At 61.5% G+C, this 458,274-nt stretch carries 439 protein-coding genes, 2 tRNA genes, 6 pseudogenes and 2 riboswitches (2 of these 449 only partly in view); of the genes and pseudogenes, 221 read left to right on the top strand and 226 right to left on the bottom strand.

Annotated elements, in window-relative coordinates; all coding sequences use genetic code 11:
* Positions 1-190: the 5' end (the start) of a thiol peroxidase gene (gene tpx, locus NL123_RS14155; protein ID WP_248481864.1), read on the bottom strand. It extends 311 nt beyond the left edge of the window; 190 of the gene's 501 nt are visible here — the first part of the coding sequence; it begins with the start codon at positions 188-190; its stop codon lies off the left edge, out of view.
* A gap of 158 nt (positions 191-348) precedes the next feature.
* On the opposite strand from tpx, the gene NL123_RS14150 reads away from it, so the two are divergent.
* From NL123_RS14150 to NL123_RS14105, 10 genes are all read left to right on the top strand, one after another.
* A complete protein-coding gene (locus NL123_RS14150) occupies positions 349-1,638 on the top strand; it encodes a glycosyltransferase (RefSeq protein WP_494358045.1) in 1,290 nt (429 codons plus the stop codon).
* 72 nt (positions 1,639-1,710) lie between these two features.
* A complete protein-coding gene (locus NL123_RS14145; protein WP_248481866.1) occupies positions 1,711-2,616 on the top strand; it encodes an AraC family transcriptional regulator in 906 nt (301 codons plus the stop codon).
* Between the two features lie 179 nt (positions 2,617-2,795).
* Positions 2,796-4,106 carry an ABC transporter substrate-binding protein gene (locus NL123_RS14140; protein ID WP_494358044.1) on the top strand — a complete coding sequence of 437 codons (1,311 nt, stop codon included), beginning with the start codon at positions 2,796-2,798 and terminating at the stop codon, positions 4,104-4,106.
* Between the two features lie 152 nt (positions 4,107-4,258).
* Positions 4,259-5,149: a carbohydrate ABC transporter permease gene (locus tag NL123_RS14135; RefSeq protein WP_248481868.1), complete on the top strand. Its 891-nt coding sequence runs from the start codon at positions 4,259-4,261 to the stop codon at positions 5,147-5,149.
* A 10-nt stretch (positions 5,150-5,159) separates the two neighbouring features.
* Positions 5,160-5,990 carry a carbohydrate ABC transporter permease gene (locus NL123_RS14130; protein ID WP_003173672.1) on the top strand — a complete coding sequence of 277 codons (831 nt, stop codon included), beginning with the start codon at positions 5,160-5,162 and terminating at the stop codon, positions 5,988-5,990.
* A gap of 22 nt (positions 5,991-6,012) precedes the next feature.
* Positions 6,013-7,116 (top strand): ABC transporter ATP-binding protein, encoded by a 1,104-nt coding sequence (locus NL123_RS14125; protein ID WP_494358043.1) that lies wholly within the window; start codon positions 6,013-6,015, stop codon positions 7,114-7,116.
* Positions 7,117-7,134: 18 nt separating this feature from the next.
* Positions 7,135-8,616 carry a mannitol dehydrogenase family protein gene (locus NL123_RS14120; RefSeq protein ID WP_494358042.1) on the top strand — a complete coding sequence of 494 codons (1,482 nt, stop codon included), beginning with the start codon at positions 7,135-7,137 and terminating at the stop codon, positions 8,614-8,616.
* Positions 8,617-8,755: 139 nt separating this feature from the next.
* Positions 8,756-10,237, top strand: a complete 1,482-nt coding sequence (gene xylB, locus NL123_RS14115; protein WP_494358041.1) for a xylulokinase — start codon at positions 8,756-8,758, stop codon at positions 10,235-10,237.
* Between the two features lie 12 nt (positions 10,238-10,249).
* Positions 10,250-11,188, top strand: a complete 939-nt coding sequence (locus NL123_RS14110; RefSeq protein WP_494358040.1) for a carbohydrate kinase family protein — start codon at positions 10,250-10,252, stop codon at positions 11,186-11,188.
* Between the two features lie 84 nt (positions 11,189-11,272).
* The gene (locus NL123_RS14105) at positions 11,273-11,542 is read left to right on the top strand and encodes a DUF2790 domain-containing protein (protein WP_071492597.1); all 270 of its coding nucleotides are present in this window, start codon (positions 11,273-11,275) and stop codon (positions 11,540-11,542) included.
* A gap of 54 nt (positions 11,543-11,596) precedes the next feature.
* On the opposite strand, the gene NL123_RS14100 is transcribed toward NL123_RS14105, so the two are convergent.
* Both NL123_RS14100 and ilvA read right to left on the bottom strand, forming a co-directional pair.
* The gene (locus NL123_RS14100; protein ID WP_248481876.1) at positions 11,597-11,863 is read right to left on the bottom strand and encodes a DUF1652 domain-containing protein; all 267 of its coding nucleotides are present in this window, start codon (positions 11,861-11,863) and stop codon (positions 11,597-11,599) included.
* Between the two features lie 247 nt (positions 11,864-12,110).
* A pseudogene (gene ilvA, locus NL123_RS14095) lies at positions 12,111-13,103 on the bottom strand (threonine ammonia-lyase, biosynthetic); the annotation flags it as partial.
* Between the two features lie 273 nt (positions 13,104-13,376).
* On the opposite strand from ilvA, the gene NL123_RS14090 reads away from it, so the two are divergent.
* On the top strand, positions 13,377-13,577 hold the full coding sequence (locus tag NL123_RS14090) for a ParD-like family protein (RefSeq protein ID WP_058425498.1): 201 nt from the start codon (positions 13,377-13,379) through the stop codon (positions 13,575-13,577).
* Positions 13,577-14,332: a type I methionyl aminopeptidase gene (gene map / locus NL123_RS14085; RefSeq protein WP_248481879.1), complete on the top strand. Its 756-nt coding sequence runs from the start codon at positions 13,577-13,579 to the stop codon at positions 14,330-14,332. The genes NL123_RS14090 and map overlap by 1 nt, the downstream gene beginning before the upstream one ends.
* A 9-nt stretch (positions 14,333-14,341) precedes the next feature.
* Here the strand turns inward: map and NL123_RS14080 are convergent, their stop codons facing one another.
* Positions 14,342-15,265: a magnesium transporter CorA family protein gene (locus NL123_RS14080; RefSeq protein ID WP_248481881.1), complete on the bottom strand. Its 924-nt coding sequence runs from the start codon at positions 15,263-15,265 to the stop codon at positions 14,342-14,344.
* Positions 15,266-15,272: 7 nt separating this feature from the next.
* A complete protein-coding gene (locus NL123_RS14075; RefSeq protein ID WP_248481884.1) occupies positions 15,273-16,859 on the bottom strand; it encodes a RimK family ATP-grasp domain-containing protein in 1,587 nt (528 codons plus the stop codon).
* 94 nt (positions 16,860-16,953) lie between these two features.
* Between NL123_RS14075 and NL123_RS14070 the strand changes: the two are divergent.
* Positions 16,954-17,397, top strand: a pseudogene (locus NL123_RS14070) (GNAT family N-acetyltransferase); the annotation flags it as partial.
* A 79-nt stretch (positions 17,398-17,476) separates the two neighbouring features.
* Here the strand turns inward: NL123_RS14070 and sfnG are convergent.
* The gene (gene sfnG / locus NL123_RS14065; RefSeq protein ID WP_494358039.1) at positions 17,477-18,562 is read right to left on the bottom strand and encodes a dimethylsulfone monooxygenase SfnG; all 1,086 of its coding nucleotides are present in this window, start codon (positions 18,560-18,562) and stop codon (positions 17,477-17,479) included.
* A gap of 253 nt (positions 18,563-18,815) precedes the next feature.
* Here sfnG and NL123_RS14060 point away from each other — a divergent pair, with 253 nt between their 5' ends.
* Positions 18,816-20,057, top strand: coding sequence for an acyl-CoA dehydrogenase family protein (locus NL123_RS14060; RefSeq protein WP_494358038.1), 1,242 nt, complete (start codon positions 18,816-18,818; stop codon positions 20,055-20,057).
* An 834-nt stretch (positions 20,058-20,891) separates the two neighbouring features.
* Here NL123_RS14060 and NL123_RS14055 read toward each other — a convergent pair.
* On the bottom strand, positions 20,892-21,677 hold the full coding sequence (locus NL123_RS14055) for a sulfite exporter TauE/SafE family protein (protein ID WP_058424851.1): 786 nt from the start codon (positions 21,675-21,677) through the stop codon (positions 20,892-20,894).
* 91 nt (positions 21,678-21,768) lie between these two features.
* Entirely contained in the window at positions 21,769-22,539 is a 771-nt protein-coding gene (locus NL123_RS14050) for a class I SAM-dependent methyltransferase (protein ID WP_248481891.1), read from the bottom strand.
* Positions 22,540-22,677: 138 nt separating this feature from the next.
* Between NL123_RS14050 and NL123_RS14045 the strand changes: the two genes are divergently transcribed.
* Genes NL123_RS14045 through NL123_RS14035 form a run of 3 tightly spaced genes read left to right on the top strand, consistent with a single transcriptional unit; the run spans position 22,678 to position 24,433 of the window.
* Positions 22,678-23,202, top strand: coding sequence for a DUF3455 domain-containing protein (locus tag NL123_RS14045; RefSeq protein WP_494358037.1), 525 nt, complete (start codon positions 22,678-22,680; stop codon positions 23,200-23,202).
* 50 nt (positions 23,203-23,252) lie between these two features.
* The gene (locus NL123_RS14040) at positions 23,253-23,768 is read left to right on the top strand and encodes a sigma-70 family RNA polymerase sigma factor (protein ID WP_494358036.1); all 516 of its coding nucleotides are present in this window, start codon (positions 23,253-23,255) and stop codon (positions 23,766-23,768) included.
* Positions 23,765-24,433, top strand: coding sequence for an anti-sigma factor (locus NL123_RS14035; RefSeq protein WP_248481897.1), 669 nt, complete (start codon positions 23,765-23,767; stop codon positions 24,431-24,433). The genes NL123_RS14040 and NL123_RS14035 overlap by 4 nt, the downstream gene beginning before the upstream one ends.
* Here NL123_RS14035 and NL123_RS14030 read toward each other — a convergent pair whose 3' ends face one another.
* Together NL123_RS14030 and NL123_RS14025 are read right to left on the bottom strand one after the other, a co-directional pair.
* Entirely contained in the window at positions 24,434-25,735 is a 1,302-nt protein-coding gene (locus NL123_RS14030) for an ATP-binding protein (protein WP_248481899.1), read from the bottom strand.
* A gap of 3 nt (positions 25,736-25,738) precedes the next feature.
* Entirely contained in the window at positions 25,739-26,440 is a 702-nt protein-coding gene (locus NL123_RS14025) for a response regulator (RefSeq protein WP_071496003.1), read from the bottom strand.
* Between the two features lie 289 nt (positions 26,441-26,729).
* On the opposite strand from NL123_RS14025, the gene NL123_RS14020 reads away from it, so the two are divergent.
* From NL123_RS14020 to NL123_RS13975, 10 genes are all read left to right on the top strand, one after another.
* Entirely contained in the window at positions 26,730-27,872 is a 1,143-nt protein-coding gene (locus NL123_RS14020) for an efflux RND transporter periplasmic adaptor subunit (RefSeq protein ID WP_248481903.1), read from the top strand.
* Positions 27,873-27,878: 6 nt separating this feature from the next.
* Positions 27,879-30,971 carry a multidrug efflux RND transporter permease subunit gene (locus NL123_RS14015; RefSeq protein WP_248481906.1) on the top strand — a complete coding sequence of 1,031 codons (3,093 nt, stop codon included), beginning with the start codon at positions 27,879-27,881 and terminating at the stop codon, positions 30,969-30,971.
* Positions 30,972-31,117: 146 nt separating this feature from the next.
* A complete protein-coding gene (locus NL123_RS14010) occupies positions 31,118-31,759 on the top strand; it encodes a DUF1345 domain-containing protein (RefSeq protein ID WP_248481908.1) in 642 nt (213 codons plus the stop codon).
* Positions 31,760-31,832: 73 nt separating this feature from the next.
* Complete coding sequence (locus NL123_RS14005; protein WP_248481910.1) at positions 31,833-32,672, top strand: AraC family transcriptional regulator; 840 nt, start codon at positions 31,833-31,835, stop codon at positions 32,670-32,672.
* Positions 32,673-32,726: 54 nt separating this feature from the next.
* Positions 32,727-33,314 (top strand): LysE family translocator, encoded by a 588-nt coding sequence (locus NL123_RS14000; protein ID WP_248481912.1) that lies wholly within the window; start codon positions 32,727-32,729, stop codon positions 33,312-33,314.
* A gap of 109 nt (positions 33,315-33,423) precedes the next feature.
* The gene (locus NL123_RS13995; protein WP_494358303.1) at positions 33,424-34,437 is read left to right on the top strand and encodes a LacI family DNA-binding transcriptional regulator; all 1,014 of its coding nucleotides are present in this window, start codon (positions 33,424-33,426) and stop codon (positions 34,435-34,437) included.
* A gap of 44 nt (positions 34,438-34,481) precedes the next feature.
* Entirely contained in the window at positions 34,482-35,264 is a 783-nt protein-coding gene (locus NL123_RS13990) for a sugar phosphate isomerase/epimerase family protein (protein ID WP_494358035.1), read from the top strand.
* Positions 35,257-36,198: a sugar kinase gene (locus NL123_RS13985; protein ID WP_494358034.1), complete on the top strand. Its 942-nt coding sequence runs from the start codon at positions 35,257-35,259 to the stop codon at positions 36,196-36,198. The genes NL123_RS13990 and NL123_RS13985 overlap by 8 nt, the downstream gene beginning before the upstream one ends.
* A gap of 45 nt (positions 36,199-36,243) precedes the next feature.
* Entirely contained in the window at positions 36,244-37,536 is a 1,293-nt protein-coding gene (locus NL123_RS13980) for an MFS transporter (RefSeq protein WP_248481920.1), read from the top strand.
* The gene (locus NL123_RS13975) at positions 37,533-38,510 is read left to right on the top strand and encodes a 2-hydroxyacid dehydrogenase (protein ID WP_071496010.1); all 978 of its coding nucleotides are present in this window, start codon (positions 37,533-37,535) and stop codon (positions 38,508-38,510) included. The genes NL123_RS13980 and NL123_RS13975 overlap by 4 nt, the downstream gene beginning before the upstream one ends.
* A gap of 129 nt (positions 38,511-38,639) precedes the next feature.
* Here NL123_RS13975 and NL123_RS13970 read toward each other — a convergent pair whose 3' ends face one another.
* Positions 38,640-40,265 (bottom strand): methyl-accepting chemotaxis protein, encoded by a 1,626-nt coding sequence (locus NL123_RS13970; RefSeq protein WP_494358033.1) that lies wholly within the window; start codon positions 40,263-40,265, stop codon positions 38,640-38,642.
* 234 nt (positions 40,266-40,499) lie between these two features.
* Here NL123_RS13970 and NL123_RS13965 point away from each other — a divergent pair, with 234 nt between their 5' ends.
* Both NL123_RS13965 and NL123_RS13960 read left to right on the top strand, forming a co-directional pair.
* A complete protein-coding gene (locus tag NL123_RS13965) occupies positions 40,500-41,927 on the top strand; it encodes a nucleobase:cation symporter-2 family protein (protein ID WP_058424869.1) in 1,428 nt (475 codons plus the stop codon).
* A gap of 12 nt (positions 41,928-41,939) precedes the next feature.
* Complete coding sequence (locus NL123_RS13960) at positions 41,940-42,401, top strand: LEA/WHy family protein (protein WP_248481927.1); 462 nt, start codon at positions 41,940-41,942, stop codon at positions 42,399-42,401.
* 27 nt (positions 42,402-42,428) lie between these two features.
* Here NL123_RS13960 and NL123_RS13955 read toward each other — a convergent pair whose 3' ends face one another.
* Complete coding sequence (locus tag NL123_RS13955; RefSeq protein WP_248481929.1) at positions 42,429-43,355, bottom strand: carbon-nitrogen hydrolase family protein; 927 nt, start codon at positions 43,353-43,355, stop codon at positions 42,429-42,431.
* 84 nt (positions 43,356-43,439) lie between these two features.
* Here NL123_RS13955 and NL123_RS13950 point away from each other — a divergent pair, with 84 nt between their 5' ends.
* The gene (locus NL123_RS13950) at positions 43,440-44,354 is read left to right on the top strand and encodes a LysR family transcriptional regulator (protein ID WP_248481931.1); all 915 of its coding nucleotides are present in this window, start codon (positions 43,440-43,442) and stop codon (positions 44,352-44,354) included.
* Here the strand turns inward: NL123_RS13950 and NL123_RS13945 are convergent.
* Positions 44,326-44,580: a hypothetical protein gene (locus NL123_RS13945; protein ID WP_058424873.1), complete on the bottom strand. Its 255-nt coding sequence runs from the start codon at positions 44,578-44,580 to the stop codon at positions 44,326-44,328. The two genes, NL123_RS13950 and NL123_RS13945, sit on opposite strands and share 29 nt — an antisense overlap.
* A gap of 163 nt (positions 44,581-44,743) precedes the next feature.
* Here NL123_RS13945 and NL123_RS13940 point away from each other — a divergent pair, with 163 nt between their 5' ends.
* Positions 44,744-45,064, top strand: coding sequence for an ElaB/YgaM/YqjD family protein (locus NL123_RS13940; protein ID WP_032887039.1), 321 nt, complete (start codon positions 44,744-44,746; stop codon positions 45,062-45,064).
* A gap of 33 nt (positions 45,065-45,097) precedes the next feature.
* Here the strand turns inward: NL123_RS13940 and NL123_RS13935 are convergent, their stop codons facing one another.
* Positions 45,098-46,126, bottom strand: a complete 1,029-nt coding sequence (locus NL123_RS13935) for an Ldh family oxidoreductase (RefSeq protein ID WP_494358032.1) — start codon at positions 46,124-46,126, stop codon at positions 45,098-45,100.
* 189 nt (positions 46,127-46,315) lie between these two features.
* Between NL123_RS13935 and NL123_RS13930 the strand changes: the two genes are divergently transcribed.
* A complete protein-coding gene (locus NL123_RS13930; protein ID WP_494358031.1) occupies positions 46,316-51,472 on the top strand; it encodes a dermonecrotic toxin domain-containing protein in 5,157 nt (1,718 codons plus the stop codon).
* 16 nt (positions 51,473-51,488) lie between these two features.
* Here the strand turns inward: NL123_RS13930 and NL123_RS13925 are convergent, their stop codons facing one another.
* Complete coding sequence (locus tag NL123_RS13925) at positions 51,489-51,758, bottom strand: PepSY domain-containing protein (protein ID WP_058424876.1); 270 nt, start codon at positions 51,756-51,758, stop codon at positions 51,489-51,491.
* Positions 51,759-51,912: 154 nt separating this feature from the next.
* Here NL123_RS13925 and NL123_RS13920 point away from each other — a divergent pair, with 154 nt between their 5' ends.
* The 7 genes from NL123_RS13920 to fapF all read left to right on the top strand — a co-directional run bounded on the left by NL123_RS13920 (position 51,913) and on the right by fapF (position 57,937).
* Positions 51,913-52,908 (top strand): FecR family protein, encoded by a 996-nt coding sequence (locus NL123_RS13920; RefSeq protein ID WP_494358030.1) that lies wholly within the window; start codon positions 51,913-51,915, stop codon positions 52,906-52,908.
* 330 nt (positions 52,909-53,238) lie between these two features.
* Positions 53,239-53,700, top strand: a complete 462-nt coding sequence (gene fapA / locus NL123_RS13915; RefSeq protein WP_058424878.1) for a fibril amyloid chaperone protein FapA — start codon at positions 53,239-53,241, stop codon at positions 53,698-53,700.
* Entirely contained in the window at positions 53,697-54,248 is a 552-nt protein-coding gene (gene fapB, locus NL123_RS13910; RefSeq protein ID WP_248481940.1) for a fibril amyloid subunit FapB, read from the top strand. The genes fapA and fapB overlap by 4 nt, the downstream gene beginning before the upstream one ends.
* Before the next feature lie 67 nt (positions 54,249-54,315).
* Positions 54,316-55,062, top strand: coding sequence for an amyloid-like fimbrin subunit FapC (gene fapC, locus NL123_RS13905; RefSeq protein ID WP_494358029.1), 747 nt, complete (start codon positions 54,316-54,318; stop codon positions 55,060-55,062).
* Positions 55,063-55,123: 61 nt separating this feature from the next.
* Complete coding sequence (gene fapD, locus NL123_RS13900) at positions 55,124-55,804, top strand: fibril amyloid maturation endopeptidase FapD (protein ID WP_494358028.1); 681 nt, start codon at positions 55,124-55,126, stop codon at positions 55,802-55,804.
* A gap of 38 nt (positions 55,805-55,842) precedes the next feature.
* Entirely contained in the window at positions 55,843-56,586 is a 744-nt protein-coding gene (gene fapE, locus NL123_RS13895; protein ID WP_058424882.1) for a fibril amyloid subunit FapE, read from the top strand.
* A gap of 49 nt (positions 56,587-56,635) precedes the next feature.
* A complete protein-coding gene (gene fapF / locus NL123_RS13890; protein WP_494358027.1) occupies positions 56,636-57,937 on the top strand; it encodes a fibril amyloid transporter FapF in 1,302 nt (433 codons plus the stop codon).
* Between the two features lie 134 nt (positions 57,938-58,071).
* On the opposite strand, the gene NL123_RS13885 is transcribed toward fapF, so the two are convergent.
* Positions 58,072-59,397, bottom strand: a complete 1,326-nt coding sequence (locus NL123_RS13885) for a sigma-54 dependent transcriptional regulator (protein ID WP_248481944.1) — start codon at positions 59,395-59,397, stop codon at positions 58,072-58,074.
* A gap of 343 nt (positions 59,398-59,740) precedes the next feature.
* On the opposite strand from NL123_RS13885, the gene NL123_RS13880 reads away from it, so the two are divergent.
* On the top strand, positions 59,741-60,001 hold the full coding sequence (locus tag NL123_RS13880; RefSeq protein ID WP_058424885.1) for a hypothetical protein: 261 nt from the start codon (positions 59,741-59,743) through the stop codon (positions 59,999-60,001).
* A gap of 1 nt (position 60,002) precedes the next feature.
* On the opposite strand, the gene NL123_RS13875 is transcribed toward NL123_RS13880, so the two are convergent.
* From NL123_RS13875 to gnd, 4 genes are all read right to left on the bottom strand, one after another.
* Positions 60,003-60,218 (bottom strand): hypothetical protein, encoded by a 216-nt coding sequence (locus NL123_RS13875; protein WP_248481945.1) that lies wholly within the window; start codon positions 60,216-60,218, stop codon positions 60,003-60,005.
* A 153-nt stretch (positions 60,219-60,371) separates the two neighbouring features.
* Positions 60,372-61,205 (bottom strand): HAD family hydrolase, encoded by an 834-nt coding sequence (locus NL123_RS13870; protein WP_248481946.1) that lies wholly within the window; start codon positions 61,203-61,205, stop codon positions 60,372-60,374.
* Positions 61,202-62,725 (bottom strand): glucose-6-phosphate dehydrogenase, encoded by a 1,524-nt coding sequence (gene zwf / locus NL123_RS13865; protein ID WP_494358026.1) that lies wholly within the window; start codon positions 62,723-62,725, stop codon positions 61,202-61,204. The genes NL123_RS13870 and zwf overlap by 4 nt, the downstream gene beginning before the upstream one ends.
* A complete protein-coding gene (gene gnd / locus NL123_RS13860; protein WP_248481948.1) occupies positions 62,722-63,705 on the bottom strand; it encodes a phosphogluconate dehydrogenase (NAD(+)-dependent, decarboxylating) in 984 nt (327 codons plus the stop codon). Before gnd ends, zwf begins: the two co-directional genes overlap by 4 nt.
* A 284-nt stretch (positions 63,706-63,989) precedes the next feature.
* On the opposite strand from gnd, the gene NL123_RS13855 reads away from it, so the two are divergent.
* The 4 genes from NL123_RS13855 (at position 63,990) to NL123_RS13840 (ending at position 68,782) form a co-directional block, all read left to right on the top strand.
* Positions 63,990-64,154: a DUF6026 family protein gene (locus NL123_RS13855; protein ID WP_494358025.1), complete on the top strand. Its 165-nt coding sequence runs from the start codon at positions 63,990-63,992 to the stop codon at positions 64,152-64,154.
* Positions 64,155-64,315: 161 nt separating this feature from the next.
* Positions 64,316-66,073, top strand: a complete 1,758-nt coding sequence (locus NL123_RS13850; protein WP_494358024.1) for a phosphoethanolamine transferase CptA — start codon at positions 64,316-64,318, stop codon at positions 66,071-66,073.
* Between the two features lie 114 nt (positions 66,074-66,187).
* Positions 66,188-68,416 carry a TonB-dependent siderophore receptor gene (locus NL123_RS13845; RefSeq protein ID WP_494358023.1) on the top strand — a complete coding sequence of 743 codons (2,229 nt, stop codon included), beginning with the start codon at positions 66,188-66,190 and terminating at the stop codon, positions 68,414-68,416.
* 144 nt (positions 68,417-68,560) lie between these two features.
* The gene (locus NL123_RS13840; RefSeq protein ID WP_071496030.1) at positions 68,561-68,782 is read left to right on the top strand and encodes a hypothetical protein; all 222 of its coding nucleotides are present in this window, start codon (positions 68,561-68,563) and stop codon (positions 68,780-68,782) included.
* 88 nt (positions 68,783-68,870) lie between these two features.
* Here NL123_RS13840 and NL123_RS13835 read toward each other — a convergent pair whose 3' ends face one another.
* From NL123_RS13835 to NL123_RS13820, 4 genes are all read right to left on the bottom strand, one after another.
* Positions 68,871-69,362: a GNAT family N-acetyltransferase gene (locus tag NL123_RS13835; RefSeq protein ID WP_494358022.1), complete on the bottom strand. Its 492-nt coding sequence runs from the start codon at positions 69,360-69,362 to the stop codon at positions 68,871-68,873.
* Positions 69,363-69,535: 173 nt separating this feature from the next.
* Positions 69,536-70,639, bottom strand: coding sequence for a cell division protein ZapE (zapE, locus tag NL123_RS13830; RefSeq protein ID WP_494358021.1), 1,104 nt, complete (start codon positions 70,637-70,639; stop codon positions 69,536-69,538).
* A 15-nt stretch (positions 70,640-70,654) separates the two neighbouring features.
* Entirely contained in the window at positions 70,655-70,990 is a 336-nt protein-coding gene (locus NL123_RS13825) for a nuclear transport factor 2 family protein (protein WP_071490655.1), read from the bottom strand.
* A 52-nt stretch (positions 70,991-71,042) separates the two neighbouring features.
* Positions 71,043-71,759 carry a helix-turn-helix transcriptional regulator gene (locus tag NL123_RS13820; RefSeq protein ID WP_248481957.1) on the bottom strand — a complete coding sequence of 239 codons (717 nt, stop codon included), beginning with the start codon at positions 71,757-71,759 and terminating at the stop codon, positions 71,043-71,045.
* A gap of 161 nt (positions 71,760-71,920) precedes the next feature.
* Between NL123_RS13820 and NL123_RS13815 the strand changes: the two genes are divergently transcribed.
* On the top strand, positions 71,921-72,967 hold the full coding sequence (locus NL123_RS13815) for an aldo/keto reductase (protein WP_494358020.1): 1,047 nt from the start codon (positions 71,921-71,923) through the stop codon (positions 72,965-72,967).
* 35 nt (positions 72,968-73,002) lie between these two features.
* Here the strand turns inward: NL123_RS13815 and NL123_RS13810 are convergent, their stop codons facing one another.
* From NL123_RS13810 to NL123_RS13780, 7 genes are all read right to left on the bottom strand, one after another.
* Complete coding sequence (locus NL123_RS13810) at positions 73,003-74,445, bottom strand: serralysin family metalloprotease (RefSeq protein ID WP_494358019.1); 1,443 nt, start codon at positions 74,443-74,445, stop codon at positions 73,003-73,005.
* A 189-nt stretch (positions 74,446-74,634) separates the two neighbouring features.
* Positions 74,635-77,292 carry an aminopeptidase N gene (gene pepN, locus NL123_RS13805; protein WP_494358018.1) on the bottom strand — a complete coding sequence of 886 codons (2,658 nt, stop codon included), beginning with the start codon at positions 77,290-77,292 and terminating at the stop codon, positions 74,635-74,637.
* A gap of 13 nt (positions 77,293-77,305) precedes the next feature.
* Positions 77,306-78,136 carry a DUF2797 domain-containing protein gene (locus tag NL123_RS13800; protein ID WP_494358017.1) on the bottom strand — a complete coding sequence of 277 codons (831 nt, stop codon included), beginning with the start codon at positions 78,134-78,136 and terminating at the stop codon, positions 77,306-77,308.
* Entirely contained in the window at positions 78,133-78,393 is a 261-nt protein-coding gene (locus NL123_RS13795; RefSeq protein ID WP_017528545.1) for a YeaC family protein, read from the bottom strand. Before NL123_RS13795 ends, NL123_RS13800 begins: the two co-directional genes overlap by 4 nt.
* Positions 78,394-78,407: 14 nt before the next feature.
* Complete coding sequence (locus NL123_RS13790) at positions 78,408-79,277, bottom strand: rhomboid family intramembrane serine protease (RefSeq protein WP_494358016.1); 870 nt, start codon at positions 79,275-79,277, stop codon at positions 78,408-78,410.
* Positions 79,274-80,248, bottom strand: coding sequence for a metallophosphoesterase (locus NL123_RS13785; RefSeq protein WP_494358302.1), 975 nt, complete (start codon positions 80,246-80,248; stop codon positions 79,274-79,276). Before NL123_RS13785 ends, NL123_RS13790 begins: the two co-directional genes overlap by 4 nt.
* Positions 80,245-81,135 carry an NAD(+) kinase gene (locus NL123_RS13780; RefSeq protein WP_038845279.1) on the bottom strand — a complete coding sequence of 297 codons (891 nt, stop codon included), beginning with the start codon at positions 81,133-81,135 and terminating at the stop codon, positions 80,245-80,247. Before NL123_RS13780 ends, NL123_RS13785 begins: the two co-directional genes overlap by 4 nt.
* 145 nt (positions 81,136-81,280) lie before the next feature.
* Between NL123_RS13780 and NL123_RS13775 the strand changes: the two genes are divergently transcribed.
* Positions 81,281-82,228: a DUF1853 family protein gene (locus NL123_RS13775; RefSeq protein WP_248481967.1), complete on the top strand. Its 948-nt coding sequence runs from the start codon at positions 81,281-81,283 to the stop codon at positions 82,226-82,228.
* Positions 82,229-82,335: 107 nt separating this feature from the next.
* Here the strand turns inward: NL123_RS13775 and NL123_RS13770 are convergent, their stop codons facing one another.
* From NL123_RS13770 to cobW, 4 genes are read right to left on the bottom strand one after another with little or no spacing between them, the layout of a single operon-like run.
* Entirely contained in the window at positions 82,336-83,067 is a 732-nt protein-coding gene (locus NL123_RS13770) for a vWA domain-containing protein (RefSeq protein WP_494358015.1), read from the bottom strand.
* Positions 82,992-83,990, bottom strand: coding sequence for a magnesium chelatase ATPase subunit I (locus tag NL123_RS13765; RefSeq protein ID WP_494358014.1), 999 nt, complete (start codon positions 83,988-83,990; stop codon positions 82,992-82,994). The genes NL123_RS13770 and NL123_RS13765 overlap by 76 nt, the downstream gene beginning before the upstream one ends.
* Positions 83,990-87,751: a cobaltochelatase subunit CobN gene (gene cobN / locus NL123_RS13760; protein ID WP_494358013.1), complete on the bottom strand. Its 3,762-nt coding sequence runs from the start codon at positions 87,749-87,751 to the stop codon at positions 83,990-83,992. Before cobN ends, NL123_RS13765 begins: the two co-directional genes overlap by 1 nt.
* A 3-nt stretch (positions 87,752-87,754) precedes the next feature.
* The gene (gene cobW, locus NL123_RS13755) at positions 87,755-88,816 is read right to left on the bottom strand and encodes a cobalamin biosynthesis protein CobW (protein WP_494358012.1); all 1,062 of its coding nucleotides are present in this window, start codon (positions 88,814-88,816) and stop codon (positions 87,755-87,757) included.
* 93 nt (positions 88,817-88,909) lie between these two features.
* Positions 88,910-89,109, bottom strand: a riboswitch (cobalamin riboswitch).
* A gap of 435 nt (positions 89,110-89,544) precedes the next feature.
* Between cobW and NL123_RS13750 the strand changes: the two genes are divergently transcribed.
* From NL123_RS13750 to cobM, 6 genes are all read left to right on the top strand, one after another.
* Entirely contained in the window at positions 89,545-89,847 is a 303-nt protein-coding gene (locus tag NL123_RS13750) for a transposase (protein WP_014717988.1), read from the top strand.
* The gene (locus NL123_RS13745; protein WP_068935174.1) at positions 89,844-90,680 is read left to right on the top strand and encodes an IS3 family transposase; all 837 of its coding nucleotides are present in this window, start codon (positions 89,844-89,846) and stop codon (positions 90,678-90,680) included. The genes NL123_RS13750 and NL123_RS13745 overlap by 4 nt, the downstream gene beginning before the upstream one ends.
* A 329-nt stretch (positions 90,681-91,009) precedes the next feature.
* Positions 91,010-91,213, top strand: a riboswitch (cobalamin riboswitch).
* A gap of 97 nt (positions 91,214-91,310) precedes the next feature.
* Complete coding sequence (locus NL123_RS13740; RefSeq protein ID WP_012723860.1) at positions 91,311-91,499, top strand: CbtB domain-containing protein; 189 nt, start codon at positions 91,311-91,313, stop codon at positions 91,497-91,499.
* A gap of 11 nt (positions 91,500-91,510) precedes the next feature.
* A complete protein-coding gene (locus NL123_RS13735) occupies positions 91,511-92,212 on the top strand; it encodes a CbtA family protein (protein WP_494358011.1) in 702 nt (233 codons plus the stop codon).
* Positions 92,209-92,601 carry a cobalamin biosynthesis protein gene (locus tag NL123_RS13730; RefSeq protein ID WP_494358010.1) on the top strand — a complete coding sequence of 131 codons (393 nt, stop codon included), beginning with the start codon at positions 92,209-92,211 and terminating at the stop codon, positions 92,599-92,601. The genes NL123_RS13735 and NL123_RS13730 overlap by 4 nt, the downstream gene beginning before the upstream one ends.
* A gap of 69 nt (positions 92,602-92,670) precedes the next feature.
* Complete coding sequence (cobM, locus tag NL123_RS13725) at positions 92,671-93,417, top strand: precorrin-4 C(11)-methyltransferase (RefSeq protein WP_071496053.1); 747 nt, start codon at positions 92,671-92,673, stop codon at positions 93,415-93,417.
* 185 nt (positions 93,418-93,602) lie between these two features.
* On the opposite strand, the gene nfuA is transcribed toward cobM, so the two are convergent.
* The 3 genes from nfuA to NL123_RS13710 form a co-directional block, all read right to left on the bottom strand.
* Complete coding sequence (gene nfuA, locus NL123_RS13720; RefSeq protein WP_003173594.1) at positions 93,603-94,187, bottom strand: Fe-S biogenesis protein NfuA; 585 nt, start codon at positions 94,185-94,187, stop codon at positions 93,603-93,605.
* Positions 94,188-94,246: 59 nt separating this feature from the next.
* Entirely contained in the window at positions 94,247-95,272 is a 1,026-nt protein-coding gene (locus NL123_RS13715; RefSeq protein WP_248481977.1) for an acyltransferase family protein, read from the bottom strand.
* A gap of 87 nt (positions 95,273-95,359) precedes the next feature.
* Entirely contained in the window at positions 95,360-97,651 is a 2,292-nt protein-coding gene (locus NL123_RS13710) for a fatty acid cis/trans isomerase (protein ID WP_494358009.1), read from the bottom strand.
* Positions 97,652-97,817: 166 nt separating this feature from the next.
* Between NL123_RS13710 and metH the strand changes: the two genes are divergently transcribed.
* The gene (metH, locus tag NL123_RS13705; RefSeq protein ID WP_494358008.1) at positions 97,818-101,528 is read left to right on the top strand and encodes a methionine synthase; all 3,711 of its coding nucleotides are present in this window, start codon (positions 97,818-97,820) and stop codon (positions 101,526-101,528) included.
* A 52-nt stretch (positions 101,529-101,580) separates the two neighbouring features.
* Complete coding sequence (locus NL123_RS13700; protein ID WP_058426282.1) at positions 101,581-101,799, top strand: DUF2970 domain-containing protein; 219 nt, start codon at positions 101,581-101,583, stop codon at positions 101,797-101,799.
* Here NL123_RS13700 and NL123_RS13695 read toward each other — a convergent pair.
* Entirely contained in the window at positions 101,796-102,857 is a 1,062-nt protein-coding gene (locus tag NL123_RS13695; RefSeq protein ID WP_494358007.1) for an ABC transporter substrate-binding protein, read from the bottom strand. The genes NL123_RS13700 and NL123_RS13695 overlap by 4 nt on opposite strands.
* Positions 102,858-103,268: 411 nt before the next feature.
* Between NL123_RS13695 and NL123_RS13690 the strand changes: the two genes are divergently transcribed.
* Together NL123_RS13690 and NL123_RS13685 are read left to right on the top strand one after the other, a co-directional pair.
* Positions 103,269-104,927 (top strand): nitrite/sulfite reductase, encoded by a 1,659-nt coding sequence (locus NL123_RS13690; RefSeq protein ID WP_248481986.1) that lies wholly within the window; start codon positions 103,269-103,271, stop codon positions 104,925-104,927.
* On the top strand, positions 104,911-105,405 hold the full coding sequence (locus tag NL123_RS13685; RefSeq protein WP_058426285.1) for a DUF934 domain-containing protein: 495 nt from the start codon (positions 104,911-104,913) through the stop codon (positions 105,403-105,405). The genes NL123_RS13690 and NL123_RS13685 overlap by 17 nt, the downstream gene beginning before the upstream one ends.
* Positions 105,406-105,445: 40 nt before the next feature.
* Here the strand turns inward: NL123_RS13685 and NL123_RS13680 are convergent, their stop codons facing one another.
* A complete protein-coding gene (locus NL123_RS13680) occupies positions 105,446-105,850 on the bottom strand; it encodes a MerR family transcriptional regulator (protein ID WP_494358006.1) in 405 nt (134 codons plus the stop codon).
* Positions 105,851-105,920: 70 nt separating this feature from the next.
* On the opposite strand from NL123_RS13680, the gene NL123_RS13675 reads away from it, so the two are divergent.
* On the top strand, positions 105,921-107,153 hold the full coding sequence (locus NL123_RS13675) for an NADH:flavin oxidoreductase/NADH oxidase family protein (RefSeq protein WP_494358005.1): 1,233 nt from the start codon (positions 105,921-105,923) through the stop codon (positions 107,151-107,153).
* A gap of 77 nt (positions 107,154-107,230) precedes the next feature.
* Positions 107,231-108,955 carry a ubiquinone-dependent pyruvate dehydrogenase gene (gene poxB / locus NL123_RS13670; RefSeq protein WP_248481992.1) on the top strand — a complete coding sequence of 575 codons (1,725 nt, stop codon included), beginning with the start codon at positions 107,231-107,233 and terminating at the stop codon, positions 108,953-108,955.
* 6 nt (positions 108,956-108,961) lie between these two features.
* Here poxB and NL123_RS13665 read toward each other — a convergent pair whose 3' ends face one another.
* Positions 108,962-109,813 (bottom strand): LysR family transcriptional regulator, encoded by an 852-nt coding sequence (locus NL123_RS13665; protein WP_248481994.1) that lies wholly within the window; start codon positions 109,811-109,813, stop codon positions 108,962-108,964.
* Positions 109,814-109,908: 95 nt separating this feature from the next.
* Here NL123_RS13665 and NL123_RS13660 point away from each other — a divergent pair, with 95 nt between their 5' ends.
* On the top strand, positions 109,909-110,538 hold the full coding sequence (locus tag NL123_RS13660) for an FMN-dependent NADH-azoreductase (protein WP_248481996.1): 630 nt from the start codon (positions 109,909-109,911) through the stop codon (positions 110,536-110,538).
* A 42-nt stretch (positions 110,539-110,580) separates the two neighbouring features.
* Here NL123_RS13660 and NL123_RS13655 read toward each other — a convergent pair whose 3' ends face one another.
* Positions 110,581-111,138, bottom strand: coding sequence for an NADPH-dependent FMN reductase (locus NL123_RS13655; protein WP_248481998.1), 558 nt, complete (start codon positions 111,136-111,138; stop codon positions 110,581-110,583).
* Positions 111,139-111,366: 228 nt separating this feature from the next.
* Between NL123_RS13655 and NL123_RS13650 the strand changes: the two genes are divergently transcribed.
* The gene (locus tag NL123_RS13650) at positions 111,367-111,603 is read left to right on the top strand and encodes a hypothetical protein (RefSeq protein ID WP_058426290.1); all 237 of its coding nucleotides are present in this window, start codon (positions 111,367-111,369) and stop codon (positions 111,601-111,603) included.
* A 61-nt stretch (positions 111,604-111,664) separates the two neighbouring features.
* On the opposite strand, the gene NL123_RS13645 is transcribed toward NL123_RS13650, so the two are convergent.
* Positions 111,665-112,009, bottom strand: coding sequence for a hypothetical protein (locus tag NL123_RS13645; protein WP_494358004.1), 345 nt, complete (start codon positions 112,007-112,009; stop codon positions 111,665-111,667).
* Between the two features lie 109 nt (positions 112,010-112,118).
* On the opposite strand from NL123_RS13645, the gene NL123_RS13640 reads away from it, so the two are divergent.
* Positions 112,119-113,012: a LysR substrate-binding domain-containing protein gene (locus tag NL123_RS13640; RefSeq protein ID WP_248482002.1), complete on the top strand. Its 894-nt coding sequence runs from the start codon at positions 112,119-112,121 to the stop codon at positions 113,010-113,012.
* Here the strand turns inward: NL123_RS13640 and NL123_RS13635 are convergent.
* The 5 genes from NL123_RS13635 to NL123_RS13615 form a co-directional block, all read right to left on the bottom strand.
* Positions 113,009-113,590 (bottom strand): GNAT family N-acetyltransferase, encoded by a 582-nt coding sequence (locus tag NL123_RS13635; RefSeq protein ID WP_248482005.1) that lies wholly within the window; start codon positions 113,588-113,590, stop codon positions 113,009-113,011. The genes NL123_RS13640 and NL123_RS13635 overlap by 4 nt on opposite strands.
* Before the next feature lie 8 nt (positions 113,591-113,598).
* Positions 113,599-115,854, bottom strand: a complete 2,256-nt coding sequence (locus NL123_RS13630; RefSeq protein ID WP_494358003.1) for an Orn/Lys/Arg family decarboxylase — start codon at positions 115,852-115,854, stop codon at positions 113,599-113,601.
* A 142-nt stretch (positions 115,855-115,996) separates the two neighbouring features.
* On the bottom strand, positions 115,997-116,737 hold the full coding sequence (gene dnaQ / locus NL123_RS13625; protein WP_248488224.1) for a DNA polymerase III subunit epsilon: 741 nt from the start codon (positions 116,735-116,737) through the stop codon (positions 115,997-115,999).
* A gap of 70 nt (positions 116,738-116,807) precedes the next feature.
* Complete coding sequence (gene rnhA / locus NL123_RS13620) at positions 116,808-117,260, bottom strand: ribonuclease HI (protein WP_003173571.1); 453 nt, start codon at positions 117,258-117,260, stop codon at positions 116,808-116,810.
* 30 nt (positions 117,261-117,290) lie between these two features.
* Entirely contained in the window at positions 117,291-118,049 is a 759-nt protein-coding gene (locus NL123_RS13615) for a class I SAM-dependent methyltransferase (protein ID WP_494358002.1), read from the bottom strand.
* Positions 118,050-118,114: 65 nt separating this feature from the next.
* Here NL123_RS13615 and gloB point away from each other — a divergent pair, with 65 nt between their 5' ends.
* From gloB to NL123_RS13555, 12 genes are all read left to right on the top strand, one after another.
* Positions 118,115-118,882 carry a hydroxyacylglutathione hydrolase gene (gene gloB, locus NL123_RS13610; protein ID WP_248482011.1) on the top strand — a complete coding sequence of 256 codons (768 nt, stop codon included), beginning with the start codon at positions 118,115-118,117 and terminating at the stop codon, positions 118,880-118,882.
* A gap of 98 nt (positions 118,883-118,980) precedes the next feature.
* Entirely contained in the window at positions 118,981-120,396 is a 1,416-nt protein-coding gene (locus NL123_RS13605; RefSeq protein WP_248482013.1) for a lytic transglycosylase domain-containing protein, read from the top strand.
* Positions 120,397-120,604: 208 nt separating this feature from the next.
* Positions 120,605-122,434 carry an extracellular solute-binding protein gene (locus NL123_RS13600; RefSeq protein ID WP_058426299.1) on the top strand — a complete coding sequence of 610 codons (1,830 nt, stop codon included), beginning with the start codon at positions 120,605-120,607 and terminating at the stop codon, positions 122,432-122,434.
* Complete coding sequence (locus tag NL123_RS13595) at positions 122,431-124,269, top strand: extracellular solute-binding protein (RefSeq protein ID WP_248482017.1); 1,839 nt, start codon at positions 122,431-122,433, stop codon at positions 124,267-124,269. The genes NL123_RS13600 and NL123_RS13595 overlap by 4 nt, the downstream gene beginning before the upstream one ends.
* Positions 124,270-125,346, top strand: coding sequence for a microcin C ABC transporter permease YejB (locus NL123_RS13590; RefSeq protein WP_033902277.1), 1,077 nt, complete (start codon positions 124,270-124,272; stop codon positions 125,344-125,346). It begins immediately after the preceding gene.
* Between the two features lies 1 nt (position 125,347).
* Positions 125,348-126,367 (top strand): ABC transporter permease, encoded by a 1,020-nt coding sequence (locus NL123_RS13585; RefSeq protein WP_012723835.1) that lies wholly within the window; start codon positions 125,348-125,350, stop codon positions 126,365-126,367.
* A gap of 1 nt (position 126,368) precedes the next feature.
* Positions 126,369-127,970 carry an ABC transporter ATP-binding protein gene (locus NL123_RS13580; RefSeq protein ID WP_494358001.1) on the top strand — a complete coding sequence of 534 codons (1,602 nt, stop codon included), beginning with the start codon at positions 126,369-126,371 and terminating at the stop codon, positions 127,968-127,970.
* A gap of 118 nt (positions 127,971-128,088) precedes the next feature.
* On the top strand, positions 128,089-128,610 hold the full coding sequence (locus NL123_RS13575; protein ID WP_248482020.1) for a sigma-70 family RNA polymerase sigma factor: 522 nt from the start codon (positions 128,089-128,091) through the stop codon (positions 128,608-128,610).
* A complete protein-coding gene (locus NL123_RS13570) occupies positions 128,607-129,557 on the top strand; it encodes a FecR domain-containing protein (protein ID WP_494358000.1) in 951 nt (316 codons plus the stop codon). The genes NL123_RS13575 and NL123_RS13570 overlap by 4 nt, the downstream gene beginning before the upstream one ends.
* Positions 129,558-129,655: 98 nt before the next feature.
* The gene (locus NL123_RS13565) at positions 129,656-132,118 is read left to right on the top strand and encodes a TonB-dependent siderophore receptor (protein WP_248482023.1); all 2,463 of its coding nucleotides are present in this window, start codon (positions 129,656-129,658) and stop codon (positions 132,116-132,118) included.
* 121 nt (positions 132,119-132,239) lie between these two features.
* Positions 132,240-135,734, top strand: a complete 3,495-nt coding sequence (locus tag NL123_RS13560; protein ID WP_494357999.1) for a hypothetical protein — start codon at positions 132,240-132,242, stop codon at positions 135,732-135,734.
* Between the two features lie 49 nt (positions 135,735-135,783).
* Positions 135,784-136,659: an AraC family ligand binding domain-containing protein gene (locus NL123_RS13555; RefSeq protein WP_494357998.1), complete on the top strand. Its 876-nt coding sequence runs from the start codon at positions 135,784-135,786 to the stop codon at positions 136,657-136,659.
* Here NL123_RS13555 and NL123_RS13550 read toward each other — a convergent pair.
* Entirely contained in the window at positions 136,601-137,188 is a 588-nt protein-coding gene (locus tag NL123_RS13550) for a LysE family translocator (protein WP_494357997.1), read from the bottom strand. The genes NL123_RS13555 and NL123_RS13550 overlap by 59 nt on opposite strands.
* Before the next feature lie 226 nt (positions 137,189-137,414).
* Between NL123_RS13550 and NL123_RS13545 the strand changes: the two genes are divergently transcribed.
* A complete protein-coding gene (locus tag NL123_RS13545) occupies positions 137,415-138,257 on the top strand; it encodes an alpha/beta fold hydrolase (protein WP_494357996.1) in 843 nt (280 codons plus the stop codon).
* 8 nt (positions 138,258-138,265) lie between these two features.
* On the opposite strand, the gene NL123_RS13540 is transcribed toward NL123_RS13545, so the two are convergent.
* Positions 138,266-138,700 (bottom strand): winged helix-turn-helix transcriptional regulator, encoded by a 435-nt coding sequence (locus NL123_RS13540; protein WP_058426307.1) that lies wholly within the window; start codon positions 138,698-138,700, stop codon positions 138,266-138,268.
* A gap of 105 nt (positions 138,701-138,805) precedes the next feature.
* Between NL123_RS13540 and NL123_RS13535 the strand changes: the two genes are divergently transcribed.
* Complete coding sequence (locus NL123_RS13535) at positions 138,806-139,504, top strand: SDR family oxidoreductase (RefSeq protein WP_092248834.1); 699 nt, start codon at positions 138,806-138,808, stop codon at positions 139,502-139,504.
* 26 nt (positions 139,505-139,530) lie between these two features.
* Here NL123_RS13535 and NL123_RS13530 read toward each other — a convergent pair whose 3' ends face one another.
* Both NL123_RS13530 and NL123_RS13525 read right to left on the bottom strand, forming a co-directional pair.
* Positions 139,531-140,160, bottom strand: coding sequence for a ribonuclease T2 family protein (locus NL123_RS13530; protein WP_494357995.1), 630 nt, complete (start codon positions 140,158-140,160; stop codon positions 139,531-139,533).
* A gap of 37 nt (positions 140,161-140,197) precedes the next feature.
* Entirely contained in the window at positions 140,198-141,178 is a 981-nt protein-coding gene (locus NL123_RS13525; protein ID WP_494357994.1) for a Gfo/Idh/MocA family protein, read from the bottom strand.
* A gap of 126 nt (positions 141,179-141,304) precedes the next feature.
* Here NL123_RS13525 and NL123_RS13520 point away from each other — a divergent pair, with 126 nt between their 5' ends.
* On the top strand, positions 141,305-141,667 hold the full coding sequence (locus NL123_RS13520) for an NUDIX hydrolase (RefSeq protein ID WP_092248826.1): 363 nt from the start codon (positions 141,305-141,307) through the stop codon (positions 141,665-141,667).
* Between the two features lie 36 nt (positions 141,668-141,703).
* Here NL123_RS13520 and NL123_RS13515 read toward each other — a convergent pair whose 3' ends face one another.
* The 4 genes from NL123_RS13515 to NL123_RS13500 are packed head-to-tail and all read right to left on the bottom strand — an operon-like array spanning position 141,704 to position 143,501.
* Positions 141,704-142,171 (bottom strand): periplasmic heavy metal sensor, encoded by a 468-nt coding sequence (locus NL123_RS13515; RefSeq protein ID WP_071490699.1) that lies wholly within the window; start codon positions 142,169-142,171, stop codon positions 141,704-141,706.
* Positions 142,168-142,599 carry a hypothetical protein gene (locus NL123_RS13510; RefSeq protein WP_248482039.1) on the bottom strand — a complete coding sequence of 144 codons (432 nt, stop codon included), beginning with the start codon at positions 142,597-142,599 and terminating at the stop codon, positions 142,168-142,170. The genes NL123_RS13515 and NL123_RS13510 overlap by 4 nt, the downstream gene beginning before the upstream one ends.
* Positions 142,596-143,174 (bottom strand): RNA polymerase sigma factor, encoded by a 579-nt coding sequence (locus NL123_RS13505; protein ID WP_248482041.1) that lies wholly within the window; start codon positions 143,172-143,174, stop codon positions 142,596-142,598. The genes NL123_RS13510 and NL123_RS13505 overlap by 4 nt, the downstream gene beginning before the upstream one ends.
* A 15-nt stretch (positions 143,175-143,189) precedes the next feature.
* Complete coding sequence (locus tag NL123_RS13500) at positions 143,190-143,501, bottom strand: YXWGXW repeat-containing protein (protein ID WP_248482042.1); 312 nt, start codon at positions 143,499-143,501, stop codon at positions 143,190-143,192.
* Positions 143,502-143,699: 198 nt separating this feature from the next.
* On the opposite strand from NL123_RS13500, the gene NL123_RS13495 reads away from it, so the two are divergent.
* Positions 143,700-143,840 (top strand): hypothetical protein, encoded by a 141-nt coding sequence (locus NL123_RS13495; protein ID WP_166794343.1) that lies wholly within the window; start codon positions 143,700-143,702, stop codon positions 143,838-143,840.
* On the opposite strand, the gene NL123_RS13490 is transcribed toward NL123_RS13495, so the two are convergent.
* Positions 143,837-144,085 carry a DUF1652 domain-containing protein gene (locus NL123_RS13490; protein WP_058427593.1) on the bottom strand — a complete coding sequence of 83 codons (249 nt, stop codon included), beginning with the start codon at positions 144,083-144,085 and terminating at the stop codon, positions 143,837-143,839. The two genes, NL123_RS13495 and NL123_RS13490, sit on opposite strands and share 4 nt — an antisense overlap.
* A 247-nt stretch (positions 144,086-144,332) precedes the next feature.
* Here NL123_RS13490 and NL123_RS13485 point away from each other — a divergent pair, with 247 nt between their 5' ends.
* Positions 144,333-145,277 (top strand): sensor domain-containing diguanylate cyclase, encoded by a 945-nt coding sequence (locus tag NL123_RS13485; protein WP_494357993.1) that lies wholly within the window; start codon positions 144,333-144,335, stop codon positions 145,275-145,277.
* A gap of 266 nt (positions 145,278-145,543) precedes the next feature.
* Here the strand turns inward: NL123_RS13485 and NL123_RS13480 are convergent, their stop codons facing one another.
* The 6 genes from NL123_RS13480 to NL123_RS13455 all read right to left on the bottom strand — a co-directional run bounded on the left by NL123_RS13480 (position 145,544) and on the right by NL123_RS13455 (position 150,980).
* Positions 145,544-145,801, bottom strand: coding sequence for a hypothetical protein (locus tag NL123_RS13480; protein WP_494357992.1), 258 nt, complete (start codon positions 145,799-145,801; stop codon positions 145,544-145,546).
* A gap of 3 nt (positions 145,802-145,804) precedes the next feature.
* The gene (locus NL123_RS13475; protein WP_248482047.1) at positions 145,805-146,251 is read right to left on the bottom strand and encodes a GNAT family N-acetyltransferase; all 447 of its coding nucleotides are present in this window, start codon (positions 146,249-146,251) and stop codon (positions 145,805-145,807) included.
* A gap of 75 nt (positions 146,252-146,326) precedes the next feature.
* The gene (locus NL123_RS13470; RefSeq protein WP_248482048.1) at positions 146,327-147,235 is read right to left on the bottom strand and encodes a helix-turn-helix transcriptional regulator; all 909 of its coding nucleotides are present in this window, start codon (positions 147,233-147,235) and stop codon (positions 146,327-146,329) included.
* A gap of 36 nt (positions 147,236-147,271) precedes the next feature.
* On the bottom strand, positions 147,272-147,967 hold the full coding sequence (locus tag NL123_RS13465) for a fumarylacetoacetate hydrolase family protein (RefSeq protein ID WP_494357991.1): 696 nt from the start codon (positions 147,965-147,967) through the stop codon (positions 147,272-147,274).
* 101 nt (positions 147,968-148,068) lie between these two features.
* A complete protein-coding gene (locus NL123_RS13460) occupies positions 148,069-148,398 on the bottom strand; it encodes a hypothetical protein (protein WP_494357990.1) in 330 nt (109 codons plus the stop codon).
* 80 nt (positions 148,399-148,478) lie between these two features.
* Positions 148,479-150,980, bottom strand: a complete 2,502-nt coding sequence (locus NL123_RS13455; protein ID WP_494357989.1) for a TonB-dependent siderophore receptor — start codon at positions 150,978-150,980, stop codon at positions 148,479-148,481.
* Between the two features lie 253 nt (positions 150,981-151,233).
* On the opposite strand from NL123_RS13455, the gene NL123_RS13450 reads away from it, so the two are divergent.
* Complete coding sequence (locus NL123_RS13450; protein ID WP_494357988.1) at positions 151,234-155,868, top strand: RHS repeat-associated core domain-containing protein; 4,635 nt, start codon at positions 151,234-151,236, stop codon at positions 155,866-155,868.
* The gene (locus tag NL123_RS13445) at positions 155,865-156,197 is read left to right on the top strand and encodes a hypothetical protein (protein ID WP_494357987.1); all 333 of its coding nucleotides are present in this window, start codon (positions 155,865-155,867) and stop codon (positions 156,195-156,197) included. Before NL123_RS13450 ends, NL123_RS13445 begins: the two co-directional genes overlap by 4 nt.
* A gap of 29 nt (positions 156,198-156,226) precedes the next feature.
* On the opposite strand, the gene NL123_RS13440 is transcribed toward NL123_RS13445, so the two are convergent.
* The gene (locus tag NL123_RS13440) at positions 156,227-156,664 is read right to left on the bottom strand and encodes a DUF3995 domain-containing protein (protein ID WP_058425721.1); all 438 of its coding nucleotides are present in this window, start codon (positions 156,662-156,664) and stop codon (positions 156,227-156,229) included.
* A gap of 93 nt (positions 156,665-156,757) precedes the next feature.
* Here NL123_RS13440 and NL123_RS13435 point away from each other — a divergent pair, with 93 nt between their 5' ends.
* Together NL123_RS13435 and NL123_RS13430 are read left to right on the top strand one after the other, a co-directional pair.
* Positions 156,758-157,147 (top strand): DUF2946 domain-containing protein, encoded by a 390-nt coding sequence (locus NL123_RS13435; RefSeq protein ID WP_248488019.1) that lies wholly within the window; start codon positions 156,758-156,760, stop codon positions 157,145-157,147.
* Positions 157,148-157,241: 94 nt separating this feature from the next.
* Complete coding sequence (locus NL123_RS13430; RefSeq protein ID WP_248488018.1) at positions 157,242-159,368, top strand: TonB-dependent receptor; 2,127 nt, start codon at positions 157,242-157,244, stop codon at positions 159,366-159,368.
* 138 nt (positions 159,369-159,506) lie between these two features.
* On the opposite strand, the gene NL123_RS13425 is transcribed toward NL123_RS13430, so the two are convergent.
* Positions 159,507-160,523: an ABC transporter substrate-binding protein gene (locus NL123_RS13425; RefSeq protein WP_248488017.1), complete on the bottom strand. Its 1,017-nt coding sequence runs from the start codon at positions 160,521-160,523 to the stop codon at positions 159,507-159,509.
* Positions 160,524-160,656: 133 nt separating this feature from the next.
* A complete protein-coding gene (locus NL123_RS13420; protein WP_016975554.1) occupies positions 160,657-161,127 on the bottom strand; it encodes a hypothetical protein in 471 nt (156 codons plus the stop codon).
* 14 nt (positions 161,128-161,141) lie between these two features.
* On the opposite strand from NL123_RS13420, the gene NL123_RS13415 reads away from it, so the two are divergent.
* From NL123_RS13415 to NL123_RS13405, 3 genes are all read left to right on the top strand, one after another.
* The gene (locus tag NL123_RS13415; RefSeq protein ID WP_248488016.1) at positions 161,142-161,798 is read left to right on the top strand and encodes a hypothetical protein; all 657 of its coding nucleotides are present in this window, start codon (positions 161,142-161,144) and stop codon (positions 161,796-161,798) included.
* A gap of 109 nt (positions 161,799-161,907) precedes the next feature.
* Positions 161,908-162,138, top strand: a complete 231-nt coding sequence (locus tag NL123_RS13410) for a hypothetical protein (RefSeq protein WP_248488015.1) — start codon at positions 161,908-161,910, stop codon at positions 162,136-162,138.
* Between the two features lie 68 nt (positions 162,139-162,206).
* Positions 162,207-162,443, top strand: a complete 237-nt coding sequence (locus NL123_RS13405) for a DUF2789 domain-containing protein (RefSeq protein WP_071496103.1) — start codon at positions 162,207-162,209, stop codon at positions 162,441-162,443.
* A gap of 7 nt (positions 162,444-162,450) precedes the next feature.
* Here the strand turns inward: NL123_RS13405 and NL123_RS13400 are convergent, their stop codons facing one another.
* The 14 genes from NL123_RS13400 to NL123_RS13335 form a co-directional block, all read right to left on the bottom strand.
* Positions 162,451-162,654, bottom strand: coding sequence for a hypothetical protein (locus tag NL123_RS13400; RefSeq protein ID WP_248488014.1), 204 nt, complete (start codon positions 162,652-162,654; stop codon positions 162,451-162,453).
* A 114-nt stretch (positions 162,655-162,768) separates the two neighbouring features.
* Positions 162,769-164,001, bottom strand: a complete 1,233-nt coding sequence (locus NL123_RS13395) for a methyl-accepting chemotaxis protein (RefSeq protein WP_408003530.1) — start codon at positions 163,999-164,001, stop codon at positions 162,769-162,771.
* Positions 164,002-164,546: 545 nt separating this feature from the next.
* Complete coding sequence (locus NL123_RS13390; RefSeq protein ID WP_003191666.1) at positions 164,547-164,951, bottom strand: TraR/DksA family transcriptional regulator; 405 nt, start codon at positions 164,949-164,951, stop codon at positions 164,547-164,549.
* Between the two features lie 338 nt (positions 164,952-165,289).
* Positions 165,290-166,312, bottom strand: a complete 1,023-nt coding sequence (locus NL123_RS13385) for an ABC transporter permease (RefSeq protein ID WP_016975559.1) — start codon at positions 166,310-166,312, stop codon at positions 165,290-165,292.
* A 26-nt stretch (positions 166,313-166,338) separates the two neighbouring features.
* A complete protein-coding gene (locus NL123_RS13380; RefSeq protein ID WP_494357986.1) occupies positions 166,339-167,892 on the bottom strand; it encodes a sugar ABC transporter ATP-binding protein in 1,554 nt (517 codons plus the stop codon).
* Positions 167,893-167,957: 65 nt separating this feature from the next.
* Entirely contained in the window at positions 167,958-168,887 is a 930-nt protein-coding gene (locus NL123_RS13375; RefSeq protein WP_038848453.1) for a sugar ABC transporter substrate-binding protein, read from the bottom strand.
* Between the two features lie 48 nt (positions 168,888-168,935).
* A complete protein-coding gene (locus NL123_RS13370; protein ID WP_248488010.1) occupies positions 168,936-169,112 on the bottom strand; it encodes a hypothetical protein in 177 nt (58 codons plus the stop codon).
* A 127-nt stretch (positions 169,113-169,239) separates the two neighbouring features.
* Positions 169,240-170,268: a Gfo/Idh/MocA family protein gene (locus NL123_RS13365; RefSeq protein ID WP_494357985.1), complete on the bottom strand. Its 1,029-nt coding sequence runs from the start codon at positions 170,266-170,268 to the stop codon at positions 169,240-169,242.
* 90 nt (positions 170,269-170,358) lie between these two features.
* Positions 170,359-171,369 carry a bifunctional inositol 2-dehydrogenase/D-chiro-inositol 1-dehydrogenase gene (gene iolG / locus NL123_RS13360; RefSeq protein WP_494357984.1) on the bottom strand — a complete coding sequence of 337 codons (1,011 nt, stop codon included), beginning with the start codon at positions 171,367-171,369 and terminating at the stop codon, positions 170,359-170,361.
* Positions 171,370-171,388: 19 nt separating this feature from the next.
* Positions 171,389-173,320, bottom strand: a complete 1,932-nt coding sequence (gene iolD / locus NL123_RS13355; protein WP_494357983.1) for a 3D-(3,5/4)-trihydroxycyclohexane-1,2-dione acylhydrolase (decyclizing) — start codon at positions 173,318-173,320, stop codon at positions 171,389-171,391.
* Positions 173,321-173,330: 10 nt separating this feature from the next.
* The gene (locus NL123_RS13350) at positions 173,331-174,146 is read right to left on the bottom strand and encodes a TIM barrel protein (RefSeq protein WP_494357982.1); all 816 of its coding nucleotides are present in this window, start codon (positions 174,144-174,146) and stop codon (positions 173,331-173,333) included.
* A gap of 26 nt (positions 174,147-174,172) precedes the next feature.
* Positions 174,173-174,961 carry a 5-deoxy-glucuronate isomerase gene (gene iolB, locus NL123_RS13345; protein ID WP_494357981.1) on the bottom strand — a complete coding sequence of 263 codons (789 nt, stop codon included), beginning with the start codon at positions 174,959-174,961 and terminating at the stop codon, positions 174,173-174,175.
* Positions 174,958-175,851 (bottom strand): myo-inosose-2 dehydratase, encoded by an 894-nt coding sequence (gene iolE / locus NL123_RS13340; RefSeq protein ID WP_494357980.1) that lies wholly within the window; start codon positions 175,849-175,851, stop codon positions 174,958-174,960. The genes iolB and iolE overlap by 4 nt, the downstream gene beginning before the upstream one ends.
* A gap of 170 nt (positions 175,852-176,021) precedes the next feature.
* Positions 176,022-177,959, bottom strand: a complete 1,938-nt coding sequence (locus NL123_RS13335; protein WP_494357979.1) for a bifunctional 5-dehydro-2-deoxygluconokinase/5-dehydro-2-deoxyphosphogluconate aldolase — start codon at positions 177,957-177,959, stop codon at positions 176,022-176,024.
* A gap of 284 nt (positions 177,960-178,243) precedes the next feature.
* Between NL123_RS13335 and NL123_RS13330 the strand changes: the two genes are divergently transcribed.
* Positions 178,244-179,152, top strand: coding sequence for a MurR/RpiR family transcriptional regulator (locus NL123_RS13330; RefSeq protein ID WP_494357978.1), 909 nt, complete (start codon positions 178,244-178,246; stop codon positions 179,150-179,152).
* A gap of 101 nt (positions 179,153-179,253) precedes the next feature.
* On the opposite strand, the gene NL123_RS13325 is transcribed toward NL123_RS13330, so the two are convergent.
* The 6 genes from NL123_RS13325 to NL123_RS13300 all read right to left on the bottom strand — a co-directional run bounded on the left by NL123_RS13325 (position 179,254) and on the right by NL123_RS13300 (position 187,347).
* Positions 179,254-182,352, bottom strand: a complete 3,099-nt coding sequence (locus NL123_RS13325) for an efflux RND transporter permease subunit (protein ID WP_494357977.1) — start codon at positions 182,350-182,352, stop codon at positions 179,254-179,256.
* Complete coding sequence (locus NL123_RS13320) at positions 182,349-183,578, bottom strand: efflux RND transporter periplasmic adaptor subunit (RefSeq protein ID WP_494357976.1); 1,230 nt, start codon at positions 183,576-183,578, stop codon at positions 182,349-182,351. The genes NL123_RS13325 and NL123_RS13320 overlap by 4 nt, the downstream gene beginning before the upstream one ends.
* Positions 183,571-184,809 carry a TolC family protein gene (locus NL123_RS13315; RefSeq protein ID WP_494357975.1) on the bottom strand — a complete coding sequence of 413 codons (1,239 nt, stop codon included), beginning with the start codon at positions 184,807-184,809 and terminating at the stop codon, positions 183,571-183,573. The genes NL123_RS13320 and NL123_RS13315 overlap by 8 nt, the downstream gene beginning before the upstream one ends.
* A gap of 96 nt (positions 184,810-184,905) precedes the next feature.
* Positions 184,906-185,244: a hypothetical protein gene (locus NL123_RS13310; RefSeq protein ID WP_494357974.1), complete on the bottom strand. Its 339-nt coding sequence runs from the start codon at positions 185,242-185,244 to the stop codon at positions 184,906-184,908.
* A 90-nt stretch (positions 185,245-185,334) separates the two neighbouring features.
* The gene (locus NL123_RS13305) at positions 185,335-186,192 is read right to left on the bottom strand and encodes a hypothetical protein (RefSeq protein WP_494357973.1); all 858 of its coding nucleotides are present in this window, start codon (positions 186,190-186,192) and stop codon (positions 185,335-185,337) included.
* A 249-nt stretch (positions 186,193-186,441) separates the two neighbouring features.
* The gene (locus NL123_RS13300; protein WP_058425745.1) at positions 186,442-187,347 is read right to left on the bottom strand and encodes a hypothetical protein; all 906 of its coding nucleotides are present in this window, start codon (positions 187,345-187,347) and stop codon (positions 186,442-186,444) included.
* Positions 187,348-187,645: 298 nt separating this feature from the next.
* On the opposite strand from NL123_RS13300, the gene NL123_RS13295 reads away from it, so the two are divergent.
* Positions 187,646-188,329, top strand: a complete 684-nt coding sequence (locus NL123_RS13295; RefSeq protein WP_010564812.1) for a response regulator transcription factor — start codon at positions 187,646-187,648, stop codon at positions 188,327-188,329.
* Positions 188,307-189,701 (top strand): sensor histidine kinase, encoded by a 1,395-nt coding sequence (locus tag NL123_RS13290; RefSeq protein ID WP_248487996.1) that lies wholly within the window; start codon positions 188,307-188,309, stop codon positions 189,699-189,701. The genes NL123_RS13295 and NL123_RS13290 overlap by 23 nt, the downstream gene beginning before the upstream one ends.
* A 55-nt stretch (positions 189,702-189,756) precedes the next feature.
* On the opposite strand, the gene NL123_RS13285 is transcribed toward NL123_RS13290, so the two are convergent.
* The 6 genes and pseudogenes from NL123_RS13285 to NL123_RS13260 all read right to left on the bottom strand — a co-directional run bounded on the left by NL123_RS13285 (position 189,757) and on the right by NL123_RS13260 (position 195,002).
* The gene (locus NL123_RS13285) at positions 189,757-190,173 is read right to left on the bottom strand and encodes an SRPBCC family protein (protein WP_248487995.1); all 417 of its coding nucleotides are present in this window, start codon (positions 190,171-190,173) and stop codon (positions 189,757-189,759) included.
* A 29-nt stretch (positions 190,174-190,202) separates the two neighbouring features.
* Complete coding sequence (locus NL123_RS13280; RefSeq protein WP_494357972.1) at positions 190,203-191,000, bottom strand: SDR family NAD(P)-dependent oxidoreductase; 798 nt, start codon at positions 190,998-191,000, stop codon at positions 190,203-190,205.
* A gap of 17 nt (positions 191,001-191,017) precedes the next feature.
* Positions 191,018-191,152 (bottom strand): annotated as a pseudogene (locus NL123_RS13275) (aldo/keto reductase); the annotation flags it as partial.
* An 87-nt stretch (positions 191,153-191,239) separates the two neighbouring features.
* Complete coding sequence (locus NL123_RS13270; protein ID WP_494357971.1) at positions 191,240-192,535, bottom strand: NAD(P)/FAD-dependent oxidoreductase; 1,296 nt, start codon at positions 192,533-192,535, stop codon at positions 191,240-191,242.
* Positions 192,532-193,620 (bottom strand): polyamine ABC transporter substrate-binding protein, encoded by a 1,089-nt coding sequence (locus NL123_RS13265; protein WP_494357970.1) that lies wholly within the window; start codon positions 193,618-193,620, stop codon positions 192,532-192,534. Before NL123_RS13265 ends, NL123_RS13270 begins: the two co-directional genes overlap by 4 nt.
* Before the next feature lie 23 nt (positions 193,621-193,643).
* Positions 193,644-195,002, bottom strand: a complete 1,359-nt coding sequence (locus tag NL123_RS13260; RefSeq protein ID WP_248487989.1) for a glutamine synthetase family protein — start codon at positions 195,000-195,002, stop codon at positions 193,644-193,646.
* Positions 195,003-195,141: 139 nt separating this feature from the next.
* Here NL123_RS13260 and NL123_RS13255 point away from each other — a divergent pair, with 139 nt between their 5' ends.
* A complete protein-coding gene (locus NL123_RS13255; RefSeq protein ID WP_248487988.1) occupies positions 195,142-196,029 on the top strand; it encodes a helix-turn-helix domain-containing protein in 888 nt (295 codons plus the stop codon).
* Positions 196,030-196,083: 54 nt separating this feature from the next.
* On the opposite strand, the gene NL123_RS13250 is transcribed toward NL123_RS13255, so the two are convergent.
* Genes NL123_RS13250 through NL123_RS13240 form a run of 3 tightly spaced genes read right to left on the bottom strand, consistent with a single transcriptional unit; the run spans position 196,084 to position 199,209 of the window.
* Positions 196,084-197,187 carry an acetoin dehydrogenase dihydrolipoyllysine-residue acetyltransferase subunit gene (locus tag NL123_RS13250; protein WP_494357969.1) on the bottom strand — a complete coding sequence of 368 codons (1,104 nt, stop codon included), beginning with the start codon at positions 197,185-197,187 and terminating at the stop codon, positions 196,084-196,086.
* On the bottom strand, positions 197,184-198,203 hold the full coding sequence (locus NL123_RS13245; RefSeq protein WP_248487986.1) for an alpha-ketoacid dehydrogenase subunit beta: 1,020 nt from the start codon (positions 198,201-198,203) through the stop codon (positions 197,184-197,186). Before NL123_RS13245 ends, NL123_RS13250 begins: the two co-directional genes overlap by 4 nt.
* Positions 198,204-198,228: 25 nt before the next feature.
* Positions 198,229-199,209 carry a thiamine pyrophosphate-dependent dehydrogenase E1 component subunit alpha gene (locus NL123_RS13240; protein WP_494357968.1) on the bottom strand — a complete coding sequence of 327 codons (981 nt, stop codon included), beginning with the start codon at positions 199,207-199,209 and terminating at the stop codon, positions 198,229-198,231.
* A gap of 298 nt (positions 199,210-199,507) precedes the next feature.
* Between NL123_RS13240 and NL123_RS13235 the strand changes: the two genes are divergently transcribed.
* Positions 199,508-201,370, top strand: a complete 1,863-nt coding sequence (locus tag NL123_RS13235; protein ID WP_248487984.1) for a sigma-54-dependent Fis family transcriptional regulator — start codon at positions 199,508-199,510, stop codon at positions 201,368-201,370.
* Positions 201,371-201,500: 130 nt separating this feature from the next.
* Here NL123_RS13235 and NL123_RS13230 read toward each other — a convergent pair whose 3' ends face one another.
* On the bottom strand, positions 201,501-202,280 hold the full coding sequence (locus NL123_RS13230) for an acetoin reductase (protein ID WP_248487983.1): 780 nt from the start codon (positions 202,278-202,280) through the stop codon (positions 201,501-201,503).
* A 192-nt stretch (positions 202,281-202,472) separates the two neighbouring features.
* Between NL123_RS13230 and NL123_RS13225 the strand changes: the two genes are divergently transcribed.
* On the top strand, positions 202,473-204,641 hold the full coding sequence (locus NL123_RS13225; protein WP_248487982.1) for a TonB-dependent siderophore receptor: 2,169 nt from the start codon (positions 202,473-202,475) through the stop codon (positions 204,639-204,641).
* Positions 204,642-204,644: 3 nt separating this feature from the next.
* On the opposite strand, the gene NL123_RS13220 is transcribed toward NL123_RS13225, so the two are convergent.
* Positions 204,645-205,082 carry a carboxymuconolactone decarboxylase family protein gene (locus tag NL123_RS13220; RefSeq protein WP_248487981.1) on the bottom strand — a complete coding sequence of 146 codons (438 nt, stop codon included), beginning with the start codon at positions 205,080-205,082 and terminating at the stop codon, positions 204,645-204,647.
* A gap of 901 nt (positions 205,083-205,983) precedes the next feature.
* Entirely contained in the window at positions 205,984-206,892 is a 909-nt protein-coding gene (locus NL123_RS13215; RefSeq protein WP_058425506.1) for a LysR family transcriptional regulator, read from the bottom strand.
* A 204-nt stretch (positions 206,893-207,096) separates the two neighbouring features.
* Between NL123_RS13215 and NL123_RS13210 the strand changes: the two genes are divergently transcribed.
* Together NL123_RS13210 and NL123_RS13205 are read left to right on the top strand one after the other, a co-directional pair.
* The gene (locus NL123_RS13210; RefSeq protein ID WP_248487979.1) at positions 207,097-207,495 is read left to right on the top strand and encodes a helix-turn-helix domain-containing protein; all 399 of its coding nucleotides are present in this window, start codon (positions 207,097-207,099) and stop codon (positions 207,493-207,495) included.
* A 58-nt stretch (positions 207,496-207,553) separates the two neighbouring features.
* Positions 207,554-210,316, top strand: coding sequence for an ATP-binding protein (locus NL123_RS13205; protein WP_248487978.1), 2,763 nt, complete (start codon positions 207,554-207,556; stop codon positions 210,314-210,316).
* Here the strand turns inward: NL123_RS13205 and NL123_RS13200 are convergent.
* Positions 210,263-211,732, bottom strand: coding sequence for an ATP-binding protein (locus NL123_RS13200; RefSeq protein ID WP_248487977.1), 1,470 nt, complete (start codon positions 211,730-211,732; stop codon positions 210,263-210,265). The two genes, NL123_RS13205 and NL123_RS13200, sit on opposite strands and share 54 nt — an antisense overlap.
* 149 nt (positions 211,733-211,881) lie before the next feature.
* Positions 211,882-212,832: a GlxA family transcriptional regulator gene (locus NL123_RS13195; RefSeq protein WP_248487976.1), complete on the bottom strand. Its 951-nt coding sequence runs from the start codon at positions 212,830-212,832 to the stop codon at positions 211,882-211,884.
* Positions 212,833-213,012: 180 nt separating this feature from the next.
* On the opposite strand from NL123_RS13195, the gene NL123_RS13190 reads away from it, so the two are divergent.
* Both NL123_RS13190 and NL123_RS13185 read left to right on the top strand, forming a co-directional pair.
* On the top strand, positions 213,013-213,735 hold the full coding sequence (locus tag NL123_RS13190; protein WP_248487975.1) for a pirin family protein: 723 nt from the start codon (positions 213,013-213,015) through the stop codon (positions 213,733-213,735).
* Positions 213,736-213,881: 146 nt separating this feature from the next.
* Complete coding sequence (locus NL123_RS13185; RefSeq protein WP_494357967.1) at positions 213,882-214,229, top strand: hypothetical protein; 348 nt, start codon at positions 213,882-213,884, stop codon at positions 214,227-214,229.
* Between the two features lie 122 nt (positions 214,230-214,351).
* On the opposite strand, the gene NL123_RS13180 is transcribed toward NL123_RS13185, so the two are convergent.
* Positions 214,352-215,311: a GlxA family transcriptional regulator gene (locus NL123_RS13180; protein WP_248487973.1), complete on the bottom strand. Its 960-nt coding sequence runs from the start codon at positions 215,309-215,311 to the stop codon at positions 214,352-214,354.
* A 109-nt stretch (positions 215,312-215,420) separates the two neighbouring features.
* Between NL123_RS13180 and NL123_RS13175 the strand changes: the two genes are divergently transcribed.
* The 5 genes from NL123_RS13175 (at position 215,421) to NL123_RS13155 (ending at position 220,006) form a co-directional block, all read left to right on the top strand.
* A complete protein-coding gene (locus NL123_RS13175) occupies positions 215,421-215,963 on the top strand; it encodes an acyl-CoA thioesterase (protein WP_494357966.1) in 543 nt (180 codons plus the stop codon).
* Between the two features lie 297 nt (positions 215,964-216,260).
* Positions 216,261-216,989, top strand: coding sequence for a winged helix-turn-helix domain-containing protein (locus tag NL123_RS13170; RefSeq protein WP_494357965.1), 729 nt, complete (start codon positions 216,261-216,263; stop codon positions 216,987-216,989).
* Positions 216,982-217,677: a YuxH family protein gene (locus NL123_RS13165; RefSeq protein ID WP_494357964.1), complete on the top strand. Its 696-nt coding sequence runs from the start codon at positions 216,982-216,984 to the stop codon at positions 217,675-217,677. The genes NL123_RS13170 and NL123_RS13165 overlap by 8 nt, the downstream gene beginning before the upstream one ends.
* 31 nt (positions 217,678-217,708) lie before the next feature.
* Positions 217,709-218,368, top strand: coding sequence for a winged helix-turn-helix domain-containing protein (locus NL123_RS13160; protein WP_494357963.1), 660 nt, complete (start codon positions 217,709-217,711; stop codon positions 218,366-218,368).
* Positions 218,369-218,614: 246 nt separating this feature from the next.
* Complete coding sequence (locus tag NL123_RS13155; protein ID WP_494357962.1) at positions 218,615-220,006, top strand: undecaprenyl-phosphate glucose phosphotransferase; 1,392 nt, start codon at positions 218,615-218,617, stop codon at positions 220,004-220,006.
* Between the two features lie 114 nt (positions 220,007-220,120).
* Here NL123_RS13155 and NL123_RS13150 read toward each other — a convergent pair whose 3' ends face one another.
* The 20 genes from NL123_RS13150 to NL123_RS13055 all read right to left on the bottom strand — a co-directional run bounded on the left by NL123_RS13150 (position 220,121) and on the right by NL123_RS13055 (position 241,822).
* On the bottom strand, positions 220,121-222,196 hold the full coding sequence (locus NL123_RS13150; RefSeq protein ID WP_494357961.1) for a YjbH domain-containing protein: 2,076 nt from the start codon (positions 222,194-222,196) through the stop codon (positions 220,121-220,123).
* Complete coding sequence (locus NL123_RS13145; RefSeq protein ID WP_494357960.1) at positions 222,193-222,960, bottom strand: capsule biosynthesis GfcC family protein; 768 nt, start codon at positions 222,958-222,960, stop codon at positions 222,193-222,195. The genes NL123_RS13150 and NL123_RS13145 overlap by 4 nt, the downstream gene beginning before the upstream one ends.
* Positions 222,957-223,610, bottom strand: coding sequence for a YjbF family lipoprotein (locus NL123_RS13140; protein WP_494357959.1), 654 nt, complete (start codon positions 223,608-223,610; stop codon positions 222,957-222,959). The genes NL123_RS13145 and NL123_RS13140 overlap by 4 nt, the downstream gene beginning before the upstream one ends.
* A 12-nt stretch (positions 223,611-223,622) precedes the next feature.
* Positions 223,623-224,735: a polysaccharide biosynthesis/export family protein gene (locus NL123_RS13135; RefSeq protein ID WP_494357958.1), complete on the bottom strand. Its 1,113-nt coding sequence runs from the start codon at positions 224,733-224,735 to the stop codon at positions 223,623-223,625.
* Between the two features lie 87 nt (positions 224,736-224,822).
* Entirely contained in the window at positions 224,823-225,062 is a 240-nt protein-coding gene (locus NL123_RS13130) for a hypothetical protein (RefSeq protein WP_494357957.1), read from the bottom strand.
* Positions 225,063-225,242: 180 nt separating this feature from the next.
* On the bottom strand, positions 225,243-226,652 hold the full coding sequence (locus NL123_RS13125; protein ID WP_494357956.1) for a mannose-1-phosphate guanylyltransferase/mannose-6-phosphate isomerase: 1,410 nt from the start codon (positions 226,650-226,652) through the stop codon (positions 225,243-225,245).
* A gap of 23 nt (positions 226,653-226,675) precedes the next feature.
* Positions 226,676-227,134: a GDP-mannose mannosyl hydrolase gene (locus NL123_RS13120; protein WP_494357955.1), complete on the bottom strand. Its 459-nt coding sequence runs from the start codon at positions 227,132-227,134 to the stop codon at positions 226,676-226,678.
* A 5-nt stretch (positions 227,135-227,139) separates the two neighbouring features.
* Complete coding sequence (locus NL123_RS13115; RefSeq protein WP_494357954.1) at positions 227,140-228,348, bottom strand: glycosyltransferase WbuB; 1,209 nt, start codon at positions 228,346-228,348, stop codon at positions 227,140-227,142.
* The gene (fcl, locus tag NL123_RS13110) at positions 228,348-229,325 is read right to left on the bottom strand and encodes a GDP-L-fucose synthase (RefSeq protein WP_494357953.1); all 978 of its coding nucleotides are present in this window, start codon (positions 229,323-229,325) and stop codon (positions 228,348-228,350) included. Before fcl ends, NL123_RS13115 begins: the two co-directional genes overlap by 1 nt.
* Before the next feature lie 2 nt (positions 229,326-229,327).
* A complete protein-coding gene (gene gmd, locus NL123_RS13105) occupies positions 229,328-230,449 on the bottom strand; it encodes a GDP-mannose 4,6-dehydratase (protein WP_494357952.1) in 1,122 nt (373 codons plus the stop codon).
* A gap of 69 nt (positions 230,450-230,518) precedes the next feature.
* Complete coding sequence (locus NL123_RS13100) at positions 230,519-231,454, bottom strand: glycosyltransferase family 2 protein (RefSeq protein ID WP_494357951.1); 936 nt, start codon at positions 231,452-231,454, stop codon at positions 230,519-230,521.
* Positions 231,451-232,020, bottom strand: a complete 570-nt coding sequence (locus tag NL123_RS13095) for an LbetaH domain-containing protein (protein WP_494357950.1) — start codon at positions 232,018-232,020, stop codon at positions 231,451-231,453. The genes NL123_RS13100 and NL123_RS13095 overlap by 4 nt, the downstream gene beginning before the upstream one ends.
* Positions 232,017-233,162 (bottom strand): glycosyltransferase, encoded by a 1,146-nt coding sequence (locus NL123_RS13090; RefSeq protein ID WP_494357949.1) that lies wholly within the window; start codon positions 233,160-233,162, stop codon positions 232,017-232,019. Before NL123_RS13090 ends, NL123_RS13095 begins: the two co-directional genes overlap by 4 nt.
* 31 nt (positions 233,163-233,193) lie before the next feature.
* Positions 233,194-234,516 carry an O-antigen ligase family protein gene (locus NL123_RS13085; protein ID WP_494357948.1) on the bottom strand — a complete coding sequence of 441 codons (1,323 nt, stop codon included), beginning with the start codon at positions 234,514-234,516 and terminating at the stop codon, positions 233,194-233,196.
* The gene (locus NL123_RS13080; RefSeq protein WP_494357947.1) at positions 234,494-235,726 is read right to left on the bottom strand and encodes a glycosyltransferase family 4 protein; all 1,233 of its coding nucleotides are present in this window, start codon (positions 235,724-235,726) and stop codon (positions 234,494-234,496) included. Before NL123_RS13080 ends, NL123_RS13085 begins: the two co-directional genes overlap by 23 nt.
* A 1-nt stretch (position 235,727) precedes the next feature.
* A complete protein-coding gene (locus NL123_RS13075; protein ID WP_494357946.1) occupies positions 235,728-236,321 on the bottom strand; it encodes an acyltransferase in 594 nt (197 codons plus the stop codon).
* Complete coding sequence (locus NL123_RS13070; RefSeq protein WP_494357945.1) at positions 236,311-237,612, bottom strand: lipopolysaccharide biosynthesis protein; 1,302 nt, start codon at positions 237,610-237,612, stop codon at positions 236,311-236,313. Before NL123_RS13070 ends, NL123_RS13075 begins: the two co-directional genes overlap by 11 nt.
* Before the next feature lie 8 nt (positions 237,613-237,620).
* Entirely contained in the window at positions 237,621-238,958 is a 1,338-nt protein-coding gene (locus tag NL123_RS13065; RefSeq protein ID WP_494357944.1) for a UDP-glucose dehydrogenase family protein, read from the bottom strand.
* 73 nt (positions 238,959-239,031) lie between these two features.
* Positions 239,032-241,254 carry a polysaccharide biosynthesis tyrosine autokinase gene (locus NL123_RS13060; protein WP_494357943.1) on the bottom strand — a complete coding sequence of 741 codons (2,223 nt, stop codon included), beginning with the start codon at positions 241,252-241,254 and terminating at the stop codon, positions 239,032-239,034.
* Positions 241,255-241,381: 127 nt separating this feature from the next.
* On the bottom strand, positions 241,382-241,822 hold the full coding sequence (locus NL123_RS13055; protein WP_494357942.1) for a low molecular weight protein-tyrosine-phosphatase: 441 nt from the start codon (positions 241,820-241,822) through the stop codon (positions 241,382-241,384).
* 220 nt (positions 241,823-242,042) lie between these two features.
* Between NL123_RS13055 and NL123_RS13050 the strand changes: the two genes are divergently transcribed.
* Positions 242,043-242,351 carry a phosphomannomutase gene (locus tag NL123_RS13050; protein WP_494357941.1) on the top strand — a complete coding sequence of 103 codons (309 nt, stop codon included), beginning with the start codon at positions 242,043-242,045 and terminating at the stop codon, positions 242,349-242,351.
* Complete coding sequence (locus tag NL123_RS13045) at positions 242,348-242,680, top strand: hypothetical protein (RefSeq protein WP_494357940.1); 333 nt, start codon at positions 242,348-242,350, stop codon at positions 242,678-242,680. Before NL123_RS13050 ends, NL123_RS13045 begins: the two co-directional genes overlap by 4 nt.
* Here NL123_RS13045 and NL123_RS13040 read toward each other — a convergent pair.
* Positions 242,632-243,252 (bottom strand): hypothetical protein, encoded by a 621-nt coding sequence (locus NL123_RS13040; protein WP_494357939.1) that lies wholly within the window; start codon positions 243,250-243,252, stop codon positions 242,632-242,634. The two genes, NL123_RS13045 and NL123_RS13040, sit on opposite strands and share 49 nt — an antisense overlap.
* 291 nt (positions 243,253-243,543) lie before the next feature.
* Between NL123_RS13040 and NL123_RS13035 the strand changes: the two genes are divergently transcribed.
* Positions 243,544-244,626, top strand: a complete 1,083-nt coding sequence (locus NL123_RS13035; RefSeq protein ID WP_494357938.1) for an LLM class flavin-dependent oxidoreductase — start codon at positions 243,544-243,546, stop codon at positions 244,624-244,626.
* Between the two features lie 52 nt (positions 244,627-244,678).
* Here the strand turns inward: NL123_RS13035 and NL123_RS13030 are convergent, their stop codons facing one another.
* Both NL123_RS13030 and NL123_RS13025 read right to left on the bottom strand, forming a co-directional pair.
* On the bottom strand, positions 244,679-245,476 hold the full coding sequence (locus NL123_RS13030; protein WP_494357937.1) for a class II aldolase/adducin family protein: 798 nt from the start codon (positions 245,474-245,476) through the stop codon (positions 244,679-244,681).
* Between the two features lie 107 nt (positions 245,477-245,583).
* A complete protein-coding gene (locus tag NL123_RS13025) occupies positions 245,584-246,489 on the bottom strand; it encodes a LysR family transcriptional regulator (RefSeq protein WP_248487969.1) in 906 nt (301 codons plus the stop codon).
* A gap of 217 nt (positions 246,490-246,706) precedes the next feature.
* On the opposite strand from NL123_RS13025, the gene NL123_RS13020 reads away from it, so the two are divergent.
* From NL123_RS13020 to NL123_RS12995, 6 genes and pseudogenes are all read left to right on the top strand, one after another.
* The gene (locus NL123_RS13020) at positions 246,707-247,318 is read left to right on the top strand and encodes a cysteine dioxygenase family protein (RefSeq protein ID WP_248487968.1); all 612 of its coding nucleotides are present in this window, start codon (positions 246,707-246,709) and stop codon (positions 247,316-247,318) included.
* Positions 247,315-248,898: a rhodanese-related sulfurtransferase gene (locus NL123_RS13015; RefSeq protein ID WP_494357936.1), complete on the top strand. Its 1,584-nt coding sequence runs from the start codon at positions 247,315-247,317 to the stop codon at positions 248,896-248,898. The genes NL123_RS13020 and NL123_RS13015 overlap by 4 nt, the downstream gene beginning before the upstream one ends.
* Before the next feature lie 85 nt (positions 248,899-248,983).
* Complete coding sequence (locus tag NL123_RS13010) at positions 248,984-249,958, top strand: ABC transporter substrate-binding protein (protein WP_248487966.1); 975 nt, start codon at positions 248,984-248,986, stop codon at positions 249,956-249,958.
* Positions 249,959-249,970: 12 nt separating this feature from the next.
* Positions 249,971-251,320 carry an LLM class flavin-dependent oxidoreductase gene (locus tag NL123_RS13005; protein ID WP_248487965.1) on the top strand — a complete coding sequence of 450 codons (1,350 nt, stop codon included), beginning with the start codon at positions 249,971-249,973 and terminating at the stop codon, positions 251,318-251,320.
* On the top strand, positions 251,317-252,495 hold the full coding sequence (locus NL123_RS13000; protein WP_248487964.1) for an acyl-CoA dehydrogenase family protein: 1,179 nt from the start codon (positions 251,317-251,319) through the stop codon (positions 252,493-252,495). Before NL123_RS13005 ends, NL123_RS13000 begins: the two co-directional genes overlap by 4 nt.
* 51 nt (positions 252,496-252,546) lie before the next feature.
* A pseudogene (locus NL123_RS12995) lies at positions 252,547-252,837 on the top strand (NAD(P)-dependent oxidoreductase); the annotation flags it as partial.
* A gap of 7 nt (positions 252,838-252,844) precedes the next feature.
* On the opposite strand, the gene NL123_RS12990 reads toward NL123_RS12995, so the two are convergent.
* The 5 genes from NL123_RS12990 to NL123_RS12970 form a co-directional block, all read right to left on the bottom strand.
* The gene (locus NL123_RS12990; RefSeq protein WP_248487963.1) at positions 252,845-253,606 is read right to left on the bottom strand and encodes an energy transducer TonB; all 762 of its coding nucleotides are present in this window, start codon (positions 253,604-253,606) and stop codon (positions 252,845-252,847) included.
* The gene (gene tolR / locus NL123_RS12985) at positions 253,603-254,049 is read right to left on the bottom strand and encodes a protein TolR (protein WP_102593218.1); all 447 of its coding nucleotides are present in this window, start codon (positions 254,047-254,049) and stop codon (positions 253,603-253,605) included. Before tolR ends, NL123_RS12990 begins: the two co-directional genes overlap by 4 nt.
* Positions 254,050-254,063: 14 nt before the next feature.
* Complete coding sequence (gene tolQ, locus NL123_RS12980; protein ID WP_494357935.1) at positions 254,064-254,756, bottom strand: protein TolQ; 693 nt, start codon at positions 254,754-254,756, stop codon at positions 254,064-254,066.
* Between the two features lie 47 nt (positions 254,757-254,803).
* Positions 254,804-256,666, bottom strand: a complete 1,863-nt coding sequence (locus tag NL123_RS12975; RefSeq protein WP_494357934.1) for a phytase — start codon at positions 256,664-256,666, stop codon at positions 254,804-254,806.
* A gap of 144 nt (positions 256,667-256,810) precedes the next feature.
* Positions 256,811-259,324 carry a TonB-dependent receptor gene (locus NL123_RS12970; protein WP_494357933.1) on the bottom strand — a complete coding sequence of 838 codons (2,514 nt, stop codon included), beginning with the start codon at positions 259,322-259,324 and terminating at the stop codon, positions 256,811-256,813.
* A gap of 381 nt (positions 259,325-259,705) precedes the next feature.
* Between NL123_RS12970 and NL123_RS12965 the strand changes: the two genes are divergently transcribed.
* Together NL123_RS12965 and NL123_RS12960 are read left to right on the top strand one after the other, a co-directional pair.
* Positions 259,706-260,620 (top strand): GGDEF domain-containing protein, encoded by a 915-nt coding sequence (locus NL123_RS12965; protein ID WP_248487959.1) that lies wholly within the window; start codon positions 259,706-259,708, stop codon positions 260,618-260,620.
* A 1-nt stretch (position 260,621) separates the two neighbouring features.
* Complete coding sequence (locus tag NL123_RS12960; protein WP_248487958.1) at positions 260,622-261,659, top strand: AraC family transcriptional regulator; 1,038 nt, start codon at positions 260,622-260,624, stop codon at positions 261,657-261,659.
* Here NL123_RS12960 and NL123_RS12955 read toward each other — a convergent pair.
* The 5 genes from NL123_RS12955 to NL123_RS12935 form a co-directional block, all read right to left on the bottom strand.
* Positions 261,646-262,527 (bottom strand): LysR family transcriptional regulator, encoded by an 882-nt coding sequence (locus tag NL123_RS12955; RefSeq protein ID WP_058425557.1) that lies wholly within the window; start codon positions 262,525-262,527, stop codon positions 261,646-261,648. The two genes, NL123_RS12960 and NL123_RS12955, sit on opposite strands and share 14 nt — an antisense overlap.
* A gap of 192 nt (positions 262,528-262,719) precedes the next feature.
* Entirely contained in the window at positions 262,720-263,334 is a 615-nt protein-coding gene (gene ycaC, locus NL123_RS12950) for an isochorismate family cysteine hydrolase YcaC (protein ID WP_494357932.1), read from the bottom strand.
* 29 nt (positions 263,335-263,363) lie between these two features.
* Positions 263,364-265,202, bottom strand: a complete 1,839-nt coding sequence (locus tag NL123_RS12945) for an amidohydrolase (RefSeq protein WP_494357931.1) — start codon at positions 265,200-265,202, stop codon at positions 263,364-263,366.
* Complete coding sequence (locus tag NL123_RS12940; protein WP_248487956.1) at positions 265,199-265,789, bottom strand: antibiotic biosynthesis monooxygenase; 591 nt, start codon at positions 265,787-265,789, stop codon at positions 265,199-265,201. Before NL123_RS12940 ends, NL123_RS12945 begins: the two co-directional genes overlap by 4 nt.
* A gap of 461 nt (positions 265,790-266,250) precedes the next feature.
* Positions 266,251-267,803, bottom strand: a protein-coding gene (locus NL123_RS12935) for an IS3 family transposase (protein ID WP_494355999.1) whose coding sequence is annotated in 2 segments (ribosomal slippage) — positions 266,251-267,341 and positions 267,341-267,803 — 1,554 coding nt in all. Because the reading frame shifts where the segments join, the coding sequence is not laid out codon by codon here.
* 147 nt (positions 267,804-267,950) lie between these two features.
* Here NL123_RS12935 and NL123_RS12930 point away from each other — a divergent pair.
* A complete protein-coding gene (locus tag NL123_RS12930; RefSeq protein ID WP_494357930.1) occupies positions 267,951-268,274 on the top strand; it encodes a hypothetical protein in 324 nt (107 codons plus the stop codon).
* 70 nt (positions 268,275-268,344) lie between these two features.
* Positions 268,345-269,595, top strand: a complete 1,251-nt coding sequence (locus tag NL123_RS12925) for an IS256 family transposase (RefSeq protein ID WP_248481889.1) — start codon at positions 268,345-268,347, stop codon at positions 269,593-269,595.
* Between the two features lie 115 nt (positions 269,596-269,710).
* Here the strand turns inward: NL123_RS12925 and NL123_RS12920 are convergent, their stop codons facing one another.
* The 3 genes from NL123_RS12920 to NL123_RS12910 are packed head-to-tail and all read right to left on the bottom strand — an operon-like array spanning position 269,711 to position 271,274.
* Positions 269,711-269,923, bottom strand: coding sequence for a cytochrome C oxidase subunit IV family protein (locus tag NL123_RS12920; RefSeq protein WP_494358301.1), 213 nt, complete (start codon positions 269,921-269,923; stop codon positions 269,711-269,713).
* A 27-nt stretch (positions 269,924-269,950) separates the two neighbouring features.
* A complete protein-coding gene (locus NL123_RS12915; protein ID WP_494357929.1) occupies positions 269,951-270,514 on the bottom strand; it encodes a cytochrome c oxidase subunit 3 in 564 nt (187 codons plus the stop codon).
* The gene (locus NL123_RS12910) at positions 270,498-271,274 is read right to left on the bottom strand and encodes a CbbQ/NirQ/NorQ/GpvN family protein (RefSeq protein ID WP_494357928.1); all 777 of its coding nucleotides are present in this window, start codon (positions 271,272-271,274) and stop codon (positions 270,498-270,500) included. The genes NL123_RS12915 and NL123_RS12910 overlap by 17 nt, the downstream gene beginning before the upstream one ends.
* 194 nt (positions 271,275-271,468) lie before the next feature.
* On the opposite strand from NL123_RS12910, the gene nirS reads away from it, so the two are divergent.
* Genes nirS through NL123_RS12855 form a run of 11 tightly spaced genes read left to right on the top strand, consistent with a single transcriptional unit; the run spans position 271,469 to position 280,375 of the window.
* Positions 271,469-273,142, top strand: coding sequence for a nitrite reductase (gene nirS, locus NL123_RS12905; RefSeq protein WP_494357927.1), 1,674 nt, complete (start codon positions 271,469-271,471; stop codon positions 273,140-273,142).
* Between the two features lie 24 nt (positions 273,143-273,166).
* A complete protein-coding gene (locus tag NL123_RS12900) occupies positions 273,167-273,481 on the top strand; it encodes a c-type cytochrome (protein ID WP_494357926.1) in 315 nt (104 codons plus the stop codon).
* A gap of 17 nt (positions 273,482-273,498) precedes the next feature.
* Positions 273,499-273,816: a c-type cytochrome gene (locus NL123_RS12895; protein ID WP_494357925.1), complete on the top strand. Its 318-nt coding sequence runs from the start codon at positions 273,499-273,501 to the stop codon at positions 273,814-273,816.
* Positions 273,813-274,982 carry a cytochrome D1 domain-containing protein gene (locus NL123_RS12890; protein ID WP_494357924.1) on the top strand — a complete coding sequence of 390 codons (1,170 nt, stop codon included), beginning with the start codon at positions 273,813-273,815 and terminating at the stop codon, positions 274,980-274,982. Before NL123_RS12895 ends, NL123_RS12890 begins: the two co-directional genes overlap by 4 nt.
* Position 274,983: 1 nt before the next feature.
* Positions 274,984-275,442 (top strand): Lrp/AsnC family transcriptional regulator, encoded by a 459-nt coding sequence (locus NL123_RS12885; protein ID WP_179029175.1) that lies wholly within the window; start codon positions 274,984-274,986, stop codon positions 275,440-275,442.
* On the top strand, positions 275,439-275,954 hold the full coding sequence (ahbB, locus tag NL123_RS12880; protein WP_494357923.1) for a siroheme decarboxylase subunit beta: 516 nt from the start codon (positions 275,439-275,441) through the stop codon (positions 275,952-275,954). Before NL123_RS12885 ends, ahbB (NL123_RS12880) begins: the two co-directional genes overlap by 4 nt.
* Positions 275,947-276,390, top strand: a complete 444-nt coding sequence (locus tag NL123_RS12875) for an Lrp/AsnC family transcriptional regulator (RefSeq protein ID WP_494357922.1) — start codon at positions 275,947-275,949, stop codon at positions 276,388-276,390. The genes ahbB (NL123_RS12880) and NL123_RS12875 overlap by 8 nt, the downstream gene beginning before the upstream one ends.
* Positions 276,365-276,865: a siroheme decarboxylase subunit beta gene (gene ahbB, locus NL123_RS12870; RefSeq protein WP_494357921.1), complete on the top strand. Its 501-nt coding sequence runs from the start codon at positions 276,365-276,367 to the stop codon at positions 276,863-276,865. The genes NL123_RS12875 and ahbB (NL123_RS12870) overlap by 26 nt, the downstream gene beginning before the upstream one ends.
* Before the next feature lie 12 nt (positions 276,866-276,877).
* Positions 276,878-278,056 carry a heme d1 biosynthesis radical SAM protein NirJ gene (gene nirJ / locus NL123_RS12865; RefSeq protein WP_494357920.1) on the top strand — a complete coding sequence of 393 codons (1,179 nt, stop codon included), beginning with the start codon at positions 276,878-276,880 and terminating at the stop codon, positions 278,054-278,056.
* 43 nt (positions 278,057-278,099) lie between these two features.
* Positions 278,100-278,924 (top strand): uroporphyrinogen-III C-methyltransferase, encoded by an 825-nt coding sequence (cobA, locus tag NL123_RS12860; protein WP_058423930.1) that lies wholly within the window; start codon positions 278,100-278,102, stop codon positions 278,922-278,924.
* The gene (locus NL123_RS12855) at positions 278,921-280,375 is read left to right on the top strand and encodes a cytochrome D1 domain-containing protein (protein WP_494357919.1); all 1,455 of its coding nucleotides are present in this window, start codon (positions 278,921-278,923) and stop codon (positions 280,373-280,375) included. The genes cobA and NL123_RS12855 overlap by 4 nt, the downstream gene beginning before the upstream one ends.
* On the opposite strand, the gene NL123_RS12850 is transcribed toward NL123_RS12855, so the two are convergent.
* The 5 genes from NL123_RS12850 to NL123_RS12830 form a co-directional block, all read right to left on the bottom strand.
* Positions 280,372-281,277: an oxygen-independent coproporphyrinogen III oxidase gene (locus tag NL123_RS12850; protein WP_494357918.1), complete on the bottom strand. Its 906-nt coding sequence runs from the start codon at positions 281,275-281,277 to the stop codon at positions 280,372-280,374. The genes NL123_RS12855 and NL123_RS12850 overlap by 4 nt on opposite strands.
* A gap of 8 nt (positions 281,278-281,285) precedes the next feature.
* On the bottom strand, positions 281,286-281,729 hold the full coding sequence (locus tag NL123_RS12845; RefSeq protein ID WP_494357917.1) for a CopD family copper resistance protein: 444 nt from the start codon (positions 281,727-281,729) through the stop codon (positions 281,286-281,288).
* 72 nt (positions 281,730-281,801) lie between these two features.
* On the bottom strand, positions 281,802-282,824 hold the full coding sequence (locus tag NL123_RS12840; RefSeq protein WP_494357916.1) for a hypothetical protein: 1,023 nt from the start codon (positions 282,822-282,824) through the stop codon (positions 281,802-281,804).
* A 99-nt stretch (positions 282,825-282,923) separates the two neighbouring features.
* Entirely contained in the window at positions 282,924-284,240 is a 1,317-nt protein-coding gene (locus NL123_RS12835; RefSeq protein ID WP_494357915.1) for an OprD family porin, read from the bottom strand.
* A 128-nt stretch (positions 284,241-284,368) separates the two neighbouring features.
* Positions 284,369-286,543: an FUSC family protein gene (locus NL123_RS12830; RefSeq protein WP_494357914.1), complete on the bottom strand. Its 2,175-nt coding sequence runs from the start codon at positions 286,541-286,543 to the stop codon at positions 284,369-284,371.
* A 184-nt stretch (positions 286,544-286,727) separates the two neighbouring features.
* Between NL123_RS12830 and NL123_RS12825 the strand changes: the two genes are divergently transcribed.
* Entirely contained in the window at positions 286,728-287,681 is a 954-nt protein-coding gene (locus tag NL123_RS12825; protein WP_494357913.1) for a LysR family transcriptional regulator, read from the top strand.
* Between the two features lie 151 nt (positions 287,682-287,832).
* Positions 287,833-288,576: an SDR family NAD(P)-dependent oxidoreductase gene (locus NL123_RS12820; protein WP_494357912.1), complete on the top strand. Its 744-nt coding sequence runs from the start codon at positions 287,833-287,835 to the stop codon at positions 288,574-288,576.
* On the opposite strand, the gene NL123_RS12815 is transcribed toward NL123_RS12820, so the two are convergent.
* Complete coding sequence (locus NL123_RS12815) at positions 288,577-289,731, bottom strand: MFS transporter (protein ID WP_494357911.1); 1,155 nt, start codon at positions 289,729-289,731, stop codon at positions 288,577-288,579.
* Positions 289,728-290,750, bottom strand: coding sequence for a zinc-dependent alcohol dehydrogenase family protein (locus NL123_RS12810; protein ID WP_494357910.1), 1,023 nt, complete (start codon positions 290,748-290,750; stop codon positions 289,728-289,730). The genes NL123_RS12815 and NL123_RS12810 overlap by 4 nt, the downstream gene beginning before the upstream one ends.
* Before the next feature lie 154 nt (positions 290,751-290,904).
* Between NL123_RS12810 and NL123_RS12805 the strand changes: the two genes are divergently transcribed.
* Positions 290,905-291,786: a LysR substrate-binding domain-containing protein gene (locus NL123_RS12805; RefSeq protein ID WP_058423940.1), complete on the top strand. Its 882-nt coding sequence runs from the start codon at positions 290,905-290,907 to the stop codon at positions 291,784-291,786.
* Here the strand turns inward: NL123_RS12805 and NL123_RS12800 are convergent, their stop codons facing one another.
* A complete protein-coding gene (locus tag NL123_RS12800) occupies positions 291,787-292,182 on the bottom strand; it encodes a winged helix-turn-helix transcriptional regulator (protein WP_071493274.1) in 396 nt (131 codons plus the stop codon).
* 90 nt (positions 292,183-292,272) lie between these two features.
* Between NL123_RS12800 and NL123_RS12795 the strand changes: the two genes are divergently transcribed.
* Positions 292,273-293,187 carry an aromatic alcohol reductase gene (locus NL123_RS12795; RefSeq protein WP_494357909.1) on the top strand — a complete coding sequence of 305 codons (915 nt, stop codon included), beginning with the start codon at positions 292,273-292,275 and terminating at the stop codon, positions 293,185-293,187.
* On the opposite strand, the gene NL123_RS12790 is transcribed toward NL123_RS12795, so the two are convergent.
* Positions 293,162-293,707, bottom strand: a complete 546-nt coding sequence (locus tag NL123_RS12790; RefSeq protein WP_494357908.1) for a putative natural product biosynthesis protein — start codon at positions 293,705-293,707, stop codon at positions 293,162-293,164. The genes NL123_RS12795 and NL123_RS12790 overlap by 26 nt on opposite strands.
* 62 nt (positions 293,708-293,769) lie before the next feature.
* A complete protein-coding gene (locus NL123_RS12785; RefSeq protein ID WP_058423944.1) occupies positions 293,770-294,153 on the bottom strand; it encodes a DUF2946 domain-containing protein in 384 nt (127 codons plus the stop codon).
* A 164-nt stretch (positions 294,154-294,317) separates the two neighbouring features.
* On the opposite strand from NL123_RS12785, the gene NL123_RS12780 reads away from it, so the two are divergent.
* Both NL123_RS12780 and NL123_RS12775 read left to right on the top strand, forming a co-directional pair.
* On the top strand, positions 294,318-294,926 hold the full coding sequence (locus NL123_RS12780; RefSeq protein ID WP_016976099.1) for an SCO family protein: 609 nt from the start codon (positions 294,318-294,320) through the stop codon (positions 294,924-294,926).
* A complete protein-coding gene (locus NL123_RS12775) occupies positions 294,926-295,393 on the top strand; it encodes a copper chaperone PCu(A)C (protein ID WP_248482135.1) in 468 nt (155 codons plus the stop codon). Before NL123_RS12780 ends, NL123_RS12775 begins: the two co-directional genes overlap by 1 nt.
* Before the next feature lie 16 nt (positions 295,394-295,409).
* Here NL123_RS12775 and NL123_RS12770 read toward each other — a convergent pair whose 3' ends face one another.
* Positions 295,410-295,739, bottom strand: coding sequence for a DHCW motif cupin fold protein (locus NL123_RS12770; RefSeq protein ID WP_248482137.1), 330 nt, complete (start codon positions 295,737-295,739; stop codon positions 295,410-295,412).
* A 125-nt stretch (positions 295,740-295,864) separates the two neighbouring features.
* Here NL123_RS12770 and NL123_RS12765 point away from each other — a divergent pair, with 125 nt between their 5' ends.
* Complete coding sequence (locus NL123_RS12765) at positions 295,865-296,347, top strand: HIT family protein (protein WP_494357907.1); 483 nt, start codon at positions 295,865-295,867, stop codon at positions 296,345-296,347.
* Positions 296,348-296,591: 244 nt separating this feature from the next.
* Positions 296,592-296,927 (top strand): hypothetical protein, encoded by a 336-nt coding sequence (locus NL123_RS12760; protein ID WP_033896666.1) that lies wholly within the window; start codon positions 296,592-296,594, stop codon positions 296,925-296,927.
* Here NL123_RS12760 and NL123_RS12755 read toward each other — a convergent pair.
* Positions 296,917-298,530, bottom strand: a complete 1,614-nt coding sequence (locus NL123_RS12755) for an ATP-binding response regulator (RefSeq protein WP_494357906.1) — start codon at positions 298,528-298,530, stop codon at positions 296,917-296,919. The two genes, NL123_RS12760 and NL123_RS12755, sit on opposite strands and share 11 nt — an antisense overlap.
* Before the next feature lie 115 nt (positions 298,531-298,645).
* On the opposite strand from NL123_RS12755, the gene NL123_RS12750 reads away from it, so the two are divergent.
* The 5 genes from NL123_RS12750 (at position 298,646) to argE (ending at position 302,944) form a co-directional block, all read left to right on the top strand.
* The gene (locus NL123_RS12750) at positions 298,646-299,251 is read left to right on the top strand and encodes a LuxR C-terminal-related transcriptional regulator (RefSeq protein ID WP_494357905.1); all 606 of its coding nucleotides are present in this window, start codon (positions 298,646-298,648) and stop codon (positions 299,249-299,251) included.
* Positions 299,252-299,348: 97 nt separating this feature from the next.
* On the top strand, positions 299,349-300,680 hold the full coding sequence (locus NL123_RS12745; RefSeq protein ID WP_494357904.1) for a flavin-containing monooxygenase: 1,332 nt from the start codon (positions 299,349-299,351) through the stop codon (positions 300,678-300,680).
* Positions 300,681-300,703: 23 nt separating this feature from the next.
* Positions 300,704-301,114, top strand: a complete 411-nt coding sequence (locus NL123_RS12740; protein ID WP_003207327.1) for a RidA family protein — start codon at positions 300,704-300,706, stop codon at positions 301,112-301,114.
* Between the two features lie 10 nt (positions 301,115-301,124).
* Complete coding sequence (locus NL123_RS12735; RefSeq protein ID WP_494357903.1) at positions 301,125-301,802, top strand: DUF1028 domain-containing protein; 678 nt, start codon at positions 301,125-301,127, stop codon at positions 301,800-301,802.
* Positions 301,799-302,944: an acetylornithine deacetylase gene (argE, locus tag NL123_RS12730; RefSeq protein WP_494357902.1), complete on the top strand. Its 1,146-nt coding sequence runs from the start codon at positions 301,799-301,801 to the stop codon at positions 302,942-302,944. The genes NL123_RS12735 and argE overlap by 4 nt, the downstream gene beginning before the upstream one ends.
* A 105-nt stretch (positions 302,945-303,049) precedes the next feature.
* On the opposite strand, the gene NL123_RS12725 is transcribed toward argE, so the two are convergent.
* A complete protein-coding gene (locus NL123_RS12725; RefSeq protein ID WP_248482148.1) occupies positions 303,050-303,961 on the bottom strand; it encodes a LysR substrate-binding domain-containing protein in 912 nt (303 codons plus the stop codon).
* A 218-nt stretch (positions 303,962-304,179) separates the two neighbouring features.
* Here NL123_RS12725 and NL123_RS12720 point away from each other — a divergent pair, with 218 nt between their 5' ends.
* From NL123_RS12720 to NL123_RS12710, 3 genes are all read left to right on the top strand, one after another.
* Positions 304,180-305,595 (top strand): purine-cytosine permease family protein, encoded by a 1,416-nt coding sequence (locus tag NL123_RS12720; protein ID WP_494357901.1) that lies wholly within the window; start codon positions 304,180-304,182, stop codon positions 305,593-305,595.
* A 255-nt stretch (positions 305,596-305,850) separates the two neighbouring features.
* Positions 305,851-306,342: a GNAT family N-acetyltransferase gene (locus NL123_RS12715; RefSeq protein ID WP_494357900.1), complete on the top strand. Its 492-nt coding sequence runs from the start codon at positions 305,851-305,853 to the stop codon at positions 306,340-306,342.
* Positions 306,343-306,615: 273 nt separating this feature from the next.
* Positions 306,616-307,041 carry a GNAT family N-acetyltransferase gene (locus tag NL123_RS12710; RefSeq protein WP_494357899.1) on the top strand — a complete coding sequence of 142 codons (426 nt, stop codon included), beginning with the start codon at positions 306,616-306,618 and terminating at the stop codon, positions 307,039-307,041.
* A 4-nt stretch (positions 307,042-307,045) separates the two neighbouring features.
* Here the strand turns inward: NL123_RS12710 and NL123_RS12705 are convergent, their stop codons facing one another.
* A complete protein-coding gene (locus NL123_RS12705) occupies positions 307,046-308,251 on the bottom strand; it encodes a TPM domain-containing protein (RefSeq protein ID WP_494357898.1) in 1,206 nt (401 codons plus the stop codon).
* Between the two features lie 128 nt (positions 308,252-308,379).
* Here NL123_RS12705 and NL123_RS12700 point away from each other — a divergent pair, with 128 nt between their 5' ends.
* Together NL123_RS12700 and NL123_RS12695 are read left to right on the top strand one after the other, a co-directional pair.
* A complete protein-coding gene (locus NL123_RS12700; RefSeq protein ID WP_494357897.1) occupies positions 308,380-309,195 on the top strand; it encodes an alpha/beta fold hydrolase in 816 nt (271 codons plus the stop codon).
* Entirely contained in the window at positions 309,185-310,327 is a 1,143-nt protein-coding gene (locus NL123_RS12695) for a PAS domain-containing sensor histidine kinase (RefSeq protein ID WP_494357896.1), read from the top strand. Before NL123_RS12700 ends, NL123_RS12695 begins: the two co-directional genes overlap by 11 nt.
* Here the strand turns inward: NL123_RS12695 and dapF are convergent.
* The gene (dapF, locus tag NL123_RS12690) at positions 310,315-311,118 is read right to left on the bottom strand and encodes a diaminopimelate epimerase (protein WP_494357895.1); all 804 of its coding nucleotides are present in this window, start codon (positions 311,116-311,118) and stop codon (positions 310,315-310,317) included. The genes NL123_RS12695 and dapF overlap by 13 nt on opposite strands.
* Before the next feature lie 252 nt (positions 311,119-311,370).
* Positions 311,371-312,966, bottom strand: a complete 1,596-nt coding sequence (locus NL123_RS12685) for a L,D-transpeptidase family protein (protein WP_494357894.1) — start codon at positions 312,964-312,966, stop codon at positions 311,371-311,373.
* Between the two features lie 39 nt (positions 312,967-313,005).
* Between NL123_RS12685 and NL123_RS12680 the strand changes: the two genes are divergently transcribed.
* Positions 313,006-313,719: a murein L,D-transpeptidase catalytic domain family protein gene (locus tag NL123_RS12680; protein ID WP_179029193.1), complete on the top strand. Its 714-nt coding sequence runs from the start codon at positions 313,006-313,008 to the stop codon at positions 313,717-313,719.
* 28 nt (positions 313,720-313,747) lie between these two features.
* Positions 313,748-314,494, top strand: coding sequence for a creatininase family protein (locus tag NL123_RS12675; protein WP_494357893.1), 747 nt, complete (start codon positions 313,748-313,750; stop codon positions 314,492-314,494).
* Between the two features lie 131 nt (positions 314,495-314,625).
* Here the strand turns inward: NL123_RS12675 and NL123_RS12670 are convergent, their stop codons facing one another.
* Together NL123_RS12670 and NL123_RS12665 are read right to left on the bottom strand one after the other, a co-directional pair.
* Positions 314,626-314,967 carry a hypothetical protein gene (locus NL123_RS12670; RefSeq protein WP_248482159.1) on the bottom strand — a complete coding sequence of 114 codons (342 nt, stop codon included), beginning with the start codon at positions 314,965-314,967 and terminating at the stop codon, positions 314,626-314,628.
* A gap of 34 nt (positions 314,968-315,001) precedes the next feature.
* A complete protein-coding gene (locus NL123_RS12665) occupies positions 315,002-315,646 on the bottom strand; it encodes an ATPase (RefSeq protein ID WP_494357892.1) in 645 nt (214 codons plus the stop codon).
* Positions 315,647-315,777: 131 nt separating this feature from the next.
* On the opposite strand from NL123_RS12665, the gene NL123_RS12660 reads away from it, so the two are divergent.
* Positions 315,778-316,041 carry a hypothetical protein gene (locus NL123_RS12660; RefSeq protein ID WP_494357891.1) on the top strand — a complete coding sequence of 88 codons (264 nt, stop codon included), beginning with the start codon at positions 315,778-315,780 and terminating at the stop codon, positions 316,039-316,041.
* Here NL123_RS12660 and NL123_RS12655 read toward each other — a convergent pair.
* From NL123_RS12655 to NL123_RS12635, 5 genes are all read right to left on the bottom strand, one after another.
* Complete coding sequence (locus NL123_RS12655; RefSeq protein WP_494357890.1) at positions 316,018-316,851, bottom strand: amidohydrolase family protein; 834 nt, start codon at positions 316,849-316,851, stop codon at positions 316,018-316,020. The two genes, NL123_RS12660 and NL123_RS12655, sit on opposite strands and share 24 nt — an antisense overlap.
* Positions 316,852-316,878: 27 nt before the next feature.
* Positions 316,879-318,159 (bottom strand): MFS transporter, encoded by a 1,281-nt coding sequence (locus tag NL123_RS12650; protein WP_494357889.1) that lies wholly within the window; start codon positions 318,157-318,159, stop codon positions 316,879-316,881.
* A gap of 98 nt (positions 318,160-318,257) precedes the next feature.
* A complete protein-coding gene (locus NL123_RS12645; RefSeq protein WP_071493306.1) occupies positions 318,258-318,989 on the bottom strand; it encodes a GntR family transcriptional regulator in 732 nt (243 codons plus the stop codon).
* Between the two features lie 110 nt (positions 318,990-319,099).
* A complete protein-coding gene (gene yfcF / locus NL123_RS12640) occupies positions 319,100-319,717 on the bottom strand; it encodes a glutathione transferase (protein WP_494357888.1) in 618 nt (205 codons plus the stop codon).
* Between the two features lie 96 nt (positions 319,718-319,813).
* Complete coding sequence (locus tag NL123_RS12635) at positions 319,814-320,350, bottom strand: DUF924 family protein (protein ID WP_248482169.1); 537 nt, start codon at positions 320,348-320,350, stop codon at positions 319,814-319,816.
* A 93-nt stretch (positions 320,351-320,443) separates the two neighbouring features.
* Between NL123_RS12635 and NL123_RS12630 the strand changes: the two genes are divergently transcribed.
* The gene (locus NL123_RS12630; protein WP_248482170.1) at positions 320,444-321,598 is read left to right on the top strand and encodes an acetyltransferase domain-containing protein; all 1,155 of its coding nucleotides are present in this window, start codon (positions 320,444-320,446) and stop codon (positions 321,596-321,598) included.
* A gap of 39 nt (positions 321,599-321,637) precedes the next feature.
* Here NL123_RS12630 and NL123_RS12625 read toward each other — a convergent pair.
* A pseudogene (locus tag NL123_RS12625) lies at positions 321,638-322,215 on the bottom strand (LysE family translocator).
* Between the two features lie 194 nt (positions 322,216-322,409).
* On the opposite strand from NL123_RS12625, the gene NL123_RS12620 reads away from it, so the two are divergent.
* A complete protein-coding gene (locus tag NL123_RS12620) occupies positions 322,410-322,796 on the top strand; it encodes a GFA family protein (protein ID WP_083351464.1) in 387 nt (128 codons plus the stop codon).
* A complete protein-coding gene (locus NL123_RS12615; RefSeq protein ID WP_494357887.1) occupies positions 322,793-323,251 on the top strand; it encodes a GNAT family N-acetyltransferase in 459 nt (152 codons plus the stop codon). The genes NL123_RS12620 and NL123_RS12615 overlap by 4 nt, the downstream gene beginning before the upstream one ends.
* Before the next feature lie 170 nt (positions 323,252-323,421).
* On the opposite strand, the gene NL123_RS12610 is transcribed toward NL123_RS12615, so the two are convergent.
* From NL123_RS12610 to NL123_RS12580, 7 genes are read right to left on the bottom strand one after another with little or no spacing between them, the layout of a single operon-like run.
* Complete coding sequence (locus tag NL123_RS12610) at positions 323,422-324,741, bottom strand: OprD family porin (RefSeq protein ID WP_494357886.1); 1,320 nt, start codon at positions 324,739-324,741, stop codon at positions 323,422-323,424.
* A 7-nt stretch (positions 324,742-324,748) separates the two neighbouring features.
* Positions 324,749-325,582, bottom strand: a complete 834-nt coding sequence (locus tag NL123_RS12605; protein ID WP_494357885.1) for a phosphodiesterase — start codon at positions 325,580-325,582, stop codon at positions 324,749-324,751.
* 9 nt (positions 325,583-325,591) lie between these two features.
* Positions 325,592-326,623: an ABC transporter ATP-binding protein gene (locus NL123_RS12600; RefSeq protein WP_494357884.1), complete on the bottom strand. Its 1,032-nt coding sequence runs from the start codon at positions 326,621-326,623 to the stop codon at positions 325,592-325,594.
* Positions 326,620-327,414, bottom strand: a complete 795-nt coding sequence (locus NL123_RS12595) for an ABC transporter permease (protein ID WP_248482176.1) — start codon at positions 327,412-327,414, stop codon at positions 326,620-326,622. Before NL123_RS12595 ends, NL123_RS12600 begins: the two co-directional genes overlap by 4 nt.
* Positions 327,411-328,229, bottom strand: a complete 819-nt coding sequence (locus NL123_RS12590) for an ABC transporter permease (RefSeq protein WP_248482178.1) — start codon at positions 328,227-328,229, stop codon at positions 327,411-327,413. The genes NL123_RS12595 and NL123_RS12590 overlap by 4 nt, the downstream gene beginning before the upstream one ends.
* A complete protein-coding gene (locus tag NL123_RS12585; protein WP_248482180.1) occupies positions 328,230-329,234 on the bottom strand; it encodes an ABC transporter substrate-binding protein in 1,005 nt (334 codons plus the stop codon).
* Positions 329,218-330,237: a LacI family DNA-binding transcriptional regulator gene (locus NL123_RS12580; protein WP_494357883.1), complete on the bottom strand. Its 1,020-nt coding sequence runs from the start codon at positions 330,235-330,237 to the stop codon at positions 329,218-329,220. The genes NL123_RS12585 and NL123_RS12580 overlap by 17 nt, the downstream gene beginning before the upstream one ends.
* 354 nt (positions 330,238-330,591) lie before the next feature.
* Between NL123_RS12580 and NL123_RS12575 the strand changes: the two genes are divergently transcribed.
* Together NL123_RS12575 and NL123_RS12570 are read left to right on the top strand one after the other, a co-directional pair.
* Positions 330,592-331,689, top strand: coding sequence for a carboxynorspermidine decarboxylase (locus NL123_RS12575; protein ID WP_248482184.1), 1,098 nt, complete (start codon positions 330,592-330,594; stop codon positions 331,687-331,689).
* Between the two features lie 28 nt (positions 331,690-331,717).
* Positions 331,718-332,962 carry a saccharopine dehydrogenase family protein gene (locus tag NL123_RS12570; protein WP_038846952.1) on the top strand — a complete coding sequence of 415 codons (1,245 nt, stop codon included), beginning with the start codon at positions 331,718-331,720 and terminating at the stop codon, positions 332,960-332,962.
* A 288-nt stretch (positions 332,963-333,250) separates the two neighbouring features.
* Here NL123_RS12570 and NL123_RS12565 read toward each other — a convergent pair whose 3' ends face one another.
* Both NL123_RS12565 and NL123_RS12560 read right to left on the bottom strand, forming a co-directional pair.
* Positions 333,251-335,509 (bottom strand): hypothetical protein, encoded by a 2,259-nt coding sequence (locus tag NL123_RS12565; protein ID WP_494357882.1) that lies wholly within the window; start codon positions 335,507-335,509, stop codon positions 333,251-333,253.
* 52 nt (positions 335,510-335,561) lie between these two features.
* Positions 335,562-335,636, bottom strand: a tRNA-Lys gene (locus NL123_RS12560).
* A gap of 681 nt (positions 335,637-336,317) precedes the next feature.
* Between NL123_RS12560 and NL123_RS12555 the strand changes: the two genes are divergently transcribed.
* Positions 336,318-336,557: a DUF6124 family protein gene (locus NL123_RS12555; RefSeq protein ID WP_248482189.1), complete on the top strand. Its 240-nt coding sequence runs from the start codon at positions 336,318-336,320 to the stop codon at positions 336,555-336,557.
* A gap of 143 nt (positions 336,558-336,700) precedes the next feature.
* Here the strand turns inward: NL123_RS12555 and NL123_RS12550 are convergent, their stop codons facing one another.
* A complete protein-coding gene (locus NL123_RS12550; RefSeq protein WP_248488226.1) occupies positions 336,701-337,480 on the bottom strand; it encodes an IclR family transcriptional regulator in 780 nt (259 codons plus the stop codon).
* A gap of 215 nt (positions 337,481-337,695) precedes the next feature.
* Between NL123_RS12550 and NL123_RS12545 the strand changes: the two genes are divergently transcribed.
* The 4 genes from NL123_RS12545 to NL123_RS12530 are packed head-to-tail and all read left to right on the top strand — an operon-like array spanning position 337,696 to position 341,157.
* Complete coding sequence (locus NL123_RS12545; RefSeq protein ID WP_494357881.1) at positions 337,696-338,478, top strand: ABC transporter substrate-binding protein; 783 nt, start codon at positions 337,696-337,698, stop codon at positions 338,476-338,478.
* The gene (locus NL123_RS12540) at positions 338,475-339,143 is read left to right on the top strand and encodes an amino acid ABC transporter permease (RefSeq protein ID WP_016977168.1); all 669 of its coding nucleotides are present in this window, start codon (positions 338,475-338,477) and stop codon (positions 339,141-339,143) included. Before NL123_RS12545 ends, NL123_RS12540 begins: the two co-directional genes overlap by 4 nt.
* Positions 339,140-339,892, top strand: a complete 753-nt coding sequence (locus NL123_RS12535; RefSeq protein WP_093527779.1) for an amino acid ABC transporter ATP-binding protein — start codon at positions 339,140-339,142, stop codon at positions 339,890-339,892. Before NL123_RS12540 ends, NL123_RS12535 begins: the two co-directional genes overlap by 4 nt.
* Positions 339,889-341,157: an NAD(P)/FAD-dependent oxidoreductase gene (locus NL123_RS12530; RefSeq protein ID WP_494357880.1), complete on the top strand. Its 1,269-nt coding sequence runs from the start codon at positions 339,889-339,891 to the stop codon at positions 341,155-341,157. The genes NL123_RS12535 and NL123_RS12530 overlap by 4 nt, the downstream gene beginning before the upstream one ends.
* A gap of 213 nt (positions 341,158-341,370) precedes the next feature.
* Here the strand turns inward: NL123_RS12530 and glsB are convergent, their stop codons facing one another.
* Both glsB and NL123_RS12520 read right to left on the bottom strand, forming a co-directional pair.
* Entirely contained in the window at positions 341,371-342,279 is a 909-nt protein-coding gene (gene glsB, locus NL123_RS12525; RefSeq protein WP_494358300.1) for a glutaminase B, read from the bottom strand.
* A 96-nt stretch (positions 342,280-342,375) separates the two neighbouring features.
* Entirely contained in the window at positions 342,376-342,786 is a 411-nt protein-coding gene (locus NL123_RS12520; RefSeq protein WP_058423997.1) for a hypothetical protein, read from the bottom strand.
* A gap of 111 nt (positions 342,787-342,897) precedes the next feature.
* Between NL123_RS12520 and NL123_RS12515 the strand changes: the two genes are divergently transcribed.
* Positions 342,898-343,740 carry an AraC family transcriptional regulator gene (locus NL123_RS12515; protein ID WP_494357879.1) on the top strand — a complete coding sequence of 281 codons (843 nt, stop codon included), beginning with the start codon at positions 342,898-342,900 and terminating at the stop codon, positions 343,738-343,740.
* A 42-nt stretch (positions 343,741-343,782) separates the two neighbouring features.
* Here NL123_RS12515 and NL123_RS12510 read toward each other — a convergent pair whose 3' ends face one another.
* The gene (locus NL123_RS12510) at positions 343,783-345,108 is read right to left on the bottom strand and encodes an LLM class flavin-dependent oxidoreductase (RefSeq protein ID WP_494357878.1); all 1,326 of its coding nucleotides are present in this window, start codon (positions 345,106-345,108) and stop codon (positions 343,783-343,785) included.
* Positions 345,105-346,043, bottom strand: a complete 939-nt coding sequence (locus tag NL123_RS12505; RefSeq protein WP_494357877.1) for an aliphatic sulfonate ABC transporter substrate-binding protein — start codon at positions 346,041-346,043, stop codon at positions 345,105-345,107. The genes NL123_RS12510 and NL123_RS12505 overlap by 4 nt, the downstream gene beginning before the upstream one ends.
* A 245-nt stretch (positions 346,044-346,288) precedes the next feature.
* On the opposite strand from NL123_RS12505, the gene NL123_RS12500 reads away from it, so the two are divergent.
* Positions 346,289-347,233, top strand: coding sequence for an aliphatic sulfonate ABC transporter substrate-binding protein (locus tag NL123_RS12500; protein ID WP_494357876.1), 945 nt, complete (start codon positions 346,289-346,291; stop codon positions 347,231-347,233).
* A gap of 759 nt (positions 347,234-347,992) precedes the next feature.
* Here NL123_RS12500 and NL123_RS12495 read toward each other — a convergent pair.
* Genes NL123_RS12495 through NL123_RS12485 form a run of 3 tightly spaced genes read right to left on the bottom strand, consistent with a single transcriptional unit; the run spans position 347,993 to position 351,232 of the window.
* Positions 347,993-349,468, bottom strand: a complete 1,476-nt coding sequence (locus NL123_RS12495) for an FGGY family carbohydrate kinase (protein ID WP_494357875.1) — start codon at positions 349,466-349,468, stop codon at positions 347,993-347,995.
* Between the two features lie 5 nt (positions 349,469-349,473).
* Complete coding sequence (locus tag NL123_RS12490; protein ID WP_179029443.1) at positions 349,474-350,406, bottom strand: transketolase family protein; 933 nt, start codon at positions 350,404-350,406, stop codon at positions 349,474-349,476.
* On the bottom strand, positions 350,396-351,232 hold the full coding sequence (locus NL123_RS12485) for a transketolase (protein ID WP_058424004.1): 837 nt from the start codon (positions 351,230-351,232) through the stop codon (positions 350,396-350,398). Before NL123_RS12485 ends, NL123_RS12490 begins: the two co-directional genes overlap by 11 nt.
* A gap of 362 nt (positions 351,233-351,594) precedes the next feature.
* On the opposite strand from NL123_RS12485, the gene NL123_RS12480 reads away from it, so the two are divergent.
* The 9 genes from NL123_RS12480 to NL123_RS12440 all read left to right on the top strand — a co-directional run bounded on the left by NL123_RS12480 (position 351,595) and on the right by NL123_RS12440 (position 361,111).
* Positions 351,595-352,602, top strand: a complete 1,008-nt coding sequence (locus NL123_RS12480) for an ABC transporter permease (protein WP_071491770.1) — start codon at positions 351,595-351,597, stop codon at positions 352,600-352,602.
* 50 nt (positions 352,603-352,652) lie between these two features.
* Positions 352,653-353,585, top strand: a complete 933-nt coding sequence (locus NL123_RS12475) for a sugar ABC transporter substrate-binding protein (RefSeq protein WP_494357874.1) — start codon at positions 352,653-352,655, stop codon at positions 353,583-353,585.
* Positions 353,586-353,600: 15 nt separating this feature from the next.
* Entirely contained in the window at positions 353,601-355,112 is a 1,512-nt protein-coding gene (locus NL123_RS12470; protein WP_494357873.1) for a sugar ABC transporter ATP-binding protein, read from the top strand.
* A gap of 145 nt (positions 355,113-355,257) precedes the next feature.
* Positions 355,258-356,022 (top strand): SDR family oxidoreductase, encoded by a 765-nt coding sequence (locus NL123_RS12465; protein ID WP_494357872.1) that lies wholly within the window; start codon positions 355,258-355,260, stop codon positions 356,020-356,022.
* A gap of 9 nt (positions 356,023-356,031) precedes the next feature.
* Positions 356,032-356,832 carry an SDR family oxidoreductase gene (locus NL123_RS12460; RefSeq protein ID WP_464703893.1) on the top strand — a complete coding sequence of 267 codons (801 nt, stop codon included), beginning with the start codon at positions 356,032-356,034 and terminating at the stop codon, positions 356,830-356,832.
* A gap of 62 nt (positions 356,833-356,894) precedes the next feature.
* Positions 356,895-357,848 (top strand): sugar-binding transcriptional regulator, encoded by a 954-nt coding sequence (locus tag NL123_RS12455; protein ID WP_494357871.1) that lies wholly within the window; start codon positions 356,895-356,897, stop codon positions 357,846-357,848.
* Positions 357,849-357,870: 22 nt separating this feature from the next.
* Complete coding sequence (gene tal, locus NL123_RS12450) at positions 357,871-358,794, top strand: transaldolase (protein ID WP_248482214.1); 924 nt, start codon at positions 357,871-357,873, stop codon at positions 358,792-358,794.
* Positions 358,791-359,786, top strand: a complete 996-nt coding sequence (locus NL123_RS12445; RefSeq protein ID WP_058424012.1) for a GlxA family transcriptional regulator — start codon at positions 358,791-358,793, stop codon at positions 359,784-359,786. The genes tal and NL123_RS12445 overlap by 4 nt, the downstream gene beginning before the upstream one ends.
* Positions 359,787-359,911: 125 nt before the next feature.
* Positions 359,912-361,111: an NAD(P)/FAD-dependent oxidoreductase gene (locus NL123_RS12440; protein WP_494357870.1), complete on the top strand. Its 1,200-nt coding sequence runs from the start codon at positions 359,912-359,914 to the stop codon at positions 361,109-361,111.
* A gap of 32 nt (positions 361,112-361,143) precedes the next feature.
* Here NL123_RS12440 and aqpZ read toward each other — a convergent pair whose 3' ends face one another.
* From aqpZ to NL123_RS12420, 4 genes are all read right to left on the bottom strand, one after another.
* A complete protein-coding gene (gene aqpZ, locus NL123_RS12435; protein ID WP_494357869.1) occupies positions 361,144-361,857 on the bottom strand; it encodes an aquaporin Z in 714 nt (237 codons plus the stop codon).
* 90 nt (positions 361,858-361,947) lie between these two features.
* Complete coding sequence (locus NL123_RS12430) at positions 361,948-363,132, bottom strand: sugar transporter (protein ID WP_248482219.1); 1,185 nt, start codon at positions 363,130-363,132, stop codon at positions 361,948-361,950.
* Positions 363,133-363,272: 140 nt separating this feature from the next.
* A complete protein-coding gene (locus NL123_RS12425) occupies positions 363,273-363,632 on the bottom strand; it encodes a type 1 fimbrial protein (protein ID WP_248482220.1) in 360 nt (119 codons plus the stop codon).
* A gap of 86 nt (positions 363,633-363,718) precedes the next feature.
* On the bottom strand, positions 363,719-364,717 hold the full coding sequence (locus NL123_RS12420) for a bile acid:sodium symporter family protein (RefSeq protein WP_058424017.1): 999 nt from the start codon (positions 364,715-364,717) through the stop codon (positions 363,719-363,721).
* An 86-nt stretch (positions 364,718-364,803) separates the two neighbouring features.
* Here NL123_RS12420 and NL123_RS12415 point away from each other — a divergent pair, with 86 nt between their 5' ends.
* The gene (locus NL123_RS12415) at positions 364,804-365,592 is read left to right on the top strand and encodes an AraC family transcriptional regulator (RefSeq protein WP_071493331.1); all 789 of its coding nucleotides are present in this window, start codon (positions 364,804-364,806) and stop codon (positions 365,590-365,592) included.
* Positions 365,593-365,594: 2 nt separating this feature from the next.
* On the opposite strand, the gene NL123_RS12410 is transcribed toward NL123_RS12415, so the two are convergent.
* Positions 365,595-366,596, bottom strand: coding sequence for an ABC transporter substrate-binding protein (locus NL123_RS12410; RefSeq protein WP_494357868.1), 1,002 nt, complete (start codon positions 366,594-366,596; stop codon positions 365,595-365,597).
* A 163-nt stretch (positions 366,597-366,759) separates the two neighbouring features.
* Between NL123_RS12410 and NL123_RS12405 the strand changes: the two genes are divergently transcribed.
* Positions 366,760-367,188 (top strand): hypothetical protein, encoded by a 429-nt coding sequence (locus tag NL123_RS12405; RefSeq protein WP_494357867.1) that lies wholly within the window; start codon positions 366,760-366,762, stop codon positions 367,186-367,188.
* Positions 367,189-367,347: 159 nt separating this feature from the next.
* On the opposite strand, the gene NL123_RS12400 is transcribed toward NL123_RS12405, so the two are convergent.
* From NL123_RS12400 to NL123_RS12375, 6 genes are read right to left on the bottom strand one after another with little or no spacing between them, the layout of a single operon-like run.
* Positions 367,348-369,090 (bottom strand): ABC transporter substrate-binding protein, encoded by a 1,743-nt coding sequence (locus NL123_RS12400; protein WP_071493334.1) that lies wholly within the window; start codon positions 369,088-369,090, stop codon positions 367,348-367,350.
* 32 nt (positions 369,091-369,122) lie between these two features.
* Complete coding sequence (locus NL123_RS12395) at positions 369,123-369,395, bottom strand: DUF2160 domain-containing protein (protein ID WP_003232363.1); 273 nt, start codon at positions 369,393-369,395, stop codon at positions 369,123-369,125.
* 10 nt (positions 369,396-369,405) lie between these two features.
* On the bottom strand, positions 369,406-370,206 hold the full coding sequence (locus NL123_RS12390; RefSeq protein ID WP_003174634.1) for a carbohydrate ABC transporter permease: 801 nt from the start codon (positions 370,204-370,206) through the stop codon (positions 369,406-369,408).
* A 10-nt stretch (positions 370,207-370,216) separates the two neighbouring features.
* A complete protein-coding gene (locus NL123_RS12385) occupies positions 370,217-371,083 on the bottom strand; it encodes a carbohydrate ABC transporter permease (RefSeq protein ID WP_010209674.1) in 867 nt (288 codons plus the stop codon).
* Complete coding sequence (locus NL123_RS12380; RefSeq protein WP_494357866.1) at positions 371,080-372,177, bottom strand: ABC transporter ATP-binding protein; 1,098 nt, start codon at positions 372,175-372,177, stop codon at positions 371,080-371,082. Before NL123_RS12380 ends, NL123_RS12385 begins: the two co-directional genes overlap by 4 nt.
* On the bottom strand, positions 372,177-373,271 hold the full coding sequence (locus NL123_RS12375; protein WP_012724886.1) for an ABC transporter ATP-binding protein: 1,095 nt from the start codon (positions 373,269-373,271) through the stop codon (positions 372,177-372,179). Before NL123_RS12375 ends, NL123_RS12380 begins: the two co-directional genes overlap by 1 nt.
* 274 nt (positions 373,272-373,545) lie before the next feature.
* Between NL123_RS12375 and NL123_RS12370 the strand changes: the two genes are divergently transcribed.
* The gene (locus NL123_RS12370; protein WP_494357865.1) at positions 373,546-375,363 is read left to right on the top strand and encodes a sigma-54-dependent Fis family transcriptional regulator; all 1,818 of its coding nucleotides are present in this window, start codon (positions 373,546-373,548) and stop codon (positions 375,361-375,363) included.
* Here the strand turns inward: NL123_RS12370 and NL123_RS12365 are convergent.
* The 3 genes from NL123_RS12365 to NL123_RS12355 form a co-directional block, all read right to left on the bottom strand.
* Positions 375,360-376,292, bottom strand: a complete 933-nt coding sequence (locus NL123_RS12365) for a FecR family protein (protein WP_494357864.1) — start codon at positions 376,290-376,292, stop codon at positions 375,360-375,362. The genes NL123_RS12370 and NL123_RS12365 overlap by 4 nt on opposite strands.
* On the bottom strand, positions 376,289-376,831 hold the full coding sequence (locus NL123_RS12360) for a sigma-70 family RNA polymerase sigma factor (protein WP_071493339.1): 543 nt from the start codon (positions 376,829-376,831) through the stop codon (positions 376,289-376,291). The genes NL123_RS12365 and NL123_RS12360 overlap by 4 nt, the downstream gene beginning before the upstream one ends.
* Before the next feature lie 81 nt (positions 376,832-376,912).
* Complete coding sequence (locus tag NL123_RS12355; RefSeq protein WP_494357863.1) at positions 376,913-379,024, bottom strand: TonB-dependent receptor family protein; 2,112 nt, start codon at positions 379,022-379,024, stop codon at positions 376,913-376,915.
* 818 nt (positions 379,025-379,842) lie between these two features.
* On the opposite strand from NL123_RS12355, the gene NL123_RS12350 reads away from it, so the two are divergent.
* Positions 379,843-380,823, top strand: a complete 981-nt coding sequence (locus NL123_RS12350) for a hypothetical protein (protein ID WP_248482242.1) — start codon at positions 379,843-379,845, stop codon at positions 380,821-380,823.
* A gap of 34 nt (positions 380,824-380,857) precedes the next feature.
* On the opposite strand, the gene NL123_RS12345 is transcribed toward NL123_RS12350, so the two are convergent.
* From NL123_RS12345 to NL123_RS12330, 4 genes are all read right to left on the bottom strand, one after another.
* A complete protein-coding gene (locus NL123_RS12345; protein WP_248482244.1) occupies positions 380,858-381,127 on the bottom strand; it encodes a hypothetical protein in 270 nt (89 codons plus the stop codon).
* Between the two features lie 136 nt (positions 381,128-381,263).
* On the bottom strand, positions 381,264-382,013 hold the full coding sequence (locus NL123_RS12340) for a hypothetical protein (RefSeq protein WP_248482246.1): 750 nt from the start codon (positions 382,011-382,013) through the stop codon (positions 381,264-381,266).
* Between the two features lie 419 nt (positions 382,014-382,432).
* Entirely contained in the window at positions 382,433-382,750 is a 318-nt protein-coding gene (locus tag NL123_RS12335) for a hypothetical protein (RefSeq protein ID WP_071493343.1), read from the bottom strand.
* 5 nt (positions 382,751-382,755) lie between these two features.
* Positions 382,756-382,917 carry a hypothetical protein gene (locus NL123_RS12330; protein ID WP_179030221.1) on the bottom strand — a complete coding sequence of 54 codons (162 nt, stop codon included), beginning with the start codon at positions 382,915-382,917 and terminating at the stop codon, positions 382,756-382,758.
* 181 nt (positions 382,918-383,098) lie between these two features.
* Here NL123_RS12330 and NL123_RS12325 point away from each other — a divergent pair, with 181 nt between their 5' ends.
* The gene (locus NL123_RS12325) at positions 383,099-383,962 is read left to right on the top strand and encodes a diguanylate cyclase domain-containing protein (RefSeq protein WP_494357862.1); all 864 of its coding nucleotides are present in this window, start codon (positions 383,099-383,101) and stop codon (positions 383,960-383,962) included.
* Between the two features lie 146 nt (positions 383,963-384,108).
* Here NL123_RS12325 and NL123_RS12320 read toward each other — a convergent pair whose 3' ends face one another.
* Together NL123_RS12320 and NL123_RS12315 are read right to left on the bottom strand one after the other, a co-directional pair.
* A complete protein-coding gene (locus tag NL123_RS12320) occupies positions 384,109-384,609 on the bottom strand; it encodes a YuaE family lipoprotein (protein WP_248482248.1) in 501 nt (166 codons plus the stop codon).
* Positions 384,610-384,815: 206 nt separating this feature from the next.
* Positions 384,816-385,037, bottom strand: a pseudogene (locus NL123_RS12315) (putative metallopeptidase); the annotation flags it as partial.
* Positions 385,038-385,113: 76 nt separating this feature from the next.
* On the opposite strand from NL123_RS12315, the gene NL123_RS12310 reads away from it, so the two are divergent.
* Positions 385,114-385,560, top strand: a complete 447-nt coding sequence (locus tag NL123_RS12310) for a hypothetical protein (RefSeq protein WP_248482250.1) — start codon at positions 385,114-385,116, stop codon at positions 385,558-385,560.
* A gap of 68 nt (positions 385,561-385,628) precedes the next feature.
* On the opposite strand, the gene NL123_RS12305 is transcribed toward NL123_RS12310, so the two are convergent.
* Positions 385,629-385,979 carry a hypothetical protein gene (locus NL123_RS12305; RefSeq protein ID WP_248482251.1) on the bottom strand — a complete coding sequence of 117 codons (351 nt, stop codon included), beginning with the start codon at positions 385,977-385,979 and terminating at the stop codon, positions 385,629-385,631.
* A gap of 217 nt (positions 385,980-386,196) precedes the next feature.
* On the opposite strand from NL123_RS12305, the gene NL123_RS12300 reads away from it, so the two are divergent.
* Positions 386,197-386,397, top strand: coding sequence for a hypothetical protein (locus NL123_RS12300; protein WP_494357861.1), 201 nt, complete (start codon positions 386,197-386,199; stop codon positions 386,395-386,397).
* Positions 386,398-386,676: 279 nt separating this feature from the next.
* Here NL123_RS12300 and NL123_RS12295 read toward each other — a convergent pair.
* Positions 386,677-386,767, bottom strand: a tRNA-Ser gene (locus tag NL123_RS12295).
* 152 nt (positions 386,768-386,919) lie between these two features.
* Between NL123_RS12295 and NL123_RS12290 the strand changes: the two genes are divergently transcribed.
* Positions 386,920-387,591 carry a Bax inhibitor-1/YccA family protein gene (locus NL123_RS12290; protein WP_016977342.1) on the top strand — a complete coding sequence of 224 codons (672 nt, stop codon included), beginning with the start codon at positions 386,920-386,922 and terminating at the stop codon, positions 387,589-387,591.
* 63 nt (positions 387,592-387,654) lie between these two features.
* On the opposite strand, the gene murB is transcribed toward NL123_RS12290, so the two are convergent.
* From murB to NL123_RS12250, 8 genes are all read right to left on the bottom strand, one after another.
* Positions 387,655-388,674, bottom strand: coding sequence for a UDP-N-acetylmuramate dehydrogenase (murB, locus tag NL123_RS12285; RefSeq protein WP_494357860.1), 1,020 nt, complete (start codon positions 388,672-388,674; stop codon positions 387,655-387,657).
* Positions 388,671-389,135, bottom strand: coding sequence for a low molecular weight protein-tyrosine-phosphatase (locus tag NL123_RS12280; RefSeq protein WP_494357859.1), 465 nt, complete (start codon positions 389,133-389,135; stop codon positions 388,671-388,673). The genes murB and NL123_RS12280 overlap by 4 nt, the downstream gene beginning before the upstream one ends.
* Positions 389,135-389,899 (bottom strand): 3-deoxy-manno-octulosonate cytidylyltransferase, encoded by a 765-nt coding sequence (gene kdsB / locus NL123_RS12275; protein ID WP_494357858.1) that lies wholly within the window; start codon positions 389,897-389,899, stop codon positions 389,135-389,137. The genes NL123_RS12280 and kdsB overlap by 1 nt, the downstream gene beginning before the upstream one ends.
* Positions 389,896-390,081, bottom strand: coding sequence for a Trm112 family protein (locus NL123_RS12270; RefSeq protein WP_003174668.1), 186 nt, complete (start codon positions 390,079-390,081; stop codon positions 389,896-389,898). Before NL123_RS12270 ends, kdsB begins: the two co-directional genes overlap by 4 nt.
* Positions 390,082-390,104: 23 nt before the next feature.
* The gene (gene lpxK / locus NL123_RS12265) at positions 390,105-391,115 is read right to left on the bottom strand and encodes a tetraacyldisaccharide 4'-kinase (protein WP_494357857.1); all 1,011 of its coding nucleotides are present in this window, start codon (positions 391,113-391,115) and stop codon (positions 390,105-390,107) included.
* Positions 391,115-391,543: an ExbD/TolR family protein gene (locus tag NL123_RS12260; protein WP_058425436.1), complete on the bottom strand. Its 429-nt coding sequence runs from the start codon at positions 391,541-391,543 to the stop codon at positions 391,115-391,117. Before NL123_RS12260 ends, lpxK begins: the two co-directional genes overlap by 1 nt.
* A complete protein-coding gene (locus NL123_RS12255) occupies positions 391,540-392,175 on the bottom strand; it encodes a MotA/TolQ/ExbB proton channel family protein (protein WP_058425437.1) in 636 nt (211 codons plus the stop codon). The genes NL123_RS12260 and NL123_RS12255 overlap by 4 nt, the downstream gene beginning before the upstream one ends.
* Before the next feature lie 83 nt (positions 392,176-392,258).
* Entirely contained in the window at positions 392,259-394,484 is a 2,226-nt protein-coding gene (locus tag NL123_RS12250; RefSeq protein ID WP_494357856.1) for a DNA internalization-related competence protein ComEC/Rec2, read from the bottom strand.
* A 135-nt stretch (positions 394,485-394,619) separates the two neighbouring features.
* Here NL123_RS12250 and NL123_RS12245 point away from each other — a divergent pair, with 135 nt between their 5' ends.
* On the top strand, positions 394,620-395,135 hold the full coding sequence (locus NL123_RS12245) for a DUF2062 domain-containing protein (RefSeq protein ID WP_058425439.1): 516 nt from the start codon (positions 394,620-394,622) through the stop codon (positions 395,133-395,135).
* Here the strand turns inward: NL123_RS12245 and NL123_RS12240 are convergent.
* The gene (locus tag NL123_RS12240) at positions 395,132-396,502 is read right to left on the bottom strand and encodes a sensor histidine kinase (protein ID WP_248482263.1); all 1,371 of its coding nucleotides are present in this window, start codon (positions 396,500-396,502) and stop codon (positions 395,132-395,134) included. The two genes, NL123_RS12245 and NL123_RS12240, sit on opposite strands and share 4 nt — an antisense overlap.
* Positions 396,489-397,217, bottom strand: coding sequence for a response regulator transcription factor (locus tag NL123_RS12235; protein ID WP_248482266.1), 729 nt, complete (start codon positions 397,215-397,217; stop codon positions 396,489-396,491). Before NL123_RS12235 ends, NL123_RS12240 begins: the two co-directional genes overlap by 14 nt.
* A gap of 205 nt (positions 397,218-397,422) precedes the next feature.
* Here NL123_RS12235 and NL123_RS12230 point away from each other — a divergent pair, with 205 nt between their 5' ends.
* The 4 genes from NL123_RS12230 (at position 397,423) to NL123_RS12215 (ending at position 402,233) form a co-directional block, all read left to right on the top strand.
* Positions 397,423-400,176 (top strand): response regulator, encoded by a 2,754-nt coding sequence (locus NL123_RS12230; RefSeq protein ID WP_494357855.1) that lies wholly within the window; start codon positions 397,423-397,425, stop codon positions 400,174-400,176.
* Positions 400,177-400,330: 154 nt separating this feature from the next.
* Entirely contained in the window at positions 400,331-401,320 is a 990-nt protein-coding gene (locus tag NL123_RS12225; RefSeq protein WP_248482270.1) for a 2-hydroxyacid dehydrogenase, read from the top strand.
* Positions 401,321-401,391: 71 nt separating this feature from the next.
* Positions 401,392-401,832, top strand: a complete 441-nt coding sequence (locus tag NL123_RS12220; RefSeq protein ID WP_248482272.1) for a hypothetical protein — start codon at positions 401,392-401,394, stop codon at positions 401,830-401,832.
* Positions 401,829-402,233, top strand: coding sequence for an META domain-containing protein (locus NL123_RS12215; RefSeq protein WP_494357854.1), 405 nt, complete (start codon positions 401,829-401,831; stop codon positions 402,231-402,233). Before NL123_RS12220 ends, NL123_RS12215 begins: the two co-directional genes overlap by 4 nt.
* Positions 402,234-402,374: 141 nt before the next feature.
* On the opposite strand, the gene NL123_RS12210 is transcribed toward NL123_RS12215, so the two are convergent.
* Positions 402,375-402,836: a TlpA disulfide reductase family protein gene (locus NL123_RS12210; protein ID WP_494357853.1), complete on the bottom strand. Its 462-nt coding sequence runs from the start codon at positions 402,834-402,836 to the stop codon at positions 402,375-402,377.
* A 115-nt stretch (positions 402,837-402,951) separates the two neighbouring features.
* Here NL123_RS12210 and arsC point away from each other — a divergent pair, with 115 nt between their 5' ends.
* Genes arsC through NL123_RS12195 form a run of 3 tightly spaced genes read left to right on the top strand, consistent with a single transcriptional unit; the run spans position 402,952 to position 404,307 of the window.
* Positions 402,952-403,305: an arsenate reductase (glutaredoxin) gene (gene arsC, locus NL123_RS12205; RefSeq protein ID WP_248482278.1), complete on the top strand. Its 354-nt coding sequence runs from the start codon at positions 402,952-402,954 to the stop codon at positions 403,303-403,305.
* Positions 403,302-403,916: an NAD(P)H:quinone oxidoreductase gene (gene wrbA / locus NL123_RS12200; RefSeq protein ID WP_248482280.1), complete on the top strand. Its 615-nt coding sequence runs from the start codon at positions 403,302-403,304 to the stop codon at positions 403,914-403,916. Before arsC ends, wrbA begins: the two co-directional genes overlap by 4 nt.
* Complete coding sequence (locus tag NL123_RS12195; RefSeq protein ID WP_248482282.1) at positions 403,900-404,307, top strand: DUF2069 domain-containing protein; 408 nt, start codon at positions 403,900-403,902, stop codon at positions 404,305-404,307. Before wrbA ends, NL123_RS12195 begins: the two co-directional genes overlap by 17 nt.
* 94 nt (positions 404,308-404,401) lie before the next feature.
* Here the strand turns inward: NL123_RS12195 and NL123_RS12190 are convergent, their stop codons facing one another.
* Both NL123_RS12190 and ttcA read right to left on the bottom strand, forming a co-directional pair.
* Complete coding sequence (locus NL123_RS12190; RefSeq protein ID WP_248482284.1) at positions 404,402-405,073, bottom strand: DNA-3-methyladenine glycosylase I; 672 nt, start codon at positions 405,071-405,073, stop codon at positions 404,402-404,404.
* A 67-nt stretch (positions 405,074-405,140) separates the two neighbouring features.
* Positions 405,141-405,965: a tRNA 2-thiocytidine(32) synthetase TtcA gene (ttcA, locus tag NL123_RS12185; RefSeq protein WP_494357852.1), complete on the bottom strand. Its 825-nt coding sequence runs from the start codon at positions 405,963-405,965 to the stop codon at positions 405,141-405,143.
* A gap of 362 nt (positions 405,966-406,327) precedes the next feature.
* Here ttcA and NL123_RS12180 point away from each other — a divergent pair, with 362 nt between their 5' ends.
* Both NL123_RS12180 and NL123_RS12175 read left to right on the top strand, forming a co-directional pair.
* The gene (locus NL123_RS12180) at positions 406,328-406,930 is read left to right on the top strand and encodes a Yip1 family protein (protein ID WP_248482288.1); all 603 of its coding nucleotides are present in this window, start codon (positions 406,328-406,330) and stop codon (positions 406,928-406,930) included.
* A gap of 128 nt (positions 406,931-407,058) precedes the next feature.
* A complete protein-coding gene (locus NL123_RS12175; RefSeq protein ID WP_248482290.1) occupies positions 407,059-407,553 on the top strand; it encodes a SprT family zinc-dependent metalloprotease in 495 nt (164 codons plus the stop codon).
* Between the two features lie 91 nt (positions 407,554-407,644).
* Here the strand turns inward: NL123_RS12175 and NL123_RS12170 are convergent, their stop codons facing one another.
* Positions 407,645-408,808: a CaiB/BaiF CoA transferase family protein gene (locus NL123_RS12170; protein WP_494357851.1), complete on the bottom strand. Its 1,164-nt coding sequence runs from the start codon at positions 408,806-408,808 to the stop codon at positions 407,645-407,647.
* Positions 408,809-408,965: 157 nt separating this feature from the next.
* Between NL123_RS12170 and tusD the strand changes: the two genes are divergently transcribed.
* The 6 genes from tusD (at position 408,966) to NL123_RS12140 (ending at position 412,402) form a co-directional block, all read left to right on the top strand.
* Positions 408,966-409,358: a sulfurtransferase complex subunit TusD gene (tusD, locus tag NL123_RS12165; protein WP_494357850.1), complete on the top strand. Its 393-nt coding sequence runs from the start codon at positions 408,966-408,968 to the stop codon at positions 409,356-409,358.
* 1 nt (position 409,359) lies between these two features.
* Positions 409,360-409,710, top strand: a complete 351-nt coding sequence (gene tusC, locus NL123_RS12160; RefSeq protein WP_248482295.1) for a sulfurtransferase complex subunit TusC — start codon at positions 409,360-409,362, stop codon at positions 409,708-409,710.
* A complete protein-coding gene (gene tusB / locus NL123_RS12155) occupies positions 409,710-409,988 on the top strand; it encodes a sulfurtransferase complex subunit TusB (RefSeq protein ID WP_248482296.1) in 279 nt (92 codons plus the stop codon). The genes tusC and tusB overlap by 1 nt, the downstream gene beginning before the upstream one ends.
* Positions 409,985-410,320 carry a TusE/DsrC/DsvC family sulfur relay protein gene (locus NL123_RS12150; RefSeq protein WP_071493374.1) on the top strand — a complete coding sequence of 112 codons (336 nt, stop codon included), beginning with the start codon at positions 409,985-409,987 and terminating at the stop codon, positions 410,318-410,320. Before tusB ends, NL123_RS12150 begins: the two co-directional genes overlap by 4 nt.
* Positions 410,317-411,318 (top strand): glycosyl transferase family protein, encoded by a 1,002-nt coding sequence (locus NL123_RS12145; protein WP_248482297.1) that lies wholly within the window; start codon positions 410,317-410,319, stop codon positions 411,316-411,318. The genes NL123_RS12150 and NL123_RS12145 overlap by 4 nt, the downstream gene beginning before the upstream one ends.
* Before the next feature lie 88 nt (positions 411,319-411,406).
* Entirely contained in the window at positions 411,407-412,402 is a 996-nt protein-coding gene (locus tag NL123_RS12140; protein ID WP_248482298.1) for a glutathione S-transferase family protein, read from the top strand.
* Positions 412,403-412,507: 105 nt separating this feature from the next.
* On the opposite strand, the gene cysG is transcribed toward NL123_RS12140, so the two are convergent.
* From cysG to NL123_RS12105, 7 genes are read right to left on the bottom strand one after another with little or no spacing between them, the layout of a single operon-like run.
* Complete coding sequence (gene cysG, locus NL123_RS12135; protein WP_248482299.1) at positions 412,508-413,902, bottom strand: siroheme synthase CysG; 1,395 nt, start codon at positions 413,900-413,902, stop codon at positions 412,508-412,510.
* Entirely contained in the window at positions 413,903-415,183 is a 1,281-nt protein-coding gene (gene serS, locus NL123_RS12130) for a serine--tRNA ligase (RefSeq protein WP_248482300.1), read from the bottom strand.
* A gap of 16 nt (positions 415,184-415,199) precedes the next feature.
* A complete protein-coding gene (crcB, locus tag NL123_RS12125; protein ID WP_071493379.1) occupies positions 415,200-415,574 on the bottom strand; it encodes a fluoride efflux transporter CrcB in 375 nt (124 codons plus the stop codon).
* On the bottom strand, positions 415,571-416,896 hold the full coding sequence (locus tag NL123_RS12120) for a replication-associated recombination protein A (RefSeq protein ID WP_071493380.1): 1,326 nt from the start codon (positions 416,894-416,896) through the stop codon (positions 415,571-415,573). The genes crcB and NL123_RS12120 overlap by 4 nt, the downstream gene beginning before the upstream one ends.
* A 27-nt stretch (positions 416,897-416,923) precedes the next feature.
* On the bottom strand, positions 416,924-417,547 hold the full coding sequence (lolA, locus tag NL123_RS12115; RefSeq protein ID WP_071491890.1) for an outer membrane lipoprotein periplasmic chaperone LolA: 624 nt from the start codon (positions 417,545-417,547) through the stop codon (positions 416,924-416,926).
* 54 nt (positions 417,548-417,601) lie between these two features.
* Entirely contained in the window at positions 417,602-420,010 is a 2,409-nt protein-coding gene (locus NL123_RS12110; protein WP_248482303.1) for a DNA translocase FtsK, read from the bottom strand.
* Positions 419,985-420,227 carry a hypothetical protein gene (locus NL123_RS12105; protein WP_494357849.1) on the bottom strand — a complete coding sequence of 81 codons (243 nt, stop codon included), beginning with the start codon at positions 420,225-420,227 and terminating at the stop codon, positions 419,985-419,987. The genes NL123_RS12110 and NL123_RS12105 overlap by 26 nt, the downstream gene beginning before the upstream one ends.
* 282 nt (positions 420,228-420,509) lie before the next feature.
* On the opposite strand from NL123_RS12105, the gene aat reads away from it, so the two are divergent.
* From aat to infA, 3 genes are all read left to right on the top strand, one after another.
* Positions 420,510-421,190: a leucyl/phenylalanyl-tRNA--protein transferase gene (aat, locus tag NL123_RS12100; RefSeq protein ID WP_494357848.1), complete on the top strand. Its 681-nt coding sequence runs from the start codon at positions 420,510-420,512 to the stop codon at positions 421,188-421,190.
* A 55-nt stretch (positions 421,191-421,245) separates the two neighbouring features.
* The gene (locus NL123_RS12095; protein WP_058425010.1) at positions 421,246-421,953 is read left to right on the top strand and encodes an arginyltransferase; all 708 of its coding nucleotides are present in this window, start codon (positions 421,246-421,248) and stop codon (positions 421,951-421,953) included.
* 100 nt (positions 421,954-422,053) lie between these two features.
* Complete coding sequence (gene infA, locus NL123_RS12090; protein ID WP_002553999.1) at positions 422,054-422,272, top strand: translation initiation factor IF-1; 219 nt, start codon at positions 422,054-422,056, stop codon at positions 422,270-422,272.
* 183 nt (positions 422,273-422,455) lie between these two features.
* Here the strand turns inward: infA and clpA are convergent, their stop codons facing one another.
* Both clpA and clpS read right to left on the bottom strand, forming a co-directional pair.
* Complete coding sequence (clpA, locus tag NL123_RS12085; RefSeq protein WP_071493384.1) at positions 422,456-424,726, bottom strand: ATP-dependent Clp protease ATP-binding subunit ClpA; 2,271 nt, start codon at positions 424,724-424,726, stop codon at positions 422,456-422,458.
* 29 nt (positions 424,727-424,755) lie between these two features.
* Positions 424,756-425,124, bottom strand: a complete 369-nt coding sequence (gene clpS, locus NL123_RS12080) for an ATP-dependent Clp protease adapter ClpS (RefSeq protein WP_005789091.1) — start codon at positions 425,122-425,124, stop codon at positions 424,756-424,758.
* Positions 425,125-425,349: 225 nt separating this feature from the next.
* Between clpS and cspD the strand changes: the two genes are divergently transcribed.
* Positions 425,350-425,610 carry a cold shock domain-containing protein CspD gene (cspD, locus tag NL123_RS12075; RefSeq protein WP_494357847.1) on the top strand — a complete coding sequence of 87 codons (261 nt, stop codon included), beginning with the start codon at positions 425,350-425,352 and terminating at the stop codon, positions 425,608-425,610.
* 77 nt (positions 425,611-425,687) lie between these two features.
* Here the strand turns inward: cspD and icd are convergent, their stop codons facing one another.
* Positions 425,688-426,944 carry an NADP-dependent isocitrate dehydrogenase gene (gene icd / locus NL123_RS12070; RefSeq protein WP_494357846.1) on the bottom strand — a complete coding sequence of 419 codons (1,257 nt, stop codon included), beginning with the start codon at positions 426,942-426,944 and terminating at the stop codon, positions 425,688-425,690.
* 493 nt (positions 426,945-427,437) lie between these two features.
* On the opposite strand from icd, the gene NL123_RS12065 reads away from it, so the two are divergent.
* The 24 genes from NL123_RS12065 (at position 427,438) to NL123_RS11950 (ending at position 454,437) form a co-directional block, all read left to right on the top strand.
* Entirely contained in the window at positions 427,438-429,663 is a 2,226-nt protein-coding gene (locus NL123_RS12065) for an NADP-dependent isocitrate dehydrogenase (protein ID WP_248482307.1), read from the top strand.
* A gap of 226 nt (positions 429,664-429,889) precedes the next feature.
* On the top strand, positions 429,890-430,336 hold the full coding sequence (locus NL123_RS12060; protein ID WP_248482308.1) for an NUDIX hydrolase: 447 nt from the start codon (positions 429,890-429,892) through the stop codon (positions 430,334-430,336).
* Positions 430,337-430,395: 59 nt separating this feature from the next.
* The gene (gene mnmA, locus NL123_RS12055; protein ID WP_179028556.1) at positions 430,396-431,520 is read left to right on the top strand and encodes a tRNA 2-thiouridine(34) synthase MnmA; all 1,125 of its coding nucleotides are present in this window, start codon (positions 430,396-430,398) and stop codon (positions 431,518-431,520) included.
* A complete protein-coding gene (hflD, locus tag NL123_RS12050) occupies positions 431,517-432,140 on the top strand; it encodes a high frequency lysogenization protein HflD (protein ID WP_058425015.1) in 624 nt (207 codons plus the stop codon). Before mnmA ends, hflD begins: the two co-directional genes overlap by 4 nt.
* Before the next feature lie 125 nt (positions 432,141-432,265).
* The gene (purB, locus tag NL123_RS12045) at positions 432,266-433,636 is read left to right on the top strand and encodes an adenylosuccinate lyase (protein ID WP_248482310.1); all 1,371 of its coding nucleotides are present in this window, start codon (positions 432,266-432,268) and stop codon (positions 433,634-433,636) included.
* Between the two features lie 84 nt (positions 433,637-433,720).
* Positions 433,721-434,887 carry a ribosomal protein uL16 3-hydroxylase gene (locus NL123_RS12040; protein ID WP_494357845.1) on the top strand — a complete coding sequence of 389 codons (1,167 nt, stop codon included), beginning with the start codon at positions 433,721-433,723 and terminating at the stop codon, positions 434,885-434,887.
* Positions 434,880-435,302, top strand: a complete 423-nt coding sequence (locus NL123_RS12035) for a GNAT family N-acetyltransferase (RefSeq protein WP_058425017.1) — start codon at positions 434,880-434,882, stop codon at positions 435,300-435,302. The genes NL123_RS12040 and NL123_RS12035 overlap by 8 nt, the downstream gene beginning before the upstream one ends.
* A 246-nt stretch (positions 435,303-435,548) precedes the next feature.
* Positions 435,549-436,286, top strand: coding sequence for a secretin N-terminal domain-containing protein (locus tag NL123_RS12030; RefSeq protein WP_248482314.1), 738 nt, complete (start codon positions 435,549-435,551; stop codon positions 436,284-436,286).
* 490 nt (positions 436,287-436,776) lie between these two features.
* Positions 436,777-438,102 carry an isocitrate lyase gene (aceA, locus tag NL123_RS12025; protein WP_494357844.1) on the top strand — a complete coding sequence of 442 codons (1,326 nt, stop codon included), beginning with the start codon at positions 436,777-436,779 and terminating at the stop codon, positions 438,100-438,102.
* A gap of 502 nt (positions 438,103-438,604) precedes the next feature.
* Entirely contained in the window at positions 438,605-439,018 is a 414-nt protein-coding gene (locus NL123_RS12020) for an NADH-quinone oxidoreductase subunit A (RefSeq protein WP_003219575.1), read from the top strand.
* A 10-nt stretch (positions 439,019-439,028) separates the two neighbouring features.
* Entirely contained in the window at positions 439,029-439,703 is a 675-nt protein-coding gene (locus tag NL123_RS12015; RefSeq protein ID WP_003174719.1) for a NuoB/complex I 20 kDa subunit family protein, read from the top strand.
* 72 nt (positions 439,704-439,775) lie between these two features.
* The gene (nuoC, locus tag NL123_RS12010) at positions 439,776-441,560 is read left to right on the top strand and encodes an NADH-quinone oxidoreductase subunit C/D (protein ID WP_033896875.1); all 1,785 of its coding nucleotides are present in this window, start codon (positions 439,776-439,778) and stop codon (positions 441,558-441,560) included.
* 2 nt (positions 441,561-441,562) lie between these two features.
* On the top strand, positions 441,563-442,060 hold the full coding sequence (gene nuoE, locus NL123_RS12005; protein WP_003174721.1) for an NADH-quinone oxidoreductase subunit NuoE: 498 nt from the start codon (positions 441,563-441,565) through the stop codon (positions 442,058-442,060).
* Entirely contained in the window at positions 442,057-443,412 is a 1,356-nt protein-coding gene (gene nuoF, locus NL123_RS12000; RefSeq protein WP_003174722.1) for an NADH-quinone oxidoreductase subunit NuoF, read from the top strand. The genes nuoE and nuoF overlap by 4 nt, the downstream gene beginning before the upstream one ends.
* Positions 443,413-443,547: 135 nt before the next feature.
* Complete coding sequence (gene nuoG, locus NL123_RS11995; protein WP_494357843.1) at positions 443,548-446,262, top strand: NADH-quinone oxidoreductase subunit NuoG; 2,715 nt, start codon at positions 443,548-443,550, stop codon at positions 446,260-446,262.
* Positions 446,259-447,266 carry an NADH-quinone oxidoreductase subunit NuoH gene (nuoH, locus tag NL123_RS11990; protein ID WP_058425021.1) on the top strand — a complete coding sequence of 336 codons (1,008 nt, stop codon included), beginning with the start codon at positions 446,259-446,261 and terminating at the stop codon, positions 447,264-447,266. Before nuoG ends, nuoH begins: the two co-directional genes overlap by 4 nt.
* 11 nt (positions 447,267-447,277) lie before the next feature.
* Positions 447,278-447,826 (top strand): NADH-quinone oxidoreductase subunit NuoI, encoded by a 549-nt coding sequence (gene nuoI / locus NL123_RS11985; protein ID WP_003174725.1) that lies wholly within the window; start codon positions 447,278-447,280, stop codon positions 447,824-447,826.
* Positions 447,827-447,835: 9 nt separating this feature from the next.
* Positions 447,836-448,339, top strand: coding sequence for an NADH-quinone oxidoreductase subunit J (gene nuoJ, locus NL123_RS11980; RefSeq protein ID WP_016974048.1), 504 nt, complete (start codon positions 447,836-447,838; stop codon positions 448,337-448,339).
* A 2-nt stretch (positions 448,340-448,341) separates the two neighbouring features.
* Complete coding sequence (gene nuoK, locus NL123_RS11975) at positions 448,342-448,650, top strand: NADH-quinone oxidoreductase subunit NuoK (protein ID WP_003174727.1); 309 nt, start codon at positions 448,342-448,344, stop codon at positions 448,648-448,650.
* On the top strand, positions 448,647-450,500 hold the full coding sequence (gene nuoL / locus NL123_RS11970) for an NADH-quinone oxidoreductase subunit L (protein ID WP_494357842.1): 1,854 nt from the start codon (positions 448,647-448,649) through the stop codon (positions 450,498-450,500). Before nuoK ends, nuoL begins: the two co-directional genes overlap by 4 nt.
* Before the next feature lie 40 nt (positions 450,501-450,540).
* Positions 450,541-452,073 carry an NADH-quinone oxidoreductase subunit M gene (nuoM, locus tag NL123_RS11965; protein WP_010209575.1) on the top strand — a complete coding sequence of 511 codons (1,533 nt, stop codon included), beginning with the start codon at positions 450,541-450,543 and terminating at the stop codon, positions 452,071-452,073.
* Between the two features lie 7 nt (positions 452,074-452,080).
* Complete coding sequence (nuoN, locus tag NL123_RS11960; protein WP_058425023.1) at positions 452,081-453,544, top strand: NADH-quinone oxidoreductase subunit NuoN; 1,464 nt, start codon at positions 452,081-452,083, stop codon at positions 453,542-453,544.
* Between the two features lie 187 nt (positions 453,545-453,731).
* Positions 453,732-454,133 (top strand): toxin, encoded by a 402-nt coding sequence (locus NL123_RS11955; protein ID WP_494357841.1) that lies wholly within the window; start codon positions 453,732-453,734, stop codon positions 454,131-454,133.
* On the top strand, positions 454,123-454,437 hold the full coding sequence (locus NL123_RS11950) for a helix-turn-helix domain-containing protein (protein ID WP_494357840.1): 315 nt from the start codon (positions 454,123-454,125) through the stop codon (positions 454,435-454,437). Before NL123_RS11955 ends, NL123_RS11950 begins: the two co-directional genes overlap by 11 nt.
* Before the next feature lie 59 nt (positions 454,438-454,496).
* Here NL123_RS11950 and NL123_RS11945 read toward each other — a convergent pair whose 3' ends face one another.
* Together NL123_RS11945 and NL123_RS11940 are read right to left on the bottom strand one after the other, a co-directional pair.
* A complete protein-coding gene (locus tag NL123_RS11945) occupies positions 454,497-455,249 on the bottom strand; it encodes an outer membrane beta-barrel protein (RefSeq protein ID WP_058425025.1) in 753 nt (250 codons plus the stop codon).
* Between the two features lie 127 nt (positions 455,250-455,376).
* The gene (locus NL123_RS11940) at positions 455,377-456,210 is read right to left on the bottom strand and encodes an arylamine N-acetyltransferase family protein (RefSeq protein ID WP_494357839.1); all 834 of its coding nucleotides are present in this window, start codon (positions 456,208-456,210) and stop codon (positions 455,377-455,379) included.
* A 120-nt stretch (positions 456,211-456,330) separates the two neighbouring features.
* On the opposite strand from NL123_RS11940, the gene NL123_RS11935 reads away from it, so the two are divergent.
* The 3 genes from NL123_RS11935 to NL123_RS11925 all read left to right on the top strand — a co-directional run.
* Entirely contained in the window at positions 456,331-456,567 is a 237-nt protein-coding gene (locus NL123_RS11935) for a DUF6555 family protein (protein ID WP_058425027.1), read from the top strand.
* 214 nt (positions 456,568-456,781) lie between these two features.
* Positions 456,782-457,765, top strand: a complete 984-nt coding sequence (locus tag NL123_RS11930; RefSeq protein WP_494357838.1) for a DUF1852 domain-containing protein — start codon at positions 456,782-456,784, stop codon at positions 457,763-457,765.
* Positions 457,766-457,792: 27 nt separating this feature from the next.
* A protein-coding gene (locus NL123_RS11925; RefSeq protein WP_494357837.1) for a methionine synthase crosses the window boundary here: on the top strand, positions 457,793-458,274 show its beginning. It continues 550 nt past the right edge of the window; 482 of the gene's 1,032 nt are visible here — the first part of the coding sequence; its start codon is at positions 457,793-457,795; its stop codon lies off the right edge, out of view.

The following is a 458,274-nucleotide window of genomic DNA, read 5'->3' as shown; positions in this document are numbered from 1 at the left end:
CCGAGGTCGCGCAGGTCGGGGTGTCAACGCTTGGGAAGATGTTCAGCACCTTGCGCTTGCCGGCGAAGGTTTCCAGGGTCGCTTGCGACAGGTCGGTAGCAACCAGGCTGAACTCGGGAGCGGTGGAGCCGGTTTTCGGCAGTTCGCCTTCAACCTGGACAGGATTACCACGAAGGGTGACTTGAGCCATGAACAGAATCCTTATGCTGGGTTTGATGAAACGAATTCGAGAGGCGGAAGTTAACCACAAAGTGCGATGGCTACCTACCGCCAGACATAAATTGTCATGCCGCCGGTTATGGTTTAATTGCGCGCCGATCGCCCTGCCCTTCAAGGAACCTGTTGTTGATGAATCAGCCTGCCACCAAAGTCCTGGTCATTGGTTATGTCTGGCCGGAGCCGTGTTCCTCGGCCGCAGGCGGGCACATGATGCAGATTCTTCAGAGCTTTCTTACACAAGGCTGGGACATAACCTTCAGCAGCCCCGCGACCATCGGCGAGCACAAGGCCGATTTGCCTGCACTGGGCATCGCCGAATGCGCCATCGAACTCAATAACCGCAGTTTCGATGATTTTATTCGCGAGTTGGCCCCGGATATCGTGCTGTTCGACCGTTTCATGATGGAGGAGCAGTTCGGCTGGCGCGTCGAAAAATGCTGCCCAGGCGCCCTGCGTGTCCTGGAAACCTCCGACCTGCAAAGCTTGCGCGATGCCCGTCACCAACGCGTCAAGGATCACCTGAAGGCGCATCCCGACACCGAGGACTTCAGCGCGTTGTTCTGCCCGGCACTGCCGGAAGAGTTCCGACTAATGGCCGAGACCGACCTGGCCAAACGGGAAATCGCGGCGATTTACCGCTGCGACATCAGCCTGATGATCTCCGACGTGGAAATCCGCCTGCTGACCGAGCACTTCAAGGTGCCGCCCGCCCTGCTCCACTGGTGCCCGCTGATGCTGGAGCGGCCGACCGAGCCCTTCGCGCCATTTGAAGACCGCGCGCATTTCCTCAGCATCGGCAACTTCCGCCACGCCCCCAACTGGGATGCGGTGCTCTGGATGAAAAACAGCCTGTGGCCGCTGATCCGCCAGCAACTCCCGGGAGCGCAACTGCACATTTATGGCGCCTACACCCCGCCCAAAGCCACGGCCTTGCATAACCCGGCACAAGGGTTTCATGTGATGAACTGGGCCGAAGACGCCTTGCAAGTGATGACGGCGGCGCGCATCTGCCTGGCACCGTTGCGGTTCGGCGCCGGGATCAAGGGCAAGCTGGCAGATGCAATGCTCTGCGGCACGCCAAACGTCACCACGCCAATCGGCGCCGAGGCCATGGGGGATGAACAGCCATGGCCTGGCGCAGTAGAACAGAGCGCACCTGCCCTCGCGGCGGCGGCGGTGGCGTTGTATCAAGACCGTGAACGCTGGACCCAGGCCCAGGAAGACGGTCGCCAACTGCTGGCCCGGCGGTATGACCAGGACATCCACGGCCCGGCGCTGGTGGCCTGCCTGGAGCAGTGCCGTCAACACCTCGCGGCCCATCGACGCGATAACTTCACTGGCAGCATGCTGCGCCACCACGCCCATAAAAGTACCCAGTACATGTCGCAGTGGATCGAGGCAAAAAACCGCAACGTATAAACATCGACGCTGGCGAGGTCGTGCGCAAGGGGGCATTATCCTACGCAGCAACCACAATAAAGCGACGGCAGCATGACCCGAGCAGCGCGCATCACCGACCCTTCCTACGAACTGATGGACGACCACAACGGCCTGTCCATCATCTATCGCCAACACGGTTTCCCTTGCCCGCTGGTGCGCTGGCACTTCCACAAGGAATACGAGCTGCACCTGATCGTCGCCAGCTCCGGCAAGGTGTTTATCGGCGACTATATCGGCAACTTCTACCCGGAAAGCCTGTTTCTCACCGGCCCCAACCTGCCCCACAACTGGATCAGCCAGGTGGACGAAGACGAGGTGGTGCCCAAGCGCGACATGCTGGTGAATTTCACCGATGAACTGTTCGAGCACGGCAGCCACATCTTCGCCGAACTCAAAAGCCTGGCACCACTGCTGGAACGCGCGCAGTACGGCATCGAGTTTCGCTGCAAAAAGACCATCGCCCAGGCCATGACCCTGATGCAACGCATCGAGGACGCCCAGGGCATGGCGCGCCTGGGGCACTTCTTTATCCTGCTGGAAGTATTGAGCGCCTGCGAGGACTACCAACTGCTGTCCGGTGTGACCACGCCGCAACTGGCCGATGAACACAGCATCGACCGCACCAACCGTGCAGTGGATTACATTTTTGCGCACTACGCGCGCGAGTTGCCGCTTGAGGAAGTGGCGGAATACCTGGGGATGAAGCCGACTTACTTCTCACGCGTGTTCAAACAGGCTACCGGGCGTACGTTCATCGAATTCGTCAATCGTTTGCGTATCAGCAAATCCTGCGAGTTGTTGGCCGATGGGGATAAAGCCGTGACGGATGTGTGTTTCGAGTCGGGCTTCAACAATATTTCCAACTTCAACCGACGCTTCCAGCAGCTTAAAGGCATGACCCCTTCCCACTACCGGCGCCTGGCGGTGCAGCGGCTCACCGAACAGAACCTGGCTTAATAGTTTCAGCCGGCTTGAGCCCGAGTGCAAAAAAGTATCAGTGCCAGTGCGCCCAAGGATTTGTCACAACCCCATTTCGAGGCTGTAATCAACGCACACTCTTCCTGACAGCTCGTGGGAAGACACAACAACAATAACTGTCCTTCTGTAGCCCCCTGGGCGCGGAAACGGAGTGCGCGATGAAATTCACAGCAAAAGTTCTGCTTGCCTCTACCTGCTTGACTATCAGCGCCGTCAGCCTTGGCGCGCAGACCCTGACCATTGCCACCGTCAACAACAGCGACATGATCCGTATGCAAAAGCTCTCGAAAACCTTCGAGGCCGAGCATCCGGAGATCAAGCTGAACTGGGTGGTGCTCGAAGAGAACGTACTGCGTCAACGCCTGACCACCGACATCGCCACCCAGGGTGGGCAGTTCGATGTATTGACCATCGGCATGTACGAAGCTGCACTGTGGGGCGCCAAGGGTTGGCTGGAGCCGATGAAGGATCTGCCGGCGTCCTACGACCTCGACGATGTATTCCCTTCAGTGCGTGACGGTTTGTCCGTGAAAGGCTCGCTGTACGCCCTGCCGTTCTACGCCGAAAGCTCGATCACCTATTACCGCACCGATCTGTTCAAGGACGCCGGGCTGACCATGCCCGAGCACCCGACCTGGACCCAGATCGGCGAATTCGCCAGCAAACTCACCGACAAGAGCAAAGAGCAATACGGCCTGTGCCTGCGCGGCAAAGCCGGTTGGGGCGAGAATATGGCGCTGATCACCACCCTGGCCAACGGCTACGGGGCGCGCTGGTTCGATGAGAAATGGCAGCCGGAATTCAACGGCCCTGAATGGAAGGACGCGCTGAACTTCTACGTCGACAACATGAAGAAATCCGGCCCGCCGGGCGCTTCCAGCAACGGTTTCAACGAAAACCTGGCGCTGTTCAACAGCGGCAAGTGCGCGATCTGGGTGGATGCCAGCGTGGCCGGCTCGTTCGTCACCGACAAGACCCAGAGCAAAGTGGCTGACCATGTCGGCTTCACCTTTGCCCCTCATGAAAAGACCGACAAAGGTACGTCGTGGCTGTACTCCTGGAGCCTGGCCATTCCAACCAGTTCCAAGGCCAAGGACGCCGCCAAGGTGTTCACCAGCTGGGCCACCTCCAAGGAATATGGCGCTTTGGTTGCCAAGACCGATGGCGTTGCCAACGTACCACCAGGCACGCGCAAGTCGACCTACAGCGACGAGTACATGAAAGCCGCACCGTTTGCCAAGGTGACGCTGGAATCGCTGAAAGTCGCCGACCCGACCAAGCCGACGCTCAAGCCGGTGCCGTATATCGGTATCCAGTTGGTGACTATCCCTGAATTCCAGGCGATCGGCACCCAGGTCGGCAAGTTCTTCTCGGGCGCGCTGACCGGTCAGCAGACGGTGGACCAAGCCTTAACCGCCGCACAGACCACCACCGAGCGTGAAATGAAGCGGGCGGGCTACCCCAAATAACCCAGGCCCACCCACAGTCAAATGTGGGAGGGGGCTTGCCCCCGATAGCAATCCAACAGTTGATGAATGTGTGACTGACACACCGCTATCGGGGGCAAGCCCCCTCCCACATTGACCGCGCTCCGATTCGTATCTGACTGGTCTTGACCCTAATGAATACACCCGCCAAAAACCGCCTGACCAACCCCGGCTGGTTCCTCGTCAGCCCCTCGGTGGCCTTGCTGCTGCTGTGGATGATCGTGCCGCTGGGCATGACCCTGTACTTTTCGCTGATCCGCTACAACCTGCTCTACCCCGGTGAAAACCAGTTTGTCGGGCTGGAGAACTTCACGTATTTCGTGACCGACTCGGGCTTCCTGCCCGGTGCTACCAATACCCTGTTGCTGGTGGGCAGCGTGCTGCTGATCAGCGTGGTGTTCGGTGTGTTGATCAGTGCCCTGCTGGAGGCCAGTGAGTTCTTCGGCCGTGGCCTGGTGCGGGTGTTGTTGATCTCGCCGTTCTTCATCATGCCCACCGTCGGTGCGCTGATCTGGAAGAACCTGATTTTCCACCCGGTGTCGGGGATTCTTGCCGCCGTGTGGAAGCTGTTCGGTGCCGAGCCGGTGGACTGGCTGGCGCACTACCCGTTGCTGTCGATCATCATCATCGTGTCGTGGCAATGGCTGCCCTTTGCAATCCTGTTGCTGATGACCGCCATGCAGTCCCTCGACCAGGAACAAAAGGAAGCCGCACGCCTGGACGGTGCCGGCGCCATCGCGATCTTCTGGCACCTGACCCTGCCTCACCTGGCCCGGCCGATTGCCGTGGTGGTGATGATCGAAACGATTTTCCTGCTCTCGGTGTTCGCCGAAATCTTCACCACCACCAACGGCGGCCCCGGCTACGCCTCGACCAACCTCGCCTACCTGATCTACAACCAGGCGCTGGTGCAGTTCGACGTGGGCATGGCCTCGGCTGGCGGCTTGATTGCCGTGGTCATCGCCAATATCGCGGCGATCATCCTGGTGCGGATGATCGGCAAAAACCTGACTGACAAGCCTTGAGGGCCGCGCCATGACGCTTCAACAATCCCGCCGCCTGCAAAGCCTGTTGCTCGGCACCCTGGCCTGGGCCATCGCGATCCTGATCTTCTTCCCGATCTTCTGGATGGTGCTGACCAGCTTCAAGACCGAAATCGACGCGTTCGCCACGCCGCCGCAGTTCATCTTCACGCCGACGCTGGAGAACTACCTGCACATCAACGAGCGCAGCAACTACTTCAGTTATGCGTGGAACTCGGTGCTGATTTCCTTCAGCGCCACCGCCTTGTGCCTGTTGATCTCGGTGCCGGCCGCCTACTCCATGGCGTTCTACGAAACCCAGCGCACCAAGGGCACGCTGCTGTGGATGCTGTCGACCAAGATGCTGCCGCCAGTGGGCGTGCTGATGCCGATCTACCTGCTGGCCAAGAGTTTTGGCCTGCTGGATACACGCATCGCGCTGATCATCATATACACCCTGATCAACCTGCCGATCGTGGTCTGGATGGTTTACACCTACTTCAAGGACATCCCCAAGGACATCCTCGAAGCCGCGCGCCTGGATGGCGCGACCCTGTGGCAGGAAATGGTCCGCGTACTGTTGCCGATTGCCAAGGGGGGCCTGGCCTCCACCGTGTTGCTGTCGCTGATCCTGTGCTGGAACGAAGCGTTCTGGTCGCTGAACCTGACCTCGTCCGCCGCTGCGCCGTTGACCGCGCTGATCGCCTCCTACTCCAGCCCCGAAGGGCTGTTCTGGGCCAAATTGTCCGCCGTGTCGACCCTGGCCTGCGCGCCGATACTGATCTTTGGCTGGATCAGCCAGAAACAGCTGGTGCGCGGCCTGTCCTTCGGCGCCGTTAAATAATAATTCCTAGCGGAGGCCCATCATGGCCAACCTGAAAATCAAGAATCTGCAAAAAGGCTTCGAAGGCTTTTCCATCATCAAGGGCATCGACCTGGAAGTGAACGACAAAGAATTCGTGGTGTTCGTCGGCCCGTCGGGCTGTGGTAAATCCACCCTGCTGCGCCTGATCGCCGGCCTCGAAGAAGTCAGCGAAGGCACCATCGAACTGGACGGGCGCGACATCACCGAAGTGACCCCAGCCAAGCGCGACCTGGCCATGGTGTTCCAGACGTATGCGCTGTACCCGCACATGAGCGTGCGCAAGAACATGTCGTTTGCCCTGGACCTGGCCGGGGTCGACAAGAAGCTGGTGGAAAGCAAAGTCAGCGAAGCGGCACGCATCCTGGAACTGGGCCCGCTGCTGGAGCGCAAGCCCAAGCAACTGTCCGGCGGCCAACGCCAGCGTGTGGCCATTGGCCGGGCGATTGTGCGTAACCCGAAGATCTTCCTGTTCGACGAACCGCTGTCCAACCTCGACGCCGCCCTGCGCGTGCAGATGCGCCTGGAGCTGGCGCGCCTGCATAAAGAGCTGCAGGCGACCATGATCTACGTGACCCATGACCAGGTCGAAGCCATGACCCTGGCCGACAAAGTGGTGGTGCTGAACAGTGGCCGTATCGAGCAGGTCGGCTCGCCGCTGGAGCTATACCACCAGCCGGCCAACCTGTTCGTGGCGGGCTTTCTCGGCACGCCGAAGATGGGCTTCCTCAAAGGCACGGTCACCCGCGTCGAAGGCCAGGGCTGCGAAGTGCAACTGGACGCCGGCACCAGCATCAGCCTGCCGTTGAGCAGCGCCAGCCTGCTCGTCGGCAGCGTGGTGACCCTGGGCATTCGCCCGGAGCACCTGGAAATCGCCACGCCCGGCCAAACCACCCTGACTGTCACCGCCGACGTCGGCGAGCGCCTGGGCAGCGACACCTTCTGCCACGTCATCACCGCCAATGGCGAGCCGCTGACCATGCGGATCCGTGGCGACATGGCCAGCCAGTACGGCGAGACGCTGCACCTGCACCTGGACCCGGCGCACTGCCATCTGTTCGACACCGATGGCGTGGCCGTGGCCCGCCCACTGCGCGCTGCCGCCTGATTTCGCGAGATTGAGCTGATGAAACTGAATAAACACAACCTCACCCAGCTGGCATCGCAAGTGAAGCTGCCCAGCTATGCGATTGCCAGCACCACCCAGGGCATCGCCCATATCGGCGTCGGCGGTTTCCACCGTGCGCACCAGGCGTATTACACCGATGCGCTGATGAACACCGGCGAAGGGTTGGACTGGAGCATCTGCGGCGTCGGCCTACGCGCCGAGGACCGCAAGGCCCGCGACGACCTGGCTGGCCAGGACTACCTGTTCACCCTGTACGAGCTGGGCGACACCGACGACACCGAAGTGCGGGTGATCGGCTCGATCAGCGCCATGCTGCTGGCCGAAGACGGCGCCCAGGCGCTGATCGACAAACTGGCCGACCCGGCCATCCGCATCGTGTCGCTGACCATCACTGAGGGCGGCTACTGCATCGACGACAGCAACGGCGAGTTCATGGCCCACTTGCCGCAGATCCAGCACGACCTGGCGCACCCGAGCGCACCGAAAACCGTGTTCGGCTTTATCTGCGCCGCGTTGACCCAGCGCCGCGCCGCCGGCACCCCGGCGTTTACCGTGATGTCCTGCGATAACCTGCCGCACAACGGCGCCGTGACCCGCAAGGCGCTGCTGGCCTTCGCCGCCCTGCACAACGCCGAGTTGCACGACTGGATCAAGGCCAATGTGAGCTTTCCCAACGCCATGGTCGACCGCATCACGCCGATGACCAGCACCGCCCACCGCCTGCAATTGCACGACGAGCACGGCATCGACGATGCCTGGCCGGTGGTGTGCGAACCCTTTGTGCAGTGGGTGCTGGAAGACAAATTCGTCAACGGTCGCCCGGCCTGGGAAAAGGTCGGCGTGCAGTTCACCGATGACGTTACGCCCTATGAAGAGATGAAGATCGGCCTGCTCAACGGCAGCCACCTGGCGTTGACCTACCTGGGGTTTCTCAAGGGTTATCGGTTTGTGCACGAGACCATGAATGACCCGCTGTTCGTGGCCTACATGCGCGCCTACATGGACCTGGACGTCACGCCGAACCTGGCGCCGGTGCCGGGCATCGACCTGACGCAATACAAGCAGACATTGGTCGACCGCTTCTCCAACCAGGCGATTGCCGATCAATTGGAACGCGTGTGTTCCGATGGCTCGTCGAAGTTTCCCAAGTTCACCGTACCGACCATCAATCGCTTGATTGCCGATGGGCGCGAGACCGAGCGTGCGGCGCTGGTGGTGGCCGCTTGGGCGCTTTACCTCAAGGGCGTGGATGAGAATGGCGTGAGCTACAAGATCCCGGATCCGCGCGCCGAGTTCTGCCAGGGGCTGGTGAGTGAGGATGCATTGATCAGCAAACGCCTGCTGGGGGTGGAGGAGATTTTTGGCACGGCTATTCCCAAGTCGGCTGAGTTTGTGGCAGCGTTCGAGCGGTGTTATGTGAGCTTGCGCGATAACGGCGTGACCAAAACACTGCAGCAACTCCTGAAGAAACCGACCTAAACATGTGGGAGGGGGCTTGCCCCCGATGAGGGAGTGTCAGTTGATGCATCTTTAGCTGACCCAGCGCTATCGGGGGCAAGCCCCCTCCCACATTGGAATGCATTGCCAACTCGAACAATAAACTGCTGAGCACACCCTCATGACCCAGCAAAACCTGTTTCTCGGCATCGACTGCGGCACCCAAGGCACCAAGGCCATCGTCCTCGACGCCTCCAGCGGCAAGGTACTCGGCCTCGGCGCTGCGGCGCACACCCTGATCAGCGGCGCCAACGGCCGCCGCGAACAGCACACCCAGGAATGGCTGGACGCTTTCACCGAAGCCACCCACCGCGCCCTGCAACAGGCCGGTGTGGACGGCCAGGACATCCTCGGTATCGGCGTGTCCGGGCAGCAACATGGCTTGGTGCTGCTGGATGAACACGGTGAGGTGTTGCGCCCGGCCAAGTTGTGGTGCGACACCGAAACCACGCCCGAAAACGAGCGCCTGCTGGCCGATCTAGGCGGTGAGAACGGCTCGCTGGAACGCCTCGGCGTGGCGATTGCACCGGGCTACACCGTGTCGAAACTGCTGTGGACCTGCGAACAGCACCCGGACCTGTTTGCGCGCATTGCGCATATCCTGTTGCCCCACGACTACCTCAACTACTGGCTCACCGGCCGCGCCGTCGCCGAGTATGGCGATGCGTCGGGCACCGGCTACTTCAATGTGCGCAGCCGTGAATGGGATGTGGACCTGCTCAAGCACATCGACCCCAGCGGCCGCCTTGAAGCGGCGCTGCCAGCGTTGATCGAGGCGAATCAAAGCGTCGGCACGATCCTGCCGGCCATCGCCGAACACTTGGGCATCAACCCCAATGCCATCGTTTCCAGCGGCGGCGGCGACAATATGATGGGCGCCATCGGCACCGGTAATATCGCGCCTGGCGTGATCACCATGAGCCTGGGGTCCTCGGGCACGGTGTATGCGTTTGCCGACCAACCCAACGTCAGCCCGCAGGCTTCGGTCGCTACCTTCTGCTCATCCAGCGGCGGCTGGTTGCCTTTGATCTGCACCATGAACCTGACCAATGCCACCGGGGTGGTCCGCGAGCTGTTCGACCTCGACCTGGCCGCGTTCAACGCCCTGGTCGAGCAATCTCCAATTGGCGCCGACGGTGTAAGCATGCTGCCGTTCCTCAACGGTGAACGCGTACCCGCCCTGCCCCACGCCACCGGCAGCCTGCACGGCCTGACCATGACCAACCTGACCCGCGCCAACCTGTGCCGCGCCGTGGTCGAGGGCACCACCTTCGGCCTGCGCTACGGCCTCGACCTGCTGCGCGAGACCGGCCTGCAAAGCCAGAGCATCCGCTTGATCGGCGGCGGTTCGAAAAGCCCGGTATGGCGCCAGATGGTCGCCGACATCATGAACACCGAAGTGATCTGCACCGAACAAAGCGAAGCCGCCGCCCTGGGCGCGGCGATCCAGGCGGCGTGGTGCCAGTCCGGCGAAGCGCTGGCCAGCCTTTGCGACAAATGCGTAAGCGTCGACCCCGCCAGCCGGACCCTGCCGGTGGCGGCCAGCGTGGGCGCCTACCAGCAGGCTTACGAGCGCTATCAACAACTCGTGGCAACCCTTTAAGAGCGAACGACTATGTATCTGGTGTGTGGTGAAGCGCTGTTTGATTTCTTCAGCGAGGAAGATGCCAGCGGGCAGGCCTCCAAGGTCAACTACAAGGCGATTGCCGGCGGTTCGCCGTTCAACGTGGCGGTAGGCCTGCGCCGCCTGGGTATCGAGGCCGGGTTGTTCGGCGGCTTGTCCACCGACTTCCTTGGCCGCCGCTTATTGCAGGTGCTCAAGGATGAAGGCGTGAGCGAGCAGTTCCTGGTGGAATTCGCCGCACCGACCACCCTGTCGATGGTCGCCGTGGGCGCCGATGGTTCACCGCAGTACAACTTCCGTGGCGAAGGCTGCGCCGACCGGCTGCTGGAAATCGCCCATCTACCTGCCCTGGGCGATGATATTCGCGGCTTGCACATCGGCTCGTTCTCGCTGGTAGTGCAACCGATCGGCGACACGCTGCTGAACCTGGTCAAGCGCGAAAGCGGCAAGCGCCTGATCAGCCTCGACCCCAACGTGCGTCTCAACCCGCAGCCGGATATCCAACTGTGGCGCGACCGCGTGGCCGAACTGGTCAAGCATGCCGACCTGATCAAGGTCAGCGACGAAGACCTGCATTTGCTCTACCCGGACCAATCGCCGGAAAGCGTGCTGCAGGGCTGGCTGCAACACCGTTGCCAATTGGTGTTCCTCACCCGTGGCGGTGACGGCGCCAGCGTGTTCAGCCGCCAGCACGGCAATTGGTCTGCGCCGGCGGTCAAGGTGGTGATGGCCGATACGGTGGGTGCCGGCGATACCTTCCAGGCCGCGCTGATCGCCTGGCTGACCGAGCAGCAGCTGGATTCGGTGGACGGCCTGCAACGGCTGACCCTTGCACAGATCGACGCCATGCTCGGCTTTGCGATCCGCGCCGCGGCGCTGACCTGCACCAAGACCGGCCCGGACCTGCCCTACCGCCAGCAGCTTGGATGAAGATTTTGTCAGCCAACTAAACATTAATCGATGGTTAATCCCGCAAGTCGACAGTGAAGTGGTACCCACTTGCGGAGCAACACCATGAAACTGCGCACCTTAATGCTCGGCGCCAGCCTGGCGCTGGCAGCCGTGTCAGGCCTGGCCCAGGCCGACGATCAAGTCGCCACTGTCAAACCCGTGCCCTACCACTACGGCCTGCCGATGAACATTGACAAGGTCCTGGCCATGAACGAAACCCCGACCGATGAATGCAAAGTCATCAAGGCGGATATCAAGTTTTTGGACAAGGCCGGCAAAGTCGAAGACGTGAGCTATCGGAAGATGTCCGACGCCTGCGACTTCCAGAACTGACTGGACAGCGCTGGGCCTGGCAATCACCAGGCCCACGGTTCAACATTCAAGTATTCAGTAAGCCCGTCCTCCTGCACGTTGCAGGATAGGGGTATGGGCGTGCTTGAGATCTTCACGTAACCCGGTGATCAAGTTGCAAATGGCCCGACTGCTGTCGAGTTTATCGGCGTTGATGCCTTTGACTTCCAAATCCACCCGGTCACGGTCATGGTCGTCGTAGACCTTGATCGTCAGCGAAGCATCTTCGGCTTTGGTGCATTCGCACCGTTTGGGCAGGAAACTTCCTTCAATAATGCTGCGAAGTTCTAATTCCGAAAGCATGGTCAACCTCTCCTTTTCTGAGACTGCCAACAGATTGTTATTAAACCCACGGGCGCTCGCCCGCTGCGTCTTGCCGACCCTGGAAGACGCTTGTAACACCCAAGCCTACTCGGCAAAATCGGCCATCGTTGTAACCTTTCCTCATAAGCGATGGGCCGGGTTATATAAGTAAAGCAGCGTTGTTTAAATCGTCGTCGATTGGCTGCGATTAAACGTTTAACCCTGAACTTGCGCTTTGCGCCGCAACTCTTTCAGCAACATGTCGCAAACTATCGAAGTTGATATTCGCCCCCGAATTGACCGCGACCAGGGTCTGCCCCTGTACGCCTCTAGTTGCCACGTACTTGCGCACACCCGCCACCGCCAATGCGCCAGAAGGCTCGGTGATAGAACGGGTATCGTCATAGATCAACTTGATGGCGCTGCACAATTCGTCGTTGCTGACGGTGATGACTTCATCCACCCAATGGCGGCAGATTTCAAACCCGTAGGCGCCGATCTGCGCCACCGCCGTACCGTCGGCAAACCCGTCGACACTGGGCAGCACCACCCGCTCCCCCGCTTGCAGCGCCGCCAACAGGCAGCTGGAGCCTTCGGGTTCGACGCCGATGATGCGCACCTCGGGACGCAGGTATTTGACATAGGCGGCGATCCCGGCGATCAGGCCACCACCGCCCACGGGCACGAAGATCGCGTCCAACGCGCCCTGTTGTTGACGCAGGATCTCCATGGCCACGGTGCCCTGGCCGGCAATTACATCCGGGTCATCGAAGGGCGACACGAAGGTGGCGCGGGATGACTCGGCCAGTTGCAACGCATGGGCCAGGGCAAAGGGGAAACTCTGCCCATGCAACACCGCTTCAGCACCGCGAGAGCGCACGCCGAGTACCTTGAGTTCCGGGGTGCTGGCGGGCATCACGATGCGCGCCTTGATCCCCAGTTCCCGCGCCGCCAGCGCCACGCCTTGTGCGTGGTTGCCCGCCGAGGCCGTGACCACGCCCCGGGCCTTTTGCGCGTCGCTCAACTGCATCAGCTTGTTGTAGGCGCCGCGGATCTTGAAAGAAAAGGTCGGTTGCAGGTCTTCACGCTTGAGCAGCACCTGGTTGCCCAGCAAGGCCGATAGCGCGGGCGCGACCTGCAACGGCGTGCGCACCGCCAGGTCGTAGACCGGGGCGGCGAGGATCTTCTTCACATACTGTTCAAGCAAGCCCGTGTCGGCGGTCTCGGGGCGGGTACTCATGGCTCTCTCCTGGCTTTTTGTAAAGGGCCCGGGAGACGGAAAAACAAAACCCGCCTCAAGGGCGGGTTTGGGTGCAGCCGTGCGCTATCCCGCCAAATGAGGAATGGCGGTAATAATGCTTGGCTGGCTGCGAAAGGTTTGAAAGGTCATGTCACGAAACTAACCGGCGGCCCGCGCCCAAGTCAATGGCCTTGCGCCATTTAGCGGCCGGGGGTTTACGCCCTATATACGAAACATATACGCTTTGTATATCAACCCAGCACAGTGAACACCATGGGCATCGTCAAGATCACCGACCAACTGCACGAACAACTGCGCCTGGCCAGCGCCGCGATGGACCGCTCCATCAACGCCCAGGCCGAATTCTGGATCAAGATCGGCCTGCTCGCCGAGCTCAACCCCCAGCTGCCCTACAACGAGTTGATCAACAAACTGTTGCTGGACAAGCCTGACCTGATCCGGGGGCGCAGTTGATGATCAAGACTGCCGCACAACTGGCCGTGATGCGTGAGTCCGGGCGCCTGCTGGCCCAGGTCTTCAGCATGCTCGATGGGTTCGTCGCCGCCGGCCGCTCCACCCTGGAGCTGGACGCCGCCGTCGAAGCCTTCATCCGCAATGACCTCAAGGCCCGCCCGGCGAGCCTGGGCCAGTACGACTACCCCTTCTGCATCAACACCTCGATCAATGAGGTGGTGTGCCATGGCATGCCCAGCGCCAAGGAGATCCTCAAGGACGGCGACATCATCAACATCGACATCACCCTGGAAAAAGGCGGATTTATCGCCGACTCCAGCAAGATGTACATGATCGGCAGCGTCGCGCCCAAGGCCCGGCGCCTGGTGGAGCAGACCTTTGAAGCCATGTGGGCCGGTATCCGCCAGGTCAAGCCCGGCGCGCGCCTGGGGGATATCGGCCATGCGATCCAGAGCCATGCGCAGGCCAACGGCTATAGCGTGGTGCGTGAGTATTGCGGCCACGGGATTGGGCGCGAGATGCACGAAGAACCGCAGGTCCTGCACTTCGGCCGCCCCGGTACCGGGCTGGTATTGCGCGAAGGCATGGTGTTCACCGTCGAGCCGATGCTCAACCAGGGCAGCTCGAAAGTGCGCAGCTTGAAGGATGGGTGGACGGTGGTGACCAAGGACAACAGCCTGTCCGCGCAGTGGGAGCATACGGTGGCGGTGACGGCGGACGGCTTTGAGGTCCTGACGTTGCAACCCTCCCCCTGACGCCAGCGCCTACAATTTGATGCGCGTGAGGCCCAGGACCATCAACCCACCGCCCACTCCCATTGCCGCCAAGAACAGTGGATACGACACCCACCACGGCGTCCCCGCCGTCATCATGCTGAACTCCGACATGCCGCCGATACTCGCAATCAGGTTGAGCGGCAGGAATACCACGTTGATCAGCGTGAGCTTGCGCAACAGGTTGTTCATGCTGTTGTTCATCAGGTTGCCGCGCGCGTCGATCAGCCCGGAAAACACATTGGAATAGATCTCCGCCTGTTTGTAGCACTGGTGGTTCTCGATGACCAGGTCATCGATCAAGCCAATGATCTCAGCGCTGAAATGCTCCTTCTCTGCGTGGTTGCGCAGCCGCGACAACACCGCGCCGTTGCTGTGCAGCGCGTTGATGTAATAGATCAGGCTTTCGCTGAGGCTGAACATCTGCATCAGGTGGTGGTTGCTCATGGACGCATTGAACTGCTGCTGCAGCTCGCGGGCGACCAGCTTGATCACCTTGAGATGACCGAGGTAATGGTGGATGTTGTTGAGCAGCAGGTCGAGCAGCACATCCAGCGGCGTGTGCAGCGGACGGCGCTTGCCCAGGCCGGTCAGCGGGGTTTCGTCGGTGGCGATCACCAGCAGGCGGCTGGGGGAAAACAGCAGGCCGCAGGACGACACTTCGAACACTAGGTTGCCGCCGCCGGAGTAGTTCTCGGGGCGTTTCCAGATCAGGAACAGATTGTCGGGGTGAAACTCGATACGCGAGACTTCATCCGGGTCCAGGGCCGAGGCCAGGGCGTGTTCATCCAGTTTGTGATGGTCGCGCAGCCACCCACGTTCGGCCAGGTCAGGGTTGTTGAACAGCATGATCGGGGCTGCGTCACTCTCCCCGCCCTGCAGCTTGCCATCGATCAGCTCGAAACGCTGGATCATCGCCGGGTCACCAGACCTGGCCCTGACGCTTCAACTCCAGGCGCCGCACGAACTCCTCCAGCACCAGGCCATACAGGTCGTCCTGCAAGTAGGCGTCCTCGATGCCCGCATCCAGGTTCGGGTTGTCGTTGACCTCTATGACCACCACCTTGTCACCGGACTGCTTGAGGTCGACGCCGTAGAGGCCATCGCCGATCAGGTTGGCGGTCTTCACTGCCAACTCGACCACCGCCCTGGGCGCTTCATGCACCGCCAGGGTGCGGCATTCGCCGTTGATGGCCTGGCCGATGGCCTTGTGGTTGTAGATCTGCCAATGGCCCTTGGACATGAAGTACTGGCAGGCGAAGATCGGCTTGCGGTTGAGCACGCCGATGCGCCAGTCGTATTCGGTGTAGAAGAATTCCTGGGCCAGCAACAGCACTGAATGCTCGAACAACTCGGCGGTGGCCTTGAGCAAGGCTTCCTGGCTTTCAACCTTGATCACGCCACGGGAAAAGCAACCGTCAGGGATCTTCAGCACCAGCGGGAAGCCCAGGCGCTCGCCGACCCGCTCGAAGTCTTCCGGTCGCTCCTTGTACAGAATTTCGGTGGCGGGCATGCCCAGTTGGTGGCTGTTGAGCAAGTCGGTGAGGTAGACCTTGTTGGTACAGCGCAGGATCGACGCCGGGTCGTCCATCACCACCAGGCCTTCGCTTTCGGCTTTCTTGGCGAAGCGGTAGGTGTGGTTGTCGACGCTGGTGGTCTCGCGGATCAGCAAGGCGTCGTACTCGGCCAGGCGCGAATAGTCCTTGCGCTCGATCAACTCCACATCGATGCCCAGGCCCCTGCCCACGCGGATGAAATTGTCCAACGCCTTGGCATTCGACGGCGGCAATTGCTCCTGGGGATCGTGCAGGATGGCCAGGTCATAACGGGCCAGGCGACGTGAGCGCGGCTGGCGCCATATCTTGCGGCTGAAGTTGTCCAGCGCATGGGCGAATTGATCTTCCTGGTCATCGCGCAACTTGTGCAATACACCGGACTTGATCCCTTCGATATGCCAGCCGTTACTCCTTTTGAAATCAACTAACAGGATGGGACACGGGAACGCTTCAAATAACTGACGGGCCAGGTCCTGCAACGGCTCTATATTGGTCCGGCCAAAATACAGTGTCAGGGTAAAGCCTTCGGTATTGCTGTAAAGATGATGACTCAAGGCTTTATCGAGGGTTTTATCCAGGTCATCCAGGGCCAGGCCATACAGCGACTTCTTGGTCAGTTCGCTGATGGTGCGCACCGACGGAATCACCTTGTGCCCACGGGCTTCGGCCAGCAGCGAGCAGTAGTAACCGTGCCCCAGGTACTTGTAGCTGCGGCACAGGTTGATCACCTGCACACGCTTGCCGGTCTCGGTTTCCCGGGTCTGTTCCAGGTATTCCTGGGCGGTGACGATGTCTTCGCTGGGGAAGTAGGAGGCCCAATCTTCCTTGCGCTCGACAATAATCACGACTTGACGGGTTCCTTTGAGTGCGGCAGAAAAATAACCTTTATCAGTTATTGTCGTCGCGACTGTTTGCTCCGATACTTCACGCCAATGACCTTGTACCGCCGACATAATAGTTGATCCGCTTTAGAGAACTCGACCTTTTCTATTAAGCACGATCATTTAGAGAAGTCCCGTTTCGTTACACAACTTTTACGGCGGTCATATGGCTCTTTGCTTTCGCGTTGCAACCTCCAACGATGTGTCTGAACTGGTGGCACTGGAACAGCGCTGTTTCAGCAGCGACCGGCTGTCATCGCGCAGTTTCCAGTGGATGGTCAGCCGCGCCCACGGCCAGTTGCTGGTGGCGGAAAATGACCGGCAGTTACTCGGCTATGCGCTGGTGTTATTTCGTCGGGGCGCCTGCTCGGCGCGCCTGTATTCGATTGCCATTGCCGAGCATGCACGCGGCATTGGCTTGGGCAAGCAGTTGCTGAACGGCGTGGAAGCTATCGCAGTGGCACAGGGCTATACCTGCATACGTCTGGAAGTACGCACCGACAACCCCGGCGCCCTCAACCTCTATGAGCGCAACGGTTATCGGCGCTTTGCCCTGATCAACGACTACTACGAAGACCACACTCCCGCCCTTCGCCTGGAAAAACACCTGTAGTGAGCGGGCTTGCCCCGCGCTGCGGTGTGTCAGGTGAATCGAAGCGCGGAGCAAGCCCGCTCACTACAAGCACGGATCAAGCCACCTCTTTGATTGCCGCCTTGGCTTCCAGCTCACGCACCAGCGGCAACACGCGCTTGCCGAAGTATTCGACTTCTTCCTGGAAGTGCAGGAAGCCCGCGAGCACCAGGTCCACCCCCACGGCCTTGAGCGCGACGATGCGCTCGGCAATCTGCTGCGGCGTGCCGATCAGGTTGGTCTTGAAGCCATCGTTGTACTGCACCAGGTCCTCGAAGCTGGACTTGGCCCAGTTGCCCTCGCCCTCCGGCGACGCCTTGCCGGCCTGTTTCGCTGCATCACCGAAGGCATTCACCGCTTCCGGGTCGGCCTTGTCGATGATCTCGGCCAGCACGGCGCGGGCTTCTTCCTCGGTGTCGCGGGCGATCACGAAGGCGTTGACGCCGACTTTGACCGAGTGGTTATTGGCCGCCGCCTTGGCGCGGATGTCATCGACCTGGGCCTTGATGCCTTCCGGGGTGTTGCCGTTGGTGAAGTACCAATCCGACACTCGCGCGGCCATGTCCCGCGCCGCCCGCGAGCTGCCGCCCTGGAACACTTCCGGCTGGCCCAGTGGCTTGGGCTTGAGGGTGTAATTGTTGAACCGGTAGAAGTCGCCCTTGAAGGTAAAGTCATCCTGGGTCCAGATGCCCTTGAGGGCGCGGATGAATTCTTCGGAACGGCGATAACGCTCGTCGTGCTCCAGCCAGTGCTCGCCAATGGCCTGGAACTCGCCCTTGAACCAACCACTGACGATATTCACCGCGATACGGCCATGGGTGAGCTGGTCGATGGTCGCCAATTGCTTGGCCGCCAGCGCCGGTTGCCACGGGCCGGGCAGGATCGCGGCGATCACCTTGAGCGTGGTGGTCGCGGCCAGCAACGCGTGGCTGAACGCCACGGATTCGTGCTGGTTTTCGGCGCCGTAGCCAGCGGTGAAGCGGATCTGGGTCAGGCCATACTCGAAGCCTGCCGCTTCTGCCAGCTGCGCCAGCTTGCGGTTGTAGTCGATGCCCCAGTGGGTGCGTTGTTCGATTTTGCTGACCACCAGCCCACCGCTGACGTTGGGCACCCAGTAGGCAAATTTCACGGCGTGTTGAGTCATCGGACGGTACCTCGTACAAAAGGGATGTACCAGGGCTTGAGCAGCAAGCGTGCCAGGCTGGGGAAACGCCCAGGCCAGGCGGCTTGGGCCTGATACCCGGCACCATCGCCAGTGTGTTGGATTGCGTCGGTTTGTCGATCCGCTGTTGCCAGGGCAACAGTAACTCGACGTTTGTCCCCGTAAATACGCACCCCGGAACCCGGCACGGACTGTGCAATCCCCTCTGCATCGATCACTGCCCAGGAACCTCGCCATGACCGAACTTCACGTCATCAACCCGCTGTCCATCGGCGTCGACTACCCCACGCTGGCGGCACGTTTCCGCCCGATCTTCCAGCGCATCGCCGAAGGTGCCGTAGCGCGCGAACACAATCGCACCCTGCCCCATGAGCCGATCCAGTGGCTCAAAGAGGCAGGGTTTGGCGCCGTCCGCGTGCCGGTGGAATATGGCGGCGGTGGTGCTTCATTGCCGCAGTTGTTCGAACTGCTGATCGAACTGGCCGAAGCCGACTCCAACGTGCCCCAGGCCCTGCGCGGGCACTTCGCCTTTGCCGAAGACCGCCTGAATGCACCGCCCGGCGCCGGCCGCGACCTGTGGTTCAAGCGTTTCGTGGACGGCGATATCGTCGGCTGTGCCTGGACCGAAATCGGCAACGTGGCCATTGGCGACGTGGTCACCCGGGTCAGCCCCGACGGCGACCAGTGGAAGCTCAATGGAGAGAAGTTCTACAGCACCGGCAGCATCTTTGCCGACTGGATCGACGTGTACGCCCAACGCAGCGACACCGGTGGCGACGTGATCGCCGCGACCCGCGCCCGTCAACCGGGCGTGGTGCACAGTGACGACTGGGACGGCTTTGGCCAGCGCACCACCGGCAGCGGCACGTCGCGCTTTAGCGATGCGGTGGTGGAGGCGGACAACGTGATCGACTTTGCCACGCGCTTCAAATACCAGACCGCGTTCTACCAGTTGGTGTTGCTGGCCACGTTGGCGGGTATCGGCCGTGCGGCCGTGCGTGATGTGGCGCATCAGGTGCGCAGCCGCAAGCGCATCTACAGCCATGGCAATGCGGCGCATGTCAGCCAGGATGCGCAGATTCAACAGGTGGTGGGTGAAGTGGCGGCGCTGGTGTATGCCGCCGAGGCGAGTGCGCTGAAGGCGACGTTGCCGGCGCAACGGGCGTATGTGGCGCGATTTGGCGGGGATGATGCGGTAGAGCGCGAAGCGAACGTGGCGGCCGAGATTGAGTCGGCTACGGCGCAGGTGGTGGTGTCGGGGTTGATCCAGCGGGCGACCAGTGAGTTGTTTAATGCGTTGGGGGCTTCGGATGTGCGTCAGGGGAAGGCGCTGGATCGGCATTGGCGGAATGCGCGGACGGTGTCGTCGCACAATCCGGTGATTTACAAGGCGCGGATTGTGGGGGATTGGGTGGTCAATGGGGCTGAGCCGCCGTTTGTTTGGCAGATTGGGAATGGGCCTGGCGTAGTGGGTTGAGATTTTTGACTGTGTGTATATCCGTTATTTAGGTGATGGCTGATATTGGTTCCGCCCTTACGGCGGCTCACTTTTGAAAAGCGCAAAAGTAAGCAAAACGCTCTTGCCCCAACACTCGGCACCTCGCCTAGGCTCGGTGTGCCCGTAATTCGACAGTTATTTGGGGGGCCGCCGCCACGCGCCATCCATGGCGCGGGGCGGCTAAACCGGCATCCCTGCCGGTTTACCCCCCAAATCCCTGCCGAATTCCGGCCAGCGTGTTTGACGGGGCGCCTAACATCAAAATCAAAAGCAGATCAAAAGCCAGAGCCAGAGCCAGGGCCAGAGCCAGAGCCAGGGCCAGAGCCAGAGCCAGAGCCAGAGCAAACCACCCTTCAACTGATACATGAAGATCAAACTGTGGGAGGGGGCTTGCCCCCGATGGCGGTGTGTCAGCCAACTCATCAGTGACTGACCCACTGCCATCGGGGGCAAGCCCCCTCCCACACTTTGACCGAGTACCGCCCATACAATCCGGTCGGCTCTAAGGCCGCCGCGCTCTTGCTTTTGATCTGGGGCGCCCCGTCAAACACGCTGGCCGAACGCAGGCTTGAATCCGTGGGTAACCCGGCAGGACGCCGGGTTAGCCGTCCTGGGCCAAGGATGGCCCATGACGGCGGCCCACGGATTCAAGCCGGAGTGAGGGCACACCGAGCCTAGGCGAGGTGCCGAGTGTTGGGGCGAGGACCTTTTGCTTACTTTTGGCTGGGCCGGCATTCCGGTCCCTCCAAAAGTGAGCCGCTGTAAGAGCGGAACCATAAGCCGCCGTTACCTAAATAACGGATATGTACTCAATCAGAAAGCCAGTTTATAGCCAATGGCCATGAGCATAACCGCCAAACAAGGCCGCAACACCCCGTCCGGCAGCTTCCCCGTCATATGACTACCAACATAGATCCCCGGCAAAGACCCCATCAACAAAAACCCGAGCAGATGCCAATCCATATTCCCCATGCTGGCATGCCCCAACCCCGCCACCAGGGTCAGCGGCACCGCATGCGCGATCTCAGTCCCCACCAGCCGCCGCGTAGCCAGGAACGGATACAGAATAAACAACGCGACCGTCCCCAGCGCTCCCGCGCCAATGGACGTCAGCGCCACCATGGTACCGAGGATCGCCCCCGTCACCACCGTCAGCGCATTCAGATTGCGCGGGCTCATGTGATAGCTATCACCCGCATGCCGCTGGGCAAACGCCAACAGGCGGTTCTTGAACAGAATCGCCAACGCGGTCAGCAGCAACACCACACCAAGCGCCTGCTTGATCACCGCATTCATCGCGCTGGGATCGGTGTGCAGGCTGGCCAGGAACCACAGCGTCAGCAACACCGCAGGCACGCTGCCCAGGGTCAGCCAGCCGGTGATGGTCCAGTCGATGTTCTTGTTCTTGCCGTGCACCAGCACCCCACCCGACTTGGTGATGGCGGCGTACAGCAGGTCGGTGCCTACGGCGGTGGCCGGGTTGATGCCGAACCACAACAGGATTGGCGTCATCAACGAACCACCGCCCACACCGGTCATGCCCACGATAAAACCAACGATCAGGCCGGCAACCACGAAACCAAAATTACCCACATCCATTACAGCTACCTGCGGCCTTATAAATTTCTGGCCGCAGGATAGCGATTTTTCTTATAACGACTTATACCAATATGATCTGACTTTATGCCTTTTAGACCAGTCGATGACAGACGTAAGCCTGGGTCTGATACGGGAAGGCCACGGTGTCGCGCCCTTTCAATGCAGGATGGGTGTCGACCAGCGCCTGCAATTGCGCGGTGACGCGGGCCTTGGGCTCATCGGCCAACGCGGCAATAAAGCTCACGGAGAGGAAACGATCCATGATCACCTCCTGAGGGCTGCCAACATGGCTGTAGGGGAAACAGGTCACTTCGGGTTGGGAAAAATACTTGCCGCTGAAGGCATCACGCCAGCGGCCGGTATGAAAGCGCGGCGTATCACCCTCGTACGGGGTAATGATGTCGGTGATCGCGGCGACCCAATCCACCGATTCATCCCGCACATTCCACACCAGGCCAAGGCGGCCGTCAGGCTTGAGCACGCGATGGATTTCCGCCAGGGCCGCCTCGGTGGAAAACCAGTGGAACGCCTGGGCGCACACCACTGCATCGGCGCTGGCGGCTGGCAAGGGGATGGATTCAGCGGTGCCATTGAGCAGGCGCACATCCGGCAGCAGTTTGGTCAACTGCGCGCCCATCGCCGCCACCGGCTCGACCGCGATCAGGGTCGGTGCCAGGGTGCTGAGCAAACGGGTGAACTTGCCGGTGCCGGCGCCCAGGTCAATCACGCTGGACTGCGCGCTGATGCGCAATGTGTCGGCCAGCCAGCCGGTGAGTTGCCGTGGATAATCCGGCCGCCCCTGGGCGTAGGTAACGGCCTGGGTAGAGAAACCTTGTTGAGCAGACGTGTGCACACCAGTCATTGCCAATCTCTCCTCGGGTAAAACGGGGACACAGTGTGCGCCCTCTGAGGTTTATTTTCTAATCGCTGCATCCAATCGTGCTCGCCGTGGGTAGTCCTTTCAGTCACCCCGCTGTTTTACTGAAATGGAGAAGTACCCATGAACGCTAAAGCACTGTTCTGCCTCACCGCCCTGCTCGCCGCCGCGCCGGCCGCCTTTGCAACCCAGGCCGACTTGCCCGACAGCATCAAGGTGCCGGACGGCCACAAAGTGGCGTTGGAAACCACCGGCGTCGGCGAAATCACCTACGAGTGCCGTGACAAAGCCAACGCTGCCGGCCAGACCGAGTGGACGTTTGTCGGGCCCAAGGCGGTATTGAATGACCGCAGCGGCAAACAAGTCGGCACCTACTTCGGTCCGCCCGCCACCTGGCAGGCCAAGGACGGCTCGAAAATCACCGGCACACAGTTGGCCGTGGCGCCGTCCGGCGCGGGCAACCTGCCGTATCAACTGGTCAAGGCCAACCCGGCCGAAGGCAAGGGGGCAATGAGCGGCGTAAGCTACATCCAGCGCGTGGCGCTTAAGGGTGGCGTGGCGCCGAACAGCGCATGCACCGCGGCCAACAAGGGCAAGCAGGAAGTGGTGAAGTACCAGGCGGATTACATCTTCTGGGCGGCCAACTGAGCAAAGTCGGCTACGCTGCCCCCAATACCGATCGTTGGGGGGAGCACCACGTGTTTGATTACGACGCCTGCCTGCTGGCCTGCGCCCGTGGTGACCAACGCGCCTTGCGCCAGCTCTACGAGCAGGACAGCAGCCGCTTGCTCGGCGTGGCGCTGCGCATCGTCCGGGACAAGGCCCTGGCCGAAGACATCGTGCATGACGCGTTCATCAAGATCTGGCGTGGCGCCGGCAGTTTCGACCCCAGCCGCGGTTCAGCCCGTGGCTGGGTGTTCAGCGTGACCCGGCACTTGGCGCTCAATGTGGTGCGCAATCACTACCGCGAAGTGCCGCTGGACGATGAACACGAGCAGGTCGCAGCCACCGACACCTTTGAATTCACCGCACGCTCCGGGCAAGTCCACACCTGCCTGGAGCAGCTCGACCCGGCCCGTCGCACGTGCATCCTGCATGCCTATGTCGACGGTTTTTCCCACAGCGAAATCGCCCGGAAACTGGACACCCCGCTGGGGACCGTCAAAGCCTGGATCAAACGTAGCCTCGCCGCGCTGCGGGAGTGCATGGCATGAGCAACCCTCTGGACGAACTGGCCGGCGAATATGTACTGGGCACCCTGCCCGGCGAACAGCGCGCCGAAGTGGAGCAACGACTCAAGCACGACGCCGAGCTGCGCGCCGCAGTCGACGCCTGGGAGCAGCGTCTGTTGCCGTTGACCGCCTTGGCGGAGCCCGTGCCGCCCTCCGCTGAATTGTGGCGACGCATCGAGCGCCACACTGCCAGCGCCCACACCCCCTGGTGGAACCTGCTGGCCGTATGGCGCGGCCTGGCCGGTGCCGGGCTGGTCACCACGCTGGCCCTGGCCACGCTGTTGCTGACGCGTCCGCCCGTCCTGGAACCCCGCTTTGTGGTGGTGCTGGTCGCGCCGCAAAGCCAAGCACCGGGCTGGGTGATTCAGGCCAGCAATGACCAGCAGATTCAGTTGATCCCCTTGGGCGTGATGGAAGTGCCAGCCGACAAGGCCTTGCAGTTCTGGACCAAGGGCGATGGGTGGCAGGGGCCGGTGTCGTTGGGGCTGGTCAAGCCCGGCCAGACACTGTCGGTGCCGCTGGACAAGCTGCCACCGTTGACGCAGAACCAGCTGTTCGAGCTGACCCTGGAAGACCCACGGGGCTCGCCGACCGGCAAGCCCACCGGACCAATCCAGGCGATCGGCCGCGCCGTCAAGGTGCTTTGATCAAGCGACGTTGGGCAACCACACGCGGAACCGCGCACCGCCCAACGGTGACGCCAGCGCGGTCAAGGTGCCGCCCTGGGCTTCCAGGGCGCGCCGGCTGATGGCCAGGCCGAGGCCGAAACCGCCAGTGGCGCGATCACGGCTGCGATCCAGGCGGTAGAACGGCTCGAAGATGCGCTCACGCTGGTCGAGCGGGATGCCGATGCCGTCATCGTCCACCCAGATTTCACAGCCCTTGGCGCAGACGTTCACGCCGACCTGAATGCGTTTGTCGCAGTAACGCGTGGCATTGCGCAGCAGGTTCTGCAAGGCGCGGGCGGTGAGGCGCGGGTCGAGGCTGAAGCGCTCCACGGCGCAGTCGAGCGCGACATCGATGACGATCTCGGGGTTTTCCAGTTCGTCGTCGACGCTGCCCAGTACGCTGTCGATAAACTCATCAAGCACCACCTCGACCCGCTCCGGCAGTTGCGCCGGGTTTTGCAGGCGGCTGTAGGACAGTAGCTCCAGCACCAGCTCATCCAGCTCGCGAATATGCGCCACCAGGCCATGCAGGCGTTCACGACTGGCCTCGGGCAAATCTTCGGACAGCGCCAGCGCCAGGCCGAAATCCAGGCGCGTGAGCGGCGTGCGCAGTTCATGGGAAACGGCGTTGAGCAAATCGCGCTGCTGGTTGAGCAGGTGCTCGATGTCGTCGGCCATGGTGTCGAACACCGCCGCCAGGCTGCCGATGCTGGAGCTGGCTGGCAGCTGTGTGCGTTCGGCCAGGTTGCCCCGGCCCAGTTGCCCGGCGGTGCTTTTCAGGCGTTCCAGGTCGCGCCAATGCGGGCGCAGCCATACCAGCAGGCAGGCCAGTAACGCGGCGACGATCAGCACGTTGATCGCCCAATACAGCACGTTCATGTCCATCGGGTCGGGCGGTATGGTCAGCTTGACCACGAATTGCTCATTGATCGGCGAGCTGATCTGCTCCATCCAGCCCCACTCGCCCAGGCGCACCACCGACTTTCCCTGCTCCAGCAACTGTTCTTCTGCCGGGGTGTAGCTGGCGTCCTGGCGCAGCAATAATTGCACTTTCAGCGGCGCAAAATCGCGGCCCAGTTGCTCGGTCACCTGTGACCAACGCTCCACCGGCGCCCGCTGGTATTGCTTGACGATCAGCTTTTGCTGGCCGCGGGTCTGCTCGATGTTGTAGTTCATGTAGCGGTGTTCGAACAGCTGGATCACCAACGAAGGGATCAGATAGATCGCCAGGCTGTAGGTAACAATGGTGATCAGGTAGAGGCGTAGCAATACACGAAACATGGCTCAGCATTCCCACTCGGAACGGCTGAACAGGTAGCCCTTGCCCCACACCGTCTTGATCTTGCGCGCCTCGCCGGCGTTGTCGTCGAACTTGCGGCGCAGCTTGGAGATGGCCACGTCCACCGACCGGTCGGTGCCGTTGAACTCGATGCCGCGCAGGCGTTGCAGGATCTGGTCGCGGCTGAGCACTTCACCGGCATGCCGCGCCAGCACCACCAGCAGGTTATATTCGCCGCTGGACAACTCCACCGCCTGGTCGCGCCAGGTCACGGTGCGCTCGGACAGGTCGATGCACAGGTTGCCCATGATGATCTGGTCGTTGGCCACCTGGGGCTCGGAAAGACTGCTGCGGCGCAATAACGTACGCACCCGCGCCAGCAGCACACGCGGCTCGCAGGGCTTGGTCACGTAGTCGTCGGCGCCCATTTCCAGGCCCAGCACCTGGTCGTGGCTGTCATCGCGGGCGGTGAGCATCAGGATCGGCAGGCCCGCCGAGTCGGCACGCAGCAGGCGGCACACCTGCAGGCCGTCGAGGCCGGGCAGCATCAGGTCGAGGATCACCAGGTCCGGTGGGTTCAGGCGTGCGCGTTCACGGACATGGTCGCCACGGCTGAGCACGCTGACGTGGTAGCCATTGCGTTCCAGGTAGCTGGCAATCAGCTCGGAAAGTGCGGCGTCGTCTTCCACCAGGAGGATGTTGGGCATAAAGGTGTTTCCAGAAAATACAGTTGTTGGTCGTACACAAATCCCATGTGGGAGGGGGCTTGCCCCCGATAGCGGTGGCTCAGTGAAGCATATTTCGACTGATACACCGCTATCGGGGGCAAGCCCCCTCCCACATGGCATCTCCAGTGTTTGCAGGATTGTGCAAGGATATACGCCCCCGGCGCCCCGCGCGCCGCACCTTACATTTCTTCACACACAAGCTACACAGCTTCACAGCACCACGGCGCAGGTGACCTTAGGATGCGCCAGTCAATATTGGGATAAGAGCATGTCGAAGAATCTGTTTGCGCCATTTTGCCTGCTGGCCCTCACCCTGGCCCTGAGCGCATGTGGTGACTCTGCCGCCGAAGCGCCGGAAATGCCCCTGGCCAAAGTGCGCATCGAAACCCTGGAAGCCAAGCCGCTGTCGATCAGCAGCGAACTGAGCGGGCGCATTGCCGCGCCGCGCATCGCCGAAGTGCGCGCACGGGTCGCCGGTGTGGTGATGCAACGGGTGTTCAAGGAAGGCCATGACGTGAAACAGGGCGACGTGCTGTTTCGCATCGACCCCGCGCCGTTCAAGGCCGACCTCGACAGCGCCCAGGCCAACCTGAGCAAGGCCGAGGCGGATGCCTTCAAGGCGCGCCTGCAGGAGCAGCGCTACAGCCAATTGGTGGAAGGCAACGCCATCAGCGGCCAGGACTACGACAACGCCCGCGCCGCCGTGCGCCAGACCAACGCCGAAGTCGCCGCCAACAAGGCCGCCGTGGAGCGCGCCCGCTTGAACCTGGGCTATGCCACTGTGACCGCGCCGATTTCCGGGCGCATCGGTCGTGCGCTGGTAACGGAAGGCGCGCTGGTCGGCCAGAACGAGGCCACGCCGCTGGCGATCATCCAGCAACTGGACCCGATCCACGCCGACCTGACCCAGTCCAACCGCGAACTCAACGACCTGCGCCGCGCCTTCCGCGCTGGCAGCCTTAAGCAGGTTGGCCAGGACCAGGCCAAGGCCACGCTGATCGAGGATGACGGCAGCCTGTACCCACTGCCAGGCAAGTTGCTGTTCGCCGAGATCAGCGTCGACCCCGGCACCGGGCAGATCATCCTGCGCAGCGAGTTCCCCAACCCGGACCTCGACCTGCTGCCCGGCAGCTTTGTGCGGGTGCGCCTGGAGCAAGCCGTCGACAAGCAAGGCATCAGCGTGCCGCAACGCGCCATCACCCGTGACAGCGCCGGTATCCCGATGGTCTTGCTGCTGGACGCCGAGCAGACCGTGAGCCAGCAGCCGGTGGAGTTGGGCGCGGTGGTCAACGATCGCTGGATCGTCAGCAGCGGCCTCAAGGCCGGTGACCGCATCATCGTCGAAGGCCTGCAACACGCGCGCCCCGGTGAAAAAGTTGAAGTGGACGACAGCCCGCTCGTAAAGGAATAACCCGCCATGCCGCAGTTCTTTATTGACCGCCCGATCTTCGCCTGGGTGGTCGCCCTGTTTATCCTGCTGGCCGGCTTGCTGGCCATCCCGCAGTTGCCGGTGGCGCAGTACCCCAACGTTGCGCCGCCAAAAGTCGAAATCTACGCGGTGTACCCTGGCGCTTCGGCCCAAACCCTGGACCAAAGCGTGGTCAGCCTGATCGAGCAGGAGCTCAACGGTGCCGATCACCTGCTGTATTTCGAATCCCAGAGCAGCCTGGGTTCGGCCACCATCACCGCCACCTTCCAACCGGGCACCAACCCGGAAATGGCCCAGGTGGATGTGCAGAACCGCCTCAAGGCTGTCGAGCCGCGCCTGCCGCAAGCGGTGACCCAGCAAGGCTTGCAGGTGGAGAAGGTCTCCGCCGGCTTCCTGTTGCTGGTGACCCTTACGTCCAACGACGGCAAGCTCGATGACGTGGCGCTCAGCGACTACCTGGCGCGCAACGTGATGAACGAGCTCAAGCGCCTGGATGGCGTGGGCAAGGCCCAGCTGTACGGTGCCGAGCGTGCCATGCGGATCTGGATCGACCCGCAGAAGCTGATCGGCTTCAACCTCACGCCAGCCGACGTCAACGCCGCGATCAGCGCGCAGAACGCCCAGGTCTCGGCGGGCAGCATCGGTGACCTGCCGGGCACGAATACCCAGGAAATCACCGCCGCGATCCTGGTCAAGGGCCAGTTGTCGACGCCGGCTGAATTCGCCGACATCGTGCTCAAGGCCAACCCGGACGGCTCCACCGTGCGCATCGGCGATGTGGCACGGGTGGAAGTCGGCAGCCAGGAATACCAGTTCTCCACCCGCCTGAACGGCAAGCCCTCCACCGCGGTCAGCGTGCAGTTGTCGCCCGGCGCCAATGCGCTGAGCACCGCGACGCTGGTGCGGGCGAAGATGGACGAGCTGTCGCGCTATTTCCCGGCCAATGTGGAATACAAGATTCCGTACGACACCTCGCCGTTCGTCAAGGTTTCGATCACCAAGGTGGTCTACACCCTGCTTGAAGCCATGGCGCTGGTGTTCGCGGTGATGTTCCTGTTCCTGCAGAACGTGCGCTACACCTTGATCCCGACGCTGGTGGTGCCGATTGCGCTGATGGGCACCTTCGCCACCATGTTGCTGCTGGGCTTTTCGATCAACGTGCTGACCATGTTCGGCATGGTACTGGCCATCGGTATCCTGGTGGACGACGCGATTGTGGTGGTGGAGAACGTCGAGCGGATCATGGCCACCGAGGGCCTGTCGCCCAAGGAGGCGACTAAAAAGGCTATGGGCCAGATCACCGGCGCCATCATCGGCATCACCCTGGTGCTGGTGGCGGTGTTTCTGCCGATGGCGTTCATGGCCGGTTCGGTGGGGGTGATCTACCAGCAATTCTCGCTGTCGATGGCCACCTCGATCCTGTTCTCGGCGTTCCTCGCCCTGACCTTGACCCCGGCCCTGTGCGCCACCTTGCTCAAGCCGATCCCCCAGGGAGAGCACCATGCCAAGGGCGGTTTCTTTGGCTGGTTCAACCGGCGTTTCGATCAGTTCACCGACCGCTATGAAGGCTGGGTGGCCTATGCCCTCAAGCGCAGCGGCCGCTACCTGCTGATCTACCTGGTGTTGCTGGTGGGCCTGGGCTGGATGTTCAGCCGCCTGCCCTCCTCGTTCCTGCCAGTGGAAGACCAGGGCTACACCATCACCGACATCCAGTTGCCACCCGGTGCGAGCAAGAACCGCACGGTGCAGGTGGCCGAGCAGATCGAAGCGCACAACGCCGAGGAGCCTGGGGTGGGTGATACCACCATGATCATGGGCTTCAGCTTCTCCGGCTCCGGGCAGAACGCAGCGCTGGCGTTTACCACGCTCAAGGATTGGTCGCAGCGCGGCAGCGACGATTCCGCTTCGTCGATTGCCGACCGCGCCAACATGGCCTTCAGCGAGCTGAAAGATGCGGTGGCCTACGCGATCCTGCCGCCGCCCGTGGACGGTCTGGGTACCTCCAGCGGCTTCGAGTTCCGCCTGCAGGACCGCGGTGGCGTGGGCCATGCCGCGTTGATGGCCGCGCGTACCGAGTTGCTGGCAGCGGCCGCGAAAAGCCCGATCCTGGCCAACGTGCGCGAAAGCGCGCTGGCCGAAGCACCGCAAGTGCAGCTTGAAGTGGACCGCAAGCAGGCCAATGCGCTGGGCGTGTCGTTTGCCGATGTCGGCAACGTGCTGTCCTCGGCCATCGGTTCGGCCTATATCAACGACTTCCCCAACCAGGGCCGCATGCAGCGCGTGGTGGTGCAGGCCGAAGGCGACCAGCGCAGCCAGGTGGCGGACTTGATGAAAATCAACGTGCGCAACAACGCCGGCAAGATGGTGCCACTGTCCGCCTTTGTCGAAGCCAAATGGACCCAGGGCCCGGCTCAGTTGACCCGTTACAACGGCTACCCGGCCATCGCGATTTCCGGCGAAGCCGCTCCGGGGCACAGTACCGGCGAAGCCATGGACGAGATCCAGCGGTTGGTCAGCCAACTGCCCGCCGGCCTGGGCCAGGAATGGACCGGCTTGTCGTTGCAGGAGCGCTTGTCCGGCTCCCAGGCCCCGATACTGCTGGGCTTGTCGCTGCTGATCGTGTTCCTGTGCCTGGCGGCGTTGTATGAAAGCTGGTCGATCCCGACCTCGGTACTGCTGGTGGTGCCGCTGGGTGTGCTGGGCGCGGTATTGGCCGTGGCCTTGCGTGGCATGCCCAACGATGTGTTCTTCAAAGTGGGCCTGATCACCATCATCGGCCTGTCGGCGAAGAACGCGATCCTGATCATCGAATTCGCCAAGGACCTGTACGACCAGGGTGAAGACCTGATGAGCGCCACCCTGAAGGCTGCGCGCTTGCGCTTGCGACCGATCATCATGACCTCGCTGGCGTTCATCCTCGGCGTGGTGCCGCTGGCAATTGCCACGGGTGCCAGTTCCGCGAGCCAGCAGGCGATTGGCACCGGTGTGATTGGCGGCATGATCACCGCAACGCTGGCGGTGGTGTTTGTGCCGGTGTTCTTTGTGGTGGTCATGAAGCTAGTGAAGAAATCTCCCCGGTAAACCGAGTTAAACCCTGTGGGAGGGGGCTTGCCCCCGATGCGGTATGTCAGCTGAACCATTTTTCACTGATACACCGCCATCGGGAGCAAGCCCCCTCCCACATGATGAGGTACAGTCAGTTGACCCACTGTCAGCTGTGAGCCGCCATGCCCTTCCTCGCCCGCACCCACCCTCGCCTCTCCGTCGCCGCCGTGCTCGGCCTTGCCGTGGGCATCCTGGCGCCGGCTGACACTCTGGTCAGCAAAATCCTGATTGGCTGGAACGCCGGGGTCTGGACCTACCTGGTACTGATGCTGTGGCTCACCCGTCGCGCCAAGGCCGAGGACGTGAAGCGCATCGCCGAGGTCGAAGATGAAAACGCCGGGCTGGTGCTGTTCACCGTGTGCATCGCCGCCATCGCCAGCCTGGCGACCATCACCTTTGAACTGGTCGGCAGCAAGGACCTGGCCACCACTGAACGTCTGCTGCACTACGGCTTTACCGGGCTGACAGTGATCGGTTCATGGTTGCTGATCGGGGTGATTTTCAGCGTGCATTACGCGCGCCTGTATTACACCTGGGACGGCAAGGAGCCGGCGCTGCGCTTTGCCGAAGGGCTGCTGACGCCCAACTATTGGGACTTCCTGTATTTCTCGTTCACCATCGGCGTCGCGGTGCAGACCTCCGATGTGGGCGTCGCCACCCGGGCGATGCGCAAAGTAGTGCTGGGGCAATCGCTGATCGGTTTTTTGTTCAACACCGCGATCCTGGGGTTCTCGATCAATATCGCCGCCGGGTTGTTCGGTTGATGCTGCACAAACCTTCTAGACGCCCACCCGACGCTGGGCGCTAATGGCCTCACGTATTCCGCTTCGGTGATTTATGGCCGCGCACAATTGGATCGACCTGTCCCAGGACGCCGACACCGGCATCGAGACCCTGCGCGCGCATTTTGAAGGTCATGCGTACGACCCGCATTGGCACGACAGCTACCTGATCGGCGTAACCGAGCAAGGCGTGCAGCAATTCAACTGCCGCCGTACCCGACATAACAGCGTGCCCGGCCAGGTATTCCTGGTGGAGCCCGGCGAATTGCATGACGGCGATGCGCCCACTGTAGATGGCTTCACTTACCACATGCTCTACCTCGACCCACAGTGGTTGGCGCGTGAAGTCAGCGCGGTGTTTGAAGAAGCACCGCTCAATAGCCAACTGGCTTTCGCCAGCACCTTGACCCGCGACCCGCGCCTGGCCATGGCGACCAGCCAAGCCTTCCAGACCCTGCACAGCGGCGAACTGCGCATCGTGCGCCAGCGCGCCATGGACCAGCTGTTGGAGCGCCTCACCGACCAACTCTACTGGCGCACTCGCTACCGTGAAGACCCGCGCCTGCCACTGGTTGCGCACAAGGCGCGGGAATACCTGCACGCCCATCTGCACGTTGATGTGGGCATGGACGAATTGGCCCTGGCCTGCGGCGTCGACCGTTTCCGCCTGACACGGGCGTTCAAGAGCGCCTTTGGCTTGCCGCCCCACGCCTACCTGGTGCAACTGCGCCTGGCCCGCGCCCGGCACTTGCTAGCCAAGGGCGAGCAACCCGCCGATGTCGCGATGGCCCTCGGTTTTGCCGACCAGAGCCACTTGGGCCGCTGGTTCGTGCGCGCCTACGGCTTGACACCCGCCGCGTACCGCAAGCGCTGCTCAAATCTTCCAGACAGATGACATACCGGCCAGTGAAGATCGACGCCATCACTGGATTTGTCGGAGTCACCTGCCATGTTGCCGTTCATGTTGTTTGCCTTTGTCGCCTCGATTACGCCAGGCCCTACCAATATCCTGGTGCTGAGTAACAGCGCGCGGTATGGCTTGAGAGCCGCGTTACCCATAATCCTCGGCGCCTGCGTCGGGGCTGCCGGTCTTGTGTTGCTGGTGGGGACCGGCGTGGGCCAGTCCCTGGTGCATTTGCCCAAAGTGCAAACGGCCATGCAATGGACCGGCGTCGCCTGGCTGAGCTACCTGGCCTGGCAGATCTTCAGTGCACCCGCCCAAGCCGTCGAAGTGGCCGCCAGCGAAAAACCCCTTGGCCTGATAGGCGCCGCCAGCCTGCAATTGATCAACCCGAAAACCTGGATGATGGCGCTCGCGGTGGTGAGTGTATTTGCCGGCCAGGGTGCCGAGCGCCAAAGCCAGGTGGTGCAGTTGTCCCTGGTGTTTTTCCTGATCTCGATACCTTGCCTGGGCACTTGGGCGCTGCTGGGGGCCGGCGCTTCACGGGTGTTTCGTTCGGCCACGGCCATGCAACGTTTCAATCGGGGTATGGCCCTGCTGCTGTTGGGCGCGACCTGGTTGGGTGTGCTGGTCTGAACGTACCGGTCATCTGGCCTTGCCCTGCATCTTCTTGACGACTTTACTGGTTTAGTGCTCTCTTGAAACCGGTTTCAGTCATTCCAATAAGAAAAGAAGGTCGATGACCGTGAACAAATTTTCCGCCGCCCAGCGCAGCCGCGTGACCATGCTCGACGTCGCCGAGCGCGCCGGCGTGTCCAAGGCTAGCGTGTCGCGCTTTATCGGCGACGACCGCGCCCTGCTCTCCGATGCCATCGCCCTGCGCATCGAACAAGCCATCGATGAACTCGGCTATCGCCCCAACCAGATGGCTCGCGGCTTGAAACGCGGCCGCACGCGCCTGATCGGCATGCTGGTGGCCGATATCCGCAACCCCTATTCCATTGCCGTGATGCACGGCGTCGAAACTGCGTGCCGCCAGCATGGCTACAGCCTGGTGGTGTGCAACACCGACCGCGATGACGCGCAGGAGCGCCAACACCTGGCGGCGCTGCGTTCGTACAACATCGAAGGGCTGATCGTGAACACCCTCGGCCATCACCTCGACCAACTGCTGGAACTGCAACGGGAAATGCCGCTGGTGCTGGTGGACCGCAAGGTCGAGCCGCTGCACAGCGATCTGGTGGGGCTGGACAACCCGGCGGCAGTGCGCATGGCCGTGGAACATCTGGAGCGACAGGGTTACCGCGATGTGCTGATGGTAAGTGAAGCCACCGATGGCACCAGCTCGCGCCTGGAGCGCCTGGACAGTTTCAAAGCTGAAATCGCCAGCCGCCCGGCATTGACCGGCGCTGTGCTGGAGTTGGATGAAACACTGCAAAAACACCTGCACACCTTTCTTGCCAAACCTGGCCCCAAGGCACTGTTCTGTGCCAACGGCGTCGCGGCGCTGGCCTGCACCCGGGTGCTGAAGAACCTCGGTTGCAACTTGTTCGACGACATCGGCCTGATCGCCCTGGATGACCTGGACTGGTATCCGCTGGTAGGCACTGGCATCACCGCCCTCGCCCAGCCGACCGAAGCCATCGGTGCAACGGCATTCAATTGCCTGCTCAAGCGCTTGCGCGGCGATACCGAGCCAACACGGACCCTGGATTTCCTGCCCGAGTTGATCCTTCGTGGCTCGACCCGGCACGTCTAAAAAATTTTGAACAAAAATGAAACCGGTTTCAGAGGTAAACAACAATGCATAAATACCCCATCTCCATCAGCCTTTCCAGCTACGGCGCAGACTTGGTACGCCAACAAGGCCAGTTGAGTTTTGTCGAGGTTCTCGCCGCCGCCGGCGCCCAGCGCATCGAATGGCGCGAAGAGCTTTTAACCCACGAACAGCCCACGGAACTGGCCGAGGCCGCGGCGCAACAGAACCTGGAATCGGTGTTCTCATCGCCCCTGGAACTGTGGGTCGCCGGCCGCGCCCAACCGAATGCCGAACTGGCAGCGACCTTGGACCGCGCACAGGCTTTCGGCGCGCAATGGTTGAAAGTATCCCTCGGCTACTTCACCGACACCAACGACCTGGACAGCCTGCACGCCCTGCTCCGCCGCCAACCCGTGCAGTTACTGGTGGAAAACGACCAGACCCTGCACGGCGGGCGTATCGAGCCGATGCAACGCTTCTTCAGCGAAGTGGAGCGCCTGGCCCTGCCGGTGAAGATGACCTTCGATATCGGCAACTGGCAGTGGCAGGACCAATCCGCCCTCACCGCCGCACGCCTGCTGGGCCGACATGTGGACTACCTGCATTGCAAGGCCGTGGCCCGTCGCCCGGACGGCAAGCTGGTCGCCGTGCCGCCGGGCGCCACCGACCTGCATCTGTGGGAACAACTGCTCAAGCATATGACTCAAGGAATTACCCGGGCGGTGGAATTCCCGCTGCAAGGCGATGACCTGGTCGAGGTCACCGCCCGGCACGTTGCCACCCTCGCCGTCCTTGGCCAACCGCGCGTGGAGAATGCCCATGTCTGAGATCGATATCCTGTCGTTTGGGGAAACCATGGCGATGTTCGTCGCCGAACAGAGCGGCGACCTGGCGCAAGTGGCGCAGTTTCACAAGCGCATTGCCGGGGCCGATAGCAACGTCGCCATCGGCCTGTCGCGCCTGGGGTTCAACGTGGCCTGGCTGAGCCGGGTAGGCAATGATTCCCTCGGGCGCTTTGTGGTGGAGACCTTGAGCAAACAAGGCCTGGACTGCCGGCATGTGGCGGTCGACCCGTTGCACCCCACCGGTTTTCAGCTCAAGTCCCGTGAAGAAACGGGTGATGACCCACAGGTCGAGTATTTCCGCAAAGGCTCGGCGGCCAGCCATTTGTCCGTTGCGGCCTTCAGCCCTGCCCTGCTGCAAGCCCGCCATCTGCATGCCACCGGCATTCCGCCAGCGTTGTCCGCCGCCACCCGCGAGTTGTCTACCGAGCTGATGACGCAGATGCGCAAGGCCGGGCGCAGCGTGTCGTTCGACCCCAACCTGCGCCCGTCGCTGTGGGCCAGCGAACAGACGATGATCCGCGAAATCAACGCCCTTGCCGGCCTGGCTGATTGGGTGCTGCCGGGCCTGGGCGAAGGTCGACTGCTGACCGGCTTCGATGACCCGGCCGACATCGCCGCGTTCTACCTCGACCAGGGCGCCGAAGCCGTGGCGATCAAGCTCGGCCCGGACGGCGCCTACTACCGCACGCAAATGGACCAAGGCTTCGTCGCCGCCGTGCGCGTGGACAAGGTGGTCGATACCGTCGGCGCCGGCGACGGCTTTGCCGTGGGCATGATCAGCGCCCTGCTGGAAAACCTCAGCTTCCGCGAAGCGGTACAGCGCGGCAACTGGATCGGCAGCCGCGCCGTGCAAAGCCGTGGCGATATGGAAGGCTTGCCCACCCGTTCAGAGTTACCCGCTCGATCCGTTGCCTGATTCATTCCCTGTTGCCACAACTACAACAAGCTCAGGAGCAACCCCATGGACACCGTGAAACTCGCCACCCGCCGTTGGTGGTACATCATGCCCATCGTTTTTATCACCTACAGCCTGGCGTACCTGGACCGCGCCAACTATGGCTTCGCCGCCGCCTCCGGGATGGCCGAAGACCTGATGATCACCCCCGGCATGTCGTCGTTGCTGGGGGCGCTGTTTTTCCTCGGCTACTTTTTTTTCCAGGTACCGGGGGCGATCTATGCGCAAAAGCGTAGCGTCAAGAAGCTGATCTTCGTCAGCCTGATCCTGTGGGGTGGCCTCGCTACCCTGACCGGCGTGGTCTCCAACGCCTACATGCTGATCGTGATCCGCTTCATGCTTGGCGTGGTGGAAGCGGCGGTGATGCCGGCGATGCTGGTGTACCTGTGCCACTGGTTCACCCGTGCCGAACGCTCGCGCGCCAATACCTTCCTGATCCTCGGCAACCCGGTGACCATGCTGTGGATGTCGGTGGTGTCGGGCTACCTGGTGCAGCATTTCAGCTGGCGCTGGATGTTTATCATCGAAGGCCTGCCGGCGGTGTTGTGGGCGTTTATCTGGTGGAAACTGGCGGATGAAAAGCCCGCCCAGGCCAAATGGCTGAGCGACGCCGAGAAACAAGACCTGGAAAGCGCGCTGGCCGCTGAACAGGTGGGCATCAAGGCGGTGAAGAACTATGCCGAGGCATTCCGCTCGCCCAAGGTGATCATCCTGGCCCTGCAATTTTTCTGCTGGAGCATTGGTGTGTACGGCTTCGTGTTGTGGCTGCCGTCGATCCTCAAGCAAGGCTTGCAGATGGACATGGTCGAGGCCGGCTGGTTGTCGGCGTTGCCTTACCTGGCGGCGGTGATCGGCATGCTGGTGGTGTCGTGGGGCTCGGACAAGCTGCAAAAACGTAAGCGCTTCGTGTGGCCGCCGTTGTTGATCGCCTCCATCGCGTTCTACGCGTCCTATGTGCTCGGCGCCGAACACTTCTGGTGGTCATACACCCTGCTGGTGATTGCCGGCGCGTGCATGTATGCGCCCTACGGGCCGTTTTTCGCGATTGTCCCGGAAATCCTCCCGGCCAACGTCGCCGGCGGCGCCATGGCGCTGATCAACAGCATGGGCGCCCTCGGTTCGTTCGGCGGTTCGTACCTGGTGGGCTACCTCAATAGCAGCACCGGCTCGCCCGGCGCCTCGTACCTGCTGATGAGCGGCGCGTTGCTGCTGTCAGTGGTATTGACGATTTTTCTCAAGCCCGGTGCCAGTGACCGCACACCGGCGCCCAACCTGGAATTGAAGGTAAAGACCGCATGAAAAAGTCTGTCGTGTTGTACAAAAAACTCTCCGCGCCGTTGATGGCCCGCCTGCATGAACAGGCCGATGTCACCCTGATCGAAGCGCTGGACGAGACCGGCCTGGCCAAGCTGCGCGATGCCCTGCCGACCGCTCACGGTCTATTGGGTGCCAGCCTGCGCCTGGACGCCACGCTGCTGGACCTGGCGCCACGACTGGAAGCGGTGGCGAGCGTGTCGGTGGGCGTCGACAACTACGATATCGACTACCTCACCGGGCGCGGCATCCTGCTCAGCAATACCCCGGACGTGCTCACCGAAACCACCGCCGACACCGGCTTCGCGCTGATCCTGGCCACCGCCCGGCGTGTGGTCGAGCTGGCCGACATGGTGCGCGCCGGCCAGTGGAGCAAGAATATCGGCCCGGCGCATTTCGGCAGCGATGTGCACGGCAAGACCCTGGGTATCATCGGCATGGGCCGCATCGGCGAAGCCCTGGCCCAGCGCGGGCATTTCGGTTTCGGCATGCCGGTGATCTACCACAGCCATTCGCCCAAACCTTTGGTGGAAAAACGCTTTGGCGCGCAGTACCGCAGCCTGAACGACTTGCTGCAACAGGCCGACTTTGTCTGCCTGACGCTGCCACTCACCGCTGAAACCGAGAAGTTGATCGGCGCCGAACAATTCGCGCTGATGGGCCCGGACACGATCTTCATCAATATCTCGCGGGGCAAGGTGGTGGATGAGGCGGCGCTGGTGGAGGCGTTGCAACAGCGCACCATTCGGGCAGCGGGGTTGGATGTGTTCGAGCAGGAGCCGCTGGATCATGGCTCGCCGTTGTTGCGCTTGAACAATGTGGTGGCCACGCCGCATATCGGCTCGGCCACCCATGAGACGCGGGAAGCCATGGCTACGTGTGCGGTGGAGAATCTGTTGCAGGCGCTGGCGGGTGAAAAACCGAAAAACCTAGTGAACCCAGGGGCCTGGAAGCAATAGCGCTGACACAACACAGGGCAAATGTGGGAGGGGGCTTGCCCCCGATGGCGGTGTATCAGTCAGCCAATGTCTAGCTGACACATTGCAATCGGGGGCAAGCCCCCTCCCACCTTTTGACCCTATTTCAGGTCAGATAACGAACCGCGCCACCATCCCATTCAGGTCCACCGCCAACCGCGACAGCTCATGGCTGGCCGCGCTGGTCTGGTTGGCACCCGCCGCCGACTGGGTCGCCAGGTCGCGGATATTGACCAGGTTGCGGTCCACTTCGCGGGACACCTGGGCCTGTTCTTCCGAAGCGCTGGCGATCACCAGGTTACGCTCGTTGATCAGGCTGATGGACTGGGTGATCTGCTCCAGGGCCACACCGGCGGCGCGGGCCATTTCCAGGGTGTCCTGGGTACGCTGGTTGCTCTGTTGCATCGATTGCACGGCTTCACCGGTGCCGTTCTGGATACCGGCGACCATTTTCTCGATTTCCTGGGTCGACTGCGCCGTACGGTGGGCCAATGCCCGCACTTCGTCGGCCACTACCGCAAAGCCACGCCCTGCTTCACCGGCACGCGCCGCTTCGATGGCGGCGTTAAGCGCCAGCAGGTTGGTCTGTTCGGCAATCGCGCGGATCACGTCCAGCACCTTGCCAATGTCCCGGCCTTGGGTGGCCAGGCCTTCGATCATCGCGGCAGTGTTCTGCACGTCCTGGGTCATGGTCTGGATCGCGCCGACGGTTTCCACCACACGGTCGCGCCCTTCCCGCGCCGCCTGGTTGGACTGGGTCGACGCCTCGGAGGTGGACACCGCGTTGCGCGCCACTTCTTCCACTGCCGCCGTCATCTCGTTGACCGCCGTGGCGGCCTGGTCGATTTCATTGTTCTGTTGCTGCAGGCCCTTGGAGGCTTCCTCGGTGACCGCGCTCAACTCCTCAGCGGCAGACGCCAGTTGGGTGGCCGAGCCGGCAATGTGCTGGATGGTCTGGCGCAGGTTGCCTTGCATGGTCGACAACGCATTCAGCAAGCGCGCCGGTTCATCCTTGCCGTCGTCTTCAATGGTCTTGGTCAGGTTGCCACCGGCGATGGTTTCGGCCACTTCCACGGCTTTGCGCAAGGGGGCGACGATGCTGCGGGTCAGCAGCCAGGCCAGCAATACCGTGAGCAATGCAGCGGCAACCGAAACGACAATAGCGCCAGTGATGGCACTGCTGTAATTTTGCCCGGCTTCCTCGTTGGCTTGCTTGGCATCCGCTGCATTGATAGCGATCAGCTTGTTCAGTTGCTCGCCCATCTGGTCGGTACCGTCCTTGATCCGCGTATTGATCAGGGCACGCATCTCATCGACCTTGTTCTGCCTGGACAGCGCCAGCATCTCGGCCTGAGCCTTGAGATAGTTGTCCAGGGTGGTCGTGAATACCTTGTACAGGGCGGCCTCCTCGGGCCCGGCAGGCAAGGCTGCGTAACTGGCCTGGGCGGTCTTCACCTTGTCGGCCAGCACGCCGATACGCACTTCAGCTTCCTGAAGGCCGGCAGGCTCACGGTTGACCAGCACGCGGAACGAAAGGATGCGCATACGCAGCACGTTTTCGGTGATCACCGACAGTGAAGTCACGCTCGGCAGTTGATTGGTACTCATGTCCACCGAGGCCTGGCGGATCAGCGTCATACGGTTGACCGCAAATACCCCCAATACAACCACTAACACAGCAATAAATGCGAAACCGAGAGAAGCGCGAGGAGCGATATTCAGATTACGGATGGACATGGGGGTGCTCTCAAAAGTAGTGTCTGCGCGCGTCCGTGCCGCGAAACGATCTGTCAGCGTCAACGCACTGCCCAGACCTTGGTCACCACCGTTGTCATTAGTATGTGGGCCTGACCACGCTATCGGCCGGCGCTGTGGTTTCCCGCAGGGGGCTTTATAAATATTTTTTTACACTTCTGACGACAGGCAGTTTCTGGCATCCTGCGCCTCCATTTTCTGACCCGAGCCCGCATTTTGTCTGACGCTCAAGCTCCGCGCCCCCGCTATAAATCCGACCTGATCTACGGTCTGGAAGACCGCCCGCACTTCACCGCCGCCATATTTGCCGCACTGCAGCATGTGTTGGCGAGTTTCGTCGGGATCATCACGCCTACGCTGATCGTCGGCGGCGTGCTGGGCCTGGAAAGCGAAGTGCCGTACTTGGTGAGCATGGCGCTGTTCGTGTCAGGGCTCGGCACCTTTGTGCAGGCGCGCACCTTCGGCCCGATCGGCTCGGGGCTGCTGTGCCTGCAAGGCACCAGTTTCTCGTTTATCAGCGTGATTCTCAGCGCGGGCTTCATGGTCAAGGCCCGGGGTGGCGGCACTGACGAGATCCTCTCGACGATCTTTGGTATCTGCTTTTTCGCCGCGTTTATCGAGGTGGTGCTGAGCCAGTTCATCGGCAAGCTGCGCAAACTGATCACCCCGGTGGTCACCGGCACCATCATCACGCTGATGGGCTTGTCGCTGATCAAGGTGGCAGTCACCGACATGGCCGGCGGGTTTGGCGCCAGCGACCTTGGCGCCGCGAGCAACATGGGCCTGGCGGCGCTGGTGCTGCTGACCATCGTGGTACTCAACCGCTTCAATAACCCCTTCCTGCGCCTGGGTTCGATCGTGATCGGCCTGACCCTGGGCTTCGTCGTGGCCTGGCTGCTGGGCCGCGTGGACATGGCGGCGCTGCCTGAAGTGCCGCTGATCAGCGTGCCGGTGCCGTTCAAGTACGGTTTCTCGTTCGACTGGGTGGCGTTTATCCCGGTGGCGGTGATCTTCCTGATTTCGCCGCTGGAAGCAGCCGGTGACCTGACGGCCAACTCGATGATTTCCCAACAGCCGGTCAAGGGCCCGCTGTACATCAAGCGCATCAAGTCCGGCCTGCTGGCCGACGGCCTCAACTCGGCGATGGCCGCCACCTTCAACAGCCTGCCGATGGTGACCTTCGCCCAGAACAACGGCGTGATCCAGTTGACCGGCGTGGCCAGCCGCTACGTGGCGTACTTTATCGCCGGGCTGCTGGTGCTGCTGGGGCTGTTCCCGATGATCGGCGCGGTACTGCAACTGATGCCCAAACCGGTGTTGGGCGGCGCCACACTGATCATGTTCGGCACCGTGGCCGTGGCCGGGATCAAGATCCTTGCCGAAGCCGGGTTGCACCGGCGCAATGTGCTGATCGTGGCGATCTCCCTCGGTATGGGCCTGGGCGTCGCCGCGGTGCCGGAAGTATTGCGCGAGCTGCCCAAGGCGCTGCACAACATCTTCGAGTCGCCGATCACCGTGGGCGCTTTCTGTGCAATCCTGCTGAACATTTTCCTGCCGGAAGAGTTCATAGAGCTGGAAGAAGATGAATTTGATCCGGAGTCCTCTACCCTCAAAGTGATGCAGGACCCGGACGTCACGAAATAGGAGCACCTTTGTATGCGCAGGCTCATGGTTCTATCGCTGTTGCTGCTGAGCTTGAGCGCCTGTGCGCTGTTCCCCAACCGTGATCCGGTGAACATCAATGTGGTCGGCATCGAGCCGCTGCAAAGCCAGGACCTGGAAGTGCGCTTCGCCGTGAAGCTGCGGGTGCAGAACCCCAATGAAACGGCGATCGACTACAACGGCGTGGCCCTGGACCTGGAGGTCAATGGCCGGCCGTTGGCATCAGGGGTAAGTGACCAGAGCGGCTCCATCCCGCGTTTCTCCGAGACCGTCCTGATGGTCCCGGTGAGTGTTTCGGCGTTCTCCGTGTTGCGTCAGACCCTGGGCCTGAGCCAGACCCAGAGCCTGAACAACCTGCCCTACGTGCTGCGAGGCAAACTGGCGGGTGGGCTGTTCGGCACGATGCGCTTTGTGGACCGTGGCACGCTTAACCTGCCCAATACCGCCACCTGGTAATTGACACGGCTTGCCACAAGGTTGTGCTCAGTCGGTGATGTAGCGCACGCCAGGCTTGGCGCGTTCGTCCACCGTCAACTCGAAGACATCCGGCCGGGCGTAATGCCCCACCACGTCATAGTCGTACCGCGCGCGCACCAGCTCATCGGTATCAATGCGGGCCGTCAGCAGCCCGGCCTCTCCCAGCAACGGCCCGGCGAGAATGTCGCCCATCGGCCCGACAATCACACTGCCGCCCGCAATCAAAGGGCGGTCTGAAGGCCAGTTGGCCACCTCGATACCCAACGCCTCAGGCGAGGCCTGGACCTGGCACGCGCTGACCACAAAGCAACGCCCTTCATGCGCCACATGACGCATGCTCACCTGCCACATCTCACGCTCATCCACCGTCGGCGCGCACCACACTTCCACGCCCTTGGCATACATCGCCGTGCGCAGCAGAGGCATCATGTTTTCCCAACACACTGCGCCACCGATGCGGCCCACCGCTGTGTCGATCACTGGCAGCGTCGAGCCATCGCCCTTACCCCAGATCAGCCGTTCGGTACCGGTGGGCATCAGCTTGCGGTGCTTGGCCACCAGGCCGCCCGCCGGCTCGAAGTACAGCACGGTGCAATACAGGGTGCTGCCACTGCGCTCGATCACACCGAGCACCAGGCTGGCCCCGGTACGCGCCGACAGGCCGGCCAGCGCCTCGGTTTCCACACCTGGGACATCGATGGCATTGGCAACGTAACGGGCGAAGGCTTCGCGGCCTTCCGGCAGGCGGTAACCCAACTGTGTGCCGAACGCCTCGCCCTTGGGGTAGCCACCCAGCAGCGCTTCAGGCATCACCACCAATTGCGCGCCGCTGCGCAGGATCTGGTCCTCATAACTCAGGATTTGCGCCAGGGTTTCACCCTTGCCGCCGGGCAAGGAACCGATTTGCAGGGCTGCCACAGTAGAAACAGGCATCACGATCACTCCAAATAAAGGGGGGGTTGCCCATTCTCCCGCCAGCCTCGATCATGAATAAAGCCCACTTCAGTGCTGAATGATATGAGCCAGATGAATATCGCCCAGATCGATCTCAACCTGCTGAAAACCTTCGAAGCCCTGCACGACGAGTCCAGCGCCAGTCGCGCAGCCTTGCGCCTGGGCGTCACGCAATCGGCGATCAGCGCGGGGTTGCGGCGCTTGCGCGAGGTGTATGGGGATCAATTGTTCGTGCGTACCGGGCGCGGCCTGGCGCCGACGTTGCGGGCCAACCAGTTGAAACCGGTGATCAGTGAGGCGCTGGACCGCTGTCGGCAGAGCCTGGCAATGGTCAATCCGGATAACCAGCAGTATCAGGGCCGCTCGGTGGTGCTTGGGTTATCCGATGATTTCGAGCTGGCCTATGGCCGCCGTCTTATAGAGGCGATTGCACAGCGTGCACCCAAATTGCGGGTGATTTTCCGTCAGACCCACAGCCAGATCGTCGCCGGTGCCCTGCTCGACCGCACACTGGACCTGGCAATTACCGCCGGCGGTTTTGCCCAGGGCAGGCTGAGCCGCCAGGTGCTGGGGGAAGGTGATTATCGCTGCCTGGTGGATTCGGACCAGGCACACATCAGCCTGGACGAGTTCGTCACGCGCGAGCACATTCTGGTGTCGTCAGGCGGGTTTATCGGCATCACCGATGAAGGCCTGGCGGCGCAGGGCCTGAGCCGCCAGGTGTGCGCGTCGACCAGCCACTTTGCCGCGCTACCGTTTTTGCTCAAGGGCAGCCAAGCGGTAGCCACAATTCCGGGGCATGCGGCCCAGGCCATTGCAGAGATGACCGGCCTGCGCGTGTTGCCCTGCCCGCTGGTACTGCCGCGCTACCCGGTGGAGCTGGGCTGGCGTACCCAGGCGCAGCTTGATCCGTTGTTGCTGAAAGTGCGTGAAGCGATCGTGGCGAGCTTTACTTGTTGGCCGCCATCAGCTTGTTGACTTCGCTGCGCACCATGTTGGAGAACTCCGGCGGCGACATGCCGTCGAGCTCTGCGCGGACCCATTCGGCCCACTTGCCCTTGCGCTTGGCGCGCTCACCGAACAAGCGTGCGGCTTCGCCCTTGGCCTTGCCCAGGTTGGTTTGCCACAGGTCGTAGAGGCGGGACTTTTCATCTTCCAGCTCGGCGCGTTCGGCGAGGGTCTTGTTGGCGAGATTGAAGCTCATGTTGAATTACCTGCTGCACAAATAGGTGACATCTTACACTGTAGGTCGAAATTTCCTGATCCGGATTTTGCTCAAGAACAGGCAGCGGCAAAAAAACTGCAACTTTTGCCGCTGGCCGACACTCCATTGTTCACTGCCACATTCACTCGCAAGGAGTCACACAATGGCCCGCAAAACCGCTGCCCAAGCCGTCGAAGACCAAATCAAGGACCAAGCCTTCAGCGAACTGACCGCGCTGATCGAAGAATCGGACAAACTGCTCAAAAGCAGCGCCGCCCTGGTCGGCGAAGAAGGCGAAACCCTGCGTGAGCAGGTCGCCATCAAGCTCAAGCAAGCCCTGGACTCGGTGTCCAATGTGCGCGAACGCAGCAAGCCGGTGGTGGACGCCACCGAGACCTACATCGGTGGCCACCCATGGCAGACCGTGGCGATTTCCGCAGGTTTTGGCCTGGTGGTCGGCCTGCTGCTCGGTCGCCGCAACTAAGCAAGACGGGCTGCGCCAGCGGCGCAGCCCTGTTTAAAGTCCCGCGATCTCCCGCAAGTGTGCCAACTCTTTGCGATCGATTTCGATCCCCTGCTCCTGCGACTTCGCCCGTGTGCGATGGCGCCGATCCCCCGGTAAACGCCGCAACCCCACCGCATGCATCTGCCGCACCAGCTCCTGGCTGCGCTCGGCGAACGCTTGCCCGGCGGTCTTGCTCGGGTCGATCACGATCAACAGTTGGCCGGTCCAGGGTGTACGCGCCCCCGGATGATCGGCCCAATTGAATTCGAAGGAAAAATTGCCGCCGGTCAACGCCGCAGCCAGCAGTTCGACCATCATCGACAACGCCGACCCTTTGTGCCCGCCAAATGGCAGGAGTGCACCGCCTTCCAGGATCGCCTTGGGGTCCTGGGTCGGCTGGCCCAGGCTGTCGACGCCCATGCCCGGCGGCAGGCGCTCGCCTTTGCGCGCGGCGATCTGCACATCGCCATGGGCGATAGCGCTGGTGGCCAGGTCAAACACAATCGGCATGCCATCGGCGCGAGGTGCGGCAAAGGCGATGGGGTTGGTGCCGAACAACGGGCGGTCGGCGCCATGGGGCACCACGCAGGTCATGCTGTTGACCACGCTCAGGGCCACCAGGCCTTCTTCGGCGAACGGCTCGACATCCGGCCACAGGGCGGCGAAATGGTGGGAGTTGTGGATCGCCACCAGCGCAATGCCAGCACTGCGGGCTTTCTCCACCAACAGCGCGCGGGCGGCTTCGAGCGCCGGTTGCGCAAAGCCGTTGGCTGCGTCCACGCGAACAAACCCTGAGGCGACATCCGTGACCACCGGCACCGCCTTGCCATCCACCCAGCCGCTGGCCAGGGTGCTGAGGTAACCGGGAATACGGAACACCCCATGGCTATGGGCGCCATCGCGCTCGGCACAGGCGCAGTTGCGCGCCAGGATCGCGGCCACCTCGGGGGAGGTGCCATGGTTCACGAAGACCTGATGAAGCAACGCCACCAGTTCGGTAAAGCCGATGCGGGCCGTAGCCTGCTCATGGACCTGTGACATCTGAAGCTCCGATTTTATGATTGGAAGGGGCAACCAGCGTGAAATCCAGGCCCACGATTAAACAACGCGGCCCGCGCATGCTGTCAACGTCTGTTTGTGCATCAGCCCCCACCGCTGCACTTATTTACCGCCGAGCCCGAACCGGCCCTCCTTACCCTGAGGCCTTCATACAATGACGGTGAGTATGCAATGGCCCGGGTCACCCCTCCCTACTTCTTCGATGAATTCCTGCTGCCCATAAAACGAGACGAACCCACACCGCGAGAACGTGCGCTGGGGTTGACCGTCAAGGACCTGGACTGGCTGCATCGCCTGTATTACGCGACCGACCACGCACGCCGAAACCCGGTGCACCAGGAAGCGCCTATGGTCGTGGAAAGCCTGCTGCTGCAGATCAACCAGAAACCGGACATCCCCCTCGCCGGCGCGTTCATCATGAGCCCCAGCCCCGACGGGCAAAAGGCACTGCTCTATACGCCCTATGACGGCCTGGAAGTGTTCGACAGCCGCGCCGACGTGCTCACCGAGATCACCGAGCGCCTGAAGGACCGCTCACGCCGCGCCGACTTGCTGCGCTTGCTGTCGATTGCCCAGCGCGCAACCCTGGACGCTGCCAAAGCACCGACCGTGGCGGCACAGGCCATTGAAGGCCCGGTGATGCAACATCAGGAGCAGGCGATCCAGCACGCCCAATTGCACAACGTGCAGGGCATGCTCGACCAATTGCGTCGTATTCCCGGGCTGCCAACGATGCTCGACACGTCCCTGGCCGTCATGGCGCGCGCCTACTTCCCCAGCCTCGATCACCGCGATACACGCATGAACAGCTTTGCGCTCAGTGACATAGCGCCTACTGCCGACCCGCAATGGCTGGCCTCCGTGCCGTTGAGCGAGGCCTTGCTCCACTATTACTTGAAACAGTCCTGGCCCATCGGGCAGACGCGCACCTTTACCCATCCCAAACAGGTCACTTCGGGCTGGACGCCGACACAGGTGGCCCAGGACCAGCGTCGCTGGGAAAGCGTGGTGGAGCAGACAGCGGGAATCCTGTCGAAGCTGCTCGGCAGCTTGTTGCAGACCTACTGGAACGAAGACATCAAGGACGGCCACTCCCGCCTGGAGCTAGTGGCCCAGACCCTCAGCGACACGTTCCGTGCCGAGCTGCTGCTCAAGCGCCAACAAGGCATCCTGAGCGCCGAAGACAGCCAGCAGTTGCTGGCCATGTTTCTCCCGGACGCGGCAGCGCGCACCGCCCATGCCGAGAACCTGCGCGTCGAAAAGATCCGCGTCAGCGCGCCCTCCCAGCACTATGTCGACCTGGCTGGCACACTGATGATCAGCAATAGCCACGCCTACCTGTACACCCAGACCCGCGGCTTGCAGGTGCTCAAGAACATGGAGGATCTGAACGCCACCTTGATCAGCATGCTCAAGGCCAGCGGGCATGAGGACGAGTTACTCAATTTCCTGTCCCTGGATGAACGCAATGTGCTGCTCGGCCTTGACCCGCTGCAGATCATCGGGGTGCCCATCAACGGCGACATCTTTACCGAACTGGCCAAAGACATTGCGGCCAAGCAACTGAGCAACATGGAATACGCCCTGGGCCTGTACCGTCGCAGCGACGGCCAGGTAAACCTGGAAGCGCTGCTGGACTGTGCCCTGGATGTACGCGGCCTGATCGACCATCGCCTGCACACGCTGGACGCCGGCGGGCGCTGGAGCCTGCACCCCATCACCAGCAGCAATGGACGCCCGTCCACGGTGCAGGCCGAACGCGCCAAACAACAATGGCAGCAGTTGAACACAGTTGAACAGGCACTGGCCTCGGACCGTGCGGCGCATCCGACACTCAGACGGTTGGCAGCCCATGCGCTGAATGCGGAGCTGGATAAACACCAACTTCCGTTGATGGCCGACGAGGTGAATATCAATACCTACGCGACCGCCGCACAACAGCGCGAAGAACGTGCTCCTCTGCGCTCATTGAATATGGTCGAGCACTTCATCGAGCGCCTGGCGCATGAAGCCGTTTCGGTCCCCGAATCGACCACTGTCGGGTTCTACAGCGCACCTCGCAGCGGTATCGCTAAACAGTTGAACAGCCTGACCACGACAACCTTCAACACAATCATCGACAGCGCGATGGTGACATTCGCCAACCATGATGTACGCCCACTCCCGCAGATGTTCCTCAACAGTCATCGCGCTCACCTGCGGCACGCCCTGATGCTCGGGCTGCGCAGCGAGGCAGAACTGCGCCGGTTGGACAACACCCTCAGGCAGCGCGGCCAGGAAATGCTCGACACCGTATTGCGCACCGACAGCCTGACGCGGGTGAAGCGCCACGCCTTGAATGGCTTCCTGCCGGACGCCTACGGGTTGACGCTGATGGTTGACGCCGCTTCACCCGCGCAGCCGTTGGCCAACTGCCTGGTGCTGACCGAACGCGGCGGCACCGACCCGCAGCGCTCCGGCCAGGCGGTGCTGTGGACGCCCCGCCGCGGTCATGAAGTGTTCAACTCCATACAGCACCTGCGCGAAACCTTGCAAAAACGCCTGCAAGACCCCATCCAACGCCTGCCCTTCCTGGAAAACCTGCCGAATCGCCTGCGCACGCCGCACCAGGCCTACACCCTCGGCCCACTGCAACGTATCGACGACGACCTGCTGGACAACCGCCTGCAAAGCCATACCGAAACCCTCACCGATAACGTCGATACGGTGCTGGCGATGAACCTGGGGGCGCGGCGCCTGCAGGACTATCTGGACGTGGTGATGCAGCAGGCCGTGCCCACCAACCTGCCCAGGGCCATGCAACTGGCACGGGCCATGGCCAACCAGCAGGCACTCCCCGTATGGCTGGGGATGGCGGCGCCCGATGAGCAGATCCTGCACGCCGAATTGCTCGAGCAATATCGCGTCAGTGCACCGGATGAACAGGATTACCTGCACGGAATCACACCACTGAACGAGCAGGTCAGCGCTGCATTGGTCACGCTGCTGGAAGCACGTTTCCCAGGCCTGGGACTGCACCCCGACAACATCCTGGTCCCGATCCGCAAGGCGCTGAACGGCAACACCCAGAGCCTGACCGACTTTGCCCAGCGTCACCTGCCCGACCTGCAGGCCGATGAAATCCACCCACGCTCGCGCACCGCGACACCCTTGCCCGCGACGCTGGACGGCACAGCGGTGGTACAACTGGTGCAGCAGTTGGACCTCAAATCGGTGTATCAGACGTGGCTGACCACCCACCTGCTGGCCACGGACAAAGACGCACAAACACGCCGGCAACGCTACTGCCGGCAGATGCCCTGGCAGTTGCTGCAATACGCCCATGAGGAAAAACTCGAAGAACGGATTTCCGCCACGGCCTGGGGGTTTATCCAGCAGGTCTTCGACATGCCCGACGCGGTCGCCCGTGCGCAAGTCAGTGGCGTGACAGCGTGCATTCGCCCCTTGCAACTGGTTGCCACAGCCGGCGCGTCAGTGGCCGACGTGCAGGGTGTCTACCTGATCGGGCCGCAGGCCAATGCCACAGGCCCCTGGGTGTTATACGCGCCCTACAGCCCGCACCATGTACTGCGCGAGTACGCTCGGGAAGAAGACTTGCTGAGTGAACTCACCACCCCAGGGCACTTGCAGGAATGGGTTCTCCAACAGTTGGACCCACCCCACCAGGCCACCTATCGAAACCTGCTGGCGCAGCATCGGCGCGACACGGCGGACATTCGGTTGGGGTCTGCTCCCATCCTGGGCAATATTCTCATGCGCCTGTTCAAGGACAACGTCGTACTGCTGACGAAAATGCTCGCCTGTCAATTCGACAAGCAAGGCGCGGCGCAATGGGGAGTGGTCGGTCGCCTGCTGCACAAGGGTGTTCCGAATGCGCTGACCTTCATGGCCGGCAAGCTCGCGTACCCATTGGTGGTGTGGCGCAGCTACAAGCTGTTCAAGGCCTCGAGTGAACACTTGCAACAACATCGCTGGGGCGAGGCACTCAGGACCTTTGTCGGCGGCGTGGCCGAATTGGCGTCCTTGCGCAAGGCGCTCAACCGGCTGTACCCGGACAGTGAACCTGCGACCACCTTTGATGACAATGACTGGACGCAGGCCTCTGCGACTACCACCCTCGCCACGCTGGATATCACCGCCCCGCAGCGCACCCACCTGCAGGCGTTCGAACAACACGAAGTCGCCCTGACGGACCTGAGGCACGACCCCAAGACCCAGGTCTATCACCATGTGGACACTGGCCGGGACTACGTGCCGGTGGCAGGCAAAGTCTACCCGGCGCGAAACGCCGGTACCCACTGGCGTATCCACCGCGATGAAGAGTCAGGGCCTGGGCTGGCGCTTACGCCGTCCAATCAATGGGTGCTGGATTTGCGAAACCGTGATCCTCGTTTCGGCAAATCGATGTCGCGGTTTGCCGGCCGGGCCGCGACTCGCATAGGGGAATGGGGCTCGATCAATATCGAAGCGGTCGGCATGACGCAGATCGCCGCACTGTCCAGTTGGAAAGCCCAGTGCATCAACGAGGCGCTCAACGTCGCCACGTACTACACGGTGACCTGCAAACGCAACATCCTCAACTTCGCGCTCACGCGCGACCCGCTGAGCCGGTTGGGCCGCTTTTTTACCGAGCTGTTCGGGGTTCATGCCTTGACGCCCGATCACGTCGGCAAAGTGGAAACACGGATCGATGAGGTGTTGAACGAACTGGTGAACCCCACGTTGATCAATCCTGACTCGATACGCTTTGTCACGGGGACCGCGCGCTACAGCCCGGAACACCTGATTGCCTTCACCCTGCCCAACGACATCGACAAAAAAATCTATTTGCTCGACCGTTTTTTTGCCCCCGATCTGGACATGTACCAGAACCGCTTGAATGCCCCTTTCAACATCATGGCCCACGCACGCGCCACGACCTTGATCCACGAGTTGACCCACTTGGTGTCTGACTCTGAAGACTTGGCCTACCTGGACAGCATGCGGCCGTTTACCGACCTGATCAATGTGCAATCCCCGCGTGGCAGGCAACTCCATGCCGAACTGGATCACTTGCGCTTGAACGCCCTGTCTACCCAGACACCCGGCGTCATCTTGTTCAAGGTCTGGGACGATTACGCGCAGCAATTCGAAGAACTGGGCAGGCGCCACGCCTCCCGGACCGCACGCACCCGGGTGTTGAACATCACCGGCGCGAAGACACTCGACGATGCGCGCCAGGTATTCATGAGTGACGACAGCAAACGCATCAACATCATCCTGGCCAACGCCGATTCAATCGCCTACATGATCACTCACCTGGGTCGAGAACTGGACCCGGGAGCCTGAAGCCCCCGGGTGGACATCAGTCTTTCTGATCGCGAATGACGTTGCCCGAAGCCCCGTCTATGCGGGCTTCGTACACCACGCCATCCGACTTGCGACCCTTGACCTCCCAGTAGCCGTTATCATCGGCTTCGGCGGCATAAACCTCTACATAACCGGCCTTGGTCTTGGCCACCTCAATGGCTTTTTCAATGGTGATCCAACCGGCGCCCGGGCGGTCGGCCATGGCGGCGCCGGCGCTGAGCAATGCGGAGGTTGCACACAGGGCGATTAATGTTTTCTTCAGCATTTTCGTACTCCATTGGTGGTAATGACTGACACGTGTCCTGAAATTTTTAGGCGCATCCAAACGAGAATAAGTTCCAATTGATGTGCAATCGCCATGATGGCTGTTCTCGCCGTCCCTCCCAGGAGGTTAGAATGTGCGAAATCAGGACGAGTTAATGAGCGAAAAAGCCCTTTCAGAAGCCGAATATGACGCCATCACCGACGCCGCCGCGCATTGGTGCATGCGCCTGCATGCGAGCGATTGCACGCCCGGCGAACGTCAGGCCTTTGCCCAGTGGCATGATTCGCACCCCCTGCACGCCTTCGAGTACGCGGCGATGCTGGAGATCTGGGACGTCGCCGACCACCTGCCGCGCAGCGACACAGCGCCGGTGGTGGTGCCATTCAAACCGCGCAGCCGTTTGCGCACCTATGCGGTGGCAGCGGCCATCTGCCTGGCCGCCCTGCCCCTCGCCGCCTTTACCGGCTGGCAAGCCGGTTGGCTGCCGAGTTCCTATGAGCGCTACGATGCTGCCAGCGGCCTGCGCCAAGTGACGCTCGGCGACGGCAGCCAGGTGGAACTCAACCTGGGCACCGAGCTGGTCTACAGCAACTACAAAGACCAGCGCCGCGTCACCCTGAACAAAGGCGAGGCGTTCTTCAAGGTCAGCCATGACAGTGCGCACCCGTTTGTCGTGCACGCCGGCGCGGGCCAGGTGCGCGTGACGGGTACCCAGTTCAACGTCTGGAAATATGAAGACCAGGTGCGGGTGATGCTGCTTGAAGGCTCGGTGCAGATCAGCAGCGACCCAGTGCACGGCAGCGTCCCCCTCACCCCTGGCATGCAGGCCAGCTATCAACAGGGCGATGCCACGCCCCGTGTGCAGGCGATCAGCCCCAACGACACAGCACTGGCCTGGCGCCAGGGCAAGCTGATCCTCGACAACCTGGCCCTGGCCGATGCGTTGCCACTGATCAACCGCTACCTCAGCAAACCGGCGATGCTGGCCGACGCCAACACCGGGGCGATTCGCATCGGTGGCATCTACAACATCAACGAGGTCAGCAACCTCATCCCCTCCCTGCCCAAGGTTTTGCCGGTCTACCTGACCCAGAACCAGGACGGCAATCCCGTCCTCAATTCCATTCCGCGTAAAGCCCCCAAAGGCTGAGCCTGTTGCGTCGTGCTTTTGGCTTCGTTGCGGCCGCACTGTCCATTTTTTTTACACACACCGTCCCTGGATCGCCCGTGCACAGCGGATTCATCGTTTCGTCATGCACGGTGTTACGGCGCTGATACAACGGGGTGAAGCGGTTGTGCAGTGGATGGATAGCCGGGCCTTCGAGGGCGGTTGTCTCACGGCTGATACAGCAAGGCCATCATTATGCCTTGCAGTTATCGCAAGCCTTTGAAAAACAGTAATAAATCAAAAGCGGCACGGGTTCTGCTCTTTCCCTGACAACGCTGTTTAGGGTCAGCGTGAAGAATAAGGAATGCCGCCGTGATCACACTCACTCAAGGTTCGATGAACGTACTGCTGGCCAGCTGTGTACTCAGCGCCAGTATCAGTCTTCCAGCCCTGGCAGGTGATGGTGTGATCGTGACGGGCCGCGACGTACAGGGTCATATGTATGGTCGCTCCTCCTTTGGCCCGGATCCTTACCCCCAGACCGCCAACGCCAATCCCAGCCGAGAAATCAACAGCGCCCTGTCGGGCGAGTTGAGCGACCGTGACTTCGGCGGCGTCAGCAGTGGCCTGGGCATCACTCGCACCGCCCTCCAGCCCAACAGCAACCTCACCGGCTTGAGTGCCACGCAAAACGGCATGTCCACGCTGGGCGCAGGCGCAGCAGCCAGCCGCTCGGGCGGCAGCGGCAGCATGGGTGGGCAGATCAGCGATTCGATTCAGCGCGGCATGGCGCCCCTGAACAATTTGGGCGGCATGCTGGGGGGCAAACCATGAAACGCTCCCTGTTCATTCTGGCCCTGCTGGGCAGCGCCGTGGCGATGGCCGACAACAACGCCGTGATCAACAACAGCGGCAAGGACTACACCGGCAACCTGATGATCAACCAGGCGGCGGGCAACCAGCAGCAAACAGCGAACAACCGCGCTGTCACGCTGGGCGGCCAGGCCACCACCGGCAATATCCAGAGGATGGACGGCAAGGTCGATCCTGCCCTGAACGCCAAGGCGGCGATCGAGGGTACTTCTTTTACCAATGGCAACGGCATGTTGGGCGTCAACCAGTCCGCCGGGGCCAATAACCAATTAGTCAATGCCGTGCGGATCAGCGTCAATCCTGGCCCGCAAGCCATCGACGACAGCGTCCTGTTGCAACAGAACACGACGACGCTGGCAACCGACTCAGGGCTCACCCCCACCACTGGCAGCCGCCAGGTCGTGACAAGCGACCAGGCCTTCACCGGCAGCCGAGGAGTGATACAGGTGAACCAGAGTGCCGGGGTGGGGAACCGAGTGGCTAACACCCTGGGCATCACTATCAAGTAACAGCTTGGTAGCACTAGCTAGACCGTACCAACACTTAACCAACTAATTAGAAGCAAGGAGAAACACCATGAAACCTCAAATGGCTCTGAAACCAATGGTTTTCGCGCTCGCCGCACTCATGGCTGCTGCAGCTCAAGCAGGTGGCGGTGGCTGGCATCCAGCGCCTCAACCAACTGGCGTGGTTGCCTCTGTCGTGACCGATGTGCAAAACAGCATTGGCAACAAATACGACGACACCAAGACCGAAAACAACGCCTCTGCCGATAATTCGGTAAACGGCAACAGCGGTAACGCCGGCGTCAACATTCAGGCCGGCAGTGGCAACCAGGCCGATAACTCTGGCGCCATCTCCAGCGCCAAAGGCGACTTTGCAACTGTGTTCGCTGTGGTCGATGTGAATCAAAACAGCGCACTGAACAACTTCGTCAACAAAGGCACCCAGAACAACGCCTCCCTGGATAACTCCGTGAACCGTAACTCCGGCAACGTGGGTTACAACGGTCAAGCCGGTCAAGGCAACCAGGGTAAAAACAACCTGGCAATCACCACGGCTGATGGCAAAAACATCGCAGCGGCTGCCAATACCGAACAAAACTCGCTCGCCAACAACTACCTCAATACCGCCGCTACCGGGTACGGCCATCACGGCGGCAAACCTCAATATGTGTCGAACAACGCCAGTGCCGATAACTCGATCAACAACAACTCCGGCAACATCGGTGTGAACCTGCAATCCGGCGCTGGCAACCAAGGCAGCAACAGCCTGTCTGTAGGCCAAGGCTGCAGCGTTTGCAGCAGCGGCGTGCGCTTCTGATCCAACGGGGCCTTGGCAACAAGGCCCTTTTTTATTCCAGTGTCCATTAGGTCAGACGATCATGCGCCTCGCGACCCTCACCCTCTTGATGCTGCTCACCGGCCCGACCTGGGCAGGCACCATGGCGATTTCCGCCATGCCTGGCGGTGCAGTCATCTACAAGAAGGTCGAGAGCATCCGCGAACGCCGCTTCGCCAACCTGGTGGAACAGAAAACCGATTTCAGCTGCGGTGCCGCGGCACTCGCCACCATCCTGCGCCAGGGCTATTGGCTCGACGTCGACGAAGACCACGTGATCAAAGGCATGCTGGTCAATGCAGACCAGGACCTGGTTCGCACCCAGGGTTTTTCCATGCTGGACATGAAGCGCTACCTCGAAAGCATCGGCATGCGGGCCCGGGGCTACAAGATTTCGCCGGACACCCTGGTGACCGTGAAAATCCCCGTGGTGGTGCTGCTGGAGATTCGTGGCTACAAGCACTTCGTGGTGTTGCAGCGCGCCGACAAGGACTGGGTCTATATCGGCGACCCGGTGCTGGGCCACAAGCGCTATTCGCGCGACGACTTCGTCAAGGGTTGGAACGGCATCGTGTTCGCCGTGCTGGGTGAAGGCTACGACAAGGCCAATGCCTTGCTCGACCCGCCCACACCGCTCACCGCGAAGAACCAGCTGGACAAATTCCATCCTGTAAAAGATGCCGAGCTGATGGATTTCGGTTTCATCCAGAGCGACTTCTTCTAAGAAGCGCAATAAGGGGCAGGACGCTCCAGGAGCAGCAGATGAACACTTCCCGTTGGCTGACGGTCTTGTGTCTGGCAGCCTCAATGCCCGCTTATGCTTCATCGGCATTCAAGCCGATCGAACTCAAGGATTCGGAAATGGCCGAGTTGCGCGGCCGTTATGTGATGCCGGGGCGGATCATCAGCTTCGGTATTGTCATGAGCAGCACCTGGACCAATGCCGTGGGCGACACCCTCACCGGCAAGGCCAGCATGCAAGTCGACTCATCGACCATTACGCCACAGTTCTACGTGCAGACCACCGGTTCGACCGGGAATGGCACCAACCCGAGCACCGGCACCGGTAACGTCACCGGAGGCGCCGGCCTGGGCACCGGCACAGGCGTGACCCAGAGCGTGCGCGCTGCCGGCGACAAAAACACCGCCTACAACAATGTCGGGATCAACGTCACTGAAAACGGCTTTGCGCCTTCCAATGCCGCGCAATCGGGGCAGGTGCTGGTGGCCGGCGGTACTGTCACCGGCGACAGCGCGGCAGGCCGGGTGAGCGTCTCGGCCAACAATGGCGGCTTGCAGATGGCGATCCAGGCCAATCATAACCAAGGCAACAGCCTCCAGCAGATTGGTGGCGGCCAGGTGCTGCAAGGCACGGTACTGACCGGCAACAACAACTTCGTCAACAACATGACCCAGCTCAACGTGGTAATGAATAACGGATTGAACAACCCCGCGTTGAACTGCAACCTGGATCAACTCAAAGGCCTACGCACTCTCGGTTATTGAACTACGCTGACCCTCGACACTTTCGCATTAGAAAAGGACGGCTTATTTCATGCATCGATCGTTATCGCTACGTGCGGTGGTCTGTTTAAGTACGCTCTTGCCCGCATCCATGTTGTATGCCGCGCCAGACGCCGATATCGAGACCCTCAAACAGGAACTTCTGGAGCTCAAGCAGCGGTACGAAGTGCAGCAAAAAGCCCTGGCGGTGTTGGAGCAACGGGTGCGCCAGGTCGAGGACACGCCGGCGACGCCAGCACCCAAACGCCTGGCCAAATCCCCGGCGGACTTTCAGAAAGCCAGCGGTGCCACGGTGGCTGGCACGGGAGCGGCAGCGGCATCCGGCGGTGCAGGCGGCGGCAGTTCCTATGGGCAGTCGCTCAAGGACGATTCAGCGCCTGCGCAAAGCGTGAGCAACCTCTATAACGAGGCCAGCGGCTTCTTCGGTAACGGCAAATTCAGCTTTGAAACCGGGATCACGTATGCGCGTTACGATGCGCGCCAGCTCACGCTCAACGGCTTCCTGGCGCTGGACTCGATCTTCCTGGGTAATATCAACCTGGACCGAATCAAGTCGGACAACTGGACCCTGGACCTGACGGGGCGTTACAACGTCGATAACCGTTGGCAGTTCGATGTGAACGTGCCGGTGGTTTACCGCGAGTCGACTTATCAGTCCGGCGGCGCCGGCAACAACGCCAACGCCACCTCGGAAGAATCCGTGAGCCGTGACCCGACCATCGGCGACGTCAACTTCGGGGTGGCCTACAAGTTCCTAGACGAAACCCCCACCCTGCCGGATGCGGTGGTGTCGCTGCGCGTCAAGGCGCCAACGGGTAAAGAACCGTTTGGCATCAAGCTGGTCAGGTCAACCGCCAACGACAACCTGTATGTGCCGGAAAACCTGCCCACCGGTAATGGTGTCTGGTCGGTTACGCCAGGTATCTCGCTGGTCAAGACCTTCGACCCTGCGGTGCTGTTCGGCTCGTTCTCCTACACCCACAACTTTCAAGAGTCGTTTGACGACATCAGCAGCGACGTCAACCAGAAAGTCGGCGGCAAGGTCAGCCTGGGCGACAGCTTCCAACTCGGTGTGGGCGTGGCGTTCGCCCTGAACGAGAAGATGAGTATGTCGTTCTCGGTCTCCGACCTGGTGCAACGCAAGAGCAAGCTCAAGCCTAACGGTGGTGACTGGCAGTCGGTGGTGTCCAGCGATGCCAACGCCGGTTACTTCAACGTGGGCATGACCATTGCGGCGTCGGATAACCTGACGATCGTGCCGAACCTGGCGATCGGGATGACGGATGATGCGCCGGACTTTACGTTTAGCTTGAAGTTTCCGTATTACTTTTAGGGAGAGCCGGGGGGGCTGCTTCGCAGCCCAACGCGGGGCAAGCCCGCTCGCCACAACAAGCCCGCTCGCTACAGCACACAAGGAAAAGCCCCGCAACGATAAGGGTCGTTGCGGGGCTTTTCGGTTTACCCGCCCTAGCGGATCTGGTGTTTGTGCAGCAACCGGTAGAACGTCGGCCGGGAAACCCCCAGCACACGGGCCGCGACACTCAGGTTGTCGCTGTGCCGGTCGAGCACATCGCACAGCGCCTGGCGTTCGGCGCGGTGCTTGTAGTCTTCCAGTGTAGCCATCGGCGGCGAAACTGCCTGTTCAGCCTGCAATCCCAGATCAACGGCCTCGATCTGGCGCCCTTCAGCCAGCACCAGGCCACGGCGCACGCGGTTGGCCAGCTCGCGCACATTGCCCGGCCAGGCGTGCTTCGCCATGGCCACCAGGGCGCTCTCGCTGAAACTGCGCGGGCGGCGACCCGTCTCCTGGCTGTAAAAGCGCGAAAAGTGGTTGGCCAGCATCGCCACGTCACCATGACGCTCACGCAACGGCGCCGTCACCACTTGCAGGACGTTGAGCCGGTAATACAAGTCTTCGCGAAAAGCGCCCCTTTCGACTGCGGCCTCCAGGTCGACGTGGGTCGCGGCCAACACCCGCACATCCACGGGAATGGGCTGGCTGCCGCCGACGCGCTCGATCTGTTTTTCTTGAAGGAAGCGCAGCAGGTTGGCTTGCAGCTCCATCGGCAAATCGCCGATCTCATCCAGGAACAGCGTGCCGCCGTGAGCCGCTTCAATGCGCCCGACCTTGCGCTGATGGGCGCCGGTAAACGCGCCCTTTTCATGGCCGAACAACTCGGATTGGATCAGGTGTTCCGGGATCGCCCCGCAGTTGATCGCAACAAAGGGCTTGGCATGCCGCTGGGATTGACGATGCAACGTCTTGGCCACCAGCTCTTTACCCGTGCCGCTGTCACCACGGATCAACACCGGTGATTCGGTGGGCGCCAGCTTTGATAGTAGTTTGCGCAGCTCACGGATTGCCCGGCTGTCACCCAGCAGCTCATGCTCCGGCTCATCCACCAGGGTGTGGCCCTTGCCGCGCAGGCGCGCCATGCCGAAGGCACGGCCCAGGGTGACCTGCACCCGGGCCACGTCGAAGGGCAAGGTGTGGAAGTCGAAAAACCACTCGCAGACAAAATCACCCACGTTCTGCAGGCGCAGTACATCCGGGCTGAGGACGGCAATCCACTCGGTGCCGCTGCGGCCGATCAACTCCTTGACCGCTTCGGGGCGCTCCAAGTGGGAGGGTTGCAAGCGTAACAGGCCAACATCGCAGGACCGCTCGCCAACCGCCTCCAATGGGCAACTGTCGACCGCCCAGCCGGCCGTGCGCAAACCGGGCAGCAGGTCGTGGCAATCGTCACAGGGATCAACCACTAGCAACCGACGTTGAACGGGGGGCACACCCATGACTGTTCCTTGGCGTCAAAATTGTTAAAGTTATTTAGAAACAACGGTTTGTGACGCCTGCGGCTAACACTAGCAAGGTCTTGACGCACCGCTTGTACCGTTTCGCTATAAGTCGGGGCAAAAAGCCACTTCTGCGCGCCTTTGCCGAAAAGTTGGGCTATGCCGAAACTTTCATTCAGCTTTCAAAACAGCCGCTTACATGACGTCAATCACTAAAAGTTTAAAATAGTTGCTCTAACATGTGACCCGTACCCCGCCATCGTGCATCAGTACAAGTAACCCGCCGCACGGTCAGCCCAACCGCCGGCAATCACTTGAATGGGCATTTAGAGAGACGACCCACATGAACGCCCCGCTCCGCATCAACGAAGCTCTTTTGATCGCAGACCGTGCTTTCCAACCCTTTCAGTGCGTGGCCTGGCATGACGGCAATGGCGCCCTGAGCCTGAGCGTCATCGACCGCACCAATACCCGTATCGGCAGCCGGCAACTGGATGCGCGCACTTATTCCAACCCCGCACAACTTGAAGACTTGCTGTTGCAGGCGCGTGCCGAGTTGGACAAGAGCGGCTATCAGTTGCAAGCCTGGGCCATGCCGAAGTAACTCAGCGCACCGTTGAGCTGACGTCTTCGCTAAAGAACACCGTTTCGGCAACTTCGTGATCAATGTTCGAGCGCAGAACATTGATCAGAAGTTCCCGGTTAGAGGCGTAGTCCTTTAACTTCGCGTAGCCGATGTTGCGCTCGGCATAGCGTTTGAGGTGTCCACGGATAAAGTGGTAATCGATATCCGTGCAGCGACCGGCTCGTGGACTTTTCACGCACCTCGAACTCCAGAATCAACAGACGTACCATCACCCGCAAGGCAACCTCCTGACATGAAGGCCATGCGGCAAAGTCAACGCCCCGAGGTGTGGGGCGCAGAATTCAGCGTCCATTGTTGGCGTACTGCATTGCCTTATCGCTGTAACTGTCTAGCGTATGTTGCAGCCGGCCAGGATAAACCGCTCGATCGCCTCGGCGGCGCCATCCTCGAGGTTACTGCCAGTGACCACACTGGCTTGACGCTTGACGGTTTCCTCCGCCTGCCCCATGGCAATCGACAACCCGGCCACTTCAAACATCGCCGGGTCATTGCCACCATCGCCGATCGCCGCGGTTTGCTCCAGTGGTATGCCCAGGTGTGCAGCCAGGGTCTTCAGGGCTTCACCCTTGTTGGCCAACATCGCCGTCACATCCAGATAAACCGGTTGTGAGCGCGACACGTGTGCCAGCCCCTGTACCTTGGGTTGCAACTGCGCTTCCAGCTCGACCAGCCGCTGGGTGTTGTTGCTCGCCGCGACGATCTTGTCGATCCGATCCAGGTAGGGCTCGAAACTCTCCACCACCACCGGCCCGTAGCCGAGGCCATCAGCTTCGCGCTGCACCATCGGCCCGGGCGGATGGCGACGCAGCCAGTCACCGTCGGCAAACACCCACACTTCCACGTCCGGCTCGCCTGAAAACAGCGCCAGGGTGACCAGCGCCGCTTCCGCCGGCAAATGGTGGGCAACCAGGATGCTGCCATCCGGGTTGATCAGCGTACCGCCGTTGAAGCCCGCCACCGGCACATCGATACCGAACGTTTCGATCAGATGCAGCATGGCCTTGGGCGGACGCCCGCTGGCCAGGCTGAAAAACACCCCGGCGTCACGCAGCGCACGCACCGCGTCGGCGGTGCGCTGGCTGAGGTGGTGGTCCGGGTGCAGCAAGGTGCCGTCCACGTCACTGAGGATAAAACGGATGGGGTGAATCGCTGCATCACTCATCCGAGGCTGTGCCACGTGCGGCCATCACGGGCCAGCAACGCGTCGGCGGCAGCCGGGCCGTCTTCACCGGCCTTGTAGGCCTGGATGCCGTCGTCTTCCTTCCACGCATCCAGGAAGGGCTGCACCGCACGCCAGCCGTTCTCGATGTTGTCGGCACGCTGGAACAAGGTCTGGTCGCCGGTCATGCAGTCGTAGATCAGGGTTTCGTACCCGGTCGACGGCTGCATTTCGAAGAAGTCCTTGTAGGCAAAACCCAACTGGATATTGGCCATGTCCAGGGTCGGCCCGGGCTTTTTCGCCAGCAAATCGAACCACATGCCTTCATTCGGCTGGATCTGGATTTTAAGGTAGGTGGGCTTGAGCTCGTCGACCTCGGTGTCACGGAATTGTGCATAAGGTGCTGGCTTGAAGCAGATCACGATTTCGGTGTCGCGCACGCTCATGCGCTTGCCGGTGCGCAGGTAGAACGGCACGCCGACCCAGCGCCAGTTGTCGATCATTACCTTCAGGGCGACGAAGGTCTCGGTGCTGCTGTCAGGCGCTACGTTGGGTTCTTCACGGTAGCCCGGCAGTGATTTGCCACCGATTTCACCGGCGGTGTACTGCCCGCGTACCGAATTGGCCCGCGCATCCTCCAGGGACCAGGGCCGCACGGCACCGATCACCTTGGCTTTTTCACCACGTACGGCGTCGGCACCAAAGGCTGCGGGCGGCTCCATGGCCACCATCGCCAGCAACTGGAACAGGTGGTTGGGCACCATGTCGCGCAGGGTGCCGGTTTTTTCGAAGAAATTGCCCCGGGTTTCAACGCCGACGGTCTCGGCGGCGGTGATTTGCACGTGGTCGATGTAATGGTTGTTCCAGAACGCCTCGAACAGCACGTTGGAGAAACGGCTGATCAGGATGTTCTGCACCGTTTCCTTGCCCAGGTAATGGTCAATACGGTAGATCTGCTTCTCGCTCATCACCTTGAGCAGGCTGGCGTTCAGCGCCTCGGCGGTGGCCAGGTCGGAGCCGAAGGGCTTCTCGATGACCACGCGCCGGAAGCTGTCGTCGGTTTCCGTCAGCAGGCCGGCACTGCCCAGGCGTTGCACCACTTCACTGAAGAAACGCGGCGCGGTGGCCAGGTAGAACACCGCGTTGCCGGTGCCACTGTCGGCAACCTTCTGGCCGATGTCGGCGTAGGTGCTGTCGTCGAGGAAGTCGCCCTCGACGTAGCTGATGCCCTTGGCCAGTTGCGCCCACAACGCTGGGTCGAGAGCGTTATCGGCATTGCCCTTGACCTTGCTCGCCGCTTCGGTGCGGATGAAGTCTTCGAGTTTCTTGGCGAAGTCGGCGTCGCTGATCGCATTGTGATCCACGCCGACAATGCGCAAGCCATCGCCCAGCAGGCCATCACGGCTGAGGTTGTACAGCGCCGGCATCAGCAGGCGCTTGACAAGATCACCATGGGCACCAAACAGAAACAGGGTGGTGGGCGGAGCGGGTTCGGCCTTGGGTTTCTTGCCGGTGGCGGTCATTTTTTGGAAGTCTCCACGTGACCACCAAAGCCGAAGCGCATGGCAGAGAGCATTTTGTCACCGTAAGTGCTCTGCTGGCGCGAACGGAAGCGGGCGAACAGCGAAGTGGACAGTACTGGCACCGGCACGGCTTGTTCCAAGGCGGCTTCGATGGTCCAGCGGCCTTCGCCACTGTCGGCCACCGAGCCTGAGTAGCCGTCGAGCTTCGGGTCGGTGGCCAGGGCGTCGGCGGTCAGGTCCAGCAGCCAGGACGAGACCACACTGCCACGGCGCCAGACTTCGGCGATGTCAGCGACGTTGAGGTCGAAACGCTGGTCTTCGGGCAGGTTTTCCGAATTCTTGGTCTTGAGGATGTCGAACCCTTCGGCAAACGCCTGCATCATCCCGTACTCGATGCCATTGTGGATCATCTTCACGAAGTGCCCGGAACCGGCAGGGCCTGCGTGGATGTAACCCTGCTCGGCACGCGGGTCGGCGCTGGCGGAACGGTCCTTGGTACGCGGGATATTGCCAAGGCCCGGGGCCAGGCTCTTGAAGATAGGGTCAAGGCGCTGCACGGTCTCGGCGTCGCCACCGATCATCATGCAATAGCCGCGCTCCAGGCCCCAGACGCCGCCTGAGGTGCCGACGTCGACATAGTGCAGGCCCTTTGCCGCCAGGGCCTTGGCCCGGCGCACGTCGTCCTTATAGTTGGTGTTGCCACCGTCGATGATTGCATCACCGTCTTCCAGCAGCGTACTCAATTCGTTGATGGTGTCTTCGGTGGGCGCGCCCGCCGGCAACATGACCCACACGGTGCGTGGCTTTTGCAGCCCGGAAACCAGGGCCTTGAGGTCGGAAACGCCGGTGGCGCCCTCTTCGCTCAGGCCTTTTACAAATGCTTCGTTACGGTCGTAAACAACGGTGGTATGCCCATTGAGCATCAGGCGCCGTGCAATATTCCCGCCCATGCGGCCTAGTCCGATAATCCCCAGTTGCATGTGCTGATGCTCCTAACTACTAAAAAATGTGTGACATAGTTTATAGCGCAATGCGGCTAATGAGGGTTAGTCCAGCGCGGATACCGCTAGTTTCATGGAAAAAAGTTGCCATCGTTTCAGCATCACGGCACAAAAAGTCACACGACCATCAAAAATAAAAAAGTTCCATTGCCTGCAAAAAGAATTCAGAATTGCCCTGACTGCTGCCGAGAACCTCGACTCAAGCGTTCTGGCAAACCGCGACACACCGGCTATTTGCGAGGTAAGCAATGAGCACTGCACAGATGACACGTCCGCCACAGACCCTCTACGTCACTATCCGTCGCGAAGAGTTGCGCCAGTTGAAAGACGAGCGCGAACAGCTGCAGCAGGAAGTCCTGCGCCTGCGTGCCCATATCATCCAGGCCCAATTGGACCAGCCCGCCGGTGCACAACCCGCGCTCTGCTGAGCCCCGTCATCGCTTTGTAAGATAACCGCTACAAAAATCTCACAAAGTTTTCACATGCCTCTCCCGATACTCCAGCCCCCAAGGGCCACCCCATGCAAGGGTGGCTTCTGTTGCGTGCAGCACTGCGCGTCAACTGAAACATCAACGGGTTGGAGCGCTGGATGGCGATGTTCAAACGCAGCACCACGTCTGCGAAAGGCTTTGATTGGGCCGGCCTTGGCTGGCTGTTCCTGTTTTTCTGGTACTTCTCGGGCATTACCCAACTGCTGATCCAGTTGACTGGGACTTCCGGTTTCAGTGGTTTTCGCCAAGCCTTCTTCATGAGTGCACTGTGGCTTGCGCCCATGCTGCTGTTCCCCCGCCGTACACGACTGCTCGCCGCCTTGATCGGCGTGGTGCTGTGGGCGTGTTCCATGGCCAGCCTGGGTTATTTCTTCATCTACCAGCAGGAATTCTCCCAAAGCGTCATCTTCATCATGTTCGAGTCGAACATCTCGGAAGCCGGCGAATACGCCACCCAGTATTTTGCCTGGTGGATCGTGTTGGCGTTCATCGCCCATACCGCCTTCGCCGTCTTCCTGTGGACGCGGCTGCGCCCGGTCTACCTGCCTCGCGGCCAGTCGATGCTGGCGGCGGCAGCGATTGTGCTGGCGGTGGTGGGTTATCCGCTGGTCAAGCAGATCGCCACCAGCGACAACATGGAACAGGCCATCGATCGCTTTGAAACCCGTATCGAACCGGCCGTGCCGTGGCAGATGATCGTCGCCTACCGCCGCTACACCGAGCAACTGGACAACATGCAAGGCATGCTCCACAGCGCCAGCCAGATCCCGCCCCTGACCAACCTCAAGGACACCATGGCCGGCCAACCGTCGACCCTGGTGCTGGTGATCGGCGAGTCCACCAACCGCCAGCGCATGAGCCTCTACGGCTACCCGCGCAACACCACGCCGGAGCTGGACAAACTGCGTGACCAACTGGCGGTGTTCGACAACGTCATCACCCCGCGCCCCTACACCATCGAGGCGTTGCAACAGGTGCTGACCTTCGCCGACGAAGAAAACCCCGACCTGTACCTGAAGACGCCATCCATCGTCAGCGTGATGAAACAGGCGGGCTACAAGACCTACTGGATCACCAACCAGCAGACCATGACCAAGCGCAACACCATGCTCACGACCTTTTCCGAACAGGCCGACGAGCAGGTGTACCTGAACAACAACCGCAACCAGAACGCCCGCCAATACGATGGCGACGTGCTGGCGCCGTTTTCCAAGGCCCTGGCCGATCCGGCCGAGCGCAAGTTCATCGTGGTGCATTTGCTGGGTACCCACATGAGCTACCAGTACCGCTACCCGCCAACCTTCGACAAATTCACCGACCGCCAGGGCGTGCCGGCGGGCATCAGCGACGACCAGTTACCCACCTACAACAGCTACGACAATGCGGTGCTGTACAACGACTTCGTGGTGTCGAGCCTGATCAAGGACTACGCCAAGACCGATCCCAACGGCTTCCTGCTGTACCTGTCGGACCATGGCGAAGATGTCTTCGACTCGATTGGCCACACCACCCTGGGACGTAACGAAGGCAAGCCGACAGCGCCGATGTACACCATTCCGTTCATGGCCTATGCCTCACCGAAATGGCGCGAAACCCACGACTGGAGCTTCGCCGGTGACTTGCAACGGCCCTACTCCAGCTCGCAGTTGATTCACACCTGGGCTGATCTGGCCGGTCTTAGCTTCAATGAACTGGACCGTACAAAAAGCCTGGTGAGTGACAGCTTCACACCGCGCCCGCGGATGATTGGCAACCCTTACGAGCGCCAACAAAAGCCCCTGATCGACTTCAGCCTGATCAAGCCGAAAAAGGCCAACCCGACCGACGTGGTGCTGCAGGAAAAACCGGCCTTGTAACAGAAAGATAACAATCATTCTCGTTTAAGCCTAAAGTTCCCCCTGTCCTTTCGTCTTTGAACCAAGGCCTTTTCCGACCGGAAAGGCCGCAAAGACGACAAGGAGTCTTCCGCGATGTTCGCGCCTTTCACCCGTTCCATGACGCTCACCCTCGGCCTCTTCAGCGTGGGCGCAAGCCCCGACCTGCTGGCTGAAACCGACCCCGAACACCAAGCCCTCGAGCTGCGGGCCACCAGCATCACCGCCGAGGGCCTGGGCGCCACCACCGAGCACACCGGGGCCTACACCACCGGCTCGATGAGCACAGCCACACGGCTGAACCTGTCGGTTAAAGAAACCCCACAATCGATCTCGGTGATCACTCGCCAGCAGATGGATGATTTCAATCTCAATACATTGACCGAAGTGCTACGCCAGACCACCGGGGTCAACGTCCAGCACAACGACTCCGACCGTGTGTCCTATTCCTCCCGTGGCTACGGCATCAACAACTTCCAGATTGACGGGATGCTCAACACCTTCGGCTACATGAAGTCCGATTCCGACACCATCATCTACGACCGCATCGAGGTGGTTCGCGGCGCTACCGGCTTGACCACTGGTGCGGGTGACCCCTCGGCCACGGTCAATATGGTGCGCAAGCGCCCCACCGCCCAGTGGCAGGCGAAAACCGGGGTGAGCGGTGGCAGCCATGACAACTACTACAGCTTCGTGGATGTCGGCGGCCCGTTGGCGTACGACGGCAAGCTGCGCGGGCGTACAGTGCTGGCCTATCGCGACAGCAAATCGTTCCGTGACAACTACGCGCTGCAGCGGGCAGTCGGCTACGGCATCCTTGAAGGCGACCTGTCGGACGACACCGTGCTGGCGGTCGGTTTTGATTACCAGGACAAAAAGGTACAGGGCACATCCTGGGGCACTGTGCCCTACTGGAACAGCCAGGGCGGCAAGGCTGGGTTGTCGCGCTCCACCAATATGGCAGCGCACTGGAGCTCCTGGCCGCTGACCGACAAGACCACCTTTGCCAGCCTCGATCACCGCCTGAATGGCGACTGGCACTTGAAGGCGGCCTACACCCATCGCCAGAGCGACACGGACGGCAAGGTCTACTACGGCGGTGCGGGGTTCCCCAACGACGACCGCAGCGGCATGACCGCCTGGGCCAGCCATATGCGCGGCACGTCGAGAATGGAGGCGATTGACCTGAACCTGGCTGGCAGCTATGCGCTGCTGGGCCGTGAACATGAACTGATGATGGGTTATGGCGAGGCCACGCAGCGGGACGTCTCGCCCGTGATGCGCAGCAGCATCCCCGGCGGCTACTACAGCATCGAAGACTGGAAATACATGGGCGGGATCGGCAAGTTCACCGACACCGTGACCGAGCTCAAGGGTGAGCACAGCAGCAAGCAACAGAAAGCTGGCTACCTGGCCACGCGCCTGAGCCTTACAGAGCGCCTGCATGCGGTACTCGGCAGCCGTTATGGCAGCTGGGAGCTGGAAAGCGCGGCGCCTGAATACACGGCCAATGACCAATTGCTCAGGGCCAACAAGACCCGCCAGACCCACAACGATATGTGGACGCCCTACGCCGGGCTGCTCTACGACATCACGCCGGAGTACACCGTCTACGCCAGCTACACCGACATCTTCAAGCCGCAGAGCCTCAAGGACGTCAACGAGAAGTACCTGGAGCCCGTGGTGGGCAGCAACTATGAAGTCGGGCTCAAGGGCAGCTTGCTGCAGGAGCGCTTGAACGTAGCGGCCGCCTATTTCTGGAGCAAGCAGGACAACGTCGCCGAACGGGACTACTCCGTACTGCCGAACCCCAAAACGGGCGAGGAGTACTACAAGTCAGGCGGCAAGGGTAACAAGGTGAGCGGTTTCGAGCTGGAGGTGGCCGGCGAAGTGATGCCGGACTGGAATCTCACGGCCGGCTACACCTATACCCACTCATTGAATGGCACGCACAAACGCAACAACACCGGCCAGCCGCTGAACCTGCTGAAGGTCTCCAGTGCCTACCGTTTACCCGGTGCATGGCGCAACCTGACGGTCGGCGGTGCCGTGAACTGGCAGAGCGATATCTACGAATTCAGCAACCGGCCAACGGGGGCTCGTGACAGCAAGGGCAACCGGATCACCACACGGGCAAAGATCACTCAGCAGGCCTACAGCGTGGTCAACCTGATGTCCCGCTATCAGTTCGATGAACATGTTACGGCGTCGTTAAACGTCAACAATCTATTTGATAAAAAGTATTACGAGCGCGTTGGTTTTTATAACGGCGTGTATTGGGGCGACCCACGCTCGATCACCTTGGCATTGGACTGGAAGATGTAGGACCTTTTAACCAAAAGTTAACGAAATTGTTAGCTTTTGGTTTTTTTGGCGTTAATTCCTACTTAATAAACTCCCTCCACACTCGCCCCATGAATCTGATCAAGGACAGAGCGGATACCGATCACACTTACCGGAAACACTGCCATGAAACTCTCCACCCTGATGCTTGCCAGCCTGATGACCCTGACCTCCGCCGCCGCCTTTGCCGAAGGCGGCTCTGAGCGTTCCAAGGCGTTCTACAACGACTTCACCTTCGTGCAGCAACAAACCCACGGCACCGCTGCACAAACCGCGCTTGCCGATGGAAAGAACGTGAAGAAAGAAACCGCTGACCAGTCCGCTGCCGAGCAACAACCAAACACTTGATGTAACCGTAATACCCTTTGCCATCCCGCTCCTTTGGTTAGGGTCAACTTGGCGCCATTTAATGGCGCCTTTTTTTGCCTGTTATTTATTAAAGCGGTTTGCTCCAGAACAACATGCGCCCGTGGGCCGGGTCAAACTTCGAATCATCAAAACCAAACTTGCGATACGCCGATTGAGCCACGGCATTACCCTCGAGCACCTCCAGGGTGATCTTGCAGCAGCCACGCTGACGGGCAATTTCCTCGACCTTTTGCAGCATTTTCTGGCTCAGCCCCAAACCACGGAACGCCTCCATCACCGCCACGTCGTGGACGTTGATCAAAGGACGGCAGGCAAACGTGGAAAACCCTTCAAAACAATTGACCAGACCCGCCGGCTCACCGCCTACAAACGCCAGTACGCTGAATGCATGAGGCCGCTTTGCCAGCTCGCCTGGCAGTTGCTCCAGGAGGTCGGCGGGCAGGCTGTGGCCACCGCCCATCGGGTCTTCGGCGTAATGGTTGAGCACGCGGCCGATGGCGTCGGCATGCACGGGGTTGGTGTAGCTGGCTTGCAGCACCAGGATGTCTGGGGTGTCCATGTCCTTCCTCGATCACGATTACAAGGGATTCGGCTCCCTGTGAGGGGCACGATTGTAAGCGTGGAGCAGGCGCCAGATGAAGGAGATTAACTACAAATATGCGCACGAAAGCGCGAAGGTTACACGGTTGAAAACGCGCAACCGGCCGACTCCTGGATTTTTTCGTACGGGCGTCAGCCGAAACGCTGCAACTGCATTTCTTGCAGGCGGCTGAGTGTCCTGCGGAAGGGAAATTCCAGGTAGCCCTCGGTATAAAGTCGCTCCAGCGGCACCTGGGCCTCAATGAACAATGGCACTTTACGGTCGTAGCACTCGTCCACCAAGGCGATAAACCGACGCACGCTGTCATCGTGCACCGACAACTCCGGCAATTCGCGATCACCGGCCACTACACGTTGCACGCCATCCTCAGTGCCGCGGGCAATCCGGCCAGGCCGTTTTTGCGCACTGAGGTTGGGGACTTCACCGAGCAGGATCGCCTTGAAGCGATCGCACAGCAGCATGAAGTCCATGGCCGCCAGCGGTTGTTCGCACAGGTCGGCGTAACGACACCAGAGCACCGTGTCGCTGGACTGCACGGCGACGATGGCGCGATGCCCTACCACGAGCGGCCCGCTGCGAGTCGGTTGACCTTGGGCCAAGCGCTGGAACACCCCCGCCAGCGCCTCGGGCTGGTTGACCCAGTAGCGCTGAATACCCGCGCCCGGATGCAACCGGTGATCCTCTCCCCCATCCACCGCAACCACCTGCATATGTTGCTTGATCGCCGCAATGCCCGGCAAAAATCGCTCGCGGTTGAAACCCTCGGCATACAGCTGGTCAGGTGGTTGGTTGGAGGTGCAGACCATCACCACGCCTTCATCGAACATCACCTGAAACAGCCGCCCGAGGATAATCGCGTCACCGATGTCATTGACGAACAATTCGTCGAAGCACAGCACGCGTACTGCCTGGCTCAGCTCCCGGGCCAGGGCCTGCAAGGGGTCGTGGGTGCCGGTCAGTTGGAACAGGCGCTGATGCACCCACTGCATGAAGTGATGAAAGTGCTGACGCCGCGCTGGCACCTGCAGGCTTTGGTAGAACTGGTCCATCAGCCAGGTCTTGCCCCGACCCACCGGGCCCCACAGGTACACGCCGGTGATCGGTGCATGGCTGTGGTGCAGGGCTTCGTGGCAGGCTTGCAGGGCGTCCACCGCGCGGCGCTGAGCGGCGTCGGCGACGAAACCCGGTTGAGCAACGGCGTATTGGTAGGCAGCGAGGGGCGAGTCGAAAGTCATGCCCGCCAGTATGAACTACAGCGAAATATCCAGCCGCGAAATCTTGCCCTGCTCGTTCAAGCGAAAGGTGTAGCGCAGCTCCAATGGGCTGCCCGGGAAATTGCCGGACACGATATTGCTGACCAGCACCTTGCCGGTACGGTGTTGCACCTTGAGCACTTCGACCCGCGGCTGGTAACGACGCCCGGTGTCTTCCATCCAGCGCGCAATGGCGGCAGCGCCGACCTGGTGCTGGCCCTCATCGAACACATTGGCATCCTCGGCAAAACACTGGGCGATAGCCGAGGTGTCACGGGTATTGGCCGCCGCGATATAGGCCACGATGGCCGGTGCCAACTCAGGGATAGACATGACACAGCTCCTTTCTGGGTGATTTGTAGTGCCATGCTAAGCCAGGGTTGTGTCAGTTTTTGTCAGGAGTAAACGGCCCGGATTCGTTCTGTTCCATCAACTTGCGCCAGGCCCGCAGCCAATCGCTGCGCCGCCCCGGGTAACGTTCGCCAAGCACCTGTGCACTCGCCACGCGGTCGGTGCGAAAGGTGCGATAGGCCCCCCGCAATTCACACCAGGCCACAATCACCCTCACTTCATTCAGAAAACCCAGGGCCAGGGGCCAGATCAGGCGTTGGCTCTGGGTCTGGCTGGCGTCGGCGTAATCGATCTGCAGCTTGGCCTGGTTGCGAATGGCCTCGCGAAACACATTGAGCGGCACGCGGTTTTCCGGGTAACCGAAGCCGGGCGGCCCCGGCAGCAGCGTCGGGTTGCGCAAGGCTTCCTGGGCGGCAGGGTCGAGTACATCGGCGATCTTCGCCAGGGCATTGGCGGCAGCGCGGCTGAGCACGTCATCGCCGCGCTGGTCCACATATCTCAAGCCGAGCACGATAGCTTCGGTTTCCTCGGCGTTCAGCATCAAGGGCGGCAGAAACAAGCCACTGCGCAACACATACCCTACCCCCGCCTCACCAAAAATCGGCGCGCCCAAGGCCGTCAATTCGGCGATATCGCGATACAGCGTGCGCTCGGACACCTCCAACTGCGCCGCCAGCACGGCAGCGGTCACCGGACGCTTCTTGCCCCGCAGGGCCTGGAGCAAAGTCAGTAGACGAGTGGTACGTGACACGGGGTTTCCCGCCAGAAAATGGAAAAGTGCAGCAGCATAGCAAAGCCCCCTGTCAGAAATCGTCAGCAGTAAAAAAGTCGCTTGACCCGATAAATTATGCAGATCATATTTAATACATGTTACCAAACATGTAAGACAATCACTGCCTCTGGAGTTTTTGTATGCGTAATAAAATCTTTGGCCGCCGCAGCGGCCTGCAGGTATCTGAACTGGCCTTGGGCACCGGTAATTTCGGTACGGGCTGGGGCCATGGCGCCGAGCGCGACGAAGCCAAGGCGATCTTTGATGGTTACCTCGAAGCCGGGGGCAACTTCCTCGATACCGCCAACGGTTACCAGTTCGGCCAGGCCGAAAAGCTGCTGGGGGAATTTATCGCCTCGGAGCGTGACAACCTGGTGGTGGCCACCAAGTACACCCTGCGCACCGAGCCGTCCGATGAAGGCACGATCCGCGTCGGCAACAACCGCAAGAACCTGGTGCGCTCGGTGGAAGAAAGCCTCAAGCGCTTGAACACCGAGCGCATCGACCTGCTCTGGGCACATATGAGCGACAACGTCACGCCCATGGAAGAGATCCTGCGCGGCCTCGATGACCTGGTACGCGCCGGCAAGATCCACTATGCCGGCCTGTCCAACTTCCCCGCCTGGCGCATTGCCCGCGCCGACCTGCTGGCCGACGTGCGCAGCTTCGCGCCCATCATCGGCATCCAGGTGGAATACAGCCTGGTGGAACGCAGCGCCGACCGCGAGTTGCTGCCAATGGCCGAAGCGCTGGGGCTGGGCGCCACGCTGTGGTCCCCCCTGGGCGGCGGTTTCCTGACCGGCAAGTACCGCAACACCCAGGACGACAACCGCGCCAACAAACTCGGGATCCTGGTGCACGCCGAACACAGTGCGCGTGAAACCGCGGTGCTCGACGCGTTGCTGGCGGTCGCCGGTGAAATCGACGCCACGCCGACCCACGTCGCCATCGCCTGGCTGCGCGAAAAGGCCCGGCGCTCGACCACCGCGCTGGTGCCGATCCTGGGTTCGCGCACCCGCGCCCAGCTGGACAGCACCTTAGGCGCGTTGAATGTGCACCTGTCGGCCGAGCAAGTCACCCGCCTCGACACCGCCAGCGCCATCCCGCTCGGCGTGCCGCACGGGATCATTGCAGAGCGTTTCCCCGTCGCCAAAGGTCCGGACCAACAGCGACCGCCAGTAATCTGAACACCTGGGCAGCCCCACAAGGGCAGCCCATTTCATCAGGCGACGATATCACTGCGCTTCACCTGCCCCTTGACCAGCACTTTGAAGTCTGGCTTTGCGTTGCCAGTGGTATCGATTTGCAGCGTACTAAAGCGTGTCTTGGCGTCGTAAGTCAGTATTGCTTCACCTGGCCGACCCGTGAATACCTCGACATGCTTCAATTCAGGCTGGCCGCTGGCGAACCGAACGCTGGACACATCGATTTTGTCCTCGCCACTGCGAAAATCCATGATGCGATCGGGCGCATCGGGCGTTGAATGGCTTGCGTCAGAAAACAAAAATACGTCCTTGCCGCTGCCGCCCCACAGCTCGTCCTGCCCGGCCCCACCATCGATGACATCATCACCGGGGCCACCCTTCAGCCTGTTGGCAGCCGAGTTACCGAGCATCCAATCATTACCCATACCACCGACGGCATCCTCGATGACCACACCCGGCGCAATGGATAAGTTGCCTTTCATCCCCCCAACGTCCGAATACGAACCCGCATTGAGGTTGATTTTCTGATCATCGCGATAACCGCTCAGGTTCAACGTATCATGCCCGCCGCCATCCCAGATCGAAGCCACCAGAGGGTCGCTGGCCGATTTGACGGTGTAGTAATCCCGGTCAGTGTTGGAACCAAAGCCATAGACGGTGTCGCCTTTGCGGGTTTGCCAATTCGGCCCGTAGAGCTGCTGGGCAGCGACGATGTCGTCCATTTGCGGGGCCGACGCGTAATACTGTTTTCCTTTTTTACTGAAATCCTGCCCCGTGTGAGTCTCCTCCCAATAACTCATGACCGAATGCCCCTGAGTATCCTGGCCGTACTCGGCCGCCTTCTCATATCCGGCACTTGGTCCACCATATTTTCCAGGATGGGATAAGCCGATTTGATGCCCAGCCTCATGGGTAAACGTATTGCGGCCTTTACTGTTCACTTTAGGTGCGCGGTTAGCGTCATAGCCGCCCACTCGAAACCAGGCTTGCTGCTCATGCCCCTGCGGATCGTATACGGTAACCGCCTTTCCATCCGGAGCTTTCACACCCTCGATTTCCTGAAAGTTGCCAAACCGCAGATGCCCATCGCCCGTTCCGTCATTTTCCTTCTCGGTAAAATTGACATTGGCGACGTCTGACCAAGACTGTAGGGACAGTCGCATCTGAGCCTTCTGCTCAGGATTGAACTCACTGAAACCGATGAGCTTCGGCTGATTGAAGGTTGCGCCAGGGCGCTTGGCGAACGAATAGGAAAAGGTTGCCTTGCCGTCGCCGTCGCGGTCCGGCCAACGCTCTCTGCCCTTGAGATTTATTTGCTCCCCCGCCTGATCATGGGTGAGAGATGGTTTGCCATTGACGTCTTGACCCGGCACGCGCTCATGGCGACGGCCGAATGCCTGCATCTGTTCGAACGCAGTACTGGGTGGAGTTTGGGCAGGAGCCGACTGGGTAATAGCCATATCAATATCCTTCTTTACAATCATTGTGGTGATTGAAAAATCATGACATTGGCCAACGAGGTGCACCGTAGGCACTTTCCTCAACATCAGTGGATGAGTAGAAGCAGACGCAAGAAGGTTTTCGGTATCGATGTAGGAAATGGACCGAAAAAGGCCTGCCACCCAGTGGACAGGCCTTTGGATCAACGCTTAAGCCAAGCTCTTGCTGACAACCTCGAACACATCACTCGACAACTCACCGGACGCCAGAATGCGCTCCAGTTCCGCCTTCATCAGCGCCTGACGCGCGCTGTCGTATTTACGCCAGCGGGTCAGCGGCGCCAACTGGCGTGAAGCGATCTGCGGGTTGAAGCCATTCAACTGGATCACCAAGTCCGCCAGGAAACGATAGCCCGAGCCATCCGCCGCGTGGAAGTTGATCAGGTTCTGGCCGGCAAAGGCACCGATCAAGGCACGCACCTTGTTCGGGTTCTTGAGGGTGAACGCCGGGTGCTCCATCAACGCCTTGACCCGCTCCAACCCGCCGGGCAACGTGCTACCAGCTTGCACGCTGAACCACTGGTCCATGACCAGCGGGTTGTCCTTGAAGTTCTCGGCAAACACCGCCAACGCCTTGGCCTTCTCTGCCTCGAACGGCGAATTCACCAGCACCGCCAAGGCGGTCAGGCGCTCGGTCATGTTGTCACTGGTGTCGAACTGTTCGATGGTTGCTGCCAACACGTCCGGCTTGCCACTGAGCATCAGGTACGACAGCGCGATGTTCTGCAACGCGCGACGGGCAAAGTGCTCGGCGGCCGCCACGTACGGCGTTTGCTTGGACAGCTCGCGATTGGCCTGGTAACGCAGCCACAGCGCTTCGTGCAGGTTGTCCGCCAGTTGCTTGCGTGCAAACTCACGGGCGGCGTGGATGGCATCCACATCTGCCACTTCGCTGATTTCAGTCAGGTAGGCTTCACCCGGCAACGACAGCATTTCCGCGACCATCGCCTGGTCCAGGCCTTCGTCGCTCAACACGCTGCGCAGCGCAGTGATCAAGCGCTGATCCATCTTCAAGGCCTGGCCTTGCTGATGCTGGCCAATCAGCTCCTGCAACACCTGCACCGACAACTGCTGGCCGGCATCCCAACGGTTGAAACCGTCGCTGTCATGCTGCATCAGGAACATCAACTGGTCGCGGGTGTACGGGAAGCTCAGCTTCACCGGCGCCGAGAAGCCGCGCAGCAGCGAAGGCAACGGCTGTTCGGCGATATCAACGAAGGTAAACGTCTGCTCGGCCTCGGTCACCGAAATCACCCGCGACGTGCCACCCGCAGTTGCCTCACCGGCCAGGCGCAAGGCAATGCCAGCGCCCTGCCCGTCCAGCAAGCCCAGCTCCACCGGAATCACGAACGGCAGTTTTTCCACCTTGTCCGGGGTTTCCGGGCAGCTCTGACGGAAGGTCAGGCTGTAGGTTTTCGCGGCTGCATCGTAGGACTCGCTCACCGCCAGACGCGGCGTACCGGCCTGGCTGTACCAGCGCTTGAATTGCGTCAGGTCAGCGCCGTTGGCGTCTTCCATGGCCTTGATGAAGTCGTCGCAGGTCACGGCCTGGCCGTCATGGCGTTCGAAGTACAGGTCGCTGCCTTTGCGGAAGCCTTCGGCGCCGAGCAAGGTGTGGATCATGCCGACCACTTCCGAGCCCTTTTCGTACACGGTCAGGGTGTAGAAGTTGGAGATCTCGATGAAGCTGTCCGGGCGCACCGCGTGGGCCATCGGGCCTGCGTCTTCGGCGAACTGGTGGGTACGCAGGTACGCCACGTCCTGGATGCGCTTGACCGTGGCCGAGTTCATGTCGGCCGAGAAGCCCGAATCACGGAACACGGTAAAACCTTCCTTGAGCGACAGCTGGAACCAATCGCGGCAGGTCACACGGTTGCCCGACCAGTTGTGGAAGTACTCATGGGCAACAATCGCCTCGACCCGTTGGTGCGCAGCATCGGTGGCGGTTTCGGCGCGGGCCAGCACGGCGCTGGAGTTGAAGATGTTCAGGCCCTTGTTTTCCATGGCGCCCATGTTGAAGTCGTTCACCGCGACGATCATGAAGATGTCGAGGTCATACTCACGGCCGTAGGTTTCTTCATCCCAGCGCATGGATTTTTTCAGGCTGGTCATGGCGTGCTGGCACTTGTCGATGTTTTCCGGCTCGACGTAGATGCGCAGCGCCACAGTGCGGTCGGTCATGGTGGTGAAGGTATCTTCGACACACCACAGGTCACCGGCCACCAAGGCAAACAGGTACGCCGGTTTCTTGAACGGGTCTTCCCAGGTTGCCCAATGACGGCCATCTTCACCGGGACCGCTGGCGATCGGGTTGCCGTTGGACAGCAGGATCGGGTAACGGTGTTGCTCGGCGATCACCGTGGTGGTGAAGGTGCTCATCACATCCGGGCGATCGAGGTAATAGGTGATCTTGCGAAAGCCCTCGGCCTCGCACTGGGTGCAGAACATGCTGCCGGACTTGTACAGGCCTTCCAGCGCAGTGTTGGTTTCCGGGTGGATCTTTACCGTGGTGTCCAGGGTAAACGTCGCGCTGTTCGGATGTACCGTCAGGTGGCTGTCGGTCAGTTCGTAGTCATCAGCAGTCAGTGCCTGATCGGCCAGGTTTACGCTCAGCAGCTCCAGCTGCTGGCCGTCCAGCACCAACGGCGGCAAACCAGCGCCACGCTCAGGATTGCGGCGCATCACCAGTTGCGCGTGGACCAGGCTGTGGTCCTCGAACAACTCGAAGGTCAGGTGGGTCTCGTCGATCAGGTAGTCCGGCGCCTGATAGTCCTTGAGGTAAATCATCTTCGGTTGTTCGGTGCGCATGGGTGGCATCCTTCTACTGATGCACGGCGAGCTGGTAGGCCGTGTACTTACGAATATTGATAACGCCGGTGTCGAAGATCAGGTACTGGCCCTTGATCCCCAGCAGCGTGCCTTCGGCAATCGGGTTCTTGTCCAGGTTGAAGCTGACGATCTTGGTCGGATACTGCTCCACCGGGTAACGGATTTCGAGCGGTTCGATGTCGGTGACCGGTTGGATGGCCTGCAGGCCAAAGCGTTCCTGCAAACCCAGCAAGCCGTCGGCGCAGGCGGCGAACAGTTCATCACGCACCTGCTTGAGGTCGACGGACTGGGCGTCGCCCTTGAGCAGCGCACGCCAGTTGGTCTTGTCGGCCACCTGGCTGCGGAACAGGTCTTCGACAAAACCGGACTGCTGGCGGGTCGCCACGCGCATGATCGGCAGCGCCTGGCTCGCGCCCTGGTCGAGCCAACGCGTCGGCAGCTGGGTGGCGCGGGTGATGCCGACCTTGATCCCTGACGAATTCGCCAGGTACACCACATGGTCGGTCATGCAGAATTTTTCGCCCCAGCCTGGATCGCGGCAGGTGCCGGCGTCGTAATGGCAACGCTCGGGGCTCATGATGCACAGGTCACACTGGGCCAGCTTGGTCATGCACGGGTAACAATACCCCTGGCTGAAGCTGGTCTTGGTCTTGCGGCCGCAATGGCTGCAATGGATGGCACCGAGGTATTCCAGGCGCACGTGGGTGCCGATCAACGGATTGACCGGCACCTCGGCACTTCCTAAGCGAAACGCGTATTGAACGGTCGGCTCACCGAGTTGCGCCGACATCTTGCTGACTGCACCGCGACTGATTTCAATCAATGGATCGCATCCGACTTGAACAGGATGTTCGGCACGGTGGTCGATTTCGACTGGCATTCCTGCGGGCCCATGTAGCCGGTGCGCTGGTCTTCCGGCAGGTTCTGGATTTCCCAGGCGATCACCGCCTGCAACGACAGCTCGCGCTGCTCGGCGGTGAGCTTGCGGCCATCGGACCACTTGCCGATTTCCACGGCGAGCTTGAGGCTCTCGTAGATGTCCGGGGTGATGTTTTCGATCATTTCAGCAAAAGAGGACATGAGGCTCTTCCTTATCAAATAGACGATTTGCGACGGCTGTACAGCCCGCCCAGCAAACCTGTCAGGCAACCGATGACCAAGCCGCCGACATGGGCCGCGTTGGCGATTTCGCCGAAACCGATCATCGAGACCAGCCCCGACAGGCAGAGCAGCAGCCAGACCAGCATCATCACCAGTACCCCACGGGGCAGGCGATAGGCCGGGTTGGGCGACAGCAGTTGAAAAATCCAGCAATGCCCGAGCAGGCCATACAACACGCCGGACAACCCACCGAACAGACCGGGGCCACCATAAGCGTATTGAGCGTAGTTGGAGACCAGGCTGAACAACAGGGTCAGGCCCAGCAAGTTGATACTGCCCTGGCGCGCCTCTATGCGCCGGCCCAACTCCCAGTACCACATGCCATTCATGGCCAGGTGCAGGATGCCGAAGTGGATCAGCATCGGCGTGACCAACCGCCACCACTGCCCCGCCGCCAGACTGTCGGCCAGCGGCGTGAACTGGATGTACTCGCCGATAATGCGAAACTGCAGGAATGTCAGCCAGCTCATGGCTTGCAGGTTTTCACCGAGCAAGGTCAACGCGCCGACGATGATGCTTGCCAGCAACACCAGTGCGGTCAATGGGCTGTGCCGCAGTTGCTGGACAAATCCAGGGCGCCTGGTCGCTGCCTGTTCGGGAATATCCAGTTGCCGGTCCGGGTCACCGGCGGGAAAGCGCTGGTACAGCACGCGCACGTCGTCGCTGATGGTCTCGGGCACCCATAACACTTGCTCCCCGGCCTCTTCACTGACGCGATGGGGCACCTGCATGCGGTGCAGCAGTTGGATAAAGCCGCCCAGGTCCACACTCAGTGGCAGGCGCAATACGGCCACAGTACTCATTGGATGACCTCGGGCCGCTCAACGTCGACCCAGACGAATTTATTCGGGTCCAGCCGCGTTTCCTGATCCAGGCGGTACGCCACCAGCTTGCCGTACAGCACCGCGCTGTAGTCCAGGCAGGCCAGGTTCGGGCGGATCGGCGCCGGTTTGCCGCTGCGCCAGTAATGCCCGACGAACAACAGCGGTTCGTCGACGCCGTAGCGCAGCAGGGAATTCTTTTCGGTGGACGACAACGGTGTACGCGCCACCGGCTCGGGCAGTGCGTCAGGCTGGAACACGATGTCGCCGTAGGTCTTGGGGTCGTCTTCCCAGAACTTGGTGCGGAAGAACGAGCGCGTCAGGCCATCGCCACCTGTCAACGTGAGGCCGTCCGGCAAACGCATGTCGGTGCCGCGCAGCAGGCGGTCGAAGGCGTTGCAGGCAAAACTGCCCGGCACGGCCGCGGCCTGCAGGAAGTGCTGGTCGATGCAGCCGTCCGGGAAGGTGGCGCGCAGCGGCTGGATGAAGCCATCGTCCCAGCACGCATGCACCACACGGAAGCGTCCGGCGTCGACAAACAGCGGCATGTCGTAGAACCAGCCGAGGAAGTCGTGCCAGTCGGCCGGGTGATGTTCGAACTGGGTCAGGGTCTCGTGGATCAACCGCGCATGCCGTGGGTTGTGCTCGCGCACGAACTGCTTGCCACTGCCCGGCGGTGCCGGTGTGGTCCAGCCCAGGGCGTTGAACTCGTGGTTGCCCATGATGCACAGCGCATGGCCGGCCTCGGCCATGTCGTGGACGATATGCAGCGCCTCGCGGATGCGCGGGCCACGGTCGATGATATCGCCGAGGAACACCGCCATACGCGTGGGATGGCGCCAGGTGCCGCCCTGCTTGTGGTAGCCCAACAGGTCGAGCAAGTGCTCAAGGGTGTGGGCGCAACCGTGCACGTCACCAATCAGGTCGTAGCTACGCGCGGGATCGAGCATCAGTCGCCTCCACCCCCCAAGCGGCTGCCCCAGCCCAGCTTGGTGCGGCACACTTCGTAGTAGTTGTGGTCCAGCGGGTGGATCAACCGCAACTTCTGTGCCTTCTTGCTCACGGTGATGGTGTCACCGGGGGCGCAGGTGAAATGGTTCTGCCCGTCACACGACACCTGCGGGTAGATCTGCATGTCTTTGGACACCACGATTTTCAGCTCACTGTTGCCGTCGACCACAATCGGCCTGCTCGACAACATATGGGGGTACATCGGCACGATCACAATGGCATCCAGCTTGGGATGCATGATCGGGCCACCCGCCGACAGCGCGTAGGCGGTGGAACCCGTGGGCGTGGCGACGATCAGGCCGTCGGCCTTCTGGCTGCACACGAACTGGCCGTCGATATACAGCTCGAACTCGATCATCCGCGTCGACTTGCCGGGGTGCAGCACCACGTCATTGAGCGCATCGCCCTGGCCGATGGCCTCGCCATGGCGGCGTACTTCGGCTTGCAACAGGAAGCGGTTCTCCACCAGGTAATGGCCGTCGAGCACCTTGGCCACTTCGACTTCCAGCTCATCGGGGCGGATATCAGTGAGGAACCCCAGGCTGCCCCGGTTGATCCCCAGCACCGGCACGTTATGCCGCGCCAGCGCACGGGCGGCGCCGAGCAGGCTGCCGTCGCCGCCGACCACGATGACCATGTCGCAGACTTCGCCGAGCATCTTGCGCGACGAGGTCTGCAGGCCATGGCCCGGCAGGATTTCAGCGATGGTGTCTTCGAGGATCACATGCAGGTGGCGGTCCAGCAGGAATTTTTTCAGCCGGCGGACGGTGTCCAACACCTGGGTACTGCCCAGGCGACCGATAATGCCGATATTGCGAAATTGCTCCATGGGGCTCCTGCGGGATGTGGAGTGTGGCAAAAAAGAACGATTATGGGCGAAAGGCCGTCTCAGGCAAAATCCTTTGTCGCCGTGAAGCCTTGATGACAACGGTTCTCAGCCACCTTCAGCGCAGTTAAAAGGCTATGCTCGGACCATGACTGTGTTCCCCGATCTGCACAACCTGCCCCGCCAGCTGCGCCACCCCGAGGTGCGCGACCTGGCGTGGGTGATGCTCGCCCCGCCGATGCTCGCGCAGACGCCGTGGCCGCAACGCCACCCGCTGGCCGGCAGCGATTGGGTGCAGGCGCCGCATCTGTTGGAACGCTGGCTGCGCCAGCTGGACCAGGACAGCAGCGCCTTGCAGCAATGGTTGAGCCTGTCGCGCACGCGCCGCCTGGGCCTGTATTACGAACGCCTGTGGCAGTTCGCCGTGCAACATGCGCCGGGCGTGGAATTGCTGGCCGCCAACCTGCCGATCCGCCGTGCCGGGCATACCCTCGGCGAGCTGGATATGCTGCTGCGTGACCGCGATGGCGTGCATCACCTGGAACTGGCGATCAAGCTGTATCTGGGGCCGCAGGACGGTGATGGTCAGGACACCGCACAGTGGCTGGGGCCGGGTTGTCATGACCGACTGGACCGCAAGTTGGCGCATCTGGCCCAACATCAATTGCCGATATCCGCGCGGGAGGAAAGCCGTGAAGTGCTGGCCGCGTTGGATGTCCAGCAGTTTGATGCGCATTTGTGGTTGGGCGGTTACCTGCTCTACCCCTGGCCCGGCCAGGCCATGCCCCCCAGTGGCGCCCATCCGCAGCATTTGCGCGGGCGTTGGTTGCATCAACGGGACTGGCAAGCGTTTGTCAGCCGCAGCCAACCGGGCCATTGGCAGCCCCTGCCCCGGCATGCCTGGCTGGCGCCGGCGCATTACCCCGCGAATGAGGTGTGGAGCGAAGAGCAGATGCACGGCTGGCTGGCCGACCTTGACCCGATGGCTCCGGCGCAACTGCTGGTGCGGCTGGTACAGGTGGGTGAGGATTGGGAGGAAGCCGAGCGGTTGTTTCTGGTGGCCAATCTTTGGCCGAATGTGCCGGGGGCTGGCTGAGGTTTTGTCGTGAATTTCAGGGCCTCATCGGGGGCAAGCCCCCTCCCACATTTGAAATGCATTCCCCTGTGGGAGGGGGCTTGCCCCCGATAGCAGTTGCCCAGGCACTACAGCTGATCGATATGCCGATACTCCAACTGCAACCCTGCCGCCAGTTGCTGCGCGCGACCCAACCTGATCGGCCCACGCTCGATATCGACCAGCAGGCCCGGGCACTCCAACTGCGGTAGCCCAGTAACTTCCTTGAGTCGCCCGTCAGTGATCACCAGTAACCGCTGTTGTTCAGCCGGGTAGCGCTTGCGCCGCAATGCCAGCCAATTGCCGGCCTCGACAAGCGCCGCCAGCAATGGCGTACCGCCGCCCGCGCCCAACTGTTCCAGCCAACCCGCCAAGCCCTTGGCCGCTTTCAACCCTTGCACCTGCCACTTCGGCATTTGCCCGCTGGCCGTCAACAACGCCATCCGTGCCCGCTGGCGGTAGGCGTCATCAAACAACTGCGCCAACAAACCCTTGGCGTCGGTGAGTGCTCGATGCCGTCGGGTGGACGCCGACGCATCGACAATCACCAACCACAGTTCATGGGCCGCACGACTGCGCAGGTGAAACAGCAAGTCCTGTCGCGTTTGTGGCAGACCACCGAGCAAGGTGCCCGGCCAGTTGATCGCGCCCTGCTTCGCGTTGCGTGCCTTGCCTTGCCTGCCGTTGCCTAGTCGCCCTGCCTTGGGTCGCGCATCCGCCCCCGCGTCAGGTCGAGGGCGAATGCCTAGGGCTTTTTTGGCCAGGTCGGCACTTCCCGGCGTGCGCCCGTGGGCAGCGCCGGTGCGGGCATATCGCCCCATTGGCCTTGACCGGACGAGGTGTCGGAGGGTTTCGGCGACTGCCCTTCGCTTGGCGGGCTGGCCGGTGGGGACTGTTCCTGGCGGCGATGGCGCAGGGCGAATTCGGCAACCGCTTGAATATCTTCCTCGGCGATGGCGCTGGCTCCCCGCCACGCGGCATGGGCCCTCGCACCGCGCAACCAAACAAGGTCCGCACGCAGGCCATCAACCCCCGCCGCAAAGCAGCGTTCGGTGATCTGCGCCAGCGCCTGGTCATCCAGCGCAATGCTGTCGAGCCGCGCCCGTGCCTGGGTGCAGCGCTCGCGCAATGCCGCTTGTGACACCTCCCACTGCGTGCAGAACGCCGCAGGGTCGCTGTCGAAATCCAGACGCCGCCGGATGATCTGCCCACGCTCGGCCGGCAAGGTCTGCCCGCTCAAGGCCACGTTGAAACCGAAGCGGTCGAGCAACTGCGGACGCAACTCGCCCTCTTCCGGGTTCATGGTGCCGATCAGCACGAAGCGCGCCGAATGGCGATGGGAAATGCCGTCGCGTTCGATCAGGTTGGTGCCGCTGGCGGCCACGTCCAGCAGCAGGTCTACCAGATGGTCGGGCAGCAAATTGACTTCATCGACGTACAGCACGCCGCCGTCAGCCTTGGCCAACACGCCAGGGGAGAACTGGGCCCGGCCTTCGCCCAATGCGGCGTCCAGGTCCAGCGTGCCGACCAGGCGCTCTTCAGTGGCGCCCAACGGCAAGGTCACGAACTGACCACTGGCCAGCAGGTCGGCCAAACCCCGCGCCAGGGTGGACTTGGCCATGCCGCGCGGGCCTTCGATCAGCACACCGCCAATCTTCGGGTCGATAGCGGTCAGGCACAGCGCCAGTTTCAGGTCATCGGCGCCGACCACGGCGGACAGCGGGAAATGGGGAATATCAGTCATCAGCTGTCTTCTTCTATATCCAGCAACAGGTTTTCCAACGCCTCGCGGTATGCCCCCGGTTCCTGCCACATGCCACGCTGCTGGGCTTCCAGCATGCGCTCGGTCATGTCGCGCAGTGCATCGGGGTTGTGCTGTTGCACAAAGGCCCGGGTGTCGGGGTCGAGCAAGTAGGCCTCGGCCAACAGTGCGTATTGGTGATCGTCAATCAGTGCGGTGGTGGCGTCGAAGGCGAACAGATTGTCCACCGTCGCGGCCATTTCAAACGCACCTTTATAGCCATGGCGCTTCACGCCTTCGATCCACTTGGGGTTGGCGGCGCGGGAACGGATCACCCGGTTCAGCTCTTCCTTCAACGTGCGGATCTTCGGCAGGTCAGGCTGGCTATGGTCACCGTGGTAGCTGGCGGCCTTGTCGCCGCTCAGGGTTTCCACGGCAGCGAGCATGCCACCCTGGAATTGGTAGTAATCGTTGGAATCGAGCAGGTCGTGCTCGCGGTTGTCCTGGTTCTGCAAAACGGCCTGCACCTGGCTCAGGCGCTGGGCGAATTGCCCGCGGGCGGCAGTACCTTCGTCGGAACCGCCATAGGCGTAGCCGCCCCAGTTCAGGTAAACCTCGGCCAAGTCTTCACGGCTTTGCCAGAGACGCCCGTCGATCGCGCCCTGCACGCCCGCACCGTAGGCGCCGGGCTTGGCACCAAAGATGCGCCAGCCGGCCTGTTTTGCCGCGGCCTCTGCGTCCAGGCCCGAAGCCAGCAACGCTTCACGCTCACTGCGCACCTTGGCGGCCAGGGGGTTCAGATCGTCCGGTTCGTCCAGCGCAGCCACCGCCTGCACCGCCGCATCGAACAGGCGGATCAGGTTGGCAAAGGCATCCCGGAAGAAACCGGACACGCGCAACGTCACATCAACCCGCGGGCGGTCGAGCAGGCTGATCGGCAGGATTTCAAAGTCATCCACCCGCTGGCTGCCCGTCGCCCACACCGGACGCACGCCCATCAGCGCCATCGCCTGGGCGATGTCATCGCCGCCGGTGCGCATGGTCGCGGTGCCCCATACCGACAGGCCGAGTTGGCGCAGGTGGTCGCCATGGTCTTGCAGGTGCCGCTCCAGAATCAGGTTGGCCGACTGGAAACCGATGCGCCAGGCCGTGGTGGTGGGCAGGTTGCGCACATCCACGGTGAAAAAGTTACGCCCGGTGGGCAACACATCCAAACGCCCGCGACTCGGCGCACCACTGGGGCCAGCGGGCACGAAACGGCCGCTCAAGGCATCCAGCAATCCGCGCATTTCCGCCGGGCCACAGGCATCCAGCCGAGGCGCCACGACAATACGCAGGCTTTCGATCACGGCCTTCACGTCTTCCCAGCCGGGTTCCTCCAGCTGTTCAAGCGGTCCTTCCAGGGCTTGCTCGATCAAACGTGCGGCGTACAGCTCCAGGCGCTCGCGGGTATCACCGGCGGTGCGCCACAACTGCCCATCGATATTCTGCAGCACCAGCGGCCGGCGTCCGGTCCAGGGTTCGGCCAGGGCGCAGTCCAGCGGGTCGAAGCCCAGCTCGAAGGCCTTGGCCAACACGCGCAGCAAGCTCGACTGCGGGCCTCGACCATCGCCACGCGGGATGCGCAGCAGCGCCAGCAAGGTGTCGATACGCAGGCGACCCTCGGGTGACTCGCCAAAAATATGCAGGCCGTCGCGGATCTGCGATTCCTTCAAGTCGCACAGGTAGGTGTCCAGGCGCGGCAACCACACGGCAGCATCGGCGTCGCTCTCCAGCTCAAGCTCCTGGTCGATGCGGGTTTCGCGCACCAGCTTGAGAATGTCCTTCTGCAGCTCCAGGGCGCGGCGCGGATCGAGCAACTGCGCTTCGTAATATTCGTCCGCCAGCAGCTCCAGGTTACGCAGCGGGCCGTAGGTTTCGGCACGGGTCAGCGGCGGCATCAGGTGGTCGATGATGACTGCCTGGGTGCGCCGCTTGGCCTGGGCGCCCTCGCCCGGGTCATTGACAATAAACGGATATATATTCGGCAGCGGCCCCAGCAACGCATCGGGCCAGCAGTTTTCCGACAGGCCCACGCCCTTGCCCGGCAGCCACTCCAGGTTGCCGTGCTTGCCCACATGGATCACGCCGTGGGCGCCGTAGGTGTGGCGCAGCCAGAAGTAGAACGCCAGGTAAGCGTGGGGCGGTACCAGGTCCGGGTCGTGGTACACGGCGCTGGCGTCCACTTGGTAACCCCGCGCGGGCTGGATGCCGACAAACGTCAAGCCCAGGCGCAGGCCGGCGATCATCAGGCGACCGTCGCGGCACATCGGATCGTTCTGCGGCGCGCCCCAGCGTTCCAGCACCGCCTGGCGATTGGCTTCGGGCAGGCGCTGGAACATCGTCTCGTACTCGTCCAGGCCCAGGCTTTGATGGCAAGGGCGTAGGTCGAGGCTGTCCAGGTCATTGGTGACGCCGCCGAGCAACTCATGGATCAACGCCGTGCCGCTGTCGGGCAATAAGTCCGGCAGCGGATAGCCTTCGGTTTTCAGGGCACGCAGGATATTCAGCGCCGCCGCCGGTGTATCCAGGCCCACGCCGTTGCCAATGCGACCGTCGCGGGTCGGGTAGTTGGCGAGGATCAGCGCAATGCGTTTCTCTGCATTCGGCACTCGCGCCAATTCGACCCAACGCCGCGCCAGCTCAGCGACAAAATCCATGCGTTCGGGCGCGGCGCGGTAGCACACCACATCCGACTGGCTGCGCTCACTGCGCCAGGCCAGGTCCTTGAAACTGATCGGTCGGCTGATGATGCGCCCGTCCAACTCCGGCAACGCGATGTGCATCGCCAGGTCGCGGGGGCCAAGGCCCTGCTCGCTGGCCTCCCAGCCGGGCTGGTTATCCTGGGCACAAATGGCCTGGATCACCGGGATATTGCGGCGAAACGGGCGCAGGTGCGGCGCTTCGGGGCTGGATTGGGCGAAGCCGGTGGTGTTCAAGATCACCGCCGCGCCGACCTCATCCAGCAGGTCCTCGACCACCGCCAGGCAGCCGGGTTCTTTCAAACTGGCCACCGCCATGGGCAACGGGTTGAGGCCCGCCGCCTGCAGACGCTGGCAAAACACATCGATAAAACCGGTATTGGCCGCCTGCAAATGGGAGCGGTAGAACAACACCGCCGCCACCGGCCAGTCGGCGTTCCAGTCTGCCTGCCAATCGTTCAGGCGGGCGTTGGCATGCTGCGGATGATAGATCGCCGTGCGTGGCAGGGTTTGCGGCTCGCCCCAGGCATAGTCGCGACCCAGGTAAGCGCTGGCCAGGCAGCGATAGAAATCCAGGGCATTGCCCAGGCCGCCCTGACGCAGGAAGTGCCACAGCCGATCACGTTCTTCGGCACCGACGGTGCTCAGCCCGCTGAGTTCCGGGTCCGGGCGATCATCCCCCGGTACCAGGATCAGTTGCACACCGCGTTCGGCCAGTTCCACCAGGCGCTCGATGCCGTAGCGCCAGTAACCGATACCGCCATGCAGCGAAATCAAGATGACCTTGGCGTGGCGCAGCACTTCATCAACGTACAGGTCGACCGAGGCATGGTTCTGCACCTGCATCGGGTTGGCCAGGCGCAGGCTTGGGTAGTCGTCGGGCAACTGCTGGGCCGCTTCGGCCAGCAGCGCCAGGCTGGAATCGCCGCTGCACAGGATCACCAGGTCAGCGGGGCTTTGGCCAAGGTCGGCAATATTATCGTCCGAGACGAAACCACCGGGCTGGGTCCTGAGCAGGTGCATGGGTCAGACGCTGAGGGCGGCGCGCAGTTGCGCTTCGAGGCCCGCCGCGTCCAGTTCCTGGCCGATCAGCACCAGGCGCGTGGTGCGCGCTTCTTCAGCGCCCCAGGCACGGTCGAAGTGTTTGTCGAACCGCGTGCCCACACCCTGGATCAGCAGGCGCATCGGTTTGTTCGGGATGGCGGCGAAACCTTTGACGCGCAGGATGCCGTGTTGCACCACCAGTTGCGTCAGGGCATCGAGCAGCAGTGCTTCATCGGCTTGCGGCAAGTCGATGGAGATCGAGTCAAAGGCATCGTGGTCGTGGTCGTCTTCACCTTCGTGGTGGTGATCGTGGTGGCTGTGGCGGCCGTCGATGTGCTCTTCGGAACCGGCGCCCAGGCCGATCAGTACATCCAGGGGCAAGCGACCGCTGCTGGCTTCGACGATCTTCACCGCCGGCGGCAGCTCTTCGGCGACTTCCAGGCGCACGCGGGCCAGGTCTTCGGCGCTGATCAGGTCGGTCTTGTTAAGGATCACCAGGTCGGCACTGGCCAGTTGGTCGGCGAACAGCTCGTGCAGTGGCGATTCGTGGTCCAGGTTGGGGTCGAGCTTGCGCTGGGCGTCCACCTGGTCCGGGAATGCGGCGAAGGTACCGGCGGCCACAGCCGGGCTGTCGACCACGGTGATCACAGCGTCAACGGTGCAGGCGCTGCGGATTTCCGGCCACTGGAAGGCTTGTACCAACGGCTTGGGCAATGCCAGGCCGGACGTTTCAATGAGGATATGGTCGAGATCGCCGCGACGGGCGACCAATTCGCGCATCACCGGGAAGAACTCTTCCTGCACGGTGCAGCACAGGCAGCCATTGGCCAATTCGTAGACACGACCGTTGGCTTCTTCCTCGGTGCAGCCGATGGAGCACTGCTTGAGGATTTCACCGTCAATGCCCAGCTCGCCGAATTCATTGACGATCACCGCGATGCGACGGCCCTGGGCGTTGTCGAGCATATGGCGCAGCAAGGTGGTCTTGCCCGAGCCGAGGAAGCCAGTGACGATGGTGACGGGGAGTTTGGCCAGTGTTTTCATCGGATGCCCTTGGGGGCGGGCATATGGGACGATTGGCGCTGCGACGGTGCGCAGCAGCGGATTTCGTCACCGGATCACCCCGCCCGGTTGAAGTAGAAAATCGGTTGCGAGGCAGGTCTCCTGGCTTGGGGCTTACAGGTCTTGCGACCGGCGCTGGCTGCGCCTTCCCGCCTTGTCGGCAGTGGCGTGGCAGTCAGCTGGACCCTTTACAGTTGCGGGGGCAGCCGCGGCTTGGACCGCGTTCCCTTCTTAGCTTCGGCCTGGGCCGAAGAACCTCGAGGGTGCAAGGCTACGCAGTGCTTGGGGGATGGTCAATGATGGGGTTGGGTTGGGTTGGCTTGTGTACATATCCGTTGCTGCGGTAACGGCTGATATTGGTTCCGCTCTTACAGCGGCTTACTTTTGAAAAGCCGGAATGCCGGCCCAGTCAAAAGTAAGCAAAACGCTCTTGCCCCAACACTCGGCACCTCGCCTAGGCTCGGTGTGCCCGTAATCCGACAGTGATTTGGGGGGGCCGCCTAAGATCAAAATCAAAAGCAGATCAAAAGCCAGAGCCAGAGCCAGAGCCAGAGCCAGAGCCAGAGCCAGAGCCAGAGCCAGAGCCAGAGCAAACCACCCTTCAACTGATACATGAAGATCAAACTGTGGGAGGGGGCTTGAACTGGCCTAATGATTTTGGACACTTCAATCGGGCGCTATGATAGCGCCCAAATCTGAGGTGTTTGGATATGCGTAAATCTTATTCGAGTGAGTTCAAGCTCAAGGCTGCCAGCATGGTGTTGGATGAAGGTCAGCCGGTTACCGAAGTCTGTGCCAGCCTGGATATCGGCCCCACAGCCCTGCGCCGCTGGGTTGATCAAGTGCAAAAAGAACGCTTGGGCTCGACTCCGGTGGGGGCCAAGGCGATTACCGCTGATCAACGAGAAATCCAGAGACTCAAAGCTCTGCTCAGAGAGAAAGACCTGGATATCGAAATCCTAAAAAAGGCCAGTGCTCTCCTGCTTTTGGACGCCAAGGATCATTCACGCTGATCAATGAGCTGGACGAGCAGTACGGCGTTAAAAGGTGTTGCCAGGCGTTTGGGGTCAACCGCAGTAGCTTCTACGCCTGGCGCCAGCGCCAAGGCAGAGCAAATCCTGAACGGGACAAGCTCAAAGCCGCGCTGGTCAGGCACCACAAGGCGTCCAGAGAGTCAGCCGGCGCACGTACTTTGTCCAAGGAGCTACAAGCCAAAGGGCATCGTATCGGACGTTATATGGCTCGCAGTTTGATGCGCGAAGCTGGCATCGCTAGTCGTCAGCGCAGGCGCCATAAGTACAAGTCGCCGGGCGTGGAGGCCTTGGTGGCGCCGCACGTGCTCAAGCGAAAATTTGATGTGACGGCGGTTAATCAGGTGTGGTGTGGCGACGTGACCTACATCAAGGTCGGCAAGCGGTGGATGTACTTCGCCGCCATTCTGGATCTGTACGCTCGCAGGATCGTAGGCTGGTCGTTCTCGATGATTTCTGATGCCAACCTGACCTGCGAAGCGCTACGCATGGCGGTTGAGCTGCGCGGCCATCCCCAGGATGTGTTGTTTCATTCTGACCAGGGTTGCCAGTACACCAGTCATAAATTCCGAAACGCGCTTGTGAAGCATGGGTTTAGGCAAAGTATGAGCCGTAAAGGCGAGTGCTGGGACAATGCCCCGATGGAGCGTTTCTTTGGTAGCTTGAAGTCCGAGTGGGTGCCTGAAACGGGCTACAAACTGGAGCATGAGGCGCGGGCAGATGTGCAGCGCTATGTCTCGCGCTACAACATCAGCAGGCCTCACAGCTATAACGACTACAGGTCGCCGGTCGTGAAGGAAAGGTTGGCGGCGTGAACCGTAATCGGTGTCCAAGATTACTTGACCAGTTCAGCTTGCCCCCGATGGCGGTGTGTCAGCCAACTCATCAGTGACTGACCCACTGCCATCGGGGGCAAGCCCCCTCCCACACTTTGACCGAGTACCGGCCATACAATCCGGTCGGCTCTAAGGACGCCGCGCTCTTGCTTTTGATCTGGGGTCGCCCCGTCAAACACGCTGGCCGAACGCAGGCTTGATTCCGTGGGCCGCCGTAAGGGCGGAACCCTAAGCCGCCGTTACCGCAGCAACGGATATGCCCCCAGAAAACACATCCCCAATTGACTCCCCTCCCACCCCCATGCTCTCCTACACATCTTGTTTCGGGTGCCCTGCAAAGGGTGAAACGGGAAACCGGTGACTCATGCACACACATGACAGTCCGGTGCTGCCCCCGCAACGGTAAGCGAGCGAAACGTCATATCCACTGTGCCAGGCGGCATGGGAAGGCGACGTTTTCAGGCATTGAGCCCCTCGCAAGCCCGGAGACCGGCCCGAAAAAATCAGATAACAAACCCGCGGTGGGCGGGCGCTGTTCAGAACCCTGCGTGCCTGGCTCGCGGGGTTTTCATGCGCTCGTTTCACCCTGACACCTGAAAGGGACGCGCCATGTCGATCATCAGCAGCACTTCGCACTCCGCCAGCAGCACCTCTACCCTGAGCCAACGCCTGACCGCCGCCATCGGTGCGTCGATCCTCGGTGCGTGCCTGGTGTACTTCGCCGGTTTCTCGCACATCGAGGCAGTACACAACGCTGCCCACGATACCCGCCACAGCGCCGCGTTCCCGTGCCACTGAGACCTGCCGACATGATCAAGCGTATTGCGCAAACCGCAGGTTTCACCGGCCTTCTGGCTGCCCTGCTGCTGACCTTGCTGCAAAGCTTCTGGGTCGCCCCGCTGATCCTGCAGGCGGAGACCTTTGAAAAGGCCCCGGCAGCGACCGAGATACACGAGCACGCCGAAGGTGCGGCTGCACATACCCATGACGCCGAAGCCTGGGAGCCGGAAGACGGCTGGCAGCGTGTGCTGTCCACCACGGGTGGCAACCTGGTGGTCGCCGTTGGCTTCGCGCTGATGCTGGCCGGCCTGTACACCCTGCGTACCCCGACCCGTACCGCCCAAGGCCTGCTCTGGGGCCTGGCGGGTTATGCGACCTTTGTATTGGCGCCGACCCTGGGCCTGCCGCCCGAACTTCCGGGCACCGCCGCCGCTGACCTGGCACAACGGCAGATCTGGTGGATCGGTACTGCCGCGTCTACCGCTGCCGGTATCGCACTGATCGTGTTCGGTCGCAACTGGCTGCTCAAGGCGCTGGGCGCGGCAATCCTGGTGGTGCCGCACGTGATCGGCGCGCCACAACCGGAAGTGCATTCGATGCTGGCCCCGGAAGCACTGGAAGCGCAGTTCAAGATTGCTTCGCAGCTGACCAACGTGGCGTTCTGGCTGGCCTTGGGCCTGATCAGCGCCTGGCTGTTCCGCCGCAACTGTGACGATCAATACTCGGCGTGAAACTGGTAGTCGGCATGGGCTGCCAGCGGGGCTGTGATGTTCACACCCTGCTGGCCCTGTTTGACGCCGCCCTCATCGAGGGCGGTATCGAGCGCCACCGCGTCAGCGCGCTGGCCAGCATCGATCACAAACAGGAAGAACCCGGGCTGCTGGCCTTGGCCGCTTTGCTGAACCTGCCGTTGCAGTGTTTCAACGCTGAGCAACTAGCGATTTATGCAGACCGGCTGAGCCATCAATCGAACGTGGCTTTTGCCCACACCGGCTGTTACGGCATCGCCGAAAGCGCCGCCCTGGCCCTGGCCGAACACCTCGCCAACGCCCCTGCGCGCCTGCTGATCACCCGCCAGAAAACCGCCCAGGCCACCTTTGCATTGGCGTGCGCCGGCTGAAAACCCGATAATCGCCGCTTCCGATCATGAGCAGATTTCATGCTCACCCGTTTTTCATCAGGATTTCCCATGACCGTCTACTTCATCGGCGCAGGCCCCGGCGACCCGGAATTGATCACCGTCAAGGGCCAGCGGCTGATCCGCAGTTGCCCGGTGATCATCTATGCCGGCTCGCTGGTGCCGGCGGCGGTACTGGAAGGTCATCAGGCAGAAACGCTGGTCAACAGTGCGCAACTGCACTTGGAACAGATCATCGACCTGATCAAGGCCGCCCATGCCAAGGGCCAGGATGTGGCGCGCGTGCATTCCGGCGACCCCAGCCTGTATGGCGCGATTGGCGAACAGATCCGCCATTTGCGCGAATTGGGTATCCCATTCCAGATCATTCCTGGCGTCACGGCGGTGGCCGCGTGTGCGGCGTTGCTGGAAACCGAGCTGACCCTGCCCGACATCGCCCAAAGCGTGATCCTGACCCGCTACGCGGATAAAACCAGCATGCCGGCCGGTGAGGATTTCGACAGCCTGGCGCGACATGGCACCACCATGGCGATTCATCTGGGGGTCAACCACCTGGACAAGATCGTCGCCGAACTGCTGCCGCACTATGGGGCGGACTGTCCGATTGCCGTGGTGCACCGGGCGACGTGGCCGGATCAGGATTGGGCGGTCGGCACTCTCAGTGACATTGTCGGGAAAGTGGTCGCCAAAGGGTTCCGGCGCACGGCGCTGATTGTGGTGGGTCGGGTGTTGGCGAGTGACAGTTTCAGTGAGTCATCGTTGTATCGGGCGGGGCATGCGCATCTTTATCGACCTTGACATTCAACATCACAAAACAGACACAAGCCACTGATTTTATTGAGTAAATTTATTAATAGAAATCTGACAATCCAGCTTTCGCAATGAACACTCAACATTAGATAGATAGCGCAACCTATTGAATCTAAAGCATAAAAAACGGCGCTCACGGGGCGCCGTTTTTTTGTCCGCAGTGAACGCCTTACTCAGTAGTAGGCGTTTTCTTTCTGCGTATGGTCGGTCACGTCACGTACGCCCTTGAGCTCCGGAATACGCTCGAGCAGGGTGCGCTCGATGCCCTCACGCAAGGTCACGTCCGCCTGGCCACAACCCTGGCAGCCGCCACCGAACTTGAGCACGGCGATGCCGTCTTCAACCACGTCGATCAGGCTGACCTGGCCGCCGTGGCTGGCCAGACCCGGGTTGATCTCGGTCTGCAGGTAGTAGTTGATACGCTCGTTGACCGGGCTGTCGGCGTTGACGTTCGGCACCTTGGCGTTCGGCGCCTTGATGGTCAATTGGCCGCCCATGCGATCGGTGGCGTAATCGACCACGGCGTCATCCAGGAAGGCTTCGCTGAAGGCGTCGATGTACGCGGTGAAGCTTTTCAGCCCCAGGGCGGTGTCTTCAGGCTTCTCTTCGCCGGGCTTGCAGTAGGCAATGCAAGTCTCGGCATACTGGGTGCCGGGCTGGGTGATAAAGACGCGTATACCGATACCCGGGGTGTTCTGCTTGGACAGCAGGTCGGCCAGGTAATCGTGGGCGGCGTCGGTAATGGTTATGGCAGTCATGGAAACTCCTCACAGGCTTGCCGGCAGTTTACGCCAAAATATTACGCAGGTACAAAGTCCTAGTATTTTTGTCGGGAAAGGATTGCCGGATCCTCCATGCCAAACCAACGCTTAAGCCAGAGATAGGTGCTTTTCTCCAGCCATTGGTAGCTGAAAAATGCACACACTGCTGTCATCACGAGGCAAACGGGCAACATCGCATAGGGATCAATTCCGTTGCGCTCAGCGAACCATCGCCCGACGCACAGCACCATCGTGTGGAGCAAATACACCGAGTAAGAGCAGTCACCCAGCAGCTTCAACAATCGTGATCCGTGAAAGTATGGTTCCAACGCCACAAAACTGATGACCAATACCGCGCTGGGCACTCCCCACTCCAGCGCACGAGGCAAATCCGCCCCGTGATAAATCGCCGCTGAGGCCACCACGATACCCAGCACCGGCAGCCATGGTGGGGTCCGGCACGCCCCGCAGCAGTAGAGCATGCCGATCATGATGCCCATCAGGAATTCGAAGACGATGTCATTCCGGTAAAAGCCGTCGGCCCAATTCAAGGCCGGCGTGATGAGGTAACACGCCAAGTACAGCAGCGCTGCCACTACCCATAACCGATATGACCGCCGCACTAGCAAGGCAAAGGCGAACAGTAGATAGAACAGCATCTCGAAATTCAGGGTCCACCCGACGTCCACCAGCGGATAGACGCCAAACCCCCCTGGGTTCTGAGCAGGAATGAACAGCAGCGACAGAAGCAGATGACTCGTCTCGAGGTGGGTTTCTGCAAACAGCGACGGCACAGCCAACAGCAACAAAGCCATGAGCAGGGTATAGAACCAGTACGCTGGCGTGATCCTTGCCAAACGCATGAGGATGAAACGCCAGGGGGTCAGTGCCTTGTCGGCGGTCGCCAGGAAAATCACCAGGCCGCTGATCACAAAGAACACGTCTACACCAACGGCGCCTTTGTCGGCGAACAGATACGCCATAGGCGTATCCACTTCAAAGTTGAAAAACACCTGAATGAAGTGATGTCCAACCACCACCCACGCAGCCAACGCTCTTAGCGCCTGCACTGAAATCAACATAGTCGGAGCTTCCTTTGCAATCCCGCAAGATAGATATCCGACCGCTTCAGCACCCGCTCAGAGAGATGACTGGATCACTGCCATTAGTTATAGGTTCTCATAGCGGTTCATGTCCAATACGCCCTCTTCCACCGGCGTAGTCTCACGAATGTACTGCGACAAATCATGGAAATACTGCCAGAACAGCGGATGACTGCGCCGCACCCCCCACCGATCCACAATCTTCTCGAAACCCTTGGCATCCTTGGCCTGCTCCATTTCCGCCACGAACTCAGGCACTTGCTGGGCCGGTATGTTGAACATGAAATTCGGGTAGCTGCTCAGCACACCCGGATAGATGGTCACCGTGTCCAGCCCCGGCTGATAGCGATAAGCCTCGCCCAGCAGAAACGCGACATTACTGTGAGCACGATTGCGCAGCAGGCTATAGACCACACGCTTGCCACTGGCGGTTTCAACCCGCAGCATCGTCGCTTCAGGCAATTGATCAATCACCTTGAGCCCGGCAGCTGGGCGTGAGGTCAGGCGGCTCAGTGCCTGCTCCGCATCCTGCAAGGCCGGGTCGATCCCATCGCGGGAGCAATAGGCGCCGCTGCAACGGTTGATCGGGTCCGGGCTGGCATTCAAATCGCCGTAACGGGTGAGCAACTGGTTGGCAAAGTCGCGCTTCGGATCCTTTTCGTTCAGGTGCAGGCCGGTGGGTTTGTCGTCATCAATGGCCTCGTAATCCAGCCACAGCTTGAGCTTGCCGCTGTTCTGGTACCAATCGTCGAGGAAATCATCGCGCGAATCGGCCGGCATCAATCGCAGGAAGTTCTGCTCGGCACCATTGCGAATCAGGTCGAAGTACAGCCGGGTCTGGGCCTGGTGCGACACATTGCCGAACACATCAAAGTTCACCGCCAGTTGGTAATAGGTGCGCTCCAGCAGTGGATAGTCGAACAGCCACATCGTCTGCGGCACTTCACCGATCAGGCCTTTGCTGACCGATGCGCTGTCGAAGTGACGGAAAATGCTCAGCAAGGCATTGTCATTGCCCGCCCACAGGCTCGACCAGCTTGGCGGCGGCAGGTCAGCGTAGCTGTCACGGCGCAGGGCTTCGTATTCGTTGCGTTTATCGCGGTAGGCCAGCCACAGGCTGAGCACGCTGCCCACGTCATCGTTCTGCCCCGGCATGGCCAGCAGCGGCGTGGCCTGGCCGCGATAACGTGCATCGGTGATGTACAGATCGTGGTCCGGGTCCTGGAACAGGGTCCAGAAATTGTCGCGGATCACGTCCGTGGCAATCTGCCCACGGCACACCGGCCCACGGATAAAGGTACGCACGAAATACTCGGCATTATCCAGCATGAACTGGTAGCGCGCCTTGGCCGGGATGGCTTCGAAGGTTTCGAAAGGGTTGGCGCGGCGGCCCGGACCGTAGCCCGGCAAGGCGTTGACCTGCCAGTTGCTGGCGTAGAACAGCTCTTTGATGCGGGCCATCTTCTCGGCACTGAACGGGTACGTGATGTGGGTTTTATGCACGATCACGCCCTGCACCGGCCACAGGCGGTAATACACGCGGGTGCCGGGGTCATCATTGGGACGACGCGTGGCAATCAGGTCGATGGGCTGGCCACTCGGCGTGCGCGAACGCACCCACTGGAAGAAATGCCCCGGCTCGCCATTCTCGAAATAGATGTGGGCAAGGAACAAATGCTCGAACAACCAGCGCGCCACCAGGCTTTCACGGGCGCCGGGCTGGTTGAACAGGTTTTCCCACTGCTGCACTTTCAGGGCTTCTTTCGCGCTGGGCGCCAGGCCTTGCTCATCAATTGGCGCGCCGGACGCCAGCCAGCGTTGCAGGGTCTGGTACTGCTGGTCGGTCAGGCCGGTGACCGCCAGCGGCATGCCTTCCCTGGGGTGGGCACCGGCGTAGGCGTTGAACTCGCCGGGCATGGCGCACATGTTCTCGCGGTTCAGGCCCAGCACAATGTCTTCGGGCAGCTTGGCGTTGGGTTGCAACGGCGCGTTATGGCCCAGCTCCAGCATGCGCGCCATCAGCGCGGCCTGGCTGCCCTGGGCGTCCAGCACTGAATAGAAGCCCTTCTGCTGCCAGGCCTGTTTGCCAAAGGCGTCATAGAACAAGCGGGTGGTCGGCGTGGCCTGGCTGCGCTCGCCATCGTAGACCGGCACTTTGCTTGCGCCGCGCGCCGCGCCCTCGGCACTGCCCAGGTTGAGCTGGCAGGCGGAGTCGTAGCAGGCGTGGCAGGCCACACATTTCTCGGTGAAGATCGGTTGGATATCGCGCGTGTAGGAAATCGCCGGGGCGACTCCGTCGGCCTGGGCGATACAGGCAACCAATGCCAGGACGGCGCTGGTGATGAGGCGAAGTGACATGTATCCGGTCCCGATTCAATGCGTGCGCTGAAAAATTGCCGATGATTCTACCGGGCCATACGCCCCTGCAACATGAGCGATATTCATGTAAAAACCGGGCATGCTGCAAAACCGCACAGGTTTGTTATGATCCACGCCCTCCGTAATGCCTGACCAGAGTAGTCCCATGTCCGATCGTAGCGTTCGTCTGCAAGCCCTTCATCAAGCCCTCAAGGAACGTATCCTGATCCTCGACGGCGGTATGGGCACGATGATCCAGAGCTACAAACTGGAAGAACACGACTACCGTGGCAAACGCTTCGCCGACTGGCCGAGCGACGTCAAGGGTAACAACGACCTGCTGGTGATCACCCGCCCGGACGTGATCGGCGGCATTGAAAAAGCCTACCTGGATGCCGGTGCCGACATCCTCGAAACCAACACCTTCAACGCCACCCGCATCTCCATGGCCGACTACGGCATGGAAGAACTGGCCTACGAGCTGAACGTGGAAGGTGCACGCCTGGCGCGCAAGATCGCCGACGCCAAGACCCTGGAGAACCCGGCCAAGCCACGCTTCGTCGCCGGCGTGCTCGGCCCGACCAGCCGGACCTGCTCGTTGTCGCCGGACGTGAACAACCCCGGCTACCGCAACGTGACCTTCGATGAACTGGTGGAAAACTACACCGAGGCCACCAAAGGCCTGATCGAAGGCGGTGCCGACCTGATCCTGATCGAGACCATCTTCGACACCCTCAACGCCAAGGCCGCGATTTTCGCCGTGCAAGGTGTGTTCGAGGAGCTCAATACCGAACTGCCGATCATGATCTCCGGCACCATCACCGACGCCTCCGGTCGCACCCTGTCGGGCCAGACCACCGAAGCGTTCTGGAACTCGGTCGCCCACGCCAAGCCGATTTCAGTGGGCCTGAACTGCGCCCTGGGCGCCAGCGAACTGCGTCCGTACCTGGAAGAGTTGTCGAACAAGGCCAACACCCACGTGTCCGCGCACCCCAACGCCGGCCTGCCCAACGAATTCGGCGAGTACGACGAACTGCCTTCGGAAACCGCCAAGGTCATCGAAGAGTTCGCCCAGAGCGGCTTCCTCAATATTGTCGGCGGCTGCTGCGGCACCACGCCAGGCCATATCGAGGCCATCGCCAAGGCCGTGGCCGGTTACGCGCCACGCGTGATCCCGGACATCCCCAAGGCGTGCCGCCTGTCGGGCCTGGAGCCGTTCACGATTGATCGCAGTTCGCTGTTCGTCAACGTCGGCGAACGCACCAACATCACCGGCTCCGCCAAATTCGCCCGCCTGATCCGTGAAGACAACTACACCGAAGCCCTCGAAGTCGCCCTGCAACAGGTGGAAGCCGGCGCCCAGGTGATCGACATCAACATGGACGAGGGCATGCTCGATTCGAAGAAGGCCATGGTGACCTTCCTCAACCTGATTGCCGGCGAGCCGGACATCTCCCGCGTGCCGATCATGATCGACTCCTCCAAGTGGGACGTGATCGAGGCTGGCCTCAAGTGCATCCAGGGCAAGGGCATCGTCAACTCCATCAGCATGAAGGAAGGCGTCGAGCAGTTCATCCACCACGCCAAGCTGTGCAAGCGCTACGGCGCCGCCGTGGTGGTGATGGCCTTCGACGAAGCCGGCCAGGCCGACACCGAAGCGCGCAAGAAAGAGATCTGCAAGCGTTCCTACGACATCCTGGTGAATGAAGTCGGCTTCCCACCGGAAGACATCATTTTCGACCCGAACATCTTCGCGGTCGCCACCGGTATCGAAGAGCACAACAACTACGCCGTCGACTTCATCAACGCCTGCGCCTATATCCGTGACGAACTGCCCTACGCGCTGACCTCCGGCGGCGTGTCCAACGTGTCGTTCTCGTTCCGTGGCAACAACCCGGTGCGCGAGGCGATCCACTCGGTGTTCTTGCTGTATGCGATCCGCAACGGCCTGACCATGGGCATCGTCAACGCCGGCCAACTGGAGATCTACGACCAGATCCCGGTAGAACTGCGCGACGCCGTGGAAGACGTGGTGCTCAACCGCACGCCGGACGGCACCGACGCCCTCCTCGCCATCGCCGACAAGTACAAGGGCGACGGCAGCGTCAAGGAAGCCGAGACCGAAGAATGGCGTGGCTGGGATGTGAACAAGCGCCTGGAGCACGCCCTGGTCAAGGGCATCACCACGCATATCGTTGAAGACACCGAAGAGTCCCGGCTGTCGTTCGCGCGCCCGATCGAAGTGATCGAAGGCCCGCTGATGTCCGGCATGAACATCGTCGGCGACCTGTTCGGCGCCGGCAAAATGTTCCTGCCCCAAGTGGTGAAGTCCGCCCGGGTGATGAAGCAGGCCGTGGCCCACTTGATCCCGTTCATCGAGCTGGAAAAAGGCGACAAGCCGGAAGCCAAGGGCAAGATCCTGATGGCCACGGTGAAGGGCGACGTGCATGACATCGGCAAGAACATCGTCGGCGTGGTGCTGGGCTGCAACGGCTATGACATCGTCGACCTCGGCGTGATGGTGCCGGCGGAGAAGATCCTGCAGGTGGCCAAGGAGCAGAAGTGCGACATTATCGGGCTGTCCGGCCTGATCACCCCGTCCCTGGACGAGATGGTGCACGTCGCCCGCGAAATGCAGCGCCAGGACTTCCACCTGCCGCTGATGATCGGCGGGGCGACCACCTCCAAGGCGCACACGGCAGTGAAGATCGAGCCCAAGTACAGCAATGATGCGGTGGTGTACGTGACCGACGCCTCGCGTGCGGTGGGCGTGGCCACGCAGCTGTTGTCCAAGGAACTCAAGGCCGGCTTTGTCGAGCGTACCCGCGAAGAGTACGTGGAAGTGCGCGAACGCACCTCCAACCGCAGCGCCCGCACCGAACGCCTGAGCTACCCGGCCGCCATCGCCAAGAAGCCGCAGTTCGACTGGAGCAGCTACACGCCAGTGGTGCCGACCTTTACCGGCGCCAAGGTGCTGGACAATATCGACCTCAAGGTGCTGGCCGAGTACATCGACTGGACACCGTTCTTTATCTCTTGGGACCTGGCCGGCAAGTTCCCGCGCATCCTCGACGATGAAGTGGTCGGTGAAGCCGCCACCGCGCTGTACGCCGACGCCCAGGAAATGCTCAAGAAGCTGATCGATGAAAAACTCATCAGCGCCCGTGCGGTGTTCGGTTTCTGGCCGACCAACCAGGTGCAGGACGATGACCTGGAAGTCTATGGCGACGACGGCCAGCCGATTGCCCGGTTGCATCACCTGCGCCAGCAGATCATCAAGACCGACGGCAAGCCGAACTTCTCCCTGGCCGACTTCGTGGCGCCCAAGGACAGCGGCGTGACCGACTACATCGGTGGCTTCATCACCACCGCCGGCATCGGTGCCGAAGAAGTCGCCAAGGCCTACCAGGACGCGGGCGACGACTACAACTCGATCATGGTCAAGGCCCTGGCCGACCGCCTGGCCGAGGCCTGCGCCGAATGGCTGCACCAGCAGGTGCGTAAAGAGCACTGGGGTTATGCCAAGGACGAGCAACTGGACAACGAGGCGCTGATCAAGGAGCAATACAGCGGCATCCGCCCTGCCCCCGGCTACCCGGCGTGCCCGGATCACACCGAAAAGGCCCAACTGTTCCAACTGCTCGACCCCGAGGCCCGCGAGATGCAGGCCGGTCGCAGCGGCGTGTTCCTCACCGAACACTACGCGATGTTCCCGGCGGCTGCGGTGAGCGGCTGGTACTTCGCCCACCCGCAGGCGCAGTACTTTGCCGTGGGCAAGGTCGACAAGGACCAGGTGACCAGCTACACGGCGCGTAAAGGCCAGGACCTGAGCGTGACCGAGCGCTGGTTGGCGCCGAACCTGGGTTACGACAACTAAGCCCCGCTGGATTGTCTATGCTCTCCCTCACACACCTTGTGTCGAGGGATGTATGGACGATCCAGTCAACAACAAGCCCCCTACCTTCTGGCAGATGCTGCACAGCGTGGTGGCGGCCGCGTTTGGCGTACAGAGCGGCAAGAACCGCGCCCGCGACTTCACCCACGGCAAGCCCAGCCATTTTGTGGTGCTGGGCATTCTGTTCACGGCTGTGTTTGCGTTGACGCTGTTCGGTATCGTCAAGCTGGTGCTGCACCTGGCGGGCGTCTAGCGCAGCAGCAGTTGCAAGCTAAAGGGGTATCGGTAGGACGCCGGCTTGCCGACGGCTGACAGTGCGCGGAAATCCACCGGCGCCATGGGGCCGAGCAGGCGTTGTGCCTGGGTCGTATCGATCAGTTGGAATAACGCCTCCTGCCGGTCACGCCCGCCATGGGCGTCGATATCCACGCCTTTGGCATCATCGTTGATCAATACCATCGCCCAACCACCCAGGGTGAAATGCCCTGCGACCAGCGTACCCAGGCGACCGTCAAGCCGTGCCCGCAGGATATCCGGCGAGCTGTTCGCCGCACCGAACAACACATCCTTGCCCGGCACACGTCCGCTGTCCTGCAATGCCTGCATGGCCCCCAGCGCCATCTCATCGTTGGCCGACCATACCAGCGCTGCCTGCGGGTAGCGTTTGAACAGCAGCGTGGCTTGTTCGTAGGCGCGCTGGCGGCTCCATTCGCCATAGACCAACTGACGCAGGCGCACCTCGGGATGTTCGGCCAAGGCCCGGCGCAGGCCCTGTTCGCGCAACTGCGCAGCCGGGGTGGTCTTGGCGCCGGAGAACGCCAGCAGGTCGATGAATGCACCGGGAGCCACCGGGCCATACTGGCGCAGCAAGTCGCTGAGCATCAGGTAGCCGGCCTGTTCGTCGTTGGCTACCAGGCTGCCGAGCCAGTCGATACCATTGCCCAGCAACTGCACCTGGTCGGCGGTCAACGCGTTGTTCACGATCAGCAGCTTCACGCCGCTGCCCTGGGCCATGCGCAGGATCTGCGGGGCGACGTATTGCTCGTTCACCAGCACCAGATAATCCGGTCGCTCGCTGCCGTGCAATGCCTCACGCGCCTGCATCAGCGTGTTGTTGGCATCCCGCTCTGAATAGCGCACACGCAAATGCAGGCCGAGGTCCTTGGCACCGGCCTGCATGAATTGCGCGTAGCTGACCCAGAAGGTTTCCGTCGACATGCCCGGGTTGAGAAACACCACCGACGTGGCATGGGCCATGGCCCCATACGCCGTTCCCAGCAACCACACACACGCAATCAGCACCTTCGACATGGTTTTTCGAGCCTGGAATAGTGACCGCCATGATAGTGGCAACACGGCAGTCAATCGAGGCTCTTTACTGGTGGCTCACCCAGAATACGGCGGTTCCCACCACCAGGATGATCAGAAACAGAATGGCCCAGGCGTCCACGGTACTGTCGGGCTTACGGGCTTTTGTCGGATTGCTCATCGCATCGCCTCTTATCGGTTTTATCGGTGAATACGCTCAAACACGCTCACAGTAAAGTCGACGATTGCCCGCATGACAAATGTGGGTATGGCGATAACGGTTCTCATTAGTCAATTTGGTTATTTGCATATACTCAAACATCACTTTTGCGCATAAACGCAAACTGGTATCGTGCGCCGGCTCCGTTGGGAGTGCGCGGCCGTGCGCGCAGATTTGCCGAGAACAGGACCTATATGTACGTATACGACGAATACGATCAGCGCATCATCGAGGACCGCGTCAAGCAGTTCCGTGATCAGACCCGACGCTATCTGGCAGGTGAACTGAGCGAAGAAGAGTTCCGCCCTCTGCGCCTGCAAAATGGCCTTTATGTTCAGCGCTTTGCGCCGATGCTGCGGGTGGCCGTGCCCTACGGCCAGCTGACATCGCGCCAGACGCGCATGATGGCCAAGATTGCCCGTGACTTCGACAAAGGCTACGCCCACATCAGTACCCGCCAGAACGTACAGTTCAACTGGCCGGCGCTGGAAGACGTGCCGGACATCCTGGCTGAACTGGCTACCGTGCAGATGCACGCCATTCAGACCAGTGGTAACTGCCTGCGCAACGTGACCACCGACCAATTCGCCGGGGTGGCCGCCGACGAGCTGATCGACCCACGCCCGTGGTGTGAAATCGTCCGTCAGTGGACCACCTTCCACCCCGAATTCGCCTACCTGCCGCGCAAGTTCAAGATCGCCATCAATGGCTCGACCTCGGACCGTGCGGCCATCGAAGTGCACGATATCGGCCTGGAGCCGGTGCACAACGCGGCAGGCGAGCTGGGCTTCCGTGTCCTGGTGGGTGGCGGCCTGGGCCGTACCCCGGTGGTCGGCGCCTTTATCAATGAGTTCCTGCCGTGGCAGGACCTGTTGAGCTACCTCGACGCGATCCTGCGGGTCTACAACCGCTACGGCCGGCGCGACAACAAGTACAAGGCCCGGATCAAGATCCTGGTCAAGGCCCTGACCCCTGAAGTCTTCGCCCAGAAAGTCGACGCCGAGATGGAACACCTGCGCGGTGGCCAGACGACCCTGACCGAAGCCGAAGTGCACCGCGTAGCCAAGCACTTCGTCGACCCAGAGTACAAGGCTCTGAGCAATCAGGACGCCGAGCTCGCAGCACTGGACAAAGAACATCCAGGTTTTGCCCGCTGGCGTGTGCGCAATACCCTGGCGCACAAGAAGCCGGGCTATGTGGCGGTGACCCTGTCGTTGAAACCTACCGGCGTCGCGCCGGGCGATATCACCGACAAGCAGCTGGACGCCGTCGCCGACCTGGCCGAGCGCTACAGCTTCGGCCAACTGCGCACCTCCCACGAGCAGAACATCATTCTCGCGGACGTTGAGCAGAGCCAGTTGTTCACCCTGTGGGGCGAGCTGCGCGAAGGTGGTTTCGCCACGCCGAACATCGGCCTGTTGACCGACATCATCTGCTGCCCGGGCGGCGATTTCTGCTCCCTGGCCAACGCCAAGTCGATCCCGATCGCCGAATCGATCCAGCGCCGTTTCGACGACTTGGACTACCTGTTCGACATCGGCGAGCTGGACCTGAACATCTCCGGTTGCATGAACGCCTGTGGTCACCACCACGTCGGCCACATCGGCATCCTGGGCGTGGACAAGAAAGGCGAAGAATTCTACCAAGTGTCCCTGGGTGGCAGCGCCAGCCGCGATGCGAGCCTGGGCAAGATCCTCGGCCCATCCTTCGCCCAGGAAGCCATGCCCGAGGTGATCGGCAAGCTGATCGACGTGTACATCGAACAGCGCACCGAAGATGAGCGTTTCATCGACACCTACCAGCGCATCGGCATCGACCTGTTCAAGGAGCGCGTCTATGCAGCGAATCATTAAGAACAACGAAGTCCTCGACGAAACCTGGCACCTGCTGCCCAAGGACGCGAGCTTCGACGGCATCTCCAACTGCGACGACCTGATCGTGCCGTTGGCCCTGTGGCGCGAACACGGCCATGCCCTCAAGGCCCGCGACGGCGGCCTGGGCGTGTGGCTGGACGCCGATGAAGAAGCCGAGGAAATCGGTGATGACGTGGAGCACTTCCAGGTCATCGCCCTGAACTTCCCGGCCTTCACCGACGGTCGCAACTACTCCAACGCGCGCCTGCTGCGTGACCGCTACGGTTACAAGGGTGAGTTGCGTGCGATCGGCGACGTGCTGCGCGACCAGCTGTTCTACCTGCGCCGCTGCGGCTTCGATGCTTTCGCCCTGCGCGCGGACAAAGACCCGTACGAAGCACTGGAAAGTCTCCAGGACTTCTCGGTGACGTACCAGGCGGCAACGGATGAGCCACTGCCGTTGTTCCGCCGGCGCTGAATCGCTGCAAATGAAAAACCCTGGCAATGCCAGGGTTTTTTCATGGGTTGGATTTGATCGACGCCAACACTTGCTTCTGCCCCATCGAACACGGCACCCCTTCCGGCTGCGCCCGCACCGCCTCGAGCACACCCAGCAGTTGCGCCTTGCTGTCGGCCAGTTGCGCCTGCATTTCTTCGATCTGCATCACCTTGCGCTCCAGCGCTTCGATCAACTCCTCACGCTTGTGCTCCCCCGGCGCGGGCATCAGCGCCTTGAGCTCCTGCAAGGTGAACCCGGCCTGCTGCGCGCTCTGGATCAGTTGCAGGGTCTGCAGAGCTTCCGGTGCATAGCGTCGATAGCCGTTGGCCTGGCGCCCGACCTGACTGATCAGGCCTTGCGACTCATAGAACCGGATACGCGACGCCGCCAGCCCACTCTGTTTTGCCAGTTCGCCAATATTCATCGAATGCCTGCTTGACCTTAAAGTTACCTTTAAGCTTAGCCTGAGGCCTCCCCCGCTCAGGAGTCAACCCATGTCACCCTTTGAAGCCCTGCAACTGCCCAATGGCCAAGTCCTTTCCAACCGTATCGCCAAGGCGGCGATGGAAGAGAACATGGCGGATGCCCGGCAAGCGCCGTCCCCTGAGTTGATGCAGCTCTACGCGGCCTGGGCCGATGGCGAGCCGGGCCTGTTGATCAGCGGCAACGTGATGGTCGACCGCCGCGCCATGACCGGCCCCGGCGGCGTCGCCCTTGAGGACGAGCAGCAACTGCAGCGCTTTCGCGAATGGGCAGACGTGGCGCGGCGCAAGAACGTGCACTTCTGGTTGCAACTCAGCCACCCAGGACGCCAGACACCCGCCAACCTGCGCCAGCAGGCCATTGCACCGTCCGCCGTGGCGCTCGACCTGGGCGGTTTCTCGAAGATGTTTGCCACGCCCAAGGCCATGACCGAGGCCGACATCCAGGACGTGATCCAGCGCTTCGCCACCAGCGCACGCCTGGCCGAAAAAGCCGGCTTCACCGGCGTGCAGATCCACGGTGCGCATGGCTACTTGCTTAGCCAGTTCCTGTCGCCATTGAGCAACCAACGTACGGATCGCTGGGGCGGTTCACTGGAGAACCGTGCACGCCTGCTACTGGACGTGATCCGTGCGGTGCGTGCCTGTGTCAGCCCGTCGTTTTGTGTGTCGGTCAAACTCAACTCCGCTGATTTCCAGCGTGGTGGGTTCGAAGAAGCGGATGCACGCGCCGTGGTCGAGATGCTCAATCCGCTGTCCATCGACCTGCTGGAATTGTCCGGCGGCAGCTATGAAGCACCGGCCATGCAAGGCGAAGCACGCGACGGCCGGACCCTGGCCCGTGAGGCGTATTTTCTTGAATTCGCCAGCGAAGTCGCGGCCATTGCCCAGATGCCAGTAATGGTCACCGGCGGCATCCGTCGCCTGCCCATCGTGCAACAAGTGCTCGACAGCGGCATCGCCATGGCCGGTATCGCCACCGCCCTGACGCTGGAGCCACAACTGATCCAGCACTGGCGCGAAGGCCGCGACCCCAACCCGCAACTCAAACCCATCGACTGGAAGCGCAAGCCCCTGGCCTCCCTGGCCATTCTCGCCGTGGTGCGCTACCAGATGCGCCGCCTCAGCCGCGGCCATTTGCCCAAGACCAACGTCGCGCCCTGCATGGCGCTGGTGCGTGACCAATGGTTTCTGGCCCGACGCACCCGGCAATACCGTGCAGCCATGACGCAATCTTCACATTAAAGGCGGAGCATTCGCCGTGATCGAACTGTCCCCTATTGATCAGCAGTTTTTAACCTCACTGACGATTGGAGTTCTTCATGGCGAAAATCAACCTGGCCCAGCAACTGGCGACCACCCTTGAACAGGCGGGCATCAAGCGCATCTGGGGCCTGACCGGCGACAGCCTCAACGGCCTCACCGACGCGCTGCGCACCATGGACAGCATCGAATGGATGCACGTGCGTCACGAGGAAGTGGCGGCTTTTGCTGCCGGTGCCGAAGCGGCGGCTACTGGCGAGCTGACGGTGTGCGCCGGCAGTTGCGGGCCGGGCAACCTGCATTTGATCAACGGGCTGTTCGATTGCCATCGCAACCATGTGCCGGTACTGGCGATTGCCGCACAAATTCCATCCTCAGAGATTGGCCTGAACTACTTCCAGGAAACCCATCCGCAAGAACTGTTCAAGGAGTGCAGCCACTTTATCGAACTGGTCACCAACCCCGAACAGATGCCCCAGGTGCTGCATCGCGCCATGCGCTCGGCGATCCTCAATCGCGGCGTGGCCGTGGTGGTAATACCGGGCGATGTATCGCTGCTGGAGGTCGAGGACAAACTCAAGCCGTGGCCCGCCCTGCATGCACCGCGCACACTGCCGGCGGAACAGGACCTGCAACGCCTCACCGATATCCTGGAAAGCAGCCGCAAGGTTACCCTGCTGTGCGGCAGCGGGTGCGCCGGCACCCATGATCAAGTGGTCGCCCTCGCCGACGCACTGGGCGCTCCCGTGGTGCACGCCCTGCGTGGCAAGGAGCATGTGGAGTGGGATAACCCGTTCGACGTAGGCATGACCGGCCTGATCGGTTTCAGCTCCGGTTACCACGCCATGCTCGACTGCGACACGCTGATCATGCTCGGCACCGATTTCCCTTACCGCCAGTTCTACCCCACCGACGCCAAGATCATCCAGGTCGACCGCAACCCCCAAGCGCTCGGTCGCCGTGCCACGCTGGACTTGGGCATCGCCGCTGACGTCAGCGAAACCATCAGTGCGCTGCTGCCGCGGTTAACGCGCAAGACCGATCGCAGCTTTCTCGACACGTCCTTGAAGCATTATGAAAAAGCCCGCCAAGGGCTGGATGACCTGGCTCAGCCGTCAAAGGCCAATCGACCGATCCATCCGCAATACGTGGCACGCTTGCTCAGCGAGTTGGCGGATGACGACGCGATCTTCACTGCTGACGTCGGCTCCCCCACCGTGTGGGCTGCACGCTATTTGAAGATGAATGGCAAGCGCCGCCTGATCGGTTCGTTCAACCATGGCTCGATGGCCAACGCCATGCCCCAGGCCATTGGCGCGCAGGCAGCATTCCCGGGCCGCCAGGTGATCTCGATGTCGGGTGACGGTGGTTTCGCCATGCTGATGGGCGACTTCATCTCGCTGGCGCAGCTGAACTTGCCAGTCAAAGTCATCGTGTTCGATAACTCGTCCCTGGGCTTTGTCGCCATGGAAATGAAGGCGGCGGGCTACCTGGACGCCGGCACCGAGCTGAAAAACCCGGACTTCGCCGCCATGTCCAATGCCATGGGTATCCTCGGCATCCGCGTGGAGCAATCCGAGGACCTGGAACCGGCCCTGCGCCGCGCCCTGGCCCATGACGGCCCGGTACTGGTGGATGTGGTCACCGCCACTCAGGAACTGGTGATGCCGCCGACCATCAAGCTGGAACAGGCCAAGGGGTTCAGCCTGTACATGCTCAAGGCGGTGATGAGCGGCCGCGGCGATGAAGTCATCGAACTGGCCCGCACCAACTGGCTGCGCTGAGCCGCGCTAGCGCAAGGAAGCGCCGTAGCGGACCACTACCTGGGTGATCACCTCGACCAGGCGAGGGTCGGCGTCCGGCGCACTGAACAGGCGGAATTCGGCATCGGGCAGCGCGGGTAAACCGTGTTCGGCGCCGAGCACCGTCAAGCCGGGCACCAGTTGGCTACGGGCGATGGGGGCGATGGCAAACCCGGCCAATGCAGCGGCATGCAGCGCGGCGTAGCTCGTACAGAGCATGGCGGTGCGCTGGGCGATGCCGGCCTGGGCCAGGCGTGACAGCGCCGCTTCGCGGTAAGGGCATGGTTCGGGAAACAACGCCAGGGGCAAGGGCGCAGGCAATGTCGTCATCGGCTGCGCGGACCAGGCCCACACCAGCGGTTCCTGCCACAACGCCAGGCCGGGCTCGCTGGATTCACACAACGATCCCACCACCACATCCAGTTCGCCCTGCTTCATCAACGCCAGCAGCGAACCGGGAATGCCGACCTGTACAGTGATTTGCATACCGGGATAGTGCGCGGCGACTTCCTGCAACTCGCGCAACAGGCGTGCCTGCGCAAACTCTTCCGACACGCCTACGCGCAGGTTTCCCTGGAACGCCGAGCGCGTCAGCTCGGCCCAGGCATTACGATTCAACGCCAGGATGCCCCGCGCATACGCCATCAGGCGTTCGCCGTCCGCTGTCAGCTGTTGAGAACGCGTGGTGCGCGTGAGCAATGGCTTGCCCACCTGTTCCTCCAGGCGCCGCAAGTGCCCGCTGACCGCCGATTGCGTGAGGTGCAAACGCTCGGCGGCGCGACTGAAGCCGCCCTCATCCACGACGCAGACGAAGGTTTTGAGCAATACGCTATCGAACATATTTTGATACGCAATCAATGAGCTAGTAAAACACGATTTATATTTCAATCAACGCTATGTTGCAATGCTCGGGTCATCTTTATCCGAGGCCTGCCATGACTACGCTCCTGCACATCGAATGCTCACCGCGCAAACAACGCTCCGCATCATTGGAAATCGCTCGCCAGTTTATTGCCCGCTATCAACAAAACGCGCCGGACACCCAAGTGAATACGCTGGATCTGTGGGCATTGGAGCTGCCCGAATTCGACGGCCCGGTGATGGACGCCAAGTACGCCGGGCTCAGCGGTACGCCGTTGACTGAGGAACAAGCCATCGCCTGGTCTGCACTCAAAACACTCGCCGCCCAGCTGCATCAGGCTGACGTGCTGGTGTTCTCGGTGCCGCTGTGGAATTTCGCGGTGCCTTACAAGCTCAAGCACTTTATCGATGTGGTGTCGCAGAAAGATGTGCTGTTCGAGTTCAGCCCGGAGCACGGCCTGCGCGGGTTATTGCGCAACAAGACAGCGGTGAATGTGTACGCGCGGGGTATGGATTTTTCGGCGCCGGACGCCCAGGCGATGGATTTCCAGAAGCCCTATATGGACGCCTGGCTGGGCTTTATCGGGGTGACGGACGTGCATTCGTTGTACGTGGAAAAGACCATCCTGGGGCCGGAGGTCGATCAGGCATCACGCCTCAACAACACGGCGCTCGCTCTGTTGTTGGCAGATCAACTGGCCTGACCCGCAAAAAAGCCCGGCCATTGCGGCCGGGCCTCCTTGTAATCAACCGTGCTGTTTGGCCACCCACTTGCCATAGGCGTCAATGAAGGCCTGCAGGAACGGCTTGGTTTTCTCGGAGACCTTGCCCCCCTCATCAAACACGGCGCCCGCCCCACCCAGGTAAGCCTCCGGCTGCTGCATGCACGGCACATCGAGGAACACCAGGGACTGGCGCAGGTGATGGTTGGCGCCGAACCCGCCAATCGCACCCGGCGATACGCTGATGATCGCGCCAGGCTTGCCACTCCAGGCGCTCTGCCCGTAGGGCCGGGAACCCACGTCAATGGCATTCTTCAACGGGGCCGGGACGGAGCGGTTGTATTCCGGGGTCACGAACAACACCGCGTCGGATGAGCTCACCTGTTTGCGGAAAGTACTGTAGGCTGCCGGCGGTGATGCTCCGTCAATGTCTTCGTTGTAGAGCGGCAAATCGCCAATTTCCACAATGTTCAACTTCAGGTTGGCAGGGGCCAGTTCGGCCAATGCGAGCGCGACCTTGCGGTTGATAGAGTCTTTTCTCAAGCTGCCGACCACGACGGCGACGGTGTAGACCTTGCTCATTGGGGTTTCCCGACGTCTGACTAAAAGGAGCTTGTAGTTATAGAGTCTTCGCGACCGGTTCACCAGAAGGTTTTGATAATCCTGCGGTTGTTTGCACTGCGCAACACTATGTAGGAAGCATCTGAAAACGTCGGCGAATAGTATTTTTATTCCGTAAGTAAACTACCCCGCTCCATGACGGTCTACAGAACCGCAAATCGAGTGTTTATCTCCAGAGGTTCTAAACAGATGGCAGCAGTATTAGTCGGACAGTTTCATGCCAGAGACGCAGAAGGACGCGTGTATTCGGTGCATGAGTTCCAGGAATCCAACCCGGCGCAAGGCGACCTGGCTGGCTCGGCACCTACCATTACCTACAAGCTGGCCATTGGCGACCGTGTAGAGAAACTGGAAGGCGACGAATTCAAGCTGATCCAGTCGGGCACCATTCTCGTGCGCGAATCGCAAACCACCCTCGCATCATAAGATCCCGCCTTATCCACCTGCTCAGTCCTGGCCATTGACGGCGTTGACTGGGCTGGGGTGATCACGGGCGACGGATCTCGGTGACTTCAATGCCCTGCTCGCCCTCGACCTTCTTCACGGTCACCACCAATCGCCCCCGCTCCCCCTCCACCGCGAACATCGAACGCTGGTAACCCGCCGTGTTGTAGCCTGGGTGCGCCACCACCTGCCTGACCAGTTCAATCCCCAGCACCGCCCCCACCTGTTCGACGACCTGTTCCTGGGAACGGATAAACGCTTCAAGTGCAAGGTTTTCCGGCGCGGTTTCGTTTTGACTGTTGAAGAGATAAGCAGCCACGCACCCTACGGTCACCAGGACCAGCAGTTGCTTGACCGTTACCCCGAGGAATATCGAGGGTAGAGGCATGTGAGACCAGACCTGTTTTTGTTGTTAATGCCGGCAGCCGGCTTTGGTCGTTAATGATCAGCGCAGCCATTCTATTGAATACCCGGCCCGCTGCACATAGACTCCGGCGATGCGTTTACGTCATATCGAAGTGATTCAGGCCATCTTGCAGACCGGACACCTCGGCACGGCCGCCGAATGGTTGCAACTTTCCGTGGGCGAGGTGGACGCGGCGCTCAAGGACGCCGAGCAGCAATTGGGCTTCATGCTGTTCGCCAGCGTACGCGGGCGCTTGCAGGCGACCCGGGAAACCCTGGAACTGCAGGCGGAAATTGCCCATGTGTATGAGGCCCTGGAGCCGGTGCAACGCCTGGCCAGCCGCCTGAAAAACCATCATGCCCCTACCCTGCGCGTGCTCTGCACACCGCCCCTGGCCAATCAGCTGTTGCCGCAAAGCATTGCGGTATTGCGCCGCCGCTTCCAGGACACGCCCTGCAACCTGTCGAGCCAGCCCACCCGCGAGATCGTCAGGAGCCTGCTGCTGCACGAAGCCGATGTGGGCTTGAGCCTGCATGACCCGGAACACCCGCAGATCCACTGCACCGTACTCGCCCAGGGCAAGCTGCAACTGCTGGCGCCCCATGGCTGGCTGAAACCCAAGCAGAAGTACATTGCGCTGCAGGACCTCGCCGGGCAGTCGATGATCGGCCTGGAGGGCCAGGACCCGCTCAGCCGCCTGCTGGACGCCAAGCTGCAAGCCTTGCGCCCGCTGCCGGTAGTGCAGACGCGGGTGCAGACCTACCAGATGATGCGCAGCATGGTGGAAGCAGGCGAAGGCCTGGCGGTGGTCGACCCGTTCACCGCGTTCGGCGCACGCGAGGCCGGGCTGGATGCGTGCCCGGTGTCGCCGCCGATCATGGTCAGCCTGTATGCGCTGACGCTCAAGGATGGCCCGACCTCCCCGGCGTTGAATGCGTTGCTGGAGATCGTGACGCAGAAGGCCGAGGGTTTGCTGGCGGGTTAAGCGTTGTCGGCTTCGCTTTTGAACAACCGATACCAGAATATCGCCACTTCGCGGGTCTGCGGGTCGATACCGCGATAGCGCAGATGGTCGATGCCGCCCATCACATAGCCGCAACGCTCGTACAAGCGGCAGGCACCGAGGTTGTTGTTCTGGGTTTCGAGCATCATGCCGGGCAGGCTTTTCTTGCGGCTCCAGAACTGCGCCACATCTAGCAGCGCCTTGGCCACCCCATGGCGTCGCGCAGGCAGGGCCACCGCCAACTCGTCGACATGGGCAAAGCCGTTCCAATTGGTGCTGACCACGATGTGCCCCACCGCGCGGTCGTCCAGGTAAGCCATGAAGATCGCACTGTCGGGCGCGTCACGGAAACTGGCGAACTCCTCAGGGTCAATGCCGTAGCACTTGCGGTACGGCAAGATACGCTCCACGGGCCACTGGTCGACCCGCTTGCCCATTTGCGGCTCACCGTAGGCGCTGACTTCAAAGCTGAAGTCATTACCCCACACGTAGGCATCAAAGCCCTCGTCGGCGACCCGTACACTGAGCCCCGGATACTTCGGGTTCATTACAGCTTGCATAACCATCCTCAACCCTTGATGCAATCGACGGTGTAACAACGACCACTGCCGTCATCTTCGTGTTGCAACCCATGAACATCAGCGACAAAACCGGGGAAACTGCTATCGAACGTCCGGGCAAACGCCAGGTAGTCGATGATCGAGCGCGTCGACTCGGTAAAGCGCTCGCCCGGCATGATCAATGGAATACCGGGCGGATAAGGCACCAGCATCACGGCTGCGATGCGTCCTGGCAAGGCGTCGATGGAAACCGCCTCCACTTCGCCCCTCACCAATTGGTCGTAGGCGTCGGCGGGCTTCATCGCGATTTCCGGCAATACGGTGTACATGCGCTTCAGATGCTTGGCCGTGGCGTTGCTGCGATAACAGCTGTGCAATTGATCACACAGGTCGCGCAAGCCCATGCTTTGGTAGCGCGTCGGCCCTTGGGCAAACACCGATGGCAAACAACTGGCCAGGCTGATATTGGCGTCGTAGCTGCGCTTGAATTCCAGCAATTCGGTGAGCAAGGTACTCCATTTACCTTTGGTAATGCCCATCGAGAACAGTACAAGGAAGGAATACAACCCGGTCTTTTCCACCACCAGGCCGCGTTCCCAGAGGAATTTGCTCACCACCGCCGCCGGGATCCCGCAATCGCTCAAGGCCCCGCCGGCATTGAGACCAGGCATTACCAGCGTCACCTTGATCGGGTCCAGCAGCACGTAGTCTTCGGCTACATCACCGAAGCCATGCCAGTCATCCTGGGGGTGCAATAACCAATCAGCGGTGGCGACCTTGTCGATCCCCGCCACCGACGGTGGCTGCCAGATGGAAAACCACCAGTCCTCGGCGGCGATATGCTGGCGCAGGTTGGCCAGGGCGCGGCGGAAGCTCAGGGCTTCGTCGAACATCTCCTGCAACAGCGAGCGTCCGGCCGGGCCTTCCATCATCGCCGAGGCCACGTCCAGGGAGGCAATGATGCTGTATTGCGGCGACGTGGAGATATGCATCATGAAGGCTTCGTTGAAACGGTCACGGTCGAGTTGACGTGCGCCGCCATCCTGCACGTGGATCATCGAAGCCTGGCTGAAAGCGGCCAGCAGTTTGTGGGTGGAGTGAGTGGTAAACACCAGCGGGCTGTCCGGCGTGCGCGAGGTACCCATGCCGTAGCGCCCGGCGAAGAACTCATGAAACGCCGCGTAGGCGTACCAGGCCTCATCAAAATGCAGCACCTCGACGCTGTTGCCCAATTGCTGTTTGATCAGCTCGGCGTTGTAGCACAGGCCGTCGTAGGTGGAATTGGTGACCACCGCCATCTTCACTTTCGGCGGGCGACCACGGGTCAAGGGACTGGCGTCGATCTTGGCGCGGATCGACTCGGGGCTGAACTCGCTCAGGGGAATCGGACCGATGATCCCCAGTTCGTTGCGCTCCGGGCACAGGTACAGCGGGATGGCGCCGGTCATGATGATCGAATGCAGCACCGACTTGTGACAATTACGGTCCACCAGCACCAGGTCATCGCGCCCAACCATGGAATGCCAGACGATTTTGTTGGCGGTGGAGGTGCCGTTGATCACGAAGAAGGTGTGGTCGGCGCCAAAGTTGCGCGCGGCGCGCGCTTCAGCTTCGGCCAGCGGCCCGGTGTGATCCAGCAGTGAACCCAGCTCGGGCACCGAGACCGACAAGTCCGAGCGCAGGGTATTTTCCCCAAAGAATTGATGAAACGCCTGCCCCACTGGGCTCTTGCGATAGGCGACGCCGCCTCCATGGCCAGGCGTGTGCCAGGAATAGTTCGAATCCGCCGTGTGCTGCACCAGCGCCTTGAAGAACGGCGGCAACAGGCCATCCAGGTACGTGCGGGCCGCACGGGCGACTTGCCGGGCGAGAAACGGCACGGTGTCTTCGAACAGATACAGGATGCCGCGCAACTGGTTGAGTTCGCTCATGGCGTCGGCGGGCGCGTTTTCCAGGGTGACTTGCTCACCCAAAGCAAAGATCGGCAGGTTGGGCGCCCGCAGCCGCGCCAGGCGGATCAGCTCGACCATGTTCTGCAGCAGGTGGGTGTTTTCGCCAGCGCCTTCGGCGGCGATCAGCATGCACGCCAGGCCATGATGGGTCGACGCCACCAGCCTGCCTTCGGCGTAGTCCACTGCAGAGAAAATACTGAAGCCCTCTTGTTCCAACTCCCGGGCGATGCCTCGGACCCGGTCACCGGCAACTGTGTCGGCCTTGATGTCGCGGTGCACGATCAGGACGGGGAACTTCAGGTCTTTGTACATGAGTGCTTGTCGTCCTGAGGGCTATGCACTCAAGGGTAGAAGCTGGGGGACCATGACGCGAATGAAGATTTACAGGCAATTGAAATCAATTGTGGGAGGGGGCTTGCCCCCTCCCACATTTTTAATCGAGTCCAGCCAGGGGTTATTGCTGGGTCAGCTGGGTCCACAACGCCGGCGCGCCCGCCGACTTGGCGATCGCCTCCAGTCGCGCCGCATGTTCAGCCATATCCTGCTCACTCGCACGGATGATGGTGGTGGGCTTGCGATCAGCCGGCAAACGGCGGATTTCCGAAGGACGGTTGCCGGAGCCTTCCGCCGAGCCGCTGCCATCGGAGGCGTTGCCCGCCAGGGACAGGCTGGTCTGCCCACCGGTCATGGTCAGGTAGACGTCGGCGAGAATCTCGGAGTCGAGCAAGGCGCCGTGGAGTTCACGACCGGAGTTGTCGACGCCGTAGCGTTTGCACAAGGCGTCGAGGCTGTTGCGCTGACCCGGGTGGCGCTCACGGGCCATCATCAAGGTATCGAGGATCGAGCAGTGCTGGGAAATGTCCGCGCGATCGGTCTGCCCCATCAGGGCAAACTCGTTATTGATGAAGCCAACGTCAAACGCTGCGTTATGGATAATCAGCTGGGCGCCGTTGATGAATTCGAAAAACTCATCGGCGACTTCGGCAAAACGCGGCTTGCCCTTGAGGAATTCGTCAGTGATACCGTGGACGCCGATCGCGCCCTCGTCACTGTCACGATCCGGTTGCAGGTAGACGTGGAAGTGACGACCCGTCAGGCGACGCCCCATCAATTCGACACAGCCGATTTCAATGATCCGGTGGCCGTCGGTCACCGGCATGCCGGTGGTTTCGGTATCGAGTACAACAGATCGGATGGCCATCAGGGTTCAGCTCTCAACGGTGTGGTGTGAGTCAAAGGGCGCAATGTTAACACGTGAGTCAGCATCAGCTCTGCTTGTAGCCCCGCACTTCGTCCACGCCACGGTTGGCCAACTGGTCGGCACGTTCGTTGCCGGGGTGGCCGATATGGCCGCGCACCCACTTCCAGGTGATGTCATGGCGATTGCATTGCTCATCGAGCAGTTGCCACAAATCGGCGTTTTTCACCGGTTCCTTGGCAGCGGTCTTCCACCCGCGCTTCTTCCAGTTGACCATCCACTCGTTGATGCCCTTCATCACGTATTGCGAGTCGGTCACCAGCAGCACATTGCAGCGGCGCTTGAGTTCTTCCAGGCCACGAATGGCGCCCATCAGCTCCATGCGGTTGTTGGTAGTGTTGGCCTCACCGCCCCACAACTCCTTCTCCACGCCTTTGCACACCAGCAACGCGCCCCAGCCGCCGGGGCCCGGGTTGCCCTTGCAGGCGCCATCGGTGAAGAGTTCTACGCTATCGGTCATCGGTTGCTCGGTATCAATTCAAAAAGAGGGTTACGCTTCGCTTTGCTTGCGGTTGACCTTGGCCATCGGCAATGGCACCAACTTGCCCATCGGCTCACGCCGCACCTGTTGCACGGGGCGCAGCCCGACCACGATCTTGCGCGCCACCAGCAGATAAAAGCCGCCACCGGACAATTGCCAGGCGCCGGCCCGGCGCTCCCAGCCGGCCAGGCGGCCCTGCCACTTGGTCGACGCGAGCGGCGGACGATAGCACCCGAAGCGGCGTTTCTCCAGCGCGAAGCCCAGCAGGTTCAGCCAGTCGCCCACCCGTTGCGGCGAGATGCAGCGCGCCTGGCGCAGGCCATCATGGGCAAACACATGGCGCAGGCCCCAACTGCTCCAGGGGTTGATCCCCACGATCAGCAAATGGCCACCGGGCCGTACGCTGCTCGCCGCCTCGCGCAGCAAGCCATGGGGCGACAGGCAGAAATCCAGCCCGTGCTGCAACACCACCACATCGGCAGCATGTTCGCTCAACGGCCAGGCCTGTTCCTCGCACACAATCTCCACGCCAGGCAACGGTGCCCCCAAGCGAACATTACGTTGCACCTGCGGCGCGCAGGGCGGCGTTTCGGCCGAGGGGCCGTAGTGCACCAGATAGCCACCAAAGAACCGGCCCAGCTCGTCTTCGAGCATGCGCCGTTCTTCGTCCAGCAGAAATTGCCCGATGGGACCGGACAGCCACTCGCGGGCCGCGCCGATCAGGGCCAGCCACTCAGGATCGGCCTGGGCGAACGCTTTATCAGTCATTGCATTCTCCAACTCGCCTAGACGTTCTAAGATGCACCAATGTGTTCAGCTTGGCGAATCGAAGAATGATACAGATCAGTGCCCTGCCCGCCTTCACCGATAACTACATCTGGTTGTTACAGGACCCTCGCACCCAACGCTGCGCCGTAGTCGACCCCGGCGATGCCGCGCCGGTGCTGGCCTGGCTCGAGCAGAACCCTGGCTGGAGCCTCAGCGACATCCTGATCACCCACCATCACCACGATCACGTCGGCGGTGTCGAACAGCTCAAGCGTGAGACCGACGCCAAGGTCTACGGCCCGGCCAACGAGAAGATCCCGGCCCGGGACGTGGCGTTGCACGATAACGAGCGCATCACGGTACTCGGCTGGGACTTCGACATTTATAGCGTGCCCGGCCACACCCTGGGCCATATCGCCTTTTATCATCCAGGCGTGCTGTTGTGTGGCGACACCCTGTTCGCCGCCGGTTGCGGGCGCCTGTTCGAAGGCACGCCGGAACAGATGCACACCTCCCTCGAACGCCTGGCCGCCCTGCCCGCCGAAACCTTGGTGTACTGCACCCACGAATACACACAGAGTAACCTCAAGTTCGCCCAGGCTGTGGAACCGGATAACACAGATATAGCCGAACGAGTGGAAAACGTACGCCAACTGCGCGCCAGGGGCGAGATCACGCTGCCTTCCAACCTGGCCCTGGAAAAGCTGACCAACCCATTTCTACGCACCTCTGAAACATCCGTTAAACAAAAAGCGGACGAACGGAACGGCCGCGACAACCGCTCTGGGGCCGAGGTGTTTGCTAGCTTGAGGGCCTGGAAAGATAAGTTCTAACGGGAAGCAATCTGATACGTAATTTCTGAATGGTTGACCGGAACCCAGCGGGTTTCTAGAATCGCCCGACATTTTTGCCCGGAACTTACTTCCAGCCAATGTCGTCATCTATTCGTAAATCCAACCATTCAGACGCATTGACCCGCCTGGCTCAAGCTGTGGCGGTGGCTGTGTCCGCCACACTGGCGGGCTGCCAATCAAGCAATTTCACCGCACAATCCACCGTGCAACCCAAGCCAAACCTTACCGCCAAAATCAAACAGAAACCCGTCATCTGGCTTTCAGAAAAACCGACGCCCGATGTGCCCCAGGATGTTTGGGAACGCATGCGCCGGGGCTTTCAGCTGCAGGACGGGTTAGGCGTCAACCCGCGTATCGAGCAACAGCGCCTGTGGTTCGCCAGCAACCCGTCCTTCCTGGAGAACGCCGGAGAACGCGGCAGCCTCTACATTCACTACATCGTCGAACGCCTTGAAGAACGCAACATGCCCCTGGAGCTGGCGCTGCTGCCAGTGATTGAAAGTGCCTACAACCCGATGGCCTATTCGCGCAGCGATGCGGTCGGCCTGTGGCAGTTCATCCCCTCCACCGGGCGCTATTTCAACCTGCGCCAGACCCGCGCCTACGATGGCCGTCGCGACATCACCGCCTCCACCACCGCCGCCCTCGACTACCTGACCCGCCTGCATGACATGTTCAACGGCGACTGGCTGCTGGCCCTGGCCGCCTATAACGCCGGCGAAGGCACAGTGAGCCGAGCCATCGAGCGCAACGAGAAGCTCGGCCTGCCGACCGACTACTGGAACCTGCCGCTGCCCCAGGAAACCAAGGACTACGTGCCCAAGTTCCTGGCGCTGTCCCAAGTGGTGCTGGCACCCGAGGCCTATGGCGTCAACCTGAACCCGATTGCCAACCAGCCGTACTTCGAAGTGGTGGAAGTCAAGCAGAGCATGGACCTGTCCCGGGTTGCCGCGCTGGCCGAGATCGACGAAGACGAACTGTTCCAGCTCAACCCGGCGCTGAAACAACGCACCACCCTGGATGGCCCGCAGCATTTGCTGGTGCCCAGTTCCAAGGCGCAATTGCTGACCAGCACGCTTTCGACGATGAAGCCTGAAGAATTGCTGGCGATGCGTCCTAAAAAGCAGGTGTTCGACGAAGTCGAGACCGCACGGGTGGCCGGGCGTACCCGCAGCTACAAGGTACGCACCGGCGACAACCTGACGCTGATCGCCAAGGCCAACAAGGTCGACGTGCATGACCTGCAGCGCTGGAACAAGCTCAACGGCCAGGCGCTCAAGGTCGGCCAGACCCTGGTGATGCAGGACACGCGCAAGCTGGTGGCCAAGGCCGACAGCAAGAAGCCGGTGCAATACAAGGTCAAGAAAGGCGACTCGTTGTACATCGTCGCCAAGCGCTTCAATGTCGAGATGCAACACCTCAAGCGCTGGAACCCGCGTACCGGCCAGGCCCTGAAGCCTGGGCAGATGCTGGTGGTATCAGGTCCACGCTAAGGTTCAAGAAAACTGGGGAATCCATGTGGGAGGGGGCTTGCCCCCGATAGCAATGTACCAGCCAACAGATTCATCGGCAGGTATACCGCTATCGGGGGCAAGCCCCCTCCCACATTGGCCCTGCATCAGCCGACTGGCTTTTTCCAACCGGAACAAGCTGTTACTGTACCGATCATAAAGCCCAAGCCGCCTGGATCGGATCTCTGACTTGAAGCGTCCCCTCCTTCTACTAATAAGTCTGGCCTTGAGCTTTGCAGCGAACGCGACGATTACCGAGAGCCACGGTTATGCGCAGTTCGGCAGCCTCAAGTACCCGGCCAAATTCACCCACTTCGATTGGGTAAACCCTGCAGCGCCGAAAGGCGGGACTTTGCGGGTCATGGCCTTTGGCACTTTCGACACCCTCAACCCCTATACCTTCAAGGGCTCCAGCCCGGTGTCCACGCCGAACTTCCTGCAATATGGCGTCAATGAGCTGAATGAGCCATTGATGGTTGGCACCGGCCTGTACGCGCCCTCCGGCGATGAACCCACCTCCAGCTATGGGCTGATCGCCCAATCGGTGGAGTACAGCGAGGACCGCAGCTGGGTGGTGTTCAACCTGCGCCCGGAAGCGCGCTTCCACGATGGCAAGCCGATCACTGCGTATGACGTGGCGTTTTCCTATCGCACCTTGCTGACCGAAGGCCACCCGCAATACCGCACCAACCTGCAGGAAGTGGCGCGGGTGGATGTGCTCAACCGACACCGCATCCGCTTTGTGTTCAAGCGTGCCGGCAACCCCTTGCTGATCCTGCGCCTGGGCGAATTGCCGGTATTGCCCCAGCACTACTGGAAAAACCGCGACTTCAAGGCCACCACCTTCGAACCGCCCCTGGGCAGCGGCCCCTACCGCATCAGCAAGGTCACGCCCGGGCGGCAACTGGTGTTCGAACGGGTCAAGGATTACTGGGGCAAGGACCTGCCGGTGAACCAGGGCTTCTATAACTACGACAAGGTCGAGGTGGAGTTCTACCGCGACAGCGATGTGGCCTTCGAAGCCTTCAAGGCCGGTGAGTTCGATATCTACATCGAGCACCAGGCCAAGAACTGGGCCAATGGCTACAACTTCCCGGCGGTGAACCGGGGTGACGTGATCAAGGCGCAGATCGCCCACCAGATCCCGACCCAGAGCCAGGGCCTGTTCATGAACACGCGGCGGCCCACCTTCAGCCAGACCAAAGTGCGTGAAGCCCTGGGGCTGATGTTCGACTTCGAGTGGACCAACCGCACCCTGTTCAGCAGTGCGTACAAGCGCACCTTGAGCTACTACCCCAATAGCGAATTCGCCGCCACCGGCGTGCCCACCGGCCATGAATGGCTGATGCTTTCGCCGTACCGCGAGCAACTGCCGGCCAACCTGTTCACGCAAGCCTTCAGCCTGCCCCAGACCGACGGGCGCGGCATCCCCCGCGAAACCATGCGCCGCGCGCTGGCCCTGCTTGGCGAGGCCGGCTGGAAGCTGTCCGGGCAGCGCCTGGTGAACAAGGATGGCCAGCCGCTACGCTTCGAGATCCTGCTGGTCAACCCGAACCTGGAGCGCATCCTGCAGCCCTATGTCGAGAACCTGATCAGCATCGGCATCGACGCGCGCCTGCGCACCGTCGACCGCGCCCAATACAAGCAGCGCCTGGATCAATTCGACTTCGACATGATCCTGATCACCCTCAACCAGACCTTGAGCCCGGGCCTTGAGCAGTGGCAGTACTTCCACTCCAGCCAGGCGGCGATCAAGGGCAGCAAGAACTACGCAGGCATCAATAACCCGATTGTCGATCACCTGCTGGAACAACTGCTGGCCGCCAAGACCCGCGAAGAGCAACTGGCCGCCGGCCGTGCCCTCGACCGGGTGCTGCTGTGGCAGCACTACAGCATTCCCAACTGGTACCTCAACTATCATCGCCTGGCGTACCGCGACCGGTTCGCCTTTGTCACCACGCCGCCCTACAGCCTGGGCCTGAGCGCGTGGTGGCTGAAAGCTTCGGAGAAAGCCCAATGATATCTTTGCGTACTGCCCTGCTCGGCAGCCTGCTGCTGTGCACTGCGGCCCACGCCGCCCCGCAACATGCGTTGACGCTGTACAACGAACCGCCGAAATACCCCGCCGACTTCAAGCACTTCGACTACGTCAACCCGGACGCGCCCAAGGGTGGCACGTTCCGCGAGTCGGCCATGGGCGGCTTCGACAGCCTCAACCCCTATATCAGCAAAGGTGTACCGGCCGACAACCTGGGCCTGATCTACGACACCCTGGCCATGCAAAGCCTGGACGAGCCCATCACCGAATACGGCCTGGTCGCCGGCAAGATCGAAAAAGCTCCGGACAACAGCTGGGTACGTTTCTACCTGCGCCCGGAAGCGCGCTTCCATGATGGCCACCCGATCCGCGCCGAGGACGTGGTGTTTACTTTCCAGGAACTGATCAAGGAAGGCTCGCCGATCTACCGCACCTATTACGCCGACGTCGACGAAGTGATCGCCGAAGACCCGCTCAAGGTTCTGTTCAAGTTCAAGCGCACCAATAACCGTGAATTGCCGCTGATCCTCGGGCAACTGCCGGTATTGCCCAAGCACTGGTGGGCCACCCGCGACTTTGCCAAGGGCAATCTGGAAGTACCGCTGGGCAGCGGGCCGTACAAGGTCGCCGAGGTCAAGGCCGGGCGCATGATCCGCTACGAGCGGGTCAAGGATTACTGGGCCAAGGACCTGCCCATCACTAAGGGTTTCTACAACTTCGACAACCGCATCACCGACTACTACCGCGACAGCACCGTGTCGCTGGAGGCGTTGAAGGCTGGGCAGTTCGACTACTGGCTGGAATTCAGCGCGAAGAACTGGGCCAATGCCTACAACATTCCCGCCGTTGCCCAGGGCCGGCTGATCAAGGAAGAAATCCCCAACGGCAACCCCACCGGGATGCAGGGCTTTGTGTTCAACATGCGCAAACCGATGTTCCAGGATGTGCGCGTGCGCAAGGCCATCAGCCTGTTGCTGGATTTCGAGTGGAGCAACAAACAGCTGTTCAACGGTGCCTATACCAGAACGCGCAGTTATTTCGAAAACTCGGAAATGGCCGCCACCGGCCTGCCCGGCCCGGATGAACTGGCGATTCTCGAGCCCCTGCGCGACAAGATCCCGCCCGAAGTCTTCACCCAGGCCTTCGAACCCTCCAGGACCGACGGCAGCGGCATGATCCGCGCCCAGCAGCGCGAAGCCTACCAACTGCTGCAGGAAGCCGGCTGGCGCATCGTCGATGACAAGATGGTCGACACCACCGGCAAACCGGTGACTATCGAATTCCTGCTGGCCCAGACCGAGTTCGAACGCATCCTGCTACCGTTCAAGCGCAACCTGGCCGACCTGGGCATCAACCTGGTGATCCGCCGGGTCGACGTGTCGCAGTTCATCAACCGTATCCGCTCGCGGGACTTCGACATGCTGGTGGGCAGCTTCCCGCAGTCCACTTCACCGGGCAACGAACAGCGCGAGTTCTGGAAATCGTCCAGCGCTGACAAGCCCGGCAGCCGCAACTACATGGGCCTCAAGGACCCGGCCATCGACCAGTTGGTGGAAGAGCTGATCGACGCCGATTCGCGCAAAAGCCTGGTGGCGCATGCCAAGGCCCTGGACCGCGTGTTGCAGTTCGGCTACTACGTGATCCCCAACTGGCACATCAAGACCTTCCGCGTGGCGTACTGGGATCACCTGGGCCACCCGAAGGTCCCACCGCGCTACGACGTCGGCACCGCCACCTGGTGGGCCAAGCCCGACGTCAAACCGGCCGTCATCCCAGACACCAACACCAGCGCCGATCCGGCGAGTGGAGGCGATTAAATGCTGGCCTATATCTTTCGCCGCCTGTTGCTGATCATCCCCACACTGTTCGGGATCCTGCTGATCAACTTCGTCATCATCCAGGCTGCCCCCGGTGGCCCTGTGGAGCAGATGATCGCCAAGCTTGAAGGTTTTGAAGGCGCCACCAGCCGCATTGCCGGCGGCGGCGCCGAAGTGTCGGTGGCCGGTTCCAGCAGCTACCGTGGCGCCCAGGGCCTGGACCCGGCGCTGATCAAGGAAATCGAGAAGATGTACGGCTTCGACAAGTCGGCGCCTGAACGCCTGTGGATCATGGTCAAGAACTACGCCCAATTGGATTTTGGCGACAGCTTCTTCCGCGACGCCAAGGTCATCGATCTGATCAAGGAAAAGATGCCGGTGTCCATTTCCCTCGGGTTATGGAGCACGCTGATCATGTACCTGGTGTCGATCCCCCTGGGGATCGCCAAGGCCACGCGGCATGGCAGCCATTTCGACGTGTGGACCAGCTCGGCGATCATCGTCGGCTACGCGATCCCGGCGTTCCTGTTTGCGATCCTGCTGATCGTGGTGTTTGCCGGCGGCAGTTACCTGGACTGGTTCCCGTTGCGTGGGCTCACCTCTAACAACTTCGATGAGCTGAGCTGGGGCGGCAAGATCCTCGATTACTTCTGGCACCTCGCGCTGCCCATCACGGCCCTGGTGATCGGCAACTTCGCCACCATGACCCTGCTGACCAAGAACAGCTTCCTTGACGAGATCAACAAACAGTATGTGGTCACCGCAAAAGCCAAGGGCCTGACCAACCACCGTGTGCTCTACGGCCATGTGTTCCGCAACGCGATGCTGCTGGTGATCGCCGGTTTCCCCTCGGCCTTCATCGGGATCTTCTTCACCGGTTCGTTGCTGGTGGAGGTGATCTTCTCCCTCGACGGCCTGGGCCTGATGAGCTTTGAAGCGGCGATCAACCGCGACTACCCGGTGGTGTTCGGCACGCTGTTCATCTTCACCCTGCTGGGGCTGATCGTGAAACTGATCGGCGACCTCACCTACACCCTGGTCGATCCGCGTATCGACTTTGCCAGCCGGGAGCATTGAGATGAACCTGTCCCCCCTCAATCGCCGTCGGTTCGAACGTTTCAAGGCCAACAAGCGTGGCTGGTGGTCGCTGTGGCTGTTCCTGATCCTGTTCGTGCTGAGCCTGGGCGCCGAGCTGATCGCCAACGACAAACCCCTGGCCGTGCATTACGACGGTGGCTGGTACTTCCCGGCGCTCAAGCGCTACCCGGAGACCACATTCGGCGGCGAATTCCCGCTGGAGGCCAACTACAAGAGCCCGTACATCCAGGAGCTGCTCAAGGCCAAGGACGCCTGGACCTTGTGGGCGCCGATCCCGTTCAGCTACCAGAGCATCAACTACGACCTCAAGGTGCCGGCCCCCGCGCCGCCTTCCAGTGTCAACCTGCTGGGCACCGATGACCAGGGCCGCGATGTGCTGGCGCGGGTCATCTACGGCTTCCGCGTGTCGGTGCTGTTCGCCCTGACCCTCACCGTGCTCAGCTCGATCATCGGCGTGATCGCCGGGGCGCTGCAGGGTTTCTACGGCGGCTGGGTCGACCTGGCCGGGCAGCGCTTCCTGGAGATCTGGTCCGGGTTGCCGGTGCTGTACCTGTTGATCATCCTCGCCAGCTTCGTGCAGCCCAACTTCTGGTGGCTGCTGGGGATCATGCTGCTGTTCTCGTGGATGAGCCTGGTGGACGTGGTACGCGCCGAGTTCCTGCGCGGGCGCAACCTGGAATATGTGCGCGCCGCCAGGGCCCTGGGCATGCAGAACGGCGCGATCATGTTCCGCCATATTTTGCCCAATGCGATGGTGTCGACCATGACCTTCATGCCGTTCATCCTCACCGGCGCTATCGGTACGCTGACCGCTCTGGACTTCCTCGGCTTCGGTTTGCCCGCCGGTTCGCCGTCGCTGGGTGAACTGGTGGCCCAGGGCAAATCCAATCTGCAAGCGCCGTGGCTGGGCATGAGTGCCTTTGCCGTGCTGGCGATCATGTTGAGTTTGCTGGTGTTTATCGGCGAGTCCGCTCGCGATGCCTTCGACCCGAGGAAATGAGATGAATCAGGACAATCTGATCGAAATCCGCGACCTCTCCGTCGAGTTCGTCACGGGCGAACACCACCACCGCGTGGTGAACAATGTCAGCTTCGATATCAAGCGCGGTGAAACCATCGCACTGGTGGGTGAAAGCGGCTCGGGCAAATCGGTGACCGCTCACTCGATCCTGCGCCTGCTGCCCTACCCGCTGGCACGTCACCCCTCTGGCACCATCGAGTATGCCGGGCAGGACCTGCTGACCCTGAAAGAAAAAACCATCCGCCACATACGCGGCAACCGCATTGCGATGATCTTCCAGGAGCCGATGACCTCCTTGAACCCGCTGCACACCATCGAAAAGCAGATCAACGAAGTACTGGGCCTGCACAAGGGGCTGCAAGGCAAGGTCGCCACCCAGCGCACCCTGGAGCTGCTGGACCTGGTGGGTATTCCCGAGCCGCACAAGCGCCTCAAGGCCCTGCCCCATGAACTGTCCGGCGGCCAGCGCCAGCGGGTGATGATTGCCATGGCCTTGGCCAATGAGCCGGAGTTGCTGATCGCCGATGAACCGACCACTGCACTCGACGTGACGGTGCAATTGAAGATCCTGGAATTGCTCAAGGAATTGCAGGCACGCCTGGGCATGGCGCTGTTGCTGATCAGCCATGACCTTAACCTGGTGCGCCGGATTGCCCACCGCGTATGCGTGATGCAAAAGGGCTGCATCGTCGAGCAGGCGGAGTGCGAGACGCTGTTCCAGTCGCCCCAGCACCCGTACACCCAGGAGTTGTTAGCGGCCGAACCCAGCGGCGGCCCGGCGACCAACGAGGTTGGACCGCCGTTGCTGGAGGTCGATGACCTGAAAGTGTGGTTCCCGATCAAGAAAGGTTTTTTGCGCAATACGGTTGACTACGTCAAGGCGGTGGACGGTATCAACTTCAGCCTGCCTCAGGGGCAGACCCTGGGCATCGTCGGTGAAAGCGGCTCGGGCAAGTCCACCCTGGGCCTGGCGATCCTGCGGTTGATCGCCAGCAAGGGCGGCATTCGTTTTGAAGGCCAGCAACTGGACACGCTCAGCCAGCAGCAGGTGCGCCCGTTGCGCCGGGAAATGCAGGTGGTGTTCCAGGACCCGTTCGGCAGCCTGAGCCCGCGTATGTGCGTCAGTGAGATCGTCGGCGAAGGCTTGCGCATCCACAAGATGGGCACGCCGGCCGAACAGGAAGCGGCGATTATCGCGGCGCTCAAGGAAGTGGGCCTGGACCCGGAGTCCCGGCATCGCTACCCCCATGAGTTCTCCGGCGGCCAACGGCAACGCATCGCCATCGCCCGCGCGCTGGTGCTCAAGCCACGCCTGATCCTGCTCGACGAGCCCACCTCGGCCCTCGACCGCACGGTGCAACGCCAGGTGGTGGAACTGCTGCGCAGCCTGCAGGCCAAGTACAACCTGACCTACCTGTTCATCAGCCATGACCTGGCGGTGGTGAAGGCGTTGAGTCACCAGTTGATGGTGGTCAAGCATGGGCAGGTGGTGGAACAAGGGGATGCCAAGGCGATCTTTGCCGACCCGCAACATGCCTACACCCGGCAACTGCTGGAGGCGGCTTTCCTGGTTCCAGCCTGACACCCTTCAAACCTGGGAGGGGATTCCACCCAATAGCAATCCAATATCATTTGCGCACGCCCCCTCCCTTTGCTTTAATCGCGACCAATTCTTATTTACGCCAATCCTTTTGCGTTGGATGGATATTGTGTCGACCTCTTTCACCCACCTCTACGGCACCCACCACAGCTGGCTGCTCGGCCTGTTGCGCCGGCGCCTGAACGACCGCTGGGATGCCGCCGACCTGGCCCACGACACCTTTATCCGCATCCTCAACCGCCCGGTGGCCGAGACCGATCACGTGCGCCAGCGCTCGTACCTGGCGACCATCGCCCGTGGCTTGTGCATCGACCACTGGCGCCGTCGCCAACTGGAAAAAGCCTGGTTGGAGTCGCTGGCGCAACGTCCGGAAGACACGCACCCGTCCCCGGAGCAACGGGCAATCATCGTCGAAACCCTCTACGAAGTGGACGCCATGCTCGCTCGCCTGCCCAGGAACGTCCGCGAAGCCTTCCTGCTCGCTCAACTGCACGGCCTGCCCTACAAACAGATCGGCCTGCAATTGGGCGTGTGCGAACGCATGGTCAAGAAATACCTGGCCCAGGCCCTGCTGCACTGCGCGATCTTGGAAGCCGAGCTCGACGGGATGCTGGTGCAATGAACACGCCCGGCAAGCTCAGCCACGCCAGCCTGGAACAGGCCGCGCAGTGGTACGTGCGCCTGCAGGACCCGGCGGGTACGCAGGAACAGCAACGCTGGCAAACCTGGGTCGCGCAGAACCCCGAGCACTTGGCCGCATGGCAGTACGTGGAACGCGTCAGCCAGCGCTTTGCGCCCTTGATGGAGCAACCCCATGGCGCGAGCCGGGCGTTGCGCAGCTCGCGCCGGCAAACCCTCAAGACGCTGCTGGTACTGTGCGGGGGGTCGACATTGGCCTGGGGCGCTTGGCGCAACACCGTCCTGCCCCGGTTGGTCGGCGGTTGGCGCGCGGACTATGCCACCGGTAGCGGTGAGACGCGCGACGCCCTGCTGGCCGATGGCAGCCATGTGTGGTTGAACGCCTTGAGCGCTGTGGACGTGCGCTTTGATGCGGTGCAGCGGTTATTGCAGTTGCGCTTTGGCGAAGTGCTGATCGACACCGCCAAGGACGCCCTCCGGCCTTTCCTAGTGGACACCGGACACGGCCGCCTGCAGGCGTTGGGGACACGTTTCAGTGTGCTGCACGGCGAACACCACACCCAGCTCAACGTGTTCGAAGGGCGGGTGCAAGTCACCGCCCTCGACCAGCACGTGCGCATCATCGAAACCGGCCAACAAGTGTCGTTCACCGCCAACGGTTTCAACCCGACCCTGCCCGCCTCCCCGGCCCGTGAAGCCTGGAGCCGGGGCGTGCTGCTGGCGGATAACCTGCCGCTCGGCCAATTGATCGCCGAACTGAATCGCTATCGCCCCGGCCACCTGGGCTGCGACCCAGCCGTGGCGCACTTGCCGGTGATGGGGTCATTCCCGCTGCAAGACAGCGACCACGCCCTGGGTTTGTTGCAGGCGGCGCTGCCGATTCGCGTGGATAAACCGATGCCGTGGTGGGTCACTGTCGGCCCAAAGTAAAAAAACGCTCAGCACCAGTTCCCTTTTCCCACCTTCGTTCGGTTAACCCTGCAGACGCTTTCAATTCGCCGATCGATCTGATCCAAAGGGAAACATCCATGTCGCAACCTGCCCGCTTCGCGCTGCGCCCACTGGCGCTGGCCACCTCGCTGTTTTGCCTGGGCGCACCGTCGCTGCAAGCCGCCGAATCGCCCTCGACCCAGGAAGCTTCACGCAGCTATCACATCGCTGCCGGCCCGCTGGTCAGCGTGCTCAACAGCTTTGCCGAGCAGTCGGGTATTTTCATCGCGGGCCACAACAGCCTGGCCGCCGGCAAAACCAGCCCCGGCCTGAATGGCAGCTACACCCCGGCGGCCGGCTTGCAGCGCCTGTTGCAGGGCAGCGGTTTGCAGGCCCTGCCCCAAGGCAACAACGGCTACGTACTGGAACTGATCCCGACCAACACCGGCGCCCTGGAGCTGGCCGCCACGACGATTTCCGGCCAGGACCTGGGCGCCACCACGGAAGACACCCATTCGTACACCACCGGCTCCATGGCCTCGGCCACCGGCCTGCCGCTGTCGATGCGCGAAACCCCGCAGTCGGTCACGGTGATCACCCGCCAGCAAATGGACGACCAGGGCACCAACAGCATCGCTGACACCCTGCGCCGTGCCCCCGGCGTGAGCGTGCAGAACTACGACAGCGAGCGCTGGGAGTTTTCCAGCCGTGGCCTGCCGATCACCAATTTCCAGTACGACGGTGTCAATTCCACCTATGACGGCGTGTATGACTACGGCACCACCAGCACCGACATGGCGGTGTACGACCACCTGGAAATCATCAAGGGTTCGGCCGGCCTGCTGAGCGGTTCCGGCGACCCCTCGGCCACGGTCAACCTGATCCGCAAAAAACCCACGGCAGCGTTCAAGGCTTCGGTGACCCAGACCTTCGGCTCCTGGGACAACTACCGCACCGAAGGCGACATCTCCGGCCCCTTGACGGCGTCGGGCAATGTGCGCGGGCGTTTTGTCGGTGTGTACCAGGATCGCCAGTCGTACCTGGACCACTACCAGAACACCAAGGACATCGCCTACGGCATCCTTGAAGCCGACCTCACACCCGACACCCTGCTGACCTTCGGCATCGACCAGCAGGACACCCGCTCACGTGGTGCCAGCTGGACCGGATTCCCGATGTATTTCAGCGACGGCTCGCGCACGAACTTTTCGCGTTCGTTCAACCCGGCCGCCGACTGGAGCCGCCGCGACTTCCAGAACCAGACGCTGTTCGCCTCGGTGCAGCAGAAGCTGGCGAACGACTGGTCACTCAAAGTCAGCCTCGACCGCAAGCGCAGCCAGCACGACACCCTGCTCGCATCCGCCAGCGGCGGCAACCCGGACCCGGTCAGCGGCCAGAACATGTACATGTTCATGGGCAAGTACAAGGGCGATCAGGTGCAGAACACCCTGGACGTCAACCTCAGCGGGCCGTTCAGCCTGCTCGGCCGTGAACACGAACTGATCATGGGCTTCATGGCCACCCGCTCGAAACAGGACGTGCCGGTGTACGGCTCGATCTACCCAGCGGTGGGCGGCAGTATCTTCGACTGGCACGGCGAGTACGCCAAGCCGGACATCCCGCGCAGCGGCCAGAACGATATCGTGCAGCGCCAGACCGGCGCCTACTTGGCCACGCGCCTGAAGCCCACCGATGATTTGTCGGTGATCCTCGGCACCCGCGTCAGCACCTTCAGCGGCACCGACACCACCGATTTCTACGACCCGACCAAGGCCGATAACCGCACCACTTATCACCAGAGCGGCGTGGTCACGCCCTACGCCGGCATCGTCTATGACCTCAACGACACCTGGTCGGTGTACACCAGCTACACCCAGATCTACCGTCCGCAAACCAGCAAGGACGCCGACCGCAAACTGCTCGACCCGATCGAGGGCGAAACCTACGAGGCCGGGCTCAAGGCTGCGTTCTACGACGGGCGCCTGAACGCCAGCTTTGCCGCGTTCCGTATCCAGCAGGACAACGTGGCCGAATACGTCTCGGGCTTCGAGACCGACTCGGTGTACCGCCCCATCGCCGGCGCCACCACCAAGGGCTTTGAAGCGGAGTTGTCGGGTGAAGTGCTGGACGGCTGGAACGTCTCCGCCGGCTACACCTACCAGCACACCCGTGATGCCAAGGACGACTACGTCTACAGCTCGGTGCTGCAAACCACCACACCGCAGCAGGTGGTGCGCCTGTTCAGCACCTATCGCCTGCCCGGTGCCCTGGAGAACGTCACCGTCGGCGGTGGGGTGAACTGGCAGAGTGAATTCTTCGGCAACGTGTTCCAGCCCGATCCGACTGACACCGTCAACTTCGGCCACAACGCGCGCATCACCCAGGACAGCTACTACCTGGTCGACCTGATGGCGCGCTACCGCTTCAACGAGCACTTGAGCACCACACTCAACGTGAAGAACTTGTTCGACAAAAAGTACTACACCGGGCTGGGCAACTTCGGCACCGGGTTCTATGGCGAGCCGCGCAGCCTGCAATTGGCGACACGCTGGGACTTCTGAGCGCCGGCCTGAACCTTGCCGCCGTGGCTGACGCAAGCCACGGCCTTGCAGGAAACGCCTGCTACAGATGCCCCATCCCTGGGGCGGATCATCCGGGGTTTGATCAGCCGGAACCGCCCTCATGGATGACATTCACGCCCTTGCCCTGACCTGGGACAACCTGCCCAGCGACACGCCCCTGCCACTCAGTGTCAGCCCCTCCAGCGCCTACCTGAGCGAGCGCCAGACCCTGCGCAACGAGGGCGACCCACCCTTGATCGCGCAACTGACCCGCCTATTGGCCACCGCCTCGAACCAAGCGTTGCCGCTTCCCACGCACCCCGTAACCATGATCGAGCATTCACAGTTGGGCCAGTGGTGCGAAGCCTTTTGCAAAGCCATCAACCAGAAAGATTTCATCGACTGGGCCAACGCCCAAGGGTTTGATCTCGCTACGCTGCGGGTGCACAACAGTCGGCTCAGCGTGACGGCTCACGGGCAACCCAAGGTCTATTGCCTGGCCGACTCGTCCGCCTGGTGGACACTGGCCAACCCGATCATCTACATCAGCCAACTCCTGGACCCGACCGAGCTGGGCATGCCGTATATCGCACCTGTACCTCCTGCCGGCGTGCGCAGCTTTCCCTTGAACCTGACCCTGGCGTTCCATGGCTTGCCAATGCCTGCGAACCGCCTCCAGGCGCAGACCATTGTCGAAGAACTCGAGGCCTTGCAAGGTTTTCCCGGGTTTGATGACAACGGGCGCAGCAAGTCGATGAGCTACGCCGAACTGGGCCAGCAGGCGCGCGACTACGTGCAACTGGCTGACGCCCTGCAACAACTGGTCAGGGACGAGAACAGCTTTAACGCTTTCGACGTCTACAGCACTGCGCTGTATCTGCAGTCGGACTCGCGGCTGGCCAGAAACCTTAAAGAGGCCGCCGATCTGTTGCGGGCAATCATCGATCACCACGACCTGGGCACCACAGACGACGCACCGCGGCCCACTTACTACGATTACCAGCGGCAAGTGTTGTGCGTGCTGAGCCCCGACAGCGGGCTGGAGATGAACACCCTGGCGCCCGATGTGCCCGATGCGCGGTGGCACAGGCTTGGAACGCTGGGCGAACAACTGGGCAGTCATCTCTATCCCGACCGGCGCATCAGTATTGTCGGGGTTTTACAGGCGTACGCCATCGAACGCCCGCTGAACAGGACAGAGGTCAGCTTCCTGAGCGAGCGCCTGCGCAACTGGCCGGCGCCTGCGCCCCCGGTGGTATTGAACAGCGCCCGCTCATTCGGCGAACTGTATCGCTATCGGCAGTACGTCGGCCTGCTCAACGATCGCCACGCGCTGCGCGCTGGGTTATCGACAGTGATCGATGGCGGCAACCTGAGCGATGCCGACACGCTCGATATCGGCAGCAACGTCGACCCGGACACCCTCCAGGCGACCGTTAAAAAAGCCTACGCGGCGCTCAACACGCTGACCGATCACCCGGACTTCCTGACCATCCGCACCCAGCAACGTATCGACCCCGACAGCCATGTGCTGCTCAGCGCCACCGGCAGCGTGGGCGCCAATGGCCTGGATGGCACCTGGAAAAACCTGACCGATCCGGTGATGAGCAATATCGAGCTTGCCTCCCTGGTCCCTCCCCTCAAACAGCTCGCGGCTAAAACCGGTGGGTACCTGCGCAGTCGTTTCAAGGTCACGCTTTCTCAGGCGCTGCGCCTGTATCACCTTGAACGCCCCGAGACCTTGGATGAGGCACGCCTGACCTTGCAGCAATTGGCGGTCAGCCAACCGCTGCCGGCGCGTCAGGGGCACTACTGGCGAGCGCTCAAGCCGCTGTACGGTTCACAGCCTTCGGCCTGGAAACTGTCGGTGCTCGAGCGTGCGCAGATTGTGCGCATCATCGAGCGCTTCATGGCTGACCAGGACGTGCCGCTGTTCGAGTACCTCGGCCAGCCCATCGTCGCCGGCAAGTCCATAGCCGATGTCAGGGCGGAGGCGGATTTCCTCATGGTCCGCCTGCTCGCGACACCCTTGGCCCAGCAACTGGCAGAGGCTTTGTCGAACGCCCTGCACTGGCATGGCGGCCATGCAGGTGAACGTACGGAGCGAGGCAGCCGCACCGCGCTGATACTCGCCGCCCTGATCCTGAGCCTGGACCCGGAGCCTGATGCATACCCCACCCGTATCAACCTGATCGACTGGCACTCCGATTACTTCTGGGGCGAACACGTGCCGTTTGTACGCCAGAACATCGATAGCAGCCTGAACGGGCTCGACGCAGCCACCGCAGCACTGGCCGCGCACCTGTTGCTGAGCGAAAAAAGCCCGCACTTGCTCGTACGCGGCATACCCGACGCAACGCCTTGCCTCAGTGCCCAGACCTGGGTGTTGTACCGTCAATACGTCATGTACATGGAAAAGGTCATGCCAGGGTCTTCCCGTCAATTGACCTACAGCCAGATCATGTTCCTGGCCGGGCTGGCGCCACAAGGCAGCTGGAAACGCTTTATCGAGAGCAGCGAAGCAGCGCCGCCGGTGCTGGAGTGGGCCGTGGTCAACGGCATACTGGGCCCTCAACCGCATTACGATGCGCAGGCGATCAACACGGCGCTGGACAGCCTCAACCAACAGCGAGCCAGCCTTGCCGCCGCGCTCGAGACGTTTGCGCAGCCCGTGGTGACCCTACGCCAGACCGCCCTGGAAGATCTGCGCAGGGTTTACCCCAACACCCCTCTGTTGGATCAACCAGTATTGATGTACCTGCCGGAAAACTCGCCATTTTCCGAAGAAGGCCGTTTCGAAGGTGTGTACAGCGGCCCACTGTACTCGTTCGTCGACTTGCACAGTGCTGGCGCGCTCGATGTCACGTCGACACGCTGGCACTCCACAAACACAGCGGTCAAATACCGGGAAATGGCTCGGCAATTCCATTTGGTGACCCCGATCAACCGGCTGTTTTTCGAGACCTTTGACCGCAAGCTCGGGCAACTGAAAGACGCTTATGGGACTGCCATCCGGTATTGGTTGTCGCACCTGACCTTGCCCAGTCGTGAAGCCCTGGAGTACGGCCTGGTGGGGTTTTTCGGTATTGCCCAGCGGCGGGCTGCCGATGTCGGCCGATTCGGCGTGCTGATGTATGTCTCGCACTACGGCGACCGCAAGTTCTATGAAATCTTTCCCAGGCACCTGCTGGTTCGTCCACGTCCAGACCTTGACTATGAACAGGTCACACACGCGGCCGAGAACGGCGCCAGCAGTGCCTGGATGCGTTTCGACTGGCCGGCCTATGCGCAAGGAACCCGACCGGCCGAGGTGGCGCTGACCACTGCCGACAACGCCCTGGTCATTCGTCAACTCGACAACCTGGCGCCCGCCGCAATACCCGCACCGGACCTCTTCGGACGCCGGGTCCCGCGCACCTTCGACTCACCACGCACCCGCGCATTGACCCGTGTCATCGTCGAGCGGCATCTGCTGCATGACGGTGAGGCGCTACGTGAAAATGCCCGGCTGCCGATCACCCTGGCAGAGGCGGTGAGCGGCAACGACCCATGGGCCGACTACCTGCGACGCTATGCACCACTGGTACGCCAGGGCTTGAACAATGGCGGGTTTTAGCTGACGCTGCTGCCCTGTCCGTTCAACTGCTGCGAGGAAGCGCCCGCCCATGACTGCTGCCACTGCTCCGTGTTTCTGGCGTGACCCCGCGTTGGCCTTCATCGAGGCGCGCACCATCGCTGATGGGCGCAAGGTCACCTACAGCCGGCATGCCCATGAGCATTTTTCCATCGGCGCGATCACCAGCGGGCGCAGCTACTACCACTATGGCACCGACACGTTCCAGATCAGCGCTGGCACGGTGGTGTTGATGAACCCCGGCGATGTGCATGCCTGCAACCCCATCGATAATGAGCCGTGGTCCTATCAGATGCTGTACATCGACACGCCCTGGCTGACGGAGTTGCAGCATCAGTTGGGCTTCAGCACCGACCAGGGTTACCGGCCGTTCAACACGCCCCATACCCAGGACGCCGTGCTGTACCGTGGTTTGCTGGACTTGTACCGCATCCTCGTCGATGAACAGGCCGAGCACTTGCAGAAACAGGGCGCGCTGGTGAGTTACTTCAGCGACGTACAACAGCGCCTCAACCCTGCCGGCACCCCGCTGCGCGAGGTCAACCACAAACTGGAACGGGCCGCCGAGTACATCCGCACGCACTGCACCGAAGGGTTGAAGCTGGAAGACATCTGCCTGGCGGCCGAACTGTCGCCGTCTTACCTGATCCGCGCCTTCAAGCAGTATTACGGGCTGACACCGCATGCTTACCTGGTCAACCAACGCATCCAGTTCGCTCGCGCCCAATTGCGCCAGGGTGCGCTGATCGCCGATGTGGCGCTGGCGGCGGGGTTTGCCGACCAGGCACATTTCCAGCGCGCGTTCAAACAGCATTTCGCCGCAACGCCGGGGCAATACCGCGACGTGCTCAAGCCATCAGCAAATAACCCACACTGGCCACCAGCAACGCGGCCATTGAACGGTTGAATACGCGCACGCCCTGGGGGTTGCCCAGGTAGCGCCGCAAAAACGTGCCGGCATAGGCCCAGCACGCCACCGACAGATAGCAGATCACTAGGTAGAGCCCGGCAAACAACCACACCTGCCGTGCATCGCCATCGGCTACGAACAACCCCATCCCCGCCACACACGCCAGCCAGGCCTTGGGGTTGAGCCACTGCATGATCGCGCCATACAGCATCGACGGCGCCGTGGCACTGCCATCGGCGTCGAGCCGGCCATCGTCTACCGCCAACTTCCAGGCCATGTACAGCAAAAAAGCCACCCCGCCCCACTGGATCAACTGGGTGAGTATCGGCCAACGTATCAGTACCTCATGCAACCCCAGGCCAATCAACACCAACAGCAACGTGAAGCTCACGGCGGCGCCCAAGACGTGTTTCTGGCTGGCGACAAAACCGAAACGCGCTCCCGAACTCAGTGCGACCACATTCACCGGGCCGGGGGTGATAGACGTGGCGAGTGCGAAGGCAGCCATGGAAATGATCAGACTCATTGCAGTTCCTTGTTATTCGAGCGAATGACGATGGGGCCACGGTAAGGGGGCCACTCGGCCGAGGTATTGAAGAAAATGCCCCTCGCTCGCTTAGACGCTTTTATTCCATTGATATAACTGCATTTTTTTCTTTCGCACAGGCGATTTTGATAGGCAAAAATGCGTACTTGCCGTGCGGGGGGCGATGCTAGAGTTCAATCCCTCCTGATCAAAAAAAGGAACCGCCATGTCACGTCGCCTGCTGGCAGCCGCCTGCCTGATGCTATGTTTTTCCGCCGCCCAAGCCGCTGAGCGCTGGGAAACGCTGCCGCCAACGCCCGCCCCTGTGGCCGGTGCCCAGACCGGCTATGCCGCCGTCAACGGCATCAAGGTCTACTACACCCGTACCGGCCATGGCTCGCCGGTGGTGCTGCTGCACGGCGGCCTGTCCAACTCCGATTATTGGGGTAACCAAGTCAAGGCCTTGGCGGCAAGGCATACGGTGATCAGTATCGACAGCCGTGGCCACGGGCGCAGTTCGCGGGATGAAAAACCCTATGGTTATGACCTGATGGCCGATGACGTGGTGGCCGTACTCGACCACCTGAAAATCCCCCGCGCCGATATCGTCGGCTGGAGCGACGGCGCCATCATCGGCATCGACCTGGCCCTGCGTCACCCGGACCGCCTCGGCAAAGTCTTCGCCTTCGCCGCCAACACCCAGACCGCAGGCGTGAAGGACGGCGTCGAGAAGAACCCGACCTTTGCCGCCTTCATCGAGCGCGCCGGCAAGGAGTACGCCAAGCTGTCGCCGACGCCGAAAGAGTACGACGCGTTTGTCGAGCAGATCAGCCATATGTGGGCCAGCCAACCGAACTGGACTGACGCACAATTGCAAAGCATCAAGACGCCAATCCTGATTGCCGATGGCGACCATGACGAAGCGATCAAGCGCGAACACACCGAGTACATGGCCGCGACCATCCCCGGCGCCGGCCTGCTGATCCTGCCGAACACCAGCCACTTTGCGTTCCTGCAAGACCCGGCGTTGTTCAATGCGGCACTGCTGGGCTTCCTCGACGGCAAATAGGCACCGCCTCAAGCCCCGGGCATTTGGGTGACGATATCCCCGATGCCCAGCACCCGGCCATCCTCGGCGAGGATCTCGACCTTGCGCAGGGGCTTGAGCAAGCGCGCATCCAGCACTTGCGCGCCGACATCCTCCGGCTCGGTATAGGCCTGGCCCCACTGCGCCAGCGTCACCAGCACCGGCATCAGCGCACGGCCCTTGTCAGTGAGCTGGTACTCGCTGCGCGCACCGACTTCGCTGGTCTGCAACAGGCCTTGCTCGACCATGTCCTTGAGCCGTGTGGCGAGGATGTTTTTCGCCACGCCCAGGTGTTTTTGAAAATCACCGAAACGCGTTACTCCGGCAAAGGCGTCGCGGATGATCAACAACGTCCACCAGTCGCCCACCACGTCCAGGGCGCGGGCCACCGGGCAGCCATCGCCTTCCAGGCATTTGCGTTTCATCGTCGGGCCTCCGGGCACTTGCAAAATAAGGTTGCATTATAGGACCAACAGGCTCAGGATAAAAACGGTTTCATTATTAAACCTAACAACAGTCTGGAGCGCATCATGGATATTCGTGGAAAAGTGGTACTGGTCACCGGCGCCAATCGCGGCCTGGGTAAAGCATTCGTCATTGCCTTGCTGGAAGCCGGCGCGGCCAAGGTCTACGCCGGCGCACGCGATCCAGGCAGCGTGAACATCCCGGGCAGCACGCCGATTGCCCTGGACATCACCGACCAGGCCAGCGTGCAGCGCGCCGCGGAGCAGTGCACCGATGTAGACGTGGTGATCAACAACGCGGGGTTCCTGAAATACGGCGCGCTGCTGGCTGAAGACAGCGTCGAAAACCTGCAACAGCACTTTGACGTGAACACCTTCGGTACCCTGCGCGTCAGCCGTGCCTTTGCGCCGATCCTGGCCAGGCAAGGCGGCGGCGCGCTGATCAATGTGCTGTCGGTATTGAGCTGGCTCAGCCCGCCCGGCACTGGCGGCTACAGCGCCTCCAAGTCCGCCCAGTGGGGCCTGACCAATGGACTGCGCGGCGAACTGCGCGAACAGAAGACCCTGGTGATCGGCGTGCACCCCGCCTACATCGACACCGATATGGTGGCCGACGTGCAGGCGCCGAAGAGCACGCCCCAGGACGTGGTCGCCATCACCCTCAAGGCCCTGAGCGAAGACCGCGAAGAAGTGTTGATCACCGACATGACCCTGGCCGTGAAGGCCTCGTTGTCCACCGACAGCCCGGTCTACCTCAACAACTGATCAACCCGATGCCCGCCAGCGGCTTATCACCGCTGCGCGGGAATCCGGATGTCGCCATCGCGGCATTGGGTTTTCACACTGCGCGGGCAACCGGCGAAGGCCAGGTCCTTGGTCAGGCATACCCGCACCTCGGACAGCACTTTGCCTTTGCAGATGACTGCCAGCCCATGATTGCCCATGCGCGGGTTGCTTTCACGGAACAACGCCTCGATCTCACTGGCCTGCAGCGACGGCGGCGTATTGAACGGCTGCAGTTGCTGCGGAATGCTCACCACCCCCAGCGCCTGGTCGGTTTTTTCCAGGTAGGCCAAGGGTTCCAGGCCACTGCAGGTGCCATGCTTGGACCATTCGTGCTTAAGCAATGAGCGGGTTGGGAACAGTGTTGCGCCCTTCTCGATTTCTTCGCGACTCAACGGCGACTGCGGCGCACAGGATGCAGGCCAGCCGCCACGCGCGTACTGCGGCCACAGGCCATGCAAGACAAAACCGTAGCCCTTGCCGGAACATTGCTCGTTGTCCGGGTGCGTCAGGCAAAAGGTCGGCGACCACGACAACGACAGCACATAAAAATCAAACTCCCCCGGTGTGCCTTGGCTGCGCGGCGCCGCCATCGCACTTGTCGCCAGTACCAGCCATACCGCCATCCAGTATTTCATCTGTCTGTTCCTTGGAAAAAAGACCACCCTATGCCGCCTACCCGGGACGATGGGGGTTACGTTGTAGCACCTTGTCCAGGATTCGATCGGTCTTCAACGCGTCGATACCCAGCGATGGGTGCTCGGCTTCGCCACGGATATGCGCATTCATCGCCAGCACGTGGTGCCACTGGATATGCGTGTGGCACGGCACTTCCAGCACCTCGCTGGTTTCACCCTCAAGGTGCAGCGGCTGGTCTTCAAAGACCGAGAATCGGATGCGCCCACGGCTGCCGATCAGTTCCACCCGGTCCTCGCGACGGTCCGCGACAAAATTCCAGCAGCCCATGCCCAGTGCGCCCGAACTGAACGTCCAGCACGCCGTCACCGCATCCTCGGCCGCATACCCCCCGGCTTGTCGCGCGGTAAAGCCCGAGACCTCGACGATGTCCCCGGCGAGGTACTGGAACAGGTCAAAACCATGGCTGGCCAGGTCGGCAAAGTAACCACCGCCAGCGATGGCCGGGTCGGTGCGCCAGTTGGCGGCGCTGGCATCATTGGCGCCCGGTGGCTTGCACAGGGTCCAGGTGAGGTGGCGCAGTTCGCCGATGCGTCCTTCCCGCAGCCAGTCACGCACTTGCTGGAAACGCGGCAGCGAACGGCGGTAATAGGACACAAACAGATGCAGCCCGGCACGCTCGAAGGTGCGCTGCATCAACGCGCTCTGCTCGGCGTTGAGCGACATGGGCTTCTCGACGCAGCAATGCTTGCCGGCCGCCGCGACCATCAGGCTATATTCGAGATGGCTGTCCGGCGGCGTGGCGATGTACACCGCGTCCACCTCGGGGTCGTTGATCAGCGCCTGGGCGTCGGTGTAGAAACGCGCAATGCCATGGCGTGCCGCATAATCACGCACCGCCGCTTCGCGGCGCCCCATCACGGCCACCAGCGCAGAACCTGGCGCTTTGTAGAAAGCCGGTCCACTCTTCAATTCAGTGACACTGCCACAGCCGATCATGCCCCAGCGTACGGTGCTCATCTGCCCTCCTCGTGCGTTTTGATCAATCGGGCAGTATCCACATCCCCACACGTCAGCGCCATAAGCACTCAGCATGACAATTGCATTACACTTTTATGACACTCATCCCGCTGCGGGGCACAGACGATGAAAATACGTGCAACGGTCATTTGCGAACACGAGGGGCATATCCTCTTCGTGCGCAAGGCCAGATCCAAATGGGCATTGCCGGGAGGCAAGGTCGAACGCAACGAGCGCCCGGTCGGCGCGGCCGAGCGCGAGCTGGAAGAAGAAACCGGATTGAACGTGGACGGCTTGCTGTATTTGCAGGAACTCAAGGCCCGCGACACCGTGCACCACGTGTTCGAAGCGTCGGTGGTGAACGTCGCCGATGCGAAACCTTGCAATGAAATCGTCGATTGCCAGTGGCACCCCTATGGCGCCATGGACGAGCTGGACACCACCGATGCCACCCGCCACATTGTCAAATCCTTCCTGCGTCGCCTGTAGTTCAGCGCTCCGGGCGCAGACCTACAAGCGCCACGTTCAAGACTGAGGCTTGCGGCCTGCCGCCTGCCCCCGCAGATACAACGCCTCCACTAACTTCTGCCGCTCCTCCCGAGGCAGGGTGCTGGCGAACTGCGCCAACGTCGTGTCCACCAACGCACGCAGCGCCATATCGGCTTCACGGGCCTTGGCCAGTTCCGCCACCAGCACATCCCGATCCAGGGTCGGCGCTTCCAATTGCTTGATCACACCCATGCGCGCTTCACGCCCGGCCATGATCAGCGGCTGGCTGTCGGCCCGGTTGTGCCGCAGCAGTTGGCGCAGTTCCCGGCGGCGCTCCGGCGGCAGCTTGATCATCGCCTGGCGCAAGCCGTGCTGGTTGACCACCGCCTCAGCGGGCTTGGCACTGGCCATCCAGTGGTAGAGGCCACCGCCGACGCCGCCGATCAGGAACACGTTGAGCAAGACCGAGGCCAGCAGCCAGGGTTTGAGGGACTTCAGGCTCATTGCTCGGTGTCCTCGGCATTGACGGTAAAGATGACTTGCGCATCGCCTTGATCGAAGACGCTGGGCAACACCTCGGACGACCACATCGGCAGCGGCACGCTCAGGGAGGCCACGAGCATCCCGGTGACGATGCCCGCGACACCCACGCCTACCAGGCCGGCCGGCGACAACCAGCGGGCATAGCGCGACCAGAATGACTGGCCGCGCGGGGCCGACAGCCGAATCTGCCGTGCCAGCGAAGGATCGACGTAGGCCAGTTGATGGCTGTCCAGTTGACCGTCGAGCCAGCGCGCCTGTTGCTGGGCCTCATGCGCAAGCACATTGCCGCTGTCCAGCAAAGCCTGGGCTGCGGGCTGTTCGGCGCGGGGCCAGCGGTGCAGGTCGGCGCCATAGGCGTCGGCCAGGTAAGCAAAGCGTTCGGGTGTCATGGTTTTCCCCTTCCTGGGCGGGCAAGCCCGGGTGTGTCGGCAAGTTGGCTGCGCAACTGGCGGCGGGCCCTCGACAGCAGGCTCTCCAGTGCCTCGACGCTGATGTTCATCAGGGCCGCGGCGTCGATGTTCGACAGCTCCTGGTAGTACTGCAACACAATCGCTTCGCGCTGACGCTCGGGCAGCGCCGCCAGGGCGGCAGCCATCCGGGCGCTGCGGTCGGCGGCTTCCAGCTGTTCATCCGGCGTCAGTGCGCTGTCTGTCAGCGCCAACGCTTCCTCGTCCTCCAACGGGCGCTCCTTGCGCCGGCGCAGACGGTCGTGGCACAGGTTGAGCGCCACCCGGTGCAGCCAGGTGTCGAAGCGCGCCTCGCCACTGCGCCAACTGGCCGCATGGCGCCAGATGCGCAGGAAGCTTTCCTGGGCCACGTCCTTGGCCTCGTCGGCATCCCCCAGGATCCGGCCGGCGAGCGCCAGCAGACGCGGCAGTTTGCGCGTCACCATTTCGTTGACAGCCGCAGGCTCGTTGTTACCGATGCGCGCCAGCAGTTCCACGTCCGGATCAGTGTCTTTCAATCGGGCAATTCTCGGTCAGCGGATCCAATGCCCTTCGCGCCAGTACCAATTAGGGCCGTGAGCCTCCCAATGGCCCGGTTCCCAGCGCGCATTGCGCATCACCGGCTGCCAGTGACCGGGCACCCAAGCGTAGCCGCGCCCTTCCCAGCGCCAGTGGCCGCGGTCCCAGGCGTAACCCGGGCGTTCCACAGGGATCACTTCCACACGTTCCGGCGGCGGTGGCTGGCGGATAATGATTTCGGTCTGGGCAAACACGGGGGTGCTGACAAACGCAGCAAGGGCCAGCGGAGCAAGCAAGGCATAGCGCAATTTGGCCAGGTATCTCATGGCAACTCCTTCATGCAACACGCGAAAGTGCGGGTGCTGATGGGTTGAACGGCGGGGGCAGGAAAATCCGTCGCAGGTTTTTCAGCAGTATTGCGCAGGGGGTGGCAGGGCTTGATGAAATGTTTGAAAGCTTCGCGACGGATTTATGTCGGTGGCTGCGTTGAAGGATTAACGCTGATCAACCCAAGAGGAAACACCATGTACCGCCGACTTTACATGCTGGTTGCCGCACTGCTGATCGTCAGCCTCAGCGGCTGCGTGATCGTGCCGGAACATCGCCATTGCTGCTGGCGCTATTACGGCGCGCTGGACACCCCCACCCACACCGTCAACGGCTAACCCACCGCAGCAAACCCGCGACGCCCGGCCTTGATCTCGGTACGCAACTCACCAATCAGGTTTGAGATGGAACGGATGCTGTCCAAACCGTCGGGGGATACCCCGGTCAGCAGCAGGTCGACCCGGCCGGACACCGGTTCGAAGACAGTGATTCGCAACGAGCCGTCGCTGTTCAAGGTGCAATCGCACGCCAGCGGCAGGAAACCCGAAGCCATGATGCGGTTGAATTCAATGATTGAAATCATGACAAGTCCCCACCCCTGGGCCTCACCCGGTCGTTGTGATGGAACCAGAGTAGACGAGGTTCTGCGGGGCATGGAGCGGTTCGTGCAAAAGTGTTAGCCATGCCTCATTTCGGTGTGGAAACGCCGGCCCGCTGGCGCCAGAAACCCGTTTGGCGACCTCTCGTCTGCTGCGCCGCCGAAGGCTTGACTAAGCGCCCCGATCGAAAGACGCTCTTGGCTTTTCGCCATCATCCAGAGCAGCCGCCCCATGAGCATCGACCCTCCGAGCCAGCCCGACAGCGATGTGTACAAAACCTTGCTGGAGTCGACCAAGGCCATCCCCTGGCGCATTGATTGGCAGAGCATGACCTTCAGTTACATCGGCCCGCAGATCGAGACGTTGCTCGGCTGGACCCCGCAAAGCTGGGTCAGTGTGGACGACTGGGTCGAGCGCATGCACCCGGACGACCGTGAATACGTGGTGAATTTCTGCGTATCGCAGTCCCGCGCCGGTGTGGATCACGAGGCAGACTACCGGGCGCTGAGCGTGAATGGCGACTACGTGTGGATCCGCGATGTGGTGCACGTGGTGCGTAAGGACGGCGAGGTCGAGGCGCTGATCGGTTTCATGTTCGATATCAGCGAGCGCAAGAAGACCGAAGAGCACCTGGTGCGCTTGCAGAAACAACTCGAGGAATATTCCTACCAAGATGGTCTGACCGGTATCGCCAATCGCCGCATGTTCGACACCGTGCTGGAACGGGAATGGGCCAGCGCCCAGCGCAGCCAGTTGCCGCTGTCGTTGATCATTCTGGATATCGATTTCTTCAAGCAGTACAACGACCACTACGGCCATATCAAGGGCGATGAGTGCCTGCGCCAGGTGGCGCACACCTTGTCCCAGGCAGCCAATCGGCCACGGGATTTCATTGCACGTATCGGTGGCGAGGAGTTCGTGTGGTTGCTGCCGGAAACCGATGCGCAATCGGCCAGGCAGGTGGCGCAACGCTGTCTGCACCTGATCCGCCAGCAACAGATCGAGCATGGTTATTCGGCGGTATCGAGCCTGCTGACCCTGAGCCTGGGCGTGGGTACACGTATCGTGAAACCTGATGCGCCGATGCTGGGGTTCGTCGAAGAGGTCGACAAGTTGCTGTACCAGGCCAAGCGTAATGGCCGGATGCGCGCGGAGTTCGCCGACGGTGAAGTTTGACGCGAAGGTCAAATTCCAAGCAAAAAAAATCCCAAGTAGCTGATGGAAACTTGGGATTTAAAAATGCATAAACCGTGGGAGGTGAACGCCCGGCTATAGTAACGATTGTAAAAAGCTGTAACAAGATTATTTTAATCCTTTCGTCGGATTAAAAGCGCTGTAAGTCATTCAATAACCACACATTTTTTAAGGTAGCCAACCTTATAAGTGCCACTTTTTGGTGCAACTACTGGTGCTATTTCCACTGATAAGAAAGGGTTATTGAGTTAAGGCGACTTCACACTTTTCGATATACGCTCGCTCAACTGTTCGCAGGCATCTTGTGTATCGAGGCTATTGGGCAACACCGAGCGCGCCACACTTTCCACCTGTCGACACAGCGCCAAGCGCTCATTGGTCGCATCCCGCTCGCGGTCGACCTGGGCATTGAGCTGCACAAAATAGACCCCCAGCAACACCGCCGCGCAAAGCACTGCGAACACGAAGTAGCGAAAGTTGTTGGACGGCGGCTCGGGTGGACTCATGGCTCACTGCGCCCTGCTCTTCTCATAACGCACGTCGCCGTCCTCGACCTGCGCCGTCAGGGTCCAGCCCAGGCGTTGGTAAAACCCGTTGGCGCGGATTTCGTCGCGCCCATCGGTGATCAGAAACAACCTGTCATGGTGTGCAAACAGCGCGGCTTCAGCCACCGCCATGAGTCGACGCCCCAGCCCCAGGTTCTCGTGGGACGGCAATACGAACATCGCGAACACCTCGCCGGTCGCCAGGTCGACCATGCTGAAGGCCACGGGCCGGCCATCCACTTCGGCGATCCATACGCAGGGGGCTTCGCGGATGCTGTCGGCCAGCACCTCTGGGGTGATGCCCAACTCGGCCATCTGCTCGACACTCAGATGGTTTTGCACCACCGAGGTGCGAAGGGTGAAGAGCGTGTCGACATCGTCCTGCGTCGCTGCGCGGATAAGCGTTTGCATACTGGCCTCCCAATGAAGGACGCAATTGTATGCAAATAGAAACATAGCGATTGTCGTGGATTTGTAAACCGCCGCCTAAAAGGACTCGCCATGCTGCTGCCGACGAAATTGCCCTGGCGCCAGGCCATGGGCCTTGCGGAAGCAACGGGAAAAGTACGCTTCATCGGTAAACCCGCAGCGGTGTGCAATGGGGCCGATCATCTGCGCACTGTTGAGCAACAAGGTGCGCGCCAATAGCAAGCGGCGGTCGAGCACCAGTTGCGAGAAGGGTTTGCCGGTCTCCTTGCGTAACAGGTGCGTGAGGTAGTTGGGTGACAGGAACGCCGCCGCTGCCGTGTCGGTAAGGTTGAGGGTCGGCTCGTGCAGATGCTCGCGGATGTAGCGCTGCACCCGCGCCAACGCATCCTTGCGCCCGCGCCGGGTGGCATTATCGGCGGCGAACGCCTGCAACGGCTCGGCATATTGTTCGCAGACCAGGCCGATCAGTTGAAACAGGTAACCCTTGAGACGTTCGCGGGTGCCGAAGGTGCGGTGGGCATCCAGTTCGCGCATGTGAGTGAGCCAGCTTTGCACCTGCTCAAATGCTGCGTCATCGAGGATGAAATCCAGGTGTTCCTGGAAGCGAAACGGCGACAGCTCGGGCGCCTGGCCGATGGGAATGTCTTCGAGGTCCAGGGGGGCGCAGGTCAGTTGCGGCAGGAAAAAGCCCTGGCTGAAGTTGATCAGCATGAACTCGCCGTCTTCGGGATGGGGAATCACATGCAGGCGATGGGGCAGGATAAAGGCCAGGGCCTTGCGCGGAAACGGCCGCACCGCGCCGCCGATGTGCTGCACGGTGTCGCCGCCAAGGTTGATCTGGATCTGGAAGTATTCATGCCGATGCGGGCGGGTCAGCGGCGCCCGCCCGCGCTTGTCACGGATGTAGAAGTCGGGGCGGTCGCTGCGTTGTTCCATGCCGTAGGTGGTGACGCGGGTGCCTGGCATAACGGTCTCTCGGGTGGCCGGGTCACCACTTTAGCCTCAAGCCTGGCCGAGGGTGAACTGCAACTCGCCGATGCCCTCGATGCCCGCCGTGACCACATCGCCCGGCTGCAAGGCACCGACACCTGCCGGGGTGCCCGTGAAGATCAGGTCGCCGGCCTTGAGCGCGACGGACTTGGACGCATGGCTGATCACTTCGCTGACAGACCAGATCTGGTCGGCCAGATCGCCCACCTGGCGCTGTTCGCCATTGACCTTCAGCCAGATCTTGCCGCTGGACGGGTGCCCTACCGCACTCACCGGCTGCAGCGCAGTACTCGGCGCAGATTCATCGAAGGCCTTGGCCCATTCCCACGGACGCGAGAGTTTTTTCGCCTGGGCTTGCAGGTCGCGGCGGGTCAGGTCAATGCCGACGCCATACCCCCAGATGTGGGAAAACGCCTGTTCCGGGCTGATATCTACCCCGTCCTTGCCGATGGCCACCACCAGTTCCACTTCATGGTGCAGGTCGGCGGTCAGCGGTGGGTAGGCGATCACACCTTCGGCGGGTACCACGGCGTCCGCCGGTTTCATAAAGAAAAAGGGCGGCTCGCGGTCCGGGTCGTGACCCATCTCACGCGCATGCTCACTGTAGTTGCGGCCCACGCAGAACACACGGCGCAGCGGGAAGCGCGCATCACTGCCCTGTACTGCGAGGGATGGGGTTGGCGCGGGGGTGAATACGTAGTCAGTCATGGCCTGTGCCTCTGGGTTTACCTGGCGCCAGTATGGCCAGGGCCGCCGAGGGAAAGTTGGACAGGCTTACGCAGATTTTGTACTGGCCGGTGCTTGCTCGATCATTTGCGTGCGACCTTGTAGCGCACGCAATCCTGATAGAAACCCTGGCGAATGGCCTCGGGCTTGAGCCGCGAACGGCTGTCGTAGGTCTGTTCGGTGATGCCCATGGCCATCATGCGCATCCAGGATTTGTTGAACTTCATGCTCTGGATCTTCTGTCGCGCCGCATACAGCGACACCCCCGACAGTTTCAACTCCTGAGCCCTGGCGGCCGTGCCGGCGCCCCAACTGCACATGTACTTGTCACCTTCGCGCAACTCCCGTGCCTGCGCGGCAGCCGCGCCGCCGGCCAGGGAGCAGGCGATCAGCATGATTCCAACATTGCGCATTCGCATCCCCACCTAACCACCTGAAAATAAAAGCGATTCTGGCGAGGATTTGGTTACAAGGGGGCCATTAAATTGCCTTATCACCACTGATAGGTTGCACTCGCCTGCACCGTGCGCTGCGAGCCATACCAGCACCACGAATAGGAGTAGCAGGACGCGACATACTCTTTATTCGCCAGGTTGGTGGCGTTGAGCGCCAGGCGCAGGTTGTCCTTGAGGCTGGTGATATTGGGGATGTCGTAGTGCACCGCCGCATCGAACAAGGTGTAGCCCGGCACCTTGAGGGTGTTGGCGGTATCGCCCCAGGAAGACCCGACATAACGCGCGCCCGCACCCGCGCCGAAGCCCTTGAGGTGGCCGTCGTGGAAGGTGTAGTCAGCCCACGCCGAGGCGGTGTGGCGCGGCACGCCGTAGGTGGTGGTGCCTTCGGCGGCGATGGCCGGACCTACGCCGATATCGCTGATGGGCGCGTACCGCACGGTGTTGTTGGATTTGCTGATGCGGTTGTCCAGGTACGCGTAGGCCGCCGTGATGTCGAGGTTGTCGTTGAGGCTGGCCTTGCCTTCCAGCTCGAAGCCACGGGATTGCACTTCACCGTCCTGACTCTGGCAGCGCCCGGTGCCGCACAGGTGGGTGGGGTCCGGGTCGGTGGTGAGCACGTTGGTCTGGCGCAGGTCGAAGATAGCCGCGGTGATAAAGCTGTTGCTGCCCGGCGGCTGGTACTTGATGCCGATTTCGTACTGCTTGCCTTCGGTCGGCTTGAACACCGAACCGCCGTAGCCGGTGCCCGATTGCGGGTTGAACGACTGCGCATAACTCGCATACGGCGCCAGGCCATTGTCGAAGAGGTAGACCAGGCCGATACGACCGGTAAACGCCTTGCTGTCCAGGGACGACTTGCTCTTGGCCCCCGTGCTGATGGTCTGGGTACTGTTATCGGTGCTGGCCCAGTCATAGCGACCGCCCAGCAACAGCACCCACTTATCCCACTTCATCTGCTCTTGCAGGTACACCCCGGTCTGTTCGCTGCGCGAAGTGCCGTCGGTGGTGTAGGCCGGCACCGGGACGGCCGCGCCATAGACCGGGTTGAAAATATCCAGGGTCGGGCCTGCGGTGTACACACCTGAGCCGGACTTGGTGTCGGTGCTGGTGTTCTGGTAGTCGAGCCCCATCAACAAAGTGTGCTGCAACGGGCCGGTGTCGAATTTGGCCTGCAGCTGGTTGTCGAGGGTGTAGGCATCCAGGTCGACATCGCTGGCGATGGTCGAGCGGCGGATGGTGCGGTAATCCGCCATCAGGTAGTTGTTGTAGAGGCTGCGGTACTGGCCTTCGCTGCGCAGGTAACGCGCACTCTGGCGCACCGTCCAGACGTCATCGAAGTGATGCTCGAACGCCCAGCCGATGGAGTAGTACTCGCGGTCGCTTTTCTCGAAATTCTTCTCGCCATCGTAGAAATCCACATCGATGCTGTGCTCGGTCGGGCTGTGCAGTACCGAGCCCCAGGCTGGCACCGAGCCATAGGACGCACCCTTGGGGTCCTTCTGGAAATGCCCGAGCAGGGTCAGCGAAGTGGCATCGTCCGGGCGCCAGGTAAAGGCGCTGGACAATGACTGACGGCGCGTCTCGGTGTGCTCCACCTGCCCATCGGCATCGTCGAAAAGCCCGGCCACGCGGTAGGAATACACGCCCTGATCATCCAGCGGGCCGCTCAAGTCGAAGGTGGTGCGCTTCTTGTTGAAGGTGCCGTATTCCACGCCGACTTCATGAAACGGCGTATCCAACGGGCGCTTGCTGACCATGTTGATCACCCCGCTCGGCGTGCCCTGGCCGTACAGCACCGACGCCGGGCCGCGCAGCACTTCCACGCGTTCCAGGTCAAAGGCGTCTTTCTGCGGCAGCGCGTCACGGCTCGACGGCATGCGCAGGCCATCGAGGTAAGTGGCCGGGGAGAAACCGCGGATAGTCAGTTGGTCAAGGCGCGACGCAGTGGCGCCACGGGTTTCCGGGATGACGGCGGCGCTGTAGCGCAGGATCTGGTTGAGACTCTCGGCGTTTTGCGCGCGCATCTGGTCTTTGGTGACGATGGAAATCGACTGCGGGGTTTCGATCAGCGCGGTGTCGGTCTTGGTGCCCGACAAGCTGCGCGTGGCCACATAGCCAGCCACCGGCCCGGTCGGGCTTTCGCTCTGGTACGCGCCACTGATGGTGGTGGCCTGCAGTTCCATGGCCCCACCGTTATCCGGGATGGCTTCGAGGCGGTAGCGGTCGGCGGAAATCTTCAAGGCTTGCAGGCCGCTGCCGGCGAGCAATTGGTTCAGTGCCACGTCGGTAGCGTATTGCCCGCTCAACCCCTTGCTGCGTTTGCCTCGGGTCAGGCCTGCATCGAAGGCCAGCACCAGGCCCGCCTGTTCGGCGAGGTTGTTGAGCGCCTGGCTCAGGTCACCGGCAGGGATCGAGAAACGGCGCAACGCGCTGCTGCTCTCTTCGGCATAGGAGGACTGGACGGTCAGCAACGGCACGGCGGCAAAAGCCATCGCCACTGACAGGGCCAGTGGGTGCAAGGGACGAGCAAGGCGCGACATGGGAAATCCTGCGTAAGGGAGGTTCTATTAACCATGACGGCCATGTCGGGGAATCGGGCAAGGATGGGAGCGATTTTTATTTGGCGGGCAATTCTGCAATCAGGTTTATCGCTTTTCCGTGTAGCACTTTGGGCTGACTTTTCGCGGTTTTTTCCCCTGCGTAGTGGGCTCTTTCTGAATTTTCCAACCGTTCATCCAGCCGCTTTTTGCTGGGGCATGCTCCGACGCCTTGCCCTTTGCCGAGACGTCACGGATGACCAACGCTTCCCACATTGCCCTGATCGAAATGGAACTGGACGGCTTTCATCAGAGCCTGGTGAGTTATCGCCAGCAGATGAACGCCTGGTATTCGCGCGCGCTGGATTCAGTGAGCCATGCTGCGGACATGCCGTCGTTGCTGGGGATGGATCGGGTGTTGCGGGTGGGGGATTCGCAACGGTCGGTGAGCGTTTCCGACGCTGACTTTTCGAGCGTGACCCGCTGCGCGATGGGCGGTGAGTTGAAGATCGAGAGCACGTTCGAGTCGGTGTATGACGTGCCGATCGGCAATATCCCGGTGGAGGTCATCGGCCTGGATGACGGCAGTTCCACGGTGGTCATGCTGGATGAACAGGGTAAGGGATCGCACCACTGTGCGGCGGGCGGACGCTATCAGGTGCGGGTGCAGGGTGGCGTGTCCGAGGAACAGGTTGACGCGCTATTTGCCTCTTACGCCGGTTTGACCAGGGATTTGGAGCAGTGGCTTCGGGAGCAGTGGTCTGGCTTTAAACCGCATTGGGAGCGCTCGACCGCCAGTGCAATTGGCAGCGGTTTATTGGCGGGCAGTTGGGCGGCGATTCGCGACGTGTGGGACAGCATCAAGCTGGTGCAGGCAATTCTTGAAGACCCGTTGGCGTTCGTTGAGCAGTTGGGTGAGCAGGCCGCCAGGTTGGCGCAAATCGCCACCGACACGCCGAAGGTCATGGAACAGGCGATGTTGCTCGCCAGTGACGAGGCGGCGCTGTACCTGATGGTACGTACGGCGATGCTCTGGCTGGACGCATTACCCCCCGGTGAGATGGCCGAGGTAGCAGCAGGGTTTGTGGTGTCGCTGCTGATTGACCTGGTGATTGGCGCCGTGTTGACCATCGCCTTGCCGGCCGCGGGTGTGGCGTATTTGAGCTTACGACTAGTCAAGTATGGAGCGCGGATTCTTGAGGCGGCGGTGGGCTTTGTTAAGGGGCTTCTGGCGATTCTGACGAAGTTCATGCAGGCGGTGGATCGCTACAAGGCGGTGGCGGTTCGCGGGGTGGTCGGCGGGCTCAAGCAAGGCACGATGCAGATACGCTGGAAGGCGCGGCAGAACGCGGTGCTGAAGCAGAAAGAGCCTGTGGATGATGTGCCGGCTGTTGCGAAGAATCCCAATGGGGATGCGGCGGCGCCTGCGGACAAGACCGCCACCAACGGCTGCCCGGTGTCGATGGTCACCGGCGAGGAATTGCTGACCCTCACCGATGGGACGCTGGACGGGGTTTTGTCGTTTGAGTGGACCCGGTTGTACCGCACCAGTGCGGTGGAAATGGATGGTGGGTTGGGGTTTGGCTGGAGCCACTCGCTGGCGCATCGGTTGAGTGTTTCCGGGGATTCGGTGGTTTGGACCGATCATGAGAATCGGTCGACCACCCTGCCCTTGCCGTCTACTTCTCGTCCCGCGATCACCAATAGCCTGGCCGAAGCGGCGATCTATCTGGGCTCGTTGCCTGATGAGTTGGTCCTGGCGCAAGGGTCGCGTTTCTACCACTTCCGCGACGGTGTGCTGACAGCGATCAGCGACGCGTATGACAACCGACTGCGCATTACCCGGGACTTTCTGGGGCGTGTGGAGCGGGTGGATAACGGCGTCGGGCGCTCGTTGTGGTTGCGCTATGTGTCGGGCCGGATTGTGGCGGTGGATTACCAGATTCATCGCGTTGTGGATGACGGTCCGTTTGTGTGGGTGACGGAGCAGACGGTTGTTTCCTACGCCTATGACGACTTGGGACGACTGGTTTCAGTGACCAACGCGGTCGGTGAAAGCGAGGTTTATCGCTACGACGAACAGCACGTCATCCTTGAACGTGGCTTGGCCGGTGGGGCGAGTTTCTTCTGGGAGTGGGAACGATCTGGCAAGGCGGCGCGGTGTGTGCGGCATTGGGCCAGTTTCTCGCAGATAGACACGCGTTATGCCTGGGATGACAACGGTCAGGTCACGGTGTTTAACGCCGATGGCAGTCAGGAAGTCTATCTCCACGATCAACGGGCGCGACTGGTGCAGCGTGTCGATCCTGACGGGGCCGAGCACTTCAAATCCTACGATGAAAAAGGCCGGCTGACGGTTGAGCAGGATCCGCTGGGCGCGATCACGGCGTATCAGTACGACGAAGCCGGGCGCTTGGTGGCCGTGTTTCCGGGGGACGATGAGCCGACGACCTACGAGCATGATAACGGCTTCGTACGGGTTGTGCGGCGTGGTAAAGCGGTTTGGAAGTATGAGCGCAATGACCAGGGCGATGTCATTCGCAAGATCGATCCTGACGGTCACGTTACCGATTACACCTACAACAAATACGGACAGTTGGTTGGGGTTTGGTATCCGGATCACAGCTGTCAGCGGCTGGTGTGGAACGAGCGCGGGCAGTTGCTTGAGGAGCAGTTGCCCAATGGTGGGATCAAGCGTTATCGCTATGACGATTTTGGACGGCAGATTGCACGGGAAGATGAACACGGCGCGCTGACCCAGTATCAGTGGGACAACGTAGGTCGGTTGATTCGCGTTGTGCTGCCAGGCGACGGGTTCAAGGAATACAGCTACAACCCCTACGGAAAAATCACCGCCGAGCGCGATGAACTCGGGCACATCACCCGCTACGAATACGCCGACGGCCTGCACCTGATCAGTCGTCGCATCAATGCCGATGGCACCCAGGTCAACTACCGATACGACAATGCGCGCTTGTTGCTGACCGAGATCGAAAACGAGGTTGGCGAGACCTACCGGCTCCAGTACCACAGCAACGGCCTGATCCAGCAGGAAACCGGGTTTGACGGTCAGCGCACGGCGTACGTGTACGACCTCAACGGCAACCTTCGGGAAAAGACCGAACACGGCGATGACGGCAGTCAGCTGGTTACCCGCTACGAGCGCGACCATGCCGGACGCCTCATCAGAAAAACCCTACCCGATGGCAATACCGTCGATTACGCCTACGACCGCCAGGGCAATCTCCTAAGTGTCGAAGACGGCCACTGGGCCCTGGCCTACGAGTACGACAGCCAAAACCGCCTCACCGCCGAACACCAAGGCTGGGGCACCCTGCGCTACGCCTACGACGCCTGCGGCCACCTGCAAAACCTGCGCCTGCCGGACAACAACCGCCTCACCTTCAATCACGACAAAGGCGGCCACCTCGCCACCGTCGAACTGAACGGCGCGGTCCTCACCTCACACCTGTTCAAGGCCGGTCGCGAACAGCAACGCCAACAAGGCCAACTGTTCAGCCACTACCAACATGACCACCAGGGCCGCCTGTTCAACCAGAGCATCGTTGATGCCGAAGGCCCGCTATACCGCCGCCACTACGACTACGACAAATCCGGAAACCTCACCCGCCTGCTCGACACCCGCAAGGGCGAACACCGCTACCACTACGACCCACTCAACCGCCTCACCCGCGCCGACCACACCCAAGGCGAGCAAGAACGCTTCGGCCACGACCCCGCCAGCAACCTGCTCATGCACAACCGCCCCGGCCCCGACATCGTCGCCGGCAACCGCCTGATGATCCAGGGCGACCACCACTACGACTACGACGCCTTCGGCAACCTCATTCGCGAACGACGCGGCAAAGGCCACGCCCTCGTCACCGAATACCGCTACGACTGCCAGCACCGTCTGATCGGTATTAAAAAACCCAACGGCCAAACCGCCAGCTACCGCTACGACCCGTTTGGGCGGCGTATCAGCAAAACCGTGGATGGGATTACGACCGAGTTCTTCTGGCAAGGCGACAAACTCATCGCCGAACACCACGCGGATCGGCACCGCAGCTATCTCTATGAACCGGACAGCTTCCGTCCGCTGGCGCTGCTGGAAGGCTTCGGCCCCAAGGAAACCAAGGCCTACCACTACCAACTCGACCACCTCGGCACCCCACAGGAACTCACTGCCCAAGACGGCGAAATCGTCTGGTCCGCGCATTACCGCGCCTACGGGGAAATCACCCGCCTCGACATCGGAAAAGTCGACAACCCGCTGCGCTTCCAGGGCCAATACTTCGATCCGGAAAGTGGGCTGCACTACAACCGCCATCGCTACTACAATCCGGATGTTGGTCGCTACCTGACGCCGGACCCGGTGAAGTTGGCGGGTGGGATCAACGTGTACCTGTACGTGCCAAACCCAACGGGATGGATTGATCCGTTGGGGTTGAATAACTGCCCTGGAGATAACGGGTGCAGGGAAGAGGTAAGTGCTAAGGATCCGGTTAAGTCAGCACAAGTGCACCCAGGGGAAGCTGAACTTCCTAAAACTGGGGGAGCTGAGCGCGCAGCCAAGTACTCCTCAAAGTGGGAGGTAGCAAGCTTAGATGAAAACATTGTCAAGTTTACCGGCACTCACCCAATCGTGACGACGACAGACAAAGGCAAGAAGATCTACAAGAACCCTGAAAATGGGATTGAAATTGTAGAAGACCTCAACGGGGACTACTTCAGAATCCATGACCCATCACAGCCGGGTAAAAGGCGCTACTTGAGCCTTGAGGGCGTGGTTCCTAACAACAGGATATCTCCCTCAGGAAAGCAAATCGGTAGAACGCAAAGCGAATACAATGAAGCGACACACTTTAATAAAAAGGCACACAAAAAATGAAAGTAATCTGCACCCCACTCACCTTAGAGGCCATGAGTTTATTAGACGTAGACGAATGCCCAGAATCTTTACTCGAAAGCGTTATCCTTACCCGCGAAGAGTACGGACAACTTATTGAGTCCGGCGTGCTTGAAGCGATAAACACCACGCTTGGAAAAATCATCGACGATTACGAAGACGAAGCCATTTACAACGTTGAGGAGCTCACCAAAACCTTAGAGATCCTCAACAACCATTTGACGCACGAAAACTCATCTACTATGAGCAAAATAATTGCTTTAAACACCCTTGCGATCAAAAACAGAACAGGCCTGTTTTTCTTCTTCTAGAATTTTACAAACCCTGCATTAGTCCCCTTTCACCCCCACGCCACCACCAACAACCCCACCCCCAACACCAGACACAACGGCGAATAAAAATACGTATCCCACCGCGCAAACCTCGACCCACCGACCTTCTTGAAGAACCCCACCAACTCCGAATCCCCAATCGCCCGGGCAAACATCAGTACGGCAATCGCGCTGATGCCCCACTGCAACGCCCCGTGGGACACCGCCGAGAAGTAGAGCCCGGCGCGCAGGCACACCAACAGCGCAATGGCCACCAACCCCATCGCCACCAGGAACGTGCCCAATGCCGAGGGTTTGAATGCAGGTCTGGGCCCGTTGGCGAATTCGCCGGGCAGTTGGGGAATGGCGGCCTGGAAGCCGAGTTTGCCGCCGGCGGCCCAGTACAGGTGGACCATGCTGATGCAGGTAAAAACCCCGACAATCCATCGTGCGACAACAAAGCTCATGGCTGGCTCTCCCTGAAAAGGTGCGAAACAGGATAGTCGCCCTGAGATTTTTTGCAGGCATTTCGTCGGCGGCTGATGGTAAAGTGCCACCCCATGAAACTTGCCCGTGCCGACCGCTCGCTCATTGCCTGGATGCTCTACTGCTGCGTCCTGTTCAATGTGTTCGCCTGCAGTATTGGTCATGGGCAGATGGTCGGGATGCAGCTCAATGGCATAGGCGGCCAGTTCTGTACGGTGGACCCGCGTACCCAGGCGCCCAAGCCGTCCAATTCCACTGAAGAGAATTTACCGACGCTGTCCAAGGCGTTTGGTTGCCCGCTGTGTTCCACCGGCGGCATGGGCCCGGCGCTGAGTTCCAGCCTGAATGTGGCGGTGTTGCCACAGCCCCAAGCACCACCGCCTGCCATTGTCCTGGCTGCCGACATCCCTGCCCGCTTCACCTGGCCTGCGGCTAATCCGCGCGCGCCGCCTGCCTTCACCTGATGCCTTCGCTTTCCGATCTGCACTGAGCACCGTTTCCGCAAGGAAGTACGGGCGCCTGTGCGTTGTTTTCAAGCAAGCTTTTCAGGATTCAACCATGAAACATCTACCCCTGTTGGCAGGCCTGTTCGGCTGCCTGCCTGTCTGCGCCTGGGCCCTTGAGTTGGCCCCGACCACCATCGATGGCGAACAAGCCGCCGAACCCGGCCTGGCCCTGGATCAATCCAGCGGCGTAGCGTCGCGGTTGGGCTTGAGTGTGCGGGAAACCCCGGCGTCGGTGGCCATCGCCAATCGCAATGACATCGAGCGCCATGGCGCCAAAACCTTTCGCGATGCCGCCAACACCTTGCCCGGCGTCAACGCCAGCGCCCCGCCGGGGTTTGGCGGGTTTGTCTCCTATCGCGGTTTTACCAGCAGCCAGATCACCCAGATGTTCAACGGCATCAATGTCGCCACTGGTCTGGCCCGCCCCGTGGATGCATGGATCTATGACCGGGTGGAGCTGGTGGGTGGCCCCTCCTCGCTGATCAACGGCGCAGGCTCCGTGGGCGGCTCGCTCAACTACGTGACCAAGCTGGCCACCCGCGAGGAACAAGCCGCCGAAGGCCAGCTCACCTACGGCAGCTACGACACCGCCGGCATGGCCTTCGGCGTCAACCATGCCCTGACCGAACCTGGCGCCGAGGTGCAGCATTACGCCCGCCTGGATGTGAGCCGCAACACCAACCACAGCTACATCGACCGCGATCAGCGCGACGCCTGGAGCCTGGCGTTTTCCTTGCTCAGCGACCTCACGCCCAACCTGTCCCACACCCTGGCGCTGGAATATCAGGATGAGCATGAAGACAGCCCCTACTGGGGCACGCCGGTGCTCAACCCCAAGGCGGGCGAGTTGAAGATCGACAAACACAACCGTTTCAACAACTACAACGTCGCCGACGGGCGCTACGAACAGCGCACCCTCTGGGCGCGTTCGATCATCGACTACCGCCTCAACGACAGCACCACCCTGAAAAACACCCTTTACCACTTGGACAGCCAACGCGATTACCGCAACCTTGAAACCTATCAGTACAACGCGAACAACACGGCGGTAAACCGTTCGACGGCCTATCAGGTGCGCCATCAAGGTGAACAGAACGGCAACCAGTTCGAGCTGCGCCACGACGATAGCCTCTTCGGCCTGTCAACTACCTGGTCCGGCGGCTTCGAGTACAAGGTCAACAGCACCACCAATACACCGTGGAACGTACCCGGCAACAGCACGGTAGACCCCAACAACTTTGACCCCGGACACTTCTTTGACCTCCCGCGGACCCGGGAAAGCTTCGGCAAGGACAAGACCAACGCTGTCACCACCAAGGCATTGTTCGTGGAGAATCGCCTGGGTCTTACCGACAAATTGTCGCTGTTGACCGGCCTGCGTTATGACGCCATCGACCTGGACGTCACCAATCATCGCGCAATAACCGCCACCAACCCCCGCCACTTCAAACGCAGCTGGGAGCCGGTGACCGGACGCGTGGGCCTGACCTACCAGTTCATCCCGACGGCCAATGTGTATGTGCAATACAGCACAGCCGCCGAGCAGCCAAATACCACCACGCAAGTGTTTGATGTCTCGACGGGCAAGCAGTGGGAAGTGGGCAGCAAATTCGATTACCTGGACGGCCGTGGTTCGGCCACCGTTGCCGCGTATAAGATCGAGCGCAAGGACTTTGCCGTCACCGACCCGCAGGATCCCACCAACAGCATTCCGGTCGGCGCACAGTCATCCAAGGGGATCGAATTGGCCAGCTCGCTGCGCATCACGCCAAAGTTGCTGGCGGAAGGCAATTTCGCCTGGGTGGACGCCGAATACGATGACTTCAACGAGAAAATCGCCAGTGGCGCAGTGGTGTCGCGCAAGGGCAACACGCCAACCAACGTACCCAAGCGCGTGGGGAATCTGTGGCTGACCTATGATTTTGCCGAGGATTGGCAAGGGGGCGTGGACGCCCGATATGTAGCCGAGGTGTATGCGGACAACGCCAACACCCAGACAGTGCCGGCCTACACGCTGTTCGGAACGTTCCTGCGCTATAAGGTGGACTCACACACCTCGGTGACGGGCCGTGTGCGCAACTTGACGAATGAGGTGTATGCCGAGTTTGCCCATGTGTCGCCGGCGTATTACTTGGGCTCACCACGAACCTTTGAGTTGGCGGTACAGACCCGGTTCTGATCCTGGAATGCAACTAAATGTGGGAGGGGGCTTGCTCCCGATAGCGGTGAATCAGTCGACCATGCCGTGACTGATACGCTGCAATCGGGAGCAAGCTCCCTCCCACCCTTGATTTGCATTGAACTGAAAGATCCGTGGTTATTTCAGGCTCGCCTCAACCTTCTGCGCCACATCCTCAGTCAACCAAGCCTTCCACACTTCGGGATGCTCCTTGAGAAACGCCTGGGCCACCTCCCGTGGTGCCGTGTGGTTTTCGCTCATAGTCGCCAGCGCCTTGTTCAACGGCTCAATCGGAAACTCGACTTTCTCGAAGAACTGCGCAATCTGCGGATGATCTTTCTGGAACGGCGTCGATACCCCGATACTCAACTTCGACGCCAACGACCGGGTCGGCTTCGGATCAGGGTTATCCGCATCGGTCAGGGTCTTCCATGCCTCGGCATCAAACGGCGGCTCTTCTAGCTGGATCAACTTGTAACGCCCCATCAGCGGCGTCGGCGACCAGTAATAGAACAGCACCGGCTTGCCGCGGCGGATCGACGAGGCGATCTCGGCATCCAGTGCCGCGCCCGAACCACTGCGGAAATTCACGTAGCTGTCATCCAGGCCGTAGGCCTTGAGCTTCTGTTTGTTGACCACTTCCGAGGTCCAGCCGATGGGGCTGTTGAGAAAGCGCCCCTTGCCGGGGGATTCCGGGTCCTTGAACACGTCCTTGTAGCGCGCCAGGTCCTTCACACTCTTGAGGTCCGGCGCCAGGGGCTTGATACCTTTGGCGGGGTCACCCTTGACCACGTATTCCGGCACCCACCAGCCTTCGGTCGCGCCTTTGACCGTGTCACCCAGGCCCACCACTTTGCCTTCGGCCTCGGCCTTGACCCACACCGGGCTGCGGCCGGCCCACTCTTCACCGATCACCTGGATGTCGTTCTTTGCCAGGGCGGTTTCCAGGGTGATGGTGGTGCCGGGCAAGGTATCGGTGGGCAGGTCGTAGCCCTTCTCGACAATCACCCGCAGCACTTCGGTGATCAGGCTGCCGCTTTCCCAGTTCAGGTCGGCAAAATGTATCGGCGCCTCGGCGGCGTTCACTGGCAACGTGGCCATAGACAGCCCCAGGCTCGTCAGCGACGCAGCCAACAGCGTTCTCAATCCTTTCATGCCTTCGCACCTCGCGATATCGCAGCCAATGGCGGACGGCTTTGCTACGTATGCGCGAAGCCTCTGAATAGTTAAGTCAACTCAACTGTAGTAGAGGTTCCGGGAGATAACGGGTGTTCGCGGTTTTTGCTGATTATTCACTGGCCTTGAAGGTGACCAGTTCGCCTTTGCGCCATTTGGCGGCCTTGCCGGTCACGGCCTTCAGGGTTTTGGTCAGGCCTTCCTGCAGTTGCTCGTTGGCGGCGAACACCAGCATCACGCTGTGGCCTTCCTTGAACACGATGCCCTGGCCTTCGGCCGAGGACACAAAGGCGTAGTCGCCCAGGCCATAGACCGTCAACTTGATATCGCGGAACTTCAATTCGAACTTGCCGCCCTCACGACTGGGCAATACCGCCGCCCGGAAATGGTCGCCGACCTTGAGCTCAAGGCGCGGTTTGTCATCCACCACCATCGCCGCCTCGGTATCGATTTCGGCAATGTAGATGCCTTCCGGCGTCTGCTCGGTAATATAAACAAAACGGGATTGGAACTGTTTGACCAACTTTGCGCGCAAATCACCCAGCACGAATAACGCGTGCATATCCAGATTACTGACTGCCAAGGAAACGCCCCCACATGGAAAGAGCGCTGTCCGCCAGAGCGGGCAGCACAAAAAAACGGCCATCACGGCACGATCACACAACTCATTCTTTGAAAAAACTGAAGAAAATCCTGCTGTCGAGCCGAAAGACTAGTACAGACATGCTCGATGGGCCTTGTGCAAGGTCATCAGGCGCCACAGGAGATCACAGGTTCAACGGCCCGAGAATACGGGTCGACCAACTTCAGAGAATAACCCGATTAAAAATGCAGTTTTCCGACATGCATACACAAATGAATACGCTGTCATGGAACCGGACGCTGACTGCTGACGACAATACTAAAACAGCAGCACCGATCAAAACCAGTCAAAACGCTGCAATCCAGTCATCCCGCCAGATCGAAAAGGAGCAGGCCATGCAACGATCACCCTACAGCGCTATGTCTTCGCAAACCCGTTCATCCTGTCAGGACGAGGCTCAATACTACCGCTTGAACAGCTTCGAGGGGTACCCGGATTCGGTTCTTTACCAAGTCGTACCTGCCGGCCGGAACTTCTTCCACGTGCGCGAAGTGCTCAGCGGCCGCATCAAAGGCTTTCGCAGCGACCATGTCAAGGCCTGTGAACTGGCCAGAAAACTGGAAGCCATGTTGCACGCCCCCCACGGAGCAATCGTTTCGTCCGCCCGGTAACTTACTGCGCCGCCGAACCGCAACAACTGCCATACTGGCCCGTCCACTGAAGTTTGCGCCCCACGGGCCAGGTTTCTCCAGTGCAGTTATCTCCAAGGGAAGGCTCTACGTGACGGAATTTGATATCGGCGAATTTTTCATCCATGGCGACGCAAGGGAAGTAGATGGTGAGTTTCAAGCAGTGATCGTGATGCGGGCCAAGCCACCGCTGACCACTGTGACCACGCACCAAGTGGAAAAAGACCGCTGGTTCAAAACTGTCGATGCAGCCGCCGTCGCTGCAAAAGAGGCCGCCAAGGCGTTAAAGACTGCTGTGGATGCCGGGGCCCTGAATTCCTGAACATTCGATAGAACTCCGCTGCGCTACAACCCTCCCATGCATAACGACCACCCTGCATGGAGAACGAAATGGACGCGCCAATCCCCACCCTTGAAACCCTGTTTGAACAATTAGGCCTGGATTCAACCCCGGAGGCCATCGACGCATTTATCGTCGCCCATCCGCTGCCCGAAGATGTGAAACTGATCGATGCGCCGTTCTGGTCCGCACAACAGGCCAGCTTTCTCAAGGAAGAACTGCGTGACGACGCCGAATGGGCGATTGCGGTGGATGAGCTGAACCAACGCCTGCATCAACCGCACTAAGCAGCCGTCAATGCAGGCTGTCTGACTGCTCCAGCCGCAACAGCGCCTGCCAGGCAGCCCTGCACTCCTCCGCCTCATCGCGACTGGCGAACGCCGTACCGCGCTGCTCTCCATTGAGCAATACCACCCAACAGGCCTTTTGACCCAATGCCCGCAAGGCTTGCGGTACACCACTGCCAATCATCACGGCGACATCGACTTTGTTTTGCATGGAGCTTCTCCGCAGCATTAGTTAGCTGGCTAACAATGTTCGCCATGCTACGGTTTTCCTCCCGTTGGAAAAAGCTGTCTCCGGAATAGCTTCATTGCATAAACCGCAATAATCCTAACGCCCGCCTTTCGCGGCCTCGGGCTTGTAACCCAGGCGCAAACCGCCCCAGTGCCGGCCCTTGACCATGATCGGCACCGACAGATCGTGCATCAGCTCACCGGTGTCGCGGGTATAGGTTTGCAACAACACCGCCTGCTGATGGCTGCCGCAGCGGATTCCGGTACGGTCGTCGAACTTGCGCTTGGTACGGTTCTGCACGGCGTCCACCTGCGCATCGCCGGTCAGGGCCTGGGAAAATGCCTTGTTGTGCGTCGGCACATAGCCCTGGGGCGTACAGGCAATGGCGAACACCAGCCCTTCGTGACGCGGCAACAGCGCCTCCTGGATCGCCGGCAACACTTGGTCGGTGTAGCCGTCGAAGCGGGTGTGGTATTTGCTCGGGCGGGTGTTGGCGATCGGTGTGTAGCTGCGGTCGAACAGGTCATCCAGGCTGATGCGGTTCTGCTGCACATCGGCCTCGAATTGCGCAGCGATCCGACTCGCCCCTTCGCGGGCCAGGTCATAGATGCGCTGGTGGTAGTCATCCAGGCCGACTTCCGCCAGGCGCTCACTGATGGTTTCGGCCTGGCCTTCCATCTGCACGGCCGCGTCGGCCAGTTGGCGGGTTTGCTGATCGCTGACGGCGAGGTCGCTGCGCATCTGCTCCACGGCATGGAACAGGCTATCGAGCTGGGTGCGGTTGGTGTCGGTGCCCTGGGCAATTTCATTGACCTGGCCTTCCACATCCGCCGCCAGGCTGGCGATATTTTGCAGCTGTTCGCCCGCGTGTTCCACCTGCTCGACACCGGTGTGCAGGTCCGCCGAGAGCTGGCGAATCTGCTCCACCACCTGGGCAGTGCGTTGCTGGATATCCGCCACCATCACACCGACTTCATCGGTGGCCGTGGCGGTACGCCCGGCCAGCCCGCGCACTTCGTCCGCCACCACGGCAAACCCGCGACCATGTTCACCGGCCCGCGCCGCCTCAATCGCTGCGTTCAGCGCCAGCAGGTTGGTCTGGCTGGCGATGGACTGGATCACCAGGGTCACGCGCTGGATTTCCTCACTGCGCTGGCTCAAGGCTTCGATCAGCTCACGGCTGGCATTCGCACGCTGGCTGAGCTGGTGCATGCGGCTGATCGACTGGGCCAGCACTTCACGGCCTTCGGTGCTGCGCTGATGGGCCTGGCTCGCGGCGCTCAATGCCTCACGGCTGAGCTGGGACGTCACCTTCTCGGTGCCGATCATCACTTCGGCACTGCTGACGATCTGCTTGGCCGCACTCAACTGCGACTGCAGGCGCGCCGCCAGTTGCTTGACCGAATAGGCCACGCCGGCGGCGGAGAGTGCGTTATGGCTGGTGGTATAGGACAGGTCGCGGGTCAACTCGCCAATGGCATCGGCGGTGTCGGAAGGCGCAATAACCGGCGTACGATTTTTCAGGCGAGGCAGCCAGATCACCAGCACGGCCAGTGGCAGGCAAAGGTAGAGCGGCAAATTGGCGAACACGAGGCCCAGCAGTACCAGCACCAGGGCGGTGCTCTGCAACAACGGCGTGAGCCAGCCGGGCAGCCCGCGTACCACCGGTTGCGGTGACACAGCTGCGCCCATCAGAGATCCGTCTCCAGCCATCTTCGTTACCCCACTGCTTGTCATTATTGTCGCTGCATTAAACGCCACTATCGGGCCATTATCCATGGGCCTTTAGTGGGGTAGCTTGCAGCAGATCAATAGACGGGGCGTAACGGGTCTTGCCCTGGGGAACCGCGTGGCGGCCCCCCAGCTTCACCGCATCAGGCTTGGCGCTGGTGCTTGTCGATCTGCTCGTGGCGCTCTTGCGCTTCGATGCAGTACTTGGTGGTGGGGCTGATCAGCAGGCGCTTGAGGCCGATAGGCTCGCCGCTGTCATCACACCAGCCAAAGGAATCTTCCTTGATGCGCTCCAGGGCACGCTCAAGCTGCGGCAGCATGCGCTGGTCGCGGTCGATGGCGTTGACCAGCCAGGTACGCTCTTCTTCCACGGAAGCGGCGTCGGCCGGGTCGGCCGGGGTGTCCAGGCTTTCAATGGCGATACGGTTCTGTTCAATGCGCTCGTGGTGTTCCACTTTCATGTCTTGCAGCAACTTCTCGAAAAAAGCGTGCTGTTCGGCATTCATGTAGTCATCCGCCGGCATGGCCAGCAACTTTTCCTTTGTCATTGATTTCTCTATAAAAAATACGTGCATTAAGGCGAATAAGGGAGCGTTCCGGCAGGCCTCTGCAGGTCTCGGAAAGGCGCCGTCCATTTCAAGCGCCACCCGGCACTCAATTTACGAGGGGCGGCAGTCTAAGGCCGACTTGAGGGCGCAGCAACTGAAATGACAGGCATTTTTTCCCGGATAACCCCAAAAGGCACCAGGACGGGCTTGGCGAATGGTTATCGGAGTGCGTTTATAGCAGGAAAGTTCGTGAAACAGCTATAAGCCGCAAGCTGCAAGCGACAAGCTGCAAACATCAGCATGCTTGCAGCTTGAGGCTTAACGCTTGCCGCTGCGCCTCAGCGCTTGAGCTTACGCTTGTTGCGGTATTGGTCGATGACCACGGCCACCACAATGATCAGGCCCTTGATGATGTCCTGGATATACGCATCCACCCCGACAAAGGTAAACCCGCTGGCCATCACCCCGAGGATCAGCGCGCCGATCACCGTGCCGGTAATGCGCCCTACCCCGCCCGCCAGGCTGGTACCGCCGATGACCGCAGCGGCAATCGCATCCAGTTCATAGGACATGCCCATGCCCGCCTGCCCGGTCGCAGCACGTGCCGAAGCCACTACGCCGGCCAGGCCTGCGAGCAAACCGGCGATGCTGTAGACAATGATCAGGTGGCGCTTGACGTTGATCCCCGAGGTGCGCGCCGCCTGCATGTTGCCGCCGATGGCGTAGGTGTACTTGCCGTACTTGGTGTAGCGCAGGGCGATGTGGAAGATCACCGCCACCACCAGGAAGATGATCACCGGCATCGCGCCATGGCCGATGGCCGTGTACGAGTCCGAGAGCATGCTCACCGGCTGGCCTTCGGTGTAGTAACGCGCCAGGCCACGGGCCGAAACCATCATGCCCAGGGTGGCAATGAACGGCGGAATGCCAGTGACAGCAATGATGCTGCCGTTGATCGCCCCCGCCAACAGCCCCACACCCAGCCCCATCGCCACCGGAATCCATACCGGCAAGTCGGTCAGGCTGGGGAACACCGCCCGGGAAAAGTCGGAAGTCTGCGCCAAACTGGCGGCAATCATCGCCGACAGCGCCAGCACCGAGCCTGAAGACAGGTCGATACCCGTGGTGATGATCACCTGGGTCACACCGATCGCCAGCAAGCCGATGATCGACACTTGCAGGATCATCAGCACCAGGCGCTGGGAGTTCATCAGGAAGCTCTGGTCGCGCACGATCCAGCCGAACAATTCAAACACCAGGCCAATGCCGATCAGCACCAGGAAGATGCTCAGCTCGGTGGGCATGCGTCGGCGACTTTTGGTTGGCACCGTCGCAGGTTTGTTATCCGTTATTGCGTTCATAGCCCATCACCTTTTTATTCTGTACGTCAGTGGACTGCGGTCATCCCGGAGGCCAACTGCATGACTTTTTCCTGGGTCGCATCGCTGCGGTCCAGGGTGCCCATCAATTCGCCCTCGTGCATCACCATGACCCGGTCGCTCATGCCCAGCACTTCGGGCAACTCGGAAGAAATCATGATCACCGCCATGCCTTCGCTGGCGAGGAACGAGATCAGCCGGTAGATCTCGGCCTTGGCGCCCACGTCGATGCCCCGGGTCGGTTCATCGAGGATCAGCAGGCGCGGGTTGGTCATCAGCCAGCGTGCAAGCAAGGCCTTCTGCTGGTTGCCGCCGGACAAGGTATCGATGCACTGCTCAAGGGAGGGGGTTTTCACCCGCAGCTTCTTGCACATGTCTTCGCACAGCGCCCGCAGGGCTTTCTGCTGGATAAAGCCGTTGCCGGTGTAGTGCGGCAGTACCGCCATCTCCATGTTTTCCAGCACCGACAGGCACGGGAACAGGCCACTGAGCTTGCGGTCCTCGGTCAAAAGGGCGAAGCCTTTCTCGATGGCCATGTGCGGGTCGGTAATGCGCACCGCCTTGCCATCCAGGGTGATCTGGCCACTGCTGCTGGGGGTGATGCCGAAAATGGTCTCGGCCACGTTGGTGCGGCCCGACCCCATCAACCCGGCGATGCCGAGGATCTCGCCGGCATGCAAGTCGAAGGACACGTCCTTGAACACGCCGTCCAGGCTCAGGTCGCGCACCGACAGCAGCAGATCGCCGATGGGCGTCTCGCGCACCGGGAACAGCTGGCTCAGCTCACGGCCGACCATCATCGAGATCAGGCTGTCGCTGTTCATGCTGTCGGCGCGCTGCAGGCCGATGTACTGGCCGTCGCGGAACACCGCCACTTCATCGGCGATGGCGAACACTTCGTTCATTTTGTGCGTGATGTAGACGATGCCTTTGCCCTGGGACTTGAGGTCGGCAATGATCGAAAACAGATGGGCCACTTCCTTCTCGGTAATGGCCGAGGTCGGTTCATCCATGATCAGGATGTCGGAGTCGTAGGACACGGCCTTGGCAATTTCGACCATCTGCCGTTCGGCGATGCTCAGGTTACCCACGTGTTCCTCGGGGTCCAGGTTGATACGCAGGCGCGCCAGCAACTCGGCGGTGCAACGATGCATTTCGCGGTGGTTGACCATGTGCAGGCTGTTGAGCTGCTCGCGGCCGATCCAGATGTTCTCGGCGATGCTCATGTGCGGCATCAGGTTGAGTTCCTGGTGGATCATCGCGATCCCGGCCTTCTGGGCCGCCAGGGGGGTTTCAAACACAATCGGCTTGCCACGCAGGCGAATCTCGCCGGCGTCAGGCTGGTAGATGCCAGCGATGATTTTCATCAGCGTCGACTTGCCCGCGCCGTTCTCGCCCATCAGCGCCAGCACCGTGCCAGGGCGAATGCGCAACTGCACGTCGGCCAGGGCCACGACGCCGGGAAAGCCTTTGCTGATGTTGACGATTTCCAGCAGGTAGGGTTCGTCCAGCGGCAGCGGCTGGATACCGGGAGGCTGCGAGACAGCGGCTTGAGCGAGCATAGGGAGGTACTCCATCGGCAAGGCGGGCACGACCGCCCTGCCGGCTTATTGTTGTTATGTAGGGACTACTTGAAGTCTTTGACGTTGTCCGGGGTGATCAGCTGGAAAGGGATCACCACGTTCTGCTCGATGGGCTCGTTCTTGGCCATCTTGCGCGCGGTCTCTACCGACTTGTCCGCCTGACCCTTGGCATCCTGGAAGGCCGACACGGTCATGTCACCCTTGGTGATCGCGTTCAAGCCGTCTGGCGTGCCGTCGACACCGGCGATCAACACGCCCTTCTTGCCCGCCGACTTCAGCGCCATGGACGCGCCGATGGCCATTTCATCGTTGTTGGCCAACACCGCGTTGAACTCACGGCCCTGGGTCAGCCAGTCGTTGACCAGGGTCATGCCCTTGTCACGCAACCAGATCCCGGTCTGTTCCTGTTCGATCTTGATGCCCGGGTACTTGGTCAGGACTTCCTTGACCCCCTTGGTGCGGTTGGTGGTGGAGTTGTTCGCCAGGTCGCCCAGCAGGATCACGATGTTGCCCTTGCCGCCGAGTTTTTCGGCGATGTACTGCATCTGCAGCTTGCCGGCCTCGACGTCGTCGGAGGTCACCGCCGCGACGCCCGGCGCCAGGGTCGGGCTGTCAGGACGGCGGTTGACGAACACCAGCGGGATTTTCGCTGCGGTGGCGGCCTTGATGATGTTGGCGGTCGAGGCGGTATCCACCGGGTTGACGATGATCGCGTCGACTTTCTGGCTGATAAAGTTCTCGACCTGGCTCAACTGCTTGACCACGTCGGCACGCGCATCTTCGAACTGCAACTGCACGCCGTCACCCTTGGGGTAGGACTTGGCTTGCTTGTCCATGTCTTCGCGCAGGTAGGTGAGGAAGGTGTCATCGAAGGCGGACATACTCACGCCTATCTTGAGATCGGCGGCCGAGGCAACACCGCTGGCGAGCAGCATGGACAAGGCCAGCGCGGTAAAACGGATCGGGGTCTTCATGAACGGTCTGTCTCCACTTTCTTGTTGGTTTTTTGGACGTTGCGTTTATCAGAGCTCGGCAGGCAGCCGGACGACCGGTGCGCCGGGAATGCAGCAGACCAGCGCGCCTTGGTTTTCGACGCACAGCACATTAAGGAAGGAGAAGTAAAACGGCCGGGCGCGGGGCAGATCGCGTGGCGTGTGGGCAGGGCGTAAAACTCGCAGTACAGCGTTGAAGATTTTCATCTGACGGTACCTGGTTGTTTTTGATCTTGTTTTTGTTGAGTCGTGCGGATCGAGTCCGAACGTACTTTATGCAACCTGGAAAAGACTTTATTGGAAAATAATTTCCATATCAACCTGTTTTAGAATTTTATTCTATTTTTGTTGAAACCACCTGCTGGCGCTCGGCGCTCAGGCGTGCGGCGTCCAATATACGGGTGGTTTCCAGTGCATCATAGGCGTCCACCGGCAGCGGTCCCTGCCCTTGCACAGCCACTTGCAACTGCCGATAGAACTGCGTCCAGCAGCCCTTCTCCGACGGCACCCGCTCGCGTTCCGGGCCTTGTTCGAACCAGCCCCAGCGTCGGTGTTCTTCCGCCCCCCAGTGCTCGCCTTCGGTTTTCGGCGACTTGCCGGCCATCAAGGCCTCTTCCTGGCCGTCCAGGCCTTCAACGGTGTAGCACCCGGAGGTGCCGCTCACACGAAAGCGTGGCGCCTGGCTGTTTTGCAGGGCATTGCCCCACAGGTGCGAGATGACGCCGTTGGCATGGGTCAGGGAGACAAAGAAGCCATGGTCCACCGTAGGGTGTTCGGCGGTGTAGTGCAGTTGGGCGAACACCCGGTCAACCGGGCCGAACAGTTGCAGGGCCTGATCGACCAGGTGGCTGCCCAGGTCGCGCAACCAGCCGCCACCGCTGGCGTTGCCCACGGCTTGCGGGCTGTAGCGCTCCACGCGGGATTCAAAGCGGGTGATTGTGCCCAGGGCGCCGGCGTCGATGAGTTTGCGCAGGGTCAGGTAGTCCGAGTCCCAGCGCCGGTTCTGGTAGACGCTGAGCAGCGAGCCCTGGCGTTCGGCGGCTGTGATCAATGCCTGGGCCTGTTCGGCGCTGGCGGCGAAGGGTTTGTCGCTGACCACGGTTACGCCGTGTTCGATGGCCTCGAGTACCAGCGCGGGGCGGCCCTTGAGGGTGGTGGAGATGACCAGGGCGTCGACGCCAGCTTCGACGATCTGGCCGATGGAGTCGAAGGCCTTGAGGCCTGGGTGGTCGGTTGCCAGTTGCTGGCGGCGTTCCGCAGACCTGGTGACCACGCCGACAAATGTGGCACCGGCCAATGTGGCAATCAGCGGCGCATGAAAGAAGCGCCCTCCATGGCCGTAGCCGACTAGTCCGATTCGCATACCTACACTCCTTGCTTGAAGTGAAACCCGATTCAAATGTGGGAGGGGGCAAGCCCCCTCCCACATTTTTCACAGTATTTCTTCAGTGATTCAGCCGTAGAAACGTGGGCGCTCCGGCAAGCTCACCTTCACAATCTGCTCACTGCCCTGCGCTTCAATACACGCATCCGCCGCCACCGCCGCCGCAAAGCCATCCCACGCCGACGGCCCACCCACCTGCCCGGCGCGCACGCTGTCGATGAACGCCTGCAACTCCACGTCATACGCGCCGATAAACCGATCCTTCCAGTCCATCAGGATCGCGTTGGACAGCTTCGCGCCACTGCGCATCTGCACCTGGGAAGGCTCCGGCAGCTTGGCGATACCGGTCTCCCCCACCACTTCGCACTGGATGTCGTAGCCGTACTGGCAGTTCACAAACACTTCCACATCGACGCGCGTGCCCTTGGCGGTTTCCAGCAGCACGATCTGCGGGTCACGCAGGTGGGCCAGGGCCTTGCTGGATTTGCGCGGGAACACCACCTGCACCGACACGTAGTCGTCGTTGAGCAGCCAACGCAACACATCCAGTTCGTGGATCAAGGTGTCGGTGATCGCCATGTCGGTCTTGTAGTTCTCGCCCACCGTGGGGTTGCGGTGCGCGCAATGCAGCATCAGCGGCTCGCCGATCTGGCCGCTGTCGATCACGGCCTTGAGTGCGCGATAGCCTTCGTCGTACGGGCGCATGAAGCCGACCTGCACCAGGCGCTTGCCGTAGGCCACTTCGGCGTCGACGATCTTGCGGCAGCCCTCGGCGGTGACCGCCAGGGGTTTTTCGCAGAACACCGGTTTGCCGGCGGCAATCGCTGCGAGCACAAACTCTTCATGGCTCGGTCCCCAGGACGTCACCAGCACGGCCTCGACCTGCGGCGAGTTGATCAACGCATGGCCGTCGGCGTACACCTCAGCGTCCAGCTTCAAATCGGCGACGACCTTGGCGGCCTGCTCCAGGTTGATGTCAGTCACCGCCACCACCTGGCTGTTGAGCAAGGTCTGGCTGCAACGACGGATATGGTCTCGGCCGATAGCGCCTGTACCGATGACACCTAGCTTCAAAGACATACAAACACTCCTCTTGTTATTAGTACTGCCGGGCCTTCGCCAGGTGTTCATTGAGTTTTTTCGCAGCGGCATTCGTGCGTTCGCTGGTGGACACTTGCGCCACACCCACCCGCCACCACGACAGGTAGCCGTGGACCATGGTCTTGGGCAGCACCTTGATATCGATCAGCGTCGACACCGTTTGCGTGCGCGCATCCGCCAGCGCCGCTTCGAGTTGCTCCACCGTGCTGACTTTGTAGGTCTTGCAACCATAGGCCGCCGCACTCATAGCGAAGTCCACCGGCACCAGGCCACCGTCGAGCTTGCCGCTCTCAGGGTTGCGGTAGCGGAATTCGGTGCCGAAGCTGTCCATACCATTGCCGATCTGCAGGTTGTTGATGCAGCCGAACGCCATGTTGTCGAGCAGCACCACGTTGATCTTGCGCCGCTCCTGGATCGAGGTGGCCAGCTCCGAGTGCAGCATCATGTAGGAGCCATCGCCGACCAGGGCGTACACCTCTTTAGTCGGCTCGGCGAGTTTCACGCCGAGCGCCGCGTTGATCTCGTAGCCCATGCACGAGTAGCCGTATTCGACGTGGTAGGTGTTGACGCCCTTGCTACGCCAGGCGCGTTGCAGGTCGCCGGGCAGGCTGCCGGCGGCGGCGACGATGATCGCGTCGTCGGCCAGGGTCTGGTTGAGCACGCCCAGTACGCGGCTCTGAGTCAGGCACGAGCCGGTCAGCTCGATGAATTCACGCAGCACGCCACGGTCGAGGCGGTCGTCGACCTCGGGCACAAAGGCGTCGCCGTCGTATTCCACCTGGTGCACACGGTCCACTTCGGCGTCCAACTGCGCCTTGGCCTCGACAACCTGCCCACCCCAGCCAGAGCGGTAATCGCCGAGCGCATCCGCCAATGCTTCGAGGGCGACCTGCGCGTCGGCCAGCACTTGCACGCCGTCAAGCTTCAAGGCATCGCAGGGGCTGATGTTGAGGTTGAGGAACGTCACCTCAGGGTGCTTGAACAGCGATTTGGACGAGGTGGTGAAATCGGTGTAACGCGTGCCCACCCCAATGATCAGGTCGGCCTCGGGCGCCAGCAGGTTGGCCGCCAGGCAGCCGGTTTCGCCAATGCCACCCACGTTCAGCGGATGGCTGGAGACCACGGCGCTCTTGCCCGCCTGCGTTTCGGCGAAAGGAATATCAAAGCGTTCGGCAAAGGCTTGCAGCGCGGCACTCGCGCCGGAGTACTTCACCCCGCCACCGCAGATGATCAGCGGCTTGCGCTTGCCCCGGAAGGCGGCCACTGCATCACCGATCATCGCGCGGGTGGCCGGGCGCCGTTCGATACGGTGCACACGTTTTTGCAGGAAGTAATCCGGATAATCCCAGGCCTCGGCCTGCACGTCCTGGGGCAATGCCAGGGTCACCGCGCCGGTTTCAGCCGGGTCGGTGAGCACGCGCATGGCGTGGATCGCGGCGGTCATCAACTGCTCGGGGCGGTTGATACGGTCCCAGTATTTGCTCACGGAGCGAAAGGCATCGTTGGTGCTGATGCTCAGGTCGTGGAACTGTTCGATCTGTTGCAACACCGGGTCGGGCTGGCGGCTGGCATACACGTCACCGGGCAATAGCAGCAACGGAATACGGTTGGCCGTGGCGGTCGCGGCGGCGGTCAGCATATTGGCAGCGCCTGGGCCGACGGACGCCGTACACGCGTAGATCTTGCGGCGCAGGTGCTGCTTGGCGAAACCGATCGCCGCATGGGCCATGCCTTGCTCGTTGCGGCCCTGGTGCACCACCAGGTCGCCGCTGTCCTGCTCCAGGGCCTGGCCCAGGCCCAGCACGTTGCCGTGGCCGAAAATGGTGAATACCCCGGCGACGAACTTGCTCTGCACGCCATCGACTTCGATGTATTGGTTGTCCAGGAACTTCACCAAGGCCTGGGCCATGGTCAGTCGGGTTGTGGTCATGTCGCGCCCCTTATCGTTTCTGCAGGTGGGCGATGCTTGCGCCCAAGGCCTGCTGGATATCCGCCAGCCCGTGCACGCTCTCGGCAAACGGCTCGAACGACAGGTAGCCGCTGTAGCCGGTGCTGAGCAAGGTGTCGATCTGCGCCGCGTTGCCGAGGATGTCGCCCTCGCCAACCAGAACACGGTGGCCGTCGCGAATCGAACTCAGCGGCGCCTCGGTATCTTCGACGCCGGAGATATGCACCAGTCCGGTCAACTCCGGGAAGAACTCATGCTCGCTGGCCAGGTGATGATGGAAGGTGTCGTGCACCAGGCGGAACACATCCAGGCCGCCGATGGACTTGATCGCGTCCACCGCCACACGCTTGCGCCGCAGCGCACACTCTTCAAAGCCCAGGGGTTCGATAAACCCGAGGATGCCGTACTCGCGCAGGATCGGCGCCAGCTCGCTCAAGGCCGTGCGCAAGCCGGCCGCACGCTGGGCCTCGTTGCGCGTGTCGCCCGGCTCGTTGAGCGGGCACATCACCAGGCCCTGGGCGCCGCACTCGCCGGCGTAGGTCGCCAGCTTGATTGCCTGGGCACGACGCTCGTCGTTCCACACGTCAAAGGGGTACAGCGCGTTGATCGACAGCACCGTGATGCCCTGCACCGCGCACAACTCGCGCACGCGGCTGGCCGGGGTGCCGAACTCGATCTGCTTGTCCGCCAGGTCATTGCGCAGCTCGATGGCATCGCACTTGAGTGCCGCGGCCAACTGGATGAAGTCCGGCAGGGACAGGTTGGGCGCGACCATGCGGTTAAGGGCGAAACGTAGAGGCGACTTCATTGTTGTTCTCCGTCCAGAACCGCTGATTAGAGGTCCAGCAGCCAGCTGTGCTGCGGGTCGTTGTGGAAATGCCAGGCGCGCTTGGGGCCCGCCATCACGTTCAGGTAATAGGACTCGTAGCCATACGGCACACTGACCGGGTGATAGCCCTTGGGCACGACGACCAGGTCGCTGTTTTCCACGGCCATGGCCTGGTCGATGCTGCGGTCGTCGGTGTAGACGCGTTGGAACACAAAGCCTTGGGGCGGGTTGACCTGGTGGTAGTAGGTCTCTTCCAGGAAGCTCTGGTGCGGCAAATCATCGGTGTCGTGTTTGTGCGGCGGGTAGCTCGACGAATGACCGGACGGCGTGCGCACCTCCACCACCAGCAGCGAATGGGCCGGTTCGCTGTCGGGCAGGATGTCGCACACATAGCGGGTGTTGGCACCTTTGCCGCGCACGCTGCGCTTGCAGGTTTCCGGGCGGATCAGGCGCGGCTCGTAGCCCTCACTGCCAGGCGCGGCGCAGACCGCGATCTGCACGTCACTCAGGGCGGTGACCTGGGCATCGGTGCCCGGCGGCAGGTAGGCGGCGAACGGTGATTTGTCTTCAAACACCGACTGGCGATCGCCCAGGTTCTGCCAGTTGAAGCCCTCGCCCTCGATGTTCACGCGGCCGCTGAGCAACACCAGGCACAGTTCCTGGTCACCGGCGCTGACCGGCAGGGTTTCGCCCAGGCTCAGGCGGTAGGCGGCGAACCCCACGTACTCCAGGCGCCCGGGTTCCAGGGCGACCATGGTCTGGCCGCGTTTGCTGCCTTTGACCAACAGGCTCATTGTCCGGCCCTCTCATTCAGAAGCGCACGCAGGGTGTCGTAGCCTTTTTTCGCATAGAGATAGCTGGGCGCCACGGCCGGGTCCTGCTCGGCTTCCACCACCAGCCAACCTTCATAGTGGGCGGCCAGCAGCACATCGAGCAGTTCGGCGAAGTCGATATCGCCATCGCCGGGCACGGTGAAAGTGCCGTTGACAATGCAGTCGGGAAAACTCCACATCTGGTTGCGCGCCAGTTGCACCACCGGTTTGCGCACGTCCTTGAAATGCACATGGCAGACGCGGTCGATGTGCTTGCGCAGTACCTCGATGGGCTCGCCGCCGCCCATGTAGCAATGGCCCGAATCGAACAGCAGGCCGACTTCGGGGCCGGTGCGCAGCATCAACTGGTCGATGTCTTCCGGGGACTCGACATAGGCGCCCATGTGGTGGTGATACGCCAGGCGCACGCCCTGGGACAGGGTGAAGCGCGCCAGTTCGGTGAGCTTGTCGGCGTAGTCCTGCCAGGCCTGTTCGCTGTGGAAACGTGGGCGTTCGATCAGGCGGATGCGCGAGCCCTGGATCGAATCGGCCACCTCGCCATAGACCAGTACGGTGGCGCCGTTCTGTTTGAGCAACTCGACATGGCCGGCGATGGCCGCGATTTCTTCCGCCACCGAGCGTCGGGCCAGGCGGCTGGAATACCAGCCAGAGACCAGCGCCAGGTCGTACGGGCGCAATACGTCGCCGACGCCCTTGGCGTCCTTGGGGAATTTGCCGTTGAGTTCGAAGCCTTCGTAGCCGATTTCCTTGCCTTCGCTCAGGGCGGTGCTCAGGTGCGTTTCACCGCCCAGGGCCGGCAGGTCGTCGTTGCTCCAGGAGATCGGGTTGATGCCAATTCGGATTGCGGGCATGGCTGCACCTTTATTATTTTCAGGTATCACTGAGATCTGCTTTTTGCTGTATGTGGGAGGGGGCTTGCCCCCGATAGCTGAGTGTCAGACACCACTGCTGTCACTGAACAACCGCAATCGGGGGCAAGCCCCCTCCCACATTGGATTGCATTTCAAATCAGGAATTGGGTTTAGCCTCGGGAGCTGCGCCAGGCGTTGATCAACTGTTCGAAGGTGGCTTGCACCTGCTGGATCAGGGCTTCATCGTCGATCTCGCCGGCCATCCACGCCCGGCTCGGCTCCTGGAAGATCGTGCGGCCCACCGCAAAACCCCGGCAGGTGGTGCTCAGGCGGGCCTGCTGGAAGCCATCGGCGAGGCATTCGGCCGAGGCATTCAGGCCCAGCAGTACCACGCCTCGGCAGTACGGGTCGCGCTCCTGGATCAGGGCGTCGAGCTTCTGCCAGTCCTCGGCCGACTGCGCTTCGATCTTCCACCACGCCGGGTAGATGCCCAGGTTGTACAGGCGCTTGAGGCTGCGATAGAGCACGTCGGGATATGTGGACGGGTGGTCCTTGGGCGGGATGACTTCCAGCAGCAGTTCATGGCCGCTGACAATCGACGCCTCGTACACCGCTTTCAGTTGCGCTTCCTGTTCCAGGCGCAGCAGCGGTTCGTCGTCCGGGTGGAATTGCACCAGGCACTTGATGATCTGTTCCTGGGGCCAGGCGATCAGGTTGCTGCCCACCGAACGGCCATGCTCGAACGCCAGCGGCCGCGAGTTCTGCACTTCCACCGGGCGCGCGACCCACCAGCCACGGCCGCTGGCGGCGTTGAGTGCGTCCTGGCCGAAGCGCTGGTCGGCGAGCAGGCCGACATCGGCTTCCACGCCTTGTTCGGCGAGCTTTTGCTCGACGCGTTCGATGGCCTGGATAAACAGTTGCTTGGCCTCGCTGATGCGCGCCAGGTCCTGGCCGCCCTTCTGCGCCAGGTCCACCAGTTGCCAGCGATGGTCGAAGGCAAACACGAACAGCTGCTTCCAGCTTTTGCGCGGCACCGTCACGCGGTGCAGGCGTTGCAGGGTCACGTCCTGGTCCGGACGGGTGATCGGCACCGGGCTGTTGAACAGGTATTCCAGCTCCGCCGGCGTCGGCATGGCCGGTGCGCAGGCGTGGCGCGAGACCACCAGGCCACCGCAGGCGTTGGCCAACTGGCTGCAACGCTCATCACTGGCATCGTTGAGCCAGCCGCTGAGGAAGCCCGACATGAACGCATCGCCGGCCCCCAGCACGTTAAGGACTTCAACGCGCACGCCAGGGTAGATGGCGCCGTCTTCCAAGCGTGCGGGGATAGCGCCGTGGATCACCGTGCAGCCTTGCGGACCGAGCTTGACCACCAGGGTCGCCGGGGTCAGTTCGCGCACTTTGCGCAGGGCGACGAGCAAATCTTCACTGCCGCCCGCGATGAGGAATTCTTCTTCGGTGCCGACGATCAGGTCGAAGCGCGGCAGGATCTTCTGCACGTGCTGGCTGACATTCTGGTCGGCGACGAAACGGGTTTCGCCATCGGCCTTGCCCGCCAGGCCCCACAGCACCGGGCGGTAGTCGATATCCAGCACACGCTTGACGTTGTGCCTGGCCGCGTAATCCAGGGCCTGGATGCTGGCCTTGTACACGCCGTCGGTGGAGAAATGCGTGCCGGTGATCAGCAGGGCTTTGCTGGACGCGATAAAGGCTTCGTTGATGTCCTCGGCGCGCAGGGCCATGTCGGCGCAGTTTTCGCGGTAGAACACCAGGGGGAAGGTTTCGCGGTCCTTGAGGCCGAGCAGCACCAGGGCGGTGAGGCGTTCCGGGTCGACCTTGATGCCGCTGACATCGCAGCCCTCGCGGGCCAGGGATTCCACCAGGAAACGGCCCATGTGGTCGTCGCCGACCCGGCTCAGCATCGCCGACTTGAGCCCGAGCCTGGCGGTGCCGAAGGCGATATTGGCGGAGGACCCGCCGAGGTACTTGGCGAAGCTGGACACGTCCTCAAGCCGCGCACCGACTTGCTGTGCATAGAGGTCGACGCCCAGGCGCCCGAGGCAAATCAGATCCAATTGACGCCCACTGGCAAAACGAGTCTGGCCCATGCTGGCTCCTGTTATTTTTATCAGCCTGCGTTGTGCCGCCGTGGGGGCGGCAAACGCTCTTGGTGGGAGCAGACTAGAACGTCCGGCGGCGCCAATCAATATTTATTCCAGATATTTTTTCATTGGAATATTTTTTCCATTAAGCTCGTACAGGGGCGCTCCCACCACAGTGCATCGTTTCAGCAGGCCACGCCGGCCGTGATGCCGGGGTATTTTTTTGCGCCTACCCTGTAGACTTGCGCCACCCATCAGCGCAACAGACGAAAACGCCAGAAGGATTGCCCATGTCCCGCACCGATCCCGAGACCACCCTGGAAGACTCTATCGCCAGCCCTCCGATCAATGCCCAGCGCCTGTTGCAGCTAATCACCGACGAATACGAGAGCCTGCCGCGCCAGCTCAAGCGCATCGCCAGCTACATGAGCCAGCAGAGCGACCGGATCATGGTCGACCGCATCAGCGACATCGCCCGCGAATGCGAAGTGCACCCGTCGGCCATCGTGCGTTTCTCACAGCGTTTCGGGTTCAGTGGGTTCAGTGAGATGCAGGCGCTGTTCCGCGAGGCCTACACCCACAAGACCACGCCGGTGCAGAACTACCAGCAGCGCATCCGCAGCATGATCGCCAACAAGTCGCAGAAAGCCAGCGGCGGCGACCTGGCGCGCGAATGCGTCAACGCCACGCTGTCGGGCATCGAGCGCCTGGGCCTGGAGCTGGATGATGTCGCCTTCGACAAAGCCGTGGACCTGGTGGTCAACGCCGACAATATCTACGTGGTCGGCGTGCGCCGTTCCTTTGCGGTGGCCGACTACCTGGTCTACAACCTGCAGCACACCAACAAGCGCATCCACCTGATCTCAGGCCTGGGCGGCAGCTACCGCGAGCAGATGCGCAGCGTGCGCGCCAATGACCTGGTGATCGCCATCAGCTTCACGCCCTACGGCAAAGAGACCCAGCACTGCCTGCGCATCGCCCAGCACCACCAGGCCAAGACGCTGATCATCACCGACAGCAACCTGTCGCCCCTGGCCAAGCGGGCGAACGCAGTGCTGTTGGTGAATGAAGGTTCGTCGTTTGCCTTCCGCTCGTTGAGCGCCACCTTGTGCCTGTGCCAGGCGCTGTTTATTGCGGTGGCGTACCGGTTGGAGTTGAAGGTGGATGAGATTCACGAGCAGGTCGGGTTCGACGACTGAACCTGCCGGCGTTGGAGATCCCTTGCTCCCGATAGCTGTGTGTCAGTCACTGGATTTGTGTCTGATCCGCCGCTATCGGGGGCAAGCCCCCTCCCACATGTTCATCGGCGGCGCATCAGGTAGTAGGCTGCGGGAATGACGAACAGTGAGAGCAACGGCGCCGTCAGCATCCCGCCAATCATCGGCGCAGCAATCCGGCTCATCACCTCACTGCCGGTGCCGCTGCCCAGCAAAATCGGCAGTAACCCGGCAATGATCACCGCCACCGTCATCGCCTTGGGCCGTACCCGCAGCACCGCACCTTCGGTGATGGCCGCCAACAGATTGCCATCCTTGCGCTCGGCCCAGGCGTTCTTCAGGTACAGCAACATGATCACGCCGAACTCCGCCGACACCCCCGCCAGCGCAATAAAACCCACGCCCGTGGCGACCGACAGGTTGAAGCCCAACCAGTAGAGCAGCCACACGCCGCCGGTCAACGCGAACGGCAAGGTCGCGAGGACCAGCAGCGCCTCCCCCACCCGGCGAAAGGTCAGGTACAGCAGCACAAAGATGATCAGCAAGGTGGCCGGCACCACCAGTTTCAGACGCTGATTGGCGCGTTCGAGGAACTCGAACTGCCCCGAATAGCTGAGGCTCATGCCCGGTTGCAGCTTTACCTGCTGGTTGATCGCCGCACGCAGGTCCCGAACCACCGAAGCCAGGTCACGATCACGCACGTCGATATACACCCAACCGGAAGGCCGCGCGTTTTCACTCTTGAGCATCGGCGGGCCATCGTTGACCTTGATCCTGGCCACCGTGCCCAGGGTGATCTGGCTGCCCTGTGGCGTGTACACCGGCAGGTTGCGCAGCGCTTCCACCGAGTCGCGCCATTCCTTCGGGTAACGCAGGCTGATGGGGAAACGCGCCAGGCCTTCCACGGTTTCGCCAATGGTTTCACCGCCCACCGCACCCGACACGATGGACTGCACATCGCTGATGTTCAGCCCGTATTGCGCAGCGGCGGCACGGTCGATGTCGACGTCGATGTAGCGCCCGCCGGTCAGGCGTTCGGCCAACGCCGAACTCACTCCGGGCACGGTCTTGGCGACCGTCTCCACGGCCTGGGTCACCGCATCGATCTGCATCAGGCTGGTGCCCGCGACCTTCACGCCAATCGGGCTCTTGACCCCGGTCGCCAACATGTCGATACGGTTGCGGATCGGTGGGATCCAGATATTGGTCAGGCCCGGCACCTGCACCACGCGGTCCAGTTCCTTGACCAGTTTGTCCGGGGTCATGCCGGGACGCCATTGGTCCTTGGGCTTGAACTCGATAGTGGTCTCGAACATCTCCAGCGGCGCCGGGTCGGTGGCGGTTTCGGCGCGGCCGGCCTTGCCGAACACATGGGCGACTTCGGGCACCGTCTTGATCAGCCGGTCGGTGCGTTGCAGCAGTTCACCCGCTGTCTGTGTCGACAAACCCGGCAGCGCCGAAGGCATGTACAACAGGTCGCCCTCATCCAGCGGCGGCAGGAACTCACCGCCCAGTTTCGAGATCGGCCACAGCGCGCTCGCCACCATCAGCAGCGCCACCAGCAGGGTCATGCGCGGCCAGCGCAGCATGGCCTCCAGCGCCGGCTGATAGAGCTTGATCAGGCCGCGATTGAGCGGGTTGCGTCGCTCGTCGGGTATGCGCCCGCGAATCCAGTAGCCCATCAGCACCGGGATCAAGGTCACCGACAACCCGGCGGCGGCCGCCATGGCGTAGGTCTTGGTGTAGGCCAGCGGCCCGAACAGCCGACCTTCCTGGGCCTGCAAGGTGAACACCGGAATAAACGACAGCGTAATGATCAGCAGGCAGAAAAACAGCGCCGGGCCGACCTCGACCGCGGCGTCCGTCATCACTTTCCAATGTGCATCGCCCTTGAGTTCCCGGCCAGGGTTGGCGTGGTGCCAGGCTTCGATTTTCTTGTGGGCGTTTTCGATCATCACCACCGCTGCATCAACCATCGCGCCAATGGCAATCGCAATACCGCCCAGGGACATGATGTTGGCGTTGATGCCCTGCAAGCGCATGACGATAAACGCGATCAACACCCCCACCGGCAACGAGATGATCGCTACCAGGGACGAGCGCAGGTGCCACAGGAAAATCCCGCACACCAGGGCCACCACCAGGAACTCGTCCAGCAGTTTATGGCTGAGGTTGTCCACGGCACGGTCGATCAGCTTGCTGCGGTCGTAGGTGGTGACGATTTCCACACCGGGCGGCAGGCTGCTTTTCAACTGTTCCAGTTTGGTCTTGACCGCCGCGATGGCTTCCCGCGCATTCTTGCCGCTGCGCAGGATCACCACGCCGCCGACCGCTTCGCCCTCGCCGTCCAGCTCACTGATGCCCCGGCGCAGGTCCGGGCCGAGCTGGATGTTCGCCACATCGCCGAGGGTGAGAGGTACATTGTTGGCGTCGAGGCGCAGCGGGATGGCGCGGAAGTCAGAGAGATTCTTCAGGTAGCCGGAGGCACGCACCACATACTCGGACTCGCCCAGGTTCAATACCGAGCCGCCGGCTTCCTGGTTGGCCTGGTCAATCGCTGCTTTCACCTGCGCCTGGGTGATGCCGCGACTGGCCAGGGCCAGCGGGTCGAGCTGCACCTGGTATTGCTTGACCTGGCCACCGATGGTGGCGACTTCCGCCACATTCGGCAGGGTCTTGAGTTCGAATTTGAGGAACCAGTCCTGCAACGCGCGCAATTGCGCCAGGTCGTGCTGGCCGGTGCGGTCCACCAAGGCGTACTGGTAGATCCAGCCCACGCCGGTGGCGTCCGGCCCCAATGACGGTTTGGCCGATGCCGGCAGCCGCGCCTGCAACTGGCTGAGGTATTCCAGCACCCGCGAGCGCGCCCAGTACAGGTCGGTGCCTTCGTCGAACAACACGTACACGTAGCTGTCGCCGAAGAACGAAAAACCGCGCACGGTCTTGGACCCTGGCACCGAGAGCATGGTAGTGGTCATCGGGTACGTGACCTGGTTCTCGACAATCTGCGGCGCCTGACCCGGGTACGGGGTGCGGATGATTACCTGCACATCCGATAGATCTGGCAAAGCGTCGACGGGTGTGTTCTGCACCGACCAGACACCCCACGCGGTGACGAACAAGGTGGCGAGCAGCACCAGGAAACGATTGGCCACCGACCAGCGAATCAGTAGCGCGATCATGGCTGGGCTCCCGGCTGCATGTTCATCGCCGCTTCCGCAGCGGTGGCGGTGATGCCCTTGAGACTGGCCTCGGAGTCGAGCAGGAACTGCCCGGACGCGACCACCTGCTGACCTTCCTGCAAGCCACTGAGGATCACTGTGTGGTTCTGGTTTTCCACCCCGGTTTCGACCTCGACCGGACGATAGCGCCCACCCTCCTCGGCCAGCATCACCAGCACGCGTTTGCCGGTGCGGATCAACGCTTCGCTGGGCACCTGCAACAGCGCTTGCCCGCTGGTCTGCGCCAGGCTGACCTGGGCAGTCATGCCCGGGCGCAGGGCGCCGTCGGGGTTGGGCAGCTCGACCCGCACTTGCACGGTGCGGCTGTCCGTGGCGGTGGCCGGCAAGATCGCGCTGACCGTGCCGTCGAGCGTCTTGCCCGGCAAACCGACGAAGCGGCTCTGCACGGTTTGCCCCACTTTCAACGTGGCCCCCTGGGCTTCGGGCACGGCGACCTGCAACCACACCGAGCCCAGGCCGTTGAACCGCGCCAGGGTCTGCCCCGGCGCCACGGTCATGCCTTCGCGCACGTCGAGGGTTTGCAGCGCGCCGCTGATCGGGCTGGTCACGGTCAAGACCGACTGCACCAGGCCGCTGCGTTCCATCTGCGCAATCAACCCGGCCGGCATCCCGCTCAGGCGCAGGCGTTGGCGGGCAGCGTCGATCAAACCGCGCTCGGCGCTGCGTCGCAGGGCCAGGAACTCCTCCTGGGCGACCGCCCACTCGGGTATCAGCAGGTCCACCATTGGCGCGCCGGCCTTGAGCACATCCCCCGGCGCCCGCGCGTAAACCCGCTCGACAAACCCCGACGCCCGCGCCTGCACCACCGCCACATCGCGCTCGTTGAAGGCCAGGATGCCCGAGAGGTCCAGACGGGAGGTCAGCACGCCGCGGCTCACACTCGCCAGGCGCACGCCGATGTTCTGCGCCAGGCCCGGATCGATCTGCACCGCCGGCGTAGCCGTCGATACCGCCCCATCGGCGTAGCGCGGCACCAGTTGCATGTCCATGAACGGCGACTTGCCGGGCTTATCGAACTGCTGTTGCGGGAACATCGGGTCATACCAGTACAGCGCCTGCTTGTCGGATTTTACGGGCATTGCGGGTGCCCCGGGCTGCCACTGCGCCAGCCCATAGCCGGCCCCCAGACCCAGCAGCAACACAGCGGCCACGATTCGATTATTCATTGGCGGGTTCCCCATAGGCGAAATACAACTGCGCGCCGACCAGGGCGCGTTGTTCGACGGCATCGATCTGCTTGAATCGGGCTTCGACCAGCTCACGGCGGGCGTTGACCAGCGTCATCAAGTCGCCTTTGCCGGCGCGGTAACCGGCCAGGCTCAGGCTGACTTTTTCCTCGGCCAGGGGCACCAGGCTGTCCTGGCTGCGCTGTACCGCGCGGTCCAGGCGCTGGTAGTCGGCCAGGTCGTCATCGAGCATCTGGATATGCTCACGGGTCGCCGCTGCGCGCTCGGCGTCAAGCTGGTCCAGTTCGGCCTGTTTGGCGGCGATGCCGGGGTTCTGTCGACGGCCGGGAAAGATCGGCAGGTCAAAGGTGAACTGCACGTTGACCATGTCACCGAACTCACGGCTGCGGTGCCCGTAATCGACCTCCCAACTCCAGTCCGAAGTCTTTTGCGCCTTCGCATCCTGCAAGCGCGCCTGCGCTTCGCGGGTGCGCGGCACGTAGGCTTGCAGTGCCGGGTGCTGGTGCAGGTTGTGGTTCAGGCTGTGGGGGTCGAAGGTCCAGTTGGGCAGTTGACCGCTGGGAGCTTCGTTGGCGGCCGCGCCGATCCAGCGCTTGAGCGCGGCACGGGCCTGGGCACGTTGCTGGGTCAACTCATCGTCGCGCCCGGCCAGCTCGGCGGCTTCCTGCCGGGGGATGACCGCGTCGGCGGCCTGGCCACGGCCGCCGGCCAACTGCGCACGCACGGTGTCTTGCAGCAGACGGTTCTGTTGGTAGAAGTCCTTGAACAAGGCTTGCTTGCGCGCGACCGCATACGCCCGAATCCATGCCTGGGCCGTGGCCTGGCGCACGTTCAGGCGCTCGATGCGCCCCTCGGCAGCTGCCCGTTCGATGGTTGCATCGGCCAGCTCGACCCGGGCCTTGCGCTTGTCGCGGCTGGGTACTTGCTGCTGGATACCGATCATCTGTTGCGTCATCTCGTCGCCATACAACGTGCCGCGATTGGGCCCGCCAATGGGAAAGTTCTGCAGGCCGATCACCACCTTCGGGTCGGGTAGTTCGCCCGCCGGGATCGCCGCCTGGGTGGCGGCCTGCAACTTGGCCGACTCGGCCTGCAGCGACGGTGCATTGTTTTGCGCCAGGCGCAGGGCGTCATCCAGGGTCAGCGCACTCGCCAACGCCGGCCACGCCAGCACGCCCACCACCAGGGCGCGCATGTAGGAGGCATTCATGTTGAAAATTCCTGTTCCGTTGCGCTGTGCACCGCGTCAGGCGGCCCACAGCAAAACCATCCCGGTCAGGGGATGCGTCTTGAGGTGCAACAGAGATCAGGAACGGGGTGGGCGCCAGACGCCGGACGGCGTGCGGTCAGGGATGAAATCCGAAGAGGCGCTGACGCGCAGCGGATGGGCCGAGGGCAACGGCGCCTTGAGCACCGCCAGGGACAGTTGCAGCAGGCTACCGGTCTTGCATTCCTGGCCGGGTTTACAGGCTTTGCCATGATCAGCGCCGTCCTGGCAGCAGTCGGGCGACATGTCGCTCATCATCGGCATGCCCGACATTTTCATCGGGCAGGGCTCGGTGCTCGACGGCACACCCGCCATCCCGGTCAGGGGAAGCGTGAGGCTCAGCAGCAGGACCAGGACTAAACGCAGAAGGCGGCTCATGGGGCGCGAGTCTAGCCAAGCACGGGTTAAGCCGCTATTAACAATTGCGTGAGACGTTGGCCGTTACCCCATCAGGTCCGCTGGCTGAACCTAAGCTGTGATATCGAACACAACATTGACATGGAAGGGTGGCTCCTGATTCTTCTGCACCATGCAGTCGAGGCTGCCGGCTGCGCGACCGCTGGCAGGTAGAGAGGTGAAGTTCAACGACCCTCTGATGGCATACGCAAACCCAAAGGAGTCCATCACCGCGAAAAGAGCTCGGGCTTCACGGTTACTCCCTAACACGTAGGTAAGCGCCGTCTGGTCAACGTCCAGCAAGATGGCAACATAGTTCTGAATTCCTAACTCGTTGTACTGCCTGCCAATGATTTCAAAGTAGTTCTTGCTGATGCCGCCGCCATCGACTTCCCTGAGGCTGACAACTGCCGCGTCAAAGTTCTGGTTTGGCAAAGGCCCTCCTACGACGTCTCCTCGCATATAGCCTGTACCTGTAACCGTTGGCAGCCGTACCGGTACTGGCTGGGTAATAAAGCCCGCCAGGTCGATCTGGCCCTGACTGACACTGATGTGTTGGCTGCCGTTTTCTCCCGGGAAGTTGAACGTCCCCGTCAACGTGTCCTTCTGGTCCAATGAAACAGTGAGACTGCCATTTACAGCCGTGTACGGCGTGACACCACCAAGCTCATGAGCCCAATAGATACCCCGAGCAGTAACGCCAAGCACGAAGGTGTGCGACCCACTGCCCGCAATGATGTTCGGTATACGAAAATTGAAACCGTTGAAATCATTGACCGTGGGTCCCAACCTTTGCGTTGCCGCAATGTGTATATATCCACCTGATCGGTACATCAGCATTTCACCGGGATCGCCAATAAACGGTTGGTTCGGTGGAATGACTTGTGGGTTGACGACAGTTGCCGTCAATGTGCCGGTAGTTTGATTCATGACCGTGCTCTCAGTGAGTTGGGACTTAAACAAACTAGGCACTTTCAGAGCCCGGCGATACTGTCAAACTTGACAGGTATAAGCCTTCGTACCCGTAAGACAAAAAAAGCCGCGCCTGTGGAAACAGACGCGGCCTTGAGAAACCTGAGCGAGGATCAGTGCATGAAGATCGCAATCAGGATGATCACCGGGATAGGCACACCGAGGAACCAGAGCAGTAATGAGCGCATGTTGTTCTCCTTGAATTGATTAACGAACGAAGTGTTCGGTTTCGACATACACCACGGCATCGCGGCGGCGACCGCCGAAGGTGGCGGCGAGGCTGGCGAAGAACGCACCGATCAACAGGGCGACGAAGGTCCACAGCGAGGTATACGCAGCCACTTTTGCGGCGGTTTCCGCAGCTTGCTTGGCTTTGAGCTTGGCGTCTTCCACCGCTTTACGGGCGTCGCCGTAGACTTTGTCGATGCGCGCTTCGGCATCCGCCTGGCTGAGGTTGGTGCGCTGGCTGATCAACTGGGCCAGGTAGGCACGGTCTTCAGGTGCAAGCTGGCCGTCGTTGCTCAGGGTGCGGGTGAAGATGCGGGCCACCACGCCATGGGCGGCGTCATCGCTGACGGCGACCGGGCGATCATCACGGAACAGGCTGTCAACGTAGTAATCGAAATCGCCGCTGTTGGCACCTTTGGCGGCACTGCCGGCGGCTTGGGTGATACCGCTGGCCGCACCGGCTGCAACGCTGGCACCGGCTTTCACGCCACCGCTGACCACACTGCTGACCGAACCGACCACCAATACCGCAGTGACCAGCGTGGCAACGGCCCAGGCCAGGAAGCCATGGGCGGTGTCGCGAAAGTACACCTCATCGCCATGCATATTGGCCCACTTCACGCGCAACCGGCCGGCGATATAACCGCCCAGGCCGGATGCAACGATCTGGGTAAAGGCCAGCCAAACAATCGTGGAAATACCCAAGCCCTTGGCACTGATACCGCTATCGGCCCACGGCGACACTGCCGAAAAGCCCAGGCCGAAGCCCAGCAGCACCAGGATCAGCGACAGCGCAGCCGCGGCGGCGGCCCCGGCAAAAATCGCCCCCCAGGAAACCCCGGAGAGCGCGCTCGACTCTTGCAGCGTGGATGAGGATGTGATCATTGTTGTTTTGCTCCAAGGCAGAAAAATAGTGTTACAGGTCTCAAAAGGGACAGTGCAGGCACCATGCCAGCCTGGACAAAAAATAAAATCCTTAGATTTCAATGAATTAAGTAAATTGAACTAACCTGATCCATGCAACTTGCAAGAAATGGCCGTTTGAAGCGGGCGTTATGCATTCCCCGGCAGGCGATGAAATCTGTGTCAGTTTTGCCAACATGAAGTTTTATTTAGGAAGCATTCAGCCGTTTCTTGGCAAAATGCTCCCACTTCTAGTGTGAATCGCTCACCAGGTAATCCTATGACCCGTATTTTGACCATCGAGGATGACGCCGTAACGGCCCGCGAGATCGTCGCCGAGCTGAGTAGCCATGGACTGGATGTAGATTGGGTAGACAACGGCCGCGAAGGCCTGGTCCGCGCCGTGAGCGGCGATTACGACCTGATCACCCTCGACCGCATGCTGCCGGAACTCGATGGCCTGGCCATCGTGACGACCCTGCGCACCATCGGCGTTTCCACGCCGATCCTGATGATCAGCGCCCTCTCCGACGTTGACGAACGCGTGCGTGGCCTGCGTGCCGGCGGTGATGACTACCTCACCAAGCCGTTCGCCTCGGATGAAATGGCCGCCCGCGTCGAGGTGTTGCTGCGACGCAAAAGTACGGTCAAGGAATTCGAAACCGCCCTGCGTGTGGCCGACCTGGAGCTAAACCTGATCAGCCGCGAAGCCAGCCGCGCCGATCAACCCCTGAGCCTGCTGCCCACCGAATACAAACTGCTGGAGTTCCTGATGCGCAACACCGGGCAGATCCTGTCGCGGATGATGATCTTCGAGGAAGTCTGGGGCTATCACTTCGACCCCGGCACCAACCTGATCGACGTGCACATCGGCCGTCTGCGCAAAAAGATCGACCCACCGGGCCTCACGCCGCTGATCCGCACGGTACGAGGCTCCGGTTATGTCATTGCTGAACCCCTCTAAAGGCTGGCGCTCCTCCAGCAGTCGCCTGCTGGCGCTGTACAGCTCGCTGTTCGTGGCCTGGAGCTGCATCCTCATGGGGGTGCTGTATTACGAGGTGTCCGGTTACCTGGGCGACCTGTCGCGCCACTCCCTGATGCAGCGCCAGCACCTGTTCCAGCGCTTCGACGGCGAGGAACTGGTGGAGGCCCTGACCACCAGCATGACCTTCGACATGAAGGGCGTGGATGCCTACGGCCTGTTCGATGAACAATTCCGCCCCTTGAGCGGGCCGATTCGTGCGATCCCGCCGGACCTGCCGCTGGACGGCAAGATCCACGCCCTGGCCAATTGCGTCGAGTCCGACGACCCCAAACTGCCTAAAGACAGCTGCGACGCCGTAGCCACCCACACCGAAGACGGCCGTTGGCTGGTGCTGGTGCGGGCCAACGGTTCGCTGTTCGGCGTGACCCGGATCATCTGGCATGCCCTGCTCTGGGCATTGTCCCTGACGATTATTCCCGGCGCGGCCGGCTGGCACTTGCTGCGCCGCCGCCCGTTGCGGCGTATCCGTGGGATCCAGGCCAGCGCCGAAGCCATCGTCGCCGGCGACCTCACCCACCGCCTGCCGCTGTCCAACCGGCGTGACGAACTGGACATGCTCGCGGCCATCGTCAACGCCATGCTCGACCGCATCGAGAAGCTGATGAACGAGGTCAAGGGCGTGTGCGACAACATCGCCCACGACCTGCGCACCCCGCTGACGCGCCTGCGTGCGCAGCTGTATCGCATCAAGCAGGAGGCGGAGGCCGAGTCCGACTACGCGGTGAAACTCGACGATGCGATTGCCGAAACCGACACCCTGATGGCGCGCTTTCGCGGGCTGTTACGCATCTCCGAGCTGGAGGACCATCAGCGCCGCTCCGGTTTCCTGGTCATGGACCCGCTGCCGCTACTGCGCGAGTTGCACGACTTCTACCTGCCCCTGGCCGAAGAAGGTGAACTGCAACTGAAGCTCGAAACCCCGGAGTCCCTGCCATGGATCACCGGCGACCGCGCCCTGTTGTTCGAAGCCCTGGCCAACCTGCTGAGCAACTCCATCAAGTTCTCCCCCCCGGGCGGCGCGGTGATTCTGCGCGGGGTCAACGATGCGGGCAGCACGCGCATTGAAGTGCACGACTCCGGGCCAGGCATACCGGCGGCAGAGCGGGATGCGGTGTTCCAGCGTTTCTATCGCGTGGATGAAAGCGACCAGCAAGGTGGGTTTGGATTGGGCTTGTCGATTGTGGCGGCGATCATCAACTTGCATGGCTTCAAGTTGGACGTGGGTACGAGTGAGCAAGGCGGTGCCAGATTGGTTCTGGAGTGCCGCCAGCAACTGATGCCCGAGGCCTGAGAACATGGGCGTCCCAATGTGAGAGGGGGCTTGCCCCCTCCCACATTGGACTGGATCAGGCCGGGAAGTTGGCGCGTAGGGCCTCAAGACCACCGCTGTAGACACCGGCAAACAGCTCCTCAACCGCCGCATCCGTAGTCCCCGCCACTGGTGTAAACACACCGGACCAGGTCACTTTCGCCGAAGCGTCCGTCAGCGCCTCAACCTGCAACGTCGCCAGATACGCACTCACCGGAAACGGCGACTGCTCGATGGTGTAGCTGTAGGTACGTCCGACGTTATCAAAGCTCTGCAAACGCTCGACGATCACTGCGCCGTCCGCCGTTTGCAGGTGACGCACACGGCCACCATCGCTTGGCTCGCTTTTGACAATCAACGGCAACCAGTCCGGCAGGCTGTTGAAGCCGCCGACCAATTGCCAGACCTGATCGGCCGACACCGGGATTTCAATCACAGAAGAGGCTGTTGCCACGATAAATACTCCAGAAAATGAAAAACAATTCAGATCGCCATGCTGTCGACAACACCACCGTCGACGCGCAATGCGGCACCGGTTGTCGCAGAAGAAAGCGGTGAAGCAATGTACGCCACCAGGTTGGCGACTTCATCCACATTTGCCGCGCGCTGGATGATTGATGTCGGCCGCGCATTGCGCACAAACACGTCCGCCTCATCCCGCGCGCTGCGCCCGGATTTTTGTGTGGCGTCCTTGAGCATCTGCTCCAGGCCGTCGGTAAAGGTCGGGCCGGGCAGCACGGCGTTCACCGTCACTCCCGTGCCCGCCAGGCGCTTGGCCAGGCCATGGGACACCGCCAAATTGGCGCTTTTGGTCACACCGTAATTGATCATGTCCGCCGGGGTGGCCACGCCGGATTCCGACGACACGAAGATCACCCGTCCCCAGCCCTGCCCGACCATGCCCGGCACATAATGCCGCGCCAGGCGTACACCGGAGATCACATTGACCTCATAGAAGCGCGTCCATTCGCTGTCCGGGGCATCGAAAAAATCCACATCGTTGAAGATGCCCAGATTGTTGACCAGGATGTCGGCACGCGGTTCGGCGGCGAAGAGTTTCTCTGCGCCCTCTGCGGTGCCAAGGTCAGCCACCAGCCCACGCAGGTCTGCGCCTGGGACAGCCTGACGGATACTCGCCAGTGCATCGTCGACCTTGCCGGCTTCACGCCCGATCACCACCACGGTGGCGCCGGAGGCTGCAAGCGCCAGGCTGATGCCCAGGCCTATGCCGGCGGTGCTGCCGCTGACAATCGCTACTTTGCCGCTTACATCGATTTTCATGCTGAGAACTCCTGAAGTTAAAGCGGCAGGGGCGCACGGTCCGAAATCAGTCGGGCCTCACGCAGGGCCTGCCAGAAGGCTGCCGGGATCTGTTCAGACAACGCCGCAACGTCTTCGGCAATCCGCCCCGGACGACTGGCACCGGGAATCACCAAAGGTGCAAAGGATCGCTGTGGCCGTTGAGCAAATTCTAGACTGCGGAGATCTTCAGGAAGGTGCTGACCAAGCCCACAGTCTGATCACCCCATCAGTTCCTTCAACCGAAACCACATCATCCCCAACGCCAACAGCGGTGACCGCAATGCCTTCCCGCCCGGAAAGGTCATATGCGGCACCTGGCTGAAAATATCCAGGCCGACACTGTGACCGGCGTGAATCCCCTCAGCCAGCAACCTCGCGCACCAGTGCGTCACGTTCAGCCCATGCCCGGAGTACCCCTGGGCGTAAAACACATTGGGGTACTGCTTGAGCCGCCCCACCTGCGGAAAGCGGTTGGCGGTAATACCGATCTTGCCGCCCCACTGAAACTCAATGGTGGTCTGGGCCAGTTGCGGGAACACCTTGAGCATTTTCGGCTGCATATAAGCGGCGATGTCCACCGGATCGCGGCCGGAGTAATGACAGGCGCCGCCGAATAACAGGCGGCGGTCAGCGGACAATCGGTAGTAATCCAGGCCGACTTTCTGGTCGCACAGCGCCAGGTTCTGCGGGATCAACTGGTTGGCCACATCTTCCGACAACGGCTCGGTGGCGATGATGTAGCTGCCCGCCGGGAGCACCTTGCCGCTCAGGCGCGGTTCCAGTTCCTCCAGATGGGCATTGCAGGCCAGCACCAGGTGGTCGGCGCGTACCGTGCCGCCTGAGCAGCGCACTTGCACCGTGTCGCCGTGGATCAGTTCAAGCACCTCGGTGTGCTCGAAGATCCGCACTCCAAGAGACTCGGCCAACTGCGCTTCACCCAGTACCAGGTTCAGCGGGTGCAAGTGCCCGGAACCCATGTCCACCAGTCCCCCGGCATACACCGTCGATCCGACCACGTGCTGCATATCTTGCGCGCCGACCAGGCGGGTTTCATGGGCATACCCCAGCTCCGCCAGGTGCGCCTGCTCGCCCTTGAACGCGGCGAATTGCGCGGGCGTGTTCGCCAATTCACAAAAGCCCCAGCGCAGGTCGCAGTCAATCCCATGCTCGCGAATGCGCTCGCCCACCAAGGCCACCGACTCGATACCGGCGCGCTCCAGGTAACGCACGCCCTCCTCGCCCACGTATTTGGCAAATCCCGACACGTCATGGCCGATACCGCGAATCAACTGCCCGCCGTTGCGCCCGCTGGCGCCCCAGCCGATGCGCCGGGCTTCCAGCAGGATCACCGAGAGCCCGCGCTGGGCCAGTTCGATGGCGGTATTCACGCCAGTGAACCCGCCGCCGATCACGCACACATCGGCGCTCAAGTCGGCGCCCAATGCGGGGCGCTCCGTCAGGGCGTTGGCCGTGGCCCGGTAGTAGGACCGGGCGTGGTCAGTCGACTGCATCATTTGTTGGTCTTCACTTTGCTCCAGGCGCGGGTCATCAGGCGCATGGTCGCCGGGGTCGGCGTGGTGGAAATATAGAGTTTGTCGAGCACCGCCTGCGGCGGGTATACCTCGGGGTTGTTCACCAACTCAGGGTCCATGAACGCCTTGGCCGCCGGGTTGGCGTTGGCATAGCCCACCGAGGCGCTGACCTTGGCGATCACCTCAGGATCGAGCAGGTAATTGATAAACGCATGAGCTTCCTTGGGGTTGCTCGCATCGGCGGGAATCGCCAGCAGGTCGAACCACAGGTTGGAACCTTCCTTGGGAATCGAATAGGCGATGTTCACGCCGTTCTTGGCCTCCCTGGCGCGGTTGGCGGCCTGGAACACGTCGCCGGAATACCCGAACGCCACGCAGATATCACCGTTGGCCAGGTCCGAGATGTACTTGGAGGAATGGAAGTAGGTGATGTACGGCCGCAACGTCAGCAGCTTGGCCTCGGCCTGCTTGTAGTCCTGCGGGTTCTCGCTGCGCGGGTCCTTGCCCATGTAGTTGAGGATCGCCGGGAACAGCTCATCTGCCGAATCGAGGAAGGCCACGCCGCACTGGTTGAGCTTCTTGATGTTCTCCGGTTCGAACAGCACCGCCCATGAATCGATGTGGTCGATGCCCAGCACCTGCTTGACCTTGTCGACGTTGTAGCCGATGCCATTGGTGCCCCACAGGTACGGCACCGAATGCGCGTTACCCGGATCGTTTTTCTCCAGCAGCGCGAGCAGCTTGGGGTCGAGGTTCTTGAAGTTGGGCAACTGCGCGCGGTCGAGCTTGAGGAACGCACCGGCCTTCACTTGCCGCGCCAGGAAGTGGTTGGACGGCACCACCACGTCATAGCCGGTGCGGCCGGCGAGCAACTTGCCTTCCAGGGTCTCGTTGGAGTCGAACACGTCGTAGATCGGCTTGATCCCAGTCTTGGCCTGGAAGTCGGCCAGGGTGGTCTCGCCGATATAGTCGGTCCAGTTGTAGATACTGACTGTCGACGCCGCCTGGCCGGTAGCGCTGAACGCGGCCACCAGGGCCAGTGGGAGAAGCTGTTTTACAAGACGCATATCGACACCCCTTTATTGGTTTTTTAGACGCTCAACAGCAGGAACTCACGCTCCCAGGAACTGATCACCCGCTTGAAATTCTCGTGCTCGGCGCGCTTGACCGCGACGTAGCCGCGCACGAACTTGTCGCCCAGGTACTGCTTGACCGTGTCGCAGTCCTCCATGCGTGCCAGCGCATCTTCGAGGGTGAACGGCAGGCGCAGGTTACGACGCTCGTAGGCACGGCCTTCCACTGGTGCGCTGGGTTCGATCTGCTCGACCATGCCCAGGTAGCCACACAGCAGACTAGCCGCAATCGCCAGGTACGGATTGGCATCGGCGCCGGGCAGGCGGTTTTCCACGCGCATGGCGTCGGGGCTGGAGGTGGGCACGCGCAGGCCGACGGTGCGGTTTTCTTCGCCCCACTCGACGTTGACCGGCGCTGAGGTGTCCGGCAGGAAGCGGCGGAACGAGTTCACATTGGGCGCGAACATCGGCAGCAGCTTGGGGATGTACTTCTGCAGGCCGCCGATATGGTGCAGGAACAACTGGCTCTTGTTGCCGTCGGCATCGACGAACACCGGTTTGCCGGTGGCGATCTCCACCACGCTCTGGTGCAGGTGCATGGCGCTGCCTGGCTCGTCGGCCACCGGCTTGGCCATGAAGGTCGCGGCCACGTTGTGCTTGAGCGCGGCCTCGCGCAGGGTGCGTTTGAACACGGTGATCTGGTCGGCCAGGTCGAGGGCATCGCCATGGCGGAAGTTGATTTCCATCTGCGCCGGGCCGTCCTCGTGGATCAGCGTGTCAAGGTCCAGGCCCTGGGCTTCGCACCAGTCGTAGACGTCTTCGAACAGCGGGTCGAACTCGTTGGCGGCGTCGATGGAGAACGACTGCCGCCCGGTCTCGGCGCGGCCGGAGCGGCCCACCGGGGTTTTCAGCGGCAGGTCCGGGTCTTCGCAACGCTGGGTCAGGTAGAACTCCATTTCCGGCGCGACAATCGGCTGCCAGCCCTTGTCGGTGTAGAGCTGCAGGACTTTTTTCAGCACATTGCGCGGTGACAGCTCGATGGGGTTGCCCTGTTTGTCGAAGGTGTCGTGGATCACGATTGCGGTGGGCTCGATGGCCCACGGCACCACATAAGTGGCGTGGGACACCGGGCGACAGACCATGTCGATATCGGCCGGGTCGAGCAGGTCGTAGTAGATCTCGTCGTCGACAAAGTCCCCGGTTACCGTTTGCAGCAACACACTTTCCGGCAGGCGCATGCCTCGCTCATGCAAGAACTTGTTGGTGGGCGCAATCTTGCCGCGGGCGATGCCAGTCAAATCACTGATCACGCATTCGACTTCGGTAATCTTGTGTTCTTTCAGCCAGGCGGACAGCTGATCGAAGGGGGCGTTCATAAGGACCTCGGCATGGGTTGGGTGCATGCGCCGGCTTGTACTCCTGGCGCATTGAGGTCTATCTTGAGGCCGCCGCCCGCCGGCATCTATCCACTTTGCACGCACCACAACGCACCAATAGAGTGCGCCCAGGCTCCCCATGACACAGGCAACCGCTTTGCGCGTACAGGCCTTCACCACCGGTGATGTGGCCGCTCAATGCAGTGCGACACCCGGCTGGGTGCAGCAGTACCAGCAGATGTCCCCGGGGCATTTCGCCGGGCGCATCCGCTACCTCGACCTGCAAGGCGTGGAGGTGTACGAAGAGTGCATGAACACCCGTGTCGAGCAGCACTTCAACGCGCCCGCCGGTTCCTTGGCGTTCTGTTTCGACGGCAGCGACAACGCGCTGTACCTGCTCAATGGCGAAAGCCGCAACACCTGGATCACCCCGGAAAACTACCGTGAAGTGGCGGTGGTGTTCGGCCCGCAGTTCGTGCAGCGGCATGGGTTGGAGGTGGCGAAGCTGGAAGGTTTGTTCATGGCACCGCTGACCGGCCAGCAGAACGCGTTGTTCGCCCGCTGGCTGAGTGGCACGCTGACACGCTTGTCCACGATCAGCGACCCCGCCGCGCTTATCCAGCAATTGCTCGACGATTGCCTGTTCATCCTCGACAACGCCTGCGTGTGCCTGGACCGCAGTTCCTTGCAGCGCCGCAGCGAGGAACGCCGGCTGATGGCGCGCATCGGCGAATGGGCAGCGGACGCGCCGGACGAGACCGTCAACCTGCTGGAACTGGCGCAGATTGCCGGCGTGCCATTGCGCCAGTTGCAGCAAGGGTTCAAGACCTACACCGGGATGAGCCCGGCGCAGTGGCTGCGCTTGCGCAGATTGAATGGGGCACGGCGGGAGCTGCTGAGTTCAGCCGGGACCACCGTGGCCGAGGTGGCGATGAACTGGTCGTTCTGGCATCTGGGGCGGTTTTCCAATAGCTATCGGGCGTTGTTCAAGGAGTTGCCGAGCGAGACCCTGAAGCGTTCCGTTTGAAATCCAATCCAAATGGTGGGAGGGGGCTTGCCCCCTCCCACATTGGGCTGCATTTCAAGGTTGGGATTTGAGGAAGGCGGCCATCAGTTGGTTGACCCGTTCCGCCGCCTCCAACTGCACCATATGCCCCTGCCCCGGCAGAATCTGCACTTGGGCGTCCAACCCCTCGGCGTGACTGACGGGGATGATTGCGTCGTCGCTACCCCAGATCACCAGACTCGGTTGCTGCCCCACCACCTTGCGCAGATCCAGACGTTGGCGCCCTCCCTCGAACAACTGGGCATTGAGTTGCCTCAAAGCCTGCGCCACCCCTTCCAACCGCTTGAACTTGAGCATGTCCTCCAGCATCTGCCGCGTCACCAGCGCCGGGTCGCTGAACAGTTGGGTCAATTGCGGCTTGAGCGCATTGCGGTTGTTGGCTTCGGTGAACCCTTGCAAGTAATCACCGTTGATATCCGGGCCGAGACCGGCGCTGGCGATCAGGGTTAATGAGGCAACACGCGCGGGCGCCTGGTCGGCCACGGTCAGTGCGACCAGCCCGCCCATGGAATGCCCGGCCAGGTGCACGCGGTCGAACTTGAGGTGATCAAGCAAAGCCAGCACCGCCTGGCTCAGTTCCTCGACATCGCCGCTGCGCAGTTGCTTGCCCGACTCGCCATGCCCCGGCAGGTCCAGGGCGATCACCCGGCGCTCGACGGCCAATGCCGGTTGGTTGAACAGCCAGTTGTTCAGGTCGCCACCGAATCCGTGAATCAGCACCAACGGCGTCCCCGCCTCGCCCAGCTCGAGATAGCGCAACAGGCGCCCGTCTATCTCGACCTTCTGCGCACTCGGTCCCGACGCTTCGGTTTCGGCACTGCTGGAAACAAAACCGGCATTGAAGCGTTCGATCACCGCATCGATCTCTGCTTCGCTGGCCTCGCCTTCCACCACGATGCCCAGCAACGCGCCCACCGGCCGGGTCTCGTCACTCAGTGCAAGCACGCGGCGCAGCACGCCACTGAACGGTGCCTCCACACTGCTGGAGAGTTTGTCAGTCTCCACGTCCAGCACTTCCTCGCCCTTCTCCACCCGGTCGCCGGGTTGCTTGAGCCAGATATCGATGCGCCCCTCGGTCATCGACAGCCCCCACTTGGGCATGGTCAAGGTATGGATCATGCGGCGCTCCTCTTGTTGGCGATTCGCAGCACCGCGGCTTCGATCTTTGCGGCGTTGGGGATATACAGGTCTTCCAGCGCATCGGAGAACGGCACCGGCGTGTGCGGCGCGGTGACCATTTCGATTGGCGCGCGCAGGAAAGAAAAGCCCTGCTGGGCGACCAGCGCACTGATATCGGTGGCAATGGAGCAGCGTGGGTTTGACTCGTCGATCACCACCAGGCGCCCGGTCTTTTCCACGCTTTCAAGGATGCTGTCGACGTCCAACGGACTGGTGGTGCGCAGGTCCAGCACTTCGCAATCGATGCCTTGGCGCGCCAGGCTGGTGGCGGCTTCCAGGGCGATGTGCAGCATGCGTCCGTACGTCACCAGGGTCACGTCCTTGCCCTCGCGGACAAAATTGGCTTCACCAAAGGGCACGGTGTACAGCTCTTCGGGCACCTCGCCTTGCAGGCTGTAGAGCATCTTGTGTTCGAGGAAGATCACCGGGTCGTTGTCGCGGATCGCCTGGATCAACATGCCCTTGGCGTCATAGGGCGTGGCCGGGCACACCACTTTGAGGCCGGGTATGTGGGTCCACATCGACGTGAGCATCTGCGAATGCTGGGCGGCCGCCCGCAGCCCGGCGCCGTACATGGCGCGTACCACCAGCGGTGTGGTGGTCTTGCCGCCGAACATGTAGCGGAACTTGGCGGCCTGGTTGAGCAACTGGTCGAGGCAGCAGCCGATGAAGTCGACGAACATCAATTCGCACACCGGGCGCATGCCACGGGTGGCGGCGCCGACGGCCATGCCCACGTAGCCGACTTCGGACAGCGGCGCATCGAGCACGCGGTCGGGAAACTCCGGATACAGGCCCTTGGTCACGCCGAGCACCCCGCCCCAGGCGTCCTGTTCGCCAGGGGAACCCGTGCCGCCGGACACGTCCTGGCCGATGATGAACACACTCTGGTCGCGGCGCATTTCCTGGGCCAGGGCTTCGTTGATTGCCTGCTGGTAGCTGATTTTGCGAGCCATAAAGTTCTCTCCACGAATGTTGTTGTTATGAGTGGTAGGCGACGTAGACATCGCTGAGCAGGTCGGCGGCCTGGGGCTTGGGGTCGGACTTGGCGCGGCGCACGGCGTCGTCAATAAGCTGTGCGACCTCGCCATCGATGCGCTCGAATTGCGCCGCGTCCAGCCAGCCTTCGGCGCTGCAACGCTGGCGGAACAGCGCCAGGCAGTCGGCGTTTTCCCGCAGGTTTTTCACTTCATCGGGGCCACGATAGGTTTGTGCATCGCCTTCGAAATGGCCGTAGAAGCGGCTCAATTTCACTTCGACCAAGGTTGGCCCGTAGCCCTTGCGCGCACGCTCCACGGCAACACCAAGCGCCGCGTACACGGCGAAGAAATCATTGCCATCGACGATCATCCCCGGCATGCCAAACCCCACGGCACGCTCGGCGATGTCCTTGCACGCCACCGACCAACCAGACCCGGTGGCCTCGGCATAGCCGTTGTTTTCCGCGACGAACAGGCACGGCAGTTTCATGATCGAGGCCAGGTTCATCGCCTCGAACACCGCGCCCTCGTTGGAGCCGCCATCGCCAAAGAACGCCACGGCCACGCCCTGGCTACCCTTGAGTCTGGCCGCCAGCGCCGCACCGGCGGCCAACGGCGCACCCGCGCCGACAATACCGTTGGCGCCGAGCATGCCCTTCTCCTGGTCGGCAATGTGCATGGAGCCGCCTTTACCGCCACACACACCGGTTTTCTTGCCGTAGATCTCGGCCATCATGCCGAACACATCCACGCCCTTGGCGATGCAATGGCCGTGGCCACGGTGGTTGGAGGCGATGCAGTCTTCATCGTTGAGGTGGGCCATGACTCCGGCGGCACTGGCTTCCTGACCGGCGTAGAGGTGCACGAAACCGGGGATCTCGCCGGTGGCGAATTCCACGTGCAGGCGTTCTTCGAAATCACGGATGGTGCGCATCACGGTATAGGCATGCAGCAGTTGATCGGTGGACAGGTGAGTGGACATCTTGTTGTTCTCCAGGTTGTCTCGGCACACAAAAGGCTGATCGTGGTCAGCTACAAGGCCTTCAGCACAGCCTGTGCCAAGGCCGTAAAAAACCTGGCATAACCTTGATCCAGAGCGGTTGTCGCAAGCAGGCCGGCGTCGCAGAATGAGACGCGGCATTGCAACTCGAAGGCGGCGTCTCAGCCGGTTTGAGACGCTGCGTCTCATGCCGGGCGGTTGGTCAGGCCGCGCTTGTCCCACCCGACGCATGCGCGCTTAATGGCGGGCATAACAACAAAGATCGAGAACCGGAGGCCTTATGCTCGCCGCGAACTCCAGGGAGCACGTCGACTGCGTCAGTCGCGTGGTCCGCAATGCTGATCGTCTGCCCCAGGCGCCGGTGCCGTCGCTGATCTTCGATTCATGGCGGCGCTCCATGGAGCAACACCACCTGGACCCCGGCTCCCTGCAGGGGCCACGCATCCTCAGCGAACCCTTGCTCAAGGAATGCCGCGAACGCGCCGAACTGTTCATGCGCATTGCCGGCGAAGCCGTCGGGCAACTGCATCACCGTGTGCGCCAGGCCGACTACTGCGTGATGCTCACCGATGCCCAGGGCCAGACCATCGACCACCGCGTGGACACCTCGATCCGCAGCGACTGCCGCAAGGCCGGCCTGTACCTCGGCACCTGCTGGTCGGAAGCCGAAGAAGGCACCTGCGGCGTGGCCACCGTGCTCACCAGTCAATCGGCGGTGACGGTGCACAAGCGCGACCACTTCCGTGCAGCCTTCATCGGCCTGACCTGCTCCGCCGCGCCGATCTTCGACCCCCAGGGCAACCTGCTGGGAGTGATGGATGCCTCGGCGCTCAAATCGCCAGATGACCGCCGCAGCCAGCACCTGATACGCCAGTTGGTGGCGCAGAGTGCCGAGGCCATCGAGAACGCCTTCTTCATGCACAGCGCCCGCCAGCACTGGGTGTTGCAAGCGCACAGCACGCCGGGTTATGTGGACAGCCAGCCCGACCTGCTGCTGGCCTGGGACCAGGACGGCCGTCTGCGGGCCTTGAACAGCAAGGCGCGCCAGGCCTTGCGCCGGCGCTTTGGCCAGGTGCCGGCACATATCGGTGAGGTGTTCGACCTGAACGCCTTGCGCGCCGTCACCGACCAGTCCACCCAGCAACTGCAGTGGCTGGGAGAACCGGGTGCGCTGCACGTGCGGGTCAACGCGCCGCGACGCAAACCGGCGCGGGCGCCCATGGTGCCCTTGGTGGATGCCCGTGTGGAGGAACACCTGCGCCTGGCCGTGCGGGTCAAGGACCGCAACCTGCCGGTACTGGTGCAAGGCGAAACCGGCGCCGGCAAGGAAGTCTTCGCCCGCCAGTTGCACGAACGCAGCGCCCGACGCAGTGGGCCGTTCGTGGCGGTGAACTGCGCGGCGATTCCGGAAAACCTGATTGAGAGCGAGCTGTTCGGCTATGTGGCTGGCGCCTTCACCGGCGCCGCCAGCAAAGGCATGCCGGGGTTGCTGGTGCAGGCCGATGGCGGCACCGTGTTCCTCGATGAAATCGGCGACATGCCCCTGGCCTTGCAGACGCGCCTGCTGCGGGTGATGGCCGAAGGTGAAGTGGCGCCGCTGGGCGCGGCGAAAACCCGCACCGTCGATATCCAGGTGATCTGCGCCAGCCACCGCGATTTGTCGGTGTTGGTCAGTGAGGGCAGCTTTCGCGAGGACCTGTACTTTCGCCTCGGCTGCGCGCGCTTCTGCCTGCCGCCGTTGCGCGAACGCACTGACAAACTGGCGCTGATCAACCGCTTGCTGGAACAGGAAGCGCGCAACAGCGGCATCACGGTGGGAATCGGCCAGGCTGCGCTGGAGTTGCTGTTGGGGTACGCGTGGCCGGGCAATGTGCGGCAACTGCGGCATGTGCTGGCGTATGCCTGTGCGGTGTGTGAGGGCGGTACGGTGCAGGTGGCGGATTTGCCGGTGGAGGTGCGTGGGGAACAGGTTGAAGCATTGACGGAAGATCGTGCGAGCCCGGAGCGCCAGGTGGTGCTGGATGCGCTGATTCGGCATCGCTGGAAGCCGATACCGACCGCGCAGGCGCTGGGGATCTCAAGGGCGACCCTGTACCGCCGCGTCAACCAACTGGGCATCGACATGCCGAACAAAACCCGCTGATACAACGGGGTCAACACTGTGGGAGGGGGCTTGCCCCCGATGGCGGTGGACCAGCTAATACTTCCAGTGGCTGACACACTGCTATCGGGGGCAAGCCCCCTCCCACATTGGACTGGGTACATCTGAGATGTCAGCGGTAGACAAGGCCCCCGTCGATCAGCGGCGATTGCCCGGTCATGTAGTCCGCATCCGGCCCGGCCAGGTACGCGACCAGCCCCGCCACATCCTCCGGCGTCTGCGCCCGGCCCAAGGCGATGCCATCCACGTATTTCTTGTAGGTCGCACCGACTTCGGCACCGGTGATCTCGGCCATGCGCTTGTCGATCTCGACCCACATATCGGTGCCCACCACACCCGGACAGTAGGCATTGACGGTAATCCCGGCGCTCGCCAGTTCCTTGGCCGCCGCCTGCGTCAAGGCACGCACGGCAAACTTGGTGGCCGAGTACACTCCCAGAAGCGCAAAACCTTCATGGCCGGCGATGGAGCAGGCGTTGATGATCTTGCCCTTCTGCTTGAGCGCCTTGAATTTCTTGCCGGCGGCCTGGATGCCCCACAACACGCCCTGCACGTTGATGCCCAGGGTGCGCTCGACCTGTTCCGGGCTGACGTCCAACAGCGAATCGATCTGCGCCACCCCGGCGTTGTTGACGATGATGTCGAAACTACCCAGGGTCTGGTGCGCATGCTCCACCGCCGCCGCCACCTGTTCGCGCTTGGACACGTCAGCGACGAACACCGAGGCCTTGCGGCCCAGCGCGACGACTTCGGCGGCCACGGCTTCAAGCTTGGCGCCATTGATGTCCACCAGCGCGATATCGGCACCGTCCTGTGCCAGGCGCAGGGCAATGGCCCGGCCAATGCCCTGCCCGGCGCCGGTCACCAGCGCGACTTTTCCAGCAATACTCATGGCGTTCTCCTGCAATTGATGAGGGAAGCCTTGTCTATCGCAGGTGCCCGGCGGGCTGTCGAGGCGCGGATGGATTGGCGTGTGGTGTGAGACGGGATGTCTCAAGCCGCGAATCATTCTCGCGAACTTGTAAAACTGCGCACTTATGCCTAGCTTATGCGCCCCCCGCCCGCGCTTTAAGGCCCTGCCCCCATGGTTTTGCGTTTTCGTCCCGTCGTCACCTCACGTTTCGCCCTCGGTTTGCTGCTCAGCGGCGGCATCGGTCACAGCCTGGCGGCTGACCTTGAACTGCCGGCAGTGAAGGTCCAGGGCCAGGGCCAGGATGAATCCGGCTACCGCAGCGAAACCGCTTCGGTGGGCGGCTTCGATGAGGCACCGCTGCTCGACACCCCGGCCTCGATCACGGTGATCAACGCCGCACTGATCAAGGACCAGCAAGCGCGCCTGCTCAGTGAAGTGCTGCGCAACGACGCCTCGGTGGGCGACAGCTATGCGCCCATCGGCTACTACGAGAACTTCGTGGTGCGCGGCTTTTCGCTGAATGCGGCGAGCAGCTACAAGATCAACGGGCGCACCATCACCGGCGAGCAGAACGTCGCGCTGGAGAACAAGCAGCAGGTCGAAGTGCTCAAGGGCCTGGCCGGCCTGCAAAGTGGCATCTCCGAGCCCAGCGGCGTGATCAACTACGTGACCAAGCGCCCGGAAGACGTGCGCTCGGTGACCATCTCCACCGACGATCGTGGCAGCGGTTATATCGCCACCGACGTCGGCGGCTGGTTCGGCAGCGAGCAACAATTCGGCCTGCGCGCCAACGTGGCCCACGAAAACCTTGATTCCTACGTGGAGCACGCCAACGGCCAGCGCGATTTTGTATCCCTGGCCTTCGACTGGAACATCAGCCCCGACGCCGTGTTGCAACTGGATGCCGAATACCAGAACAAGCAGCAACGCTCGGTGCCGGGCTACCAGTTGCTGGGCGGCACCGAGGTGCCACACGGTGCCTCGCCGAAGAAACTGCTGGGGCATCAGAGTGGGTCCAGGCAGGTGGGCATTGATTCGCTGAACCTCAACGGCAAGTTTGAATACCGTTTCAACGACCAGTGGAAAGGCAGCGTGAGTGCGGCGCGCAGCAAGGTGGTGATCGACGATTACAGCTCGTTTGCCTGGGGCTGCTATGGCTCGACCAGTTGCACCTCGAGCGTGCCAAACTACTTCAGCCCCGAAGGCAACTACGATGTCTACGACTACCGCAGCCCTGACGACACCCGCCGTGACGACGAAGTGCAGGCGGCCATGACCGGGCTGTTCGACACCGCCGGCCTGGGCCATGAACTGACCTTTGGCACCAGTGCGTTCCGCCGGGTGATCGACAAGCGCAAATCCGTCAATGAATACATCGGCACCACCAACATCGACGTGGACGCCCCTACGTTTACCCCGACTGACAAGCCGTTGAACGACAGCCACCGCAACCTCGACAGCCGTCAGTACGGCCTGTTCGTTACAGACCGCATCCGTCTCAACGAGCAATGGCAAACCATCCTCGGCGGTCGTGAAGTGCGCCTGGATGAAAAGGCCTTCGACAGCGTCACCGGCAACCAGGCCCGTCATACCCAGCAGTACGTGTTCCTGCCCCAGGCCTCGTTGATCTACAAACCTGTCGAGAACATCTCGCTCTATACCAGCTACAGCAAAGGCCTGTCCCTGGGCGGCACCGCGCCGTGGTTCGCCAACAACGCCGACGAAACGCTCGCCCCGACCACCTCACGCCAAATCGAAGCTGGGGTGAAATACGATTGGCGCCGCATCAGCTTCGCCGCCGCTGTATTCCAGACCCGCCAGGCCTACCAGTACGCCAAGCCGGATGGCACCGGTAAATTCGACTACGTGCAACAGGGCGAGCAAAAGAACACCGGGCTGGAATTGTCGGCCAACGGCTGGGCCACCGAACGCCTGCAGATCGCAACCAGCGTGGCGGCGATTCGCGCACGGGTGACCGGCAGCGGCACGCCGGACTACGAAGGCCACCAGGCGATCAACGTGCCCAAGTTGCGCGCCAGTGTGTATGCCGATTATGCGTTGCCGTGGGTGAACGGCCTGGCGGTATTGGGCGGAGTGCAATACAGCGCCAAGAAGTACGCCAACCGCAGCGGCAATGTGGAAGTGGGGGACTACGCGGTGGTGAATGTGGGCAGCCGCTATACCACCCAAGTGGACGGCTATGAGACGGTGTTCCGCCTGAGCGTCGACAACCTGTTCGACAAGCGCTACTGGCGCGACGCGGGCGAGTACATGGGCGATGACTACCTGTTCCAGGGCGCGCCATTGACGGCGCGCCTGAGTGCCTCGGTCAACTTCTGAGGCTTACTTAGGCATCTTGCGAAAACCCACGGCCAGGCGGTTCCAGCTGTTGATGGTGGCGATGGCCACACTCAGGTCGACCTGTTCCTGGGGGCTGAACTCGGCGGCCAGTGCGTTGAAGTCTTCATCCGGTGCGTGGGTATGGCTGATCAGGGTCAGGCTTTCGGCCCAGGCCAGCGCGGCGCGTTCACGCGGGGTGAAGAACGGCGTTTCACGCCAGGCCGACACGGTGTACAGGCGGCGTTCGGTCTCGCCGCCTTTGCGGGCGTCGGCGGTGTGCATGTCGAGGCAGAAGGCACAGCCGTTGATCTGCGAGACGCGCAGGCGTATCAGTTCCAGCAACGGTAGTTCGATGGACAGTTTGCCGACGGCGGCTTCCAGGGCGAGCATGGCTTTCATGGCGTCTGGGGAGGCGGTGTAGAAATCGGTACGGGTTTGCATGGTGATGCTCCAAGGCGGTGGGGATTGATGGCTAGGTTAGTCATCGGGCCTTGGGGGAGGAATAGCCAATTTGGGGTAAGAATGGGTGACCAATTTTTGTGAGTACATATCCGTTATTTAGGTAACGGCCGCTTATGGTTACGCCCTTACGGCGGCTCACTTTTGAAGAGCCGGAATGCCGGCCCAGTCAAAAGTAAGCAAAACGCTCTTGCCCCAACACTCGGCACCTCGCCTAGGCTCGGTGTGCCCGTAATCCGACAGTGATTTGGGGGGCCGCCGCCACGCGCCATCCATGGCGCGGGGCGGCTAAACCGGCATCCCTGCCGGTTTACCCCCCAAATCCCTGCCGAATTCCGGCCAGCGTGTTTGACGGGGCGCCTAACATCAAAATCAAAAGCAGATCAAAAGCCAGAGCCAGAGCAAACCACCCTTCAACTGATACATGAAGATCAAACTGTGGGAGGGGGCTTGCCACCGATGGCGGTGTGTCAGCCAACTCATCAGTGACTGACCCACTGCCATCGGGGGCAAGCCCCCTCCCACACTTTGACCGAGTACCGGCCATTCAATCCGGTCGGCTCTAAGGCCGCCGCGCTCTTGCTTTTGATCTGGGATCGCCCCGTCAAACACGCTGGCCGAACGCAGGCTTGAATTCGTGGGTAACCCGGCAGGACGCCGGGTTAGCCGTCCTGGGCCAGGGATGGCCCATGACGGCGGCCCACGGATTCAAGCCGGAGTGAGGGCACACCGAGCCTAGGCGAGGTGCCGAGTGTTGGGGCGAGGACCTTTTGCTTACTTTTGGCTGGGCCGGCATTCCGGTCCTTCCAAAAGTGAGCCGCTGTAAGGGCGGAACCATAAGCCGCCGTTACCGAAGCAACGGATATGTACTCAGTCAAACCAGTCAAACCACCCGAGCCATATGCTCCCCAATCCTCCCCCTCAACCACCGCTCCGCCGGATCATTGTCATGCACCCCACTCCACACCATCGACAACTCCGCCGCATCAATCGCAAACGGCGGGTCCTGCGCCCGTAGCGACGTCCCCTCCGTCAACGCACACGCCGCATAATCCGGCACCGTCGCAATAATCTGCGTACCGGCGAGCAACGCCCGCAACCCACTGAACTGCGGCACCGCCAACACCACCCGGCGCGTACGACCAATGCGTGCCAGGTCCAGGTCGATGTTGCCGCTCAAGTCCCCCGAAAACGACACCATCGCATGGGGCCGTTCGCAGTAGTCGTCGAGGGTCAGCGGTTCAACACCGTCATCCCCACGCAAGACCTTGCACGGAATATCCCGCAGCTTCTTGCGCTTGGCATTCGCCGGCAATTCCGTGGTGTAGCTCACCCCCACCGAAATCTCGCCGCTGGCCAGCAATGACGACATCAACAGATAGTTGGCCCGACGCACCACCACGACAATGCCCGGCGCCTCTTCGCGCAGTTGACTGAGCAACGGCGGAAACAGACCGAATTCGGCATCGTCTGAAAGGCCAATGCGAAACACCGCACAACTGGTGGAAGGGTCGAAATCCTTGGCACGGCTGACCGCGCCGGAAATGGTGTCCATGGCCGGTTGCAACTCCTTGAGTATCGCCACGGCGCGTGGCGTGGGCTCCATGCCCCGCCCGTTGCGCAGCAGCAACGGGTCGTCGAACAGATCGCGCAAACGTCCCAAGGCCGCACTCACCGCCGGTTGGCCCATGAAGAGTTTTTCGGCGACCCGGGTCAGGTTCTTCTCGAACATCAACGCCTCGAAAATCACCAGCAGGTTCATGTCGACGCGGCGCAGGTCGTTGCGATTCATGGTGATATCCAAACGGTTGGCAAGCTTACAGATAAACACGCAAAGCGCTGCCTGGATTGCACGCCTGTGCTGTCTATTCCAAGCCGGCACCTGGCGAAATTAACAACGATTAACTCGTCAGCCGGACGGTCCGGCAACAAGATTGGCCACGTCTACACTGCATCCATCCACCGGGAACGCTCCCATCGACTGCGGATATTTGTCATGGCCCGACTCGATCAATACGCCCCTCGCGTGTCCGCCACCGGTGGCCTGTGCCCACGGCGCGAGCGCATCGCCAAACAGCTGATCCTGGCCAACCTCGGCGAAAGCCTGGCCATTGCCGACCTCGCCCAGGCCTGCGCGCTGTCGCGCAGCCATTTTTCCCGTGCGTTCAAGTGCACCACCGGGCTGTCGCCGCAGGAATGGATCCGCCAACAGCGCATCCAGCGGGCCAAGGAGCTGATCGCCCAGTCATCCTTGAGCCTGACGCAAATCAGCCTGGAATGCGGCTTCTGCGACCAGGCGCACTTCTGTCATATGTTCACCCGCAGCGAAGGCGTCAACCCGATGACCTGGCGAAATCACCACTCTCGCTCTAAACCGCAAGTGATCGCGGCCTAGTGGTCCTGGCCTGCCTGGCCTATGCTGGCCGCTCACCCCGTTCCGAGCATGGCCACCCATGAACGACCTCAGCGACCAGGCCGTGCACTTCGGCCCCTACCGCATCCACCCGCGCCAGCGCCTGGTGCTGGAGGCGGGTCGCCCATTGCGCCTGGGGCGGCGTGCGGTGGATATCCTGCTGATCCTGCTGGAGCAGGCCGGCAATGTGGTGAGCAAGCAGGAGCTGATCGCCCGCGTCTGGCCCAGGAGCGTGGTGGAAGACGGCAACCTGCGGGTGCATATGGCGGCGTTGCGCAAGGCATTGGGCGATGGCCAGGCCGGGCAGCGCTATATCGTGACCGTGGCCCAGCGTGGCTACAGTTTTGTTGCGCCACTGAGCATCGAGCCGATGACCCTGCCAACCGAAGGTGCTGCCCAACGCCCGTGCCACAATCTGCCGCTGCGCCGTACCCGCATGCTCGGCCGCCAGGCCCTGATCGACAGCCTGGTGCAGCAACTGCCCGAGCAACGCTTTATCACCCTGACCGGCGCCGGCGGCATCGGCAAGACCACGGTGGCCCTGCGGGTCGCGGAATTGCTGATCGGGCACTACCGCGACGGCATCCGCTTGCTGGACCTGGCGCCGCTGAGTGCGCCGTCAATGATCCTGCCCAACCTCGCCGCCCTGCTCGACCTCACCCACGCCGAGCACGAACCCTTGCCCACGTTTGCGCGGCGCTTGCAGGAGCACCAGTTGCTGCTGGTGATCGACAATTGCGAGCACGTGCTCGACGACATTGCCCTGATCAGCGAAACCCTGCTGCGCCACGCGCCCCGCTTGCACATCCTGGCCACCAGCCGCGAGGCCTTGCGCGCCGAGGGCGAATACGTGCAGCGGCTGGAGCCCCTGGCCTGCCCACCCGCCACCGGCAACCGTGCCCAGGCGCTGGGCTACCCGGCCCTGCAATTGTTGATCGAGCGGGCCATGTCCCATCAGGACAGCTTTGAACTGAGCGAGGCCGAGCTGCCGCTGGCGATTGATATCTGCCAGCGCCTGGACGGTATTCCCCTGGCCATCGAACTCGTGGCGGCGCAGATCGAACGCTTCGGCCTGCCCGGACTGCTGGTGCAGATGGAAGACAACTTCCGCCTGCTAACCCGAGGCCGGCGAAGCGCCCTGCCCCGCCATCAGACCCTGCGCGCGACCCTGGACTGGAGCTTTGCGCTGCTGACCGCCTGCGAACAGATCTGCCTGCGTCGCCTGGCGGTATTTCGCGGCGGGTTCAGCCTGGCCAGCGCGGCGGCGGTGATTGCCGGGGAGCAGATTGCACCGCACGAGGTGCTGAATTCGATCACTCAGCTGGTCGCCAAGTCCTTGCTCAATGTGGAAGCCGGCGATGACGAGATGGTCTACCGCCTGCTGGACATCACCCGCACCTATGCCCTGGAAAAACTCAGCGTCGCCCAGGAACTCGACGCTACCCGCCAGCGCCACGCCGAGCGCTGCCTGGCGCTGATGAACCAGGCCCAGGACGATTGGGAGCTGATCGCGACCCAGACCTGGATCGACCGTTATGCGCCACTGCGCGAAGACATCCGCGCCGCCCTCGACTGGGGCCTGGGCGACCAGGGTGCGCACCTGCTGGGCATTCGCCTGACGGTGAGTGCGATGCCGTTGTGGCAGGAGCTGTCGCTGCTGCGCGAACACGGCTTGTACGTGGGCAAGGCCCTGGCACGACTCGGGCAATCGAATGCGCCGAGCCAGCGCTTGAACATGGCCTTGCAACTGGCCCTGGGCAGTTTCTCCTATCACACCCAGGGCGGCACGCCGCAGACCATTGAAGCGTTCAGTTGCGCGCGGCGCCTGGCGGAAGCCGGCAAGGACCTGGCCGGCCAGCTGCGTGCGGTGTCGGGGCATATGGCGGTGAACCTGTGCTGCGGCAACTACCGGGAGGCATTGGCGCAGAGCCTGCACTTCGACCAGCTCGGCCCGCAGGCCGAGCCGTTGCTGGCCCTCAGTGCCCAGCGCCTGCGGGTGTTGGCGCAGCACTTCGCCGGTCACCAAGCCCTCGCGCAGCACAATGCCGAACAAGTGATCCAGCGCATGGCCCAGAGCGGCCATCTCAACCGCTTTACCCATGGCTTTGGCGTGCAGTACGACCAGAGCGTCGCCTCCCTGACCATCCTTGCGCGCATCTTGTGGCTGCGCGGTTATCCGGAGCGCGCATGGCGTACCGCAAGCCAGGCACTGGCGCTGGCCTTGCAGATCAACCATGGCACGTCGATCTGCTACACCCTGGCCCTGGCCGGGGTGGTCATCGCTCGCTATAACGGCGACAGCGGCATGGCCCACGAACATCAGGACCAGCTGCTGCAACAGGCGCAAAAGCACTCGGTGCAGTTGTTTCACACCTGGGCGCGTTGTTATGAGGGCACGCTGCCCATCGCGGATGTGCAGGGGTTGGGCCTGGTCGAGGATATCCTGGTGACCTTCAATGCAATCGAGGTCAGTGACGCGGCCTTCGAGCGCGCCAGCAGTGGCGCGGCCGGCTGGTGCACCCCGGAAATCCTGCGAGTGCGCGCCGAAAGCCTGGCCGATAGCCGTGCGGCAGAAGCCCTGCTGCTGGAAGCCCTGGGCCTGGCGCACCAGCAAGGCGCGCTGGCCTGGGAATTACGCTGTGCAACCTCGTTGGCAAGCCTGTGGCAGACGCAAGGCCGCATACAGGCGGCGCGCGACTTGCTGAGTTCGATCTACGCCCGCTTCACCGAAGGCTTTGCCACCCAGGACCTAGTCCGCGTACGCAGCCTGCTCGACGAGTTGCAGGACAAACGGCCGGCCTGAAAACGGCCCCAGGTAATGCCCATAGCCCTGCTGCAAACGCGCCACCTGCAACGGGTCGCGCAGTTGCGCCAGGGCGTAGCTGCGCACGCAATTGAGCAGGCGGTAACGCGGGTCTCCAGGGCCGGGGTCAACAGTCAGCAGCGACGTGCCAACAAGACGCCCCAGCAGGTAGCACAGGTCGGCGTGTTCCAACTCGGTACCGGCGACCAGTTCACTCAAGGTGGGCAATGTCACGGCCATCTTGAACAACCCCAATTGCAGGAATAGCCAGCGCTCCGGCAGGCTCAGGCGCTGGTAGGTCCAGTCCAGGGCCGCCGTCAGGGATTGGTGGCGTTCCACCGCGGTGCGCCGGCCTCGGGTCAGCACCTGCAAGCCTGCGCGCAACTGCTGCTGCAAACCGCGCACGCCCAGGGCATCGACTTGGGCGGCGGCCAATTCCAGGGCCAGCGGGATACCGTCCAGACGCCGACAGATGTCCCGCAGCGGCGCCAGGTCATGCAGGCGCAGCGCGAACCCTTGCTGGCTGGCACGCACCCGCGCAACAAATAACTGCACCGCCGGGTAAGCCATCGCCTGTTCGACACTGCCCTGGGCAGTCGGCCCTGGGATCGCCAGCCTGGGCACGCGTTGCACCCATTCACCGGGGACTTGCAGGCTTTCGCGGCTGGTCACCAGCACACTGACCTGAGGCGCGGTGTCGTGCAGCACACGCACCAGATGCCGGCAGGCGCCGAGCAGCAGGTCAGCACCGTCGAGCACCAGCAACAGCTGGCGCGAGACCAATTGACGGCACAGTTCGCTGGCGTGGCTGCAGGGCTCCAGGTGCAGCGCCGCAGCCAAGTGGCGCAACATGGTCAGCGGCGCCTCGACGGTAGCCAGGTCAACCCACCACACGCCGTCCCGGTAGCGCGGCAACACGCGCTCGGCCAACGCCAGGGCCAAGGTACTCTTGCCGACACCGGCGCATCCTGTAAGCGTCATCAGGTGTTGCCCGGACAGACGCCGAACCAGCACGCCCAACACCTCGTCACGGCCGATCACTGCACTGAGCCGCATCGCCAGGTTGTGCCGTGGCAGCGCGGCCGGCATCGCACCGTGTACGCGGGCCGCGAAACAGTAACCACGCAGAGGGTCATTCAGAATGAACTGTTGCCCATCGAGCACACGGCGCAGTGCAGCGATATGCACCCTCAGGTTGTTTTCTTCCACCACGCTGTTCGGCCAGACCCGCTCGATCAGGCTGGCTTTACTGATGAACTGCCCAGGCGCTTCGAGCAGCACCGTGAGGATATCCAGTGCACGCCCGCCCACAGGCACCGGCCAACCCGACTTGCTAACCAGCCGCTGCTGCCGGTGAAAGACATAGGCGCCGAAGCGAACCGTGCCATCAGCGTCAATCGCCTGAGGATTGTTCATATGTGCAATAGCGCTGAAACACCCGGCCTTGGGCGTTTGCGCATCCTTTTCCGTGGGCTTGACGCTATCTTGCCAGCTACCCGTGACAGGACAATGCTGGCACAGGGAGCGACACGGACATTCGGGTGCGCGAGACGGACATTCTGTCGTTAACTGAACTGCTGTCGGTATTGGGTCGGGTTGAGGCCCAGTTTTTCACTGAACAGAAAGCGCATGTGCCGCACGCTGCCGAAGCCTGCGTGAAAAGCCACGGTCTTGAGCGGCAGGTCGGTGGTCTCCAGCAACTGCCGGGCGCGGTCGATGCGCGCGCCTTGCAGGAAGACCATGGGCGTCATCTGCACTTCCTTGGCGAACAGCCGCGCAAAATGGCGGGCGCTCATGCCGGCCAACTCAGCCATGGACTCGATGGTGAACGGTTGGTCCAGATGCGCCAGCACATGGTTCTGCACCCGGGTAATCGTGGTCTCCTGCGGTGCCACCGCCGCCGTCATCGGGCTGAACTGGGCCTGGCCGCCCTGGCGTTTCATCACCACCAGCAACACCTTGGCCACGTCCACGGCGACTTGCTTGCCATGGTCCTGGGCCACCACCGACAGCGCCAGGTCGATGCCGGCGGTGACGCCGCCCGAGGTGATCAAGCGTCCGTCCTGCAGGTAGATGCGATCCGTTTCGACCCTCGCCTTGGGGAACGCCTTGATCAGTCGCTCGGTGTAGTGCCAGTGCGTGGTCACGCGGTGACCGTCCAGCAGCCCGGCATGCCCCAGCACAAAGGCCCCGGTGCAGATCGAACCGAAGCGCCGCGCCCGTGGGGCCGCGGCCCTCAGCCACGGCAGCAGTGCCGGGTGACATTCGTTATAGGCACCGGGGCCACCGGGCACCAGCAGCAGATCGTAGGCGTCCTGGGCCTGGTCCAGCAGCAGGTCCGTCTGCACCGCTACCCCATTGGAGGCGCGCAACGGACCGGGCTCGGTGCCAAGGGTGAGGATCTGGTAATGCGCCGCCGCCGGCAGGTAGCGGTTGGCAATGGAAAACACCTCGAGCGGCCCGGCCATATCGAGCAGCAGGAAGTCCGGAAACAGCGCCATGGCCACGGTTTTCATAGCAGGTAAGGTCCATCGGGAAGGAATACGGCGGGCATTATGACACGCTCGAAACTGTCAACCTGAACGAGACAGTTATTCAGTTTTCATCTTCTTAATGAATAACCCAGTAACCATTAACCTTCTTCTCAACGCCGGAGCCCTGCATACCGCAGCCCGCTCCCACTTGAGGACAAGACCATGCTGACCCTTCGCAAAGCTTCCGAACGCGGCGCCGCCAATCACGGTTGGTTGAAGTCGTTCCACACCTTCTCGTTCGCCAACTACTGGAACCCGCAGGAACAGGGGTTTTCCGACCTGCTGGTGATCAACGATGACCGTGTTGCCGCCGGCAAAGGCTTCGGCCAGCACCCGCACCGCGACATGGAGATCTTCTCTTATGTGCTCGAAGGCGCCCTGGAACACAAGGACACCCTGGGCACCGGCTCGGTGATACGCCCCGGCGATGTGCAACTGATGAGCGCCGGCAGCGGCGTGGCCCACAGCGAGTTCAACCACAGCCAGACCCGTGGCGTGCACTTTCTGCAAATCTGGATCGTGCCTGCCGTGGCCGGTGCCGAACCGCGCTACCAGCAGGAACACTTCAGCGAGGCCCAGAAACGTGGGCGCCTGCAGTTGATCATCTCGCCGGACGGTGCCGATGGCTCCCTCAGCGTGCGCCAGGACGCACGGGTGTATGCCGGGCTGTTCAACGGCGATGAAACCGCGACTCTGGACCTGCCGCCCGATCGCCATGTGTACCTCCATGTGGCCCGGGGCAGTGTTGAAATCAACGGCCAGCGCTTGCAGGAAGGCGACGGCGCCCGGGTGCGGGATGAGCGGCAGATCCGCCTGAGCCAGGGCGAGGACGCCGAGGTGCTGGTGTTCGACCTGCGCCCGCAGGAACTGCCGCAGATGCCATAACCGGCCCTGCGATGGCTCGCCCACACGAGCCATCGCTGGCGTCGATAGTCACCATCAGCCCAATGAAGTTCTCTTAAAAAATGCAACGCGTAACATCAAACCCATACCCGGCAACACTTAAATCAAAACACTCGGAGCACACAATCATGAAACGCCAAATCTTGCTTAGCCTCGCTTTCTCGGTACTCGCTGCCAATGCTTTTGCCCACCCGGTTGTGGCTGAAGGCGGTTCGGATCGCCTGATCGAAAGCCGCGTCGCCGAGGGTGGTGCAGACCGCCTGCAAGACAACCGTGTTGCCGAAGGTGGTTCGGACCGCCTGCTGGAACGCCGTGTCGCTGAAGGTGGTGCTGACCGTCTGCAAGGTAACCGCGTAGCCGAAGGTGGCGCCGACCGTTTGCAGGAACGTGGCCTTGCCGAAGGCGGTGCTGACCGCTTGCAGGAACGTGGCCTGGCCGAAGGCGGTGCTGATCGCCTGCAAGGCAACAACGCATAATCCCGCGCTGTTTGCGGGAACCCCAAACCGGCCTGATCAGCCGGTTTTTTTTCGCCTGTAATTCATGCAGGTCACGGTCGATCCACAGCAACGCCTTGCCGATCTGTTGCCGCGCCCCTGAGTCAAGCCGGCCGGACCAGGAACTTCTTGCGATACGCCGCCGGCAACACACCTACCCGTTGCTGGAACAGGCGACGGAATGAATTGCTGTCTTCGTAGCCCACCGCGTAGGTGATGCTTTCCAGGGTCATGCGGGTCGCCTCCAGCATTTGCTTGGCCCGTTCCAGACGCAGGGTCTGCAGGTAGGCAATGGGCGTGAAGCCGGTAGCCTCCTTGAAGCGCCGCTTGAAATTGCGCACGCCAAAACCGAATTGCCGAGCCACCTCGTCAATCACCAAGGGTTCGGCAAAGTGTTGTTCCAGCCAGTGCTGTACCCGCAGGACCTCACCGTCGCCATGGCTTTTGGGCAGTGACCACATGGCATACACCGATTGTTCGCTGCGCACGTTATCGATCAGCAGGTATCGGCCACAGGTATGGGCCAGTTCCGGCGAGCCGAACCGGCGGATCAGGTGCAGCATCAAGTCCATCGCTGCAGTCGCCCCGCCGCTGGTGATCACACGGTTCTCTTCGCAGAGGAGCTGCGCGTCCTCCAGGCTCACGTCGGTGTAGCGGCGCCGGAACAACTCGGCAAACGCCCAGTGGGTCGTGGCGCGCAGGCCCTGGAGTACGCCGGATTCAGCCAATAGAAAAGCTGCGGTGCACATCGAAGCCAATACCGCACCACGTGCGTGCTGTTTGCGCAGCCAGGGCGCGTACGCAGGAAAGGTCGGTAGGGCCTCCTTCAGCGTGAACAGAAAGCCCGGGATCAACACCAGGTCAGTCCGCACGATCTGCGCCAGCGCGTGATCAACCTGCAGGCGTTGACCACCCCAGGCCACCACGGCGTGACCGTCCAGGGAAGCCACTGCGACTTCGAAAGGCGGTGAGTCGGCAAACAGGTTGGCGGCGCTGAGCATCTCCAGGGCCGTGGTGGCGCTGGCGGCGGAGCAGCGATCAGCCAGAAGCAAGGTGATATGCATGATAAAAACCCGATTGCGTTTTTCGCATGTAATAAGTCATTTGTGCATCTACCTTAGCGGATTCCACGCCCCTACAGTGCTGCCTTTGAACAACTGTCAGGTGCTTTGGATGAATCTGTGGTTTCGCTTGCTCTTCATGCTGTCCCGGCGCCCCTGGCGCAAACTTGTGCATGGCCTGGACACCACGGTGGTGCGCATGCGCGTGTGGCCGCTGGACCTGGACATCAACCGACACGTCACCAATGGCCGGTACTTTTCCCTGGCGGACGTTGCCCGGATGGATTTCGTATTGCGCACCGGGGCCTTTCGCGTGGCATTACGCAACAAGGCGCTGCCGATCGTCGGCGATACCTGGGGCAAATTCCGTCGCGAGCTGAAGCTGTTCGAAGTGTTTGAGGTACACACACGCATGCTCGGCTGGGACCACAAGTGGAGCCTGATGGAGCACCGCTTCGTGAGCAACGGCCGGGTGGTCGGCGTGGTGGTGATGCGCGGGCTGTTCCGTTCAGCCAAGGGCACCCTGCCCCCGGGCGACTTTGTGAAGGAACTGGGCCTGGATGAGACCTCGCCACCGATGCCGCAATGGCTCAGCGACTGGGCGAAAAACTGCGATGACATGAGTGTGCAATTGCGGGGGGAGGAGCAGATTTGAATGCAGGCGCGTGGCGCGCACCTCTGCCTTCCCTCCTTAGCGATGCAAGGGTTTCCCCGATTCAGCAAAAAAACCGTTTGGGCTAAAATACTTATCGCACATTAAGAGTTTGCACTAGCATATGTGTACGCCCGTGCAAAACCCCTCGCAATAACCGCGCACTACCCCATTCCTTTCTGAAAAACAAAGTGGCGAATGTTAAAATTTGTCACGTTTTACCGTATTCAATTCGATTAGTATCTAAACGCTAGCAGCGATTGAACTGACGGCCTTGCATGCCGGAAAAGGGAGTAGGTGATGCATTTTTCCAACGTCCTCGCTATTGCACGGACTCAATCTAAATCGGAGGATTTTCGGGAGCTTATAGTTCGCACTGTAGCGGATGATTTGAAAGTCGATACACGTTACTACGAACAACTTGTTGACACCCAGGAAAGCCATGCAAGCTACCGCGCTATCATCATAGAAATCGACACCCCCGCGGCAAGCAATCAAACCCTGGATATAATAAGAAAAACCCGAAACAGCCATCCCAACTGCACCATATTTGTCGTCGTCACATTCGCCTCCAGTTTGAGCAAGACCAAATACTATCTGGCCGGCGCGGATTACTGCATCAAAGTGGCAGAGGCGTCCCCTGAAAAAAAGTTAAGCCTGTTTGATGCTTTTCTCAGTGAAGGTGAACGACTGAATCGTTGTGGCCTGGTGCTCGATCAGGATCGCATGTGCCTTTATGGTAATGGCAAGAAACTTGAAATATCCTTCGTCGAAATGAAAGTTCTGGACGCGCTTATACAGCGCCGACTGCTCAGTCACAATGAAATCGCCGAAGTCATGGGCCTTAATACCAAGTACTACGACTCCCGCGCCCTGGAAAAGTCCATCAGCCGACTGCGCAGTAAAATCAAGGCGCACTACGGTGACAACATTATTCAGAATATCCGTGGTTATGGTTACAAACTAAGCCGGGGAGTTATATGTGCCAGCCATTTTCAAACCGCCAAGGAACGATCCCACCGTGAATAGCGAAAAGGTAGCCCCTGCCGATGCTGTGGACTTCAGGCTTGCCAGGCAAGCCATCGTTGATCGCAGCCATGCACTTTGGGGCAACGAAGTCAGCGTTGGCTCACTGCAGGCTCACGAACTACCCGACAGTGCCTACCACAAGGCGCTGCAACGTATCAGCGCACCACATAAAGCCTGCAATTCCGTTGTCAGCCGCAAGTTCCTGCGGATCGATCAAGCCGCCTTGATGAACGAAGATCTCCACAAGAGCATTGTTCAGACCGCCCAGTCACTGGAAAAACGCAGACAGCCCTTTACGCTCAGTATTACCAATCCTCTGGATGCCCTGCCCGGCCCTGTCGAGCGCCGAGCGATGGTGCGTCAGTTATATAAGTTAAAAGACCAGTGCGCTGTCACCCTGGCCTACAACAATTACAGACTCGATACAAAACCGGCAGACCTGCTGATCGACCTCAAGCTTTACGACTACGTGAAAATGCCTTTCCCGGACTCCGCCCTGCGGCTGAGCCTGAATACGCGTTCCGGTCTGTTCGATCGGCTTTACGACCGCATGCTTGAGCTGATCAGTGCAACCCGGGTGTGCTTCATCGCCGACACCGTGGAATTTGCCGACAGTGCCATGCTGGCTAAAAACCTGCCGTTCGAATACTTTCAGGGCGGTTACTACTCCCCTGCCGATTGCTTATAAAAACCGCACTTTCATACTAACGGTGGACACGATGAGCTCCCTCAAGAAACACACCTTCACCCCCACACTTCCCGCCATCGCACTGCGAGACTTTACGCCCAATGCCGAATTGTTTCATTACGACTTGAATACATTCGCGCCAACAGAAACAGACCCTAAAATCCGTGCAAACAACCCTCTACACTCCAACTCCGACGACAACCGACGCCTGACAACCTATGTCATTACCCACACACTTGGCTTACCCTCACACTCTTTTAACTCTGTGCGACAAGAATCCAGACTCCCCATGCCAACGGATCACGACAGCACGCCCAATAACCCCACTCGGCCTACGGAGATAAACCCTGAGCGAACTCAACTTTATCCTCAGGATTTCTGGCTACTGACACAGCATGACCGCACCCTGGTCAAAGGCGGCTTACGTATTTCACTGACAACCATTGAATCGGCGTTGATTAAAAAGATGCTGCACCATGAAGAGCGTGTTGTCAGCAAAGAGGAACTGATCCGTAATATCGGACGCGAACCTGATCTATATCGCGGGTTGGAAATGTGCCTGAGCCGGCTGCAGGAAAAGTTCAAGCGTGCCAACGATGGCGAACGTTTGTTTCGTGCGGTCAGAAACCGTGGTTATTGCCTTACACAAAAAATCAAGAAACCACTGGAACTCACCCCGTCACGCCGCTAAAACAAAAAAACAAGAACGGATACTTTGATACCCACCCTGCCTATTAATACACACTTTTACCTGCCCATTTATAACACTCTCACACTAAGACGCCGCTGACCTTGTTATAAGTCGTCAGCCAATGCCTCCTGCCGTTCATTACTATCCGTGGGTACGCGACTGCGCGTGCCTATCTTTTAGTGCGGGTATTCCACCGCGTGATTAGACCCTGCCACCACCAGCGTGGTCACCACCGGGAGCAGAACTATGCTGAATAACACTAGAATGCATCGCAACCTGACCCCCAAGGGGTTGACGTTCTGGGGTCAGTGGATGCTTGCCTCGGGTTTGGTCGTTGCACTGTTATTTATGTTGGTCGTGTTCAAGACCGGCCAACTTGAGTACAACTACCGTGTGCTCGCGGCGTTTACCATACTGGCTTCATTACCGGCGTACAGTCTGTGTGATGTCTACAGCAAGAAAGATGACTATGGCGTGGGCTTGGGACGACTGTTCATGGGCTGGTTACTCACCGCTTTAATCGTGTTCGCGGTGGGTATCGCCTGCAATGCCACCGCATTGTTTCCATTGGACATCTTGTTGCTCTGGGCGGCGGTTAGTTACCCTCTGCTGGCCCTGTGTTATATCCCGCTGCACAGCCTGTCCCGGTATTACCATCGCCAACTTCACCAACGGCATAAGTCACTGATAGTGGGCACCGGCAAACTTGCCGTCGACCTGGCGAACACCCTATCTCGCCAAAAACGCTCGCCGTTGGTGGGACTCGTCGGCAGCCATGCCGAGGCCGCTCCGGATGCACAGGCGCAGATCCTTGGCGAGCTGCCGCAATTGCCGCAACTGATCCGCCAGCATGGCATTCGCCGTCTCTACATCACCCACTCGTTGCAGGACGCCACCCACATCGAGGCGTTGTACCTCAACCTGCTGGAGATCAGCGTGGATGTGATCTGGGTGCCCGACCTCAACAACATGCTGCTGCTCAACCATTGCGTCGCCGAAGTGGATGGGCTGCCAGCGATCTTCCTCAATGAAAGCCCGCTGACCAGCCGCCCCACCGCCGCCCTGAGCAAAGCGTTGCTGGACAAGAGCATCGCGCTGTTGGCCATCCTGGTGCTGAGCCCGGTGCTCCTGGTGTTTGCCCTGCTGATCAAGCTCACCTCCCCCGGCCCGGTGATTTTCAAGCAGGACCGTCATGGCTGGAATGGCCAGGTGATCAAGGTGTGGAAGTTCCGCTCGATGCGCGTGCATGACGACCACGAGGTACGCCAGGCCAGCCGCAATGATTCGCGCATCACGCCGGTCGGCCGGTTTATCCGCCGCACCTCTATCGATGAATTGCCGCAATTGTTCAACGTGCTGCAAGGCCATATGGCCCTGGTCGGTCCACGCCCCCACGCCATCGCACACAACGACTATTACTCGGGCAAGATTCACGCGTACATGGCGCGCCATCGCATCAAGCCCGGCATCACCGGGCTGGCGCAGATCAATGGATGCCGGGGTGAGACCGAGACTCTGGAGAAGATGCAAAAACGCGTCGACATCGACCTGCGCTACATCAACACCTGGTCGTTGTGGCTGGATATCAAGATCCTGCTGAAGACACCGTTTACGCTGCTGTCCAAGGACATCTACTAACCCCCGATCCTGTAGGAGCGAGCTTGCTCGCGAAGAACTCATAGGCGCCGCGTTTATCCAGCTATCACGCGTTGTCGTTGAGTTTCTTCGCGAGCAAGCTCGCTCCTACTGGCCTTACTCAGTGATCTTGTCGATATTCTTGTAGAACAATGCACTGTCGCGCCCATCGGTCATCGAATGCAGCGAATACGCGCGATTCAGGCGCGCGCCGCCATCGCGGGTCAGCGGTGCCCACACCAGGTTGGCGCGGCGCATCGTCGACAGGCTCATCAACTCATCAAACGGAATGGACAGGTAGAGGCCCTTGTCGAAGCTGCCTTCGCCAAACTCTTGCTTGGACACGTTGGTGCGAGTGATCCACGCACCAATCCGCACACCATTGTTGAACTCCCGCGAAAGATCCAGCGTTGCACCCCAGTCCCGAGCCAGGTAGCGACCGACACTCAAGGCCCCCTGCAGGTTGAATGGCAGGTCGGTATACCCGGTGATATGCCCGGTCACCGTGCGATAGTCGCGCAGGCTGAAATCCTGCTCGAAACCGCGCTGACGCACATAGTTCACATCGGCACCCACCGCCCAGCCCTGACCCATCGGCCGGTACAGCACTTCACTGCCCACACCGGCATACATCGATTCCAGCAAACCACCGTAGACCATGCCGTACAGGTCCTGGTCCAGGCGCTGCGCATGGTTGAGCTGAAAGGTCGGCAAGGTCACGTCGGCACTGGTCATGTACTTGCGCAGGTCGGTGCGTACCCGCGGCAAGCCCGTGGGCGCGTCGTAGGTGAACCCATCGTAGTTGTTCAGCAGATTGACGCTGAGCAAACCACTCCACCAGGTGTTGCGGGTGAAGCGGTACTCGGCATCGAGGTCGGCGGAAATCTGGTAGAGCAAACCATCCGGCCCACCGACGTTCTGCTTGTAGCCCAGGCCCAGCCCATAGCTGAGGGGCTTCGGCGTTTGGGTGTAGAGCACGGTCTGCGTACGCTCGCTGGCACGATTGACCTCGACCTGGCGGTGCAGGTCCTGCAAGGCTTCGCGCTGGTTGACCACCTCGCGAAAGGTCTGGCGCGGCACGCTGGTTTCCTCGATCGGCATGGCATAGCGTTCGCTGACCAGGGTGAACCAGTCGATCTGGTCATTCACGCTGTTGTCCAGGATACGACTGGCGCGCCCCACCGCCTTGGCGCTGTAGAAATAGCGCTGCTGTTCGCCATACACCAGCAACTCCGGACCACGCTGGGTAATGCGTTGCACATTGTAGCCGGCGTTATCGTGCAGGCGCAGGGACACGGCGGCCCAATCTACCTGGTCCGGCGGTGTGGTCGGTGGCTTCGCCGGCAACGGAGGAGCCGGTGGGTCATAGGTCTTGGCGGGTGCCTTGCGGCTGACAAAATTGGTGTGCAGGGTAATGCCGAACATCGCGGTATTGCCTCGCTCCCATGCGGCGCTCACGTCGACCGCATCGGCGAGCTTGTAGACCAGGCCCAGGTTGACCGGTGAAGCCTGGCGAAAGCTGTTGCTGCGTGGTTCATTTTTGTAGTCGTTGCCTTCCACTTCAAGCTTGAGGCTCAACGGCGCCCAGGGCGTCTGGTAGGCAACACCGCCAAACAGCGCGGGCCGGCCACGGAAATAGCCGTTGGAAAAACTGCCGGATCCTTCAGCGCTGGGACGCTCGTTGAATCGATCATCCAGCGCGCCCAGCGGGTTGCCAAAATCACCACGGCTGCCCAGGTAACCCCAGGCGATACCAGCACTGAAATCCACGTCGCCATACCGCTTGTTGGCCACCAGGTATTCACTGGAAAACAGCCCGGTGCCGCCCAGGTCCATGAACCCCAGCGCCACTTCCGGCAGCCAGTGGGTTTCCTGGTTCAAGCGCACCTTGGCGTCGACGGCCTTGTCCTTGTAACTCTGGCCGCCGCTGAACGACTCGGCGCCATAAGGACGGTTGGTGATCGCGGTGTAGCGGAAAGTGCCTTCCAGCCAGTCCAGTGGTTGCGCAGAAAAACTATAGCGGCTGTAGGGCTCGGTGCGGTTGGCGTTCACGCTGAGTTCGCCGGCGGGCGCCATGCGGGCGGTAGGCGTCTGCAGCAGCCCCACGCCGCCGAAATCGCTTTGGGTGTAACGGGGATCACCATGCGCGACGCCACACGGCACCAGCAGCACGGCCGCAATACATAATTTCAAGGCGTGACCTCGGCCAGGGGTTGGGTGGCGAGAAACTCGGCCAGTTGCTGATTCAGGTCAGGGGTGGGCGCACTCAGGTCATCACTGCGGATCGGCACCAGCAGCGTGGCGCCGGGCGCTGGGGGGGCGCCCTCTTCGCGGTTCCAGGGCGCAATGCCCAGGCGCGAGACCTTCCCGTCAGGCTGGATCACCCACAAATAATCAGCATCCGCCTCCACCAGTGGCGGGCACGCGGTGAGGTAATCGCGGGCTGCCCGCAGCGGCTCGAACGCCAGGCTGCACGCCGCAGCGACAGCCCCCACCACGCGCACCTGCGTGGGCCGTGGCGGGTACACCAGGCGGTCGCCATCGCTGAGCGGCAGGTTCGGCGCAAAGCCGACTTCCACCGCCACCGGGTCCAGCACCGCCACCTGGCGGCCAGTGACCGGCAAGGCCTGCACCTGCTGATACAAGCGTTCGGCAACACGGGCCCGGCCTTCGCGTGCGTCAGCCCGCGCGGCCTGGTGCAGGGTTTGCAAATCAAACAGCACACCGGCCTTGAGCCGCGCCTGGCGTTCCAGCAAGGGTTGATGCAACCAGGCCGCTCCCAGCCAATAACCCTGGGCATCCGGTTGCGACGGAATGATCGCGTCCAGCAAACGTGCATCGGGTGGCAGCGCGATAGGCCCTGGGGTGCGCACCTGGCCGCTGACGGTCACGGCGGCGTGGCTCGTACTGACGCAACTCCAGGACAGCAGCAGCGCCGTGAGTATTCGACCGATCATCGGGCGTCCTTGCGAGTGGGTTGCAGCTGGGTGATGGTCAGGGTCAGGTCGGGCGTGAGGTGCTGTTCGCTCTGCACGATAAAGCCGTCGACGGGGTCGACCCAGTAACGGTTGCGCGCCTGAAAACCGCTGGCCTCGACGTCTTCGTCCACCCGCAACAAGGCGTAGGGCGTGCCGAGGATCTCGACCGTTTCGATGCCCTTGCGGGTCATACGGCTGGTGAGCGTGATGCCCATGCGATAGCCGTCCACCCCATCGATCTGCCGCGTGCTGTGGTAGCCATCCGGCACACGGTGCAAGCCTTGCTGGAACGGCGACTGGTCCTGCCAGTGCGTGCCATTGAGGTCCACGCCCAGGCCGACCGTACGCACCACCAAGCCGTTACGCACCAACAGCACCTGCTTGCCGGAAGCCACCCAGAACTGCAGGTCGCCACGCTGGCGAATCAGCGCCATCACCCCTTCGCTGGACACCGTGGTGACTTTGATCTGGGCAAACGGCACTGCGTCCACCTGGGCCTGGGTCAGCTCCAGCGGCGCCGGCCCAGCCACGGCCGCCTTGAAGGTATCGAGGGAGGCGGTCATCAGCGGATTGCAGCCAGCCAACAGCCACGCCAAGCCGGTGTAAGCAGCGAATTTATGAGTGTTCACGCAGGTTCCACCCTATCGGCTGCTGGCTTCGCTCAGGTTGTTCTGAGTGGACGCTCCGATGCCGACGATCGTGGCGGAAGGGATCAACTGGCTGATAAAGCGGTTCCAGCGCGTGATATTCGCCGGGCCGACAAACACCACATCCTGGGGCTGCACATCAAAGCGCGTGGCCAGGGCCATGGCCGAAGGGGACGCAGCTTCCAGCTGGAACACTTTGGCCGGCTCGTTGGCGATGTTCTGCGCGCCGCGAATCACATAGATCGCGTCCGCGTTGGAGGTGTTCTGATTGACCCCACCCACCGAGCCGAGCACGTCGGAGAGGTTCATGCTGCGGGTCTTGAAGGTCAGGGCGCGGGGCTGCATGACTTCGCCCATCACATAGATGCGCTTGCGGTCGTTGTAGGCCAGGTACAGCTGGTCGCCGTCCTTGAGGTAGATGTCGTTCAAGCGCGACTGCGCCAAGTTGAGCGTGTCCAGGTCCAGGGTGTAGCGCTTGCCGCCCCGGCTGAGCGTGAGGTTGGACAGGTCGGCATTGAGCGGGTCGATCCCGGCGGCGCCCATGGCTTCCATCACGTTCAGCGGGATGGTGGTGATCGGCACCGGCCCGGCCTTGGCTACCGCGCCGGTGATCACCACGCGCTGGCTGGCGAAGCGCAGTACGCTGACGTCCACCTGGGGGCTATCGATGTATTGGCGCAGCTTGTCGGTGATCTCACTGCGCAGCGCTTCAATGGATCGGCCCTTGGCAACCAACTCACCCACGTAGGGGTAGAACAGGTTGCCCTCGGGGCTGACCAAGCGGCCGTTGGCATCGATCTGTTGTTGCGGGCCGGACGGTGCCGTGAGTTCAGGGTGATCCCACACGGTGATATACAACGCGTCATTGGCGCCGATCAAATACGGGCCCGGCTTATAACTCAATAGTTCCGCGGGAATGGAATAAGGTACTTGGCTGGCCGCGTCCATGGCAAGTAACTTTGGCGTGATCGGAATCAAATCCACCCGACTGTTTTGCGCGCCGCCACTTTCAGTCAACGCCGCCGTGTCCATGTATTGGCCGGGTGCGAAGATGCAGCCCTGTAACAATGCAGCGGCCACGGCCGCCACAGAAAAAATACGCATCATAGTGCTCGGACACTCGCGATAAACGACAAGAAAAAAAGACTACTTGGGTGGGGAGTCCAAGCAGTCTGAAAAGCGGGAAGTGGTGGATCAGTTGCCGGTGCCGGTGGTTCCGGTCGTACCGGTGGTCCCGGTGGTGGTGCCGCCGTTGGAACTGCCGCCGCTGTTGGACGCAGCCGCCACGCCGGCAACAATGGCGCTGGCGACCAGCAGGGTTTCCCCGACTGTCACCGAACCCGCCAGCGGTGTACTGAGCCCCAACGGCAACTCGTCGGCCAACACCGTGGTACTCATGACACTGAGCACAATAACCGCCAGTGCTTTTCTCATAACAGACTCCTTATCGTCAGTGAGTAGCCGGGCCGATAGTGCCATCCAACTAAACAGCACACCAGACGGGTAACTTCCAGGAGCATTAGTTGAAAATAACGTTTTACCGGCAAAGTGCCCGGCCCTCACTGCATTGCCGATGGTTGAAGTTATCCGGAACGTTATTAATTGTCGGAAACTTCAGGCCCTGCCATACTTGTCTTCAAACCGAACAATGTCGTCTTCGCCCAGATAAGACCCCGACTGCACTTCGATCAATTCCAGAGGAATCACCCCCGGATTCTCCAGCGCATGCACCTGGCCAATGGGGATATAGGTCGACTGGTTTTCCGCGACCAGGTAGGTCTGCTCGCCATTGGTGACCCGGGCCGTGCCGCTGACCACGATCCAGTGTTCGGCGCGGTGGTGATGCATCTGCACCGACAATTTGGCTCCCGGCTTCACGGTGATGCGCTTGACCTGATACCGCGCGCCACTGTCCACCGAGTCATACATGCCCCACGGCCGATACACCTCGCGGTGGTTGAGGTGCTCATGCCGCCCGGCTTGCTTGAGCTGATCAACGATCCCTTTGACCTGCTGCACCTGGTCCTTGTGGGCCACCAGCACGGCGTCCTTGGTCTCGACGATGATCAAGTCGTGCACCCCGACGGTGGCGACCAGGCGGCTGTCGGCGTGCACATAGCTATCGCGGGTATCGAGCAGCAACCCATCACCGCGCAGCACATTGCCGCCGGCGTCTTTTGCACTGGCCTCCCACAGGGCCGACCACGAGCCGATGTCGCTCCAGCCGGCGTGCAACGGCACCATCACCGCGTCATCGGTTTTTTCCATCACGGCGTAGTCGATGGAGTCGTCCGGACATGTGGCGAAGGTTGCCGCATGCACGCGGGTGAACGGCAGGTCCTGGCTACCGCCCTCCAGCGCCACGCGGCAGGCTTCGAGCATGGCCGGCTGGAAGCGTTCGAGTTCTGCCAGGTAGCGGCTGGCGCGGAACATGAACATACCGCTGTTCCAGGCGTAATCACCGCTCGCCACATACTGCGCGGCCGTGGCAGCGTCCGGCTTCTCGACAAAGCGCCTTACCCGGTACCCGCCCTCGCCCACCGCCGCACCCTGCTCGATGTAGCCGTAGCCGGTATGCGCGCAGGTCGGGGTGATGCCGAAGGTCACCAGCTTGCCAGCCCTGGCCAGGGGCAACGCCACTTCGAGGCTGGCATGGAACGCGGGCACATCTTCGATCAAATGGTCGGCGGCCAGCACCAGCAGGATCGGGTCCAGGCCCTCGGCAACCGCCTTGCACGCCGCCAGCGCGATGGCCGGCGCGGTGTTGCGCCCCACCGGCTCCAGCAGGATGCTCGCCTGCTCCATGCCGAGCTGGCGCAACTGCTCGGCCACCAGGAAACGATGCTGCTCGTTACAGATCAACTGCGGCAAGGCGACGTTGGCGCCCTCCAGGCGCTGGATGGTCTGCTGCAGCATCGACAGGTGCGCATCGGTCAGGCGCAGGAACTGCTTGGGGTTCAGTTGCCGCGACAGCGGCCACAGGCGCGACCCCGAACCGCCTGCCATGATCACGGGTAACAACATAAATGCATCCTCGAGGCAGAGCGTCAGAAATAGGCGCGGCTGTTTTCATGCACGCGCGGGCTGAAGCGCAGTTCATCCTGTGGCCACCAACGGTACTGCTGATGCTGCTCGGTGGGCAGCAAAAGAGTCTGCCCATCGTCCAGGTCCAGGCAATAGCCGAGCACCACATAGTGGGTGTCCGGCCCGCTGCCGGCGTTGGCGAACACGCTGTCATCGTAGAAATGCTCGTACACGCCGAGCAGTCGTGCATTGGCCCGTTCAAACGTGCGTCCCAGCTCTTCGCCGGTGATGCGCCGGAACGCGCTGTCGAGGCTTTCGTTCTTGCGGATACGCCCACCGGGCACGAACCAGAAACCAAAGGCTGGCCGGTTGACGCGCATACCGAGCAAGACCTCGCCACGGCTGTTTCTCACCACCAGGTCGATCGCCACCAACGGCGTCGAAGCCACGACCGTTTGGAAGGTCGGTAAATCAAGCCACATACCCATCAAACCTGTGCCAGAAAACGTTGCAGAATGCGTTCCTTGTCGAGGAACTCCTTGGCGTAATTCAACGCCACCTCATTACGCGTCGGCATTGCCAGTGCCCGCTCGATACCCGTGCTCAGTGCCGTGACCGATTCCGGCTCGATCAACACCGCAATGCCCTGATGTTCCTCGCACAGGCGGCCGAGGGTGGTATCGGGGTCGGCGGTGATGATTGCGTTGCCGCCCACGGCCAGAATATTGGTGAGCTTGGACGGCAACACCGCATCTGCCACGCCGCGCTTCTGGATCACCAGGTGCACGTCGGCCGAGGCCAGCAGCGCCGGCAAGTCCTCATAGGCCTGCAACGGCGCGAACAGCACATTGCGCAGCCCATCACGCTGTACACGTTCGAGTAGACGCGCCTTGCCGGTGCCCTGGCCGACGATCAGGAACACCCACTCCGTGCGCTGGGCATGGGCCTGGGCGGCATCGAGGATCAGCTCCAGGCCTTGCTTCTCGCCGAGGTTGCCGGAGTACAACAACACCTTGGTTCCCGGCGGCACGCCCAGGCGTTGCAGCAACGCGCGGTCGCGCGGCACATCGCGAAAGCGTGCGGTCTCCGACCAGTTCGGAAAGAACATCAACCGCTGGCTGTACACGCCCTTGCCCCGTGCCTTGTGGAGCATGCCGCTGGAAATCGTCGAGACCCGATCAAAGCGCCGCAGCAGCCAGCGCTCCACACCCAACGCCAGGCGCCGCAACAGCGAACCGCCGCCAATCCCCAAGCCGAGCATCGCATCCACTTCATAGTCCTGGACATGCAACACCGACCGCGCGCCAGTGAGCTTGGCCAACAGCAACGCCTGGGGCGCACAGAACAGCGTGGGCACCACCAGGATCACCAGGTCCGGCTTCCAGCGCAGTTGCCCCAGCACCGCCACACACGAGCTGGCGGAAAAACTTATCAGGTGCAGCAGGCGCGTCATCGCCGTCGGCTGGCGCGGGACGTACAGCGGACAGCGGATCACCGTCACGCCGGCATCCAGCTCGGTGCGAAAACGCCACGGCGAATAGCCCTCGCCCACCTGCCACTGCGGGTAATACGGCGGCGCCGTGACCACGCGGACCTGATGACCTTGCGCCGCCAGCCAGCGCGCCTGTTCACCGCTGTACTTGCCGATACCGGTCAGCTCCGGGCTGTAATTGATGCCGTACAAAAGGACTTTCATCACTGGCCCCGAGGCTGTTCGAGCGCCGCGAGATAGGCGTTGTAGGCGTCACGCAAGCCCTCCTCCAGCGGCACGTAGGCTTCCCAGCCAAGGGCGTTGATACGGCTGACATCGAGCAACTTGCGCGGCGCGCCGTCGGGTTTGCCGGCGTCGAAACGCAGGCGCCCCTGGAAACCGGTGACCCGCACCAGCGCCTCGGCCAGCTCGGCGATGGTGCAATCCACGCCAGTGCCGACGTTCAGGTGCGAGCGCATCGGCTGGGTCTGTTCGCGGTAGCGCGCCGCATCGAGTTCCATCACATGCACGCTGGCCGCCGCCATGTCGTCCACGTGCAAGAACTCCCGGCGCGGTCGGCCACTGCCCCAGATCACCACCTCGTCATCGCCGCGCTGGGTCGCTTCGTGGAAGCGCCGTAACAAGGCGGCGATCACATGGCTGTTTTGCGGATGGTAGTTATCGCCCGGCCCATACAGGTTGGTCGGCATCACACTGCGGTAATCGCGGCCGTGCTGGCGGTTGTAGCTTTCGCACAGCTTGATCCCGGCGATCTTGGCCACGGCGTAGGGCTCGTTGGTGGGTTCCAGTGCACCGTCCAGCAACACCGCTTCGATCATCGGTTGCGGCGCATGCACCGGGTAGATGCATGACGAGCCGAGGAACAACAGTTGCTGCACGCCATGGCTGTGGGCAGCGTGGATCACATTGGCCTGGATCATCAGGTTCTGGTAGATGAAGTCGGCCGGGTATGTGGCGTTGGCATAAATCCCACCCACCTTGGCGGCCGCCAGGTACACCTGGTCGATACGGTGCCTGGCGAAGTATGCCTGCACGGCCGCCGGGTCGAGCAGGTCCAGTTCATCGCGGCCCGCCGTGAGTATCTGCGTGTAGCCCAACGCCCACAGGAGCCGCAGGATGGCCGAACCGACCATGCCGCGATGGCCGGCGACAAAAATCCGCGCATCAAGATCACGCGCCATGTTCAGTTCTCCACCGCAATCGGTGCGTCATGCCCGTGCAGGCGCAACAAGGCGTGGCGCTGGGCGATCTTGAGGTCTTCGCGGACCATCTCCGCACACATCGCCTGCGCACTGATTTCAGGCACCCAACCGAGCACACGCTTGGCCTTGGACGGGTCGCCCAGCAGCGTCTCCACCTCGGCCGGGCGGAAGTAACGCGGGTCCACCCGGACAATCACATCGCCCACCAGAATGCCCGGCGCCAGGTCGCCATCGATGTGCTCGACCACCGCCACCTCCTCCACGCCTTCACCCACAAAGCGCAGGCGTAGCCCGAGCTCCGCCGCCGACCAGCGAATGAAGTCACGCACCGAATACTGCACACCCGTGGCGATCACGAAATCTTGCGGGCTGTCCTGCTGCAACATCATCCACTGCATGCGCACATAGTCCTTGGCATGCCCCCAGTCGCGCAGGGCATCCATGTTGCCCATGTACAGGCACGGCTCCAGGCCCAACGCAATGTTGGTCAGGGCGCGGGTGATCTTGCGCGTCACGAAGGTTTCCCCACGGCGCGGCGACTCGTGGTTGAACAGGATGCCGTTGCAGGCATACAGGCCATAGGCCTCACGGAAGTTCACGGTGATCCAGTAGGCGTACAACTTGGCTACCGCATAGGGCGAGCGCGGGTAGAAGGGCGTGGTTTCCTTCTGCGGGGTTTCCTGCACCAAGCCATACAACTCGGAGGTCGAGGCCTGGTAGAAACGGGTCTTCTTTTCCAGGCCCAACAGGCGGATCGCTTCAAGGATGCGCAAGGCGCCCAGGGCGTCCACATCGGCGGTGTATTCCGGTGAATCGAAGCTCACCGCCACATGGGATTGCGCGCCGAGGTTGTAGATTTCATCGGGCTGGATCTGCTGGATGATGCGCGTCAGGTTCGACGAGTCCGCCAGGTCGCCGTAGTGCAGGATCAGGTTTTTATGCAGGGCCTGCGGGTCCTGGTAAATATGATCGATGCGCTGGGTATTGAACGACGACGAACGTCGCTTGAGGCCGTGCACCGTATAGCCTTTTTCCAGCAGCAGTTCCGCCAGGTACGAGCCATCCTGGCCGGTAATACCGGTGATAAGCGCAACTTTGTTCATGTCTGTCTCCCGATTGATAGGCGAGCGAAGGCCGACACCCAAACTTGGGTGTTTGTTAAAAACGGTCAGTTACTTCTGTTTGGGCAGGTTCAAGTTATGGCCGGTCAACTTCGAGAGTTCCCGGACAATGGCTTCCTTATCGTTTAAATGGGCAATTGCGGTTTCCAGCTCCAGCACCTTGGCGCCCACCAGGAAGCGGTACCAATAGCCCTGGAGCAGGTGATAGACCAGGCCGCTGCGGCCATCGAGAAACCCCAGCTGGATGATGTAGCGCCACAAGAAATAGGCGGTGGAACTCAGGGTGAACGGCACGCGGTTATAAAGGCGGTTCTTGATCAGGCGCTTGGCCTTGGCCTGGAACGAACTCTGCCCCGTGTGCAGTTCATCGCGGATCGCAAACAACCCCAGCCGCGTGTTGAGCACTTCAATCGCTTCGCGGGTGGCGTACTGGTTGTGCTTGTGGGTGAAGAAGGTCAAGTCATGCAAGTTATGGTCGGCGAACCCACCTTCCAGGGTGATGGTGCGACCCTCGGCCACCGAGATGTGCTCGTCCATCCAGCGGTCTTCCATGCGCCCGAGCCCGGTGCGCCACAGCCGCAGCATCCTCAACGGGTAACGCCCGCCGTGCCGCACCCAGCGCCCCATGAAAATGTGCTTGCGCTTGAAGTTGATGCCGGTGATATCGCTGGCCAACGTCGGCAAGCGTGCGTTGATCTCGGCAGCGAGGTCAGCCTCGATGATCTCGTCGGCATCCAGGCGCAGCGTCCAGTTGCCGGTGATCGGCAGGTTGTCCAGCGCCCACTGGAACTGCTTGGCCTGGTTGACGAACGGGTGCTGCACCACCCACGCGCCGTGGGCACGGGCGATGTCGCAGGTGCTGTCGGTGGAGAATGAGTCCACCACCAGCACTTCATCGCTGAAGGCCCGCACCGAGTCGATGGCCCGGGCGATGTGCAGGCTTTCGTTGTAGGTGAGGATGATCACGCTGATGGTTTCGCGCTTCATGGCGTGGGCTCCTGCAGATGCTGGGTACGCAGGCCGATCTGGCGGGACGGATGCCCTGCATGCACGGTCCACGGCTGCGCGATGTTCTTGATCACCATGGCGCGGGCACCCACCACCACGCCGTCAGCCACACTGACGCCCGGGGTGATGAACGCCTCGGCACACACCCACACGTGCTCCCCCAGCACGATGGGTTTTGCATACAGCTGGAAGTTCTTGCTGTTGTAGTCGTGGGAGCCGCCGCACAAATGCGCGCCCTGGGAAACCACGCTGTAGCGCCCGATGCGGATCAACGCCATGCTGTACAGCGTGGTGCCATCGGCAATGCCGACATGGTCACCCAGCTCCAGGTTCCAGGGCGCCCAGACCTTGGCCCGTGGATACACGTGCACCCCTTTGCCCAACCGCGCACCGAACAGCCGCAGCAGAAAGGCCCTCCACGCATGGAGCGGGCGCGGGCTGGTGCGAAACAGCACCACGTACACCATGTTCCAGAGCTGGCGGCGCAGCCGATGGCCCAATGAGAACGAGGCCGAACGGTGCGGGTCATTGCCTTGAAGAATCACGGGAAGCACTCCCGCACAATCTCCAGCAAGCGCTGCGCACCGCGACGGATATGAAAGCGTTCGGCAAAGCACGCCCTGGCCCGCTCGGACATTTGCGCGTAAGCGGGCGCCTCCAGCTGCAACCAGCGTTGCAGGTTGTGCAGGGCGCCGTCAGCGGTGTCGTCACTGACAAAGCCCACGCGATCCTTGTCGATTTCACGCCAGATATTGACCTTGTTGCTGATCAGCACGGGCTTGCCGCACGCCAGCGCTTCCGCCACCACCACGCCGAAATTTTCCTGGTGCGAAGGCAGGCAAAACACTTCGGCGGCGTAGAACGCGCCCCACTTCGCCGCACCTTGCAACATGCCGGGCCAGCTGATGCGATGGGCGATGCCCGACTTTTCGGCCTGATCCTGCAATGCTTGTACCCAGCCGCCTTGATCGGGGCCGGCCATGACCAGGTGCAGCCGCTCGTCTTGCCCGGCGACCTGGGCAAATGCCTGCAGCAGGTGGTCACAGCCCTTTTTCTTATGGATGCGACTCAGGAACAGCACCACCCGCTTGCCCTTGAGTTCCGGGTGGTCGGTGATGAAGTCGTGTGCCAGGCGCGCCCCATCGGCCGGTGGGCTGGCAGTGCCATACGCCGTGATCGTTTCATGGGCGCGATACAGCCAGAACGACTCTCGCGCACGGATTTGCTCTTCTTCACTGGTGAACACCACGCGCCGCGCATCCCTCAGCACCCGGTATTCGCCCCAGGGCCAGTACAACCACTTCTTCAGATGCTTGAGCGGGTATTCGTGCTTGAACCAGGGATCCAGCATGCCGTGGGTATACACGATGTAAGGTCGGCCCAACTTGTTCAGCACTTGGCGGGCGACAAACCCGTGGTACTGCCACAAGCCGTTGATGATGAAAAAATCATAGTGCCGGGCGTGCTGCTCCAGCCATTGGCGGATGTTGCCGTTCAAGCCGTAGCCGAAACGGCTTGGCCCCATGAAGTGCACGGTGCCGGGATAGTCCACCGCGAACTCGGCATCCAGCGTCAGGACATCCACGCGATGTCCCTCCTGGGCGAGCACCGTGTCGATTTCCCGGGCCGCGTTGATCGGGCCGCCTTTTTCCGGTCTGACCGAAGAGATGATTCTTAGTAACTTCACGTGCTGTCGTCCGCTGATGCGTTGAGTAGGTTCAGGTTTTCTTGCAGGCCGCGAGAATCAGGCAGGCATACAGCACGCCAAACGCCAGGAAGGTGCCCTGCATGGTCATGACCCCGTTGAACAGGATCGGCGCCAGGAAACCGCACAGCAGCAACGGCACCCCGGTGCCTTGCCTGACCAGCGCCGTGTAGGACTTGAGCAGTAACCAGAGCAGCACGAAGATCCGGAACAGAATGAACATCAGCCCGGCGGGCAGGCCCATTTCCAGCACGATGCGTGACCATTCATCTTCGGCCAGTAAAAAGCCTGCGCCCTGCTCCCGCCCTGCGCGCAGGATCGTCGAGGCGGCGTTGGTGCCCGAACCTATCCCGTGGCCCCACAACGGCGCGTCATCAACCACACGCGTGAACGCATACAGGCTGGAGAACGCGCGAGTGACCGGCGAGCCTTCACTGGCCACCGCGCTGCGGTTGCGCTCCACCAGCACCTGGTAGCTGTCGGTGGACATGAAAATCAGCAGGCTGACAAACAGCGCGGCCGCCAGGAAAAACAACGACAACAGGTTGCGTTGCGATTTCTTGATCAAGGCGACCATCAGCGCCGCCAGCAGCACAATCGCAGCGTACGCATAGATGGCCCTTGAGCCCGTGAGGAAACACATCACCGCCACCGCAGCCGCCGACACGCCAAACAGCCCGTAGCGCCGGGCGAACACGGCACGGAACAAGGCCTTGTCAAACACCGCCGCGACCAGGAATGCAAAGCAGGCCGACACGTACACCACATGCCCGGCGGTGAACGTGAAGGTGCCGTAGGGGCGCACGACACCGTCGGCAATCATGAAGATGAAGTCATCATCACCAATGCCTTTGTTCACATACGCCTGGGGTCCGGACGAATACTGCAGCACCACCAGCACGCTGATCGGGATCGCCGCGAACAGCGTGATACGGGCGAACCGATAGACGTCCGTCAACCTGAGCGTCTTGCCAGCAACAAATATCAAAGGGAAATACAGCAGGTAGTTGCGCACGCCGTAGCCGTAGATGACGAAGCCTTCAGGGCTGCTCAACAAAAACGCGGCCACCAGCAGGAAGAACACCATGACCAGCACGACAAAGTAGGCCGACACCAGGTTTTTCGAGAAAAACCCGAACCGGTAGGCGCACCAGTAGATATAAAGAACAATCGGGTCCTTGATGAAATAGATGACCGAACTGAGGCTCGGCATCACCCACTTGCGCAAGATCCCTTCGAACAGGATGAACAGGTAGATAAGCACGAAGGCGCTGACCACCCGCGTGCGGTAGCGCTCATGCAGGCTGACCCTGTCAGGAATGGCCAAGGATTGCATCCATCACCTCCCTGGCGTAGCTGTCCCAGGTGGTTCCACCGGCAGACAACACAGCGTTGTGCTGCAACGCACTGAGCTTGTCCTTGTCTTCGGCCAGCTCAACCAGACGGCTGGCGATCGCTTCGGCAGAGCGGATCGGCACCACATAACCGTTGAAACCCTCGACGACCAGGTCGGCCGCCCCGCAGTTCTGCGACACGATCACCGCTGTGCCCGTGGACAAGGCTTCACCCACCACCAGGCCAAACGCCTCGGCGACCGACGGCAGCACCAGCACATCTGCCTCCAGCAAGTGGCGGATAACGTCATCGTGGGACGCGGAGCTAAACCACTGGTACTTTTTCAGCTCGGCATTGAGCACGGGGTTGCGACCGTTGGCGTAGTCGCCACCGATCACCGTGACGTCCAGGGCAACGCTGCTCGCCGCAAGGTTCAACGCGTCGAAAAAGTACGAAATGCCCTTTTGCTGGGTCAGCGCGCCGACATAAATCACTTTCAATCGTGCACCTGGCCGGGCGCTTGCTTCATGACGCACCATCGGCGCCGGCGCGCCATAGGGCGTGATCGCAACCTTGCCTGGCGCAACGCCGTGCTCACCCAGGGTGCGCTTGGCAAAGGTACTCGCCACTATGATCCGGTCCGCCAAGGCCAACTCGGCCGTCTGTTTGCGCACGGTGTCATCGCTGATATTGGGAATGCTGGCACGCCAGGCAGGGTTGGCCTCGCGCTCATGCTCAAGCATCCTGCAGGCGTAGGCGATGGAGCCGAAGGCCGCCTCATAATTGAGGGTGATGTCGCCGATGTCGCGGGCGGCGCTGAACAAGCCCAGGCACTTGCCGTCATAGCCGTACACCTGGCTGGGTTTGCGCGGGGTCTTGTAAAGGAAACCGGCGCTGGCCTGGTCAATGTGGTGGTAGACGTTTTCCGGGCAGAAGATGCCGGTGTTGCGCCGTGTCAGGCGATACCACCTCAGTTTGTCGCAGATCACACGCGGCACGTCATAACGCGGGTAACTGTGCAGCAACGCGCCATCGACCTGATCGAACGTACGCCGCAGGCACTCCTTGCCCACCACCGGCAGACGGCAGAGGAACGACTCCTTATGCAGTGCCAGCGAGGTATGGAACGAGTGCAGCAACTGCCGTTGATTCAACGCGCGCAGCAACGCGCGGACATTCTGATTACCAACGGGATGAGCGACCAGAATCATCTTATTTACCCATCCAGGCTTCGACGACGGCACTTGAGCGGACCGGGCTGTAGGTAAACGCATGCGCAGCACGCGACCTGATGACCCGTGCCGGATTGCCCGCCACCACGCTGTACGGTTCCACATTGCGCCCGACCACACTGCCGGCACCGACGACGGCACCTTCACCGATCGTCACGCCCGGCAGGATGATCGCGTCAGTGGCGACCCAGGCGTAGTCGCCGATCACCACCGGGGCGACTTTCAAGCGCCAGGCAGGATCATCCAGGCCATGGGTACCCGTGAGAATACGCACGCCTTCATTGATCGCCACATGGGCGCCCACACGGACGGCGGCGTGCAATTGGATAAAGGTGCGCTTGCCGATAAAGCTGCCGGTGCCCACGCTGAAACACGCGACGGAGCCTTCGAATTCCACGGCATTGATCATCACCAGCGGAGCCAGGCTGGCCCCCTGTCGGCGCAACATGCGTTGGCGGCGATCGGCCTTGAGCAAGCGGCCCAGCAACAGCACGCGCTTGGCCAGGTACTTGAGCCCCTCAGGCGTCAGCAGGCTGATTTTCAATCGATGGCGGATCAGGTGATTAATCAGCACGGGCCATCCTCAGTTCAAGACGATGGAAACCGCGCCTGGCAAAACAGAACAGGACGACTTCGGTGGCCACCAGCACGTAGCAGACGCCGAGCAAGCCATAGTCTTGTGCCAGGCAGAACACCGCCAGAATGCTGGCGATTGACACCAACATGAACACCACGGCAAACGACGAATAGGACGCCGTGGCCATCATTGCCACCCAATACACCTGCCAAGCCACGTGGGTCAGCGCGCCGATGATCAGCACCAGCATGATTCTGGAGGAATAATCGTCTTTGCGGCCCGACCACACATCGAAGATCGTCCCGCCGAATATCACCACCAGCGCGCCCAGCACACAGGCGATGGGCAGCGAGAACCGCAAGGCGTAGCGGATCATCTTGCGGACCAGTTGGTTGTCACCGATAGAGAACGCATAGGAAATCTCCGGCCACAGGGATTGGTTCACCACGGTCGAGAACTGCACCAACACCCTGGAAATGGTCCGGTACAAACCGAATATCGCCGCGTGCGCCGGAGACAGCAGCACCGACAACAGAATGATCAGCCCCTGCACGTTCAACGCCAGGCCAATCGGAAAGGCCAGCGAAGCCAGCGACGGTTTGATCAATGTCACAAATGCCCGCCTGCCGATCGCAGAAAGGTTGAAACGCAAGGCGATCCCCAACCGATTGGCGATCTGGTTCTTGCTGACGATGCCCGTCGCGCGCACGGCCAACAGCACCAGGCTGGTGGCGACCAGGCTGTGGCTCAGGTAAGCGCACAGCAACGCGGCCGACCATTCCAGCATGCGGATGACGTTCATGATGAATGCCGACAACGGCAAGGCCTTATTGGCCCGGTAGCGGATCGAAATCATGTTGGTAAACAGGCAAAGCAGCGAGTAGCCGGTCAGCGCCGAGAGAATCAGCACCCCGTCGCCGCTCTTGATCGACTGGAGGTTGAGCATGCTGAACAGGTCAAACAACGCCAGGGCGCCCAGGGTCAGCAACAGCACACTGAGTCCCGCCAGGGATAGAAACGCAAAGCTGGTGCTGTACACCGCACTCGCGACCTTCAACCGTCCGCGCTCGTGCCAGATCACGACCTTGCTCGATGCCGCCGTGGTCACGCCCAGGTCAGACAGCGCCAGGTAGGTTGGAATCGCAGACAGCACCACCCATTCGCTGTAGGCGCCAAAGCCCCAACTGGCAATCAGCACCGGCACACTCACCACCTGGATCAGCAGGTTTACCACCTGGCCAAACGAATTGGCGCCAATGCCGCTGACGATTCTTTTAAGCACACTCATGGGAAGACCTATACCGGGTTGAGAGGTCGCCCAACGGATACGTAGTGAATACCTTTCTTCTGCACACTGACGGGGTCGAACAGGTTGCGTCCGTCAAAGATCAGCGGTTGCTTGAGCTGCTGTTTGATCACCGTGAAGTCCGGTGCCTTGAAGACCTGCCACTCCGTGACGATCAGCAAGGCATCGGCGCCTTTCAGGCAGGCTTCCTTGGTGCCGCACAGGCGCAGGTCTTCGCGGTCGCCATAGAGACGCTGGGTTTCTTCCATCGATTCCGGATCAAAGGCCTGCACGTTTGCCCCGGCACGCCACAAGGCCTCCATCAACACGCGGCTGGGGGCTTCGCGCATGTCATCGGTATTGGGTTTGAAACTGAGCCCCCAGAGCGCGAAGGTCTTGCCCGCCAGTTGCGCGTTGAAGTGCGTGGACAGTTTGTTGAACAGGCTGTTTTTCTGTTCGGCATTGCGTCGTTCCACGGCCTTGAGCAGCGTGGCATCGAAGTCGAGGGTCTCGGCGGTCTGGATCAAGGCCTGGACATCCTTGGGGAAACACGACCCTCCATACCCCACGCCTGCATACAGAAAGTGATAGCCGATACGCGGATCGGACCCGATGCCCTGGCGCACCATCTCGATGTCGGCCCCCAGTCGCTCGGCCAGGTTGGCCATCTCGTTCATGAAGCTGATCTTGGTGGCGAGCAGGCAATTGGCAGCGTATTTGGTCAACTCGGCGCTGCGCACATCCATCACGATGATTTTTTCGTGGTTGCGGTTGAACGGCGCGTAGAGCTCGCGCATCACCGCCTCCGCATGCCGGCTGGCGGTGCCGATGACAATGCGGTCCGGACGGATGCAGTCAGCCACCGCGCAGCCTTCCTTGAGAAACTCCGGGTTGGACACCACGTCGAAGGCCAGGTCGGTGCGCTCGCGCAGCGCGAGCATGGCAGCCACCCGTGCACTTACTTTGTCGGCGGTGCCCACGGGAACGGTGGATTTGTCGATGATGGTCAGCGGGGCCAGCATGTGCTGCCCAATGGTCTCGGCCACCGCCAGCACGTACTTCAAGTCGGCCGAGCCGTCTTCATCAGGCGGTGTCCCCACCGCGATAAACTGCACTTCGCCATGCTTGACTGCAGCCACGGCGTCGGTGGTGAAATTCAAACGGCCGGCCGCATGATTTTCCCTGACAAGCGCTTCCAGGCCTGGCTCGTAGATCGGGATATGCCCCTGTTTGAGACGCTCAACCCGCTGCGCGTCAATATCGACACACAGCACATCGTGGCCGACTTCGGCAAGGACGGCGCCCTGGACCAGCCCTACATAACCAATGCCAAAAACTGTGACTTTCATAGCGTTTCTCGTTGAACCTGCGGCCAGTGGTAGACGTGCTGCGCGTTGGACTTCAAATGCCTGGCGTCCAGGATCAAACGCGGTCTGACGTGTACTCGTAGTGGTAATAGCTGTAGGCGCCGTATCCGTATTTGGCGGATGAGCGCTTCTCGATACCGTTGAAAATCGCGCCTTTGAGTTCAATGCCGTTCTGTTGATAGCGACGCATCGTCAGCTCCACCTCGCGCACAGAGTTCAACTCGAAACGGGCCACGATCAGATTGGTGCCGGACTGTCGCCCGACGATGGTTGCATCGGTGACCGCCAGGAATGGCGGTGTATCCAGAATCACCAGGTCGTACAGCGCGCTGACCTGTTCCAGGAATTCGCTGAAGTTGGCGTGCATCAGCAGTTCCGATGGGTTCGGCGGGATCCGCCCACGGCTAAGGACGTGAAGGTTCTCGACCTCCGTGGGATGGATCGCAGTGGTGAGCTCGCAGCGTTTGGCGAGCAGGTCGGACAGACCGTTTTCTGCCGCAACGCCAAAGACTTTGTGCAAGTAACCCTTGCGCATGTCCACGTCCACCAGCAACACACGCTGCCCCGAATGCGCGACCACAGCGGCCAGGTTCGCCGAGACGAATGTCTTGCCCACCTGCGGGCTCGGCCCGGAGATCATCAAGCGGTTGTTGCCCGCTTCCAACATGGCGAAATGCAGACTCGTGCGCAGGCTGCGCAGCCCCTCAATGGCCAGATCCGTCGGGTTGCTGAGGGCCAGCAATTGCGTAGGCCCCGAATGGTTGCCGCGAAATAGCTTCTGGTCCATGTCCTTCTGGATGGCGCTGAACGGGATGGCCGCATACACCGGCAAGCCGAGTTTTTCCAACTCGTTGGGGTTGGACACGCCCCGATTGAGCGCCTTGCGAAACAGCACCAGCGCGACTGCGACAAAGGCACCGAGCAGCGTAGCGATCACCACGATCAACGCTTTTTGCGGCCTGATCGGGTTTCTCAGGTCGACATCGGCGGTATCGATCAGGCGCACGTTACCGACCGTGCCGGCGCGCATCACGTCCAACTCCTGATACTTGTTGAGCAGTTGCGTGTAGATCTCGGTGCTGACTTTCAGGTCGCGGGTCAGGCTAAGCAACTCTTGCTGGGTGGTCGGCAAACTTTCGACCTTCTTGGCCAACTCGCTCTGACGGGCCGTGAGTTCTGCCAGTTGCGTCAGGAGCGCGCGGTACACCGGGTGCTGGGGCGTGAACTTTCGCTCGATCTCGGCCTGCTGCATCTTGAGCTCAGAAATGCTCGCATCCAGCGCCACGATCTGGTCAAGAATGGCCTTGGCCTCAAGGCTGATGTCGATGGTTTTGTTGCGGATCTGAAACTGGTTCAGCGCCGTCTCAGCCTGCTCGACATCCTTGCGCACCTGGGGCAATTGGTCTTTAAGGAAGGCCAGGCTCTGGGCCGCCTCGGCGGAGGTGCGCTCGATGTTCTGGCGCACGTAGATGCGGGCGACCTCATTGAGTACCTGAATGGCAGCCTCGGGCCGCGTGCTTTCCAGCGCCAGGCCAATGATCCCCGACTCCTTGCCGCGCTCTGCCACATCCAGCAGCTTCTGATAGCGCAGAATGCTGGTGAGGCGTGGCGAACGCACAACGCTGAATTGCGCGCCAGGGTTGGCATCCAGCGTTTCGACCTGCAGTTGGAGGCCACTGCTTTCATAGAAGCGACCCACCTGCCCCGTCAGCAACACGTTTTGGTCCTGGTCCGACAGGGTAAAGGTGCTGCCACTACCGGCAGTCAAGGTCAGTTCCTGGCCCAGCAAGTCGGCCGGAAGGCGCAACCGCGAAAACTTCAGGGCCTCGCCACCCCAACCGTAACTGTCGAGGCCAAGCCAGGGGCTCGCCACCTCATGGGCTTGCGCTGGCTTGAAGCGACGCGCCATGAAATCACCGATCAAGGGGAAGCGCTTGGGCTTCACTTCGAGGTCCAGGTTCAGGTTGTCGACGGCAGTGCCAACGGTGATCCGTGAGCGGATCAACTCGACCTCCGTGACCGTGGGCGACTCCTTGCCGAGCAGGCTGCCGACATCGGAAAAGCCGAGCATGTCGCCTTTTTTCGGTTCGACCTGAATCAGTGCGGTGGCTTGATAGACCGGAGGCGTCAACACTGCATAGGCCACGCCCAGCGCCATAAAGACGATACTGATGCCACCGATCAGCCACTTGTGATCGAGCAACGTGCCCAACAACATCATGAAATCCAGATCAGTTTCTTCGCCGTTATGCGACGCTGTTGCGGGTGTTGATTGCATAAGTCAGTTCTTTTTTCCAACCAATAGTCAAGGAATGGCACAGGGTGCAAGACGCCCGGATCCATGCACGATTAACGCAGAACTTATCAAGTGTGTTACATGACGACTTTTAACCAACTTAACCAATTTAACCGACTAACCTTTGCGCCCACGCCTGAGCCGCTTGCTCTATCAACGCATAGGCATGAACAAAGGCTGGTTTGCCTTGACGATAAGGGTCCATGATCTCGCGGTTGTATTGCCATTTACCCAGCAGGAACACTTTGCCCCGTGCTTCCGGGGCGAGGCTGAGTACCCCGTCGATATGCCGTTGCTCCATCACGAGTACAAGATCCGCGTCACTCACCGCAGCGCTGGTCAGTTGACGTGCCCTGTGTGAAGCCGGTGCATGCCCGTGCTCTTCCAGCACCCGCAGAGCCGTGGGCTCCAGCGGGCTGTCACGCAATGCGGCCAACCCCGCAGAACTCACTTCTATCGCGGAGTGCGCCAGCGCATTGCGCAGTAATTGTTCTGCCGTGGGGCTGCGACAAATATTGCCGACACACACAATCAAAATCCTATTGAACAAGGCAACCTCCCACGCGCCGACTGTATTAACCCGGTAGTAAAAGGGATGACCTTACTTCAAGCAGCGAGGCGATTATGATCACAACCGCGGTACTTCGACCACCTTCCGAGGCAGACTAAAAATAACAACACCCGGCATAACCGACTAAAAATAACATTCCAGTACTTTTGCCCTCCCACAGAATAAAGTGCCGCCTGACCGCAACAACGAAGAGACGGCCATGAACATGTCAAAGTTATTGGTAGAGCGTATTGGCCTATTTCCTTCTTCGGGAAATATTCATGTCGAAGTGAATAACTCGACCCGCGTCGTCGAGCGCATGCAGGTGTTATACCGCGACAATTCCCTGGACAGCGATGAATCCTGTTCCGGACTGTCGATGGTGTTCGCCGATTGGCGCTTCAAGTTGCAGGTGAGTGATGCGCTGTCGGTGTGCCTGTGCGTGGAAAGTCGCGGTGACAGCCAGTTCATGCTGGTCAAGACCGCCGAGTTGCTGGCGAACATCTGCGGCACTGAGGAGCGGCCATGAGCCTGTTGGATGACGTGATACGCAGCTATGCGCTGAGAAGACTCACCGGGATGTTCGAAGGTTTCGCCAAGCCGCCAGTGGGTACCCAATACCGGCGCAATACCCAGGCCATCGGCCGTTGGCTGGAGCAACTGCACGGCAGCTCACCGCAGCAGATCACCCATACGCTGCTCAAGCAGATGAACGAGGCACGGCGGCGCGGCGATATGCGGCGTTTCAATGCGCAGACGGTGTTGCTGGAACTGATGGTGGACAGCCACCGGGCGCTGGACCTGGTGACTTACTCGGCCTTTGTGTGTGCCGCATCCAGCCGCCAGGAATGCGCTTGATGGGCCTGGTCGGCACCCGACAAGGTGATGGCAACCCGGTTGAGCAGCAACTCGGCATTGAACTTGGGCACCAGTGTGCAGGCCAGCAACACCACCAGCCCACCGCCGATGAACGAAGGGGACACCCTGACGTGGGTGGTCTCAATGCGCCAGAGAAAGGCAATCGCCGCGATAGCCCCCACGGTGACACCGGCCAGTGCTTCATTGAGTGGATGTATGTACGGCGCAACACAGTAAGCACCAAACCAGGCACTGGCGAGTAACCCCGCACCTGCCGCCGGCCAGCGCAATGCCGGATTGAACTGGCGGGCCACCAGGCTCAGCGCCACGGTAAGCATCAGGCAGGTATTCATGGCATGGCCGCTGATGACGGCAATGTCCAAGTGCTGAAATGACAGGCCCCAGCCCTTGAACAGCAACTTGCTGAGCGCGACCACTGAATAAGCCACACCAACCGTTATGATCCAGGCCCTCAGTGCCCGAGGGTTGGAATACCGCAACCACACGGCGATGATGATAGCGGCCGGAATCATGACGGTAATGCCGCCATATTGCGCAAGTTCTGCCCGCATAGTTCCCCAATCCGGCAAGCCCGTTTCGGCGCCCATCAGACCTCAGTGCCAGGGAAAATACAACGTTATCTAAAGTCAGCCTCGGCACATGAAAAGCCAGCGGGTGATTCGCCCTGGCATTCTAAAAATGCAATTTACTGATACACAGCCAATTTAATAATTCCACATTTTAATAATTAGGTTAGAACCAATCGGCATTTTACAGACCCCGCCCCTGCCCCTACTTTGGACGCGAATAACCGACCCCCTGCCCGGTGGAGGTGGTAATCACACCCAAGACAAGGACAGACCATGAGCATCGAATTCATCGGCTACATTGGCGGCCATCACGCTTCCGAGATCCATCCGCGCAGCGGCCCTACCCTGCAACCCGACTACGTCGAGAGCGTTGCCCGCGCCCACGAAGACGCCGGTTTCGACCGCGCCCTGGTGGCCTTCCACTCCAACAGCCCGGACAGCACGCTGATCGCCTCCCACGCCGCCAGCGTGACCACCAGACTGCAATTTCTCATCGCCCACCGCCCCGGTTTCGCCCAGCCCACCCTGGCCGCGCGCCAATTCACCACCCTCGATGTGTTCAACGGCGGGCGTACAGCGGTGCACATCATCACCGGCGGCGACGACCGTGAACTGCGCGCCGATGGCAGCCATATCGGCAAGGACGAACGCTACGCCCGCACCGACGAATACCTGAGCGTGGTGCGCCAGGAATGGACCAGCGAGCAGCCCTTCGACTTCAAGGGCACCTACTATCAGGTCGAAGGTGCGTACTCCACGGTGAAGTCGCCACAGCAGCCGCATATCCCGCTGTATTTCGGCGGCTCGTCCAAAGCGGCGATTGAAGTGGCGGGCAAGCATGCCGACGTGTATGCGCTGTGGGGCGAAACCTACGAGCAGGTGCGCGAGATCGTCACCCAGGTACGCGCCGAAGCAGCCAGGCATGGGCGCACGATTCGCTTCAGCTTGTCGTTGCGGCCGATCCTCGCCGAGACCGAAGAACTGGCGTGGGCGCGGGCCGAGCGCATCCTGCAGCAGGCGACCGAGCTGGCAGAGAAAAATGGCTTTGTGCGGCGTGAACCGCCGAATGAAGGCTCGCGCCGCTTGCTCGCCGCAGCGGCGCAAGGCTCACGCCTGGATAAGCGCTTGTGGACCGGAATTGCCGGACTGCTCGGTGCACAGGGCAACTCCACCTCGCTGGTCGGCACCGCTGAGCAGGTCGCGGAGGCCTTGGTGGACTATTACGACCTGGGGATCACCACGTTCCTGATTCGTGGGTTTGATCCGCTGAATGATGCGATTGACTACGGCAAGCGCCTGATCCCCCTCACCCGCCAACTGATCGCACAACGCGAACAGGCCAAACAAGTCGCCTGAGCACAACACAAAAACCAATGTGGGAGGAGGCTTGCCCCCTCCCACATTAAGCTCAGTTTTTGTAGTCGGTATCGGTGCGCTCCAACTGCCGGATCAGCGCATTCCAATGCCGCGCCACGCCCGGACCTTCGCCGCTGGCGTGCGCCTTGGCCTGTTGCTCGACTTTCTCCACCACTTCCTGCGGCGGGAAGATCAACTCCGCATTCCCCGCTGCCTGCGCTGCGACCTGGATATTGCAGGCCCGCTCAAGTTGCTGCAGTTGCTGAAACGCATGCTCCACGCTGACGCCCGCGGTCAACAACCCATGATTGCGCAGGATCATCACACTTTTGTCGCCCAGGTCGGCGACCAATCGTTCGCGCTCGTCAAGGTCGAGGGCAATCCCTTCATAACCGTGATAGGCCACGCGCCCGGAGAAACCGATGGTGTGCTGGGAGATCGGCAGCAAGCCGTCTTTTTGCGCCGACACCGCGATGCCGTCGCGGGTATGGGTATGCAGCACCGCTTGCAGGTCGTGACGCGCGCCGTGGATGGCGCTGTGGATCACATAGCCGGCGTAGTTGATGCCCAGGCCCGTCGGGTCATCCACGATAGTGCCGTCGAGGTCGACTTTGACCAGGTTGGACGCACTGATTTCATCGAACAGCAAGCCGAAGGCGTTGATCAGGAAATGCTCCTCCGGCCCCGGCACACGGGCGGAGAAGTGGGTATAGATATGGTCGGTCCATTGGTACAAGGCCGCCAGGCGATAGGCGGCGGCCAGCTTGACGCGCACCTCCCATTCTTGCGGAGTAACGCGTTGGCGGACGGTGTTGCTGGAAACGCTGGAAATCGGGGTGACGCTGCTCATGGCAAAACTTCCTGGATGGCCTTAAGGACTTCCAGGCAAGCCTAGGGGATGCAAAAAAATAATAAAAAGCACATTTTAATCTAAGCTAATTATTATTTTTTTTCATATCAGGCAGCGTCCTTGATCCTGTGCAACGAGGCAGCCACCAGCTTGCCAAACGCATCCACCGGCCCTTGCAGGTTGCCCAGGAAGTGCGGGTAGATCAGCCACAGGTCCATCACCGGCTTGAAGTCCTTGAGCGGCATCACCGCCAGGTGCTCGCGATGGGCGCTGCGCTCCAGCAGTGGGCGCGGCACCAGCCCCAGGCCCAGGCCGTCCGCCACCAGGCCCAATTGCAGCTCGGTGCCGAAGGTTTCCAGGTTGACCCGCAGCGCAAGGCCCTGATCGGACAAGGTCCGCTGCAAGCCCGCACGGAAGCCGCAGCCGTCCGGGTTGAGAATCCAGCCGTTCTGGTACACATCCGCCAGCTTGCAAGGTTTCTTCGGCAACTGGGCCTTGGTGCACACCACCACCAGTTCCATCTTGCCAATGGACTCACCGACGATGTTGTCCGGGAAGATCTTGCCCGCCGGGAACAACGCCGCCGCCGCATCCAGTTCACCGCGTTCGATCTTGCCCACCAGTTGGCTGCCCCACCCCGTGGCGACCTGGGCGCGCAGGTCGGGGTATTCGGTGCGCAGGTGCTTGAGCACATCCAGCAACACCACATCGCCGATGGTCTGCGGCACACCCAGGCGCAACAGGCCAGTGGGCGGTGCGTCAGTGGCCACCAGTTCGCGCAGGGCATCCATCTCGCGCAGGATCAACCGGCACTGCTCGTAGACGCGGGTGCCGATCAGCGTGGGCTTGAGGGGTTTGGTGTTGCGGTCGAACAACTCCACCCCCAACGCCTGCTCGAAGTTCTGCACGCGACGGGTAATGGCCGGCTGGGTCAGTTGCAACGACTCGGCGGCGTGGCTGATGGACTGGCAACGAATTACTTCGACAAAGGCATCGATATCGTCAATTTTCATTTGGGCCGCACATAGAGAACAGTCATTAAGATGTGTGCGAAGCATAGTTGCAGGAAAGCTGCCTGGATAGCCCGCGCTGTGATCGATAACGTCTAGCGCTATTCAGACCAGTTCTAAATTACCTTCAGCTATAAGCTAATCATTAAAAAATAGCATATTAACTATAAACATTATGCTTATATAAACCCATCACCACCGACCGCACGATGGAACTGTCATGACCCAGGCCCGACACCCCGAGAGACTCAGAGCCTTCATAGGCGCCCTGGCGGAATTGATCGACGGTAATCCACGCGAAGGCGACCTGCTGCACCGTGGCGGCAAGCTGCTGGCGCAACTGGTCAGCCATGACGACTGGCTTCCCGACGAATTCGCCCAACCCGATCCCGAGCGCTACCAGCAGTTCCTGCTGCATGCCGATTCACGCCAGCGTTTCAGCATCGTCAGCTTTGTGTGGGGGCCGGGGCAAAGCACACCGATCCACGACCACCGGGTATGGGGCCTGATTGGCATGCTGCGCGGCTCAGAGTTTTCCCAAGGGTTTGAACGCGCCCTTGACGGTTGCCTGGTGGCCGAGGGCAAGCCGATCCAGCTGGTGCCGGGCCAGGTTGAAGCGGTGTCGCCCAAGGTCGGCGACATCCACCAGGTGAGCAACGCCCACAGCGACCAGGTGTCCATCAGCATCCATGTGTACGGCGCCAATATCGGTGCGGTGCGCCGCGCGGTGTACCAGCCCGATGGCAGCGAGAAACTGTTTATCTCCGGTTATTCCAACGCCTTCCTCCCGAATATCTGGGATTTGTCCAAAGAAAAGAGCCTTGCCCTATGACCACCGTATCCACCCGCAGCTTTGCCCGGATTCGCCAGGCCCTGTTGGACCATGCAGAAGTCGCACTGATCGACGTGCGCGAAGAAGCGCCGTTCGCCGAATCCCATCCGCTGTTTGCCGCGAACATCCCGCTGTCCAAGCTTGAGCTGGAGGTGTATGCGCGCATTCCACGGCGCGATACCCAGGTCACCGTGTACGACAACGGTGAAGGCCTGGCCGCCCGCGCCGCCGAGCGCCTGGTTGCCTTGGGCTACACCCAGGTCAGCCTGCTTGAAGGCGGCCTGGACGGTTGGCGCAAGGCCGGTGGCGAGCTGTTCATCGACGTCAACGTACCGAGCAAGGCGTTCGGCGAACTGGTGGAAAGCGAACGACATACGCCGTCCCTGGCCGCTGAAGAGGTGCAGGCACTGCTCGACAGCCAGGCCGATGTGGTGGTGCTCGACGCACGGCGTTTCGACGAATACCAGACCATGAGCATTCCCACTGGCATCAGCGTGCCGGGGGCCGAACTGGTGTTGCGCGCCCGCGAACTGGCGCCGGACCCGGCCACCCGTATCATCGTCAACTGCGCCGGACGTACCCGCAGCATTATCGGCGCCCAATCGCTGATCAATGCCGGCGTGGCCAACCCGGTGTCGGCCCTGCGCAACGGCACCATCGGCTGGACCCTGGCCGGGCAGAAGCTTGCCCATGGCCAAGCACGGCGTTTTGCGCCGACCTCGGAAGAACACCGCCTGGTCGCCGCCGTCGATGCGCGGCGTGTCGCCGACAAGGCCAGCGTTGGCCGTGCCACCCTGAGCGACCTGCGCACCTGGCAGCAGGACACCACACGCACCACTTACCTGTTCGATGTACGCACCCCGGAAGAATTCGAAGCCGGTCACCTGCCGGGCGCACGCTCCACGCCGGGCGGGCAACTGGTGCAGGAAACCGATCATTTCGCCAGCGTGCGCGGTGCCCGGCTGGTGCTCGCGGATGACGATGGCGTGCGCGCAAACATGTCCGCGTCCTGGCTGGCCCAATTAGGCTGGGAAGTGCATGTGCTGGACGACCTGCAAGCGGCGCACCTCAGTGAGCAAGGCACTTGGGTCGCGCCGGTGCCGGTGCCGCCCCAGGCCGAGCTGATCAGCCCCCATACCCTCGTCGATTGGCTGGCCCATGGCGACACCGTGGTGCTGGATTTCACCGCCAGCGCCAACTACGTGAAGCGCCATATCCCCGGAGCCTGGTGGGTGCTGCGTGCACAACTCGCCGAGGCCCTGGCCAAGGTGCCCGCCGCCCAGCGTTACGTGCTGACCTGCGGCAGCAGCCAACTGGCGCGCCTGGCGGTGGCTGAAGTCGAACCCCTTACCGGCAAACAAGTGTTCCTGCTGCAGGACGGCACTGCCGGCTGGATCAACGCGCAACTGCCGCTGGAAGCAGGCGAAACCCACCTGGCCTCGCCGCGTATCGACCGCTACCGCCGCCCGTACGAAGGCACCGACAACCCCAGGGAAGCCATGCAGGCCTATCTGGACTGGGAATTCGGCCTGGTCGACCAGTTGGCGCGCGACGGCACCCATGGTTTCCATGTGATCTGACCCACCCCGTACATGTGATGGAATCCGACCCCTTCTCCAGGCGGAGGTATCCCTTGAAAGACACCAAACGCCTGGAGTTTGCCCCATGCTCGACAACCGCCCTTTCAAACGCCTGCTCCTGGGCACCGCCCTCGCCCTTGGCCTGATCGGCAGCGCCGCTGCCGCCGACCTGCAACCGCTGCGGGTGGCCAACCAGAAATCGACAATCAAGGCGCTACTGGAAGCCTCTGGCGAAAGCCAAAACGTGCCCTATGCAATCCAGTGGTCTGAGTTCCCGTCTGCCTCGCCGTTGGGCGAAGCACTCAACGCCGGTGCCGTGGACATCGGCGCCCTCGGTGATGCGCCGTACGTGTTCGCCCTCGGTGCCGGTGCCTCCCTCAAGGTGGTCAGCATCATCCACTCCGAAGGGCGCACCACCACCGCCCTGGTCGTGCCCAAGGACTCGCCGATCAAGACCGTTGCCGACCTCAAGGGCAAGAAGATCGTCACCGGGCGCGGTTCCATCGGCCATTACCTGGCGATCAAGGCCCTGGCCACCGCCGGCCTGACCACCCAGGACGTGCAGTTCATTTTCCTGCTGCCCAGCGAATCACGCCTGGTGCTGGATAACGGCACCGCCGACGCCTGGGCCACCTGGGACCCGTACACCACCGTGGTCACTTCACAAAGCCAGGCCCGCGTGCTGATCAGCGGCAACCAACTGCTGAGCAACCACCTGTACCTCGCCGCCACAAGCCAGGCCATCGCCGACAAGCGCCCGCAGCTCGAAGACTTTGTCGCCCGCGTCGACCGCGCGTATGCCTGGGCCAACACCCACCCCAATGAATACGCTGCCGCCCAGGCCAGGATCACCGGCCTGCCGCTGGACGTGCATGTGACGGTGGCCAAGGACACCCGCCTGAACCCGGTCACTATCGACAATGGGGTGATCAGCGGCCTGCAAGCGACCGCCGACACCTATCAACAGGAAGGCCTGCTGCTCAAGCACATCGACGTGTCGCAGGGCTTCGACAAGAGCTTCAACGCCAAGCGTGTCCCCTTCAACCAAGCCTCGCGCTAAAAGGAGCAGCACATGAGCAAGCCACGTCATTTGAAACTGGGAGCCATGGTCCATGGCGTCGGTCACGGCTGGGGCGAATGGCGCCACCCGCAGGCCCAACCGAATGCCAGCACCAGCTTCGGCTTCTACAAACAACAGACTGAATTGGCCGAAGCCGCCAAGTTCGACTTCGTGTTCATCGCCGACAGCCTGCATATCCACGCCAAATCCAGCCCGCACTACCTCAACCGTTTCGAGCCGTTGACCATCCTGTCAGCACTTGCCGCGATCACCACCCATATCGGCCTGGTCGCCACCGTGACCGTCAGCTACACCGAGCCCTACCAGGTAGCGCGCCAGTTCGCGTCCCTGGACCATATCAGTGGCGGTCGCGCCGGTTGGAACGTGGTCACCTCATGGCTCAGCGGCACCGCCGACAACTTCAGCAAAGCCGAGCACCCACCCCACGCCGTGCGTTATCGCATCGCCAAGGAGCACGTAAGCACCGTGCAGGGCCTGTGGGATTCATGGGAAGACGACGCCTTTACCTACAACAAACAGTCCGGCGAGTTTTTTGCCCCGGGCAAGCTGCATGCACTCAACCACAAGGGTGATTTCTTCTCGGTCAAAGGCCCGCTGAACATCGCGCGTTCGCGCCAGGGCCAGCCGGTGATTTTCCAGGCCGGCACCTCGGAGGACGGGCGCAACTTCGCGGCGCAGAACGCCGATGCGATCTTTGTGCACGTGGACAGCATCGAGGAGGGCCTGGCGTATACCCAAGACCTGAAACGCCGCGCCAAAGGCTTTGGCCGCGACCCGCAAAACCTGTCGATCCTGCCGGGCATCCGCCCGATTGTCGGCCGCGATGAAGCTGAAGTGGAAAGTCGCTACCAGCAGGCCGTGGAGCTGGTCACCGTGGAAGATGCCATCGTCGCCCTCGGTCGCCCGTTCAACGACCACGATTTCAGCCAATACCCGCTCGACGCGCCGTTCCCGGAACTGGGGGACCTGGGGTCCAACAGCCAGAAAGGCGGCTCCGACCGCATCAAGCAACTGGCCAGGGACGAAGGCCTGACCCTGCGCGAAGTGGCCCTGCGTTTCTCGCGACCCAAGCGCGATTTCGTCGGCACCCCGGAACAGGTCGCCGACGCGATCCAGACCTGGTTCGAGCACGGCGCCAGTGACGGTTTCATCATCAACTCGGTGCTGCCGGATGGCTTGCAGTACTTCACCGAACTGGTGGTGCCGGTGTTGCAACAGCGCGGCCTGTTCCGCAGCGAATACAGCGGCCAGACCCTGCGTGACAACCTCGGCCTGGACGTGCCGGTGAACCGCTACAGCGTCGCCGCCGAGATTGAAGAGCAGCAAGAGGCGCTGGCATGAGCCCATCCTCGCAGCCCTCCTTGCGCTCCGTGGAAGTCGCCCAGTTCGACGCCCTGCTCGAACGTCTCACCACCGAGCTCGCCAGTACCGCGCAAGTCTACGACGAGAGCGGCGCTTTCCCTCACGCCAACTTCAAGTTGCTGCACGAACACGGCCTGCTCGCCCTCACCGTGCCCAAGGCGCTGGGCGGCGGCGGGGCCAGCCTGTCCCAGGCACGCAAGGCGATCAGTGCGATTGCCAAGGGCGAGCCGTCCACCGCACTGATCCTGGTGATGCAGTACCTGCAACACACCCGCCTGCAAGACAGCAAGACCTGGCCCGCGCACCTGCGCAGGCAAGTGGCCGAAGACGCGGTGCGCAACGGCGCATTGATCAACGCCCTGCGCGTCGAGCCCGACCTCGGCACCCCGGCCCGTGGCGGGCTGCCGGCGACCACCGCCGTGCGCACTGCCGAGGGCTGGCGCATCAGCGGACGCAAGATCTACTCCACCGGCAGCCACGGCCTGAGCTGGTTCAGCGTGTGGGGCCGCAGTGACGACGCCGACCCGCTGGTGGGCGCCTGGCTGGTGCCCAAGGACAGCCCCGGCGTGAGTATCATCGACACCTGGGACCACCTGGGCATGCGCGCCACCTGTAGCCATGAAGTGGTGCTCGACAACGTGCTGGTGCCGCTGGACCACGCCGTCAGCGTCAGCCCGTGGAGTGCGCCGTCGCCAGAATTGGACCCCGAGGGTTTCCTGTGGATGTCGGTGCTGCTGTCGTCGGTGTATGACGCCGTGGCCCAGGCCGCCCGGGACTGGCTGGTGAACTGGCTGGAGGAGCGCCAACCGTCCAATCTCGGTGCGGCGCTGTCGACCCTGCCGCGTTTCCAGGAAACCGTCGGCCATATCGACACCCTGCTGTTTGCCAATCGCAGCCTGCTCGACGCTGCTGCCGAAGGCCACACCCCGGCCGCCAACGCCGCGCAATTGAAGTACCTGGTAACCAACAACGCGATCCGTGCCGTGGAGTTGGCCATCGAGGCCTCGGGCAACCCGGGCCTGTCGCGCCATAGCCCGCTGCAACGGCACTACCGCGACGTGCTGTGCAGCCGCGTACATACCCCGCAGAACGACGCGGTATTACAAGGTGTCGGCAAGGCCGCCTTCGCCCAACGCCACAAGGAGCGCACATGAGCCAGGTGATTATCGCCAGCCAGCTGGACGAAGATTACAACGAGGTGCTCCGCCAGCGCCTGGCCGGGTTTGCACCTGATCAGCATCGCACGCGGTGGCTTGCTGGATCAGGAAGCATTGCTGGAGGCGCTGGACAATGGGCAGGTTGGCTTGGCGTCGCTGGATGTGACCGAGCCGGAGCCGCTGCCGGACGGGCATGCGTTGTACACCCGTCCGCGGGTTAGGCTGTCGCCGCATACCTCGGCAATTTCCACCCAGAGCAAGGAGGAAATTGCCGATACGTTCCTGGCGAACCTGCAGCGGTATGTTGCCAGTGTTGAGCTGTACAACCGTGCCAATTGATCGCCGGCTACTGGATGCGGTAGTGGAAGGTATTGCGCACCGCCGGAACCGGCACCGCCTTGCCATCGACGATCCTGGGCTGGTAGCGGAAGGTATTCGCCGCCGCCAGTGAAGGCCGCATGAACAGCGGGTGGCAGCCGTCCAGCACCCTGGGGTTTTCCACGCGGCCCTGGGTGTTGACGGTGTATTCCACCGAACAATCGCCTTCGATGTGCTTGTCCAGGGCGCGCTCGGGGTAGTCCGGCGCCTCCTTGCTCAAGGGCTGGTACTGGCGGCTGTCGAACGCCGGCGCCGCAGCGGGTGTTGCAGCTCTTGCTGTTTCAGCGACCTGGCGCTGCTGGTCAGCACGCTGTTGTGCCTGCTCACGGTTGCGCTGTTCAGTGGCCAACCGTTGCTGTTGCTGCTCCCGCTGCTTTTCCTCGACGCGCTTGCGCGCCAAGGCGGCCTGTTCGAGTTTGCGCGCCTGGATCTGCGGATCGACCGTGGGCTTCACCGGTACGGGAACCGCGACCGGTTCCGGGGGCGTGACAGCCACCGGTTCAGGTGCGGGAGCCGGCGCAGGTGCAGCCGGCAGCATCACCAACTGGGTATGCATCACCCTGGGGGCTTCCACCGGCGGTTTTTCCGTCGACCAGCCAAGCATCAGCGCAGCCAGCACGCCCACATGCAGCGCCACCGCCAGGCTGGCCGCCAAGCTGTTTCGCCAGAACCCGGAAGGCCCCCGGGAAGGCATCGTCAGCGTCGGACTGTGCATGATCATCGCCGTCATTGCGGGGCCTCGGTCACCAGCCCCAGGTTGCTCACCCCGCCCTTCTGCAACACCGCCATGGCCGCGACCACACGGCCATAACCGGCGTTATCGTCGGCGCGGATGTACACCTGGGTGTCGCTGCGCGCCGCCACCACCTGCATGACCTTGGCGCCCATTTCGTCGAGGGTCACGGCGCTGTCGGTCTGGTGTTGGGTGTCGAGTTCACCGCCGAGGTTCCAGTAGTAGCCACCATCGGCCTTCACCGACAGCGTGAGGATCTGCTGGCGGGTGTCGGTGGCCAGTGCCTCGGCGGCGACCTTGGGCAACTCGATCTTCACGCCCTGAGTGAGCATCGGCGCGGTAACCATGAAGATCACCAGCAGCACCAGCATCACGTCGATATAGGGCACCACGTTCATCTCGGCCTTGGGCCCGTGCTTGCGTTGCGGCCTTGCTAACATGAGATCGCTCCTGTTCAGGCGGCCACGGCCAGGTGGCTCGACGTGCCGCGCAGCGTGCGGTGCAGGCGTACTTGCAGCTCATTGCCGAAGGCGTAGTAACGGGTGAGCAAGGTCTGGCCGCGTGCCGCGAAGCTGTTGTAGGCGATCACCGCCGGAATGGCCGCGAACAGGCCGATGGCCGTGGCGATCAGCGCTTCGGCGATGCCCGGCGCCACGGTGGACAAGGTGGCCTGTTGCACCTGGGACAGGCCGATGAACGAATTCATGATGCCCCATACGGTGCCGAACAGGCCGATGTAGGGGCTGACCGAACCCACCGTTGCGAGGAATTGCAGGCCCTTTTCCAACTCGATTTCCTGCTCGGTGATCGCCACCTGCAAGGCGCGCTCTACACCTTCCAGCACCGCTGGATCATGGCTGTGCAGGTGCTGGTACTCCTGGACCCCGGCAATGAAGATCGGCGCAATACCGCCCTCGCCTGCCTGCACGGTGTCGCGGTACAGGGGTTGCAAGTCGGGCGCGGCACGAAAGCGCTGCACAAAGCCATTCAACTGGCGCTCCAGGCGCCGCAGCACACTGGCGCGCTGGATGATCAGGTACCAACTGAGCAAGGAGGCCAGCAGCAAGGTGACCATCACCGCCTTGACCAACAGGCTGGCGTCGCTGATCAAGCCCCAGATCGTCATATGTTCCATCGTCGCGTGCATGGTGAAGCTCCTATTCGATAAAAAAGTGATGACCGGGTGATGACGGCTCAGGGCAATTTCAGCGCGCGGGTCACCTCGGCCCACGGCACGAACTTGAAGTTCTGGGTCTGCTCGGGCATGCGCTTGCGCCCGTCCTGCACCACCAGCATGCCTTGGCTCCACGGCCCGCCAAGGTTGAGGGCGGTGACTTCCAGGCCATCGGTTTCCGAAGCCCCGTCGATCCCGGCCGCCGCATTCAGGCCGACGCGGAAGGCACCGTGGCTGGCGAACGGCGGCTCGGCATCCAGCACCAGGTAGCTGTCATTGCCCTGGCTGGAGATCACCAGGTAGTCACGCTGGTTGCTCTGGTACAACGCCAGGCCCTCGACATCCGCGTGCAACTGCGGGCCGACCTTGATCACGCTGGTAAGCGTGGCCGGCTGGTCGGCGCGGGCATCCACTGCCCACACACCGACGTCTTCTTCACCGATAAACAGGCGCTGGCGCTGGTCATCGGCCACGCAACCCTCGGGCTGGCTGTCGACCTTGAACTGGCGCACCAACTCGCCCTGCACCCGCCCATCCGGCGCGCTGAGGCGGTATTGCAGGAAGGAGCCGTCCTTGCCGTTGGCGATCGCGTAGAGCTCGCCACTGGCGGGCTGGAACAGGCAGATGCCGTAGATCTCCTTGAGCGGTGTCGGCACTTCACCGGCTTCGCGCAGTTCGCCGCTCTGGCGGTCAATGCTGAACAGGCTCAGGCTGTTGTGATCGCGATTGCTCGCCACGGCCAGGTCGACAGTCTGCGCGCCGAGCTTGAAGTTGGGGCGTACGTCGACGTTGTTGAGACGGCCCACCGCCAGTTCCTGCAACAGCTTGCCGTCAAGGTCGTAGGCCAGCAGGCCCTGCTTCTTGTTGGTGCCGAGCACGCGGCTTTTTTCCGGTTGCGCGGGGTGAATCCAGATCGCCGGGTCGTCCGCCGCATCGCCCTGGCGACCGACCGGGTCGGTCTGGCGCACCGCAGCGACTTCCGGCACCACCGGTTCGGTCGTCACGGGTTTGGCTTTCCAGTTGAGCGTGCCCTGGTAAAGCCTGCCGGTGTCGTCGTCGCGCACCAGCAGTTGCTGGCCGTTGACGCTGAGTTGTTCCGGTTCCTTGAGGCCTGGCAGCGTCAGGCTCGATTGCTCGACCCAACGCGTGCCGGTGTGCTGGAACAGGTGCACCTGGGACGTCTTCGGATCGAGGGCGACCATCCCGCCCGGCACGAGCGCCATGGCGCCCGCTTCACGCTTGGGGTTGTCGAACAGCGCTACCGGCGTGCGCTCGACCTCGGCTTCCGGGTGCGCCGGGTAGGCCCACCAGCCGACGTTTGCTTCATTCACCACCAGCTGTTGGGTTGTGTCATCCACCTGGCAGAACTGCGCCGACGGCGGCAACGGCAAACCGCGTACACGCTGGGGGTCGCCGAGCAGTGTGGCGCCATTGCCCACCAGCCACTGCTCACCCTTGCCCTCTTCGCCCACCAGGAACACAAACAGGTTGGCGGCGCCGTCACGGAACAGGCACAGGCCGTTTACCGGGTAGTCACGGGTGGGCAGGTACAGCGGTTTGCCAAAGGTTTTGGCGGACGCGTCGAGGTTGATCAGCATGGCTTGCTGGCGGTCGTTGTCGAGGCTGGCGAGCAGTACCTGGGAGCCGGCAGCGCGGGTGTCGAGGCTGCTGAAGTTGCCGTTGAAGCGGGCGAGTTCGGTGCCTTTGGCGTCGAGCAGTTGCAGGCCGTTGCGGGTACTGGCGGTAAGGCGTTCGGTGCTGCTCAGCACGGCCATGGCCTCGGCATTGAGGCTGGGTGCCCAAGGGGTCAGGACCAGGTCCGTGGCCATTGCCGGTGCACAGAGGGTCAAGGCCATTAGCAGGTACAGCTTGGAAATCTTCATGTACGGGTCAATCCGTCAAAAACAATGGAGATCCAATGTGGGAGGGGGCTTGCCCCCGATAGCAGTGTGTCAGTCAACACAGATGCCAGCTGGGCCACAGCCATCGGGGGCAAGCCCCCTCCCACATTTCGACCGAGGTATGGGTTAGAAGTGGGTGAAGGTCAGGCCAACTTTGTAGGTCGGGCCGTACTCTTCGTACTGGCCGTTGTAGCTGCGGTGGCCGGTGTAGACGAAGTACGACTCATCGGTGAGGTTCTGCGCTTCGAAGCTGACTTGCAGGTTCTTGGTCAGCGAGTAGCGCGCGCTGAAGTCGACAAACGTCTGCGCGTCCACATGCAGGTCGTGGGCCTTGTCGTTGATCGAGGCCAATTCGTAGAGGTAGGCCGATTTGTAGTTGGCCGACAGGCGCAAGCTGAGCGTGTCGTCTTCCCAACCGAGCATCAGGTTGCCGACGGTGTCGGACTGGTTGGGCAGGCTGATGTTGCGCTTGCGGTTCGTGCCACTGGCACTGTCGAAACCTTCGATGTCGGCGCTGGAGCGGCTGAACGTGCTGTTGGCACCGATCAGCAGGCCGTTCCACGGCGCGGGCAGCCAGTCGAATTTCTGTGAGTAGGCCAGTTCCAGGCCGTAGAGCTTGGCGCTGTCGCCGTTGGCGTAGGTGTGGGCCTCGGCGAAGTTGGTCCAGGCGCCGGTGCCGGCCAGGTCAGTGTTGTAGACGAAATTCTTGATGTCCTTGTAGAACACGAACGCCGAGACGGTGCCGGCGCGGCCCATGAAGTGTTCGATGCCCAGGTCCAGGTTGCTCGACTCCAGGGGCTTGAGGTCCGGGTTGCCGAAGGTGGCTTCGTCATCGTCGATCACGAAGCCCGGCGCCAACTGGCCAAAGGTCGGGCGCACCACGGACTTGGTCCAGGCCGCGCGCACCTGGGTGTTCTTGTCGATCTGGTAGCGCGCATGCAGGCCCGGCAGCCAATGGTGATAGCGACGCTGGGTGTCGGTCGGGGTGAACACGCCATCGGTGGCGCCGGTGCCCTTGGCTTCGAACTCAGTGCCTTCGTAACGCAGCCCGGCGATGAAGCGCCAGTCGTCAATATCGACAGTGTTCATCAGGTAGCCAGCGTTGATTTCCTCGCGAATGGTGAAGTCGTTGACCCGCGATTCGGTCTCGTCATAGAAGTCCGCCGGGTTGAGGCTGCCGATCAGCTGCTTGATCGCGCTGGGGCTGATGCCGGGGCCGTAATTGCCCAGGCGGTAGTCGACGTTGCCCTTCTGGAACTGGGTGAGGTTGAGCTGGTCGGCAGTGAAGCCGAGGGTGTCGAAGTCTTTGTAGACCCAGGCTTCCAGATCGTTGTCCTTGTTGCGGCGGCTGACCTTGCCGCCGAATTTGACCTGGGACGCATAGCCGCTCAGGTCGTAGTCGCGGGCCAGGTCCAGGCGCAGGTTTTTCTCGGTGTCCTGGGTGTTCTGTTTTTCCCAGTCGACTTTGTCGAGGCTGAAGTTACGCGCGTCGTAGAAGCCGCTGCCGATGATCGGGCGTGGCTTGCCCTTGTCATGGAAACCGCTGTTGGCAAAGTCGCCGCCGTCGAAGGTGGCACCGGCGATGTGTGCCGGGCTGTCTTCGCTGGATTGGCTGTAGCCGGCCTGGCCGCTCAGGGTCCACAGGCCGAGCATGCGTTCGCCGCCGAACACGTAGGACTGGATTTGCTGGGTCTCTTCGCGGTTCTTCAGCTTGCGCTTGCCCTCGGCATCGCCCAGCTGGCCGGGGGCCTGCGGGTCGGCGAATTCGAGACTGGTGGAGTTGCGGGTTTCGGTGTCTTTGTAGCGGCTGTAGAGGGTGCGCAGGTAGTAGCTGCTGAGGTCGTCGGGCTTGTAGTCGAAGTTCAGGCCGCCACCGGCACGTTCGCGGCTGATGTCGTAGTCACGCTGTTCGAACTCGTTGAGTCGAGCACCGTCGGTGAAGTCCCAGGCGCCACCGGTCTCGACGTTGTCCGAGCCGAAGTCGCGCTTCTGCCAGCTCAGTGCAGCGGCCACGCCGAAATTGTCGATGCCGTCGCCAAGACTGAAACGGTTGCTGGCCGCGCCGGAGAATTTGGGGCTGGTCTGATGGGTGTTCTTGTCGTAACTGGCTTCGGTGCTGCCGGTGTAGAACAGGCCCTTGTGGTCGAACGCCGACAGGCTTTGCACATCCACCGTGCCGCCGAGGGAGTTGGCGTCCATGTCCGGGGTGAGGGTCTTGATCACCGACAGCGACTGCACCAGCTCCGCGGGCAGCACATCGAGGGCCACCGCGCGGCGAGCGCTCTCCGGGGCGGGTACCAGGGTGCCGTTGATGGTCACGCTGTTGAGGTCCGGGCCCAGGCCACGCACGCTGACAAAGCGCCCTTCGCCCTGGTCGCGCTCCACGCTGATGCCCGGCAGGCGCTGCGCCGCTTCGGCGACGTTTTCATCCGGCAACTGGGCCACGCCGTCGGCATGTACCACGCTCTTGATGCTGTCCGAATTGCGTTGCTCCTTGAGCGCCTGGTCGATGGCCGCTGCCTGGCCGACCACTTCGACGTGCTCGGCGTTGGCCACTTCGGCCGCGTTGAGTCGCTCGCTGGCAATCGCCAGGGCCAAGGCAGTAAGCGTGAAGCTGACGAGCCCGGTGCGCTTGTACATGCAATCCTCCCCAAGAGTCCGTTGGCGCCAGGCAAGAGGCCCGGCAACTGGGAGGGCACGCTAGGGGTGGGGGATGACCGTTCTGTGACAGCGAGTGGCGGGGAGCCCCGTAAACCGGGGGCTTGAGCAGGATCTTGAGTTGGAATGAGCTGAAATGACCTGTGAAGATCAACTGTGGGAGGGGGCTTGCCCCCGATAGCAGTGGATCAGCCCCCTGATTTTTCACTGACCCACCGCTATCGGGGGCAAGCCCCCTCCCACATTTTCTGCGTTTCATTGTCGGCGGGATGAGCTGATTCGACCCCTGCCCTGCGTCACGCAACCGTCACATCCATCTGCTGTGCTGGCGCCCACGACTGAACCTTGCAAGGACTCGCGGCCATGTTTTCCGTGCTCAAACCCCACCGCTGGAAACTCTCCCTGCTGCTGATCGCCGCAAACCTGGGGCTGATCCTGCACCTGGCCTGCGGCGAGTTGAAAAGCGTCAGCGAATGGGTGTGGCTGGATATCTTCGGCGAAGGCGGTTCCGCCCTGCTCGCCCTGGTCTGGCTGGGGCTGGTGCTGAAAAGCCGACCGGCCGGGCGCGTGACCAACTACCTGGCGCTGGGCCTGTCATGCATCTTCTTCTCGTGGTGGATCGACAGCCTCGACGAATTCATCCGCCTGCCCGACAGCATTACCTGGGACCACTGGCTGGAGTCCGGGCCGATGCCGGTGGGCATGATCCTGCTGACCATTGGTATCTACCACTGGCACCGCGAACAACTGGCGATCAGCGCACAGATGGAGAAACGCGAGCGACTGTTCCGTGAGCATCGGCTGTTCGACAAACTCACGCCGCTGGCCGGCGCCGACTACCTCAAGCGCCAGCTGGCCGAGAGCCTGCAAGACAGCCAGGCCCAGCAGCAACCGCTGTCGCTGCTGGCGCTGGACCTGGACAACTTCGCGGCCATCAACCAGGCCTACGGGCATGCCGAAGGCGATGCGGTGCTGCAGGCCCTCAGCCATTTGCTGTTGCTCAACCTGCGCCGCCAGGATCTGCTGTGCCGCCTGGCCGGCGACCGTTTTGTGGTACTGCTGCCCAACACCGGTGAGCGCCAGGCCAAGGAACTGGCGCTGGAGTTGCAGCAGGCAGTGCGCGGCCTTGCACACAAGACCCGACTGCACGGTGAGCGCCTGCAACTGGCGGCGACCACCGCCGTGGTCATGGCCCTGGACGAGCCGCCCCAGGACTTGCTCAAGCGCCTCAACCTGGCCCTGGCCAGGGCCAAGCAACCTCTGGCGAAAAGCGCCTGAGATGGCCGTGAAAACCAGCTGGTATGAAGCCGACAGCCGCTTCATACCAGGGCACTACCAACCCGCCACGCTGATCGACCTGGCCTTGTCCCGGGACATCGACAGCCATCGCCTGCTGCGCGGCACGGGACTGTTTCACGAGGACATCCTGGCCGGCACGGCGCGGTTGAGCCCGCAGCAGTTTTTCGGGTTGATCGGCAACAGTCGCAAATTGCTTGACGCCGACGACAGCAGTTTTCTGTTCGGCCAGCGGCTCTTGCCCGGCTACTACGGCGCGGCCAGCCATGCCCTGGGGCATGCGCAGAACCTGCACCAGGCCCTGGAGATCCTGATCCAGCAACAGGTGCTGCTCAGCCCACTGGCCACCCTGCAACTGGAGTTGGATGCGCACCACGCCTACCTGTACTGGCGAGACAGTTGCGGCGCCGGCGAGCATTGGCGGTTTTTACTGGAAGCCAGCATGACCTCGCTGGTCGCCATGAGCCAATGGCTCAGCGGCGAGCGCCTGCCGTGGGCGTGCAGTTTCAGTCATGCCGAGCCGCGTTACGTCGAGCAGTATTGGGTGCATCTGGACGAAGAGACGCGCTTCGAACGGCCGCTGGACATGCTGAGCATCCCCCGCGAATACCTCACCCGCGCCTGGCCAGGTGCCTCGGCCACCGCCGGCCAGGTCGCACGCCAGCAAGCCCGTGTGCAGATCGAACAACTGGGCTTCTCCAGCAGTTTTCTCGACTGCCTCTACGACTATCTGCACGAACAGGTACGCCAACCGCCCAGCCTGGAACAGGCTGCGCAGGCCTTCGCCATGAGCCCGGCGACCCTCAAGCGCAAGTTGCACAAGCATGACACCGGCTTTCAGCAGCAGGTGGACCGCGTGCGCAAGCAGGTGGCGTTGCACCTGTATCAGGTCAAGGGCTATAGCAATGATGAAGTGGCGGCGTACCTGAACTTCAACGATGCGGCGAACTTTCGCCGTTCGTTCAAGCGCTGGACCGGCAGTACGCCCAACCTGATCCGCCAGCTCTTCAACAGCCGCTAGCCAGGCGTTCGCGCAGGAACTCCACCAGCGCCTGCACCGGTCGCGAGCTTTGCCGGTGCTGCGGGTACACTGCCGACAGCGTCAGGTCTTCGGGGGCGAATTCATCCAGCACCGTGACCAGGCGGCCGTCCTTCAATGCCTCGCCGACGATAAAGGTCGGCAGGTAGGTTACGCCCAGACCGGCGATGGCGGTATCGCGCAGCAAGTCGCCGTTGTTCACCCGCATGCGCCCGCTCACGCTCAGCGCCTGCAACTTGCCCTTGAAGCGCCACTGCACCTGGCGGCCGTGGCCGTAGGGCAGGCAATCGTGGTCGGCAAGGTCATCGGGTTTTTGCGGTGTACCACGCAAGGCCAGGTAGTCGGGGCTGGCGCAGTACACCCGGGGAATGCTGGCGATACGCCGGGCGATCAGGGTGGAATCTTCCAGGGTACCGATGCGCAAAACCAGGTCGTAGCCTTCACCGATCAGGTCCACGGGACGGTCGCTCAAGTCGACCTCCACCGCCACCTGGGGATGGCGCTGCAGGAACAGCGGTAACAGGCAGCCCAGATGGGCCATGGCAAACGACAACGGTGCGCTGAGGCGAATGGTGCCGCGTGGTTCGCTGTTCTGGCCAGCGATGCCCTGCTCCACTTGCTCGACTTCACTGAGCAGGCGCAAGGCGGATTCGTAGTAACTCTGGCCGAGTGGCGTGACATCCAGCCGGCGGGTGGAGCGGTTGAGCAGGCGTACGCCGAGGCGGTCTTCCAGCTGGATCAGGCGGCGGCTGACGAACTGCTTGGACAGGCCCAGCTGTTCGGCGGCGGCGGTGAAGCTGCCGGATTCCATGACCTGGCAGAACAGGCGCATGTCTTCGAAGGGGTTCATTGTCGCTTCTCGGTGGACATTTCTCGGTTTTTATAACGGGTATGTCGCCACACCACAAATCAAATGTGGGAGGGGCGGTGCGACGATTCGACTTGCCCCCGATGGCAGTGTGACTGACACACCGCTATCGGGGGCAAGTCGAATCGTCGCACCGCCCCTCCCACAGGGATCACCTACAGACTTGAGAGCCAGTTACTTGGTAAACGCCGAGTAGCTGTTCATCAGGTTGCGGTAGTTGGGGATGCGTGGCGACAGCAGGTTGGCCAGGCCTTCCATGTCGTTGCGCCAGTCGCGCTGCAGTTCGCAAGCCACGGCAAACCAGTTCACCAGTTGGGCTCCAGCGGCAGTCATGCGCGCCCAGGCGGCTTGTTGTACGGTTTCGTTGAAGGTGCCGGAGGCGTCGGTGACCACGAACACTTCAAAGCCTTCTTCCAGCGCGCACAGGGTCGGGAACGCGACGCACACATCTGTCACCACACCGGCAATGATGATCTGCTTGCGGCCGGTGGCCTTGACCGCCTTGACGAAGTCTTCGTTGTCCCAGGCGTTGATCTGGCCAGGACGGGCGATATACGGCGCGTCCGGGAACAGTTCCTTGAGTTCCGGAACCAGCGGGCCGTTGGGGCCGCTTTCGAAACTGGTGGTGAGGATGGTTGGCAACTTGAAGAACTTCGCCACATCGGCCAGGGCCAACACGTTGTTCTTGAATTCGTTGGGGGAGAAATCCTGCACCAGGGAAATCAGGCCAGTCTGGTGGTCGACCAACAGTACAACGGCGTCATCTTTGTTCAAACGAGGGCTAGCCATGGTTCAACTCCTTACGGGGGTATGGGTAATCAAAATGCAAAACACGAGCAGCCGAACGCACCCCAGAAACCCTGGAAGTCGCTGACCGGCACGCTGGAATGGCGGGCTTTTTCGTGGCTGTGGGCATGCACGCCGCACGGGCCGCTGCACTGGTGCACCTGCGCCTGCAACGGCGAGCCTGGGCGCCAGTGCCCTGGCACCTTGACCACCGGCGACCAGTCCGGCAGCACCGGCACGCGCGGGGGGGCGAAATCTTCGAAGTCGCCGGCGCCGTAGACCACCTTGCCGCCGACCACGGTGAGGACCGACTCGATCCACTTGATGGCTTCTTCATCGACACTAAAGAAGTCCGCCGACAGCGCCGCCACGTCCGCCAACTGCCCGACCTTGATCTGGCCCTTCTTGCCCTGCTCGGACGAGAACCAGGCGCTGCCGTGGGTGAACAATTCCAGCGCGGTCAGGCGCGACAGGCCTTCGGCATGCAGTTCCAGGCCACCGACGGTGCGGCCGCTGACCATCCAGTACAGCGAGGTCCACGGGTTGTAGCTCGACACCCGCGTCGCATCGGTGCCCGCGCCCACCGGCACGCCTTCGGCCAGCATGCGCTTGATCGGTGGCGTGGCTTCGGCGGCTTTGGCGCCGTAGCGCTCGACAAAATATTCGCCCTGGAACGCCATGCGGTCCTGGATCGCAATACCGCCACCGAGGGCACGCACACGCTCGATGTTCTGCGGGGTGATGGTTTCGGCGTGGTCGAAAAACCACGGCAGGCCGTTGAACGGGATGTCGCGATTGACCTTCTCGAACACGTCGAGCATGCGCGAGATGGACTCGTTATAGGTGGCGTGCAAACGGAACGGCCAGCGCTGTTCAACTAGGTGGCGCACCACCGGTTCCAGCTCCTGCTCCATGGTCAACGGCAGGTCGGGACGCGGTTCAAGGAAGTCTTCGAAGTCGGCGGCCGAGAACACCAGCATCTCGCCGGCGCCGTTGTGACGCAGGTAATCGTCGCCCTGGTGCAGGGTGACGCTGCCGGTCCAGTTCTTGAAGTCGCTGAGTTCTTCCTTGGGCTTCTGGGTGAACAGGTTGTAGGCGATGCGCACCGTCAACTGTTGGTCCTTGGCCAGTTGCTCGATCACCGCATAGTCATCGGGGTAGTTCTGGAAACCGCCGCCGGCGTCGATGGCACTGGTGAGGCCCAGGCGGTTGAGTTCACGCATGAACTGGCGGGTCGAGTTGACCTGGTACTCCAACGGCAGTTTCGGGCCTTTGGCCAGGGTCGAATACAGAATCATCGCGTTCGGCCGCGCCACCAGCATGCCGGTGGGGTTGCCGTTGCTGTCCCGCACAATCTCGCCGCCCGGCGGGTTAGGCGTGTCCTTGGTGTAGCCGGCCACACGCAGCGCTGCGCGGTTGAGCAAAGCGCGGTCGTACAGGTGCAGCACGAACACCGGGGTGTCCGGCGCGGCCTGGTTGAGTTCGTCCAGGGTCGGCATGCGTTTTTCGGCGAACTGGAATTCGTTCCAACCCCCTACCACGCGTACCCATTGCGGAGTCGGGGTGCGGTCGGCCTGGTCCTTGAGCATGCGCAGGGCATCGGCCAGGGACGGCACGCCCTCCCAGCGCAGTTCGAGGTTGTAGTTCAAGCCGCCCCGGATCAGGTGCAGGTGCGAGTCGTTGAGGCCGGGGATGACGGTGCGGCCCTTGAGGTCGATGACCTGGGTGCCACTGCCGCGCAGGGCCATGGCTTCACCGTCGGTACCCACGGCGACAAACCGCCCCTCGCGGATGGCGACAGCCGTGGCGCGCGGGTTTTCACGGTCCACGGTGTGGAACTGGCCATTGAACAGAATCAGATCGGCGTTCATAGGGTTTCCTTTACAGAGGCTTCAAGCCAGGGAGCGAACAGGCGGGTGGCCGCCGGCATCAGCAGGTAGACCACCAGCACGACAATGGTCACAGTCACCAGGAACGTGGCGACCACGTAGTTGGAGAGAAACGGGTGCAGGCGCAGCACCGGGCCCCACACGATCGGCACCAGCAGGGTCAGCGGCAGGATCACGCACAGGGTGACCACCGCCTGCTTCCAGCGCGGCGGCTTGGCGGCGTTCGGGGTTTCGGGGTTGAACCAGAATTCGTTGACCGCACCGATTTCGGTGTTGTCACCGTCGGCGAGCATGGGCGCGGCTTCGGCGATCAGGGTTTTGCGTTCGGGGGAGTCGAGCCAGGTTTCCAGGTCTTCGGTGGAGCGGTAGCGCAATACACAGGTGAACAGCGCCAGGTTGCCTTGTTTTCCGCGTACCACGTCGACACCGAGGTGGCCGGGGCGGTCGCCGGCGATGCGGACGATGCGGCGCAGCCAGGCTTCGTAGTCGGCCTCCAGGCCGGGTTTGATGAGGTGTTTGACCACCAGGGTGACGACTTCGTCGGGGCCTGGTTTTGTGGTTGGGTCCATGGGTGTCCCTCTGCCTTGAAGATTCAGCGATGAGGGAGTTTGAGGGGGGATGGGGTGGGGAAAATTGGATGTACGTGCTGTTTGGGGGGGGGGTTGGGTTGGATTGGGGACATATCCGTTATTTAGGTAACGGCTACTTAGGGTTCCGCTCTTACAGCGGCTCACTTTTGAAAAGCCGGAATGCCGGCCCAGTCAAAAGTAAGCAAAACGCTCTTGCCCCAACACTCGGCACCTCGGCTAGGCTCGGTGTGCCCGTAATCCGACAGTGATTTGGGGGGCCGCCGCCACGCGCCATCCATGGCGCGGGGCGGCTAAACCGGCATCCCTACCGGTTTACCCCCCAAATCCCTGCCGAATTCCGGCCAGCGTGTTTGACGGGGCGCCTAAGATCAAAATCAAAAGCAGATCAAAGGCCAGAGCCAGCGGCGTTTTTCAAGGTAGTTGTCGTGTCTCCCGTCTTGCTAGGCGACCTTCACCACAACTGTCAGCTCCCTTTCGGGATTGAGGTACACCGTCCCGATAGGGTCCCAGTTGCGTGTCTCGCCTGACCACCTTTCAGGCCTTTTTTCTCTCGCTTGCCCATAAATTGCCGCCCTCCGGGCCAAGATTTCCCGGTCTTTTCCCTCGTGGCGCTGGGCGGGTGTCACGAAGCGGATTCGGCTATGACGATGCTCGGTGTTGTACCAGGCCATAAAATTCCTGACCCAGATACGCGCGTCATCCAGGCTGCCAAATCCATCCTGCGGCCACTGCGGGCAGTACTTCAGCGTTCTAAACAGCGACTCCGAGTAAGGATTATCGTTGCTTACCCGGGGTCTTCCTCTCGATGGCGTGATACCCAGGTCGTACATCTTGGTCAGTAACGTCACCGATTTCATCGGTGCGCCATTGTCCGAGTGAAGCACCAGCGGCTGACGCCAGCACTTCTCTGTAGTGACACTTCGTTGCAGTAGGACAGCGGCTTTTTCACCGTTTTCTGCTTCGTAAACTTCCCAGCCCACAGCCTTTCGGCTGTAGATATCTTCGATCAAATAGAGGTAGTAAAACTTCCCACGAACTGGCGACGGCAGGTACGTGATATCCCAAGACCACACCTGATTGGCGGCTGTCGCCGCGTAGGTGGTGGGTGCTTCATGGCGATGCGGGCGTTTGGCGCGGGAACGATGATGCTGCTGATCTGCCGCACGCAGCACTCGGTAAAAGGTTGCCTCCGATGCCATGTAACGTCCCTCGTCAGCGAGCCGTGGCACGATCTGGCTCGGTGGCAGATGTGCGTAGGCCTTGCTGTTGCACAAGGCCAGGATGGCTTGGCGCTCAACATCAGTCAGAGCATTATTCGGCACTGGCCTCACCGTCGTGGTGCGCCCATCTGCCAACAACGCTTCGGGCAGGATCCAGCGTTGTAGCGTGCGTAGCGAAATACCGACTTCTAGACACGCAGGCGCCCTGCGGGCGCCCGCAGTGATGGCTTCGGTGAGCCAGTCGACGAGAAGATGCCGTTCTGGCAACAAGGTCAATTGTCCTCGTCGTCGTTCCCCCAGTAGGCATTGAGCTTTTTTCGCAGCACCAGCAATGCGACTGTTTCAGCCAGCGCTGCATCCTTTCGGCGCAGCTCACGCTCCAGCTCCCGAATCCGGTTCTTATCCTCCTTGGTCTCACCAGCGATTCCTTTTTTCAGCGCTGAGTGATTAGTGCTGTTGGCAATGAAAGCTTTGCGCCAGCCGTCAATTTGCTCAGGGAAAATACCGTTGCGACGGCAATACTCACTCAGCTCCAGCTCCGACAAAGCTGATGATTCGATGACTGCCATGAGCTTGGATTCGGCAGACCAACTTTCAGGCGACTGCTTGTTTTCGGACAACTGAGAACCTCTGGCAGCAGCTTGCTTACGCCAATAATGAAGAGACATGTCGCTACAACCTTCACGGCGCGCGACCTCCGACGCTGACAGGCTCAGGGGCGGAAGCATCATTTTCAACAGCGCAGCTTTGCGTTCTTCTGAATAGAAAGGCATGACCTTACTCTTGCCGCCCCCGGAATACTTTTAAAAAGCGGAGGACACGACAACTACCCTGACACCGGGGGCATAGGCCTGAGACTATAGCGATGGCAAGGCGGGTTATTACTCTGAACCAGGGAAAAATCATCAGGGACGTAACGCATGCTGAACAATGATTCACGCGTTGCGAATGCCCGCTGGAGCGGGCTTGCCAGCAAAAAACGTGAGGGCGCCGCGTGCATTCTGGTTACCCGCGTCATCGTTAACGACCATCGCTGGCAAGCCAGCCCAGGGGGGAACGCACACGCCTCAACGATCCGGTCGGCTACCAGGCCGCCGCGCTTTGTTTTTGATTTTGATCTTAGGCGGCCCCCCAAATCACTGTCGGATTACGGGCATACCGAGCCTAGGCGAGGTGCCGAGTGTTGGGGCAAGAGCGTTTTGCTTACTTTTGACTGGGCCGGCATTCCGGCTTTTCAAAAGTGACCCGCCGTAAGGGCGGAAGGGGGTGTCAGTAATTTTGTGTTCGGGCATAACATGAGTAAGAGGTGCATGTATGCCAACCAAAAAGAAACCCGCGTTGCGAGAGCTGCCGAAAATCCCGAAAGAGCTTCTCGAGCAATTCACCGATGGTCCGATGACCGCTGAAGCCATCGAGGACGCGTCTGCGGCGTTCAAGAAGGCTTTGATCGAGCGAGCGCTGAGTGCTGAGCTCGGTCATCACCTGGGCTATCCGCCGGGCGCACAGCGCCCAGAGGATGAAACAAACCAGCGCAATGGCAAGAGCGGCAAGACGGTTCTCACCGGCGATGGCCCGCTCCGACTGGATATTCCACGTGATCGGGACGGCAGTTTTTCCCCTATCCTGATTCCCAAGCACGAGCGCCGCTACACCGGGTTCGATGACAAGATCATTGCCATGTATGCCCGTGGAATGACGGTCAGAGAGATCCGGGCGTTTCTTTCCGAGCAGTACGGTACTGATGTTTCTCCGGACTTCATCAGCTCTGTGACCGACGAGGTCATGGCAGAGATCGGTGCATGGCAACAGCGGCCTTTGGAGCCGATGTATCCGGTTATTTTCTTCGATGCTCTACGGGTCAAAATCCGCGAAGAGGGGCTGGTTCGCAACAAGGCGATCTACTTGGCCCTGGGTGTTTTGCCTGACGGAACACGCGATATTCTCGGCATCTGGATAGAAAATACCGAGGGCGCCAAGTTCTGGATGAAGGTTTTCAACGACCTCAAGACACGCGGCGTCGAAGACGTGTTGATTGCTGTGACCGATGGCCTCAAAGGCATGCCAGAAGCGCTCAACGCCGTGTTTCCAGACACGACACTGCAAACATGCATTGTTCATCTGATCCGCAACAGCCTTGATTACGCGGCTTGGGACAAGCGTCGCGAACTGGCCAAGGCGCTTAAGCCGATCTATCAGGCGGTGACCGCCGAAGCGGCCGAGCAGGCGCTGGATGCGTTTGAAAGTGGGCCATGGGGCAAGCAATATCCGACGGTAGTGGCTGCCTGGCGTCGCGCTTGGGATCGTGTGGTCCCATTTTTCGTGTTCCCGCCGGCGATCCGAAAAGTGATCTACACGACCAACGCCATCGAGAGCATCAACGCTCAGTTGCGCAAGATCATCAAGACGCGCGGCCACTTCCCGACCGACGATGCGGCGACAAAACTGATCTGGCTTGGACTGCGCAATATCACCGCCAACTGGGGCTCAGCGGCCCATGATTGGAAAAGTGCGATGAATCAATTTGCGATTCTTTACGGAGATCGATTTATCAGGCCTACCTGGTAAAAGCAGGGCCTGCCTGACGGCAGGCCGTTACCGGCCCGCACACAAAATATCTGACAGTCCCGGGCGGAACCCTAGGTAGCCGTTACCGAAGAAACGGATATGCCCCCTCCCGTATTCAAACCAACACCCCCACACACCCCACCACCACCCAAGCCCACCCCAACACCCCCCACCGCCACCCCCAAGGCGCATCCCGCAATTCCATGAACCCATCCGCAATCAACCACGACTTGCCAACCGCCAACACCAACACCCCCCACCCCACACCAGCGCCCCCCGCCAACACCGTCCCCACACTCAACAAAACCAGCACAACCCAACACACCATCAACCCCTGCGACGTACTCATCCGCCCCTACCCCATCACATACACCACCGGAAACAACACCACCCACACCAGGTCCACCATGTGCCAATACAGCACCCCCGACTCCACCCCATTCACCGCCACCCCACCCCGCCAGCACACCAACGCCAGCCACCCAAGGATCAGCATGCCCAGCAGCACATGCAGGAAGTGAAACCCCGTCAGCACCCAGTACAGGGTGAAAAACCGGCTGTACTCCATCCCCAACCCCTCCTCCACCAGATGGGTGTACTCGCCAAGCTTGATCCCCACGTATACCAGCGCCACCAGCAACGCCGCGCCAAACAACCCGGCGCTGCGCCGCCAATGTCCCAGGCGCACCTGCTGCAAGGCCAACGCCGCGAGCAGCCCGGTCGTCAACAGGCTCACGGTCATCGCCAGCCCGGTGGAGGTGTCCAGTTGTGCGCGGCCCGAGGCAAATGCCGCGGGTTCCAGGCGCTGGGTCACGGCGAATGCCAGGATCAGCATCGCGAACACGGTCAATTCGGCGAGGATGAAAAACCACATCGCCAGGTCACCCGGCAGGCGCCGGGGCTCAGGCAAAGTGCACATCCACCACGTCCATCAGCCCGGCGACGGTCTGCGGGTCGTCGCTCAGGGCCTCGGCCAGGCAAGCCATGCAGGCTTCACGCGGGGGCATGCCGGCGGCGATCAGGCGGGCGGTGAAGATCAGCAGACGGGTGGAGGCGACTTCTTCCAGGTCGTGTTGATCCAGGCGCCGCAACGCCTGGCCCAGGCGTACCACCTCAGTGGCCAACGTGTTATCCACCTGCGCCTCCCGGGCCACGATGCGCGCTTCGTCCGCCGCCGCCGGGTAGTCGAAGCGCATCGCCACGAAGCGTTGACGGGTGCTGGGCTTCATGCCCTTGAGCAGGTTCTGGTAGCCGGGGTTGTACGACACCACCAGCATGAACGACGGCGGTGCCTTGACCACTTCGCCGGTGCGTTCCAGGTACAGCTCGCGGCGGTCGTCGGCCACCGGGTGCAGGACCACCGCAGTGTCCTGGCGCGCTTCGATGACTTCGTCCAGGTAGCAGATGCCGCCTTCGCGCACGGCGCGGGTCAGCGGGCCGTCCTGCCACCAGGTGCCCTGGGCGCCGATCAGGTGGCGGCCGACCAGGTCGGCAGCGCTGAGGTCGTCATGGCAGGCCACGGTGTACAGCGGCAGGTTCAGGCGGTGCGCCATGTGCTGCACAAAGCGGGTCTTGCCGCAGCCGGTCGGACCCTTGATCAGCACCGGCATGCGGTGACGCCAGGCGTGCTCGAACAGTACCTGTTCGTTGGCGAGGGGTTGGTAGAAGGGTGTGGTCATGGCCGGTATCCAAAGCGGGTTCGACAGCCACGCTAAGGGCGCCTGCGACAACCTGGCAAGCGCTACCCAAGGCAAACTTGATCGCCGTCAAGCGAGCATTCCAACACGTCGCCATAGTCTGGCCGGGCACTAAGAACCTGCGCCCCGCACCTGTTGCGTGGCATCGCAAAGGTCTCGCCTGAGGAGTACATGGAATGCTGACTCGCACCCGCAAAACCTTCACCCTGAGCCTCGCCAGCCTGAGCTGCGCGCTGGCCCTGGCAATGCCCCCGACGGCCCATGGCGCCGCGCAACCCGCGCTGGTGAAAACTGCCGGCGCACCGGACATGAGCCAGGCCGACTTCGACACCTCCAAGCAGATTTACTTCGAACGCTGCGCCGGCTGCCACGGTGTACTGCGCAAAGGCGCCACCGGCAAACCGCTGACCCCGGACATCACCCAGGCGCGTGGCCAGGCGTACCTCGAAGCGCTGATCACCTACGGCTCCCCCGCCGGCATGCCGAACTGGGGCACCTCCAATGCGCTGACCAAGGCGCAGATCAGCAGCATGGCCACCTTCATCCAGCACACCGCGCCCACACCGCCGGAATGGGGCATGGCCGAAACCCTCAAGACCTGGAAGGTGCTGGTCAAGCCCGAAGACCGGCCGAAGAAACAGCTGAACACGCTCAACTTGGACAACCTGTTTTCCGTGACCCTGCGCGATGACGGCAAGATCGCCCTGGTCGATGGCGACAGCAAAAAGATCGTCAAGCTGATCGACACCGGCTACGCCGTGCACATCTCGCGGATCTCCGCCTCGGGCCGCTATCTGCTGGTGATCGGCCGTGATGCCAAGATCGACATGATCGACCTGTGGCCCGCCGAACCAACCAAGGTCGCCGAGATCAAGGTGGGCATCGAGGCGCGCTCGGTGGAGACGTCCAAGTTCAAGGGTTACGAAGACAAGTACACCATCGCCGGCTCCTACTGGCCGCCGCAGTTCACCCTGATGGATGGCGAAACCCTGGAGCCCAGGCAGATCGTATCCACCCGTGGCATGACCGTGGACAAGCAGGAGTACCACCCCGAACCACGCGTGGCGGCGATCATTGCGTCCCACGAATGGCCGGAATTCATCGTCAACGTCAAGGAAACCGGCAAGGTGATGCTGGTCAATTACCAGGACATCAAGAACCTCACCATCACCACCATCGACGCCGCACCGTTCCTGCATGACGGCGGCTGGGACAGCACCCACCGCTACTTCCTCACGGCGGCCAACAACTCGAACAAGGTGGCGGTGATTGATTCCAAGGAGCGCACCCTCACCGCCCTGGTAGACGTGGGCAAGACCCCGCACCCCGGGCGCGGCGCCAACTTCGTGCATCCCCAATTCGGGCCGGTGTGGGCCACCAGCCACCTGGGGGACGGCGGCATTTCGGTGATCGGTACCGACCCGGTCAAGCACGCGCAGTACGCCTGGAAGCAAGTGGCTTCGTTGAAGGGCCAGGGCGGCGGTTCGCTGTTTATCAAGACCCACCCCAACTCCCACCACCTGTACGTGGACACCACGCTCAACCCCGACGCCAAGCTCAGCCAATCGGTGGCGGTGTTCGATATCAACCACCTCGACAAGGGCTACAGCGTACTGCCGATTGCCGAGTATTCCGGCATCAAGCAAGGCGCGTTGCGCGTGGTGCAACCGGAATACAACAAGGCCGGCGATGAGGTGTGGTTCTCGGTGTGGAATGGCCAGACCGAGGAGTCGGCGCTGGTGGTGATCGACGACAAGACCTTGAAGCTCAAGCAGGTGATCAAGGACAAGCGCCTGATCACCCCGACCGGCAAGTTCAACGTGTTCAACACCCAACACGATATTTATTGAGCCCAATCAACATGAGGTCCGCCAATGAAAAATATTCTCCGCGCACTGCTGGCAACCGCCGCTGCGCTCAGCCTACAACCGGCGCTGGCGCAAGACGGGCCGGCCCTGTTCAAGAGCAAGCCTTGCGCTGCCTGCCATGCCGTCGACAGCAAGCTGGTGGGGCCGGCCTTGAAGGATGTCGCAGCCAAGAATGCCGGTGTGAAAGACGCCGCCACCACCCTGGCCAGTCATATCAAGAACGGCACCCAGGGTAACTGGGGGCCGATCCCGATGCCGCCGAACCAGGTCACGGATGACGAAGCCAAGGTATTGGCCGCGTGGGTCCTGACCCTGAAATAACCGCCAAGGAGCGCGCCATGAAAGTCTCGATGATCAGTTCGGCCATGGCGCTGCTTCTACTCATTCCCATGCCCGCAGGCGCAGTCGTGGATGCCCAACGATTGGAACATCTGCTGACCCAGGACTGCGGCGCCTGCCACGGCCTGTACCTCACCGGTGGCCTCGGCCCGCCGCTGACACCCCAGGCCCTCGCCGGCCAAAGCCGTTACAGCCTGATCGCCACCGTCACCCATGGCCGCCCAGCCCGTGCGATGCCGGGCTGGGCGCCGCTGCTCAGCGCGAGTGAAATCGCCTGGCTGGTCGACCGACTCCTGCAAGGAAGCCCCACCCCATGATCCGTCCCACCCTGTTAGCCGCTTGCCTATTGCTGGGCGCCTGTACCCAACCGACGTTGCGCGGCACCGGCGACCTGGGCCTGGTGATCGAACGTACCAGCGCCAGCGTGCAAATCATCGAATCCACCGGCATGAGCAGCCTGGCGCGCATCGAAGGCCTGGGCGATCTGTCCCATGCCTCGGTGGTGTTCTCCCGCGACCAGCGCCATGCCTATATTTTCGGCCGCGACGGCGGGCTGACCAAGGTCGATCTGCTGGGCCAGCGCATCGAAAAGCGCATCCTCCAGGGCGGTAATAGCATCGGCGGCGCGATCAGCCAGGATGGGCGCCTGATCGCTGTGTCCAACTACCAGCCCGGTGGGGTCAAGGTGTTCGATGCGGTGACCCTGGCCCAGGTGGCGGACATTCCCGCCACCGTCCTTCCTGATGGCAAGCGCTCACGGGTGGTAGGCCTGGTGGACGCGCCCGGCCAGCGCTTTGTGTTCAGCTTGTTCGACACCGGCGAGATCTGGAGCGCGGACTTCAGCCAGGGCAACGCGCCACGCATCAGCCGTTTCACCGGCATCGGCGAGCAGCCCTACGACGCCCTGATCACCGCCGATGGCCGCTACTACATGGCCGGCCTGTTCGGTGAAGACGGCATGGCCCAGCTCGACCTGTGGCACCCGGAACACGGCGTCAAGCGCGTGCTTGCCGACTATGGCCGTGGCCAGGAAAAACTGCCGGTGTACAAGATGCCCCACCTCGAAGGCTGGGCCGTGGCCGACAACCAGGCCTTTGTGCCTGCCGTGGGCCGTCACCAGGTGCTGGTGATGGATGCCCGCAGTTGGCAGCAGACCGCTGCCATCGCCGTGGCCGGCCAGCCGATCTTTGTCACCGCGCGGCCCGATGGGCGCCAGCTGTGGGTCAACTTTGCCTACCCGGACAACGACCGGGTGCAGGTGCTCGACAGTGAAACCCACCAGATCATCGCCGACCTGCGCCCCGGCCCCGGCGTGCTGCACATGGAGTTCACCGGGCGTGGCGACCAGCTGTGGCTGTCGGTGCGCGACGGTGAACAGGTGCAGGTCTGGGACCCGTATCGCCTGACCTTGCTCAAGACCCTGCCGGCCTTGAGCCCCAGCGGGATTTTCTTCAGCAACCGTGCGCAAAAAATGGGGTATTGAAATGGACCTTGACCTGCTCAGCCGTCGACTGATCGACCGTTACCAGCACGGCATGCCGCTGTGCGCCGAACCGTACCGGGAGATGGCCCGGGTGCTCGACTGCACTGAAGCCGAACTGATGGCCTGCCTGCAACGCCTGGAACTGGCGGGTGCCTTGTCGCGCATCGGCCCGGTGTTCGAACACACCCGCGCCGGCGCCAGCACCCTGGCCGCACTGGCGGTGCCGATCGAGCGCCTGGAACAGGTGGCGCAGCGCGTCAGCCAGTACCCGGAGGTCAACCACAACTACGCACGCGAACACCACTACAACCTGTGGTTCGTGCTGACCGGCCCGCACCGCCAGCACTTGGAACAGGTGCTGGCGGAACTGGAGAAAGACACCGGCCTGCCGCCCCTGGACCTGCCGATGCTCACCGCCTACCGCATCGACCTGGGGTTTGCCCTGGGAGAACATCCGTGATCACGCCGCTGAACCACGAACAGATGCTCGACCTGCGCCAATGCCTGGAGCGCGGCCTGCCCCAGGTTACGCGGCCGTATGAGGAGTTGGCGGAGCTGATCGGCGCCCATCACGACCAGGTGTTGCAGCAGATGCAGCAATGGCACGAGCAAGGCCTGTTCCGACGGGTCGGCCTGGTGCTCAACCACCGTGCCCTGGGCTTTGTCGCCAACGCCATGCTGGTGCTCGACGTGCCGGACGCGCTGGTGGACGAAGTGGGCACGCGCCTGGGCCGCGCCGTCGGGATCAACCTGTGCTACCAGCGCCCCCGGCGTTTGCCGCAATGGCGCTACAACCTGTTCTGCATGGTCCATGGCCGTGAACGCGAAGCCGTGTCCGCGCATATCCAGGCGGTGTTGCAACAACAGCAGCTCAGCGACCTGCCCCACCAACTGCTGTTCAGCACCCGCGCCTACAAACAATGCGGCGGACGTTTCGCACCGCCGCCGTCACAGGTATGGGCCCATGGATGATCTCGATCGCCAACTGATCAATCGCCTGCAACGCGGCCTGCCGCTGGTGCGCCAGCCGTGGCAGCAACTGGCGCAGGAACTGCACAGCCGCCCCTGCGAGTTGCTCGACCACCTGCATGACCTGCTCGAAGACGACGTGCTGACCCGCTTCGGTCCGATGTTCGACATCGAGCGCCTCGGCGGCGCCTTCACCCTCGCTGCGTTGGCGGTGCCCGAAGCCCGCTTCGAAGCGGTGGCTGCGCAAGTCAACGCGCTGGCGCAAGTGGCTCACAACTACCGCCGCGAATACCACTGGAACATGTGGTTCGTGCTGGCCTGCGCCACCGAGGCGGAGCTGGCCGCCACCCTGTCCCGCATCGAAGCCCTCACCGGGTTGGCGGTGCTCAATCTGCCGAAGGAGCAAACCTACCATGTCGGTGTGTATTTCCCGGTCTGACAACGCCCTGGCCCTGCGCTTGATCGCCCTGACCCAAAGCGGCCTGCCGCTGGTGGAGGACCCGTGGGCGTGGCTGGCCGAGCAATTGGGCATCAGCGTCGAATCGACCCTGGACCTGCTCAAGCGCTTGCAGGCTGAAGGTGCGATCCGGCGCATCGCTGCGGTGCCCAACCACTACCGCCTGGGCTATCGACACAACGGCATGACCGTGTGGGATGTAGTCGACGAGCAGATGCCGCGCCTGGGCGAACTGATCGGTGCGCAGCCCTTCGTCAGCCACTGCTACCGCCGACCACGCCGACCCGGTTGGCCCTACAACCTGTTCGCCATGGTGCATGGGCGCAGCCGCGAAGAAATCGACAGCTACCGTGAGCACCTGCGTTACCTGCTGGGTGAAGCCTGTGGTGCTGATGAAATGCTGGTGAGCAGCCGCATCCTGAAAAAAACCGGCCTGCGCCTGGCCACCTCGCACTAGAAGGAGTGCTCTATGCTGCGGATCAGTCAGTACTTGCGTACCCTCGCCGGCCGCTGCCCGCCGCCGCGCGCTTCAACACCCGGCAGCGACCGCCCGCCGGTGGTGATCTGGAACCTGCTCAGGCGTTGCAACCTCACCTGCAAACACTGCTACGCCACCAGCGCCGACAGCGTGTTTCGCGATGAGCTGGACACCGAAGCGGCGCTGCGGGTGATCGATGATTTGCACGCGGCGGGCGTGCGCGTGCTGATCCTGTCGGGCGGTGAACCGCTGCTGCGCGAGGACCTGTTCCAGCTCAGCGCCTATGCCCGCGACAAGGGCTTTTTCGTCGCCCTGTCGACCAATGGCACGCTGATCGATGAGCAGAATATCCAGCAGATTGCCGACGCGCGTTTCGACTACGTCGGCATCAGCATCGACGGCCTGGAGGCGACCCACGACGCGTTTCGCCAACTGCACGGCAGCTTCCAGCGCTCGATGCACGCCATTCGCCTATGCCGCGAAGCCGGGATCCGCGTGGGGCTGCGCACTACGCTGACCCAGGCCAACCACGCGCAACTGCCGCAGTTGCTGGCGTTGATGCGCGCTTACGATGTGCAGAAGTTCTACCTGTCGCACCTCAACTACAGCGGGCGCGGCAGGCGCAGCCGCTTGCTGGATGCACACCGGCAGATGAGCCGTGACGCCATGGCGCTGATTTTCCAGCAGGCCTGGCATGACATCGAACAGGGTATCGACAGCGATTTCGTCAGCGGCAACAACGACGCCGACGCCGTGCTGTTGCTGCAGTGGGTGCACCAGCATCTGCCCGAGCACTACCCGCAGCTCGAACACTTGCTGCATGGCTGGGGTGGCAACGCCTCGGGCAGCGGCATCGCCAATATCGACAACACCGGCGAGGTGCACCCGGACACCTATTGGTGGCAGCACTCGGTGGGCAATGTGCGCAACACCCGCTTCCGCCAGCTCTGGCTGGACCAGCCCGACCCATTGCTGCTGCGCCTGCGCGAACACCCGCGCCGCATTGGCGGGCGCTGTGCCGACTGCCGCTGGTTGCCGATCTGCAACGGCAACACCCGCACCCGCGCCTGGGCCGATGGCGACCTATGGGGGCCGGACCCCGGTTGCTACTTCAACGATGCCGAAATCGCCCGGCATCCCACACCGTTGATCCCTTGCACCACCCGGTGACACAACCGGGGGCGCCTACCTGATGATGAACCAAGGATGTCTCATGCACACGCCAACTGCCCTACCCGCCAGTCTGCACAGCCCCTTCCACCCCGGTGAAGTTGCCTTGGTCGGCGCCGGCCCCGGTGACCCGCGCCTGCTCACCCTGCGTGCCTGGAGCCTGCTGATGCAGGCCGACGCCGTGGTGTTCGACCGGCTGATCAGCGCCGAGCTGCTGGCGCTGATCCCCCTGAGCTGCGCCCGGCATTACGTGGGCAAGGCCAGCGGCTACCACAGCCTGCCCCAAGACCAACTCAACGCACTGCTGGCGGAACTGGCCGAGCAGGGTCAACGGGTGGTGCGGCTCAAGGGCGGCGACCCGTTCATCTTCGGGCGCGGCGCCGAGGAACTCGAATACCTGCTGGCGCGGGATATCCCGTGCCAGGTGGTGCCAGGCATCACCGCCGCCTCCGGTTGCAGCGCCTACGCCGGCATCCCGCTGACCCATCGCGACCTGGTCAACTCCTGTCGCTTCGTCACCGGTCACCTGCAGCGTGACGGCGCCTTGAAACTGCCGTGGGCGAGCCTGGCCGAGCCGAGCCAGACCCTGGTGTTCTACATGGGCCTGGCGAACCTGGCGCTGATCGCCGAACACCTGGTGGCGGCCGGTCTGCCGGCGGACACCCCGGCGGCGCTGATCAGCAACGGTACCCGCGCCGACCAGCACGTGGCGCGCGGCACCTTGCGCCAGTTGCCGACCCTGGCCGCCGACTGCGAACCGGGCGTGCCCACCCTGACGGTGATCGGCCATGTGGTGAACCTGTTCGCCGACGCCACCCTGCACTACCCCGCCAGCCTGTCGGCACCGCGTATCCCGGTGGCGGTATGAAACGCCTGCTGCTGGTGCCGTTGCTCTGGATCAGCGCTGCCCATGGCGCGCCGGCCGAGGATTACGGCGAGTATTGCCAGAGCTGTCACGGCCTCAACCGCATCGGTGCCAGCGGCCCGGCGTTGCTCCCGGAAAGCCTGGGGCGAATCAAGCCTGACGAGGTGCGCAAGGTTATCGAACAGGGCCGTCCCGCCAGCCAGATGGCCGGGTTCGGCTCGCAGTTGAGCGCCGCACAAATCGACGGCCTGGCGAGCTTTCTGCAACAGCCACCGGCCACGCCGGCCACCTGGAGCGCGCAGGACATCCGCAACAGCCACCGCCTGCTGGCAGACGTCAGCACGTTGCCCAGCACCCCGCAGCACCACGCCGACCCGCTCAACCTGTTTGTGGTGGTGGAGTCCGGTGACCATCACATCGACATTCTCGACGGTGATCGCTTCACCGTACTGGACCGCTTCGCCAGCCACTTCGCCGTGCACGGCGGGCCGAAGTTCTCGCCGGACGGGCGCTTCGTCTACTTTGCTTCCCGCGACGGCTGGATCAGCCTGTACGACCTGCACAACCTCACGCTGATCGCCGAGACCCGCGTGGCCCTCAACACTCGCAACCTGGCGGTGAGCAAGGATGGCCGCTGGGTGCTGGTGGGCAATTACCTGCCGGGCAACCTGGTGGTGCTCGATGCGCGTGACCTGTCGTTGGTCAAGACCCTGGAGACGGGCTCGCGGGTCAGCGCGGTGTACACCGCACCGCCGCGCAACAGTTTTGTGGTGGCGCTCAAGGATGTGAATGAGGTGTGGGAGCTGTCCTACGCGGCGGCGCACCCCACGTTTGAACCCCGGCGTATCCCAGCCCGCGATGTGCTGGACGACTTCTCGTTCACCCCCGATTACCGCCAGTTGCTCGCCACCTCACGCAAAGCCGGTGGCGGCCAGGTGATCGATCTGGATTCGGGCGCGGTGGTCACTGACATTCCGCTGGCGGGCATGCCGCACCTGGGCTCCGGTACGTACTGGAAGCGCGACGGCAACTGGGTGTTCGCCACCCCGAACATCAGCCAGGGGCAAATCACCGTGCTCGACCCGAGCACCTGGACGCTGATCAAGCAGATCCCCACCCTCGGCCCGGGCTTCTTCATGCGCAGCCATATCAACTCGCGCTACGTGTGGAGCGATGTGTTCTTCGGCCCGGATAACGACGCCATCCACCTGATCGACAAGCAGACCCTGCACATCGCCCACACCCTGCGCCCGGTGCCGGGCAAGACGGCGGCCCATGTGGAGTTCACCCGGGACGGGCGCTACGTGTTGCTGAGTATCTGGGCCACCGACGGTGCGCTGATCGTCTACGACAGCCAGACCCTCAAGGAGATCAAGCGCCTGCCCATGAACAAGCCATCGGGCAAGTACAACGTGGGCAACAAGATCGAGTTTGCCGAGGGCACGTCCCACTAGTTTCGGCCAAACAGACCCAGGCCGATGCGGCTGCAATCACCGTGCAGGGTGAACCCCTCTTCGGTGCGCCGCAATCGACCGCGCTCCTGGGCCTGGGTCAGCTCATCATCGCCACGGGCAAACTGGCCGAGGCCCAGGTAGTGATAACCGGCTGCTTCCAGACGCTCGACACACAACAGCCCCATGGCGGTGCTTTGTGCGGCGCAGCACAGCGCCTGCGGGCATTGCCCCGCGTATCGCGCCGGTGGCCGGGCATAGTCGAATACCTGCACGCGGTCAGGCTCCAGCGCGATCAGGCTGGCCAACTTCGCCTCCAGGCTGGCCAGGGTCTGCCAGGCGTTGCCGTAGCCCAGATCGACACTGACCGAACGGAACCCGAAGGTGCGCGCCGCATCGATCAACGACTGGATCGGTGCCGGATCGCGATAGGTGTCCTGGGAGAGAGGGTCCTCGGTACAGGCATCCGGCACACCGATGCACACCCGGTTGAAACCCAGTTCGCGCAACCGGCCGACGCTGGCCCAATCGCTGTGCTGGGGCGCCAGGTCGATGGCGTAGTCGCCGCGGTCGTGCTCAAGGAAATGCAAACGCTCATGCAGTCGCATCATGTGCGCCTGCACATCGCCGATGGGCGCTGCCCCGCGCCACTGGAAGTGCTCAACCGGCTGGCGACTGCCCAGGCCGCCACCGATCAGGCGTATCTGCTGCGCCAGGCTGCGGCGGTAAACGGCACTCGGCGTACCTGGCCAGTGCAGGGTCACTGCCAGTGGACGCTGCCGTTGGCGGCTGGTGCGCAAAGCACGGGCGACATCGAGAGGAATGACGGTGTGCATGGCGGGCTCCGGATCCGGCGACGATGCGCCATTGTCCGGTGCGACGCCACGGCGCACCTTGATGTGCATCAAAGGCTTTACCAACTGAGGTAAAACATGCCCTTGGCCAGCAGCACGATGGCGACCATATGCCCGAACAGGCTCAGATGGATAAAGCGCAGGTAAGCCGCACTCACCCGGCCACGGCGCATGCGCAGCATCGTCAGCAGAAAGTGCAGCAGCACACTGGCGGCGAGGATCAGCTTGAGGGTCAACAAGGTGCCGAACGACGAGGCGAACGGCGCGGCCAACACCGGCAGGTAACGCAAGCCGACCATGCCCAGCCCGGCGCCGAACAGCACCAGCAACACCCACGGCATCAGCGCCCGGGCACGCACGCCGATGCCTTGTTCAACCTGCACCATCACCCGCGCCGGCAACTGCCGATGCAGACCGCCCAGGATCAGCACTTCGAAAAACACCGTACCGATGAAGATCAGCGCGGCGAACAGATGGGCCAGCAGAAACAGCAGGTAAAGCATGGTGGCCTCGCAGGTGGCGTCAAGGTGCCAGTGTGGCGCCTTGACGCCACCTGAACCTTGATACCGATCAAGCTAAACCCGCACGCCGAGCATGCCGGCAGTGATGATCAACGTCACCAGCGCACCGACGCCAATCACCGCCCACGTCATCACCGCACAACGCGCTTCGCTCACCCCATGGTTACGCAGCACACCGCGCAGGCCACACCCCAGGTGCGCGATCAACAGGAACACCGCCAGGGAATAATGCGGCACCAGGCGGATGCTCCAGGCATCGGCCAACAACCCCACCGGGTCGGCCACGGCCCAGGCGTAATCGGTGTCGGTGCCGAAGTAGCGCGCCAGGGTAAATACCGAGTTGATATGGGAGGCTATAAACACTACCAGGTAAGCGCCGGACGCGGTCTGCAAGGCGTCCAGCAGGTCAGCGCGGTGGACGGTTTTGGGGCGGATCAGCACCAGGCCGCTGAGTATCTGGAAAAAGAACGTGACGATAAGGATCGGCTCCAGCCAACCGTTGCGATACACCACCCGCAACACCTCCATCACCGCACGATGCGCATCGTTGCCGAAAACCCCGAGCAGATGGTTGAACAGGTGCGGCGCCAGGAACACCAGCAGGATCGCCACCGACGCAATGCCATGGGCGACCCGCAGCTTGATGTAGGTGCGCGGGTGGTGGGTGAAGTCAATGCTGGGCAGCGTGGCCGACACCATCGAGAAGTAGGCACTCACTGCCAACCACAGGCCGCTCCACACGACAAGGTCGTGACCATTGACCTTCATCAGGTACAGCAGCACGCCCATCAGCGTATAGGCTGGCGGCGTGGCAACGGCCAGGCAGGCCAGGCGCCTGGCAAGCACCAGGCGTGCACTCATCATGGGCTGCACACCCGTGACGAACACGCAGTAGAACGCCACCACCGGCACTGCATAGGCACTCAACATCAGCGCCAGAGTCACCGGCCCGCCGGCCCCGCCAACATGGGCCAGGTTGCTCCACTGCAGTGCCCAGGGGTAATAGAGTGCGGCGGCGAATGGCAGCAGCCACAGCCAGTCCAATCGGGTGTGGGCCAGCGGTTTTGCGAGAGACATTGTTGCGTCCTTACTCATGGATTTTCCCCCGCGACCCTACGGACTGGCGCGAGGGAAACCCAGGTCCAATTCCACGCTTTTTGCCTACACCACTGCGCGTTACAGCAACGGGATGCTGTAGCTGACAATCAACCGTGTCTCGTCCTTGTCCGCCGTGTCATTGCCGCGCAATACCGCACTACGCCAGGTAAAGCCCAGGCCTTTCAAGGCGCCGGTGGGGATCACGTAGTCCAGGCGCAGGTCGCGCTCCCATTCGCTGTTGTCGCGGCCGGCGGTGCGGATGTGGCTGCCGTGAATGTAAGTCACACTGGAGCGCAGCCCCGGTACGCCCAGGCTGGCAAAGTCATAGGCATAACTGCCCACCATGGCCTGTTCGCCGGCATTCACGAACTTGAGCGACTGGGAGTTGGTGATCAGGTAAAGCGAACGGCCCTGCCCCTGGTTGATGTGCGGGAAGTCACTTTGCCCGGTGGTTTTCTGGTAGCCCAGGCTCAGCGAATGCCCGCTCAAGCCATAGGCGAACAGTGCGCTCCACAAGCGGTTGTCGACCTTGCCGGTGTTGACGCCGGGCGCGTAGTAACCCGAGCCGACATAACCTTCGCCACGGCCCGAAGCACTGCCGTTCTTACCGTCGGCGGTGCTGTAGAAATAACGCAGGTCGCTCTTGAGCTGACCCACCGGCAGTTGCCAGGTGTGCACCAGGCCCAGGAAGTGCTGTTGGTAGAAGTTCTCCAGGCTGGCGTAGTAGTACTGCATCTGCAGTTGCTTGCTGACGGTGTAATCCACGCCGCCGTAGTAGAACTGGTTACTGGACTTGCCCTTGACCGGGTCATTGGCGCCGGCAATCGACAGGCCTTGGCCATTGCTGGAGTTGCGGTCCACGACCTGCTCGATCTTGCCCGCGATCAGGTTGACGTCCTTGAAGTCCTTGGACTCCACCTGATAGCCACGGAAGGTCTGGGGCAACAGGCGCCCGTCTTCAGTGGTCAGCACCGGCAGCCTGGGCATCAGGCTGCCGGCCTTGAGTTGGGTCTGGGCAATGCGCAGTTTGCCGGTAACGCCCGTCTTGCTGAAGTCATGGGCGGCCTTGCCATCGTCCAGCGGGAAGACGCTGCCGGGGGTGTTATCGGCACCGGACTTGCCGGCCCGGCCGGAGGCGTCCAGGCGCAGGCCGTACCACTCTTGCAGGTCCAGGCCCAGGCCGACCGTGCCTTCGGTGAAACCGGACTGGTAGTTGAACATAAAGGCCTGGCCCCATTCCTTGTCCGAGGCGGCCTTGGCGTTGCGGGTGTCCTGGTTGTAGTAGAAGTTGCGCAGGTCGAGGCTGGCTTTGCTGTCATCGATAAAACCCGACGCAGCCGCCTGCTGCGCAGCGCCGATAGAGACGGCGAGCGCCAGGCAAGTCTTGTGGTTCATGAAGGCTCCGAGAAGTGATTGAGGCGCCCCGTCGCAGCGCTGTTTTTGTTATGCCAGGGGGCTGCAGTCAACGGGAGCGCGCACGGTATAGCGTTGCGTGGCCGGGAAAAAGCCGGCAAAACCGCCAATCACTTTTTCAGTTTGGGTAACAATCCAGCGAATGGCGAGCGCGTGTCCAGCAGTGAGGTACGGATGAAGTGCAGGTAACTTTCCACCCGGCGCAAGGCCGAGGTCTCAAAGTGCGCTTCGAAAGGTTCGACGGTGTCCTGCACGCACTCGATCGCGTGTTCGACGCGTGCCAGTGCACGTTGCCACCGTGCATGCCCCGGCTGGGTGAACAAGCGCACCAATGCCCGCCCCATGGCACGTACCGCCTGGCGCCACGCGGTGGTTTCGGCGTAGCAGGCCAGCGCCGGCAACTGCGCCTGCTCGCGGCGCAGTTCGATCAGGGCATGGCCGACGTCAAGCACCACGAACGTCCAGCGCAGCAGGCGGTGTTGCACCTGGGGCTGGCCGGCGGACAAGCCATGGGCCTGGTTAAGCAGGTCACGGGTGCCGCTTTCGAAACCCGAGCCCAGCGCCGGCAAGGGTGCGTGGAGGGCGAACACGACCCGCTGGCGCAGGTCCTGTTCCAACCGACGCCACAACCACGGGCTGTTGGGCGGCAGAATGATCGCCCCTGCCGCCGCGCACACCAGCATCCCGAACACCATGGCGAGGTAGTCATTGATCAAGCCATAAGGGTTGTAGAGCGTGAGATTGCCGGGCACCGAACTGGTGCCGAAAAACACCAGCATGCCCAGGCCGTAGCCCACCCACTGTGGTTTGGCCAACCAAAACGACCCCAGCATGATCACCGGCGCAATCACCAGGCACAGTAACGGGAACCCATCGATCCGGGGATAGACGAAGAACACCTCGAAAATCCCGATGACCGCCGCCAACACCGTCCCACAGGCAATCTGGAACGACATGCGCCGGGGGTTGGGGGAGAACGCCGAGAGCCCCACCGTGAGCGCGGACACCAGGGTCATCGCCGCGCCACTGGGCCAACTGGTGGCGATCCACAGCGCACACAACACCAGCAGCACCAACGCTGCACGCAGCCCGGCGCCCACCGCCGCCAGCCAATGGGTCTGTGGCTGAAAAGGTTCGGCCCAACGCTCACGCCGGTGGTTGTGATCGGCCAGGGAAGCATGGGTCCGGGCGTAGCTGAGCAACTCGTCGACGAAGCGATAAAGCAGCTCGCAGGCCGTGTGGAAATCTAGCAGGTCGTCGGCGGGCGGATGCGCCTGCGCCAGTTCGGCGCGCAGGTGACGGACCTGGCTCGGCAGCCCGTGGATATAACGCTTCAGGCGTGTCGACAAGTGTGCCGCCTCCAGGTCTGTGAGTACCTGTCCGGCGAACGGTTCCAGCACATTGACCAGCGCCTTGAGTGCCGGGCCCACAGCTTCCAGCACTGCCGTGGAACCGCGCATCTGCACTCGGTCGAGCAACTGATGCAGGGCATTGAAACGCGTGGTGATGGCCATGAACTCGACGTTGAGCCGATCCAGGCGCCCCTTGCGTCGGCGCATGTAAGGGTCTTCGAACACACTGACGCTGCGCATCCCTTCCAGGCCCACTGCCTCGGCGATGAAGCGCAGGTTGGCGACCTCGAACGCCGCCTGGTCGTGGGTACTGCGCAGACCGCTCACGACAAATCCGGCGAAACGACCAAAGCGTTGGTACAGGGTATTGCGCATGGCGGCGCCCGCCGTATTGGGCAGCAACGTTGCGCTGATCCCGGTGGCGCACAGCACGCCCAGGGTGATCTCCAACACCCGCCACACCGCCGCCATGAACACCTGCTCCGGGTGCCCCACCACCGGCAAGCCCACCATCACCGCGGTATACCCCGCCAGCACCCACCCATAGGCGCGAAAATGACGATTGCGCGCCGCGCCGTATGAGCACACGCCCACCCACACGGCCAACCCGGCCAGGAACAGCTCGGTGCTCTGGGCGAACAGCGCCATCAACAGCACCATGAACGACGACCCCACCAGCGTGCCGATCACGCGGTAGACGCTTTTGGCCAGGACATGCCCACTGTACGGCTGCATCACGATAAACACCGTGGTGATCGCCGTGCCGGGCTGCGGCAACTCCAGGCGCATCGACAGCCACAAGGCCAGGTACGAAGCGATCAGCACCTTGAACAGGTAGACCCACATCACCCCGTCGGTGCGCGCCCATTCCAGGAAGCCCCGGCGCCAGGGCAGTGCTCTCAGCCGGCGTGAAAAATCAGTGAGTGGTGGCACGAAACAGGGACTCCCGACAAGCTGGCTGGCACACAAGGCCGGCGACTTTAGGCAGTTGCGCCAGGGTCGGTAAGTCATCCAGAACGTGAATGACTGTTACGCAAAACACCACAATAAATAGCGTTTACAGCGGCCCGCGACTTCATGCCACACTGGAAAAATCCGTTATCCCTGGTAGCCATCGATGGACATTCTGCAGAACATGCGCATCTTCCGTTGCGTCGCCGAAGCCGGCAGTTTTACCGGCGCGGCGGCACGACTGAACACCAACACCACCCATGTATCCCGCTCCATCTCCAACCTGGAAGCACACCTGCGCACGCGCCTGTTCAATCGCACCACGCGCCGCATCGCCCTCACCGAATCCGGCCAACGCTATTTGGTGCGATGCGAGCAGATCCTGCATTCGATCGCGGAAGCCGAGGTAGAAGCCGGCGACGCCCATACCCGGCCTATCGGCCAGCTCAAGGTGCATTCGATGACCGGCATCGGCCAGCATTACGTGGTGGACGCCATCGCCCGTTATCGCCAGCATTACCCGGATGTGACCTTCAACCTGAGCATGAGCAACCGCACGCCGGACCTGGTGCACGAAGGCTTCGACGTATCGATCGTGCTGGCCATCGACCTGCCTGACTCCAGCCATGTGTCGCAGAAGCTCGGCAGCACCTACAGCATCGTTTGCGCATCGCCGTCCTACGTAAAAAGCCACGGCATCGCGCAGGTTCCCAGGGACCTGCTTGACCACGCCTGCCTGCGCCTGGTCAGCCCGGTGATCCCCCTGGAGAACTGGACCTTCAACGGCCCCAATGGCAAGGAAAACGTGATCATCAGCCACTCGCCCTTCCTGGTGGATTCGGTTGACGCGATGAAAACCGCCATCAGCAATGACATGGGCATCGGCATCCTGCCAGTGCATGCGGCGATCAAGGGGCTGCGCAGCGGTAGCCTGGTGCGCGTACTGCCCGAGTACCGCCTGGAGGAGCTGAGTCTGTACGCCATCTACCCTTCCCGGCATTACCTGGACGCAAAAATCAAAACCTGGGTGGAGTACCTGCGCAGCTCCCTGCCGGAGGTGCTCGCCGACCATAAGGCTGTGCTGAAGACCCGCCCGTTGCTCAGCGCTGTCGAGTCATAACGACTACATAGGGTCATAACGACTACAGGACGCCAGGGTCATAACGACAACAAAAATCGCAACCGACTGATTTTCATAATGTTATTCATTGGCATGCTTTCTGACTCTGAAGTGGGCAGGACAAATCTTCGAAACCCACAGAGAGATCACTATGAGCAATGAATTCAACCAGCGCCTTGCCGTTGTCACCGGTGCCAGTTCAGGCATCGGCCTGGCCGTCACCCAACGTTTGCTCGAACGCGGCGCGAAGGTGGTCGCGATGTCGCGTCAACTGGGCGGGCTTGGCGTGTTGGCCGAGCAGTTTGGCGAGCAGCTCAAGTGGTTGGCCGGGGATGTGACCGAGGCAGCCGACCTGGCGCGCCTGGCGCAGGTGACGGCGCCGAAGGGGCCGGTGGATTTTCTGGTGCCGAACGCGGGCATTGCCCAACTGGCCGATGGCCTGGACCTGGCCGCCTTCGACCGGCAATGGGCAGTCAATGGTGCTGGCGCCTTGAACACCTTGGGCAGCCTGCGCGGGCAGTTGTCGGCGCAGGCGTCGGTGGTGTTCATCGGCACGTTCCTGGAGCAAGTGACCTTTCCCGGCCTGGCCGCCTACATCGCGTCCAAAGCCGCCCTGCGCGCCCAGGTGCGCACCCTGGCGGTGGAACTGGCGCCCCACGGCATCCGCCTGAACATGGTCTCCCCCGGCCCCACCGCCACGCCGATCTGGAGCACCCTGGGGCTCAATGATGAAGCCCTGGGTTCGGTGGCGAAGACCGTCAACGCCCGCCTGCTCGACGGGCAGTTCCTGGAGCCGGGCGCCGTGGCCGATGTGATCCTGTTCCAGTTGGGCCAGGGCGCACGCAGCGTGTTCGGCCAGGATTGGGTGGTGGACGGAGGTTATACCTTGCGCTGATCAGGCCAGTGCAGGCATGGCCTTGGCACCTCCGAATGCCAGGGCCTTCCAACCGATCACCAACAGCGACAACCCGGCAAAGATCAGCCCGCAGCCAATCACCCCGGTGGTGCCGAAGGCATTGATGAACAGCCCGCCCACCGATGACCCGATCACCACCCCGGCATTCGCCGATGACACATACAGGCTGGTGGCGAACTCATGCGCCTCGGGTGCCGAAGACGTGAGCCAGACTTGCGTGACCACCAGGCCACAGGTATGCGCCGCGCCCCAGAGCAACACGATCACACTCATCGACGCCCACGACAGGCTGCCAAAGGCATACAACACCAGGTATGCCGCCGCCAGTACCACCGGATACAGTACGGCCGTCACAACCAGATGCCGGCTGAGCGCACGCCCCACCCATAGGTTACCGACGACGCCGCCGATGCCGAAGACCACCAGCATGACACTGATGGTCCGACCGTCCATGCCGATCCGGGTCTTGAGGTACTCAGCCGCGTAGCTGTACACCGAAAACATCGTGGTAAACACCAGCACGGTGGCGAGGATCGCCAGCCACACCGAGAGGCTGCGCAGCACAGTCAGTTGCTTGCCGAAGCTCAGGGGTGCCGAACGCGGGTGATCGGGCAGCTTGAGCCTTAGACCCAACGCCGCCACCGCCGTTGCCACGGCGCAAAAGTAGAACGAGGCCTCATAGGAAAGACTCGCCCCCACCCAAGTGGTCAGAGGCACGCCCAACACCAGCCCAAGCGTGGTGCCCACCACCGCCAGCGCCGTGGCATGGGCCGCTCGTTCGCGGGGGTACAGCGACACCGCCGTGGAAAACGCAGCAGCAAAAAATACCGGGTGGAGCATGGCCGGCACCACGCGCAGCGCCATCAGTGTTTCGAAGTTCGGTGCAAACGCCGACAACACACTGCTGATCGAGAACCCCAGCAAGGCGCCCACCAGGATTTTCTTGCGCGCCACCCGCGAGGCCAACAACACCAGGAACGGCCCCAGCACCGCCACGATCAACGCAAACAAACCCATCAACCACCCGGCCTGGGACACACTGATCGCGAACCGCTCGACGATCATCGGCAAGATACCGACCACCCCAAACTCCAGGGTATACAGGCCGAACAACCCCAGGATGATGTAGATCACGAGCCGACCTCGATCACAACCTTACCGAAGGCACCGCGCTGCAAATGGGCGAAGGCCTGGGGCACTTCGGCAAAGCGGTAGGTGTGGTCGATCACCGGTTGGAGGGTGTGTCGCTCCACCATGCGAACCAGGTCTTCGAGGGCACGGCGTGGCCCCACCGCTACACCGACGATGGCGGCGCGCTTGGCCAGCAGGCTCATCAGCGGCGCGCTCAACTGGTCGCTCTCCAGCAGGCCGATCACTGAGACACGCCCACCGTTGCTCACCGCTTGCAGTGAACGCGCCAGGTTGTCGCCACCGGCCATTTCCAGCACGTGCTCGGCGCCGCGTCCGCCGGTCAGTTCCAGCACGGCGTGGTGCCAGTCCGGCACCCGGCCACGGTGGATGCCATGGGTGGCGCCCAGTTCGACGGCACGGGCGATTTTTTCATCGCTGCTGCTGGTGATGATCACACGGGCACCATGGGCCGCCGCCAGTTGCACGGCAAACAGCGAAACGCCGCCGGTGCCCTGCACCACCACGGTCTGGCCGGCGTGCAAGTGGCCGAGTTCGATCAAGGCCATCCAGGCCGTCAATGCCGCCACCGGCAAGGTGCTGGCCTGGGTGGCGTTCAACGAGCGTGGCGCGAGCACGCACCAGTCAGCGGGGGTGGTCACGTATTCGGCCAGCATGCCGGGGATCGGGCCGCCTTGCGGTGGCGCGTCGGCCCAGGACAACGGCCTGCCGTCGACCCAGCCGGCAAAGAAACTCGACAGCACCTTGTCGCCCACCTTGAACCGGTTCACACCCTCACCCACGGCCACCACCGTACCCGCCATGTCGGACGCCGGGGTAAAGGGGAATTGCAGGCTGGCGCCCATGCCGTTTTCCGCTACCTCGGCGTCACGGTAATTGAGCGATACCGCCGCGACGCCCACCAGCACCTCCCCGGCCTTGGCCACCGGTCGCGGCACACGGGCCAAGCGCAAGGTATGGAGGCCAAAGGTCGGGATTTCCCAGCGTTGCATCAAGTCAGTCATGTTCAGGTCTCTCGTGAGGGTTTTGCGCAAGGATAAGAACCTCGCTTCACGGGATTAAGTAGGGCGCGGCTCCTGGGTCTACGGAGCTTTCATTCCGCAATACCGGCAATTGCGCTAGGGTATCGGCAATTCCCGTCGCCAATCGGTGCCTCAGATGGACAACCTCACGACCCTGAATGCCTTTGTGCAGGTCGCGCATACCCACAGTTTTGTCGCCGCCGGGCGGGTGCTCGGGGTGACGGCGTCGGCGGTTGGCAAGAGCGTGGCGCGCCTGGAAGAACGCCTGGGCGTCCGGTTGTTCCACCGCAGTACGCGCAGCGTGACGCTGACTGCCGAGGGCGAGCTGTTTCTGGAGCGCAGCCGGCGCATCCTGCGGGAAATCGAGGAAGCCGAGGCAGAGTTGTCCCAAGTCAGCCAGGCGCCCCGTGGTCGCCTCAAGGTCAGCCTGCCGTTGGTGGGCCATCCGTTTTTGCCAGTGCTGGCCGACTTCAAGCAGGCCTACCCTGACGTCGAGCTGGACCTGAGCTTCACCGACCGCCGCGTGGACGTGGTGGAAGAAGGCTACGACGCGGTGCTGCGCAGCGGCGAGGCGCCGGATTCGCGCTTGAGTTCACGGTTGGTGGGGGAGTATCGGATGATCGTCGTGGCGGCCCCCACCTACCTCGAACGTCACGGCACACCGCAGCGCTTCAGCGACCTGGCCCAGCACAGTTGTATCCTGTTCCGCTTTCCCAATACTGGCAAATTGCAGCGTTGGCCGTTGCACGCACAAGGCGTCGAACTCGACCAGCACCTGCCGGCAGCGATGATCTGCAACAACCTCGAGGCCCGGGTATGTTTTGCACTGCACGGCATTGGTATCGCCTACCTGCCGGACTTCGCCATCCGCGAGGCCCTCGACAGCGGGCAATTGCTGCAGGTGCTGCCTGACTGCACCGAGCACGGCAGCTTCCGCATGATGTGGCCATCGAGCCGGCACCCGTCGCCGAAGTTGCGGGTGTTTATCGACTTTCTCAAGGAACGCCTGTTTCCCTGATCAGGCGTTGTCGAACCGCTGCCGCGCCTGGCGAAATTCATCGCCCTTCTCTACCACCCAGGTCCAAAGCGGGATCATGTGTACCAGCAGTTCCGTGCCCAGGCTCGACAGCTCGTACTCGACCCTGGGCGGCACTTCCTGGAAGTCGTAGCGCAGCACCAGCCCGTCGCGCTCCAACTGGCGCAACGTACGGGTCAGCATGCGCTGGGTCACGCCCTGCATGCGCCGGCCGATCTCGGCGTGACGCAAGCGGCCGGACACACCCAGCACGTGCACGATGCCCAATGACCAGCGGTTGCCCGCGTGGGTCAGCACCTCGCGCTTGAGGCCGTCATCGTCGGCGCTGAGGGCGTCGCAGGCGGCTTGGGAGCGGCGGATGATCTCGTCGTTATCCATGGGGAGCTCTCGGTATCACAGGTGTGCCTTCTTATGCGCGGCGATGAATTCTGCAAGCATGCCACGACTTTCAATCCAGACGGAGTTCCTATGACCCCCTCTTCCATCCTGGTACTCGGTGCCGGCGAACTGGGCATGGCCGTAGTGCAAGCACTGGCCGACCTGGCCGCACCGGGCGACACACGCCTCGCCGTGCTGCTGCGCCCCGCCAGCCTGCACTCGGCTGCGTCCAACGCCTTGCGTGCACGGGGTATCGAGGCAGTTGCCGGCGACCTGCAAAACGACAGCCAACGCGTGCTCGCCGAGCGCTTCGCGCCCTTCGATACGGTAATCTGCTGCACCGGTTTTGCTGCCGGCCCCGGCACCCAGCGCAAACTGGCGCGGGCCGCCATCGAGGGTGGAGTGCAGCGTTATGTGCCGTGGCAATTCGGCGTGGACTATGACCTGATCGGTCGTGGCAGCCCGCAGGATACCTTCGACGAACAGCTCGACGTACGCGACCTGCTACGCGCCCAGCACGGCACGCAATGGCTGATCATCTCCACCGGCATGTTCACCAGTTTTCTGTTCGAGCCCTCGTTCGGCGTGGTCGACCTGGCGCAGAACACCGTGCATGCGCTGGGCAGTTGGGACACCGCCGTCACCGTCACCACGCCTGAGGACATCGGCCGGTTAACCGCACACATCGTGCTTGCCGAACCGGCGCTGGGCAACCAGGTGGTGTTCACCGCCGGTGACACCCTGACCTATGGGCAACTGGCCGATACCGTCGACGCCACCCTCGGCATCCGGCTGCAGCGCGAGCCCTGGCCGGTGCCGAGGTTGCTGGCCGAACTGGCGAAGGCCCCAGATGACAACCTGAAGAAATACCGCGCAGTGTTCGCCCAAGGCCACGGCGTGGCCTGGGACCCCGCCGTGACCTTCAACGCCCGCAATCACATCGCCATGACGGACGTTGCCACGTGGATCCGCCAACACCTCAGGGCACCGGCAACCATCGGCTGAATTCACCCCGACTGTTCAACGGGCACCAGGCGAAGTCCGTTTGCGCAGGGGGCAATGCCTGGCGTTCAACCATCGCGCACGGCGAGCCCTTCCAATCAAACAGCGTTGCGCCCTGCCAGGCCAGGACCACACCCCTGGCCTGGCTTTTATCCGTCTGCACCCAACGCGCGGCAGCGGCCGCCATGAACGCCTCGATGGGCTCGTCATCGATCTGCGCCCGATACACCGAGCCCAGCAACCAGCGGCAGACGTTCACGTGGTAGGTCCAATCCAGCGGCGGCCGGTGGCGATAGGCCCAGGTCATGAAGCTGCGAAACAGGTTCAGGCCCTCGGGCGGGTCCAGCTTGAGCAGCGCCGGGCAGATGTCGAACAGGGTGTGCCAATACGGCAGCAGGCGTGCATCCAGGTGCACGAAACTGCGGGAATTGCTGGGGTATTCAGACGGCGCCGGTTCCGCGTGCAGGCGGCGGGACGCCTTGCTGACCAGGCGGTTGGCGCCTGTGGGCAACAGGGGGTTCATGAAACGCACTCACAGTCATGACGATGGGACGCCTCCCGGTTTCAGGAGGCCCAAGGCAAACGTCAGAATGCAGGGGAAGCGCGGGGGTTGGCCGAGGGCCAGGAATATCGTGGCGGCGCCTTGTTGCGCCGTTCATGGGCCGGGCGCGGGGTGTGTCCCAGGCCCAATAGCCAGGCCAGGCCGACCAGGAACACCAGGGCAACGGTCAATGCGTTGCAGACCGGGCAGGCAAAGTAGTTCGAGATGTTGCTGGAAGACGGGCTACCCAACCCTTTGTCGGAAAGTGGCGCCTGGTTGCCGCTCACCGAACAGAACGCCCCGCCGATGCCATTGAGCGCCTGCCCCGTCATCTGCCCATGCCCCAAACCGCAGACGAACAGGTTCATGAGCACGCAGAAGTACAGGGCCCAGGCGATCAGCGAACGGTCGGGGTGGCTCGATTTCATGGCGGCGACTCTACCACCAGCGCCGCAAAAGGATGAAGCGCGACATGCCCCTGTGGCAGAACGTCGCAGATTACGTGCGCTTGCCAGGGTTGATAGACTGGGCGCCCTCAAAGCCTGACGTATTGATCCAGAGCAATGCAGGCGCTTCACAGGATGCACAGTTGATGAGTACGTTATTCACCCGCCGCAAGGTGCTGACCGGTATGGGCCTGTTGGGCCTGGGCAGCCTGCTGGGCGGCTGTGACTACAGCCCCAAGCTGAACTTCAAGTACGGCAAGGACCTGAGCGACAAGATCATGGGCCGTACCTTCAAGCTCAAGAACACCGACGGCGAAACCGTCACCCTGAGCTCGTTCCGTGGCCTGATGCCGGTGGTGTTCTTCGGTTTCACCCAGTGCCCGGCCGTGTGCCCGACCACCCTGGCGCGCGCCGCCCAGGCCAAGAAGCTGATGGGCCGCGACGGCGAAATCATGCAGGTGGTGTTCATCACCCTGGACCCGGAACGCGACACGCCGGAGATTCTCGACAAGTACGTCAAGGCCTTCGACCCCAGCTTCGAAGCGCTGTACGGCACCCCGGAAGAAATCGCCGTGGCCGCCAAGGAATTCGGGATCTTCTATGAAAAGATCCCCGCCGGCGACACCTACACCCTGTCCCACACCGCCACCAGTTTCGTGTTCGACACCCGTGGCAACCTGCGCCTGGGCCTGCAGGCATCCCTTACCGCTAAAGAGTGCGCAGAAGACCTGCTCACCGTCATGGAGGTCTGCTAATGACTGCCGTTCAACACCTCAAGCGCACCCTTATCGGCATGACCCTGCTGGGCCTCGCCGCGCACGCCAGCGCGCAGGTGCAAGTCACCGACGCCTGGGTACGTGCGACTGTGCCAGGCCAGCCGTCCAGCGGCGCGTTCATGACCGTCACCGCCGACAGCGACAGCCAATTGCTGAGCGTGGCGTCGCCGGTGGCCAAGGACGTGCAGATCCATGAAATGAGCATGAAGGACGACGTGATGCGCATGGGCCCGGTGGACTCGGTGGCCCTGCCGGCAGGCAAGGCCGTGACCCTCGACCCCGACGGTTACCACGTGATGCTGATGGGCCTGACCGGCCAGATCAAGGAAGGCGACCAGGTGCCGCTGACCCTGACCGTGCAGAACGCCAAGGGCGAGAAGCAGGCGATTGAAGTGAAGGCGCCGGTACGTGGCCTGGATGGGATGGACCATGGCAAGATGCACTGAGACGTGCGCACCCGCCTCAATCCACGATAAATAGCCTTGCCCCGGCACTCGTCGAAGATCGATGCCCTTCCATGTCATTGCCCACCTGGTAACTCATCCCGGCCGTCAGCGTAAACTGACGGCCGTCTTCCAGTTCTGTGTGCAACTCGCCTTCAAGGCATAACAGCACATGCCCCCGCCAGCACCAATGGTCCGCCAAGTAGCCAGGCGTGTATTCGACCATGCGCACACGTGTTGTGCCGAAGTGGCAGGTGCGCCACAGGGCATTGCCAGTGATACCTGGGTGAATCACCGGTTCGACCGTGGCCCAGTCTGTGGTGCCAAAAGGAACAGCAGTGAGATCCATGGCGAGCTCTCGCGTTGATTGATGTGACTTGAGGCTATTCACAAGACACGGTGGACGGTAGACACAGATCGACCCGTTTTATGGGATACAGGTATCCTGCCCGCACAGAGCTCACGGACACGCTGATGCAGATCGACCCTGCCTACATCCTTCACGAAACCGAACACTGGCGGCTAAACCATCATCTGGCATCTGCGTTGCCCGGCTACCTGATGCTGGGGGCCAAGGCGCCGATCCACTCCCTGACTGACATGCCGGAACCGGCGCTGGCCGAGTTGGGCGGGTTGCTGGCGAAGGTCCAGCGGGTAATGGAGGCGCAGTTGGAGCCGAAATGGCTGTATATCAGCCGGTATGGGCACATGCCGGGCTTCCCGCTGCATTTCCATTTCATCCCGGTGTATGACTGGGTGGAGGATGCGTTCTGGCGGGATGAGCGCTATCGGCTGTTACAACGCTTTGGCACTGCGCAGCTGGCGCAGACCGATGGGGCCGAGTTGACCCTGTTTGTCTGGCGGGAGTTTGGCAAGAGCACTACGCCCCCGTCGATCCAGGGGGCGTCAGTCGAGCAGGTGATTGCTCGACTGGGCGCGGCTTTCAGGGCACTGTAACCGTCCTCGGCTTTGCCACACGTCCACAGCATCCTTTGCTCGCGGGGTGGCACGTGTTATCTCCAGCATTTCCCACTCCTTCCATGAAGTCATCGTGCCATTAGCACACTTGTGCTAATCGACCCCTCCCCCCTGCGGCGCTATATTCCCCGGCACTTCCAACGTTCCCCAGGCACCGTGCAGCTATTGCGCGTGGGCGTGTTGTGCGCTGGAAAAACCCTAACAACCCCAAGGAAGAAGCACCATGAAACTGCAATCCTCCGTTACCCGCCTCACCCTGTTGGGCGCCCTGATCATCGGCGTGGCCGGCTGCAGCAACATCAAGCCCACCGAAGACCACCTCAAGACGCTGTCGGAGACCAACCTGGGCGAACCGGTCAAGCGTATTTCCAATGTGCGCAGCGACTCGATGACCACCTACTATGTCGCCAGTGCCGCCTCCGGCGAGTACAACTGCTCGGTGCCCAGCGGTGCCAGCGGCGGCATGTTCGCCGTGGCCAGCTTTGGCATGATGAAACCTGCGGCCTACTGCCAACCCAAAGGTGCACGCGGCAACCCATTGCAGGGCTTCACCCAGTAACCGTCTGCTGGCTCAGGTCGCGCAAGGTCCCGCGCAGTTCGGCGGGACGCACAGGCTTGGAGAGAATGGCGATCTGGCGGTCGTGCAAGGCGGCCTGGATTCTCTCCACGTCGTGCCCGGTGAGAATCAGCGCAGGGACGGCCCAGCCGCGTTGCTCGCGCAGGGCATCGATGCATTCGATACCCGTGGCGTGGGTGCCCAAGTCATAGTCGGCGACGATGATGTCGCAGTCGCTGACCAGATCACGCCCCGAAGACTCGGCCTGCACCGTGCAACCCCAGCGCTCCAGCAGGGCCTGGGTGGCGAGCAGCACGTTGTGGTCATCTTCCACCAGGCACACCTTCAACCCGGTCAACAGCCCGGCCTGGCGTGTGTCGTCGCGCGGTGCCGTGGCGCGTGGCGCGGTGGCCAGGGTCAAGCCATACAGGCTTACAGAAGTACCATGGCCCACCCGAGAGCGCAGGCCTACTTGCACCCCCATCAACTGCCCCAGGCGCTTGACGATGGACAGCCCCAGGCCGACGCCTTCGACGTCCTTGTCACGCAGGTGGCGTACCCGATAGAACTCCTCGAAGACCTTTGACAGATGCTCCTCGGCAATCCCCCGCCCCCGGTCGTGAATCTCCACCGCCAAGCCGCCGTCGCGTACGCGCACGCCAATCAGCACAGGTCGTTGCGCGCCATATTTGAAGCAATTGGACAACACGTTCTGCACCATGGTCGCCAGCAGCGCAGGGTCGACCAGCACCCAATGCGTGCAGGGCCGCAGGCGCAGTTCCACCCCGGCCCAGCGTGCGGCCTCGGCGTTCTGGCGCACCAGGTCGGCAAGGAACTCGCCCAGATGCACCGCCTGGTACTTGGGCAGCAGGCGACCGTTGTCGAGGGTGTAGAGATCGAGAATCGAGCGGAACAATTGCGATACGTTGAGCAGCGAACGGTCGATGTTATCCACCAGGCGCCGCTCTTCATCACCCAGCCGGGCTTCGCGCAGGCAGGCGGTGAACAGGCCGATGGAATGGATGGGTTGGCGCAGGTCATGGCTGGCCTGGGCAAGGAAACGGGATTTCTCCAGGTTGGCGGCGATGGCCTGCTCGGAGGCCTTGCGCGTGCGCTCCAGCAGGATATGCGCGTACACCGGGATCACCGTGCTGGTGATCATCAACATCAGCACCATGAAGGGTTGCGCCTGCCACACCGGCGTCAGCCGATACACGATCAGCAGTGCCAGCAAGGCCAGCGCCGTGGCAATCGCCAGGTAGCGCGAGCCGTAGCGCATGCCGTTGCCCAGGTTGACCCACACCATCACCGCATACAACGGCAACGCCGCTTCACCGCCTACCACCATGCCGAACGAGGTGCCGGTGTAGTCGTGGATCATGCCGAAGATCCGCCGCGCCGGGTAATGCCCCGGCCAGCGCACGATGACTTGGCGCAAGGCAATGGAGGCGAGCAGGAACAGGAAGATATACAGGATCACCGGCAGGTAGGTGTCCACCGACTGTCCCGGCAGGAAGCCCAATGCACCGATGTAGACGATTGCAATGCTGGCGACCACGATACGCAGGTTGGCCTGGTCGAGTTCGGAGTTGGTCTCAAGACTCATGGGGTTACGTCCTTGTGCGGCAATCATCAATTCCTTCACGCACCGCAGGCAGGCCCGAGGCGCGGTGGTAAGGTAGCATGCAACGGCACAACCTTGCCCCAGGGAGGAGCACCCCATGACCGGCCGTATCATCATCGCCGATGACCACCCGATGTTCCGCGAAGGCATGCTGCGCACCGTGCAGCGCCTGCTGCCGGACGCGTTGGTGCAGGAAGCCGGCGACCTCGACGGTGTGCTCGCGCTGATCCACGAAGGCGGCGAGATCGACACGCTGATCCTCGACCTGCGCTTCCCCGGCCTGACCTGCATGAGCCAACTGGCCGAACTGCGCCAGCAATTGCGGCGCACCACGCTGATCGTGGTGTCGATGGTGGACGACCCGGCGCTGATCGATCAGGTCATGGCCCTGGGCGCGGACGGCTTCATCGGCAAGAACATCGCCCCCGACGAGATCGGCCAGGCGCTGCTGGCGATCCGCGAAGGTGAAGTGCTGGTCAAGTTCGCCCCCTCCGGCCTGCTGCCACTGGACACACATACCCTCACCGCCCGCCAGCAAGACGTGCTGCGTCTGATCGCCCAGGGCAAGACCAACAAGGAAATCGCCAAGGCCCTGGATATCTCGCCGTTTACCGTGCGCATCCATGTGTCGTCGCTGCTGCGTACGCTAGGTGTGCCCTCGCGGGCGGCGGCCGCCGTGAAGTATGCCGGAGAGTTCCAGTGACAAGCCGTGCGTGAGCCCCTCTGCATCCGATATTTATGCTCACTTCCCAGCTTAATAATATTTTATTTATACCCCCCCTCCCCCTAGCCTTGAAGTCATGCCAACGCTGAATCCAACTGCATTACGCAAGGACAGAGACATGACTGAAGCACTCACAAAAACAGACACGCTGGTGGTGGGCGCCGGCCAAGCTGGCGTGGCCATGAGCGAGCATCTGAGCAAACAAGGCGTGCCCCACCTGGTACTGGAGCGCAGCCGCATCGCCGAGCGCTGGCGCACCGGCCGGTGGGATTCGCTGGTGGCCAACGGCCCGGCGTGGCATGACCGCTTTCCCGGCCTGGCATTCGATACCGTCGCCCCGGACGGGTTTGCGCCTAAGGAGCGCGTGGCCGATTACTTTGAAGCCTACGCGCGCAAGTTCAACGCGCCGATCCGTACCGGCGTCGAGGTGCTGTCGGTGGTACGCAATGTCGGTCGCCCCGGCTTCACCGTGCACACCAGTGAAGGGGTGATCGAAGCCAACCGCGTGGTGGCCGCGACCGGGCCGTTCCAGAAGCCGGTGATTCCGGCCATCGCACCAAAAGACTCTGCGCTGCATCAGATCCACTCCGCCGAGTACCGCAACCCCGCGCAACTGCCGGTCGGTGCCGTGCTGGTGGTGGGCGCCGGCTCATCCGGCGTGCAGATTGCCGATGAATTGCAGCGCTCCGGGCGCCAGGTGTACCTCTCGGTCGGCGCCCACGACCGTCCGCCCCGCGCGTACCGCAACCGCGACTTCTGCTGGTGGCTGGGGGTACTGGGCGAGTGGGACCAGGCCGCGATGAAGCCCGGCCGCGAGCACGTGACCATTGCCGTCAGCGGCGCACACGGCGGCAAGACCATCGACTTCCGCGAGCTGGCCCAACAAGGCATGACCCTGGTGGGCCTGACCCAGGCGTTCAAGGGCAGCGTCGCCACGTTCCAGCCGAACCTGGTGGAAAACCTGGCACGCGGCGATGAAAACTACCTGGCCCTGCTGGATGCCGCCGATGCCTACATCGAACGCAACGGCCTGGACCTGCCCCTTGAGCCCGAAGCCCGTCGTGTGTTCCCCGATGCGGACTGCATCCAGCACCCGATTCTGCAACTGGACCTGGCCAAGGCCGGCGTCACCTCGATCATCTGGGCCACCGGTTTTGCCGTGGACTACAGCTGGTTGAAAGTCGCAGCCTTCGACGAAGCCGGCAAGCCCCAGCACCAACGCGGCGTGGCCAGCGAAGCCGGGATCTACTTCCTCGGGTTGCCGTGGCAGTCGCGCCGTGGCTCGTCGTTTATCTGGGGGGTGTGGCACGACGCCAAATACGTGGCCGACCACATCGCCATCCAGCGTCAATACCTCGAATACCGCGAAGCCGCCCCGGTGGTTCGCCCATCCCCTGTCAACGCCTGAGCCTTATTGCCGGAGTTTTCCTGATGCCTACTCACACCCGTATCCGCATGTTCAACACGAAAGAAACCTACCCCAACCAGAGCCTCGACAACGACCTGTGCCAGGCCGTGCGCGCCGGCAACACCGTGTACGTGCGCGGCCAGGTCGGCACCGATTTCGACGGCAACCTGATCGGCCTCGGCGACCCACGCGCCCAGGCCGAGCAAGCGATGAAAAACGTCAAGCAACTGCTGGAGGAAGCCGGCAGCGACCTCAGCCACATCGTCAAGACCACCACCTACCTGATCGACCCGCGCTACCGCGAGCCGGTGTACCAGGAAGTCGGCAAGTGGCTCAAGGGTGTGTTCCCGATCTCCACCGGGCTGGTGGTGTCGGCCCTCGGCCAGCCGCAGTGGCTGATGGAAATCGATGTGATCGCCGTTATTCCCGAGTAAGGAGCCGCACATGACCTTTTCGATCGTCGGCCGCTGTGCCGAAACCGGGCAACTGGGCATCGCCATCAGCTCCTCGAGCATTGCCGTGGGCGCCCGCTGCCCGTGGCTGCGCCCAGGCGTGGGTGCCGTGTCGACCCAGAACATCACGCTGCCGGCCCTGGGCCCGGACGTGCTCGACCTGCTGGAACAAGGACTGGCCCCCGCCGAGGCCATCGACACGGCCCTGACCCGCAACGGCTACAGCCAATACCGGCAACTGACGGCGATTGATCACCTGGGCCGCACCGTGCATTTCAGCGGCAGCGAAACCCTCGGCACACACCACGCGGTATCAGGTGAGCAGTGCGTGGCGGCGGGCAACATGCTGGCCGACCGCGCGGTGATCGAGGCGATGGTCACTGCTTTCGAGCAAGGTGAAGGCCAACTGGCCGACCGACTGCTGACGGCCATGCACGCCGCGATTGCCGCCGGCGGCGAAGCCGGCCCGGTGCATTCCGCTGCGCTGGTGGTGGTGGGCGAACTGACCTGGCCGATCATCAACCTGCGCGTGGATTGGGCCGATGAACAACCGATCCTCGCACTGCAAACACTCTGGGACGCCTACCGTCCGCAGGTGCAGGACTACATCGACCGCGCCCTCGCCCCGGACCGTTCGCCCGGCTACGGCGTGGCCGGAGATGACCGATGAGCACCAGCCGCGAACTGCTGCAATCGCTGGTTGCGTTCGACACCACCAGCCGTGAATCCAACCTGCAACTGATCGAGTTCGTGCGCGATTACCTGGCCGGTTTCGGGGTGGCCAGCGAGTTGGTCTACAACCTGGAACGCAGCAAGGCCAACCTGTTTGCCAGCGTCGGCCCGGTGGAATTGCCCGGCATTGTGCTGTCGGGGCATACCGATGTAGTGCCGGTGGACGGCCAGCCCTGGACGATGCCGCCGTTCGAGCTGACCGAACGCGACGGCAAACTGTTTGGCCGCGGCACCGCCGACATGAAGGGCTATATCGCCTGCGTGCTGGCGCTGGTGCCGGCGTTGGTCGCCGCACCGCTGCGGGTGCCGGTGCACATCGCCCTGTCCTATGACGAAGAAGTCGGTTGCCTGGGCGTGCGTTCGTTGCTTGCAGTGTTGGAGCAACGCCCGGTCAAACCCATGCTGTGCATCATCGGCGAACCCACCGAACTCAAGCCGGTGCTCGGGCACAAGGGCAAGCTGGCGATGCGTTGCGATGTACATGGCGAGGCGTGTCACTCCGCCTATGCGCCGTATGGAGTGAATGCGATTGAACATGCCGCCGAGTTGATCGGTGAGTTGGGGCGAATTGGCCAGCGCCTGCGCGATACCCAGGATGCGCGGTTTGATCCGCCGTTCAGCACGGTGCAGGCCGGGGTGATCAGTGGCGGCAAGGCCCTCAACATCGTGCCGGCGGATTGCCGGTTTGATTTCGAAGTGCGCGCGTTGCCGTCGCAGGACCCGTCCGAGGTGGCGGACGAATTGAAGGCGTACGCCGAGCAGCAGATGCTGCCACGCATGCAGGCAGTGAGTGCGCAGAGTGCGATTCGGTTTACCGAGCTGTCGGCGTACCCCGGCTTGGTCACCGACGAGCGCAGCCAGGCGGCGCAGTGGATTGCGGCGTTTTCCGGTTCGAAGGAATTCGGGACGGTGGCGTTTGGGACCGAAGGCGGGTTGTTTGATGCAGTGGGCATTCCCACGGTGGTGTGCGGGCCGGGCAGCATGGACCAGGGGCATAAGCCGGATGAGTTTGTGACGGTGGAGCAACTGGCGGGGTGTGATGCGATGTTGGGGCGGATGTTGGCGTCTGTTCGCGCTTGAGCACTTGGATTCATGCAGAGCCTGGTAAGCGCTTGGTTTTGTAGTGAGCGGGCTTGCCCCGCGCGAGGCAAGCTCGCTCACTACAAAAGCAAGGCATGCCTGGATTTAGCCAAGGATTCGGGCGAGTTCTTCTTGGCAGTAATCGACAAACAGCTGCACCGGCTTGGTCAGCGGTGCGCGGCGCAGCCATACCGCCGACAGGCCGGAACCAGTGACGGTCTCGGCCAACGGCACACACACCACCTTCTGCCCATCGTAGGTGTACTCGGTGAACGGCTTGGTCACCAGAATCGAAAACCCGAACCCCCGCCCCACCATGCCCCGCACCATCTCGATCGACGGCGAGCTGAACACGATATTCGGCGTCAGCCCGCGTTCTTCAAAGATGCTCACGAAGTAGGTGCGGCTGGGCAGCACGTCCAGCAGGATCATCGGTTCCAGCACCAGGTCTGCCAGCGACACCTTGGCCTGTTGCGCAAAGCGATGATCGGCCGGCAACAACGCATAGGGCTGCTGCGGCGGCATCAGCGGCGTGGTCTCGATAGTCGCGCCCAGGTCGTGCTCGAACAGCATGGCCACGTCGATACTGCCCGCCGTCAGCGCCTGCACCAGCTCCTGTTGTTCGCCATCGCGGATACGGATTTCCACCCCCGGCCAACGCGCCTTGAAGCCGGCGATCAGGCGCGGCAGGTACAGCGGCGCCACGGTTTCGAAGCAGCCGATATCGATCTGCCCCGCCACCACGTCATTGTCCGCCAGGGCGTTCTGCTCGAACTCGTGGGCCACCCGCAGCAGCTCCAGCGCCTTGCGGTAAAAGCGTGCGCCGCTGGGTGTCAGCGACACGCCCTGGGCGTGATGACGGATAAACAGCTGCACGCCAAAGCTGTCTTCCAGCTGCTTGATCGCCGTGGATACCGACGGCTGCGCGATATACAGCTTGCGCGACGCCTCGGCGACGCTGCCGCACTCGGCGGTGGTGACGAAATATCTGAGCTGGCGCAGGTTGTAGGCAGCCATCGGGACCTCCAGAAACGTGGGACTTCGCCCGTCAATCAGGTGTAGGCAACATACCCGAGCGCGACAAGACGCGAGCTATATTTTTTAAGGTCTATAGCAACAAACTTACTAATTTACCTCCCCGCGCCCATTGCAGATGATCACTCCAACAACAAAGCGCCGCGCAGGTGGCGCACAGCGAAGTACGTCAACGTACTCACCTTGCCTTGGAGCTCGTCATGGTTACCACTGCAACATCCTCCGCCCCGCTTATCGAAAAACACACGATTGGATACGTGCCCCCGGAAGACCGCCATGGAAAGGTCAGAGACCTGTTCACCCTGTGGTTCGGCGGCAACATCGCGCCGTTGCCGATCGTCACGGGGGCGCTGGGTGTGCAACTGTTCCACCTCAACCTGCTCTGGGGCATCGTCGCGATCCTCGTTGGCCACCTGGTCGGCGGCGTGTTGATGGCGTTGCACTCGGCCCAGGGCCCGCAGATGGGCATCCCGCAAATGATTCAGAGCCGTGCCCAGTTCGGCTCACTCGGCGCACTGCTGGTGGTGGTGATTGCCGGCGTGATGTACGTCGGCTTTTTCGCCTCCAACATCGTGCTGGCGGGCAAGTCCCTGCACGGCGTGGTCGACGCCGTGCCCGTGCCGGTGGGCATCGTGATCGGCGCCATCGGCTCCGGCATCATCGGCATCATCGGCTACCGCTTCATCCACGTACTCAACCGCATCGGCACCTGGGTGCTGGGCGCCGGGATCGTGCTGGGGTTCGGCTATATCTTCACCCACGTACAGACCACCGACTTCCTGACCCGTGGTGAATTCAACATCTCCGGTTGGCTGGCGACCGTGTCCCTGGCGGCGCTGTGGCAAATCGCATTCGCGCCCTACGTCTCCGACTACTCGCGCTACCTGCCGGCCGACGTGCCGGTCGCCTCCACCTTCTGGACCACCTACCTCGGCTCGGCCTTGGGCTCCAGCCTGTCGTTCATCTTCGGCGCCGTCGCGGTGCTCGCCACCCCGGTCGGCATGGACACCATGGACGCCGTCAAACTCGCCACCGGCGCCATCGGCCCGTTGATGCTGGTGCTGTTTCTGCTCAGCGTGATCAGCCACAACGCACTCAATTTGTATGGTGCCGTGCTGTCGATCATCACCCTGGTGCAGACCTTTGCATACCGCTGGATTCCCACCGCCAAAAGCCGCGCGGTGATCTCGATCCTGGTGTTGGCGGCCTGTGCGATTGCCGCGGTGTTTGCCTCCAAGGACTTCATCGGCCACTTCGTCGACATGGTGCTGGTGCTACTAGTGGTACTGGTGCCGTGGACGGCGATCAACCTGATCGACTTCTATGCGATCCACAAAGGCCAGTACGACATCGCCTCGATCTTCCGCGTGGACGGCGGGATTTACGGGCGATACAACCCACAGGCATTGCTGGCGTATGCAGTGGGGATCGTGGTGCAGATTCCGTTCATGAACACGCCGCTGTATGTCGGACCGATTTCGGCGCATATCAACGGGGCGGACCTGTCCTGGGTGGTGGGGTTGGTGGTGACGTCGCCGTTGTACTTCTGGTTGGCGAGTCGGGACAGTGCGTATAAGCGGCGGATGGACGGAGGGAAGTTGGTGGGTGGGGTTTGATGCACTCCCTGTGAGCTGAGTGATGAAGTCATTGTGGCGAGCGGGCTTGGCCCGCGTTGGGCTGCGCAGCGGCCCCAGTAAGGTTGAATGCGGTGTGCCAGGCAGGTCTCCTGTGCTGAATTTGGGGCTGCTTCGCAGCCCAACGCGGGGCAAGCCCGCTCGCCACAACAGCCTGCTCGCCACAGGGGATCTGTGTCGCTCGGGTCGATGTTTGTCTATCATGTGGCCTCTCGTTCAATGCCTCAGGAAACGCCCATGCCCGCCCTCACCTTGCGCAACGCCCTCCCCGCCGACGCCGCCCGTTGCTTTGAAATCGAGACCACCGCCTACGAAGGCGACGAGGCCGCCACCCTGGAAAAGATCGCCACGCGTATTGCGCAGTACCCGCAAGGTTTTCTGATCCTGGAAGCGGCTGGCGAAGTGGTGGGTTTCATCAACGGCGGCTGCGCCCACAAGGTGGTGATGTCAGATGAAGCGTTCAAGGAGTTGGTGGGCCACTCGGCCGACGCGCCGAATGTGGTGATCATGTCGGTGGTGGTCGACCCGGCGCACCAGGGCAAGGGTTACTCAAAAACGTTAATGACCGAGTTTGTGCAGCGCATGCGCGGCATGGGCAAGCAGACGATTCATCTGATGTGCAAGGAACAGCATGTGGCGCTGTATGAGCGCATGGGTTACCAGTATGTGCAGCCGTCGCCGTCGGATCACGGTGGCATGGCGTGGCATGAGATGGTGATGGTGTTCTAGCCCCCCGGGTCAAGGCGGCACTTGTGTGTCCGGACGCAAGCGCTTGCAACACACATCGATAACGACCAGCCACGCCACATCCCCCTGGATGACACCGCCGGGGATGATGCCGAAGTGTTCGACCCCAATACGCAAAGCTGGCAACCCACCCAGGCGGCGGGCAAAGGGCAATATACGCCGCTGGGAGATCCGTACCGCGAACCAATAGATTTTGAGATCAAGGCCGATAACATGGGAGGATGGCAACGCGCATAAGCCAGACGAGAACCCGTGATGACAGCCCTCCACATTGAAGTCAGCGACCAGCCCAACCCCGACGCGGAGCCTGTCCTCGGCGCCGGCTTGGCGGCGTTCAATGAGGCCATCACGGGGTATAACGACCGGCGCTTGCTGGCGGTGCTGATCAAGGATCCCGACACCCGGCAAATCCTTGGCGGCATCACCGGCAAAACCACCCTGGGCACGGCGTTTCTCGATCTGTTTCATCTGCCCGACACCCTGCGCGGGGCGGGTCTTGGCAGTCAGTTGCTGCACGCCTTTGAAGATGAAGCCCGGCGCCGCGGCTGTCGCCACGCAGTGCTGTACACCCTCAGTTTTCAAGCGCCGGGTTTTTACGAGAAGCACGGCTGGGTGCGCTTTGGTGAGATTCCATGCGAACCGGACGGCAGCAGCCGGGTGTTTCTGTCTAAGGCGCTGTGATGTTTTACCAGCTCCCTGACGCCCCGCCGCCGCCACTGGAACCACCGCCGCCCGATGAACTGCTGCTGGAACTGGAACGGGAGCTTCCGGAGCTTGAGCCGGAACCCCCGCCAGACCCCGAGCCGCCCTCGGAAATACTCTGGATAAACACAATAAACGCCACGATCGACGCGGCCGGTATCGCCACTATCCAGCCCTGGTAACCCTGCCCCAGCAACACCCCCACGGCCACATAGACCGCCAGCACCGCCAACACACGTAACATGAAAAAGCGCGGGCGTTTTTTCCAGGATTCACGGATGACGAAAAACAGCCCCACGTATAACCCCAGTACCAAGGCGCCGCCAAACGGCCACACCAGCCAATGGACGAAATTGACCTCGACGAAGTGATTCACCACCAGCACCCCGACGATGTACGCCAGCAGCCCCAACACGCTGTAAAACACCCCACGCGCCAGCCACAATGCGCCGAATGTGGCGCCGCCGATCAGCAACGTCAGCGGCACGACAAACAGGTACATCGGCCAATCGCGCCCGCCGCCATAGATCGTCAGGAGTACTGTCACCAGCGCGGTGGCAATCAACGCGCGGCGCCAATGCAGCTTGCCGGCGGCGATAAGCACTCCGCCGATAGCGCCGATGACAAACGCCAGCAGTATCGCAATGAACTGCGGATTGAGCCCCGGCCCCGCAATCGCGGGCAAGTCACCACCGTCCACCAGCACCACCAGGTCGTTCACGCCCTGGGAGACGCCGCCCACAAAATCGCCCTGGCGAAACGCCGGCGTAATGTGTTCTTCGATGATGCGATGGGCCAACAGGTCGGTCACTGTGCCTTCCAGGCCATAGCCCACCTCGATACGCACCTTGCGATCATCCTTGGCCACCAGCAGCAGGATGCCGTCGTTGATGTCCTTGCGCCCCAGCTTCCAGGCACGGAACAGTTGGTTGGCGTAGTCCTCGATACTCGCACCCCCCGTGGTGGGCACCAGCAGCAGCGCAATTTGCGCGCCTTTGCGCTTTTCCAGGTCGGCGAGCTGGTTTTTCAGACGGGTGGCAGTGGCGACGTCCAGGGTGTTGGTGAGGTCGATCACCCGCTGGTCGAGAGCCACGCCGATGGGCGAATCCTCCGCATGGGCCGCGCTCAACAGGCCGATGAGCAGCAGCGCCACCAGGCCCAGGATCGATTGCCGCAAAATCGCCATCATGCTTTGTTACCTGAAGTTTCTTCCTGAAGGCGCCGACTTTACCTTATCAACGCTATAACGCGTGACCCCACGGCGTTGACTATCTAAACTGCGCGGATACATAGCAATACGCCATAACCGGAAAATCCATGGATCTACGTCAGCGCAACAACGTCAATGTGATGGGCACCGGCACGTCGACCCTGGTGTTCTCCCATGGTTTTGGCTGCAACCAGGCCATGTGGAACTACCTGGCGCCGCATTTCCTCGAGCGTTTTCGTGTGGTGCTGTACGACCTGGTGGGCGCCGGCCTGTCTGACCTGAGCGCGTACGACAAAGACAAGTACAGCACGCTGGACGGCTATGCCCGGGACCTCAATCAGATTATCGACGCCCATGCCATCGGCCCGGTGATTCTGGTAGGCCACTCGGTCAGCGCGATGATCGGCACCCTCGCCGACCGCCAGGCCCCGGGGCGTATCGCCGCCCACGTGATGATCGGCCCGTCGCCGCGCTATATCGATGAAGACGGCTATATCGGCGGTTTCAAGCGTAGCGATATCGAAGACCTGCTCGACACCCTCGACAGCAACTACCTAGGCTGGTCCAGCGCCATGGCCCCGGTGATCATGGGCGCGCCTGATCAACCCGCATTGGGCGAAGAGCTGACCAAGAGCTTCTGCCGCACCGAACCGGATATCGCCAAGCAGTTCGCACGGGTGACCTTTATGTCGGACAACCGCCAGGATGTGATCGGCCTGACCACCCCGGTGCTGATCCTGCAGTCGACCGATGACCTGATCGCCCCGGTGGCTGTCGGCGAATACCTGCACAGCATGTTGCCCAACAGCACCTATCACCTGGTGGACAACGTCGGCCATTGCCCGCACATGAGTGCCCCCCAGGCTTGCGCGGCGGCCATGGACAGCTTCCTTGCGCCGTGGACAACTGCACGTGCCAGCTGATCTGTTCGACAGCGCCGCCTGCGCCCTGGCCGTCACCTCGGAAGATGGCACCCTGGTGCAAACCAACGCACGCTTCAGCGAATGGCTGGGCTTCAGCGCCGCCGAGTTGTGCGGCAAGCGCTTCCAGGACCTGCTCACCATGGGTGGGCGCATCTTTCACCAGACCCACCTGGCGCCCATGTTGCGCATGCATGGCAGTGTCAACGAGGTGAAGCTGGACATGCTGCACCGTGACGGCCACAAGATCACCGTGCTGCTCAACGGCAACAAGCGCGAGCAGGCCGACGTCGCGGTGTACGACCTGGCCCTGTTCGGCACCACCGACCGCGACAAGTACGAACGCGAACTGCTCAACGCACGCAACCTGGCCGAAGCGCTGTTGCAGGAAAAAACCGCCACCGAACTGGCCTTGCAGCAAGCCCAGGCCGAGTTGCGCGAGGCCTATGCGATTTCCCAGCGCCGCGCACTGTTCGCCGAGCAGATGGTGGCGATTGTCAGCCATGACCTGAAGAACCCGCTCACCGCCATCCGCATGGCCTCTGACTTTCTCAGCCGCAGTGAACGCACGGCCAAGGAACGCCAGTTGCTGGGGCATATCGGCCAGTCGTCCGAGCGCGCCCAACGCATGATCGCCGACCTGCTGGACTTCACCCAGGCCCGGGTCGGCCAGGGCATCACTATCAAGGCCCTGCCGTTGGACTTGCATGGCGTGATTCATCGCGCCGTGGATGAACTGCGCGTGGCGTTCCCCAAGGCGACGTTGGAGCATCACGCCGAAGGCAATGGCGACGCCTGCCTGGACGCCGACCGCGTGCAGCAGATCATCGGCAACCTGGTGGCCAACAGTGTGGCCTATGGCGACTTGCTGCAACCGATCACCATCACCTCACGCCTGGATAATGGCGGCTGCGAAGTGGCGGTACACAACCATGGCGCGGCCATTCCCGAAGCGTTGCTGGCCGGGCTGTTCGAACCCATGACCCGAGGCACCGAACAGGGCAGCGATGTGCGCAGCGTGGGCCTGGGCCTGTATATCGTGCGCGAGTTGGCCAGGGTGCACGGCGGGGACGTGACGGTGAGTTCCTGTGCTACCGGCGGCACTACCTTTACCGTAACGTTTCAGAGTACGTAGGCGCTGCCTTGCATCACCGGCTCGACGCTGCCGGTCAGCACCACACCGCCCTCGCCCGCCCAGTGCACGGTCACCGTGCCGCCGTCGCACTGCACCTGCACCGTGGCATCCAGCAAACCGCGCCGAATCCCATTGACCACCGCGCCGCAGCAGCACGAGCCGGAGCCCAGCGGCACGCCGCCGCCACGCTCCCAGATGCGCAGGCGAATATGCCCGCGGTCGAGCACCTGCACGAAATGCACATTGGTCTTGTCCGGGAACAACCGATGTTTTTCCAGCCTAGGGCCCACGGTGGCGACGTCGATTGCGCGGAGGTCATCCACGAAAAACGTACAGTGCGGGTTACCCATGCTGCACGCGGCGGGGTCGCCCTCGATAGGTAAAACAAGCGTGTCCATGGCCTCGGCCAGCGGCACTGCGCGCCAGTCCAGCGACGGCTCGCCCATGTTCACCGACACCTGCCGCCCGGGTGCACGCACACAGGTCAGCAGGCCGCGGTCGGTGCGCAACAGCACCGAATCCGTAGCGGCCTCATGCATCAAGCGATCAGCCACGCCACGGGTAGCGCTGCCGCAGGTGGCCAGCGGCGTACCGTTGGGGTTCCAGAACTTGATGCGCGCAGCGGCGTCATCGCAGTCGAGCACCACGGCAAGCTGGTTGAAACCGATACCGGTGTGACGGTCGCCCAGGCGCCGGGCGATCTGCGAGGTAATGGGATCGTGCACGCCACGGCGGTCGATGATGATGAAGTCGTCGCCATGGGCGTGCATTTTCACGAACGGCACAAGCATTGGTTGTCCTGTGGTCGACCTGTGGGGGAACTGAAGGATACTCTGAAAGGCTCACCTCGCACCGCTGGCGAATGACTTCACTGTACTGTGGTAAGCGGGCCTGTTGTGGCGAGCGGGCTTGCCCCGCGTTGGGGCGCGAAGCGGCCCTGAAAACCAGGCAATGCGTTCTGACAGGGGAAATGCGGGGGGGCTTACTGGGGCTGCTGCGCAGCCCAACGCGGGGCAAGCCCGCTCGCCACAAGGTTGAGTCGCCTATAACACACTGCCCATCGCCTTCATCAACACCAGGTCTCGCCCATAAATATCCGGCGCATATACCAGACCGCCCTGGCGATCGACCTCCACCGTCCAGTAACTCAACAACACCGGCACCGGCGTGGCCAGCCTGAATTCGTGGGTCACGCCGGTGGCCAGCAGTTCATCGGTGCGCGCACGTTCGGCCGGGCTCACCAGCAGATCGCGCAAGAGCAGCGGTTGCTCGACCCGCACACACCCCGAACTGAATGCCCGTGGCCCTTTGGTGAACAGCGGCTGGCTCGGCGTGTCGTGCAGGTACACCGAGTACGGGTTGGGAAAGCGCATCACGATCTTGCCCAGCGGGTTGCGCGGGCCGGCTTCCTGGCGCAGCAGGATATTGCCCGGGCGCGCCCAGTCGATCTGTTCCGGCGCCAGCGGGTGGCCTTCGGCATCGAGCACTTGCAGGTTCTGCTGGCGCAGGTATTCAGGGTTGAGGCGGATGGCCGGGAGTTTGTCCTCGCGCATGATGGTGGGCGGGATGGTCCAGGTTGGGTTGAGGGTCAGCCGGGTGATGCGCGACTTGAGCAACGGCGTCTGGCGTTCGGCACGGCCCACTTGCAGGCGGGTCTGCCACACGGGGATGCCGCTCTGGTACACGCTCAGTTGCGCGGCGGCGACGTTGACCAGCACGCCTTCAGGCTCAAGGTCCTGGGCCAGCCAGCGGAAGCGTTCGAGGTTGATACGCAATTGTTCGCGACGGATCGCCGGGCTGATGTTGAGCTCGGCCACCGTACCGGCGCCGATCACGCCGTCGGCCTGCAGTGAATGGCTCAGTTGAAAGGCCTTGACCGCCTTGACCAACTCGTCACCGTACTGCTTGCCGCCGGGGGCCTTGGCCAGGTAACCCCCACCGATCAGGCGCCGCGCCAGTTCCGGTACGCGCGGGTCGTCCATGCCAGGGCGCAACAACGGGCCGCTGGCGACCGGGTCCCAATGCGGCAGCGGTTGCTGGCGCACGGTGGAATAGGCATTGCGCAGGCTGCGGTAGAGGTCTGCGCTGGGGCGTGCCTGATCGAACGCCTGGGGCATGTCTTGCAGGCCGGTGGCGGCAAAGGCCAGCACTTCAACGTTGGCGTCGCGGGTCGGTGGCTGGGAATGCCACAAGGGCTCGAAGCGCGATTGCTGCAGGCGCCCGTAGTGCAGATCCTGCAGGGCTTGCAGGTAGTGCTGGCTGGTCGCGATGTCGCTGCACAGCACGTTGGCCGTGGCATCTGGCACAGGCAGGCTATAGTGGGTGGGGTCCAGGCCGTCATCGGCGAGCATCAGCAACTGAGATTGCAGGGCTTGCCGGCGCTCGTCGGCGGACCACAACGGCAGATTCCCCTGCTGTTGGTAGAACGCTTGCAGACGCAGTTGGGCGGCGGCGTCAATCTGCGGCGCCAAGCCGGGGCAAACGCTCGGCAATTGCGCCAAGGCCTGCTGCACCGGCGCCAGATCGACCGGCGCAGGTGTTGTCACCGGCAACGGCTCGACCGGCAGCGCGTCGGCTGTCGCGACCAATGGTGCAACGAGCAGGCAAATGCTCAAGTAACATGCGTGTTTTTTGAACAATTGACCTGGCTCCAATCCACACCGGGGGATACTTTGTAGATGCTGACTTTTATGCGCCGCCTCGGCTTGATCTCCGTGACGCTGGCTACGCTGAGCAATTTTGCGCTCGCCGCTAATCAGACCTCTCCTAACTTGTATAGCAGCCTGGCGCGCTCGGCTCCAGAACTCAATCCCACTGTACTCAAAAGCGCCCTCAACGCGGTGCAGTGCGCGGTCAATAACGGCGAGGAACGCTCCGAACGCCTGGCGGTCATTGACTACTCCCAGCCTTCGACCGCCCGTCGGCTATGGATCTTCGATTTGCGCAAGAAGACCCTTGTTCTGCGCGACCTGGTGGCCCACGGCGCCAAGTCCGGGGAAAACTTCGCCACCCAGTTCTCCAACCTCGAAGGCAGCCACCAGTCCAGCCTGGGCTTGTTCCGCACCCAGGAAAGCTACCTGGGCACCCACGGTTACTCGTTGCGCATGGACGGCCTGGAGCCGGGTTTCAATGACCAGGCCCGCGACCGCGCCATCGTGATCCACGCCGCCGACTACGTAAGCCCCCTGTGGAGCAAGCGCGAAGGCCGTATCGGTCGCAGCCAGGGTTGCCCGGCCGTGCGCCCGCAGGTGGCCCGTCAGGTAGTGGACAAGCTCAAGGATGGGCAGTTCATGTTTTCGTGGTACCCCGACCAGCGCTGGTTGAAGTCGTCGACCTACCTCAATTGCAAACCCCAACAGGTGGCGAGTAGTCGTACAATCCGTGGCGGATAGCCTGTCCCCATAGATAAGAGAGCGCCGCATGCTTCTACATAAGTCCACCTGGATCGAGATCGGGCAGTTTCTGGAACGCAGCCGCACGGTGGTGATTCCCATCGGTTCCAACGAACAGCATGGCCCCACCGGCCTGCTCGGCACCGACTGGATGTGCCCGGAAATCATCGCCCATGAGGCGCAGCAGAACGCGGATATCCTGATCGCCCCGACCTTCAATATCGGCATGGCCCAGCATCACTTGGGTTTTCCCGGCACCATTTCCCTGCGCCCTTCCACCTTTATCGCCGCGATTGGCGACTGGGTGCGTTCGCTGGCCGGGCATGGTTTCGAGAAGATTCTGTTTCTGAACGGCCATGGCGGCAATATCGCCACGATTGAAGCGGCGTTTTCCGAGCTGTACGCCGAAGCGAGCTTCGCCCGTCGCCCCGCCGGCTTTGCGTTGAAGCTGGTGAACTGGTGGGACCTGGAGGGCGTAACCGACCTGGCCCAGCGCCAATTCCCGGTGGGCCATGGCAGCCATGCCACACCATCAGAGATTGCGGTGACCCAATGGGCCTACCCGGACGCGATCAAGACTGCCGACTACTCACCGCAAATCGCCAACACCGGGCCGATCCGCGAGGCGCTGGACTTCCGCGCGCGCTTCCCGGATGGGCGCATGGGCTCGGACCCGGCGCTGGCGACGGTAGAAAAAGGTGGGGCGTTGGTGGCGTTGGCGGCGCAGGAGTTGGTCAAGACAGTGAACAGCTTCAGCAACGAAGCCAAACCTTAAGCCCTACGCAAATCCAATTGTGGGAGGGGGCTCGCCCCCGATAGCAGTATGGCAGTCACAGATGTATTGACTGATCCACCGCTATCGGGGGCAAGCCCCCTCCCACATGTGGTTTTATGTATTGCCTGGAATTATTGGCATTCCTTTGCCGCCAGCTCTAGCCGCGACGGCGTAATCGTCGACGCCAACGGCTTGCGCTCATACAAGAACACCTTGGCGCCCTCTCCAGCCTTGTAGGCTTCCAGCACGTCATCGGCGGCAATCTTGCTGGTCAGCACCACTTTGGCGTGACGCGAGTTCTGGGTGACGGTCGAAGTGATCCCGTGTTTTTCCAGCTTGGGCAGCACGCACTGCACATAGGCTTCCGGGCTCTTGCTGGTTTGCAGGGTCAGGCTCGGGGCATTAGGGGCGGTGACACAACCCGCCAACACCAGGGAAGCAATGGCCAAGGCCGGGGCGAAAAAAGCGCGCATGAAAAATTCCTGACTATAAAAATAAAGGTTCACATCAACCGGCACGGACCAACGCTTTGAGCGACGCATCGAACTGCTTCAAGGCATCGAGTTGCACATCACGCTGCTGCTCGATCTGCGCGGCAATCTCCGGCGCGGCCTTGTCATGTACCCACACCGATGGCACCTGCTTGTGCACCGAGCCTTCGGCCCTGGCGATGTACTGCAGGTTCGCGTCATAGAACCGCGCAATAAAACGCGCCTCGACCACATCGTTACGCTGGGTCAGCAGTTGGTTGTGGGTATCGAGCATCACCACCACATCGGGGTGTGCCTGCACCAGGGCATCCAGGTTGTCGTAGACCGTTACTGACAAAAAGGTGCCCTGCAGCGAGCTCATCAACCAATCGATGGCCAGTTCCGGGTCGGAACTGTTGACGAACGCCTGGCGGATACGCCCGTCGAGGGCATCCTTGGCGCCATTCAAGGCCATGTCGTGGTAGCGTTCGAGGTAGCTGAGGTTGTCGCGGGTGTTGTCGCTCAACAACACACCCACCGACTGCGCGTGCTGCAGGGAGTCTACGCTACCGTTGATAGGTAGCAAATGGCTGGTATGCAGATCATCGGCGATTGCCGCGTTGTTGACGACCACCGTGCCAAGCATCAGAGCCATCAAAGCCAACTGAATAAACGTCCTCATCGCGCATTTCCTTGAACAGCGTCTCGATGGGGCGATTTTCCGCTTTTCCGGAAAAAACAGAACTTGCGATGCGTGATGGTGACTATTATCTGAACCGATAGTGCTGACATAAAACCTATAAGGACCACGCCATGAAGCCCCACCAGAAAACCTTCGACCGCATCCGCGAAGCCGTACTACCGGAGTTTCGCGAGCGGGTCGCCGATTACCTGGTCGACTATGAACACGTGCTGCAGGACGAGACGGCGGACGCGGATCGGATCAGCGCCAGTGCCCAGCAGCTGCGCGGCTACCTGCGCGGCCTGAACACCACGCGGGTGCTGGGTATGGCCGACTGGGAGGAGCTGGACCGCCGTGTGAAAGAGGATTGGCTACGGGTGGTCGAAGCCGAATAACTGCCGGGGTGTATCGATCAGCAAGGCCTGCGCGACCGCTGCCGACCAGCCCAGGGCCTGGCGCTGCTCGATCACTACGCGGTAGCCGATGGTGGTTTCATGCTGGGTGTGCGGCCAGTCACTGCCCCACACCAAGCGGTGCAGACCGAAACTCTGCTGCAACAACGGCATGGCCTGGCGCGCAAACTCAAGGTTCTGCGCCGGGCTGCCGGCCAGGCGATAGATCCCCGAGACCTTCAGCCACAACTGGCCGCTGAGGCCCAAGCCCAGTAACTCGGCAAAACCGCGCTGCGCGACGCCGAGTCGTGCATCTGGCCGGCCGAAATGGTCGACCACCAGCTTGACCCCGAACGGCAGCAACTGGCGCACCAATTGCGGCAGGTCGTCCACCTCGCGGTGCAATTCCACGTGCCAGCCCAGCACGACGATGTGCTCGAAAAAAACCTTCCAGCCGGGCTCGGCAAAGTCTGGCAGCGCCCGGCCCACCAGGTTCAAGCGCACGCCCACCACGCCGGCGCGGGCCATCGCCTGTAAAGCGTGCTGCGGGATATCACGGTCCACCACCACGACGCCGCGCAACTGATCGGGTGCCTGCTGCAAAGCGGCCAACAGGTAGCCGTTGTCGGTGCCCAGGAAACTGGGTTGCACCAACACGCCGTGGCTCAGGCCATTGGCGTGCAAGTGGCCGATGTAGTCCGCCAGCGTGGCGTCGTAGCCTGGAGTGTAGCGACGCTCACCGGCCAGGGTCAGCGCCTGGCTGAATACATGGGCGTGGGCGTCGATGCCGGTGATGGAACGGTTATCAAGCATGGGGTCGTCTTTCAAAAGTAAAAAGGATCAGGCCTGGGCGCGCTGGCCGCTCACGACGCGCTCGGTGGGTGTCGCTTCCAGCACGCGGCCACGGGTTTCCGGCAGGCACAGCGCGGCGATCACGGCGACGCCGTAGGCGATCCCGGCATCGATGCCGATGGCCGAGCCGAGGGACATCGAGTCGCTCATATGCCCCACCAGGAAGGGAAACACCGCCGACAGCACGCGCCCGAAGTTGTAGCAGAAGCCCACGCCGGCACCGCGCACATCCGCCGGGTACAACTCGTTGAACAACGCCCCCAGGCTGGCCGGGATACCGGCGGCGAAGAACCCCAGCGGGAAGCCAAGGAACAGCATCTGCGTATTGCTCAGCGGCAGGAACACATAGGCCTGCACGGTGATCACGCAGCACAGCGCAAACAGCACGATGTTCTTGCGGCGACCAATGCGGTCGATCAGCCAGCCACTGGCGATGCAGCCACACCAGAAGGCAAAGATGATCACCGCCAGGTAGCCGCCCGAGTTGAGTACCGACAGGTTGCGCTCGGTCTTGAGGAAGGTCGGCAGCCAGGTCATCACCGCATGGTAACCACCGTGGGCACCCAGGCCCAGCAGGCCGCCGAACAGCGTCACGCGGATCAGCTCAGGGCGGAAGATGCCGGCCAGGGACTTGAAGAAACTCTGGGGAATCGCCTGCTCCTTTTGCAGGCGCTGGAAGCTGTCAGGCTCCTCCACGTTGCGGCGCACCCAGATAATCAGGAACGACGGCAGCAGCCCCACCACGAACATTACCCGCCAGGCCATGTCCTGGGGCACAAACGAATAGATCAGCGCAAACACCCCGACCGCCACGCCCCAGCCAACGGCCCAGGCGCTCTGCACGGTGCCCATCACCTTGCCGCGGTACTTCGGGTTGATGGTCTCGGCCATCAACACCGCGCCCGCCGCCCATTCACCGCCGATGCCGAAGCCTTGCAGTGCCTTGACGATCAGCAACTGATGAAAGCCGGTGACGAACGCCGACAAAAACGTGAAGAACGAAAACCACAGGATCATCCACTGCAACGTGCGTACCCGACCGTAGCGGTCGGACAAGGTGCCGCCGACCCAACCGCCGATGGCCGAGGTCACCAGCGTGACGCCGCTGATCAGCCCCGCATCGCCCTTGCTCAAGGCGAAGGCCGCGATGAGTGCCGGGATCGCCAGGCCGAACATCTGCACTTCCAATGCATCGAGGGACCAGCCGCCGAAGCAGGCCCAGAACGTTTTGCGCTCCCGAGGAGTGACTTGGCGATACCAACTGAACATGATTTTTATCCTTATAGGTCAAACGCGAGGCAGCCGGGCGCGAACCGCGCCACAGCCGGGCCAGTGTTGGGCAAACAATTAACGGTGCGGGTGTGCGGTCAGCGAATGTCCACGCGGTAGCGGAAGTGTTCGGCATGCCCACGGGAGCGTCGCCACTCCAGGGGTTGGCCGGCGTAGTCGCGGGCCAGACGCTCGATCACCACCACCGGGCTGTTGACCGGTACTTGCAGCAACCGCGCGTACACCGCGTTGACCGATTCGGCCGTGAGGGTTTCCTCGGCCGAGGCCACCACCTGCCCGCAGACACTCTCATACACCGGATAGAGCAGCGGGCCTTGCGCGGACAGGTCTATGTCGAGCAAGGCCTGGAAGCGCGCACGCGGCAGCCAGATTTCTTCGGCGAGCAGCGGCTGCACGTCAAACAGACGGGTCCGAACGATGCGGATCACTTGGGCCTCGGGGGCCAGGCCCAGCGCCTCGCTGACCGCCGACGGCGCGGCCACGGACTCGACCGTGAGGATGCGGCTTTGCGGCACCTGACGCTCGCCCGACGGGCCTTGAAAACGGAAAAACCTAAACAGCGACGACTGGAATTGCGGGCGGCGCACAAAGGTGCCACGGCCCTGCTGACGCTCCAGAATGCCCTCGCTCACCAGCGCATCCACGGCCTTGCGCACGGTGCCGGTGGACAGCGCATACTCGGCGGACAGCACCGCTTCAGTGGGAATCGCTTCGCCAGGGCGCCAGCGATTGTTGGCGATCTGCTCGATCAGCTGGTCGCGCAAGCGTTGGTAAAGCGGCAGGCGGGCATCACTGGACAGCGTATTCATGGGGTCACATTCACTTTGTTATGTAGTCATATATATGAATATGACCGGAGTATTCTTCCGTCGGGTGACGCCTGTCAAGCGCATCACCGCAAAAGGAAGATGAATGGTCGTTACTGCGTCGGGCGTTGTTGCTGCAACCACGCTTGCACGGAAGGCCGCTGCCACTGGCGTCGGGCGTACTCCACCAACTCGGCAGGCACGCTGTCACCGTTGAGGATCAGGCGATTGAGCATCACGGCCAGGTCCACGTCCGCGATGCACCACTCACCGAACAAGTACGGCGGGTTACCCGCCAACAGCGCCTGGGTCGCACTGATCAACTTCGCCGCCGCCGCTTCAGCTACTGGCGACAGTGCGGGCATCTTCTGCCCATAGAACACCACCATCGTCGAGCGCTCCTGACGGATCGGTAGCAAGTCACTGCGCAGCCACGCCTGCACCTGGCGCGCCCTCGCCCGCTGCTTGGGGTCGGCCGGATACACGGGCACCTCAGGGTAGGCCTGCTCCAGGTACTCGGTGATCGCCGAGGACTCCGACAAGGCGAAGTCGCCCTCCACCAGGGTCGGCACGCGCTGGGTCAGGGACAGCTGGGCGAAGTCGCTCGCGTGCTGTTGCGCGGCATCCAGGTCCAGGGTGATCGTGTCGAACGCCAGGCCTTTTTCGCGCAGGGTCACGAACACCGACATGGCGTAGGGGCTGGTGTACAGATGATCCACATACAGGCGCATAACGATTCTCCTTGAGGGGAACACCACGCTACGAGATGCGCCACAAGAAAGACAATGCGCTGTTTTTATGGGGGCATTCCTGGGTGGAATACCGGGCTAACCGGCAAATCCGCCCTCGTCCAGAAAGGCACGTTCTTCATCCGTGGTCTCACGCGCCAACACCTCGTTTCGATGAGGAAAACGCCCGAATTGCTCGATGATGCGCGCGTGTTCCTTGGCCCAATGGTAGGTGTTGGCGTCCAGTTGCCGGTTCAGGTCCAAGGAGCGCTGTTGATCGGCCGGGTCTTCCGAATGTTCGAATGGCAGATAGCAGAACGCACGCAACGCCGGTTCGACCTGCCGGTCCAGCCCGGCGTCCACCATGCGCTGGGCATACAGCCGTGCGAGCGGGTCGGTGGCGAACATATGGGCGGTGCCGCGGAAGGCATTGCGCGGGTACTGGTCGAGCAGGATCAGCAGCGCCAGGGCGCCGTGCGCCGAGTCCAGCCAGCTTTCCAGCTCACGCCGGGCCGCTTGCAGGTGGGCGGTGTGGAAGGTGTCGCGGAAGCTGGCGTCGAAGGCATCGTCCTTGGCGAACCAGCGTTTGGGGCCGGCGTGTTGCCAGAAGTCGATGACAGCCTGCGCAGTGGTCATGATGAGTACCTGGAAAGATAATTTAGCTGACGGTATCAGAATCCAATGTTATAGGATAACGCCCCCTTGCCGCCCTGCCCTGTGATCACGCCCATGACTGATGCTGTTCCCCTGCGCCAACGCCTGCTGTCCATCGACGCCCTGCGCGGCCTGGTGATCCTGTTCATGCTGCTCGACCACGTGCGCGAAACCTTCCTGCTGCACCGCCAGGTCAGCGACCCGATGACCATCGACAGCACCGAGCCCGCACTGTTTTTCAGCCGCACCCTCGCCCATCTGTGTGCGCCGGTGTTCGTGTTGCTCACCGGATTGTCGGCCTGGCTCTACGGCCAGAAGTACCAGGGCCGCCGCGATGTCTCGGCGTTCCTGTTCAAGCGCGGGCTGTTCCTGGTGGTGCTGGAATTCACCCTGGTCAACTTCGCCTGGACCTTCCAGTTGCCGCCCAGCGTGATCTACCTGCAGGTGATCTGGGCGATTGGCGTGAGCATGCTCGCCCTGGCGGCGCTGGTGTGGTTGCCGCGAGCGCTGCTGATCGTGTTGGCGCTGCTGATCATTGGCGGGCATAACCTGCTGGACGGGGTGCACTTCGATACGGGGTCGGCCTTGCATATTCCGTGGACGATCCTGCATGAGCGCAGCTGGATCGAGGTGGGCGATTCGCTGCGGTTGCGCACGACCTACCCGGTGCTGCCGTGGATCGGCGTGATTGCATTGGGGTACAGCCTCGGCCCATGGTTTGCCAAAGACATGCAGCCGGCGCAGCGCCAGCGTTATCTGTGGCTGGGCGGTGCAAGTGCATTGATAGGGTTCGTGGTAGTGCGAGCGGTCAATGGGTATGGCGAAAGACCATGGCAAGCCTATGACAACGGCGTGCAAACCCTGATGAGCTTTTTCAACATCACCAAGTACCCGCCTTCGTTGTTGTTTCTGGCACTGACGCTGGGGATTGGGCTACTGCTGTTGCTGGCGTTCGAGAAGGCGGGAAGCAAGCGCTGGATCAGCATGCTCGCCACCTTCGGTGCAGCGCCTATGTTCTTCTATCTGCTGCACCTGTACGTGCTGAAAATCCTCTACGTCACGTGTGTGGCACTGTTTGGCCTGAATCACGGCAACTACTTCGGCTTCGACGGCATGGGCGCCATTTGGCTGGTGGCGTTGCTGCTGCCGCTGGCGCTGTACGCGCCGGTACATTGGTTCGCCGGGCTCAAGGCCCGGCGCCGCGACCTGGTCTGGCTCAAGTACCTGTAGAAACTCGATCTATGCGTGAGTCGAGGTGACAAGATCCATTCATGTTGCGACCAGATGCGCATAAAACGCGTGAAACATGAAATACGCACACACCGCCAGCGCCAGGCCCATGCAACGGTTGAACACGGTAAACGCCGACGCCCCGTTGATCCGCCGTCCCAGCATTGCGCCAAGCAACGCATAGAGCCACGGCGCGCCAAACGCGCCAAAAGCCAGCAACGCCGACACCAGTGCAATCGACCCCCCGGTGATATGCGCGGCCGGCAGCATGACGCTGGTGATCGGCAACACCGCCATGATGCCCTTGGGGTTGAGCAACTGGATCACCAGGCCGTTCCAGAACGTGAGGTCTTGGCCGGTGCGGTAGAGACTTTTTCATCGACCACCGTGCGCGCGGTGAACACCTGATAAGCCAGGTACAAGGTGTACACGCCGCCAACCAACGAAATATAGGGCAACGCCACCTGGGAAATGATCGCCTCGCCGGTGTAGCCGAACAGCACGAACAACACCAGCATCGCGCAGCCCACGCCAATGAAAAACCCGGTGGAGCGCCGGAACTGACCGGTGAGCCCGGCGTTGAGACCCATGAAATTCACGGGGCCGGGGCTGTACATGACGCTGAAGGCCTAGAGGAAGATGTCCATGGAAGACCTGCAGTAGAAAGAGTGTGGCGAGTCTACTGAGGGGAGATGGGGGGATTCTTGTATGTTTGTGGTTGGGCTGGATGGGGAGGCTGCGCATCCGAGCGGGAGCAAGCTCACTCGCCACAGGTATAGTGTTTGCCGGATCCTTCAGGACAAAACCAGACATGGATGTATTCACCCAAGGCAGTTGCCTATGCGGCGCAATCACTTATCACGTTTCGACACCGCTCAAGGCCGTCACCCACTGCCACTGCAAAAAATGCCAGAAAGGGCATGGCGCTGCGTTCGCGACGTATGCCAGCGCGCGCCGATCAGAAGTGACGATCCGGGCTGTGCGTGACACGCTGAAAAGCTATGAATCTTCGCCAGGTATCACCCGTCAATTCTGCTCGGAATGTGGTTCATCGCTGTTCTGGAGCGACGCTGAAGGAAAGTATCCAGAGTGGATTTCGATTGCGCTGGGCACGCTCGATACCCCCTTCAAGGTAAAGAACCAGGCGCACAGTTGCATTGAGTCCAAGGCACCCTGGCTTGGTGGACAGTTCCTTTGAGTCCGCTCAACGCAAACGTCTCGATACGCAAACTGGAGCAACTCCCGGTGCAGATCCGAGCCCTCGAAGCACAGGCAGTCGCCGAAGGCTTCCGGTTCCTGACACGATTGATCACGGAGTGGGAAGACGGCTCCAATCGATTTGATCGGCCGGGTGAATGCTTTCTGGGAATGTTTTGTGATGGGCGGCTGATCGCCGTCGGCGGTCTTTCTTGTGATCTCGTCGCGGGATCAGGGGTTGGACGGCTTCGCCGGGTATACGTAGAACGTACTTACCGTGGGCGACAGGCTGGTAAGGTCTTGGTGGTGCAGCTGCTGGAAAATGCTGCCGTGCATTTTCACAAAGTACGTCTGTCCACCGACACATCGGAGGCCGCAGCTTTTTATGTTCGATGCGGTTTTGATCAGGTGGCTGATGACACCGCCACCCACGTAAAAAGCTTGAAAAACGGCTGAAACGGATGCTGCCGGCTGCGCAACACACAATAAAAATGGGGATCGTCGAGCTTCAGCGAGGCTACGATGGAGGTGTGTCAGCGGCATCTCTATCGGCAGTGCCGCCGTCATCGCGGCCTCGCTGGGGCTCGACGGTTCCCACAGTGGGTTTTGCAGTGCTTGAAAGGTCGTTACATCAACGGAATCGAGTAACTCACGAACACCCGATTCTGATCCTGGTCACGCGCTACTTCACTGCGCGACACACCGTTGCGCCAGCCGAACCCGACGTTCTTGAACGTGCCGCTCTGCACCACGTAATCCAGCGCGATATCGCGCTCCCACTCGCTCGCATCGTTGCCGCTGGCAGTGAGGATATGCTCGCCCTTCAAGTACATCACCGACGCCTTCAGGCCCGGCACGCCAAGCGAGGCGAAGTCATAGGCGTATTGGGCAAAGGCCGTGCGTTCACCGGCCTGGATGAAGGTCTGCACGGTACGGTCGGTGTAGAGGTACAGGCTGGAACCGCCCTCCCCTTTGTTGACCAGGCCGCCCTGGTTGAGTTGGGCGAAGTTGCTGTCATCCGAGACTTGCTGGTAACCGGCGGTGATCGCGTGCGGGCCCAGGGAGTAGATGAACGCTGCGCTCCAGGTGTTGTTGTCGATTTCACCCGTGCCGTTCTTGGTATAGCCGCCGAGCTTGTAGCCTTCGGCACGGCCGGCGACGCTGCTGTTCTTGCCGTCGGAGGTGGTCTTGAAGTAGCGCAGGTCAGTTTTCAATGAGCCGTAGTCGCCCAGGGGCAATACATGGATCAAACCGGCGAAGTGCTGTTGGTAATAGTCTTCGAGGTTGGCGTAGTAGTACTGGACCAACAGGTCCTTGGTCACCTGGTAATCGGCACCGGCGTAGTTGAATTTATTGCTTTCCTGGGTGCCACCGGCCGCCGCCAGGCCGCTGCGGTCGCTGGAACCACGGCCGGTGGTGTGCTGCAGTTGGCCGCCGATCAGGGTCAGGTTATCGATGTCCTTGCTGGTGATCTGCCCGCCTTCGAACGACTGCGGCAACAGGCGCCCGTCGTTGCTCACCAGGATCGGCAGGTTCGGGCGCAGGTAGCCGTAGCGCAGTTCGCTCTTGGCGAAACGCGCCTTGGCCGTCGCGCCGCCACGGGCCCAGGTGTCGGCGGCCTTGCCGTCGTCGGTGGGGATCATCGAACTACCCACATGACGACCGGCGCCACTGTCGAGGGTGACGCCGAGCATGCCCACGGCATCCAGGCCGAAGCCGACAGTGCCGTCGGTAAAGCCCGACTGGTAGTTGAGGATAAATGCCTGGCCCCACTCTTCGGTCTTCGACGGTGCGGCGGCGCCGTCACGGTTGTCGTTGTTGAAGTAGAAGTTGCGCAGGCTCAAGTTGGCTTTGCTGTCACTCAGAAAATCAGCCGAGGCCAGGGGGCTCAGGGCAATGCCCAGGCCGCCGGTCAATACGCTTAACACATGCAAAGTGGCTTTCATCACAACCTCAGTCAATTAATCCATGGGCGTCATAAAACGGATACGGCCCCGGGTACTCCCCGAACACGCCGTTGTGGCTGATCAAACCCTGCTGCGCCTCCCAGCGATGCAACAGATAGCCCGCCGGCTCCAGGTTGAAATGCGCGGGCGCCGCTTCTTGCAAATCCAGCACGATCTGGTGAGAGGTACCGGGGCACACACAACTCAGGCTGCCGCCAAAACGCCGTTGCATCGGCCGGTGCAGATGGCCGCACAGCAGGCGCTCCACTTGCGGATGGCGCGCAACGACGTGCTCCAGAGCGGCAGCATTGATGAAAGGTTCGCGGTCCATGTGGCCGATGCCGCTGATGAACGGCGGGTGATGCAGGATCAGCAGGGTCGGCACCTCCGGGCGCAGCGCCAATTGCTCATCCAGCCAGTGCAGTTGACTGTCGAGCAATTGGCCGCCGTGGCCGCCGGGAATGGTCGAGTCGAGGCCGATCAGGCGCAGCGGATGGTGGTCGACCACCCAGTCCAACGGGCCCTCGGCGGACAACGGCAGATACGCGTGATCGCGGAACGCATCCAGCAACGGCCCACGGTTGTCGTGGTTGCCGGGCACCAGGTAGCACGGCATGTGCAGGCGCGCGAGTTCGGGGTGCAGCACGGCGTATTCATCGGCACGGCCGAAGTCCACCAGGTCACCGCTGATGACCACGATGTCGGGCCGTGGGTGGCTGGCGTTCAAGTGGTCGACGGCACGACGCAGTGCGCCTAACGTGTCGACAACCCCGTAAGTGAGGCGCTGGCCGGCTTTAAGGTGCAGGTCGCTGATCTGCGCGACGAGAAACGGACGATTCACGATAGAGTCTCAAGCATTCAGGGTGAACAACATGTGCGGCGCAATTGCCAGGGCAATCGGCGCGCCGACGGCGTACAGCTGGTTATCGCTGCTGTCGACCAGCAGCGGTTGCGGGCCGCCCACATCCACCAGCAGGCGGCTTTGCGCGCCTTGGAAGAACTGCGCCAGCAGGTGGCCGTGCAAGTGCCCTTCGCTCTCCATCACCTTCAGGTGTTCGGGGCGGCAATAGACGGTGCTGGGCAGGTGGGCGTCATGCCACGGCAACTCGCCGCCACAGACTTTCAAGCCATGGGCCGCTGGCTCGAGCACGGCAAAGGCATTGAGGTTGCCGACAAAGCCCGCGACGAAGGCATTGGCCGGTTTCTGGTAGATGTCACGCGGGCTGGCCAACTGCGCGACACGCCCGTGTTCCATCACCAGGATGCGGTCGCCCAGGGCCATGGCTTCGCCCTGGTCGTGGGTGACGAACACCGAGGTGATGCCCAGGCCTCGCAGCAGCTCGTTCAGCTCGCTGCGCAGGCGTTCGCGCAGTTGCGCATCGAGGGCGGCCAGCGGTTCGTCCAGCAGCAACACTTTCGGGCGCGGCGCCAACGCACGAGCCAAGGCCACACGCTGACGCTGGCCGCCGGAAAGTTCGTGGATGCTGCGCTGGCCGTGGTGCTGCAAGCCCACCAGTTCCAGCAATTCTTCGCAGCGCTTGTTGCGCTCCACCACCGCCATACCGCGAATCTTCAAGCCATAAACGATGTTCCCGGCCACATCCAGGTTGGGAAACAGTGCGTAGTTCTGGAACACCATGCCTACGTCGCGGCGTTCGATAGGAAGACGGGTCACGTCCTGGTCGCCGAACCACACCTGGCCTACATCAGGGCGTTCGAGGCCGGCGATCAGGCGCAAGGTGGTGGTCTTGCCGCAACCGGACGGGCCAAGAATGGCCAGGGTTTCGCCGCCTTCGACGGTCAGGTCCAGGTCATGCACGGCCACGGTGCCGTCGGCGAATGCCTTGCGACAGCCTTGCAAGCGGATAGTGATAGCGGTCATCGACGCTCTCCACGGGACAAACGGGCACTGATGGCCTGCAGCGCTATCAGCAGCGGCACGATCATCAGCAAAAAGATAAGGGTGTAGGCGCTGGCGATTTCCAGGCGCGCCGAGGCGTAGCTGTCAGCCAGGCCCACGGGCAAGGTCTTGGTCATCGGCGTGTGGAGCATCCAGGTCAGGTTGAATTCACCCAGTGACAAGGTGACCACCATCAACACGCCTGCCAGGATCCCGGCCCGGCAGTTGGGCACCACCACGCTGAAAAAACGCTTGATCGGACCGGCACCCAGGCTGGCCGCCGCTTCCTCCAGTACCGGCAATTGCTGGCGCTGCATCACCGCCATCACCGGGCGTACCAGGAACGGCAAGGTGAACAGCACATGGCCGACCAGGATGAACAGCCAACTGCTGCGAAAGGTGCCGAACTGGCCGTAGGTCAGCAGCAAGGCCAACGCACTGGCCAACCCCGGCATGGCCACCGGCAGCACCATCAACTCTTCGAAGGCGCGGCTGAAGCGGTTGTTCATGCGCACCAAGCCGTAGGCCGCCGGCACACCTATCACGCAGACGCACACTGCGCAGGCCAACGCCAGTTGCAGCGACAGCCACACGGTGGGCGAATACGCCTGCCACACCTGCACCAGCCAATCGAAGGTCAAGCCACTGGACAGCCCGACGAAGAAATTGCGGGTCAACCCGGCAAGCAGCGACATCAGCACTGGCACCAGCATGAAGGCGCACACCAACAGGGTGAACAGCAGTTGCAGCACAAACAGCGATGAGCGTTTCACAGCACAGTCCCCGAGTTCTTGACCAGGCGGCGCGTGAGCAGCAGCACGGCCCAGGTCACCGCGCCTAGCACCACCGACAATGCGGCCGCCACAGCGAAGTTGGCGTAGTTGGTGAACACGTTGTAGATCGCCACCGGGGTGACGTTCAGCCGCGTGCCCAAGGTAAAGGCGGTGCCGAACGCGCCCATGGAGGTGGCGAAACAGATCGCCCCGCAGGAGGCCAGCGCCGGCGCCAGGCCCGGCACGATCACATCGCACACCACCCGCCAATGTCCGGCACCCAGGGAATGCGCGGCCTCTTCCAGGCTGCGGTCGAGGCTCTCGCACGCGGCCATCACCGTGAGGATCACCCGCGGGATCGAGAAGTACAGGTACCCCACGAACAGCCCCGCCAGCGAGTAGGCAAAGATCCAGCGTTCACCGGCCAATTGCAGGCCCAGCGCGGCAAACAAGCCCTGGCGCCCGGCCAACAAGATCACCAAGAAGCCAACGACCACGCCGGGAAACGCTAGCGGAAACGTGAGCAACGCCACCAGCGCCGAGCGCCCGAAAAACTGCTGCCGGGCGAGAAACACGCCGCTGATACCGCCGATCAACAGCGCCACCAGCGTCACCACCACGGCCAGGACCAACGTTTGCCCCAGGCTGCCCAAGTACTGCGCGCTGCTGAGCACCTGCCAGTAGCCGCTGCCATGGCTGTCGCGGCTATCGGCGCCAAGCACCATCAGGTGCGCCAGCGGCAGCAGCCAGAACGCGAGCAGCACCGCAAAGGCCGGGGCCAGCGCCCACGCGGCGTGTCTTGCCGATGCTGCCACTTACTTGACCTCGTTCAGGTAACGGGCGGCGAAGGCTTCCTGCACAGCGGCCATTTTTTCGTAGTCCACCACGCCGGCACGGGCGTAGTCGCCGTCGGGCAGGAACTGTGCGGCGACGTCAGCCGGCATCTTCATCGGCCGTACCGGGCGCAGGTAGGCTTTGGCCCAGAGCGCCTGGCCTTCGTCCGACAGCACGAAGTCGAGGACCTTTTCTGCGTTGGCGCGGTGCGGCGCGTTGGCCACCAGGCTCATCACGTAGGGCACGCTGATGCTGCCTTCCTGGGGGATCACGAAGGCGACGTTGGCCTTGTCTTTGTAGCGCGCGCGATAGGCGTTGAAGTCGTAGTCCACCAGGATTGGCAACTCGCCCGACAGCACCCGCGCATAAGCGGTCTGTTTGGGCACGATGGGCGCGTTTTTCGCCAGCTTCTGGAAGTAGTCGATGGCCGGCGCGAAGTTGTCCAGGTCGCCGCCCATGGCGCGGTTGATCGCCACCGCCGAGACGTACCCGACAAACGCGCTGGACGGGTCGAGGTAACCGACCATGCCTTTGTATTCAGGCTTGAGCAGGTCGGCCCAGCTTTGCGGCACCGGCAGACCGCCGAGTGCATCGACGTTGACCATGATGCCCAAGGTGCCGGAGTGAATCGCGAACCAATGGCCGGCCGGGTCTTTCAGCCCGGCGGGAATCTGCTCCCAGGCCTTGGGTTTGTAGGTGTCGACCACCTCGGCTTTTTGCGCCTGCAGGCCGAAGGTCACGCCGTAGTAAACGACGTCGGCCACCGGTGCGGCTTTCTCTGCCACCAACTGTGCCAGGGATTGGCCGGAGTTCTTGTTGTCCAGCGGCACTTGCACACCGGTGCTGGCGGCGATGGCCTTGAGCTGGGTGCCCCAGTCGGCCCAGTCCGGCGGGCAGTTGTAGCAGATCGCGGTTTCGGCGGCCTGGGCCAGGCTGGCCGCACCGCACAGCAGCACGGCTGCCAGGGTTTTACGGAGTGCGCGCATCAGGGGTTTCCTCGTGGGGTTGAGTGCTTTCGCCCGGCCGGATATGGCAAGGCAGGCAGTGAGACGTCGGGGCATTGCCGGCGATCTGCGCCAGCAGTTGGTCAATCACAGTGCTGGCGAGCAGCGCGATGGGCTGCACCACGCTGCACAGGGTCGGGTGCATCTGGGTGCCAAGGCTGATGCCATCGAAGCCCATCACCGAGAGTTGCCCGGGCACGTTCCAGGCGTTGCGACGCAGTTCGGCGATCAGGCTGATCGCCAGGAAGTCGTTGGAACACACCAGTGCGGAGGGTGCCTCAGGGCCTTGCAGACAAGGTTCGATGGCGGCGAATTCGGCCTGGGTATGGGCTGGCATTTCGATCACTGTGCGGGGCTCGAGGCCGTATTCGCGCATCGCATCGCAATAGCCGGCGTAGCGCAGGCGCGCACGGTCCGACTGCAGCGCGGGGCCGGCGACCATACTGATGCGGCGGTGCCCGGCTTCGAGCAGGTAGCGCGTGGCCAGGGCCATGCCGGCGCGGTTGTCCACCGACACGGCGCTGTAGTTGGGGTTGCTGGGTTGGTGGTAGGCCAGCACAAACGGGGTTTTCTCAGTATTCAGGCTGCTGAGCACCACGTTGCTTTCAGCATCGGTGACCGTCAGCACCAGGCCGTCCACGCGCTGGCGCAACAGCTCTTCCACCACAATGCTTTCGCGCTCGCTGCTGTAGTCGGTAGTCGCCAGCAACAGGCTATAACCACGTAACCGTGCCGCGCGCTCCATGGCCTGGAACTGTTCGGCGAACACCGGGTTGAGCAGGTTGGGCACCACCACGCCGATCAACCGGGTGGTTTGCAGGCGCAATTGGCGGCCCAGCAGATTGGGCCGGAAGCCCAACTCGCGGGCGGCGGCGAACACCTGCTCACGGGTGGTCGGGCGCACCTGGTCGGGGGAGGCAAAAGTGCGGGCGGCGGTGGCGCGGGATACCCCGGCCAACCGTGCTACGTCTTTCAAGTCAGTCATTGTCACTCGCTTGAGATCGATCTCATTGGCGAGGACAGTAATGGGGAAATGTGGCAGTTCGGCGGTAAGGTGATGACAGTTTGATGTCGATGAACCCGATAGACAGGGGCCAAACTGTGGGAGGGGGATTGCCCCCGATGGCAGTGGGTCAGTACTGGATTGGGTGGCTGACACACTGCTATCGGGGGCAAGCCCCCTCCCACATTGGACCGGTGCCCATCCATAGATGGTCATACTCGGAGGGTAGGGTCACAAACCGGGCGCGCAAAATCCGCCCACTAACCTTTCGATTCGATCCAAGTGCGGGCACAATGCGTGTCCTTTTTTGGCAGGCACCGCCGCAGGCTCTCAAAAATGATCAAAACGCCGTACTACCTCATCGATAAACAGAAACTTCTGGTCAACATGCAGAAGATTGCTTACGTGCGCGAACAGTCCGGCGCCAAGGCCCTGCTGGCGCTCAAGTGCTTTGCCACCTGGTCGGTGTTCGACCTGATGCAGCAATACATGGACGGCACCACCTCGTCGTCGCTGTACGAGTTGAAGCTCGGCCGCCAGAAGTTCGAAGGTGAGGCGCACGCCTACAGCGTGGCCTGGGCCGACGATGAAATCGAAGAGATGCTGGATAACTGCGACAAGATCATCTTCAACTCCATCAGCCAGCTGCAGCGTTTTGCCGAACGTTCCGAGGGCAAGACCCGCGGCCTGCGCGTCAACCCACAGGTGAGCAGCTCCGACTACCTGCTGGCCGATCCGGCGCGTCCGTTCAGTCGCCTGGGCGAATGGGACCCGGTGAAGATCGAAGGCGTGATCGAGCAGATCTCCGGCTTCATGTTCCACAACAACTGCGAAAACGGCGACTTCAGCCTGTTCGACAAGATGCTTGGCGTCATCGAAGAGCGCTTCGGCGCGCTGCTGCACAAGGTCGAATGGGTCAGCCTTGGCGGTGGCATTCACTTCACCGGTGAAGACTATGCCGTGGACGCGTTCTGCGCGCGCTTGAAGGCGTTCTCCGAGAAGTACGGCGTGCAGGTGTACCTGGAACCCGGCGAAGCGGCGATCACCAACAGCGCTTCCCTGGAAGTCACCGTGCTCGACACCCTCTACAACGGCAAGAACCTCGCCGTGGTCGACAGCTCCATCGAAGCCCACCTGCTGGACCTGCTGATCTACCGCCTCAACGCCAAGCTGGCGCCGAGCGACGGTGAACACACCTACATGGTGTGCGGCAAATCCTGCCTGGCCGGGGACATCTTCGGCGAGTATCAATTTGATCGTCCGCTGGCCATCGGCGATCGGCTGTCGTTCATCGACACCGCAGGCTACACCATGGTCAAGAAAAACTGGTTCAACGGCCTGAAAATGCCGTCCATCGTAGTGAAACAACTCGACGGTACTGTCGAGGTGGTTCGTGAATTTGGTTACGACGACTACCTGTCCAGCCTTTCGTAAGCTGGCGGATAAAGGAGAGATAAAGCAATTGAAAAAGAACGTTCTTATCATTGGTGCAGGAGGTGTCGCCAAGGTGGTGGCCCACAAGTGCGCGCAGCACAACGACGAACTCGGTCGTATTGCTATCGCGTCGCGCAACATCTCCAAATGCCAGGCCATCATCGACAGCGTCAAGGCCAAGGGTAGCCTCAAGGTACCCGCCGACATCCAAGCCTTCGCGCTGAACGCCCTGGACGTGGAAGCGACCAAGGCCCTGATCCGCGAGACCCAATCGCAGATCGTCATCAACGTAGGTTCCGCGTTCCTCAACATGTCGGTACTGCGTGCCTGCATCGACACCGGCGTTGCCTACCTCGACACCGCCATCCACGAAGAGCCGGGCAAGGTCTGCGAGACCCCGCCGTGGTACGGCAACTACGAATGGAACCACCTGGAAGAGTGCAAACAGAAGAACATCACCGCCATCCTTGGCGTGGGCTTCGACCCGGGTGTCGTCAACGCGTACGCCGCGCTGGCGCAGCAACAGCATTTCGACCGCATTGATTCGATCGACATTCTCGACGTCAATGCCGGCTCCCATGGCAAATATTTCGCCACCAACTTCGACCCGGAAATCAACTTCCGCGAGTTCACCGGACAGGTGTGGAGCTGGCAGAACAGCCAGTGGACCAGCAACACCATGTTCGAAGTCAAACGCACCGATGACCTGCCGGTTGTCGGTTCGCAGAACCTCTACCTCACCGGTCACGATGAAGTGCACTCGCTGTCGAAAAACCTCGACGTGCCCAACGTGCGTTTCTGGATGAGCTTCGGCGAACACTACATCAACGTGTTCACCGTGCTGAAAAACCTCGGCCTGCTCTCCGAAAAACCGGTCACCACCGCCGAAGGCCTGGAAGTCGTGCCGCTGAAACTGGTCAAGGCCGTACTGCCCGACCCGTCTTCGCTGGCACCGGGCTACACCGGCAAGACCTGCATCGGTGACCTGGTCAAGGGCACCAAGAACGGCCAGCCCCACGAGATGTTCATCTACAACGTGGCGTGCCATGAAGAAGCCTTTGCCGAGACCGACAGCCAGGGCATCTCCTACACCGCAGGCGTGCCACCAGTGGCCGCAGCGCTGCTGGTGGCCCGTGGCGAGTGGGATGTGAAGCACATGGCCAACGTCGAGGAACTGCCGGCCGAACCGTTCCTGAAAGCGCTGGATGTGATGGGGTTGCCGACTCGAATTAAAGACGAGAACGGTGATCGGGCTTGGGATGCGATTGCCTGATAGGCGATAGCGGCCCGAACAAAAAAATGCGCCCTCTGGGGCGCATTTTTTGTTTGGGGCAAACACAGCCCTCACGACCAATGAGGTCAACTGTGGGAGGGGGCTTGCCCCCGATGGCGGTGTGTCAGTCAACACATATATCAGCAGACACACTGCTATCGGGAGCCCCCCCCTCCCACAGTTGAATTTCCAGAGTCTGTTATTCCAGATTCCGAGCCTAATTGCTCAGTGGCCTTGAACACTGCAAAAGCGCCGTTACACCGTGCATGACCTACTGCCCCCAAACACTTAATTTGGAGTGACGCCCTGTGGTGGTAGTAACCAATGCCGTGTAGTGGTCCACCCCAAAAAGACCCTCGCACCGTCGGCGGTCTGACCTTGCTGAGACAACACTTCGCCTGCGGCAGCCTTGCGCAAACCGATCATCACTGGCAGAAACCTTTCGCGGAAAGCCTGTGGTTGCTTAGCGAAAAAAGCCTCGATCGACTTCAAGGCCTCTTTGCATTCATGCTCCTCAAGCATTGCGAGGTAAAACACCATCTGGCGCCAGGCATAAGCTGTGTTCTTGAGCATAATCAATCGAGCATGATAGAGACCGGTGTGCATCTGCTGCCGTTTGCAGACCCACTCAAAACTCGCCTGGGCCATGCCCCCTAGCCGAGTACTCAGCAAACCTTTCAACCCGAGCTCGTCGAAAATCAGCGCAAGGTTTTGCGTCGTTAAAATCTGCTGTTGCTCAAGGATCGTGCCATTGGTTGCAGGGTGCCAAGTGCCCAGCTCTGCCCCAGCCCGCTTTGCGCATAAGGCAGCAAAAGCCTCATTTGCACCTCGCGCACGCCGTCGCCCTCTTGTGACGAAGCCAGCCAGTTCGTCGGTATCGATAGAGTAGTAACGTGCATAAAGGGAGCCTGCGATTACCCGACTCGCTCGCCGAGCAGTGTCAGCGAACTTGGTTGAGAACTGCCCCATGAAGATATCTGCAGCGACCTCCTCCACAAAGGGAAGGTCCAGCTCCGCAGTGTCCACCAGCGTTCCAAATTCCTGGAGAAGCTTGTTAGGAAGGATGGCGTAGGGGAACGCATGAAGCGTCAATGCCGAAGACTCAACGAGAGCCTGGCTCGCTGCACCCGCTGCCCCGGTACCTGACTGTCGATCACCCTCAATGGCTGCAATCCAAGGCAACTCACTGAAGCCCACCTGACGTTGAAGATTCAATAGCAACAACGAACGCCTAAGGCGGAAAGCCTGATAGGTGGAGGCATAGACCTTCCTCAACGCTTCGTCGTGCAGCCCTGCGCTACTCAGCTGTGCGGTCATCGCGGGCAGTACTCGTGCGACTGTGTCACCCGAAGTAATCAGCCCATGCTCAATCAACTCCCTGATTGTTCCGCTGCGACAGCGTTGAACACGTCGCAGAATTGGCGCGGGTATCGCGACACCTTCGCCCAGTGCGCAATCCACCGCCTCTTGAACATCAAGCGGCTTGGCCAAATCGGCAAAATCAAAGATGCCACTGTGTGCGGGGTACTTAGAGAGGCGCTTTGCGACGGCACGCGCGATCAGATGATGCTCTGGTCCTGATACCTGGCGAAGCTGGTCCTCCCGGAACGCGAGGTGAGAGCCGGAAGCCGGCGCACCATGTTTGCGCACAAAGTCATCGACTATTCGCCGTATGCGACCCACCTGACGCCCTGTAAGCGACTCTGCATCGCGAGAGCATTGCTCTATCAACAGAAACAATTCCGCTACACGATCAGGAGAGCGTTTGTTGATCCCGAGTTGTTCATAACGCATAGCCAATTCGGCTGCCTGTTCGTGCCACTTTGCCGGGAAGATACGGCATGGCCAGCCCACCTGGTACGTCAGGAGGAAATGCGCGACGGCTGAATCATAAAGAGGTAGACGGGCTTCGATCGCCTGTTTCTGAGCAACGATTTGAGCCCGCGGTGGCAAGGTTGAAAGTAACTGCTTGACCTCACCTGCATTGGCGATGTGGACGTGCGTAGCTGATACCGGTAGCTGTGCGGACGTTGCCGGAAAGAAACGCAATCGGTCGAAAAACGGAACAATCACGTCTAGCAGTGCCCTGGCCTCGTCGTTGCGACGCTGGCTCGACAGCCATGCCACGGTCAGTAACGCGGCTTCTTCCGGAACATCAACGCGATAGTCACAACGGGTCAGACGCTGTTGCAGATGTTCAAGGCCTTCGTCCGTCAGATGCCAAGCGTTGAGATCCAGTCGCTCAAACCCTCTGCGAATGCCGGAAATAGAAGCGACCAATTCACGCTCATAGTCAGTTAACTCGCCACCCGCCAACAGGTTGCCGGTCGCAAAGCCGCCTGTAATGACTTCCAGCGTCACCCAGACAGGTATCTCGGCAAGCGGGGTTCGCGAGCCATACTCGGCGGTGCCTTGCAGCATGTGCGCAATCACTTGTTGCCACTGTGAGATACGTCTGTGGGCATTGAATCGGGCGAGAGGGTCACGGGTTTGATCGTGTGCAATCAATGCCTTGGAAAGTTGGAAGACCGCATAACCTGCGTCCATGCCAGTCGCTCCATGTGCTCTGGAGATGTGTCCAGATTGACTTTGAATATGATGGGTCCGGAGGCTGGATTCGAACCAGCGCCCACCCGGTTAAGAGCCGAGTGTTCTACCGCTGAACTACTCCGGAACAGGGGTCGCATTGTCGGGCAACCGCTAAAGAATGTGAAGATCGCAGGTCATCATTAAGCAATGGCTGACGACACTGAGCTTTTTTCTGTCACGCGATGCGCCCCAAGGGGCGCATTTTTGTTTGGGCGGGTTTTGCTCTAATGCCAAGCAGTTAGGCGCAATACAACCTCTGTGGTGAGCGGGCTTGCCCCGCGCTGGGCTGCGAAGCGGCCCTAACTCGGCCGACGCGTTCTTCCAGGAAGCGCACAGTTGCCTGGCTTTGGGGCTGCTTCGCAGCCCAGCGCGGGGCAAGCCCGCTCACCACAAGTATGTGGCAGCCTGTCGTTTCCTTAACTGACTGGCATCAGAGCAAGCCCCCTTCCGCATGGCTCATTGCTGTGTTCAGAGATTTCCCACAAAGCTTTCAGGTTGTCTCTGGGAACTTCGCTGGCTAACCTCTTCGCCGTCGCTGCCCATTCAGCGGCCGGATTTGACCGTCCGACTACAAAGAGCAACTGCGCCAAAACCGATTCAAGGCGTTTTTTTTGCGCCTGATGTATCGTGTCGCGGCAGCTGTACGCGGGATACCTTCGGGTATGCCGGTTTTGCTTCTTTGGCCGGTCGGTCAACCCGCGTATAGCTGCCACCCTTTTCGTTTGACCGCGAATCGTGGCAGCCCCATTTACAAAGGAGCGCCACCATGATCAAAGACAGTCCAAATCCCCCAACCACCCCCTTCACCCTCCACCCCAACCTGGGCACCGAAACCCTGCTGGCCAATGCCTCGCAAGACCTGGCCTGCCTCAACGACATCGCCGCCCACCTCGCCTTTGAAGTCGATGGCGCTCAACGCAACGTAGCGTTGGGTATCTGCCGCCTGCTCGAAGGTGTGCAACTGCTGGTGGACAAGGCGTTGGACCAGGCACATCCGGCGGCATGATCGAACAACTCTCTCAAGCCCAATGAATATCCAAATGTGGGAGGGGGCTTGCCCCCGATAGCAGTGGGTCAGTGAAGAATAGGCTGGCTGACACACCGTCATCGGGGGCAAGCCCCCTCCCACATTTGAATCTAGGGCGACTGCTATTCCAAGTTCCGCGCCGAATTGCTCAGCGCCCTTGAACACTGCAACAACGCCGGCGCCAACTGCCGTTCCGCATCCGCCCTGCTCCACCGACTGGTCGGCGCCACCACATGCACCGCCGCCACCGGCCGGCCATTCGCACCCAACACTGGCGCGCCAATGGTCATATCACCCAGGAACAACTCCTGGCCATTCACCGCATAGCCCTGCTCGCGCACCTGTTGCAGCGACTCCAGAATCTGCTCGACGTCCGTCAGCGTCTGGCTAGTGTGGGCGATGCGCTGGCTGTTCTCGATCAACACCAACGCCTCATCCATCGGCAACGCGCTCAAATACGCCCGGCCCGACGCTGTGCAGTACATCGGCACCCGCGAGCCAATCGGCATATGCACCGGCACAAAACCTGAACTCACGAAGCGCGCGATATAGGTCATGTCGTAGCCCGCAGGCTCGGTGAGGCACGAGGTCTCCCCCGTCAGCCGGGTCAACTCCGATAGAAACGGGTTGGCCACCTCAATCAACGAATGCGCATCCAGGTAACTGAAGCCCAACTCCAACACCCGTGGTGTGAGTTGGTAATGACGTGTGCGGGAGTGTTTCCGAAGGTAACCCAGGCTTTCGAGGGTAAACACCATGCGCTGGGCCGAGCTTTTGGTCATGCCGGCGGCCTCGGCCACCTCTGCAAGGCTCATGCTGCGGCGCTGTGCGCTGAATGCCTTGAGCACCGACAGGCCTTTTTCCAGGGATTGGTTGTGCAGACTGTTGCGTTCTTCGGACATGGCGGACTCGCGGTCAGGTCGATCAGGCGTGGCGATATTTCTACCTCAAATCACAAAAATAGACCACTTAATATCGCATACCGATACGAATGGTTCATTTTATCGATTTTGTATACTGATATACGATTTTTACCAATCGAAATGGCACAGAGCTTGCGATTTCATCGGCAGCCGCTCGCGGTACTGACTTTCCGTTTTCCTTCTGGAGTAACCCGATGAACAGTCTTTCGCCCTTGTTTCGCCGCCTTGCCTTCGGTCTCTGTGCCACGTTCTGCGTCAGCGTTGTGCACGCCGAGAGTGCGTCTTCGTACAAAGTCGGTGCAACAGCCAGTGGTTCGCCGTTTACCTTTCTCGACATCAAGAGCAACAGCATCCAGGGCGTGATGGTCGATGTGGCCGAGGCCGTGGGCAAGGCTGGCGGCTTTACCAGCCAGATCGAGCAGACCAACTTCGCTGCGCTGATCCCCTCTCTCACCTCCGGCAAGTTAGATTTTATTTCCGCCGGCATGCTCAAGACCGAAGAACGCACCAAAGTCGTCGACTTCAGCGCTCCGGTGTATGCCTACGGTGAAGGCCTGATCATCAACGCCGACGACAACACCGCCTACCCCGACCTCATGCCTCTCAAGGACCAAGTGGTCGGCGTGCAGGCGGGCACCGTCTTCTATGACCAGTTGAACAAGCTCGGCATCTTCAAGGAGATTCGTACCTACGACTCCATCGGCGAGATGGTCCGCGACCTGTCCCTGGGCCGTATCAAGGCCGCCGTGGGTGACCAGCCGGTGGTGGCCTACCAGATCCGCCAGAAGCTGTTCAAAGGCGTGAAACTGGCGCCGGACTACAAGCCCACTAATGTCGGTGAAGTGTGCCTGGTGGTGCGCAAGGGTGACGCGCAAACCCTGGAGCGCCTGAACACCGCGATCGCCAGTATCAAGGCGGACGGCACCCTCGACAACATCCTCAAGAAGTGGGGCCTGGATACCCAGGTGCGCCCATGAACCCGGCGGAGTTCCTGCAAAACGCCCAGGACTTCTTGCCGATCCTGCTGCAAGGCGCGTGGGTGACGATTCAGATCACCGTGCTGTCATTCCTGCTCAGCAGCGCGATCGGCCTGGTGCTGGCGTTGCTCAAGCTGTCGCCGATCCGTGCACTGTCGTGGGCGGCGAGCACCATCATCAACGTGATCCGTGGGCTGCCGATCATCGTGCAGTTGTTCTACATCTACTTCGTGCTACCGGACATGGGCGTGCACCTCACCGCGTTCTATGCGGGCGTGATCGGCATGGGCATCGCCTACTCGGCGTACCAGGCCGAGAACTTCCGTACCGGCATCATTGCCGTCGAACAGGGCCAGCGCGAGGCCGCCGAAGCACTGGGCATGCGCTCGGCGCTGATGATGCGCCGGGTGATCCTGCCGCAGGCGTTTCGCATCGCCTTGCCGCCGTACGGCAACACGTTGGTAATGATGCTCAAGGACTCCTCCTTGGTGTCCACCATCACTGTCGCGGAGATGACCCGCCAGGGCCAACTGATTGCCTCGTCGACCTTCCAGAACATGACCGTCTACACCTTGGTCGCCCTGCTCTACCTGTTGATGAGCCTGCCGCTGGTGTATGGCCTGCGCCGCATGGAACAGCACCTGGGCCGGAGGAAAAAAGCATGATCGAGATACGCCAACTGCAAAAACACTACGGCAGCCACCGCGTGCTGCACGGCGTCGACCTCGACGTGGCCAAGGGCGAAGTGGTGTGCCTGATCGGCCCCTCGGGCTCGGGCAAATCCACCTTGCTGCGCTGCATCAACGCGCTGGAAGCCTATGACGGCGGGCACATCAACGTGTTCGGCGAAACCGTGCAGCGCGGCAGCAAGACCGTGCACGCCCTGCGCAGCCGCATGGGCATGGTGTTCCAGCGCTTCAACCTGTTCCCCCACCGCACCGTGCTGGAAAACGTGATGGAAGGCCCGGTGTACGTCAAAGGCGAGCCGCCCAGGCAGGCTCGCGAAGAAGCCCTGGTGCTGCTGGAAAAAGTCGGCCTGAGCGCCAAGGCCGAGGCCTACCCGGAGCAGCTCTCCGGCGGCCAGCAACAACGCGTGGCCATCGCCCGTGCCCTGGCGATGAAACCCGAAGCCATGCTGTTCGATGAACCCACCTCGGCCCTCGACCCTGAACTGGTCGGTGATGTGCTGGCGGTGATGCGCACCCTCGCCGATGAGGGCATGACCATGATCGTGGTCACTCACGAAATGGGCTTTGCCCGCGAAGTGGCCGACCGCGTGTGCTTCCTGCATGGCGGCTACATCGTCGAAAGCGGGCCGGCCGAACAGGTGCTGGGCAACCCGCAGCATGCGCGAACCCAGGACTTCCTGCGGCGCGTGCTGCACCCCACCGGTAACACGCGGAGCCTGTCATGAAGTCATTGTGGTCAGCGACTGCGCCCTCAGTGGTGCCGACGCCTGCGTTGAGCGAGTCGGTGAAGGTGGACGTGGCGATTGTCGGCGCGGGATATACCGGCTTGTCGACGGCGCTGCATTTGGCCGAGCGCGGCGTCAGCGTGTGCGTACTGGAGGCCAACGAGCCGGGCTGGGGTGCGTCCGGACGCAACGGCGGGCAGGTCAACCCGACGCTCAAATACGACCCGCAGCAACTGGTGCAGATCTACGGACCGGAGCGCGCCGAGCCATTGATCTCGACCGTATCGAGTTCAGCCGACCTGGTGTTCAGTCTGATCGAAAGGCATGGCATCGATTGCGCGCCGGTACGCAAAGGCTGGATGCAAGTGTCGTACAGTGAAAAAGGCGTCGCCGGGTTGCACGCACGGGCAGATCAATGGGCCAGGCGCGGTGTACCGGTGCAGCGGCTGGATGCCGCAGCGGTGGCTTCGCGCATGGGCAGTGAGGCGTTTGCCGGTGGCTGGCTGGACGGTCGCGCCGGGGCGATTCAGCCGTTGGCGTATGCCCGTGGCTTGGTGGGTGCGGCGTTGGCGGCGGGTGTGCGGATCCATGGGCAAAGCGCGGTGACCGGGTTGCAGCGCCAGGATTGCGGCTGGCAATTGCAGACCGCTGGCGGTGCGCAAGTCACGGCCGATCAAGTGGTGTTGGCCACCAACGGTTACAGCGGCAACCTGTGGCCGGGCATGGCGCAGAGCATCCTGGCAGCAAACAGTTTTATCGTCGCCACCAAGCCGTTGAGCGGGCGCGCAGCGGACAGCATCTTGCCGGGGCAGGAAACCGTCTCCACCGCACAACGGCTGCTGCTGTACTTTCGCAAAGACAGCCATGGCCGCTTGCTGATGGGCGGACGCGGGCTGTTCAACGACCCCACGTCACCCACGGATTTCGCCCACCTGGAACGCTCGCTGGCACTGCTGTTTCCGCAATTGGGGCCACTGGAATTCGAATATCGCTGGGCGGGCCGTATTGCGATCACGCGGGACTTCATGCCCCATGTGCACCAGCCCGCGCCAGGGTTGACGTTGGCACTGGGCTGCAATGGCCGAGGCATCGCGCTGTGTACCAGCCTGGGGCAGCAATTGGCGGGGCGGTTGTGCGACAGCACGGCGGAGTTCGCCTACCCGGTGACGCCGTTGCAGCGCTTGCCGATGCATGGGTTGCAGCGGTTTTACATTGGGGCGGGGGTGGCGTGGTACAGCTTGCTGGATCGGCTCAATGTGAGCTGAACAGAGCCCTCACTCACACCACCCCCCATGTGAGAGTGGGCTTGCCCGCGACAGCGGTGTGTCAGCCGCTGGATGTGCTGGCTGATGTACCGCCATCGCAGGCAAGCCAGCTCCCACACTGGATCTCCTTTTCCGGGAGAACCTATTGCACGCGTAAAGCGATTAATACTCTCAATCGCCAACGGCGATCGCTCCCATGAACGGGGCGCACCCTCAAAACACCGACCACCCAATCCGCTCACTCAACAACTCCAACGCCTTCATCCCCGCCAGCGAGTTCCCCGCCGTATTCAGCTCCGGCGACCACACGCACACCGTAAATTGCCCCGGCACCACCGCGACAATTCCGCCTCCTACCCCGCTCTTGCCCGGCAAGCCCACGCGATAGGCAAAATTGCCTGCCTCGTCGTACAGCCCGCTGGTGGCCATGATCGAGTTGACCTGCTTGGTCTGGCGCGCCGTTAAAATCTGTTCGCCGCTGTGGGCGCTCACGCCTTCGTTGGCCAGGAAGCTGAACGCTCTGGCCAAATCCAGGCAACTCATCTGCAAGGCGCAGTAATTGAAGTAGCTGTGCAACACCGCGTCCACGTCGTTGTGGAAGTTGCCGAAGGATTTCATCAGGTAGGCCATGGCCGCGTTGCGAGCGCCGTGCTGGGCCTCGGATTCGGCGACGACGCTGTTGACCAGGATCTGCGGGTTGCCCGACAGCCGACGCACAAAATCGCGCATCGACAAAATCGGCACGGCGAAGCGCGATTGGTTGATGTCGCAGATCACCAGCGCACCGGCGTTGATGAACGGATTACGCGGGCGGCCACGTTCGAATTCCAGTTGCACCATGGAGTTGAACGGCTGCCCGGAAGGCTCATGGCCCAGGCGTTCCCAGATGGTTTCGCCACCGTGGTCGATGGCTTGCACCAGGCTGAACACCTTGGAAATGCTCTGCACCGAGAACAGCGTGTCGGCGTCACCGGCGCAATAGGCCGAGCCGTCGTTGCCGTACACGGCGATGCCCAATTGGTTGGCAGGCACATCGGCCAATGCGGGGATGTAATCGGCGACTTTGCCGAGGCCGATCAGGGGGCGCACTTCGTCGAGGATCGACTCCAGCAGCGCCTGCATGTCTTGTCCAGTCATCTGTCTTTGAATCGGTGGTAAGCGGGGCGCGGAGGATACCTGAAATGCCCGATATCCTCGCCACAATCCGGTCGCCCTCGCTCAAAAGTGCGCCACATCCGACACCCGCTCATCCAGCACATCCCGCGCCAGTGCCCAGGCCCGGTCCCTGGATTCCACCACCAGCAGCGGATAGCCCCAGGCCTTGCCGAACATCGCGGCAAACGGCTTGAGTGCCAGGCGCTGCGCGGCACTGGGTTCCACCTGGATCATGCCTTTGACATAGGTGCGCAGCGCCTGCTTGTTTTTCTTCATCCAGATCGACGCTTGCTTGCGCTCCTCATGGGAGTGTTCGTGGTTGTTCTCGTCCACGGATTTTTCATGCAGCAGCAGGAAGGGTTGCTGGCGGGCCAGCAGGCTTTCGAACACGGCGAAGGCATCCTCCGGCCCACCTTCATTGGGCGCATCAAAGACGATTTTCACCACCGGGAATGTTGAACTGTCGAGTCGCATGGCCGAGCTCCTTGTTGAGAATTGATCTCACTATAAGGTTCAAGCCACTGGACGGCATTGCACAGAATAGCCAGACTGTTTCGCAATTCAGCCAACCTGCGATCCCTTGTCATGAAACACCATCGCCTGGAAATGCACGATCCGTCACTGTCCAGAGACGCCGACGTATTCCCCCGCGCCGTAGTGGCCGTAGGGGCCACCGCCACGTCGGATACCTGGGAACATACCCAGCATGCCCATCGCAAGGGCCAACTGATGTACACCTTGCGCGGGGTCATCCATTGCGAGATTGAGGCCGGCATCTGGATCGTGCCGCCGCAATGCGCGCTGTGGATTCCCGGCGGCACGCCCCACGCGGCACGGGGGGCTGGCGCTGCGGAAGTCTATTGCCTGCTGATCGACCCCGATGCCGCCTGCGCCCTGCCCCGACAATGCTGCACGCTGGCAGTGTCGGCCCTGTTACATGAGCTGATCAGCAAAGCGGTGAGTTTCCCGCAACTGTATGACGAGCACGGCGCCCAGGGCCGTTTGATCAATACCTTGCTGGACGAGTTGGCCGTCGCACCGGTTGAAGCCCTGCACCTGCCCATGCCCCAGGACCCGCGCCTGCGTCGCCTGGCCGACAGCCTGCTGGCTGAACCGGCGGACAAGTCCACCCTCGGTCAGTGGGCGGTGCGCATCGGCATGAGCGAACGCAGCATGACGCGCCTGCTGCTGGAGGAACTGGGCCTGAGTTTTGGCCGTTGGCGTCGGCAGTTGCATGTGATCCTGTCGCTGCAACGCCTGGCCAGGGGTGAGAGTGTGCAGCGCGTGGCCCTGGACCTGGGCTATGAGAACGCCAGCGGTTTTATCACCATGTTCCGCAAGACGGTAGGCCAGCCGCCGGCGCGTTACCTGGCGGACCGCGCCGGTGCCTTGAACTCGCTGGCGCCGGCGACGATTGCGCTGAACTGAAGATGTTGCCTACCCGGATCTGCGGGCTGGCTCACCACACAGTCAACTGTTCAGATCAGCCAAGCCCAAATGCTCACGCAACGTCGCCCCTTCATACGCGGTGCGGAACAAGCCCTTGCGCTGCAAATGCGGAATCACACTCTCGACAAATTCAGTGAACGAGCCCGGTAGATACCCCGGAGAAATCACAAACCCATCGCAACCGCCCTGCTCGAACAGCTCGGCCAACTGATCGGCAATCTGCGCGCCGGTGCCCACCAGTTGCGGCACACGTACGCTGCTGGCGAAGATGCGCCCCAGCTGCTCCAAGGTGGTTTGCGGGCCTTGCATCAACAGCTTTTCAGCCGCCGCCGGGTGGATCAGCGGCGACTGGGCGATCTCGGCCAGCGTCGCCGAGAGCGGGAATGGCGAAAGGTCCACATTCAACTGCGAAGCCAACGTCACCAGCCCCAATTCCGGACGGGCCAATGCATTGTGCTGGTCGCGCTTGGCACGGGCCTCAGCCTCGCTGCCGCCAATGAACGGCATCACCGCCGTGAGCACTTTGCAACTGTCGGCGTCACGCCCCTGCTGCACCACCTGGGCACGCACGTCATCGCGAAACGCACGCATGGCCACCAAGTGCGGGTGAATGGTGAAAATCGCCTCGGCCCAACGCGCACCAAAGCGCCGGCCACGCCCGGAAGAACCGGCCTGGATCAGCACCGGTCGGCCCTGGGGCGTGCGCGGGATATTCAGCGGGCCTTCAACCCTGAACCATTCGCCCTGGTGCTGCACCGAACGGATCAATCCAGGGTCCGCCAGTACGCCGCTTTCGCGGTCCAGTTTCAGCGCGTCCTGGCCCCAGCTGTTCCACAGTTTCAGCGCGACTTCGACGAATTCATCGGCACGGTCATAGCGCAGGTCGTGCTCCAGGTGTTTGTCCTTGCCGAACAGGCGCCCCTCGCTGTCGTTCATCGAGGTGACGATATTCCACGCTGCACGGCCCTTGGACAGATGGTCAAGGGTGGCGAATTCACGGGCGATGTGTGCCGGTTCGTAATAGGTGGTGGACCGCGTTGCACCCAGGCCCAGCTTGCTGGTCTTGCCGACCAGGTAAGAGAGGATCGGCAACGGGTCCAGGCGCGTGGCGTCCTGGGCGCCGTAGCGCAAGGCGAACTCGCGCGAGCCGCCCATCTGGTCGCCCACGGCCAGGCGGTCGGCGAAGAACAGGAAGTCGAACAACCCCTCCTCCACCACCTTGGCCACGCGCGCGTAGTACTCGGGGTCGAGGTAATTGCCGACGGTTTGCGGGTGGCGCCACACCGCATGGCTGTGCACCACCGGCCCACTCAACAGGAACGCGGATAAATGGATCTGGCGGCTCATGGCTTGGGCGTCCACACGTTGATGTCGTTGATCTTCAACGACCTGGGGATCAGCTTGGCGGCGTAGTAGGTGTCGGCGATGCGCTGTTGCTCGGCGAGGTGGTCCAGCTTGACCGGGATGATGTCGTAGCTGCGGCGGCTATTGGCGCGCTCCACCGTGGCCGGGGGGATATTGCCCCACAGCGGGCCAAGGATGGCGGCGGCTTCCTTGGGATGGGCCTTTACCCATTGGCCGGTCTCGCGCAGGGTGTCGAAGGTCACCTGCAACACGTCCGGGTGGGCCTTGGCGAATTTCGTCGTCGCCAGGTAGAAACGGTTGTAGTCGGCCAGGCCGTTCTTGCCGTCGGCGATCACCCGTACATGGTGATCCAGCTGTTGGGTGGCGAGGAACGGGTCCCAGATTACCCACGCGTCGACACTGCCATTGGCGAACGCCGCGCCGCCATCCGGGGCTTCCAGGTAACGCGGGGTGATATCGGCCAGGGTCAGGCCGGCCTTTTTCAGGGCCGAGATCAGCAGGTAGTTGCTGCCCGAACCCTTGGACACGGCAACCGTCTTGCCCTTGAGGTCGGCGATGCTGTGGATCGGCGACGTGTCCTGGACGATGATCGCCTGGGCGCCCGGCGATGCGTTTTCCTGGGCGTAATAGGTCAGCGGTGCATCGGCGGCCTGGGTGAACAGCGCGAAAGCGTCCGCCACATCGGCGTGCAGGTCGACACTGCCGGCGTTCAGCGAACTGAGCAGACCGGTGCTGAATTCATGCCAGTTCACCGTGAACCCCAGGGGCTTGAGGCGCTGTTCCAACTGGCCATTTTGCTTGAGCAGGATCCACAGCGTGGATGAGCGCTGGTAGCTGATATCCATGGTTTGCTCGGCCTGGGCCGCCGTGGCGGCGAACAGCAGGCTGGCGGCGACGATTAGGTTTTTGAACGTCATGGGAGGCCTTGGCGTGGAAGAAAGGGAGGGCGCTGCTTATGCCAAAAAAGCGCGTAAGGCCTGGCAGTGAAGTTAATTCGATTATATTAATGATTAGAAATGATGAAAGAATCTTATAATTCTATGGTTATGCCCAATTCATAGGCGGGCAGGCAAAGCGTCCTAAGCTCAGATCTAAAGAGTATTTAACGAATAGTTTTTAGAACTCTAAGCTCAGGGCTATTTCGTCAGAGATCGAGCCCACCATGTCCCTACGTCGCCCCTTCGCCGCAGTCCTCGGGTTGCTGGCCTTTTCCGTCGCGATCAGCGCGCAGGCCCAGGAAACCGTGCGCATCGGTTACCAGAAGTCCTCAACCCTGATCACCCTGCTGAAAACCCAGGGCACCCTGGAAAAAGCCCTCAAGGCCGACAACATCGACGTGAGCTGGCACGAGTTCCCCAGCGGCCTGCCGCTGCTCGAAGCACTGAACGTGGGCAACGTGGACATCAGCGCCGACGTGGCCGACACCGTGCCGATCTTCGCCCAGGCAGCCCAGGCCAAACTCACCTACTTCGCCCAGGAAGCGCCCTCGCCTTCGGCCCAAGCGATCGTGGTGCGCAAGGACTCTCCGATCCAGCAATTGGCGGACCTCAAGGGCAAGAAAATCGCCGTGACCAAGGCAGCCGGCACGCACTACCTGCTAATCGCCGCACTGGCCAAGGCAGGCCTGGCATTTTCGGATATAGAGCCGGCCTACCTGTCACCCGCCGACGGCCGCGCAGCCTTCGAAAACAACAAGGTCGACGCCTGGGTCACCTGGGAACCCTTCCTCACCAGCGTGCAGCGCCAACTGCCAACACGCACCCTGGCGGACGGCGCAGGGCTGGCCAGCTACAAGCGCTACTACCTGACGGGTACGCCGTACGCCAAGGCCCACCCGCAAGTGTTGAACGTGGTGTACGCGCAACTGGAAAAGACCGGCCAATGGGTGAAAACCCACCCACAAGACGCGGCCAAAGTACTTGGCCCGCTGTGGGGCAACCTGGATGTCGCGACGGTTGAAGCAGCCAATGCGCACCGCAGCTATCAAGTGCAGCCTGTGACGATTGATCAGTTGGGCGAACAACAGAAAATCGCCGATGCGTTCTTCAAGGCGGGGTTATTGCCCAAGGCCGTGGATGCCAAGGATGTACAGACCTGGAAGCCTTGAGGCAGCCATTGTAGGAGCTGGCTTGCCGGCGAAAGCGCTGGGTCAGCCGCTTTTCCGTTGCTGATCTACCGCTATCGCTGGCAAGCCGGCTCCTACAGGGGGCGTCATTCGCAGGCAAAAAGGTGCCCCCCCCGTATCCACGATGCGAAGCGAGTCGCTCTTGATCCTGCTTTTGATCTAAGGCGCCCCGTCAAACACGCTGGCCGGAATTCGACAGGGATTTGGGGGGTAAACCGGCAGGGATGCCGGTTTAGCCGCCCCGCGCCATGGATGGCGCGTGGCGGCGGCCCCCCAAATACCTGTCGGATTACGGGCACACCGAGCCTAGGCGAGGTGCCGAGTGTTGGGGCAAGAGCGTTTTGCTTACTTTTGCGCTTTTCAAAAGTGAGCCGCCGTAAGGGCGGAACCATTAGCAGCCGTTACCTAAATAACGGATATGTACCTGGTCTGATCCAACATTCTGGTCGGCTGTCAGGCCGCCTTCGCGAGCAAGCCAGCTCCCACATTTGGATCGTGGGGTGGCAGTTAGAGAGCGGTCGGCTGTCAGGCCGTCTTCGCAGGCAAGCCAGCTCCCGCATTTGGATCGTGGGGTGGCAGTTAGAGAGCGGTCGGCTGTCAGGCCGTCTTCGCAGGCAAGCCAGCTCCCACATTTGGATCGTGGGGTGGCAGTTAGAGAGCGGTCGGCTGTCAGGCCGTCTTCGCAGGCAAGCCAGCTCCCACATTTGGATCGCGGGGCAACAGTTAGAGAGTGGTCGGCAGTCACAACAGCGTGCGCTCCAGCGCCTTTTTCCACGCAGCATAACGCCCCGCCATAGCAGGATCATCCTGCGGCTCAAACCGCTCCCGCTGCCGCTCCAGCGCGCCCAACGCGTCATCACTCCCCCACACACCCAACGCCCTCCCCGCCAAGTGCGCCGCGCCCAGCGCCGAGACTTCCGGCGACAGGCTGCGCACCACCGGACGTTGCAACAGATCGGCCAAAAACTGCATCAACCAACGGTTACGCGTCGCACCGCCGTCCACCCACAACTCCTTCAACGGGCTACCGATGTCCTGCTGCATAGCCTCAAAGACATCGCGGATCTGATAACCGATAGACTCCAGCGACGCCCGCAGGATATGCGCGCCAGAGGTGGCCTCGGTCAGCCCGCAGATCAAACCGCGCGCATCAGCCTGCCAGTGCGGTGCACCCAGCCCGGACAGCGCCGGCACAAAATACACACCACCATTGTCCGGCAGTTGCGCAGCCTGCTCGGTGAGGGCATCCAGGGATTCTCCCGCCACCAGGCGCGAGGCCCACTGCACGGCGGCGCCCGTATGGACGATGTTGCCTTCCATGCCGAACGTCGGTTGGCCGCCGTCGTGCCAGGCCAGCGTGGTGGACAAGCCGTGAGTCGAGGCAATCGGGCCACCCATGGGCGTCATCAACGACGAACCGGTGCCCAGTGTCGCCTTCACCAGCCCCGGCGCGAACCCGCCCTGCCCGTACAGCGCAGCGTGGGAGTCGCCGATCATCGACATCACCGGGATGCCAGCGGGCAAACCACCCGCCGCGACGGTTTCAGCAAAGAAACCGGCGCTCGGCTGGATCGGGGCCAATGCCGCCAGTGGAATCTTGAACAGTTCCAATAGCGCCGGGTCCCAGGCGCAGGTGTGCAGGTTGAACAGTTGCGTGCGCGCCGCGTTGGAGTAGTCGGTGGCAAACACCTGGCCGCCGCTGAGTTTCCACAGCAACCAGCTGTCCACCGTGCCCAGGCAGATATCACCGGCAGCGGCACGTGCGTGCCCCTCTTCAAGGTGGTCGAGAATCCAGCGCAACTTGCCGGCGGAGAACATCGGGTCCAAGGCCAACCCGGTTTTTTCCAGGATCAGCGCCTCATGCCCCTGCTCATGCAATTGGGCACACAACGCGGTGGAGCGCCGGCATTGCCAACTGATGCACGGCGACAGCGCCTCGCCGGTCTGCCGGTCCCAGGCCACCACCGATTCACGCTGGTTGCTGATGGCCAGCGCGGTGATCGGGCGGTCCACCTGGGCCAGGCATTCCTCCATGGCGGCCAGGGTGCTATGCCAGATCAGCAGCGGGTCCTGCTCGGAGAACCCCGGCTGCGGATGGGTGATGCTCAGCGGCCGCGAGCCTCGGGCAATCACTTGCCCGCACTCATTGACCAGCACCGCCTTGGCGTTGCTGGTGCCTTCATCTATCGCCAGGATCAGCGGAGTGTTGTCTGTCATCGCATTCACCGCAACCGAGTGGCAGCCGCCACAATCCCAGCCGCGTCGATGTTATGCAAGGCGCGGGTGGGTTCGCGGGCGCCGGCCGCGGCATATTCGCCATCGCCGATACCCAGGCGCACCAGGGCAATGCCCAGCCCGGCTTCGGCCAGCACTTCGGCGACCAGGCTGCCGATGCCACCGTTGATGTTGTGCTCCTCGACCGTGATGACCGCCCGCGTGCCACGCAGGGCGCTGAGCAACACGTCACGCTGCAATGGCCGGATCGACGACAGGTTGATCACCTGCGCCTGGATGCCCTGCTCCGCCAGCACCCGTGCCGCGTCCACCGCTTCATGCACCACCGAGCCCAGGGCGACGATGCTCACGTCTGCACCCTGACGCAGGATATCCACCTGCCCCGGGGCAAATTGATAGTCGCCCGTGTGCACGTCCGGCAACGCCTTGCCATCCAGACGGATGTACACCGGGCCGTGGTAGCGCAGCGCGTAGTCGACGATCTGCCGGCATTCAAGCGCGTCGGCCGGGGCAAAGATCTGCACGTTGCCAAAACCGCGCATCACCGAAATGTCGTCGAGGCTGTGGTGGGTGCTGGCCAACGGGCCGTAACTGGCGCCGGCGTTCAGGCCGAACATCTTCACGTTGGCCTGGTTGTAGCAAACGTCGACTTTGATCTGCTCATTGGCCCGCGAAATCAGAAATGGCGCCGCGTTGCAGGTGGCGGCGATCTTGCCGCCCAGTGCCAGGCCCGCCGCGACGCTGACCAGCGACTGCTCGGCAATGCCCACGTTGATCAGCCGCTCGGGAAAGCGCTGTACAAACGGACCGATCTTAGCCGTGGAGGTGGAGTCACTGACCACCGGCACCACGTCCAGTCCGGCATCGACGGCGGCAATAAAGGCCTCCACCATGACGCTCGCCAGGTGTTCACTCGCCATGATTCAACTCCTCCAGTGCCGCGTTGATTTCATCACCCTTGGGCACGCGGTGGTGCCATTCGGGACGGGCTTCGATAAACGACACGCCCTTGCCTTTGATGGTGTGGGCGATCAGCACCTGGGGCGCACCGGTCCTGGCCTGCATGTTTTCCAGGGCCTCGATCAACTGGCCCGCATCGTTGCCATCGCACTCGCTGACGCGAAAACCGAAGGCCGCCCATTTCACGTCCAGCGGGTCCAGCGGCATGATGTCCGCCGTCAAGCCCGCCAGTTGCAGCTTGTTCTTGTCGACGATCACGAACAGGTTATCCAGGCCGTATTTCGCCGCCGCCATCGCCGCTTCCCAGTTGGAGCCTTCCGCCAGTTCACCGTCGCCGGTCAGCACATAAATGCGTTTTTTGCTGCCGGACATCTTCGCCGCCAGCGCCAGCCCCACCGCCACCGGCAGGCCGTGGCCGAGGGCGCCGGTGTTCAGTTCGATGCCAGGGGTTTTCTGCCGCACCGGGTGGCCCGGCAAGTGGGAGTTGAAGTGCTGGTAGGTGGGCAGCCAGTCGACGGGGATGTAGCCCGCCTGCGCCAGGCAGCAATACAAACCGCCGACACCGTGGCCCTTGCTCTGGATATAGATATCGCGCTCAGGGTCGTCGGTGCGTTCCGGGCCGGTATTGAGAATGCGGAAATACAGGGTCGCGAGAATATCGGTTTCCGAGAGGTCGGCCCCGGTGTGGCCGCCGGCCGGTGAGTCGGCATTCAGGCGGATCACATGGCGCCGGATCAGGCGGGCCTGTTCTTTGATCTGGTGGGCGTCGTACTGGAAGGCATTCATGCAGCGGCTCCTTTGAGGCTGACCACGCGGGGTGAAAGTGTGCAAAGCTGTATTTGAATATTTATTCAGCAGTGACAATATATTTCTATTTAGACGCCGAACGCTCGACAGGTCAAGTGAATGACCGGGGGGAAAATGAAATAAAACCTGGAAATGTCCCTCAGACAAACGGCCAAAATCCCACACGCGCTTCTCTATCCCGTGGCTTTGCGCCGGATGAAAGTCGCGATCCAGAGGCCTACTGGAAAAATTAAGCGCTTGACATTGCCACGGTGGCACTGGAATCTGAATTAACAGTCAAGCACGCATAAATATTCACGACACTTGAAAGCACTCCAAAAAAAATAAATCAGGAGAACACTGTGGACGCCAAAGCTACTGTCCAGCATCCGGCCGAACTCAAGCCGCCCCACCGCCCCCGGTTGGTGAAACTGCTCCCCAGCAATATCGGCGGCCCGCTGATCGGCCTGGTGTTGCTGGTGCTGGTCTTCTCCTTCAGTTCCGAATTCTTCTTCTCGCTGCGCAATGGCCTGAACATTCTTGACCAGGTCACGGTGCTGGGCATCCTCGCAATTGGCATGACCGCCGTGATCGTGATCGGCGGCATCGACCTGTCAGTGGGGTCGGTGCTGGCCTTCTCGATGATGATGCTCGGCTGGCTGTACCAGGACCAGGCGGTGCCGCTGGGGTTTGCGATCCCGATCTCGATTGCCAGCGGCATGCTCGCCGGGCTGGTGTCCGGCGCCTTGATCACCTATGCCAAGCTGCCGCCGTTCATTGCCACGCTGACCATGATGTCGGTGGCCCGTGGCCTGGCGAACATCCTCACCGAAGGCCGGCAGATCGTCGGTTACCCCGACTGGTTCACCAGCCTGGCCACGGTGCGTCACTTCGGTTTCCTCTCGGCAACCGTCGGGCTGTTCCTGGTGATGCTGGTGGTAGCCTGGGTGTTCCTGCGCTTTCGTGCCGGTGGCCGTAACTTGTACGCCATGGGCGGCAGCCCGGAAGTGGCGCGCCTGTCCGGGATCAAGGTGCGGGCGATCACCCTGTGGGTGTATGCCATCAGCGGTGCGCTGGCCGGTATCGCCGCCGTAACCCTGGCCGCGCGCCTGGACTCGTCCCAACCCAGCGCCGGCCTGAGCCTGGAACTGGACGCCATCGCCGCCGTGGTGATTGGCGGCGCCAGCCTCAGCGGCGGCGTCGGCAGCATCGGCGGCACCCTGGTCGGCGTGCTGATCATTGGCGTGCTGCGCAATGGCCTCAACCTGCTCGGCGTTTCGCCCTTCATTCAACAAGTGGTGATCGGCGTGGTCATCGCCCTCGCCGTGACCATCGACACCCTGCGACGCCGCTCCAGTACTGCCCGTTAAACCTGTTCGACAGTTGACACCCTCCAACAATAAAACCAGGAGTCACCGACATGTTCAGCCCCAAGAAACTGCTGTTGGCCACCGCCCTCGCGGCCGCCGCCCTCACCGCTGCCGGCACCACGTGGGCCAAGGACCTGACCATCGGCCTGGCCGTGGCCAACCTGCAGGCCGACTTTTTCAACCAGATCAAGCAATCGGTGGAAGCCGAGGGCAAGGCCAAGGGCATCAAGGTGATTACCGTGGATGCCCAGGGCAACTCCTCCACCCAGGTCAGCCAGATTGAAGACCTGATCACTCGCCAGATCGATGTGCTGATCTACATCCCGGCCGGTGCCACCGCCGCCGGTGTGCCGGTCAAGGCGGCGAAAGCCGCCGGTATCCCGGTGATCGCCGTCGACCGCAACGCCCCCGACGCGCCAGGCGATACCTTTATCGCCAGTGACAGCGTGGCCGGGGCCAAGACCCTGGCCGAGTACGTCGGCAAGATCACCGACGGCAAAGGCCGCATCGCGATCCTGCAAGGCCAGCTCGGCACCACGCCCGAGAACGATCGCGCCAAAGGCTTCGAAGAAGGCTTGAAGGCCTTCCCGGACCTCAAGGTCGTCGCCCAGCAACCCGCCGAATGGGCTCAGGACAAAGGCTTCGCCGTGGCCCAGGACCTGCTCCAGCGTGACCCGAACATCACGGTGTTCTTCGGCCGTGCCGATGCCATGGCGTTGGGCGCCGCCCAGGCGGTGAAGGTCGGTAACCTCGACCACAAGGTGGTGGTGGTCGGTTTTGACGGTGACGTCGCCGGGCTCAAGGCCGTGGAAAGTGGCGTGCTGAACGCGACCATGACCCAGCAGACCCAGAAGATGGGCCGCCTGGCCGTGGCGTCGGCCATCGACCTGAAAGCCGGCAAGGCGGTGCCCAAGGAGCAACTGTTGCCTACCGTGCTGACCACTAAAGAAAACGTCGCGCCGTTCCTGCAACAGCACCCGTAAGCCTTGGAGGTCGTCATGCAAGCAGCAGCCCTGGACACCGCCCACGCCGACGCGGTGCTGTGCCTGCGCAATATCAGCAAGGCCTATGGGCCGGTGCGGGTACTGTCGCAGGTCAATGTGGACATCCGCCCCGGCGAAGTGTTGGCCCTGCTCGGCGAGAACGGCGCGGGCAAGTCAACCTTGTCGTCGATCATCGCCGGGTTGGTACAGCCTGAAGCCGGGGGCAGCATGACCTGGCTCGGCGCGCCTTACGCACCGGCGTCGCCCGGTGCGGCGCTGAGCGCCGGGATCGGTCTGATCCACCAGGAAATCCGCCTGCTGCCGCAATTGTCGATCGCCGAGAATATCTTCGTCGGTCGCCTGCCCATGCGTCATGGGCGGGTGGACCGCGCGTACATGGAGGCCCAGGCGCAGATCCAGTTGGAGCGCCTGGGGCTCAAGGTGCCGGCATCGCGCAAGGTCGAAGGCCTGAGCGTGGCGGCCCAGCAATTGGTGGAAATCGCCAAGGCGCTGACCCTCAAGGCCAGCCTGTTGATTCTGGATGAACCCACTGCGGCATTGGGCGGCGAAGAAACCGAGCTGTTGTTCAAACAGGTGGAACGGCTCAAGGCCGAGGGCGTGTCGTTTATCTATATCAGCCACCGCCTGGAAGAAATCGCACGCATCGCCGACCGCGTGCTGGTGCTGCGCGACGGTCGCCAGATTGCCTTGCACGCCACCGCCCAGGTGCCGGTGCGCGAGCTGGTGGAACAGATGGTCGGGCGTAGCCTGGAGCGGATTTTCCCGGCCCTGCAAGCGCCACAGGATCGCGTGATGTTGCAGGTCAAGGACCTCAGCTGTCGCGAGTTTGCCTTGCACGGCATCGACTTCAGCGTGCGCGCCGGCGAAGTGTTCGGCATTGCCGGCGTGGTCGGCGCCGGGCGGACCGAGCTGGTGCGCACCCTCGCCGGCGCGGCACAGGATATCCAGGGCCACCTGGTGCTCGACGGTGAAGTGCGCCACCTGCGCTCGCCCTTCGAGGCAATCCAGGCCGGCGTGGTGCTGGTGCCCGAGGACCGCAAGCAGCAAGGCGTGGTGGTGGAGCATCGCATCGAAGACAACCTGATCTACGGCAACACCGACCTGCTGGACAAGCGCGGCTGGGTGTTCCCTGCCCCGCTGCGCGAATTCGCCCGCACGGCGGTGGCGCGGTTGGGGGTGAAGGGTGCGCCGCAGTCGCGAATTTCGAGTTTGTCTGGTGGTAACCAGCAGAAGGTGATCATTGCCAAGTGGCTGGCGCGCAATCCCAAGGTATTCATCCTGGATGAACCGACACGCGGCATCGACGTGGGGGCGCGGGCGGCGATCTATGAAGTGATCGCGGACCTGGCGGCCAAGGGCATGGCGGTGATTGTGGTGAGCTCGGACCTCGATGAGGTGCTGGGGTTGTCCCATCGGGTGATGGTGATGAGCCGGGGCCGGCAGATGGGGATTCTGGCGCGGGGCGAGGCTACCCCCGTTTCGGTGATGGAAATGGCGACTGCTTAACCAGAGAACACCGCTGCTTTTTGTGGGAGGGGGCTTGCCCCCGATAGCGGTGTATCAGTCACACACTTTTCAACTGAACCACTGCCATCGGGGGCAAGCCCCCTCCCACAGGGGTCAGCTGTGATTTCAAATAACGGAGTTATCCATGCAGCTTTTTAGTCTTGAAGGCCAAGTGGCCTTTGTCACCGGCGCCGGCAGCGGCATTGGCCAGGCGATTGCCGTGGGGCTGGCCGAGGCAGGTGCGGATGTGGCCTGCTTCGATCTACCGGGCAGCCCCGGCATCGCCAGCACCGTCGAACGCATCCAGGCCCGGGGCCGTCGCGCCCTGGCCTTGAGCGGTACGGTCACCGAGCGCGCCGCACTGGATGCAGCGGTCGCGCGCACCGAAGCCGAACTCGGCGCATTGAGCGTCGCGGTCAACTGCGCCGGCATCGCCAATGCCCAGGCCGCCGAAGACCTGGAACTGCAACGCTGGCAAACCACCCTGGACATCAACCTCACCGGCATCTTCCTCAGTTGCCAGGCCCAGGCCGCCGTGATGCTGCCCCGGGGAAAAGGCGCCATCGTCAATATCGCCTCGATGTCCGGCAGTATCGTCAACCGTGGCTTGCTGCAGGCGCACTACAACACCTCCAAGGCCGGTGTGATTCACCTGAGCAAGAGCCTGGCGATGGAATGGGCCGACAAAGGCTTGCGGGTCAATTGCATCAGCCCCGGCTACACCGCCACGCCGATGAACTCGCGCCCGGAAGTTGCCGACCAGATGAAGATCTTTGAACAGACCACGCCCATGGGCCGCATGGCCAGCGTGGAAGAAATGGTCGGCCCGGCGATTTTCCTGGTCAGCCAGGCCTCGTCTTTCTGCACCGGTGTCGACCTGTTGGTCGATGGCGGCTTTGTGTGCTGGTAGGAGTTCGTCATGTCCCAACGATTCAGCGGTAAAACTGTGGTCATCACCGGTGCCTGCCGGGGCATCGGCGCCGGCATTGCCGAGCGCTTCGCCCAGGAAGGCGCCAACCTGGTACTGGCTTCCAACGACTTGGAACGCGTGACCTTCACCGCCGACCAACTGGCCCGGGAATACCAGGTCGACACCCTGGCCCTGGCCATCGACGTCACCCGCGAAGACGATATCGAAACGCTCTACCGCGAAGGCCACGCGCGGTTTGGCAGCATCGACGTGTCGGTGCAGAACGCCGGCATCATCACCATCGACCATTACGACAAAATGCCCCGCGCCGATTTCGACAAGGTGCTGCAGGTCAACACCACCGGCGTCTGGCTCGGCTGCCGGGAGGCGGCCAAGTACATGGTCAAGCAAGGCAGCGGCCGGCTGATCAACACCTCCTCCGGCCAGGGTCGCCAGGGGTTCATCTACACGCCCCACTATGCCGCCAGCAAAATGGGCGTGATCGGCATCACCCAGAGCCTGGCGCTGGAGCTGGCGCGGCATAACATCACAGTCAACGCGTTTTGCCCCGGCATCATCGAAAGCGAGATGTGGGACTACAACGACCGCGTGTGGGGCGAGATCCTCAGCACCGACGAGAAACGCTACGGCAAGGGTGAATTGATGGCCGAATGGGTCAGGAACATCCCCCTGCGCCGCGCCGGCAAACCCTCGGATGTCGCGGGCCTGGTGGCGTTTCTGGCCTCGGACGATGCGGCCTACCTGACCGGCCAGGCGATCAATATCGACGGCGGCCTGATCATGTCGTAAGGGTTTGGTATCCTCACGGCCATTGAGTCATGCCTTTTACTATAAAGAGCCCTGAGGCCTTCATGAGCCAGATCGAAGAACAGCGCCTGATCACCAAGATCGCGAGCCTCTATTACGAAGAAGGGCTCAAGCAGTCCGAGATTTCCGCGCAACTGGACCTGTCCCAATCCTTTATCAGCCGCGCCCTGCGTCGGGCGCTGCAGGAAGGCGTGGTGAAGATCACGGTGATGCGCCTGCAAGGCCTGCACCTGGAGCTGGAAACCCAGTTGCAACGCCGCTACGGCGTGCGCCGGGTGATCGTGGTGGAAGCCACCGAGCCGGGCAATGACGAGAGCATCAAGCAGGCCATCGGTTCGGCCGCCGCCCACTACCTGGAAACCAGCCTGTCGCCCCAGGACCATATCGGTATTTCGTCGTGGAGCAGCACCATTCGCGCCATGGTGAGCCACCTGCACGCGCAACCGGGCAAACAGGCCGCACAGGAAGTGGTGCAACTGTTGGGCGGCGTCGGCCACAAGGGCGCGTTTGAAGCCACGTTGCTGACCCAGCGCCTGGCGACCCTGCTCAACTGCCCGGCGTTTCTGCTGCCCTCGCAAAGCATCGAGCAATCGGTGGAGAGCAAGCAGCGCATCGTGCAGATGGAAGAGGTCAAGGAAGTGCTGCAGCGCTTTGACAGCATCACCCTGGCGATTGTCGGCATCGGCGACCTGGAGCCCTCGCAACTGCTGCGCAACAGCGGCAACTACTACACCGAAGACATGCTGCGCCTGCTCGCCGAACGCGGCGCGGTGGGCGATATCTGCCTGCGCTACTTCGATGCCCAGGGCCAGCCGGTGCTGGAGGAAGATGAAGAATTCGTGGTGTCGGTGGCGCTGCCCAAGCTGCGTGCCATCCACCGAGTGCTCGGCCTGGCCGGTGGGTTGAACAAGGTCCAGGCCATTCGTGGCGCACTCCAGGGCAGCTACCTGGACATCCTGATCACCGACCTGGACACCGCACAGGCCCTCAACCAATAACCCTTTTTGGAGACTGCCGCTCATGACGTCCAAGCTCGAACAACTCAAGCAATTCACCACCGTGGTGTGCGACACCGGCGACCTGGAAGCCATCAGCCGCCTGCGCCCGGTGGATGCCACCACTAACCCGTCCCTGCTGCTCAAGGCGGCCGCCATCCCGGAATATGCCGAGTTGCTGCGCAGCGCGGTGGGCCAGTCCAAGGGCGATGTGGACCTGGCCTGTGACCGCTTTGCGGTGGCGGTGGGCTGCGGCATTCTCAAGGTGATTCCGGGGCGCATCTCCACCGAAGTCGACGCGCGCCTGTCCTTCGACGCAGACGCATTATGGGCCAAGGCCAACCAGTTGATCGCGCTGTACGACCAGGCCGGCGTCGGCCGCGACCGCGTGCTGATCAAGCTGGCCTCTACCTGGGAAGGCATTCGCACCGCCGAGCGCCTGGAAAAGGCCGGGATCCAGACCAACCTGACCCTGCTGTTTTCGTTCGTCCAGGCCGCCGCCTGCGCCGATGCAGGGGTGTTCCTGATTTCGCCGTTCGTAGGCCGCATCTATGACTGGTACCGCAAGAACACCGGCCTGGACTACACCGGCGCCGAAGATCCGGGCGTGCAGTCCGTGACGCGGATCTACAACTACTACAAGGCCAACGCCATCAACACCGTGGTCATGGGCGCCAGCTTCCGCACCCTCAGCCAGATCGAACAACTGGCCGGCTGCGATCGCCTGACCATCAGCCCCGAGCTGCTGCAAAAGCTCGATGAAGACCAGGGCCTGCTGGAACGTCGATTGAATCCGGGGGCGGTTGGCGAGCCGCGCCAGACCCTCAACGAGGCGCAATTCCGCTGGGGCTCCAATGAGGACGCGATGGCCACCGAGAAACTGGCCGAAGGCATTCGTCAGTTCGCCCGCGACCAGGAAAAACTCGAGGCGGTCCTCGCAGCCCTATGAGCCCTGCCCTGTCGCTGAGCCAGCCTCGCACCCTGGTGTTCCTGGCCTACCCCCAGATGGGCCTGCTCGACCTGACCGGCGCCCAGACCGTGTTCTGGGCCGCCACCAAGGCCATGGCCGAGCGTGGCTTGCCGGGCTACGTGATGCACACCGCCAGCCTGGCCGGCGGCCTGATGCAGACCGCCGAGGGGCTGAGCGTGGACACGCTGGCGCTGGAGCACCTGGACACGCACGCCATCGATACCCTGATCGTACCCGGCGCGCCAGCGATCCAACAGGCGATGGCCGCCAACACCGAGCTGGTGCAATGGCTGCGCGTGGCCTCCGCCAGCGCCGGGCGCACCGCGTCGGTGTGCAGCGGCACCTTCCTGCTGGCCATGGCCGGCTTGCTCGACGGCCGCCGCGCCGCCACCCATTGGGCCATGTGCGACATGCTCAAGCAGGGTTTCCCGGACATTATCGTGGACATGGACGCGATCTTTATCCAACAGGGCAATGTGTGGACGTCAGCGGGCGTGACCGCCGGTATCGACCTCGCGCTGGCGTTGGTAGAGGCCGATTGCGGACGGCCCGTCGCCCTGCAAGTGGCGCGGGAACTGGTGGTGTTTCTCAAGCGCCCCGGAGGCCAGGCGCAATTCAGCCAACTGCTGCAAGCGCAAACCGACGACACCGCCGGTTTCGATGCGTTGCACCTGTGGGTCGCCGACAACCTCAGCGACAGCGACCTCACCGTGGAGCGCCTGGCTGAACAAAGCCGCATGAGCCCGCGCAACTTTGCCCGGGTCTACAAGCAGAAAACCGGGCGCACGCCGGCCAAGGCCATCGAGCTGTTTCGCCTGGAAGCGGCGCGGCGCCTGCTGGAAGACTCCCAGCGCAACATCGACCAGGTCGCGCAACTGTGCGGCTTCGGCGACGAAGAACGCATGCGCTATACCTTCCAGCGTCACCTTTCGATCTCTCCCCGCAACTATCGCGAGCGCTTTTCACGCTGAGCGCCTGCGGCCTGGCAGTAATTCAGGGTTATGTGTCCTACCAGACAAGCAGCGCTGCTTTTACAGTGAGCCGGCAACGCCTCACCGCTTGAGCAAACGAATTGACCTGGTCCCTGGAGCATCCCATGAAACAGCACATCCTTATTATCGGCGCCGGGTTCGGTGGCGTCTGGAGCGCGTTGAGCGCTGCGCGCCTGCTGGACAAACATGATCGCCACGACGTGCAGATCAGCCTCCTCGCCCCACAGCCGGAACTGCGCATCCGCCCACGTTTCTACGAGCCCGCTGTACACACCATGCAGGCGCCACTGGGTCCGTTGTTCAACGCCGTGAACGTCAAGTTCATTCAAGGCGCGGCTGACAGCATCGATGAAAACGCCAAACACGTGACCTACCGGGATACGGCCGGCATCTGCACCACGATCCCGTACGACCGCCTGGTGCTCGCCGCCGGCAGCCGTCTGAACCGTCCGCAGATGCCAGGCATCGAGCATGTCTTCGATGTGGACCAGATCGAGGATGCCACGCGCCTGGAAGCTCATATCACCGCGTTGAAAAACCTGCCTGACAGTCCCGCGCGCAACACGGTGCTGGTCGCTGGCGGTGGTTTCACCGGCATCGAGACCTCCACCGAAATGCCGGCGCGTCTGCGGGCAGCCTTGGGTGACGATGCCGATATCCGCGTCATCGTCGTCGACCGTGGCCCGCAGATTGCCGCCTCCATGGGCGATGGCATCCGCCCATCGATCATCGAAGCCAGCAACGCACTGGGCCTGGAATGGATATTGAACACGTCGGTGGCTTCAGTGGATGCCAGCGGCGTGACCCTGGCGGATGGACAACGCATTGAATCGAAAACCGTGATCTGGACCATCGGCTTCCGGGCCAACCCGCTCACCGAGCAGGTCAGCGGTGCCCGCGATCCCCAGGGCCGCCTGCATGTAGACGGCACCCTCAAGGTCAAGGGCCAGGCCGACGTGTTCGCCGCCGGTGACGTGGCTTACGCCGCCACCGACGACCTGGGCAACTTTGCCGGCATGTCCTGCCAGCACGCCATCGCCCTGGGCCGCTATGCCGGCAATAACGTCGCCGCCGACCTGATCGGCGTGGCGCCGATGACCTACCGCCAACCCAAATACGTGACCTGCCTCGACCTCGGCGCCTGGGGTGCCGTGTACACCGAAGGTTGGGATCGCCAACTGAAGCTGGTTGGTCAGGAAGCCAAGGACCTCAAGCATCAGATCAATACCGTGTGGATCTACCCACCGGCCGCCGAGCGTGCTGGTGCGCTGGCGGCGGCCGACCCGTTGATTCCGGTGGCCTGAAGCTCGTACTCCCGGGCGCCCGCCGCTGTTGTTCAGGCGGGCACTTTTTTGCGGCATTCATCCATTGATCGAGCCGCCACCGCGCCCATCACCCCGCCCACCATCGGCGCCAGCCAGAACAGCCAAAGCTGTGCCAGGTAATCCACCCCGGCAAACAACGCCGGCCCGGTGCTGCGCGCCGGGTTGACCGAGGTATTGGTCACAGGGATCAGGACCAGGTGAATCAAGGTCAGTGCCAAGCCAATGGCAATCGGGGCAAAGCCAGGCACCGCGCCGGGTGCGGTGACGCGCATAATGATGAAGACGAAGAAAAACGTGGCGATCAGTTCGGCCAGCAACGCGGACTTCATGTCGAAATGACCGGGGCTGAGCGGACCATAGCCGTTGGCGGCAAAACCGCCCACCGCGAAATCCGGCTGCCCGTTGGCAATCAGGAACAATGTGGCAGCGGCCGTAATCGCCCCCGCGACCTGCGCCACGATGTACGGCAGCACATCAGCGCCCTCGATACGGCGCCCCACCCACAGGCCGAGGGTCACCGCCGGGTTGAAATGCCCGCCGGAAATACCGCCCAGCGCATAGGCCATGGTCAACACCGTAAGCCCAAACGCCAGGGAAACGCCCACAAAACCAATGCCCAACCCGGGGAAAGCAGCCGCCAGGATGGCGCTGCCACAGCCGCCGAAGGTCAGCCAGAAAGTACCGATGAACTCTGCAGTCAAACGTCTTTGCACAATCAACTCCATTGCAGCTCAAGTGCCGTCACCACGGGAGGTGGGCGGTCCGGGGCGACGGTAGCAATGGGTATCAATATGTCCTGTAAGACTTGTCTGGTTTTAACGGCTGACAACGCCCTGCCCAAATTTCCTGATCGCCAGGCAGTAACCGATCAACGCTACCGCCGCCAGCAACCCACCGGCCGCGCCGATCCAGGCGAAGCCGAACTGGCTGCCGACCCAACTGCCCATCAGCGCACCGCCGCCAATGCCGATGTTGTAGATGCCGGAGAACATCGCCATGGCCACGTCGGTGGCGTCGGGTGCCAGCACCAGCACCTTGGATTGCATGGCCAGGCCGAAGCCCATGATCGCCATGCCCCAGAAAATGCTCAGTACCACCAGGTAAGACTCGGCACCGCTCAAGGGCAGCAGTAACGCCAGGCAGGCGGCCAGGATAAACACTGCGCCCACCACGAACAGATGCGGGTTGAAACGGTGCACCAGGCTGAACAGCAGCGAACCGATGATGCCCGCGCCGCCGAACACCAGCAGGATCAGGGTCACCGCGCTGCCGCTCATGCCGGCCACGCCTTCGACGAAGGGTTCGATGTAGCTGTAGGCGGTGAATTGCGCAGTGACGGTCATGGCGGTCAGCACATACAGCGCCACCAGCGCCGGGCGCTTGAACAGCAGCGGCAGGCTGCGCAACGAGCCGGAGTTCTGGCTCGGCAACAACGGCAAGGTGCGCGCCAGCCAGAACACCAGCGCAGCGGCGAACGCGCCGATCACCAGGAACGTGGTACGCCAGCCCATGGCCTCGCCCAGCAGGCGGCCCAACGGAATCCCCAGCACCATCGCCAGGGAAGTGCCGGTGGCCAGCAGACCGAGCGCTTGCACCTGCTTGCCTTCCGGCGCCAAGCGAACCGCGAGTGAGGCGGTGATCGACCAGAACAGCGCATGGGACAGGGCGATGCCGATACGACTGAGCATCAGGATGCCGAAACTGGTGGCGACACTGGAAAGGATATGACTGGCGATAAACAGGCCGAACAGCACGATCAGCAGCTTGCGCCGCTCCACGTTGCGGGTCAGCAGCATCACCGGCAATGAAGTCAGGGACACGATCCAGGCATAGATAGTGAGCATCAGCCCGACGCTGGACACCGGCATGTCGAAACTGGCGCCGATGGCACTGAGCAGCCCGACGGGCACGAATTCGGTGGTATTGAACACAAACGCGGCCAACGCGAGAGCGAAGACCGGTTGCCAATTGGCTTGGGGCGTTGCGGCTGAAATGCTCATGGAACGGCGCGGTACTCTGGCAGTGATCAAGCGGGGGCGGTGATCGAGCGGCCACCCAGGACAAGCGCCGCCGCCGAGCATTCTATAGGTTTCCGGCCCGACTGTTGGCGCTCATCCCGCTCAAAATGACCTCAACCGGGTCAGGGTGCCGTCATGGTGACCACGTAGGCGCCCGATTGAACCGGCTTGCCGAGGGCATCCACCAGCACATACCGCTGGTCGAAATAGCGCCCGTTGGGGCTGTCGGCCACCAACTTGACGTTGACCGCCGAATTGCCCAGCGCGGTCACACTGCGCACCGACTGTGCCTCGAACTGGCTGCCACGCAGGGCTTGCGGGCATCCATTGAACTCCACTGTCGCCCCGCCCGACGTACTGGGGTTACAACCGGGCTCGACGATGCTGCCGTGAAATTGAATGACACCGGAAGATGCCGCCAGGCATGCCCCCGTCCATACCGCAAGAACACCGGTAACCAGTGACAAACGTAAAACGTTCATGTCGACGCTCCTTCTTGGGCTGTTAAGAAGTAAGTCGTCTGGCCCGGCGTTTACTTGAGGTTATTCGTCGGTGTCTGAAAGAAAAGTTACGGGTCCACCTGCCCCATCAATTCCGGAATCGACTCCGGCCGATTCGCATAACGCTGGGCCAACGCCGCGCAGACCATCAACTGGATCTGGTGGAACAGCATCAGCGGCAGGATCAGCACGCCCATGCTCGCCCCGGCGAACAGCACCTGGGCCATCGGCACACCGGTGGCCAGGCTCTTTTTCGAACCGCAGAACAGGATGGTGATGCGGTCTTCCTGATTGAAACCGAACGCCTTGCCGAGCACCGTGGACGCCACCAACACCAGGCCCAGCAACACGCAGCACGCCACCACCAGGCCACCCAGTTCCCATAGCGGGATCTGGTGCCAGATACCTTCATTCACCGCTTCGCTGAATGCGCCATAGACCACCAGCAGGATCGAGCCCTGGTCGACGAATTTCAGCCAGGACTTGTTGCGCCCGACCCACTCACCAATCCAGCGGCGGGCGATCTGCCCGGCGATAAACGGCAGCAGCAATTGCACGCTGATTTTCAGGATGGCGTCGACGGTGGAGCCGCCGTCGCCGTGCACATTGAGCAGCAGCGTCACCAGCAACGGTGTCAGGAAGATGCCGAACAGGCTGGACGCCGCCGCGCTGCAGATCGCCGCCGGGATATTGCCCCGTGCCAGGGACGTGAAGGCAATCGCCGATTGCACCGTGGCCGGCAAGGCGCACAGGTAGAGCATGCCCATGTACAGGTCTTTGCCGATCAGCGGCGACAGCACCGGCTTGAGCGCCAGGCCCAGCAGCGGGAACAGCACGAAGGTCAGGCTGAACACCAGCAGATGCAGGCGCCAGTGCCCGGCGCCGGCCACGATGGCCTGGCGCGACAGCTTGGCGCCGTGCAGGAAAAACAGCAGCGCGATGGCCAGGTTGGTCACCCAGCCGAAGGCCACGGCGGTCTGGCCGCTGGCGGGCAGCAGGGAAGCGAGAATCACCGTGGCGATCAGGGTCAGGGTGAAGTTGTCGGGCAGGAAACGGGGGCGAGTCATAAGCAGGATCTTCCGGGGGTTGCCAAGAGCGTCATCGCGACTCTAACGTAACGGCTTGTTACCGACTAACGCCAACGAGCCAACAAATGCCGCCTAAAGGACATGCCAACACCGTGCGCCGTAGCGTGCCCGGGCTTTCCAGCCTGCCACGGCCGGTGTATGGGCGCACCGAATCGCTGCCCAACCGTGCGCTGACCCGCCGGCACAGCCACCCGTGGGTGCAATTGTCCTACGCGATTTCCGGGGTGCTGGAGATCCAGACCAGCGTTGGCCGTTTCGTCGCGCCCCCCCAGCGCGCGGTGTGGATTCCAGCCGGTGTACCGCATCGGGTGTTCAGTTCGCCCCACACAGAGATGCGCAGCCTGTACCTGGATTGCAGCGTCACCACCTGGGCGGCCGAGCGCTGTCATGTGCTGGCGGTGAGCAGCCTGCTGCGCGAGTTGATCCGCAGTTTCAGCGAACTGCCGGTGGAATATGCCGAGGATGGGCCGGACGGGCGCCTGGCCCAGGTGGTGCTGGACCAGCTGGCGGCGGCGCCGCACGTCGACCTGATGCTGCCACTGCCGCTGGACCCGCGCTTGCGCCCGATCTATCGCAGCCTGAGTGCGCACCCGGAACAGCAAACAACCTTGGGCCAGTGGAGCCAGAAACTGGGGGTGAGCGAGAAGACCCTCAGTCGGTTGTTCTTGAGCGACACCGGGCTGACGTTCCGCGCCTGGCGCCAGCGCCTGCGCTTATTGAGCGCCCTGCCCGCCCTGGAGCAAGGCGAGCGGGTCACGGATGTGGCGCTGGGGTGTGGCTATGAGTCGACGTCGGCGTTTATCAATGCGTTTCGGCAGCAATTCGAGGCCACGCCCGGCGAATTTTTCCGCTGACATCAGCTGCCATTGCCGCCATGGGCCTCTTCGAAGAAGTAGTCCTTCCAACTGGCTGCCTTGTTTTTCAGCACGCCCAATGCCTGCAATTTCTCGGCGTAGATGTAGGTACGCTGCGGCACGATGGTGAAGTCGATTTCCGGGTCCTGGACGATTTTTTCCACCAGGTCCAACGGCAACTTCGACTGTTCTACGCGGATATAGGCCTTGGCTGCCGCTGGTTTATCGGCCTTGATGATCGTCTCGGCTTCGGCCAGCGCGGCATAGAACGCTTTGTAGGTCTTGGGGTTTTCGTCGTGGAATTTCTGCGTGGTGTAGAGCACGTTGAACGTGGCCGGCCCACCGAGGATGTCGTAGGAACTGAGCACCTTGTGCACATTCGGATTCAACAGTTCCTGGTACTGGAACGGCGGGCTGGAGAAGTGCGCGTTGATCTCCGATCCCCCGGCAATCAGCGCAGCAGTGGCATCGGGGTGAGCCAGGCTGATGGAGATGTCGTCGAACTTCTTGAAGTTGGCGTCGCCGAACTGCTTGGCGGTCTCGATCTGCAAGGTGCGTGACTGGAAACCCACGCCGGCGGCGGGCACGGCGATGCGATCTTTTTCGCTGAAGTCCTTGAGGGTCTTCACGTTGGGGTTGTTGGTCAGCAGGTAGTTGGGCATCGAGCCCAGGGAGGCGATGGCCTTGACGTTCTGCTTGCCCTTGGTGCGGTCCCACAGGGTCAGCATCGGCGGCACGCCAGCGGAAACCACGTCGAGCGCACCGGCCAGCAGCGATTCGTTCATGGCGGTGGCGCCGGAAATGCTGTTCCACTCCACCTGGATATCCAGGCCTTGTTCCTTGCCGTGTTTTTCGATCAGATGCTGGTCGCGCACCACATCGAGGATCAGGTAGCCGATGCCGAATTGCTGGGCGATGCTGATCTTGCCTTCGGCCTGGGCGCCGATACTGATCAGGGCCGTCGCAGCCGCCAACAGGGTCAGGGAGGAACGCTTGAAAGTCATGGGAGTCTGCCGCGTTTTTAAGAAGGTGATGGAGCCTAGCGACGTTTTTTTAGACTGGAAAAGAATATCTGGATCTATTGTTATGCAAATGGCCCACAAACCAGCGCTCGGCTGGTATTGTGCCGCGCTTTGAAAAACTGCCGAACCAGCGAGGAAATGGACGTTGAACACTGACGAAAAAATGACCGGGGACCTGTTCGAGGTGGATAAGCGCCTGTCACTCAAACCCGTGGTGGACTTCAACGCCTACCTGCGCAGCGCGTTCGGCGACGGCCCGTGCACCTGCATCCGCTGCACCAGCGGTAACGGCGATGAAAACGGCTATGAGTTCCAGCACAGCTTCACCTTCGACGGCAAACCCACCCAGCGCCGCTTCGCTACCACGGCGGGCAGCGATGTATTGCAAGTGTTGAAGAAGGCCTGGTTGTCGTACACCAAGGCCGAATTGCCGCTGAGCGGTGTGCTGGCGCTGGATACGGTGAAGGAGTTTGTCGAACCGCAGTTGCACAAGCGGTTGATACCGTTGTTTTTGGCCAGTGGGTTGGTCAAGGATGTGGAGGGGGCGTTGCAGGTTCAGCCGCAGGCGGCGTAAGCCACAGTTTGTAGTGAGCGGGCTTGCCCCGCGCTGGGTGGCGAAGCAGCCCCAGAACCAGACAACCAAGTTCCGCCCGAGGGAAATCGATGCCTGTCATGGGGTGGCTTCGCCACCCAGCGCGGGGCAAGCCCGCTCACTACATTTGCACAGAGGTGATTACTTACGCGCCGCCTCCCACTGCTTCAGCAGGTCACCGTAAGCCACGGTCTCGCCCTTCGGCTTCTCGTTGGCCAGTTTCGGTTTCGGCGCGCCCGGCTGGTCGAACCAGTACTGCGCATCACGCTCGGGGTTCATTTTCGGGCCGCACACTGGTTGCACCTTGGAGCGTTCCAGGCGCGTCATGATCGCGTCCTGCTCCTTGGCCAGGTTGTCCAGCGCTTGCTGCGGGGTTTTCTCGCCGCTGGCTGCGGCGGCGATGTTGCTCCACCACAGTTGTGCCAGGCGTGGGTAGTCCGGCACGTTGGTGCCGGTCGGGGTCCACTCGACGCGGGCCGGGCTGCGGTAGAACTCCACCAGGCCACCGAGTTTCGGCGCCATGTCGGTCATGGCCTGGGAGTTGATGTCGGATTCACGGATCGGCGTCAGGCCGACGATGGTTTTCTTCAGCGAGACGGTTTTCGAGGTCACAAACTGCGCGTAGAGCCAGGCCGCGAGTTTCTGTTTCTCAGGTGTCGACTTGAGGAAGGTCCAGGAGCCTACGTCCTGATAGCCCTTCTTCATGCCCTTTTCCCAGTAAGGTCCCACAGGCGACGGCGCCATGCGCCATTTCGGCGTGCCGTCGGCATTCACCACCGGCAGGCCCGGTTTGGTCATGTCGGCGGTAAACGCGGTGTACCAGAAGATCTGCTGGGCGATGTTGCCCTGGGACGGCACCGGGCCGGACTCGGAGAAGGTCATGCCCGCCGCTTCCGGTGGCGCGTAGGCTTTCATCCAGTCGACGTATTTCTGCGTGGCAAACACTGCGGCCGGGCCGTTGGTGTCGCCGCCACGGGTGACGCTGGAGCCCACCGGGTGGCAGTCCTCCACGCGAATGCCCCACTCGTCCACCGGCAAGCCGTTGGGCAAGCCCTTGTCGCCGCCACCGGCCATGGAGAACCACGCATCGGTGAAGCGCCAGCCCAGGGACGGGTCTTTCTTGCCGTAGTCCATGTGCCCATACACGCGCTTGCCGTCGATTTCCTTGACGTCTTCGCTGAAGAACTTGGCAATGTCTTCATAAGCCGACCAGTTCACCGGCACGCCGAGGTCATAGCCGTATTTTTCCTTGAACTTGGCTTTCAGCTCCGGACGCTCGAACCAGTCGGCGCGAAACCAATAGAGGTTGGCGAACTGCTGGTCGGGCAACTGGTAGATCTTGCCGTCCGGCGCGGTGGTGAAAGAGATACCGATAAAGTCCTTGATATCCAGGGTCGGCGAGGTGAAGTCCTTGCCTTCGTTGGCCATCAGGTCGGTGATGGATTCGGTCTTGCCGTAGCGAAAGTGCGTACCGATCAGGTCCGAGTCGTTGACCCAGCCGTCATAGATGTTCTTGTCGGACTGCATCTGGGTTTGCAGCTTCTCCACCACGTCGCCTTCCTGCAGCAGGTCGTGGGTCAGCTTGATCCCGGTGATTTCCGTGAAGGCCTTGGCCAGCACCTTGGACTCGTACTCGTGGGTGGTGAGGGTTTCCGACACCACGTTGATCTTCATCCCACGGAACGGTTCGGCGGCCTTGATAAACCACTTCAATTCCTCCAGCTGCTGCTCGGCCGTGAGGGTGGACGGTTTGAACTCGCTGCCGATCCATTTTTTCGCGGCATCTTCGTACGCATCGGCCCAGGCCGAAGCGCTCAAACCGCTCAGGGCCAGTACGGCGGCCAATGAAATGCTATGTCGCAGCTTATTGTTCTTATTCAACATAGAGACCTCCTGGTTGTTTATTCATAAGGGCATTAGCCCCAACGCATCACACTCAACAGCCATACCAGGGAGAGCGCGGACGCTACCCAGATGCTCCAGTCGGTAACGCCGATCACCAGCAAATGCAGGTAGGCGCTGCCGAGAAGACCGATAAACAAACGATCACCACGGGTGGTGCTGATCGGCAAAAAGCCCCGCCGGGGGATGCTCGGCGAGCGCAGTTCCCAGGTGGTCATGCCCGCGAGGATCAGGGCTATGCCGCCAAAGAACAGCGCGGTGGGGGTGGTCCAGGCCATCCATTCCATCATCGACTCCTCAGACCCGGCCCAGGGCAAAGCCCTTGGCCACGTGGTTGCGAACAAACCAGATCACCAGCATGCCGGGAAGGATAGTCAACACCCCCGCCGCCGCCAGCACGCCCCAATCGATACCCGACGCCGACACCGTGCGCGTCATCACTGCCGCAATCGGCTTGGCGTTGACCGAGGTCAGGGTGCGCGCCAGCAGCAGTTCGACCCAGGAAAACATGAAGCAGAAAAACGCCGTCACACCGATGCCGGAGCCAATCAACGGGATAAAAATCTTCACGAAGAACTTCGGAAACGAATAGCCGTCGATGTAGGCGGTTTCGTCGATTTCCTTGGGCACGCCAGACATGAAGCCTTCGAGGATCCACACCGCCAACGGCACGTTGAACAGGCAGTGGGCCAGGGCTACGGCGATATGGGTGTCGAACAGCCCAATCGACGAGTACAGCTGGAAGAACGGCAGCAGAAACACCGCCGGTGGCGCCATGCGGTTGGTCAGCAGCCAGAAGAACAGGTGCTTGTCACCGAGGAAGCGGTAGCGCGAAAACGCGTAGGCCGCCGGCAGCGCCACGCTCAGGGAGATCACCGTGTTCAGGCTCACGTAGTACAGCGAGTTGAGGTAGCCGGTGTACCAACTCGGGTCGGTGAAGATCACCTTGTAGTTGGCCAAGGTGAAATCCTGCGGAAACAACGTCAGCCCGCCGAGGATTTCGGTGTTGCTCTTGAAGGACATGTTCAGCAGCCAGTAGATCGGCACCAGCAGGAACAGGATGTAGATCAGCAGCGGAATAACCTTGCGCTTGCTCATGTTGGCGGCCTCAGCGGTTGGCGTCGGAGTGGGTCATGGCGGTGTAGAACAGCCAGGACACCAACAGGATGATCAGGAAGTACACCAGGGAAAACGCCGCGGCCGGGCCCAGGTCGAATTGGCCTACGGCCATCTGAGTCAGTGTCTGACTCAAGAACGTGGTGGCGTTACCCGGTCCACCGCCCGTCAGCACGAAGGGCTCGGTGTAGATCATGAAACTGTCCATGAAGCGCAGCATCACCGCGATCAGCAGCACGCTTTTCATCTTCGGCAACTGGATATGTCGGAACACTGCCCAGGGCGATGCACGATCGATCCGCGCGGCCTGGTAGTACACGTCCGGAATCGCCCGCAGCCCCGAATAGCAGAGCAGCGCCACCAGTGAAGTCCAGTGCCAGACGTCCATGACCAACACCGTGACCCAGGCGTCCATGGTGTTGGCGGCGTAGTTGTAACTGATGCCCAGGGCGTTGAGGCTGTAACCCAGCAGGCCGATATCGGCGCGACCGAAGATCTGCCAGATCGTACCCACCACGTTCCACGGAATCAGCAGCGGAATGGCCAGGATGATCAGTACCAGCGACGACCAGCGGCCCTTGGTCGGCATGGTCAGGGCGATGGCAATGCCCAGCGGGATTTCAATCAGCAGCACACAGGCCGAGTAGATGAACTGACGCAGTAGCGAGTCATGCAGGCGCGGGTCGAGCAGCACTTGTTTGTACCAGTCGGCACCGACGAAATAGCGGCTGGACTGGTCGAAGATGTCCTGCACCGAGTAATTGACCACGGTCATCATCGGGATCACCGCACTGAACGCCACCAGCAGGAACACCGGCAGTACCAGCCACCAGGCCTTGTTGTTTTGCACCTTGTTCATGGCTGCACCTCCAGCAGGTAGTCGTCGGCATACACCATCAGCCATTGCGCCGGAAAGCTGATGGACGCCGTGCCTTCGGGCACCGGTTTGTCTTCGGCCAGGCGCACCTTGAGCAGCGCGCCGTCGAGGTTGAGAGTGATGATCTTGTAGGTGCCGAGGTCTTCGAGGTGAGTGACATCGGCCTGCAGGGCGTCAGGGTTGTACTCGTCCCAGACGTGGATGAATTCCGGGCGGATGCCGACCTGCAATGTCTTGTAGTCGGTCGTGGCAATGCGTTGCTGCAAGGCCTCGGACAAGGGCAGATGGGTGCCAGCAAAGCGCACCCCGCCCGCCTCGGCCTGCACCTCGATCAGATTCATCCCGGGGCTGCCGATGAAATAGCCGACAAAGGTGTGGCTCGGCCGCTCGAACAGGTCACGCGGCGTGCCGAACTGCACGATCTGCCCTCCGTACATCACCGCGATCTTGTCGGCGAAGGTCGAGGCCTCCAGCTGATCGTGGGTCACATAGACCATGGTGATGTTGAACTGCTCATGGATCTGCTTGAGCTTGCGCCGCAGCTTCCACTTGAGGTGTGGGTCGATTACCGTCAGCGGTTCATCGAACAGGATCGCCGACACGTCGTCGCGCACCAGGCCACGGCCCATGGAGACTTTCTGTTTTTCGTCGGCGGTGAGGTTGCGCGCTTTTTTAGTCAGCAGGTTTTGCAGGTCGAGGACTTCGGCAATTTCCTGCACCTTGCTGTGAATCTTCGCCTCGGCCATGCCCTGGTTGCGCAGCGGAAATGCCAGGTTGTCGAACACCGTCATGGTGTCGTACACCACCGGGAACTGGAACACCTGGGCGATATTGCGCTTTTCCGGGGTGAGGTCGTTGACCACTTTAGTGTCGAACAGCACCTGGCCTTCAGACGGGCTGAGCAGGCCGGAGATGATATTGAGCAAGGTCGACTTGCCGCAGCCCGACGGCCCGAGCAAGGCGTAGGCCCCGCCCTGCTCCCACACGTGGTTCATTGCCCGGATGGCGTAGTCCTCGGGGCCTTTCGGCGTAGGGCTATAGCTGTGCGCCAGGTTCTGCAAATGGATCTCGGCCATCAGGCAACCCTCGCGACACGGCGCCCGGGGGCCTGGACCAAACGGCCCTGGCCATCGAACACAAACAGTTTATGGGTGGGGATATACACGCGGATCGGCGCGTCGACGTCGTATTCGTGCACCCCCGGCAGGTGCAGCACCAGCAGGAAGTGCTCGCTGCGCACATGCAGGAAGGTTTCCGAACCGCTGATCTCGGCGACTTCCACGGTGACCGCCAGCTCCAGGTCGTCATCGTTGCTCGGCACCAGGCTGATATGGCTGGGGCGTACGCCGAACCGGAACTCGCCTTCGCCGATGGGACGCAGGTCGACGTTGAGTGGGAAGTGCACGAAATTGGCGAAGCTCACTTCGTTGCCACTGATGCGCCCCGGCATCAGGTTGATCGGCGGCTCGGAAAACAACTCCGCGGCCAGCACAGTCTGCGGCTGGTGGTACACCTCGGCCGCCTTGCCGCTCTGGATCACCCGGCCTTCGTGCAGGATGGTGGTGGTGCCGCCCAGGGCCAGGGCTTCGTTGGGCTCGGTGGTGGCGTAGATGGCGATGGTGTGGCGCGCAGCGAACAGCTCGCGCATTTCCTGACGCAGCTCTTCGCGCAGCTTGTAGTCCAGGTTCACCAGCGGCTCATCGAACAGGATCAGTTCGGCATCCTTGACCAGCGCGCGCGCCATGGCCGTGCGCTGCTGCTGGCCACCGGAGAGTTCCAGCGGGTGACGCTGGAGGAATTTCTCGATGCGCAGCATTTTTGCGGTTTCCAGCACTTTGCTCTGGATCAGTTCGTTGGACACCCCGGCCTGGCGCAACGGCGAGGCGATGTTTTCGAACACGGTCATGGTCGGGTAGTTGATGAACTGCTGATACACCATCGACACGTTGCGCAGGCGCACCGGTTTTTGCGTGACGTCCACGCCGTTCATCAGGATGCGGCCGCTGTCGGGCTTGTCCAGGCCGGCCATCAGGCGCATCAGGCTGGTCTTGCCGGACAGCGTACGACCGAGCAAGACGTTGAAGGAACCGGCTTCGAAACGCAGGTTGGCGTCGTCAATCCAGGTCTGGCCTTCGACAACGCGGGAGACATGTTCCAGGGTCAATGACATGACACGACCTTTTTATTATTGGAATGAATCTGGCCAGATGACAGAGCGAGTTTCATGCCAAAACGGCAAGTTATTGATGTGCAAGGAAATGGCGTAAATGGGATGTTCGGGAGTGAACAATCTGACTGAACAACTGAACAATCCGGGGGTTGACAATGAACAGTTCTGAACAACACTCTCACGGTTAACAAAGGGCAGGCCCCCTCCCACATTGACCCGGTTCCAATCGTTAAATAGTGCAAGACCCCATAACAATAAAAACGAAGGTCACCCCATGGCCGAACCACTGGCTCACGACACCCTTATCCAGGAATCCTGGCGCCGTTGCCGCGCCTTCGGCCTGGACCACCAGAGCACGCCCAGCTTCGATCAACTGCCTGCCGAGGGCATCAGCCAATTGCTGGAGAGCCAGCATTCGCTGGTGCAGACCACCCACCAGGAAGTGCTGCCCTACTACGAGAACATCCTGAGTAATTCCAACTGCCTGATCATGCTGGCCGACAACCAGGGCCAAGTGCTGACCAGTTGGGGCACCCAGCGCTTTATCGAGCCGAAGCTGGCCCGTGGTTTCAACCCCGGCGCGAGCTGGATGGAGCGTTCCAGCGGCACCAATGCCATCGGCACCGCGCTGGCCTGCGCCCAGGCCGTGCATATCGAACACGATGAACACTTCCTCAAGGCCAACCGCTTCATGACCGGCTCGGCGGCGCCGATCTTCGATGCCCAGCGCGAGATCATCGCGGTGCTGGATGTGTCCAGCGACAGCTACCTGCCGCCCTCCCACACCCTGGGCATGGTCAAGATGATGAGCCAGACCGTGGAGAACCGGCTGATCCTCAACCTGTTTCGCGGCGAACATTTCCAACTGACCTTTAACACCGGGCTGAGCAACCTCGACAGCCAGTGGGCCGGCCTGTTGATCTTTGATGAGAGCGGCCAGGTGCTCTCGGCCAATCGGCGTGCCGACAACCTGCTGGGCATCAGCCTGTCGCGGGTAATGATCGACAGCCTGTTCAAGGTGTCGTTGCTGGAGTTGTTGAACCAGCCGGAAGGCCTGCCCTTCTCCCTGCAAGCGGCGGGACGCAACCGCTTCCAATGCTTGTTGAAGCGGCCCAAGCAGACGCCGGTGCAAGCGCGCGTGTTCACCGCGCCGGCACCGTCGAAACCAGCGCTGATTGGCCTCAAGACCTTGCACTTCGGCGACGCGCGCGTGGAGAAAGCCGTGCGCCAGGCCGAGCGCCTGCTGGAGAAGGACATCCCGCTGCTGATCCACGGTGAAACCGGCGTGGGCAAGGAGGTGTTCGTCAAAGCCCTGCACCAGGCCAGCTCGCGCAGCCACAAGGCATTTATCGCGGTGAACTGTGCGGCAATTCCCGCCGAGTTGGTGGAATCGGAGCTGTTCGGCTACGAAAAAGGTGCGTTCACCGGCGCCAACCAGAAAGGCAGCATCGGCCTGATCCGCAAGGCCGACAAGGGCACGCTGTTTCTCGACGAGATCGGTGATATGCCGCTGCCCACCCAGGCCCGCTTGCTGCGGGTGTTGCAGGAGCGTTGCGTGCAACCGGTGGGCAGCAGCGAGTTGTTCCCGGTGGATTTGCGCATCATCTCGGCCACCAACCGCGCACTGCGGGATCTGGTGCAGGCTGGGCGTTTCCGTGAGGATCTGTACTACCGCATCGGCGGGCTGACCCTGGAGCTGCCGCCGTTACGCGAGCGCACTGATAAACAGGCGCTGTTCCAGCAACTGTGGCAGCAGCACCGCGAGCCGACTCAATGGGCGGGCCTGAGCGCCGAAGTGCTGGCGCTGTTCGAGCAGCACCCGTGGCCGGGGAATTTGCGCCAGGTGAGCAGTGTGTTGCAGGTGGCGCTGGCCATGGCCGAGGAACAGCCGATCCGTGCCGAGCATCTGCCGGATGATTTCTTCGTGGATCTGAAAGTTACCGCGCCACTGCCCACCAGTGAGTACCTGGATGACAGCATCGACCTGAACCAGCGCTTGAAGGCCGCCGGCGGCAACATCTCCCACCTGGCGCGGGAGCTGGGGGTGAGCCGCAATACTCTCTACAAACGCCTGCGCCAGAACGAAAACTAGCGCGGCTTGACCACCACCAGCAGATCGGTGAAGTACTCCACCTGAATCGGCAGGTTATCGGCCAGCGACGACAACGCCGCCGCCGTGTCGTCCAGCTTGAACACCCCGGATACCCGCAGGTTTTGCAGGGCCTGGGGGTCGAAGCGCAGCATGCCGTGGCGATAGCTGGCGAGGGTTTGCAGGACTTCGCTCAGGGGTTGGTCGTTGACCTTGAGCAGGCCCCGGGTCCAGGCGTCGGGGTCGCTGTCGCCAATGGCTTGCGGCGGCTGGGCACGACCGTGGTCGAGCACCGAGCGCTGGCCGGCTGTGACCTTGACTCCTTCGTTGCTTTCACCTTTGACCGCTACCGTGGATTCGATCACCGTGACCAGCGTGGTGCCGTCTGCCGCGCGCTTGACCAGATAACGCGTGCCCAGCGCAGTGGCCGTGCCCTGGTCGGTACGGACCACAAAGGGGCGTTGCGCATCCTTCGCCACCTCGACCCAGAGCTCGCCTTGCAGCAGTTCGATCACCCGTTGATGGCCGTCGAACTTCACATCCACTGCCGAGTTGCTGTTGAGCTGCAACTGGCTACCGTCTTCGAGGGCGATCTGTCGCCGCTCACCGACACCGGTACGCTGGTCGGCCATCCACACCGGCAGGTGTTGCAGGCCCAGCCAGCCGCACCAAACCAGGCCGAGCACGCCCATCACCTGCGCGCCACGCGGGCGTCGCGGGGTGAAGGCGCGGTTCAGGGCCATGCGCGCGGGCTTGGCGGGCAAGGCATCGAGGCTGCCCCATAACGCACTCATGCGCTCGATGGCCACGGCGTGGCGCGGGTCGGCCTGGCGCCAGGTGTTGAACGCCTGGCGGTCGGCGTCGGTCACGTCTTCGTCGTGCAGGCGAGTCAGCCACTGCGCTGCTTGCTGGATGATCTGCTCGGAACTCATGCCAGCGGGTCTGCCGGGTGCAGGCTGTGGTAGCAATGCACCAGGGCGCTGGAGATGTAGTTTTTGACGGTGCTGGAGGAAACATCCAGGCGCAGGGCGATTTCGCTGTAGGTCAGCCCGTCGAGGCGGCTCAACAGAAACGCTTCGCGGGCCTTGGCAGGCAGGCCGGCGAGCATCTCGGCGATGCGTTCCAGGGCTTGCAGCGCCACATGAATCGCGGCCGGGTCGGGCATGCCGGCGTCTTCACACTGGATCACCAGGGCTTCCATGTAGGCTTTTTCGATACGGCGACGACGGGCGCCGTCGATCAACAACCGGCCTGCCGTGGTGGCCAGGAACGCGCGAGGTTCCTTGATACTTTGCGGCTCGGCCAGCATCAGCACGCGAATGAAAGCGTCATGGGCCAGGTCGGCGGCATGCTGGGAACACCCGAGTTTCTTGCGCAGCCAGCCGTGCAACCAGCCGTGGTGCTCGCTGTACATCGCCGTGAGGGTCTGCTGGCGAACGGAGTCGCCCAGCGCGGCCGGAATGTCATGCATGCGCAAAAAGATCTCAAATGGGAAGAGTTACCAATTGCGCGAACAATGCCAGTAAAACCTGCTTGGGGCAAGGGCCTGTCTTTAACGCCAACTCCAGGACACGCCGGTATAGATGCCACGACCATCCGCCGGCGTAGAGCGCGCTACATCCAACCCCTTGTCGTCATAACCCGGCGTCACGGTATTGGCGTAACGACGGTTGGCCAGGTTGCGCAGGTCGACCCAGGCTTGCCAGTCCTGCTTGGGCGCGTCGTAGCCGAACGTGGCGCCGAGAACGGTGTAGGACGCGGCATAGTAGGAATTGGCGTAGTCCACCGCCACCCGCGAGGAATACTCGGTGTTGAGGCTGGTGTAGAAACCCGTCGGATGGCTGTAGCGCACTTGTGCCTGGTAGTAGTGCTTGGGGATGCCCGGCAAGGTGTTGTCGCCGAAGCGGTCATCGTCACGGTAGTGAAAGTCACTGAAGGTGTAGGCCTGGCGCAGGGCAAGCTGGCCGTTGCGGCCGCCGTCCCACAGTGGGCTGAGCAGGCTCAGTTCCACACCCTGGTGCACCGTGGGGCTGGCGTTGGACTCGGCGACGATGGCATTGCTGGTGGAGGTTTGCGCCTGGGTTTCAACGGTGAGCAGTTCGTGGCGCACTTCGGAGCGGTACAGGGCCAGGTCCCATTGGCCGAGCCAGGCCTCACCGCGCCCGCCGATCTCCAGAGTGGTGGCGGTCTGGTTTTTCAGGCTCACGCCCTCCCGTGCCAGGCCTTTGGCTGGACCACCGGTAAAGTATTTGTTGGAACCCCAGATCATCGACCACGCATGCGGCGGCTCGACCGAGCGGCTCAGGTTGCCGTACACCTGCAATTGCGGGGTGAAGTCATAGCGCAGGCCGATGCGTGGTGCGTAGTCCCAGTCGTGCTGGCTGAGCGGCGCCTGGCCTTCAGGATAGGTGACCTGGGTTTCGCGACGCGTGTAGATCGCCGCCAGGCCGGTGGTCAGCCACAGGTCAGGCACCAGCTCCAGGTCGTTGCCGATATGCAGCACGGTGTCGGAACCCAGGTAGCTGTAGTCGCGGGTCTTGGTGCCGGGGGCGTAGGTTGCTGTATTGCCAGCGGGCGTGCGCACGTATTCCGAAGCGCCGTTGTTGGGCATCGCCTGGGTGGTGCGCAGGCCGACAGTGGTTTTACTGTCATGGCCAAACAGCGTGTCCTGGCGGATGTAATTGAGGGTGCTGCTGATATCGGTGTAGGCGACTTTCAGGCGGTTGGTGCCTTCGCGCAGGTCCATCGGGTAGTCGTGGTAGGCCAGCCCGACTTCGACCCGGGCGTTGTCGTCCAACTGCAAGGTGGTCTTGTTGGCGATCCAGGTGGAGCCCGGTTGCAGGCGCTTGGAATCACGGGCTGCGTTGAGGCTGTTGGCCGCACGCGGGTCGTGGCTGATCTGGCTGCGCGTGAGCTTGCCTGGGGTGTCGTTGGTGGTTTCGCGGTAACGGAAGTAAAAGCGGGTTTCCAGGTCCGGGTTGAAGCGGTAGCCGAAGTTGGCGGCCACGCCCTTGCCGGTGGCGGCGCTCTGGCGCTGGTAGCCGTCGGATTCGGAATCAGTGAGGCTGATGTAGTAGTCGGCATCCCCCAGCACCTGGCCTGAACTGATCTCGCGCTGGGCATAACCTTTGCTGCCCGCTTCGTAACGCAGTTGCAGCTTGGGCGCGTCGTAGCCCGTGCGGGTCACGTAGTTGACCGCGCCGCCCAAGGCCAGCGCGCCCTGATCAAAACCGTTGGCGCCGCGCAGCACTTCGACCCGGCTTTGCCACAGCGGGTCTTTCAGCTCATAGGGCGTGCCGCCGGGGCCGGTGAGTGGCAGGCCATCGAACATTTCATATAAGCCGGAAGCATGGGAACCGGGACTACGGTTCAGGCCCGAGCCGCGAATCGAGAGTTTCACCCCTTCGTTGTTGGCCGCCTTGGCATACACCCCGGCCTGGTACTTGAACACGTCTTCGTTGGTGCTCACCCTTCCCTGCTGCACGCTGTTCATGTCGATATAGTTGGTGCCGCCGGGCACGCTCTTGAGCTGCGCCTGGGCCACTTCACCGTCGCTGGCTTGGCTGCTGGTGACTTCAACCGGGGCCAGTTGCAGGTCTTCGGCGTGCACCAGTGAGCTTAAGGTCAGGGCGGCAAACAGGAGCGGAGGTTGGCGCAGCAGCATCGGGCAGGTCCTTGGAATTCGGGGGGGCACGTGGTGGGAAGACAGGGGCGCCCGCCAGGTCACTCCTTATTAACGGACCAGACCCTTCCTACACCAACGTCGGACCGAGACTATTCTCTGCAGGATGGTGGCAGAGCAGTAGGAAGTGGCGAGCGCGCTTGTCCCGCGTTGGGCTGCGAAGCAGCCCCAAAACCAGCAGCCGAAGAGTGCCTGACTCACCGCATTCTTCCTTCCAGGGTCGCTTCGCAACCCAACGCGGGACAAGCCCGCTCGCCACCGATGCAGTGTTCGTCTTTAATGGGAGGGTATCAGCCAGATATGGCCGGTTTTTCAAAGACCTTGAGAGGGATGGCTTTTAAGCCTGGGAGGTTTGCGATTTCAACCTCCCGAAAACGCATAGATTTTTTCAGCAGCTCACATACAGATCACTTTGGGGTCGCTGTCTGTTCGAAATTGCGACCAACCTCCCCGCGTCGAATGTATCACCTGGTTTTGTATCCCAGGTAAGGCAGTCGCCTGTACGTTGACGCTTTGGCCTCCTGGGCTGTTTTCTGTGAAAAATCTGAAGCTGATATGACAAGTATGGGGCTTATCGTCCGTATTGGTCGCAAACACGTCCAATCCGGACTGGTCTTGGCGGACCGCAGTCGTAACCGCGCTGGCCATCGTTGAAAACACTACTGCAAGTGCGCCTATCAGTAATTTCTTCATTGGAAACGTCTCCGTTCATTGATCGAAATACTGTGAAAGCCAAACTGCAGCACAGTAACGTCAACTGTAGCTGAAAGAGCCCCTGCCATTGGGCGTGGCTTGAAAATATGGCCATTAGCCGCTATCTATACGCCCTGCGTTTAACCCGTTCTGTTACACCTCGTGAACCACCCGCGAGCAACGGCCGAGCATGGACAGGCGAAAAACCGGCTTTCAAACCGAGTAGGGCAAGCGAACGTCAAATGAGCGAAAAGAAACAGCAATTCAGAAATACGTGCATATTTTGCAAAGGTAATAAAACCTCAAACGAGCACATTTTCCCCCGTTGGTTAAGGCAGTTCATACCCATCGAACGGGGAAGCGACGATAAAAGCTACCATCGCACACTGGTCACAAAACAACCTATTGGGGGTGCATCAACAGAAGTTTTCCCAAAAAACACCAGCAACTCGGTATTGAGTACTCAGACCAAGAAAGTTTGTACAACTTGCAATAACCAATGGATGAGTAGATTAGAGACAGAAATGATGTCCCTCTATGAAAAACTACATCGTCAATCGCTCACCACCTTATCGATGGATGACCAACGAGCCCTCAGTACGTGGGCCATTTTACTGGCGATAAAATGGGACCTCACTGAAGTCAACACTTCAGGGTATTCAGAACGACACACGCATCATGTGTTCCAGCACAAGACCCCGCCACCTAACACGAGGATTTGGCTGGGCTACTGTGAAGACGGTCAAGTGGAAATCAGGCATAGGACAACGGTTTTGCTCAAGGCCAAACCGACACAGGCACATCCGATTAATGTTCGATCAACAGCGATAATGCTCGGCACCTTGGTGTTGCACATTCTTAGCCATGAAACGTCCAGTTATCCAATAATAGTGGATGCCAACAAACGCAACAAAAAAATGGTCTTGATATGGCCTACAACACAAGAACTTGTCATGGATCGATCAATGCTCGAAAAAGTCACATCCGAAAACCTGAAATCAATGTCTCACTTCCTAGGTATGCAGCACAGCTACCGACACGTTGTATCGCTTATTGCCTCACTGCCAGAACTTTATGCTCAAACATAACGTAACCTGACCTGTTGACATCCGCCCGCTAGGCCTACTTTCCAGTTTGGCCCAATGCTCGCATCAGCTCCTCTGCTTCCGACCCTGGCGGAAGGCGGAAACCGAACATTTCATCAGCGGCCAGAATCTCGCCCACCGCGTCGAGTAATTGCGCCTCGGTTGGCGAGTCACGCAGCAGCTTGTGTGCCGCCAGTAACAATTCGGCGCAAACGCCTTGGACACTCGCCGCATCGATCACGGCAAAAAGGATAAAACGCAAACGTATTTCGCGATCAGTGGGCCAAACCGTTTTTTGCTTACCCATGGTAGAGGCCTCAAGCTTTCGGAAAAATCCGAGGCTATTGATGGCTTGAGGGTGTTTCAAGCATCAGGAGGCAAGATAGGTCACTTCCTACAGAAGAAAGGGAAACACCGTACCAATCATCAAAGGAAGCCAGGCTTTATTGCACCGGCAGAAAGTTCATCAGCAATAGGCTCTGCGCGTAATTGAGACCGATGCGCCGGTAGCGTTCGTCAAGCATCTGGGTCAGCAAGTCGAGTCGCGCAACGATTTTGCCGAACTCCACCGCGAAGCTGAGGTTGCTGCCCTCCTCCGATATCTCGTTGGAGAACAACAGCAGCACGCCATTGGCATCCTGGCGCTTGCTCAGCAGCCAGGTGGCCTTCTCGATGTTGCGTGCGGCGTTGCTGACGAACTGCGGGTTGATCGAATCGGTGATGTAGAACTCGGTGCGCCCACCGTGGGCGGTCACGATCATGCTGCCGATGGCGTAGATAAATGCGCCGACGCGGTCGCCTTTGAACTCCGCACTCAGGGAATAACTCAGCGCCGCCAGGTCACGCCGATCACCCAGGGCCGGCAGCGATCGCCGCTGCTCGATGGCCTGGCGGATCTCGCGCGCAGCGGTGACCGCATCCGGATAGCCCGACTGACGCCATTGGCTGGGGTTACGCAGGTAGAGCTTGCTCATCAGCAGATACAGGCTTTGCAGGTTGTCGCGCATGCCCAGCGTGGCCATGCGGTCGACACTGGTCTGGAAGAACTCATCGGGCTTGCCGTTGCTGAACTGCTTGGCGATATCCCGCCCCTGTTGCTGGCTGCAACCGCCAGCGCAGAGCATCAACACGGCGGCCAGCAGCAAGGGCTGGCAACAGCGCGGAAGGTTGAAACGAAGAAACGTGCGATCCATCGGCACCCGATCTGATTCATCTGCCCACACGGGAAATCGGCAGGGCTGGGACAAGGATAGAGCGGAGAAATCTAAAAAAGTGCAGTGGACCCCGGCAGATAGTTGTAAGCAGAGACCACCGGGCAGGTGAATCGGCGCAATCGTGAAGGATTCGTTTCAGGGCCTATACTGAAGGCAACAGCGGCGTGTGTTGTTGGCGCATTTGCTCATAAGCAGCTGTATAGGAGGTGACGGCAATGAAACATCCAATTCGGGCGCAAATGGTTGTTCAGATGATTTGCCTGCTTTCGGTGGCTCAGCTTTTTTGCTGAAAACGTGTCACCGGTGTCAAATTCAGCCGTGGTTGCGGCGCTGGGAGGTATTGTCTGCAACCTCCTCAGCAACTGGCCCGCCCCCATTGGCCGGGCCAGAACGTGCAACTACAACAAGACCGTGGCCAGCATGCCTAGAGCCCCCAGGCAAAACCCGATCAGGGCACCCCGCCCGGGTACTTCATGGAACAGCGCCCAGATCACCACAGGCTCCAGCAGCAATAACGAGGTGATGGATACGACTGTCACCACCCAGATATCACCGACCGCACGATACCCCAGCCAGTAAGCCCCCAGCAGACACAGCCCGGCAAAACACATGACCACCACCGGCATGATGAACGCCTGCCATGAACCGTCGCCGGCCTGAGCCAGCCTGGCGGTGATTACCTCGCTGTAGATTGCACAAAACTCACCAACGACCATCAACCCTAGAGCAGAAACTCCGAGTAGTTCTTTGGACATATCAAAAACTCCTTCGTATTCAACGCACTGTTTTTCAACTCCCAGCGGGCGATGCCGTTGCCGAGGTTTTCGTTGCAGCGATACGAAGCAGCCTTGAACAGGCCTGAATTACCGAAGTGCTTTTGCATGCTCGTGTCCTTGAAAAGGGGGTGAATCCCAGCGACCGTAGAGGACGCCCGGCCTGATCATACGTTTGGTCAAGCGCTTTGAACAACCTGCGCAGGGCATCCAAAATTCACAAGACGCCTAGTCGACACTCGGCCTGTTCAGGCTATGATCGCCCCCTATGAACCAGAAGGCTGACTGCCCATGCCCGTTGACCTGGAAGCCCTCTATCCCAAACTGATCCACCTGATGCTGGATACAGTCTTCGTCGTCGACGGCGACAACCAGATTGTGTTCGTGAGCGATGCCTGTGAGGCACTGCTCGGCTACAGCGCCGATGAACTGGTGGGCACACCCATCACCCACTACATGCATCCTGACGACCTGGCACGCACCCGAGCCTCCATTGTCCGGGTCATGAACGGCCAACCCCATGTCGACTTCCGTAATCGTTATATCCGCAAAGATGGCAGCGTCGTGCACATCCTGTGGGCGGCGTTCTGGTCCGAAGAAGTGGGCGCGCGCATCGGTGTCGCACGGGACGTGACCGCACTCACCCAGGCCGAAGAGGAGCTGCGCTTCCTCGCCCACCATGACCCGCTGACAGCCCTCACCAACCGTTCGCTGTTCAATGCCCGGCTGGATGACGCCTTGCATAACGCACGGCTTCACAACCAGCCCCTGGCGCTGCTGTTCCTGGACATTAATGATTTCAAGGGCATCAACGATGTGCATGGCCACGCCATGGGCGACCGCCTGCTGTGCGTGATTGCACGACGACTGGAGCGCTGCGTACGCGAAAGCGACCTGGTGGCCCGGATGGGCGGGGATGAATTCACCGTACTGATGACCGACATCCCCTCACAGGATGCGGTGACCGGCAAGGTCGCGCACTTGCTCGCGGTAATGGCCGAGCCGCTGGGGACGGAGTTTGGCGGGGTGAAAATGCCGTCCTGCAGTATCGGCGTGGCCTTCTATCCAAGGAACGGGCTGGATGCCGACACGCTGCTGAGTCACGCGGATGGGGATATGTACCGGGTGAAAAGGCAGCGGTTTGCGACGGATTGAGACTGATCAACTCAGCCCACGCCGATTAAAAGCCAATGCCCCGACGTGTCGGGGCATTGGCTTGTGTAGTCATGGGATAATCAACCAGAAACGAACATCTTTTCAGAAGTTTCAACTGGCAAAAGATTCATCCCAACGTGGAATCATTATTTGGCTTGGCGAAGCACAAGCTCCGTCAAACGAGTCTTGACCCGGAAGCAGAACTCACGAATTTGAAATTGATAAGCCGGCATGACCATGTAGTTCAAATCAGGACCCAACGAGTCTTTGACTTCCATGTACTTAGCGGTCTTGGCAGCAATGGCCTGGTATTGCGCCTCGTATTTATCGTACGACGCTTTGTTGTACACCCTTAGAACATCCAGCTCTTTACGGCATTGCTCAGCGCGATTCTGGTTCAAGTTTGTTTCAGACTCTTCCTGAGCTGCCTCCTGGGAGACATGGATTGGGGCTACAGGACGTGGGTTCGCAGGTGCAGCCTCATACCGTACAGTGAAATTTTCTGGTGGTGTCGAAGGTGCGGCTTCAGCGGGTGCCTCATGGACGACGGCTGGAGGGGGAGTCTCTTTAGGTTTTTCTGGAGTTTTCGTAGCGCATCCCGAGAGAGCAAGACCTACCACTACAACGATGCCACACATTTTATTCATCGGTTTCACCAAGAGGTATTTGGGGTTGGCTGAGTCGTTAGGTTCTGGGTAAAAGTCATCACTCAATCAATGATAGAGCGTACATTTTCTACCAGACTCAAGGCGCTCAGCCGCTCTTCCTTGAGTGCGCAGGTGAGCAATAGTAGTAAAAAATCAAAGAGATGACGAGGAAAAGCTTGGCGGGAAGTGCACAAACCCAATGGGATAATGACTGTGCGGCTTTGCTTCTCTAAGTTCGACGACGCCCACATCACTCGGATGCCTGCACCCGGTAATTGGGCATGGTCTTCGTTGTGAATACTGCCGGTGTCGGTGAGGATCTCGGCTTGGAGTCATTCCCATACTTCGAGAGCCGGGGTTAGGCGAATGCCGAAGTCGGATAGGCCGGACAGCTCAAGCTGTGACGATGGAGGGTATGGCCTGTCCATAAGTTACCTTGAGCTTGAAATAGTGGCGCATTGCCGGTATTCATGGCGACTTCAAAAAGTAAGGACGCTAATACTCATGTCATTCGTCAAAGCCGGCTCACTCTTCGTATGCCTTTTGGGCGCTGCGTCGCTCAACGGATGCACCGTGGGCCCTCAAGCAACGTGGACCAACCTGGGCCCCGGTGGGATAGCAACCAAACGCAGCCAAATCGCCTGCTACACAGACGCAAACATCATCGACGGGAAGCGAGTGGAAGGCACATTATGCGCGTTTCCTACGTCCGGATTCCTGAGCGACGGCGAGCCAACCGTAATCGCAAGAATGGGCTATGGGCAGCAATACACTTTGGAATTCAGCAAGACGCTTGCGGGGTTTGAACTACCATTTGGCGACAAGAAGGGAGTTCTGAAATGCGAACCTATGAAGACTGAGCCTGGCAGGACAATACCTGAGAGCTTTTGCACTCTCACGGTCAACGGCCAGAAACTGGTCAGCGCTAAGATACTGTTTGGTGGCATGTGACAACCACCCGTGCCGCACTCACCTGCGGCACACCTAAATCTACACAGTTTTCAGTAGCCCGAAGCGGCTTACGCTCCCCACTGCTGGTTATAGGCCGCGACGTGCTCAGGAAAGACATCACCGTATGGTGGATACTCGATTCCTAGAACGCTCAACTCTATTGCGTCTTCCCCGCAATCAAACGAGTAGTCCGCAATGCACACACCGGCAGCCCGAATCGCCTCTCCGCCCACAATACGCACTGTAAAATTAAAATGTCTCTGATCACGCTGAGCAAAGGCTCTGACTTGCTCCTGGATAATGGAATATCCAGGAGCAGGAACAAATACGCCGAACGCCACCCCCATGGGCGGATCGCCGAGCTCTAAATCGGACCAACCGATAGGCTGCCCATTACTGAAAGCTTCGAATCGCAGCATGGAAATGACCTATCAGGTACGGCTAAATTTCCCGAAGAATGACACATCAGCTTGGTAGCGGGTATTCAGGACCGTGGGCGTGGTCACCACTCTGCATCATGGTTGCGAGTGCCCATGAACTGGTGGCAAGGAAGTATGCTGCGGTACCAACATCTCCCAAGCTGATGTAAAAAAGTACTATTGCCCTTGCAAGCCTTCACTGGATTCAGACCAACACATGCAGATCATCCGCACTGGAACGGTTTTAACTGGCGAATACGCTGGTTGGACAATAGAAATTCAGGATGACCGCGCAGGTGAAACGAGTGGTTATTACCTGTTCATGGTGCAGGACGAATCCAATGGTTTCGATTCTTGGTTTGAGCGCATAGAGCAGCTGCAGCAACAAATTTCAGAACTCGACGTTCGCTGGAATTAGCGTCTCACTCATGCGCTTTCCTTTTATCCCTCCCCTTCAACGTCAGTCGCTATAGCGGCAAGACCCAAGGTGGTATCGGAAATCATCGATATCGGCGACGCCAGCCTACTCCAGGGACACAGCGAGCAGGAGATCACCAACGGGTTTACAGAAGGATTGGCGCCACTGCCAAACCATCAAAATAGGCAAAGTTTCGGAACGCCTATCAAAAACCGGCGTTACCTACCCAAACCCCAGAAACACAAAAGCCCCGCTAGTGCGGGGCTTTTGTTTGAATCTTGGCGGGAAACCAGGGATTCGAACCCTGGAGACGCTATTAACGTCCGCCGGTTTTCAAGACCGGTGCATTCAACCACTCTGCCAATTTCCCTTGTGCATCACAGGATTATAGTAGCCTATCCCGTCTCAGCGGGCGCCATAATACCCGAATGAAACACACTGTCAAACTCTCGCCATAGCTTGTTACAGAGCGTCTGTTATGATCTTTGCGACTGAACGTTTCAAAACTGAAGGAGTGTCGCCATGCGCGAACAGAATTACGCAGTGAATGGTAACGCGCAGGCTGAGCAGCTTGAAGTCAGCCGCGTGTTGCGCAACACCTATGGCCTGCTCGCCCTTACCCTCGCATTCAGCGGCGTGATGGCGTTCGTGGCCCAGCAGATGCGCGTCGGCTACCCGAATATCTTTGTGGTGCTGATCGGCTTCTATGGCCTGTTCTTCCTCACCAACAAACTGCGCGACTCTGCGTGGGGCCTGGTGTCGGCATTTGCCCTGACCGGCTTCATGGGCTTTATCCTCGGCCCGATCCTCAACCGTTACCTCGGCATGGCCGGCGGCGCGGAAGTGGTCAGCTCGGCGTTTGCCATGACGGCGCTGGTGTTTGGTGGTCTGTCGGCCTACGTGCTGATCACCCGCAAGGACATGAGCTTCCTGGGCGGCTTCATCACCGCTGGTTTCTTCGTGTTGCTGGCGGCTGTGGTTGCGAGCATGTTCTTCCAGATCAGCGGGCTGCAACTGGCGATCAGCGCAGGTTTCGTGCTGTTCTCCTCGGTGTGCATCCTGTTCCAGACCAGCGCGATCATCCACGGTGGTGAGCGTAACTACATCATGGCGACCATCAGCCTGTATGTGTCGATCTACAACCTGTTCATCAGCCTGTTGCAGATCTTCGGCATCATGAGCCGCGACGACTGATTACTGGCTGCAATAAAAAATGCCCCGTATCGAAAGATGCGGGGCATTTTTGTTTTCAGAAGGTCAGTACTGGTTGGGTTCCATTTCCAGCTCGACCTTGAAGCGCTCCAGAATATCCAGCTGAATGCGCCGGGCCAGGTTGGCAATGTCGTGCCCCGAGGCACCGCCATAGTTGACCAGCACCAGCGCCTGCAGCGTGTGCACGCCGGCATCTCCTTCGCGGAAGCCCTTCCAGCCGGCCTTGTCGATCAGCCAGCCGGCTGCGAGCTTCATCTGCCCGTCAGGTTGCGGGTAAGCCACCAGGTCCGGATAAAGTGCCTGCAACTCGGCCGCCAGCACCTGGGACACCAACGGGTTCTTGAAGAAGCTGCCGGCATTGCCAAGTTCTGCCGGGTCCGGCAGTTTTTCGCGGCGGATGCTGCAGATGGCGCGGCTGACGTCGCTCGGCGTTGCCTCGCTGATCCCCTGCGCCGCCAAGCGCTGCTGGACGGGGCCGTAGTCGAGTTTCAAGTGACTGGCGCGGCTGAGGGCGAAGCGTACGCGCAGGATCAGCCAGCGTCCGGTCTCGTGCTTGAACAGGCTGTCACGGTAGGCAAAGTTGCATTCCTCCAGGCTGAAGTCGCGCAGTTCGCCGGAGTGGCGATCCAGGGCGGTCAGGCCGGCGAATACATCCTTGATCTCGACACCGTAGGCACCGATGTTCTGCATGGGCGCGGCTCCGACGGTGCCGGGGATCAGGCTGAGGTTTTCCAGGCCGCAAAAGCCCTGTTCCAGGGTCCACAGCACAAAGGGGTGCCAGGCTTCTCCCGCCTCGGCCTCGACCACCACGTGCAGGCCATCGTCGTGCAGCACGCGGATGCCTTGGGTAGCCATGCGCAGCACCAGCGCCGGAATGTCCTGGGTCAGCAACAGGTTGCTACCACCGCCGATCACCAGCAGCGGCACATTGTGTGCGGTGGCATATGCCAGGGCCTCGCGCACATCGCTGTCGCTGTGGGCCTCGGCGAACAGCTGGGCACGTACGTCGATGCCGAAACTGTTGAACGGCTTGAGCGATACCTGCGCAAGCACCTGCAAGGTCATAACCGCCCCTTCAATTCGATCACCAATAAATCACAGGCCTGCTCGATCAGGTCCAGGACCCGTTCGAAGCCTTGTTCACCCTCGTAGTACGGGTCTGGCACTTCGTCCACTTCGGCATCGTAACGGCGCAGGAACAGGTCCAGCTCCGCCTTGCCCTGCCCCGGCTGCATGGCCTTGAGGTTGCGCAGATTGCTGTGGTCCATGGCCAGGATCAGGTCATAGCGCGCAAAGTCGGCGCGGGACACCTGCTGGGCACGCTGGGCCGACAGATCGTAGCCGCGCGCCAACGCCGCACGCTGGCTGCGCTGGTCCGGCGGGTTGCCGATATGCCACTCACCGGTGCCGGCGGACGCCACATCGACCTGCCCCGCCAGCCCCGCTTCGCGCAGTTTGTGGCGCAGCACGCCTTCTGCGGTGGGCGAGCGGCAGATGTTGCCCAGGCAGACAAACAGAACCTCCATCAGGCCCCCAGCAGGCGACGGACGCGCTCAAGGTCTTCCGGGGTGTCGACACCGGCCGGTGGCGCTTCCAGCGCATCGCCCACGTGGATGCGCACGCCGTGCCAGAGCGCCCGCAGTTGCTCCAGGGATTCGGTATTTTCCAGCCAGCACGGGCCCCAACTGACGAAGTCATGCAGGAAACCCGCGCGGTAGGCGTAGATGCCGATATGGCGACGGTAAGGCACGCCTTCCGGCAACACGTCCGGTTGCTTGGCGAAGGCGTCACGTGCCCACGGTAGGGTCGAACGACTGAACGTCAGCGCCAGACCGTTGATATCGCTGACCACCTTGACCACATTCGGGTTGAACAGGGTCTCGATGTCTTCGATCGGCTCGGCCAGCGTCGCCATGCGCGCTTCGCCATGGGCGGCCAGGTTGGAGGCCACCTGGTCGATAACACCGGGTGGGATCAACGGTTCGTCACCTTGCACGTTGACCACGATGGCGTCGGGCGCCAGGCCGAGCTGTGTGGCGACTTCGGCCAGGCGGTCGGTGCCGGAGTTGTGGTCTTCGCGGGTCAGCACCGCCTCAGCGCCAAAGCCTTTGCAGGCCTCGATGATGCGCGGGTCATCGGTGGCCACCACCACACGCTCGGCGCTGCTTTTGCAAGCCTGTTCCCACACCAGCTGGATCATCGGCTTGTTGCCGATCAGTTGCAGCGGTTTGCCCGGCAGGCGGGTCGACGCATAGCGGGAGGGAATGACAACGGTAAAGGCGGTGGTCATTTATCCAGGCGCTCATCGGTGGTCAGGGTACGGGCTTCGCTTTCCAGCATCACCGGGATGCCATCACGGATCGGGTACGCCAGGCCGGCGCCTTTGCTGATCAGCTCGGTTTTGTCGGCGCTGAGCTTGAGCGGGCCCTTGCAGATCGGGCAAGCGAGGATGTCGAGCAGTTTGGTGTCCATGAGTGTTTCCTGAAAAAAGCGGTTTAAGGCAAAAGACGGGCGGGCAACAGGCGCATCAGCTGCGTGTCGAACCAGGCGACGAACGCCGGCGATGGCAGCGCATCCACCGCAAGGTACCACCAGTCGGGCTGGGCAAAGGCGCGGCACTTCACCGCGTCCTTTTCGGTCATGACCAGCGGCAATGACGGCGTAAAATTCAGGACCTCGGCACTGTAGGGCGCGTGGTCGGCAAATGCATGGGGTATCGGCTGCCAGTGTAGCGTTTCAAGGGTGTTGAAGAAACGTTGCGGGTTGCCGATGCCGGCGACCGCATGCACCTGCTGGCCCGGCGCAAAATGATCCACCGGCCGGCGCTCGCCGGTTTGCAGGTTGACCAGTGCGGTGGGCTGCAAACGAAAGGCAAAGCCGTCCTCGCGGTCGCTGGCGGCGCCGTTGTACAGCAACGCATCGACACTCTGCAGGCGCTCCACCGGTTCGCGCAACGGCCCCGCCGGCAGGCAGCGACGGTTGCCCAGGCCACGGGCGGCGTCGATCAGCACCAGTTCAAGGTCACGGGCCAGGCGGTAATGCTGCAGGCCGTCATCGGAGAGGATCAGGTCCAGGGTTTCACTGGCCAGCAGCGCCTGGACCGCACGGCTGCGATCGGGGTCGATCATCAGCGGTACGCCGCAGCGCTGCACGATCAACAAAGGCTCGTCACCCGCCACCTCGGCGCTGTGGCTGGCCTCGACACGCCACGGCAACTGCGGTGGCTTGGCGCCATAACCGCGACTGACCACGCCGACGCGCAAGCCGCTGCGTCGACAATGTTCGATAAGCCACAGGATCAACGGCGTCTTGCCGGTACCACCCACGGTGATATTACCGACCACCACCACCGGCACCGGCGATTGATAGATCTCGCCCTCGCCCGCCAGGAAGCGTGCGCGCTTGCGCTGCACCACCCCGCGATACAAAGACTCCAGCGGCCGCAACAACGCAAGTGCCGGATGGCCCTCGTACCAGGCCTTGAGCAAACGATCGGACATGGCCATCAGGGTTGGCTCGCCGCCTCGACAGTGCTCATGCGCAAGTGGCTGAAACCGAGCTTGCCGGCCGCGTCCATCGCAGTGATCACGGCCTGGTGCTGGGTCTTGCCATCAGCGCTGATGGACAGCGGCAACTGCGTGTCGCCGCCGGACTCTTTCTGCAAGGCCTCCATCAGGCTGGCGAGGTCGTTTTTCTCCAGCAACTGGTTGTTCACCGAAAACACCCCGTCGGCGCTGATGGCGATGTCCAGTTGCTTGACTTGCTGGTCTTCGGCCGGCGAACCGCTCACGGCTTCCGGCAGGTCGACGCGCAGTTCGGTTTGCCGGGTGAAGGTGGTGGTGACGACAAAAAACAGCAGCAGGATAAACACCACGTCGATCAGCGACGCGAGGTTGATATCGACATTTTCCCGTTGCTTGCGGCGAAATTTCACGCTTTGCCCCCAACCAGGTCCACGTCGCGGTCGCCCTGCACCACTTCCACCAACTTGATGGCTTCCTGCTCCATGCCCACCACCAGCTCATCGATGCGACGTTGCAGGAAACGGTGGAAGAACACCGAAGGAATACCCACCATCAGGCCGGCCGCCGTAGTGATCAGTGCCTTGGAGATACCACCGGCCAGCACGGCCGCGTTGGTGGTCATGCCGGAGCCCATGAACGAACTGAAAATGTCGATCATGCCCAACACCGTGCCGAGCAAGCCGAGCAATGGCGCCATGGCGGCGATGGTGCCGAGGGCGTTGATGTAGCGCTCCAGTTCATGGATGACGCGGGCGGCGGCCTCTTCGATGCACTCCTTCATGATCTCGCGACCATGCTTGGAGTTGGCCAGGCCTGCGGCAAGGATCTCACCCAACGGGGAGTTGGCGCGCAGTTCCTTGAGCTTTTCCTTGTCCAGTTGCTTGTTCTTGATCCAGCCCCAGACCTGCCCCAGCAGATGCTCGGGGGTCACGCGGCTGGCGCGCAGGGTCCACAGGCGTTCGGCGACGATGCCGAGTGCGGCGATAGAGCTCATGATGATCGGCAACATCATCCAGCCGCCGGATTTGACCAATTCCCACACAGTGAATGTCCCCTCGAAAAAGTGCGCCACTTTACCATATAGGTGCGTCGGCCACAGACCCCATCGGCCGAGGCTTTGAACCCCTAGGGTAAGCGCTCGCGCCAGAACCTGCGTTGACTGCGCGCAACGACCGGTGGCGCGAATGCTCCCAGTTGCACACGCACGGCCCCCTGCTCTGCGCTGTCATACACCTGGCTGCCCAACCGTTGATAACGCTCCATCACCTGCGGATGCGGGTGGCCGAACGCATTGCCGCGCCCCCGCGAGATCAGCACATTGCGCGGAGAGAGCCGCTCGACAAACGCCCAGGACGAAGAGCTGCGACTGCCATGGTGGGGCGCCTGCAGCCACGCGGTGGGCACCGCCAGGGACGAAGCGAGCATGGCCTGTTCGGCGTCGCGGTCGATGTCGCCGGTCAGTAACAGGCGCTCGCCATTGGCCTGCACCTGCAAGACGCAGGACTTTGCATTGCCACTGATGGCGCCAGGCCACTGCCACAGTTCGAACGTTACCCCGTCCCAGGTCCATCGTTCGCCACTGACGCAGGGTTGCGTACCGATAAACGCCGGCAACCCATCGGTTTCTCCGCCCACCACACGCTTGATCGGTATGCCCTTGGCAATTGCCGCCGCACCACCGGCATGATCCGCGTCGGCGTGGCTGAGCAGCATGAGGTCCAATGCCCCGACCCCGAGCTTTCGCAACGACGGCAGCACCACCCGCGCGCCGAGATCAAAGGTTCCAGTGCGCGGTCCGGCGTCGTAAAGCAATGCATGATGGCGCGTGCGCAGAATCAGCGACTGCCCTTGCCCGACGTCCAACTGCACCACCTCCACCTGCCCGTGGGGCACCTGCTCTCGCGGGGGAAACACCGCCAGTAGCAACATCGGCCAGCCCAGCGTGCGAAAGGGCACGCCGTTGGGCAGCAGAAGCAACACGGCCCCCAACAGGCTCACCAGCCAATACCCCAACGGTACTTGCGCCGGGATCCAGGCCGGCATGTGTCCGGCGAGCCACGCCAGCCCCTTGAACAAGCCATCCAGCGCGCCGCCCGCCAGCCACAGAAGACCTTCGCCAATATATGGCAATGGCAGTAATGCAGTCCCCGATAGCGCCAGCGGCAACACCACCAGGCTGATCCATGGCACAGCCACGAGGTTGGCCAGCGGTGCGCTCAGGCTGATGGGCAGTCCCAGCACCCACAACACCGGAAACAATCCAATGGCAATCAGCCACTGAGGTCGGGTCCATGCCTGCCACAGGCTCCACGGCCCCAACCGCCCACCAAACGCCAGAATCAGCACTGCCACCGCCGCAAACGACAGCCAAAACCCTGGCTGCAAACTGGCCAACGGTTCCAGCACCAACACACCATTGAGTGCCAGCAACAACGGCCACCATAGGCCCAGATGCCGGAAGCGCAGCCGCCACACCAACACCAACCCGACCATCACGCAGGCCCGCTGTACTGGCACGCCAAACCCTGCGAGCCAGCCGTAGCCCAACGCAGCGCTGAACGCCAGGCCACACGCCCAGGGCAACCACGGCCAGGTTCGCGGCCAGCAACCGTAGCGGGCCAAGCCGGCGATCAGCCCATAGATCAAACCCGCCAGCAAACCGATGTGCTGGCCGGAGATGACCAGCAGATGCACGGTGCCCGTATCCTGCAACACTTGCCAATCGGCAGTGGCCAGCCCTGAACCATCCCCCAGCACCAGGGCAACCAGGCCGGCTTCCCGACCTTGGGCGTCCACCGCCATAAGGCGCTGACGCACGCTGTCGCGCCAGGCATTGCGGGCCGGCGCCAGACGCTCGCCGTCCTTGACCGAGCCCGTGGCGCCGATGCGTTGGGCCAACAGCCAGGCTTCCTGATCAAACCCGTGGAAATTCAGCAACCCGGCCGGACGTTTGAGGGTAACCGCCAGGCGCCAACGTTCACCGCTGCGCACCGGCGGCCCGCCACGCCAGGACACGCGGATGCGTTTGGGTAAGCGGGCATTTCGCGACCGACTATCGGCCAGTTCGAAGCGCACACCCTCGCCCGTCTGTCGCGGCAACCCGATCACCCGCCCCTCCAGCCAGCGCGTCTGGCCGTCCAGTGCCGGTATCAGGCGATCATCCAATGCCCACTGTGCGCTGAGGCATGCCCAACTCAGCCCCAGCAGGAAAAACGCCAGTGGGTAGGTACGAAACGGCAACAACATCAACGCCAGCACCGGCGTGGCAATCAGCCATCCCATAGGCGGCAACACCGGCAAAAAGCGCAGGGCCAGCAACCCCAGCGCAAACGCGCACATCCCTGTCTTCATGAACCATCCTTTTCAAGTGATCCACTCAGTCTTAGCCGGATGCCCAGGGCGGCCTATGATGTTTTGTCACAAAGTCTGAATTTTCTGTTTATAGAATGCGGGCATACTTGCCCCTCGAACTGACCTGGACCCCTTATGCCCCGGCGCTTATTCAAACGGTACATGCCCGATCCCACGAGTATCAGGGAACATAAGTCATTACAGTTTCTCGGCACGTTGCTGCATGACCCGAACCTCTGGCACCTGAACCGGCACTCGGTCGCACGCGCAATGGCCGTGGGTTTGTTCGCCGCGTTTATCCCAATCCCGCTTCAGATGCTGTTGGCGGCAGTCCTGGCGATCACCGTGCGCGGCAATATGCCCATCGCTATCAGCCTGGTGTGGCTGACCAACCCGATTACCATGCCGGTGGTGTTTATCTGCACCTACATGACCGGCGCCTGGCTGATGAACGTGCCACCGCGCAGCCTGCCCGACGACCTCACCTGGGAATGGATCAGCGGCCAACTCAGCACCTTGTGGCAGCCGTTCCTGCTGGGTTCAGTGGTGTTGGGGCTGGTGCTGGGCGCCCTCGCCTATTGCCTGACCATGGGCTACTGGCGCTGGTGGGTGGCCCACCAGTGGAAAAAGCGCAAACAGCGCCGCGCTTAGCAGGCCCGCAAGCGCAGGTGCACGCGCAGGCCTTGCCCGGTATTTTCCGCCCACAGGCTGCCGTCCTGGCGCTGCACGGCGTTGCGGGCGATGCTCAGGCCCAGCCCGAAGCCGCCATCGCCGGGGCGTGAACCGTCCAGGCGGGTAAAAGGCGCGAAGATCCGCTCCAGGTCCCCGTCATCGATCCCGCCGCCCTGGTCCTCCAGCCAGACATGCCAATAATCACCTTCGCGACGCCCGTCCAGGCTGACCACGCCGCCCGACGGTGAGTGGCGGATAGCGTTGCGCAAGATGTTTTCCAGGGCCTGCGCCAACGCATTCAGGTTGCCTCGCACCCAGCATTCCGCCCCCAACAGGCATGGCAGCCGCGACCCCGGCCAGTCGCTCTCATAGCAGGCGTTTTCACGCAACATGTCCCACAGCGCCTGAAGCTGGATAGCTTCCTGGGGCAGCGGCGCGCGTTCGGTGTCGAGCCAGGCCAGTTGCAGGCTGTCTTCCACCAGGCGCTGCATCGCGTCGATTTCACGGCCGAGCCGCTCGCGCAGTTGCGCCAGGTCTTGCTCACTGTCACAGGCCACTCGCAGGCGACTCAGCGGGGTGCGCAGTTCATGGGACATGTCCCGCAGCAACTGTTGCTGCAACACCACGGTGCCCTGCAAACGCTCGGACATATGGTCGAACGCACGCCCCAGTTCGCCCAGCTCATCCTGGCGACTGGTGGCGTCGTGGGACAAACGCGTGTTCAACTGATCGGCACGCCAGGCATTGGCCTGCTCACGCAGTTGATTGAGGGGCATGATCAGCAGCCGATACAACCCAATACACAGCAACAGGGTAAACAGGCCGGGAATCACCCCGTTGGTCACCACCCGCCAGAACAGTTGATAGCGCCCCGGCATGAAGCGTTGCGGCAACTCGATCACCAGCGACCCCGCATGGGGGTCGCCCGGAAACGGGATCTTCAGCCACGGCAGGCCTTTGACATGCCGGCTCACCGGCCAATCCAGGCCACGCAGAAAGGTCAGGCGCTGGCTTTCGTTGTCGCTCAGCGGGATGCTGCTCAACGATTGCAGGTCATTGCCGATCACACCTATCCAGGTGCTTTCGCGCTTGCCCATCGCCTGCAGCCAGGCGTCGACGCCGGCATTGCCGCCGCGATTCCACGCCTGTTCAGCACCGACCGCGTACCCACTCAAGGTGATTCGCGCCGCATCGGACAGGTAGGCGTTCTTCTGCTCCATGTAGCGGCCCCAGGACCAGCTGAGCCAGATCATCAACAAGCAAAAGGCGATCAGCAGGCAGGCGAGTTTCCAGAATAACGAGTGCCTGCCCGGCAGCCTTTTCAACGGGCGTTCAAAGGCCGTCATCGTGACCGCTCAGCACATAGCCCTTGCCCCACACGGTGCGCACTTCGCGCTCGGTGTAGCCGATGGCCTTGAGCTTGCGGCGGATCTGGCTGATATGCATGTCGAGGCTGCGGTCATGGGGCGCATAACCGCGTTGCAGCACATGCTGGTACAAGAAAGGTTTGCTGAGGACTTCTTCACTGTTGCGGTGCAGGGTTTCCAGCAGCCGGTATTCGCTGCGGGTCAGGCCGGCCCAATGGTCCAGGTGGAAAACATCGCACAGCTCATCGTCAAAGCGCAGCGCGCGGGCATCGTCGCGCACCGGTGCCGGAATCGGCAACGGACGCCGGTCGAGGGCCACTCGACGCAGGATAGCTTCGATGCGCACGCGCAGCTCGATCATGCTGAACGGCTTGGGCAGGTAGTCATCGGCTCCCAGGCGAAAACCGCTGACGCGATCGGCTTCAGCACCCAGTGCGGACATCAGGATCACCGGGATCGAATGGCTCTGGCGCAGATGAGTGAGGATCGACAGGCCATCCATGCCCGGCAACAGGATGTCCATCAACACCACGTCAAAGGCCTGGTCGCGCGCCATCTGCAGGCCCTGCTGGCCATTCTGGCACCAGGTCACGTGGAAACCACAACGGCCCAGGTGCTCATGGACATAAGCGCCCAGCACAGGGTCATCTTCAATGGTCAGGATACTGGGTAGGCCAATTGCTGCGGGATTCATTAGTATCTGCAAGTCATTCTCAATGGCTGATTATTCAAGATTACCCCGCCCCAGGCAATCGCCACCGGGCGCCAAATGGCGCGAAGATTGCCGTATGTCATTAATTTGCAAGATTCCACGCCGCGCAAATGGCTACACTGCGCAGGTGGCGCGGGCCGGATGCCCGCGTGAATCATCGATATCAATGTGGTAGCAGGAGAGTGGCGTGCTGACAAGAATGGGGATAAAAGGCCGCGTACTGTTGCTGACCTTATTACCGACCAGCCTGATGGCCTCGTTGCTGGGCGGCTATTTCACCTGGATGCAGTTGTCGGAACTGCAGACCCAATTGCTGCAACGTGGCGAGATGATAGCCGAGCAGTTGGCGCCACTGGTGGCGCCCGCCTTGAGTGCACGCAACACCGACCTGCTGGAGCGCATCGCCACCCAATCCCTTGAGCAGCCGGACGTGCGCACCGTGTCGTTCCTCAGCCCGGACCGTGCGACCCTCGCCCACGCCGGCCCGACCATGCTCAACCAGGCACCCATCGGCAACAGCTCACACCTGTTGCAGCGCACCGGCAATGACGCCACGCGCTACCTGCTGCCGGTGTTTGGCCGCCATCGCAACCTCGCTGGCGACCTGATCCCGGATGAAGCCGACCGTCTGCTGGGCTGGGTCGAGGTGGAACTGTCCCACAACGGCATGTTGCTGCGTGGCTACCGCAGCCTGTTCGCCAGCCTGCTGCTGATCGCCATCGGCCTGATCTGCACCGCGGCACTGGCCCTGCGCATCAGCCGTACCATCAACGCGCCGATCGGCCAGATCAAGCAAGCCGTCGCCCAGCTCAAGGACGGCAACCTCGAAACCCGCCTGCCGCCCCTGGGCAGCCAGGAACTGGACCAGCTCGCCTCGGGCATCAACCGCATGGCCGAGACCCTGCAGAACGCCCAGGAAGAACTGCAACACAGTATCGACCAGGCCACCGAAGACGTACGCCAGAACCTGGAAACCATCGAGATCCAGAACATCGAGCTGGACCTGGCACGTAAGGAGGCCCTGGAGGCCAGCCGCATCAAGTCGGAGTTCCTGGCCAACATGAGCCATGAGATCCGCACACCGCTCAACGGCATCCTCGGCTTTACCCATTTATTGCAAAAGAGCGAGCTGACCCCGCGTCAACTCGACTACCTGGGCACCATCGAAAAATCCGCCGACAACCTGCTGGGCATCATCAACGAGATCCTCGACTTCTCGAAAATCGAAGCCGGCAAACTGGTCCTCGACAGCATCCCGTTCAACCTGCGGGACTTGCTGCAAGACACCCTGACCATCCTCGCCCCTGCCGCCCATGCCAAGCAGCTCGAACTGGTCAGCCTGGTCTACCGCGACACGCCGCTGGCGCTGGTGGGCGACCCGTTGCGACTCAAGCAGATTCTCACCAACCTGATCAGCAACGCGATCAAGTTCACTCGCGAAGGCACCATCGTGGCCCGGGCGATGATCGAGGACGAGCAGGAAGACAGCGTGCAATTGCGCATCAGCGTGCAGGACACCGGCATCGGCCTGTCCAGCCAGGACGTACGCGCCCTGTTCCAGGCCTTCAGCCAGGCCGACAATTCACTGTCGCGCCAACCCGGCGGTACAGGGTTGGGCCTGGTGATCTCCAAGCGCCTGATCGAACAGATGGGCGGCGAGATCGGCGTCGACAGCACGCCGGGCGAAGGCTCGGAGTTCTGGATCAGCCTGAACCTGCCCAAGACCCGCGACGACGTCGAGGACCTGCCTTCCGCGCCCCTGCTGGGTCATCGCGTGGCGGTGCTGGAAAACCACGAACTGGCACGCCAGGCGCTGCAACATCAATTGGAAGATTGCGGCCTGGAAGTCACGCCGTTCAACAGCCTGGAGAGCCTGACCAACGGCATCACCAGCGCCCATCAGACCGAGCAGGCCATTGACCTTGCGGTGCTCGGCGTCACGGCCAACGATATCCCGCCCGAGCGCCTCAACCAACACCTGTGGGACCTCGAACACCTGGGCTGCAAAGTGCTGGTGCTGTGCCCCACCACCGAACAGATGCTGTTCAACCAGTCGGTGCCCAACCCCAACAGTCAATTGCAGGCCAAGCCGGCGTGCACGCGCAAACTGCGCCGTGCCTTGTCCGACCTGATCAGCCCACGCCCGACACGCAGCGAACCCGGCGAACCGTTATCCAGCCGGGCGCCACGCGTCCTGTGCGTGGATGACAATCCGGCGAACCTGTTGCTGGTCCAGACCCTGCTGGAAGACATGGGCGCCCGGGTGCATGCCGTGGAAAGCGGTTATGCAGCCGTCGACGCAGTGAAGCAGGACACCTTCGACCTGGTGCTGATGGACGTGCAAATGCCCGGCATGGATGGCCGCCAAAGCACCGAGGCGATCCGCCAGTGGGAAAGCGAACGCAGCGGCACGCCATTGCCGGTAGTCGCCCTCACCGCCCACGCCATGGCCAACGAAAAACGCGCCTTGCTGCAAAGCGGCATGGACGACTACCTGACCAAACCCATCAGTGAACGCCAACTGGCCCAGGTGGTGCTGAAATGGACCGGCCTGGCCCTGCGCAATCAGAGTCCGGAGCGTGCGACCGACAACCTCGGCCCTGGCGTGAAACTGCCGGTGCTCGACCACGAAGAAGGGCTGCGCCTGGCGGCCGGCAAAGCGGACCTGGCGGCGGATATGCTCGCGATGTTGCTGGCTTCCCTGGAGGCCGACCGCCTGGCCATCACCCAGGCCCGTGAGGCCAATGACAACAACGCCCTGATCGAACGCGTGCATCGCCTGCACGGCGCAACGCGTTACTGCGGCGTACCGCAACTGCGGGCATGCTGCCAGCGCGCCGAAACCCTGCTCAAGCAGGACGACGCCAAGGCCATGCATGCGCTGGACGAACTGGACATGGCGATTGCCCGGCTGGCCAGTGAGGCGCGGGTCAGCGCCTGAAGCTACTTTGACGCCGATCAATTGTGGGAGGGGGCTTGCCCCCGATAGCGTCGCATCAGTCGAAGCATCTGTAGCTGACACACCCTAATCGGGGGCAAGCCCCCTCCCACAGTTGTCCAGCATTTCCAACAGATTAATTGCGGGGAGCCTTTTGATGCGCGTGATTCTTTTCAGCAGCCAAACCTACGACCGCGACAGCTTTCTCGGCGAACCATTGCCGCCTGGCCTGGAGCTGCAATTCCAACCCGCACGGCTCAACCTCGACACCGTGGCTTTGGCCGAACATCACGAAGTGGTCTGCGCCTTTATCAACGATGACCTCAGCGCCCCGGTGCTGGAACAGTTGGCCAAGGGCGGCACACGGTTGATCGCCCTGCGCTCGGCGGGCTACAACCATGTGGACCTGCCCGTCGCCAAGCGCCTGGGCCTGACCATCGTGCGCGTGCCGGCCTATTCGCCCCATGCGGTGGCCGAACACGCGGTCGCGCTGATTCTCGCCCTCAACCGTCGCCTGCACCGCGCCTACAACCGCACCCGCGACGGCGATTTCAGCCTGCATGGCCTCACCGGTTTCGACCTGGTCGGCAAGACCGTCGGCGTGGTCGGCACCGGGCAGATCGGCGCCACCTTCGCCAAAATCATGGCCGGCTTCGGTTGCCAGTTGCTCGCCTACGACCCCTTCCCCAACCCGCAGGTACAGGCCTTGGGTGCACGCTACGTGAGCCTGCCCGAACTGTTGGCCCAGGCGCAGATCATCAGCCTGCACTGCCCGTTGACGGCCGACAGCAAGCATCTGATCAACGCCCGTTCCCTGGCGCAGATGCAAACCGGTGCGATGCTGATCAACACCGGTCGCGGTGGCCTGGTCGACACCCCGGCGCTGATCGAGGCGCTCAAGGAAGGCCAGCTCGGCTACCTTGGGCTGGATGTGTATGAGGAAGAAGCGCAGTTGTTTTTCGAGGACCGCTCCGACCTGCCCTTGCAGGACGACGTACTTGCACGCCTGCTGACCTTCCCCAACGTGATCATTACCGCGCACCAGGCGTTTCTCACCTGCGAGGCCCTGGCCGCCATCGCCGGCACCACGTTGGCCAACATTGCCGCGTGGGCCGATGGCCGGGCGCAGAACCTCGTCGAAGGATGATCAGCGGTCACATACCAGGCTCATGATGAGCCAGCACCCGTGATAGGATGCCGCGCCTATTTGGAGGATCCATGGCCGAACACGATTTCCGCTTCAGTTTGCTGAGCCCGCAACACACCCTGATCGAATGCCGCGCCCTGGTGCCGGGCCGTTACCAGGTCACCGGCAACGGTGGTTCGATCAAGCATGGCGACGTGCTGATCGTCTCCCTGCGCGGCAGTAAAACCCTGTCGATGCGCCTCACCGTCGAAGGTGACGCGCGCTACTCCATCCGCCCGGCAGGCCAATGGGTCGCCATGGCCCAGGGGCCGAAGTTCGGCGAGTTGGAGATTCACACCTGGAAGGTCAACTGCGACAGCTGCGACGCCGTGTTGGACTTCGAGTTTGCAGTGGAAACCAAGCTGAGCAAAGAGCCACTTCAACCCGCCGCCAATGCGCGGATCGCCGAGTTGGGCTGGGCCAGCGAGGGCGACAAGCACCGCTGCCCGAAATGCCAGAAGGCTGCGCAATGAGAGGCCTGTTGCTGCTTGCCGCCCTCGGGGCGGGCCTGACCGGCTGCGCCGGCGACGCGGTCAAGCTCCAGCAGGATCACAGCTACGTAGTGGAATGGATTGGTGAGCGGCCGCTGATGGACTACGCGCACCTGACCGTCACCCTCGGCGCCGATGGCCGCGCCTACGGCAATGGCGGCTGCAACCATTGGTTCGCGCCTTACACCGTCGAGGGCAAAAAGCTCAGCTTCGGCCAGATCGGCAGCACCCGCAAGCTCTGCGCCGAAGCCTTGATGGAGCAGGAGCACCGCTTCTTCCAGGCACTGCAAGGCGTACAGCGCTGGGATATCTCGCCGATCGAGCAGACGCGCTTCTGGCCGGCCGAGGGCAAGCCAATACGCTTGTGGCTCGAAGAAGGCTGATACCGCCGATCGGTAGGTTGGTGGGATCCATATGTGGGAGGGGGCTTGCCCCCGATGGCGGTGCAACAGTCAACTGATGTATTGACTGACACACAGCTATCGGGGGCAAGCCCCCTCCCACATTTGTTTTGAATTGTGGCTTTAGCCGCGCAGGGCCTTGAGCTTGGCCAGCACGCCTTCCGCCGTCTGCTCGCCCATCAACGTCTCGCGCACCTTGCCCTTGTCATCGATGATGTAGGTCACCGGCAACGCTTCGCTACGCGGAATATCGAATATCTCTTCCGGGTTCTGCGCCAGCACCGTGAACTTGATGCCCAGCTTGTCGCTGGCGGCTTTCAGCTCTTCGCCCTGCACATTGTCGAAGTTGACCCCGAACACACCCACATTCTGCGCCTTCAGCTGTGCGACCAGTGCGTTGAGCTCAGGGATTTCCGTGCGGCACGGGCCACACCATTCGGCCCAGTAATTGACCACCAGCCACTGCTTGTCCAAGCGTTCGGCCGCCACCTTCTGGCCGTATTGGTCAACGCCGTAATCGTTACCGCAGCCGCTGAGCAGCAGGGTTGAGATGATCGCCAATGCACCGATCAGTCGCCTTGTCATGGGGTAATCCTTCGCAAAAATGAACGTTGGCTGCGACCTATCGCCTCTTACGGTTTAAGGACGGGTCGCTGCGCGGGTAGAATACCCGCCACCTTACGCAAGATGCGACCCGCACATGACCGATCTGACGCTTTATCACAACCCGCGCTGCTCGAAATCCCGCGGTGCGCTGCAACTGCTGGAAGCCCGTGGCCTCACCCCCACCGTCGTACGCTACCTGGAAACCCCGCTGGATGCCGCGCAACTCAAGGCGCTGCTCGGCAAACTGGGTATCAGCGCGCGCCAACTGCTGCGCAGCGGTGAAGATGAATACAAGGCGCTCAACCTGGCTGACGCCAGCCTCAGCGAAGCCCAGTTGATCGCCGCCATTGCCGATCACCCGCAATTGATGGAACGCCCGATCCTGGAAACCGCCGACAAAGCTATCATCGGCCGTCCGCCGGAAAACGTACTGGAGATCCTGCCGTGACGTCGCCGTATGTGCTGGTGCTGTATTACAGCCGCAACGGCTCGGTGAGCGAAATGGCCCGGCAGATTGCCCGAGGCATCGAGCAAGGCGGGATGGAGGCGCGCCTGCGCACCGTGCCGGCGATCTCCACCGAGTGCGAAGCAGTGGCACCGAGCATTCCGGATGAAGGCGCGTTGTATGCCAGCCTCGACGACCTGAAACACTGCTCCGGCCTGGCCTTGGGCAGCCCAACCCGCTTCGGCAATATGGCGGCGCCGCTCAAGTACTTCATCGACGGCACCAGCAACCTGTGGCTCACCGGCGCCCTCGTCGGCAAGCCCGCGGGTGTGTTTACCTCCACCGCCAGCCTGCACGGCGGCCAGGAAACCACGCTGATGTCGATGCTGCTGCCGTTGCTGCACCACGGCATGCTGATCACCGGCCTGCCCTACAGCGAACAGGCCTTGCTCGATACCCAGGGCGGCGGCACGCCGTATGGCGCCAGCCACCACGCCGGGCCTGACGGCAAGCGCATGCTCGACCAGCACGAGATCGCCCTGTGTCGCGCCTTGGGCCTGCGCCTGGCGAACACCGCCACCTTGCTGGAGGGCGGTCGTGGCCAGGAAGCCTAAAGTCCTGCCGCCCCAGGCGTGGTTGGAGCCACGGGTCAAGGTGGCTCGCGCACTCAGCCTGCTGGCGTTTTTTGGCCTGGTTAGTTTGCTCTGCGTGTATTACCTGTTCGTCGCCGACCTGCACGGCGCACGGCCGTGGGTGATCCTGCTGATCGAACTGGTGCCGCTGCTGGTGCTGACGCCCGGCATGCTGCTGGGCAGCGCGCGCGGCCATTCGTGGATGTGCTTTGTGGTGAACCTGTATTTCATCAAGGGCGCGCTGGCGGCGTATGACCCGAACCGGCAGTGGTTCGGGGTGCTGGAAATGCTGGCGAGCCTGGCGGTGTTTTGTACGGCATTGTTGTATGTGCGCTGGCGGCATCAGTTGAACCGACAGCTGGCAGCGGCCTGAAGTCCCTCATCGGGGGCAAGCCCCCTCCCACACTGTTACCGCGCCGCCTATCCAATGTGGGAGGGGGCTTGCCCCCGATGGCACCACCCCGGCCTCAATGGTTGACGGTGTACGCCAACATCATCGACAACTGGCACATCGGCCGCCCGCTCTCGGCGTGCCACTGATTGAACGCACCCTGCACCGTCGCCAGGTCGCGCAGGCTGGTCGGCGCCTTATCGACGATCTTCTGCGCGTTCAACGCCGCCACCACGTCATCACTCGGCACAAAGGTGTCCTTGCCGACCATGCGCAAAAAGCGCGGCGCGGACAGCCCGCCGAGCTGGTGGCCGTGCTTGCTCAGGTACTTCCACAGCCCGACGATGTCGGTCACCGGCCAATCGGCGATGAACGCGCCAAAGCTGCCCTTCTCCTGCTGGATATCGAGGATCATCTGCGCGTTGCGCGGCACGCTCTTGAGCTTGCCCAGGTGGCGGATGATGCTGGTGTCCTGCATCAGCCGCTCCAGGTGCTCTGCGCCCATCAGCACTACCTTTTCCGGATCGAAGCCGAAAAATACCTTTTCGAACGCCGGCCACTTGGCGTCCACCACACTGTGCTTCAAGCCCGCACGAAACACGCGCAGCGCCAAGGTCGACAGGTAGCGATCATCGCTGATCTTGCGTAATTGCGCCGCAGTCTTGGGCACAGGCAGGTGGGCTTCCAGCTCGGCCGCCGAACCGAAGCGATTCAGACAATATTCGTGCAGCCACTTGTAATCGCGCATGCCCTCTCCTGGCAATTGAATTGAAAACGGCGCCCGCGAGCGCCGTGTGTCAGAGCCTTGAAGGGACTCAGAGGTTCACAACATTGACGAAGCGCGACGCGGCGGTTTCATCAATTTTCAGGCTGGTGAAGTCAAACAGGTTGCGGTCGGCCAATTGCGAAGGGATCACGTTCTGCAGGCTGCGGAAGATGCTTTCGGTACGGCCCGGGGTCTTGCGTTCCCAGTCCAGCAGCATTTCCTTGACCACCTGGCGTTGCAGATTCTCCTGGGAACCACACAGGTTGCACGGGATGATCGGGAATTGCTTGAAGTCGGAGTAGGCCTGGATGTCTTTCTCGTTGCAATACGCCAGCGGGCGGATCACCACGTTGCGCCCGTCATCGGCACGCAGCTTGGGCGGCATGGCCTTGAGCGAGCCGTTGAAGAACATATTGAGGAAGAAGGTCTCGACGATGTCGTCGCGATGGTGACCCAGGGCCATTTTGGTCGCGCCGATTTCATCGGCGAAGGTGTATAGCGTGCCACGGCGCAGGCGTGAGCACAGCGAGCAGGTGGTCTTGCCTTCCGGAATCAGATCCTTGACCACCGAATAGGTGTCTTTCTCAACAATGTGGTACTCGATGCCCAGCTCCTTGAGGTAGGCCGGCAGCACGTGCTCGGGAAAACCCGGTTGTTTCTGGTCCATGTTGACGGCAACGATCTCGAACTTGATCGGCGCGACCTTTTGTAGGTGCAGCAGCACGTCGAGCATGGTGTAGCTGTCTTTGCCGCCGGAGAGGCAGACCATGACCTTGTCGCCGTCCTCGATCATATTGAAATCGGCGACCGCTTCACCAGCCAGGCGACGCAGGCGTTTTTGCAGTTTGTTCTGGTTGACCGTAAGAGTGCCCATGGCGCTTGGATCCGCTAGAGGTGTGTGACGAAAAGCCGAGTATTTTACCGGTAAGAATCACCGAGTTCCATTGTGGGAGGGGGCTTGCCCCCGATTGCGGCGTCTCAGCGACTCATTGATAGCTGACACAACGCCATCGGGGGCAAGCCCCCTCCCACTATGATCAGCGTCCAGTCAAAAGACCTCAGCGCGATTAACCCCAACGTTTACAGCGCAATTTGCTCTAAAGGCCCTACAGTTATTCAGGCTATCCCTTCCTATACTGCGACTAGAGGTCGCACAGCTATCCAGGACCTTTGAGGCCATTTGGCCCGTGGGCGCTCCGATGGGGGGCGATGGCAATAACGACAGGAGTGACTGGCATGATCCATCACGTCGTGGGGCTTTTTACCCATCCCGACCAGGAATGGCGGGAAATCCGTGGCGATAAAGAAGAAAGCATCGGCCACATGTACCTCACCCATACCTTGATTCTTGCGGCGATTCCCGCCGTATCCGCGTTTATCGGCACCACCCAGATCGGCTGGGTCATCGGCAACCGCGCGCCGGTGATGCTGACCCAGGAAAGCGCATTGTGGATGACCCTGATGTCCTACGCCGCGATGCTCGGTGGCGTGGCGGTGATGGGCGCGTTCATTCACTGGATGGCGCGCACCTACGACGCCAATCCCAGCATGGCGCGCTGTGTGGCGTTTGCCACCTACACCGCCACACCGCTGTTCATTGGCGGGCTGGCGGCGCTCTATCCACACATGTGGCTGGGCATGGTGGTGGGCACGGCGGCCATCTGTTACACGGTGTACCTGCTATACGTTGGCGTGCCGACCTTTATGAACATCGATCCGGATGAAGGCTTCCTGTTTTCCAGTTCCATACTGGCGGTAGGATTGGTGGTACTGGTAGCGATCATGGCCTTTACCGTGATCGTCTGGGGCCTGGGCGTAGGTCCCATCTACACCAACTGAGCGGAAAAAAACCCAGGCAAAGCCACCGCAAGGTGGCTTTGTGCATCATGCATGACCATTCGGCGCCTGACAGATTCGGAAACACCCAGCTTTGCGGCATACTGGACATCTCTGGAGATATGTACAGCATGCCCGAGCAACTCAATACCCGCGTCGAAGATTGTTTCCTGCTAGCCGAATCCTTTTTCAAACGAAGCTTCAAACGCCCTCAGGTCAGCCTCAAGCTGCGGGGCCAGAAGGCCGGTGTCGCGCATTTGCACGAGAACCTGCTGCGCTTCAACCCACAGCTGTACCGTGAAAACAGCCAACATTTCCTGAAGCAGACCGTCGCCCATGAAGTGGCGCACCTGATTGCCCACCAATTGTTTGGCGAACGCATCCAGCCCCACGGCGAGGAATGGCAATTGATCATGCGCGGGGTCTACGAACTGCCGCCGGACCGTTGCCACACCTATGCCGTGAAGCGCCGCCAGGTCACTCGCTATATCTACAAGTGCCCGTGCGCAGACAGTGACTTTCCGTTTTCGTCACAGCGCCATGGGATGGTCGCCCAGGGTCGAAGGTATTTGTGTCGGCGGTGCCGGCAGACCTTGGTGTTTACCGGCGAAACCCGGGTGGAGTGAGGGCCTCATCGGGGGCAAGCCCCCTCCTACATAGTGACCGCGCCGCCGACCCAGTGTGGGAGGGAGCTTGCTCCCGATGGCGCCGGTCCAGTCACCCGACTACCTTGGCCCGCCGCAAAGCCTCTATCCGCTGAACACTGAACCCCAACTCCGCCAGCACCTCATCACTGTGCGCCCCCACGGCGGCGCCAATATGCCTGGGCTCAGGCAGCCCCTCGGAGAACTTTAGCGGGCACGCCAATTGCGCCTGGGTCGAACCATCGCCCCGTGGCACCTGGCTGACCAGTTGCCGCGCTTTAAGCTGCGGATGCTCCACCGCTTCACTCAGGCTCAACACCGGCTCCACACACGCATCCACCCCGGCAAACAACTCACACAACTCATCAAAGCTGCGTTTCTCGAATTCAACCTGCAGTGCCTGCTTGAGTGCGGGCGACAAGCCCAGCGCCGCCAACTCCGGCCGTCCCAGCGCGCCACAGAGCTGCTGCATAAACCCAGGCTCCAGGCTGCCCACTGACATCCAACGCCCGTCCCGCGAGCGGTAATAATCGTAAAAGCTGCCACCGTTCAGCACATGGCTTTCGCATTCAGGCTCGACGTCGCACGCCAGGTAGCCCGCGCCGGCCATGGCGTTCAGGCTGAACGAGCAGTCGGTCATGCTCACATCCAGAGACTGGCCGACCCCGCTCTGCTGCCGGGCGATGACTGCCGCGAGCAGCCCCACCACCGCATGCAGCGAGCCCCCGCCCACGTCCGCCAACTGCACGCCCAGTGGCAACGGTCCACTGTCCTGGCGCCCGGTGTAGCTGGCGATTCCGGCCAGCGCCAGGTAATTGATGTCATGCCCGGCGCGGTCCTTATACGGGCCGGTCTGACCGTAACCGGTGATCGACACATAAATGAGCCGGGGATTGATCGCCTTCAACGCCTCATAGCCCAAGCCCAGGCGCTCCATCACCCCAGGCCGGAACTGTTCGAGGACGATGTCGTAGTCCTTGACCAGCGTCCGCACGATCTCCAGCGCCTCGACCTGCTTGAGGTCCAGCGCCAGGCTGCGCTTATTGCGGTTGAGGTAGGCGTGGCTGGCCGACGTGCCCTGGTCGTGGGGCGGCAGTACGCGCAACAGGTCCATGCGCGTGGGCGATTCGATGCGCAGCACCTCGGCGCCCATGTCCGCCAGCATCAGCGACGCGAACGGGCCAGGCAGCAAGGTGGAAAAATCCAGCACTTTGAGGGACGCCAATGGACCTGACATGGGCACTCCATTTCGGTTTTGAATGCCCACAGACTAGGCAGCCTTGCGCCAGTCGGCAATCGCCGGAACAGTCACCAACAGTGACCGTTTTGATCACGGCGGGCTTTTTCGTGGCGGCGGCTTTATCATTGGCCCACGTTTGCTTGCAGAGTGTTCCATGAAGTTTGCGATTGCAGTGTTTTGTGCCGCCCATGCGCCCTCCTCGCGCCGCGCCCTGCTGTTCACCCAGGCGGCGCTGGCCGGCGGGCATGAGATTGTGCGGCTGTTTTTCTATCAGGACGGCGTGTACAGCGCGTCCAATTCGGTGGTTGCGCCCCAGGATGAGCAGGACATCGCCCGTCAATGGCGGGAGTTTGTCAGCGCGCATCAACTCGACAGCGTGGTGTGCATCGCTGCCGCCTTGCGCCGTGGCGTGCTCAACCAGGAAGAAGCCACGCGTTATCAACGCAGTGCGGTCAACCTCGATGCGCCGTGGGAGCTGTCGGGCTTGGGGCAATTGCATGACGCCGCGCAGGCCGCCGACCGCCTGATCTGTTTTGGAGGGCCGTGACATGTCCAAATCCTTGCTGGTCATCAGCCGCCAGGCGCCGTGGTCCGGCCCCAGCGCGCGCGAAGCGCTGGACATCGTGCTGGCCGGGGGCGCGTTCGATCTGCCCATTGGCCTGCTGTTCCTCGATGACGGCGTGTTCCAGCTGGCGCCGCATCAAGACGCCAAGGCCGTGCAGCAAAAGGACCTCAGCGCCAATCTGCACGCGCTGGGCCTGTTCGGTATCGACGAGGTATTCGCCTGTAGCCATAGCCTGGCCGAGCGCGGCCTCACGACGCCTGCCAGCGCACAGCCGCTGGACAGTGCTGCGATCTCCCAGTTGATTGACCGTTACGACCAGGTGATAACCCTCTGATGTCGACTCTGCATGTGGTTTCCCACTCCCCGTTTACCGATAGCCGCCTGGACAGCTGCCTGCGTATCTGTGGCGTAAATGACGCCATCCTGCTCTGCGGCGACGGCGCCTACGGGTTGCACAACGCGGCGCTGCACACCAAAGGCATGAAAGTGTTTGTACTGGCCGAAGACATGCAGGCGCGCAACCTGCCACTGCCCGACTGGGCCGACAGCGTGGACTACCCAGGCTTCGTGCAGTTGTCGCTCGACTACGACAAGGTCAACAGCTGGCTATGAACACCCTGACCGTAGGCACTCGCAGCCTGGAACTGGACAAGGACGGCTACCTTGTCGACCTGAACGCGTGGTCCGAAGAAGTCGCCAACGCCCTGGCCGCCGCCGAACCGCTGGCGTTGACCGCGGACCATTGGGAAATCCTCACACTGCTGCGCCAGTTCTATGCCGAATTCCAGCTGTCACCCGCCACGCGCCCGCTGATCAAGTACACCGCCTTGAAGCTGGGCCCGGAAAAGGGCAACAGCCTGCACCTCAACAAACTGTTCAACGGCACTCCCGCCAAACTCGCCGCCAAGCTGGCGGGCCTGCCCAGGCCGACGAATTGCTTATGACCGACTTTGCCCCGCTGACCCTTGAAACCCCTGCCGAACACCCGTTTGCGCAATTCGTGCGCATCCTGGGCAAAGGCAAGCGCGGTGCGCGCAACCTCACCCGTGAGGAGGCGCGCGAAGCCATGGGCATGCTGCTCGACGAAAAAGTCGAGGACACCCAGCTCGGCGCCTTCCTCATGCTGCTGCGCCACAAGGAAGAAAGCCCGGAAGAACTGGCCGGTTTCACCGAAGCCGTACGCGAACGCCTGAACGCTCCGGCGCTGAATGTGGACGTCGACTGGCCGACCTACGCCGGCAAGAAACGCCACCTGCCGTGGTACCTGCTGGCAGCCAAGTGCCTGGCGCAAAACGGCGTGCGCATCCTGATGCACGGCGGCGGCGCCCACACGGCGGGACGGCTGTACACCGAGCAATTGCTGGAGGGTTTGCAGATCCCGCTGTGCCGCAACTGGCAGCAGGTCGAAGCCGCCTACGCACGCGGCAGCCTGGCCTTTATCCCGCTGGGTGACTGGGCGCCGCAGTTGCAACGCATGATCGACCTGCGCAACACCCTGGGCCTGCGCTCGCCGATCCACTCCCTGGCGCGCTTGCTCAACCCCTTGAATGCGCGCCTTGGCCTGCAAAGTATTTTCCATCCGGGTTACCAGGGCGTGCACCGCGATGCCAGCGGCCTGCTCGGCGACAATGTAATCGTGGTGAAGGGCGACGGCGGCGAGATCGAGATCAATCCCGACTCGGCCAGTCACCTGTACGGCACCACTGGAGGCGAAAGCTGGGACGAAGAGTGGCCCGCCCTCTCCGCCCAGCGCCACGTCAAACCGGCCACACTCGAACCTGAGCATCTGAAAGCGCTGTGGCGCGGTGATGTCGAGGACAGCTACCCACAACTGGCCCTGATCGCGACCATGGCCCTAGCCTTGCGTGGCCTGGGTCATTCACGGGAACAAGCGTTCGCCCTGGCCCAGCAATACTGGGACGCGCGGGACAAATCGATTTAATCGATGATTAACCCCCGGTCTTTGCGCTTTTAGTTCGAACTCATCCCTTTAGACTGGGCTCCAACGCTTATTAGCCTAGGAGCCAGTCATGGGTTTGCTGATCGAAGGACGCTGGAAAGACCAGTGGTACGAAAGTAGCGCGGACGGCGCGTTCCAGCGCGAACAGGCGCAACGCCGCCACTGGGTCACCGCCGATGGCGCGCCCGGCCCGAGTGGCGAAGGCGGCTTCAAAGCCGAGGCCGGTCGCTACCACCTCTATGTCTCCCTGGCCTGCCCGTGGGCCCATCGCACGCTGATCCTGCGCAAGCTCAAGGGCCTGGAAAGCCTGATCGACGTGTCGGTGGTCAGCTGGCTGATGCTGGAAAACGGCTGGACCTTCGACAAGGCCCACGGTTCCACCGGCGACAAGCTGGGTGATTTCGACTTCATGCACCAGCGCTATACCGCCGACACCGCCGATTACACCGGACGCGTCACCGTTCCGGTGCTGTGGGACAAAAAGCTCAAGCGCATCGTCAGCAATGAATCGGCGGAGATCATCCGCATGTTCAACGACGCCTTCAATGAATTGACCGGCAACACCCTGGACTTCTACCCCCAGCCGCTGCGCACGACCATTGACGCGTTGAACGAACGCATTTACCCGGCAGTGAACAACGGCGTATACCGCGCAGGCTTCGCCACCTCACAGCAAGCGTATGAAAGTGCGTTTGATGATGTGTTCGCCGAGCTGGATCATCTGGAACAGCACTTGGGCGACCATCGTTACCTGGCCGGTGAATACCTGACCGAGGCAGATGTGCGGCTGTTCACCACGCTGATTCGTTTTGATGCGGTGTACTACAGCCACTTCAAATGCAATTTGCGCAGGATTGCGGATTATCCGAATTTGTCGAATTGGTTGAGGGAGCTGTATCAGTGGCCGGGAGTGGCGGAGACGGTGGATTTTGCGCACATCAAGGGGCATTACTATGCCAGCCATCGCACGATCAATCCGACAGGGATTGTGCCGAAGGGGCCGTTGCAGGGGTTTGATGAACAGCACGATCGGAAGCAATTGATTGGCAAAGGCGTGTGGAACTGATCCGACGTATTGGCTGGCTTTTAGGGCCTCATCGGGGGCAAGCCCCCTCCCACACTGGAATGCAGTCCAATGTGGGAGGGGGCTTGCCCCCGATGCTTTCAAGGCTCAGACCTGGGACTGCGCGCCCTCAAACCACTTCAGCTTCTCGCGCAACACCACCACCTCACCCACGATCACCAGTGTCGGCGCATGCACTTCATGCTCCGCCACCATGCGTGGCAAATCGGCGAGGGTGCCGGTGAACACGCGCTGATTGGACGTGGTGCCCTGCTGGATCAACGCTGCGGGGGTGTCCGATGCACGCCCGTGCTTGATCAGCTGTTCGCAGATGATCGGCAAGCCGATCAAGCCCATGTAGAACACCAGAGTCTGCGAAGGTCCCACCAGGTCATGCCAGGGCAGGTCCGAGGTCCCGTCCTTCAAATGCCCGGTGATAAAACGCACCGACTGCGCATAGTCGCGATGGGTCAGCGGAATCCCGGCATATGCCGCGCAACCGCTGGCCGCGGTGATCCCCGGCACCACCTGGAACGGGATGCCATGGGCGGCCAGTTCCTCGATCTCTTCGCCACCACGACCAAAGATGAACGGATCGCCACCCTTGAGGCGCAGCACGCGCTTGCCCTGCTTGGCCAGGTCCACCAATTGCTGGTTGATCTGGTCTTGCGGTACGGCATGATCAGCGCGACGTTTGCCGACATAGATGCGCTCGGCATCACGGCGGCACAGTTCGAGAATCGCCGGTGCAACCAGGCGGTCATACAGCACAACGTCGGCTTGCTGCATCAGGCGCAGGGCACGGAAGGTCAGCAGGTCGGGATCACCCGGACCCGCGCCCACCAAATAAACCTCGCCCGGCGCATAAGGCGGCGCGCCGTTGACCTTTTCGATCAGCAGGCGCTCGGCCTCATCACCCTGCCCGGCCAACTGGCGGTCAGCAATCGGGCCCTGGAACACTTCTTCCCAGAACGCACGACGCTGCTGCACATCCGGGTACAAGCCTTTGACCTGGGCACGAAAACGCGCCGCCAGCCCGGCCAGTTGACCGTAGGTGGACGGAATCCAGGTTTCCAGCTTGGCGCGGATCAAGCGCGCCAGCACCGGCGCATCGCCGCCGCTGGACACTGCGATCACCAACGGTGAACGGTCGACAATCGCCGGGAAGATCACGCTGCACAAGGCTGGCGCATCGACCACGTTGACCGGCACGCAACGACGCTTGGCATCGCTGGACACTTGCGCGTTCAGCGGCTCGTCGTCGGTTGCCGCGATGATCAGGGTGCAAGCATCGAGGTCGGCCTCCTGATAGCCGCGCAGAATCAGTTCCCCGCCACTGCCCAGTACCAGTTCACGCAACTGGTCTTCGATCTGGGGAGCAACCACCCGCAGCACCGCCCCGGCGTCGGCCAGCAGCCGGGATTTGCGCAAGGCAATCTCCCCGCCACCGACGACCAGCACACGACTGCCGCGCAGGTTATGAAACAGCGGCAGAAATTCCATTTAGCGAATGACCTCAACGCCCGCCATGTACGGCTTGAGCACTTCCGGCACACGGATCGAGCCGTCAGCCTGCTGGTAGTTTTCCAGCACGGCCACCAGGGTACGGCCAACCGCCAGGCCGGAACCGTTGAGGGTGTGCACCAGCTCCGGCTTGCCGGTTTCCGGGTTGCGGAAACGCGCCTGCATGCGACGGGCCTGGAAATCACCGCAGTTGGAGCACGACGAAATCTCGCGGTACTTGTCCTGGCTCGGCACCCAGACTTCGAGGTCGTAGGTCTTCACGGCGCTGAAGCCCATGTCGCCAGTGCACAGCGCCAGTACGCGGTACGGCAGCTCCAGCAGTTGCAGGACACGCTCGGCGTTGGCGGTCAGGCCTTCCAGTGCGTCCATGGAGGTCGATGGCTCGACGATCTGCACCATCTCGACCTTGTCGAACTGGTGCTGGCGGATCATGCCGCGGGTGTCGCGGCCGGAGGCGCCGGCTTCGCTACGGAAGCACGGGCTGTGGGCGACGAACTTGATCGGCAGTTGCTTGGCGTCGAGGATCTCGCCGGAGACGATGTTGGTCAGCGACACTTCGGCGGTCGGGATCAGGTACAGGTCGGCTTCGCCGTCGCGGCTGATCTTGAACAGGTCTTCTTCGAACTTCGGCAACTGGCTGGTGCCCATCAGCGCCGGCGCCTGCACCAGGTACGGGGTGTAGGCCTCTTCGTAACCGTGCTCGCCGGTGTGCAGGTTGATCATGAACTGCGCCAGGGCACGGTGCAGGCGTGCAACCGGGCCACGCAGCAGCGAGAAGCGCGCGCCGGACATCTTGGCGGCGGTTTCGAAATCCAGGCCACCGCTCAGTTCGCCCAGGGCGACGTGGTCCTTGATCTCGAAATCAAAGGCTTTCGGCGTACCCCAGCGACGCACTTCGACGTTGCCGTCTTCGTCTGCGCCGATCGGCACGGATTCGTGCGGAATGTTAGGGATGCCCAGCAGGATCGAATCCAGCTCGGACTGGATCTTTTCCAGCTCGACCTTACCCTCGGACAGCTCGGTGCCCATGCGCTCGACATCCGCCATCAACGGCGCGATGTCTTCGCCGCGCTGCTTGGCCTGACCAATGGATTTGGAACGCGCATTACGCTCAGCCTGCAGTGCTTCGGTGCGGGTCTGGACGGTCTTGCGCTGTTCTTCCAGCGCTTCGATGCGCGCAACATCCAAGGCAAAGCCACGGGATGCCAGGCGGTCCGCTACGTCCTGAAGGTTGCTACGTAACAGTTTGGAATCGAGCATGTCGGTCTCTCGTTTATCAAAGTTTGGTCAAGGACAGGCCGGCCCAGGTGGCGAGCAGCCCGCCGAATACGCTGATGGCCGCATAGCCAATTGCCAGCGGCACTTGCCCGCTTTCCAGCAGGCGCACGGTATCCAGTGAAAAGGATGAAAAAGTCGTCAGGCCGCCAAGAAAGCCAACCATCAGGCCGGCACGTACCTCGATAGGCACTTCCGGGCGCAGCAAAAACAGGCCGTATAACACGCCGATCAACAGGCAGCCCACGATATTAACGGCGAGCGTCGCCGTATAGAAGTGTTTCGGCCAATTGGCGTTGATCCAATTGCCCGTGGCAAAGCGCAGCAGTGTACCTGCGATACCACCTGCCGAAACGGCGACGACCAAAGGAATCATGACTTTCTCCGCTGCCGGGGGCTCAGGCGGTCGAGGGTGGCAAGGTGATTGAGCTTTTCACCGATCTTCAGCTCCAGGCCACGGGGCACCGGCTGGTAGAGCGGCAACGGCTCAAGCTCATCGGGGAAATAGTCTTCACCGGCCGCGTAGGCATCCGGCTCATCGTGGGCGTAACGGTATTCATCGCCATAACCCAGCTGCTTCATCAACTTGGTCGGCGCATTGCGCAAGTGCATCGGCACTTCGAGCGAGCCATATTCGGCGGCAGCACGCAGTGCGGACTTGAAGCCCATGTACACCGCATTGCTTTTTGGCGCGCAGGCCAGGTAGGTAATGGCCTGGGCCACCGCCAACTCACCTTCCGGGCTGCCAAGTCGCTCTTGTACGTCCCACGCCGCCAGGCACAGGCTCAGTGCACGCGGGTCGGCGTTGCCGATGTCTTCGCTGGCCATGCGCACCACGCGACGTGCGAGGTACAGCGGGTCGCAACCGCCGTCGATCATGCGTGCGAACCAGTAGAGCGCACCATCGGGGTTGGAACCGCGCACGGATTTGTGCAGCGCCGAGATCTGGTCGTAGAAGGCTTCACCGCCCTTGTCGAAGCGGCGGCGCGTGTCGCCGAGCAGGCTTTGCAGGAGGTCGACGCCAATCTCAGCGCCGTCTTCGGCCAGGTCGGAGGCGTTTTCCAACAGATTGAGAAAACGGCGCCCATCGCCATCGGCAGCCGTCAGCAGGATCTTGAAGCCCTCTTCACTCACGCTCAGTTGGCGCTTGCCCAAGCCCTTGTCTTCGTTCAAGGCACGCTGCAACAGCTTTTGCATCGCCGCCTCGTCCAGGCTTTTCAGCACATAGACCCGTGCCCGCGACAGCAAGGCGTTGTTCAATTCAAACGAAGGGTTCTCAGTGGTGGCACCGATAAAGATCAGCGTGCCGTCCTCCACATAGGGCAGGAACGCATCCTGTTGCGACTTGTTGAAGCGATGCACTTCGTCGACGAACAGGATGGTGCGCTTGCCGTACTGCCCGGCCTGCTGCTTGGCGACTTCCACCGCCTGTCGGATCTCCTTGACCCCGGCGAGTACCGCCGAGACCGTTTCGAAGTGCGCATCCGAGACTTTTGCCAAGAGCCGCGCCAGGGTGGTCTTGCCCACCCCCGGCGGCCCCCAGAAAATCATCGAGTGCAGCGCGCCCTGCTCCAGGGCTTCACGCAGGGGCTTGCCGCGAGCGAGCAGGTGTTCCTGACCGACGTACTCATCCAGGTTGGTCGAACGCAGGCGTGCGGCCAATGGCTGGGCAATCGGGTCACTTCGAAACAGATCCATGGGCAGCGTTTGAAACCTCTGGGGAATTTATTCCTGGATCACGTCGGCACCCTTGGGGATGTCGAACTTGAACTTGGACGCCGGTACCGGCTGGTTGGCCTTGACCCCGGAGAACAGGATATCGGTGCGCTGGCCGACACTGTCGATCAGGCGCATGTTGTTGATCACGCCGTTACCGAACGACAAGGACAGGGTGTCGAACAGCGTGTCCTTGGATTTCGGCTTGAGGGTGAACTCGATCACGTTGCTGGTCTGCTTGGAGGTAATGTCGAAGCTGTCATTGATCTTCGACACGTCACCCGAGAGCAACAGCGCCGGAGTCTGGTTCAGGCGCGGGTCGAGCTTCTTGATGGTCGCCTGTTCCAGGTCCGGGTCCCACAGGGTGACCTTCTGGCCATCGGACACGATGGTCTGCTCAGCCTTGCCTTCGGTGTGCCAATAGAACAGGCCAGGACGCTGCACGGCCATTTCGCCAGCGGTTTCCTGCAACTGGGTGCCTCCGGCATCCAAGGTCAACTGGGAAAAGCGCGCGGTCAGGGTCTGGGATTTGTCGAGCAGGTTCTTCAGGCTGGCGACGGAGGCCGGGTCAGCGTGAGCCGAAACAGCGGTCAGGGCCAGTGCCGGCAACAACAGCATGCGGATAAAGCGCATGGGAGTCCTCATTGAGTAGTCAGGGCGCGCCGCGTGCTGTCACGCGGCGCGGGATCAGTCGCGCATCTGCCCGGGGGCAATGACTTCGCGCGAGCCGTTGGTGTTCATTGCGGTCACGACGCCAGCGTTTTCCATGGCTTCGATCATACGCGCGGCACGGTTGTAGCCGATTTTCAGCTTGCGTTGCACCGCGGAGATCGAGGCGCGACGGCTTTCGAGCACGAAGGCCACGGCCTCGTCATACAGCGCATCGGTCTCGGCATCATCGTCGCCACCGCCGCTGCCGCCATCGAAGCCGCTGCCGGCTTCTTCCACACCGGCGAGGATGTCGTCGTTGTATTCCGGCGCGCCGCGCAGTTTCCAGGCTTCCACCACGCGATGCACTTCATCGTCGGAAACAAAGGCGCCGTGCACCCGGATCGGCAGGCTGGTGCCCGGCGGCATGTAGAGCATGTCACCGTGGCCAAGCAGTTGTTCGGCGCCGCCCTGGTCGATGATGGTCCGCGAGTCGATCTTGCTCGACACCTGGAACGCCATGCGCGTCGGGATGTTGGCCTTGATCAGACCCGTGATCACGTCCACCGACGGCCGCTGGGTGGCGAGGATCAAGTGAATACCGGCGGCACGGGCCTTCTGGGCGATACGCGCGATCAGTTCTTCAACCTTCTTGCCGACGATCATCATCATGTCGGCGAATTCGTCGACCACCACTACGATGGTCGGCAGCTTGGTCAATTTTGGCGCTTCGTCGTGAATGCTTTCGCGCCGGTACAACGGATCATCGATGGTCTCGCCGCGCTCGTGGGCTTCCTTGATCTTGGCGTTGAAGCCCGACAGGTTACGCACGCCCATCTTCGCCATCAGCTTGTAGCGGCGCTCCATCTCGGCAACGCTCCAGCGCAGGGCGTTGGCGGCGTCCTTCATGTCGGTGACCACCGGGCACAGCAGGTGCGGAATGCCTTCGTAGATCGACAGTTCCAACATCTTCGGGTCGATCATGATCAGCTTGGCGTCTTCCGGGCCGGACTTGAACAGGATCGACAGGATCATCGCGTTCACCCCCACCGACTTACCGGAACCGGTGGTACCGGCCACCAGCAGGTGCGGCATCTTCGCCAGGTCGGTAATCACCGGCTTGCCGCCGATGTCGTGGCCCAGGGCCAGGGTGACCGGCGATTTGAAGTTGTCGTACTCGGGCGTCGACAGCACTTCGGAGAAGCGCACGATCTGGCGGTCTTCGTTGGGAATCTCGATACCCACGGTGGTCTTGCCGGGAATCACTTCCACCACACGCACACTGGTCACGGCCAGGGAACGGGCCAGGTCTTTCGCCAGGTTGGAGATGCGACTGACCTTCACACCGGCGGCCGGCTGGATTTCGTAACGGGTGATCACCGGGCCGGGATGGATGGAGTCCACCGACACTTCGACACCAAACTCCTTGAGCTTGATTTCCAGCAGGTGGCCGACGGCCGCCAGGGATTCCGGAGAATAGTTGAGTTGTTTCTTTTCGGCCGGGTCGAGGATCGAGATCGGCGGCAAGGTGCCTTCGACGGCGCTGTCGACGAACAACGGTGCCTGTTTCTCTTTCTGTACGCGATGGCTCGGTTCGGCCGGCTTGGGCGGCGCGGGGGCAATCACTGGCGGCACCTGTTTCTCGCGGTCCGACATGTGCTTGCTCAGGGCCTGCTCGCGCTCGATCAGGCGTTCCTTGACCTTTGCCTGCTCGCGCCGGTCCGGTGTGCTCGGCGCCACCACTTCGTTGACACGGGTGTCCACCTCACGCAGCTGGGCAACCATGCGCTTGCGCTCGACACGGGCCGCCCACCAGCGGTTGGCGGCGCCCTGGAACAGCTCCAGCAAGTCGAGGGTGATCTTGCCGGTCACGTCCATCACCTTGAACCATGACAGGTCGGTGAACACGGTGAGGCCGAACAGGAACAGTGCGATGAACATCAGGGTGCTGCCCTGGATATTCAGGGTCCGGCGCGCCAGGTCGCCGAGGCTTTCACCCAGCGCACCACCGGCGCCCGCCGGCAGGCCGGTGGGTGCATGGAAATGGATATGCGCCAGGGCCGCGCCGGACAACACCAGGAACACCAGGCCGATCAGGCGCCAGGAAAACAGCCATCCGCTCCACTGCCACGGCTCGTGGCGCTGGCGGAAGATCTGCCAGGTCTTGATCGCCAACAGCAACGGGAAGATATAGGCGAAGTAACCCAGCACCATGAACAGGATATCTGCGCTGTAGGAACCGGCAGGCCCACCGAAGTTCTGCACGTCTTCGATCTTGCTGTTGTGGCTCCAGCCCGGATCGTCCTTGCCATAGGTCAGCAAGGCCATCATCAGGAACAGGCACAGTGCGCCGATGGCGATCAGCGCACCTTCCTTGAGGCGATAATGCAGGTGCTGACGCCAGGCCGGCACGACTGCTGCTTTAGGTGTTGCGGCGGATTTCTTCAAAACGGGTCTTTTCCTGCGCCTTGAGCGCGTCCATCTGTTGAATGACTGCAAATACTGCCCAATCCGAGCAGCTGAAAAATGAACGAGCGTCGTTGAATCTACTGTTTAACACCGGGCGATTGCTGGATGAAATGACGATAACGCCACAATGGCCGCATTGTACGGGTTTGTGTCCCCGATGCCACGCCGCTTGGCGCTCTTCCAGCAGCATAGCCAATTGTGTGTCACAAGATGTTCAATTTGAGCATGCATTGTCTTTGCTGACAAAGGCTTATGAGCTGTTTTTACCAATCCAGGCAAGCTTGGCAAATGGCCTGCATGGAATAGACCCGATTACGACCACGCCCCCGGCATAGAGTTGCAGAAACACCTGCTCACGCTAATCCCCCTTAATGCCTGATTCGGGCTGGCCCGATGGCGCCAGGTCGACAATAATCAGCACTGCCGCCGCAGGTGTCATACCTGCCACTCCCCTCCCCTTCCGCAAAGCCTGGATGCCATGCTGACCTGGTTACAACGCGATTCACTGATCTTCCCTGCCTTGGCCAAAGCCATGCGCGAACCCAATGGCCTGCTCGCCGCCGGCGGTGACCTCAGCGCCGAGCGACTGATCCAAGCCTATCGTCATGGCTGCTTCCCGTGGTTTTCAGAGGGCCAACCGATCCTGTGGTGGTCGCCCGACCCACGCACCGTGATATTCCCCGACGAACTGCATGTATCGCGCAGCCTGGGCAAACTGTTGCGCCAACAGCGCTACAGCGTGACCTTCGACCAGGACTTCGCCGCCGTCATCCAGGCCTGCGCCGCACCTCGCACCTATGCCGATGGCACCTGGATCACCGAAGGCATCCAGAGCGCCTACCTGGAACTGCACCAGCGCGGCTACGCGCATTCGGTTGAGGTCTGGGACAAGGGTGAACTGGTAGGCGGCCTGTACGGCCTCGCAATGGGCCGGCTGTTTTTTGGCGAATCCATGTTCAGCCGCGCCGACAACGCCTCGAAATTCGGCTTTGCCACGCTGACCCGTCAATTGCAGGCCTGGGGTTTTGTGCTGATCGACTGCCAGATGCCCAACGACCACCTGCACAGCCTGGGTGCCCGCGCCATATCCCGCAACGACTTCGCAGGGTTCCTGCGTGACCATCTGGACCAGCCCAACGCCGGACCATGGGTTTCCTAGGCGACATCGGCGCTCCTGGCTTACACTTATTTCAAAGCTTATCCGAGGGTTGATCATGACCGAGTTGGCGCGTTTGAAGTTTTATGCCACTCAACCCCACTCTTGCAGCTATCTGCCCGACGAGCAGGCCACCACACTGTTCCTCGACCCCAGCCAGCCTATGGACGTGCATGTGTATGCCGACCTGTCGGAGATGGGCTTTCGGCGCAGTGGCGACCATCTGTACCGGCCGCATTGCCAGAACTGTAATGCCTGCGTGCCCGCACGCATCCCCGTTGCGCAGTTTCTGCCGGACCGCAACCAGAAACGCATCCTCAAGCGCAACGCCGACCTGACGGTGACATCTGCCAAGCCGCGCTTCACCGAAGAATATTTCGACCTTTACCAGCGCTACATCGAGCAACGCCACGCCGACGGCGACATGTTCCCGCCCAGCCGCGATCAGTTTTCCACCTTTCTGGTACGCGACCTGCCCTTCTCGCGCTTCTACGAATTTCGTGCGAACGGCCGCCTGGTGGCCGTCGCGGTGACCGATCTGCTGCCCAATGGCCTGTCGGCGGTCTACACCTTCTATGAACCCGCCGAAGAACGCCGCAGCCTCGGACGCTTCGCGATCCTCTGGCAAATTGGCGAAGCCTTGCGCCAGGAACTGGAGGCGGTGTACCTCGGCTACTGGATCAAGAACTGCAAAAAGATGAACTACAAGACCCAATATCGGCCCATCGAACTGCTGATTAATCAAAGATGGGTCGTGCTTAACTAGAACCCCTTGGCTTAAACACCCTTTTTCGGGCACAATGCACGCCGCTTTTGCCTGGCGCAGTTGCACCGGGCCATTCACTGGATACCGAGGGCTTTACTGCATGTCGAAAGAAGACAGCTTCGAAATGGAAGGCACTGTCGTCGACACCCTGCCCAACACCATGTTTCGTGTGGAGTTGGAAAATGGGCACGTCGTAACCGCGCATATCTCCGGCAAGATGCGCAAGAACTACATTCGTATTCTTACCGGTGACAAAGTGCGCGTCGAGCTGACGCCCTATGACTTGAGCAAAGGGCGCATCACTTACCGCGCTCGCTAAGCAAGTCAATACAAAACGCCCGGTTATGCCGGGCGTTTTTGTGTGTGCGCTATTTACCAAACGCCAAAACCAAATGTGGGAGGGGGCTTGCTCCCGATAGCGGTAGATCAGTCACTCATGTAGCGACTGAAACACTGCTATCGGGGGCAAGCCCCCTCCCACATTGACGCCCGCCGCTATCGATCAGGCCATTTCAGCCGTGGTTTCGAACTCGAAGGTCAGCTCGCCGTCCTTCAGGTCGATGTGCACCACGCCACCATGGTCGGAGAGCTCGCCAAACAGGATCTCTTCGGCCAGTGGCCGCTTGATCTTGTCCTGGATCAGACGCGCCATTGGGCGTGCGCCCATTGCCGCATCGTAACCGCCTTCGGCCAGCCAACTGCGCGCCGCGTCCGTGACCTCCAGCTGCACGCGCTTGTCTTCCAACTGCGCCTGGAGCTCGGTAAGGAACTTGTCCACCACACTTTTGATAACCTCATGGCTGAGGCGACCAAACTGGATAATGGTGTCCAGGCGGTTGCGGAACTCCGGCGTGAAGCTCTTCTTGATCACTTCCATGGCATCAGACGAGTGGTCCTGATGCGTGAAGCCGATCGAAGCCCGCGCGGCCGTTTCGGCACCGGCGTTGGTGGTCATGATCACGATCACGTTGCGGAAGTCCGCCTTGCGCCCGTTGTTGTCGGTCAGGGTGCCGTGGTCCATCACCTGCAACAGCAGGTTGAAGACTTCAGGGTGAGCCTTCTCGATTTCATCGAGCAGCAATACACAATGCGGTTGCTTGGTAATCGCCTCGGTCAACAGGCCGCCCTGGTCAAAGCCGACATAACCCGGAGGTGCGCCGATCAGGCGCGACACGGTGTGACGCTCCATGTATTCGGACATGTCGAACCGCACCAGCTCGATACCCATGGCCTTGGCCAATTGGCGCGCCGCTTCGGTCTTGCCGACGCCGGTCGGGCCGGCGAACAGGAACGAACCCACCGGCTTGTCTGGCGACTTGAGGCCCGCACGCGACAGTTTGATCGCAGTGGACAGCGAGTCGATGGCCGCGTCCTGACCGAACACGGTGAGCTTGAGGTCACGCTCCAGGTTACGCAGCAGCTCCTTGTCGGAACTGGTGACGTGTTTTGGCGGAATCCGCGCGATCTTCGCCACGATGTCCTCGACCTGCGGCACGTCGATGCGCTTCACACGCTTCTCGACCGGCTGCAGGCGCTGATAGGCGCCCGCCTCGTCGATCACGTCGATGGCCTTGTCCGGCATGTGCCGATCATTGATGTAGCGCGACGCCAGCTCAGCGGCCGAACGCAGGGCTTCATCGGTGTACTCGATGCCGTGGTGCGCTTCGAAGCGCCCCTTGAGCCCGCGCAGAATACCGATGGTGTCTTCTACCGAAGGCTCGGACACGTCGACCTTCTGGAAGCGACGTGCCAGGGCACGGTCTTTCTCGAAGATGCCACGGAATTCCTGGAACGTGGTCGAGCCGATGCAGCGGATATCACCCGACGACAGCAGCGGCTTGAGCAGGTTGGAGGCATCCATCACCCCACCGGAGGCCGCACCGGCACCAATGATGGTGTGGATTTCGTCGATGAACAGGATCGCCTGCGGGCGTTTTTTCAGCTCACCCAGCAGCGCCTTGAAGCGCTTCTCGAAGTCGCCACGGTACTTGGTCCCGGCGAGCAAGGCGCCCAGATCAAGGGAGTAGACGACGCTGTTGGCCAGCAGGTCCGGCACCTGGTTGTCCACGATGCGCTTGGCCAGGCCTTCAGCAATCGCGGTTTTACCCACGCCTGCCTCGCCTACCAGCAACGGGTTGTTCTTGCGACGACGCGCGAGGATCTGCGCTACACGCTCAACCTCAAGCTCACGCCCCACCAGCGGATCGATCCGCCCCTGGCGCGCCAGCTCGTTGAGGTTGCTGGCATAGGCATCCAGTGGATTGCCCGAAGAAGAAGACTCACCGCCCTCGTCGTCCTGCATATCCTGCTCACCCTCGGAATGATCGCCGTGCCCGGGCACCTTGGAGATACCGTGGGCGATGTAGTTGACGACATCGATACGGGCAACGCTCTGCTGTTTAAGCAGGAACACTGCCTGGCTTTCCTGTTCGCTGAAAATCGCCACAAGCACATTGGCGCCTGTGACTTCACGCTTACCGGAGCTCTGAACATGGAACACGGCACGCTGAAGCACCCGCTGGAAGCCCAGGGTTGGCTGGGTCTCACGGTCCTCATCGTGGACTGGAATAAGTGGCGTTGTGGAGTCGATAAACTCCTGCAGGTCATGCTTGAGTTTGTCGAGGTTGGCGCCGCACGCACGCAAAACGGTGGCGGCAGCTTCGTTATCCAAAAGTGCCAGCAGCAGGTGTTCGACGGTCATGAACTCATGACGCTTCGAACGAGCCTCCTTGAAGGCAAGATTGAGGGTGACTTCGAGCTCGCGGTTTAACATAGCTTCACCTCATACCCAAGTGGTCGGCGTTAACCGTCCTTCTCGATTTCACAGAGTAGCGGATGCTGGCTTTCCCTGGCGTACTGGTTGACCTGCATGGCCTTTGTCTCGGCGATGTCGCGGGTAAACACTCCACATACTGCCCGTCCTTCTGTGTGAACGGCCAGCATTACCTTGGTCGCCAACTCGCGGTTCAGGTTAAAAAACACCTCGAGTACTTCGACCACGAAATCCATCGGTGTGTAGTCATCATTGAACAAAACCACCTTGTACATCGGCGGCGCCTGTAGAGCAGGCTTGGCCTCCTGAACAGCAATGCCTGCAGAACCGTCGTCATCATGTTCCTGATCCGGTCGATCCTGATTGAATGTTAGTCGAATCTGGCTGTTTGCATGCATGGAAAGAAAGGTTCGTCAGTGGTTCAAATACAGTGGTGGGGGCGACCTGTCAGATTTTCAACTACTGACCGACTGGTCGCCTTGACTATCGGCGAAACGGTGTTACAACCAATAGAACCCACAGTGGGTAAAAAAGGTCCGCGCAGTCAACCTTATTTATTCGGGTTAGGACGGATAAACTGGATGATACTCCAGTGATGGAGTCTGGTGCAGAGGGATATGGGCATGGCAAGCGGTAAGGTCAAGTGGTTCAACAATGCCAAAGGTTACGGCTTCATTAATGAAGACGGCAAGGATGAAGACCTTTTTGCGCATTACTCAGCGATCCAAATGGACGGGTATAAAACGCTGAAAGCGGGGCAGCCGGTCTCCTTTGACATTATTCAGGGGCCCAAAGGCAAGCACGCAGTCGCAATCAGTGCGCCAGTCACCATCGGCACAGCAAAAGACGGCGTCGCTCAAAAACCAAAAGAGCAACTGGCCTGATCGGCCACCGAGCAAGCGCCTAATAAAAAACCGGCCATTCCGTTTACGGTATGGCCGGTTTTTTTATTGCCAATCGCTTACATATGCGAGATCAGCGCATCACCAAAGCCCGACGACGACACCAGCTTCGCACCCTCCATCAGACGCTCGAAGTCATAAGTCACGGTCTTGGCCGAAATCGCACCATTGGTGCCCTTGATGATCAAGTCAGCCGCCTCGACCCAGCCCATGTGACGCAACATCATTTCCGCCGACAAAATCAACGAACCCGGGTTGACCTGGTCCTTGCCCGCATACTTGGGCGCAGTACCGTGGGTCGCCTCGAACATCGCCACGGTATCCGACAGGTTGGCGCCCGGCGCAATACCAATACCGCCCACTTCCGCCGCCAGGGCATCAGACAGGTAGTCGCCGTTCAGGTTGAGGGTCGCGATCACGTCATATTCAGCCGGACGCAGCAGGATCTGCTGGAGCATGGCGTCGGCAATCGCATCCTTGACCACCACGTTCTTGCCGGTCTTCGGATTCTTGAACTGCATCCAAGGGCCGCCGTCGAGCAGCGTGGCGCCAAATTCTTGCGCCGCCACCTCATAGGCCCATTCCTTGAAGGCACCTTCGGTGAACTTCATGATGTTGCCTTTGTGCACGATGGTCAGCGAATCGCGGTCGTTATCCACTACATATTGCAGGGCTTTACGCGCCAGGCGCTTGGTGCCCTCCTTCGAGACCGGCTTCACGCCAATCCCGCAATCCTGGTCGAAACGGATCTTGGTCACGCCCATTTCTTCCTTGAGGAACTTGATCACCTTGATCGCTTCGGGCGAACCGGCCTTCCACTCGATCCCGGCATAAATGTCTTCGGAGTTTTCCCGGAAGATGGTCATGTCCACGTCGCCGGGCTTCTTGACCGGGCTGGGCACGCCTTCGAACCAGCGCACCGGGCGCAGGCACACATACAGGTCGAGTTGTTGGCGCAGGGCCACGTTCAGCGAACGGATGCCGCCCCCCACCGGGGTGGTCAGCGGGCCTTTGATGGAAACCACGTAATCCTTGACCGCATCCAGGGTTTCCTGGGGCAGCCAGGTGTCCTGGTCGTAGACTTGAGTCGCTTTCTCGCCGGCAAAAACCTCCATCCACGAGATCTTGCGCTTGCCGCCGTAGGCCTTTTCAACAGCTGCGTCGACTACCTTGATCATCACCGGGCTGATGTCGACGCCGATACCGTCACCCTCGATGTAGGGGATGATCGGTTGGTCAGGAACATTGAGAGAATGGTCTGCATTGACGGTGATTTTGTCGCCGACTGCCGGAACCTGAATCTTCTTGTATCCCATGCTGAACTCCATCTATGGATTGAACATCTGGCTGCGTTCGAGCCTACTCCAGATAAATGGCGACTGAAACCTCGCGCCATGCTCATTTGCTTCGAAAACAGCATAATTTGTCGCCTACAAGCCTGAAAGAAAAGGCAAAATCGCCAATCTTGAGCACATCGTGCGACTTTGGTCGCAATCGCGCACCTGCGACCTTTAGACCAATGGACGACACACCTTTTGTATGAAGGCTCGGCGTAAGCATAGCGACCTATGTATAATGCCGCCGCTGACCAAAGAGTCACGACGGCGGACCGCTCTAGAACAAAGCCTTCCGCTACAAAGCAGGACTATTACAATAGTCCACCCGCTTGACGCTCGACTGATGCAACCCAACATCACCGCGAAGAAACCTCGACATTTCGCTCATGGATGACTTTGAACGAACGCGCTCCACCCGGCGCATCTCGAGTTTCTGCGCACGCTTTCAGCAAAGAAGAGAGTTAATCCGAATATGCCCACCCGCTCGAAGATCATCTACACCTTCACCGACGAAGCCCCGGCCCTCGCCACCTATTCACTGCTGCCTATCGTAGAGGCCTTCACCGCTTCCGCTGATATTGCCGTGGAAACCCGCGACATCTCCCTCGCCGCGCGCATCCTCGCAAGCTTCCCCGAGCAACTGGGCGCCAAGGCTATCCCGGACCACCTCGCCGAACTGGGCGACCTGGCCGTTACGCCTGAAGCCAACATCATCAAGCTGCCTAACATCAGCGCCTCGACTCCGCAGCTGCAAGCCGCGATCAAGGAACTGCAGGCCCAGGGCTACGCCCTGCCGGACTACCCGGAAACCGTAACCACCGACGCGGAAAAAGAAACCCGTGCACGTTACGACAAGGTCAAGGGCAGCGCCGTGAACCCGGTACTGCGCGAAGGCAACTCCGACCGCCGCGCACCGCTGTCGGTCAAGAACTACGCACGCAAGCACCCGCACAAAATGGGCGCCTGGGCTGCCGACTCCAAGTCGCACATCGCCCACATGAGCAACGGCGACTTCTACGGCAGCGAAAAAGCCGTACAGATCGAAGGCGCTGATGCTGTCAAAATCGAGCTGATCGCCCAGGACGGCACCGCCACCGTCCTGAAGGAAAAGACCTCGGTACAGGCAGGCGAAATCATCGACACCGCCGTGCTGAGCAAGAAGGCCCTGCGCGCATTCATCGCCGCTGAGATCGAAGACGCCAAGAAACAAGGCGTGCTGCTGTCGGTTCACCTGAAAGCCACCATGATGAAGGTCTCCGACCCGATCATGTTCGGCCAGATCGTTGCCGAGTTCTATAAAGACGCCCTGGCCAAGCACGCCACCGTGCTGGAACAGATCGGCTTCAACCTGAACAACGGTATCGGCGACCTGTACGCGCGCATCAAGGCCCTGCCGGCCGAGCAGCAAGCACAGATCGAAGCCGACATCGCAGCGGTCTACGCCGCTCGCCCCGCCCTGGCGATGGTCAACTCCGACAAAGGCATCACCAACCTGCACGTGCCGAGCGACGTGATCGTCGACGCCTCGATGCCAGCCATGATCCGTGACTCCGGCAAGATGTGGGGCACCGATGGTCAGCTGCACGACACCAAGGCGGTGATCCCGGATCGCTGCTACGCCACCATCTACCAGGCTGTCATCGAAGACTGCAAAGCCAATGGCGCCTTCGACCCAACCACCATGGGCAGCGTGCCGAACGTTGGCCTGATGGCGAAGAAAGCCGAAGAGTACGGCTCCCACGACAAGACCTTCCAGATCAAGGCTGACGGCGTAGTCCGCGTCACCGACAGCAAGGGCAACCTGCTGATGGAACAGAACGTCGAAGCCGGCGACATCTTCCGCATGTGCCAGACCAAAGACGCGCCGATCCAGGACTGGGTCAAACTGGCCGTCAACCGTGCCCGCGCCAGCAACACCCCGGCCATCTTCTGGCTGGACCCACAGCGCGCACACGACGGCGTCGTGGTCGAGAAGGTTCAGGCTTACCTGAAAGACCACAACACCGAAGGCCTGGACATCCGCATCATGTCGCCGGTCGACGCGATGAAGTTCACCCTGGAGCGCACCCGCAAGGGCCTGGACACCATCTCGGTGACCGGCAACGTACTGCGCGACTACCTGACCGACCTGTTCCCCATCATGGAACTGGGCACCAGCGCCAAGATGCTGTCGATCGTGCCGCTGATGAACGGCGGTGGCCTGTTCGAAACCGGCGCCGGCGGTTCGGCACCGAAACACGTGCAGCAACTGGTTGAAGAGAACTTCCTGCGCTGGGATTCCCTGGGCGAGTTCCTGGCCCTGGCCGCCTCCCTTGAGCATTTGGGTGTGACGTACAACAACCCGAAAGCCCTGGTCCTGTCCAAGACCCTGGACCAGGCCACCGGCCAGTTCCTCGACAACAACAAGTCGCCATCGCGCAAAGTCGGCAACATCGACAACCGCGGCAGCCACTTCTACCTGGCGCTGTACTGGGCTCAAGCCCTGGCCGCCCAGACCGAAGACACTGCACTGCAAGCGCAGTTCGGCGAACTGGCCAAGACCCTGACCGCGAACGAGGCAACCATCGTTGCCGAGCTCAACGCCGTCCAGGGCAAGCCAGTGGACATCGGCGGCTACTACGCGCCGAACCCGGAACTGACCAGCAAGGCCATGCGCCCAAGCAACACCCTCAATGCGGCGATTGCCAAGTTGAAGTAAGGTTGTAAGGATGTAAAGAAGCCCCGGCCCCGTGCCGGGGTTTCTGTTTAATGTGCTTTCTTGCTGAAAAAACCCAATCAAACTGTGGGAGGGGGCTTGCCCCCCGATAGCAGTAGGTCAGGCACAGATAGTTCAACTGACACTCCCTCATCGGGGGCAAGCCCCCTCCCACACTGACTATTATCCTGTTTCAGGACTGCACCGCATCTTAAATCCAGAGGCAACCATGACCTGGCAACCCCACATCACCGTCGCCACCATCGTCGAAGACAACGGCAAGTTCCTGATGGTCGAAGAGCTCAAGGGCGGCCGCGCCGTGCTCAACCAGCCTGCCGGCCACCTCGACCCAGACGAGACCCTGACCGAGGCCGCCGTACGCGAGACCCTCGAAGAAACCGGCTGGGACGTCGAAGCCATCGGCATCGTCGGCATCTACCTGTACACCGCCCCCAGCAACGGCGTGACCTACCAACGGGTCTGCTTCATCGCCAAGGCCCTGAAACACCACCCGGACTATCAACTCGACGAAGGCATCCTCCGCGCCCGCTGGCTGAGCCGTGACGAGCTGATGAGCGTGCGCGACGACTGGCGCAGCGAGCTGATCATCCGCTGTATCGATGATTATCTGGCCGGCCACTGCCACAGTCTCGAATTGATCCGCCCTTCTCTTTAGCCTTGAAGGCCCGAGCCTGATAGAATCGCGTCCTTTTTCAAGACACCCGTTGAAACCCTATGCGTGATCCAGCCCCTTCTGACACACAAAAGAAGCGCGTCATCGTCGGCATGTCCGGCGGCGTGGATTCTTCCGTTTCCGCCGTTCTGCTCATGGAGCAGGGTTATGAGGTGGAAGGCCTGTTCATGAAGAACTGGGAAGAAGACGATGGAACGGAATACTGCACCGCCATGGACGACCTGGCGGATGCCCAGGCCGTGTGCGACAAGATTGGCATCAAGCTGCACACCGCCAACTTCGCCGCCGAGTACTGGGACAACGTGTTCGAGCACTTCCTGGCCGAATACAAGGCCGGCCGCACACCGAACCCGGACATCCTGTGCAACCGCGAGATCAAGTTCAAGGCGTTCCTCGACTACGCCATGATGCTCGGTGCCGACCTGATTGCCACTGGCCACTACGTGCGCCGCCGCGACATTGATGGCCGCACCGAACTGCTCAAGGGCCTGGACCCAAACAAGGACCAGAGCTACTTCCTGCACGCCGTCGGCGGCGAACAGATCGCCAAGACCCTGTTCCCGGTAGGCGAGTTGGAAAAACCCGAAGTGCGCAGAATCGCCGAGAAACACGGCCTGGCCACCGCCAAGAAAAAGGATTCCACCGGGATCTGCTTTATCGGTGAGCGCCGCTTCAGCGACTTCCTCAAGCAATACCTGCCGGCACAACCGGGCGAGATCCACACCACCGAAGGCGAGGTCATCGGCCGTCACCATGGTCTGATGTACCACACTATCGGCCAGCGCCAGGGCCTCGGCATCGGCGGCTTGAAAGACGCCGGTGAAGAGCCGTGGTACGTGCTGGTCAAGGACCTGGAAAACAATGTGCTGATCGTCGGCCAGGGCAACGAACACCCACTGCTGTTCTCCGGCGCCTTGCTCGCTTCGGAAATCTACTGGGTCAACCCGATCGACCTGAGCACCCCACGCCGCCTGACCGCCAAAGTGCGCTATCGCCAAAGCGACCAGCCATGCACCCTGGAAAAAACCGCCACCGGCTACCGCGCCACCTTTGATGACCCGCAACGCGCGGTCACCCCTGGCCAGTCCGTGGTGTTCTACGATGGCGAAATCTGCCTGGGCGGCGGCGTGATTGAAATCGCCGAAGCCTGGAGCCAGAAGGCATGAGCCCGACCCAGGAGCAATTGACGGCACTGGGCGGGGTGTTCCTCGCCGCGGTATTGGTGGACAAGATCGCCAAGACCGGCCAGGTCACCGAAGCCGGCCTGACCTGCATGCTCGGCAGCCTGCTGATCCGCGACCCCAAGGACACTCTGGAAGTCTACGGTGGCGACGACCTGGCGCTGCGTGAAGGTTACCGCGCACTGATCGGCGCCCTGGAGCGCGACCCCAGCACCCTGCAGCGCGAGCCGCTGCGCTATGCCCTGTCGATGCTCGGCCTGGAGCGCCAACTGGCCAAGCGCGAGGACATGCTGGAGGTCATCGGCAAACGCCTGCCGCAGATCCAGTCTCAGGTGGAACACTTCGGGCCGGCCCACGAGAACGTAATCGCCGCCTGTGGCGCGTTGTACCAGGACACCTTGAGCACCTTGCGCCAGCGCATCCAGGTGCACGGCGACATGCGCAACCTGCAACAACCGAACAACGCCTCGAAAATCCGCGCCCTGCTGCTGGCCGGTATTCGTTCGGCGCGGTTGTGGCGCCAGTTGGGCGGCCATCGTTGGCAGCTGGTGATCAGCCGTCGCAAATTGCTCAAAGAGCTTTACCCGTTGATGCGCAACGAATAAGTCGCAGCAGCAGGCCATTTTCAAGCCGTTACGCGTAATACGCCGGTCAGTTGGCAACGGACCGGCGGATTTTTTCATGTATGATACGCGCCCCATTTCGTTGCCCGACTGTCCGAGAACACCCCATGCAGCTCTCTTCGCTCACTGCGGTTTCCCCTGTAGACGGCCGCTACGCCGGCAAAACCCAGGCCCTGCGCCCTATTTTCAGCGAATACGGCCTGATCCGTGCTCGTGTACTGGTTGAAGTGCGCTGGCTCCAGCGCCTGGCCGCTCACCCCGCCATCAGCGAAGTGCCGGCGTTTTCCGCCGAAGCCAACGCTGTGCTCAACACCCTGGCGGAAAACTTCTCCCTGGAGCACGCCGAGCGTGTGAAAGAGATCGAGCGCACCACCAACCACGACGTCAAGGCCATCGAATACCTGCTCAAAGAGCAAGCGGCCAAGCTGCCGGAACTGGCCCAGGTCAGCGAATTCATCCACTTTGCCTGCACCAGCGAGGACATCAACAACCTGTCCCACGCCCTGATGCTGCGCGAAGGCCGTGATGACGTGATGCTGCCGCTGATGCGCCAGACCGCCAACGCCATCCGCGAACTGGCGATCCGCTTCGCCAACGTGCCGATGCTGTCGCGCACCCACGGCCAGCCGGCGTCGCCGACCACCCTGGGCAAAGAACTCGCCAACGTGGTGTACCGCCTGGAGCGCCAGATCGCTCAAGTCGCCGCCGTACCGCTGCTGGGCAAGATCAACGGCGCCGTGGGCAACTACAACGCCCACCTGTCGGCCTACCCTGAGATCGATTGGGAAGCCAACGCCCGTGCTTTCATCGAAGATGAGCTGGGCCTGGGCTTCAACCCGTACACCACGCAGATCGAACCGCACGACTATATCGCCGAGTTGTTCGACGCCATTGCGCGCTTCAACACCATCCTGATCGACTTCGATCGCGATATCTGGGGCTACATCTCCCTGGGCTATTTCAAGCAGCGCACCATTGCCGGTGAAATCGGTTCGTCGACCATGCCGCACAAGGTCAACCCGATCGACTTCGAAAACTCCGAAGGCAACCTCGGCATCGCCAACGCCCTGTTCCAGCACCTGGCCAGCAAGTTGCCGATCTCCCGCTGGCAGCGCGACCTGACCGACTCCACCGTACTGCGCAACCTCGGCGTAGGCTTCGCTCACAGCGTGATCGCGTACGAGGCCAGCCTCAAAGGCATCAGCAAGCTGGAGCTTAACGAGCAGAAGATCGCCGCTGACCTGGACGCGTGCTGGGAAGTCCTGGCCGAGCCAATCCAGACCGTGATGCGCCGCTACAACATCGAAAACCCATACGAGAAGCTCAAAGAGTTGACGCGCGGCAAGGGCATCAGCCCTGAAGCGCTGCAGACTTTCATCGACGGCCTGGACATGCCAGCCGCCGCCAAGGCCGAGCTGAAACTGCTCACCCCGGCCAACTACATCGGTAACGCTGTAGAGCAAGCCAAGCGCATCTGATCATCGCAAGACCCTTTGAGACGCCCGGCCGCGCCGGGCGTTTTTATTCCAGTCTGAAAAGTGCTTTTTTTCAATAGGTTACACATGAATCCTGATATCCCTCTTCAACTTCTGGGCGGCATCACGGCACGGGAATTCCTGCGCGACTACTGGCAGAAAAAACCGCTGCTGATCCGCCAGGCCATTCCTGATTTCGAAAACCCGATCGACGCCGACGAACTGGCCGGCCTGGCGCTGGAAGAAGAAGTCGAGTCGCGCCTGGTGATCGAGCACGGCGAGCGCCCCTGGGAACTGCGCCGCGGCCCGTTCGCCGAAGACGCCTTCAGCACCCTGCCCGAGCGCGAGTGGACCCTGCTGGTACAGGCCGTCGACCAGTTCGTGCCGGAAGTGGCCGGGTTGCTGGAGCAGTTCCGCTTCCTGCCGAGCTGGCGCATCGACGATGTGATGATCAGCTTCGCCGCACCGGGCGGCAGCGTTGGCCCGCACTTCGACAACTACGACGTGTTCCTGCTGCAAGCCCAGGGCAAGCGCAACTGGAAGATCGGCCAGATGTGCAGCTCCGAAAGCCCGCTGTTGCAGCACGCCGACCTGCGCATCCTCGCCGAATTCGAAGAAAGCGCCGAGTGGGTCCTGGAACCGGGCGACATGCTCTATCTGCCACCACGCCTGGCGCACTTCGGTATTGCCGAAGACGACTGCATGACCTATTCCGTGGGCTTCCGTGCACCGAGCGCGGCCGAAGTGCTGACCCACTTCACCGACTTCCTCAGCCAGTACCTGACCGACGAAGAGCGCTACACCGACGCTGACGCCCAGCCGGTCAGCGACCCGCACCAGATCCAGAGCGACGCGCTGGACCGCCTCAAGAGCCTGCTGGCCGAGCACATGAGCGACGAGCGCATGCTGCTGACCTGGTTCGGCCAGTTCATGACCGAACCGCGCTACCCAGAACTGGTGGCCGGCGAAGAGTTGGGCGAAGACGACTTCATCAGCAGCCTGCAAGATGGCGCCATCCTGGTACGCAACCCAAGCGCGCGCCTGGCCTGGTCCGAAGTGGACGACGATGTATTGCTGTTCGCCAGTGGCCAGAGCCGTTACCTGCCAGGCAAACTGCGTGAGCTGCTCAAGCTGGTGTGCTCGGCCGATGCGCTGCACAGCGAGAACCTGGGCGAATGGCTGGCGGACGAAGACGGCCGCGATCTGCTGTGCGAATTGGTCAAGCAAGGAAGCCTGGGATTTGCCGATGAATAGGATTCACGTAAGTGTCGCGGACTGGCAAAAGGATATCGCCGAGATTCGGCGCATTCGTGAAGCGGTGTTTATCGCTGAACAATCGGTTCCACCGGAGCTGGAGTGGGACGCGGACGACGCCGGCGCAGTGCATTTCCTTGCATTCGAAGGTGATTTTCCGATCGGCACCGCGCGCCTGCTGCCCAGCGGCGAGATCGGACGCGTGTCGGTCCTCAAGGACTGGCGCGGGCTGAAGGTCGGCGACAAGCTGATGGAAGCGGTGATTGGCGTGGCCGAAAAACGTGGCCAGGCCAAGCAGTTCCTGAGTGCACAAGTGTATGCGGCGCCGTTCTATGAGCGACTGGGCTTCAAGATCGTCAGCGACGAATTCCTGGAAGTCGGGATTCCGCATGTGGATATGGTGCGCGAGGGCTGATTCGAGACCGCGTCGCTGCCATCGGGGGCAAGTCGAATCGTCGCACCGCCCCTCCCACATTTTGACCGAGTAAGTCCTTTGGAATGCGGTCAAGTGTGGGAGGGGGCTTGCCCCCGATAGCCATTTCAGCAACACCAACAATGCCCTGCCATGCCAGGGCATTTTGCCGTCTAGGATTCAACTTGCACCCGGCCAGGCCGACAAACTGGCACTATCAAGCCTAAATGACTCGCAGAGATAACGGACATGTCCCTACGCACCCTGCTCACCGCCCTCCTGTTAGCCACCAGCGTCACGGCCATGGCCGACACCGAAGTGGTCAACCTGAGCAACCGTACCAGCGCAGACCTGCTGCCCGTGGCGCAGAACTTCATCGGCAAGGACGGCACCGTCAGCGCTTATGGCAACCAGCTGATCGTGAAGGCCGACCCCGGCAAGATCCAGGACCTGCGCGCCTTGCTGTCTCAGCTGGACACTCCGGCCAAACGCCTGCTGATCACCGTCGACACCAACGAAAACAACCAGCAGAACACCGGTGACAGCCAGACGCGCATCATCAGCTACGGCACCACCAGCCGCGACGGCGGTACGCAGCAGATCCAGGCCAGCGAAGGCGTGCCTGCGCTGATCCAGGTCGGCCAGAGCGTACCGCTGACCACCACCCAGCAAGATAGCTACGGCCGCCTGCAAAATCAGACCCAGTATCGCAACGTGACCCAGGGCTTCTATGTGACCGCGAGCGTCACCGGCGAGACCGTGCACCTGGCGATCAGCACCAATCGTGACCGCATGAGCCAGGAGCGTCCCGATGTAGTGAACGTACAGAGTACCGACACAACCATCAGTGGGCGCCTAGGCGAGTGGATCACCCTGTCCGGCATCAATCGCGAGACCCAGGCTGATAAATCCTCTACAACCCGCAGCTACTCTACTCAGGGCCGTGATGACCTGACGGTGCGGGTCAAGGTCGACACCCTGAACTGAAGCACCAAAAACTGACTGATGAGTCGTATTAGACTAAAGATGTAGTGCTTGAAAAAAAGCACTACAAAACATTTGACGATCCAAAAAAGCCTGGGCATGATGGCCTCGCTCCCGCTAATCAGGGGCCCTGGCAAGGGCCTTCGGATCGCGCTCCAAGCTACCCACCTGAGCCGATTCGTGTCTGTACCGCCCACAAGGCGTGTTTGACGAGGTTGCGACTGGAACGAAGTTGTCCCGAGGGACGGAAGCTAACCAGGTAACCCGGCTACACGCTGTTGAACACCCGAGGGCCCACGACGCCCGAAGACTGTTCTCGGCCCGCCTGTACCTGCCCGACCCTCTCGCCACTCGTTCATCCCGTCGCATTCCCCGCCAGACCCGACATGACCGCCTAAGCTTCTGGTCAGCGAGCAGCCCTGCCCACGCACTTGAATGCAGGGCTGGCAAATGGATTTTTCCACCACACGAAGACGCGACGAGGTTTACTTCCATGGCACTGACACGCGAACAGCAAATTGCAGCCCTCGAGAAAGACTGGGCTGAAAACCCACGCTGGAAAGGCGTGACCCGCGCTTATTCCGCTGCTGACGTCGTCCGCCTGCGTGGCTCGGTTCAACCTGAGCACACCTTTGCAAAACTCGGCGCCGAGAAGCTGTGGAAGCTGGTTACCCAAGGGGCCAAGCCTTCCTTCCGTCCCGACAAAGATTTCGTCAACTGCATGGGCGCCCTCACTGGCGGCCAGGCAGTCCAGCAGGTGAAAGCCGGTATCCAGGCGATCTACCTGTCCGGCTGGCAAGTGGCGGCGGACAACAACTCCGCCGAATCCATGTACCCCGACCAATCGCTGTACCCGGTGGACTCGGTGCCGACCGTGGTCAAGCGCATCAACAACTCGTTCCGTCGTGCCGACCAGATCCAGTGGAAAGCCGGCAAGAACCCGGGCGATGACGGCTACATCGACTACTTCGCGCCGATCGTGGCCGACGCCGAAGCCGGTTTCGGCGGCGTACTCAACGCCTACGAGCTGATGAAGAGCATGATCGAGGCAGGCGCTGCCGGCGTGCACTTCGAAGACCAACTGGCTTCCGTGAAGAAATGCGGCCACATGGGCGGCAAGGTCCTGGTTCCAACCCAGGAAGCTGTACAGAAGCTGACCGCTGCCCGCCTGGCCGCTGACGTTGCCGGCACGCCAACCATCATCCTGGCGCGTACCGATGCCAACGCGGCTGACTTGCTGACTTCGGACTGCGACCCGTATGACCAGCCCTTCGTGACTGGCGAGCGCACCCAGGAAGGCTTCTACAAGGTACGTGCCGGTCTCGACCAGGCCATCGCCCGCGGCCTGGCCTACGCCCCATACGCCGACCTGATCTGGTGTGAAACCGCCAAGCCGGACCTGGACGAAGCCCGTCGTTTCGCCGAGGCGATCAAGAAGGAATACCCGGACCAACTGCTGTCCTACAACTGCTCGCCGTCCTTCAACTGGAAGAAGAACCTGGACGACGCGACCATCGCCAAGTTCCAGCGCGAACTGTCCGCCATGGGCTACAAGCACCAGTTCATCACCCTGGCCGGCATCCACAACATGTGGCACAGCATGTTCAACCTGGCGCACGACTACGCCCGCAACGACATGACCGCCTACGTGAAGCTGCAGGAGCAGGAGTTCGCTGACGCCGCCAAGGGTTACACCTTCGTGGCTCACCAGCAGGAAGTGGGCACCGGCTACTTCGACGACATGACCACCGTGATCCAGGGCGGCACCTCGTCCGTGACCGCGCTGACCGGCTCGACCGAAGAAGAGCAGTTCCACTGATCGACTGAGTACACGGCCACTGCGGCCCCAAGGAAGACCTAACCGCAGTGCCGCACAAAGATCACGCCCCGACCTGTTCGGGGCGTTTTTTTGGCAAAACATTGATCCAGAGCGGTATTGGCACGAATAAAATCGGTTAAAAGATCCCCGTCGGCAACTAAGCGGTATTCAACCAAGTAACAGCAACTTCCCTCGCCCCACCACACACACCCGCTTAAAATCCGCACAAACAATATTCATTATCATTTAGCGCATGAAAACTTCGTTACCGGTTAAACAAAACACATTTGATTAAATGCCCGCTAATGCCCGCCACATAAGGGCTGCAGCCCCAAGAAGGTGCACTATGTGCTTATTCCACCGAATAATTTCGCCATAGGAATTTTACTTGCCCGGTGTTTAGCCATAAAATCACCGCGATTGATTGCAGTGCGACATATCGTCACTGCATCGTTACTTTTTCGAGCTCAGAGACCTTTGCTCTCTGTTAAGGATTTCCAGCATGACCGAAGCGACAGGACTCATGGCCCACAACTGGGGCTTTGCCATTTTCCTCCTCGGTGTTGTCGGCCTCTGCGCCTTCATGCTCGGTGTTTCCAGCCTCCTCGGGTCAAAAGCCTGGGGCCGCAGCAAAAATGAACCGTTCGAGTCCGGCATGCTGCCTACAGGTGGCGCCCGCTTGCGGCTCTCAGCCAAATTCTATCTGGTCGCGATGTTGTTCGTGATCTTCGATATCGAAGCCCTCTTTCTCTTTGCCTGGTCTGTGTCCGTCCGCGAAAGCGGCTGGACCGGATTCGTCGAAGCCCTCGTTTTCATAGCAATTCTGTTGGCAGGCCTTGTCTACCTATTCCGAGTGGGCGCCCTTGACTGGGCTCCGGAAGCTCGTCGTAAGCGGCAAGCGAAGCTGAAACAATGAGGCTTTGGCGATGCAATACAATCTCACCAGGATCGACCCGGATGCTCCTAACGAGCAGTACCCCATCGGCGAACGGGAAACCGTTTCCGACCCGTTAGAAGACCAAGTCCACAAAAACATCTACATGGGCAAGCTGGAAGACGTGCTGAGTGGCGCGGTCAACTGGGGGCGTAAAAACTCCCTGTGGCCGTACAACTTCGGTCTTTCGTGCTGCTACGTGGAAATGACCACCGCCTTCACGGCGCCCCACGACATCGCGCGCTTTGGCGCCGAAGTTATCCGGGCCTCGCCGCGCCAGGCGGATTTCATGGTTATCGCCGGTACCTGCTTCATCAAGATGGCGCCGATCATCCAGCGTCTCTACGAGCAAATGCTCGAGCCGAAGTGGGTTATCTCCATGGGTTCGTGCGCCAACTCCGGTGGCATGTACGACATCTATTCCGTCGTTCAAGGGGTGGACAAGTTCCTGCCCGTGGACGTCTACGTGCCTGGCTGCCCGCCTCGCCCTGAAGCGTTCCTGCAAGGCTTGATGCTGTTGCAGGAATCGATCGGCAAGGAGCGTCGTCCGCTTTCCTGGGTCGTCGGTGATCAAGGCGTGTACCGCGCCGAGATGCCGTCGCAAAAGGAACAGCGCCGCGAACAGCGAATCGCAGTCACAAACCTGCGCAGCCCCGACGAAGTCTGATCCAGCACCGCTTCTTTTATAGAACGAACACCTGGCTTCATTCTTTACGTTGACCGAAAGCGATAAAAAACCATGACTACAGGCAGTGCTCTGTACATCCCGCCTTATAAGGCAGACGACCAGGATGTGGTCGTCGAACTCAATAACCGTTTTGGCCCTGACGCCTTCACCGCCCAGGCCACGCGCACCGGTATGCCGGTGCTGTGGGTGGCGCGTGCCAAGCTCGTCGAAGTCCTGACCTTCCTGCGCAACCTGCCCAAGCCGTACGTCATGCTCTATGACCTGCATGGCGTGGACGAGCGTCTGCGCACCAAGCGCCAGGGGCTGCCGAGCGGCGCCGATTTCACCGTGTTCTACCACCTGATGTCGCTGGAACGTAACAGCGACGTGATGATCAAGGTCGCCCTGTCGGAAAGCGATCTGAGCATCCCGACCGTGACCGGTATCTGGCCGAACGCCAGCTGGTACGAGCGCGAAGTCTGGGACATGTTCGGCATCGACTTCCCGGGTCACCCGCACCTGACGCGCATCATGATGCCGCCGACCTGGGAAGGTCACCCGCTGCGCAAGGACTTCCCGGCTCGCGCCACCGAATTCGACCCGTTCAGCCTCAACCTCGCCAAGCAGCAGCTTGAAGAAGAGGCTGCGCGCTTCCGTCCGGAAGACTGGGGCATGAAGCGCTCCGGCACCAACGAGGACTACATGTTCCTCAACCTGGGCCCGAACCACCCTTCGGCCCACGGTGCCTTCCGTATCATCCTGCAACTGGACGGTGAAGAAATCGTCGACTGCGTGCCGGACATCGGCTACCACCACCGTGGTGCCGAGAAAATGGCCGAGCGTCAGTCGTGGCACAGCTTCATCCCGTATACCGACCGTATCGACTACCTCGGCGGCGTGATGAACAACCTGCCGTACGTGCTTTCGGTCGAGAAGCTGGCCGGCATCAAGGTGCCGGACCGCGTCGACACCATCCGCATCATGATGGCCGAGTTCTTCCGGATCACCAGCCACCTGCTGTTCCTGGGTACCTATATCCAGGACGTCGGCGCCATGACCCCGGTGTTCTTCACCTTCACCGACCGTCAGCGTGCCTACAAGGTCATCGAAGCCATCACCGGTTTCCGCCTGCACCCGGCCTGGTACCGCATCGGCGGCGTGGCCCACGACCTGCCGAATGGCTGGGAACGCCTGGTCAAGGAGTTCATCGACTGGATGCCCAAGCGTCTGGACGAGTACCAAAAGGCGGCGCTGGATAACAGCATCCTCAAGGGTCGTACCATCGGCGTCGCGCAGTACAACACCAAGGAAGCCCTGGAATGGGGCGTCACCGGTGCCGGCCTGCGCTCCACCGGCTGCGATTTCGACCTGCGTAAAGCGCGCCCGTACTCCGGCTACGAGAACTTCGAATTCGAAGTCCCGCTGGCGGCCAATGGCGATGCCTACGACCGCTGCATCGTGCGCGTCGAAGAAATGCGCCAGAGCCTGAAGATCATCGAGCAATGCATGCGCAACATGCCGGCCGGCCCGTACAAGGCGGATCACCCGCTGACCACGCCGCCGCCGAAAGAGCGCACGCTGCAGCACATCGAAACCCTGATCACGCACTTCCTGCAGGTTTCGTGGGGCCCGGTGATGCCGGCCAACGAGTCCTTCCAGATGATCGAAGCGACCAAGGGTATCAACAGTTATTACCTGACGAGCGATGGCGGCACCATGAGCTACCGCACCCGGATCCGTACCCCGAGCTTCGCCCACTTGCAGCAGATCCCTTCGGTGATCAAAGGCGAGATGGTCGCGGACTTGATTGCGTACCTGGGTAGTATCGATTTCGTTATGGCCGACGTGGACCGCTAAGCATGAACAGCACGCTTATCCAGACAGACCGTTTCACCTTGAGTGAAACCGAGCGCTCGGCCATCGAGCACGAGCTGCATCACTACGAAGACCCGCGCGCGGCGTCGATCGAAGCCTTGAAGATCGTCCAGAAGGAACGTGGCTGGGTGCCGGACGGCGCCCTCTACGCCATCGGCGAGATCCTCGGCATTCCCGCCAGCGACGTTGAAGGGGTGGCGACGTTCTACAGCCAGATCTTCCGCCAGCCGGTGGGCCGCCACATCATTCGCGTGTGCGACAGCATGGTTTGCTACATCGGCGGCCACGAATCCGTGGTCAGCGAGATCCAGAACAAGCTGGGCATCGGCCTCGGCCAGACCACTCCGGACGGCCGCTTCACGCTGCTGCCAGTGTGCTGCCTGGGCAACTGCGACAAGGCGCCGGCGTTGATGATCGACGACGACACATTCGGTGACGTGCAGCCTGCTGGCGTGACCCAATTGCTCGAGGGCTACCCATGACCCTGACTTCTTTCGGCCCGGCCAACCTGATCAAGCGTTCGCCCGAGACCCACCCGCTGACCTGGCGCCTGCGTGACGATGCCGAGCCGGTATGGCTCGACGAATACCAGGCCAAGAACGGTTACGCCGCTGCGCGCAAAGCCTTCGCCGACATGGCCCAGGACGATATCGTCCAGACCGTGAAAGACGCCGGCCTCAAGGGCCGCGGCGGTGCAGGCTTCCCCACGGGCGTGAAGTGGGGCCTGATGCCCAAGGACGAATCCATCAACATCCGCTACCTGCTGTGCAACGCGGATGAAATGGAGCCGAACACCTGGAAAGACCGCATGCTGATGGAGCAACTGCCCCATCTGCTGATCGAAGGCATGCTGATCAGCGCCCGCGCGCTGAAAACCTACCGGGGCTACATCTTCCTGCGTGGCGAATACACCACCGCCGCCAAGCACCTCAACCGTGCCGTGGAAGAAGCCAAGGCCGCCGGCCTGTTGGGCAAGAACATCCTCGGTTCGGGTTTTGACTTCGAACTGTTCGTGCACACCGGCGCCGGGCGTTATATCTGCGGTGAAGAAACCGCACTGATCAACTCCCTCGAAGGCCGCCGCGCCAACCCGCGCTCCAAGCCGCCCTTCCCTGCCGCCGTGGGCGTGTGGGGCAAGCCGACCTGCGTGAACAACGTCGAGACGCTGTGCAACGTGCCGGCGATCATCGCCGACGGCGTGGACTGGTACAAATCGTTGGCCCGCGAAGGCAGCGAAGACATGGGCACCAAGCTCATGGGCTTCTCCGGCAAGGTCAAGAACCCGGGCCTGTGGGAGCTGCCGTTCGGCGTGACCGCACGCGAGCTGTTCGAGGACTACGCCGGCGGCATGCGCGACGGCTATACCTTGAAAGCCTGGCAGCCAGGCGGCGCCGGTACCGGTTTCCTGTTGCCCGAGCACCTCGACGCACAGATGTATGCCGGCGGCATCGGCAAGGTGGGCACCCGGATGGGTACCGGCCTGGCGATGGCGGTGGACAACACGGTGAACATGGTGTCCTTGCTGCGCAACATGGAGCAGTTCTTCGCCCGCGAATCCTGCGGCTTCTGCACCCCATGCCGCGACGGCCTGCCATGGAGCGTGAAGCTGCTGATGGCCCTGGAAAATGGCGAAGGCCGCGAGGGTGATATCGAAACCCTGCTGGGCCTGGTCGGCTTCCTCGGCCCAGGCAAGACCTTCTGTGCTCACGCACCGGGCGCCGTGGAGCCATTGGGCAGCGCCATCAAATACTTCCGCTCGGAGTTCGAAGCCGGCATCGCGCCCACCAGCGCCGCCGTCCCGCCTCTGGCAAGGCCGATCGTAGTCGGCGCGTAACGCTTTAAAAGGCGAAGGGTCCGTGCCCTTCGCTTTCTCATGGGCTGACGCCGTAAAGGCTGTGTTGAGGCCCATGAATAACAAGATTCCATTAGCCACGCCCGCTGACAACGGGCCAACGAAGAACTTTGAACCATGGCCACTATCCACGTAGACGGCAAAGCGCTCGAAGTCGATGGGGCAGACAACCTGTTACAGGCCTGTCTGTCGCTCGGTCTCGATATCCCGTATTTCTGCTGGCACCCCGCGCTTGGTAGCGTCGGGGCCTGCCGCCAGTGTGCGGTCAAGCAGTACACCGACGAGAACGACACCCGTGGTCGTATCGTCATGTCCTGCATGACTCCAGCCACCGACAACACCTGGATCTCCATCGACGATGAAGAATCCAAGGCGTTCCGCGCCAGCGTCGTCGAATGGCTGATGACCAACCATCCCCACGACTGCCCGGTCTGTGAGGAAGGCGGTCACTGCCACCTGCAAGACATGACCGTGATGACCGGCCACAACGAGCGCCGTTATCGCTTTACCAAACGTACCCACCAGAACCAGGACCTCGGCCCGTTCATTTCCCACGAAATGAACCGCTGCATCGCCTGCTACCGTTGCGTGCGCTTCTATAAGGACTACGCCGGCGGCACCGACCTGGGCGTATTCGGCGCCCACGACAACGTGTATTTCGGTCGCGTTGAAGACGGCGTGCTCGAAAGCGAGTTCTCCGGCAACCTCACCGAGGTCTGCCCGACCGGTGTGTTCACCGACAAGACGCACTCCGAGCGCTACAACCGCAAGTGGGACATGCAGTTCGCCCCGAGCATCTGCCATGGCTGCTCCAGCGGTTGCAACATCTCCCCGGGCGAGCGCTACGGCGAACTGCGTCGCATCGAAAACCGCTTCAACGGTTCGGTCAACCAGTACTTCCTGTGCGACCGTGGCCGTTTCGGCTATGGCTACGTCAACCGCGAAGACCGTCCACGCCAGCCACTGTTGGCCGACGGCGCCAAGCTGAGCCTGGACGACGCGCTGGATAAAGCCGCCGACCTGCTGCGCGGCCGCAACATCGTCGGTATCGGTTCGCCCCGCGCCAGCCTCGAAAGCAACTTCGCGCTGCGCGAGCTGGTCGGTGCCGAGCACTTCTACTCCGGTATCGAAGCCGGCGAGCTGGAGCGCATCCGCCTGGTCCTGCAAGTGTTGAACGACAGCCCGCTGCCGGTTCCGAACATGCGCGACATTGAAGACCACGACGCCATCTTCGTGCTCGGTGAAGACCTGACCCAGACCGCCGCCCGCATCGCCCTGTCGCTGCGCCAGTCGGTCAAGGGCAAGGCTGAAGACATGGCCGACGCCATGCGCGTCCAGCCCTGGCTCGACGCCGCGGTGAAAAACATCGGCCAGCACGCGCTGAACCCGCTGTTCATTGCAAGCCTGGCTGAAACCAAGCTCGACGACATCGCCGAAGAATGTGTGCACGCGGCGCCGGACGACTTGGCCCGTATCGGTTTCGCCGTGGCCCACGCTCTCGACGCAAGCGCGCCTGCCGTCGAAGGCCTGGACACTGAAGCCGGCGAACTGGCCCAGCGCATCGCCGACGCCCTGCTGGCGGCCAAGCGCCCATTGATCATTGCCGGCACCTCGTTGGGTTCCAAGGCGCTGATCGAAGCCGCCGCCAACATCGCCAAGGCCTTGAAGCTGCGCGACAAGAACGGTTCCATCAGCCTGGTGGTGCCAGAGGCCAACAGCCTCGGCCTGGCCATGCTCGGTGGCGAGTCCCTGGACGCTGGCCTGCAAGCGGTGATCGACGGCAACGCTGACGCCATCGTGGTACTGGAAAACGACCTGTACACCCGCACCGATGCCGCCAAGGTTGACGCTGCACTGAACGCGGCCAAAGTGCTGATCGTTGCCGATCACCAGAAGACCGCCACCAGCGACCGCGCCCACCTGGTACTGCCAGCCGCCACCTTCGCTGAAGGCGACGGTACCCTGGTCAGCCAGGAAGGCCGTGCCCAGCGCTTCTTCCAGGTGTTCGATCCGAAGTACATGGACGCCAGCATTCTGGTTCACGAAGGCTGGCGCTGGCTGCATGCCCTGCGCGCTACCCTGCTGAACCAGCCGATCGACTGGACCCAGCTCGACCACGTCACCGCAGCCACCGCTGCCAGCGCCCCGCAACTGGCGCGGATCGTCGACGCTGCACCGTCCGCCTCGTTCCGCATCAAGGGCATGAAACTGGCCCGTGAGCCGCTGCGTTACTCCGGTCGCACCGCCATGCGCGCCGACATCAGCGTGCACGAACCGCGTACCCCGCAAGACAACGACACCGCGTTCGCCTTCTCCATGGAAGGTTACTCGGGTTCGGTCGAGCCACGTCAGCAGGTGCCATTTGCCTGGTCGCCGGGCTGGAACTCTCCGCAGGCCTGGAACAAGTTCCAGGACGAAGTCGGTGGTCACATCCGCGCTGGCGACCCGGGCACCCGCCTAATCGAAAGCACCGGTGATGCGCTGAACTGGTTCGCCGCCATACCGCGTCCGTTCAACCCGGCCCAGGGCACCTGGCAGGTCGTGCCGTTCTTCCACCTGTTCGGCAGCGAAGAGAACTCTTCCAAGGCCGCGCCGGTGCAAAGTCGCATTCCGCAAGCCTACGTATCCGTGGCCAAGTCCGAAGCCGACCGCCTCGGCGTCAACGACGGTGCCCTGCTCAGCCTGAACGTGGCCGGCCAGACCCTGCGTCTGCCGCTGCGCATCAACGATGAGTTGGGTGCCGGGCTGGTTGCACTGCCAAAAGGCCTCGCCGGTATCCCGCCGGCGATCTTTGGCAAAACCGTTGACGGTCTGCAGGAGGCAGCGCAATGACCTGGTTCACCCCTGAAGTGATCGACGTGATCATCTCGGTCGTCAAGGCCATCGTGATCCTGTTGGCCGTGGTCGTCGCGGGCGCCTTGCTCAGCTTCGTCGAACGTCGCCTGCTGGGCTGGTGGCAGGACCGCTACGGTCCGAACCGCGTTGGCCCGTTCGGCATGTTCCAGATCGCCGCCGACATGCTGAAAATGTTCTTCAAGGAAGACTGGACCCCGCCGTTTGCCGACAAGGTGATCTTCACCCTGGCACCGGTCGTGGCCATGAGCGCCTTGCTGATCGCCTTCGCGATCATCCCAATCACCCCGACCTGGGGCGTGGCGGACCTGAACATCGGCTTGCTGTTCTTCTTCGCCATGGCCGGTCTGTCGGTCTATGCGGTGCTGTTCGCCGGCTGGTCGAGCAACAACAAGTTCGCCCTGCTGGGCAGCTTGCGGGCTTCGGCCCAGACCGTGTCCTACGAAGTGTTCATGGGCCTCGCGCTGATGGGCATCGTGGTGCAGGTCGGCTCGTTCAACATGCGCGACATCGTCGAGTACCAGGCGCAGAACCTGTGGTTCATCATTCCGCAGTTCTTCGGCTTCTGTACCTTCTTCATCGCTGGCGTGGCCGTGACTCACCGTCACCCTTTCGACCAGCCGGAAGCGGAACAGGAACTGGCCGACGGTTACCACATCGAATACGCCGGCATGAAGTGGGGCATGTTCTTCGTCGGTGAATACATCGGCATCATCTTGATCTCGGCCCTGCTGGTCACGCTGTTCTTCGGCGGCTGGCACGGACCGTTCGGCATCCTGCCGCAGTTGGCGTTCTTCTGGTTCTTCCTGAAGACCGCGTTCTTCATCATGTTGTTTATCCTGCTGCGCGCTTCCATTCCGCGTCCACGATATGACCAGGTGATGGATTTCAGCTGGCGCTTCTGCCTGCCGCTGACCCTGATCAATTTGCTGGTGACTGCTGCCGTGGTGCTGATGCACGCGCCAGCGGCTGCGGTTCAGTGAGGATTTGACCCATGTTCAAATATATTGGCGACATCGTTAAGGGTACCGGTACCCAGTTGCGAAGCCTGGTGATGGTGTTCGGTCACGGCTTTCGCAAACGCGACACCCTGCAATACCCGGAAGAAGCGGTGTACCTGCCGCCGCGCTATCGCGGCCGTATCGTACTGACCCGCGACCCCGATGGCGAAGAGCGTTGCGTAGCCTGCAACCTGTGCGCTGTGGCGTGCCCGGTGGGTTGCATCTCCCTGCAGAAAGCTGAAACCGAAGACGGTCGCTGGTACCCGGACTTCTTCCGCATCAACTTCTCGCGCTGCATTTTCTGCGGCCTCTGCGAGGAAGCTTGCCCGACCACCGCGATCCAGCTCACGCCGGATTTCGAGATGGCCGAGTTCAAACGTCAGGACCTGGTGTACGAGAAAGAAGATCTGTTGATCTCTGGTCCCGGTAAAAACCCTGATTACAACTTCTATCGTGTTGCAGGTATGGCCGTTGCCGGTAAGCCGAAAGGCGCCGCACAAAACGAAGCCGAGCCGATCAACGTGAAGAGCTTGCTGCCTTAAGGAAGAAAGATGGAATTCGCTTTCTATTTCGCATCGGGTATCGCGGTTGTGTCCACGCTTCGCGTGATCACCAACACCAACCCTGTGCACGCCCTGCTCTACCTGATCATTTCGCTGATCGCCGTGGCCATGACCTTCTTCAGCCTCGGCGCGCCGTTCGCCGGTGTACTGGAAGTGATCGCCTACGCCGGCGCCATCATGGTGCTGTTCGTGTTTGTGGTGATGATGCTCAACCTGGGGCCGGCTTCGGTCGCCCAGGAACGCGTCTGGCTCAAGCCCGGCATCTGGCTCGGCCCGGTTGTCCTGGCAGCGCTGCTGCTGGGTGAACTGCTGTATGTGCTGTTCGCTCACCAGAGCGGCCAGGCCATCGGCCACACCACCGTGGATGCAAAAGCCGTGGGCATCAGCCTGTTCGGCCCGTACCTGCTGGTGGTCGAACTGGCGTCGATGCTGCTGCTCGCTGCAGCCGTCACCGCCTTCCACTTGGGCCGCAACGAAGCCAAGGAGCAATGACGATGCCTGCTATCCCTTTGGAGCATGGTCTGGCGGTCGCCGGCATCCTGTTCTGCCTTGGCCTGGTCGGCCTGATGGTCCGCCGTAACATTCTGTTCGTGTTGATGAGCCTGGAAATCATGATGAACGCCGCGGCACTGGCGTTCATCGTTGCGGGTGCACGTTGGGGCCAGCCGGATGGACAAGTCATGTTCATTCTGGTGATCAGCCTGGCAGCCGCCGAGGCCAGCATTGGCCTGGCGATCCTGCTGCAACTGTATCGTCGCTTCCACACGCTTGATATCGATGCTGCCAGTGAGATGCGCGGATGAACATGATCTTTCTGACTTTCGTATTCCCCTTGATCGGTTTCCTGCTGCTGTCGTTCTCCCGTGGACGCTGGTCGGAAAACCTCTCGGCCCTGGTGGGCGTGGGTTCCATTGGCCTGTCGGCGATCGTCGCCGCCTACGTCATCTGGCAATTCAACGTGGCGCCGCCGGAAGGCGGTCACTACACCTTGTTGCTGTGGCAGTGGATGTCGGTGGAGGGCTTCAAGCCCAACTTCGCCCTCTACGTCGACGGCCTGTCGATCACCATGCTCGGCGTGGTCGTCGGCGTGGGCTTCCTGATCCACCTGTTCGCGTCCTGGTACATGCGCGGTGAAGCCGGCTACTCGCGCTTCTTCTCGTACACCAACCTGTTTATCGCCAGCATGCTGTTCCTGGTGCTCGGCGATAACCTGTTGTTCCTGTACTTCGGCTGGGAAGGCGTGGGCCTGTGCTCGTACCTGTTGATCGGTTTCTACTACAGCAACCGCAACAACGGTAACGCAGCCCTCAAGGCGTTTATCGTCACCCGCATCGGCGACGTGTTCATGGCCATCGGCCTGTTCATCCTGTTCCAGCAAGTGGGCACGCTGAACATCCAGGAACTGCTGGTGCTGGCACCGCAGAAATTCCAGGTCGGTGACTTCTGGATCACCCTGGCTACCCTGATGCTGCTGGGCGGCGCCGTGGGTAAATCCGCGCAACTGCCACTGCAAACCTGGCTGGCAGACGCGATGGCCGGCCCTACCCCGGTTTCCGCACTGATCCACGCGGCCACCATGGTCACCGCCGGTGTCTACCTGATCGCCCGTACCCACGGCCTGTTCACCCTGGCGCCGGACATCCTGCATCTGGTCGGCATCGTGGGTGGCGTGACCCTGGTCCTGGCCGGCTTCGCTGCCCTGGTGCAGACCGACATCAAGCGCATCCTCGCCTACTCGACCATGAGCCAGATCGGCTACATGTTCCTGGCCCTGGGCGTTGGCGCCTGGGACGCGGCGATCTTCCACCTGATGACCCACGCCTTCTTCAAGGCCCTGCTGTTCCTCGCGTCCGGTGCGGTGATCGTTGCCTGCCACCACGAGCAGAACATCTTCAAGATGGGCGGCCTGTGGAAGAAACTGCCACTGGCCTATGCCAGCTTCATCGTCGGTGGTGCCGCCCTGGCCGCCCTGCCGCTGGTGACCGCCGGTTTCTACTCGAAGGACGAAATCCTCTGGGAAGCCTTCGCCAGCGGTAACCAGAACCTGCTGTACGCAGGCCTGGTGGGTGCGTTCATGACCTCGCTGTACACCTTCCGCCTGATCTTCATCACCTTCCACGGTGAAGCCAAGACTGAAGCTCACGCAGGTCACGGCATCTCGCACTGGTTGCCATTGTCGGTACTGATCATCCTGTCGACCTTCGTCGGCGCCATGATCACTCCGCCGCTGCACGGTGTTCTGCCGCAAAGCGTCGGGCATGCCGGCGGCGCAGCCCAGCACAGCCTGGAAATCGCCTCGGGTGCCATCGCCATCGCCGGTATCCTGCTGGCGGCCCTGCTGTTCCTCGGCAAGCGTCGCTTCGTGACCGCCGTCGCCAACAGTGGCATTGGCCGCTTCCTGTCGGCCTGGTGGTTCGCTGCCTGGGGCTTCGACTGGATCTACGACAAACTGTTCGTCAAGCCTTACCTCGCCATCAGCCACATGCTGCGCAAGGACCCGCTCGACCAGACCATCGGTCTGATCCCGCGTGCCGCCAAGGCCGGTCACACCGCCCTGAGCCGCAGCGAGACCGGGCAACTGCGTTGGTATGCAGCCTCCATGGCTGCCGGTGCTGTGCTGGTGATCGGCGCCATCGTTGTGGTAGCGGTCTGACTATGAATATTGCGAACCTGCGAAAGGAAACGAGCCTGTCATGATTCTGCCCTGGCTAATCCTGATCCCCTTTATCGGCGGCCTGCTCTGCTGGATGGGTGAACGCTTCGGCGCCACCCTCCCCCGCTGGATTGCGTTGCTGACCATGTCCCTGGAACTCGCGCTCGGCCTCTGGCTGTGGGCCCATGGCGACTATTCATTTGCTCCGGCACCGGGTGTCGATCCCACCTTCGCGCTTGAATTCAAGCACGTGTGGATCCAGCGCTTCGGCATCAACGTGCACCTGGCCCTCGACGGCCTGTCGCTGTTGATGATCCTGCTGACCGGCCTGCTGGGTATCCTCTCGGTACTCTGCTCCTGGAAAGAGATCCAGCGTCACGTGGGCTTCTTCCACCTGAACCTGATGTGGATCCTGGGCGGTGTCGTCGGCGTGTTCCTCGCCCTCGACCTGTTCATGTTCTTCTTCTTCTGGGAAATGATGCTGGTGCCGATGTACTTCCTCATCGCGCTCTGGGGTCACAGTTCTTCGGACGGCAAGAAAACCCGGATCTACGCGGCGACCAAGTTCTTCATCTTCACCCAGGCTTCCGGCCTGATCATGTTGGTGGCGATCCTGGGGCTGGTGCTGGTCAACTTCAACAACACCGGCGTGATTACCTTCAACTACGCCGACCTGTTGAAGACCAAGATGTCCCTGACCACCGAGTACATCCTGATGCTGGGCTTCTTCATCGCCTTCGCGGTGAAGCTGCCGGTGGTGCCGTTCCACTCCTGGCTGCCCGACGCTCACGCCCAGGCGCCGACCGCCGGCTCCGTGGACCTGGCCGGTATCCTGCTGAAAACTGCGGCCTACGGCCTGCTGCGTTTCGCCCTGCCGCTGTTCCCGAATGCCTCGGCCGAGTTCGCGCCGATCGCCATGACCCTGGGTCTGATCGGGATCTTCTACGGTGCGTTCCTGGCGTTCGCGCAAACCGACATCAAGCGTCTGATTGCCTTCTCGTCCGTTTCTCACATGGGCTTCGTACTGATCGGCATCTACTCCGGCAGCCAACTGGCACTGCAAGGCGCGGTGATCCAGATGTTGGCCCACGGTGTCTCAGCCGCTGCCCTGTTTATCTTGAGTGGCCAGCTGTACGAGCGCCTGCACACCCGTGACATGCGTGAAATGGGTGGCGTGTGGTCGCGCATCGCCTACCTGCCGGCGATCAGCCTGTTCTTCGCCGCCGCGTCCCTGGGCTTGCCGGGCACCGGCAACTTCATCGGCGAGTTCCTGATCCTGATGGGTGCCTTCGTGCAAACGCCGTGGATCAGTGCGATTGCTACCTCCGGCCTGGTGTTCGGTTCGGTCTACTCGCTGATCATGATCCACCGCGCCTACTTCGGCCCGGCCAAGTCCGACACCGTCCTGCAAGGGATGGACGCTCGCGAACTGATCATGGTGCTCGGTCTGGCGGTACTGCTGATCTACATCGGCGTGTACCCGCAACCGTTCCTGGACACTTCTGCCGCAACGATGCATGGCGTGCAGCAGTGGTTCGGCACCGCCTTCTCTCAACTCGCTTCGGCCCGGTAAGAGCGCTATGGAATTCACGATCCAACACTTTATCGCGCTTGCGCCGCTGCTGATCACCAGCCTCACCATCGTGGTGGTGATGCTGGCGATCGCCTGGCGCCGCAATCACTCGCAAACGTTCCTGCTGTCCTGTGCCGGCCTGAACCTGGCCCTGCTGTCGATCATCCCGGCCCTCAAGGTCGCGCCACTGGCGGTCACGCCATTGATGATGGTCGATGACTTCGCGCTGCTGTACATCGCGCTGATCCTGGTCGCGACCCTGGCCTGCGTCACCCTCGCCCACGCCTACATGGGCGAAGGCGGCACCGGTTACCCAGGCAACAAGGAAGAGCTGTACCTGCTGATCCTGCTGGCTGCGGCCGGTGGCATCGTGCTGGTCAGCGCACAGCACCTGGCCGGCTTGTTCATCGGCCTGGAACTGCTGTCGATCCCGACCTATGGCCTGGTGGCCTATGCCTTCTTCAACAAGCGCTCCCTGGAAGCCGGCATCAAGTACATGGTGTTGTCGGCCGCCGGTTCCGCGTTCCTGTTGTTCGGTATGGCCCTGCTCTACGCCGAAGCCGGCAGCCTGAGCTTCACCGGTATCGGCCACGCCCTGGCCACCACCAGCCTGCCTGCGCCAATCGCCCAACTGGGCCTGGCCATGATGCTGATCGGCCTGGCGTTCAAGCTGTCGCTGGTGCCGTTCCACCTGTGGACCCCGGACGTGTACGAAGGCGCCCCGGCGCCGGTGGCTGCGTTCCTGGCGACCGCGTCGAAGGTTGCGGTGTTTGCGGTGATGGTGCGTCTGTTCCAGATCTCGCCTGCTGCCAACACTGGCGTGCTGAGCAACGTGCTGACCGTGATCGCCATCGCGTCGATCCTGTTCGGTAACCTGCTGGCGCTGACCCAGAACAACCTCAAGCGTCTGCTGGGTTACTCCTCCATCGCCCACTTCGGCTACCTGCTGATCGCCCTGGTGGCGAGCAAAGGCCTGGCCGTGGAAGCCATGGGCGTGTACCTGGTCACCTACGTGATCACCAGCCTCGGCGCGTTCGGCGTGATCACGCTGATGTCCTCGCCGTTCAAAGGCCGTGACGCCGACGCCCTGTACGAGTACCGCGGCCTGTTCTGGCGCCGTCCGTACCTGACCGCCGTACTCACCGTGATGATGCTGTCCCTGGCCGGTATCCCGCTGACTGCCGGCTTCATCGGCAAGTTCTACATCGTCGCGACCGGTGTTGAAGCACACGAGTGGTGGTTGGTTGCCTCCCTGGTACTGGGCAGCGCCATCGGCGTGTTCTACTACCTGCGCGTGATGGTCACCCTGTACCTGATCGAGCCGAACCTGCGCCGTGTGGATGCCGAGCTGCATTGGGAACAGAAGGCAGGCGGCGTGATGCTGCTGGCCATCGCCCTGCTCGCGTTCTTCCTGGGCGTGTACCCACAACCGTTGCTGACCCTGGTGCAGCACGCGGTATTGGGCGTTTGATCGCTTAGCGAGATGCAGTCAACAGAACGGCGCCTTCGGGCGCCGTTTTGCGTTTCAGGGGCAGGGGTTTTTACCCTCCCCTATTCACGGAAATTTCCTCACCCGCCTGCCTCCCCTTCCGGCATCTACCCGATGAAGGCCGCCGTATGGTGTCTGCGTTTTAGGAAAGTTCCCACAGCAGGGTCACTTGACCCTTTGCGAGTGGGCCACCAAACTCTACGCAGGCTACGTACAGAACACGGATGCTCTATTTATCGAACTGCCGGCCTTCGAGCGGCATCGCAAGGACTATCTGAGTGACGAGCTTTTCCAGGGTTTTCAACAAGAGTTGATGAAGAACCCGGAAGCAGGAGATGTGATCGAGGGAACAGGCGGACTGCGCAAAGTTCGCTTCATCGATGAGCGACGCAACAAAGGCAAGCGCGGTGGCCTGCGGGTCATTTACTACTGGTGGTCGGGCGGCACGCAATTCTGGCTGTTCACCCTGTACGGCAAGCACGAACAGGATGACCTGACACCACAGCACAAAAAAGCCCTAAAACACATGCTGGACAGGGAAATCAAAGCGAGAACACATCATGAAACGTGAAATCTTTTCCGAACTGGTCGAAGGCTTCGACGCCCTGGCAAACGAACGCCAAGGCAAAGTCACCCTGCGAACCCATAAGATTCATCTCAACCAACTGGAGCCGCTTACCGCCGAGGAGGTGGTGGCCGTGCGTCAACAACTCAACCTCTCCCGGTCGGTGTTCGCCATGTACCTGCGCACCAACACCCGCACCCTGGAAAACTGGGAGCAAGGCCGGGCCAAGCCGAATGCCCAGGCTGCCACGCTGATTCGCCTGGTGGCACGTTTTCCTGAGACCGTGGCGCAACTTGCCGCTTTGGGTTGATCTGCAATTGCCTCAAAAAAAACGCCCCGGACATTCGGGGCGTTTTTCGGTGCATCGCGTCAGAACGCGATACCGACCTTGAAGCCGTACTCGTTACGCTTGAGCTTGGTGTTGTCAGCCACTTCGGAGTCACCGTCGAGTTTGTACTCGGTGCGGGTGTAGTACAGGCCCGCGACTACCGGCAGGTCACCCTTCTGGTTCATCAGCAGGCTGACTTCGGCGTAGGGGTTGGTGCGGTCCTTGAGGTCGACGGTGTCGCTGCCGAAATCATCCACCTTGAGCTTGGTGCGGCCATCAATGGTACGACGGGCACCGGCTTCGACACGCAGGGTCATGTCATCGAACTGGTGGTTGTAGCCCAGGGCCGCCTTGGCGAACGGCGATTTGTTGGTGAGTTTCACATCGAGGTCGTTGATCTCTGGCTCATAGCGGGTCCAGCTGTAGCCACCGCCAACGATCACGTCGACAAAATTGCGCGCATCCAGCGCGGCACGCCAGCCGAGATCCAGGTCAGCCTGGCCTTCCTTGAGTTTGTTGTCGCTCTTTTCACCGTACTTGGCTTCGATACCGGCCTGGTAGATAAAGCCGGATTCGGCGGTGAGCTTGTTGCCGAAGTTGTAGAACAGGCCGGCCTCAGGCATGTGGCTCTTGTCGCTCTCGCTGCCGCCTTCGAATTTGAAGTCGTTGTAGCTGCCCAGGATCCCGAAGGTGGAAATCGGGTCGGTGGACGGTGCGGCGAACACCACGGCAGGCGCAGCGACCAGCGCCAGCAGTGAGGAACCCTTGAGGAATTTTCCGAATAGCTTGGACATCGTTTTACATCTCCTTGTCTGGTGAGCAAATTATTCAGGAACCGCTTCGAACCCCGGCGCGTGCCAAAGGTTCGAATTAATTTGCGTTGATTTGGAGGTAAAACGGTTCAGCGAAGGCTCTATCTCGCTATTCCTGGGCAGCAGCCTGGACCAAGCCATCAAGGGTTTGCCGAAGCGTTGCCGTATCCGGCACGCGAATCCCGAAGGTTTCAGTCAGCACCTGCACCACCTCATCGGCACTGCCAAGCGAGCGTTTTACGCTCGGCCGGTCCAGGGAGTGGATCGCATAGTGGGCATTGTTCAGGGTATGGCGCTTGCCCGGCGCCAGGCGTGCGACTTTCAGTTGGCCGACGAATACCGATTTCGGGTGGGTGGAGACGTACCAGTTACCGATTTCATAATCGATATCCGCCTGTACTTGCAGGTCGAACACATACAGGCCGCGCCACTCCTCGGCCACTTGTGCCCACAAGGTGTAACTGCCCTGCCCGTCGAAAGTCAGGCGATACGGTTCATGGGCCGTGGCCTGCACCGCTTCGGTGTCCAGTTGCAACGGGCTGCTGGGCACCATGCCGCCAAAGCCGACATCGGTGATGTAGCGCACGCCGTCCAGGGTCACCAGGCTCAAGCGATGGGTACGCGCCGTGCGCGCATCCGGCGCCCCGCCCATCACCACCCGGCCGGTGATGCCACGCGCCTCGAAGCCGAGTTCCTGCAGCAACGCCAGGAACATCTGGTTCAGCTCATAGCAATAGCCGCCCCGCCCGTCCAACAGCACTTTTTGTTCGACACTGGGCAGGTCGATCGGCACCGGCAGGCGTATCAGGCTCGACAGGTTCTCGAAGGCAAAGCTGCACACATGGCGCAGTTGCAGGTCCTGCAAGGTTTGCAGGGTGGGCGCCGGCGGCGTGTCATAACCCAGGCGTTGCAGGTAGAGGCGGCTATGGTTCAGCAGAGGCATGGCACGATCCTTGGGCGCAGGAAGAAGGCGTCACTATGCCGCGCCGACGTGCAGATTGTCATTTTGAATGAACCTTTTTGAACGCTGCCCTATCCATCTATAACAACACAGGGAGGCAACATGAGTACCGCAAAAATCTACACGATCAATTATCAGCTGCACGGTCAACCGAAAACCTTTGTGGTGCGTGCCGAAGTAATGAACAACGCCGAGGCCTGGCACTGGGCGGCGGTGGATGCCGATATTGCCCATGTGAGTCGCGTGGGACGCGTGGGGCATGAGCAGGTCAAGAAAACCACCCGGCCCTGGGCGGAGAAGTTTGGGATTACGGATGTCACGTGGATCGCACCCAAGTAAGTGAACAGCCTCACCGTGCAAGGTGGGGCTTCCAACACCCTTTGCAGTTGACCGTTTGCCCATCATGAGCAGGGCTAACGCTTCAGTGAAATCAATTCAATTTTACTCGACCTGTGCCCCGCCTAAACTACATCCTAATTATTGATACTCGAAATCAATCTGGCACCTGAATAACCCATCAGGTGTGTCCCAGAAATCAGGATGTCAGGCCACCATGAACAGCGAGTTTGAATTCACTCTTAAAACCCTGCGTTTCGACGAACATTATCATCCCTCGGAAAATACGCGCATCACCACCAACTTCGCCAACTTGGCCAGGGGCAAAAGCCGCCAGGAGAATCTGCGCAATACACTGAGGATGATCAACAATCGTTTCAATGCATTGGCGCAATGGGATAACCCCAAGGGTGATCGCTACCGAGTGGAACTTGATATCGTCTCTGTTGAAATGAAAATTGACCATGAACAGCCTGGCAACGCCATCCCGCTGATTGAAATATTGAAAACAACGATTGTCGATCAGCACACCGATGAACGCATCGAGGGTATTGTCGGCAACAACTTCTCCTCCTACGTGCGCGACTACGACTTCAGCGTTGCCTTGTCAGCGCACAACCAGAATCAGACCGAGTTCAGCACACCCGAGAACTTTGGCGACTTGCATGGAAAACTGTTCAAGCACTTCGTCAACTCAAACACCTACAAAGAAAACTTCAAAAAACCGCCGGTGATCTGCCTGAGCGTTTCAAACACCAGGACCTATCATCGCACCGAAAACCAGCATCCTGTACTGGGCTTTGAATACCAACAGGACGCCTACTCCCTGACGGATGACTACTTCAATAAAATGGGATTGAAGGTTCGCTACTTCATGCCTTCAAACAGTGTTGCGCCGCTGGCGTTTTATTTTTCCGGTGATTTGCTGGCGGACTACAGCAACCTTGAACTCATCAGCACCATCAGCACCATGGACACCTTCCAGAAGATTTACCGGCCCGAGATCTACAATGCCAATTCTGCCGCCGGAAAATCCTACCAACCCAGCTTGAAGCACCAGGATTATTCACTGACGCTGATTGTCTACGATCGAGAAGAACGCAGCCGCCTGGCCATTGAACAGGGAAAGTTTGTGGAAGAGCACTTCATCAAACCCTACCAGGCTGTTCTTCAACAGTGGTCCGCCCACTGCGCGCTTTGACGCTTTAATACTACAAGGTCATCCCTGATGAAAAAGTTGTTACCTACTTCGACCGCCGGCAGTTTGCCTAAACCTTCCTGGCTGGCTCAACCTGAAACACTGTGGTCGCCATGGAAACTGCAAGATGAGGCATTGACCGAGGGCAAACACGACGCCTTGCGTTTGTCCCTGCAGGAACAACAACACGCGGGCATTGATATCGTCAGCGACGGCGAACAGACGCGCCAACACTTTGTGACGACGTTTATTGAGCACCTCAGCGGTGTTGATTTCGAGAAACGCGAGACCGTGCGCATCCGTGATCGTTATGACGCGAACGTGCCAACGGTCGTAGGGGCTGTTTCCCGCCAGAAGCCGGTGTTTGTTGAAGACGCCAAGTTCTTGCGCCAGCAAACCAAGCAACCCATCAAGTGGGCGCTGCCTGGCCCCATGACGATGATCGACACGCTGTACGACAACCATTACAAGAGTCGTGAAAAGCTCGCCTGGGAATTCGCCAAAATCCTCAA

It is taken from the genome of Pseudomonas sp. FBCC-B1565, from assembly GCF_059133265.1.
Note: the sequence above shows the minus strand (reverse complement) of the source record. Positions and strands in the feature narration are given on the sequence as shown.

Coding starts and splice junctions, on each gene's coding strand:
- NL123_RS12335 (WP_071493343.1), bottom strand. CDS start 382,750: ATGGTCGTTGGTGAGTTTTGTGCAATCTACAGCGAGGTAATCACCGCC.
- nuoE (WP_003174721.1), top strand. CDS start 441,563: ATGAACAGCACGCTTATCCAGACAGACCGTTTCACCTTGAGTGAAACC.
- NL123_RS13595 (WP_248482017.1), top strand. CDS start 122,431: ATGATATCTTTGCGTACTGCCCTGCTCGGCAGCCTGCTGCTGTGCACT.
- NL123_RS12225 (WP_248482270.1), top strand. CDS start 400,331: ATGCGCGTGATTCTTTTCAGCAGCCAAACCTACGACCGCGACAGCTTT.
- NL123_RS13455 (WP_494357989.1), bottom strand. CDS start 150,980: ATGTCGCGCCTTGCTCGTCCCTTGCACCCACTGGCCCTGTCAGTGGCG.
- NL123_RS12030 (WP_248482314.1), top strand. CDS start 435,549: ATGTCCCTACGCACCCTGCTCACCGCCCTCCTGTTAGCCACCAGCGTC.
- NL123_RS13710 (WP_494358009.1), bottom strand. CDS start 97,651: ATGTCACTTCGCCTCATCACCAGCGCCGTCCTGGCATTGGTTGCCTGT.
- NL123_RS13435 (WP_248488019.1), top strand. CDS start 156,758: ATGAAACTTGCCCGTGCCGACCGCTCGCTCATTGCCTGGATGCTCTAC.
- NL123_RS13390 (WP_003191666.1), bottom strand. CDS start 164,951: ATGACAAAGGAAAAGTTGCTGGCCATGCCGGCGGATGACTACATGAAT.
- NL123_RS12795 (WP_494357909.1), top strand. CDS start 292,273: ATGACCCCCTCTTCCATCCTGGTACTCGGTGCCGGCGAACTGGGCATG.
- NL123_RS12530 (WP_494357880.1), top strand. CDS start 339,889: ATGAAGTCATTGTGGTCAGCGACTGCGCCCTCAGTGGTGCCGACGCCT.
- NL123_RS12650 (WP_494357889.1), bottom strand. CDS start 318,159: ATGTTCAGTTGGTATCGCCAAGTCACTCCTCGGGAGCGCAAAACGTTC.
- NL123_RS12360 (WP_071493339.1), bottom strand. CDS start 376,831: ATGCATGACATTCCGGCCGCGCTGGGCGACTCCGTTCGCCAGCAGACC.
- NL123_RS13475 (WP_248482047.1), bottom strand. CDS start 146,251: ATGCAAACGCTTATCCGCGCAGCGACGCAGGACGATGTCGACACGCTC.
- NL123_RS12885 (WP_179029175.1), top strand. CDS start 274,984: ATGGACCTTGACCTGCTCAGCCGTCGACTGATCGACCGTTACCAGCAC.
- hflD (WP_058425015.1), top strand. CDS start 431,517: ATGAGCCCGACCCAGGAGCAATTGACGGCACTGGGCGGGGTGTTCCTC.
- NL123_RS12095 (WP_058425010.1), top strand. CDS start 421,246: ATGACCGAGTTGGCGCGTTTGAAGTTTTATGCCACTCAACCCCACTCT.
- NL123_RS13635 (WP_248482005.1), bottom strand. CDS start 113,590: ATGCAAGCTGTAATGAACCCGAAGTATCCGGGGCTCAGTGTACGGGTC.
- NL123_RS13100 (WP_494357951.1), bottom strand. CDS start 231,454: ATGAAGCGCGAAACCATCAGCGTGATCATCCTCACCTACAACGAAAGC.
- nuoL (WP_494357842.1), top strand. CDS start 448,647: ATGAACATGATCTTTCTGACTTTCGTATTCCCCTTGATCGGTTTCCTG.
- NL123_RS12420 (WP_058424017.1), bottom strand. CDS start 364,717: ATGACTCGCCCCCGTTTCCTGCCCGACAACTTCACCCTGACCCTGATC.
- NL123_RS12355 (WP_494357863.1), bottom strand. CDS start 379,024: ATGCTGCTGCGCCAACCTCCGCTCCTGTTTGCCGCCCTGACCTTAAGC.
- NL123_RS13540 (WP_058426307.1), bottom strand. CDS start 138,700: ATGAAACGCAAATGCCTGGAAGGCGATGGCTGCCCGGTGGCCCGCGCC.
- NL123_RS13845 (WP_494358023.1), top strand. CDS start 66,188: ATGTTCGCGCCTTTCACCCGTTCCATGACGCTCACCCTCGGCCTCTTC.
- purB (WP_248482310.1), top strand. CDS start 432,266: ATGCAGCTCTCTTCGCTCACTGCGGTTTCCCCTGTAGACGGCCGCTAC.
- NL123_RS13045 (WP_494357940.1), top strand. CDS start 242,348: ATGAGCCTGTTGGATGACGTGATACGCAGCTATGCGCTGAGAAGACTC.
- NL123_RS13835 (WP_494358022.1), bottom strand. CDS start 69,362: ATGGACACCCCAGACATCCTGGTGCTGCAAGCCAGCTACACCAACCCC.
- NL123_RS14130 (WP_003173672.1), top strand. CDS start 5,160: ATGACGCTTCAACAATCCCGCCGCCTGCAAAGCCTGTTGCTCGGCACC.
- NL123_RS13955 (WP_248481929.1), bottom strand. CDS start 43,355: ATGCCTGTTTCTACTGTGGCAGCCCTGCAAATCGGTTCCTTGCCCGGC.
- NL123_RS12445 (WP_058424012.1), top strand. CDS start 358,791: ATGAGCCCTGCCCTGTCGCTGAGCCAGCCTCGCACCCTGGTGTTCCTG.
- NL123_RS12035 (WP_058425017.1), top strand. CDS start 434,880: ATGAATAGGATTCACGTAAGTGTCGCGGACTGGCAAAAGGATATCGCC.
- NL123_RS13250 (WP_494357969.1), bottom strand. CDS start 197,187: ATGATCCATACCTTGACCATGCCCAAGTGGGGGCTGTCGATGACCGAG.
- NL123_RS13490 (WP_058427593.1), bottom strand. CDS start 144,085: ATGATTTCAATCATTGAATTCAACCGCATCATGGCTTCGGGTTTCCTG.
- NL123_RS13930 (WP_494358031.1), top strand. CDS start 46,316: ATGGCCCGGGTCACCCCTCCCTACTTCTTCGATGAATTCCTGCTGCCC.
- gmd (WP_494357952.1), bottom strand. CDS start 230,449: ATGAACAAAGTTGCGCTTATCACCGGTATTACCGGCCAGGATGGCTCG.
- NL123_RS12170 (WP_494357851.1), bottom strand. CDS start 408,808: ATGTCAGGTCCATTGGCGTCCCTCAAAGTGCTGGATTTTTCCACCTTG.
- NL123_RS13885 (WP_248481944.1), bottom strand. CDS start 59,397: ATGGGTGTGCCCCCCGTTCAACGTCGGTTGCTAGTGGTTGATCCCTGT.
- NL123_RS14035 (WP_248481897.1), top strand. CDS start 23,765: ATGAGCAACCCTCTGGACGAACTGGCCGGCGAATATGTACTGGGCACC.
- fapE (WP_058424882.1), top strand. CDS start 55,843: ATGAACACTTCCCGTTGGCTGACGGTCTTGTGTCTGGCAGCCTCAATG.
- NL123_RS13185 (WP_494357967.1), top strand. CDS start 213,882: ATGAAACGCCAAATCTTGCTTAGCCTCGCTTTCTCGGTACTCGCTGCC.
- NL123_RS13985 (WP_494358034.1), top strand. CDS start 35,257: ATGTCTGAGATCGATATCCTGTCGTTTGGGGAAACCATGGCGATGTTC.
- NL123_RS12665 (WP_494357892.1), bottom strand. CDS start 315,646: ATGAGGACGTTTATTCAGTTGGCTTTGATGGCTCTGATGCTTGGCACG.
- NL123_RS12845 (WP_494357917.1), bottom strand. CDS start 281,729: ATGCTTTACCTGCTGTTTCTGCTGGCCCATCTGTTCGCCGCGCTGATC.
- NL123_RS12375 (WP_012724886.1), bottom strand. CDS start 373,271: ATGTCATTGACCCTGGAACATGTCTCCCGCGTTGTCGAAGGCCAGACC.
- NL123_RS13535 (WP_092248834.1), top strand. CDS start 138,806: ATGGATATTCGTGGAAAAGTGGTACTGGTCACCGGCGCCAATCGCGGC.
- tusD (WP_494357850.1), top strand. CDS start 408,966: ATGAAGTTTGCGATTGCAGTGTTTTGTGCCGCCCATGCGCCCTCCTCG.
- NL123_RS12510 (WP_494357878.1), bottom strand. CDS start 345,108: ATGAGCCGCCAGATCCATTTATCCGCGTTCCTGTTGAGTGGGCCGGTG.
- iolE (WP_494357980.1), bottom strand. CDS start 175,851: ATGCCCGCAATCCGAATTGGCATCAACCCGATCTCCTGGAGCAACGAC.
- NL123_RS12945 (WP_494357931.1), bottom strand. CDS start 265,202: ATGAACGCCGATCTGATTCTGTTCAATGGCCAGTTCCACACCGTGGAC.
- NL123_RS12180 (WP_248482288.1), top strand. CDS start 406,328: ATGATCCATCACGTCGTGGGGCTTTTTACCCATCCCGACCAGGAATGG.
- NL123_RS12250 (WP_494357856.1), bottom strand. CDS start 394,484: ATGAAGACAGGGATGTGCGCGTTTGCGCTGGGGTTGCTGGCCCTGCGC.
- yfcF (WP_494357888.1), bottom strand. CDS start 319,717: ATGCGCCTGTATGTGGATCATCTGTACACCAGCCCCTACGCCATGTCG.
- NL123_RS13305 (WP_494357973.1), bottom strand. CDS start 186,192: ATGAATCAAACTACCGGCACATTGACGGCAACTGTCGTCAACCCACAA.
- NL123_RS13085 (WP_494357948.1), bottom strand. CDS start 234,516: ATGCAATCCTTGGCCATTCCTGACAGGGTCAGCCTGCATGAGCGCTAC.
- NL123_RS12895 (WP_494357925.1), top strand. CDS start 273,499: ATGAAAGTCTCGATGATCAGTTCGGCCATGGCGCTGCTTCTACTCATT.
- mnmA (WP_179028556.1), top strand. CDS start 430,396: ATGCGTGATCCAGCCCCTTCTGACACACAAAAGAAGCGCGTCATCGTC.
- NL123_RS14015 (WP_248481906.1), top strand. CDS start 27,879: ATGCCGCAGTTCTTTATTGACCGCCCGATCTTCGCCTGGGTGGTCGCC.
- NL123_RS12925 (WP_248481889.1), top strand. CDS start 268,345: ATGCCAACCAAAAAGAAACCCGCGTTGCGAGAGCTGCCGAAAATCCCG.
- NL123_RS14030 (WP_248481899.1), bottom strand. CDS start 25,735: ATGTTTCGTGTATTGCTACGCCTCTACCTGATCACCATTGTTACCTAC.
- ttcA (WP_494357852.1), bottom strand. CDS start 405,965: ATGGGCACTCTTACGGTCAACCAGAACAAACTGCAAAAACGCCTGCGT.
- aqpZ (WP_494357869.1), bottom strand. CDS start 361,857: ATGGAGTTGATTGTGCAAAGACGTTTGACTGCAGAGTTCATCGGTACT.
- NL123_RS13040 (WP_494357939.1), bottom strand. CDS start 243,252: ATGCGGGCAGAACTTGCGCAATATGGCGGCATTACCGTCATGATTCCG.
- NL123_RS13130 (WP_494357957.1), bottom strand. CDS start 225,062: ATGAGAAAAGCACTGGCGGTTATTGTGCTCAGTGTCATGAGTACCACG.
- NL123_RS13320 (WP_494357976.1), bottom strand. CDS start 183,578: ATGAATAATCGAATCGTGGCCGCTGTGTTGCTGCTGGGTCTGGGGGCC.
- ahbB (WP_494357921.1), top strand. CDS start 276,365: ATGTCGGTGTGTATTTCCCGGTCTGACAACGCCCTGGCCCTGCGCTTG.
- NL123_RS13000 (WP_248487964.1), top strand. CDS start 251,317: ATGAGCCCATCCTCGCAGCCCTCCTTGCGCTCCGTGGAAGTCGCCCAG.
- iolB (WP_494357981.1), bottom strand. CDS start 174,961: ATGAGCCTGTTGGTCAAAGGCAGCAAACGCGGCCAGACCATGGTCGCC.
- NL123_RS13780 (WP_038845279.1), bottom strand. CDS start 81,135: ATGGAGCAATTTCGCAATATCGGCATTATCGGTCGCCTGGGCAGTACC.
- rnhA (WP_003173571.1), bottom strand. CDS start 117,260: ATGACCGATAGCGTAGAACTCTTCACCGATGGCGCCTGCAAGGGCAAC.
- NL123_RS12970 (WP_494357933.1), bottom strand. CDS start 259,324: ATGTACAAGCGCACCGGGCTCGTCAGCTTCACGCTTACTGCCTTGGCC.
- NL123_RS12140 (WP_248482298.1), top strand. CDS start 411,407: ATGGGTTTGCTGATCGAAGGACGCTGGAAAGACCAGTGGTACGAAAGT.
- NL123_RS12145 (WP_248482297.1), top strand. CDS start 410,317: ATGACCGACTTTGCCCCGCTGACCCTTGAAACCCCTGCCGAACACCCG.
- NL123_RS12060 (WP_248482308.1), top strand. CDS start 429,890: ATGACCTGGCAACCCCACATCACCGTCGCCACCATCGTCGAAGACAAC.
- NL123_RS12800 (WP_071493274.1), bottom strand. CDS start 292,182: ATGGATAACGACGAGATCATCCGCCGCTCCCAAGCCGCCTGCGACGCC.
- NL123_RS13515 (WP_071490699.1), bottom strand. CDS start 142,171: ATGAGCCTGAAGTCCCTCAAACCCTGGCTGCTGGCCTCGGTCTTGCTC.
- NL123_RS12580 (WP_494357883.1), bottom strand. CDS start 330,237: ATGACTGACTTGAAAGACGTAGCACGGTTGGCCGGGGTATCCCGCGCC.
- metH (WP_494358008.1), top strand. CDS start 97,818: ATGTCCGATCGTAGCGTTCGTCTGCAAGCCCTTCATCAAGCCCTCAAG.
- NL123_RS13650 (WP_058426290.1), top strand. CDS start 111,367: ATGGCAGCAGTATTAGTCGGACAGTTTCATGCCAGAGACGCAGAAGGA.
- nuoH (WP_058425021.1), top strand. CDS start 446,259: ATGACCTGGTTCACCCCTGAAGTGATCGACGTGATCATCTCGGTCGTC.
- cobM (WP_071496053.1), top strand. CDS start 92,671: ATGACCGTCTACTTCATCGGCGCAGGCCCCGGCGACCCGGAATTGATC.
- NL123_RS12680 (WP_179029193.1), top strand. CDS start 313,006: ATGCTGACTTTTATGCGCCGCCTCGGCTTGATCTCCGTGACGCTGGCT.
- gnd (WP_248481948.1), bottom strand. CDS start 63,705: ATGCAACTGGGGATTATCGGACTAGGCCGCATGGGCGGGAATATTGCA.
- NL123_RS13015 (WP_494357936.1), top strand. CDS start 247,315: ATGACCACCGTATCCACCCGCAGCTTTGCCCGGATTCGCCAGGCCCTG.
- NL123_RS12780 (WP_016976099.1), top strand. CDS start 294,318: ATGAGTACGTTATTCACCCGCCGCAAGGTGCTGACCGGTATGGGCCTG.
- fapB (WP_248481940.1), top strand. CDS start 53,697: ATGAAACGCTCCCTGTTCATTCTGGCCCTGCTGGGCAGCGCCGTGGCG.
- nuoC (WP_033896875.1), top strand. CDS start 439,776: ATGACTACAGGCAGTGCTCTGTACATCCCGCCTTATAAGGCAGACGAC.
- NL123_RS12840 (WP_494357916.1), bottom strand. CDS start 282,824: ATGTCTCTCGCAAAACCGCTGGCCCACACCCGATTGGACTGGCTGTGG.
- NL123_RS12300 (WP_494357861.1), top strand. CDS start 386,197: ATGCAGATCATCCGCACTGGAACGGTTTTAACTGGCGAATACGCTGGT.
- NL123_RS13445 (WP_494357987.1), top strand. CDS start 155,865: ATGAAAGTAATCTGCACCCCACTCACCTTAGAGGCCATGAGTTTATTA.
- NL123_RS12305 (WP_248482251.1), bottom strand. CDS start 385,979: ATGCTGCGATTCGAAGCTTTCAGTAATGGGCAGCCTATCGGTTGGTCC.
- nirJ (WP_494357920.1), top strand. CDS start 276,878: ATGCTGCGGATCAGTCAGTACTTGCGTACCCTCGCCGGCCGCTGCCCG.
- NL123_RS12790 (WP_494357908.1), bottom strand. CDS start 293,707: ATGAACCCCCTGTTGCCCACAGGCGCCAACCGCCTGGTCAGCAAGGCG.
- NL123_RS13245 (WP_248487986.1), bottom strand. CDS start 198,203: ATGGCTCGCAAAATCAGCTACCAGCAGGCAATCAACGAAGCCCTGGCC.
- NL123_RS14080 (WP_248481881.1), bottom strand. CDS start 15,265: ATGATCCAGCGTTTCGAGCTGATCGATGGCAAGCTGCAGGGCGGGGAG.
- NL123_RS12440 (WP_494357870.1), top strand. CDS start 359,912: ATGAAACAGCACATCCTTATTATCGGCGCCGGGTTCGGTGGCGTCTGG.
- NL123_RS12715 (WP_494357900.1), top strand. CDS start 305,851: ATGCCCGCCCTCACCTTGCGCAACGCCCTCCCCGCCGACGCCGCCCGT.
- NL123_RS13680 (WP_494358006.1), bottom strand. CDS start 105,850: ATGAATATTGGCGAACTGGCAAAACAGAGTGGGCTGGCGGCGTCGCGT.
- NL123_RS14140 (WP_494358044.1), top strand. CDS start 2,796: ATGAAATTCACAGCAAAAGTTCTGCTTGCCTCTACCTGCTTGACTATC.
- NL123_RS13850 (WP_494358024.1), top strand. CDS start 64,316: ATGGCGATGTTCAAACGCAGCACCACGTCTGCGAAAGGCTTTGATTGG.
- NL123_RS13640 (WP_248482002.1), top strand. CDS start 112,119: ATGCGTTTACGTCATATCGAAGTGATTCAGGCCATCTTGCAGACCGGA.
- NL123_RS12600 (WP_494357884.1), bottom strand. CDS start 326,623: ATGACCGCTATCACTATCCGCTTGCAAGGCTGTCGCAAGGCATTCGCC.
- NL123_RS13175 (WP_494357966.1), top strand. CDS start 215,421: ATGAATCTGTGGTTTCGCTTGCTCTTCATGCTGTCCCGGCGCCCCTGG.
- NL123_RS12340 (WP_248482246.1), bottom strand. CDS start 382,013: ATGGATCGCACGTTTCTTCGTTTCAACCTTCCGCGCTGTTGCCAGCCC.
- NL123_RS12660 (WP_494357891.1), top strand. CDS start 315,778: ATGAAGCCCCACCAGAAAACCTTCGACCGCATCCGCGAAGCCGTACTA.
- NL123_RS12955 (WP_058425557.1), bottom strand. CDS start 262,527: ATGAACCCCTTCGAAGACATGCGCCTGTTCTGCCAGGTCATGGAATCC.
- NL123_RS12215 (WP_494357854.1), top strand. CDS start 401,829: ATGAGAGGCCTGTTGCTGCTTGCCGCCCTCGGGGCGGGCCTGACCGGC.
- NL123_RS13815 (WP_494358020.1), top strand. CDS start 71,921: ATGCGTAATAAAATCTTTGGCCGCCGCAGCGGCCTGCAGGTATCTGAA.
- NL123_RS12020 (WP_003219575.1), top strand. CDS start 438,605: ATGACCGAAGCGACAGGACTCATGGCCCACAACTGGGGCTTTGCCATT.
- murB (WP_494357860.1), bottom strand. CDS start 388,674: ATGACCTTGCAGGTGCTTGCGCAGGTATCGCTCAAGCCGTTCAACAGT.
- xylB (WP_494358041.1), top strand. CDS start 8,756: ATGACCCAGCAAAACCTGTTTCTCGGCATCGACTGCGGCACCCAAGGC.
- fcl (WP_494357953.1), bottom strand. CDS start 229,325: ATGGCGCGTGATCTTGATGCGCGGATTTTTGTCGCCGGCCATCGCGGC.
- poxB (WP_248481992.1), top strand. CDS start 107,231: ATGGCGAAAATCAACCTGGCCCAGCAACTGGCGACCACCCTTGAACAG.
- NL123_RS13035 (WP_494357938.1), top strand. CDS start 243,544: ATGAGCATCGAATTCATCGGCTACATTGGCGGCCATCACGCTTCCGAG.
- NL123_RS12555 (WP_248482189.1), top strand. CDS start 336,318: ATGATCAAAGACAGTCCAAATCCCCCAACCACCCCCTTCACCCTCCAC.
- nuoJ (WP_016974048.1), top strand. CDS start 447,836: ATGGAATTCGCTTTCTATTTCGCATCGGGTATCGCGGTTGTGTCCACG.
- nirS (WP_494357927.1), top strand. CDS start 271,469: ATGCTGACTCGCACCCGCAAAACCTTCACCCTGAGCCTCGCCAGCCTG.
- NL123_RS12370 (WP_494357865.1), top strand. CDS start 373,546: ATGGCCGAACCACTGGCTCACGACACCCTTATCCAGGAATCCTGGCGC.
- cobW (WP_494358012.1), bottom strand. CDS start 88,816: ATGAAAACACTGGCCAAACTCCCCGTCACCATCGTCACTGGCTTCCTC.
- NL123_RS13195 (WP_248487976.1), bottom strand. CDS start 212,832: ATGAAAACCGTGGCCATGGCGCTGTTTCCGGACTTCCTGCTGCTCGAT.
- NL123_RS11945 (WP_058425025.1), bottom strand. CDS start 455,249: ATGTCCAAGCTATTCGGAAAATTCCTCAAGGGTTCCTCACTGCTGGCG.
- NL123_RS12310 (WP_248482250.1), top strand. CDS start 385,114: ATGTCATTCGTCAAAGCCGGCTCACTCTTCGTATGCCTTTTGGGCGCT.
- NL123_RS12500 (WP_494357876.1), top strand. CDS start 346,289: ATGTCCCTACGTCGCCCCTTCGCCGCAGTCCTCGGGTTGCTGGCCTTT.
- NL123_RS14100 (WP_248481876.1), bottom strand. CDS start 11,863: ATGCTTTCGGAATTAGAACTTCGCAGCATTATTGAAGGAAGTTTCCTG.
- NL123_RS12775 (WP_248482135.1), top strand. CDS start 294,926: ATGACTGCCGTTCAACACCTCAAGCGCACCCTTATCGGCATGACCCTG.
- NL123_RS12545 (WP_494357881.1), top strand. CDS start 337,696: ATGAACAGTCTTTCGCCCTTGTTTCGCCGCCTTGCCTTCGGTCTCTGT.
- NL123_RS12325 (WP_494357862.1), top strand. CDS start 383,099: ATGCCCGTTGACCTGGAAGCCCTCTATCCCAAACTGATCCACCTGATG.
- NL123_RS13975 (WP_071496010.1), top strand. CDS start 37,533: ATGAAAAAGTCTGTCGTGTTGTACAAAAAACTCTCCGCGCCGTTGATG.
- gloB (WP_248482011.1), top strand. CDS start 118,115: ATGATACAGATCAGTGCCCTGCCCGCCTTCACCGATAACTACATCTGG.
- pepN (WP_494358018.1), bottom strand. CDS start 77,292: ATGCGCACCGAACAACCGAAGATGATTTACCTCAAGGACTATCAGGCG.
- NL123_RS12410 (WP_494357868.1), bottom strand. CDS start 366,596: ATGACTTTCAAGCGTTCCTCCCTGACCCTGTTGGCGGCTGCGACGGCC.
- NL123_RS12735 (WP_494357903.1), top strand. CDS start 301,125: ATGACCTTTTCGATCGTCGGCCGCTGTGCCGAAACCGGGCAACTGGGC.
- NL123_RS12835 (WP_494357915.1), bottom strand. CDS start 284,240: ATGAACCACAAGACTTGCCTGGCGCTCGCCGTCTCTATCGGCGCTGCG.
- NL123_RS13365 (WP_494357985.1), bottom strand. CDS start 170,268: ATGCGAATCGGACTAGTCGGCTACGGCCATGGAGGGCGCTTCTTTCAT.
- NL123_RS12190 (WP_248482284.1), bottom strand. CDS start 405,073: ATGCGCGATTACAAGTGGCTGCACGAATATTGTCTGAATCGCTTCGGT.
- NL123_RS12740 (WP_003207327.1), top strand. CDS start 300,704: ATGCCTACTCACACCCGTATCCGCATGTTCAACACGAAAGAAACCTAC.
- NL123_RS13400 (WP_248488014.1), bottom strand. CDS start 162,654: ATGCAAAACAAAGTCGATGTCGCCGTGATGATTGGCAGTGGTGTACCG.
- NL123_RS12655 (WP_494357890.1), bottom strand. CDS start 316,851: ATGCTTGATAACCGTTCCATCACCGGCATCGACGCCCACGCCCATGTA.
- NL123_RS13145 (WP_494357960.1), bottom strand. CDS start 222,960: ATGATCGGTCGAATACTCACGGCGCTGCTGCTGTCCTGGAGTTGCGTC.
- NL123_RS14145 (WP_248481866.1), top strand. CDS start 1,711: ATGACCCGAGCAGCGCGCATCACCGACCCTTCCTACGAACTGATGGAC.
- NL123_RS13550 (WP_494357997.1), bottom strand. CDS start 137,188: ATGAGTCTGATCATTTCCATGGCTGCCTTCGCACTCGCCACGTCTATC.
- NL123_RS13170 (WP_494357965.1), top strand. CDS start 216,261: ATGCATTTTTCCAACGTCCTCGCTATTGCACGGACTCAATCTAAATCG.
- NL123_RS14105 (WP_071492597.1), top strand. CDS start 11,273: ATGAAACTGCGCACCTTAATGCTCGGCGCCAGCCTGGCGCTGGCAGCC.
- lolA (WP_071491890.1), bottom strand. CDS start 417,547: ATGCGCTTTATCCGCATGCTGTTGTTGCCGGCACTGGCCCTGACCGCT.
- NL123_RS14025 (WP_071496003.1), bottom strand. CDS start 26,440: ATGCCCAACATCCTCCTGGTGGAAGACGACGCCGCACTTTCCGAGCTG.
- NL123_RS13560 (WP_494357999.1), top strand. CDS start 132,240: ATGGATGACATTCACGCCCTTGCCCTGACCTGGGACAACCTGCCCAGC.
- NL123_RS14110 (WP_494358040.1), top strand. CDS start 10,250: ATGTATCTGGTGTGTGGTGAAGCGCTGTTTGATTTCTTCAGCGAGGAA.
- NL123_RS13500 (WP_248482042.1), bottom strand. CDS start 143,501: ATGAGATACCTGGCCAAATTGCGCTATGCCTTGCTTGCTCCGCTGGCC.
- sfnG (WP_494358039.1), bottom strand. CDS start 18,562: ATGACTCAACACGCCGTGAAATTTGCCTACTGGGTGCCCAACGTCAGC.
- NL123_RS13555 (WP_494357998.1), top strand. CDS start 135,784: ATGACTGCTGCCACTGCTCCGTGTTTCTGGCGTGACCCCGCGTTGGCC.
- argE (WP_494357902.1), top strand. CDS start 301,799: ATGAGCACCAGCCGCGAACTGCTGCAATCGCTGGTTGCGTTCGACACC.
- NL123_RS12755 (WP_494357906.1), bottom strand. CDS start 298,530: ATGAGTCTTGAGACCAACTCCGAACTCGACCAGGCCAACCTGCGTATC.
- NL123_RS13060 (WP_494357943.1), bottom strand. CDS start 241,254: ATGCAATCAACACCCGCAACAGCGTCGCATAACGGCGAAGAAACTGAT.
- NL123_RS13470 (WP_248482048.1), bottom strand. CDS start 147,235: ATGCCAGGCACCCGCGTCACCACCTACGGCATGGAACAACGCAGCGAC.
- tusB (WP_248482296.1), top strand. CDS start 409,710: ATGTCGACTCTGCATGTGGTTTCCCACTCCCCGTTTACCGATAGCCGC.
- NL123_RS13530 (WP_494357995.1), bottom strand. CDS start 140,160: ATGAAATACTGGATGGCGGTATGGCTGGTACTGGCGACAAGTGCGATG.
- NL123_RS12150 (WP_071493374.1), top strand. CDS start 409,985: ATGAACACCCTGACCGTAGGCACTCGCAGCCTGGAACTGGACAAGGAC.
- NL123_RS12385 (WP_010209674.1), bottom strand. CDS start 371,083: ATGAACAAGGTGCAAAACAACAAGGCCTGGTGGCTGGTACTGCCGGTG.
- infA (WP_002553999.1), top strand. CDS start 422,054: ATGTCGAAAGAAGACAGCTTCGAAATGGAAGGCACTGTCGTCGACACC.
- NL123_RS13945 (WP_058424873.1), bottom strand. CDS start 44,580: ATGAGCTTCAATCTCGCCAACAAGACCCTCGCCGAACGCGCCGAGCTG.
- NL123_RS13520 (WP_092248826.1), top strand. CDS start 141,305: ATGAAAATACGTGCAACGGTCATTTGCGAACACGAGGGGCATATCCTC.
- NL123_RS12900 (WP_494357926.1), top strand. CDS start 273,167: ATGAAAAATATTCTCCGCGCACTGCTGGCAACCGCCGCTGCGCTCAGC.
- NL123_RS12470 (WP_494357873.1), top strand. CDS start 353,601: ATGCAAGCAGCAGCCCTGGACACCGCCCACGCCGACGCGGTGCTGTGC.
- icd (WP_494357846.1), bottom strand. CDS start 426,944: ATGGGATACAAGAAGATTCAGGTTCCGGCAGTCGGCGACAAAATCACC.
- NL123_RS12585 (WP_248482180.1), bottom strand. CDS start 329,234: ATGCGCGCACTCCGTAAAACCCTGGCAGCCGTGCTGCTGTGCGGTGCG.
- NL123_RS12120 (WP_071493380.1), bottom strand. CDS start 416,896: ATGGATCTGTTTCGAAGTGACCCGATTGCCCAGCCATTGGCCGCACGC.
- NL123_RS12645 (WP_071493306.1), bottom strand. CDS start 318,989: ATGAATACGCTGTCCAGTGATGCCCGCCTGCCGCTTTACCAACGCTTG.
- NL123_RS13430 (WP_248488018.1), top strand. CDS start 157,242: ATGAAACATCTACCCCTGTTGGCAGGCCTGTTCGGCTGCCTGCCTGTC.
- NL123_RS13935 (WP_494358032.1), bottom strand. CDS start 46,126: ATGTCACAGGTCCATGAGCAGGCTACGGCCCGCATCGGCTTTACCGAA.
- kdsB (WP_494357858.1), bottom strand. CDS start 389,899: ATGACCACCGCCTTTACCGTTGTCATTCCCTCCCGCTATGCGTCGACC.
- NL123_RS12915 (WP_494357929.1), bottom strand. CDS start 270,514: ATGTGCACTTTGCCTGAGCCCCGGCGCCTGCCGGGTGACCTGGCGATG.
- NL123_RS13695 (WP_494358007.1), bottom strand. CDS start 102,857: ATGTCGAAGGTGCTGATTGCGTGTGTGTGGTTGCTGGGAACGGCGTAT.
- NL123_RS12270 (WP_003174668.1), bottom strand. CDS start 390,081: ATGGACACCAAACTGCTCGACATCCTCGCTTGCCCGATCTGCAAGGGC.
- NL123_RS12875 (WP_494357922.1), top strand. CDS start 275,947: ATGGATGATCTCGATCGCCAACTGATCAATCGCCTGCAACGCGGCCTG.
- NL123_RS13675 (WP_494358005.1), top strand. CDS start 105,921: ATGTCACCCTTTGAAGCCCTGCAACTGCCCAATGGCCAAGTCCTTTCC.
- NL123_RS12485 (WP_058424004.1), bottom strand. CDS start 351,232: ATGAATGCCTTCCAGTACGACGCCCACCAGATCAAAGAACAGGCCCGC.
- NL123_RS13480 (WP_494357992.1), bottom strand. CDS start 145,801: ATGAGTCCACCCGAGCCGCCGTCCAACAACTTTCGCTACTTCGTGTTC.
- NL123_RS12465 (WP_494357872.1), top strand. CDS start 355,258: ATGCAGCTTTTTAGTCTTGAAGGCCAAGTGGCCTTTGTCACCGGCGCC.
- NL123_RS14135 (WP_248481868.1), top strand. CDS start 4,259: ATGAATACACCCGCCAAAAACCGCCTGACCAACCCCGGCTGGTTCCTC.
- NL123_RS13230 (WP_248487983.1), bottom strand. CDS start 202,280: ATGAGTATTGCTGGAAAAGTCGCGCTGGTGACCGGCGCCGGGCAGGGC.
- NL123_RS14005 (WP_248481910.1), top strand. CDS start 31,833: ATGGCCGCGCACAATTGGATCGACCTGTCCCAGGACGCCGACACCGGC.
- NL123_RS12805 (WP_058423940.1), top strand. CDS start 290,905: ATGGACAACCTCACGACCCTGAATGCCTTTGTGCAGGTCGCGCATACC.
- NL123_RS12750 (WP_494357905.1), top strand. CDS start 298,646: ATGACCGGCCGTATCATCATCGCCGATGACCACCCGATGTTCCGCGAA.
- NL123_RS13380 (WP_494357986.1), bottom strand. CDS start 167,892: ATGCTCGCTCAAGCCGCTGTCTCGCAGCCTCCCGGTATCCAGCCGCTG.
- cysG (WP_248482299.1), bottom strand. CDS start 413,902: ATGGAATTTCTGCCGCTGTTTCATAACCTGCGCGGCAGTCGTGTGCTG.
- NL123_RS12850 (WP_494357918.1), bottom strand. CDS start 281,277: ATGCACATCAAGGTGCGCCGTGGCGTCGCACCGGACAATGGCGCATCG.
- NL123_RS13405 (WP_071496103.1), top strand. CDS start 162,207: ATGGACGCGCCAATCCCCACCCTTGAAACCCTGTTTGAACAATTAGGC.
- NL123_RS13790 (WP_494358016.1), bottom strand. CDS start 79,277: ATGAGTACTGTGGCCGTATTGCGCCTGCCACTGAGTGTGGACCTGGGC.
- NL123_RS11935 (WP_058425027.1), top strand. CDS start 456,331: ATGAGTACCGCAAAAATCTACACGATCAATTATCAGCTGCACGGTCAA.
- NL123_RS13870 (WP_248481946.1), bottom strand. CDS start 61,205: ATGAGTGATGCAGCGATTCACCCCATCCGTTTTATCCTCAGTGACGTG.
- NL123_RS13590 (WP_033902277.1), top strand. CDS start 124,270: ATGCTGGCCTATATCTTTCGCCGCCTGTTGCTGATCATCCCCACACTG.
- NL123_RS12565 (WP_494357882.1), bottom strand. CDS start 335,509: ATGGACGCAGGTTATGCGGTCTTCCAACTTTCCAAGGCATTGATTGCA.
- NL123_RS13295 (WP_010564812.1), top strand. CDS start 187,646: ATGACCCGTATTTTGACCATCGAGGATGACGCCGTAACGGCCCGCGAG.
- NL123_RS12065 (WP_248482307.1), top strand. CDS start 427,438: ATGCCCACCCGCTCGAAGATCATCTACACCTTCACCGACGAAGCCCCG.
- NL123_RS13115 (WP_494357954.1), bottom strand. CDS start 228,348: ATGAAAGTCCTTTTGTACGGCATCAATTACAGCCCGGAGCTGACCGGT.
- fapC (WP_494358029.1), top strand. CDS start 54,316: ATGAAACCTCAAATGGCTCTGAAACCAATGGTTTTCGCGCTCGCCGCA.
- NL123_RS12975 (WP_494357934.1), bottom strand. CDS start 256,666: ATGAAGATTTCCAAGCTGTACCTGCTAATGGCCTTGACCCTCTGTGCA.
- map (WP_248481879.1), top strand. CDS start 13,577: ATGATCAAGACTGCCGCACAACTGGCCGTGATGCGTGAGTCCGGGCGC.
- NL123_RS12745 (WP_494357904.1), top strand. CDS start 299,349: ATGCCAACGCTGAATCCAACTGCATTACGCAAGGACAGAGACATGACT.
- NL123_RS14120 (WP_494358042.1), top strand. CDS start 7,135: ATGAAACTGAATAAACACAACCTCACCCAGCTGGCATCGCAAGTGAAG.
- NL123_RS13375 (WP_038848453.1), bottom strand. CDS start 168,887: ATGAAGACCCCGATCCGTTTTACCGCGCTGGCCTTGTCCATGCTGCTC.
- NL123_RS13840 (WP_071496030.1), top strand. CDS start 68,561: ATGAAACTCTCCACCCTGATGCTTGCCAGCCTGATGACCCTGACCTCC.
- NL123_RS13655 (WP_248481998.1), bottom strand. CDS start 111,138: ATGAGCAAGGTCTACACCGTCGCCGTCGTGGTCGGCAGCTTGAGAAAA.
- NL123_RS13585 (WP_012723835.1), top strand. CDS start 125,348: ATGAACCTGTCCCCCCTCAATCGCCGTCGGTTCGAACGTTTCAAGGCC.
- NL123_RS13740 (WP_012723860.1), top strand. CDS start 91,311: ATGTCGATCATCAGCAGCACTTCGCACTCCGCCAGCAGCACCTCTACC.
- NL123_RS13310 (WP_494357974.1), bottom strand. CDS start 185,244: ATGAGCCGCCTTCTGCGTTTAGTCCTGGTCCTGCTGCTGAGCCTCACG.
- iolG (WP_494357984.1), bottom strand. CDS start 171,369: ATGTCTTTGAAGCTAGGTGTCATCGGTACAGGCGCTATCGGCCGAGAC.
- NL123_RS13290 (WP_248487996.1), top strand. CDS start 188,307: ATGTCATTGCTGAACCCCTCTAAAGGCTGGCGCTCCTCCAGCAGTCGC.
- NL123_RS13450 (WP_494357988.1), top strand. CDS start 151,234: ATGACCAACGCTTCCCACATTGCCCTGATCGAAATGGAACTGGACGGC.
- NL123_RS13270 (WP_494357971.1), bottom strand. CDS start 192,535: ATGATGCAGTCGACTGACCACGCCCGGTCCTACTACCGGGCCACGGCC.
- NL123_RS13715 (WP_248481977.1), bottom strand. CDS start 95,272: ATGTTGATTTCAGTGCAGGCGCTAAGAGCGTTGGCTGCGTGGGTGGTG.
- NL123_RS12630 (WP_248482170.1), top strand. CDS start 320,444: ATGACTGATGCTGTTCCCCTGCGCCAACGCCTGCTGTCCATCGACGCC.
- NL123_RS12520 (WP_058423997.1), bottom strand. CDS start 342,786: ATGCGACTCGACAGTTCAACATTCCCGGTGGTGAAAATCGTCTTTGAT.
- NL123_RS14050 (WP_248481891.1), bottom strand. CDS start 22,539: ATGACTGGTGTGCACACGTCTGCTCAACAAGGTTTCTCTACCCAGGCC.
- NL123_RS12575 (WP_248482184.1), top strand. CDS start 330,592: ATGATCAAAACGCCGTACTACCTCATCGATAAACAGAAACTTCTGGTC.
- NL123_RS12920 (WP_494358301.1), bottom strand. CDS start 269,923: ATGGTGTGTTGGGTTGTGCTGGTTTTGTTGAGTGTGGGGACGGTGTTG.
- NL123_RS13645 (WP_494358004.1), bottom strand. CDS start 112,009: ATGCCTCTACCCTCGATATTCCTCGGGGTAACGGTCAAGCAACTGCTG.
- NL123_RS12475 (WP_494357874.1), top strand. CDS start 352,653: ATGTTCAGCCCCAAGAAACTGCTGTTGGCCACCGCCCTCGCGGCCGCC.
- tusC (WP_248482295.1), top strand. CDS start 409,360: ATGTCCAAATCCTTGCTGGTCATCAGCCGCCAGGCGCCGTGGTCCGGC.
- NL123_RS13215 (WP_058425506.1), bottom strand. CDS start 206,892: ATGAATCGCAACGACCTGCGCCGCGTCGACATGAACCTGCTGGTGATT.
- NL123_RS13395 (WP_408003530.1), bottom strand. CDS start 164,001: ATGATCGGCACCGAGAAGGTGACGTCCCAGCTCAGCCGTGAGGCATTG.
- aceA (WP_494357844.1), top strand. CDS start 436,777: ATGGCACTGACACGCGAACAGCAAATTGCAGCCCTCGAGAAAGACTGG.
- NL123_RS13160 (WP_494357963.1), top strand. CDS start 217,709: ATGAGCTCCCTCAAGAAACACACCTTCACCCCCACACTTCCCGCCATC.
- NL123_RS12910 (WP_494357928.1), bottom strand. CDS start 271,274: ATGACCACACCCTTCTACCAACCCCTCGCCAACGAACAGGTACTGTTC.
- NL123_RS13180 (WP_248487973.1), bottom strand. CDS start 215,311: ATGCATATCACCTTGCTTCTGGCTGATCGCTGCTCCGCCGCCAGCGCC.
- NL123_RS14010 (WP_248481908.1), top strand. CDS start 31,118: ATGCCCTTCCTCGCCCGCACCCACCCTCGCCTCTCCGTCGCCGCCGTG.
- NL123_RS13070 (WP_494357945.1), bottom strand. CDS start 237,612: ATGAGTGTGCTTAAAAGAATCGTCAGCGGCATTGGCGCCAATTCGTTT.
- NL123_RS13615 (WP_494358002.1), bottom strand. CDS start 118,049: ATGACTGATAAAGCGTTCGCCCAGGCCGATCCTGAGTGGCTGGCCCTG.
- NL123_RS12825 (WP_494357913.1), top strand. CDS start 286,728: ATGGACATTCTGCAGAACATGCGCATCTTCCGTTGCGTCGCCGAAGCC.
- NL123_RS12890 (WP_494357924.1), top strand. CDS start 273,813: ATGATCCGTCCCACCCTGTTAGCCGCTTGCCTATTGCTGGGCGCCTGT.
- NL123_RS12455 (WP_494357871.1), top strand. CDS start 356,895: ATGAGCCAGATCGAAGAACAGCGCCTGATCACCAAGATCGCGAGCCTC.
- NL123_RS13135 (WP_494357958.1), bottom strand. CDS start 224,735: ATGATGCGTATTTTTTCTGTGGCGGCCGTGGCCGCTGCATTGTTACAG.
- NL123_RS13660 (WP_248481996.1), top strand. CDS start 109,909: ATGACTACGCTCCTGCACATCGAATGCTCACCGCGCAAACAACGCTCC.
- NL123_RS12490 (WP_179029443.1), bottom strand. CDS start 350,406: ATGGCGAGTGAACACCTGGCGAGCGTCATGGTGGAGGCCTTTATTGCC.
- NL123_RS13440 (WP_058425721.1), bottom strand. CDS start 156,664: ATGAGCTTTGTTGTCGCACGATGGATTGTCGGGGTTTTTACCTGCATC.
- NL123_RS13510 (WP_248482039.1), bottom strand. CDS start 142,599: ATGACACCCGAACGCTTTGCTTACCTGGCCGACGCCTATGGCGCCGAC.
- cspD (WP_494357847.1), top strand. CDS start 425,350: ATGGCAAGCGGTAAGGTCAAGTGGTTCAACAATGCCAAAGGTTACGGC.
- NL123_RS12635 (WP_248482169.1), bottom strand. CDS start 320,350: ATGACCACTGCGCAGGCTGTCATCGACTTCTGGCAACACGCCGGCCCC.
- NL123_RS13335 (WP_494357979.1), bottom strand. CDS start 177,959: ATGGGCCAGACTCGTTTTGCCAGTGGGCGTCAATTGGATCTGATTTGC.
- ycaC (WP_494357932.1), bottom strand. CDS start 263,334: ATGGCTAGCCCTCGTTTGAACAAAGATGACGCCGTTGTACTGTTGGTC.
- NL123_RS12535 (WP_093527779.1), top strand. CDS start 339,140: ATGATCGAGATACGCCAACTGCAAAAACACTACGGCAGCCACCGCGTG.
- NL123_RS13465 (WP_494357991.1), bottom strand. CDS start 147,967: ATGACTGACTACGTATTCACCCCCGCGCCAACCCCATCCCTCGCAGTA.
- NL123_RS12345 (WP_248482244.1), bottom strand. CDS start 381,127: ATGGGTAAGCAAAAAACGGTTTGGCCCACTGATCGCGAAATACGTTTG.
- NL123_RS12620 (WP_083351464.1), top strand. CDS start 322,410: ATGGATGTATTCACCCAAGGCAGTTGCCTATGCGGCGCAATCACTTAT.
- NL123_RS13735 (WP_494358011.1), top strand. CDS start 91,511: ATGATCAAGCGTATTGCGCAAACCGCAGGTTTCACCGGCCTTCTGGCT.
- NL123_RS13260 (WP_248487989.1), bottom strand. CDS start 195,002: ATGAACGCCCCCTTCGATCAGCTGTCCGCCTGGCTGAAAGAACACAAG.
- NL123_RS12040 (WP_494357845.1), top strand. CDS start 433,721: ATGAATCCTGATATCCCTCTTCAACTTCTGGGCGGCATCACGGCACGG.
- arsC (WP_248482278.1), top strand. CDS start 402,952: ATGACCGATCTGACGCTTTATCACAACCCGCGCTGCTCGAAATCCCGC.
- NL123_RS12015 (WP_003174719.1), top strand. CDS start 439,029: ATGCAATACAATCTCACCAGGATCGACCCGGATGCTCCTAACGAGCAG.
- NL123_RS13960 (WP_248481927.1), top strand. CDS start 41,940: ATGCGCAGGCTCATGGTTCTATCGCTGTTGCTGCTGAGCTTGAGCGCC.
- cobN (WP_494358013.1), bottom strand. CDS start 87,751: ATGCACCTGCTCAGGACCCAGCCCGGTGGTTTCGTCTCGGACGATAAT.
- NL123_RS12415 (WP_071493331.1), top strand. CDS start 364,804: ATGCCGCCTAAAGGACATGCCAACACCGTGCGCCGTAGCGTGCCCGGG.
- NL123_RS13775 (WP_248481967.1), top strand. CDS start 81,281: ATGACTGTGTTCCCCGATCTGCACAACCTGCCCCGCCAGCTGCGCCAC.
- NL123_RS13330 (WP_494357978.1), top strand. CDS start 178,244: ATGTCCCGCACCGATCCCGAGACCACCCTGGAAGACTCTATCGCCAGC.
- NL123_RS12350 (WP_248482242.1), top strand. CDS start 379,843: ATGGCCATTAGCCGCTATCTATACGCCCTGCGTTTAACCCGTTCTGTT.
- NL123_RS12940 (WP_248487956.1), bottom strand. CDS start 265,789: ATGGACCCAACCACAAAACCAGGCCCCGACGAAGTCGTCACCCTGGTG.
- tal (WP_248482214.1), top strand. CDS start 357,871: ATGACGTCCAAGCTCGAACAACTCAAGCAATTCACCACCGTGGTGTGC.
- NL123_RS13525 (WP_494357994.1), bottom strand. CDS start 141,178: ATGAGCACCGTACGCTGGGGCATGATCGGCTGTGGCAGTGTCACTGAA.
- NL123_RS12425 (WP_248482220.1), bottom strand. CDS start 363,632: ATGAACGTTTTACGTTTGTCACTGGTTACCGGTGTTCTTGCGGTATGG.
- NL123_RS13970 (WP_494358033.1), bottom strand. CDS start 40,265: ATGTCCATCCGTAATCTGAATATCGCTCCTCGCGCTTCTCTCGGTTTC.
- clpS (WP_005789091.1), bottom strand. CDS start 425,124: ATGCATGCAAACAGCCAGATTCGACTAACATTCAATCAGGATCGACCG.
- NL123_RS14125 (WP_494358043.1), top strand. CDS start 6,013: ATGGCCAACCTGAAAATCAAGAATCTGCAAAAAGGCTTCGAAGGCTTT.
- NL123_RS12210 (WP_494357853.1), bottom strand. CDS start 402,836: ATGACAAGGCGACTGATCGGTGCATTGGCGATCATCTCAACCCTGCTG.
- NL123_RS13665 (WP_248481994.1), bottom strand. CDS start 109,813: ATGTTCGATAGCGTATTGCTCAAAACCTTCGTCTGCGTCGTGGATGAG.
- NL123_RS13685 (WP_058426285.1), top strand. CDS start 104,911: ATGCAGCGAATCATTAAGAACAACGAAGTCCTCGACGAAACCTGGCAC.
- NL123_RS13940 (WP_032887039.1), top strand. CDS start 44,744: ATGGCCCGCAAAACCGCTGCCCAAGCCGTCGAAGACCAAATCAAGGAC.
- NL123_RS13765 (WP_494358014.1), bottom strand. CDS start 83,990: ATGACTGATATTCCCCATTTCCCGCTGTCCGCCGTGGTCGGCGCCGAT.
- NL123_RS13855 (WP_494358025.1), top strand. CDS start 63,990: ATGACACGTCCGCCACAGACCCTCTACGTCACTATCCGTCGCGAAGAG.
- cobA (WP_058423930.1), top strand. CDS start 278,100: ATGCACACGCCAACTGCCCTACCCGCCAGTCTGCACAGCCCCTTCCAC.
- NL123_RS13920 (WP_494358030.1), top strand. CDS start 51,913: ATGAGCGAAAAAGCCCTTTCAGAAGCCGAATATGACGCCATCACCGAC.
- NL123_RS14090 (WP_058425498.1), top strand. CDS start 13,377: ATGGGCATCGTCAAGATCACCGACCAACTGCACGAACAACTGCGCCTG.
- NL123_RS13315 (WP_494357975.1), bottom strand. CDS start 184,809: ATGAATGCCTCCTACATGCGCGCCCTGGTGGTGGGCGTGCTGGCGTGG.
- NL123_RS13065 (WP_494357944.1), bottom strand. CDS start 238,958: ATGAAAGTCACAGTTTTTGGCATTGGTTATGTAGGGCTGGTCCAGGGC.
- NL123_RS12280 (WP_494357859.1), bottom strand. CDS start 389,135: ATGGAGGTTCTGTTTGTCTGCCTGGGCAACATCTGCCGCTCGCCCACC.
- NL123_RS12700 (WP_494357897.1), top strand. CDS start 308,380: ATGGATCTACGTCAGCGCAACAACGTCAATGTGATGGGCACCGGCACG.
- NL123_RS13460 (WP_494357990.1), bottom strand. CDS start 148,398: ATGCGCAATGTTGGAATCATGCTGATCGCCTGCTCCCTGGCCGGCGGC.
- NL123_RS14045 (WP_494358037.1), top strand. CDS start 22,678: ATGAACGCTAAAGCACTGTTCTGCCTCACCGCCCTGCTCGCCGCCGCG.
- NL123_RS13210 (WP_248487979.1), top strand. CDS start 207,097: ATGGCCCGACTCGATCAATACGCCCCTCGCGTGTCCGCCACCGGTGGC.
- NL123_RS12395 (WP_003232363.1), bottom strand. CDS start 369,395: ATGGAATGGATGGCCTGGACCACCCCCACCGCGCTGTTCTTTGGCGGC.
- NL123_RS13200 (WP_248487977.1), bottom strand. CDS start 211,732: ATGAACAATCCTCAGGCGATTGACGCTGATGGCACGGTTCGCTTCGGC.
- fapF (WP_494358027.1), top strand. CDS start 56,636: ATGCATCGATCGTTATCGCTACGTGCGGTGGTCTGTTTAAGTACGCTC.
- NL123_RS12760 (WP_033896666.1), top strand. CDS start 296,592: ATGAAACTGCAATCCTCCGTTACCCGCCTCACCCTGTTGGGCGCCCTG.
- NL123_RS14150 (WP_494358045.1), top strand. CDS start 349: ATGAATCAGCCTGCCACCAAAGTCCTGGTCATTGGTTATGTCTGGCCG.
- NL123_RS12855 (WP_494357919.1), top strand. CDS start 278,921: ATGAAACGCCTGCTGCTGGTGCCGTTGCTCTGGATCAGCGCTGCCCAT.
- NL123_RS13495 (WP_166794343.1), top strand. CDS start 143,700: ATGTACCGCCGACTTTACATGCTGGTTGCCGCACTGCTGATCGTCAGC.
- NL123_RS13690 (WP_248481986.1), top strand. CDS start 103,269: ATGTACGTATACGACGAATACGATCAGCGCATCATCGAGGACCGCGTC.
- NL123_RS14060 (WP_494358038.1), top strand. CDS start 18,816: ATGACCGAACTTCACGTCATCAACCCGCTGTCCATCGGCGTCGACTAC.
- NL123_RS12960 (WP_248487958.1), top strand. CDS start 260,622: ATGGCCGTGAAAACCAGCTGGTATGAAGCCGACAGCCGCTTCATACCA.
- NL123_RS13485 (WP_494357993.1), top strand. CDS start 144,333: ATGAGCATCGACCCTCCGAGCCAGCCCGACAGCGATGTGTACAAAACC.
- nuoM (WP_010209575.1), top strand. CDS start 450,541: ATGATTCTGCCCTGGCTAATCCTGATCCCCTTTATCGGCGGCCTGCTC.
- NL123_RS12765 (WP_494357907.1), top strand. CDS start 295,865: ATGCAGATCGACCCTGCCTACATCCTTCACGAAACCGAACACTGGCGG.
- NL123_RS12675 (WP_494357893.1), top strand. CDS start 313,748: ATGCTTCTACATAAGTCCACCTGGATCGAGATCGGGCAGTTTCTGGAA.
- NL123_RS13570 (WP_494358000.1), top strand. CDS start 128,607: ATGAACACGCCCGGCAAGCTCAGCCACGCCAGCCTGGAACAGGCCGCG.
- tolQ (WP_494357935.1), bottom strand. CDS start 254,756: ATGCACGCGACGATGGAACATATGACGATCTGGGGCTTGATCAGCGAC.
- NL123_RS12390 (WP_003174634.1), bottom strand. CDS start 370,206: ATGAGCAAGCGCAAGGTTATTCCGCTGCTGATCTACATCCTGTTCCTG.
- glsB (WP_494358300.1), bottom strand. CDS start 342,279: ATGCAGGCGCTGCTGGAGTCGATCCTCGACGAAGTGCGCCCCCTGATC.
- NL123_RS12550 (WP_248488226.1), bottom strand. CDS start 337,480: ATGTCCGAAGAACGCAACAGTCTGCACAACCAATCCCTGGAAAAAGGC.
- NL123_RS14055 (WP_058424851.1), bottom strand. CDS start 21,677: ATGGATGTGGGTAATTTTGGTTTCGTGGTTGCCGGCCTGATCGTTGGT.
- NL123_RS13385 (WP_016975559.1), bottom strand. CDS start 166,312: ATGAACGCAATAACGGATAACAAACCTGCGACGGTGCCAACCAAAAGT.
- zapE (WP_494358021.1), bottom strand. CDS start 70,639: ATGACTTTCGACTCGCCCCTCGCTGCCTACCAATACGCCGTTGCTCAA.
- NL123_RS12240 (WP_248482263.1), bottom strand. CDS start 396,502: ATGACGGCCTTTGAACGCCCGTTGAAAAGGCTGCCGGGCAGGCACTCG.
- zwf (WP_494358026.1), bottom strand. CDS start 62,725: ATGACCGCCACCGGCAAGAAACCCAAGGCCGAACCCGCTCCGCCCACC.
- serS (WP_248482300.1), bottom strand. CDS start 415,183: ATGCTCGATTCCAAACTGTTACGTAGCAACCTTCAGGACGTAGCGGAC.
- NL123_RS12785 (WP_058423944.1), bottom strand. CDS start 294,153: ATGAAATCGAGCCACCCCGACCGTTCGCTGATCGCCTGGGCCCTGTAC.
- nuoF (WP_003174722.1), top strand. CDS start 442,057: ATGACCCTGACTTCTTTCGGCCCGGCCAACCTGATCAAGCGTTCGCCC.
- NL123_RS12610 (WP_494357886.1), bottom strand. CDS start 324,741: ATGAAAGCCACTTTGCATGTGTTAAGCGTATTGACCGGCGGCCTGGGC.
- NL123_RS13030 (WP_494357937.1), bottom strand. CDS start 245,476: ATGAGCAGCGTCACCCCGATTTCCAGCGTTTCCAGCAACACCGTCCGC.
- NL123_RS13370 (WP_248488010.1), bottom strand. CDS start 169,112: ATGAAAATCTTCAACGCTGTACTGCGAGTTTTACGCCCTGCCCACACG.
- NL123_RS12175 (WP_248482290.1), top strand. CDS start 407,059: ATGCCCGAGCAACTCAATACCCGCGTCGAAGATTGTTTCCTGCTAGCC.
- NL123_RS13990 (WP_494358035.1), top strand. CDS start 34,482: ATGCATAAATACCCCATCTCCATCAGCCTTTCCAGCTACGGCGCAGAC.
- NL123_RS12965 (WP_248487959.1), top strand. CDS start 259,706: ATGTTTTCCGTGCTCAAACCCCACCGCTGGAAACTCTCCCTGCTGCTG.
- dapF (WP_494357895.1), bottom strand. CDS start 311,118: ATGCTTGTGCCGTTCGTGAAAATGCACGCCCATGGCGACGACTTCATC.
- NL123_RS13425 (WP_248488017.1), bottom strand. CDS start 160,523: ATGAAAGGATTGAGAACGCTGTTGGCTGCGTCGCTGACGAGCCTGGGG.
- fapD (WP_494358028.1), top strand. CDS start 55,124: ATGCGCCTCGCGACCCTCACCCTCTTGATGCTGCTCACCGGCCCGACC.
- NL123_RS13205 (WP_248487978.1), top strand. CDS start 207,554: ATGAACGACCTCAGCGACCAGGCCGTGCACTTCGGCCCCTACCGCATC.
- NL123_RS13225 (WP_248487982.1), top strand. CDS start 202,473: ATGGTTTTGCGTTTTCGTCCCGTCGTCACCTCACGTTTCGCCCTCGGT.
- NL123_RS13825 (WP_071490655.1), bottom strand. CDS start 70,990: ATGTCTATCCCTGAGTTGGCACCGGCCATCGTGGCCTATATCGCGGCG.
- NL123_RS13020 (WP_248487968.1), top strand. CDS start 246,707: ATGACCCAGGCCCGACACCCCGAGAGACTCAGAGCCTTCATAGGCGCC.
- NL123_RS12770 (WP_248482137.1), bottom strand. CDS start 295,739: ATGGATCTCACTGCTGTTCCTTTTGGCACCACAGACTGGGCCACGGTC.
- NL123_RS12670 (WP_248482159.1), bottom strand. CDS start 314,967: ATGCGCGCTTTTTTCGCCCCGGCCTTGGCCATTGCTTCCCTGGTGTTG.
- NL123_RS13010 (WP_248487966.1), top strand. CDS start 248,984: ATGCTCGACAACCGCCCTTTCAAACGCCTGCTCCTGGGCACCGCCCTC.
- NL123_RS13575 (WP_248482020.1), top strand. CDS start 128,089: ATGGATATTGTGTCGACCTCTTTCACCCACCTCTACGGCACCCACCAC.
- NL123_RS11930 (WP_494357838.1), top strand. CDS start 456,782: ATGAACAGCGAGTTTGAATTCACTCTTAAAACCCTGCGTTTCGACGAA.
- NL123_RS12990 (WP_248487963.1), bottom strand. CDS start 253,606: ATGACGGCGATGATCATGCACAGTCCGACGCTGACGATGCCTTCCCGG.
- crcB (WP_071493379.1), bottom strand. CDS start 415,574: ATGATTCCTTTGGTCGTCGCCGTTTCGGCAGGTGGTATCGCAGGTACA.
- NL123_RS12820 (WP_494357912.1), top strand. CDS start 287,833: ATGAGCAATGAATTCAACCAGCGCCTTGCCGTTGTCACCGGTGCCAGT.
- NL123_RS13415 (WP_248488016.1), top strand. CDS start 161,142: ATGGAAAGAGCGCTGTCCGCCAGAGCGGGCAGCACAAAAAAACGGCCA.
- NL123_RS12400 (WP_071493334.1), bottom strand. CDS start 369,090: ATGTTGAATAAGAACAATAAGCTGCGACATAGCATTTCATTGGCCGCC.
- NL123_RS13190 (WP_248487975.1), top strand. CDS start 213,013: ATGCTGACCCTTCGCAAAGCTTCCGAACGCGGCGCCGCCAATCACGGT.
- NL123_RS13025 (WP_248487969.1), bottom strand. CDS start 246,489: ATGAAAATTGACGATATCGATGCCTTTGTCGAAGTAATTCGTTGCCAG.
- NL123_RS12290 (WP_016977342.1), top strand. CDS start 386,920: ATGCGCGAACAGAATTACGCAGTGAATGGTAACGCGCAGGCTGAGCAG.
- aat (WP_494357848.1), top strand. CDS start 420,510: ATGCTGACCTGGTTACAACGCGATTCACTGATCTTCCCTGCCTTGGCC.
- NL123_RS13350 (WP_494357982.1), bottom strand. CDS start 174,146: ATGAAGTCGCCTCTACGTTTCGCCCTTAACCGCATGGTCGCGCCCAAC.
- NL123_RS11950 (WP_494357840.1), top strand. CDS start 454,123: ATGAAACGTGAAATCTTTTCCGAACTGGTCGAAGGCTTCGACGCCCTG.
- NL123_RS13005 (WP_248487965.1), top strand. CDS start 249,971: ATGAGCAAGCCACGTCATTTGAAACTGGGAGCCATGGTCCATGGCGTC.
- NL123_RS12720 (WP_494357901.1), top strand. CDS start 304,180: ATGGTTACCACTGCAACATCCTCCGCCCCGCTTATCGAAAAACACACG.
- NL123_RS13300 (WP_058425745.1), bottom strand. CDS start 187,347: ATGATCACATCCTCATCCACGCTGCAAGAGTCGAGCGCGCTCTCCGGG.
- lpxK (WP_494357857.1), bottom strand. CDS start 391,115: ATGGCCATGTCCGATCGTTTGCTCAAGGCCTGGTACGAGGGCCATCCG.
- NL123_RS13980 (WP_248481920.1), top strand. CDS start 36,244: ATGGACACCGTGAAACTCGCCACCCGCCGTTGGTGGTACATCATGCCC.
- NL123_RS14020 (WP_248481903.1), top strand. CDS start 26,730: ATGTCGAAGAATCTGTTTGCGCCATTTTGCCTGCTGGCCCTCACCCTG.
- iolD (WP_494357983.1), bottom strand. CDS start 173,320: ATGACCACAACCCGACTGACCATGGCCCAGGCCTTGGTGAAGTTCCTG.
- NL123_RS13630 (WP_494358003.1), bottom strand. CDS start 115,854: ATGTACAAAGACCTGAAGTTCCCCGTCCTGATCGTGCACCGCGACATC.
- NL123_RS13580 (WP_494358001.1), top strand. CDS start 126,369: ATGAATCAGGACAATCTGATCGAAATCCGCGACCTCTCCGTCGAGTTC.
- NL123_RS12330 (WP_179030221.1), bottom strand. CDS start 382,917: ATGCAAAAGCACTTCGGTAATTCAGGCCTGTTCAAGGCTGCTTCGTAT.
- NL123_RS13545 (WP_494357996.1), top strand. CDS start 137,415: ATGTCACGTCGCCTGCTGGCAGCCGCCTGCCTGATGCTATGTTTTTCC.
- NL123_RS13750 (WP_014717988.1), top strand. CDS start 89,545: ATGCGTAAATCTTATTCGAGTGAGTTCAAGCTCAAGGCTGCCAGCATG.
- NL123_RS13810 (WP_494358019.1), bottom strand. CDS start 74,445: ATGGCTATTACCCAGTCGGCTCCTGCCCAAACTCCACCCAGTACTGCG.
- NL123_RS13950 (WP_248481931.1), top strand. CDS start 43,440: ATGAGCCAGATGAATATCGCCCAGATCGATCTCAACCTGCTGAAAACC.
- NL123_RS14000 (WP_248481912.1), top strand. CDS start 32,727: ATGTTGCCGTTCATGTTGTTTGCCTTTGTCGCCTCGATTACGCCAGGC.
- NL123_RS12245 (WP_058425439.1), top strand. CDS start 394,620: ATGCCCCGGCGCTTATTCAAACGGTACATGCCCGATCCCACGAGTATC.
- NL123_RS12320 (WP_248482248.1), bottom strand. CDS start 384,609: ATGAATAAAATGTGTGGCATCGTTGTAGTGGTAGGTCTTGCTCTCTCG.
- NL123_RS12710 (WP_494357899.1), top strand. CDS start 306,616: ATGACAGCCCTCCACATTGAAGTCAGCGACCAGCCCAACCCCGACGCG.
- NL123_RS13325 (WP_494357977.1), bottom strand. CDS start 182,352: ATGATCGCGCTACTGATTCGCTGGTCGGTGGCCAATCGTTTCCTGGTG.
- NL123_RS13120 (WP_494357955.1), bottom strand. CDS start 227,134: ATGTGGCTTGATTTACCGACCTTCCAAACGGTCGTGGCTTCGACGCCG.
- NL123_RS12235 (WP_248482266.1), bottom strand. CDS start 397,217: ATGAATCCCGCAGCAATTGGCCTACCCAGTATCCTGACCATTGAAGAT.
- NL123_RS13240 (WP_494357968.1), bottom strand. CDS start 199,209: ATGTCCACTCACCTGTCCACCGATCAACTGCTGCATGCCTATACCGTG.
- NL123_RS12505 (WP_494357877.1), bottom strand. CDS start 346,043: ATGACGTTCAAAAACCTAATCGTCGCCGCCAGCCTGCTGTTCGCCGCC.
- NL123_RS13770 (WP_494358015.1), bottom strand. CDS start 83,067: ATGGGGCGATATGCCCGCACCGGCGCTGCCCACGGGCGCACGCCGGGA.
- NL123_RS13235 (WP_248487984.1), top strand. CDS start 199,508: ATGCTCGCCGCGAACTCCAGGGAGCACGTCGACTGCGTCAGTCGCGTG.
- NL123_RS12460 (WP_464703893.1), top strand. CDS start 356,032: ATGTCCCAACGATTCAGCGGTAAAACTGTGGTCATCACCGGTGCCTGC.
- nuoN (WP_058425023.1), top strand. CDS start 452,081: ATGGAATTCACGATCCAACACTTTATCGCGCTTGCGCCGCTGCTGATC.
- NL123_RS12725 (WP_248482148.1), bottom strand. CDS start 303,961: ATGGCTGCCTACAACCTGCGCCAGCTCAGATATTTCGTCACCACCGCC.
- NL123_RS12430 (WP_248482219.1), bottom strand. CDS start 363,132: ATGAGCATTTCAGCCGCAACGCCCCAAGCCAATTGGCAACCGGTCTTC.
- NL123_RS13155 (WP_494357962.1), top strand. CDS start 218,615: ATGCTGAATAACACTAGAATGCATCGCAACCTGACCCCCAAGGGGTTG.
- NL123_RS12515 (WP_494357879.1), top strand. CDS start 342,898: ATGAAACACCATCGCCTGGAAATGCACGATCCGTCACTGTCCAGAGAC.
- NL123_RS12930 (WP_494357930.1), top strand. CDS start 267,951: ATGCTGAACAATGATTCACGCGTTGCGAATGCCCGCTGGAGCGGGCTT.
- nuoI (WP_003174725.1), top strand. CDS start 447,278: ATGTTCAAATATATTGGCGACATCGTTAAGGGTACCGGTACCCAGTTG.
- nfuA (WP_003173594.1), bottom strand. CDS start 94,187: ATGACTGCCATAACCATTACCGACGCCGCCCACGATTACCTGGCCGAC.
- NL123_RS14075 (WP_248481884.1), bottom strand. CDS start 16,859: ATGTCGGCGGTACAAGGTCATTGGCGTGAAGTATCGGAGCAAACAGTC.
- NL123_RS12380 (WP_494357866.1), bottom strand. CDS start 372,177: ATGGCCGAGATCCATTTGCAGAACCTGGCGCACAGCTATAGCCCTACG.
- NL123_RS13605 (WP_248482013.1), top strand. CDS start 118,981: ATGTCGTCATCTATTCGTAAATCCAACCATTCAGACGCATTGACCCGC.
- NL123_RS13795 (WP_017528545.1), bottom strand. CDS start 78,393: ATGTCCTCTTTTGCTGAAATGATCGAAAACATCACCCCGGACATCTAC.
- NL123_RS12220 (WP_248482272.1), top strand. CDS start 401,392: ATGGCCGAACACGATTTCCGCTTCAGTTTGCTGAGCCCGCAACACACC.
- NL123_RS12810 (WP_494357910.1), bottom strand. CDS start 290,750: ATGACTGACTTGATGCAACGCTGGGAAATCCCGACCTTTGGCCTCCAT.
- nuoG (WP_494357843.1), top strand. CDS start 443,548: ATGGCCACTATCCACGTAGACGGCAAAGCGCTCGAAGTCGATGGGGCA.
- NL123_RS13125 (WP_494357956.1), bottom strand. CDS start 226,652: ATGTTGTTACCCGTGATCATGGCAGGCGGTTCGGGGTCGCGCCTGTGG.
- NL123_RS13700 (WP_058426282.1), top strand. CDS start 101,581: ATGGACGATCCAGTCAACAACAAGCCCCCTACCTTCTGGCAGATGCTG.
- tolR (WP_102593218.1), bottom strand. CDS start 254,049: ATGTTAGCAAGGCCGCAACGCAAGCACGGGCCCAAGGCCGAGATGAAC.
- NL123_RS13565 (WP_248482023.1), top strand. CDS start 129,656: ATGTCGCAACCTGCCCGCTTCGCGCTGCGCCCACTGGCGCTGGCCACC.
- NL123_RS13220 (WP_248487981.1), bottom strand. CDS start 205,082: ATGCAAACCCGTACCGATTTCTACACCGCCTCCCCAGACGCCATGAAA.
- NL123_RS13265 (WP_494357970.1), bottom strand. CDS start 193,620: ATGCGTCTTGTAAAACAGCTTCTCCCACTGGCCCTGGTGGCCGCGTTC.
- NL123_RS12495 (WP_494357875.1), bottom strand. CDS start 349,468: ATGACAGACAACACTCCGCTGATCCTGGCGATAGATGAAGGCACCAGC.
- clpA (WP_071493384.1), bottom strand. CDS start 424,726: ATGTTAAACCGCGAGCTCGAAGTCACCCTCAATCTTGCCTTCAAGGAG.
- NL123_RS12540 (WP_016977168.1), top strand. CDS start 338,475: ATGAACCCGGCGGAGTTCCTGCAAAACGCCCAGGACTTCTTGCCGATC.
- NL123_RS13080 (WP_494357947.1), bottom strand. CDS start 235,726: ATGATTCTGGTCGCTCATCCCGTTGGTAATCAGAATGTCCGCGCGTTG.
- nuoK (WP_003174727.1), top strand. CDS start 448,342: ATGCCTGCTATCCCTTTGGAGCATGGTCTGGCGGTCGCCGGCATCCTG.
- NL123_RS13280 (WP_494357972.1), bottom strand. CDS start 191,000: ATGAAAATCGATGTAAGCGGCAAAGTAGCGATTGTCAGCGGCAGCACC.
- NL123_RS12705 (WP_494357898.1), bottom strand. CDS start 308,251: ATGATGGCGATTTTGCGGCAATCGATCCTGGGCCTGGTGGCGCTGCTG.
- NL123_RS13880 (WP_058424885.1), top strand. CDS start 59,741: ATGAACGCCCCGCTCCGCATCAACGAAGCTCTTTTGATCGCAGACCGT.
- NL123_RS13255 (WP_248487988.1), top strand. CDS start 195,142: ATGACACAGGCAACCGCTTTGCGCGTACAGGCCTTCACCACCGGTGAT.
- NL123_RS12365 (WP_494357864.1), bottom strand. CDS start 376,292: ATGAGTTCCGAGCAGATCATCCAGCAAGCAGCGCAGTGGCTGACTCGC.
- NL123_RS11940 (WP_494357839.1), bottom strand. CDS start 456,210: ATGCCTCTGCTGAACCATAGCCGCCTCTACCTGCAACGCCTGGGTTAT.
- NL123_RS13050 (WP_494357941.1), top strand. CDS start 242,043: ATGAACATGTCAAAGTTATTGGTAGAGCGTATTGGCCTATTTCCTTCT.
- NL123_RS13925 (WP_058424876.1), bottom strand. CDS start 51,758: ATGCTGAAGAAAACATTAATCGCCCTGTGTGCAACCTCCGCATTGCTC.